This is a genomic window from Pseudomonas sp. AM14(2022) (genome assembly GCF_036346455.1).
Taxonomy (GTDB): domain Bacteria; phylum Pseudomonadota; class Gammaproteobacteria; order Pseudomonadales; family Pseudomonadaceae; genus Aquipseudomonas; species Aquipseudomonas putida_A.
Genome location: NZ_JAOTNY010000002.1, coordinates 172,442 through 633,814 on the forward strand (window position 1 = coordinate 172,442; position 461,373 = coordinate 633,814).

General features: G+C 60.2%; 403 protein-coding genes, 3 tRNA genes, 5 pseudogenes and 2 riboswitches (2 of these 413 only partly in view). Of the genes and pseudogenes, 214 read left to right on the forward strand and 197 right to left on the reverse strand.

The genetic code is table 11. The features are described from left to right. The 8 genes from V3W27_RS04400 to V3W27_RS04435 all read left to right on the forward strand — a co-directional run. On the forward strand, window positions 1-349 hold the final stretch of the coding sequence (locus V3W27_RS04400; protein WP_330206016.1) for an ABC transporter substrate-binding protein. 962 nt of this gene lie to the left of the window's left edge; the window shows 349 of its 1,311 coding nt (coding positions 963-1,311); its start codon lies beyond the left edge, outside the window; its stop codon occupies window positions 347-349. A gap of 153 nt (window positions 350-502) precedes the next feature. After that, window positions 503-1,429, forward strand: coding sequence for a carbohydrate ABC transporter permease (locus V3W27_RS04405; RefSeq protein ID WP_330206017.1), 927 nt, complete (start codon window positions 503-505; stop codon window positions 1,427-1,429). 8 nt (window positions 1,430-1,437) lie between these two features. Continuing rightward, window positions 1,438-2,268, forward strand: coding sequence for a carbohydrate ABC transporter permease (locus V3W27_RS04410; RefSeq protein WP_003225143.1), 831 nt, complete (start codon window positions 1,438-1,440; stop codon window positions 2,266-2,268). A 164-nt stretch (window positions 2,269-2,432) separates the two neighbouring features. Further along, window positions 2,433-3,536 (forward strand): ABC transporter ATP-binding protein, encoded by a 1,104-nt coding sequence (locus V3W27_RS04415; protein WP_330206018.1) that lies wholly within the window; start codon window positions 2,433-2,435, stop codon window positions 3,534-3,536. Window positions 3,537-3,553: 17 nt separating this feature from the next. Further along, entirely contained in the window at window positions 3,554-5,029 is a 1,476-nt protein-coding gene (locus V3W27_RS04420; RefSeq protein WP_330206019.1) for a mannitol dehydrogenase family protein, read from the forward strand. A 131-nt stretch (window positions 5,030-5,160) separates the two neighbouring features. Beyond that, window positions 5,161-6,657, forward strand: coding sequence for a xylulokinase (xylB, locus tag V3W27_RS04425; RefSeq protein ID WP_330206020.1), 1,497 nt, complete (start codon window positions 5,161-5,163; stop codon window positions 6,655-6,657). Between the two features lie 13 nt (window positions 6,658-6,670). Next, window positions 6,671-7,609, forward strand: coding sequence for a carbohydrate kinase family protein (locus V3W27_RS04430; RefSeq protein ID WP_115989713.1), 939 nt, complete (start codon window positions 6,671-6,673; stop codon window positions 7,607-7,609). Between the two features lie 46 nt (window positions 7,610-7,655). Then, window positions 7,656-8,273: a transglycosylase SLT domain-containing protein gene (locus tag V3W27_RS04435; protein WP_442962642.1), complete on the forward strand. Its 618-nt coding sequence runs from the start codon at window positions 7,656-7,658 to the stop codon at window positions 8,271-8,273. Between the two features lie 142 nt (window positions 8,274-8,415). Here the strand turns inward: V3W27_RS04435 and V3W27_RS04440 are convergent, their stop codons facing one another. Continuing rightward, on the reverse strand, window positions 8,416-9,717 hold the full coding sequence (locus V3W27_RS04440; RefSeq protein ID WP_247267408.1) for an OprD family porin: 1,302 nt from the start codon (window positions 9,715-9,717) through the stop codon (window positions 8,416-8,418). A 374-nt stretch (window positions 9,718-10,091) separates the two neighbouring features. Between V3W27_RS04440 and V3W27_RS04445 the strand changes: the two genes are divergently transcribed. From V3W27_RS04445 to V3W27_RS04480, 8 genes are all read left to right on the forward strand, one after another. After that, window positions 10,092-12,146: a type VI secretion system Vgr family protein gene (locus V3W27_RS04445; protein ID WP_150368362.1), complete on the forward strand. Its 2,055-nt coding sequence runs from the start codon at window positions 10,092-10,094 to the stop codon at window positions 12,144-12,146. Next, window positions 12,137-13,000, forward strand: a complete 864-nt coding sequence (locus V3W27_RS04450; protein WP_183779988.1) for a DUF4123 domain-containing protein — start codon at window positions 12,137-12,139, stop codon at window positions 12,998-13,000. The genes V3W27_RS04445 and V3W27_RS04450 overlap by 10 nt, the downstream gene beginning before the upstream one ends. A gap of 33 nt (window positions 13,001-13,033) precedes the next feature. Further along, entirely contained in the window at window positions 13,034-16,330 is a 3,297-nt protein-coding gene (locus V3W27_RS04455; protein WP_247267405.1) for a hypothetical protein, read from the forward strand. 14 nt (window positions 16,331-16,344) lie between these two features. Then, window positions 16,345-17,319 (forward strand): tetratricopeptide repeat protein, encoded by a 975-nt coding sequence (locus tag V3W27_RS04460; protein WP_183779994.1) that lies wholly within the window; start codon window positions 16,345-16,347, stop codon window positions 17,317-17,319. A 116-nt stretch (window positions 17,320-17,435) separates the two neighbouring features. Continuing rightward, entirely contained in the window at window positions 17,436-18,422 is a 987-nt protein-coding gene (locus V3W27_RS04465) for a tetratricopeptide repeat protein (protein WP_330206022.1), read from the forward strand. A 5-nt stretch (window positions 18,423-18,427) separates the two neighbouring features. Then, window positions 18,428-19,396, forward strand: coding sequence for a tetratricopeptide repeat protein (locus tag V3W27_RS04470; protein WP_330206023.1), 969 nt, complete (start codon window positions 18,428-18,430; stop codon window positions 19,394-19,396). Further along, entirely contained in the window at window positions 19,342-20,370 is a 1,029-nt protein-coding gene (locus V3W27_RS04475; protein WP_330206024.1) for a tetratricopeptide repeat protein, read from the forward strand. Before V3W27_RS04470 ends, V3W27_RS04475 begins: the two co-directional genes overlap by 55 nt. Before the next feature lie 157 nt (window positions 20,371-20,527). Next, entirely contained in the window at window positions 20,528-21,502 is a 975-nt protein-coding gene (locus V3W27_RS04480; protein ID WP_330206025.1) for a tetratricopeptide repeat protein, read from the forward strand. Between the two features lie 103 nt (window positions 21,503-21,605). Here the strand turns inward: V3W27_RS04480 and V3W27_RS04485 are convergent, their stop codons facing one another. Continuing rightward, a complete protein-coding gene (locus V3W27_RS04485; protein WP_047597132.1) occupies window positions 21,606-21,902 on the reverse strand; it encodes a hypothetical protein in 297 nt (98 codons plus the stop codon). A 484-nt stretch (window positions 21,903-22,386) separates the two neighbouring features. Here V3W27_RS04485 and V3W27_RS04490 point away from each other — a divergent pair, with 484 nt between their 5' ends. Further along, on the forward strand, window positions 22,387-22,656 hold the full coding sequence (locus V3W27_RS04490) for a DUF2790 domain-containing protein (protein ID WP_027612725.1): 270 nt from the start codon (window positions 22,387-22,389) through the stop codon (window positions 22,654-22,656). A gap of 90 nt (window positions 22,657-22,746) precedes the next feature. Next, a complete protein-coding gene (locus V3W27_RS04495; RefSeq protein ID WP_330206026.1) occupies window positions 22,747-23,145 on the forward strand; it encodes a hypothetical protein in 399 nt (132 codons plus the stop codon). Here V3W27_RS04495 and V3W27_RS04500 read toward each other — a convergent pair. Beyond that, complete coding sequence (locus V3W27_RS04500) at window positions 23,142-23,411, reverse strand: DUF1652 domain-containing protein (RefSeq protein ID WP_007964586.1); 270 nt, start codon at window positions 23,409-23,411, stop codon at window positions 23,142-23,144. The two genes, V3W27_RS04495 and V3W27_RS04500, sit on opposite strands and share 4 nt — an antisense overlap. A 370-nt stretch (window positions 23,412-23,781) precedes the next feature. Here V3W27_RS04500 and eco point away from each other — a divergent pair, with 370 nt between their 5' ends. Next, window positions 23,782-24,267 carry a serine protease inhibitor ecotin gene (gene eco, locus V3W27_RS04505; protein WP_330206027.1) on the forward strand — a complete coding sequence of 162 codons (486 nt, stop codon included), beginning with the start codon at window positions 23,782-23,784 and terminating at the stop codon, window positions 24,265-24,267. Window positions 24,268-24,289: 22 nt separating this feature from the next. Further along, window positions 24,290-24,595 (forward strand): NIPSNAP family protein, encoded by a 306-nt coding sequence (locus V3W27_RS04510; RefSeq protein ID WP_003225174.1) that lies wholly within the window; start codon window positions 24,290-24,292, stop codon window positions 24,593-24,595. Window positions 24,596-24,601: 6 nt separating this feature from the next. Here the strand turns inward: V3W27_RS04510 and ilvA are convergent, their stop codons facing one another. Further along, complete coding sequence (gene ilvA, locus V3W27_RS04515; protein WP_442962643.1) at window positions 24,602-25,618, reverse strand: threonine ammonia-lyase, biosynthetic; 1,017 nt, start codon at window positions 25,616-25,618, stop codon at window positions 24,602-24,604. 251 nt (window positions 25,619-25,869) lie between these two features. Between ilvA and V3W27_RS04520 the strand changes: the two genes are divergently transcribed. After that, window positions 25,870-26,205 (forward strand): DUF2834 domain-containing protein, encoded by a 336-nt coding sequence (locus V3W27_RS04520; RefSeq protein ID WP_330206028.1) that lies wholly within the window; start codon window positions 25,870-25,872, stop codon window positions 26,203-26,205. Window positions 26,206-26,317: 112 nt separating this feature from the next. Here the strand turns inward: V3W27_RS04520 and V3W27_RS04525 are convergent, their stop codons facing one another. Together V3W27_RS04525 and V3W27_RS04530 are read right to left on the reverse strand one after the other, a co-directional pair. After that, window positions 26,318-27,241, reverse strand: a complete 924-nt coding sequence (locus V3W27_RS04525; protein WP_103367005.1) for a magnesium transporter CorA family protein — start codon at window positions 27,239-27,241, stop codon at window positions 26,318-26,320. 7 nt (window positions 27,242-27,248) lie between these two features. After that, window positions 27,249-28,823 (reverse strand): RimK family protein, encoded by a 1,575-nt coding sequence (locus tag V3W27_RS04530; RefSeq protein WP_096796561.1) that lies wholly within the window; start codon window positions 28,821-28,823, stop codon window positions 27,249-27,251. A gap of 92 nt (window positions 28,824-28,915) precedes the next feature. Here V3W27_RS04530 and rimI point away from each other — a divergent pair, with 92 nt between their 5' ends. Then, a complete protein-coding gene (rimI, locus tag V3W27_RS04535) occupies window positions 28,916-30,034 on the forward strand; it encodes a ribosomal protein S18-alanine N-acetyltransferase (RefSeq protein WP_330206029.1) in 1,119 nt (372 codons plus the stop codon). A gap of 130 nt (window positions 30,035-30,164) precedes the next feature. On the opposite strand, the gene V3W27_RS04540 is transcribed toward rimI, so the two are convergent. Together V3W27_RS04540 and V3W27_RS04545 are read right to left on the reverse strand one after the other, a co-directional pair. Then, entirely contained in the window at window positions 30,165-31,310 is a 1,146-nt protein-coding gene (locus V3W27_RS04540) for a PQQ-dependent sugar dehydrogenase (protein WP_330206030.1), read from the reverse strand. Window positions 31,311-31,362: 52 nt separating this feature from the next. After that, on the reverse strand, window positions 31,363-31,704 hold the full coding sequence (locus V3W27_RS04545; protein WP_247267397.1) for a hypothetical protein: 342 nt from the start codon (window positions 31,702-31,704) through the stop codon (window positions 31,363-31,365). 189 nt (window positions 31,705-31,893) lie between these two features. Between V3W27_RS04545 and ku the strand changes: the two genes are divergently transcribed. After that, a complete protein-coding gene (gene ku / locus V3W27_RS04550) occupies window positions 31,894-32,766 on the forward strand; it encodes a non-homologous end joining protein Ku (protein ID WP_134786487.1) in 873 nt (290 codons plus the stop codon). Window positions 32,767-32,901: 135 nt separating this feature from the next. On the opposite strand, the gene lpxO is transcribed toward ku, so the two are convergent. Further along, window positions 32,902-33,801, reverse strand: coding sequence for a lipid A hydroxylase LpxO (lpxO, locus tag V3W27_RS04555; RefSeq protein ID WP_027612715.1), 900 nt, complete (start codon window positions 33,799-33,801; stop codon window positions 32,902-32,904). Window positions 33,802-34,248: 447 nt separating this feature from the next. Continuing rightward, window positions 34,249-34,716 (reverse strand): anti-virulence regulator CigR family protein, encoded by a 468-nt coding sequence (locus V3W27_RS04560; protein ID WP_027612714.1) that lies wholly within the window; start codon window positions 34,714-34,716, stop codon window positions 34,249-34,251. Window positions 34,717-35,109: 393 nt separating this feature from the next. On the opposite strand from V3W27_RS04560, the gene V3W27_RS04565 reads away from it, so the two are divergent. Together V3W27_RS04565 and V3W27_RS04570 are read left to right on the forward strand one after the other, a co-directional pair. Next, window positions 35,110-36,696 carry an ABC-F family ATPase gene (locus tag V3W27_RS04565; RefSeq protein ID WP_183780025.1) on the forward strand — a complete coding sequence of 529 codons (1,587 nt, stop codon included), beginning with the start codon at window positions 35,110-35,112 and terminating at the stop codon, window positions 36,694-36,696. Between the two features lie 264 nt (window positions 36,697-36,960). Then, a complete protein-coding gene (locus V3W27_RS04570) occupies window positions 36,961-38,148 on the forward strand; it encodes an MFS transporter (protein ID WP_330206031.1) in 1,188 nt (395 codons plus the stop codon). 122 nt (window positions 38,149-38,270) lie between these two features. Here the strand turns inward: V3W27_RS04570 and V3W27_RS04575 are convergent, their stop codons facing one another. Together V3W27_RS04575 and V3W27_RS04580 are read right to left on the reverse strand one after the other, a co-directional pair. Then, entirely contained in the window at window positions 38,271-39,308 is a 1,038-nt protein-coding gene (locus tag V3W27_RS04575) for an alpha/beta hydrolase family protein (protein ID WP_027612711.1), read from the reverse strand. Between the two features lie 238 nt (window positions 39,309-39,546). Continuing rightward, window positions 39,547-40,158, reverse strand: a complete 612-nt coding sequence (locus V3W27_RS04580; RefSeq protein WP_027612710.1) for an FMN-dependent NADH-azoreductase — start codon at window positions 40,156-40,158, stop codon at window positions 39,547-39,549. Between the two features lie 125 nt (window positions 40,159-40,283). On the opposite strand from V3W27_RS04580, the gene V3W27_RS04585 reads away from it, so the two are divergent. Both V3W27_RS04585 and V3W27_RS04590 read left to right on the forward strand, forming a co-directional pair. Beyond that, on the forward strand, window positions 40,284-41,192 hold the full coding sequence (locus tag V3W27_RS04585; RefSeq protein WP_007964611.1) for a LysR substrate-binding domain-containing protein: 909 nt from the start codon (window positions 40,284-40,286) through the stop codon (window positions 41,190-41,192). Further along, window positions 41,189-41,548, forward strand: coding sequence for an MmcQ/YjbR family DNA-binding protein (locus V3W27_RS04590; RefSeq protein WP_139053898.1), 360 nt, complete (start codon window positions 41,189-41,191; stop codon window positions 41,546-41,548). Before V3W27_RS04585 ends, V3W27_RS04590 begins: the two co-directional genes overlap by 4 nt. A 131-nt stretch (window positions 41,549-41,679) precedes the next feature. On the opposite strand, the gene V3W27_RS04595 is transcribed toward V3W27_RS04590, so the two are convergent. Beyond that, window positions 41,680-42,108 (reverse strand): DUF1294 domain-containing protein, encoded by a 429-nt coding sequence (locus tag V3W27_RS04595; protein ID WP_027612708.1) that lies wholly within the window; start codon window positions 42,106-42,108, stop codon window positions 41,680-41,682. Further along, window positions 42,105-42,935, reverse strand: coding sequence for an undecaprenyl-diphosphate phosphatase (locus V3W27_RS04600; RefSeq protein ID WP_027612707.1), 831 nt, complete (start codon window positions 42,933-42,935; stop codon window positions 42,105-42,107). The genes V3W27_RS04595 and V3W27_RS04600 overlap by 4 nt, the downstream gene beginning before the upstream one ends. 394 nt (window positions 42,936-43,329) lie before the next feature. Here V3W27_RS04600 and V3W27_RS28110 point away from each other — a divergent pair. The 10 genes and pseudogenes from V3W27_RS28110 to V3W27_RS04645 form a co-directional block, all read left to right on the forward strand. Continuing rightward, a pseudogene (locus tag V3W27_RS28110) lies at window positions 43,330-44,016 on the forward strand (cache domain-containing protein); the annotation flags it as partial. A 123-nt stretch (window positions 44,017-44,139) separates the two neighbouring features. Next, entirely contained in the window at window positions 44,140-44,874 is a 735-nt protein-coding gene (locus V3W27_RS28115) for a methyl-accepting chemotaxis protein (RefSeq protein ID WP_442962644.1), read from the forward strand. Between the two features lie 168 nt (window positions 44,875-45,042). After that, the gene (gene pnuC / locus V3W27_RS04610; protein WP_027612705.1) at window positions 45,043-45,606 is read left to right on the forward strand and encodes a nicotinamide riboside transporter PnuC; all 564 of its coding nucleotides are present in this window, start codon (window positions 45,043-45,045) and stop codon (window positions 45,604-45,606) included. Continuing rightward, complete coding sequence (locus tag V3W27_RS04615; protein ID WP_098964141.1) at window positions 45,603-46,127, forward strand: AAA family ATPase; 525 nt, start codon at window positions 45,603-45,605, stop codon at window positions 46,125-46,127. The genes pnuC and V3W27_RS04615 overlap by 4 nt, the downstream gene beginning before the upstream one ends. 335 nt (window positions 46,128-46,462) lie before the next feature. After that, the gene (locus V3W27_RS04620) at window positions 46,463-46,912 is read left to right on the forward strand and encodes a hypothetical protein (protein ID WP_027612703.1); all 450 of its coding nucleotides are present in this window, start codon (window positions 46,463-46,465) and stop codon (window positions 46,910-46,912) included. A 1-nt stretch (window position 46,913) separates the two neighbouring features. Continuing rightward, window positions 46,914-47,486: a hypothetical protein gene (locus V3W27_RS04625; protein WP_027612702.1), complete on the forward strand. Its 573-nt coding sequence runs from the start codon at window positions 46,914-46,916 to the stop codon at window positions 47,484-47,486. Window positions 47,487-47,559: 73 nt separating this feature from the next. After that, window positions 47,560-48,561 (forward strand): hypothetical protein, encoded by a 1,002-nt coding sequence (locus V3W27_RS04630; protein ID WP_007964628.1) that lies wholly within the window; start codon window positions 47,560-47,562, stop codon window positions 48,559-48,561. A gap of 63 nt (window positions 48,562-48,624) precedes the next feature. Further along, window positions 48,625-49,305 (forward strand): C39 family peptidase, encoded by a 681-nt coding sequence (locus tag V3W27_RS04635; RefSeq protein WP_007964629.1) that lies wholly within the window; start codon window positions 48,625-48,627, stop codon window positions 49,303-49,305. 44 nt (window positions 49,306-49,349) lie between these two features. Beyond that, entirely contained in the window at window positions 49,350-50,096 is a 747-nt protein-coding gene (locus V3W27_RS04640) for a hypothetical protein (protein ID WP_330206033.1), read from the forward strand. 45 nt (window positions 50,097-50,141) lie between these two features. Beyond that, the gene (locus tag V3W27_RS04645) at window positions 50,142-51,464 is read left to right on the forward strand and encodes a transporter (RefSeq protein WP_096796550.1); all 1,323 of its coding nucleotides are present in this window, start codon (window positions 50,142-50,144) and stop codon (window positions 51,462-51,464) included. 86 nt (window positions 51,465-51,550) lie between these two features. On the opposite strand, the gene V3W27_RS04650 is transcribed toward V3W27_RS04645, so the two are convergent. After that, a complete protein-coding gene (locus V3W27_RS04650) occupies window positions 51,551-52,876 on the reverse strand; it encodes a sigma-54 dependent transcriptional regulator (protein WP_097087351.1) in 1,326 nt (441 codons plus the stop codon). 346 nt (window positions 52,877-53,222) lie between these two features. Between V3W27_RS04650 and V3W27_RS04655 the strand changes: the two genes are divergently transcribed. The 3 genes from V3W27_RS04655 (at window position 53,223) to nhaB (ending at window position 56,627) form a co-directional block, all read left to right on the forward strand. After that, window positions 53,223-53,489, forward strand: a complete 267-nt coding sequence (locus tag V3W27_RS04655) for a hypothetical protein (RefSeq protein WP_003225374.1) — start codon at window positions 53,223-53,225, stop codon at window positions 53,487-53,489. Between the two features lie 278 nt (window positions 53,490-53,767). Beyond that, entirely contained in the window at window positions 53,768-55,057 is a 1,290-nt protein-coding gene (locus V3W27_RS04660; protein ID WP_330206034.1) for a hypothetical protein, read from the forward strand. A gap of 67 nt (window positions 55,058-55,124) precedes the next feature. After that, window positions 55,125-56,627, forward strand: coding sequence for a sodium/proton antiporter NhaB (gene nhaB, locus V3W27_RS04665; RefSeq protein ID WP_096796548.1), 1,503 nt, complete (start codon window positions 55,125-55,127; stop codon window positions 56,625-56,627). Between the two features lie 122 nt (window positions 56,628-56,749). Here the strand turns inward: nhaB and V3W27_RS04670 are convergent, their stop codons facing one another. Genes V3W27_RS04670 through gnd form a run of 3 tightly spaced genes read right to left on the reverse strand, consistent with a single transcriptional unit; the run spans window position 56,750 to window position 60,056 of the window. Then, window positions 56,750-57,559 carry an HAD family hydrolase gene (locus V3W27_RS04670; protein WP_096796547.1) on the reverse strand — a complete coding sequence of 270 codons (810 nt, stop codon included), beginning with the start codon at window positions 57,557-57,559 and terminating at the stop codon, window positions 56,750-56,752. Beyond that, the gene (zwf, locus tag V3W27_RS04675) at window positions 57,556-59,079 is read right to left on the reverse strand and encodes a glucose-6-phosphate dehydrogenase (protein ID WP_330206035.1); all 1,524 of its coding nucleotides are present in this window, start codon (window positions 59,077-59,079) and stop codon (window positions 57,556-57,558) included. The genes V3W27_RS04670 and zwf overlap by 4 nt, the downstream gene beginning before the upstream one ends. Next, window positions 59,076-60,056 carry a phosphogluconate dehydrogenase (NAD(+)-dependent, decarboxylating) gene (gene gnd / locus V3W27_RS04680; RefSeq protein ID WP_247267392.1) on the reverse strand — a complete coding sequence of 327 codons (981 nt, stop codon included), beginning with the start codon at window positions 60,054-60,056 and terminating at the stop codon, window positions 59,076-59,078. Before gnd ends, zwf begins: the two co-directional genes overlap by 4 nt. Window positions 60,057-60,330: 274 nt before the next feature. Between gnd and V3W27_RS04685 the strand changes: the two genes are divergently transcribed. Together V3W27_RS04685 and V3W27_RS04690 are read left to right on the forward strand one after the other, a co-directional pair. Continuing rightward, a complete protein-coding gene (locus V3W27_RS04685; protein ID WP_007964649.1) occupies window positions 60,331-60,513 on the forward strand; it encodes a DUF6026 family protein in 183 nt (60 codons plus the stop codon). Between the two features lie 199 nt (window positions 60,514-60,712). Then, the gene (locus V3W27_RS04690; RefSeq protein ID WP_330206036.1) at window positions 60,713-62,461 is read left to right on the forward strand and encodes a phosphoethanolamine transferase CptA; all 1,749 of its coding nucleotides are present in this window, start codon (window positions 60,713-60,715) and stop codon (window positions 62,459-62,461) included. A 330-nt stretch (window positions 62,462-62,791) separates the two neighbouring features. Here V3W27_RS04690 and galU read toward each other — a convergent pair whose 3' ends face one another. Beyond that, window positions 62,792-63,631 (reverse strand): UTP--glucose-1-phosphate uridylyltransferase GalU, encoded by an 840-nt coding sequence (galU, locus tag V3W27_RS04695; RefSeq protein WP_007912230.1) that lies wholly within the window; start codon window positions 63,629-63,631, stop codon window positions 62,792-62,794. Window positions 63,632-63,889: 258 nt separating this feature from the next. On the opposite strand from galU, the gene V3W27_RS04700 reads away from it, so the two are divergent. Together V3W27_RS04700 and V3W27_RS04705 are read left to right on the forward strand one after the other, a co-directional pair. After that, on the forward strand, window positions 63,890-64,075 hold the full coding sequence (locus V3W27_RS04700; RefSeq protein ID WP_007964653.1) for a hypothetical protein: 186 nt from the start codon (window positions 63,890-63,892) through the stop codon (window positions 64,073-64,075). 151 nt (window positions 64,076-64,226) lie between these two features. Continuing rightward, on the forward strand, window positions 64,227-64,514 hold the full coding sequence (locus V3W27_RS04705) for a hypothetical protein (RefSeq protein ID WP_007964655.1): 288 nt from the start codon (window positions 64,227-64,229) through the stop codon (window positions 64,512-64,514). Between the two features lie 3 nt (window positions 64,515-64,517). Here the strand turns inward: V3W27_RS04705 and V3W27_RS04710 are convergent, their stop codons facing one another. Both V3W27_RS04710 and V3W27_RS04715 read right to left on the reverse strand, forming a co-directional pair. Further along, a complete protein-coding gene (locus V3W27_RS04710) occupies window positions 64,518-64,748 on the reverse strand; it encodes a hypothetical protein (protein WP_027612691.1) in 231 nt (76 codons plus the stop codon). Window positions 64,749-64,820: 72 nt separating this feature from the next. Further along, window positions 64,821-65,177 carry a hypothetical protein gene (locus tag V3W27_RS04715; protein WP_027612690.1) on the reverse strand — a complete coding sequence of 119 codons (357 nt, stop codon included), beginning with the start codon at window positions 65,175-65,177 and terminating at the stop codon, window positions 64,821-64,823. Window positions 65,178-65,389: 212 nt separating this feature from the next. Between V3W27_RS04715 and V3W27_RS04720 the strand changes: the two genes are divergently transcribed. The 5 genes from V3W27_RS04720 to ada all read left to right on the forward strand — a co-directional run bounded on the left by V3W27_RS04720 (window position 65,390) and on the right by ada (window position 68,523). Beyond that, window positions 65,390-65,692: a DUF1883 domain-containing protein gene (locus V3W27_RS04720; protein WP_024164475.1), complete on the forward strand. Its 303-nt coding sequence runs from the start codon at window positions 65,390-65,392 to the stop codon at window positions 65,690-65,692. Between the two features lie 30 nt (window positions 65,693-65,722). Further along, window positions 65,723-65,893, forward strand: coding sequence for a hypothetical protein (locus V3W27_RS04725; RefSeq protein WP_096796544.1), 171 nt, complete (start codon window positions 65,723-65,725; stop codon window positions 65,891-65,893). Window positions 65,894-65,987: 94 nt separating this feature from the next. After that, window positions 65,988-66,698: a 2OG-Fe(II) oxygenase gene (locus V3W27_RS04730; RefSeq protein WP_330206037.1), complete on the forward strand. Its 711-nt coding sequence runs from the start codon at window positions 65,988-65,990 to the stop codon at window positions 66,696-66,698. A 5-nt stretch (window positions 66,699-66,703) separates the two neighbouring features. After that, entirely contained in the window at window positions 66,704-67,369 is a 666-nt protein-coding gene (gene alkB, locus V3W27_RS04735; protein ID WP_330206259.1) for a DNA oxidative demethylase AlkB, read from the forward strand. A gap of 86 nt (window positions 67,370-67,455) precedes the next feature. Further along, complete coding sequence (ada, locus tag V3W27_RS04740; protein WP_330206038.1) at window positions 67,456-68,523, forward strand: bifunctional DNA-binding transcriptional regulator/O6-methylguanine-DNA methyltransferase Ada; 1,068 nt, start codon at window positions 67,456-67,458, stop codon at window positions 68,521-68,523. Here the strand turns inward: ada and V3W27_RS04745 are convergent. Both V3W27_RS04745 and acuI read right to left on the reverse strand, forming a co-directional pair. Beyond that, window positions 68,520-68,978, reverse strand: coding sequence for a GyrI-like domain-containing protein (locus tag V3W27_RS04745; protein WP_330206039.1), 459 nt, complete (start codon window positions 68,976-68,978; stop codon window positions 68,520-68,522). The genes ada and V3W27_RS04745 overlap by 4 nt on opposite strands. Before the next feature lie 61 nt (window positions 68,979-69,039). Further along, entirely contained in the window at window positions 69,040-70,023 is a 984-nt protein-coding gene (acuI, locus tag V3W27_RS04750; protein ID WP_330206040.1) for an acrylyl-CoA reductase (NADPH), read from the reverse strand. A gap of 188 nt (window positions 70,024-70,211) precedes the next feature. Between acuI and V3W27_RS04755 the strand changes: the two genes are divergently transcribed. From V3W27_RS04755 to V3W27_RS04810, 12 genes are all read left to right on the forward strand, one after another. Next, window positions 70,212-72,674 carry an autotransporter gene (locus V3W27_RS04755; RefSeq protein WP_330206041.1) on the forward strand — a complete coding sequence of 821 codons (2,463 nt, stop codon included), beginning with the start codon at window positions 70,212-70,214 and terminating at the stop codon, window positions 72,672-72,674. Between the two features lie 101 nt (window positions 72,675-72,775). Further along, window positions 72,776-73,840 (forward strand): NAD(P)H-dependent flavin oxidoreductase, encoded by a 1,065-nt coding sequence (locus V3W27_RS04760; protein ID WP_330206042.1) that lies wholly within the window; start codon window positions 72,776-72,778, stop codon window positions 73,838-73,840. Between the two features lie 168 nt (window positions 73,841-74,008). Beyond that, window positions 74,009-74,776 (forward strand): molybdate ABC transporter substrate-binding protein, encoded by a 768-nt coding sequence (gene modA, locus V3W27_RS04765; RefSeq protein WP_330206043.1) that lies wholly within the window; start codon window positions 74,009-74,011, stop codon window positions 74,774-74,776. Further along, entirely contained in the window at window positions 74,777-75,457 is a 681-nt protein-coding gene (gene modB / locus V3W27_RS04770) for a molybdate ABC transporter permease subunit (RefSeq protein ID WP_330206044.1), read from the forward strand. It begins immediately after the preceding gene. 3 nt (window positions 75,458-75,460) lie between these two features. After that, a complete protein-coding gene (gene modC, locus V3W27_RS04775; protein ID WP_330206045.1) occupies window positions 75,461-76,540 on the forward strand; it encodes a molybdenum ABC transporter ATP-binding protein in 1,080 nt (359 codons plus the stop codon). A gap of 69 nt (window positions 76,541-76,609) precedes the next feature. Then, window positions 76,610-77,638 (forward strand): DNA topoisomerase IB, encoded by a 1,029-nt coding sequence (locus V3W27_RS04780; RefSeq protein ID WP_330206046.1) that lies wholly within the window; start codon window positions 76,610-76,612, stop codon window positions 77,636-77,638. A gap of 145 nt (window positions 77,639-77,783) precedes the next feature. Beyond that, window positions 77,784-79,406: an ABC-F family ATP-binding cassette domain-containing protein gene (locus V3W27_RS04785; protein WP_330206047.1), complete on the forward strand. Its 1,623-nt coding sequence runs from the start codon at window positions 77,784-77,786 to the stop codon at window positions 79,404-79,406. A gap of 70 nt (window positions 79,407-79,476) precedes the next feature. Next, a complete protein-coding gene (locus V3W27_RS04790) occupies window positions 79,477-79,707 on the forward strand; it encodes a hypothetical protein (protein WP_007964938.1) in 231 nt (76 codons plus the stop codon). Window positions 79,708-79,829: 122 nt separating this feature from the next. Next, window positions 79,830-80,060: a hypothetical protein gene (locus V3W27_RS04795; RefSeq protein ID WP_007964939.1), complete on the forward strand. Its 231-nt coding sequence runs from the start codon at window positions 79,830-79,832 to the stop codon at window positions 80,058-80,060. A 107-nt stretch (window positions 80,061-80,167) separates the two neighbouring features. After that, entirely contained in the window at window positions 80,168-80,452 is a 285-nt protein-coding gene (locus V3W27_RS04800; RefSeq protein WP_027612677.1) for a hypothetical protein, read from the forward strand. A gap of 207 nt (window positions 80,453-80,659) precedes the next feature. Continuing rightward, entirely contained in the window at window positions 80,660-81,166 is a 507-nt protein-coding gene (msrA, locus tag V3W27_RS04805; RefSeq protein WP_139053880.1) for a peptide-methionine (S)-S-oxide reductase MsrA, read from the forward strand. 201 nt (window positions 81,167-81,367) lie between these two features. Then, window positions 81,368-81,529, forward strand: a complete 162-nt coding sequence (locus V3W27_RS04810) for a hypothetical protein (protein ID WP_178085212.1) — start codon at window positions 81,368-81,370, stop codon at window positions 81,527-81,529. Window positions 81,530-81,682: 153 nt separating this feature from the next. Here V3W27_RS04810 and V3W27_RS04815 read toward each other — a convergent pair whose 3' ends face one another. The 9 genes and pseudogenes from V3W27_RS04815 to V3W27_RS04855 all read right to left on the reverse strand — a co-directional run bounded on the left by V3W27_RS04815 (window position 81,683) and on the right by V3W27_RS04855 (window position 87,380). Continuing rightward, the gene (locus V3W27_RS04815; protein WP_183780075.1) at window positions 81,683-82,123 is read right to left on the reverse strand and encodes a hypothetical protein; all 441 of its coding nucleotides are present in this window, start codon (window positions 82,121-82,123) and stop codon (window positions 81,683-81,685) included. Between the two features lie 331 nt (window positions 82,124-82,454). Next, window positions 82,455-82,541, reverse strand: a tRNA-Leu gene (locus tag V3W27_RS04820). Window positions 82,542-82,735: 194 nt separating this feature from the next. Then, window positions 82,736-82,809: transfer RNA gene (locus V3W27_RS04825), tRNA-Cys, on the reverse strand. A 46-nt stretch (window positions 82,810-82,855) separates the two neighbouring features. Beyond that, window positions 82,856-82,931: transfer RNA gene (locus V3W27_RS04830), tRNA-Gly, on the reverse strand. 60 nt (window positions 82,932-82,991) lie between these two features. Then, entirely contained in the window at window positions 82,992-83,552 is a 561-nt protein-coding gene (gene pgsA, locus V3W27_RS04835; RefSeq protein ID WP_003225417.1) for a CDP-diacylglycerol--glycerol-3-phosphate 3-phosphatidyltransferase, read from the reverse strand. Between the two features lie 32 nt (window positions 83,553-83,584). Continuing rightward, window positions 83,585-85,408 carry an excinuclease ABC subunit UvrC gene (uvrC, locus tag V3W27_RS04840; protein ID WP_027612674.1) on the reverse strand — a complete coding sequence of 608 codons (1,824 nt, stop codon included), beginning with the start codon at window positions 85,406-85,408 and terminating at the stop codon, window positions 83,585-83,587. 2 nt (window positions 85,409-85,410) lie between these two features. Further along, window positions 85,411-86,051 (reverse strand): annotated as a pseudogene (gene gacA / locus V3W27_RS04845) (response regulator transcription factor GacA). A gap of 127 nt (window positions 86,052-86,178) precedes the next feature. Continuing rightward, complete coding sequence (locus V3W27_RS04850; protein ID WP_330206048.1) at window positions 86,179-86,622, reverse strand: GNAT family N-acetyltransferase; 444 nt, start codon at window positions 86,620-86,622, stop codon at window positions 86,179-86,181. After that, entirely contained in the window at window positions 86,619-87,380 is a 762-nt protein-coding gene (locus tag V3W27_RS04855) for a carbon-nitrogen hydrolase family protein (protein WP_330206049.1), read from the reverse strand. Before V3W27_RS04855 ends, V3W27_RS04850 begins: the two co-directional genes overlap by 4 nt. A 615-nt stretch (window positions 87,381-87,995) precedes the next feature. On the opposite strand from V3W27_RS04855, the gene V3W27_RS04860 reads away from it, so the two are divergent. After that, window positions 87,996-89,060: a 3-deoxy-7-phosphoheptulonate synthase gene (locus V3W27_RS04860; protein WP_150368390.1), complete on the forward strand. Its 1,065-nt coding sequence runs from the start codon at window positions 87,996-87,998 to the stop codon at window positions 89,058-89,060. 73 nt (window positions 89,061-89,133) lie between these two features. On the opposite strand, the gene V3W27_RS04865 is transcribed toward V3W27_RS04860, so the two are convergent. Next, window positions 89,134-90,312, reverse strand: coding sequence for a hypothetical protein (locus V3W27_RS04865; protein ID WP_330206050.1), 1,179 nt, complete (start codon window positions 90,310-90,312; stop codon window positions 89,134-89,136). Between the two features lie 337 nt (window positions 90,313-90,649). Here V3W27_RS04865 and V3W27_RS04870 point away from each other — a divergent pair, with 337 nt between their 5' ends. The 10 genes and pseudogenes from V3W27_RS04870 (at window position 90,650) to V3W27_RS04915 (ending at window position 103,649) form a co-directional block, all read left to right on the forward strand. After that, window positions 90,650-91,519: an esterase/lipase family protein gene (locus tag V3W27_RS04870; RefSeq protein WP_027612669.1), complete on the forward strand. Its 870-nt coding sequence runs from the start codon at window positions 90,650-90,652 to the stop codon at window positions 91,517-91,519. Between the two features lie 96 nt (window positions 91,520-91,615). Beyond that, window positions 91,616-91,897: a peptidylprolyl isomerase gene (locus V3W27_RS04875; RefSeq protein WP_007912303.1), complete on the forward strand. Its 282-nt coding sequence runs from the start codon at window positions 91,616-91,618 to the stop codon at window positions 91,895-91,897. Between the two features lie 135 nt (window positions 91,898-92,032). Continuing rightward, complete coding sequence (locus V3W27_RS04880) at window positions 92,033-93,901, forward strand: extracellular solute-binding protein (protein WP_330206051.1); 1,869 nt, start codon at window positions 92,033-92,035, stop codon at window positions 93,899-93,901. Then, window positions 93,901-94,962, forward strand: coding sequence for a microcin C ABC transporter permease YejB (locus V3W27_RS04885; protein ID WP_027612667.1), 1,062 nt, complete (start codon window positions 93,901-93,903; stop codon window positions 94,960-94,962). The genes V3W27_RS04880 and V3W27_RS04885 overlap by 1 nt, the downstream gene beginning before the upstream one ends. Next, window positions 94,962-95,984, forward strand: coding sequence for an ABC transporter permease (locus tag V3W27_RS04890; RefSeq protein WP_098964175.1), 1,023 nt, complete (start codon window positions 94,962-94,964; stop codon window positions 95,982-95,984). Before V3W27_RS04885 ends, V3W27_RS04890 begins: the two co-directional genes overlap by 1 nt. A 9-nt stretch (window positions 95,985-95,993) precedes the next feature. Then, window positions 95,994-97,568 (forward strand): ABC transporter ATP-binding protein, encoded by a 1,575-nt coding sequence (locus V3W27_RS04895; protein ID WP_135295905.1) that lies wholly within the window; start codon window positions 95,994-95,996, stop codon window positions 97,566-97,568. Between the two features lie 140 nt (window positions 97,569-97,708). Beyond that, window positions 97,709-99,124: a sigma-54 interaction domain-containing protein gene (locus tag V3W27_RS04900; RefSeq protein ID WP_330206052.1), complete on the forward strand. Its 1,416-nt coding sequence runs from the start codon at window positions 97,709-97,711 to the stop codon at window positions 99,122-99,124. A 277-nt stretch (window positions 99,125-99,401) separates the two neighbouring features. Further along, window positions 99,402-100,773 (forward strand): annotated as a pseudogene (locus tag V3W27_RS04905) (GntP family permease). A 7-nt stretch (window positions 100,774-100,780) separates the two neighbouring features. Continuing rightward, entirely contained in the window at window positions 100,781-101,554 is a 774-nt protein-coding gene (hbdH, locus tag V3W27_RS04910; protein ID WP_047294787.1) for a 3-hydroxybutyrate dehydrogenase, read from the forward strand. A 139-nt stretch (window positions 101,555-101,693) separates the two neighbouring features. After that, window positions 101,694-103,649 carry an acetoacetate--CoA ligase gene (locus V3W27_RS04915; RefSeq protein ID WP_330206053.1) on the forward strand — a complete coding sequence of 652 codons (1,956 nt, stop codon included), beginning with the start codon at window positions 101,694-101,696 and terminating at the stop codon, window positions 103,647-103,649. A 493-nt stretch (window positions 103,650-104,142) separates the two neighbouring features. Here V3W27_RS04915 and V3W27_RS04920 read toward each other — a convergent pair whose 3' ends face one another. Next, entirely contained in the window at window positions 104,143-105,255 is a 1,113-nt protein-coding gene (locus V3W27_RS04920) for a PilT/PilU family type 4a pilus ATPase (RefSeq protein ID WP_330206054.1), read from the reverse strand. 133 nt (window positions 105,256-105,388) lie between these two features. On the opposite strand from V3W27_RS04920, the gene V3W27_RS04925 reads away from it, so the two are divergent. Both V3W27_RS04925 and V3W27_RS04930 read left to right on the forward strand, forming a co-directional pair. Further along, window positions 105,389-107,938 carry a PAS domain-containing hybrid sensor histidine kinase/response regulator gene (locus V3W27_RS04925; protein WP_330206055.1) on the forward strand — a complete coding sequence of 850 codons (2,550 nt, stop codon included), beginning with the start codon at window positions 105,389-105,391 and terminating at the stop codon, window positions 107,936-107,938. A 39-nt stretch (window positions 107,939-107,977) separates the two neighbouring features. Continuing rightward, a complete protein-coding gene (locus tag V3W27_RS04930) occupies window positions 107,978-108,253 on the forward strand; it encodes a peptidylprolyl isomerase (protein WP_003225447.1) in 276 nt (91 codons plus the stop codon). A gap of 123 nt (window positions 108,254-108,376) precedes the next feature. Here the strand turns inward: V3W27_RS04930 and V3W27_RS04935 are convergent, their stop codons facing one another. From V3W27_RS04935 to V3W27_RS04980, 10 genes are all read right to left on the reverse strand, one after another. After that, window positions 108,377-109,312 carry a sugar kinase gene (locus V3W27_RS04935; protein WP_330206056.1) on the reverse strand — a complete coding sequence of 312 codons (936 nt, stop codon included), beginning with the start codon at window positions 109,310-109,312 and terminating at the stop codon, window positions 108,377-108,379. A gap of 130 nt (window positions 109,313-109,442) precedes the next feature. Next, complete coding sequence (locus tag V3W27_RS04940; protein ID WP_330206057.1) at window positions 109,443-110,657, reverse strand: amino acid deaminase; 1,215 nt, start codon at window positions 110,655-110,657, stop codon at window positions 109,443-109,445. 39 nt (window positions 110,658-110,696) lie between these two features. Next, window positions 110,697-111,461: an IclR family transcriptional regulator gene (locus V3W27_RS04945; RefSeq protein ID WP_027612656.1), complete on the reverse strand. Its 765-nt coding sequence runs from the start codon at window positions 111,459-111,461 to the stop codon at window positions 110,697-110,699. 144 nt (window positions 111,462-111,605) lie between these two features. Next, on the reverse strand, window positions 111,606-111,995 hold the full coding sequence (locus V3W27_RS04950; RefSeq protein ID WP_003225452.1) for a RidA family protein: 390 nt from the start codon (window positions 111,993-111,995) through the stop codon (window positions 111,606-111,608). Window positions 111,996-112,024: 29 nt separating this feature from the next. Further along, entirely contained in the window at window positions 112,025-112,834 is an 810-nt protein-coding gene (locus tag V3W27_RS04955; RefSeq protein WP_330206058.1) for an amino acid ABC transporter ATP-binding protein, read from the reverse strand. Further along, the gene (locus V3W27_RS04960) at window positions 112,831-113,493 is read right to left on the reverse strand and encodes an amino acid ABC transporter permease (RefSeq protein ID WP_247269190.1); all 663 of its coding nucleotides are present in this window, start codon (window positions 113,491-113,493) and stop codon (window positions 112,831-112,833) included. Before V3W27_RS04960 ends, V3W27_RS04955 begins: the two co-directional genes overlap by 4 nt. Window positions 113,494-113,502: 9 nt before the next feature. Beyond that, window positions 113,503-114,165 (reverse strand): amino acid ABC transporter permease, encoded by a 663-nt coding sequence (locus V3W27_RS04965; RefSeq protein WP_003225455.1) that lies wholly within the window; start codon window positions 114,163-114,165, stop codon window positions 113,503-113,505. A 51-nt stretch (window positions 114,166-114,216) separates the two neighbouring features. Continuing rightward, complete coding sequence (locus V3W27_RS04970; RefSeq protein WP_047294802.1) at window positions 114,217-115,065, reverse strand: transporter substrate-binding domain-containing protein; 849 nt, start codon at window positions 115,063-115,065, stop codon at window positions 114,217-114,219. A gap of 286 nt (window positions 115,066-115,351) precedes the next feature. Further along, window positions 115,352-115,633, reverse strand: a complete 282-nt coding sequence (locus V3W27_RS04975; RefSeq protein ID WP_285374355.1) for a type II toxin-antitoxin system RelE family toxin — start codon at window positions 115,631-115,633, stop codon at window positions 115,352-115,354. Next, window positions 115,623-115,871, reverse strand: coding sequence for a type II toxin-antitoxin system Phd/YefM family antitoxin (locus tag V3W27_RS04980; RefSeq protein ID WP_330206059.1), 249 nt, complete (start codon window positions 115,869-115,871; stop codon window positions 115,623-115,625). The genes V3W27_RS04975 and V3W27_RS04980 overlap by 11 nt, the downstream gene beginning before the upstream one ends. 277 nt (window positions 115,872-116,148) lie before the next feature. Here V3W27_RS04980 and V3W27_RS04985 point away from each other — a divergent pair, with 277 nt between their 5' ends. Beyond that, window positions 116,149-116,577 carry a thioredoxin family protein gene (locus V3W27_RS04985; RefSeq protein ID WP_330206060.1) on the forward strand — a complete coding sequence of 143 codons (429 nt, stop codon included), beginning with the start codon at window positions 116,149-116,151 and terminating at the stop codon, window positions 116,575-116,577. A 166-nt stretch (window positions 116,578-116,743) separates the two neighbouring features. On the opposite strand, the gene V3W27_RS04990 is transcribed toward V3W27_RS04985, so the two are convergent. From V3W27_RS04990 to cobW, 6 genes are all read right to left on the reverse strand, one after another. After that, window positions 116,744-118,303, reverse strand: coding sequence for a TerC family protein (locus tag V3W27_RS04990; RefSeq protein ID WP_103366945.1), 1,560 nt, complete (start codon window positions 118,301-118,303; stop codon window positions 116,744-116,746). A 415-nt stretch (window positions 118,304-118,718) separates the two neighbouring features. After that, entirely contained in the window at window positions 118,719-120,365 is a 1,647-nt protein-coding gene (locus V3W27_RS04995; RefSeq protein ID WP_330206061.1) for a phospholipase D-like domain-containing protein, read from the reverse strand. Window positions 120,366-120,556: 191 nt separating this feature from the next. Further along, window positions 120,557-121,231 (reverse strand): vWA domain-containing protein, encoded by a 675-nt coding sequence (locus V3W27_RS05000; protein WP_442962645.1) that lies wholly within the window; start codon window positions 121,229-121,231, stop codon window positions 120,557-120,559. Next, on the reverse strand, window positions 121,216-122,214 hold the full coding sequence (locus V3W27_RS05005) for an ATP-binding protein (protein WP_330206063.1): 999 nt from the start codon (window positions 122,212-122,214) through the stop codon (window positions 121,216-121,218). Before V3W27_RS05005 ends, V3W27_RS05000 begins: the two co-directional genes overlap by 16 nt. Before the next feature lie 143 nt (window positions 122,215-122,357). Next, window positions 122,358-126,206, reverse strand: a complete 3,849-nt coding sequence (cobN, locus tag V3W27_RS05010; RefSeq protein ID WP_330206064.1) for a cobaltochelatase subunit CobN — start codon at window positions 126,204-126,206, stop codon at window positions 122,358-122,360. A 3-nt stretch (window positions 126,207-126,209) separates the two neighbouring features. Continuing rightward, entirely contained in the window at window positions 126,210-127,280 is a 1,071-nt protein-coding gene (gene cobW, locus V3W27_RS05015; RefSeq protein ID WP_103485159.1) for a cobalamin biosynthesis protein CobW, read from the reverse strand. Between the two features lie 98 nt (window positions 127,281-127,378). After that, window positions 127,379-127,591: riboswitch (cobalamin riboswitch) on the reverse strand. Window positions 127,592-128,591: 1,000 nt separating this feature from the next. Continuing rightward, a riboswitch (cobalamin riboswitch) is annotated at window positions 128,592-128,812 on the forward strand. A 123-nt stretch (window positions 128,813-128,935) separates the two neighbouring features. Between cobW and V3W27_RS05020 the strand changes: the two genes are divergently transcribed. From V3W27_RS05020 to cobM, 4 genes are all read left to right on the forward strand, one after another. Continuing rightward, a complete protein-coding gene (locus tag V3W27_RS05020; protein WP_003225486.1) occupies window positions 128,936-129,133 on the forward strand; it encodes a CbtB domain-containing protein in 198 nt (65 codons plus the stop codon). 11 nt (window positions 129,134-129,144) lie between these two features. Beyond that, window positions 129,145-129,843, forward strand: coding sequence for a CbtA family protein (locus tag V3W27_RS05025; RefSeq protein ID WP_330206065.1), 699 nt, complete (start codon window positions 129,145-129,147; stop codon window positions 129,841-129,843). Next, window positions 129,840-130,253, forward strand: coding sequence for a cobalamin biosynthesis protein (locus V3W27_RS05030; RefSeq protein WP_098964192.1), 414 nt, complete (start codon window positions 129,840-129,842; stop codon window positions 130,251-130,253). Before V3W27_RS05025 ends, V3W27_RS05030 begins: the two co-directional genes overlap by 4 nt. Before the next feature lie 81 nt (window positions 130,254-130,334). After that, window positions 130,335-131,081 (forward strand): precorrin-4 C(11)-methyltransferase, encoded by a 747-nt coding sequence (gene cobM / locus V3W27_RS05035; protein ID WP_330206066.1) that lies wholly within the window; start codon window positions 130,335-130,337, stop codon window positions 131,079-131,081. A 146-nt stretch (window positions 131,082-131,227) separates the two neighbouring features. Here cobM and nfuA read toward each other — a convergent pair whose 3' ends face one another. The 3 genes from nfuA to V3W27_RS05050 all read right to left on the reverse strand — a co-directional run bounded on the left by nfuA (window position 131,228) and on the right by V3W27_RS05050 (window position 135,374). Then, window positions 131,228-131,812, reverse strand: a complete 585-nt coding sequence (gene nfuA / locus V3W27_RS05040; protein ID WP_003225494.1) for a Fe-S biogenesis protein NfuA — start codon at window positions 131,810-131,812, stop codon at window positions 131,228-131,230. A 57-nt stretch (window positions 131,813-131,869) separates the two neighbouring features. After that, on the reverse strand, window positions 131,870-132,895 hold the full coding sequence (locus tag V3W27_RS05045; protein WP_247269183.1) for an acyltransferase family protein: 1,026 nt from the start codon (window positions 132,893-132,895) through the stop codon (window positions 131,870-131,872). 184 nt (window positions 132,896-133,079) lie between these two features. Beyond that, a complete protein-coding gene (locus V3W27_RS05050; RefSeq protein ID WP_330206067.1) occupies window positions 133,080-135,374 on the reverse strand; it encodes a fatty acid cis/trans isomerase in 2,295 nt (764 codons plus the stop codon). Between V3W27_RS05050 and V3W27_RS05055 the strand changes: the two genes are divergently transcribed. Both V3W27_RS05055 and metH read left to right on the forward strand, forming a co-directional pair. Further along, window positions 135,274-135,525: a hypothetical protein gene (locus V3W27_RS05055; RefSeq protein WP_177325655.1), complete on the forward strand. Its 252-nt coding sequence runs from the start codon at window positions 135,274-135,276 to the stop codon at window positions 135,523-135,525. The two genes, V3W27_RS05050 and V3W27_RS05055, sit on opposite strands and share 101 nt — an antisense overlap. A 5-nt stretch (window positions 135,526-135,530) precedes the next feature. Then, window positions 135,531-139,241 (forward strand): methionine synthase, encoded by a 3,711-nt coding sequence (gene metH, locus V3W27_RS05060; protein WP_330206068.1) that lies wholly within the window; start codon window positions 135,531-135,533, stop codon window positions 139,239-139,241. Window positions 139,242-139,291: 50 nt separating this feature from the next. Here metH and V3W27_RS05065 read toward each other — a convergent pair whose 3' ends face one another. Further along, on the reverse strand, window positions 139,292-146,308 hold the full coding sequence (locus V3W27_RS05065; RefSeq protein WP_330206069.1) for an NEL-type E3 ubiquitin ligase domain-containing protein: 7,017 nt from the start codon (window positions 146,306-146,308) through the stop codon (window positions 139,292-139,294). Window positions 146,309-146,485: 177 nt separating this feature from the next. Between V3W27_RS05065 and V3W27_RS05070 the strand changes: the two genes are divergently transcribed. After that, a complete protein-coding gene (locus V3W27_RS05070) occupies window positions 146,486-146,704 on the forward strand; it encodes a DUF2970 domain-containing protein (RefSeq protein ID WP_007967863.1) in 219 nt (72 codons plus the stop codon). Window positions 146,705-146,710: 6 nt separating this feature from the next. On the opposite strand, the gene V3W27_RS05075 is transcribed toward V3W27_RS05070, so the two are convergent. Beyond that, window positions 146,711-147,784 (reverse strand): ABC transporter substrate-binding protein, encoded by a 1,074-nt coding sequence (locus V3W27_RS05075; RefSeq protein ID WP_330206070.1) that lies wholly within the window; start codon window positions 147,782-147,784, stop codon window positions 146,711-146,713. Between the two features lie 524 nt (window positions 147,785-148,308). Here V3W27_RS05075 and V3W27_RS05080 point away from each other — a divergent pair. Together V3W27_RS05080 and V3W27_RS05085 are read left to right on the forward strand one after the other, a co-directional pair. After that, the gene (locus tag V3W27_RS05080) at window positions 148,309-149,967 is read left to right on the forward strand and encodes a nitrite/sulfite reductase (protein ID WP_041072694.1); all 1,659 of its coding nucleotides are present in this window, start codon (window positions 148,309-148,311) and stop codon (window positions 149,965-149,967) included. After that, window positions 149,951-150,445, forward strand: a complete 495-nt coding sequence (locus tag V3W27_RS05085; protein WP_027613705.1) for a DUF934 domain-containing protein — start codon at window positions 149,951-149,953, stop codon at window positions 150,443-150,445. The genes V3W27_RS05080 and V3W27_RS05085 overlap by 17 nt, the downstream gene beginning before the upstream one ends. Before the next feature lie 24 nt (window positions 150,446-150,469). Here V3W27_RS05085 and V3W27_RS05090 read toward each other — a convergent pair whose 3' ends face one another. Both V3W27_RS05090 and sohB read right to left on the reverse strand, forming a co-directional pair. Beyond that, the gene (locus V3W27_RS05090; protein ID WP_330206071.1) at window positions 150,470-155,200 is read right to left on the reverse strand and encodes a dermonecrotic toxin domain-containing protein; all 4,731 of its coding nucleotides are present in this window, start codon (window positions 155,198-155,200) and stop codon (window positions 150,470-150,472) included. Between the two features lie 187 nt (window positions 155,201-155,387). Next, complete coding sequence (sohB, locus tag V3W27_RS05095; RefSeq protein WP_027613703.1) at window positions 155,388-156,419, reverse strand: protease SohB; 1,032 nt, start codon at window positions 156,417-156,419, stop codon at window positions 155,388-155,390. A gap of 204 nt (window positions 156,420-156,623) precedes the next feature. Between sohB and V3W27_RS05100 the strand changes: the two genes are divergently transcribed. Together V3W27_RS05100 and V3W27_RS05105 are read left to right on the forward strand one after the other, a co-directional pair. Next, entirely contained in the window at window positions 156,624-157,334 is a 711-nt protein-coding gene (locus V3W27_RS05100; RefSeq protein ID WP_027613702.1) for a histidine phosphatase family protein, read from the forward strand. Between the two features lie 64 nt (window positions 157,335-157,398). Then, window positions 157,399-157,716, forward strand: a complete 318-nt coding sequence (locus tag V3W27_RS05105) for an SCP2 sterol-binding domain-containing protein (RefSeq protein WP_027613701.1) — start codon at window positions 157,399-157,401, stop codon at window positions 157,714-157,716. Window positions 157,717-157,949: 233 nt separating this feature from the next. Here V3W27_RS05105 and V3W27_RS05110 read toward each other — a convergent pair whose 3' ends face one another. From V3W27_RS05110 to V3W27_RS05155, 10 genes are all read right to left on the reverse strand, one after another. Beyond that, complete coding sequence (locus V3W27_RS05110; protein ID WP_330206072.1) at window positions 157,950-159,524, reverse strand: ABC transporter ATP-binding protein; 1,575 nt, start codon at window positions 159,522-159,524, stop codon at window positions 157,950-157,952. Window position 159,525: 1 nt separating this feature from the next. Then, window positions 159,526-160,548 carry an ABC transporter permease gene (locus V3W27_RS05115; RefSeq protein WP_330206073.1) on the reverse strand — a complete coding sequence of 341 codons (1,023 nt, stop codon included), beginning with the start codon at window positions 160,546-160,548 and terminating at the stop codon, window positions 159,526-159,528. After that, the gene (locus V3W27_RS05120) at window positions 160,548-161,612 is read right to left on the reverse strand and encodes a microcin C ABC transporter permease YejB (protein WP_247269173.1); all 1,065 of its coding nucleotides are present in this window, start codon (window positions 161,610-161,612) and stop codon (window positions 160,548-160,550) included. Before V3W27_RS05120 ends, V3W27_RS05115 begins: the two co-directional genes overlap by 1 nt. Next, complete coding sequence (locus V3W27_RS05125; RefSeq protein WP_330206074.1) at window positions 161,599-163,449, reverse strand: extracellular solute-binding protein; 1,851 nt, start codon at window positions 163,447-163,449, stop codon at window positions 161,599-161,601. Before V3W27_RS05125 ends, V3W27_RS05120 begins: the two co-directional genes overlap by 14 nt. A 226-nt stretch (window positions 163,450-163,675) precedes the next feature. Next, on the reverse strand, window positions 163,676-166,318 hold the full coding sequence (locus V3W27_RS05130) for a TonB-dependent receptor (protein ID WP_330206075.1): 2,643 nt from the start codon (window positions 166,316-166,318) through the stop codon (window positions 163,676-163,678). A gap of 116 nt (window positions 166,319-166,434) precedes the next feature. Next, on the reverse strand, window positions 166,435-166,938 hold the full coding sequence (locus V3W27_RS05135; RefSeq protein ID WP_027613695.1) for an RES family NAD+ phosphorylase: 504 nt from the start codon (window positions 166,936-166,938) through the stop codon (window positions 166,435-166,437). Continuing rightward, window positions 166,935-167,411: an MbcA/ParS/Xre antitoxin family protein gene (locus V3W27_RS05140; protein ID WP_330206076.1), complete on the reverse strand. Its 477-nt coding sequence runs from the start codon at window positions 167,409-167,411 to the stop codon at window positions 166,935-166,937. The genes V3W27_RS05135 and V3W27_RS05140 overlap by 4 nt, the downstream gene beginning before the upstream one ends. A 269-nt stretch (window positions 167,412-167,680) precedes the next feature. Continuing rightward, window positions 167,681-170,602: a TonB-dependent receptor gene (locus V3W27_RS05145; RefSeq protein WP_330206077.1), complete on the reverse strand. Its 2,922-nt coding sequence runs from the start codon at window positions 170,600-170,602 to the stop codon at window positions 167,681-167,683. A 90-nt stretch (window positions 170,603-170,692) separates the two neighbouring features. Then, the gene (locus tag V3W27_RS05150; protein ID WP_247269167.1) at window positions 170,693-171,640 is read right to left on the reverse strand and encodes a FecR domain-containing protein; all 948 of its coding nucleotides are present in this window, start codon (window positions 171,638-171,640) and stop codon (window positions 170,693-170,695) included. Continuing rightward, window positions 171,637-172,146 carry a sigma-70 family RNA polymerase sigma factor gene (locus tag V3W27_RS05155; protein WP_103366928.1) on the reverse strand — a complete coding sequence of 170 codons (510 nt, stop codon included), beginning with the start codon at window positions 172,144-172,146 and terminating at the stop codon, window positions 171,637-171,639. The genes V3W27_RS05150 and V3W27_RS05155 overlap by 4 nt, the downstream gene beginning before the upstream one ends. 295 nt (window positions 172,147-172,441) lie before the next feature. Between V3W27_RS05155 and V3W27_RS05160 the strand changes: the two genes are divergently transcribed. The 4 genes from V3W27_RS05160 (at window position 172,442) to V3W27_RS05175 (ending at window position 177,657) form a co-directional block, all read left to right on the forward strand. After that, entirely contained in the window at window positions 172,442-174,160 is a 1,719-nt protein-coding gene (locus V3W27_RS05160) for a hydrogenase maturation protein (RefSeq protein ID WP_330206078.1), read from the forward strand. A 308-nt stretch (window positions 174,161-174,468) separates the two neighbouring features. Further along, entirely contained in the window at window positions 174,469-175,332 is an 864-nt protein-coding gene (locus tag V3W27_RS05165) for a LysR family transcriptional regulator (protein WP_027613689.1), read from the forward strand. A gap of 112 nt (window positions 175,333-175,444) precedes the next feature. Further along, complete coding sequence (locus V3W27_RS05170; RefSeq protein ID WP_330206079.1) at window positions 175,445-176,590, forward strand: sterol desaturase/SRPBCC family protein; 1,146 nt, start codon at window positions 175,445-175,447, stop codon at window positions 176,588-176,590. Next, the gene (locus tag V3W27_RS05175) at window positions 176,587-177,657 is read left to right on the forward strand and encodes an SMP-30/gluconolactonase/LRE family protein (protein WP_330206080.1); all 1,071 of its coding nucleotides are present in this window, start codon (window positions 176,587-176,589) and stop codon (window positions 177,655-177,657) included. The genes V3W27_RS05170 and V3W27_RS05175 overlap by 4 nt, the downstream gene beginning before the upstream one ends. A gap of 197 nt (window positions 177,658-177,854) precedes the next feature. Here V3W27_RS05175 and V3W27_RS05180 read toward each other — a convergent pair whose 3' ends face one another. Further along, window positions 177,855-178,019: a hypothetical protein gene (locus V3W27_RS05180; protein WP_167734148.1), complete on the reverse strand. Its 165-nt coding sequence runs from the start codon at window positions 178,017-178,019 to the stop codon at window positions 177,855-177,857. A gap of 108 nt (window positions 178,020-178,127) precedes the next feature. Further along, entirely contained in the window at window positions 178,128-178,370 is a 243-nt protein-coding gene (locus V3W27_RS05185) for a DUF465 domain-containing protein (RefSeq protein ID WP_027613686.1), read from the reverse strand. A 204-nt stretch (window positions 178,371-178,574) separates the two neighbouring features. Between V3W27_RS05185 and V3W27_RS05190 the strand changes: the two genes are divergently transcribed. Further along, window positions 178,575-179,096, forward strand: coding sequence for a DUF4142 domain-containing protein (locus V3W27_RS05190; protein WP_096796831.1), 522 nt, complete (start codon window positions 178,575-178,577; stop codon window positions 179,094-179,096). 62 nt (window positions 179,097-179,158) lie between these two features. Here V3W27_RS05190 and V3W27_RS05195 read toward each other — a convergent pair whose 3' ends face one another. Further along, window positions 179,159-179,428, reverse strand: a complete 270-nt coding sequence (locus V3W27_RS05195) for a hypothetical protein (protein ID WP_247269164.1) — start codon at window positions 179,426-179,428, stop codon at window positions 179,159-179,161. Window positions 179,429-179,678: 250 nt separating this feature from the next. Here V3W27_RS05195 and V3W27_RS05200 point away from each other — a divergent pair, with 250 nt between their 5' ends. The 6 genes from V3W27_RS05200 to V3W27_RS05225 are packed head-to-tail and all read left to right on the forward strand — an operon-like array spanning window position 179,679 to window position 185,106. Then, window positions 179,679-180,530, forward strand: coding sequence for an STAS domain-containing protein (locus V3W27_RS05200; RefSeq protein WP_096796830.1), 852 nt, complete (start codon window positions 179,679-179,681; stop codon window positions 180,528-180,530). Between the two features lie 4 nt (window positions 180,531-180,534). Next, the gene (locus V3W27_RS05205) at window positions 180,535-180,897 is read left to right on the forward strand and encodes an STAS domain-containing protein (RefSeq protein WP_095136273.1); all 363 of its coding nucleotides are present in this window, start codon (window positions 180,535-180,537) and stop codon (window positions 180,895-180,897) included. Beyond that, on the forward strand, window positions 180,894-181,298 hold the full coding sequence (locus V3W27_RS05210) for an anti-sigma regulatory factor (RefSeq protein ID WP_027613681.1): 405 nt from the start codon (window positions 180,894-180,896) through the stop codon (window positions 181,296-181,298). Before V3W27_RS05205 ends, V3W27_RS05210 begins: the two co-directional genes overlap by 4 nt. Further along, the gene (locus V3W27_RS05215) at window positions 181,295-182,305 is read left to right on the forward strand and encodes an ATP-binding protein (RefSeq protein ID WP_330206260.1); all 1,011 of its coding nucleotides are present in this window, start codon (window positions 181,295-181,297) and stop codon (window positions 182,303-182,305) included. The genes V3W27_RS05210 and V3W27_RS05215 overlap by 4 nt, the downstream gene beginning before the upstream one ends. Continuing rightward, window positions 182,298-183,173, forward strand: a complete 876-nt coding sequence (locus V3W27_RS05220) for a sensor histidine kinase (RefSeq protein ID WP_103367863.1) — start codon at window positions 182,298-182,300, stop codon at window positions 183,171-183,173. Before V3W27_RS05215 ends, V3W27_RS05220 begins: the two co-directional genes overlap by 8 nt. Beyond that, the gene (locus tag V3W27_RS05225) at window positions 183,163-185,106 is read left to right on the forward strand and encodes a response regulator (RefSeq protein WP_183780216.1); all 1,944 of its coding nucleotides are present in this window, start codon (window positions 183,163-183,165) and stop codon (window positions 185,104-185,106) included. The genes V3W27_RS05220 and V3W27_RS05225 overlap by 11 nt, the downstream gene beginning before the upstream one ends. A gap of 195 nt (window positions 185,107-185,301) precedes the next feature. Here V3W27_RS05225 and V3W27_RS05230 read toward each other — a convergent pair whose 3' ends face one another. The 11 genes from V3W27_RS05230 to V3W27_RS05280 form a co-directional block, all read right to left on the reverse strand. Continuing rightward, window positions 185,302-187,935, reverse strand: a complete 2,634-nt coding sequence (locus tag V3W27_RS05230) for an excinuclease ABC subunit UvrA (RefSeq protein ID WP_330206081.1) — start codon at window positions 187,933-187,935, stop codon at window positions 185,302-185,304. 179 nt (window positions 187,936-188,114) lie between these two features. Further along, the gene (locus V3W27_RS05235) at window positions 188,115-190,226 is read right to left on the reverse strand and encodes an ATP-binding protein (protein ID WP_330206082.1); all 2,112 of its coding nucleotides are present in this window, start codon (window positions 190,224-190,226) and stop codon (window positions 188,115-188,117) included. A gap of 133 nt (window positions 190,227-190,359) precedes the next feature. Further along, window positions 190,360-191,049, reverse strand: coding sequence for a GntR family transcriptional regulator (locus tag V3W27_RS05240; RefSeq protein WP_027613675.1), 690 nt, complete (start codon window positions 191,047-191,049; stop codon window positions 190,360-190,362). 293 nt (window positions 191,050-191,342) lie between these two features. Continuing rightward, a complete protein-coding gene (locus tag V3W27_RS05245; protein ID WP_330206083.1) occupies window positions 191,343-192,002 on the reverse strand; it encodes a DUF799 domain-containing protein in 660 nt (219 codons plus the stop codon). After that, the gene (locus V3W27_RS05250) at window positions 191,999-192,367 is read right to left on the reverse strand and encodes a DUF4810 domain-containing protein (RefSeq protein ID WP_003225593.1); all 369 of its coding nucleotides are present in this window, start codon (window positions 192,365-192,367) and stop codon (window positions 191,999-192,001) included. Before V3W27_RS05250 ends, V3W27_RS05245 begins: the two co-directional genes overlap by 4 nt. 28 nt (window positions 192,368-192,395) lie before the next feature. Further along, complete coding sequence (locus V3W27_RS05255) at window positions 192,396-193,082, reverse strand: CsgG/HfaB family protein (protein WP_177439976.1); 687 nt, start codon at window positions 193,080-193,082, stop codon at window positions 192,396-192,398. A gap of 287 nt (window positions 193,083-193,369) precedes the next feature. Further along, on the reverse strand, window positions 193,370-196,468 hold the full coding sequence (locus tag V3W27_RS05260) for an error-prone DNA polymerase (RefSeq protein ID WP_330206084.1): 3,099 nt from the start codon (window positions 196,466-196,468) through the stop codon (window positions 193,370-193,372). Next, window positions 196,444-197,859, reverse strand: coding sequence for a Y-family DNA polymerase (locus tag V3W27_RS05265; RefSeq protein WP_330206085.1), 1,416 nt, complete (start codon window positions 197,857-197,859; stop codon window positions 196,444-196,446). The genes V3W27_RS05260 and V3W27_RS05265 overlap by 25 nt, the downstream gene beginning before the upstream one ends. Before the next feature lie 7 nt (window positions 197,860-197,866). Next, on the reverse strand, window positions 197,867-198,484 hold the full coding sequence (gene imuA, locus V3W27_RS05270; protein ID WP_204896457.1) for a translesion DNA synthesis-associated protein ImuA: 618 nt from the start codon (window positions 198,482-198,484) through the stop codon (window positions 197,867-197,869). Next, complete coding sequence (lexA, locus tag V3W27_RS05275; RefSeq protein ID WP_095136295.1) at window positions 198,484-199,101, reverse strand: transcriptional repressor LexA; 618 nt, start codon at window positions 199,099-199,101, stop codon at window positions 198,484-198,486. Before lexA ends, imuA begins: the two co-directional genes overlap by 1 nt. A 110-nt stretch (window positions 199,102-199,211) precedes the next feature. Then, window positions 199,212-200,129 (reverse strand): LysR family transcriptional regulator, encoded by a 918-nt coding sequence (locus V3W27_RS05280; RefSeq protein WP_330206086.1) that lies wholly within the window; start codon window positions 200,127-200,129, stop codon window positions 199,212-199,214. 103 nt (window positions 200,130-200,232) lie between these two features. On the opposite strand from V3W27_RS05280, the gene V3W27_RS05285 reads away from it, so the two are divergent. From V3W27_RS05285 to V3W27_RS05295, 3 genes are all read left to right on the forward strand, one after another. After that, entirely contained in the window at window positions 200,233-201,975 is a 1,743-nt protein-coding gene (locus V3W27_RS05285) for an amidohydrolase (protein ID WP_330206087.1), read from the forward strand. A gap of 247 nt (window positions 201,976-202,222) precedes the next feature. Then, window positions 202,223-202,897, forward strand: coding sequence for a TorF family putative porin (locus V3W27_RS05290; RefSeq protein WP_330206261.1), 675 nt, complete (start codon window positions 202,223-202,225; stop codon window positions 202,895-202,897). A gap of 223 nt (window positions 202,898-203,120) precedes the next feature. Beyond that, window positions 203,121-204,779, forward strand: coding sequence for a phosphoethanolamine transferase (locus tag V3W27_RS05295; protein ID WP_330206088.1), 1,659 nt, complete (start codon window positions 203,121-203,123; stop codon window positions 204,777-204,779). Between the two features lie 127 nt (window positions 204,780-204,906). On the opposite strand, the gene V3W27_RS05300 is transcribed toward V3W27_RS05295, so the two are convergent. The 11 genes from V3W27_RS05300 to V3W27_RS05350 form a co-directional block, all read right to left on the reverse strand. Then, a complete protein-coding gene (locus V3W27_RS05300) occupies window positions 204,907-205,185 on the reverse strand; it encodes a DUF971 domain-containing protein (RefSeq protein ID WP_330206089.1) in 279 nt (92 codons plus the stop codon). Further along, entirely contained in the window at window positions 205,182-206,144 is a 963-nt protein-coding gene (locus tag V3W27_RS05305) for a HEAT repeat domain-containing protein (RefSeq protein WP_330206090.1), read from the reverse strand. The genes V3W27_RS05300 and V3W27_RS05305 overlap by 4 nt, the downstream gene beginning before the upstream one ends. Further along, a complete protein-coding gene (locus tag V3W27_RS05310) occupies window positions 206,141-206,989 on the reverse strand; it encodes an ABC transporter ATP-binding protein (protein WP_330206091.1) in 849 nt (282 codons plus the stop codon). Before V3W27_RS05310 ends, V3W27_RS05305 begins: the two co-directional genes overlap by 4 nt. Beyond that, the gene (locus V3W27_RS05315) at window positions 206,989-207,771 is read right to left on the reverse strand and encodes an ABC transporter permease (RefSeq protein WP_330206092.1); all 783 of its coding nucleotides are present in this window, start codon (window positions 207,769-207,771) and stop codon (window positions 206,989-206,991) included. The genes V3W27_RS05310 and V3W27_RS05315 overlap by 1 nt, the downstream gene beginning before the upstream one ends. A gap of 137 nt (window positions 207,772-207,908) precedes the next feature. Further along, window positions 207,909-209,312 carry an ABC transporter substrate-binding protein gene (locus V3W27_RS05320; RefSeq protein WP_330206093.1) on the reverse strand — a complete coding sequence of 468 codons (1,404 nt, stop codon included), beginning with the start codon at window positions 209,310-209,312 and terminating at the stop codon, window positions 207,909-207,911. A gap of 251 nt (window positions 209,313-209,563) precedes the next feature. Continuing rightward, window positions 209,564-209,809, reverse strand: coding sequence for a 4Fe-4S dicluster domain-containing protein (locus V3W27_RS05325; RefSeq protein ID WP_007959413.1), 246 nt, complete (start codon window positions 209,807-209,809; stop codon window positions 209,564-209,566). A gap of 26 nt (window positions 209,810-209,835) precedes the next feature. Continuing rightward, on the reverse strand, window positions 209,836-211,566 hold the full coding sequence (locus V3W27_RS05330; RefSeq protein ID WP_330206094.1) for a fumarate reductase/succinate dehydrogenase flavoprotein subunit: 1,731 nt from the start codon (window positions 211,564-211,566) through the stop codon (window positions 209,836-209,838). Window position 211,567: 1 nt separating this feature from the next. Continuing rightward, entirely contained in the window at window positions 211,568-212,314 is a 747-nt protein-coding gene (locus V3W27_RS05335; RefSeq protein ID WP_330206095.1) for a GntR family transcriptional regulator, read from the reverse strand. Between the two features lie 223 nt (window positions 212,315-212,537). After that, on the reverse strand, window positions 212,538-213,506 hold the full coding sequence (locus V3W27_RS05340) for a Gfo/Idh/MocA family protein (RefSeq protein WP_330206096.1): 969 nt from the start codon (window positions 213,504-213,506) through the stop codon (window positions 212,538-212,540). A 25-nt stretch (window positions 213,507-213,531) separates the two neighbouring features. Further along, a complete protein-coding gene (locus V3W27_RS05345; RefSeq protein ID WP_027613656.1) occupies window positions 213,532-214,419 on the reverse strand; it encodes a Dyp-type peroxidase in 888 nt (295 codons plus the stop codon). A gap of 232 nt (window positions 214,420-214,651) precedes the next feature. Next, window positions 214,652-215,689: an AraC family transcriptional regulator gene (locus V3W27_RS05350; protein WP_330206097.1), complete on the reverse strand. Its 1,038-nt coding sequence runs from the start codon at window positions 215,687-215,689 to the stop codon at window positions 214,652-214,654. 210 nt (window positions 215,690-215,899) lie between these two features. Here V3W27_RS05350 and V3W27_RS05355 point away from each other — a divergent pair, with 210 nt between their 5' ends. From V3W27_RS05355 to V3W27_RS05365, 3 genes are all read left to right on the forward strand, one after another. Then, window positions 215,900-216,847 carry a SphA family protein gene (locus V3W27_RS05355; protein ID WP_330206098.1) on the forward strand — a complete coding sequence of 316 codons (948 nt, stop codon included), beginning with the start codon at window positions 215,900-215,902 and terminating at the stop codon, window positions 216,845-216,847. Between the two features lie 253 nt (window positions 216,848-217,100). Continuing rightward, window positions 217,101-217,295: a type II toxin-antitoxin system RelB family antitoxin gene (gene relB / locus V3W27_RS05360; protein ID WP_095136765.1), complete on the forward strand. Its 195-nt coding sequence runs from the start codon at window positions 217,101-217,103 to the stop codon at window positions 217,293-217,295. Continuing rightward, entirely contained in the window at window positions 217,228-217,569 is a 342-nt protein-coding gene (locus V3W27_RS05365) for a type II toxin-antitoxin system RelE/ParE family toxin (protein ID WP_222019420.1), read from the forward strand. Before relB ends, V3W27_RS05365 begins: the two co-directional genes overlap by 68 nt. Window positions 217,570-217,618: 49 nt before the next feature. Here the strand turns inward: V3W27_RS05365 and V3W27_RS05370 are convergent, their stop codons facing one another. From V3W27_RS05370 to gspG, 10 genes are all read right to left on the reverse strand, one after another. Then, the gene (locus V3W27_RS05370; protein WP_330206099.1) at window positions 217,619-230,116 is read right to left on the reverse strand and encodes a filamentous haemagglutinin family protein; all 12,498 of its coding nucleotides are present in this window, start codon (window positions 230,114-230,116) and stop codon (window positions 217,619-217,621) included. 219 nt (window positions 230,117-230,335) lie between these two features. Next, on the reverse strand, window positions 230,336-231,451 hold the full coding sequence (locus V3W27_RS05375; protein WP_330206100.1) for a substrate-binding domain-containing protein: 1,116 nt from the start codon (window positions 231,449-231,451) through the stop codon (window positions 230,336-230,338). Window positions 231,452-231,545: 94 nt separating this feature from the next. Beyond that, window positions 231,546-232,658 carry a substrate-binding domain-containing protein gene (locus tag V3W27_RS05380; RefSeq protein ID WP_330206101.1) on the reverse strand — a complete coding sequence of 371 codons (1,113 nt, stop codon included), beginning with the start codon at window positions 232,656-232,658 and terminating at the stop codon, window positions 231,546-231,548. Window positions 232,659-233,147: 489 nt separating this feature from the next. Further along, entirely contained in the window at window positions 233,148-234,359 is a 1,212-nt protein-coding gene (gene gspF / locus V3W27_RS05385) for a type II secretion system inner membrane protein GspF (RefSeq protein ID WP_330206102.1), read from the reverse strand. Next, the gene (gene gspE, locus V3W27_RS05390) at window positions 234,359-235,765 is read right to left on the reverse strand and encodes a type II secretion system ATPase GspE (RefSeq protein WP_150368437.1); all 1,407 of its coding nucleotides are present in this window, start codon (window positions 235,763-235,765) and stop codon (window positions 234,359-234,361) included. The genes gspF and gspE overlap by 1 nt, the downstream gene beginning before the upstream one ends. 184 nt (window positions 235,766-235,949) lie before the next feature. Beyond that, entirely contained in the window at window positions 235,950-238,331 is a 2,382-nt protein-coding gene (gspD, locus tag V3W27_RS05395) for a type II secretion system secretin GspD (protein ID WP_330206103.1), read from the reverse strand. After that, window positions 238,328-238,876: a type II secretion system protein GspM gene (gene gspM, locus V3W27_RS05400; RefSeq protein ID WP_027613120.1), complete on the reverse strand. Its 549-nt coding sequence runs from the start codon at window positions 238,874-238,876 to the stop codon at window positions 238,328-238,330. Before gspM ends, gspD begins: the two co-directional genes overlap by 4 nt. Continuing rightward, the gene (gspL, locus tag V3W27_RS05405) at window positions 238,869-240,053 is read right to left on the reverse strand and encodes a type II secretion system protein GspL (protein WP_330206104.1); all 1,185 of its coding nucleotides are present in this window, start codon (window positions 240,051-240,053) and stop codon (window positions 238,869-238,871) included. The genes gspM and gspL overlap by 8 nt, the downstream gene beginning before the upstream one ends. Continuing rightward, the gene (gspK, locus tag V3W27_RS05410) at window positions 240,050-241,003 is read right to left on the reverse strand and encodes a type II secretion system minor pseudopilin GspK (RefSeq protein ID WP_330206105.1); all 954 of its coding nucleotides are present in this window, start codon (window positions 241,001-241,003) and stop codon (window positions 240,050-240,052) included. The genes gspL and gspK overlap by 4 nt, the downstream gene beginning before the upstream one ends. 8 nt (window positions 241,004-241,011) lie before the next feature. After that, window positions 241,012-241,470, reverse strand: a complete 459-nt coding sequence (gene gspG, locus V3W27_RS05415) for a type II secretion system major pseudopilin GspG (RefSeq protein WP_041062388.1) — start codon at window positions 241,468-241,470, stop codon at window positions 241,012-241,014. A 148-nt stretch (window positions 241,471-241,618) separates the two neighbouring features. Between gspG and gspI the strand changes: the two genes are divergently transcribed. Next, window positions 241,619-241,993, forward strand: a complete 375-nt coding sequence (gene gspI, locus V3W27_RS05420; protein WP_330206106.1) for a type II secretion system minor pseudopilin GspI — start codon at window positions 241,619-241,621, stop codon at window positions 241,991-241,993. Window positions 241,994-242,205: 212 nt separating this feature from the next. Here the strand turns inward: gspI and V3W27_RS05425 are convergent, their stop codons facing one another. From V3W27_RS05425 to V3W27_RS05435, 3 genes are all read right to left on the reverse strand, one after another. Continuing rightward, window positions 242,206-242,565 (reverse strand): DUF6124 family protein, encoded by a 360-nt coding sequence (locus tag V3W27_RS05425; protein WP_330206107.1) that lies wholly within the window; start codon window positions 242,563-242,565, stop codon window positions 242,206-242,208. 499 nt (window positions 242,566-243,064) lie between these two features. Continuing rightward, window positions 243,065-243,481 carry a hypothetical protein gene (locus tag V3W27_RS05430; protein WP_103486696.1) on the reverse strand — a complete coding sequence of 139 codons (417 nt, stop codon included), beginning with the start codon at window positions 243,479-243,481 and terminating at the stop codon, window positions 243,065-243,067. Then, window positions 243,481-246,135, reverse strand: coding sequence for a hypothetical protein (locus tag V3W27_RS05435; RefSeq protein ID WP_330206108.1), 2,655 nt, complete (start codon window positions 246,133-246,135; stop codon window positions 243,481-243,483). Before V3W27_RS05435 ends, V3W27_RS05430 begins: the two co-directional genes overlap by 1 nt. 280 nt (window positions 246,136-246,415) lie before the next feature. Between V3W27_RS05435 and V3W27_RS05440 the strand changes: the two genes are divergently transcribed. Further along, window positions 246,416-246,805, forward strand: coding sequence for a hypothetical protein (locus tag V3W27_RS05440; protein WP_330206109.1), 390 nt, complete (start codon window positions 246,416-246,418; stop codon window positions 246,803-246,805). A 157-nt stretch (window positions 246,806-246,962) separates the two neighbouring features. Here the strand turns inward: V3W27_RS05440 and V3W27_RS05445 are convergent, their stop codons facing one another. From V3W27_RS05445 to V3W27_RS05480, 8 genes are all read right to left on the reverse strand, one after another. Then, on the reverse strand, window positions 246,963-247,322 hold the full coding sequence (locus V3W27_RS05445) for a DUF6124 family protein (protein WP_330206110.1): 360 nt from the start codon (window positions 247,320-247,322) through the stop codon (window positions 246,963-246,965). Between the two features lie 432 nt (window positions 247,323-247,754). Further along, window positions 247,755-247,985 (reverse strand): DUF7706 family protein, encoded by a 231-nt coding sequence (locus V3W27_RS05450; protein ID WP_330206111.1) that lies wholly within the window; start codon window positions 247,983-247,985, stop codon window positions 247,755-247,757. A gap of 78 nt (window positions 247,986-248,063) precedes the next feature. Then, window positions 248,064-248,309 (reverse strand): hypothetical protein, encoded by a 246-nt coding sequence (locus V3W27_RS05455; RefSeq protein WP_330206112.1) that lies wholly within the window; start codon window positions 248,307-248,309, stop codon window positions 248,064-248,066. Between the two features lie 93 nt (window positions 248,310-248,402). Next, window positions 248,403-248,672 (reverse strand): hypothetical protein, encoded by a 270-nt coding sequence (locus tag V3W27_RS05460; RefSeq protein ID WP_330206113.1) that lies wholly within the window; start codon window positions 248,670-248,672, stop codon window positions 248,403-248,405. A 51-nt stretch (window positions 248,673-248,723) separates the two neighbouring features. After that, the gene (locus V3W27_RS05465) at window positions 248,724-248,957 is read right to left on the reverse strand and encodes a hypothetical protein (protein WP_330206114.1); all 234 of its coding nucleotides are present in this window, start codon (window positions 248,955-248,957) and stop codon (window positions 248,724-248,726) included. Window positions 248,958-249,097: 140 nt separating this feature from the next. Then, on the reverse strand, window positions 249,098-249,283 hold the full coding sequence (locus V3W27_RS05470; protein WP_330206115.1) for a hypothetical protein: 186 nt from the start codon (window positions 249,281-249,283) through the stop codon (window positions 249,098-249,100). Between the two features lie 120 nt (window positions 249,284-249,403). Continuing rightward, complete coding sequence (locus V3W27_RS05475; RefSeq protein ID WP_330206116.1) at window positions 249,404-252,016, reverse strand: AAA family ATPase; 2,613 nt, start codon at window positions 252,014-252,016, stop codon at window positions 249,404-249,406. Between the two features lie 274 nt (window positions 252,017-252,290). After that, the gene (locus V3W27_RS05480) at window positions 252,291-252,722 is read right to left on the reverse strand and encodes a type II secretion system protein N (RefSeq protein ID WP_330206117.1); all 432 of its coding nucleotides are present in this window, start codon (window positions 252,720-252,722) and stop codon (window positions 252,291-252,293) included. A 133-nt stretch (window positions 252,723-252,855) separates the two neighbouring features. On the opposite strand from V3W27_RS05480, the gene V3W27_RS05485 reads away from it, so the two are divergent. Both V3W27_RS05485 and V3W27_RS05490 read left to right on the forward strand, forming a co-directional pair. After that, window positions 252,856-253,308: a GspH/FimT family pseudopilin gene (locus V3W27_RS05485; protein ID WP_330206118.1), complete on the forward strand. Its 453-nt coding sequence runs from the start codon at window positions 252,856-252,858 to the stop codon at window positions 253,306-253,308. Beyond that, the gene (locus V3W27_RS05490) at window positions 253,305-253,913 is read left to right on the forward strand and encodes a prepilin-type N-terminal cleavage/methylation domain-containing protein (RefSeq protein ID WP_330206119.1); all 609 of its coding nucleotides are present in this window, start codon (window positions 253,305-253,307) and stop codon (window positions 253,911-253,913) included. The genes V3W27_RS05485 and V3W27_RS05490 overlap by 4 nt, the downstream gene beginning before the upstream one ends. Before the next feature lie 141 nt (window positions 253,914-254,054). Here the strand turns inward: V3W27_RS05490 and V3W27_RS05495 are convergent, their stop codons facing one another. Genes V3W27_RS05495 through V3W27_RS05505 form a run of 3 tightly spaced genes read right to left on the reverse strand, consistent with a single transcriptional unit; the run spans window position 254,055 to window position 256,238 of the window. Further along, window positions 254,055-254,993, reverse strand: a complete 939-nt coding sequence (locus tag V3W27_RS05495; protein WP_330206120.1) for a FecR family protein — start codon at window positions 254,991-254,993, stop codon at window positions 254,055-254,057. 31 nt (window positions 254,994-255,024) lie between these two features. Then, the gene (locus tag V3W27_RS05500) at window positions 255,025-255,576 is read right to left on the reverse strand and encodes an RNA polymerase sigma factor (RefSeq protein ID WP_027613107.1); all 552 of its coding nucleotides are present in this window, start codon (window positions 255,574-255,576) and stop codon (window positions 255,025-255,027) included. Beyond that, a complete protein-coding gene (locus V3W27_RS05505) occupies window positions 255,573-256,238 on the reverse strand; it encodes an STN domain-containing protein (protein ID WP_330206121.1) in 666 nt (221 codons plus the stop codon). The genes V3W27_RS05500 and V3W27_RS05505 overlap by 4 nt, the downstream gene beginning before the upstream one ends. 207 nt (window positions 256,239-256,445) lie before the next feature. On the opposite strand from V3W27_RS05505, the gene V3W27_RS05510 reads away from it, so the two are divergent. Then, window positions 256,446-256,760 (forward strand): hypothetical protein, encoded by a 315-nt coding sequence (locus tag V3W27_RS05510; RefSeq protein WP_247269023.1) that lies wholly within the window; start codon window positions 256,446-256,448, stop codon window positions 256,758-256,760. A gap of 158 nt (window positions 256,761-256,918) precedes the next feature. Here the strand turns inward: V3W27_RS05510 and V3W27_RS05515 are convergent, their stop codons facing one another. Further along, window positions 256,919-257,359 carry a carboxymuconolactone decarboxylase family protein gene (locus V3W27_RS05515; protein ID WP_330206122.1) on the reverse strand — a complete coding sequence of 147 codons (441 nt, stop codon included), beginning with the start codon at window positions 257,357-257,359 and terminating at the stop codon, window positions 256,919-256,921. Between the two features lie 316 nt (window positions 257,360-257,675). Here V3W27_RS05515 and pdxR point away from each other — a divergent pair, with 316 nt between their 5' ends. The 4 genes from pdxR to V3W27_RS05535 all read left to right on the forward strand — a co-directional run bounded on the left by pdxR (window position 257,676) and on the right by V3W27_RS05535 (window position 261,079). Beyond that, the gene (pdxR, locus tag V3W27_RS05520) at window positions 257,676-259,109 is read left to right on the forward strand and encodes a MocR-like pyridoxine biosynthesis transcription factor PdxR (RefSeq protein WP_330206123.1); all 1,434 of its coding nucleotides are present in this window, start codon (window positions 257,676-257,678) and stop codon (window positions 259,107-259,109) included. 123 nt (window positions 259,110-259,232) lie between these two features. Then, window positions 259,233-259,526 carry a putative quinol monooxygenase gene (locus V3W27_RS05525; RefSeq protein WP_003225668.1) on the forward strand — a complete coding sequence of 98 codons (294 nt, stop codon included), beginning with the start codon at window positions 259,233-259,235 and terminating at the stop codon, window positions 259,524-259,526. Window positions 259,527-259,722: 196 nt separating this feature from the next. Further along, a complete protein-coding gene (locus tag V3W27_RS05530) occupies window positions 259,723-260,124 on the forward strand; it encodes a cupin domain-containing protein (RefSeq protein WP_115989607.1) in 402 nt (133 codons plus the stop codon). A 241-nt stretch (window positions 260,125-260,365) separates the two neighbouring features. Further along, window positions 260,366-261,079, forward strand: coding sequence for an ATPase (locus V3W27_RS05535; protein ID WP_330206124.1), 714 nt, complete (start codon window positions 260,366-260,368; stop codon window positions 261,077-261,079). Between the two features lie 165 nt (window positions 261,080-261,244). Here V3W27_RS05535 and V3W27_RS05540 read toward each other — a convergent pair whose 3' ends face one another. Continuing rightward, window positions 261,245-266,140 carry an NAD-glutamate dehydrogenase gene (locus V3W27_RS05540; RefSeq protein ID WP_330206125.1) on the reverse strand — a complete coding sequence of 1,632 codons (4,896 nt, stop codon included), beginning with the start codon at window positions 266,138-266,140 and terminating at the stop codon, window positions 261,245-261,247. 685 nt (window positions 266,141-266,825) lie between these two features. Between V3W27_RS05540 and V3W27_RS05545 the strand changes: the two genes are divergently transcribed. Next, window positions 266,826-268,004, forward strand: a complete 1,179-nt coding sequence (locus V3W27_RS05545) for a colicin-like pore-forming protein (RefSeq protein ID WP_330206126.1) — start codon at window positions 266,826-266,828, stop codon at window positions 268,002-268,004. Between the two features lie 720 nt (window positions 268,005-268,724). On the opposite strand, the gene V3W27_RS05550 is transcribed toward V3W27_RS05545, so the two are convergent. Further along, window positions 268,725-270,119, reverse strand: coding sequence for a hypothetical protein (locus V3W27_RS05550; protein ID WP_330206127.1), 1,395 nt, complete (start codon window positions 270,117-270,119; stop codon window positions 268,725-268,727). Window positions 270,120-270,180: 61 nt separating this feature from the next. Between V3W27_RS05550 and V3W27_RS05555 the strand changes: the two genes are divergently transcribed. The 8 genes from V3W27_RS05555 to V3W27_RS05590 all read left to right on the forward strand — a co-directional run bounded on the left by V3W27_RS05555 (window position 270,181) and on the right by V3W27_RS05590 (window position 277,921). Further along, a complete protein-coding gene (locus tag V3W27_RS05555) occupies window positions 270,181-270,465 on the forward strand; it encodes a hypothetical protein (RefSeq protein WP_247269014.1) in 285 nt (94 codons plus the stop codon). After that, the gene (locus tag V3W27_RS05560; protein WP_247269013.1) at window positions 270,456-270,809 is read left to right on the forward strand and encodes a hypothetical protein; all 354 of its coding nucleotides are present in this window, start codon (window positions 270,456-270,458) and stop codon (window positions 270,807-270,809) included. The genes V3W27_RS05555 and V3W27_RS05560 overlap by 10 nt, the downstream gene beginning before the upstream one ends. 269 nt (window positions 270,810-271,078) lie before the next feature. Beyond that, the gene (locus V3W27_RS05565; RefSeq protein ID WP_003218556.1) at window positions 271,079-272,038 is read left to right on the forward strand and encodes an AAA family ATPase; all 960 of its coding nucleotides are present in this window, start codon (window positions 271,079-271,081) and stop codon (window positions 272,036-272,038) included. Between the two features lie 5 nt (window positions 272,039-272,043). Then, entirely contained in the window at window positions 272,044-272,988 is a 945-nt protein-coding gene (locus V3W27_RS05570; RefSeq protein WP_027613096.1) for a DUF58 domain-containing protein, read from the forward strand. Next, window positions 272,985-273,482, forward strand: coding sequence for a DUF4381 domain-containing protein (locus tag V3W27_RS05575; protein WP_247269012.1), 498 nt, complete (start codon window positions 272,985-272,987; stop codon window positions 273,480-273,482). Before V3W27_RS05570 ends, V3W27_RS05575 begins: the two co-directional genes overlap by 4 nt. After that, window positions 273,475-274,554: a vWA domain-containing protein gene (locus V3W27_RS05580; RefSeq protein WP_330206128.1), complete on the forward strand. Its 1,080-nt coding sequence runs from the start codon at window positions 273,475-273,477 to the stop codon at window positions 274,552-274,554. The genes V3W27_RS05575 and V3W27_RS05580 overlap by 8 nt, the downstream gene beginning before the upstream one ends. Then, on the forward strand, window positions 274,551-276,287 hold the full coding sequence (locus V3W27_RS05585; RefSeq protein ID WP_330206129.1) for a tetratricopeptide repeat protein: 1,737 nt from the start codon (window positions 274,551-274,553) through the stop codon (window positions 276,285-276,287). Before V3W27_RS05580 ends, V3W27_RS05585 begins: the two co-directional genes overlap by 4 nt. Then, window positions 276,284-277,921 (forward strand): BatD family protein, encoded by a 1,638-nt coding sequence (locus V3W27_RS05590; RefSeq protein WP_330206130.1) that lies wholly within the window; start codon window positions 276,284-276,286, stop codon window positions 277,919-277,921. The genes V3W27_RS05585 and V3W27_RS05590 overlap by 4 nt, the downstream gene beginning before the upstream one ends. An 88-nt stretch (window positions 277,922-278,009) precedes the next feature. On the opposite strand, the gene V3W27_RS05595 is transcribed toward V3W27_RS05590, so the two are convergent. Next, window positions 278,010-281,633, reverse strand: coding sequence for an RCC1 domain-containing protein (locus V3W27_RS05595; RefSeq protein WP_330206131.1), 3,624 nt, complete (start codon window positions 281,631-281,633; stop codon window positions 278,010-278,012). 243 nt (window positions 281,634-281,876) lie between these two features. Between V3W27_RS05595 and V3W27_RS05600 the strand changes: the two genes are divergently transcribed. The 3 genes from V3W27_RS05600 to V3W27_RS05610 are packed head-to-tail and all read left to right on the forward strand — an operon-like array spanning window position 281,877 to window position 287,340. After that, complete coding sequence (locus V3W27_RS05600; protein ID WP_330206132.1) at window positions 281,877-283,121, forward strand: exonuclease SbcCD subunit D C-terminal domain-containing protein; 1,245 nt, start codon at window positions 281,877-281,879, stop codon at window positions 283,119-283,121. Continuing rightward, window positions 283,118-286,759, forward strand: a complete 3,642-nt coding sequence (locus V3W27_RS05605) for an AAA family ATPase (RefSeq protein WP_330206133.1) — start codon at window positions 283,118-283,120, stop codon at window positions 286,757-286,759. Before V3W27_RS05600 ends, V3W27_RS05605 begins: the two co-directional genes overlap by 4 nt. Beyond that, a complete protein-coding gene (locus tag V3W27_RS05610) occupies window positions 286,756-287,340 on the forward strand; it encodes a glutathione S-transferase (protein ID WP_330206134.1) in 585 nt (194 codons plus the stop codon). Before V3W27_RS05605 ends, V3W27_RS05610 begins: the two co-directional genes overlap by 4 nt. Window positions 287,341-287,512: 172 nt before the next feature. Here V3W27_RS05610 and V3W27_RS05615 read toward each other — a convergent pair whose 3' ends face one another. From V3W27_RS05615 to V3W27_RS05650, 8 genes are all read right to left on the reverse strand, one after another. Beyond that, complete coding sequence (locus V3W27_RS05615; protein WP_330206135.1) at window positions 287,513-287,770, reverse strand: hypothetical protein; 258 nt, start codon at window positions 287,768-287,770, stop codon at window positions 287,513-287,515. Beyond that, window positions 287,767-287,976 (reverse strand): hypothetical protein, encoded by a 210-nt coding sequence (locus V3W27_RS05620; RefSeq protein ID WP_027613086.1) that lies wholly within the window; start codon window positions 287,974-287,976, stop codon window positions 287,767-287,769. The genes V3W27_RS05615 and V3W27_RS05620 overlap by 4 nt, the downstream gene beginning before the upstream one ends. A gap of 270 nt (window positions 287,977-288,246) precedes the next feature. Next, complete coding sequence (locus V3W27_RS05625; RefSeq protein ID WP_085703571.1) at window positions 288,247-288,426, reverse strand: hypothetical protein; 180 nt, start codon at window positions 288,424-288,426, stop codon at window positions 288,247-288,249. Between the two features lie 157 nt (window positions 288,427-288,583). Beyond that, window positions 288,584-289,759: a lactonase family protein gene (locus V3W27_RS05630; RefSeq protein ID WP_247269003.1), complete on the reverse strand. Its 1,176-nt coding sequence runs from the start codon at window positions 289,757-289,759 to the stop codon at window positions 288,584-288,586. Further along, on the reverse strand, window positions 289,756-290,058 hold the full coding sequence (locus tag V3W27_RS05635; RefSeq protein ID WP_330206136.1) for a DUF5629 family protein: 303 nt from the start codon (window positions 290,056-290,058) through the stop codon (window positions 289,756-289,758). The genes V3W27_RS05630 and V3W27_RS05635 overlap by 4 nt, the downstream gene beginning before the upstream one ends. 169 nt (window positions 290,059-290,227) lie before the next feature. Continuing rightward, window positions 290,228-291,808, reverse strand: a complete 1,581-nt coding sequence (locus V3W27_RS05640) for an aldehyde dehydrogenase (NADP(+)) (protein WP_330206137.1) — start codon at window positions 291,806-291,808, stop codon at window positions 290,228-290,230. A 9-nt stretch (window positions 291,809-291,817) separates the two neighbouring features. Beyond that, a complete protein-coding gene (araD1, locus tag V3W27_RS05645) occupies window positions 291,818-292,810 on the reverse strand; it encodes an AraD1 family protein (RefSeq protein ID WP_330206138.1) in 993 nt (330 codons plus the stop codon). A gap of 146 nt (window positions 292,811-292,956) precedes the next feature. Then, window positions 292,957-294,279, reverse strand: coding sequence for an MFS transporter (locus V3W27_RS05650; protein WP_330206139.1), 1,323 nt, complete (start codon window positions 294,277-294,279; stop codon window positions 292,957-292,959). A gap of 194 nt (window positions 294,280-294,473) precedes the next feature. Here V3W27_RS05650 and V3W27_RS05655 point away from each other — a divergent pair, with 194 nt between their 5' ends. Together V3W27_RS05655 and V3W27_RS05660 are read left to right on the forward strand one after the other, a co-directional pair. Beyond that, window positions 294,474-296,210 (forward strand): IlvD/Edd family dehydratase, encoded by a 1,737-nt coding sequence (locus V3W27_RS05655; protein ID WP_330206140.1) that lies wholly within the window; start codon window positions 294,474-294,476, stop codon window positions 296,208-296,210. 223 nt (window positions 296,211-296,433) lie between these two features. Next, window positions 296,434-297,153 (forward strand): FadR/GntR family transcriptional regulator, encoded by a 720-nt coding sequence (locus V3W27_RS05660; RefSeq protein WP_007917986.1) that lies wholly within the window; start codon window positions 296,434-296,436, stop codon window positions 297,151-297,153. Between the two features lie 181 nt (window positions 297,154-297,334). On the opposite strand, the gene V3W27_RS05665 is transcribed toward V3W27_RS05660, so the two are convergent. Continuing rightward, a complete protein-coding gene (locus V3W27_RS05665; protein WP_330206141.1) occupies window positions 297,335-299,719 on the reverse strand; it encodes an efflux RND transporter permease subunit in 2,385 nt (794 codons plus the stop codon). Then, the gene (locus V3W27_RS05670) at window positions 299,716-300,759 is read right to left on the reverse strand and encodes a WD40/YVTN/BNR-like repeat-containing protein (RefSeq protein WP_027613078.1); all 1,044 of its coding nucleotides are present in this window, start codon (window positions 300,757-300,759) and stop codon (window positions 299,716-299,718) included. Before V3W27_RS05670 ends, V3W27_RS05665 begins: the two co-directional genes overlap by 4 nt. Window positions 300,760-301,219: 460 nt before the next feature. Between V3W27_RS05670 and V3W27_RS05675 the strand changes: the two genes are divergently transcribed. The 7 genes from V3W27_RS05675 (at window position 301,220) to V3W27_RS05710 (ending at window position 306,553) form a co-directional block, all read left to right on the forward strand. Next, window positions 301,220-301,810: an amino acid synthesis family protein gene (locus V3W27_RS05675; protein ID WP_007968626.1), complete on the forward strand. Its 591-nt coding sequence runs from the start codon at window positions 301,220-301,222 to the stop codon at window positions 301,808-301,810. Window positions 301,811-301,841: 31 nt separating this feature from the next. Then, complete coding sequence (locus V3W27_RS05680; RefSeq protein ID WP_330206142.1) at window positions 301,842-302,675, forward strand: alpha/beta fold hydrolase; 834 nt, start codon at window positions 301,842-301,844, stop codon at window positions 302,673-302,675. Beyond that, on the forward strand, window positions 302,672-304,153 hold the full coding sequence (locus tag V3W27_RS05685) for an aldehyde dehydrogenase (RefSeq protein WP_330206143.1): 1,482 nt from the start codon (window positions 302,672-302,674) through the stop codon (window positions 304,151-304,153). Before V3W27_RS05680 ends, V3W27_RS05685 begins: the two co-directional genes overlap by 4 nt. 12 nt (window positions 304,154-304,165) lie before the next feature. Continuing rightward, complete coding sequence (locus V3W27_RS05690) at window positions 304,166-304,651, forward strand: flavin reductase family protein (RefSeq protein WP_115989588.1); 486 nt, start codon at window positions 304,166-304,168, stop codon at window positions 304,649-304,651. 136 nt (window positions 304,652-304,787) lie between these two features. Further along, window positions 304,788-305,177 (forward strand): carboxymuconolactone decarboxylase family protein, encoded by a 390-nt coding sequence (locus V3W27_RS05700; RefSeq protein ID WP_330206144.1) that lies wholly within the window; start codon window positions 304,788-304,790, stop codon window positions 305,175-305,177. Between the two features lie 58 nt (window positions 305,178-305,235). Beyond that, a complete protein-coding gene (locus V3W27_RS05705) occupies window positions 305,236-305,988 on the forward strand; it encodes a GntR family transcriptional regulator (protein WP_330206145.1) in 753 nt (250 codons plus the stop codon). Between the two features lies 1 nt (window position 305,989). Next, complete coding sequence (locus V3W27_RS05710; protein ID WP_098964282.1) at window positions 305,990-306,553, forward strand: NUDIX hydrolase; 564 nt, start codon at window positions 305,990-305,992, stop codon at window positions 306,551-306,553. 124 nt (window positions 306,554-306,677) lie between these two features. On the opposite strand, the gene V3W27_RS05715 is transcribed toward V3W27_RS05710, so the two are convergent. After that, complete coding sequence (locus V3W27_RS05715; RefSeq protein WP_096797223.1) at window positions 306,678-306,974, reverse strand: DUF1330 domain-containing protein; 297 nt, start codon at window positions 306,972-306,974, stop codon at window positions 306,678-306,680. Between the two features lie 69 nt (window positions 306,975-307,043). Between V3W27_RS05715 and ribBA the strand changes: the two genes are divergently transcribed. The 5 genes from ribBA (at window position 307,044) to V3W27_RS05740 (ending at window position 312,398) form a co-directional block, all read left to right on the forward strand. Further along, entirely contained in the window at window positions 307,044-308,153 is a 1,110-nt protein-coding gene (ribBA, locus tag V3W27_RS05720; protein WP_086790931.1) for a bifunctional 3,4-dihydroxy-2-butanone-4-phosphate synthase/GTP cyclohydrolase II, read from the forward strand. A gap of 320 nt (window positions 308,154-308,473) precedes the next feature. Beyond that, window positions 308,474-309,499 carry an ABC transporter substrate-binding protein gene (locus V3W27_RS05725; RefSeq protein WP_330206146.1) on the forward strand — a complete coding sequence of 342 codons (1,026 nt, stop codon included), beginning with the start codon at window positions 308,474-308,476 and terminating at the stop codon, window positions 309,497-309,499. Next, window positions 309,496-310,410 (forward strand): ABC transporter permease, encoded by a 915-nt coding sequence (locus V3W27_RS05730; RefSeq protein WP_330206262.1) that lies wholly within the window; start codon window positions 309,496-309,498, stop codon window positions 310,408-310,410. The genes V3W27_RS05725 and V3W27_RS05730 overlap by 4 nt, the downstream gene beginning before the upstream one ends. A gap of 6 nt (window positions 310,411-310,416) precedes the next feature. Next, on the forward strand, window positions 310,417-311,226 hold the full coding sequence (locus V3W27_RS05735) for an ABC transporter permease (protein WP_330206147.1): 810 nt from the start codon (window positions 310,417-310,419) through the stop codon (window positions 311,224-311,226). A 17-nt stretch (window positions 311,227-311,243) separates the two neighbouring features. Then, entirely contained in the window at window positions 311,244-312,398 is a 1,155-nt protein-coding gene (locus V3W27_RS05740; RefSeq protein WP_330206148.1) for an ABC transporter ATP-binding protein, read from the forward strand. Between the two features lie 133 nt (window positions 312,399-312,531). Here the strand turns inward: V3W27_RS05740 and map are convergent, their stop codons facing one another. Together map and V3W27_RS05750 are read right to left on the reverse strand one after the other, a co-directional pair. Next, window positions 312,532-313,323: a type I methionyl aminopeptidase gene (map, locus tag V3W27_RS05745; RefSeq protein ID WP_330206149.1), complete on the reverse strand. Its 792-nt coding sequence runs from the start codon at window positions 313,321-313,323 to the stop codon at window positions 312,532-312,534. Continuing rightward, window positions 313,320-313,547 (reverse strand): ParD-like family protein, encoded by a 228-nt coding sequence (locus V3W27_RS05750; protein ID WP_025111624.1) that lies wholly within the window; start codon window positions 313,545-313,547, stop codon window positions 313,320-313,322. The genes map and V3W27_RS05750 overlap by 4 nt, the downstream gene beginning before the upstream one ends. 297 nt (window positions 313,548-313,844) lie before the next feature. On the opposite strand from V3W27_RS05750, the gene V3W27_RS05755 reads away from it, so the two are divergent. After that, window positions 313,845-314,780 carry a Ppx/GppA family phosphatase gene (locus V3W27_RS05755; RefSeq protein WP_247841926.1) on the forward strand — a complete coding sequence of 312 codons (936 nt, stop codon included), beginning with the start codon at window positions 313,845-313,847 and terminating at the stop codon, window positions 314,778-314,780. A 330-nt stretch (window positions 314,781-315,110) separates the two neighbouring features. Here V3W27_RS05755 and metE read toward each other — a convergent pair whose 3' ends face one another. Then, window positions 315,111-317,399, reverse strand: coding sequence for a 5-methyltetrahydropteroyltriglutamate--homocysteine S-methyltransferase (gene metE / locus V3W27_RS05760; RefSeq protein WP_330206263.1), 2,289 nt, complete (start codon window positions 317,397-317,399; stop codon window positions 315,111-315,113). A 392-nt stretch (window positions 317,400-317,791) separates the two neighbouring features. Between metE and V3W27_RS05765 the strand changes: the two genes are divergently transcribed. The 5 genes from V3W27_RS05765 to yecR all read left to right on the forward strand — a co-directional run bounded on the left by V3W27_RS05765 (window position 317,792) and on the right by yecR (window position 322,397). Continuing rightward, window positions 317,792-319,168: a pyridoxal-phosphate dependent enzyme gene (locus V3W27_RS05765; protein ID WP_330206150.1), complete on the forward strand. Its 1,377-nt coding sequence runs from the start codon at window positions 317,792-317,794 to the stop codon at window positions 319,166-319,168. Beyond that, window positions 319,165-320,337 (forward strand): cystathionine gamma-synthase, encoded by a 1,173-nt coding sequence (locus V3W27_RS05770; protein WP_041062583.1) that lies wholly within the window; start codon window positions 319,165-319,167, stop codon window positions 320,335-320,337. Before V3W27_RS05765 ends, V3W27_RS05770 begins: the two co-directional genes overlap by 4 nt. Before the next feature lie 532 nt (window positions 320,338-320,869). Beyond that, entirely contained in the window at window positions 320,870-321,556 is a 687-nt protein-coding gene (locus tag V3W27_RS05775; protein WP_330206151.1) for a phage infection protein, read from the forward strand. 184 nt (window positions 321,557-321,740) lie between these two features. Next, window positions 321,741-322,055: a hypothetical protein gene (locus V3W27_RS05780; RefSeq protein WP_183780400.1), complete on the forward strand. Its 315-nt coding sequence runs from the start codon at window positions 321,741-321,743 to the stop codon at window positions 322,053-322,055. A gap of 33 nt (window positions 322,056-322,088) precedes the next feature. After that, window positions 322,089-322,397 (forward strand): YecR family lipoprotein, encoded by a 309-nt coding sequence (gene yecR / locus V3W27_RS05785; protein WP_330206152.1) that lies wholly within the window; start codon window positions 322,089-322,091, stop codon window positions 322,395-322,397. 1 nt (window position 322,398) lies between these two features. Here yecR and V3W27_RS05790 read toward each other — a convergent pair whose 3' ends face one another. Beyond that, complete coding sequence (locus V3W27_RS05790) at window positions 322,399-324,024, reverse strand: ATP-binding response regulator (RefSeq protein WP_183780404.1); 1,626 nt, start codon at window positions 324,022-324,024, stop codon at window positions 322,399-322,401. Window positions 324,025-324,137: 113 nt separating this feature from the next. Here V3W27_RS05790 and V3W27_RS05795 point away from each other — a divergent pair, with 113 nt between their 5' ends. Both V3W27_RS05795 and V3W27_RS05800 read left to right on the forward strand, forming a co-directional pair. Beyond that, window positions 324,138-324,752 carry a response regulator transcription factor gene (locus V3W27_RS05795; RefSeq protein ID WP_330206153.1) on the forward strand — a complete coding sequence of 205 codons (615 nt, stop codon included), beginning with the start codon at window positions 324,138-324,140 and terminating at the stop codon, window positions 324,750-324,752. 54 nt (window positions 324,753-324,806) lie between these two features. Then, complete coding sequence (locus tag V3W27_RS05800) at window positions 324,807-325,001, forward strand: PLD nuclease N-terminal domain-containing protein (protein WP_027613057.1); 195 nt, start codon at window positions 324,807-324,809, stop codon at window positions 324,999-325,001. An 83-nt stretch (window positions 325,002-325,084) separates the two neighbouring features. Here V3W27_RS05800 and V3W27_RS05805 read toward each other — a convergent pair whose 3' ends face one another. Next, on the reverse strand, window positions 325,085-326,083 hold the full coding sequence (locus tag V3W27_RS05805) for a bile acid:sodium symporter family protein (RefSeq protein WP_247268989.1): 999 nt from the start codon (window positions 326,081-326,083) through the stop codon (window positions 325,085-325,087). 85 nt (window positions 326,084-326,168) lie between these two features. On the opposite strand from V3W27_RS05805, the gene V3W27_RS05810 reads away from it, so the two are divergent. The 3 genes from V3W27_RS05810 to V3W27_RS05820 all read left to right on the forward strand — a co-directional run bounded on the left by V3W27_RS05810 (window position 326,169) and on the right by V3W27_RS05820 (window position 329,972). Then, window positions 326,169-326,957, forward strand: a complete 789-nt coding sequence (locus V3W27_RS05810; RefSeq protein WP_285373838.1) for an AraC family transcriptional regulator — start codon at window positions 326,169-326,171, stop codon at window positions 326,955-326,957. A gap of 138 nt (window positions 326,958-327,095) precedes the next feature. After that, window positions 327,096-328,808, forward strand: coding sequence for an amidase (locus V3W27_RS05815; protein WP_330206154.1), 1,713 nt, complete (start codon window positions 327,096-327,098; stop codon window positions 328,806-328,808). A 186-nt stretch (window positions 328,809-328,994) separates the two neighbouring features. Beyond that, entirely contained in the window at window positions 328,995-329,972 is a 978-nt protein-coding gene (locus V3W27_RS05820; protein WP_247268987.1) for a TerC family protein, read from the forward strand. Window positions 329,973-330,218: 246 nt separating this feature from the next. Here V3W27_RS05820 and V3W27_RS05825 read toward each other — a convergent pair whose 3' ends face one another. Then, window positions 330,219-331,319 (reverse strand): polyamine ABC transporter substrate-binding protein, encoded by a 1,101-nt coding sequence (locus V3W27_RS05825; RefSeq protein WP_047598364.1) that lies wholly within the window; start codon window positions 331,317-331,319, stop codon window positions 330,219-330,221. 345 nt (window positions 331,320-331,664) lie between these two features. After that, window positions 331,665-333,071: a purine-cytosine permease family protein gene (locus V3W27_RS05830; RefSeq protein ID WP_330206155.1), complete on the reverse strand. Its 1,407-nt coding sequence runs from the start codon at window positions 333,069-333,071 to the stop codon at window positions 331,665-331,667. Between the two features lie 323 nt (window positions 333,072-333,394). Between V3W27_RS05830 and V3W27_RS05835 the strand changes: the two genes are divergently transcribed. After that, entirely contained in the window at window positions 333,395-333,880 is a 486-nt protein-coding gene (locus tag V3W27_RS05835) for a flavin reductase family protein (RefSeq protein WP_086790921.1), read from the forward strand. Window positions 333,881-334,038: 158 nt separating this feature from the next. Further along, on the forward strand, window positions 334,039-335,082 hold the full coding sequence (locus V3W27_RS05840; protein WP_330206156.1) for an LLM class flavin-dependent oxidoreductase: 1,044 nt from the start codon (window positions 334,039-334,041) through the stop codon (window positions 335,080-335,082). 194 nt (window positions 335,083-335,276) lie between these two features. Here V3W27_RS05840 and V3W27_RS05845 read toward each other — a convergent pair whose 3' ends face one another. The 5 genes from V3W27_RS05845 to V3W27_RS05865 all read right to left on the reverse strand — a co-directional run bounded on the left by V3W27_RS05845 (window position 335,277) and on the right by V3W27_RS05865 (window position 350,237). Continuing rightward, entirely contained in the window at window positions 335,277-335,642 is a 366-nt protein-coding gene (locus V3W27_RS05845) for a hypothetical protein (RefSeq protein WP_247268984.1), read from the reverse strand. A 237-nt stretch (window positions 335,643-335,879) separates the two neighbouring features. Continuing rightward, on the reverse strand, window positions 335,880-336,164 hold the full coding sequence (locus tag V3W27_RS05850) for a hypothetical protein (RefSeq protein WP_115984953.1): 285 nt from the start codon (window positions 336,162-336,164) through the stop codon (window positions 335,880-335,882). Continuing rightward, window positions 336,164-347,902, reverse strand: coding sequence for a two-partner secretion domain-containing protein (locus V3W27_RS05855; RefSeq protein ID WP_330206157.1), 11,739 nt, complete (start codon window positions 347,900-347,902; stop codon window positions 336,164-336,166). The genes V3W27_RS05850 and V3W27_RS05855 overlap by 1 nt, the downstream gene beginning before the upstream one ends. A 24-nt stretch (window positions 347,903-347,926) precedes the next feature. Further along, entirely contained in the window at window positions 347,927-349,633 is a 1,707-nt protein-coding gene (locus tag V3W27_RS05860; RefSeq protein ID WP_330206158.1) for a ShlB/FhaC/HecB family hemolysin secretion/activation protein, read from the reverse strand. Window positions 349,634-349,787: 154 nt separating this feature from the next. After that, entirely contained in the window at window positions 349,788-350,237 is a 450-nt protein-coding gene (locus tag V3W27_RS05865) for a winged helix-turn-helix transcriptional regulator (RefSeq protein ID WP_027613044.1), read from the reverse strand. A gap of 188 nt (window positions 350,238-350,425) precedes the next feature. Between V3W27_RS05865 and V3W27_RS05870 the strand changes: the two genes are divergently transcribed. Then, on the forward strand, window positions 350,426-351,244 hold the full coding sequence (locus tag V3W27_RS05870; protein ID WP_096797195.1) for an alpha/beta fold hydrolase: 819 nt from the start codon (window positions 350,426-350,428) through the stop codon (window positions 351,242-351,244). Window positions 351,245-351,289: 45 nt separating this feature from the next. On the opposite strand, the gene V3W27_RS05875 is transcribed toward V3W27_RS05870, so the two are convergent. The 3 genes from V3W27_RS05875 to V3W27_RS05885 all read right to left on the reverse strand — a co-directional run bounded on the left by V3W27_RS05875 (window position 351,290) and on the right by V3W27_RS05885 (window position 354,599). Next, window positions 351,290-352,000 (reverse strand): DUF72 domain-containing protein, encoded by a 711-nt coding sequence (locus V3W27_RS05875; RefSeq protein WP_081730251.1) that lies wholly within the window; start codon window positions 351,998-352,000, stop codon window positions 351,290-351,292. Between the two features lie 336 nt (window positions 352,001-352,336). Then, window positions 352,337-354,124, reverse strand: coding sequence for a thiamine pyrophosphate-requiring protein (locus tag V3W27_RS05880; RefSeq protein WP_330206159.1), 1,788 nt, complete (start codon window positions 354,122-354,124; stop codon window positions 352,337-352,339). 199 nt (window positions 354,125-354,323) lie between these two features. Continuing rightward, window positions 354,324-354,599, reverse strand: a complete 276-nt coding sequence (locus V3W27_RS05885; RefSeq protein ID WP_247268978.1) for a DUF2798 domain-containing protein — start codon at window positions 354,597-354,599, stop codon at window positions 354,324-354,326. 126 nt (window positions 354,600-354,725) lie between these two features. Here V3W27_RS05885 and V3W27_RS05890 point away from each other — a divergent pair, with 126 nt between their 5' ends. Next, window positions 354,726-355,655, forward strand: a complete 930-nt coding sequence (locus V3W27_RS05890; RefSeq protein WP_330206160.1) for a LysR family transcriptional regulator — start codon at window positions 354,726-354,728, stop codon at window positions 355,653-355,655. A 21-nt stretch (window positions 355,656-355,676) separates the two neighbouring features. Here V3W27_RS05890 and V3W27_RS05895 read toward each other — a convergent pair whose 3' ends face one another. Next, window positions 355,677-356,570, reverse strand: a complete 894-nt coding sequence (locus tag V3W27_RS05895; RefSeq protein WP_330206161.1) for a LysR substrate-binding domain-containing protein — start codon at window positions 356,568-356,570, stop codon at window positions 355,677-355,679. A gap of 176 nt (window positions 356,571-356,746) precedes the next feature. Here V3W27_RS05895 and V3W27_RS05900 point away from each other — a divergent pair, with 176 nt between their 5' ends. The 3 genes from V3W27_RS05900 to V3W27_RS05910 all read left to right on the forward strand — a co-directional run bounded on the left by V3W27_RS05900 (window position 356,747) and on the right by V3W27_RS05910 (window position 358,867). Further along, window positions 356,747-357,367: a LysE family translocator gene (locus V3W27_RS05900; protein WP_330206162.1), complete on the forward strand. Its 621-nt coding sequence runs from the start codon at window positions 356,747-356,749 to the stop codon at window positions 357,365-357,367. Between the two features lie 73 nt (window positions 357,368-357,440). Beyond that, on the forward strand, window positions 357,441-358,280 hold the full coding sequence (gene yghU / locus V3W27_RS05905) for a glutathione-dependent disulfide-bond oxidoreductase (protein WP_330206163.1): 840 nt from the start codon (window positions 357,441-357,443) through the stop codon (window positions 358,278-358,280). Window positions 358,281-358,510: 230 nt separating this feature from the next. Next, window positions 358,511-358,867, forward strand: a complete 357-nt coding sequence (locus V3W27_RS05910) for a hypothetical protein (protein ID WP_330206164.1) — start codon at window positions 358,511-358,513, stop codon at window positions 358,865-358,867. Window positions 358,868-358,968: 101 nt separating this feature from the next. Here V3W27_RS05910 and V3W27_RS05915 read toward each other — a convergent pair whose 3' ends face one another. Then, window positions 358,969-359,595: a TetR/AcrR family transcriptional regulator gene (locus tag V3W27_RS05915; RefSeq protein WP_097090353.1), complete on the reverse strand. Its 627-nt coding sequence runs from the start codon at window positions 359,593-359,595 to the stop codon at window positions 358,969-358,971. Between the two features lie 105 nt (window positions 359,596-359,700). Here V3W27_RS05915 and V3W27_RS05920 point away from each other — a divergent pair, with 105 nt between their 5' ends. The 4 genes from V3W27_RS05920 to V3W27_RS05935 all read left to right on the forward strand — a co-directional run bounded on the left by V3W27_RS05920 (window position 359,701) and on the right by V3W27_RS05935 (window position 363,647). Next, window positions 359,701-360,801: an alkene reductase gene (locus tag V3W27_RS05920; RefSeq protein WP_330206165.1), complete on the forward strand. Its 1,101-nt coding sequence runs from the start codon at window positions 359,701-359,703 to the stop codon at window positions 360,799-360,801. 39 nt (window positions 360,802-360,840) lie between these two features. Next, window positions 360,841-361,629, forward strand: coding sequence for an SDR family NAD(P)-dependent oxidoreductase (locus V3W27_RS05925; RefSeq protein ID WP_330206166.1), 789 nt, complete (start codon window positions 360,841-360,843; stop codon window positions 361,627-361,629). Window positions 361,630-361,711: 82 nt separating this feature from the next. After that, entirely contained in the window at window positions 361,712-362,581 is an 870-nt protein-coding gene (locus tag V3W27_RS05930; protein WP_330206167.1) for an alpha/beta fold hydrolase, read from the forward strand. A gap of 67 nt (window positions 362,582-362,648) precedes the next feature. Next, complete coding sequence (locus V3W27_RS05935; RefSeq protein ID WP_330206168.1) at window positions 362,649-363,647, forward strand: NADP-dependent oxidoreductase; 999 nt, start codon at window positions 362,649-362,651, stop codon at window positions 363,645-363,647. A 14-nt stretch (window positions 363,648-363,661) separates the two neighbouring features. On the opposite strand, the gene V3W27_RS05940 is transcribed toward V3W27_RS05935, so the two are convergent. Continuing rightward, window positions 363,662-364,858 (reverse strand): MFS transporter, encoded by a 1,197-nt coding sequence (locus V3W27_RS05940; protein ID WP_330206169.1) that lies wholly within the window; start codon window positions 364,856-364,858, stop codon window positions 363,662-363,664. Between the two features lie 243 nt (window positions 364,859-365,101). Here V3W27_RS05940 and V3W27_RS05945 point away from each other — a divergent pair, with 243 nt between their 5' ends. From V3W27_RS05945 to V3W27_RS05965, 5 genes are all read left to right on the forward strand, one after another. Then, window positions 365,102-366,034 (forward strand): AraC family transcriptional regulator, encoded by a 933-nt coding sequence (locus V3W27_RS05945; protein WP_330206170.1) that lies wholly within the window; start codon window positions 365,102-365,104, stop codon window positions 366,032-366,034. 88 nt (window positions 366,035-366,122) lie between these two features. Then, window positions 366,123-366,578, forward strand: a complete 456-nt coding sequence (locus V3W27_RS05950) for a (2Fe-2S)-binding protein (RefSeq protein WP_027613020.1) — start codon at window positions 366,123-366,125, stop codon at window positions 366,576-366,578. Next, on the forward strand, window positions 366,578-368,830 hold the full coding sequence (locus tag V3W27_RS05955; protein WP_330206171.1) for a xanthine dehydrogenase family protein molybdopterin-binding subunit: 2,253 nt from the start codon (window positions 366,578-366,580) through the stop codon (window positions 368,828-368,830). Before V3W27_RS05950 ends, V3W27_RS05955 begins: the two co-directional genes overlap by 1 nt. Before the next feature lie 17 nt (window positions 368,831-368,847). Next, a complete protein-coding gene (locus tag V3W27_RS05960) occupies window positions 368,848-370,200 on the forward strand; it encodes a c-type cytochrome (protein WP_330206172.1) in 1,353 nt (450 codons plus the stop codon). 11 nt (window positions 370,201-370,211) lie between these two features. Then, window positions 370,212-371,231, forward strand: coding sequence for an XdhC family protein (locus tag V3W27_RS05965; protein WP_330206173.1), 1,020 nt, complete (start codon window positions 370,212-370,214; stop codon window positions 371,229-371,231). A 27-nt stretch (window positions 371,232-371,258) separates the two neighbouring features. Here the strand turns inward: V3W27_RS05965 and V3W27_RS05970 are convergent, their stop codons facing one another. Next, window positions 371,259-372,269 (reverse strand): zinc-dependent alcohol dehydrogenase family protein, encoded by a 1,011-nt coding sequence (locus V3W27_RS05970; protein WP_097090345.1) that lies wholly within the window; start codon window positions 372,267-372,269, stop codon window positions 371,259-371,261. A gap of 168 nt (window positions 372,270-372,437) precedes the next feature. On the opposite strand from V3W27_RS05970, the gene V3W27_RS05975 reads away from it, so the two are divergent. Then, window positions 372,438-373,334, forward strand: coding sequence for a LysR family transcriptional regulator (locus tag V3W27_RS05975; RefSeq protein WP_177408971.1), 897 nt, complete (start codon window positions 372,438-372,440; stop codon window positions 373,332-373,334). Window positions 373,335-373,386: 52 nt separating this feature from the next. Continuing rightward, on the forward strand, window positions 373,387-373,866 hold the full coding sequence (locus V3W27_RS05980) for a GNAT family N-acetyltransferase (protein WP_330206174.1): 480 nt from the start codon (window positions 373,387-373,389) through the stop codon (window positions 373,864-373,866). A gap of 26 nt (window positions 373,867-373,892) precedes the next feature. On the opposite strand, the gene V3W27_RS05985 is transcribed toward V3W27_RS05980, so the two are convergent. Further along, window positions 373,893-374,549, reverse strand: a complete 657-nt coding sequence (locus V3W27_RS05985; protein WP_330206175.1) for an O-methyltransferase — start codon at window positions 374,547-374,549, stop codon at window positions 373,893-373,895. Between the two features lie 111 nt (window positions 374,550-374,660). On the opposite strand from V3W27_RS05985, the gene V3W27_RS05990 reads away from it, so the two are divergent. Beyond that, a complete protein-coding gene (locus V3W27_RS05990) occupies window positions 374,661-375,299 on the forward strand; it encodes a TetR family transcriptional regulator (protein ID WP_330206176.1) in 639 nt (212 codons plus the stop codon). Here the strand turns inward: V3W27_RS05990 and V3W27_RS05995 are convergent. The 3 genes from V3W27_RS05995 to V3W27_RS06005 form a co-directional block, all read right to left on the reverse strand. Beyond that, a complete protein-coding gene (locus tag V3W27_RS05995) occupies window positions 375,291-376,244 on the reverse strand; it encodes a bifunctional helix-turn-helix transcriptional regulator/GNAT family N-acetyltransferase (protein WP_330206177.1) in 954 nt (317 codons plus the stop codon). The genes V3W27_RS05990 and V3W27_RS05995 overlap by 9 nt on opposite strands. A 216-nt stretch (window positions 376,245-376,460) precedes the next feature. Continuing rightward, entirely contained in the window at window positions 376,461-376,802 is a 342-nt protein-coding gene (locus tag V3W27_RS06000; protein WP_095136448.1) for a hypothetical protein, read from the reverse strand. A gap of 86 nt (window positions 376,803-376,888) precedes the next feature. Then, window positions 376,889-377,533, reverse strand: coding sequence for an ATPase (locus V3W27_RS06005; RefSeq protein ID WP_202368508.1), 645 nt, complete (start codon window positions 377,531-377,533; stop codon window positions 376,889-376,891). A gap of 170 nt (window positions 377,534-377,703) precedes the next feature. Between V3W27_RS06005 and V3W27_RS06010 the strand changes: the two genes are divergently transcribed. The 5 genes from V3W27_RS06010 to V3W27_RS06030 all read left to right on the forward strand — a co-directional run bounded on the left by V3W27_RS06010 (window position 377,704) and on the right by V3W27_RS06030 (window position 383,820). Continuing rightward, a complete protein-coding gene (locus V3W27_RS06010; RefSeq protein WP_247268964.1) occupies window positions 377,704-377,952 on the forward strand; it encodes a hypothetical protein in 249 nt (82 codons plus the stop codon). Between the two features lie 103 nt (window positions 377,953-378,055). Then, on the forward strand, window positions 378,056-379,213 hold the full coding sequence (locus V3W27_RS06015; protein WP_330206178.1) for a GGDEF domain-containing protein: 1,158 nt from the start codon (window positions 378,056-378,058) through the stop codon (window positions 379,211-379,213). 8 nt (window positions 379,214-379,221) lie between these two features. Further along, on the forward strand, window positions 379,222-379,716 hold the full coding sequence (locus V3W27_RS06020; protein ID WP_330206179.1) for a PaaI family thioesterase: 495 nt from the start codon (window positions 379,222-379,224) through the stop codon (window positions 379,714-379,716). 226 nt (window positions 379,717-379,942) lie between these two features. Further along, complete coding sequence (locus V3W27_RS06025) at window positions 379,943-381,487, forward strand: class I SAM-dependent methyltransferase (protein ID WP_330206180.1); 1,545 nt, start codon at window positions 379,943-379,945, stop codon at window positions 381,485-381,487. A 203-nt stretch (window positions 381,488-381,690) separates the two neighbouring features. Then, window positions 381,691-383,820 (forward strand): TonB-dependent receptor family protein, encoded by a 2,130-nt coding sequence (locus V3W27_RS06030; RefSeq protein WP_330206181.1) that lies wholly within the window; start codon window positions 381,691-381,693, stop codon window positions 383,818-383,820. Window positions 383,821-383,851: 31 nt separating this feature from the next. Here the strand turns inward: V3W27_RS06030 and V3W27_RS06035 are convergent, their stop codons facing one another. Next, entirely contained in the window at window positions 383,852-384,220 is a 369-nt protein-coding gene (locus V3W27_RS06035) for a lysozyme inhibitor LprI family protein (RefSeq protein ID WP_330206182.1), read from the reverse strand. 41 nt (window positions 384,221-384,261) lie between these two features. On the opposite strand from V3W27_RS06035, the gene V3W27_RS06040 reads away from it, so the two are divergent. The 5 genes from V3W27_RS06040 to argE all read left to right on the forward strand — a co-directional run bounded on the left by V3W27_RS06040 (window position 384,262) and on the right by argE (window position 388,479). Further along, complete coding sequence (locus V3W27_RS06040; RefSeq protein ID WP_027613005.1) at window positions 384,262-384,492, forward strand: hypothetical protein; 231 nt, start codon at window positions 384,262-384,264, stop codon at window positions 384,490-384,492. Between the two features lie 251 nt (window positions 384,493-384,743). After that, window positions 384,744-386,063 carry a flavin-containing monooxygenase gene (locus V3W27_RS06045; RefSeq protein ID WP_330206183.1) on the forward strand — a complete coding sequence of 440 codons (1,320 nt, stop codon included), beginning with the start codon at window positions 384,744-384,746 and terminating at the stop codon, window positions 386,061-386,063. A 58-nt stretch (window positions 386,064-386,121) separates the two neighbouring features. Continuing rightward, window positions 386,122-386,538, forward strand: coding sequence for a RidA family protein (locus V3W27_RS06050; RefSeq protein ID WP_003225869.1), 417 nt, complete (start codon window positions 386,122-386,124; stop codon window positions 386,536-386,538). 118 nt (window positions 386,539-386,656) lie between these two features. Continuing rightward, complete coding sequence (locus V3W27_RS06055; RefSeq protein ID WP_330206184.1) at window positions 386,657-387,334, forward strand: DUF1028 domain-containing protein; 678 nt, start codon at window positions 386,657-386,659, stop codon at window positions 387,332-387,334. Then, window positions 387,331-388,479, forward strand: a complete 1,149-nt coding sequence (gene argE, locus V3W27_RS06060; protein WP_330206185.1) for an acetylornithine deacetylase — start codon at window positions 387,331-387,333, stop codon at window positions 388,477-388,479. Before V3W27_RS06055 ends, argE begins: the two co-directional genes overlap by 4 nt. A 24-nt stretch (window positions 388,480-388,503) precedes the next feature. Here the strand turns inward: argE and V3W27_RS06065 are convergent, their stop codons facing one another. Then, on the reverse strand, window positions 388,504-389,415 hold the full coding sequence (locus V3W27_RS06065) for a LysR family transcriptional regulator (RefSeq protein WP_095136462.1): 912 nt from the start codon (window positions 389,413-389,415) through the stop codon (window positions 388,504-388,506). Window positions 389,416-389,776: 361 nt separating this feature from the next. Between V3W27_RS06065 and V3W27_RS06070 the strand changes: the two genes are divergently transcribed. Together V3W27_RS06070 and V3W27_RS06075 are read left to right on the forward strand one after the other, a co-directional pair. After that, on the forward strand, window positions 389,777-391,192 hold the full coding sequence (locus V3W27_RS06070) for a purine-cytosine permease family protein (RefSeq protein ID WP_330206186.1): 1,416 nt from the start codon (window positions 389,777-389,779) through the stop codon (window positions 391,190-391,192). Between the two features lie 104 nt (window positions 391,193-391,296). Then, window positions 391,297-391,920, forward strand: a complete 624-nt coding sequence (locus tag V3W27_RS06075; protein ID WP_097090328.1) for a glutathione S-transferase family protein — start codon at window positions 391,297-391,299, stop codon at window positions 391,918-391,920. Between the two features lie 3 nt (window positions 391,921-391,923). Here V3W27_RS06075 and V3W27_RS06080 read toward each other — a convergent pair whose 3' ends face one another. After that, window positions 391,924-392,586, reverse strand: a complete 663-nt coding sequence (locus V3W27_RS06080; RefSeq protein WP_285373803.1) for a M24 family metallopeptidase — start codon at window positions 392,584-392,586, stop codon at window positions 391,924-391,926. A gap of 83 nt (window positions 392,587-392,669) precedes the next feature. Further along, window positions 392,670-393,548, reverse strand: coding sequence for a putrescine utilization regulator PtrR (gene ptrR, locus V3W27_RS06085; protein WP_097090372.1), 879 nt, complete (start codon window positions 393,546-393,548; stop codon window positions 392,670-392,672). Between the two features lie 103 nt (window positions 393,549-393,651). Between ptrR and V3W27_RS06090 the strand changes: the two genes are divergently transcribed. After that, window positions 393,652-395,043, forward strand: a complete 1,392-nt coding sequence (locus tag V3W27_RS06090) for an aldehyde dehydrogenase family protein (protein ID WP_330206187.1) — start codon at window positions 393,652-393,654, stop codon at window positions 395,041-395,043. 132 nt (window positions 395,044-395,175) lie between these two features. Here V3W27_RS06090 and V3W27_RS06095 read toward each other — a convergent pair whose 3' ends face one another. Beyond that, on the reverse strand, window positions 395,176-396,720 hold the full coding sequence (locus V3W27_RS06095) for an MFS transporter (protein WP_330206188.1): 1,545 nt from the start codon (window positions 396,718-396,720) through the stop codon (window positions 395,176-395,178). A 102-nt stretch (window positions 396,721-396,822) separates the two neighbouring features. Between V3W27_RS06095 and V3W27_RS06100 the strand changes: the two genes are divergently transcribed. After that, window positions 396,823-397,719 carry a LysR family transcriptional regulator gene (locus tag V3W27_RS06100; protein ID WP_330206189.1) on the forward strand — a complete coding sequence of 299 codons (897 nt, stop codon included), beginning with the start codon at window positions 396,823-396,825 and terminating at the stop codon, window positions 397,717-397,719. A 3-nt stretch (window positions 397,720-397,722) separates the two neighbouring features. Here the strand turns inward: V3W27_RS06100 and V3W27_RS06105 are convergent, their stop codons facing one another. Further along, the gene (locus V3W27_RS06105) at window positions 397,723-398,892 is read right to left on the reverse strand and encodes a DUF1624 domain-containing protein (RefSeq protein WP_330206190.1); all 1,170 of its coding nucleotides are present in this window, start codon (window positions 398,890-398,892) and stop codon (window positions 397,723-397,725) included. Between the two features lie 179 nt (window positions 398,893-399,071). On the opposite strand from V3W27_RS06105, the gene V3W27_RS06110 reads away from it, so the two are divergent. After that, complete coding sequence (locus V3W27_RS06110) at window positions 399,072-399,668, forward strand: paraquat-inducible protein A (protein ID WP_003225887.1); 597 nt, start codon at window positions 399,072-399,074, stop codon at window positions 399,666-399,668. After that, entirely contained in the window at window positions 399,665-400,354 is a 690-nt protein-coding gene (locus tag V3W27_RS06115) for a paraquat-inducible protein A (RefSeq protein WP_103368616.1), read from the forward strand. Before V3W27_RS06110 ends, V3W27_RS06115 begins: the two co-directional genes overlap by 4 nt. On the opposite strand, the gene ydiJ is transcribed toward V3W27_RS06115, so the two are convergent. Then, window positions 400,287-403,313 carry a D-2-hydroxyglutarate dehydrogenase YdiJ gene (gene ydiJ, locus V3W27_RS06120; RefSeq protein WP_330206264.1) on the reverse strand — a complete coding sequence of 1,009 codons (3,027 nt, stop codon included), beginning with the start codon at window positions 403,311-403,313 and terminating at the stop codon, window positions 400,287-400,289. The two genes, V3W27_RS06115 and ydiJ, sit on opposite strands and share 68 nt — an antisense overlap. Before the next feature lie 159 nt (window positions 403,314-403,472). Here ydiJ and V3W27_RS06125 point away from each other — a divergent pair, with 159 nt between their 5' ends. After that, window positions 403,473-404,357, forward strand: a complete 885-nt coding sequence (locus tag V3W27_RS06125) for a LysR substrate-binding domain-containing protein (protein ID WP_247268949.1) — start codon at window positions 403,473-403,475, stop codon at window positions 404,355-404,357. Window positions 404,358-404,548: 191 nt separating this feature from the next. Here V3W27_RS06125 and V3W27_RS06130 read toward each other — a convergent pair whose 3' ends face one another. Then, the gene (locus V3W27_RS06130; RefSeq protein WP_097090321.1) at window positions 404,549-405,154 is read right to left on the reverse strand and encodes a DUF6338 family protein; all 606 of its coding nucleotides are present in this window, start codon (window positions 405,152-405,154) and stop codon (window positions 404,549-404,551) included. 184 nt (window positions 405,155-405,338) lie between these two features. Further along, on the reverse strand, window positions 405,339-405,674 hold the full coding sequence (locus V3W27_RS06135) for a hypothetical protein (RefSeq protein ID WP_003225912.1): 336 nt from the start codon (window positions 405,672-405,674) through the stop codon (window positions 405,339-405,341). 185 nt (window positions 405,675-405,859) lie between these two features. On the opposite strand from V3W27_RS06135, the gene V3W27_RS06140 reads away from it, so the two are divergent. Further along, window positions 405,860-406,099 carry a hypothetical protein gene (locus tag V3W27_RS06140; RefSeq protein WP_027612987.1) on the forward strand — a complete coding sequence of 80 codons (240 nt, stop codon included), beginning with the start codon at window positions 405,860-405,862 and terminating at the stop codon, window positions 406,097-406,099. A 62-nt stretch (window positions 406,100-406,161) separates the two neighbouring features. On the opposite strand, the gene V3W27_RS06145 is transcribed toward V3W27_RS06140, so the two are convergent. Further along, entirely contained in the window at window positions 406,162-406,359 is a 198-nt protein-coding gene (locus V3W27_RS06145) for a DUF2188 domain-containing protein (protein WP_330206191.1), read from the reverse strand. Window positions 406,360-406,581: 222 nt separating this feature from the next. Between V3W27_RS06145 and V3W27_RS06150 the strand changes: the two genes are divergently transcribed. Next, entirely contained in the window at window positions 406,582-406,944 is a 363-nt protein-coding gene (locus V3W27_RS06150; protein WP_096796396.1) for an NUDIX hydrolase, read from the forward strand. Window positions 406,945-406,948: 4 nt separating this feature from the next. Here V3W27_RS06150 and V3W27_RS06155 read toward each other — a convergent pair whose 3' ends face one another. From V3W27_RS06155 to V3W27_RS06165, 3 genes are all read right to left on the reverse strand, one after another. Continuing rightward, on the reverse strand, window positions 406,949-407,191 hold the full coding sequence (locus tag V3W27_RS06155; RefSeq protein WP_097090319.1) for a DUF1652 domain-containing protein: 243 nt from the start codon (window positions 407,189-407,191) through the stop codon (window positions 406,949-406,951). Between the two features lie 109 nt (window positions 407,192-407,300). Then, window positions 407,301-408,200, reverse strand: coding sequence for a polysaccharide deacetylase family protein (locus V3W27_RS06160; protein WP_330206192.1), 900 nt, complete (start codon window positions 408,198-408,200; stop codon window positions 407,301-407,303). Between the two features lie 131 nt (window positions 408,201-408,331). Further along, window positions 408,332-409,279, reverse strand: coding sequence for an ABC transporter substrate-binding protein (locus V3W27_RS06165; RefSeq protein ID WP_330206193.1), 948 nt, complete (start codon window positions 409,277-409,279; stop codon window positions 408,332-408,334). A 292-nt stretch (window positions 409,280-409,571) separates the two neighbouring features. On the opposite strand from V3W27_RS06165, the gene V3W27_RS06170 reads away from it, so the two are divergent. The 4 genes from V3W27_RS06170 (at window position 409,572) to V3W27_RS06185 (ending at window position 412,744) form a co-directional block, all read left to right on the forward strand. Further along, window positions 409,572-410,558, forward strand: a complete 987-nt coding sequence (locus V3W27_RS06170) for an aliphatic sulfonate ABC transporter substrate-binding protein (protein WP_330206194.1) — start codon at window positions 409,572-409,574, stop codon at window positions 410,556-410,558. Window positions 410,559-410,618: 60 nt separating this feature from the next. Beyond that, on the forward strand, window positions 410,619-411,464 hold the full coding sequence (locus V3W27_RS06175; RefSeq protein WP_330206195.1) for an ABC transporter permease: 846 nt from the start codon (window positions 410,619-410,621) through the stop codon (window positions 411,462-411,464). 48 nt (window positions 411,465-411,512) lie between these two features. Next, complete coding sequence (locus V3W27_RS06180) at window positions 411,513-412,193, forward strand: SOS response-associated peptidase (protein ID WP_330206196.1); 681 nt, start codon at window positions 411,513-411,515, stop codon at window positions 412,191-412,193. Window positions 412,194-412,471: 278 nt separating this feature from the next. Next, on the forward strand, window positions 412,472-412,744 hold the full coding sequence (locus V3W27_RS06185; RefSeq protein WP_047294946.1) for a hypothetical protein: 273 nt from the start codon (window positions 412,472-412,474) through the stop codon (window positions 412,742-412,744). Window positions 412,745-412,784: 40 nt separating this feature from the next. Here V3W27_RS06185 and V3W27_RS06190 read toward each other — a convergent pair whose 3' ends face one another. The 3 genes from V3W27_RS06190 to V3W27_RS06200 form a co-directional block, all read right to left on the reverse strand. Continuing rightward, the gene (locus tag V3W27_RS06190; protein WP_178085259.1) at window positions 412,785-412,928 is read right to left on the reverse strand and encodes a hypothetical protein; all 144 of its coding nucleotides are present in this window, start codon (window positions 412,926-412,928) and stop codon (window positions 412,785-412,787) included. Window positions 412,929-412,990: 62 nt separating this feature from the next. Beyond that, window positions 412,991-413,302 carry an AzlD domain-containing protein gene (locus V3W27_RS06195; RefSeq protein WP_166497451.1) on the reverse strand — a complete coding sequence of 104 codons (312 nt, stop codon included), beginning with the start codon at window positions 413,300-413,302 and terminating at the stop codon, window positions 412,991-412,993. After that, window positions 413,302-414,000, reverse strand: coding sequence for an AzlC family ABC transporter permease (locus tag V3W27_RS06200; protein WP_330206197.1), 699 nt, complete (start codon window positions 413,998-414,000; stop codon window positions 413,302-413,304). Before V3W27_RS06200 ends, V3W27_RS06195 begins: the two co-directional genes overlap by 1 nt. A gap of 152 nt (window positions 414,001-414,152) precedes the next feature. Between V3W27_RS06200 and V3W27_RS06205 the strand changes: the two genes are divergently transcribed. Further along, on the forward strand, window positions 414,153-414,539 hold the full coding sequence (locus V3W27_RS06205) for a DUF2784 domain-containing protein (RefSeq protein WP_330206198.1): 387 nt from the start codon (window positions 414,153-414,155) through the stop codon (window positions 414,537-414,539). Here V3W27_RS06205 and V3W27_RS06210 read toward each other — a convergent pair. After that, entirely contained in the window at window positions 414,536-415,063 is a 528-nt protein-coding gene (locus tag V3W27_RS06210; protein ID WP_225135406.1) for a DUF3087 domain-containing protein, read from the reverse strand. The two genes, V3W27_RS06205 and V3W27_RS06210, sit on opposite strands and share 4 nt — an antisense overlap. A 223-nt stretch (window positions 415,064-415,286) precedes the next feature. On the opposite strand from V3W27_RS06210, the gene ppnN reads away from it, so the two are divergent. Then, window positions 415,287-416,660: a nucleotide 5'-monophosphate nucleosidase PpnN gene (ppnN, locus tag V3W27_RS06215; RefSeq protein WP_027612974.1), complete on the forward strand. Its 1,374-nt coding sequence runs from the start codon at window positions 415,287-415,289 to the stop codon at window positions 416,658-416,660. Window positions 416,661-416,850: 190 nt separating this feature from the next. Here the strand turns inward: ppnN and V3W27_RS06225 are convergent, their stop codons facing one another. After that, window positions 416,851-418,245, reverse strand: a complete 1,395-nt coding sequence (locus V3W27_RS06225) for an FAD/NAD(P)-binding protein (protein ID WP_330206199.1) — start codon at window positions 418,243-418,245, stop codon at window positions 416,851-416,853. After that, on the reverse strand, window positions 418,246-418,809 hold the full coding sequence (locus V3W27_RS06230; RefSeq protein ID WP_330206200.1) for a helix-turn-helix domain-containing protein: 564 nt from the start codon (window positions 418,807-418,809) through the stop codon (window positions 418,246-418,248). A gap of 85 nt (window positions 418,810-418,894) precedes the next feature. On the opposite strand from V3W27_RS06230, the gene V3W27_RS06235 reads away from it, so the two are divergent. The 7 genes from V3W27_RS06235 to V3W27_RS06265 all read left to right on the forward strand — a co-directional run bounded on the left by V3W27_RS06235 (window position 418,895) and on the right by V3W27_RS06265 (window position 426,135). Beyond that, window positions 418,895-419,830 (forward strand): DMT family transporter, encoded by a 936-nt coding sequence (locus V3W27_RS06235; protein ID WP_330206201.1) that lies wholly within the window; start codon window positions 418,895-418,897, stop codon window positions 419,828-419,830. Between the two features lie 247 nt (window positions 419,831-420,077). Continuing rightward, window positions 420,078-422,996 carry a monovalent cation/H+ antiporter subunit A gene (locus V3W27_RS06240; RefSeq protein ID WP_115985005.1) on the forward strand — a complete coding sequence of 973 codons (2,919 nt, stop codon included), beginning with the start codon at window positions 420,078-420,080 and terminating at the stop codon, window positions 422,994-422,996. Continuing rightward, window positions 422,996-423,340, forward strand: coding sequence for a Na+/H+ antiporter subunit C (locus tag V3W27_RS06245; RefSeq protein WP_003225953.1), 345 nt, complete (start codon window positions 422,996-422,998; stop codon window positions 423,338-423,340). Before V3W27_RS06240 ends, V3W27_RS06245 begins: the two co-directional genes overlap by 1 nt. Then, window positions 423,337-425,016, forward strand: a complete 1,680-nt coding sequence (locus V3W27_RS06250) for a monovalent cation/H+ antiporter subunit D (RefSeq protein ID WP_202368540.1) — start codon at window positions 423,337-423,339, stop codon at window positions 425,014-425,016. The genes V3W27_RS06245 and V3W27_RS06250 overlap by 4 nt, the downstream gene beginning before the upstream one ends. Continuing rightward, window positions 425,013-425,501 (forward strand): Na+/H+ antiporter subunit E, encoded by a 489-nt coding sequence (locus tag V3W27_RS06255; protein WP_047294965.1) that lies wholly within the window; start codon window positions 425,013-425,015, stop codon window positions 425,499-425,501. Before V3W27_RS06250 ends, V3W27_RS06255 begins: the two co-directional genes overlap by 4 nt. Beyond that, on the forward strand, window positions 425,498-425,776 hold the full coding sequence (locus V3W27_RS06260) for a K+/H+ antiporter subunit F (protein ID WP_330206202.1): 279 nt from the start codon (window positions 425,498-425,500) through the stop codon (window positions 425,774-425,776). The genes V3W27_RS06255 and V3W27_RS06260 overlap by 4 nt, the downstream gene beginning before the upstream one ends. Next, window positions 425,773-426,135 carry a Na+/H+ antiporter subunit G gene (locus V3W27_RS06265; protein WP_096796380.1) on the forward strand — a complete coding sequence of 121 codons (363 nt, stop codon included), beginning with the start codon at window positions 425,773-425,775 and terminating at the stop codon, window positions 426,133-426,135. Before V3W27_RS06260 ends, V3W27_RS06265 begins: the two co-directional genes overlap by 4 nt. 116 nt (window positions 426,136-426,251) lie before the next feature. Here V3W27_RS06265 and V3W27_RS06270 read toward each other — a convergent pair whose 3' ends face one another. Further along, window positions 426,252-426,692, reverse strand: coding sequence for a DUF3995 domain-containing protein (locus tag V3W27_RS06270; RefSeq protein WP_098964385.1), 441 nt, complete (start codon window positions 426,690-426,692; stop codon window positions 426,252-426,254). 94 nt (window positions 426,693-426,786) lie between these two features. On the opposite strand from V3W27_RS06270, the gene V3W27_RS06275 reads away from it, so the two are divergent. After that, the gene (locus tag V3W27_RS06275) at window positions 426,787-427,176 is read left to right on the forward strand and encodes a DUF2946 domain-containing protein (RefSeq protein ID WP_047598254.1); all 390 of its coding nucleotides are present in this window, start codon (window positions 426,787-426,789) and stop codon (window positions 427,174-427,176) included. 92 nt (window positions 427,177-427,268) lie between these two features. After that, a complete protein-coding gene (locus tag V3W27_RS06280; RefSeq protein ID WP_330206203.1) occupies window positions 427,269-429,401 on the forward strand; it encodes a TonB-dependent receptor in 2,133 nt (710 codons plus the stop codon). Window positions 429,402-429,532: 131 nt separating this feature from the next. Here V3W27_RS06280 and V3W27_RS06285 read toward each other — a convergent pair whose 3' ends face one another. The 3 genes from V3W27_RS06285 to V3W27_RS06295 form a co-directional block, all read right to left on the reverse strand. Beyond that, on the reverse strand, window positions 429,533-430,549 hold the full coding sequence (locus V3W27_RS06285; RefSeq protein WP_330206204.1) for an ABC transporter substrate-binding protein: 1,017 nt from the start codon (window positions 430,547-430,549) through the stop codon (window positions 429,533-429,535). A gap of 127 nt (window positions 430,550-430,676) precedes the next feature. After that, window positions 430,677-430,874, reverse strand: a complete 198-nt coding sequence (locus V3W27_RS06290) for a hypothetical protein (protein WP_330206205.1) — start codon at window positions 430,872-430,874, stop codon at window positions 430,677-430,679. An 8-nt stretch (window positions 430,875-430,882) separates the two neighbouring features. Next, window positions 430,883-431,353 carry a hypothetical protein gene (locus V3W27_RS06295; RefSeq protein ID WP_007966910.1) on the reverse strand — a complete coding sequence of 157 codons (471 nt, stop codon included), beginning with the start codon at window positions 431,351-431,353 and terminating at the stop codon, window positions 430,883-430,885. 402 nt (window positions 431,354-431,755) lie between these two features. On the opposite strand from V3W27_RS06295, the gene V3W27_RS06300 reads away from it, so the two are divergent. Both V3W27_RS06300 and V3W27_RS06305 read left to right on the forward strand, forming a co-directional pair. Further along, entirely contained in the window at window positions 431,756-432,031 is a 276-nt protein-coding gene (locus V3W27_RS06300) for a hypothetical protein (protein ID WP_027612961.1), read from the forward strand. Between the two features lie 46 nt (window positions 432,032-432,077). Continuing rightward, window positions 432,078-432,314 carry a DUF2789 family protein gene (locus V3W27_RS06305; RefSeq protein ID WP_095136495.1) on the forward strand — a complete coding sequence of 79 codons (237 nt, stop codon included), beginning with the start codon at window positions 432,078-432,080 and terminating at the stop codon, window positions 432,312-432,314. Window positions 432,315-432,320: 6 nt separating this feature from the next. Here the strand turns inward: V3W27_RS06305 and V3W27_RS06310 are convergent, their stop codons facing one another. From V3W27_RS06310 to V3W27_RS06320, 3 genes are all read right to left on the reverse strand, one after another. After that, window positions 432,321-432,521, reverse strand: a complete 201-nt coding sequence (locus V3W27_RS06310) for a hypothetical protein (RefSeq protein ID WP_007966907.1) — start codon at window positions 432,519-432,521, stop codon at window positions 432,321-432,323. Between the two features lie 112 nt (window positions 432,522-432,633). After that, window positions 432,634-434,238 carry a methyl-accepting chemotaxis protein gene (locus V3W27_RS06315; protein ID WP_330206206.1) on the reverse strand — a complete coding sequence of 535 codons (1,605 nt, stop codon included), beginning with the start codon at window positions 434,236-434,238 and terminating at the stop codon, window positions 432,634-432,636. 225 nt (window positions 434,239-434,463) lie between these two features. Next, window positions 434,464-434,868 carry a TraR/DksA family transcriptional regulator gene (locus V3W27_RS06320; RefSeq protein ID WP_003225981.1) on the reverse strand — a complete coding sequence of 135 codons (405 nt, stop codon included), beginning with the start codon at window positions 434,866-434,868 and terminating at the stop codon, window positions 434,464-434,466. A 538-nt stretch (window positions 434,869-435,406) separates the two neighbouring features. On the opposite strand from V3W27_RS06320, the gene V3W27_RS06325 reads away from it, so the two are divergent. The 6 genes from V3W27_RS06325 (at window position 435,407) to V3W27_RS06350 (ending at window position 442,014) form a co-directional block, all read left to right on the forward strand. Beyond that, on the forward strand, window positions 435,407-436,315 hold the full coding sequence (locus V3W27_RS06325) for a MurR/RpiR family transcriptional regulator (RefSeq protein ID WP_007966905.1): 909 nt from the start codon (window positions 435,407-435,409) through the stop codon (window positions 436,313-436,315). A gap of 61 nt (window positions 436,316-436,376) precedes the next feature. Next, on the forward strand, window positions 436,377-436,982 hold the full coding sequence (locus V3W27_RS06330) for a glutathione S-transferase (RefSeq protein ID WP_330206207.1): 606 nt from the start codon (window positions 436,377-436,379) through the stop codon (window positions 436,980-436,982). Window positions 436,983-436,984: 2 nt separating this feature from the next. Then, entirely contained in the window at window positions 436,985-438,091 is a 1,107-nt protein-coding gene (locus V3W27_RS06335; RefSeq protein WP_330206208.1) for a DNA alkylation repair protein, read from the forward strand. Between the two features lie 225 nt (window positions 438,092-438,316). Then, complete coding sequence (locus V3W27_RS06340) at window positions 438,317-439,183, forward strand: nucleotide-binding protein (protein WP_330206209.1); 867 nt, start codon at window positions 438,317-438,319, stop codon at window positions 439,181-439,183. Window positions 439,184-439,244: 61 nt separating this feature from the next. Beyond that, window positions 439,245-440,075: a nucleotide-binding protein gene (locus V3W27_RS06345; RefSeq protein ID WP_330206210.1), complete on the forward strand. Its 831-nt coding sequence runs from the start codon at window positions 439,245-439,247 to the stop codon at window positions 440,073-440,075. Window positions 440,076-440,367: 292 nt separating this feature from the next. Further along, the gene (locus V3W27_RS06350) at window positions 440,368-442,014 is read left to right on the forward strand and encodes a hypothetical protein (protein WP_330206211.1); all 1,647 of its coding nucleotides are present in this window, start codon (window positions 440,368-440,370) and stop codon (window positions 442,012-442,014) included. A 183-nt stretch (window positions 442,015-442,197) separates the two neighbouring features. Here the strand turns inward: V3W27_RS06350 and V3W27_RS06355 are convergent, their stop codons facing one another. From V3W27_RS06355 to V3W27_RS06370, 4 genes are all read right to left on the reverse strand, one after another. Further along, entirely contained in the window at window positions 442,198-442,854 is a 657-nt protein-coding gene (locus V3W27_RS06355) for a DUF2931 family protein (protein WP_330206212.1), read from the reverse strand. Between the two features lie 11 nt (window positions 442,855-442,865). Next, a complete protein-coding gene (locus V3W27_RS06360) occupies window positions 442,866-443,522 on the reverse strand; it encodes a DUF2931 family protein (protein ID WP_247268774.1) in 657 nt (218 codons plus the stop codon). Further along, window positions 443,522-445,063, reverse strand: a complete 1,542-nt coding sequence (locus V3W27_RS06365) for a phospholipase effector Tle1 domain-containing protein (protein WP_247268775.1) — start codon at window positions 445,061-445,063, stop codon at window positions 443,522-443,524. Before V3W27_RS06365 ends, V3W27_RS06360 begins: the two co-directional genes overlap by 1 nt. A 139-nt stretch (window positions 445,064-445,202) precedes the next feature. Next, window positions 445,203-445,565, reverse strand: a complete 363-nt coding sequence (locus V3W27_RS06370; RefSeq protein ID WP_003226001.1) for a DUF6124 family protein — start codon at window positions 445,563-445,565, stop codon at window positions 445,203-445,205. A gap of 507 nt (window positions 445,566-446,072) precedes the next feature. Here V3W27_RS06370 and V3W27_RS06375 point away from each other — a divergent pair. Further along, on the forward strand, window positions 446,073-446,612 hold the full coding sequence (locus V3W27_RS06375; protein ID WP_330206265.1) for a thioesterase family protein: 540 nt from the start codon (window positions 446,073-446,075) through the stop codon (window positions 446,610-446,612). A 201-nt stretch (window positions 446,613-446,813) separates the two neighbouring features. On the opposite strand, the gene V3W27_RS06380 is transcribed toward V3W27_RS06375, so the two are convergent. From V3W27_RS06380 to V3W27_RS06435, 11 genes and pseudogenes are all read right to left on the reverse strand, one after another. Next, window positions 446,814-447,293, reverse strand: a complete 480-nt coding sequence (locus tag V3W27_RS06380) for a GNAT family N-acetyltransferase (RefSeq protein ID WP_253150204.1) — start codon at window positions 447,291-447,293, stop codon at window positions 446,814-446,816. Window positions 447,294-447,306: 13 nt separating this feature from the next. Then, the gene (locus V3W27_RS06385; RefSeq protein ID WP_330206213.1) at window positions 447,307-447,519 is read right to left on the reverse strand and encodes a DUF4287 domain-containing protein; all 213 of its coding nucleotides are present in this window, start codon (window positions 447,517-447,519) and stop codon (window positions 447,307-447,309) included. Window positions 447,520-447,644: 125 nt separating this feature from the next. Next, entirely contained in the window at window positions 447,645-448,538 is an 894-nt protein-coding gene (locus tag V3W27_RS06390) for a tetratricopeptide repeat protein (RefSeq protein WP_330206214.1), read from the reverse strand. Between the two features lie 204 nt (window positions 448,539-448,742). Then, a pseudogene (locus V3W27_RS06395) lies at window positions 448,743-449,287 on the reverse strand (cytochrome b). A 173-nt stretch (window positions 449,288-449,460) separates the two neighbouring features. After that, a complete protein-coding gene (locus V3W27_RS06400) occupies window positions 449,461-450,039 on the reverse strand; it encodes a LysE family translocator (RefSeq protein ID WP_330206215.1) in 579 nt (192 codons plus the stop codon). A gap of 68 nt (window positions 450,040-450,107) precedes the next feature. Continuing rightward, window positions 450,108-450,947, reverse strand: coding sequence for a helix-turn-helix domain-containing protein (locus V3W27_RS06405; protein ID WP_095136521.1), 840 nt, complete (start codon window positions 450,945-450,947; stop codon window positions 450,108-450,110). Between the two features lie 72 nt (window positions 450,948-451,019). Then, the gene (arsH, locus tag V3W27_RS06410; RefSeq protein ID WP_007966871.1) at window positions 451,020-451,718 is read right to left on the reverse strand and encodes an arsenical resistance protein ArsH; all 699 of its coding nucleotides are present in this window, start codon (window positions 451,716-451,718) and stop codon (window positions 451,020-451,022) included. 12 nt (window positions 451,719-451,730) lie between these two features. Beyond that, complete coding sequence (locus V3W27_RS06415) at window positions 451,731-452,201, reverse strand: arsenate reductase ArsC (protein ID WP_166497437.1); 471 nt, start codon at window positions 452,199-452,201, stop codon at window positions 451,731-451,733. A 25-nt stretch (window positions 452,202-452,226) separates the two neighbouring features. Further along, entirely contained in the window at window positions 452,227-452,574 is a 348-nt protein-coding gene (locus V3W27_RS06420) for a metalloregulator ArsR/SmtB family transcription factor (protein ID WP_095136524.1), read from the reverse strand. A gap of 423 nt (window positions 452,575-452,997) precedes the next feature. Next, window positions 452,998-453,135 (reverse strand): annotated as a pseudogene (locus V3W27_RS06430) (LysR family transcriptional regulator); the annotation flags it as partial. 123 nt (window positions 453,136-453,258) lie between these two features. Then, window positions 453,259-454,143 carry a LysR family transcriptional regulator gene (locus V3W27_RS06435; protein WP_045122518.1) on the reverse strand — a complete coding sequence of 295 codons (885 nt, stop codon included), beginning with the start codon at window positions 454,141-454,143 and terminating at the stop codon, window positions 453,259-453,261. Window positions 454,144-454,276: 133 nt separating this feature from the next. On the opposite strand from V3W27_RS06435, the gene V3W27_RS06440 reads away from it, so the two are divergent. Continuing rightward, window positions 454,277-455,944: a GMC family oxidoreductase gene (locus V3W27_RS06440; RefSeq protein ID WP_330206216.1), complete on the forward strand. Its 1,668-nt coding sequence runs from the start codon at window positions 454,277-454,279 to the stop codon at window positions 455,942-455,944. A gap of 124 nt (window positions 455,945-456,068) precedes the next feature. Continuing rightward, window positions 456,069-457,691 (forward strand): MFS transporter, encoded by a 1,623-nt coding sequence (locus tag V3W27_RS06445; RefSeq protein ID WP_330206217.1) that lies wholly within the window; start codon window positions 456,069-456,071, stop codon window positions 457,689-457,691. Window positions 457,692-457,875: 184 nt separating this feature from the next. On the opposite strand, the gene V3W27_RS06450 is transcribed toward V3W27_RS06445, so the two are convergent. Next, on the reverse strand, window positions 457,876-458,244 hold the full coding sequence (locus V3W27_RS06450; RefSeq protein WP_330206218.1) for a DUF427 domain-containing protein: 369 nt from the start codon (window positions 458,242-458,244) through the stop codon (window positions 457,876-457,878). A gap of 186 nt (window positions 458,245-458,430) precedes the next feature. Next, the gene (locus tag V3W27_RS06455) at window positions 458,431-459,837 is read right to left on the reverse strand and encodes a serralysin family metalloprotease (protein ID WP_330206219.1); all 1,407 of its coding nucleotides are present in this window, start codon (window positions 459,835-459,837) and stop codon (window positions 458,431-458,433) included. Window positions 459,838-460,115: 278 nt separating this feature from the next. Between V3W27_RS06455 and V3W27_RS06460 the strand changes: the two genes are divergently transcribed. Beyond that, window positions 460,116-461,373, forward strand: partial view of a DNA topoisomerase III gene (locus V3W27_RS06460; protein ID WP_330206220.1) — the 5' portion only. 674 nt of this gene lie beyond the right edge of the window; the window shows 1,258 of its 1,932 coding nt (coding positions 1-1,258); its start codon is at window positions 460,116-460,118; the stop codon falls past the right edge of the window.

A 461,373-nucleotide genomic window follows, 5' to 3' on the forward strand; every position in this document is an offset into this window, starting at 1 on the left:
GGCCACCTCCAAGGAATACGGCGAGCTGGTGGCCAAGACCGACGGCATCGCCAACGTACCACCGGGCACCCGCGCCTCGACCTACAGCGATGCTTACATGAGCGCCGCGCCGTTCGCCAAGGTCACGCTGGAATCGTTGAAAGCGGCGGATCCGAGCAAACCGACGTTGAAACCGGTGCCGTACATCGGTATTCAGCTGGTGACCATTCCTGAGTTCCAGGGCGTGGGCACCCAGGTCGGCAAGTTGTTCTCGGCGGCGCTGATCGGCCAGACCACGGTGGATCAGGCCCTGACCGCCGCGCAGCAGACCACCGAACGCGAGATGAAGCGCGCCGGTTATCCCAAGTAACCACACTGCTCGCTCCTGCCTTTTGTAGGAGTGAGCCTGCTCGCGATGGCGGTTTTCCATCAAACACCATTGGTGGCTGACCCACCGCTATCGCGAGCAGGCTCACTCCTACATTAGATCTCCATAGGTCTGTATGACTCGGTTGTGATCACCATGAATACTTCAACTGCCAAAGCCCACCTCGACTTGTCGCAACCCCAGCGCAAAGTCCGCGTACGCAATCCCGGCTGGTTTCTGGTCAGCCCTTCGGTGGCCCTGTTGCTGCTGTGGATGATCGTGCCGTTGGGCATGACCATTTACTTCTCGATGATTCGCTACAACCTGCTCGATCCGGGCGTCAACGAATTCGTCGGGCTGGAGAACTTCACTTACTTTCTGACCGACTCCGGGTTCCTGCCCGGTGCCACCAACACCCTGTTGCTGGTGGGCAGCGTGCTGTTGATCAGCGTGGTGTTCGGGGTGTTGATCAGCGCGTTGCTTGAGGCCAGCGAATTTCTCGGACGCGGCATCGTGCGGGTGATGCTGATCTCGCCGTTCTTCATCATGCCCACCGTCGGTGCGCTGATCTGGAAGAACCTGATTTTCCATCAGGTGTCGGGGATTCTCGCCTACGTCTGGCGGCTGTTCGGCGCCGAGCCGGTGGACTGGCTGGCGCATTACCCGCTGCTGTCGATCATCATCATTGTTTCGTGGCAATGGCTACCCTTCGCGATCCTGATCCTGATGACCGCCATGCAGTCCCTCGACCAGGAACAGAAGGAAGCCGCGCGTCTCGATGGTGCCGGCCCCGTCGCGATCTTCTGGCACCTGACCCTGCCGCACCTGGCGCGGCCGATTGCCGTGGTGGTGATGATCGAAACGATCTTCCTGCTGTCGGTGTTCGCCGAGATTTTCACCACCACCAACGGCGGCCCCGGCTACGCCTCGACCAACCTAGCCTACCTGATCTACAACCAGGCGCTGGTGCAGTTCGACGTCGGCATGGCCTCGGCGGGCGGCTTGATTGCCGTGGTCATCGCCAACATCGCCGCGATCATTCTGGTGCGGATGATCGGCAAAAACCTGACTGACAAAGCCTGAGGCCTGCCATGACTCTTCAACAATCCCGCCGGCTGCAAAGCCTGCTGCTCGGCACCCTGGCCTGGGCCATCGCGATCGTGATTTTCTTCCCGATCTTCTGGATGGTGATGACCAGTTTCAAGACCGAAATCGACGCCTTTGCCACGCCGCCGCAGTTCATCTTCACGCCGACGCTGGAGAACTACCTGCACATCAACGAACGCAGCGACTACTTCAGTTTTGCCTGGAACTCGGTGGTGATTTCCTTCAGTGCCACGGCGCTGTGCCTGCTGATCGCGGTGCCTGCCGCTTACTCGATGGCGTTCTACGAAACCCAGCGCACCAAGGGCACGCTGCTGTGGATGCTCTCGACCAAGATGCTGCCGCCGGTGGGCGTACTGATGCCGATCTACCTGCTGGCCAAGAGTTTCGGCCTGCTCGACACGCGCATCGCGTTGATCGTGATCTACACCCTGATCAACCTGCCGATCGTGGTCTGGATGATTTACACCTACTTCAAGGACATCCCCAAAGACATCCTCGAAGCCGCCCGCCTCGACGGCGCCACCCTGTGGCAGGAGATGGTCCGCGTGCTGCTACCGATTGCCAAGGGTGGCCTCGCCTCAACCGTGTTGCTGTCGCTGATTCTGTGCTGGAACGAGGCGTTCTGGTCGCTGAACCTGACCTCGTCGAAAGCCGCGCCGCTGACCGCGCTGATCGCCTCCTACTCGAGTCCCGAAGGCTTGTTCTGGGCCAAGTTGTCGGCGGTCTCGACCCTGGCCTGCGCGCCGATCCTGATCTTCGGCTGGATCAGCCAGAAACAACTGGTGCGCGGCCTGTCGTTCGGTGCCGTGAAATGAATATTCCTGAACCAACACCTTCCCCTGTGGGAGCGGGCTTGCTCGCGAAAGCGGTGGGTCATCCAACAATGATGGTGACTGACACGGCCCCTTCGCGAGCAAGCCCGCTCCCACCAAAAGCATGCCCTGCGCCATTGAATTAACTTAAGCGGAGGCCCATCACCATGGCCAACCTGAAAATCAAGAATCTGCAAAAAGGCTTCGAAGGTTTCTCCATCATCAAGGGCATCGACCTTGAGGTGAATGACAAGGAGTTCGTGGTCTTCGTCGGCCCGTCCGGCTGCGGCAAATCCACCTTGCTACGACTGATCGCCGGGCTGGAAGAAGTCAGCGGCGGCACCATCGAACTTGATGGCCGCGACATCACCGAAGTCAGCCCGGCCAAGCGCGATCTGGCGATGGTGTTCCAGACCTACGCGCTGTACCCGCACATGACCGTGAAGAAAAACATGTCGTTCGCCCTCGATCTGGCCGGTGTACCGAAAGCCGAAGTCGAGAAAAAGGTCGGCGAAGCGGCGCGCATTCTCGAACTCGGGCCGATGCTCGAGCGCAAGCCCAAACAGCTGTCCGGCGGCCAACGGCAACGGGTCGCCATCGGCCGGGCGATCGTGCGCAATCCGAAGATCTTCCTGTTCGACGAACCGCTGTCCAACCTCGACGCCGCGCTGCGGGTGCAGATGCGTCTGGAGCTGCTACGTCTGCACAAGGACCTGCAAGCCACGATGATCTACGTGACCCACGATCAGGTCGAAGCCATGACCATGGCCGACAAAGTCGTGGTGCTCAACGGCGGCAAAATCGAGCAGGTCGGCTCGCCGCTGGACCTCTATCACAACCCGGCCAACCTGTTCGTCGCCGGGTTCCTCGGCACGCCGAAAATGGGCTTCCTCAAAGGCAAGATCGCCCGCATCGACGGCCAGACCTGCGAAGTCTCGCTGGACGCCGGTACGCGCATCACATTGCCGTTCAACGCCGCCAACCTGAGCGTCGGCAGCGCGGTGACCCTGGGCATTCGCCCGGAACATCTGGAGCTGGCACAAGCGGGCGACTGCACCCTGCAAGTCACCGCCGACGTCAGCGAACGCCTGGGCAGCGACACCTTCTGCCACGTCACCACCAACGCCGGCGAAGCCCTGACCATGCGCGTGCGCGGTGACCTGGCGAGCCGCTACGGCGAGCAACTGAACCTGCACCTGGACGCCAGCCATTGCCACCTGTTCGACGCCGATGGCGTGGCGCTGACCCGCCCGCTTCGCGCCGCGGCCTGAATTTCGAGACCTGCCCGATGAAACTGAATGAACAAAACCTGCATCGCCTCGCCCCCGAGGTGCAACTGCCGGCCTACAACCTCAGCGACACCCGTCAGGGCATCGCGCACATTGGCGTCGGCGGCTTCCACCGCGCGCATCAGGCGTATTACACCGATGCGCTGATGAACACCGGCCAGGCGCTGGACTGGGCGATCTGTGGGGTCGGCTTGCGCGCGGAAGACCGCCGCGCCCGTGACGACCTCAAGGAGCAGGATTACCTGTTTACCCTGTTCGAACTCGGCGATAACGACGACACCGAAGTGCGGGTGATCGGTGCGATCCGCGACATGCTCCTGGCCGAGGATGGCGCGCAGGCGCTGATCGACAAACTTGCCGATCCGCAGATCCGCATTGTCTCGCTGACCATCACCGAAGGCGGCTACTGCATCGACGACAGCAACGGCGAATTCATGGCGCACCTGCCGCAGATTCAACACGATCTGGCACATCCGCAAACGCCGAAAACCGTGTTCGGTTTCCTCTGCGCGGCGCTGGAAAAACGCCGTGGCGCGGGCATACCGGCGTTCACGATCATGTCCTGCGATAACCTGCCGCATAACGGCGCGGTGACCCGCAAGGCGCTGCTGGCCTTCGCCACCTTGCGCGACCCGGGACTGCGCGACTGGATCGAACAGAACGTCAGTTTCCCAAATGCCATGGTCGACCGCATCACACCGATGACCAGCACCGCCCACCGCCTGCAACTGGCCGACAAACACGCGGTCGACGATGCCTGGCCAGTGGTCTGCGAGCCGTTTGTGCAATGGGTGCTGGAAGACAAGTTCGTCAATGGGCGCCCGGCCTGGGAACAGGTTGGCGTGCAGTTCACCGATGACGTTTCGCCCTACGAAGAAATGAAGATCAAACTGCTCAACGGCAGCCATCTGGCGCTGACGTATCTGGGCTTTTTGAAGGGCTATCGCTTCGTTCACGAAACCATGAACGACCCGCTGTTCGTGCGCTACATGCGCGCCTACATGGACCTCGACGTCACCCCGCAACTGGCGCCGGTGCCGGGCATCGACCTGACCGACTACAAGAACACGCTGGTGGCGCGTTTTTCCAATCAGGCGATTGCCGACCAGCTGGAACGGGTGTGCTCGGATGGCTCGTCGAAGTTTCCCAAGTTCACCATTCCGACGATCAATCGCTTGATTGCCGATGGTAAGGAAACCAAGCGTGCCGCGTTGGTGGTGGCGGCCTGGGCGTTGTATTTGAAGGGCGTGGATGAGAATGGCGATACCTATGCGATTCCTGATCCACGGGCGGAATTCTGTCAGGGGCTGGTGGCGGACGATGCGTTGATCACCCAGCGGTTGTTGGCGGTTGAGGAGATCTTCGGCACGGCGATTCCGCGTTCGGCGGCGTTTGTGGCGGCGTTCGAGTGGTGCTGCAACAGCTTGCGTGAGGTGGGTGTGACGCGCACTTTGGAGCGGGTGCTGGCTGAGTGATGCGGTGACTCTACTGACGCCTTCGCGAGCAAGCCCGCTCCCACATTTTGAAACGCGTTCCCCTGTGGGAGCGGGCTTGCTCGCGAATGGCAGCCTCACCCTGGCAAACCTGACACCCTGAGGACCTCACTGTGACCACCCGACAACTCTTCCTCGGCATCGACTGCGGCACCCAGGGCACCAAGGCGATCATCCTCGATGCCAGCAGCGGTCAGGTGCTCGGCGAAGGCGCGGCCACGCACACGATGATCAGCGGCGCCAATGGCCGGCGCGAGCAGGACACCCAACAGTGGCTGGACGCCTTCGCCCTCGCCACCCGCCGCGCCTTGCTCGCAGCCAATGTTGACGGTCAGGCGATCCTCGGCATCGGCGTTTCCGGCCAGCAACACGGTCTGGTGCTGCTCGACGATCAGGGCCAGGTGTTGCGCCCGGCCAAGCTGTGGTGCGACACCGAAACCACTGACGAAAACGACCGTCTGCTCAAACACCTCGGCGGCGAAAAAGGCTCTCTGGAGCGCCTCGGCGTGGTCATCGCGCCGGGCTACACCGTGTCGAAACTGCTGTGGACCAAGGAACAACACCCGGAGGTGTTCTCGCGCATCGCACGCATCCTGCTGCCCCACGACTACCTGAATTTCTGGCTCACCGGCCGCGCCTGCAGCGAGTATGGCGACGCTTCCGGCACCGGTTATTTCAACGTGCGCAGCCGCCAGTGGGACTTGCAACTGCTGCGTGACATCGACGCCACGGGTCGCCTGCAAGCGGCATTACCGGAGCTGATCGACGCGCATCAAGCGGTCGGCACCCTGCTGCCGACGATTGCCGAACAACTCGGCCTCAACCCGAATGCGCTGGTTTGCAGCGGTGGTGGCGACAACATGATGGGCGCCATCGGCACCGGCAACATTCAGCCGGGAGCGATCACCATGAGCCTCGGCTCCTCCGGCACGGTGTACGCCTACGCCGAGGCGCCAAAAGTCAGCGCGGACGCTTCGGTCGCGACCTTCTGCTCGTCCAGCGGCGGCTGGCTGCCGCTGATCTGCACCATGAACCTGACCAACGCCACCGGCGCGATCCGCGAACTGTTCGACCTTGATCTCGAACAATTCAACGACCTCGTGGCCAAGGCGCCGATCGGCGCCGAAGGCGTGAGCATGTTGCCGTTCCTCAACGGTGAACGCGTCCCCGCCCTGCCCCATGCCACCGGCAGCCTGCACGGCCTGACCCTGAGCAACCTGACTCAGGCCAACCTGTGTCGCGCCGTGGTCGAAGGCACCACCTTCGGTTTGCGTTATGGACTGGATCTGTTGCGCCACAATGGTTTACAAAGCCGCAGCATTTGCCTGATCGGCGGCGGTTCGAAAAGCGCGGTGTGGCGGCAGATCGTCGCCGACATCATGAACACCCCGGTGATCTGCACCGAACACAGCGAAGCCGCAGCCCTTGGCGCGGCGATTCAGGCGGCGTGGTGCAAGTCATGGTCGAACGGCCACGAAGACACTTTGGCCGACCTGTGCCAGCGCTGCGTGAAGCTCGATCTGCACAGTGAAACCCTGCCGGTCGCCGCCCATGTCGCGGCGTTCCAGCAGGCCTATGAACGCTATCAACAGCATGTCGCAACCCTATAAAGAGCAAACAATTATGTATTTGGTGTGTGGCGAAGCCCTGTTCGATTTCTTCAGCGAAGATGATGCCAGCGGTCTGGCTTCGAAGATCAATTTCAAAGCGATTGCCGGCGGCTCGCCGTTCAACGTCGCGGTCGGCTTGCGCCGTTTGGGTGTGGATTCGGCGCTGTTTGCCGGGTTGTCCACCGACTATCTGGGCCGTCGTCTGCAGCAGGTGCTGCAGGATGAAGGTGTGCGTGCGGACTACCTGATCGACTTCGCCGCGCCAACCACGCTGGCGATGGTCGCGGTCGGCGCCAATGGCTCGCCGCATTACAGTTTTCGCGGTGAAGGTTGCGCTGATCGCCAATTAAGCCTCGCCCATCTGCCGCAGCTCGGCCCTGAAGTGCGTGGTCTGCACATCGGCTCGTTCTCGCTGGTGGTGCAACCGATCGCCGACACCCTGCTGACTCTGGTGCAACGCGAAAGCGGCAAGCGCCTGATCACCCTCGACCCCAACGTGCGCCTCAACCCGGAACCGAACATCGACCTGTGGCGCGAGCGCGTGGCGACCCTGGTGCAACTGGCCGACATGATCAAGGTCAGCGACGAAGACCTGAGCCTGTTGTATCCCGAACAAGATCCACAACGCGTGATCGAAGGCTGGCTGCAGCAACGCTGCCAGTTGGTGTTTCTGACCCGTGGCGGCGAAGGCGCAACGGTGTTCAGCCGCGCTCATGGTTCGTGGTCAGTACCGGCGTGCTCGGTGAAGATCGCCGATACCGTCGGCGCCGGCGATACCTTTCAAGCGGCGCTGATTACCTGGTTGACCGAGCAAGCACTGGATTCGGTCGAAGGGGTTCAACAACTCAGCCGCGAGCAGATCGACGCGATGCTCAGGTTTGCCGTACAGGCGGCCGCCCTTACGTGCAGCAAGACCGGTCCGGATTTGCCCTATCGTCACCAGTTGAGCTGAGCGCGTAGACTGTCGGCCTTTTTGCGCGCATGGGGATGACGGTTTGATGTCGGGGCGGACGGCGGGACTTTTGATACTGGCGGGATTAGTCAGCGGCTGCGGCACCTCGCCGCCGCGTTCGCCGGAAGACATCTGCGCGATCTTCCGCGAGAAAAGCGACTGGTACGATGCGGCGCAAGTCACGCAGAAACGCTGGGGCGTACCGATCCAGGTGCCCTTCGCGATCATGTATCAGGAGTCCGGCTACCGCTACGACGCCAAGACGCCGCGTAAATACCTGTTGTGGGTGATTCCGTGGGGCCGGGTGTCGACGGCCTCCGGCTATGCCCAGGCCAAGGATGAAGTCTGGGCCGATTACCAGAAAAGTACCGGGCGACACGGCGCCGACCGCGAAGACTTCGATGACGCCATCGACTTCGTCGGCTGGTACATGGACAAGACCACCTCGATCAACGGCGTGTACAAATACGACGCCTATAACCAGTACCTGAACTACCACGAAGGCTGGGGCGGTTTCCGCAACAAGACCTACGCCAGCAAGGCCTGGCTGATGCCGACTGCGCGCAAGGTGCAGGCGCGCTCCGACGTGTATGCGCGGCAGTATGCCGGGTGCAAGGAAGATCTGAATCGCGGCTTCTGGAGCCGGTTCTGGCATTGGTTGTAGGGATGACTATCAGGCCCAATCGCGAGCAGGCTCACTCCTACAAGGGATCGATGGCGAACACGCTATCCCCGTCTACCAAAATCCCTTTGTAGGAGTGAGCCTGCTCGCGATAGCGGTCATCCAGGCGCCATAGTTCTCAGGGTTACAACACCGAAAAGTTGTAACTCACAATCAACCGGGTCTCATCCACATCCCGGGCAAACTTTTCATAGTTGGTGCGGTAAGTCGCATTGCGCAGGCGCAGGCTGACATCCTTGAACGTGCCTGTCTGGATCACGTACTTCAACTCGCTGTCGCGTTCCCACTCTTTGCCTTCCTGATCGCTGCCCGGGACCTTGATGTGATCACCGTTGACATAGCGGGTCAGGAAGCTCAAACCGTTGATGCCGATGGCCTTGAAGTCATAGTCGTAACGCAACTGCCAGGAACGCTCCTGCGCCGCGGCGAAGTCGTTGACCTGCACGTAGTTGACCAGATACGGATTGCTGCCATCGAGGTACGGCATCGAGTTGTCGCCGTTCATGCGCTGCCAGCCGGCACTGAAGGTGTGGCCGCTGATGCCGTACGAGAGCATGCCGCTCAAGGCGCGGTTGTCGATGGAGCCGGCTTTGGCATCACCGCTGTCGGCACTTTTCAGCAAACGCAGATCGGCCTTCAGCACACCGTCACCCAGCGGTTGGTTGCCGAGCAAGCCAATGAAGTGCTGGCGGTAGATGTCTTCCAGCTCGGCGTAGTAATACTGCGCGGTCAGGCGATCGTTGATCTTGTAATCGATGCCGTACATGTCGAAATGATCGGCGGTGGTGTTGCAGGCGTAGCGCTTGTTCTTACAGTGCACGCGGATGTCTTGCGAATCGGTGGAATCACGCGCGGTGTACTTGTCCAGACGCGCGGCCATGAAGGTCAGATCCTTCACTTCTTTGGAGGTCAGCATCGCACCGTTGAACATGGTCGGCAGCAAGCGGCCGTCGTTGTACTTGAGCAGTGGCAGATCCGGCAGCAGTGCGCCGTACTTCAACACCGTGTCCGAGACCTTGACCTTGGCGGTCAGGCCCATTTTTGCGTACTGACCCTTCGAGCCGCGCGGGTTCTCGCCACTGGACGGCAGCAAGCCGCTGTTGCTGCGATCGGGGCTGGAGTCGAGCTGAAACCCGAGCATGCCCAGCGCATCGATACCGAAGCCGACCGTGCCCTCGGTGTAACCCGATTGCAGATTGAGAATAAAACCTTGCGCCGACTCTTCACGCTTGGAAGCGCCCTGATCGCTGGAGGTATGCCCATCACGGAAGTCGCGGTTGAAGTACACCGTGCGCGATTCGATTTTCGCCGTGGTGTCTTCGAGAAAACCGCTGGCCTGAACCTGCGCGACAAAACCGGCGCACAGCACAACGGCTCCGAAGCCAAACGACTGGCGCGGGGTGATGAGAGGGAATGGGGGACGCATGAAAAACTCCAACAGTACAGCGTTTGCGCCGGGGCGCAGTCAGCCAGAAAAATAGCTCCCGTCCCGGGTCAAAAACAGCCGGGAAGAAGTGGACACGCAGGGGTGAGTTGCAATGATGGCAGATGGCTTTTACGGGTTGAAGGCGACTTTAGTCTGAAACTGACTGGCGATTCTTCGGCCTGCGATTGGCTCAAATCATGCGCTGACCAAGGGCTCACGACTGCGAAGCCCCCGGTTTCATTGGGTTTAAACGCCGTCATAGGGGTTTTCCCTATACCCCGCGGGACCCCTCTCTACGGCATTTGCGCCTTGAACGAGGCGGTTTAATCCTCCATCATCCGTCACCTGCTTATTCAATGGACGGAATTCAAGGCATGCTGGACGCCAACGCTACCCACATTACCCTTACCCTCGAAGGCGCCTCCGCCGACCTGCAAGTGCTCAGCTTCACCGGTCGCGAAGCCCTCAACGAGCCTTTCCGTTTCGACCTCGAACTGGTCAGCGCCCGCCCCGACCTCAAACTCGAAGAGCTGCTGCACAAGCCCGGCGTCCTGACCTTCGGCGCCACCGGCGAAGGCAAGATTCATGGCCTGGTGTATCGCATCGAACAAGGCGATTCCGGCAAGACCCTGACCCGTTACAGCATCAGCCTGGTGCCGCAGCTGGCCTATCTACGGCACAACCATGACCAGCAGATTTTCCAGAACCTCACGGTGCCGAAGATCATCGCCCAGGTGCTGGAAGATCGCGGCATTCTGGCCGACGCCTACAGCTTCCAGCTCAACGCCGAGTATCCGCAGCGCGATTACTGCGTGCAGTACGACGAGTCCGACCTGCATTTCATCCAGCGCCTGTGCGAAGAGGAAGGCATTCACTTCCACTTCCAGCACAGCAGCAGCGGGCACAAACTGGTGTTCGGCGACGATCAGACGGTGTTCCGCAAACTCAAGGCCGTGAGCTACCAGCAAGACTCCGGCATGAGCGCCGATAAACCGGTGATCAAGCGCTTCAACCTGCGCCTGGAAACCCGCACCACGCGCGTCAGCCGCCGCGATTACGACTTCGAAAAACCGAAGATCCTGCCCGAAGGCGCGGTAAAATCCGAGTTCGCCCCGGATCTTGAGGACTACGATTACCCCGGTCGTTTCACCACCCGCGAGCGCGGCAAATTCCTCTCGACCCGCGCCCTCGAACGCCATCGCAGCGACTACAAACTCGCCGAAGGCAAAGGTGACGAACCGACCCTGACCAGCGGCCACTTCCTGACCTTGGCCGAACACCCGCGCGCTGAATGGAACGACCTGTGGCTGCTGCTGGAAGTCTTCCACGAAGGCAAACAACCGCAAGTGCTCGGTGAAAACGTCACCAGCGACGTCACCGACAACAAAAGCGATTTCCACCAGGGCTACCGCAACAGCTTCCTCGCCACCCCGTGGGACGCGCACTACCGCCCTGCCCTCGAACACCCGAAACCCAAAGTCCTCGGCAGCCAGACCGCGGTCGTCACCGGCCCGGCCGGCGAAGAGATCCACTGCGACCAGTACGGCCGCATCAAAGTCCAGTTCCACTGGGACCGCGACGGCCAGTCCGACGACAAAACCACCTGCTGGCTGCGCGTCGCCAGCGGCTGGGCCGGCGCCGCCTACGGCGGCATTGCCATCCCGCGCATCGGCATGGAAGTCCTCGTCACCTTCCTCGAAGGCGACCCCGACCAGCCACTCGTCACCGGCTGCCTGTACCACAAGGAAAACGTCGTCCCCTACGACCTGCCCGCAAACAAAACCCGCAGCACCTTCAAAACCCTCAGTTCCCCGGGCGGAAAGGGCTACAACGAGTTTCGGATTGAAGACAAAAAGGGTGTGGAGCAGATCTACATCCATGCCCAACGCGATTGGGACGAGAACATCGAGCACGACCAGAAGATCCGCGTGGGCAATGAGCGGCATGACACGGTTGAGGCCAACACCTACAGCGAATTCAAAGTCGAAGAGCACCGCATCACCCATTTGAATCGCGTCAGTGAAATGCGCGCAGATGATCACCTGACCGTCGCAGTCACCCAGCACCTCAAAGTAGGCACAGCGCAATTCGTCGAAGCCGGCAGCGAAATCCATTACTACGCCGGCCAGAAAGTCGTCGTCGAAGGCGCCATGGAACTGACCGCCAAAGCCGGCGGCAGCTTCGTCAAGGTCGACGCCGGTGGCGTGACCATCAGCGGCGCCGAGGTGAAGGTCAATACCGGCGGTGCGCCGGGCGTAGGTACGCCGGCCGCCCCGTTGCTGCCAGGGCCGATGAAAGTGGCGGATGTGGATAAGGCGGGCAAAGTGCTCATCCCGCTGCCCAAACGCCTCAACGAGTCCGGTATCACGCCGTTGTGCGGCAAACAAAGCAACGGCGCTTGCAGCCGTAAGGATTGCACATGCATGTAAAAGCACTGAGCGCCCTCCTCGAAGCGCCGCGCTACGCCTTCGAGGGTTTGCCGAAAGAAAGCTCCGACCTGAGCCTGTGTTTCATCATTGATCGCGTCCGTCAGCCAGAAGCCATGAGCCGCCTCTACCGTGTCGGCGAACCCGTCGACACCCAAGGCCTGTTCCTCAACACCGACTTCGCCGAAATCGCCGCTGACGGCCCTCTCTGGCTGGTCGCCCCGTGGGGCAGTCGCCTCGCTGCAGAAGCGGCAGGTCTCTGCGAAGAGAACTTTGCCGGCATCGCCCTCACCACAGCAGATCCAGTCAAAGCACTTGCACACGCCCGCTGGCTCCTGCGTGCCAACGATGGCTCCGGCGGTCAAAGCCTGTTGAGTTATCACAAGCCAAGCCTGTGGGCCGCACTGGCCTACACCACCGCTGAACATTCACATCAGCTCTTCGGCCCTTGGCAACACGTATACAGCCCCGCACCGCTCCACTTCGGGCGCAATCGCGGTCGCTGGCTCAGTTGGCGTGCCCTTTCGGAACTTGAATGGCTGGGCGACGTTTCAGCGTTCAACCTGCCACCCTCAGCGCCAAAGGTTCAGGAGCATTTGGGATGGGTTTATTGGGCAGACGAGCAATACGCTGCCTACGGTGAACCTACCGACGAACAACTGCCCAACCTCGTGGAAAACCTCAGCGTGCTGGTTGCCCACAACATTTACGAAGGTCGTCATTTACTGAAACTGGGCCACGTCACTAACGGCCCGCTGCTCGAAACGCAGCCACAGGCAATGGCCATCCTGCAATCCAAGGAAGAGTCGTTCATCAAAGTGCAGCAGTTGCAGCAACTCACTAACAGCGTTGCTTGATGACCCCGTCCGTAAAGAATGAATGGAAGCGAAATGGAAACTGAAATTTCAGAAGCACCCGAGGTAGATCTCAACGGACCACGTGCGAACGCGTCGACTTCAGCGGTACCGGTCGAAAGCAAGCCTGCTTTGGAACTTGATCCCCAGCCTGAGGCGCCTGACAGTTGCTCTAACGCGTTCGACGAAGTGAAGGCGGCCTGCTCGACGGAATATGGCGAAGTGATTTACGCCACCAAGGAAAAAATGTTCTACCTGTTGCCTAAGCGAGCGGCCAGCTCGATCAAAGAGGCGATGAATGAACTCGAGCAACACATCAGCGCCAGCAAGTCTCCGGAAGAACGACTCAAGGGAATGAACACCGCAGGGCTTCTAGAGTACTTTCTGGAGCCCAAACTGAGTAATTTCCTGCAAGGCGAGCAAAAAAGCCGAATGCTCGAAATCGAGGCTCAGGAACCCGATATCGCGCAGCCCACCATGGCTATGCGATTGAAGGCTGTCAGCCGAGAGGCCCGGAACTCCGCTGCTTTGGACAAACTGCCAGACCAAAGCGAATACGCTCGCAATCGGGAGCTTGCCAATCAACAGCAAGCGAGCCTGCTTGAAGCCAACTCTGACGGCCAGAAACTGCAGCGCCTCTACAACGAATGGAAGAAGCTGAAAGCGATTGCAGTTGCACAGGCAAAAATTGCTGGCTACACCTACGAGAGCGGCAACCTGTTTTCCCCGGGGGCGATCGAAGCAAGAAATCGCGTGCAGACTTACTTGAAAGCCCGCGCTGCGCTCACGAAGAGTGGCAAGTTGACGACTCTGAAGGAGGCAGACTTTCAGAAAGACAAAAAGGCTTATCTGGACGCCACAAACTGCGTAATCGATGGCAAAGCCCGGATGTGTGGTTATTTAAAGGAAGTCGCTAACGAGCGCAAAAAAGTCGAAAAAGACTTCTCTGCTTATATCGATGCGATTTTGAAAGTTGCCGACTACGGATTGGCCCTACCGGAGTTTGCGCTCATTCCTGAGACGGGTGACATCAGCGCAGGTGTCGAGAAGTTCAAAGCATATCTCGAGATGGAGCAGCAACAGATCAAGCTCACCGAGCAGATCCGCACGAAATATAAAGCCTGGATTGACGCCAGCGGCCAAAACGTCGCGCCCCCCACAGGAATCGTGGAAGCGGAGCAAGCAGAGTGGCAGCGCATCCAACAAGATCGCCTTAAACTCCGCGAAGACGCTGAAGCGGCGGTTGCTGCAGCCCTGCCATTACGACATCTCCTGTGGGAACCAGAGCAGTTTCAACCAAAACCGGAAGAGCGCTTGGTCAAAGCAGAATTTCCTTTGCGCGAAGTTGCACTTTTCAATAGTCCCAACAGTCCCGTTAAACACCTGAGTCTGCTCAATCTGGAGGGCATCACAAAGGTACTGAAAAAGGACGCGAGTGAAATCGGCGCCAAAGCAAGCAAGGACTTGAAGAAACTTCCGGGAAACAGCAACGGAAAAGCAACATCGGACACTGACGACAATCCTTTCCATGAGTGGCTGCGAGCGGAAGGTGCACTAGCCATCAAAGATCAGCAGAGTGACTGGTTTGATGAGAAAGGCTGGTTTGATGTAGAGCTGTTCCATTCTTACCTGAAGTCGAAAAACTACAAGGTCGAAACCTTTGAGGATGCAGGAGCCCGCAAGGACTGGGGACTTCGTCTTCGTCAGTTGCTCTTCAAAGAAGAAGTCAGAAGCTCGTTGCGCCTGTTCGACAATAGCCCCCAAGCGCAACTCGTGCGTTGCCTCACACCGCCGCAGTCATCAATCCACACTGGCGCTAAAATAAACGGCCCGACATTCAGTGTCGCGGATAACTTCAAAGCTTCCGCCAAGGCTGAAGCAAGCCTGGCCATTGACCTCGCACGTGGCGAAGTCGAACTGATGAAAATGGATCTTCCGGGCAGAGATCAGGCCAAAGACATCCTGATTCCTTACCTCGACTACGACAAAAATCGCAAAAACCTGAATCTCGGTCGGTTCTCCATCCACTTGGGCGCCAGAGCGTGGGGATACACGGGTGCCACTCTCCTTCTTTCCTCCAGCGTTCAGTTGGGACGTGCAAACGTACAAGGCGGCCTTAACCTTCCGGAAATCACCGACGCAGAACGTCCAGAAGCGACAAATTCAACCGCTGGAACTGCGAGAAGCGAACCGGTGCTGGAAGGCAATGCCGCCAAAATTCGAGTAGAGGACGGCGCCAAAGCTAAATTTAACCTCTTCGCGGGAGTGCAAGCAGGGATCCTGCTGACCGGCGCTTTGAACTGGGCACCACCGAAAGACATAGCAGCCCTGCGCACCGCGCCAACACCCGGAATGGGTAACAGTGTCAACAGCACAAAGGCCAGCCAATGGTCCAGTCTTGCCAAACTTACTGCTGGTTTTACCGCCGCATACGGGCTAGGCACGAATGCAGACATCGGCATTTCTTTGCACGAAGGCCGCTTCATTATGCGGTTCAAGGCATCACTAATTGTCGGTGCGGGAGCGGGAGGCGAATTCCAGTTCGAAGTCGGTTATGACGGGGTTACTGACCTGATTAATCTCGTGCGTCGAGAAATCCACAAAAACCAGGATAAAACGCTAATTTTTGTAACCGATGATGCAGCTGATTACATAGACAAGCTTAACTTCCTTGGCGCTGCAGGCATGGAAGTTGCGATGTTTTATATGCAAGGCGTGGACATGGTGATGTCCTTATACGAGGCGTTAACTGGCGGTGGCAGAGGGGCGACGATTGCACATACGATCATGAACTATCGCAATCAAACTGAGCTTGAACAATGGATATTAGCAGCAACCCCTGGTGCGCTTGGCCCAATGCTCATGACACTAACCTCTGAGGCCAGCTCATTTAAGATTAGAGAGTATGGGATGCAGGAGACTGATATTAAACCTGCGGAAAAGGAATACTCAAAAGCCCAATGCCACTTAATCCAACAGCAAGCTATTGAGCGCATACTTGGACTGATTGTTCGCCAAGCTGAAACACAGGGAACAATCCCCCTTGCACAAGCACAATTTGAAGAGGCGTGCATGAGCATGAATCGCTTTGGGACAAAAGACGCCAGCGACCCTGAGCAAACTTATTGTGAAAATAGACTAGGAATTGATAACTTCATGTCTGAAGCCGTCCTAAGACTAGTTAGCGTAGATAATGACAGAATGCGCAGTCGATACAAAAAGCACGTTGAGGTGCTTGGCGCACGCCTGGATGGATATTGCAAGCGAATAAAATATTATGGCAATACATTCCTGCCGAGCGGTCAAGCTACTTATGTTGGCCCAAAGAATTAAAGAGAAGATTACTTATGTCAATCAAATCCATATTGTGCGCAGGATTATTTACCCTGACATTATGCAGCCAAGTGCATGCCGATCTTTCTTCATCACAAAAAGAGGCAAAAGAGAGAGGATTGGTACTTTATAACCAATACAAACCCGCAGCCGCAGAATTAAAAATTGCTGCAGAAGCAGGAGACGCCGAGGCGCAATATTATTTAGCGGAAGAACTTCGACAGCAAAAACAATACATTACTTCCGAGGCTCAAAAATGGTATGAATCTGCTGCTTTGCAAGGCGATTTGTACGCAATGTTAAGACTTGCGACATCAAACAATGACTTATGCGAGGTCATGAATAATTGTCCTCAAGGCTCGAAAAAACGCGCCGACTGGTTAGAATTATTAAATAAAGAGACCGTACGAAAGTCAGACGATGGTGACGGTGAGGCGATGTATATTAAATATCTGTCTTCTGGGAAATTAGAGTGGCTGGAAAAATCCGCAACAGCTAACTTCGCCAGAGGGCAGTGGCTTTTGGCAAATCGCTACAAAGAAGGTGAAAAATTTTTTCTGCCTTGGAAACGAACGGAAGAAGTCGGACGTTGGTTAAAAGCATCAGCTGAAAATGGTTTTCCCGCAGGAATGCTTGAATACTCCGCATTTCTTTATGAAAACGGCGGCGATATCGGGGTAGCCCGACATTGGATAGAAGAGGCGGCAAAAACGGGGTATGAGTCTGGCGTTAGTAGCTACGGAGCTTATCTTGCTCATGCCCCTTCTTTATATGACTTCCCGCTTGACCTAGTAAAAGGCTACGCACTGACATCGTTACTGAAGGAACTCGATGGCGGTGGAAACATACAGCCTTACGTAGATGAAGTTCTGCCGGAAATTGCTGAAAAAATGAGTGCTGAGCAGCTAATAGAAGCCAAGGTATTCGCTCAGCAGTGGAAAAGCACACATCCACCTCTATCCTTTTATCCCGGAAAATATGGATTTTGACAAAAAAGTCTTTATTGCGCCAAAGGAACGCATTTTAGAAAAATACTGTGTAAGCACGAAAACAGCTACATACCAAAATCGTCAGCAAGATACTCAGCTCCAGCGAGCAAACCAAATTGAAATTTATAAAATTATTCAACACCTCTCTTTGTATTTTCTTCATATTGCTCTGCAACACTGCGAATGCCGCTCTCACCCAGCAGCAAGAAGAAGCCAAAAAAAAAGGTATTGAACTTTACAATCAATACAAGGCTATTTCTGCAATCGAACCACTCAAAATAGCGGCCGAAGGCGGTGATGATGAAGCACTTTATTATCTGGGTGAGGCATTAAGAAAAAACAACCGCTTCATGACTCCGGAAGCTAAAAAAGCATATGAAAGTTCCGCAAGAAAGGGGAATATCTACTCTATGATTCGCCTCGGGAGAATTGGAGACGACTTGTGTTCAACCATGAAAAACTGTCCACCGGGTGAAGAATCTCCTAGCAGTTGGGTAATCAAAGCTAAAAGCCTTGCAACTCAACGATCAACGCAGGGAGATAGCGAATCAATGTACCTGTTATATGAAATGACAGGGAACGATGACTGGTTGGAGAAATCAGCAGAGAACGGATTCGCATTTGCACAGTTCCGTCTGGCGACTAAATACCAGGAAGGAAGTGGTTCATTTTTACTACCCTCTAGGCGCAACCAAGCTATCGAACGATGGATGAAGGCCTCTGCGGAAAATGGTTACCCACCTGCGATGATGGGGTTAGCCGCGATCATGATCGAAAAAAAAGATTTAGCCTCGTTCAGAAGCTGGAACGAAAAAGCAGCTGAGTCGAGCTTCGTAGAAGGTGTATTTGGATATGCATCCTACATAGGCGAAGAGAACTCAAAATACGGCTTCGTATTCGACCCGATAAAATCACATGCTTTACTGTCAAACCTGCTGGAACTTAATGGCGGAGGCAATGTAATACGAGACGTCAATGACACCTTCCCCGATATAGAAAAAAACATGTCAAAAGCACAAATAGAAATAACGAAAGACCTCGCAAAAACGTGGAAGGCCAACCACCCGCCTCTCTCGTTCTACCCTGACAAGCTAGGATATTAATTTTAGTGAGCGTATATTTTCGGATCTTAGCGATAGTTATTTCTGCGCTCACCGAAACGTGCGCAGTCGCAGCACAAGAAAACGGATTTAGCAAGGGAATAACTTTATACAACCAGCTAAAAATAGACTCTGCTATAGCTGAACTAAAAAAAGAAGCACAGTCGGGAATCTCGGAATCACAATACTATTTAGGAGAGGCTCTTCGAAAGCGCAATCGCTACATGACTTCAGAAGCTAAAGAATGGTATGAGGCCGCTGCTGCGCAAGAAAATTTATATGCCATGATTCAGTTGGGGCGGAGTGGCAACGATCTTTGCAAAGTAATGAGTAATTGCCCTGATTCCGGTAAACCTCCTGTCGACTGGCTGAAAAATGCTCGTGCGCTTGCGGAACCTTTGGCAGAAAAAGGTGACGCGGAGGCCATGTACGTAATGTATGAAATTACATTGAATCGTGATTGGTTAGAAAAGTCTGCAAATGCCGGCAATCCAGATGCACAATTCTGGATGGCAATTGGTGACAAGCAAGGTGAGGGCTTCTTACTTCCCTGGAAACGTAAGGAGGCAGTGGGAAGTTGGTTTAAAGCATCCGCAGAAGGAGGAAATCCTCGAGCCATGATGGAGTATGCCGCTTACCTTTATGAGAATGAAGGTGATCTTAAAGTTGCTCGGCATTGGATAAAAGTAGCGGCTGAGAAAGGATACAAAAGCGGCGTGAGCAGTTACGGTGCTTATTTAGCGCATGCTCCCGAACGATTTGGCTTCGAACTAGACTTGGTTAAAGGTTACGCTATCACTTCGCTTTTAAAAGATCTTGATGGCGGGGGCAACGTGCAGGTCTACGTCGAGGAAGTTCTTCCGGAAATCGCAGAAAAAATGACCTCTCAGCAAATAAAAGAAGCGGAAAACTTTGCCATTCAATGGAAGAAATCTCATCCGCCACTTTCGTTTTTTCCAGACAAACTAAGTCGCTGATTTTGATGAAAGCGTTAACATTTCTATTAGCTGCTTCACTTTTTACCATCTGTAAAGCCACCCCATTAAAACAGCAAGAACAAGTAGTCTCGCCGGGCGTAGTCCTATATAACCAACTAAAAATCGACGCAGCTTTTCCCGCATTAGAAAAAGAAGCAAAATCTGGAAATACAACCTCGCAATATTACTTGGGTGAGGCTATTCGAAAACGTAATGGCTACATGACTCCAGAGGCACTTCACTGGTATGAGTCCGCAGCAGAAAATAACAATGTATATGCAATAATCCAACTGGGACGATTCAAAAGTGAACCCTGCCAAGAAATACGCGACTGCTCACCATCAAAAAAAACACAAGCAGAATGGTTTGAACTAGCTAATGAGCTAGTTTTGCCAAAAGCACAAAAAGGTGATCCTGAATCCCTGTATCTGATGTATGAGATCACTCTTAATCGTGAGTGGCTAGAAAAATCCGCAAATGCGGGATATCCGACTGCACAATATTGGATGGCTGTAAGCGAACGCCAAGGTGAAGGTTTTTTCTTGATTCCTGGAAAACGCGAGGCCTCTATCAAAAAATGGCTACTACTTTCTTCTGAGGGCGGACACCCAAAAGCAATGATGGATTATCTACAAATTTTATTTGAAGAAGGAGATGTCGTAGGCATGCGCCACTGGCTTGAAACTGCAGCAGCGACTGGCGATCAAGCCGCCATAAGCAATTACGGCGCCTACATAGCGCATACACCAGACAAAATAGGCTACCCACTAGACTTGGTCAAAGGTTATGCGCTATTCACGCTTCTTAAGGAGCTTGAGGACAGTGGCGGAATCGGGAGATATGTTGAGAGAAAAAGTGAGGAAATACGCGAAAAAATGACATCAGAACAAACTGAAAAGTCACTAGAAGTGGCAAAAGACTGGAAAGCCACTCATCCACCACTTTCTTTTTTTCCAGACAAGCTTGGCAATTAATTCAGATTATTTATAGACTTCTCGAAATATTTATGGATTGTAGGCCGCCTGCATTTCCTGCCAACTTACAATCATTTTTATTACCTCCTTTTAGCAACCCATACAGTTCCGACCCGGGAATCTGAAGGAGCAAAATAAAATATCACGCAGAATACTCATGACAACCAGAATAATTTTCACTTTATTATTACTGCTGCCACTTGGCTGTCACGCAAACACCCAGATAACGCCGAACCAAATCTCCGCAAAACAACAAGGCATAAATCTATACAATCAATACAAAGCCACCTCAGCAATCCCGTTCTTAACAACCGCTGCAGAAGCGGGCGACCACGAAGCTCAATATTATTTAGGTGAGGCTCTTCGTCAGAAAAATCATTACATGAATAAGGAAGCAAAGAAATGGTATGAAGCGTCAGCAGGTCAGAACGATCTTTATGCCATGATCCAATTGGGCCGTATTGAGCATGACATGTGCGAAATCTCTAACGACTGCTCTCCTTCGCAGAAGCCGGTAATAGAGTGGTTAAACCAAGCAAAACAATTAGCCCAACAAAAAGCAAATGCTGGCGACGCAGAAGCGATGTACATAATGTATGAAATCACTCTAGATGATACTTGGCTAGAACGATCTGCAACTTCAGGAAATGCTCTTGCACAATACTGGCTTGCCACTTCACTTAAGCAAGGTGAGGGATTTTTGCTACCATGGAAGCGAAGTGAGGCAGTTGAAAAATGGTACAAACTTTCAGCTGAAGGCGGCAACCCTAGATCAATGATGGAGTTGGCTGCTCTTCTTTTTGAGAAAGGAGATATTGAAGGCTTCCGACATTGGAATGAGCAAGCCGCAGTATCAGGCTACGTAGAGTCCGTATATGGATACGGTTCATACTTGGCTCACGAGCCCGACACCTATGGCTTTCCGTATGATCCTGTAAAGGGATACTCGCTTATTTTTTCTCTAAGTAGCTTGGATGGCGGGGGCGGAATGCAGGAAAATGTTAAATACAAGCTTCCCCTCATTGCTTCCAAGTTGACCCCTTCGCAAATATTAGAAGCTAAAGAGCAATCAAAAAAATGGATATCCATCCACCCTCCCCTGTCCTTCTTCCCTGACAAGCTAAGCCGTTAGCTTGTTTTATACGAATACAAGGGCACGAGAATCATACAAACGGGAGGAGTAGATAGCGTGAGATTCGTCCAACGCGATCCTACTCCCGTTCTCATTCAAGGCATCAAACCGGCGCCTTCCAATCCAGCATCTGCTGCTGTGCCACCTGCAGCAAATCATTGCCGTCCTGCGCCAGCAGGTACAGCGCATGGGTAATGTGTGGAATGTCCTGAACATCGCCATGGCGGAAGCACATGCAGTGCAGGGTTTCGAGCAGGTCGCTGCAGGCGCGGATGCGCTGGACGGCGGACTCGAGGATGTCTTGGGGGTTGGCCTGGGTGTCGATGACCATTGGCGCGCTGTCGGTGACGCCGCTGTTTAGAGGGTGATAACGATTGGGTAACGGATTTAATATCGGCATCAGAGTTATCTCTTGCTGGGTAAGGTAACCCGCCGACACCGTGACCAAACGATGGGAGGCGGACTGTATGCAAGTTTGGTCAACTGAATACCCAATCAGCTCGCCCGAAGGCGTCCTGCACACAGCCGCCACAGCAATGCACTACGAAGACATAGATGTCCGCGGTGCGAATGATGGCACACATGTGTGAGTATTTTCAGGTGACCAAACCCGAGCCGCTGATTTTGCAGCGACGCCAAACCATAACCGCCCCGCTCCAAGCGCCGAAAGCAGACAAGGCATCACCCCTTGTAGGAATCGGCACCGCATTCCCGAGAAATCATCCCTCTGCCAGACAGCCGGCGTTCAGCCAGGTTAACCATCACTTAACGCCGCAGTCCAAGACTGTACTGAACCGCACACCTCAGCCCCTGGCTGGCGCCGAGTGCGGCAGGTTCGGCTGTATGGCGCCGAACGCTTATTCCGTCGCACGGGAGTCCGATTCATGAACATTCGCACGCTATTGCTCACCTCCGCCCTCGCCTGCAGCGCATTCGCCGGGCTGGCTCAGGCCAATGACACCAACGCTGCTACCCAGCCCGTTCCTTACCAGTACGGCATGCCGTTGCATGTGAACAAAGTGATCTCGCTGACCGAGCCACAGACTCAGCAGTGCAAGGTCATCACCGCTGACATGAAGTACATCGACAATGCAGGCAAGCCGGCGGAAATCACCTACCGGAAAATGTCTGACGCCTGCAGCTTCCAGAACTGACAGAAGGCTCTGATTTGCGGCTTTGCGGTAGGCGGTGAAGGGCTCGAGGGTTATGCTCGGGATCACTTCTCACTGCCGCAAGGACTCGCCATGCAGTTGTCGTTTCGCACGTTGTCGATCATCACATCTTTGTTGTGTTTCGTGCTGGCGCTGGCTTGGGGCTTTTTCCCGCAGGTGTTGCTGGCGATCTGGAGCATTGAGTATTCGTTCGCTGCCGGTTTTGTTGCACGGCGCAGTGCGGTGCTGTTTGCGGCGTTGGGGGTGATGTTTTATCTGGTGCGCAGCGCGCCGCCGTCGCTGGGTCGCAATGCCCTGAGCAACGGGTTTATCGTCGGTTGTTTTGGTCTGGCGGTACTGGGTTTTGGCGAATGGCTGAACGGCCACACCGGCCCCGGGATTCTGCTCGCAGTGCTGGTCGAGTTCGCGCTGGGCCTTGGCTTTGTGCAGGCCCGGCGCGTGACGGTCGAACTGGGTGAAACGGTGAGTTAAAGCGCTCTGGAGCGAGGACTGTAATGCTGTGGTGTGGTTTGTTGCGCCAGATCCGAACGAAGGCCGGCAATCAGTTCATTGATCTCGCGACAGCCATTGAGATGGCTGGCGTCGATACCACTGACGTGCAGATCAACCTGGTCAGTCTGGTGGTCACCGAAAACCTTGACGGTCATCGACAGGTCTGGCGACAGCGTGCACTGGCAGCGTTTAGGCAAAAAACTGCTTTCAATGATATTGCGTAGTTCCAAGGCAGACAGAAACATGGTGAACCTCTCCTTATTGATGAAACTGCCAATCAACTCTTCACGTTGACCACTTTTGCTGCCCCTGCACGGGTGTGTCCCCGCTGATTCCCTGGTGCGGCAAACGGTTGTACTGCGAAATGCCCATTGGAGTGTAGGCGCCCGAAGCCGGTGCGCTGCACCAAAGCGACGCATAAAACGTGCCTTTCATCGGGTCATTTCGACCCTCATGAAATCAAGCACTTGGCGCGGTGGCCAGCAGTTGGCCAGTTGCAAAATGCAAGATCGACCCTCCTGAGCACTGCAATTTGCAAGTCGACACCGGTTTGCATTCATGGCTGATGACAGTGAGAATGCCCGACATCCACCCTACACCCGCCAGGAGGCTTTCATGGGTTCTTTACGCGCTCGCGCGACAATCGGTCTGCTCGTTGCCGGCCTGTCCACCCTCGCCCACGCGGCCAAACTCGAAGACGTTGCGCCGTATCCCAAGGCGGAAAACGGCTTCACCCGCCAAGTCATCTATCTGCCCAAACAGGATCAGGAAGAGAACTTTCAGGTTGAAGTGCTCGCCGGCAAAACCCTGGAAGTCGACTGCAATCGCCAGCGCCTGGGCGGCGCTCTGGACGAGAAAAACCTCGAAGGCTGGGGCTATCCGTTCTACCGCCTGGAAAAAGTCATTGGCCCGATGAGCACGCTGATGGCCTGCCCACCCGGCACCGCGAAGAAACGCGCCTTTGTCCCGGTTGTCGGTGACGGCTTCATGCTGCGCTACAACAGCAAGCTGCCACTGGTGATCTACGCCCCGAAAGATGTCGAGGTGCGCTATCGCATCTGGTCGGCTTCGGACAAGGTCGGCACCGCCATCGTGGAATGATCTGAAACAGGGAGCACCAACCGTGATTACCTGCCATGTGCGATACGTGATCGATCCGTACCAACTGACCGAATTCGAGGCCTACGCCAAGGCCTGGCTGGGCATCGTCGAGCGCTTGGGCGGCACGCATCACGGCTATTTCCTGCCCTCCGAGGGCGCGAGCAACATCGCTTATTGCCTGTTCAGCTTTCCCTCGCTGGCCGATTACGAAAGCTACCGGCACATCGCGCTGACCGACCCGGAAAGCACGGCGCTGGTGGAATCACTGGTGCAGAAGAAATTCATCGTCAGCTACGAGCGCAGTTTCCTGCGCCCTCTGCTGCCCTGAGCGTTATCACGCCGGGACGCCGCCGCACACCGCGGCGCGCTCGGCGACATGGCGCAAGCTGTCGAAGTTGATGTTGGCGCCGGAGTCGATCGCGACGAAGGTCTGCCCGCGAACACCGCTGCGCGCCACGTATTGCTTGATGCCGGCCACCGCCAATGCCCCGGAAGGCTCGGTGATCGAGCGGGTATCGTCGTAGATATTCTTGATCGCCGCGCACAACTCGTCATTGCTGACGGTGACCACCTCGTCCACGCAGAACCGGCACACCTCAAAACCATAAGCGCCGATCTGCGCCACCGCCACGCCATCGGCGAACGTTCCGACACTGGGCAACACAACGCGCGCATCCGCCTGCAGCGCCGCCTTCAGGCAGGCCGAATGCTCCGATTCGACACCGATGATCCGTACCTCCGGTCGCAGGTATTTGACGTACGCCGCGATGCCGGCGATCAGCCCGCCCCCACCGACCGGAACGAAGATCGCATCCAGCGGCCCCTGATGCTGACGGAGGATTTCCATGGCCACCGTGCCTTGGCCGGCGATCACGTCCGGGTCGTCGAATGGAGAGACAAAGGTGCGCCCGGTCTGCTCGGCCAGTTGCAGCGCATGAGCCAGGGCAAACGGAAAACTCTCGCCGTGCAGCAGCGCCTCGGCGCCCCGACTTCGCACCCCAAGCACCTTGAGTTCGGGGGTGGTCGAGGGCATGACGATGGTCGCCGCGATCCCCAGCTCCCGCGCCGCCAGCGCTACGCCCTGCGCATGATTGCCCGCCGAAGCGGTGATCACCCCGCGTGCTTTCTGCGCATCGCTCAATTGCACCAGCTTGTTGTAGGCGCCACGGATCTTGAAGGAGAACGTCGGTTGCAGGTCTTCGCGCTTGAGCAGGATCCGGTTGCCCAGCGCCTCGGACAGCGCCGGCGCCGCTTGCAACGGCGTGCGCACAGCAATGTCGTAGACCGGCGCGGCAAGGATCTTTTTCACGTACTGCTCAAGCAGGACTTGTTGGACGGGGCTGTACGACATGGTCGTCTCCTGACGTTTTGATCAGAACCCCGGAGACAGAAAATGAAAACCCGCCTCTAGGGCGGGTTGGGTGCTGCAGTCGTGAGCTAGCCCGCCAAATGAGGAATGGCGGTAATAATGCTTGGCTGGCAGCGCAATACGGTGGAAGTCATGGGCCTGAAATTAGCCCGGCGGCGGCCAGCGAGTCAATGGCTTATTTGCGGATGCGAAGGTAGGCTGGCGATTCTGCTCATCACCCAAGGAAGGAATGCATGATGTCTGTCGCCCTGCCCCTCACTGTTTTGATTGCGTTTACTGGCTACACCGTGTCGGTGATGCTCCAGGCCGAACAGTCGTTGATCGACTTCGGTATCAGCCTGATGTCGCGTCCGGACACGGCGCAGGTGGTGATTGATCTGTATCTGCTGGCGACGCTGGCCGGGGTGTGGATGGTCAAGGATGCCCGCTCGCGAGGGATGTCGGTCTGGTCGGTGGTGCCGTATCTGTTGCTGACGGCGGTATTTGTGTCGATTGGGCCGTTGTTGTATCTGGTGGTGCGTGGGGTTCGGGAGCGCCGGAAGGTCGCGGCGGCGGACCCGGTGAGCTGATCCGGGTTTTCCGTTGTTGCTGAATACGCCATCGCGAGCAGGCTCACTCCTACAGAGAATCAAATTGTAGGAGTGAGCCTGCTCGCGATGGCGTCGGCAAAGTCACCATTGATTATTTGGCCAGCCGCCGCAACCCAAACAACATCCCCCCCGCCCCCAACAACATCACCAGCAGAAACAGCGGGTATGAAATCCACCACGGCGTGCCCGCCGTCATCATGCTGAATTCCGACATCCCGCCAATGCTCGCAATCAGGTTCAACGGCAGAAACACCACGTTGATCAACGTCAACTTACGCAGCAGGTTGTTCATGCTGTTGTTCATCAAGTTGCCGCGCGCATCGATCAGCCCCGAGAACACCGTGGAGTAGATCTCCGCCTGCTTGTAGCACTGGTTGTTTTCGATGATCAAGTCGTCGATCAGCCCGATCGCCTCACTGCCGAAATGCTGCTTTTCCGCGTGATTGCGCAGCCGCGTCAGCACCGCGCCGTTGCTGTGCAGGGCATTGATGTAATAGATCAGGCTTTCGCTGAGATTAAACATCTGCACTAGATGCTGGTTCTGCATTGAGGCGTTGAACTTCTGTTGCAGCTCGCGCGCAACCAGTTTGATCACCTTGAGGTGGCCAAGGTAATGGTGGATGTTGTTGAACAGCAGATCGAGCAACACATCCAGCGGTGCATTGAGCGGTTGGCGTGTGCCGATGCCGTGCAGCGGCGTGTCGTCGGTGGCGATCACCAACAATTGGCCGGGCGCAAACAGCAGGCCACAGGACGACACTTCAAACGCCAGGCTGCCACCGCCGGAATAGTTTTCCGGGCGTTTCCAGATCAGGAACAAATGATCAGGGTGAAACTCGATTCGCGAGACTTCGTCCGGGTCCAGCGCCGAGGCCAGCGCGTGTTCGTCGACCTTGTAGTGGCTGTGCAGCAAATCGCGCTCGGCAGCATCGGGATTGCTGAACAGCATCACCTCGGCGTCCAGCCGCTCGACCCGCTGAAGCGCGCCATGACTCAATGCGAAACTGCTGATCATCGGCGCGTCACCAGGCCTGGCCGCGACGTTTGAGCTCCAGCCGTCGCACGAACTCTTCCAGCACCAGTGAATACAGATCGTCCTGCAAGTAGGCGTCTTCGATACCGGCATCGAGGTTGGGGTTGTCGTTGACCTCGATTACTACCACTTTGTCGCCGGCCTGTTTCAGGTCCACGCCGTAGAGGCCATCGCCGATCAGGTTGGCGGTCTTGACCGCCAGTTCTACCACCGCTCGCGGCGCCTCGTGCACGGCCAGGGTGCGACACTCGCCGTTGATGTCCTGTCCCTTGGCTTTGTGGTTGTAGATTTGCCAATGGCCCTTGGACATGAAGTATTGGCAGGCGAAGATCGGTTTACGGTTGAGCACGCCGATGCGCCAGTCGTACTCGGTATAGAAAAACTCCTGAGCCAGCAGCAACACCGAGTGCTCGAACAGTTCGGCGGTGGCTTCGAGCAATGCCTGCTGGCTTTCGACCTTGATCACTCCGCGAGAAAAACAGCCATCGGGGATCTTCAGCACCAGCGGAAAACCGAGGCGTTCGCCGACCCGCTCGAAGTCTTCCGGTCGTTCCTTGTAGAGAATTTCCGTGGCGGGCATGCCCAGTTGATGGCTGTTGAGCAGGTCGGTCAGGTAGACCTTGTTGGTGCAGCGCAGGATCGACGTCGGATCATCCATGACCACCAGCCCTTCGCTTTCGGCTTTTTTTGCAAAGCGATAGGTGTGGTTGTCGACGCTGGTGGTCTCGCGGATCAGCAAGCCGTCGTACTCGGCGATCCGCGCATAATCCCTGCGCTCGATCAGTTCGACGTCGATGCCCATGCGTTTGCCGACCCGCACGAAGTTTTCCAGCGCCTTGGCGTTGGATGGCGGCAAGGCTTCCTGCGGATCGTGCAGGATCGCCAGGTCGTAACGCGCCACTTGTGGCGAGCGTGGCGCCCGCCAGACTTTACGGCTGAAGCCGTCCAGCGCATTGGCGAACTGATCTTCCTGGTCATCACGCAACTTGTGCAGAGCGCCGGACTTTATGCCTTCGATGTGCCAACCGTTAGTTCGACGAAACTCAACTAACAGGATCGGACACGGGAACACTTCAAACAACTGTCGAGCCAGATCCTGCAGCGGCTCGATATGCGTCTTGCCGAAGTAAAGTGTCAGAGTAAAACCTTCGGTATCGCTGTAGAGATGATGACTGAGGGCCTTTTCCAGGGTTTTATCGAGATCGTCCAGTGCCAGACCGTAAAGTGATTTCTTCGTCAGCTCGCTGATGGTGCGCACCGATGGAATCACCTTGTGGCCACGGGCTTCAGCCAACAGCGAGCAGTAGTAACCGTGCCCGAGGTACTTGTAGCTGCGGCACAGATTGATCACCTGCACCCGCTTGCCCGGCTCGCTGTCACGGGTTTGCTCAAGGTATTCCTGAGCCGTGACGATGTCCTCGCTGGGAAAGTACGAGGCCCAGTCTTCCTTGCGTTCGACGATAATCAACACTTGACTGGAAGTTCTGATGGCTGGATTTAAAAAAGTTGCCGCCGGCAAACTTTGCTCGGATACTTCGCGCCAATGACCCTGTACCGCTGACATAGAGATTGATCCGTTGGAGAACAAGACCATTTCTATTAAGCACGAAGTTTTTCGAAAGTCCCGTTTCGTTACGCAACTTTTACGGTGGTCATATGAATGCTGTTTTTCGTTTGGCGGTAGTTGAAGATCTGCCGGCGCTGCTGGCCCTGGAAATGCAATGTTTCACCACCGACCGGCTCACCAGCCGCAGCTTTCAATGGATGATCACCCGCGCCCATGCGCAGTTAATGGTCGCCGAGATCGACGGTCGATTGCTCGGCTACGCACTGGTGCTGTTTCATCGCGGCACCTCGCTGGCGCGCCTGTACTCGATCGCCATTGCTGGCGAGGCTCGCGGCAGCGGTTTGGGCAAACAGTTGCTGCAACGTATCGAGGCCTGCGCCGTCGAGCATGACTGCGCATACCTGCGCCTAGAAGTGCGTATCGACAACTCCACCGCCATCGCGCTTTACGAGCGCAACGGCTACCGACGCTTTGCGTTGATTCACGATTACTACGAGGACCACGCCGATGCGCTGCGCCTGGAAAAGCGCATTGTTCAGCATCGTGATTCGCGCAACATCAAGGTGCCCTATTACCCGCAAACCACTGATTTTACCTGTGGCCCGGCTTGCCTGCTGATGGCCATGGGCGCGCTGCAACCTGAGCGCTTGCTGGAGCGGCGTGAGGAATTGCAGATCTGGCGTGAAGCGACCACGGTGTTCATGACCTCCGGCCATGGTGGTTGCAGCCCCCAGGGCTTGGCACTGGCGGCCTGGCGACGGGGGTTTCGGGTGCGTCTACAACTGAGTATGGCCGGACCGTTGTTTCTCGATGGCGTGCGCGATGAGCATAAAAAAGACGTCATGCGCCTGGTGCACGATGAGTTCACTGCGCAAATGCACGAAACCGACATCGATCGGCAGATTGGCACCCACCTGGATTTGCCGAAGTTGTTACAGGCTGGCGGACAGCCTCTGGTGCTGATCAGCAGCTATCGCCTGACCCGTTCCAAGTCACCGCACTGGGTCATGGTGACCGACTGCGATGAAGACTTTGTGTACCTGCATGATCCGGATGTCGACCATAGCCAGCATCGTCAGCCGATGGACTGCCAGCATGTGCCGGTCAGCCATGGCGAGTTTGAAAAGATGAGCCGGTTTGGGCGTGGCAAATTGCGGGCGGCGGTGGTTTTGTATGCTCGCGCTACGCCAACTATCGTTACGCTCTAGAGACTTTTTTGTGGCGAGGGAGCTTGCTTCCGCATGAGTGCGTAGCGCTCACAAGATTTTGGGGCTGCTGCGCAACCCAACGGGAGCAAGTTCCCTCGCCACAGGACATCTGTGAAAATTTGAAGTGAGGTTACTTCAGGCCGACCTTGTATAACGAACCCTCTTCATCATCCGTCAGTACATACAGATACCCATCCGGCCCCTGCCGCACATCACGAATCCGCTGTTTCAGCTCACCCAGCAGCCGCTCCTCGTGCACCACTTTGTCCCCGTCAAACTGCAAACGAATCAGCTCCTGACTGACCAGCGCGCCGATAAACAGGTTCTGCTGCCAAGGCTTGAAGCGGTCAGCGTCATAGAACGCCATCCCGCTGACACCGGGGGACTTCTCCCAGACATGGTGCGGATCAACCGCACCCTCGACACTCTTGCCCTTGGCTTCCGGGATCGGTTGCAGCGAATAGTTGATGCCGTGGGTCGCCAGCGGCCAACCGTAGTTCTTGCCGCGCTCAATGATGTTCACCTCATCGCCGCCACGGGGGCCGTGTTCGTTTTCCCAGATAGTGCCATTCCACGGATTGAGCGCCGCGCCCTGCGGGTTGCGCTGGCCGTAGGACCAGATTTCCGGACGCACGCCGGACTGGCCCACGAACGGGTTGTCATCCGGCACCTTGCCGTCGGGGAAGATCCGCACGACCTTGCCCTGCAGCTTGTCGAGATCCTGCGCGGTCGGTCGGTCGTTGTTTTCGCCCAGGGTGATGAACAGATAACCGTCGCGGTCGAACACCAGTCGTGAGCCGAAGTGGTTGCCGGTCGAGAGTTTCGGCTCCTGACGGAAGATCACCTTGAAATCGCTGATCGTCATCAGGTCATCCGACAGCCGCCCACGCCCCACCGCCGTACCGGCCTTGTCCCCGGCACCACCGCCCTCGGCGTAGGACAGGTACACCAGTCGATCCTGTTTGAAGTCCGGCGACAGCACCACGTCGAGCAAACCGCCCTGGCCCTTGGCCCAGACCTTCGGCACGCCACTGATGGGCTCGGAACGCTTGCCGTCGGCTGTAATCACCCGCAGGTTGCCCGGACGCTCGGTCACCAGCATTCCCTGACGATCCGGCAGAAACGCCAGCGCCCAAGGGTGCTGGAGGCCTTGGGTGACCGTGGTGACTTCAAGGGTGCCCTGCTCGCTTTGCAACTCTTGTGGAGCAGCGGCGAAAGCTGGAGCGCTGATCAGCGCGCTGGCGCACAGCGTGGCTAGAAGGGTTTTACGCAACATGCACGATTCCTTTTGTTCATTTCAAAGGCTGACAGGGACGCAGTCCCGCCGTTCAACGGTTGCTGTCTCCATCGCGTGGCGGTGGGTTGGGGATGAATTTGGGCGGCGTACTCGGCACCGAGCGTTGCTGCTGACCATTGCCAATCCCGCCGTTACCAACGGTGGGCGTACTGGGCGCCGGCACGGTATTCGGCCCGCGAATCGCCGGCGCGCTGGGCTGCGTGCCCTGCATGCTGTTGGGATTGGCCCGGCGGATCGGGCTGTTGTAGGGATTGTTGTTGGTGCCGGTGGGACTTTGCGCCAGCACCAGCGGCGCGGACGGTGCCGCGACGTCGGCATGCGCCAGACCTGCCCCAAGGAGCAGAACGATAATGCCTGGCAGTATTCGGTTCATGGGGTGGCCTCGCGGTGCACAGGTGATAGAGCCTTCGAGTCCACGCTACGCCCCGGGTTCGGATTTGTTAACCCGTAGCCCTTAAACAAGATGTAACACGGCTTGACCGGCAACGCCGCGCGCCACGCAAATGCCGGAAACTTTCGCACTGCGCCACAGGTCACCTGATCATCACTTGGAGAACTCACCATGGCTCGGGCAATCTGGAAAGGCGCGATCAGTTTCGGACTGGTACACATCCCTGTCGCGCTGGTGTCGGCAACCTCTTCGCACGGCGTGGACTTTGACTGGCTCGACAGCCGCAGCATGGATCCGGTGGGCTACAAACGGGTGAACAAGGTCACCGGCAAGGAAGTCACCAAGGAGCACATCGTCAAAGGTGTGGCCTATGAAAAAGGTCGCTACGTGGTGCTCAGCGAGGAAGAGATCCGCTCGGCGCACCCGGTGTCGACGCAGACCATCGACATTTTCTCCTTCGTCGATGCCGAGCAGATCCCGCTGCAGAACATCGACACACCCTACTATCTCGCACCTGACAAGCGCGGCGGCAAGGTCTACGCCCTGCTGCGCGAAACATTGAGCAAAACCAACAAGGTCGCCCTCGCCCGCGTCGTCCTGCACACTCGGCAATATCTGGCGGCACTGATGCCACTGGAATCGGCATTGGTGCTGGTCAAACTGCGCTGGCCGCAGGAAGTCCGCGGCCTTGATGAGCTGGAGCTGGGCAGCGAAGTGACCAAACCGCAACTGGCCAAGGGCGAGTTGGACATGGCTAAACGTCTGGTGCAGGACATGAGCGGCGACTGGAGCCCGGAGGACTACAAGGACGAGTTTGAAGACAAGATCATGGCCCTGGTCGAGAAAAAGGCCCACGAAGGCAAGATCGAGGATGTCGAGACCGTGGGTGGCGAGGAGGAGCGCAAGTCTGCGGATGTTATCGACTTGACCGAGTTGCTTAAACGCAGCCTGGGCGGTAAAGCGCCGGCCAAAGCGAAGGCAAAAGAAAAGCCTGCCAGTAAGGCAGCCCCGGCGAGAAAGACTAAAAAGGCTTCGGGGGCGTAGTCAGATGCGGTTCCTGTCAGGAAGCTGACAGGTTGGTTTTGAGAGACTCATCGCCAGCAGGTAGCTCCACACAGTTAGAATTCCACTGTAGGAGTCAGCCTGCTGGCGATGACATAAACAGGCGCGGTACAGCAGTCAGATCAAAATGAAGATCGCCAGCAAACCGCCAAAGATCGCCCACTTTTCCATGTAATAGCGCGCGCGATTACGTTTTTTCAGCTCTTTACCACGCAGGCGAACCTTGTAGATTTTGGTAAACAGGCGATTGATCCCACCGGTGCGGTCACCGGCGTCATTCGGCGCACCGGCCGCGGACATCACGGTACGGCTGAACCAGCTGTTGAACGCTGCCGCCCAGCGATATTTCATCGGGCGCTCGATGTCGCAGAACAGGATGATGCGGTTTTTGTCGGTGGTGTTTTCGGCGTAGTGGATGTAAGTCTCATCAAACATCACCGCTTCACCGTCGCGCCAGTGGTAGCTCTCGCCGTCGACATTGATGTAGCAACCGGCATCATTCGGCGTATCGAGACCCAGGTGGTAGCGGTACGAACCGGCATACGGGTCACGGTGGCGAACCAGTTTCGAACCCGGTGGCAGCTCGGCGAACATCGCCGCCTTGATCGAGCCGATGCTCTGCACCAGCTCAGTGGTGCGTGGGCACAGCTTCATCGCCGACGGATGGCTCTCGCCGTACCATTTCAAGTAGAAACGCTTCCATCCACTTTTGAAGAACGAATTGAAACCGACGTCATCGTACTGATTCGAGCGCTTGATCTCACCGGCGCGCAGCAAATCCTGCCCTTCCTGGCGAATTTCTTCCCAATGCGCCTGCAACGGGCTCAGGTCCGGAAACTCGGACGGATCGAGATACGGTTTGTTCGGCTTCTTCGAAAACAGGTAAAGGAAGCAGTTGATCGGGGCCAGAAACGTCGAGTGATCGCTCAGTTGACGGCCCAGTTTGTGACGCACACGGCCACGAAGGTGAACGTATGCAATCGAAATGACATAAATAGCGGCAATGATGAGTTTCACGGAAATCGTCACACGTCAAAAGTGAACAAACTGCGCGCCTGCCGGCCGGAGGCCCAGGGTCTATGCAGTGGCATGAATACAGATACTATCCCGGTGGCACTTCCTTGAGCCCATGCCGTTAGCGGCTATTGGGTAATCGGATGGCATTTTAGCCATACTTTGTAACCAATGGTGAACCTGATCTGTTAAAAACTGTCCGCAGAATCTGCCAAACGGCAGGCGCGACAATACGCTCGTGCAGGTGCAGGAGTGCTGACGCAGAACAAAAACAAAGGTTGGAATACGCTTCGACCGAGGTCGCTATGCCGTGCCCACGGACGATATTGTGGTCGAGTCCGATAGGTTGACCATGGACGCCATGCTGCCTAAGGGCCCCGCCGTCATGATCCGTTACCTGACCTTCGGCGCGGACTTTGCTGGAGATGCTGCCTTAGAACCGGCAACCGATTAATCGAAAGCGCCATTCAGCACTTCGTAAATAAGCCCGCTCGCAATCGCCACCAAGATCAAATCGGTGCCCGCCTGCTGCCACTCATATCCGTCGTAATGAGGCAGGCGCCCCGCCAGTCGCCCATCCAGTTTTTTGGCGATACCCGGCGGCAACGGCTTGCCGCGCGCCAGATTTTTCTGAATGCCGGGAGGCAACGCCGGACCGGGGCTCCAGTAGTCTCTGTAGCCGTGGAGCACACCCAGCACACCGTTTCGATCGATCACCGGTGCATAATCCCGGTTGCCCGAGTTGGATCCTTTGTTTTTGCCACCCTGATTGCCGTGACCCTGACTGTTCTGGGAGCCGCCCTTGCCGTTCCCTTTGCCATTACCATTACCATTTCCCGGATCGGCCAGTGCCGTTACAGAACTCACCGCCAAGGCCAGACAAGTAACAGACGCAACAAGTAATCGTGTTTTAAACATGACCGTCCTCTCATGAGAAATTCCTGTTTGAAATGTAGACGATGTTGCTGGTTTTGGTTGCTCCCTGGATTGCTCCAAGCGCGGGACAAGCCAGCAGTCCGGGCCGACCTCAGCCTTGCGCGGCAAGGAACACCGTTACGCAACAGCCTTCAGGTTCATTAGCGTCTGCCATACAACTGCCGCATGACTTATGCGACAATGCGCGCAATGTCTGGCATGAATCCCGCCTTTATTGCCCAACAGCCTGGACACCGCGTCCAGATGCTGCTCTCGCCCCACGCCTGCCGGCTTACCGCCAGCACTGATCGGGTCGGGAAGAAAAAGCTCCAAAATGCCCCAGAAATGGCCCATGCGCCAAATGTGCGGCTCGCAACCCATTGATAGGTAAAGCAATTGATCTCCACAGCTAACATCACGATGCAGTTCGGCGCCAAGCCGCTCTTCGAAAACGTTTCGGTCAAATTCGGCGCGGGTAACCGCTACGGCCTGATCGGCGCCAACGGTTGCGGCAAGTCGACCTTCATGAAAATCCTCGGCGGCGACCTCGATCCGTCCGGCGGTCAGGTCATGCTCGAGCCGAACGTGCGTCTGGGTAAATTGCGCCAGGACCAGTTCGCCTACGAAGAATTCACCGTGATCGATACTGTGATCATGGGTCACGAAGAGCTGTGGAAGGTCAAGGCCGAGCGCGATCGCATCTACTCGCTGGCGGAAATGAGCGAAGAAGACGGCATGGCCGTGGCCGAGCTGGAAACCGAGTTCGCCGAGATGGACGGCTACACCGCCGAATCCCGCGCCGGTGAACTGCTGCTGGGTCTGGGTATTCCGCTGGAACAGCATTTCGGCCCGATGAGCGAAGTCTCGCCAGGCTGGAAACTGCGCGTATTGCTGGCGCAGGCGCTGTTCTCCGATCCGGAAGTGCTGTTGCTCGACGAACCGACCAACCACCTGGACATCAACACCATTCGCTGGCTGGAAAACGTTCTGACCCAGCGTAACAGCCTGATGATCATCATCTCTCACGACCGTCACTTTCTGAACAGCGTGTGCACGCACATGGCTGACCTGGATTACGGCGAGCTGCGCCTGTTCCCGGGCAACTACGACGAGTACATGACCGTGGCGACCCAGTCCCGCGAGCAACTGCTGTCGGAAAACGCCAAGAAGAAAGCGCAGATTTCCGAGCTGCAATCGTTCGTCAGCCGCTTCTCGGCCAACGCCTCGAAAGCCAAACAGGCCACTTCCCGCGCCAAGGCGATCGACAAGATCCAGCTGGCCGAGGTCAAGCCGTCCAGCCGCGTCAGCCCGTTCATCCGCTTCGAGCAGAACAAAAAGCTGCACCGTCAGGCGGTCATGGTCGAAAAAATGGCCAAAGGCTTCGACGGCAAGCCACTGTTCAAAGACTTCAGCTTCCAGGTTGAAGCCGGCGAGCGCGTAGCGATCATCGGCCCGAACGGTATCGGCAAAACCACCCTGCTGCGTACCCTGGTCAACGAACTGACCCCGGATGCCGGTAGCGTCAAGTGGACCGACGCCGCGGAACTGGGCTACTACGCTCAGGACCATGCGCACGACTTCGAAGACGACGTGACGCTGTTCGACTGGATGGGTCAGTGGACTCAGGGCGAGCAGATGATTCGCGGCACTCTGGGCCGCATGCTGTTCTCCAACGACGAGATCCTCAAGTCGGTCAAAGTGATTTCCGGTGGTGAGCAAGGTCGCATGCTGTTCGGCAAGCTGATCCTGCAAAAGCCGAACGTGCTGATCATGGACGAACCGACCAACCACTTGGACATGGAATCGATCGAGGCGCTGAACCTGGCGCTGGAAAACTACCCGGGCACGCTGATCTTTGTCAGCCACGACCGTGAGTTCGTATCGTCCCTGGCGACACGCATCATCGAGCTGAGCGCCAACGGCGTGACTGACTTCAGCGGCACTTACGATGACTACCTGCGTAGTCAGGGTGTGGTGTTCTAAATCGCTGCAGGTTTGAAGAATTAGCCCTGTCCTTGTGACAGGGCTTTTTGCATTTCAGGGGCGAAACTATGTTGGTGCGGCTGCCTTCGCGAGCAAGCCCGCTCCCACATTTTGGAATACAGCCCCCTGTGGGAGTGAGCCTGCTCGCGATGAGGCCATCGGCAACAATCGGAATAGCCAGGAAAAATAGTTAGCCTGCTTCCTTTTATTTCAACGCCAAGCCATGATGCCGACTCTCCCACCGCCGCCCGCGAACGAGTCCACATGTCTGCGCAGCAACCGCCTCCGCAAAGCTCCCTGGCGATCACCCTGCAGATCGTCTCCATCGTGTTCTACACCTTTGTCGCCTTCCTGTGCATCGGCCTGCCGATCGCGGTGCTGCCCGGTTATGTGCATGAGCAGCTGGGTTTCAGCGCCATTATTGCCGGGCTGGTCATCGGCTCGCAGTATCTGGCCACCCTGCTCAGTCGGCCGATGGCCGGACGCATGTCGGATACGCTGGGCACCAAACGGGCGATTGTTTTTGGCTTGTCGGGGATTGTGCTCAGCGGGCTGCTGACGCTGATCTCAACGCTGTTGCAGGACTTCCCGATGCCGAGCCTGATCATTCTGATCATCGGTCGGCTGCTGCTCGGCGTCGCACAAGGCTTGATCGGCGTCGGTACCATCAGTTGGTGCATGGGCCAGGTCGGTGTCGAACACACGGCGAGGTCGATCGGCTGGAACGGCATTGCCTCCTATGGCGCAATAGCGATTGGCGCGCCACTGGGCGTGGTGATGGTCGCCGACTACGGCTTTGCCAGCCTGGGCATCGCTCTGTCGATATTGGCCGCGGGCGCCCTGGTGTTGATCCGCAATAAGCCTTCGGTGCCGGTGGTACGCGGCGAACGGCTGCCTTTTTGGGCGGTGTTCGGGCGGATTGCACCGTATGGGGCCAGTTTGAGTCTAGCGTCGATCGGTTACGGCACGCTGACCACCTTCATCACCCTTTATTACCTCAACCGAGGCTGGAGCGGCGCGGCGTATTGCCTGACGGTGTTCGGCGTGTGTTTCATCGTGTCGCGGCTGCTGTTCATTTCGGCGATCAGCCGTTTTGGCGGTTTCAATTCGGCGATCGCCTGCATGAGCATCGAGACCGTCGGCCTGGTGTTGTTGTGGCTGGCGCCCTCTATCGCGTTCGCTTCGATCGGCGCGGGACTGGCGGGATTTGGCTTGTCGCTGGTGTATCCGGCGCTGGGGGTCGAGGCGATCAAGCAGGTGCCCAGTTCCAGCCGTGGCTCGGGGTTGGGGGCTTACGCGGTGTTCTTTGATCTGGCGCTGGCGATTGCCGGGCCATTGATGGGCGCGGTGGCGTTGAATCTGGGGTATGCGTGGATTTTCTTCAGTGCGGCGCTGTTGTCAGTGATCGGGCTGGGGTTGACCTTGGTACTCAAGCGCCACTCGACATCCTGAAATTTCGTACCAATCACTGTGGGAGCGGGCTTGCTCGCGAAGGCGGTGGGTCAGTCAAAATATAGAGTGACTGATCTATCGCATTCGCGAGCAAGCCCGCTCCCACAGGGGGATTGAGTCGTTTATTGATCCGCGGTCTGCATCCCCGCCCGGCTCGGCTTGCCCAGCGTGCGCGAGAAGAACTGCCCGGCCTCGGAAATCAGGTTGCGGTGAATATCTTCGCGATCCACGCCATCAGCGTCGGTGCACAGCGCCGGCATGGCGCGGATCTGCTCTTCGTTGCACGGCGCCATGAATACGAAGTGCCCTGCCCCGGCCAATAACTTGAAGTCCGGCGCGGTCGGCAGTTTGCGCGCCAGAGCCGCGGCGTTTTTGTCGAAGGCCACCAGTTTGTCGCCATCGCCGCTGTACAGCAGCACCGGCACATGCACGTCCGCCAGGGTGCTACGGCCGAATTTCAGGCTCAGCGGCGCCATCAGCAGCAAGGCATGCACGCGCGAATCGGCCACTGGCTGCAAGTCATCGCGATCGACGATCAGCTCACCTTGGGTGTTGCAGGCATCATGGTCGTCCGGGCGTTCCTGGCAGTAGCGGCGCAGACGATCCAGATCCGGCTGCGCGCCGGAGAGAATCAACGCGGTTTCGCCACCGGCCGAATAACCAATCACCCCGACCTGATCGGCGTTGACGAACGGCGAGAGCATCGGGTCGCCGAGGGTCGCGGTGATCGCTTCGGAAATCTGGATCGGCCGCCCATACAGATTGCTCAGGGTGCCGAGGCGGCTGTGGTCTTTGGAGTTGTCGCCGGGATGAATCACCGCGACCACCACAAAGCCCTTGCGTGCCAGCGAGGTGGCGAGGTCATGCAGTGCCAGCGGCGTGCCGGTGTTGCCGTGAGACAGCATCAGCATCGGAAAACGACCGATGGCCACCTTGGTGTCAGCGCCAGCCTCGACGGTGTAACCCTCAAGCAGGCTGCTATGTTCGCGGTCGCTGGAGGGATAGAAGGCGATGGCGCGCATCGGTTGCAGATCCAGCGGATCGAGGAAGGTCATTTCGTGGTAACCGACACTCCAGACAGGGTGTCGCCCGGGCGCGGCATGCACTGAACCGAGGCTGCCGAGCAGGCAAATCAGTAACGTTGCACAAAGACGCATCATGGGATGGCCCACCCTGTGTTACTCAATCGAAAGATCCTTTGTGTTCCGACACGCCCCAAACCCCGAGGTTCGGAGATCCGGCGCAGCGGTGCACTCAGACGTTGATCGTTTGACTGCATAACCCGGGCCAGATTATGCAACAGTCAGAAACAAAAAACTCCGCATCTGGCCCTTGCAGAACCAGAATACAGAGTTTTTTGAGGCGCTACCTGAACGGCAGCTGGTCTTTACGCAATGCTTACGCGGCGGCAAACAACTGCTCGCTGATCTTCGCCTGAGCAGCGCTCATCGCGTTGTTGCGCACTTCATCACCGTAGGCCAGACCTTCGGCACGGACGATTTCGATGTCGGTGATGCCGAGGAAGCCCAGTACCAGCTTCAGATATTCCTCGTGAGCGATGCCGCTCGCCTGACCGGCATGGATGCCGCCGGAGGTAGAGACGATAACCACTTTCTTGCCACCGCACAGGCCTTCAGGGCCGGCTTCGGTGTAACGGAAAGTCTGGCCGGCAACGGCGACGCGGTCGATCCAGGCCTTGAGCTGGGTCGGCACGGTGAAGTTGTACATCGGCGCGGCAATGACGATGGCGTCGGCAGCGATGAATTCGGCCAGGGTCGAAGCGCTCAGTTCGGCTTCGTGCTGTTGTGCGGCGTCGCGCAGTTCAGCGGTGGTACCGGCAGCCACCAGGGTGGTCGACGAGAAGTGACTGATGGCGTCGGCGGCCAGGTCACGGTAGGTGACCACGGCGGTTGGCTCGGCGGCTTGCCAGGCTTTGACGACTTGGCTGCTCAACTGACGGGAAGCGGAGTTGTCGCCCAGAATGCTCGAATCGATGTGCAGCAGTTTCATGTGGAATCTCCTGTAAAGAATCGCCGGCGGCGACGGAATGGAGACAATCCTACGGAAGAAACCAATAGCTGATTAGCCGCCGACAATGCGATAGTTCGTCCCACTGATAGAACGGTGGACTTTTCATGCAGGATCTCAATGATCTCTACTATTTCGCCAAGGTGGTCGAGGCCGGTGGCTTCGCCGCAGCCGGGCGTTTGCTAGGCATTCCCAAGTCCCGCCTGTCACGACGCATCGCCGAACTCGAAGAGCGCCTCGGCGCCCGTCTGCTGCAACGCACCACGCGCCAGTTGAACCTGACCGCGGTTGGCGAGCGCTACTTGCGTCACTGTCAGGCGATGTTGCTGGAAGCGGAGATGGCCGACGAAGCGGTCGCCAGCATGTCCAGCGAGCCACGTGGCCGCCTGCGCGTATCCTGTCCTACCGGTCTGGCGCGAGAAATGTTGCCGTGGGTGATCAGCGAATTCCTCGGCAAATTCCCTCAGGTGCAACTGGAGGTGGTGTTGCTCAATCGCCGGGTGGATCTGGTGGCCGAAGGTTTCGACGTTGCGTTGCGTGTGCGCGAGTTGGGCGATGAAGATCCGTTGCTGGTCACCCGGCGTCTGCGCCAGGCACAAATGGTCGTGGTGGCCAGCCCGGCTTTTGTCGAGGGCAAAACCATCACTCATCCGCAGGACTTGAAGAACCTGCCGGTGCTCGGCGCGCTGGAGGCCGATCGCATGGTGCATGTGCGCTTGCTGGATGAGCAAGGCAACAGCGTCGAACTGAACATGGAGGCGCGGCTGGGCATCGATGACTTCATCGTGCGCAAGGCCTGTGTGCTCGCCGGCCAGGGTTTTACCCTGCTGCCGATGATGTATTGCGAAGCCGACCTTGAGAGCGGCGCGCTGGTGCAATTGCTGCCCGAGTGGTCGTTGCCCGGCGGCTGGTTGCAGGCGGTGTATCCGCATCGACGCGGGGTGATGCCGGCGGTGCGGGCATGGATCGATCATCTGGTCGAATCGTTCAATGCGTGCGGGGAGCGGTTGTTATGAAACAGGGAAAGATGAACGAAGCGGATGTCGCCGCCTTCTGCCTGGCCTTGCCGGGTGCGCGGGAGGATTACAAATGGGGCGGCGTGCGGGTGTTCTCGATTGCCGGCAACAAGATGTTTGCCCTGCAAGGGCTGCGCGGGGATTCATTGGCGTTCAAGGTCGACAAGGACCTGTTTCTCGGCCATTGCGACCGCCCGGGTATTCACCCTGCGCCTTATCTGGCGCGGGCGCAGTGGATCATCATGCACCCGCCCTACCCGCTGGGTGCCGAGGAACTGCAGGGATTACTGACGCGTTCGCATCAATTGGTGGTAGGCAAATTGCCCAAAAAAACCCAAATCGGATTGTTGCTCTAGCTTTTTGATTTTGATTTTGATTTTGGTGGGAGCGGGCTTGCTCGCGAAAGCGGTGTGTCAGACAACATATTCGTCCATTGGCACACCGCTTTCGCGAGCAAGCCCGCTCCCACATGGGTCATGTGTGAAGCTTAAATATGTGAAAGCAGGTTCGAACCGAGAAACAACTGATCGATCCAGAACACCTGATGCAGCGCCACAATCACCCAGAACAGAATCTGAAACGACACCTTGCGCGTCTTGTGCCGGAATACCTGTTGGGCGATCAGCGCGCCGGGCCAGCCGCCAGCCAGTTCCAGCGCGTGCAGGATGTTCTCCGGTGTGCGCCACGCATCGGCGCGGGCCTTGCGCTTGTCTGCCCAGTACATGAAAAACGCCAGCACGCTGACCACGCCATAAGCGGTCAACGGCACCAGCGAGATGCCGCGCAGCCACATCGACAGCGAGCCGAACAGCGGCAGCGCGCAGACGATCAGCAGCACCGCCAGTTTCAATTTCAGATGCTGAATGCCGCCACCGGACGGGCGTCCGTCCGGGCGGCGCGCGCGGGAATCACTCATGGCTTGGCCGCCGACCAGTCGACCCAGCCGAACTGCCAGGTCGCCAGAATCACCAGACCGAAAACAATCCGGTACCAGGCGAATGCCGCGTAACTGTGGCTGGCGATGAACTTGAGCAGACCGCGCACGGCGATCATGGCGAAGATGAACGCGGTGATGAAGCCGATGGCGAACACCGGAAAGTCTGCCGGCACGAACAGATGGCGATACTTGTAACCGGAGTACACCGCCGCACCGACCATGGTTGGCATCGCCAGGAAGAACGAGAACTCGGTCGCAGTCTTGCGCGACAGGCCAAACAGCAGGCCGCCGATGATCGTCGAGCCCGAACGCGAGGTACCGGGGATCATCGCCAGACACTGCGCGAAACCGACTTTCAGCGCGTCCTTCCAGGTGATCTCGTCCACGGTTTCGGCGTGCACTTCATGTTGCCGACGCTCGGCCCACAGCATGATCACACCGCCCACCACCAGCGCGGTCGCGACGGTGATCGGATTGAACAGGTATTGGTGAATCAGGTCGGCAAAAATCACCCCCAGCACCACCGCCGGCAGAAACGCGATCAGCAGGTTGGCGGTAAAACGCCGCGCACTCGGCTGGGTCGGCAAGCCGATCACCACGTCGAGAATCTTGCGACGAAACTCCCAGACCACCGCGAGGATCGCGCCGAGCTGAATAATGATGTTGAACGCCATGGCCCGTTCGCCGCCGAAGTCGAGCAAGTCGGCAACAATGATCTGGTGTCCGGTACTGGAAATGGGCAAAAACTCCGTCAGCCCCTCTACAACTCCAAGAATCAGTGCCTGCAAGGCGGTCCAAAGATCCATCAGTCCCCCAAAGAGCGATGCACAAAGGCATGCCCCGATAGTATTTTTTTACGTTCACTGCGATCAGCGTAGCTGTTTGTAGCTGTACCGATTCCGCGCACACAGCATCCACACGAAACGGTCAAAATTCCGTGAAATATCAATTTGGATTCAGGTTTTCACGCGCGGGGCCGAAATCCTAACAGACAAGCCTTAATAGTGCTGCGGCGTTATTCGACTTGGGTCGCGTATGCCTGACCACCCAAACGTGGTTGGATGCTGGCGTTGATTTATTACAAGAAAAAGAAATCGGAGTGACAGCGTTATGAACAGCTTGCGCAGTGTGTCGATCAGCCGACGCTTGTGGCTCATTTTGATTGTGGCGGTGGTCATGTTGTTGACCTTGGGCGTGTTGATGCTCAAGCAGATCCACGATGACCTGTACCACGCCAAGGCGCAGAAAACCCAGCATGTGGTGCAGACCGCCAGTGGCCTGCTGAGTTACTACCACGACCTGGAAACCGCCGGCACCCTGACCCGCGACGCCGCGCAGAAACAGGCGTTGACCGCCATTCGTGGCCTACGCTACGACCAGAGCGATTACTTCTGGATCAACGACCTCACCCCGGTGATGGTCATGCACCCGACCAACCCCAAACTCGAAGGCCAGAACCTCTCGGCGATCCGCGACCCAGACGGTTTCGCGGTGTTCAACGAGATGGTCGCGATCGCCAAAAGCAAAGGCGCGGGCATGGTCGATTACCGCTGGCCCAAGCCCGGTGCCAGCGAACCGGTGGCGAAAACCTCCTATGTAAAATTGTTCGAGCCGTGGGGCTGGGTGCTCGGTTCGGGCGTTTACGTCGATGATGTGCAGAGCGAGTTCCGGGGGCAGTTAATCAAGGCTTCGGTGATTGGTTTGGTGATCGCCGTGATCATGGCCCTGCTGGTGATTTTGATTGCCCGCAGCATCGTCCGTCCGTTACAGGAAACCGTGAACGCCATGGCCAACATCGCCAGCGGCGAGAGCGACCTGACCCGTAGCCTCGACACCCACGGTCAGGACGAAGTCACGCAACTGGCGCATCACTTCAACGCCTTCACCGCCAAGTTGCGCCGAGTCATCGGTGACCTGCAGGTTTCGGCCAGTGCGCTGGGTCAGTCGTCCAGTGAACTGGGCAACGATGCGACTCAGGCCCAGCAGCGCAGCCAACAGCAATCGCAGCAGATGGAACTGGTCGCAACCGCAATCAACGAAGTGACCTACGGCGTGCAGGATGTGGCGAAGAACGCCGAACATGCTGCCGCTGAAATGCGCGATGCCGAAGCTCAGGCACAGCAGGGCCAGATCAACATCGACGGCAGTCTGCAACAGATCGACAAGTTGTCCGGAACCATTGACCAAGCGGTCGAAGTGATTCGCACCCTGGCGGACGAAAGTACGCAGATCGGCAGTGTGCTGGAGGTGATCCGCTCGATTGCCGAGCAAACCAACCTGCTGGCGCTCAACGCGGCCATCGAAGCGGCCCGCGCCGGGGAACAGGGCCGGGGCTTTGCGGTGGTGGCTGATGAAGTACGGTTGCTGGCGCAGCGCACGCAAAAGTCGACGGCGGAAATCCAGAGCATGATCGAACGCCTGCAGAATCATTCCGAAGCGGCCGTAAAGGTCATCGGTGACAGCAGTAAAGCCTCGCAGCTGACCATCGAACAGGCTGGCCTTGCCGGCGCCAGTCTCAACGCCATCGGCCAGGCACTGCGCAACCTCAACGGCCTGAACGCGTCGATTGCCAGCGCCACGTTGCAACAGGCGCATGTGGTCGAGGACATCAACCAGAACGTCACACAGGCCGCCGGCCTGTCTCACAGCACAGCGCTGGCGGCGGAGCAGTCAAGTGCGGCGAGCGTGAAGTTGGGGCAATTGAGTGAACAGCTGAACCAGCTTCTGCGCCAGTTCCGCGTCTGACCCCTCACCCTTGTGGGAGCGAGCCTGCTCGCGAAGGCTTAATGTCAGTCAACATCTGCGTTGCTGACATGCCGCTTTCGCGAGCAGGCTCGCTCCCACAGGGTTATTCGTCATTCAAGGTTTTTGGGTACAATTGCGCCCCTTCCTGCACTCCCCCAAGGAACCCCCATGTCCGGGCTTGAACTGTTTGCCGCCGCCCTCGGTGTGATCGCCGTCTGGCTGACGGTCAAACAGAATCCGTGGTGCTGGCCGATCGGCCTGGTCATGGTGTTGCTGTACAGCTGGATTTTCTATGACGTGAAGCTGTACTCGGACATGTTGCTGCAAGTGATTTACGCCGCGCTGCAAGTCTACGGCTGGTGGCAATGGACCCGCGCCGGGACGATGCAAGACGGCCGTGAAGTCACGCGTCTGGATCGGCGCTCGATCCTGCTCGGTCTGAGTATCGGGGCACTGGGCAGCCTGCTGCTCGGCGCGGCCATGGCGCACTGGACCGACGCGGCGCAGCCGTGGCTCGATGCCGCGCTGACGGCGTTCAGTCTGGTTGCGCAATTGTGGATGGCGCAGAAACGTCTGCAATGCTGGGCGCTGTGGTTCGTGCTGGATGTGATTTTCGTCGGCCTGTTTCTTTATAAGGGCTTGTACCTTACTGCCGCGCTGTATGCACTGTTCACCCTGATTGCTGTGCAAGGCTGGCGCGAATGGCGTGCCGATCCGGCGCTGCAGCGATGAAGGTGGTTGTCCTCACCGGCCCGGAATCCACCGGCAAGAGCTGGCTGGCCGCCGGCCTTCAGGCGCGCTTCGGCGGCCTGCGGGTGGACGAATACGTGCGCTGGTTCATCGAGCAGAATCCACGCGATACCTGCCTCAACGACATCCCCAACATCGCCCGTGGGCAGCTGCAATGGGAAGATCAGGCGCGGGCGCAGCAACCGCAATTGCTGATTCTCGATACCCATTTGCTGAGCAACATCCTCTGGAGCCAGACCCTGTTTGGCGACTGCCCGGCGTGGCTGGAACCCGAGCTGCTGGCCCGGCATTACGACCTGCATCTGCTGTTGTCGCCGGAGCAGATCGACTGGACCGACGACGGCCAACGCTGCCAGCCGCAACTCAGCGAACGCATGGCGTTCTTTCAGGCCACCCGCGACTGGCTGGAACAACAACGGCAACCGCTGCAGATCATTCAGGGCGATTGGGATGAGCGGCGGTCTCAGGCTTTCGAAGCAGTGGCGCGTTTAATGGCTGATTGACTTGGCAAACAGCTCCTTTCGGAGCCCAAGTGTCCATTCCTGAAACACCCGACTCCGCGCAAAGCAGCCGTTTAAATGGCCTTCATCATTCTGAAAGGGCAACTGTTACGCCAGTGAAACAGTCCCGGGCAAACCCTTGTTCCAGAGCTTTGCACCGCCCCTGCCCCCGCCGCTGTCGACATGACTGTTTCAGCGCTGAAACAGGTTATGTATCACCGTTGCGTGCCTCAGCGCCAACCCGTTGAAAACAATAGACAACTCAAAAGCGGCACAGCTTTCGCTCTCTCCTTCCCAACGCTGACAAGAGCCAGCCCACTGAAGAAGGAATTGCCGCCGTGGGGAATATCAATAAAGGCCTGACCTGCCTTCTGCTGATTGGATCAGCCGCCAGCACATTCATCAGTTTCAACGTTCAGGCCGAAGGCAATGGCGTGATCGTTCTCAACCGCGACGTCCAGCCCATTCCTATCGGGCGCAGCGGTGGCAAAGACCCCTACCCAACCACGGTCAATGCCAACCCTTCGGCTCGCATCAATCAGGCGATGACCAGCACCGAGCTCAATGACGGTGAATTTGCCAGTGTAGCCAGTGGCGCTTCGATTCGCGGCAATATCACCACGCCCACCGCCAACATGCCTGGCATGAACACCCTGACCAATCCCAACGGCCTGCCCGGCATGGGCGGCGGTCACGGCGGTGGCGCGGGCGGCTCGATTTCCAACACCGTCAACCGTGCGATGAGTTCCGGTCTTGCTCCGCTGACCCGCATGGCCGGAGGTCAATGAGATGAATCGCTCCCTTCTTTTACTTGCCCTTTTCGGCTGCGTCCAGGCGCTGGCCGCCCCCGACTCGGTCAATAACGCGAACATTCAGGACACCGGCGTCCAGTACCGCGGCAACTACAACGTCAACCAGGCTGCTGGCGACCAGATGCAACAAACCAATACCAAAGCCATCGCCATTGGTACCTCGGCCAGTGCTACCACCAACGTCCGGCAGCACATCGATACACCGGCCAACCCTTCAACGAACGCCAGCGCCACCATTGGCGGCAACTCTTTCAGTAATGGCAACGGAATCCTGGGCGTGAACCAGGGCGCCGGGGCCAACAACCAGATGGCCAACGTGACGCGCGTCAGCATCAGTGCTGCCCCGCAAAGCGTTGACGACAGCGCCCTGTCGCAACAGAACGTGGCGCTTTTACCGAGCTCAGGAGCAACTGGCACCTCACCCGGCAGTCGCCAGGTCACGACAAGTGATCAGGCCTTCACCGGCAGCCGAGGGGTGATTCAGGTGAACCAGAGTGCCGGGGTGGGGAACCGTATGGCTAACACCCTGAGCATCCGGGTCGCTGACTGACCCAAACAACAAAAGCAGTGCAATTAGAAAGTACCAACACTTAACCAACTAATAAGCACGATGGAGAAACACCATGAAACCTACAATGGCTCTCAAACCACTGGTTTTCGCACTTGCAGCAGTAATGGCAATGGCGGCTCAGGCAGGCGGCAATGATCATGGTAACGGGCACGGCAATGGCCATGGCAACCATGAACCCAAAGGCCCTACCCTGGAACAACTTCTGCAAATCGGAGCCGGCGCCGGGGCTGCCGTACTCGACACGCAGAACAGCGATGGCAACCTGGTGGGCAACCAAGGCACCAAAAACGATGCCAACGTCAATAACTCGGCCAATGGCACCAACGGCAACGTCGGCATGAACAACACCGCCGGCGATGGCAACCAGCAAGACAACGCTGCTGCACTGGCGACTGCCGACGAAAGCTTTATCTTCGGCAGCGCGGTATCTGTCTCCAGCGCCACTCAGGTCAACAACAACAACGCGGTTGCCAACTACTCGACAACCAACAACGCCAACCTCAACAACGTGGGTAACGGCGGCTCCGGCAACATTGGCGTGAACAACAGTGCCGGCAACTTCAACCAACAGAAAAACAACCTGGCTATTGCTGTATCGGGTGGTCGTGTAGCTAACGCTGCTGCTGCTGCGAACCAAAGCTCCACTGGCCTGACTGTGTCCAATAACGGCACTCAAACCTACAAAAAAGATACCCTCACCGGCACCGTGGCCGCCGTCGGCGCGTTCGCTGCCGTTGGCAAGGCTACCATCGAAGGTGATAAAGGCCACGGCGGTGGCGGCTATGGCGACAACGATCGCGGCCATGGCGGTAACGGCGGCAGCAAAGATCAGAAAGCCACCTTCGAAGCTGTCGGTGTCTTCGGCCTGGCTGGCGTCACCACTCAACAAGTGCTGACCCCTGATGGCTGGAAAAACCCTGTGACCAACAACGCGAACATCTCGAACGTTGGTAACAACTTCTCCGGTAACGCTGGTTACAACAACGCCGCCGGTGTTGGCAACCAACAAAGCAACTCGCTGTCCATCGCTGCAGGTTGCAAAGCCTGCATGTAATCGCGATCGAAACGAAAGCCCCGGAAACGGGGCTTTTCCTCAGTCCGCAAAGGCGTATCGATCATGCGTAAGACTGCCTTTATCGCCCTGCTTTGCCTGTCCGGCCTGACCCAGGCTGCCCAGATGCCCGTCGCTGCCCTGCCCGGCGGCGTACTCGTCTACAAGAACGTGCAAAGCATTCGTGAACGCAAGTTTGCCGACATCGTCGAACAAAAAACCGATTTCAGCTGCGGCGCCGCCGCGCTGGCCACGGTACTGCGCCAGGCTTATTGGCTCGACGTCGATGAAGAGCACATCATCAAAGGCATGCTGGTCAACGCTGACCAGGACCTTGTGCGTACTCAAGGTTTCTCCATGCTGGACATGAAACGCTACATAGAAAGCATCGGCATGCGCGCCAGGGGCTACAAGATTCCACCGGAAAAACTCGACGACGTAACAATCCCGGTGGTGGTACTGATGGAAATTCGCGGCTACAAGCATTTCGTGGTGCTGCAGCGTTCGGACAAGGATTGGGTTTATATCGGAGATCCCGTCTTAGGCCATAAACGCTACGCCCATGATGACTTTGTCAAAGGTTGGAACGGCATCGTCTTCGCCATCGTCGGCCCCGGTTATGACAAAACCAATGCATTGCGCATGCCGCCGACCCCGCTGACCGCGAAGAACAAGCTGGATAACTTCAACCCTGTCAGAGATGCCGAATTGATGGACTTCGGGTTCATACAGAGCGACTTCTTTTAATCGCCGATTATAAAGAATGGGGCTGGATGTCCCGGGAGCAGCAGATGAAAACCTCATACTGGCTGGCCGCCGCCTGCCTGGCAGCGAGCGCGTCAGGCTATGCCAATGCAGGATTCAAACCCATCGAAGTTCAGGATCAGGAGCTGTCCCAGCTTCGTGGTCGTTACGTCATGCCGGGGCGGATCATCAGCTTCGGCATTGTCATGAGCAGTACCTGGCGCAACGCCAGCGGTGATCTGATCGGCGCTGCGACGTCGATGCAAATCCAGACCGCCACGATCAAACCGGAATTCTATGTCTCGACCATCAAGGAACAGGGCAACGGCAGCACCCCGACTCCGGGCACTGGCAATGTCATTGGTGGCGCGGTACTCAACAGCAGCCAGGGCGTGACCCAAAGCGTACGCGCCGCCGGCGACGGCAACACCGCCAGCAACAACGTGGCCATCAATGTAAAAGAAGCCAATACCCCTCCTCCGCTGGCACCCGCACAAGGCCAGGCGCTGATGGCCGGGCAGACCATCGGGGCCAGCAATGCCGCCGGCAGTGTCGCCGTTTCGGCCACCAACAGTGGTGTGCAAATGGCCATTCAGGCCTCGGGCAATCAAGGCACCGCCCTGCAACAAGTGGCCCAGGGTGGCCTGCTGCAGAACACCCGCCTGCTCGGCAGCGCCAACGTGGTCAACAACATGACCCAACTCAATGTTGTGCTTAACAATAACGGCATCAGCCCCGGCGCACTGGACTGCAACCTGACTCAACTCAGGGCACTACGCAATATCGGATATTGAACTACGCTGAGTCTCGATCATTGGGCTTAAAGGGACGGCTTATTCATGTATCGATCAGTATCACTGCGTGCCGCTGTATGTCTGAGTACTCTTCTACCCGCGGCGATGCTGCAAGCAGCACCCGACGCAGATGTGGAGACCCTGAAACAGGAACTTCTGGAGCTGAAGCAACGATACGAAGTACAACAAAAGGCCCTGGCGGTGCTCGAACAACGGGTCCGTCAGGTCGAGGACCAACCTGCAGCCCCGCAACCCAAACGCCTGGCCAAGTCGCCGTCTGACATGAAAGGCAATCCAAAAGTCGCTACCAGTACCGGAGCGCCTGGTACCGGTGCCGCAGCAGCGTCGGGGGGCGCGGCCGGGGGGAGTGGCGCTTCTTACGGCCAGTCGCTGGCCGACGATTCGCAACCGGCCCAGAGTGTGTCCAACCTCTACGACGAGGCCAGCGGCTTCTTCGGCGGCGGCAAATTCAGCTTTGAAACAGGTGTGACTTACTCGCGTTACGACACCCGGCAACTGATCCTCAACGGCTTCCTCGCGCTGGACTCGATCTTTCTGGGCAACATCAACCTCGACCGGATCAAGGCCGACACCTGGACGCTGGACCTGACCGGGCGCTACAACTTTGACAATCGTTGGCAGTTCGACGTGAACGTGCCGGTGGTTTACCGCGAATCGACCTACCAGTCCGGTGGCGGCAACGGTGGTGCGTCCAACGTCACGACGGAACAGGATGTTTCGCGTGATCCAACCCTCGGCGACGTCAACTTCGGTATTGCCTACAAGTTCCTCGACGAGTCGGTCAACACCCCGGACGCCGTGGTCACCCTGCGGGTCAAGGCGCCAACCGGCAAGGATCCGTTCGGCATCAAACTGCGCCAGACCGACGCCAACTCCAACCTGTTCGTGCCTGACACGCTGCCAACCGGTAACGGTGTCTGGTCGATCACACCCGGGGTTTCGCTGGTCAAGACGTTCGACCCGGCAGTGCTGTTCGGCAGCTTGTCCTACACCCACAACCTGGAGGAGTCGTTCGACGACATCAGTTCGACCGTCAACCAGAAAAACCCGGGCAAGGTAAAGATTGGCGACAGCTTCCAGATCGGCGCCGGTATTGCGTTCGCTCTGAACGAAAAGATGAGTATGTCGTTCTCGGTGTCTGACCTGGTACAACGCAAGAGCAAGCTGAAACAGGATGGCGGTGATTGGCAATCGGTGGTGTCCAGTGACGCCAACGCCGGTTATTTCAACGTCGGCATGACCATTGCCGCCACGGATAACCTGACCATCGTGCCCAACCTGTCGATCGGCATGACCGACGATGCCCCGGACTTCTCCTTCAGCCTGAAATTCCCGTACTACTTCTAAAGCACAAGATCGCAGCCTGCGGCAGTTCCTACAGAGGTAATCCCTGTAGGAGCTGCCGCAGGCTGCGATCTTTTCAGCTTTGGTCTCTAGCGAATCTGATGCTTATGCAGCAGGCGATAAAACGTCGGACGCGACACGCCCAGCACTTTCGCCGCCACACTCAGGTTGTCGCTGTGACGGTTCAATACATCGCACAGCGCCTGGCGTTCAGCGCGCGTCTTGTAGTCTTCCAGCGTACCCATCGGCGTCGAAATCGTGTGCTGGCTGAGCAATCCCAGATCCCGGGCTTCGATCTGTCGGCCTTCTGCCAACACCAGACCCCGTCGCACGCGGTTGGCCAGTTCCCGCACATTGCCCGGCCAGTCGTGCTTGCCCATGGCGATCAACGCATCCTCACTGAAGCTGCGCGGGCGGCGGCCGGTTTCGTGGCTATAGAAGTGCGAGAAATGGTTGGCCAGCATCGACAGATCACCGTGGCGCTCGCGCAATGGCGCAGTTATCACTTGCAGCACATTGAGGCGGTAATACAGGTCTTCGCGAAAACGCTTTTTCTCGATCGCCGCCTCGAGGTCGACGTGGGTGGCCGCCAGCACGCGAACATCCACCGGGATCGGCTGGCTGCCACCCACGCGCTCGATGTGTTTCTCCTGCAGAAAACGCAGCAGATTGGCCTGCAATTCCAGCGGCAGATCGCCGATTTCATCGAGAAACAGCGTGCCACCGTTAGCGGCCTCGATGCGCCCGACCTTGCGCTGATGGGCACCGGTGAACGCACCTTTCTCGTGGCCAAACAGTTCGGACTGAATCAAATGTTCGGGAATCGCCCCGCAATTGATCGCCACGAATGGCTTGCTGTGGCGTTGGGACTGGCGGTGCAGCGTGCGTGCCACCAGTTCTTTACCGGTGCCGCTTTCACCGCGGATCAGCACCGGGGATTCGGTCGGCGCCAGTTTGCTCAATAACTTGCGCAGCTCACGGATCGGCTTGCTGTCGCCGAGTAACTCGTGTTCAGGCTGGTCGACGTGAATCGTGCCTTGCCCGCGCAAACGCGCCATGCCGAATGCTCGCCCTAAGGTCACCTGGACCCGTGAGACATCGAACGGCAAGGTGTGGAAATCAAAAAACCATTCGCAGACGAAGTCACCGACGTTCTGTAATCGCAGGACTTCCTGATTCAACACCGCGATCCACTCGGTGCCGCTGCGGCTGATCAGTTCCTTGACCGCTTCGGGACGTTCAAGGTGAAAAGGTTGCAGTCGCAGCAGCCCGACATCGCATGTCCGATCGGCGGCATTTTCCAGGCTACAACTGTCGACATCCCAACCCACCGAGCGCAAACCAGGTAATAACCGGTGACAGTCGTCGCACGGGTCGACCACCAATAAACGTCGTAACGCAGGCGCTTCGATCATGACTGTTCCTTGGCGCCAAATTTAAGGAAATTATTGTAAAAACAGTCATTTGGCAGACCCGACTGTAACATTAGCAAGAAATTGACAGGGCCTTGTATCGATTGCTTATAGATGTACAAGCTAACGAGTTATAAGAAGCAAGTTTATTAGTCAGCTATCGAGTTGCTATCTTTCACCAGGCTTTCAAAAACGTTCGGAATGTTGAGCCTGAGCAATTAAGTTGAAATTTCTCTGTTTCGTGTGTGACCTGCCACGGGGTTGCGTGCATCAGTACAAGTAACCAGCCGAACGGTAAGCCCAACCGACGGCACATCACTTGATTGGGCACGACAGAGAGAAGACCCCAATGACCGCCCCGCTCCGTATCAACGAAGCTCTTTTGATTGCCAACCACGCGTTCAAACCCTTTCAGTGTGTGGCCTGGGCCCCACAAGACGGCAATGGCGAACTGAACCTGACCGTCATTGATCGTACCAACTCGCACATCGGTCGCCAGCAGATTCCAAGTAGCGCCTACTCCGATCCGGCGCAACTGGAACTGCTGTTGCAGCAGGCCCGCGCCGAATTGAGCAAAGAAGGTTACCTGCTGCAATCGTGGTCGATGCCACATTGATCGGAGGCTGATGCGGATGACTTTCACGTCATCCGCTCTGTTCTTTGTCAGTTATCCGCTGCTGTTTATCTTCAATACTTCTGTACAACTTTCTTCAACCTGCCAGGCGCCACTGCTTGGCAGGCTTTCGTTTGGTTCAAAAAGACACTGTTATGGCACAGTGCGACCCTCCACCTGTTAGTTCTGTCAGTTGAACTTGCGTGTATTCAGGGATTGAATGTTCCGCTCATGCAGTTACCGCCCATTCGGGCCTGGTCAACTTGCAAGGAGAGGCATGCATGTCACCCGAGAACGCCTTTGCGCGCCCGGCACTACTCAACAGTTCCGGGCAACTCGACAAACAATTTGCCAACACTGGCGTTGCCCAAGTGTATTTCGCCGGCAGTGTTTCCAGCATGACTCAGGGTGTCGCACTGGATCGACAGGGGCGCGTGCTGGTCGCCGCCAAGGTCGGCACTGCTCAAGGCAGTCGTTTCGGTCTGGCACGCCTACTCGCGGACGGTTCGGCCGACCTCGCTTTCGGCCAGCATGGCAGCGTGATTGGCGAGTTCGAACGCGGTTTTGAGGCCACCGGGGGCAAGGTCCAGGTATTGCCCGACGGACGAATCCTGCTGGCCGGGCTGCATTATCAAAACGCCCATCGCACCCTGCCCGCCCTTGCCCTGTTCAGTACCGAGGGCATCCCCGACCCGAGCTTTGGTGAAAAGGGATGCAAAGTAGTGCGCCTGCCCGGCGACCTGTCCATCGGTTCCCGCGATTGCTGGCTGCCTCCCGGCGTACCGGGTGCTGAAGCCTGTGACATCGCCGTGCAGGACGACGGGCATATTCTGCTGATCGCCAATCATCACTTCGAACTCGCCGACCATGCCGGAATGCTGATCCGCCTGACGCCAGACGGGACGCTCGATGCAAACTTCAATGGGCGCGGTTTCGTGATGATTCGACATTTGCTGCTCAACACGTGGCTCAGCAGCCTCGTATTGCAGAAGGACGGGCGGATCCTTGTCGCCGGCTCAATTGATTTTCCCCAGGAGGGGCTGGTGGCGCGCTACCTGCCTGACGGGCGTCTTGATGAGCGCTTCGCGGTGGATGGCTTCCTGGCTTTCAAAGCCAACGGCAAAAGCGCGATGGTCTGTCAGGTCATCGAGTCAAAGGAACATCTGCACTGTTTTGGCAGCAGTCGCGATCCGATCCGCTGCCTGGCGCTGAGCCTGCACCCTAACGGCCGCCCGGACTGGCGCAACGACACTGGTCACCCGCATCTGCTGGAAATCGGCCCCAGTGGTTGCCAGTGGAGCGCCGCGCAACGCATGGCGGATGGTCGGATCATGGCGGTGGGTGCAACGATCGGCGGCGTCGAGGCCGACTTCATCGTTGCTCGCTATAAAGCTGATGGCCATCTCGACCGGAGCTTCGGCAACGGCCACGGCTGGTTGCGCACGCGCCTGGGCCGCAGCCTGGATACCGCCAATTCTCTCGCGATCCAGCCAGACCGGAAAATTCTTGTCGGCGGCTACTCGCTCGACGGCAACTACCGCGCCATGGTCGCGCGTTATCTGAATCAATAACTTTGAGGACTTGAACTTGCCAGACACATGCGGCAACTTGCGCGCTTCTTAATACAAGGAGCAACCGATGTCCGGTTCACTGGCCCAGGCGTTCGCGCATAATTTCCTCGGGCATTCGCCCCGCTGGTACAAGGCGTGCATCGTCGGGTTCCTGATCCTTAACGCCGTGGTGCTGTTCACTGTCGGCCCGGTCGCCGCCGGCTGGTTGTTGGTGATCGAGTTCATTTTCACTCTGGCCATGGCGCTCAAGTGCTATCCGCTGATGCCCGGCGGCTTGTTGCTGATCGAAGCCCTGCTGCTGAAGATGACCTCACCACAGGCCCTGTACGATGAACTGGTGCACAACTTCCCGGTGATCCTGCTGCTGATGTTCATGGTCGCGGGCATCTACTTCATGAAGGATCTGCTGCTGTTTCTGTTCTCACGGTTGCTGCTGGGCGTGCGCTCCAAGGCGCTGCTGGCGCTGATGTTCTGCTTTCTCTCAGCTTTTTTGTCGGCGTTTCTCGATGCCTTGACCGTAACCGCGGTGATCATCAGCGCGGCGGTCGGCTTCTATTCGGTCTACCACCGCGTGGCCTCGGGCAATGATCCGCGTCAGGACAGCGAATTCAGCGACGACCGCCATCTGCCGGCCCTGCACCATGAAGACCTGGAGCAATTTCGCGCATTCCTGCGCAGCTTGCTGATGCACGGCGCGGTCGGCACCGCACTCGGCGGGGTCTGCACCCTGGTGGGTGAGCCGCAGAATCTGCTGATCGGTCATGAAATGGGCTGGCACTTCGCAGAGTTCTTCCAGAAAGTCGCGCCGGTTTCGTTGCCGGTGCTGGCGGCGGGTCTGGTGACCTGCGTGCTGCTGGAAAAACTGCGCTGGTTTGGCTACGGCACCCTGCTGCCGGACAACGTCCGCGCCGTGCTGGCCAATTACGCCGCCGAAGACAACGCCGAACGCACCCCGCGTCAGCGTGCCGCCCTGCTGGTGCAAGGCGCTGCCGCATTGATCCTGATTGGCTGCCTGGCGTTTCACGTCGCGGAGGTCGGGCTGATCGGCCTGATGGTGATCGTGCTGATCACCGCGTTCACCGGCATCACCGACGAGCATCGTCTGGGTAGCGCGTTCAAGGACGCCATGCCGTTCACCGCACTGCTGGTGGTGTTCTTTGCCGTGGTCGCGGTGATTCACGATCAGCAACTGTTCGCCCCGTTGATCCAGTGGGTGCTGGCGCTGCCGGCGGAACAACAGCCGGGCATGCTGTTCATCGCCAATGGCCTGCTCTCGGCGATCAGCGATAACGTATTCGTCGCCACGATCTACATCACCGAAGTGAAACAGGCTTTCCTGTCCGGGCACATGAGCCGCGAGCATTTCGAGACCCTGGCGATCGCGATCAACACTGGCACCAACCTGCCAAGCGTGGCGACGCCGAACGGTCAGGCGGCATTCCTGTTCCTGCTGACCTCGGCGATTGCACCGCTGGTGCGCCTGTCGTACGGGCGGATGGTGTGGATGGCGCTGCCGTACACCGTAGTGATGGGCCTGCTGGGCTGGTACGCCGTCAGCTACTGGCTGTAATTACGCCGAATAAACTGTAGGAGTGAGCCTGCTCGCGATAGCGGTGTGTCAGCCCAAGAAATGGTGACTGATACATTGCAATCGCGAACAGGCTCACTCCTACATTTGTTTTTGGGGTGAGTTCAGCGACCGAGGATGTACTTCTCGATCGCCTGCGCCACGCCGTCGTCGGTGTTTGGCGCGGTGACCACGTCAGCCTGGCGCTTCACCGCCTCTTCCGCCTGCCCCATGGCAATCGACAATCCCGCGCAATGGAACATCGCCGGGTCGTTGCCGCCATCGCCAATCGCGGCGGTCTGCGCCAGCGGGATATCGAGGTGCGCGGCAATGGTTGCCAGTGCGGTGCCCTTGTTGGCCTCCAGCGCCGTCACGTCCAGGTACACCGGTTGCGAACGCGAAACCTGAGCCATGCCGCTGACCTTGGCTAACAGGCGCGCCTCAAGCTCGATCAGCAGATCGGTGTTGTTACTGGTGGCGACGATCTTGTCGATGCGCTCCAGGTACGGCTCGAAACTCTCGACCACCACCGGCGGATAACCGAGGCCGTGCTGCTCGCGCGGCACCATCGGCCCGTGCGGATCCTTGAGCAACCAGTCGCCACCGCTGAACACCCAGATCTCCACATCCGGCTGGTCAGCGAACAACGCCAGAGCAATCAGCGCGGTCGGCACCGGCAGGTAATGCGCCACCAACAGACTGCCATCCGGATTGACGATGGTGCCGCCATTGAAGGCGGCGGTCGGCAGATCGACACCCAAGGCTTCGATCTGCTGCAGCATGGCTTTGGGTGGGCGCCCGGTGGCCAGGCTGAACAACACGCCGGCCTCACGCAGCGAACGAACGGCATCAATGGTGCGCTGGCTCAGGCTGTGGTCGGGCAGCAGCAGCGTGCCGTCCATGTCACTCAATAAAAAGCGGATCGACTCACTCATCCCAGACCATGCCAGACGCGACCGTCGCGAGTCAGCAGATCATTGGCGGCTTGCGGGCCGTCTTCCCCGGCAGCGTAAGTCTGCACACTCGCATCCTGTTGCCAGGCATCGAGGAAGGGCTGCACCGCGCGCCAGCCGTTCTCAATGTTGTCGGCGCGCTGGAACAGCGTCTGGTCGCCGGTCAGGCAGTCGTAGATCAGCGTTTCGTAGCCGGTGGACGGCTGCATCTCGAAGAAATCCTTGTAGGCAAAACCCAGCTCGATGTTGGCCATGTTCAACGCCGGCCCCGGCCGTTTGGCCAGCAGGTCGAACCACATGCCTTCGTTAGGCTGGATCTGAATACGCAGATAGGTCGGCTGCAACTCGTCGACCTCGGTATCCCGGAACTGCGCGTACGGCGCCGGTTTGAAGCAGATGACGATCTCGGTGTCGCGCACGCTCATGCGCTTGCCGGTACGCAGGTAGAACGGCACGCCGACCCAGCGCCAGTTGTCGATCATGACTTTCAGCGCGACGTAGGTTTCGGTGTTGCTGTCAGGCGCCACGTTGGCTTCCTGGCGATAGCCATTCAACGCTTTGCCATCGACCTCGCCGGCGCGGTACTGACCGCGTACCGAGTTGGCTCGCGCCTCCTCAACGCTCCATGGACGGATCGCGCCGACCACTTTGGCCTTCTCGCCGCGCACGGCGTCAGCGCCGAACGCGGCCGGTGGTTCCATGGCGACCATTGCCAGCAGCTGGAACAGGTGATTGGGCACCATGTCACGCAGCGCACCGGTGTGCTCGTAAAAACTGCCACGGGTTTCGACGCCGACGGTTTCTGCCGCGGTGATTTGCACGTGGTCGATGTAATGGTTGTTCCAGAAGGCCTCGAACAGGCTGTTGGAGAACCGGCTGACCAGAATGTTCTGCACGGTTTCCTTGCCCAGGTAATGGTCGATCCGATAGATCTGTTTTTCGGACATGACCTTGAGCAGACAGGCGTTCAACGCTTCGGCAGTTTGCAGATCGGAGCCGAACGGCTTCTCGATCACCACCCTTCTGAATGCTTCCAGGGTTTCCTCCAACAACTTGGCGTCGCCGAGACGGCGTACCACTTCACTGAAGAAACGTGGCGCTGTGGCCAGGTAGAACACCGCATTGCCAGTGCCGCTGTCGGCAATTTTTGCCGCCAGCGCGGAATAAGTGCTGTCGTCCAGGAAGTCGCCCTGGACGTAGCTGATGCCTTTGGCGAGCTTGGCCCACAAGGCCGGATCAAGCATCTGATCGCCCTTGCCGACTTTCGCCGCCACTTCGGTACGGATGAAGTCTTCGAGTTTTTGCGCGAAGGCTTCATCGGTAATGGCGTTGTGATCAACGCCGACGATCCGCAGATTTTCGTCCAGCAAGCCGTCGCGACTGAGGTTGTACAGCGCCGGCATCAGCAAGCGCTTGACCAGGTCGCCGTGGGCACCGAACAAAAACAGCGTGGTCGGTGGTGCGGGTTCTGCCTTGGATTTTCTGCGGATCGTATGGGTCATTTCTTCGGTGTCTCCACGTGGCCGCCGAAGCCGAAGCGCTGGGCCGAGAGAATCTTGTCGCCAAAAGTGCCCTGACCGCGCGAGCGGTAGCGCGAGAACAGCGAGTTGGACAGCACCGGAACCGGCACCGCCTGCTCCATGGCCGCTTCGATGGTCCATTGACCTTCGCCGCTGTCAGCCACCGAACCGGAGAACCCGTCGAGTTTCGGGTCGCTGGCCAGTGCGTCGGCGGTCAGGTCGAGCAGCCAGGACGAGACCACGCTGCCACGGCGCCAGACTTCGGCGATGTCGGCCACGTTCAGGTCGAAACGCTGATCTTCCGGCAGACGCTCGCTGGACTTGGTCTTGAGGATGTCGAAGCCTTCGGCGAACGCGGCCATCATGCCGTACTCGATGCCGTTGTGAATCATCTTCACGAAGTGCCCGGCACCGGCAGGACCGGCGTGAATGTAGCCGTGCTCGGCGCGGTGATCCTCGGACTTGCGATCCTTGGTGCGCGGAATGTTGCCCATGCCCGGCGCCAGCGCAGCGAACAGCGGGTCAAGGCGCTGCACGGTCTCGGCGTCGCCGCCGATCATCATGCAGTAACCGCGCTCCAGGCCCCAGACGCCGCCGGAGGTACCGACGTCGATGTAGTGCAGGCCCTTCTCGGCCAGGGTTTTCGCCCGGCGAATGTCATCCTTATAGTTGGTGTTGCCGCCGTCGATGATGGTGTCACCGGCTTCCAGCAAGTCGCTCAGAGTGTTGATGGTGTCTTCGGTCGGCGCGCCGGCCGGCAGCATGACCCATACGGCACGTGGCTTGGCCAGGCCTGCCACCAGAGCGGGCAGGTCGGCAACGCCGGTGGAGCCCTCGGCGACCAGGTTATCGATGAAAGCGGTATTGCGGTCGTAAACAACGGTGGTGTGACCGTTGAGCATCAGACGTCGCGCAATATTGCCGCCCATGCGGCCCAGTCCAATAATCCCGAGTTGCATGTGCTGATGCTCCTTACTACAAATAAATGTGTGTCATTGGTTATAGCCCAACGCGACTGATGGAGGTTAGTCCAGAGCGTTGCGATGAAGTTTCCGGGCATTGTGCCCGATCCAGACTGATAACGCCCCGAATCCTGCCGAAGACACACCGACCATGAAAAATAAAAAAGTTCCATTCACGGGCAAAAGAAATCAAAATTGGCGCCGATAGCAAGTCAGTAGCCCCGACGCGGGGACGATTTGCAGTTGAGACACGCCATTTGCGAGGTGAGCAATGGGCACAGTACACACAGCAATGCCGCCACAAACCCTGTACGTCACGATCCGTCGCGATGAATTGCGCCAGTTGAAAGACGAGCGCGACCAGTTGAAGCAGGAGCTGGCGCAGCTGCGCTCGCTGACCCAGGGCGCTCAGCCCAAACCTCTGCCGGTGGTCCAGCGCCATCCGCACGCCTGACCTGCCCCGCCGGCTTCGGGAACGGCGCCTGTCGTTCCCGACATGATGCTCCCCTGCCCCTGATCAGCAACTAACGAAGTTTTCACACTGCCTTGGTGATACTCCGGCCCATTCTGGCCGTGCGTTTGCGCGCGGCTTCCGTTCGTCGGTTTGATGTAGCGCTCCGACGGTGGTTAGTGACGATGAGCTGGAGTGCTGAATGGCATTGTTCAAACGCAGCAAAACGACTGCGACAGGTTTCGACTGGGCCGGGGTTCTCTGGCTGTTCGCTTTCTTCTGGTATTTCTCGGGCATCACCCAACTGTTGATTCAACTGACCGGCACCTCCGGTTTCAGCGGTTTCCGTCAGGCCTTCGTGATGAGCGCGCTGTGGCTCGCCCCGATGCTGGCGTTTCCCAAACGCACCAAACTGCTGGCCGCGCTGATCGGTATCGTCCTGTGGGCCTGCTCAATGGCCAGCCTGGGTTATTTCTTCATCTATCAGCAGGAGTTCTCGCAAAGCGTCATCTTCATCATGTTCGAGTCGAACATCTCTGAAGCCGGCGAATACATGACCCAGTACTTCGCCTGGTGGATGATCCCGGCATTCCTCGCCCATACCGCTTTCGCCTACTTCCTGTGGACCCGCCTGCGCCCGGTGTACATGCCCCGAGGCCGCGCGTTCGTGGCCGCGATCGTGATCGTCTTCGCCGTAGTCGGCTACCCGCTGATCAAACAGACCCAACGTACCGGCAGTTTCGCCGGCGGTTTCGAGAAGTTCGAAGACCGTATCGAGCCAGCCGTGCCTTGGCAGATGGCGGTGGCTTACCACCGTTACCTCGACACCCTGGCCGGCATGCAAGACATGCTGCACAGCGCGAGCAAGGTGCCGCCGCTGCATAACCTCAAGGTGACCGATGCCGATAAACCGTCGACCCTGGTGCTGGTGATCGGCGAGTCGACCAACCGTCAGCGCATGAGCCTGTACGGTTATGGACGCAAGACCACCCCGGAACTGGACAAGCTCAAGGATCAGCTCGCGGTATTCGACAACGTCATCACCCCGCGCCCTTACACCATTGAAGCGCTGCAGCAGGTGCTGACCTTCGCCGACGAAGAGAACCCTGATCTGTACCTGTCCACGCCGTCGCTGGTCAGCATGATGAAACAGGCCGGTTACAAGACCTTCTGGATCACCAACCAGCAGACCATGACCAAGCGCAACACTATGCTCACGACCTTCTCCGAGCAGGCCGACGAGCAGGTGTACCTGAACAACAACCGCAACCAGAACGCCGCGCAGTACGACGGTGACGTGATCGAGCCGTTCAACAAAGCGCTGACCGACCCGGCGCAGCGTAAGCTGATCGTCGTGCACTTGCTCGGCACTCACATGAGCTACCAGTACCGTTATCCGCCGACCTTCGACAAGTTCCAGGACCGTACCGGCGTGCCGGCCGGTGTGCGCGACGATCAGGTGCCGACCTACAACAGCTACGACAACGCTGTGCTGTACAACGATTTCGTGGTGTCGAGCCTGATCAAGGACTACGCCAAGTCAGATCCGAACGGCTTCCTGCTGTACCTCTCCGACCACGGTGAAGACGTGTTCGACTCCTCCGGCCACAACACCCTCGGCCGTAACGAGAACAAACCGACCGCGCCGATGTACACCATTCCATTCATGGCCTGGGCGTCGCCGAAATGGCGCGAGAACCACGACTGGAACTTCGCCGCCGACCTCGGCCGGCCGTACAGCAGCTCGCATCTGATCCACACCTGGGCGGACATGGCCGGTTTGAGTTTCGATGAACTGGACCGCAGCAAGAGTCTGGTCAGCGACAGCTTCAAGCCGCGTCCGCTGATGATCGGCAACCCGTACGAACGCGAGCAGCGCGCCTTGATCGACTTCAGCCTGATGAAGCCGAAAAAGGTCGACCCTGCCGCAGCGAATGTCGTGCAGCAGTAACCGCTCGGAAGGCATCGGTTTCGAGAGATCGCAACCGGTGTAACGCATAAAGAAAAAGCTCCGTATCGCAAGATACGGAGCTTTTTTCGTTTTGGGCGGTCAGGAAGCCCGCTTTATGGGGCTCTACTGTACCGCCTGAGGGAAATCGGAGCAGCCAGCATGCTCGGCCCTGAAAGAGCAGCCAGCGCGCTCAGAGGGCGCCAGTAAATTGCACCACCAGGATCAAGGATTGTTCCAGCACAAAAACAAACGCCCCGAACAAGTCGGGGCGTTTGTGGGGGCATTCGCTTCGGGTGCTTTCACACCCTTCGCGATGCAGGTCCGGCGCTATCAGTAAGCCTTGCCGGTCTTGTAGAAGTTCTCGAAGCAGAAGTTGGTCGCTTCGATGTAGCCTTCAGCGCCACCGCAGTCAAAACGCTTGCCCTTGAACTTGTAGGCCATGACGCAGCCGTTCTGGGCCTGCTTCATCAGGGCGTCGGTGATCTGGATTTCACCGCCCTTGCCTGGCTCGGTCTGTTCGATCAGGTCGAAGATGTCCGGGGTCAGGATGTAACGACCAATGATCGCCAGGTTCGACGGCGCGTCTTCCGGCTTTGGCTTCTCGACCATGCTGTGTACGCGGTAGATGTCGTCGCGGATCATCTCGCCGGCGATCACGCCGTACTTGCTGGTTTCCTGCGGATCGACTTCCTGAATGGCGATGATCGAGCAGCGGAACTGCTTGTACAGCTTGACCATCTGGGTCAGTACGCCGTCGCCTTCGAGGTTGACGCACAAGTCGTCCGCCAACACCACGGCGAACGGCTCGTCACCGATCAGCGGGCGACCGGTGAGGATCGCGTGACCCAGACCTTTCATTTCGGTCTGACGGGTGTAGGAGAACGAGCACTCGTCCAGCAGCTTGCGGATGCCGACCAGGTATTTCTCCTTGTCGGTGCCTTTGATCTGGTTTTCCAGCTCATAGCTGATGTCGAAGTGGTCTTCCAGAGCGCGCTTGCCACGACCGGTCACGATCGAGATTTCAGTCAGGCCAGCGTCCAGAGCTTCTTCAACGCCGTACTGGATCAGTGGCTTGTTTACCACCGGCAGCATTTCTTTGGGCATGGCTTTAGTCGCTGGCAGGAAGCGAGTACCGTAACCGGCTGCTGGGAACAAGCATTTCTTGATCATATAAGTCCTTGAAAGGGCTGTGTGTACGAGTTTCGGCGCAGTCTAATCAGGCGGCGTGCACCTTACAATGCCCCGCACTGGCTAACCGATGCCAACATAGAGAAATATTCTCGCCGATAGTTCCGTTGGCGACTTCGACCCGCGAAAACAGAGTAGCTCAAACACGCAAATGCGCTGCATCACCATACGCTCATCATCCCCCAATGTGAGGATTTGTCGGTATCATGGCGCCTTTGAACCAGCGAACGAGACAGATAGATGGCCGCGGTAAAAATCATCAACGGGTATGTGATCGACAAGAAAGACGGCAAGTGGAACCTGACCACGACCAATGGCGAACACATCGCCGGTCCTTTCGACAGCGAGCAGCTGGCGACTGATGTAGCGTCGGTATTCACCGACACCCCTGCGTCGTCCAAACGCCGTGGCAAAGATCAGGACTGATCGGTTGCGACACGCGCCGAGCCCTGCCCTTGTGCAGGGCTTTTTTGTGGCCGCTCACAGCATGATGAAAACAAGTGGCCAATCGCTATAACCTTTTCATGCTGGCGCTGTCAGAGCGTTTAGCCCCTCCCTCGCTGAAGACGACACACTTATGAACATGAACAGAATGCTGCCGCTGATCGCGGTATTGGCCCTCGGTGGCTGTGCCACCTCGGAAACCACCTACCTGAACAACGGCGAACAGGGTTTGAGCATCGACTGCTCCGGGGAAGCCAACTCCTGGGCCACCTGCTACGAGAAGGCTGACGCCTCCTGCGCGGGCACCGGCTATCGCATCGTCGGTACCGACGGCACGCCGGCGCCCAAGGAAAGCGACAAGACCCTGGGGGTCGACGTCGGCAACTACAAGAACCGCAGTGTGGTGGTGGTCTGCAAATAGACCCTACATGTGGATCTCGGCGAACTTGATCCCGAGCCCGCGCACGATCTCGATCAGGTCGTCGAGCCGGGCGAAGGATTCGACCTCGTCGTTATCGTCCACCAGAAAATAGCTGCGACCGGCGCTCTTCTTGAAAAACACGATCCACTCGCCCGAGTTCGCCGGATTTTGAATAACATGCGTGGCAGAGATAAGGCCCTCTGCATGCCGTTCCCGTACTTGCTCTCGCTTCATGCGCGACTCCAGAAATGAAAATGCCGTCACAGCAGGACTGTGACGGCATCGGTGCTGATGGACGCTATTCTATCAGCCGGAAATACAGGCATTGGCGGCGTTTTGCACGTCACGGGGACGAACCGGCACATTGGACATCCGCTCATGCAGCTTGATGCTGCTGCCGCCGGAACGGTCTTCGATATCAAACACCGCAGCCGCGCCGGTGGAAAATTTCCCGGGAACAATCACTCGCACGCCATCCTTGTGCGGCTGCATCTGCAGCGCGCCTCGGCTGTTGGCAAGCTTGTCGGCCAGGCACTGAGCATACTCATGGGGTTTCTTGCCGGAAATCACGCTCATGGTGGGCAAGGTTTCGTTGATTTCGGAAACACTCGCGCAACCACCCACGACCAACATCAACGGCAGACACACCACACCCCACTTCATACAAATACCTCCCATAAAGACCCTCGGACAGCAGTAATGCCATTTTTCTCCGAGGCTTACTCCATTAAACCCGCATGGAATCGCGAATAACTGTTTTTAATTGTCAAAGCAGCGCTCGACGGCGGGATAATAACCCGTTCGGGCTGATAAACTGCGCCAATCGCACATGCTATCGTTTTGATTTAGTAGAAAAAGCCCTTCTGGAGGCGCCCATGAAATTCATTCACCAGCGCGAGCACCTCAACGAAGACGACATCGTCGTCATCCAATGCTCGCAAACCTGCAACATCCGCTTGATGAACGACGCCAACTTCCGCGCGTTCAAGAACGGCGGCCGCCACACCTACCACGGCGGCGCTTTCGACACGTTTCCTGCACGCATCACCGCGCCGAGCACCGGTTTCTGGAACATCACCATCGACACCGTCAACCGTCGCGCCATCAGCGTCACGCGCAAGCCGACCCTGACCCACTCGATCAAGATCATCCGCCGCTCCAGCTCCAAACTGAGCTGAGTCGCCCCTGACACAAAGGTAAGCACGACCGTGGCCCAAACGACCAAATACGTCATCAAATACAAGCTCAACGGTGAACGCCGTTTCGAGTTCGCGCAACTGGAAAACGGCACCGTCGAAGAGGCCAAGGCCGCACTGGACGCCATCCATGGCACCACCGAAGACGTGATCAGCGACATCGCCGTGAGCAAAGCCCTGTAACGCAACACTCGGGATTCGACCGCAAGCGGCGGAGTGTTCTGCCGCCGGGATTTGCCCAGACTGACAGCCTCGACCAAAGGGTTCAGGAGTCAGCATGTCAATGTCCCCGTCTCGGCTGGATGCGCTCGATTGGGCAAGCCTCGAACAGCATCTGGATCAATATGGCTATGCCATCGTCCGCTCGTTGCTGTCGGCGCAAACCTGTGAACGCTTGAGCGCCCTGTATTCGCAGACCGAACCGTTTCGTTCGCAGGTCATCATGGCCCGCCACGGTTTCGGTCGCGGGGAATACAAGTACTTCAGCTATCCCCTGCCGACAGCCATCGAACGTCTGCGCACTGCGTTTTACCCGCGCCTGGTGCCACTGGCCAACCGCTGGTACGAACGCATGAATGTGCCTGTACGCTTTCCCGCAACCCATTCCGAGTTTGTGCAGCGCTGTCAGGCTGCCGGCCAACTGCGGCCGACACCCTTGCTGTTGCAATACGGCCCGCAGGACTACAACTGCCTGCATCAGGATCTGTACGGAGAACTGGTTTTCCCACTGCAAGTGGCGATTCTTCTGTCGCAGCCCGGAGAGGATTTTACCGGTGGTGAGTTCGTTCTGACCGAGCAGCGTCCACGCATGCAGTCGCGCCCGCACGTTGTGGCTCTGCACAAGGGTGACGCGGCTATATTCGCGGTCAACCAGCGCCCGGTCAGCGGCACACGCGGCGATTATCGAGTGACCATGCGTCACGGCGTCAGTCGCCTGCACAGCGGAAATCGGCATACTCTGGGCATCATCTTCCACGACGCATCATGAACGCCATGCACCCGACCACCTTCGACCTGTTCGCCGACCACGAACCCGAGCAACAACCCCGCGCCGAGCAGATCGGCGAACAATCGTGGGTGTTGCGCGGCTTCGCCCTGCCGGTGATCGATCAACTGTTGCCAGCGCTGGAAGCCATTCTCGCCGTAGCACCGTTGCGCCACATGATGACCCCGGGCGGTTTCAGCATGTCGGTGGGCACCAGCAGTTGCGGAACCCTGGGCTGGATCACCGACCGTAGCGGTTATCGCTACAGCACCGTCGACCCGCTGAGTGGCCAGCCTTGGCCGGCGATGCCAGAAGTGTTGTCAGAACTGGCGCGCAAAGCAGCACAGCGCGCTGGATTTGCCGACTTTCATCCAGACTCCTGCCTGATCAACCAATATGTCCCCGGCGCGAAAATGTCTTTGCATCAGGACAAAGACGAAAATGCCTACGCGGCGCCGATCGTTTCGCTGTCATTGGGGTTGCCGGCGATGTTCCTGTTCGGTGGTTTTGCCCGTAGCGACAAAAGCCAGCGCATTCCTCTGCTGCATGGCGATATGGTGGTCTGGGGCGGGGTTGATCGCTTGCGCTTTCACGGCGTGCTGCCGATCAAACCCGGGCGGCATCCGCAGTTGGGCGAACGCCGGATCAACCTGACCTTGCGTGTCGCCGGGTGAACTGAAAAGTTTGACCGCAAGGCCCGGAGTGTTACCAACATCGCCGCTGGTTAACCTGAGTCAAACAGGTCAACGGACTACTCGCCATGAAAAAGCTTTCGCCCCTCATCAACGTTGAAACCGATCCACGCTGGGCCGCCGTCGTTGCACGGGACCCGCGGGCCGACGGGCAGTTTGTCTATGCGGTGAAAACTACCGGCATCTATTGCCGCCCCAGCAGCCTTTCACGTTTGCCCAAGCCGCAGAACGTCGAGTTCTTCGAAAGTGCTCAAGCTGCCGAGGCGGCGGGTTACCGCCCAAGCAAGCGCACCAGCAAGGATCAGACTGAAGTCGCCAGCCAGCACGCCGCGACCGTGGCGATGGCCTGTCGGCAGATCGAGTCGAGTGAAACAGTGCCCGCACTCAATGAACTCGCCGAAACCGCCGGCCTCAGCCCTTTCCATTTTCATCGGGTGTTCAAGGCCGCAACCGGCCTGACACCAAAGGGTTACGCGGCGGCGCATCGTTCGCGCCGGGTGCGTGAACGGCTCGCGGATGGCGGCACGGTGACCGATGCGCTGTACGACGCGGGTTTCAATTCCAACAGCCGCTTTTATGAGTCAGCCGACAAGGTACTGGGCATGAAGCCCGGCGACTACCGCGCGGCTGGACGCAACAACGACATTCATTTTGCCGTTGGCCAATGTTCGCTCGGGGCGATTCTGGTGGCGCAGAGTGAGCGCGGCGTGTGCGCGATTCTGTTGGGCGACGATCCGCATCAACTGGTGTGCGATCTGCAGGATCAGTTCCGCAACGCAAACCTGATTGGCGCCGATGCCAGCTTCGAGCAGTTGATTGCCAAGGTGGTGGGTTTCATCGAAGCGCCAGCGCTAGGCCTCGACTTGCCACTGGATGTGCGTGGCACAGCGTTTCAGGAACGGGTGTGGCAGGCGTTGCGGGAGATTCCAGTGGGTTGCACCGCCAGTTACGCGGAGATCGCTCAGCGAATTGGCGCGCCGACCTCCATGCGCGCCGTGGCGCAAGCCTGCGGCGCCAACCGTCTGGCCGTGGCAATCCCCTGCCATCGCGTGGTGCGCAGCGATGGCAATCTGTCGGGGTATCGCTGGGGCGTAGAGCGTAAGCGCCAGTTGCTGGAACGCGAAACCCAGTCTTAGCGCACGCCGATGTAGACCGACACGGACTCGGGGCCGGTGTAGGCCTCGAAGTCGGTAGCGTAACGGCGCTGAATCTGCGGATTGGCTGCAAAGAAGTCCCAGATCTTTCCCCAAATCGAGATGACCGCATCAGGCAACGGCCCCTGCGCTTCGAACACCAGATACTCGCCCGCTTCGATCCGCACGGACTCAAAGTCTTTGACTGAAGCATTCACGGCAACGCCAGCGGTAACGTCAAACGCACCCGAAGCATCCGACTCGTAAGCCGAATACACGCCATAAATCGGCGAATGGGCTGACTTGCCGGGAATGGATTCGGCCAACTCCTCGCCGAAAAACCGGCCCCACATCGGGCCGATTTTCGCGGTTTCGGGTTGGTGCTCTGCGGCGTTGGTGGTGCGAACCTGCAGGCCAGCAACGGTGAAGGCGTCGATTTGCTGTCGTTTCAAATCCATCGAAAGTGCGGCTCCCTGTATAGAAGTGCGGCCACACAGGGCCGCAATGACGCCTACTCTGTCAGCGATTGACGTCGACCACAACCCTGCCGCGAAGCTGTCCGGCGAGCAGTTTTGGCGCCGCGTCGATGGCTTCGCTGAGGGCGATTTCATGACTGATCAATGGCAACAGGGCGAAGTCCAGATCCTTGGCCAGACGCGCCCAGGCCTCGATCCGCCGCGCTTTGGGCTGAGTTACGCTGTTGATCCCCGCCAGCGTCACGCCGCGCAAAATGAACGGCGCCACCGACGCCGGAAAATCCATGCCCTGGGCCAGACCGCAGGCCGCCACCGTGCCTTCGGCGCGGGTGCTGGCACAGGCGTTGGCCAAGGTGTGACTGCCGACCGAATCGATCACTGCGGCCCAGCGTTCCTTAGCCAAGGGCTTGCCCGGCTCAGACAAAGTTGCGCGATCGATGATCTCGCTGGCACCCAGTTGCTTCAGGTACTCATGCTCGGACACCCGGCCGGTGGACGCCACCACGCGATAACCGAGTTTGCTGAGCAAGGCGATGGCGAAACTGCCCACCCCGCCATTGGCGCCAGTCACCAGCACTTCGCCCTGATCCGGGAACACGCCGTTACGCTCCAGCGCCAGAATGCACAGCATCGCCGTGTAGCCGGCGGTGCCGATGGCCATGGCTTGCGCCGCGGTAAAGGCTTTGGGCAACGGAATCAGCCAGTCGCCATTGAGCCGCGCCTTCTGCGCCAGCCCGCCCCAGTGACTCTCGCCCACGCCCCAGCCGTTGAGCAGCACCTGATCACCGACCTGGTAATCGGGATGCGAACTGACCTCGACCGTGCCCGCCAAGTCGATCCCCGGCACCATCGGAAACTTGCGCACCACAGGGCTGCTGCCAGTAATCGCCAGACCGTCCTTGAAGTTCAGCGTGCTGTACGCGACCTTCACCGTCACGTCGCCTTCAGGCAACTGCGCTTCGCTGATCTGCTGCAGGCTGGCGCGATATCCGCTGTCGTCTTTGTCGATCAAAATGCCGTTGAACATGGCTGCCTCTCAATCAATGGATTCAAATACTCGTGCCCTGAAATAACACAAAGCAACACATTGCCCCACCCGACTTTGCGCCAATTCGCAAATCCGCCCAGTAATTCCAGAGCGGGCGACTATGCTTTTTCGACGGCCGTGCTTTCGCTGCCATCCTGCTGAAAGCGGCCCTGTCGATGGAGCTGACAATGTCTTACCCGCGCTCGTTGCTTGCGATACTGATGCTGTGCCTGCTGACCGTTGGCGACACTTGGGCGGCCCCGGCTACCGCCAGCAAACCTGCTGCTGCCGACGCTGCCGCCAGCGCTCCGACGTGGCCGCAAGTGATCACCAGCGGCAAGGCCAAACTGACCGTGTACCAGCCGCAACTCGACAGCTGGGATGGCTACACCCTCAATGCCCGGGCTGCCGTCGAAGCCACCGGCGCCGACGGCAAACCCACCTTCGGCATCGTCCAGTTCAGCGCGCACACGCTGGTCGACAAGGCCACGCGCTGGGTCGCACTGGATCAGTACAAGATCATCAAGGCCGACTTCCCTGCCGACGCCAGTCAGGCCGACGTCTGGCTCGGCGCGCTGCAGAAAGATGCCGAAAGTCGCAAGAAAACCATCTCCCTCGATCAACTTGAAGCCGCCGTCGGCGTGCTGTCGGCCGAGCAGAAAGCCGACAGCGCGCCGCTGGAAAACACCCCGCCGACGATCATCAGTTCCGACGTTCCCGCACTGCTCGTCTACATCGATGGCGACGCCGTGTACCGGGCGGTCGATGGCACTGCGCTGCAACGGGTGATCAACACCCGCCCGCTATTGCTCAAGGACGCCGAGGGCAAGCACTACCTGCACGTGTTCGATGGCTGGATGGTCGCTGACAGCCTCAGCGGCGAATACACCCGTCTGACCTCGCCGCCAGCCGATCTGGAGAAGGCCAAACAGGCGGCGATCCAGAGCCGTCAGGTCGATCTGCTGACCGGGCAGAGTGATCCGAAAGACAAGGTGCCAAATCTGGCCAGACCGCCGCAGCCGAAAATCTTCATCGCCACCACGCCCACCGAACTGATCGTCACCGACGGCGCGCCGCAGTGGCTACCGATTCAGGGCACCAGTCTGCTCTACGTGAGCAACACCACCGGGCACATCTTCAAGGAAATCGGTGACCAGAACAGTTACGTGCTGATCTCCGGGCGCTGGTTTCGCGCTGCCGACATGCGCGGCCCATGGACGTTTACCCCAGCGGACAAACTACCGGCAGATTTCGCCAACATCCCGGACGACAGCCCGAAAGAGAACGTCAAGGCCTCGGTCGCCGGCACGCCACAGGCCAAGGAAGCCGCGATCGCGGCGACCATCCCGCAAACCTCGGCGATCAAGAAAAGCGCAGTGAAAATGACCGCACCTCAGTTCGATGGCGAACCGCAACTCAAGGCGATCAACCCCACATCACTGCAATACGTGGTCAACAGCGCGACGCCGATTATTCGTGTCGACAACGACAACTGGTATGCGGTGGAAAACGGTATCTGGTTCAGCGCCACCTCGGTGAACGGACCATGGAGCGTCGCCAGTTCGGTGCCGGCGGTGATCTATTCGATCCCGCCGAGTTCGCCGATGCATTACCTCACCTACGTCAAAGTCTATGAGTCCAGCGGCGACACCGTGGTGGTCGGCTATACCTCGGGTTATCAAGGGTCGAATCTGGATCCGGCCACCGGCGTGGTGGTCTACGGCACCGGTTATCCTTACACGCCGTGGGTCGGCAGCGTCTGGTACGGGCCACCGGTGACCTACGGTTTCGGCGTCGCCATGCGCTATACGCCGTGGACAGGCTGGACCTTCGGTTTCGGCTTCGGCTGGAGCTGGGGCGGCAACACCGTGGCGATGGGTTGGGGCTGGGGCGCTTATCCATGGTGGGGCAATTACGGCTGGGGTTACGCCTGGGGCCCGCGCCTGTACCCCGCGCCACTGGCCTGGGGCGGCGCCGCTTATGGCTATCGTGGCGGTGCTGTGGCCTGGGGGCCCGGTGGCTGGGCAGGCACCACCGGCAACATTTATCGTCAGTGGGGGGATCGCGCGACGGTGAGTCGCTATGGCGCCGGATACAACGCCTGGACCGGCAATCGCTGGGCCGGTCAGGTTGGCTCGTCCTATAACTCGCGCACCGGTATTGCGGCGGCAGGCCAACGCGGCGCGGTGCACAACGCCTACACCGGCAACTACGCGGCTGGACGTAGCGGTGAAGTGGTCGGGCCGAATGGTGGCGCCATCGCCGGTGGCCGGGTCACCGCAGGTAATGCTCGCACCGGCACCCAGGTCACCGCCAATCGTGGCGCGGTGTACAACCCCAACACCGACAAGACCACGCAGTATGCCGGCGTGAAAGGCCGCAACGGCGGCGCCGCACGGGTTGGCGACAACGTCTATGCCGGGCGCGACGGCAACGTCTACAAGAAAACCGACAACGGCTGGCAATCGATGGTCAAGGGCAGCCCGGCCCGCACGGCGCCGGTCAACAACAATGCGCAACTGCAGAACCTCAATCGCGAGTCTGCTGCGCGAAACTTCGGCAACCAGCGCACCAACAACTTTCACAACTCCTCGCAAGTCATGAACCGCTCATTTGGGGGCGGCGGGGGCGGCGGTTTTCATCGCCGCTGATGGCTGCATTGAAAATTCAGACTGGCCCCGAGTCCGGTTTTGCTGTTAAAAAACCGGCTCTGCCGTCCCTGCCCCGTTTCATCGTTCGGAGAACCGCTTTCATGAGCCAATGGCCTGACACTCGCATTCTTGACCTGCTCGGCATCGAGCTGCCGATCATTCAGGCCCCGATGGCCGGCGCCACGACTTCGGCAATGGTGATCGCCGTGTGCAACGCCGGCGGCTTGGGTTCGATGCCTGCCGCAATGCTGAGCATCGAGCAGTTGCGCGAAGAGCTGAAGACCATTCGCGAGCACACCCGCAAACCGTTCAACGTCAATTTCTTCTGCCACCAGCCACCGGCCGCCGATGAACAGCGCGCGCAAGACTGGAAAAACCTGCTGGAGCCTTACTACCGCGAATTGGGCGTCGATTTCGACGCACCGACACCGGTTTCCAACCGCGCGCCATTCGATGCGGCAGCGTGCGCCGTGCTCGAAGAGTTTCGTCCTGAGGTGGTGAGCTTTCACTTTGGTCTGCCGGAAAAATCCCTGCTGGATCGGGTCAAGGCCACGGGTGCGAAAATCCTCTCGTCCGCCACCACTGTCGATGAAGCGATGTGGCTTGAGCAAAACGGTTGCGACGCGATCATCGCCATGGGTTACGAGGCTGGCGGGCATCGCGGGATGTTTCTCAGCGATGATTTGAGCAGTCAGGTCGGCACCTTTGCGCTGGTGCCGCAGATCGTCGATGCGGTCAAGGTGCCGGTGATCGCTGCCGGCGCCATTGCCGATGCACGCGGTGTCGCCGCAGCATTGGTACTCGGTGCGTCAGCGGTGCAGGTCGGCACCGCGTATCTGTTTACGCCGGAAGCGAAAGTCAGCGCCTCGCATCACCAGGCGCTGCGCAGCGCCAAGGAAAGTGAAACCGCGATTACCAACCTGTTCACCGGCCGCCCGGCTCGCGGCATTCTCAATCGGGTGATGCGCGAAATCGGCCCGATGTCACCGAAAGCCCCGGCCTTCCCGCTGGCCGGCGGGGCGCTGATGCCGTTGCGTGCCAAAAGTGAAGCGCAGTTCAGCAACCTCTGGGCCGGTCAGGCGTTCCCATTGGGCGAAGAGCTGAACAGCGCTGATCTGACCCGGCAACTGGCGGATGGCGCTCTGGCAAAACTGCTCCGCCGCTGATCCGGCGCAGGGTGAGACATGGCACCACCTCACCCTGTGTTCACCAGCACTTCCTGTTTAGCGGCATTTCGCTATATATTTCGCTATATAGCGTTCCACCCTTCGCATCGGTGCAGTCCACCTCCAACAATAACTGCCCTCTGCACTCGCCCATAACGGAGCTGTTACATGACCATTCGTGCCCCACGTTTTGCCCCAGCCTGCCTGGCCACCCTGCTTTCGGTATTCGCCTTCGGTGTCGCTCAGGCTGATGAAGTGCAAGTGGCGGTTGCCGCCAACTTCACCGCGCCGATCCAGGCAATTGCTGCCGATTTCGAAAAAGACACCGGGCACAAACTGGTCGCCGCCTACGGTGCCACCGGTCAGTTCTATACCCAGATCAAAAACGGCGCGCCGTTCGAAGTGTTCCTCTCGGCGGACGACACCACGCCGGAAAAACTGGAAAAAGAAGGCGACACCGTCAAGGGTTCGCGCTTCACCTACGCCATCGGCACCCTGGCGCTGTGGTCGGCGAAAGATGGTTATGTCGACGCCAAAGGTGAAGTCCTGAAGAAGAATGAATACCAGCACCTGTCCATCGCCAATCCGAAAGCCGCGCCATACGGTCTGGCCGCTACTCAAGTGCTGGAAAAACTCAATCTGACTGAGGCGACCAAGGCGAAGATCGTCGAAGGCCAGAACATCACCCAGGCCTACCAGTTCGTGTCCACCGGCAACGCCGAACTGGGTTTTGTCGCACTGTCGCAGATCTACAAGGACGGCAGGGTCACCAGCGGTTCGGCGTGGATCGTTCCAGCGAGCATGCACGACCCGATCAAACAGGACGCGGTGATTCTCAACAAAGGCAAGGACAGCGCCGCCGCCAAAGCGCTGGTTGAATACCTCAAGGGTCCGAAAGCCGCTGCGGTGATCAAGTCCTACGGTTACCAGCTCTAAATGTCGCTGACGAGTGCCGACTTCGCGGCGATCTGGCTGACCCTGAAACTGGCGTCCCTGACCACCGCTATCCTGCTGGTCGTCGGCACGCCGATTGCCCTGTGGTTGTCGCGCAGCCGTTCCTGGCTGCGTGGCCCCATCGGCGCAATCGTCGCCCTGCCCCTCGTACTGCCGCCGACCGTGATCGGCTTTTATCTGCTGCTGGCGATGGGGCCTAATGGCTTTCTCGGCCACTTCACGCAATGGCTGGGTCTGGGCACTCTGACCTTCAGTTTTACCGGGCTGGTGATCGGTTCGGTGATCTATTCCATGCCGTTTGTGGTGCAACCGTTGCAGAACGCGTTTTCCGCCATTGGCACCCGCCCACTGGAGGTGGCCGCGACCTTGCGCGCCAATCCCTGGGACACTTTTTTCAGCGTGATCCTGCCGTTGGCCCGCCCCGGTTTTGTGACGGCGGCGATCCTCGGTTTCGCGCATACCGTTGGTGAATTCGGCGTGGTGCTGATGATCGGCGGCAACATTCCCGACAAGACCCGCGTGGTCTCGGTGCAGATCTACGACCATGTCGAGGCGATGGAATATGTTCAGGCCCATTGGCTGGCCGGGGCGATGCTGGTGTTTTCGTTTCTGGTGTTGCTGGCGCTCTACTCCAGCCGCAAGACCCGCGCGGGCTGGAGCTGATCGATGATTGATGCACGTCTGAAAATCACTTATCCGGGTTTCAGTCTGGATGTCGATCTGCATTTGCCGGGGCGTGGCGTGACTGCGCTGTATGGCCATTCCGGATCGGGCAAAACCACTTGCCTGCGCTGTATCGCCGGGCTTGAGCGAGCCGAGCAGGGTTTCATCCAGATCAACGACGAAGTCTGGCAGGACAGCGAACGGCGGATTTTTGTCCCGCCGCACAAACGTGCGCTGGGTTACGTGTTCCAGGAAGCCAGCCTGTTCCCGCATCTGTCGGTGCTGGCCAACCTGCAGTTCGGTCTCAAGCGCATTGCCAAGGCCCAGCGCCGGGTCGACATGGCGCAAGCCACCGAGCTGCTAGGCATCGGTCATTTGCTGGAGCGTCATCCGCAGCATCTGTCCGGCGGCGAACGCCAACGTGTCGGCATCGCCCGCGCGCTGTTGACCAGCCCGAAACTATTGCTGATGGATGAGCCATTGGCCGCCCTCGACAGTCAGCGTAAAAACGAAATCCTGCCGTACCTGCAACGTCTGCACGACGAGCTGGACATCCCGGTGCTTTACGTCAGCCACGCGCAGGACGAGGTGGCCCGCCTGGCCGATCATCTGGTGCTGCTCAGCGACGGCAAGGCCCTGGCCAGCGGCCCGATTGGCGAGACCCTCGCGCGCCTTGACCTGCCAATGGCGTTGGGCGATGACGCTGGTGTAATCATCGAAGGCCAGGTCAGCGCCTACGATGCCGAGTACCAGTTGCTGAGTCTGCAATTGCCGGCGACTGCCATGAACATCCGGGTGACTCACGCGCCGATGGCGGTCGGTCAGGCTCTGCGCTGCAAGGTGCACGCCCGCGACATCAGTCTGGCCCTGCACAACAGCGAGGCCAGCAGCATCCTCAATCGCTTGCCGGTGACCGTGGTCAGCGAGCTGGCGGCGGACAATGCCGCGCATGTGCTGATTCGTCTGGATGCCGGCGGCACACCGCTGTTGGCGCGGATCACGCGATTTTCCCGGGATCAGCTCGGCATCCACCCGGGCCAGCATTTATGGGCGCAGATCAAGGCCGTCGCCGTGCTGGCCTGAATTGGTTGGCACGACGGCCACGGCGCGCGGTCAATCGCTGTAACAGAGCGATTCGCCAAGGACACCGCCATGCCCGACACCGCACTAGCCGACGTCTTACCGCCCGACCTGCATTACGTCGACGATACTCAACCCGGCCTCACCCGTAAAAAGCTGCGCGGCAAGTTCGCCTATTTCGATCCGGCCGGGCAGCGCATCACCGACCCTGATGAGATCAAACGGATCAATTCGCTGGCAGTGCCGCCGGCCTACACCGACGTGTGGATCTGCGCCGATCCGCGTGGCCATTTGCAGGCCACCGGACGCGATGCCCGGGGCCGCAAGCAGTATCGCTATCACCCACGCTGGCGCGAGGTGCGTGATGCCGACAAGTACTCGCGCTTGCGTGAGTTCGGCCTGGCGCTGCCGAAGTTACGCAAACAGCTCGAAAGCTTGCTGGACGCCCCCGGCTTCAGCCGCGACAAAGTCATGGCCACGGTCATCACGCTGCTCGACGCCACATTGATTCGTGTCGGCAATACCCAATACGCGCGGGACAACCGCTCCTATGGCCTGACCACCCTGCGCAGCCGACATGTCGAGGTCAACGGCAGCGCGATTCTGTTCCAGTTTCGCGGCAAAAGTGGCATCGAACACCAGATCACCGTCAAGGATCGTCGCTTGGCGCGCATCATCAAGCGCTGCCTGGAAATCCCCGGACAGAATCTGTTTCAGTATCTGGACGAAAACGGCGAGCGGCACACCGTCAGCTCCCACGACGTCAACAGCTACCTGCAGACCCTCACCGGCGCTGACTTCACCGCCAAGGATTACCGCACCTGGGCCGGCAGCGCACTGGCTTTGGCGGTATTACGCGAACTGCAATGGGAGTCGGAAGCCGAGGCGAAACGGCACGTAGTGGAGATGGTCAAGAACGTGTCCAAACAGCTGGGCAACACCCCGGCGGTGTGCCGCAAGTGCTACATCCATCCGGCGGTGGTCGAGCGTTTCCTGCTCGGTGCGCTGGCCGAACTGCCACGCCCGAGGGTGCGCAAGGGCTTGCGCTCCGAGGAAGTGGCGCTGGCGATGTTTCTCGAGCAAATGATGGACGCGTCTTGATCGCGGCGGATGGGTGATCTAGGCTAGCCACCTTTCCCCCTTCAGGACGACCGCAGACAGTGAACAATCAAGCCTTCTGAAAATGTAATCGCGATAAGCGCTGAATAGCGCCTGTCAGTGTTCACGACATTTTTCGGAGGTGCCGATGACTCACGTCTCGCGTACGCCTGCCCTCGTCTCCCTGAATCAAACCAGTTTTCAGTTCGCTAATGGCGAGACGATTTTCAACGACCTGAATCTGCAATTCGATCACACCCACACCGCCATCGTCGGGCGCAACGGCGTCGGTAAAAGTGTGCTGGCCAAGCTGATCGCCGGGCACTTGCAACCAACTGCCGGCAGCGTCACCTGCTCGATTCCATTGGCTTATGTGGCGCAAACATTCACCGCCGATGCGGCGCAGACCGTGGCCGACGCCACCGGCACCGCCGCCGCCCTTCGCGCATTGCAACGGCTGCAGTGTGGCGAGGCGGCGGCGGAAGATTTCGATATCGTCAGCGAGCGCTGGGATCTGCCCGAACGTCTGCGCCAATCGCTGGATAACGCCGGTCTGCCGGACATTGCTCCCACGGATCTGACCCAACCGCTGAGCGGCGGCCAGCAAGCGCGGCTGGCGTTGATCAGGGCGCTTCTGAATCCGGCGCATCTGTTGGTGCTGGATGAACCGACCAACCATCTCGACGGCCCCGGCCGCGACTGGTTGATGAGCGAACTGGAACGCTGGCGCGGCGGATTGATCGTCATCAGCCACGACCGGCAATTGCTTGAACGCATGCAGCGTATCGTCGAGCTGACGCCGCTGGGTGTCACGGTGTACGGCGGCAATTTTTCCGCTTACCAGCAGCAACGACAGGTCCATCAGGCGGCGCAAGTCACGCTGGATCAAAGCCGAACCGAGCGCCGGCGCGAGCAGCAGCGCTTGCAAAACGAGCACGACACCATCCAGCGGCATGCCGCCCGCTCACTGCGCAATGCCAAAACCGCCAACGTCGCGGGCTTCGAACGCGCCGGCCTCAAAGGTGCGGCGAGGCAGGTCATGGGCCAGGTGCGTCATGGTCATCAGCAGCGCAAATCGGAGCTTGATGCACGGGTGCGCGATGCCTATGCCAAAGTGCTCGCGGATGATGCGGTGCTGATGAACCTGCCCGGCAGCGCAGTGCCTGCTGCGCGCAGAGTCTGCTCGTTGATTGATACGTGCCTGCCATGGCTGCCGACGCAACCGTTCAATCTCACGCTGAGCGGTCCTGTGCGCGTCGCCGTCAATGGTCCGAATGGCTGCGGCAAATCGACGTTGCTCAGAGTGCTCGCAGGTCAACTGCATCCCGCCAGCGGCGAATGCATCACCCATGTTCCTGCGGCTTATCTGGACCAGCATCTGAAGCTGCTGGATGACCGTCTCAGCGTCATCGAGCAACTGCTCGCGCTGCAGAGTCCGTTGAGTGAGAGCGAATTGCGCAGCCATCTGGCGCATCTGCAACTGGACGCGCAGCGGGTCACTCGAGCGAGCGCTTCACTGAGCGGTGGAGAACGTTTGAAAGCCGCGCTGGCGGTGGCCTTGTGGGGCAAGACACCTGCGCAATTGTTGCTGCTCGATGAGCCGAGCAATCATCTGGATCTGGCATCGGTTCAGGCTTTCGAGCACGCATTGCAGACGTTTCCCGGCGCAATTGTTGCGGTTTCCCACGACACTGAGTTTCTACAGGCGTTGAAACCGACGCACCACCTGGATTGGCATGCCACAGAGTGGCGGCTGCAACCGACGAACTGACTGGCTATTTTTTGCACGATTGGCCAAGGCTTCTATAGTTGATCTGACACCTATTTGCTGTGGTGACGCCATGGAAGACATATTTGTCGTGAAGCGCTGCAACAAGATCATCATTCACGGCCGCCGCGCCGGGGAAAGCCAACATGAACCCGCTGAGGCCAGCAGTTGGTTTCGGATCAACGACACCCGCACCGGCGGCTTCATCGGCGACGGCTACGATCTTGAGGAAGATGCCCGACGCGAATGCCGACGGCTCAATGCGGCCAGCTCGCCGCTGCCGGCGCGACAATCGGCCGGCTGATGCAATTGACAGGCGGGGTCTATACTCAAAGCAGCTGACGGACCAGCGCCCCAACGGCAGAGAGCTCGCAGCCCGCGGGCTTTTTGCTGCCTCTCAACGGTTTGTCTGAACGGAGGTGTTCCATGTCCGAAAAAGAGTCCATCACCACCCTCCTCACCTTGCTCGACTCTCGTCAGGCGCGACTTGCCGCGGCCTGCAAGGAAATCGCCGACTGGGTCGATCATCAAGGCGGCCATCCGACTGCCCTGCGCATCCGCGATCGACTGAACGACATCGAAAAAGACACACCGCTGATCCGCAGCACCCTGTCGTCGCTACAACCGGTCGAACGGCCACTGCCACGTTTCAGATGACTGCACCGCGATAAACGACAGCTAACCGGCGTACCGTCTGGCCGATGTACCGAACGCCCCGAGGTGTGGGCGGTCAAAACCTGTACACGTCACCCAGGAGACGGTTCATGGTTATCCATTTCAAAACAGACGGACATCTGGCTTGTGGTCACAAGGGTGACAACCTTGCCTCAAGCCTGGAACTCAATCGCGTCAAATGCCGCAGCTGCCGCAATACCGACGCCTACAAAGAAGCACGCAAGACCCAGCGCAATGCCGCACGCCGCGCAGCGCGCCACACCAAAGCTGATCATGGTGCGTCGAACTGGCGTTCGGAGTGGATCGAACGCCTGACCGCGCTGGCTGGGCCGCAGCGCCTGCCAAGGGGCTTTTTCGGGCAAGCGTTCGTATAACCGATTGATGTCGTGTTTTTAGTCCATCACTCGACGTGAATTGCCACGAATTCACCGCTCGAACCCATCAATGCCCTGGCCTTATCGTCAGGGCTTTTTGTTGAAAACTCCGGTTCGAGCAGCCCGTAGCCCTGAATCAGGCTTGCAAATAGCCAACGCGCCCTCATAACCAGAACCATATCCACCGTCACCTAGAGGCAAAAAATCATGACCGGACAAACCGAAACCGCGATTCTCGCCGGGGGCTGCTTCTGGGGCATGCAGGACCTGCTGCGGCGTTATCCCGGCGTGTTGCAGACGCGAGTCGGCTACAGCGGCGGCGATGTACCGAACGCCACCTACCGCAACCACGGCAACCACGCTGAAGCCATCGAAATCATCTTCGACCCGGCGGTGATCAGCTACCGGCAGATCCTCGAGTTCTTCTTCCAGATCCACGATCCGAGTACACCCAACCGTCAAGGCAACGATCTCGGCCCCAGCTATCGTTCGGCGATTTATTATCTCAGCGAAGAGCAACGCGACATCGCCGAGGATACCGCCGCCGACGTTGACGCTTCCGGTCTCTGGCCGGGCCGAGTAGTCACCGAAATCGAACCGGCGGGGCCGTTCTGGGAAGCGGAACCTGAGCACCAGGACTACCTGGAGCGGATACCGAATGGCTACACCTGCCACTTCATCCGTCCGAACTGGAAGTTGCCCAAGCGCAGCTAATAACACACCTGCGTAATCACTCCACGCACAGCGCTGGCCTTTACTGAAGGCCGGCGCTCGCGCACCTCTGGAATTGATCATTTTGGTGAGCCCTCCGTAGCACAGTTCAAGCGCCCGAGGATGAACATACGTTCATCGCAAGCATGGCTCAATGCGTCTAGCCTGCAGGTTCCAACATAGTGCCTACAGGAGTACCCCACCATGTTCTCGCACGAAAGCCTCCCGCTGATTGCCATTTTCACCATCATGCTACTGTGCGTACTGGCTGCGTTTTTACACCCGGTACATGCATTCTTCAGCTGGCTGCGCAGGCGCAAGGAACGATCAAACGCCCAGGCTGCAAAAGAGGCTGATTCGCGCTGAATGTGTTCCCTCGACTGGCCCGGGGTATGCCTGGGCTTTTTGTTTTCTGGCCGAACAGCAGGTACAAAAAGCCCAGCGCGGGGCTGGGCCTGATTTTTCGTCAAGGTTAAAAACATCCGGGCTTTTTAGCCGCGAGAGTGGAGCTCAAGTGACTTACGCCAGGCTCCTCTCGTGCTCGCTTTCATGGACATAAACCCATGAAATTCCGGATGGCGAGGCCTGGTCGACGCGCATCAGCGCCGAATCGACTTTCTTCTTGGTAATGCCGTCTTTGACAAGGTCGAAGACGGCCAGGAAACAGTCCCCGGGAAGCGCTGTGATCGAGAGGTTGGTGATGTGTGATTCAGGGCTTCCAGCACGCTTGCCATACAAGCCCCAAAGTCGCTCCCAATAGTCCGCCCGACACATGATCTCTCCATCGGTGAGTACCACACGGAAGTCATTCGCCAACGCATCGTACAGAGGCTTGATGGCGCCCTCCGACCGGGAAGACATACCGCGCGACCACGGAAAGAAGAGATTGTACCAACGGTACACCTCGGCTTCGACGAGAGCGGTTTTATCGGTTGCTGCGTGCACTTGATTGATTGCCATCGGTGTTCTCCTTAACACGTCAAAAATGGCGGGTCTGGCGTAACAGACAGGCCGTCTGAATGCCCATCGCCTGAGCGATGTACCGCGCCTTGATCAAGATCCATCCTGATATCAACGCCACCGGGTCAAGCTAAAATGTTCACTCAATGACTTTTGATATCTTCGACCAAGCCACAAACGTAGACGCTTGCAGGATTGGTTGCATCGAGAAGTGACCAACGGTCTCTGCGCGCAGAAACGCAAGGAATTGATGAGGAGCCAGTTAAAAATGGCAATCCGGAAACAAACAAGGGTTCGCCTCAGCTTTCGCCCGCAAACCCTTGATTTAAGATGGTGCCCGAAGCCGGAATCGAACCGGCACGCCCTTACGAGCGGGGGATTTTAAGTCCCATGCGTCTACCAGTTTCGCCATTCGGGCGGTAGCGCTGTTGTAGTGCTCAAATCAGTCGACCAGAGAATCTGTCTTTGTTGAGCCTTTGAAGCAGAGCGGGAAATATATACATCACGTCCCGGTGAAGCAAGTTCACAGTAGCTGATTTCAAGACTAAATCTTGCAGCGCACTGAAAATAAAAAAGCTCCGTAAATCATGGATCTACGGAGCTTGTTTATAGTGGAGGCCGAGGTCGGAATCGAACCGGCGTAGGCGGATTTGCAATCCGCTGCATAACCATTTTGCTACTCGGCCTCAAACGATCGCTGTTTAGTAGCACAACAACAACCGCGTACAAACTTGGAGCGGGAAACGAGACTCGAACTCGCGACCCCGACCTTGGCAAGGTCGTGCTCTACCAACTGAGCTATTCCCGCTTGGTGTGGCGCATTCTATAGATTTCAGATGCCCCGTCAACCCTTTGATTCAAAAAAGTTTTATTTCTTTTCAACGTCGGTTTTCAGATGCGGCCAGGCGGCCCGCAGGTATTGAACCATCGACCACAACGTCAGGCCCGCCGAGATCATCAGCAAGGCGTAACCCAGCAGCACCCAGAAGCTGAAATCGCGGGGATTGGCCAGCAGGATCACCAGCGCCAGCATCTGCGCCGCGGTTTTCCACTTGCCGAGATTGGACACTGCTACATGAGCGCGGGCACCGAGTTCGGCCATCCATTCACGCAAGGCCGATACGACAATCTCGCGGCCGATGATGACGGCTGCGGGAAGTGTCAGCCACAAATTGCCGTGTTCCTGAACCAGCAGTACCAAAGCGACTGCCACCATCAGCTTGTCGGCAACCGGATCGAGAAACGCGCCGAACGGCGTGCTTTGTTCAAGGCGGCGGGCCAGATAGCCATCCAGCCAATCAGTTGCCGCCGCAAAGGCGAATACCGAAGCGGAGGCCATATAGCTCCACTGGTAAGGCAGGTAAAACAGCAAAATGAAGATCGGGATGAGCAGGACGCGGAGAACGGTAATCAGATTAGGGATATTCATCGGCACAACTGGCTACGAGGTGAGTTGGCATTCTACTCGCTATGCAGGTTTGCATAAATCGACTCTGCGAGCTTTTTACTGATCCCCGGTGCTTTGGCGATCTCTTCGATGCTTGCACGAGACAGCTCCTGCAATCCACCAAAATGTTTCAACAAGTCCCGACGTCGGGTCGGTCCGACACCTGCAACGCCTTCCAGCGTCGAGGTGCGGCGGGTCTTGCCGCGCCGCGCACGGTGGCCGGTGATTGCGAAGCGATGCGCCTCGTCACGAATCTGCTGGATCAGGTGCAACGCCGGGGAATCGCCACGCAGCGTGAACTCATGCGCGGCATCATTGAGATACAAAGTTTCGAAGCCTGCCTTGCGTGTTGCACCCTTGGCCACACCCAGAAGAATGAGATCCGGCACCGCCAGCTCGTTGAGTACGTCGCGGGCCATCGACAACTGACCTTTGCCGCCGTCCACCAACAGAATGTCCGGCAGCTTGCCCTCCCCGTCCTTCAGTTTGCTGAAGCGCCGGGTCAACGCCTGGTGCATGGCTGCATAGTCATCACCCGCCGTGACGCCTTCAATGTTGTAACGACGATAGTCGGATTTAATCGCGCCTTCCGGGCCGAACACGACACAGGAAGCGACGGTGGCCTCACCGCTGGAGTGACTGATGTCATAGCACTCAAGACGCTGCGGCGGCTCATCCAGGTTCAGCACTTCAGCCAGCGCATCGAAACGCGCAGCCGTGTGTTGACGATTGGCCAGGCGTGCGCCCAGCGCTTGCTCGGCATTGGTGACCGCCAACTGCTGCCATCGAGCCCGCGTGCCGCGTACCCGGTGGCTGATGCTCAGCTCCCGACCGCGCAGCTCGTGGATGGCGTCGATCAGAGCCGTGGCGTCTTCGGGAACCACGTTGACGATCAGTTCGCCTGGCAGGTCGCGCTCCGGACTGCTGATGTAGTACTGACCGAGGAACGCCGCCATGACTTCAGCGACCTCCTCCTCGATACCCACCTGCGGAAAGAAGTTCTTGCTGCCCAACACCCGACCGCCGCGCACACTGATCAAGTGAACGCAAGCGCCGCCTGGATTGACGAAAGCGGCGATGACATCGATATCGCCCGTGCCGCCTTCCATGCTCTGCTGATCCTGAACCCGGCGCAGCAAGGCAATCTGGTCACGCAACTCGGCGGCGCGCTCGAATTCGAGATTGATTGCCGCCTCTTCCATTGCCGTGGACAGCTCATTGGTCAGGGCATGACTGCGCCCCTCGAGAAACATCACCGAATGGCGTACATCCTCGGCGTAGACCTCAGGTTCGACCAGACCGACACAAGGCGCCTTGCAACGCTTGATCTGATATTGAAGACACGGGCGCGTGCGATTTTTGTAATAGCTGTCTTCGCACTGACGGACGAAAAAGGTCTTTTGCAAGAGGCTGAGGCTTTCGCGAATTGCCCCGGCGCTCGGGTACGGGCCGAAATACTTGCCCTTGGCCTTCTTCGCGCCACGGTGGATGCTCAGACGTGGGAATTGGCCGTCAGACAGAAAGACATAGGGATAGGACTTATCGTCGCGCAGCAGAATGTTGTACGGCGGCCGCCACTCTTTGATCAGCGTCTGCTCAAGCAGCAACGCCTCGGTTTCGTTGGCGGTAATGGTCGTTTCGACCTGCGCGATACGCCCGACCAGCGCAGCGGTTTTTGGCGCCAGCCCGGTCTTGCGAAAATAGCTGGCAAGGCGCTTCTTGAGGTTCTTGGCCTTGCCGACATACAGCAGGCGCGCATCGCTGTCGAACATGCGATAGACGCCGGGGCGCCCACTGACAGTCGCCAGGAAGGCGCCGGAATCGAATACTTCAGTCATGATCAGGCGCTGGCATCCACCATGCCGTGGCGCACAGCCAGCAACGTCAGCTCGACGTCACTGCTGATCGACAGCTTTTCGAAAATCCGGTAGCGATATGTGTTCACCGTTTTCGGCGACAAGCAGAGTTTGTGGAAATGATCTGCACCTTCTGGCAGCCGACAATCATCAACGCGATCTGGATTTCCCGCTCGGACAAGGCATCGAAGGGTGAATCGTTGGTTGGCTGGAACGATTTGATCGCCAGTTGCTGGGCAATCTGCGGGCTGATGTATCGCTGCCCGGCAAACACCAGACGGATCGCCTGAACCATTTCCGGCAAACCAGCGCCCTTGGTCAGGTAGCCGGCGGCACCAGCCTGTAACAGGCGCGTAGGAAATGGATCTTCCTCGCACACGGTCACCGCGACGACCTTGATGTCCGGGTGGCTGCGCAACAGCTTGCGCGTGGCCTCGAGGCCACCAATACCGGGCATCTTTACGTCCATCAGGACCACATCGGGTTTCAACTCACGGGCCTTGATCAGGGATTCTTCCCCGGACTCGGCCTGTCCAACCACCTGCAAGCCATCGATATCGGCCAGCATACGTGTAATGCCTGTACGAACGAGATCATGGTCGTCGACCACTAGCACCCTAATCAAGCAGACACCTCGCGATATGGTCTTATTGGGATGCCGGACACCTTAGCAAAAAGTGCCAGACAGACCTAGCGGCAAGCATCATTTAAAAAGTTTCAATTCATCATCGAAGGCTTGCCGGCCGTGGGTTTCAGAGCACAAGTGTACCGAAATCGAGCTCCATCCTCAGGAAACACTCGTCCTCACCGCACACCTTGAAGCCTTTTCTCTTATACAGACTTTGCGCCGGATTATTTTTGAATACTGTCAAACGCAGTGCTGGCAGTTTTTCGCCGCGAGCCAAAGCGACAACCTGATCAATCGCCCAGGATCCTGCACCTTGCCTGCGAGAGACCTCGGCTATTTGCAGCTCGCGGATGTACAAGGCCCGGCGATCATGACTGAGACTGAAAAATCCCAAAGGAACTTCACCAAGAAGGACCAGCCAGTTGTCCCGCCCATCCCAGGCAACGTCGAACGCTTCGTCCTGCCACAGCAGATCGTGGTCAATGTAATAGCGCAGCATATTCTGGCACGTCAGCTCTCGGGCAAACGCCCGATCTGCCGATTCGGCACGACGCAATGCCCAGGTCACAGGTCTACTGCCACGGGTACTACCCGCCCCTGCCATGCGCCGGCATCACGCCGGGCAATTACCAACACTTCACCCGGCCCTCGCGCCGCGACCACCAGCGCCCCGCTTTCAGACCAGAACGCGCTGCGACCCGCCGATTGCCATCCACCCGTGAGCCCGGCGTGATTGGCCATCAGCACCGCCATTGAGTGGTTTTGGGCATAGCCCTGCAGCAGCGCGCTATCCACGCCGTAGCCTTTTTCCCCGATCAGCACGCCTGCTGCGTACAGGTCGGCACCAAGATCGGCGGCCGCTGCCGCGTGACTGGCATGGGAAAAATCAGCGCAGACCGCCAGCGCTATGGTATCGCCGCCTATGCTCAAGGACGAACCACCAACACCTGGGGCATAGAAAAGCTCTTCGCCACTGTGCAGATGTTGTTTACTGTAAACCTCAAGAGAACCATCCCCTCCTAATGTCAGCGCGCCGATCAATATCTTCGAACTGTCCCTATCGCGAGTCGGCATACCGACGACAGCGGTGAGGCCCAGCTCGCGAGCGCAATCGCGCAAGGGTTGCAGCACAGCATCCTGCGGATCGATTGCCAGGTCTGCGGCCATCTGGCCTTCGTAGCCTGTCAGCGACAGCTCCGGGAACACCAGCAGCTCGACGCCCTGCTCCGCCGCCACGGCCATGAAGCGCAAATGACGGGCGAGGTTCGCCGCCAGATCACCGGCAATGGAGAGCGACTGGGCTGCAGCGACCGTGAACATCGACATGAATCATCCTTGGTGTTTGTGCAAAGCAACCAGTGTGTCACAACGCCTGCAGCACTCAAGCGATAGGTAATCTCCGCAATGGCGATAGCAATTTCTGATTGCTCAGCCGTACGGGCCTCTAGTAAGCTCGGCGCATTCATCGGAGACAAACCATGTTCAACGCCCTCTCACAGCTTCGTTCCGCCAGCGCCCTGCGCTCGGTTGCGGCTGCCCGGGCGAATGACGTTTGCGCTCCTGTCAGCTTTTATTTTGGGTATTGGTTTAGCCACTGGCGCGCCTGATACCCACCGGCGCCCATAAAAACGGGTCGCCTACCAGAGAATTCTCAACCCCCGGTCGGCCTCCCGACCGGGGGTTTTGTTTTTTCAGGCCCCAAATTTTTCAGCAACACACCAGAACTTTGAGGAATCACGACATGAACTACGCCACTTATTACCGTTACGACACTTTTACCGCCTGGCGATTTAGCAACCTCCGCTCGGGACAGCCTGCCGCCTCCGATCGGTCACCCACAGGTGGCAAGCACACACACGCAGCCAATCCGGCCAATTGTCGAACACCCCAGTAGGGCCGAGTGAGCGGGAAACACCCGCCGCCAGCCCAGGAATCCCGAATATGAACTCGTCTGTTTCTGCTCTGCCACTGACCACCCTTGATTCTGCCAACGAAGCACTGACCCTGCGTCTGCCCAGCGCGTTGCAGCTCAAACAGCAATTGCCCCTGAGCAATGCCCTCGCCCAGCAAGTCGCAGCCCACCGCCAGGCGGTCCGCGCGATCCTCAATGGCGAAGACCATCGCCTGCTGGTCGTCGTCGGCCCTTGCTCGATTCATGACCCGCGATCCGCACTCGAATACGCCGAAAAACTTTCCCGCCTGGCCCATGAAGTCAGCGACGAGATGCTGCTGGTGATGCGCGCCTACATCGAAAAACCCCGCACCACCGTCGGCTGGAAAGGTCTGGCTTACGACCCGCACCTGGATGGCAGCGACGACATGGCTGGCGGCCTGACCCTTTCTCGTGAATTGATGCTTGAGATGATCCGCCTGGGCCTGCCCATCGCTACCGAGTTGCTGCAACCAATGGCGGCCGGCTACTTCGACGACCTGCTCAGTTGGGTTGCTATCGGTGCACGCACCACCGAATCGCAGATTCACCGGGAAATGGCCAGCGGCCTGAACATGCCCGTTGGTTTCAAGAACGGCACCGACGGTGGCGTAGGTGTAGCCGTCGACGCCATGCGCTCAGCAGCACATCCGCACCGACACTTCGGCGTCGACAGCCAAGGACACCCGGCGATCATCCAGACCCCGGGCAACCCCGACACTCATATAGTGCTGCGCGGCGGTCATCACGGTCCTAACTACGATCGCGAAAGCGTCGCCCGGGTACATGCCGACCTGAGCCGACTGAAAATTCCGAGCCGGATCATGGTCGACTGTAGCCACGCCAACAGCGGCAAGGACCCATTGCGCCAGCCCGACGTGTTCAACGCGGTTCTCGAACAACGCCTGCTGGGCGATCGTTCCTTGATCGGCATGATGATTGAATCCCACCTGTTCGAAGGCTGCCAGCCCTTAAGCCCCACACTGCGTTATGGCGTGTCGGTTACCGATGGTTGCCTTGGGTTCAGTGCGACGGAACAGTTGCTGTCGAGCGCTGCCGAACGTCTTCGAGACTGATGATCCGAGCAGCCTTTGCGGGCTTATCAAAATCCCGCAAAGGCTGAATCATCGCTCAGACTTCACCACCGGGTTATGCCCGCACCCGGATGCGTGTTATCTCGGAAGCCTGGCTGACATCATCCAGCCGCTCCACTGAATACGACACCTGCACCACAGTTTCCCGATGCTCTCGCCAGAAACGATAAGGCACGATGAATACCAAGGGCTCGCCTGCAGTTTCCCGGGTGATGTCCCGATCATCGCGGTGACTGAAATACTCACCATCGCATTTCAAGTAAACCAGCTCCCCCTCCTCGGCCTGGGCATTGCCGATCACCACGGTAATGCCATCCTCGGCATCTACTGCCTCCAGTTCGCCATCTTGCGCTTCCAGTACCTGCGGAGCTGCGAGCTCGCCTCGCATCAATGGCGCGATCAGAATTCGCGAGGTTGCAGAGTTCCTCACCTGCGCCGACCCTGACTCCACCCGGTAGCTGACGCTCACCTCCTGCATACGATGAGGGGCGATGCGATCTGCGGGTATCCAGAAAGACAGCGCTTCGCCGACAGCAAACGGCTCCACGAGCAACACATCACTGATCACCGGCAGTCCTTCGACACCTTGCCACGACAGGATGACCCGGTCCCCGACAGCCATGCGGGCGTAAGGTCGCACGATAACGCTAGTGCCCTGCGGAACACGGGCCGGATCGAGCGTCCCGCCCACCGTTTCTTCAAGGATCGGAGCCAGCAGATCGGGTTCCGGATCACCCACATTCAGCTGCAAACGCCTGGATGACACGGGCTTCTGCAGCGCAACGCTGTACAGCGTCCAGTAAACCTCCAGCGAGCCGCGCTCCAGCGCTGCGATGTGCAAACCCTTTATGACAAAGACGAGTTCCTGACCCACCTGACTTTCACTGACCGCACGAGTGGTTTCGTGAATATAGGGCAATCCTTCGTCATCCAGTCCTTGCCAGCTCAGCACAAGTTTGTCGCCGCACAACATGTTCGGGTAAGGCGCCACCCTGACGAATGCATGGTCCAGTGAAGGATCAAGCATTCCACCCTCCATAACCTCAAGCATCGGTGCAGGCAACCACGAGTCTGGAGAGTCTGCCGCCGCAGACGCGTGCCGATAGCAGAATTCGAAGTGGTCGCCGTCCACCTTCAAACTCAGAAGACGGTGTTCACCGGATTCATCCGGTACAGGGGACATATTTGACGCTGGTACCACAGAAGAATCGCCGGTGGCTTCGTATATAGACATTCGTAGCTCCATTCCTTGGATAAAACGCCGCCGTGAAGGCCGCGTCGAACGAAATCCATTGAACACCATCCAGCGACCGGCGGAAGTCAGCACAACGCCTTCCGTCGGCAGGGTAAATACACCGCATGACGTAGGCTTACGAAGCAGAATCCAGCGATACCGGGCAAAAGATTGCCAAATGTTCCGACTACCCTCTCAAGCAGAAGCGAAAATTCGTACCGCTTTTAGTCCAATTTCCTTTCAGTACAGAGGATTTTTCAGACATCGCCGACCCGCAGGCCTGTTTTACAGTGGCACGCACCAACCACTGACAAGCATCTGCAAAAGAGGCAGGAACATGCAACGGAATGCGACAACCCGCTACCCCATCCTTTTGGTCCATGGCCTGTTCGGGTTTGACCGTATCGGCCATTTCGAGCTTTTTCATGATGTCAAGCAAGCGCTGAGGGAGGCAGGCGGGCAAGTGTTTGTGCCGCAGCTGTCCGCAACCCATGACAACGAAGTTCGCGGCCAGCAATTGATGTTCCAGATCGAGCGCGTTCTGCGAGGCACCGGCGCCGGTAAAGTCAACCTGATCGGACATAGCCAGGGCGCGCTGGCATGCCGTTATGCCGCTGCGCTCGCGCCGGAGAAAGTCGCCTCGGTGACATCGGTCAGCGGCCCCAATCACGGCTCGGAACTGGCTGACGCCTTACGCCTGGCGCTGGTTCCGGGAGGCCTGCCGGAGCAGGTGGCGGAGCACGCTGCGACACAGTTTGCGCGATTCCTCTCGCTGCTCAGCGGTCAACCGGGTCTGCCGCAGGCCGCCGTAGCCGCACTCAATGCCCTGACGACTGCGGACGTCGGGCAATTCAACAAAAAATACCCTCAAGGCCTGCCTTCGACGTGGGGCGGCCAGGGGGCGGAACGGGTCAATGACGTCCACTACTACTCCTGGAGCGGCACGCTGCAGGACAATTTGTTGCAGGCTCTGGATCCAGTGCATTCCGTCTGCCACGCATTATCCAGCCATTTCGTCACGGAGGCCGGACAGAACGATGGTTTCGTGGGCCGTTACAGTTCTCACCTGGGCCGGGTCATCCGCTCCGACTATCCCCTCAATCACCTTGGCAGCTTGCGCCATCCGGGCGGGTTGCGAATACCCGGCGCGGATCCCGTCGACCTTTATGTCGAACACGCGATGCGCCTGAAAGCCGCGCAACTGTAGATGTGCGTCAATGTACCGAGTGGAACTTTGCCGAGAAATCGCTTACTGAATCCGGTAGGCTCCACACTTTACTGAAATAGATCGGAGAATTTCCCCATGGCTAAAGCCACTGCCCGCCACATCCTGGTTTCCAGCGAAGACAAGTGCAACGAACTCAAGGCCCAGATCGAAGGCGGTGCTGACTTCGCCGAAGTCGCCAAGGCCAACTCCACCTGCCCGTCCAGCCGTCAGGGCGGCGATCTGGGTTCGTTCGGTCCTGGCCAGATGGTCAAGGAGTTCGACACCGTAGTCTTCAGCGCGCCAATCAACGTCGTGCAAGGCCCGGTGAAGACCCAGTTCGGTTATCACCTGCTCGAAGTCACCAGCCGCCAGGACTGATCCGTCGCCTGACTGCTGTTCCAACGGCCCGCCTTTTGGTGGGCCGTTGTGTTTTGGTTACAGGATACGGCTGGCGACTGACGCGCCGCTCGCGTACAAATTGCGCTTATCGATCACCCGGCTTTAAGGCTGACAATGCGACTGGCTTTCCCGACTTTACTGTTCACTGCCGTGGCCCTGCTATTGGGCGCCGCCGGTGTGAACGCCACCCCGCAACATGCGTTGACCGTCTATGGCGAACCTGCCAAATACCCGGCCGGTTTCAGCCATTTCGACTACACCAATCCGCGGGCGCCCAAGGGCGGCAACATGCGCCGCTCGGCGATAGAGATCGGGCATTTCGATCACATCCTGCCTTATATAGATAAAGGCATCGGCGTCACCCAGATCGACGGCATGCTCTATTCGCCGCTGGCCCAGCGCTCGATGGACGAGCCCTACACGGTCTATGGCCTGGTGGCGCAAAAGATGGAGCGCTCGGAGGATGGTCTGTCGCTGCGCTTCTTCATCGATCCCAAGGCGCGTTTTGCCGACGGCAAGCCGATCACTGCCGAAGACGTGCGCTACACCTATGACCTGTTGATGACCCAGGGCAGCCTGCGCTATCGCACGCAGTTCGCCGACGTCAAAGGCGTGGAAGTGGAAGCGCCGCTGACCGTGCGCTTCGATTTCAAGAGCAACGAGAACCGCACCCTGCCGCTGGACATTGCCACCCTGCCGGTATTCCCCGAGCACTGGTGGAAAACCCGCGACTTCGCTGGCGGTGGCGGTTATGAACCACCACTGGGCAGCGGCCCGTATCGGGTCGGCAAGGTCGACTCCGGGCGCAGCCTCACCTTTGAACGCAACCCCGACTGGTGGGGCAAGGACCTGCCTGTCAGTCGCGGCCTGTATAACTTCGATCACTTCAGCATCGAATATTTCGGCGACACCGATGTCGCCCGCCAGGTATTGCGCGGCGGTGCCTATGACTACAATCGCGAGTTTTCCGCCACCGGCTACTCGATCGGTTACGACAGCCCTGCGCTGAGTGACGGCCGCTTGCAGAAAGCCCACCTGGCCACCGAGGCCCCGCAATCGGCGCAGGGCTTCGTGTTCAACCTGCAGAAACCGATGTTCCAGGATCGTCGGGTGCGCCAGGCGCTGGCGATGCTCTGGGATTTCGAGTGGAGCAACCGGCAGATGATGCGCAACATGTACATCCGCCAGCAGAGCTATTTCTCCAATACCGCACTGGCAGCCCGCGAGTTGCCGGATGCCGCCGAGCTGAAAATCCTCGAGCCGTTGCGCGGGCAGGTTCCCGACGAAGTGTTCACCCAGGTCTTCGAGGCGCCGAAAACCGATGGCAGCGGGCTGATCCGCGACAAGCAACTGCAAGCCCTGGAACTGCTCGAACAGGCTGGCTGGAAACCCGAGGGCGACCAACTGGTCAACGCCGAAGGCGAACCTTTGAGTTTCACCTTTCTGGTCAGCCAGAACGGTATGGATCGCCTGCTTCTGCCTTACAAGCGCACGCTGAAGCAGATCGGCATTGAGCTGAATATCCGTCGCATCGACTCCTCGCAATACGTCAATCGCCTGATGAGCCGCGACTACGACATGATCGTCACCGGCTACCCGGTCAGCACGTCTCCGGGGGGCGAGCTGCTCAACTACTTCGGTTCGATATCGGCCAACGACCCCGGCGCCAACAACTACATGGTGCTGAAGAATCCGGCGGTCGACACCCTGATCAACGGCCTGATCCGCGCCTCGACCCAAAGCGACATGTTGCACTACGCCCACGCGCTGGATCGGGTGCTGCAGTGGAACTACTACTGGATTCCCAACTATTACCCGCCGGGCACCTCCACCGTCTGGTGGAACCGCTTCGGCATGCCGGCGATCCAGGCCAGCAATGACGAAGCCATCGAGAGCTGGTGGGAAATCAGCAGCACGCCGTTGACCAACCAACAGATGACCGCCGAAAAAATCGGGCGTGGCAGACCCGGAGGACCGCACTGATGTGGGCATACATTCTGCGGCGCCTGCTGCTGATCATTCCGACGCTGGTGATCATCCTGCTGGTCAATTTCGTGATCATTCAGGCCGCACCCGGCGGCCCGGTCGAACAGGCCATCGCCCATCTGCAAGGGATCGGCGGTGCGAGTGTCGGCGGCAGTTCCAGCGAAACCATGAGCAACACTTCGCGTGCCAGCCGTGGCCTCGATCCGCAACTGATCAAGGACATCGAAAAACAGTACGGTTTCGACAAACCGGCGCATGAGCGGCTGTGGCTGATGCTCAAGAACTACGCGCAGCTGGACTTCGGCAAAAGCTTTTTCCGCGGTGCGACGGTCACCGATCTGATTCTGGAAAAAATGCCGGTGACCATTTCTCTCGGCTTGTGGGCGACGCTGATCACCTATCTGGTGTCGATCCCGCTGGGCATCCGCAAAGCGGTGCATCACGGCAGCCATTTCGACATCTGGAGCAGTACCGCGATCATCATCGGCTACGCGATGCCGGCGTTTCTGTTCGCAATGTTTCTGATCGTGGTGTTTGCCGGTGGCACGTCATTGAACTGGTTTCCAGTGCGTGGTCTGGTCTCGGACAACTTCGAATCGCTGTCGACCCTGGGCAAGATTGCCGATTACTTCTGGCACCTGGTGTTGCCGGTGACGGCGCTGGTGATTGGCGGCTTCGCCACGCTGACGATTCTCACCAAGAACTCGTTCCTCAATGAAATCACCCGCCAGTACGTAGTCACCGCCCGCGCCAAAGGCTTGAGCGAGCGCCGCGTGCTTTACGGCCATGTGTTCCGCAATGCGATGCTGCTGGTGGTCTCGGGGATTCCGCAGGCGTTCATCAGTGTGTTCTTTGCCGGTTCGCTGTTGATCGAAGTGATCTTCTCTCTCGACGGCCTCGGCCGCATGAGTTACGAAGCGGCGGTTTCTCGCGATTATCCGGTGGTGTTCGGCTCGCTGTTCATCTTCACCCTGTTCGGCCTCCTGATAAAACTGATCGGCGACTTGTGCTACACCCTGGTCGACCCACGTATCGACTTCGCCGCGAGGAACGCCTGATGTTCAAGCTCTCGCCCCTGGGCCGTCGCCGTTTTGCGCGATTCAAGAAAAACCGCCGTGGCTGGTGGTCGTTGTGGCTGTTTATCGGACTGTTCGTGGTGACGCTGGGCGGTGAACTGATCGCCAATGACAAACCACTGGTGGTGAGCTACCAGAACCAGCTCTACTTCCCGGTCTTCAAGCGCTACACCGAACAGGAGTTTGGCGGGCAATTGCCGTTCCAGGCCGATTATCGCAGTGACTATGTGCAGAACCTGATCCGCAAGGACGGTGGCTGGCTGCTGTTCCCGCCGATCCCGTTCAGCGACGACACGCCCAACTACGACCTCAATCAGCCAGCACCGAGCCCGCCCTCGAAGGTCAACTGGCTCGGCACCGACGATCAGGCGCGTGATGTGTTGGCGCGGGTGATTTTCGGTGCCCGGGTATCGATCCTGTTTGCCCTGATGCTGACCGCCGTCAGCGCGCTGATCGGCATTGCCGCCGGCGCCCTGCAAGGCTATTACGGCGGTTGGGTCGATCTGCTCGGGCAGCGTTTGCTGGAGGTCTGGAGCGGATTGCCGGTGCTGTACCTGCTGATCATTTTGTCCGGCTTTGTCGAGCCGAATTTCTGGTGGCTGCTGGGAATCATGGCGCTGTTTTCATGGCTGGCACTGGTGGATGTGGTGCGCGCCGAGTTCCTGCGCGGGCGTAATCTGGAATACGTCAAAGCGGCGCGCGCGTTGGGCCTGAGCGACCGCAAGGTGATTTTCCGGCACATCCTGCCCAATGCGATGAACGCGACGCTGAGTTACTTGCCGTTCATTCTGACCGGCGCAATTTCCACCCTTACCGCCCTCGACTTCCTCGGTTTCGGCATGCCCGCCGGCAGCGCTTCGCTGGGCGAACTGATTGGTCAGGGCAAGCAGAACCTGCAAGCGCCGTGGCTCGGGCTGACGGCATTCTTCACCTTGGCGCTGATTCTTTCTTTACTGGTGTTCATCGGCGAAGCGTTACGTGACGCGTTCGACCCTCGATCCTGAAGTGTGACCATGACTGATAACCTGATCGAAATCCGTGACCTGAACGTCGCCTTCCATGGCCAGCCGGCGGTGCGCGACCTGTGCCTGGACATCCGGCCCGGCGAGTGCCTGGCGCTGGTCGGCGAGTCAGGCTCGGGCAAATCGGTGACTGCGCATTCGATTCTGCAGTTGCTCCCCGAAGGCGATGCGCAAACCAGCGGCAGCATTCGCTATCGCGGTCAGGAACTGCTCGGTGCCGATCCAAAGGTCTTGCGTGAGCTACGCGGCAACCGGATCGCAATGATCTTCCAGGAGCCGATGACCTCGCTCAATCCGCTGCACACCATCGAAAAGCAGATCGGCGAAACGCTGCTGGTGCATCGCGGTCTGGGCGGTAAAGCGGCGCAGCAGCGCATCCTTGAACTGCTGGAACTGGTGGGCATTCAAAAGCCCAAAGAGCGCCTCAAGGCCTATCCGCATCAACTGTCCGGCGGCCAGCGGCAACGAGTAATGATCGCCATGGCGCTGGCTTGCGAGCCGGAACTGCTGATCGCTGACGAGCCGACCACCGCGCTGGATGTGACAGTGCAACGCAAGATCCTGCTGCTACTCAAATCCCTGCAACAACGCCTGGGCATGTCGCTGCTGCTGATCAGTCACGACCTCAATCTGGTGCGCAGCATTGCGCAACGGGTGTGTGTGATGAAGGCTGGCGAAATCGTCGAGCAAGCCCCGTGCGAAACCCTGTTTACCGAACCGAAACACCCTTACAGCTGCGTGCTGCTCAACGCCGAGCCGGAAGGCGAAGCCCTGCCCCGCGATGAACGCGAGAACGTGCTGGAGGTGGATGATCTGCGGGTCGAGTTCGTCGTCGGTGGCGGGCTGTTCCAACGCAAACAATATTTGCGGGCGGTGGACGGCATCAGCCTGAATATCCAGCGCGGCAAAACCCTGGGCATTGTTGGTGAGTCCGGTTCGGGCAAGTCGACCCTGGGCCAGGCGATTCTGCGGTTGCTCGATTCCGAGGGCAGTATCCGTTTTCAGGGCACCGCCCTCGACGGCCTCGATCAGAAGCAATTGCGACCATGGCGTCGGCAGATGCAGGTGGTGTTTCAGGATCCGTTCGGCAGCCTCAGTCCACGGATGTCGGTGGCGCAGATCATCAGTGAAGGGCTGGAGGTGCATTGTCAGTCCAGCGCCGATGAGTGCGATGCACAGGTGATCCGCGTGCTCAAGGAGGTCGGCCTGGATCCGGAAAGCCGTCATCGCTACCCGCACGAGTTTTCCGGCGGTCAGCGCCAGCGCATCGCCATCGCCCGGGCACTGGTGCTGAAACCGGCGCTGATCCTGCTCGACGAGCCAACTTCGGCCCTTGATCGTACCGTGCAGAAACAAGTCGTCGCCCTGCTCCGCGACCTTCAGGAAAAACACGGTTTGACCTACCTGTTCATCAGCCACGACCTGGCGGTGGTGCGGGCGCTGGCGCATGACATGATCGTGATCAAGGACGGCAAGGTGGTTGAGCGCGGTGCCAGCCATGATGTATTCGACTCACCGCAGCATCCTTACACCAAAGAGCTGTTGGCGGCGGCGCATCCGGGGTAGGCATAATCGGCGCTTGCCTTGATACCGAGTCGCATCTATCGCGAGCAGGCTCACTCCTACAGTGGAACGCCTTTCAAATGTAGGAGTGAGCCTGCTCGCGATGGCGTCGCCACAGCCGAAACACATCCAGGATCTGCCAGATGAACACCACCGAAAGCCTCAAGGACTACCAACGCGTGCGCACGCTGGCGATCCGCTCGCTGTTCGAGATCATCGAGCAGTCCAGCGAAGGCACGGTGATTGTCGATCGTGACGCGAACATCGTCTGGATGAACGAACGCTATGCCCGGCGTTTCGGTCTTGAGTCAGCGAAAAAAGCCATCGGCCAACCCTGCGAAAGCGTGATTCCCGGCAGCCTGCTGCGTGAAGTGGTGCGCACCGGCCGGCCGATCCTGCTGGACATGCAGGACACACCGAAAGAGCCGCTGGTGGTGATGCGTCTGCCGATCCACGACGATGCCGGGGCGGTGATCGGCGCCATCGGTTTTGCCCTGTTCGATGAATTACGCAGCCTGTCGCCGATGCTCAAGCGCTACCTGAGCATGCAGGAAGAACTCGCCTCGACCCGCTCGCTGCTGCGGGCCCGGCAGACCAAATACAACTTTGCCCATTTCATCGGTACCAGCAACGCCAGCCTCGAGGTCAAACGCCGCGCCCGCCGCAGTGCGAGCACCGATTCACCCGTGTTGCTGCTCGGCGAAACCGGCACCGGCAAGGAGTTGCTGGCTCAGGCGATTCACAGCGCTTCGCCCCGGGCGCACAAAGCCTTCGTCAGCATCAACAGTGCGGCGATTCCCGAAGCGCTGCTGGAAGCCGAGTTTTTCGGCACCGCGCCTGGCGCGTTTACCGGCGCTGACCGCAAGGGTCGTACCGGCAAATTGCAGATCGCTCAGGGCGGTACGCTGTTTCTCGATGAGATCGGCGACATGCCGTTGCCGCTGCAAAGCAAACTGCTGAGGGTGCTGCAGGAAAAGGAGTTCGAGCCGGTTGGCTCCAACGACGTGATCCAGAGCGATGTGCGAGTGATCGCGGCGACTTCGACCGATCTGCAAGCCGCGATCAAGCGCGGTGAGTTCCGCGCCGACCTGTATTACCGGCTCAACGTGCTGCCGATCCAGGTTCCGCCGCTGCGCGAACGTCTCGACGATCTGCCGGCGCTCAGCGAGGCGATTCTTGAAGAACTGCGCAGCCAGCATGAACTGAGTCGCGCAGCGCTGAACCTGCTCGGACAACATGCGTGGCCGGGCAACATCCGCGAATTGCGCAACGTGCTGGAGCGCGCAGCGCTGCTCAGCGACGACCTGATCCTCACCGAAGAGGATATTCGCGCTGCAATCGGCACCTTCACACCGGTTGAACGCCCGTCTGCAACCACGCTGGACCCGTCGGCGGAAGAAACCTTTGCCGAGGCACGGCAGCGGTTTGACCGGCAGCTGATCCAGTCTGCCCTCGCGCAATGTGCGGGCAAAGTGCCGGAGGCAGCGGCTCGGCTGGGGTTGGGGCGCTCGACGTTGTACAAGAAGATGCTGGCCTTGGGTATCGCCGAGTCTCAATAAAGAGACCCAAGTCTCCAATAAAAGACAGCAGCAAAAGCTTCGCGAGCAAGCCCGCTCCCACAGGGGATATGCATTCCAACTGTGGGAGCGGGCTTGCTCGCGAAGGCGTCCGCCCTCTCTACAAAAATCTCAAAAGAGAGACAGCTCTTCAACTCTCAACACGCTTCAACCCATAAAACCCTTATATTTCAATGACTTGAGAATCTGGCACAGATCTCGCTAACACCTCTACTGCATCCGCTTCACCCACAAAAATAACAATCCCTGGAGACACTCCATGAGTGTGATCATTGCCTTGGCAGCCCTCGCGCTGCTGATGCTCGCCGCCTACCGTGGCTACAGCGTCATCCTCTTCGCCCCGATTGCAGCCCTCGGCGCTGTCCTGCTCACTGACCCTTCCGCCGTCGCGCCTGCCTTCACCGGGGTGTTCATGGAGAAAATGGTCGGTTTCATCAAACTGTATTTCCCGGTGTTCCTGCTCGGTGCCGTGTTCGGCAAGTTGATCGAATTGTCGGGGTTCTCCCGTTCGATCGTGGCCGCAGCGATTCGCTTGCTCGGCACGCGTCAGGCGATGCTGGTGATCGTGCTGGTTTGCGCCTTGCTCACTTACGGCGGCGTGTCGTTGTTCGTGGTGGTGTTTGCGGTGTATCCATTTGCCGCGGAAATGTTCCGCCAGAGCAACATTCCCAAGCGCCTGATCCCGGCAACCATTGCCCTCGGCGCATTCTCGTTCACCATGGACGCCCTGCCCGGCACGCCGCAGATTCAGAACATCATTCCCAGCACCTTCTTCAATACCACCGCGTGGGCCGCGCCGTGGCTGGGGGTGATCGGCACAATCTTCGTGTTCTGCGCCGGCATGCTGTTCCTGCAGCGCCAACGCAACAAGGCCCAGCGCGCCGGCGAAGGTTATGGCACCGAGCTGCGTAACGAGCCGGAAACCGCCGAAGACCTGAAGCTGCCAAACCCATGGATCGCCCTGTCGCCGCTGCTGGCGGTGGGCATCATGAACCTGCTGTTCACCCAGTGGATTCCGCAGTGGTACGGCAAGACCCACAGCCTCGCGTTGCCGGGGATGGCCACGCCGGTGACCACGGAAATCGCCAAGCTCACCGCAATCTGGGCGGTGCAGGCGGCATTGCTGATCGGCATCCTGATGGTGTTGGTGTTCGGCTTCAAGGCGATCCGCAGCAAACTCGCCGAAGGCAGCAAAAGCGCGGTCAGCGGTGCATTGCTGGCGGCGATGAACACCGCCTCGGAATACGGCTTCGGCGCGGTAATCGCTTCGTTGCCGGGTTTTCTGGTACTGGCCGACTGGCTCAAGCAAATCCCCAATCCGCTGGTCAACGAAGCGATCACCGTGACCCTGCTGGCGGGTATCACCGGTTCGGCATCGGGCGGCGATGTCCGAGCAGTTCATCGCGGCGGCGCACGCGGCGAACATTCCGCTGGAAGTGCTGCACCGCGTGGCCGCGATGGCCAGCGGCGGCATGGACACCCTGCCGCACAACGGTGCGGTGATTACCCTGCTGGCGGTCACTGGCCTGACCCACCGCGAAGCCTATAAAGACATTTTCTGTATTACGCTGATCAAGACCCTCGCGGTCTTCGTAGTGATCGGCACTTTCTACGCCACTGGCATTGTGTGAGGTATTCATGACGACTCTTTCGGGCAAGACCGCACTGGTTACCGGTTCCACCAGCGGCATCGGCCTGGGCATCGCCCTGAGCCTGGCCAAGGCCGGCGCCAACCTGATTCTCAACGGTTTCGGTGATGCCTCGAGCGTGATCGCCGAAGTCGGCCAGTTCGGCGGCAAGGTCGGTCATCATCCGGCGGACGTCAGCGACCCGGCGCAGATTGCCGACATGATTGCTTACGCCGAACGCGAATTCGGCGGCGTCGACATTCTGGTCAACAACGCCGGGATCCAGCACGTGGCGGCCGTGGAGGAGTTTCCGGTGGAGCGCTGGGACTCGATCATCGCGATCAACCTTTCATCGGTGTTCCACAGCACCCGCCTGAGCCTGCCGGGCATGCGCGCCAAGGGTTGGGGGCGAATCGTCAACATTGCCTCGGTGCATGGTCAGGTGGGATCGACCGGTAAAGCCGCGTATGTCGCGGCCAAGCATGGGGTGATCGGTTTGACCAAAGTGGTCGGGCTCGAAACGGCTACCAGTAATGTGACCTGCAACGCGATCTGCCCGGGCTGGGTGCTGACGCCGCTGGTGCAGAAACAGATCGATGATCGCGCCGCCAAAGGCGTTGATCCGCAGCAGGCGCAGCATGATTTACTGGCGGAGAAGCAGCCGTCGCTGGAGTTCGTCACACCGCAGCATCTTGGGGAATTGGTGTTGTTTCTGTGCAGCGAGGCTGGCAGCCAGGTGCGGGGAGCTGCGTGGAATATTGATGGAGGCTGGTTGGCGCAGTAATGCTGCGCCCCTGTAGGAGCGAGCCTGCTCGCGAAAGCGGTGTATCAGCCAACATCAATGTTGAATGTAATTCCGCTATCGCGAGCAGGCTCACTCCTACAAGTGATGTGTCATGAACAACAAAACAAGAGGCAAACCAATGTCCGACCTCCTCTGGCAACCCGACGCCGAGCGTATCGCCCAATCGTGCATGGATCAGTTCCGCCGCGACATCAATCAGCGCCATGGCCTGGCGCTGAGCAGCTACACCGACCTGCACCGCTGGAGCGTGGAACAGCGCGAAGCGTTCTGGCAGGCGATCGTCGATTTCTTCGACATCCGCTTTCACACCCAGCCCGACGCCGTCCTGCGTGAAGGCGCGCAGATGCCCAGTGCCGAATGGTTTCCCGGCGCGACCCTGAACTTTGCAGAACACCTGCTGCGCCGTCGTGACGATGCCGTTGCAGTGATCGCCGTGGCGGAAAACGGTCAGCGCGAACAGCTGACCTGGGCCGAACTGGCCGAGCACGTCGCCGGTTTTCAGGCCAGCCTGCAAGCCGCCGGTGTCGGCCTCGGCGACCGCGTGGCCGCGTGCATGCCCAACACCTGGCAGACTCTGGTGGCGATGCTCGCGACCACCAGCCTCGGGGCGATCTGGTCGTGCTCGTCGCCGGACTTCGGCACCCACGGCGTGATCGACCGTTTCGGCCAGATCGAACCCAACGTGCTGATCACCTGCGCCGGCTACCGTTATGCCGGTAAAGACATCGATCAGACCACCAAGGTCAACGAAATCCTCGCGCAACTGCCATCGCTGCAGCAGTTGATCATTGTGCCCTACGCTCGCGCGCAGGCCCTTACCGAGGATTACCAAACCCACGCCAACGTGACGTTGTGGGACGAGTTCTACCAACCCGGCGGCGAACTGCGGTTTGTCCCGGTGCCGTTCAATCACCCGTTGTACGTGCTGTATTCCAGTGGCACCACCGGCGTGCCGAAATGCATCGTGCACAGCACCGGCGGCGTGCTGCTGCAGCATGCCAAGGAGCATGGGCTGCACGTCGATCTCAGCCCCGGTGACCGGTTGTTCTACTACACCACTTGCGGCTGGATGATGTGGAACTGGCTGGTCTCGGCCCTCGCGGTCGGCAGCGCGGTGGTGTTGTATGACGGCTCGCCGTTTCACCCCGGCCATGAGCGACTGCTGGATCTGATCGACGACGAGCGCATCAGTGTGTTCGGCACCAGCCCCAAGTTTCTCGCGACCCTGGAAAGCAGCGGTTTGAAGCCTGCGCGCAGCCATGATCTGAGTAGTCTGAAGACACTGCTCTGCACCGGCTCCGCGCTGTCGCCGCAGAGTTATGACTTCGTCTACCGCGACTTTAAGCGCGATGTGTGCCTGGCGTCGATGTCCGGCGGCACCGATGTGGTGTCGTGCTTCGTCAACGGTAATCCGCTGTCGGCGGTGCGCCGCGGCGAAATCATGGGCAAGAGCCTGGGCATGGCGGTTGAAGTGTGGAACGACGCCGGCGTTGCCGTGATCGGCGAAAAAGGCGAGCTGGTCTGCACCCGGCACTTCCCGGCGATGCCCGTCGGGCTGTGGCATGACCCTGACGGCGCAACACTGCGCAAATCCTATTTCAGCCTGTTCCCCGGTGTCTGGGCCCAGGGCGACTACGCCGAGCAATTGCCCCACGGCGGGATGCTGATCCACGGCCGCTCCGACGCCGTGCTCAACCCCGGCGGCGTGCGCATCGGCACGGCGGAAATCTATCGTCAGGTCGAGAAAGTCCCGCAGGTGCTGGACAGCGTGGCGATCGGGCAGCAATGGCAGGACGATGTGCGCGTAGTGCTGTTTGTCCGTCTGCAGGATGGCGTGACGCTGGATGACCACCTGCAACAACAGATCCGCCAGGTGATCCGCGCCAACACCACGCCGCGCCATGTGCCGGCGAAGATCGTCGCGGTGACCGATATTCCGCGCACCATCAGCGGCAAGGTGGTGGAACTCGCGGTGCGCAATGTGGTGCATGGCGAAGTGGTAAAAAATACCGATGCGTTGGCTAATCCTGAAGCGCTGGAACAGTTTCGCAATCGCCCGGAATTGTCGGACTGATCCCAATCCCTTGTGGGAGCGGGCTTGCTCGCGAATGCAATCTGTCAGTCGATAACAATGTGACTGATACACCGCTTTCGCGAGCAAGCCCGCTCCCACAGGGGTCAGGTGTTAATCCATCAGGCCCCAATCGCCTGATATTGGGGGCGCCGGCAGCAGCCCCGCAATCGCCCGGAGCTGTCGGATTAGCACGCCATACCCTTGTGGGAGCGGGCTTGCTCGCGAAAGCGGTGTGTCAGTCCCGCTGATATCGACTGATGGATCGCATTCGCGAGCAAGCCCGCTCCCACAGGGGTGGGGTGTTAATCCATCAAGCCCCAATCGCCTGATATTGGGGGCGCCGGCAGCGACCCCGCAATCGTCCAGAGCTTTCGGATTAGCACGCCATCCCCTTGTGGGAGCGGGCTTGCTCGCGAAAGCGGTGTGTCAGTCCCGCTGATATCGACTGATGGATTGCATTCACGAGCAAGCCCGCTCCCACAGGGGTGAGGTGTTAATCCATCAGGCCCCAGTCGCCTGATGATGAGGGCGCGGGCGCTGGCCCCGCCTCGGCATGCAGCTTCAAACGCAGCCGCAGATTGTTCTGCGAATCGGCATGTTTGAACGCTTCGTCCTCACTGATCACGCCCTCCACCACCAGCCCGTACAGCGCCGCGTCGAAGGTCTGCATGCCGACCTCGCCAGACTTCTCCATGATGCCCTTGAGTTCACCCAACTCGTTGCGCCGGATCAGGTCGGCGATGGTCGGGGTGCCGAGCATCACTTCGACCGCCGCCCGGCGCTGACCGTCCAAAGTGCGCACCAGCCGTTGCGAGACGAACGCTTTGAGATTGTTGCCCAGCGCGTGCAGCAACTGCGGGCGGCGCTCTTCGGGGAACAGATTGACGATACGGTCCAGCGCCTGATTGGCGTTGTGCGCATGCAGCGTCGACAGCACGAGGTGCCCGGTATCGGCAAATGTCAGCGCATGCTCCATGGTTTCGCGGTCGCGGATCTCGCCGATCAGCACCACATCCGGGGCCTGACGCAGGGTGTTTTTCAGCGCCGCATGGAAACTGCGGGTATCGACGCCGACTTCGCGTTGATTGATGATCGAGCGCTGGTGTCGATGGATATACTCCACCGGGTCTTCGATGGTGATGATGTGCCCGCTGCTGTGGCGGTTGCGGTGATCGATCAATGCGGCCAGCGAGGTGGATTTGCCGGAGTCGGTGGCACCAACGAACAGGATCAGCCCCTGTTTGAGCATCACCGTTTCCTGTATCACCGGCGGCAGCTTAAGGTCTTCGAAGCGCGGGATATCGAGTTTGACGTTGCGGATCACGATTGACACATCATTGCGTTGCTTGAAGATGTTCACCCGAAACCGTCCGATGCCCGTACGGGAAATTGCCAGGTTCATTTCCAGATCCCGATCGAACTCGCGCCGTTGCTCGGCGTCCATCAGGGAGTTGGCGATGGCCTCGACCTCGCCGGGCTTGAACGGCCGCTCGCCGAACGGCGTCAGCACGCCATCGATGCGCGCACTGGGTGGCGCTCCCGTGGACAGGAACAGGTCAGAGCCGTGCTGGCTCGACAGACGGAGCAACAGTGCATCGATTTCCATGGCAATAAGCACCCGCGAAGCATTCAATGAACAGAAATGACCCGCTGTCGTGACGTCACGGGTCATACAGCGTCTACCGCAAGTGCAAGAATAGTAGATGCCAACGCACTGACCGACGCTCAGGATACATGTGATGAACGCAGCACCCTCCCCCGATGACGCCCAAGCCCTGATCGCCCGTACCGACTGGAGCCGCACGCCGTTGGGCGCTTCTGGCACCTGGCCGCAAAGCCTGCGCACAGCTGTGGACATCGTGATTCACTCGCCGATGCCGATGCTGCTGTTGTGGGGGCCGCAGCTCACGCAGATCTACAACAATGGCTTTGCGATGCTCGCCGGCAGCAAGCATCCACACGCTTTCGGACAGCCGGCGCACCTTATATGGCCAGAACTTCAAGACTTTACCGACCCGATTTATCGAGCCGTCCTACAAGGCCAGGTGCGCACCTACAGCGAGCGGCGATTTACCCTGCAACGCGGAGGCATAGAGTCCGACTTCTGGCTGGACCTGACCTACAGCCCCATCCGTGATGAAAACACGCAAGTGGCCGGGATCCTGGTGACCGCCATCGAAACCAACGAACGCCGGCGCATCGCCCTCGAACTGCAACGCCGTTCCGAAGAAAGCCTCAAGGCCCAGCGCGACACTGAAGAACGCCTGCAACTGGCGCTGGCCGCCACCGATGCGGTCGGTACCTGGGACTGGGACATCGGCGAAGACCGTTTCATTGCCGACGCCCATTTCGCCCAGTTGCACGGCATTGATCCGGCCCACGCGAGCCAGCTACCGATCAGCGACTACCTGCAAGGCGTGCACCCCGAAGACCGCGCCCTGATCGCCCGCAGTATCAAGCATTGCATCACCCACGGCACCGAGTACGCCGAGGAATACCGCCTGTTGAAAGCCGACGGCGAACTGCGCTGGGTGTTTGCCCGGGGCCGCTGTTACAAGGATCACCACGGGCGACCGGTGCGTTTCCTCGGCGCCGCGCTGGACCTGACCGAACGCAAGCACACCGAGCAGGCGCTGCGCCAGAGCCAGACGGAATTGCAGCTGATCATCAATGCAATGCCGATCCTCATCAGTTACGTCGACCACGAAGAGCGCTTCCGCCTGAACAATGCGGCGTATCTGGACTGGTACGGCCTCACGCCGCAGGAACTGTATGGCCGTACCATTCGCGAAGTGATCGGCGAAGAAGCCTACTTCCTGCGCGCGCCCTATATTGCCGAAGCCCTGGCCGGGCGACCCTGCTCGTTCAGCCTGTACACCCCGCATCGCGACGGCAGCAACCGCCATGCGCTGATGAATTACCTCCCGCGCCACGGCGCCGACGGCTCAGTCAACGGTTTTTATATTTTCGTGATCGACGAATCCGAACGGAAGAAGACCGAAGAAGCCCTGCGCAATCTCAATGAAACCCTCGAAGAACGGGTCAGCGCCCGCACCGAACAACTGGCTCAGGCCAATCAGCGTCTGCAGAACGAGATGTTCGAACGCGAGCGCGCCGAAGATGCGTTGCGCCATGCGCAGAAGATGGAAGCGGTCGGCCAGCTCACCGGCGGTATCGCCCACGACTTCAACAACATGCTCACCGGAATCATCGGCAGCCTCGACCTGATGCAGCGCTACATCGCCGACGGCCGCGCCGATGAAATCGGCCGTTTCACCGAAGCGGCGGTGTCGTCGGCAAACCGAGCGGCGGCGCTGACCCATCGGCTGCTGGCGTTCTCGCGCCGGCAGTCGCTGGACCGCAAGACCCTCAACGTCAATGAACTGATTCATTCGCTGGAAGATTTGATCCGCCGCACCAAGGGCGACCCGATCGAACTCACGCTGCGCCTGGCCGACGATGTCTGGCCGATCAGCACCGACGTCAGCCAACTGGAAAATGCTTTGCTCAACCTGGTGATCAACGCCCGCGACGCCATGCCCGATGGCGGCGAGTTGCTGATCGAAACTGCCAACGTCTACCTCGACGGCAACGACATCACCACCCTCGAACCGGTCAAGGCCGGCGACTACCTGATGCTGGCGGTCAGCGACAATGGCACCGGCATGACGCCGTCGGTACGGGCCAAGGCGTTCGATCCGTTCTTCACCACCAAACCGATCGGCCAGGGCACCGGGCTCGGACTGTCGATGATTTATGGCTTCGCCCAGCAGTCGGGCGGCCATGTCAGCCTCGACAGCCTGCCGAATCAGGGCACTTGTGTGCGCTTGTACTTGCCGCGCCTGAACCTGCTGGAGCCGGAACGGCCAGTTGTGGAAACCCTCAGTGCGGCGCCGACGGCCACCTGTGGCGAAACCGTGGTGGTGGTTGAAGATGACCCGGCAGTGCGCATGCTGGTGCTCGATCTGCTCAAGGAGCTGGGTTACCTCGCCCACGAAGCCGCCGACGCCAGCGCCGCCCTGCCGCTGCTGGAATCGGAGCTGCGCGTGGATCTGCTGGTGACCGACGTCGGCCTGCCGGGGATGAATGGCCGGCAACTGGCGGAAATCGCCCGCCAGCATCGTCCGGGCCTGAAAGTGCTGTTCATGACCGGTTACGCGCAGAAAGCCGCCGAGCGTCAGGGCTTTCTGGAGGATGGTATGGACATGGTGGCCAAGCCGTTTTCGATTGAAGTGCTGGCCAACAAGATCCGCGAGATGATCAACCAAACGCCGTCACTTGAGGCATAATCCCGCGCCCCGCTGTCACCCCGTTACAGGTATCGCACGATGAAAGCCCAAGCCCGCCACATTCTGGTGAAAACCGCCGAAGAGGCCGAACAACTCAAGCAACGCATTGCCAAGGGCGAAGCGTTCGATGTGCTGGCGAAGAAATACTCGACCTGCCCGTCCGGCAAACGCGGCGGTGATCTGGGTGAAGTGCGGCCGGGACAGATGGTCGGCGCGATCGATGCGGTGATCTTCAAGAAGCCGCTGCGCACGGTGCATGGGCCGATCAAGAGCAAGTTCGGCTATCACCTGGTGCAGGTGTTTTTCCGCGACTGAAGGCTTTGCTTTCGGGCGTTTGTGGCGAGGGAGCTTGCTCCCGCTGGGTGGCGGAGCCGCCCCAATAAGGCTTGCGCCTGCTGCGCAGTCGAGCGGGAGCAAGCTCCCTCGCCACAAGAACACTCATTCTTTAGGGATCAACGCCCCCGGCACCTGAATCACCCGACTTGCCAGCCAATGCCCCGCCTGCGCCGCCTCGACCGGACTGCCACCCAGCAACCGGCTAGCCAGATACGCCGCGCTGAACGAATCCCCCGCCGCCGTCGTATCCACCACCTTCTCGACCTGCTGCGCCGGCACTTCCAACGCCTCATCATCGCAGCGAATCAGACACGCCTCGGCGCCACGCTTGAGCACCACTTCCGGCGTGCCGATCTGCGCGTACGCCTCGAACACTGCGTCGCAATCGGCAAAATGGAACAGCGCCTGTTCGTCATCCACGGTCAGCAACGCCAGATCGACATGCGGCAACACGCTGCGATAGGCCGCCCGCGCCTCTTCCTGTGAGGACCACAAGCGTGGCCGATAATTGTTGTCGAAGACGATCCGCGCATCGCGCTGGCGGGCTTCGATCAGGGTCTGGATCAAGCGTTCGCGGCCCTTCGCACCTAACACTGCGAGGGTGATGCCGCTGAAATACAGCACATCGTAGTCCGGCAGCGCTGCCAGAATCGGCTCCGCCGCTGGGGTGGTGAAGCAATCGCGCACCGCCGCTTCATTGCGCCAGTAGAGGAAACGCCGCTCACCGTTGGCGTCGGTCTGAATGCAGTACAGACCCGGCAAACGACCGGGCAGACGCTGCACGAGATCCAGGCCAATGCCTTCGTCAGCCCAGCTCTGGCACATGGCGTCGCTGAAGCTGTCGTCGCCGAGCGCGGTGACGTAATCGACCTGGGCTTTGTCGCCGAGAGCGCGGGACAGGTACACCGCGGTGTTCAAGGTATCGCCACCGAAGCTTTGCTGCAGGCTGCCATCGGCGCGGTGCTGGAGTTCGATCATGCACTCGCCGATCAGGGCGATGCGCGGGGTGTTCGGGCCCAGGGGGCTGAGGCTGGTCATTGGGAGGTGTCTCTGGATAATCATCGGTGTTTGGGCGGCCCTCATCGCGAGCAGGCTCACTCCTACAATTGGAATGCGTTCCCCTGTAGGAGTGAGCCTGCTCGCGATGGGCGCGACTCGGTCTGAAACCTTAGAAGCAGGTCTCCATGCTCTCGACCACCGCCAACTGCTCATCCACCAGCAACCCCACCCGCCACTTGTCGAACGTCAGGCACGGGTGCGAGGTGCCGAAGGAAATGATATCGCCCACCCGCAATTCAACCCCCGGCGCCACGCTCATGAACGCATGCTGGTCCATCACCGCCGTCACTTTGCACGCACTAACGTCATCGCCGACCGCCGGCACCACACCGGCCTTGTACCGCAGCAACGGCACCGGCAGGCCGGCATCGAATGCCACATCGCGTTTGCCGAGGGCGATCACCGCAAAACCCGGCTCCGGCAGCGACTGCACGTGTGCCCAGACTTCCAGCGCTGGACGCAATCCTTCGTGCAGATCGCTACGACGATCCAGCACGCAGCACTGCGCTTCCTTGTAGATGCCATGATCGTGGGCGACATAACTGCCCGGGCGCAGCACGCTGAGGAAGCGTCCGCTCGCATTCTGTGCCTCGAACGACTCGGCGATCAGGTCGTACCACGCCGAACCCGAGGCGGTGATGATCGGCTTGGCAATGGCAAACGCGCCACTGTCCTGCAGTTGTACCGCCAGTCGCACCAGTGAGGCGGCGAATTCGCGAATACCGCTGACCGCGTGATCGCCATGGATCACCCCTTCGTAACCTTCGATGCCGGTCAGGGCCAGCGCCGGTTGCGCATTGATTGCCTGGGCCAGCGCGATGACTTCCTGCTCGCTGCGGCAACCGCAGCGGCCACCGACCACGCCGTATTCGATCATCACGTTCAACTTGACCCCGCGCGAGGCGAAGTAGGCGCCGAGATCGGCGACGTTGTCCGGGTGATCGACCATGCAATAGAAATCGAAATCGGCATCGGCCAGCAGATCGGCAATCAGTGCCATGTTCGGCGTGCCGACCAGTTGGTTGGCCATCAACACCCGGCGCACGCCGTGGGCATACGCGGCGCGGGTCTGGGTGGCGCTGGCAAGGGTGATGCCCCACGCTCCGGCATCGAGCTGACGCTGGAACAGCGCCGGGGTCATGCTGGTCTTGCCGTGGGGCGCGAGCTCGGCGCCGCTGTCGCTGACGAACTTCTGCATCCAGCGAATGTTGTGCTCCAGCGCCTCGCGGTGCAGCACCAGCGCCGGCAGGCTGACGTCACGCACAAGGTGCGCGCCGATGGCAGCGTCGCCCTTTTCCACAGCGGTATTGATGGCAGTCGTCATGCTTGAACTCCTCACTGTCGCGGCCGCAGGCAGCCGCGGTTATTCGTTGATGCGCCGGGCGAGGCTGTTGGCGCTCTCGATCAGCACCCGGCGATAGTCGTCGTAATTGTTTTTCGCATCGGCCCGTGGGGCGACGATGCACAGGGTGCAGATGGCCACGCCACTGGGGTCTTTGACCGGCGCGGCGAAGCAATGGGTGAAGGTGTCGGCCACGCTGTCGAAGGAGAAGAAACCGTCGATGCCAGCCTGGCGGATCTCCGCCAGAAAGCGTTCCAGCGGCAGGCGCTCGCCATCGGGCAGGATGTAGTCGTCCTCGTCGATCAGGTCGATGATCTGCTGGTCGCTCAAATGCGCCAGCAGCAAGCGCCCGGACGCAGTCCACGGGATCGGCGCGTTTTCGCCGATGTCGGACGAAATGCGGAAATGCCGCTCGCCCTCCTTCATCAGTGCCACCGTGTATTTGCGCCCGTTGAGCAGGCACATCTGCGCGGTTTCCCGGGTCTGGCTGACGATCTCCTGCAAGGCGTGATCGGCCTCGCGGCTGAGGTCGAAATGGCGCAGATGCGCCTGCCCGAGGAAGTACAACTGGCGCCCCAGATAGACGTGACCGTCCTTGCCCACCGGCTCCAGAATCCGTCGTTCCAGCAGCGACGCCACCAGTTCGTAGACCGTGGATTTCGGGCTGCCGATGCCATTGGCGATGTCGTTCGGACGCAGCGGCTGGCCGATCTCCTTGAGGAAGTCGAGGATATCGAACGCCCGATCCAGACCACGGGCCCGGCGTTTGATGGTGTCTTCGGTCATGTTTTCAGTTCCCAATGAAAGTGCCGGGAGTGTACCGAGAGTGCAGCGTCGACGGTTAGATCGCCATCGCGAGCAGGCTCACTCCTACAGTTGAAGCGCGTCCTTCTGTAGGAGTGAGCCTGCTCGCGATAGGGGCACCTCGGTTCAGGGTTTCTTCTTGTACGCGATGCAATCGATCTCGACCTTGCAATCAACCATCATGCTCGCCTGCACACAGGCCCGTGCCGGGGCGTGTTCAGGTTTGAAGTACTCGCCGAAAACCTTGTTGAAACTGCTGAAATCCCGCGGATCGTCCAGCCATACGCCAGCCCGCACCACGTCCTCCAGGCCATAACCGGCCTCTTCGAGAATCGCGATCAGGTTTTTCATGGTCTGGTGGGTCTGCTCGACGATACCACCAACGATGATCTCGCCATCCACCGCCGGCACCTGGCCGGACACGTGCAGCCAGCCATCCGCTTCAACCGCGCGCGCGAAGGGGCGTGGCTGACCGCCAGCGGCGGTGCTGCCGGTGCCGTATCGAGTAATGCTCATGGGTACTTCTCCTGATTACAAAGCAAAAATTAGAACCGCGTGCTCTTGAGAAACTCAGCCAGACGCGGCGATTGCGGGCGTTCGAACAGTTCCTTGGGCGGCCCCTGCTCTTCGATTCGCCCCTGATTCATGAACACGATCTTGTCCGAGACCTCGAAGGCGAAACGCATTTCGTGGGTCACCAGCAACATGGTCATGCCGTCTTCGGCCAGGCCCTTGATCACGTTCAACACTTCACCGACCAGCTCCGGATCGAGGGCTGAGGTGACTTCGTCAAACAGCATCAGGCTGGGGTTCATCGCAATCGCCCGGGCAATCGCCACACGCTGTTGCTGACCGCCGGAAAGCTGTCCGGGAAAGTGATTGCGCCGCTCCAGCAGGCCGACCCGCTCCAGCCATTTTTCGGCCAGCACCACGGCTTGGTCCTTGTGCATTTTCTTAACCTTGAGCAGACCGAGGGTGACGTTCTGCAAGGCGGTCAGATGCGGGAACAGGTTGAATTGCTGGAACGCCATGCCGGTCATGGCGCGATGGCGGGCGATGACTTTTTCCGCATGACGCACACGTTTACCGCCAACCTCGTCATAGCCGATGGACTCGCCGTCGAGCAGGATCTGCCCGCCCTGGAACTCTTCGAGCATGTTCACGCAGCGCAGCAAGGTGGTCTTGCCCGAACCGCTGGAGCCGATCAGCGTCACGACGTTGCCGCGCTGCATGCTCAGATCGACACCCTTGAGCACTTCGACCGCACCGTACTGCTTGTGCAGGCCACGGATGTCCAGCAGCGGCTGACCGTTCTGAACGTTGGAAACTTGAGCTTGAGCTTGAGCTTGAGTCATGGCAGGGCCACCCGCTTTTCAATATGCCGGCCGAGTAATTCGATGCCGTAGTTGATGACGAAGAACAGAAAACCGGCGAACAGGTAGAACTCCAGAGTCATGAAAGTCCGGGCGATGATCTGTTGGGTGCTGAGCAGCAATTCAGCGACACCGATCACCGAGAGCAAGGTCGAGGCCTTGACGATTTCGGTGGATGAGTTGACCCAGGTCGGCAGGATCTGCCGCAACGCCTGGGGCAACAGCACGTAACCGAGGGATTGATAAAACGTCAGGCCGATCGCCTTGCTCGCTTCCATCTGCCCGCGTGGCAATGCCTGCAAGGCACCGCGCACGATCTCGGCGACGTGCGAGCCGCAGAACAGCGTCAGGCCCAGCGCACCGGCCTGAAACGCGCTGATCTGCCAGCCCAGCGCCGGCGCCATATAGAAGCAGGCCAGCACCAGTACAAACACCGGCGTGCCGCGAATAATGTCGACATAAAAGCGGAACGGCGCGCGCATCCAGAACTTGCCGTAAGTCAGCACCAGACCGGCGACAACCCCGAGCAGCGTGCCGAACAGAATCGCCAATGCCGACACTTGCACACTGGTCAGGAAGCCTTGCAGCAACGTCTCGCGTGCCACCCACAATTCACGCAACCAACTGGGAGATTCGTACATCGCAGCCTCCTATCGGCGGATCGCCAGACGCTGCTCGAGGTAACGCAGCAGCATGGCAATGAGGTAACAGGCCGCGACATACAACGCCGTGGTCACCAGCCAGGTTTCGATCACCCGGTAGCTCTCGACGTTGATCTTGCGCGCGTAATAGGTCAGCTCCGGCACCGCAATCGCGGCGGCCAGCGAGGTGTCCTTGAACAGCGAGATGAAGTTGTTCGACAGCGCCGGCAGCACGTTGCGCAGCATCACCGGCACGGTGACGTAGGCCTTGACCTGCCACTCACCGAGTCCGATCGCCAGCCCCGCTTCGCGCTGGCCTTTGGGGATGCTCAGCAAGCCGCCACGGAACACTTCGGTCAGATAGGCACCGGCATACAGCGACAGCGTGATGATGAACGAGGGAATCTTGTCCAGACGGATCCCCAGGCTCGGCAAGGCAAAGTAGATCAACAGAATCAACACCAGAATCGGCGTATTACGCACCACCGTGACGTACACCGAGGCCAGCACCCGCAAGGCGCGATGCTTCGAGAGCAAGGCAAACGCCATCAGCAGGCCGATCACGCAGCCGATGGCGATCGACACCAGCGCCAGTTCAAGGCCCAGACCGAGCCCCGCCAGCAAGGTGTCGAAATCGCGCCACACGGCGGCAAAGTTCAACTGATAGTTCATGGTCAGCAGTACCTTGAGCGGGGCGCGTGCAGGCGCCCCACTCTCACGGGATCATTTGAATTCGACAGGGAAACCGATCGCCGGCGACGGCAGGTCGACACCGAACCATTGCTTGAAGGATGCCGCGTAAGTCGGGAACTCAACGCCGGTCATGGCTTCATGCAGAGTGGTGTTGACGAAGTTCAGCCAGTCCTGATCGCCGCGTTTGACTGCGCAGGCGTAGGTCTGTGGGCTCCACGCGTAGGTCGGGCTGCGGTAGCGGCCGGGGTTCTGCACCATCAGGTATTTGACCGACGACTGATCGGTAGCCGCGGCATCGGCACGGCCGGAGTTCACCGCCTGATACATCAGATCGACACTGTCGTACTGATCGACCTTGGCCTTGGGCAGCGCCTGATGCACCAATTCTTCGGCATAGACGTTTTGCAGCACGGCCACCGTAACGCTGTCACCGGCCGCCTGCAGGTCTTCGATTTCCTTGTACTTGCTGTTGGCCGGCAGCAGCAGACCGACACCTTCGCGGTAGTACGGCAGGGTGAATGCCACTTGCTGCGCGCGGCTGGCGGTAACGGTGATGAACTGGCAGCTCATGTCGACCTTGTCGGTCAGCAGATTGGGAATTCGCGCGTCGGACGACTGCACGACGAACTCGACCTTGTTCGGGTCATTGAACAAACCCTTGGCCACCATCCTGGCGATGTCGATATCAAAGCCCTGCAACTTGCCGTCCGCACCCTGAAAGTGCCACGGCGCATTGGTGCTGCCGGTGCCGACAATCAGCTTGCCCCGGGCCAGAACACTGTCGAGCTTGCTATCGGCTGCCTGGGCCATGCCCATCACAGCGGACGAAGCCGCAAGAACGAAAACACACGCTTTGAACAACGAAGGACGGCGATGCATGGCAAGCACTCCAGGATGATGTTTATTCCGCTATACCGGAACACGGTTTGTTACTGCGGAATAGACAGCAGAAAGTGTGCCACAGGAATCACAGGGAAACTGTAGAGGGGTTAAATGTTTTTGGAATCAACGGGATGCAGGAAATGCGAAAAATGGAGTCAGGTGCGGGTACTGATGGGCTGCGCTACCTTAGGCTACAAATAACGAGTAGCAGGTTCCCAGATGGAGCACGAAGGGCTACTTCGGTGCAATGTGGTTAGCGATTGAAGGGGCCAGCTCTCCATATCTATCGGCAAGCGGCTTTGTCGTAGACCTCTCCCCGCTCTCTTCTCCCTACCGCAATCACGGTAACAACCAAAACCTCGTTCTTTACGCGATAGACCAGCCTGTATCCAGCACTGCGAAGCTTGATTTTGTAGGCGTTTCCCAACCCTCGGAGTCGATCGGCAGGAACGTGAGGATTGACCAGCCGTGTAGAGAGCTTTTTCTTGAACTGATCTTGAAGTGCTGAATCAAGCTTTTTCCATTCCCTCCAGGCTTTTTCGGAAAACTCCAGCTCATAGGTCATCTATAGAGACCTTGATGGTGGGATCGTTTTCTCGCTCCTTGCACAGTGCGATCAGTTCCAGGTCCTCAAGACGATTCATCATCGCCTCATACTCTTTTGCGGGCACACAATAAAACGCCGGCTCATTTCGATTCAGGATCGCTACAGACTGGCCGCCACCAGCGGCCACAGTACGCATGGGATTTCTTTTCAATTCAGAAATACTCGCAACGATATTAGAAAGGACTACGTGAGTCATGATGGTGCTCCCTGGAGTGCTGTTAATGGTGCCTAAAATAGCACTCCAGGACGTCTTTAACGTCTATCGTTTGTTCCCATCCACTCTGTTATTGACTGGAAAAAAGGTATCACGTCCCCACATTCCACATTTCCGGGTTTCGTGTCGGGCCGGTCCTTCATAAAAGTGGGAAAAATCTCGCGAATCCACAGGCCACCTGTAATTTCTGACAGTAGACCTGTTCTTCACCCTTCTTTAACGTCATCGAACCTTCGAGGTCGTTGAAAAGGAGTTCTCAATGAGCGCTGCCAATACCATTTCCAATCTGGCCCCGGTTTACCGCAAAGCCCTGAAAACCTGGCGCCCGGTGATCCTGTACTTCGCCAACGAACACTGCCCCGCCTGCGAGTTTGCCGGGCCGATTTTTCGTCAGATTGCCGAGCCGTACCGGCATCGCGCCAATATCTACATGCTTAGCACCCGTGAGTCGCCGCGCCATCCGTTGGTCACCGGCACGCCGACGGTGCTGTTCTACAAAAACGGCAAGTTGCTGAAGAAGCTCAAGGGCATCGGCACAGAGGAAACACTGGCGGCGGACTTTGCCCGGCATATTGGCAGGACCAGGGCACCGGTGGTGCAGCAGAAACCACGACATGACCTGCCGTGGTTGCGCCGCACATTGAGCAGGCTCTGCACAATCACGCGTGCGCATCGGCGGGTGATTTGAGGCAGTGCATTTCCCGTAATCGTTACGGCGTCTGACACATCGCTTTCGCGGGCAAGCCCGCTCCCACAGGGGTCAACGTTGTTCACACATTTCGTGTACGACGCGTGCACTGTGGGAGCGGGCTTGCCCGCGAAGGGGCCGGCACCGTCAGCGCAAGGCTGCTGCCTTACGCAGAATCGCGCACCAGCAACACCTGCGTCACCCGTCGTTCCTCAACGGCTTTGACGGTCATTTGCCAGCCTGCGTACTGCAGCCGATCGCCGATCATCGGCAAGCGATCCAGCAGGCTCATCACCAGTCCGGCCAGGGTCTGATAGTCCTCGGTCGGTTCGGCGCCGAACCCGGTGCGCTGGCGAACACGGGTCAGGTTCAACGCGCCGTTGACGACAAAACCGCCCTGCTCCTCGATCACGTCCGGGCCTTCGATCTCGCTGGCATCGGGCAGTTCGCCGGCAATCGATTCGAGGATGTCGGTCATGGTCAACACACCGACGAAGTCACCGAATTCGTTGACCACGAAGGCGATGTGAGTCGACGCCGCGCGCATTTGCTCCAGCGCATTGAGGATCGAATAGCTGTCGAGCAGGTTGATGGTCTTGCGCGCCAGGTGCTCCAGATTCGGCTCGGTACCGGACAGGTATTCCTTGAGCAATTCCTTTTTGTGCACGAAGCCCAACGGTTCATCCACCGCGCCGTGGCGAATCAGCGGCAGACGTGAATACGAAGAGTGCATCAATTTTGTGCGAATCGTTTCGGCGTCGTCGGCCAGATCGATGGTGTCGACGTCCGCGCGTACGGTCATCAGATTACGAATCGGCCGCTCGGCCAGTTGCAGCACGCCACTGATCATCACTCGCTCGCGGCGGTCGAACAGCTCCGCACTCGGGGCTTCGCCGTCATCCAGCAGATCGGAAATTTCCTCGCCGACCTCCTCCGCCTCCAGCTTGCGCCCGCCCAGCAGACGCATTACCGCGTGGGCCGTGCGCTCACGTATGGGGCGCAAGCCTTGCATCGAACGCTTGCGTCGGGCCCGAGCGATCTGGTTGAACACCTCGATCAGGATCGAGAAACCAATCGCCGCGTACAAATAGCCTTTCGGGATGTGGAAACCCAGGCCTTCGGCCGTCAGGGCGAAACCAATCATCATCAGGAAGCCCAGACACAGCATGATCACCGTCGGGTGCGCATTGACGAAGCGGGTCAGCGGCTTGCTGGCGACGATCATCAGGCCGATGGAAATGATCACCGCGATCATCATCACCGCCAGTTCATCGACCATGCCGACTGCAGTGATTACCGCATCCAGCGAGAACACCGCATCGAGCACCACGATCTGCGCGACGATTGGCCAGAACAGCGCGTAAGCGGCATTGGTCGAGCGCTGGCCGACGTGGCCTTCGAGTCGTTCGTGCAGCTCCATCGTCGCCTTGAACAGCAGGAATACACCACCGAACAGCATGATCAGGTCACGGCCGGAGAAGCTCTTGTCGAACACCTCGAACAACGGCTGCGTGAGGGTCACCAGCCAGGAAATACTCGCCAACAGGCCCAGGCGCATGATCAGCGCCAACGACAGGCCGATGATCCGCGCACGATCGCGCTGATGCGGTGGCAGTTTGTCCGCCAGGATCGCGATGAACACCAGGTTGTCGATACCCAGCACCAGCTCCAGCACGATCAAAGTCAACAAGCCTAACCAGGCCGTGGGATCCGCTAACCATTCCATAAAATGTCTCGATCTCTCTTCAGTGAATTCAGGCTGCCGGACACGGCAAAGTGCAACGCGAAGGCTCTGAAGCCGCGTTGTCAACGATAGACGGGAGTCGGAAAACCGGATGCTGCGAGTACGTCAAGACCGCGCCATGGCGCGTGGAGAAGGTACGACTGGGAGGCTCCAAGAGGGTGTTCATGCAAATCCTGAATGAAAAATGGCCTTGGAGCGTACAGGCTCAAGGCACATTTTCTACAGCGGCAAATCATTTCAAAATCTGTAAGAGCACAGGAAATTTGATTTTCCTGCAGGCCCTTTCGCGAGCAAGCCCGCTCCCACAGGGGTTATTCGTCGGACGCAGGTTCTGAGTTCAAAGAAGGTCCAACGTGGGAGCGGGCTTGCTCGCGAAGGGGTCATCAAACACACCACATCATCGCCCGGCAAAACGCAACCGCGACAACTGGCGCAAATCCCCTTCCACGTAATAATCGTTGGTCCAGCTGTCATCCACCGCCAATGGACTCACCTGCTTCAGTTCCAGCTTTTTCGCGAAATAGCGAAAGCGGTAATGCTCATAAAACCGCAGCAACTCCAGGCCATAGCGATCAGCCAGATCGGTGTCGCCACGAATGATCAGGAAGTTCTCGTCATTGCCGTTACTGGCTGACGTACTGAGGTTGTGACTGCCGCTGATGATGGTCGGCGCATCGGTGGTGAAGTCGGTGATCACGGCTTTGGTGTGCACCAGCAGGTTGCCCTTCTGGCCTTTCATGTTTTCTTTCAGCCAGCCTTCCAGCCCGGTGTTGAGCAAAGCTGTGGCAGCGAATTCGGCGGTGCGGTCGGCATGAAATCCGGTGATGCTGCTCGCGGTATTTTGCAGGCCGTAACGCAGGATGTCGTCATGCGGTTTGCCGAGCAGCGCGTTGAGAATCGCGTCCGGCAGGCTGAAAGCGGTGACGAACAAAACGTCCTTTTTCGTCGTCTCGATGATCTCGACAAACTCACGCAAATCGCCACCACCGCTGCGTGGCGAGAACCCGGCGAACAGCGCCTGTGTTGGGTCCATCGGGTTGTGCTCGGTGATCCAGCTGCGCGTCGCAGCGACATCGGCGGGGTTGGCCCAAACCTCTTCAAACACTTGCAAATAACGCGTGGCAATCATCACGTCGTCGAGCGTATGCACCACGTTGGCCTGGCGATAAACACCGTTGGCGGTGAAATTGGTGCTGCCGCACAGCACGGCTTGCGGTTGCCGCTGACCCGCGCCATCGACGCGGCTGAGAACAATGAATTTGTCGTGAAAGATGTTGTGGGTGACCCGGCCGCGCTTGTTCGCCATCGGCAATTTGGCAAGGTTCGTTTCGTTCAGGGTCGTATCGGGATCATCAGGTTTCGCGTGATACAGCACGCGCACCTGAACCCCTCGGGCAAATGCCGCATTCACTGCGTCGACGATCGCCTGCAACTGATACTCGTAGATCGCGATGTCCAACGCCCACTGCGCGTCCACCGCCCGATCGATATATCCGAGCAACCGCTCCAGCAGCCCGTTCTCCAGCCACAGGCGCGCCGCGTCGGGCCAGGCTTCGATGGGCAGGTTCTTGTTGGTGCTGATCTGCGCGTCGAGGTCGGGAAATTTGCGCTGGAAGGCCTGACTGGCGGCCACAGCACGGTTGAATATCACGCTCTGGTTGGCCGGATGACCGTCGTCACTGGTGATGCTCAGCTCCAGTGATTCGCCAAGTTGTGGCGCGTCCGCCGTGCCATAGGCCAGATGCACGCGATAGTGCATCGTCGTGCCCGGGTTGACCGCGTAATCGGCCCAGCGGAATTTCTGTAGCGGCGCTTTATCGCTGGGCGTGGCGTGATACTGCGGGAACGTGTGTGCCTTGCCGGGAAATGTCAGGCTGTTGAACAGGAACAACCACGGTTTGTCGCCCTGCTGCTTTTCGATGGCAAACCCGAGCAGGCCTTTGCGTCGGGGCTCGGCGAGGTCCATGGCGAGTAATACGCCGTTGGTGCCGGCGTAGGCTTTGACGCGAAAATCGTCCTGAGGATTGGCGACCATTACCCGCATGATTCACTCCTTGTGATTGGGCTGGGGTGGAGCATAGAGCGTCGGAGCCTGATTGCCATGTTCACCTGAAACCGAGTCGGAGCCATCGCCAGCAGGCTGGCTCCCACAGGGTTTTGTGTCGCACACAATATTCGCGAACACCGCTCAAACTGTGGGAGCCAGTCTGCTGGCGATGAGGCCCGCACAGGGCATCACACATCATCAATATGCCGATAATCCGCATTCAACGCCTTCGCTAATTCTCGCGCCCGTGCCAGGCGGATCGGCCCACGCTCAATGTCGATCAACAATCCCGGACACTCCAGCGGCAACATCGGCGGCAAGGTTTTCAAGCGGCCATCCGTCACCACCAGCAAGCGCTGCTGCTCGGCCGGGAAGCGCTTTTGTCGCTGCACCAGCCATTGCTGTGCCTGCGTCAATGCCGCCACCAACGGCGTGCCGCCGCCCGCCCCCAACGCCTCCAGCCAGGTGCGCAAACCACTCGATGCCTTCAGACCTTGCACCTGCCATTTCGGCGCGCTGCCGCTGGCGGTCAGCAAGGCCAGTCGCGCGCGCTGCCGATAAGCATCATCGAACAATTGCGCGAGCAGGCCCTTGGCATCGCTCAGCGCCTGATGCCTACGGGTCGAAGCCGAGGCATCGACGATCACCAGCCACAATTCATGGGGAGTACGAGTGCGCAACTGGAACTGCAGATCTTCTCGAGTCTGCGGCCGACCGTTGAGCAGCGTGCCCGGCCAGTTCACCCGGCCGCTGCGCGCGGCGTGGCGCTGGCCCTGGCGTCCGTGATCGAGGCGACCGGCGCGGGGTCTGGCATTCGCCCCCGCGTCGGATCGGGGACGAATGCCGGTTACTTTTTTGGCCAGCTCGGCACTTCGCGACGGACACCGGTGGTCACTGCCGGGGCGGGCATATCACCCCACTGGCCCTGCCCTTCGCTCGGTTCGGCCTGGCTACTGGCCGGGTTCTGCGCGGGCGGTTGCGGACTCGACGAAGAAGGTTCGCGACGCCGATGCCGCAGGGCAAATTCCGCCACGGCGTCGATGTCCTGCTCGGCAATCGCTTCGGCGCCGCGCCATGCCGCATGCGCACGGGCCGCACGCAGCCAGACCAGATCAGCACGCAAGCCATCGACGCCAGCAGCGAAGCAACGCTGGGTGATGCTCGCCAACGCGTCGTCATCCAGCGGGATGTTCGCCAAGGCGATGCGCGCCTGTTCGCAGCGCTCACGCAGCGCTTGCTGCTGGGCTTCCCACTGCACGCAGAACGCCTGTGGATCGCTGTCGAAATCCAGGCGGCGGCGGATGATCTGCCCGCGTTCGGTCGGCGCGGTGTGGCCGCTGAGGGCGACGTTCAGGCCGAAACGGTCAAGCAGCTGTGGCCGTAATTCACCCTCTTCCGGGTTCATCGTGCCGATCAATACAAATCGCGCCGAATGCCGATGGGAGATGCCGTCGCGCTCGATCAGGTTGGTACCACTGGCAGCCACATCGAGCAGCAGGTCGACCAGATGATCGGGCAGCAGGTTCACCTCATCGACGTACAGCACACCGCCGTCAGCCTTGGCCAAAACCCCGGGAGAAAACTGCGCCCGCCCTTCACTCAGCGCGGCGTCGAGATCAAGAGTGCCGACCAGACGCTCTTCGGTGGCGCCCAATGGCAGCGTGACGAACTGTCCGCTCGCCAGCAGATCAGCCAAGCCACGGGCCAGGGTGGATTTGGCCATGCCACGCGGGCCTTCGATCAGCACGCCACCGATTTTCGGGTCGATGGCGGTGAGGCACAGCGCGAGTTTCAGGTCATCGGCGCCGACCACGGCAGAGAGCGGGAAATGCGGGGTGTCGGTCATCTTCAATACTCGGTCATGGTCGGTGTGAATTCATTTCAATGTAGGAGTGAGCCTGCTCGCGATAGCGGTGGTTCAGCGACAAATAGGTTGGCTGATACACCGCTATCGCGAGCAGGCTCACTCCTACAAAATGTTGTGGTGTGTCAGGTGTCTTCTTCTATATCCAGCAGCAGGTTTTCCAGTGCTTCTTTATACACGCCGGGCTCCTGCCACATCCCGCGCTGCTGCGCTTCCAGCATGCGCTCGGTCATGTCGCGCAGCGCATGCGGATTGTGTTCACGAACAAAATCGCGGGTCGCCGGGTCGAGCAAGTAGGCGTCCGCCAGCAACGCGTACTGATGATCATCGATCAGTTGCGTGGTGGCGTCGAAAGCGAACAGGTTATCGACTGTCGCCGCCAGTTCGAAGGCGCCTTTATAGCCATGACGCTTGACCCCTTCGATCCATTTCGGATTGGCCGCCCGCGAGCGTATCACCCGGTTCAGTTCTTCTTTCAGGGTACGGATTCTCGGCAGATCCGGCTGGCTGTGATCGCCGTGATAACTCGCCGCCGCTTCGCCGCGCAGGGTTTCCACCGCCGCGAGCATGCCGCCCTGAAACTGGTAATAGTCGTTGGAATCGAGCAAGTCGTGCTCGCGATTGTCCTGGTTCTGTAGCACCGCTTGCACCTGACTCAGACGCTGGACGAACTGTTCACGAGCGGCGGTGCCCTCGTCCGCCCCGCCGTAAGCGTAAGCGCCCCAATTCAGATAGACCTCGGCCAGATCTTCGCGGCTCTGCCACAGGCGACCGTCGATGGCGCCCTGTACGCCCGCGCCATAGGCTCCGGGTTTGGCGCCGAAAATCCGCCAGCCGGCCTGGCGCCGCGCCGCGTCGGCATCCAGCCCCGATTGCAACAGCGCCTCGCGCTCGGCACGCACCTTCGCCGCCAGCGGGTTGAGGTCATCCGGTTCGTCCAGCGCCGCCACCGCTTGCACGGCGGCGTCGAACAGACGAATCAGGTTGGCAAAAGCATCGCGGAAAAAACCCGAGACCCGCAGCGTGACGTCGACCCGTGGCCGGTCGAGCAGGCTCAGCGGCAGAATCTCGAAATCATCGACGCGCTGACTGCCGGTGGCCCACACCGGGCGCACGCCCATTAGCGCCATGGCCTGAGCGATGTCGTCGCCGCCAGTGCGCATGGTCGCGGTGCCCCACACCGACAGGCCGAGCTGACGCAGGTGGTCGCCGTGATCCTGCAAATGCCGCTCGAGAATCAACGTGGCGGACTGGAAACCAATGCGCCACGCGGTAGTGGTCGGCAGGTTGCGCACATCCACCGAGTAGAAGTTGCGCCCGGTGGGCAACACGTCGAGACGGCCACGGCTGGGTGCGCCGCTTGGGCCGGCGGGGACGAAGCGACCGTTGAGGGCGTCAAGCAGACCGCGCATTTCGGCGGGGCCGCAGGCGTCGAGGCGTGGGGCGACGACTTCGCGCAGATTTTCAATGATTGCACTGACTTCAGCCCCCCTCGGTTCCTGTAGGAGTGAGCCTGCTCGCGATGGCGTCAGGTCAGGCAATTCAGTGTTGAATGACATACCGCTATCGCGAGCAGGCTCACTCCTACAAGGGGCGTGCAATGTTTCGGAGATCAGTTGGGTGGCGAATAGCTCAAGGCGTTCGCGGGTATCGCCGGCAGTGCGCCAGATTTCTTCGCTGAGGCTTTGCAGCTCTGGCGGACGCGGGCCGTTCCATGGATCGGCAAGCACACAATCCAGCGGATCAAAGCCCAACTCGAAGGCCTTGGCCAACGCCCGCAGCAGACTCGACTGCGCGCCCTTGCCGTCGCCACGCGGAATGCGCAGCAAGGCCAGCAACGTATCGATGCGCAAACGTCCGGTCGGCGACTCGCCAAAGATGTGCAGGCCATCGCGGATCTGCGATTCCTTCAGGTCACACAGATAGGTGTCCAGACGCGGCAGCCAGATCGCTGCGTCGGCGTCGCTGTCCAGACCGGCGTCGAGTTGCAGTTCGCGGTCAATCTGCGTCTCGCGCACCAGTTGCAGAATGTCGCGCTGCAGCTCGCGGGCGCGACGCGGATCGAGCAGTTGCGCTTCGTAATATTCGTCGGCCAGCAGTTCCAGATTGCGCAGCGGGCCGTAGGTTTCGGCACGGGTCAGCGGCGGCATCAGGTGGTCGATGATCACCGCTTGCGTGCGCCGTTTGGCCTGGGCGCCCTCGCCCGGGTCGTTGACGATAAACGGATAAATGTTCGGCAGCGGGCCGAGCAATGCGTCCGGCCAGCAATTTTCCGAAAGGCCGACGCCCTTGCCCGGCAACCATTCGAGGTTGCCGTGCTTGCCGACATGAATCACTGCGTGCGCGCCGTAGGTGTTGCGCAGCCAGAAATAGAACGCCAGATAGCCGTGCGGCGGCACCAGATCCGGGTCGTGGTACACCGCGCTCGGATCGACCTGATAACCGCGCGCCGGTTGAATGCCGACGAAGGTCAGGCCAAAACGCAGCCCGGCGATCATCATCCGCCCGTCGCGGCACATCGGATCGTTTTGCGGCGCGCCCCAGCGTTCCAGCACTGCCGCGCGATTGGCTTGCGGCAGCGCGTTGAACATCGCCAGATAGGCATCCATCGCCAGACTTTGCTGGCACGGCCGCAGGTCGATGCTGTCGAGGTCGTTGCTCACGCCGCCGAGCAATTGCTGGATCAGTTCGGTGCCGCTGTCCGGCAACTCCGCCGTCAGCGGGAAGCCTTCCGCCTGCAACGCGCGCAGGATATTCAATGCCGCCGCCGGCGTGTCCAGACCGACGCCATTGCCGATTCGACCATCGCGGGTCGGGTAGTTGGCGAGGATCAGCGCAATGCGTTTTTCCGTGTTCGGCAGCCGCGCCAGATCGCTCCAGCGCCGCGCCAGTTCAGCGACGAAATCCATGCGTTCGGGTTGCGCCCGGTAGCAGACCACGTCGGACTGGCTGCGCTCGCTGCGCCAGGCCAGATCCTTGAAGCTGATCGGCCGGCTGATGATGCGCCCGTCGAGTTCCGGCAAGGCAATGTGCATCGCCAGATCCCGTGGCCCCAGGCCCTGCTCGCTGTCGCGCCAGCCCGGCTCGTTGTCCTGAGCGCAGATCGCCTGAATCACCGGAATATTGCGCCGGAACGGGCGCAGGTGCGGCGCTTCCGGGCTGGATTGCGCGAAACCGGTGGTGTTGAGAATCACCGCCGCCTCAACCTCATCCAGCCAGTCCTCGACCACGCTCAGACAGCCGGGTTCTTTCAGGCTGGCGACGGCGATCGGCAACGGATTGAGCCCCGCCGCCTGCAAGCGCTGGCAGAACACATCGATGAACGCGGTGTTCGCCGCTTGCAAATGCGAGCGATAAAACAACACCGCCGCGACCGGTTGACCGGGCAGCCATTCGGCTTGCCAGTCGCTCAGTGCGGCGGTGTTTTTCTGTGGGTGGTAAATCGCTGTACGCGGCAACGCCTGCGGCTCGCCCCAGGCGTAGTCACGCGCCAGCCAGCGGTTGGCCAGGCAATGGAAGAAGTCCAGCGCATTGCCCATGCCACCCTGACGCAAGAACTGCCAGAGGCGGTCGCGATCTTCGGCGGGCACCGTGCTCAGGTCGCTGAGTTCCGGGTCGGGACGATCATCGCCCGGCACCAGAATCACCTGCACCCCGCGCTCGGACAATTCCACCAGACGCTCGACGCCGTAACGCCAATAGGCGATGCCGCCGTGCAGCGAAATCAGAATGACCTTCGCGTGACGCAACACCTCATCGACATACAGGTCGACCGAGGCGTGATTCTGCACCTGCATCGGATTGGCCAGGCGCAGGCTCGGGTAATCCTCGGGCAATTGCTGCGCGGCTTCGGCGAGCAGCGCCAGGCTGGAATCGCCGCTGCACAGGATCACCAGCTCGGCGGGGGTTTGTCCAAGGTCGGCAATGTTGTCATCCGACACGAAACCGCCGGGCTGGGTCCTGAGCAGGTGCATCGCTTAAACGCTGAGCGCGGCGCGCAGTTGCGCTTCGAGTTGCGCGGCGTCGAGTTCCTGACCGATCAGCACCAGACGGGTGACGCGCGCTTCATCAGCGCCCCACTGGCGGTCGAAGTGCTTGTCGAAACGCGTGCCCACGCCTTGAATCAACAGGCGCATCGGCTTGTTCGGAATCGCCGCGAAGCCCTTCACACGCAGGATGCCATGCTTGACCACCAACTGCGTCAGCGCGTCGAGCAGCAGGCTTTCGTCGGCTTGCGGCAGTTCGATGGAGATCGAATCGAAGGCGTCGTGATCGTGGTCATCGTGGTCGTCATCACCGTCGTGATGGTGATCGTGATGGCTGTGGCGGCTGTCGATATGTTCTTCGGATCCGGCACCGAGACCGATCAGCACGTCCAGTGGCAGGCGACCGTTGCTGGCTTCGATGATTTTCACCGCTGGCGGCAGTTCTTCGGCGACTTCGGCGCGAACGCGAGCCAGATCTTCGGCGCTGGTCTGGTCGGCCTTGTTGAGGATCACCAGATCGGCGCTGGCCAGTTGGTCGGCGAACAGCTCGTGCAGCGGCGATTCGTGATCGAGGTTCGGGTCGAGTTTGCGCTGGGCATCGACCTGATCCGGGAACGCGGCAAACGTGCCGGCGGCCACGGCCGGGCTGTCGACCACGGTGATCACCGCATCCACGGTGCAGGCGCTGCGGATTTCCGGCCACTGGAAGGCTTGTACCAGCGGTTTTGGCAGGGCCAGACCGGACGTCTCGATCAGGATGTGATCGAGGTCACCGCGCCGGGCGACCAGTTCACGCATCACCGGGAAGAACTCTTCCTGCACCGTGCAGCACAGGCAACCGTTGGCCAGTTCGTAGACGCGGCCAGTGGCTTCTTCTTCGGTGCAGCCGATGGTGCATTGCTTGAGGATCTCACCGTCGATGCCCAGTTCGCCGAATTCGTTAACGATCACGGCGATGCGACGGCCCTGAGCGTTGTCGAGCATGTGTCGCAGCAAGGTGGTTTTGCCCGAGCCGAGGAAACCGGTGACGATGGTGACGGGGAGTTTGGCCAGTGTTTTCATCGGATGCCCTTTGGCAAGGTGGCGGGCATACGGGACGAGATCCGCTGCGAGCGTGCGCGCGGAAGAATTCGCCACCGGATCACCCCGCCCGGTTGTAGTGAGAAATCTGTGACGAGGCAGGTCTCCTGGCTGACGGTGTTCGGGCCTTGGACCCGGCGTTCGCTGCGCCTTCCCGCGGGCTCAGTGGATTGAGCTGGCAGTGGCGTGGCAACGAACTTCACCGTTCACAGTTGCGGGGGCAGCCGCGGCTTTGACCGCGTTCCCTTCTTAGCTTCGGCGTGGGCCGAAGAACCTCGAAAGCGCAAGGCTACGCATGGCTTGAGGATGGGTCAATGCTTTGGTTTTTTTTGGATTGGGGGCATATCCGTTGCTGCGGGGGTTGCCGCTGGCGGTTTCGCTCTTACAGCGAGTCACTTTTTCCAAACGCTGGGTTTGAGGTTTGGGATTTGGGGTTTGGGGGGCATATCCGTTTCTTCGGGTGTTGCCTCTGGCGGTTTCGCTCTTACAGCGAGTCACCTTTTCCAAACGCCGAAAAGGTAACCCAAAAGGCTTTGCCCCGGCGTACGGCACTTCGCTTAGGCTCAGTGTTCCCTCGCTACGGTGTCCATCCGGGGGCATCGCCTACGGTTTGCTTCGCTGCACCTCCTCTCGATGTATGCGGCTTCGCCGCATGGCGCTGCGCGCCTTCCCCCTGATGGACACCTACGCTCGGCCTGCCGAAGGGGCAGAAGATCAAAAGCCACATCAAAAGCCAGAGCCAAAGCCAAAGCCAAAGCCAAAGCCAAAGCCAAAGCCAAAGCAGATCAAAAGATCGCAGCCTTCGGCAGCTCCTACACGGGAGTGGGTGTATTCAGTTAGAGATTGGTCGGCTGTCAGGCCGCCTTCGCGAGCAAGCCCGCTCCCACAGTTTAGATTGTGTACAGCCCCATGCGGCGCAGCCGCCCCACTCAACACAATGAGCGTTAGCTCGAGTACCGCTTTTGATCTGAGGGCCCGTCGGCAGGCTGAGTGGAGGGGTTTATCCGGGGGTGGGAGCGTAGCGACCGTTTGGCGCAGCCAAACACAGCGAGAGGAGGTGCAGCGAAGCAAACCGTAGGCGCTGCCCCCCGGATGAATCCCGGAGCGAAGGAACCCGAGCCTAAGCGAGGGCCGAACGTCAGGGCATAGACCTTTTGGTTACTTTTGGCTGGGCCGGCATTCCGGGCGTTTGCCAAAAGTGACCCGCCGTAAGGGCGGAACCCTAAGTGGCCGTTACCGCAGCAACGGATATGCCCCCAATCCCAATTGACTCAAATCCTCCCCTCATGGTCTCCTACACAACTTGTTACGGGTGCCCTTCACAGGGTGAAACGGGAAACCGGTGAATCATGTGCTTTACTCAAAGCCATGTCAGTCCGGTGCTGCCCCCGCAACGGTAAGCGAGCGAAGCGTCAAATCCACTGTGCCATACGGCATGGGAAGGTGACGCTTGCAGGTCGGCCAGACGCCAACCCCTCGTGAGCCCGGAGACCGGCCCGCAACACACAGTGCGCATTGTGCGTCGCTGAACATAACAAACCCGCGGTGGGCGGGCGCTGTTCGAACCTTTGCGTGCCCGACTCGCAGGGGTTTTCATGCGCTCTATATCACCCGCTGACACTCCAGAGGGAAGCGCCATGTCGATCATCAGCAGCACCGGCAGCAACACCGACAAAATCTCCAGCACCGCCACCTTGAGCCAACGCCTGACCGCCGCAATCTTCGCGTCGATTCTGGGGGCCAGCCTTGTGTACTTCGCCGGTTTCTCGCACATCGAAGCGGTGCATAACGCCGCCCACGATACCCGCCACAGCGCCGCGTTCCCGTGCCACTGAGACCTGCCGACATGATCAAGCGTATCGCGCAAACCGCAGGTTTCACCGGCCTGCTGGCCGCCCTGCTGCTGACGTTGCTGCAAAGTTTCTGGGTCTCGCCGCTGATTCTACAAGCCGAAACCTTCGAGAAGTCCGAACCGGTGGCCGTTCACGAACACGCCGCCGGTACGGCTGCTCACAACCATGACGCCGAAGCCTGGGAGCCGGAGGACGGCTGGCAACGCGTGGTCTCGACCACCGGCGGCAATCTGGTGGTGGCAGTCGGTTTCGCCCTGATGCTCGCCGGCCTGTACACCTTGCGTGCACCGACCAAAACCTCGCAAGGCCTGCTCTGGGGCCTGGCCGGCTACGCGACCTTCGTCCTTGCGCCGACCCTGGGCCTGCCGCCTGAACTGCCGGGCACCGCCGCAGCCGATCTGGCTTCGCGGCAAACCTGGTGGATCGGCACCGCTGCCTCCACCGCTGTTGGCCTGGCGTTGGTTGTGTTCAGCCGCCACTGGTTGATGAAGTTGCTGGGCGTGGCGATCCTGGCCGTGCCGCACGTGATCGGCGCTCCGCAACCGGAAGTGCATTCGATGCTCGCCCCGGAAGCGCTGGAAACCCAGTTCAAAATCGCTTCGCAGTTGACCAACGTGGCGTTCTGGCTGGCCCTGGGCCTGATCAGCGCCTGGTTGTTCCGCCGCAAAAGCGATGGTCAATACCACGCATGACCGATGACCGCGCAGCGCCGACCTTTGTGGTCGGCCTGGGCTGCCAGCGCGGCTGCCCGGTCAGCACGCTGCGCGCGTTACTCGATCAGGCGTTGCAGGCGCATCGCATCGAGCTGGAAGCGGTCAAGGCCTTGGCCAGTATCGATCTTAAACGCGATGAACCCGGCCTGCAGGAACTGGCCAGTCAACTGGCGCTGCCGCTGTTGTATTTCAGCAGCGACGAACTGGCCAATTATCAGCAACGCCTGAGCCACCATTCGCAGATCGCCTATGAGCGCACCGGTTGCTACGGCGTGGCGGAAAGTGCCGCTCTGGCCCTTGCCGAGCAGTTGATTCAGGCACCGGCAAAACTGCTGATTTCCCGGCAAAAATACGCTCAGGCAACCTTGGCATTGGCCGGCGCTGCGTAAATTCCCGATAATCCCCCCGTTTGATCATGAGCAATCTTCATCTGAAGCGTTGCCCTGCCCCGTTTTTCACAGGATTTCTTCATGACCGTCTACTTCATCGGCGCCGGCCCCGGCGACCCGGAATTGATCACCGTCAAAGGCCAGCGGCTGATCCGCAGTTGCCCGGTGATCATCTACGCAGGCTCGCTGGTACCGGCTGCTGTGCTGGAGGGGCATCAGGCTGAAACCGTGGTCAACAGCGCCGAATTGCATCTGGAGCAGATCATTGAATTGATCACAACCGCTCATGCCAAGGGCCAGAACGTAGCGCGGGTGCATTCGGGTGATCCGAGCCTGTATGGCGCGATTGGCGAGCAGATTCGTTATCTGCGCGAGCTGCAGATTCCGTTCGAGATCATTCCCGGCGTCACCGCAACCGCAGCGTGTGCAGCCTTGCTAGGCGCGGAACTGACACTGCCGGACGTGTCGCAGAGTGTGATTCTGACCCGCTACGCGGACAAGACCGCAATGCCGGCAGGTGAGGAGCTGAGCAGTCTGGCACAGCATGGCGCGACCATGGCGATTCATCTGGGGGTCAATCATCTGCAGAAGATCATCGCTGAACTGCTGCCGCATTACGGCGCGGATTGCCCGATTGCGGTGATTCACCGGGCGACATGGCCGGATCAGGATTGGGTGGTGGGGACGCTGGAAAATATTGCCGAGAAGGTTGCGGCCAAGGGGTTTCGGCGTACAGCGTTGATTCTGGTGGGACGGGTGTTGGGGAGTGAGATTTTCAGCGAATCGTCGCTGTATCGCGCGGGGCATGCACATCTCTATCGCCCATGAAGGCCCTTTCGCGAGCAAGCCCGCTCCCACATTTGGAATGCGCCCAAATGTGGGAGCGGGCTTGCTCGCGAAGGCATCATTGAATTTCACGCAAAAAAACGGCGCTCACGGGGCGCCGTTTTTCGTGTTCGCAGTGAACACCTTACTCAGTAGTAGGCGTTTTCTTTCTGCGTGTGGTCGGTCACGTCGCGCACACCTTTGAGCTCTGGAATTCGCTCGAGCAAGGTGCGCTCGATGCCTTCCTTCAGGGTCACGTCGGCCTGGCCGCAGCCCTGGCAGCCGCCGCCGAACTGCAGCACGGCAATGCCGTCCTCGACCACATCGATCAGGCTGACCTGACCGCCGTGGCTGGCCAGCCCCGGGTTGATTTCGGTTTGCAGGTAGTAGTTGATGCGCTCGTTGACCGGGCTGTCGGCGTTGACCATCGGCACTTTGGCGTTTGGCGCCTTGATGGTCAGCTGGCCGCCCATGCGGTCGGTGGCGTAATCGACGACGGCGTCGTCAAGGAACGCTTCGCTGAACGAATCGATATAGGCGGTGAAGCTTTTCAGCCCCAGCGCGGTATCTTCAGGTTTTTCTTCGCCCGGCTTGCAATAGGCAATGCAGGTTTCGGCGTACTGGGTGCCAGGCTGGGTGATGAAGACGCGGATGCCGATGCCCGGGGTGTTCTGCTTGGAGAGCAGATCGGCCAGGTAATCGTGGGCGGCGTCGGTAATGGTAATAGCGGTCATGGAAACTCCTCGCAGGCTTGGGCGCAGTTTACGCCAATCATTGCGCCGGACAAAGTCCTAGTATTTTTGTCGGGAAAGATTCTCGACAGGTGCGCGCATCGGTTCGCCCTCGATCCGCGCTTTAAGCCACTGATAGCTGCGTTTTTCCACCCATTCGTAGCTCAACCATGACCCCCCACCAATCGCCAGAGCGCAGACGATGAACATCAGATACGGGTTGATTCCGTAGCGTCGCGCGATAAAACCACCAACCGACAACACCAACACGTGCATCAGATACACCGAATAGGAACAGTCACCGAGCCATTTCATCACCCGATTGCGCTCGACGTAGCGCTCCAGCGCCATGCAAGCCATCACCAGCACCGCGCTCGGCACGCCCCAGTTCAATAACCTTGGCGCCGGTGCCAGGTGATAGATCGCCATCATCGCAGCGCCCATCGCCAACAGCGGCAGCCACAGGCCGGCGCCAATCCAGCCCCGGCGATAGAGCACGCCAATGCCGATCCCCAGCAGAAACTCGTAGACGATGTCGGAACGGTAAAACTCGTTGAGCCAGCCGAACGCCTGACACACCGAAAACAGCAACGCGGCGACCACCAGCAAGCGCACCTGCCAGCGGAACACCAGCGCGCATGCAAACAACACATAGAAGAGCATTTCGTAGTTGAGTGTCCAGCCGACATTCAGCGTCGGATAAATCCCGTAGCCGCCGGGGTTTTGCGCAGGAATGAATAACAGCGACGCGAGGAAATGCGCCCAGTCCACCGTCTGATCCGGCAACATTGGCCGGGCGAACAGCACCAGCAACGCCATCAACAGCGTGTACAGCCAGTACGCCGGGACGATGCGAAAAAGTCGGTACAGCAGGAAGCGCGCGGGCGGCAGTGCTTTGCTTTCGGTGGAGAGGAAAATCACCAGACCACTGATGACGAAGAAAACATCGACGCCGACTGCGCCTTTGTCGATGAAGAACTGCCCGACCGGGCCGCGCGCCTTGAAGTCGAAGAAAATCTGCATGAAGTGGTGACAGACCACCGTCCACGCGGCAAGCGCTCGCAGGGCCTGCACTGAAATCAACATGATCGGCTCCTGTCCACAACTCTCAAAACCACCACCGACCCCTTGTAGGAGTGAGCCTGCTCGCGATGACGGCATGTCAGGCGACAACCATTCTGAATGGACTGACGCCATCGCGAGCAGGCTCACTCCTACAGGGAATGTGCGGTGTTGCCAAGAATTAGGACAGTCGACCTGTATTAAACGATCAAAGATTCTCGTAGCGGTTCATGTCCAGCACGCCCTCTTCCACCGGGTCAGTTTCGTGGAGGTATTGGCTCAGGTCGTGGAAATAGAACCAGAATTGCGGATGACTGCGACGGATCCCCCAGCGTTCGACGATTTTCTCGAAACGATCGGCATCCTTGGCATTCTCCATGGCATCGACAAATTCCGATACTTGCTCGGCCGGAATGTTGAAGATGAAGTTCGGATAGCTGCTGAGCACGCCCGGGTAAATGGTCAAGGTGTCCAGCCCTGGCTGATAGCGCAGCGACTCGCCCAACAGGAACGCCACGTTGCTGTGCGCGCGATTGCGCAGCAGGCTGTACACCTCGCGTTTGCCGCTGCGAGATTCGATGCGCAGCATGGTTGCTTCCGGCAATTGGTCGATCACCTTCAAACCGCCGGCCGGACGCGAGGTCAGGCGACTCAGCGCCTGCTCGGCGTTCTGTAGCGCCGGGTCGATATTCGGTCGCGAGCAATAGGCGCCGTCACAGCGATTGATCGGATCCGGCCGCGCATTCAGGTCGCCGTAACGCGCCAGCAACTGCATGGCGAAGTCGTATTTCGGGTCCTTCGGATCGAGTTTCAGCGCGGTCGGTTTGTCGTCGTCGATCGCCTCATAGTCGAGCCACATCTTGAACTGGCCGCTGCTTTGGTACCAATCGTCGAGGTAGTCCTCGCGGGAATCGGCCGGCATCAGGCGCAGGAAGTTCTGCTCGGCGCCGTTGCGGATCAGGTCGAAATACAGGCGGGTTTGCGCCTGATGGGAGACGTTGCCGAACACATCGAAATTGACCGCCAACTGATAATAGGTGCGCTCCAGCAGTGGATAGTCGAACAGCCACATGGTCTGTGGCACTTCGCCGATCAGGCCTTTGGTCACCGACGCACTGTCGAAGTGGCGGAAAATGCTCAGCAGCGCGTTGTCGTTGCCGGCCCACAGGGTTGACCAGCTCGGAGCCGGCAGTTCGGCGTAACTGTCGCGGCGCAGGGCTTCGTATTCGTTGCGCTTGTTGCGGTAGTTGTGCCACAGGCTCAGCACACTTCCGACGTCGTCGTTCTGCCCGGGCATTGCCAACAACGGCGTGGCCTGGCCGCGATAGTTGGGGTCGGTGATGTAAAGATCATGTTCCGGGGCCTGGAACAGCGCCCAGAAGTTATCGCGGATCACATCCGTCGCAATCTGCCCACGGCACACCGGCCCGCGAATGAAGGTGCGGACGAAGTATTCAGCGTTATCGAGCATGAACTGGTAACGCGCCTGTGCCGGAATCGCCTCGAAAGTGGCGAACGGGTTGGCCCGGCTCTGCGGGCCGTAACCCGGCAGCGCATTGACCTGCCAGTTGCCGCTGTAGAACAGACTCTTGACCCGCGCCATCTTCGCCGCACTCAGCGGATAGGTGATGTGGGTCTTGTGCACGATCACCCCTTGCACCGGCCACAACCGGTAATACACCTGAGTGCCCGGATCGTCATTCGGGCGGCGGGTGGCGATCAGGTCGATCGGCTGCCCTGTCGGCGTGCGCGAACGCACCCACTGGAAGTAGTGCCCCGGCTCGCCGTCCTTGAAATAGATATGCGCGAGGAACCAGTGTTCGAACAGCCAGCGCCCGACCAGACTCTGCCGCGCCCCCGGCGCATTGAGCAGGTTTTCCCACTGGACGATTTGCAGCGCTTCCCTGGCGCTCGGCGCCAGCCCCTGCTCGTCGATCGGCGCACCGGACGCCAGCCAGCGTTGCAGGGTCTGGTATTGCTGATCGGTCAGCCCGGTCACCGCCAGCGGCATGCCTTCTTTCGGGTGGGCGCCGGCATAGCCGTCAAACTCGGCGGGCATCGCGCACATGTTTTCCCGTTGCAGGCCGAGCACGATGTCTTCCGGCAGCTTGGCATTCGGGGTCAGCGGGGTTTTGTGGCCCAGTTCCAGCATCCGCGCCATCAGCGCCGCTTGGCTACCCTGGGCATCGAGTACCGAATAAAAGCCCTTCTGCTGCCAGGCACGTTTGCCGAAGGCGTCGTAGAACAGCCGCGTGGTCGGCGCCGCCTGAGTGCGTTCGCCGTCGTAGACCGGCATCTTGCTTGCGCCCCGCCCTGCGCCTTCGCCGCTGCCCAGATTGAGCTGGCACGCCGAGTCGTAGCAGGCATGGCAGGCCACACACTTCTCGGTGAAGATTGGCTGGATGTCACGCGTATATGAAATAGAAGGTGAGATCGCGGGTTCCTGCGCAATGGCGCCCCAGCTTAAGAACAGCAAGAAAATGCTGATGACGCGGTACGACATGCCCATGATCCCGATCGTGAAAAAAACGCCCGCGATTCTACAGTATGACGCTCGTACCAACATGAACGATATTCATGCAAAAGCAGCACGTGCTCCAAAAGCGCACAGGTTTGTTATGATCCCGGCCCTTCGTCATGGTCTTTTCGAGTAGTCCCAATGTCCGATCGCAGCGTCCGCCTTCAAGCTCTCAAGCAAGCCCTCAAAGAGCGCATCCTGATTCTCGACGGCGGCATGGGCACGATGATCCAGAGCTACAAGCTCGAAGAACAGGATTATCGCGGCAAACGCTTCGCTGACTGGCCGAGTGACGTCAAGGGCAACAACGACCTGCTGGTGATTACCCGTCCGGACGTGATCGGCGGCATCGAAAAGGCCTATCTGGATGCCGGCGCCGACATTCTGGAAACCAACACCTTCAACGCCACGCGCATTTCCATGGCCGACTACGGCATGGAAGAGCTGGCGTACGAATTAAACGTAGAAGGCGCGCGACTGGCGCGCAAGGTGGCCGACGCCAAGACCGCCGAGAACCCGGACAAGCCGCGTTTCGTCGCCGGCGTGCTCGGCCCGACCAGCCGCACCTGCTCGCTGTCGCCGGACGTCAACAACCCCGGCTACCGCAACGTCACCTTCGATGAACTGGTGGAGAACTACACCGAAGCCACCAAAGGCCTGATCGAGGGCGGCGTCGATCTGATCCTGATCGAAACCATTTTCGACACGCTCAACGCCAAAGCCGCGATCTTCGCCGTGCAAGGGGTGTTCGAAGAGCTGCACATCGAACTGCCGATCATGATTTCCGGGACCATCACCGATGCGTCCGGCCGTACCCTGTCGGGCCAGACCACCGAAGCGTTCTGGAACTCGGTGGCCCACGCCAAACCAATCTCGGTCGGCCTCAACTGCGCGCTCGGCGCCAGTGAACTGCGCCCATACCTGGAAGAGCTGTCGAACAAGGCCAGCACCCACGTTTCCGCGCACCCGAACGCCGGTCTGCCGAACGAGTTCGGCGAGTACGACGAATTGCCGGTGGACACCGCCAAAGTCATCGAAGAATTTGCCCAGAGCGGCTTCCTCAATATCGTCGGCGGTTGCTGCGGCACCACCCCGGGCCATATCGAAGCCATCGCCAAAGCCGTGGCCGGTTACGCGCCGCGACAGATTCCGGACATTCCCAAGGCTTGCCGCCTGTCCGGTCTGGAACCGTTCACCATCGATCGCAGCTCGCTGTTCGTCAACGTCGGCGAGCGCACCAACATCACCGGTTCCGCCAAGTTCGCCCGTCTGATCCGTGAAGACAATTACACCGAAGCCCTGGAAGTCGCCCTGCAGCAGGTCGAGGCCGGCGCGCAGGTGATCGACATCAACATGGACGAAGGCATGCTCGATTCGAAGAAGGCCATGGTGACCTTCCTCAATCTGATCGCCGGTGAACCGGACATCTCGCGCGTGCCGATCATGATCGACTCGTCGAAATGGGAAGTGATCGAAGCCGGCCTGAAGTGCATTCAGGGCAAGGGCATCGTCAACTCAATCAGCATGAAAGAAGGCGTCGAGCAGTTCATCCATCACGCCAAGCTGTGCAAACGCTACGGCGCTGCGGTGGTGGTGATGGCGTTCGACGAAGCCGGCCAGGCCGACACCGAAGCGCGCAAGAAAGAAATCTGCAAACGCTCCTACGACATTCTGGTCAACGAAGTCGGCTTCCCGCCGGAAGACATCATCTTCGATCCGAACATCTTCGCCGTGGCCACCGGCATCGAAGAACACAACAACTACGCTGTGGACTTCATCAACGCCTGTGCCTATATCCGCGACGAGCTGCCGTATGCGCTGAGTTCCGGCGGCGTGTCCAACGTGTCGTTCTCGTTCCGTGGCAACAACCCGGTGCGTGAAGCGATTCACTCGGTGTTCCTGCTGTACGCGATCCGCGCCGGCCTGACCATGGGTATCGTCAACGCCGGTCAGCTGGAAATCTACGACCAGATCCCGCAGGAGCTGCGCGACGCCGTCGAAGACGTGATCCTCAACCGCACACCGGAAGGCACCGACGCCCTCCTCGCCATCGCCGACAAGTACAAGGGCGACGGCAGCGTCAAGGAAGCCGAGACCGAAGAGTGGCGCAGCTGGGACGTCAACAAGCGTCTGGAGCATGCGCTGGTCAAAGGCATCACCACCCACATCGTTGAAGACACCGAAGAGTCGCGCCAGTCGTTCGCCCGTCCGATCGAGGTCATCGAAGGCCCGCTGATGTCCGGCATGAACATCGTCGGCGACCTGTTCGGCGCCGGCAAAATGTTCCTGCCGCAGGTGGTGAAATCCGCCCGCGTGATGAAGCAAGCCGTGGCGCATCTGATCCCGTTCATCGAACTGGAAAAAGGCGACAAGCCGGAAGCCAAAGGCAAGATCCTGATGGCCACAGTAAAAGGCGACGTACACGACATCGGCAAGAACATCGTCGGCGTGGTGCTGGGTTGCAACGGCTACGACATCGTCGACCTCGGCGTGATGGTCCCGGCGGAGAAAATCCTCCAGGTCGCCAAGGAAGAAAAGTGCGACATCATCGGCCTGTCAGGGCTGATCACTCCGTCGCTGGACGAGATGGTCCACGTTGCCCGCGAAATGCAGCGTCAGGATTTCCATCTGCCACTGATGATCGGTGGCGCGACCACGTCCAAGGCGCACACCGCCGTGAAGATCGAGCCGAAGTACAGCAACGATGCGGTGGTCTACGTCACCGACGCCTCGCGTGCGGTCGGTGTCGCGACGCAGTTGCTGTCCAAGGAACTCAAGGCCGGTTTCGTCGAGAAGACCCGTCTGGAATACGTCGATGTGCGTGAGCGCACCGCCAACCGCAGCGCCCGTACCGAGCGCCTGAGCTACGCGGCGGCGATCGCCAAGAAGCCGCAGTTCGACTGGGCGAACTACACGCCGGTCAAGCCGACCTTCACCGGCACTCGCGTGCTGGACAACATCGACCTCAACGTTCTGGCCGAGTACATCGACTGGACGCCGTTCTTCATCTCCTGGGATCTGGCCGGCAAATTCCCGCGCATCCTCGAAGACGAAGTGGTCGGTGAAGCCGCCACCGCGCTGTACAAGGACGCGCGCGAGATGCTCACCAAGCTGATCGACGAGAAGCTGATCAGCGCCCGTGCGGTGTTCGGTTTCTGGCCGGCCAATCAGGTGCATGACGACGACATCGAACTGTACGGCGATGACGGCAAGCCGATGGCGCGCCTGCATCACCTGCGTCAGCAGATCATCAAGACCGACGGCAAGCCGAATTTCTCGCTGGCCGACTTCGTTGCGCCGAAAGACAGCGAAGTGACCGACTACGTCGGTGGTTTCATCACCACCGCCGGCATCGGCGCCGAAGAAGTCGCCAAGGCCTATCAGGACGCTGGCGACGACTACAACTCGATCATGGTCAAGGCACTGGCCGACCGTCTGGCCGAGGCCTGCGCCGAATGGCTGCACCAGCAAGTGCGCAAAGAGCACTGGGGTTACGCCAAGGATGAGGCGCTGGACAACGACGCGCTGATCAAAGAGCAGTATTCCGGTATCCGTCCGGCACCGGGCTATCCGGCCTGCCCGGATCACACCGAGAAAGCCACGCTGTTCACCCTGCTCGATCCTGAAGCCAGCGAAATGCGCGCGGGCCGCAGCGGCGTGTTCCTCACCGAGCATTACGCGATGTTCCCGGCGGCAGCGGTCAGCGGCTGGTACTTCGCCCATCCGCAGGCGCAATACTTCGCCGTCGGCAAGGTCGACAAGGATCAGGTGCAGAGCTACACCTCGCGCAAAGGTCAGGAACTGAGCGTGACCGAGCGCTGGCTGGCGCCGAACCTCGGTTACGACGAATAAGCGCAACGCTCAGTCCCCGGACCTGCCGGGGACTGACCGTTCAGCGGGTTTTACTCGCCTGACATTTGCCCGGACGTACCGGGCATTTGTGCGTTGCCGGCAGACAAACCGATCCGTTCGATCTCATCTCGCGACAATTCGATGAGCCTGGCATTTCGCGCGGCTGCCTGGTCGAACAACCTGCTCAGATACAGCGGATCGTCAGCACTCAGACCTTCGTCCTCGCCCTCCTCCATCAACTGCAGTTCATCCATTTGTCTGAACGCTTCGGGCTGCTGCTCCTTGAGATAGTCCAGCCAGTAATCGCGCTGGATCAGGTCCTCCAGAAATCTCTCGGAGCGTTCCGCGCTGACCACTTCGGCCCGCGCATTGACCAACTGCTGCGGGGTGACACCGGAGGCAAATTTCATGTTTTTCGGCTGCCCGGGCAATTCCAGTCCATCGTCCCAGCCCCCGGTCAGACCGATCCGATAACCGAGGCGGACTTCGGCTTCGTCGAAACCACTGCGCGCCGCCGCCGCTTTTGCCAGTTCATCGACCTTGTCCAGCCGAAACAGCTGCCGCGACAGCGACAACAAGGCCTCGCCACGGATGCCCGGGCGGCCGGCCGGTAAATCGAGCAAGGCGTTGTAAGTGAAGACCTTGCCCTCCAGACCACTGAACGTAAGGATGCGCCCGTCCACGCAAGTCCCGTGTGTGGCCGAACCGGCGAAAATCACCTCGCGCAGCTCACTGTTGGCCGCCGCCGCTTCCATGACCATCCACACCCGTCGGGTCAGATCGGCGTTGGCCACGCGAAACTCCTGGGTGTCCTGCAATCGATCAAGCAAATGGAAGAATGCCGCGCTATCCGGTTCGGCAGCGAGTTGATCCCAGAGCCTGTCGCGTGCCAACGCCTGCTCCGCCGGCAGATTCGCCAGCCACGGCGCTTTCTGTTGCGCATGGGCCTGTTCGCCCGGAAGGGTTTCGTCGGACTCGATGCTGTCGGTGGTTTCACTCAGCCCGCCGGCAACGTCGTCAGCCATTTCCTCCAGATCGGAACTGGAAAAACCGAGCACTCGCGGGCGGTTACCCGCAGCCTGATAGGTTCTGAGCCTTTCGAGGGATTCCTCCGAGAGGTTGTAGTTGTCAGTCAGGTCGGTGCCGTCCATCAGCTCATCGTGCTCACCGTCCAGCGCCTGTTCGGGAATGGCGGTGATGTCGTTGCGACTGAGGTTGAGTGTCCGCAGGTGCTGGGCATCCAGCGTCCCGGCCGGCCATTCGGCCAGGTTGTTGTTGCGCAGATCCAGACTTTGCAAATGCTCGAAATAGCTGACGTCGAACGCATCGAGAGGGTTGTAGCCCAGGTCCAGTGCCTGCAGATGCTGCAGACCGGACAGCGCGGCATACAGATGCTCGGTGTCACTGAAGTTGTTGCTGGCAAGCTCGAGTCGCTCAAGCTCCGGCATTTGCCGGACGGCATCAGGCAGCGCGGTGAGCTCATTGCCATTGAGGGTCAGACTGCGCAGGTGGGTGAAAGCCTTGAGAAAGCCGTTGCTGCCCTCGGCCGTCACTCGTGTGCCTGTCAGGTTCAAACTGCCGACATGCCCAAAGTCCTCAGGCAGCGGCGGCAGATCGCCCAATTGCAGGCCGTTGAGATCCAGAACCGCATCGACCCCGGCAACCGATAACCGTGCGCGCCAGCAGGTGAGGATGCGCCACGCCGCCAGGCTGCGTGATTGCGAGGAGATAACCCAATCGACGCCACGGGTTTCCCGGGTATACAGCCAGCCATTGAGTTGGCGAACGAGGGTTTCAAAGGTCTGACTCCAGCCGGTGATCCGCTCGCTGATCTGCACTTCGGTCGCACCCTCATTGCGCAGCGCCTCGATCAATTGCGTGGCTTGTTCATCGGTAAGGGCCGGCTGCACTCGCTGCAGGTTCTGGCGCATCCGTGTCAGCCCGGTACTGACAGGTGCCTGCGTCAGCGGCAGCAACTGGCGGGCCACTGACAAACCGTTCTCCGCCGGCGGAAAAGTCGCCGGCACCGGCTGCCGGGCAAACGCATCCAGCGCGCCGGCAGGCAGGCCGAGGGTGTGCTCGAGCCGCAGTTGCCCCAGACGCAATTCAGCCGACGCCGCTGCGGTCAGCGGCGCACCGGTCAGGTTGATATTGAGCAGTGCGGTGCTCTCGAGTACGGCAGGCGGCAACGTGCTGATACGGGTATCGCGCAGATCCAGCCACGCCAGTTGCGGCAGACCTTCGGCCCCTGTCGGCCACTGTTGCAGGTGCGTTGCCTGCAGGTCGAGGGCCTTCAAGCGCTGCAGGCTGCCAACGTTCAGTTCGCTCAGCGGATTATTCCGCAGATTCAACTGTTCGAGCGCAGGCAATTCACTCAATCCGCGCTCCAGGCCTGAAGCGACGGTCAACTGGTTGTCGGCCAGATCCAGGTGCACCAGGCGCGAAAGGCTCTGCGACTCGATCGGCCATTCGTGCAAGGCATTGTCACTCAGATCAAGGGTTCGCACTTCGCTGAACGCACTGAGGAAACCGCGCATCTGCGCGGCCGCAACGCGCTGGCCGTTGAGCAGCAGCGTGCGTACATGCGCAAATGCGTCAGCGGGTAACGCCGGCAGTTCGCTGAGCATCAGCCCCGACAAGTCCAGGGTCGAAGCACTGATGGTCGCGCCGTAGCGTTTGAACATGCCCTTGCGCCAACTGGTTTTCAGGACATGCGCCAGGTTTGATCGCGCGACGAGTTCGCGCAGCGACTCTTCCGACACCACCACGCGCTGCTGCCACTGATTGAGCTGGCTATCCAGCGCAGCATATTGATCGCTCAAGGCATTGATCGCGGTGAAACGCTGCTGCTCGTCCGGCCATTGCTCGAAGAAACGATTGAACACCCCCTCGGGTGATTGATTCACGCCCTCGCCCAGGCGCCGCAACTCGCCGCGGCAATAATCCCTGACCATCGTCTCACGGTCGATCAGGTGTTCTGGATGGGTCTTGACGTATTCGTACACGCCTGTGAAGTTTTCCCGGGAGAATTTTGACCAGTCCAGCGACAGCCCCGACCAGAGTTTTCCATGCCCCTGCAACAGTGTTGCCGGCACGGTGCTGATTCCGGTGTCCCTGAGGTTCAGACGCTCCAGGGCCGGCAACTCCAGCGCACCCGCAGGCCAGTCGAACAATGAATAGGCGACGATTTCCAGTGTGCGCAGATTACGCATGCCGCTGACGTCGAAAGCCAGCGGCTGATAGCTCGCGGTGCTGACACTCAAAGCTTCCAGCCGGGTCAATTGAGCCAGGCGTGCCGGCATATCGGCGGCATAGGGCATTGCGCTGTAAAGCGTCAGGTCAGTGAATTCCGGCAGGTTCTGCAACACCACCGGCACGTTAGTGAACGCTTCTGCGGTGGCGTTGATGCGCAGCGACTTGAGCCTGGGGAAACTGCCCAACAGTTCATCGACGTTGGCATCGGTGATGCAGCGCCCCCTGACTCGCAGATCGCGCACATGCGAGAAGTCCGCCGTCAGCACCGGCAACGGGTCATCGCAGGTCAAATCGAGGCGTGCGGCACTCGCGCGGCTATCGGCCAGCGGCGAATTGCGCCAGCTCTGCTTGAGGCTGCGCACCACGCTCGATCGGCCGCCGATCATCGACTCCAGCGTCGGCTCCGGGGCCGGCACACCTTCCCATTGCGCCAGCGTCGATTCGAGCTCCTGCCATTCACGCAGGCGCCTTTGCAACAGTTCGTAGATCTGTGCGTCAGTCCGCCCAGCGGCCAATTGTTTGAGGATGAACCCGCCCGCCTGCTGATCCGTTAGCGCCGGATACACATCCTGCACACGCGTCACCAGCAACGGATTGACGCCTTCGCCACGACCGCTGGCGTAATAACCCAGCCCGTGCTGGCGTACCCGCACCGGCGCCTTGAAGCGCTTCTTGTGGCCATGGCGTCTGCTCGCCAGTCGAGCCAGTTCGGCACGGTGTCGGGCCACATACCGGATCAGTGCCCGACGCAGTCCGGCGCTACGCGCAACCTGGGTAAAACCCAGGGCCTGTCGCGACTGGTCGGGCAAGGCATGGAGGATTGAGGCAAAAAAGTTGTCGCCGTGACGCGGAATGCTGTTCAGCTCTTCGCCGCGCTCGTTGTACGCCTGATAGACCGGCCCGCGCTTGACCAGATACTTGGTTTGGCCGGCACTTTCGCTGCCAATACTGTCAATCAACGGCCCGTCGAGGCTGCCTTCGCGCACCTCGAGACGCACCTCGTCCGACCAGCCCGGCAGTCGTTCCAGGGCGCGCAAGGCCAGCCATTGGCTTTCGCTGCCGCCGGAATTCTCCATGTGCAGGCCGGCGACCGCGTGGTTGAAGCGGCGCTGCCGGGCATACTCACGGGAGACCTCCAAAAGGCGCAACGGCACCCGCTTGCCGCTTTGCAGGCGCGCCAGCTCCTCGGCGTTCGCCTCCAGCAGAACGCGGATTGCCGCCGAACTGCCCAACCCCGGTGTCGCGGCTTGCAGCCTGGCGATTCGCCGGTCGTTCAACGCGGGCTCGTCATAGAGCCTGTCGAACATCGCCGGTTGCCGGGTGCGCAGGTAATCGGCGATCTGTTTGCGCAGTTCCAGCGGCCGGGATGCGACCACACGCGCCGGCTCGGCGCCCAGCAGCCAACGTGTTTGCGGCTCATCCAGCGCGGCCAGAATACGCTCAGGCAATTGGCCGTCGAGCACTTCGGCGCGGGTCACCTGGATCGGTGTATGCGTCTGGCCCTCGATCAAGCCTGATTCTGCGCCGAACAGCCGGCTGGGGCCGGACAGCTGCGCTCCGTCGAAGACTTGCAGAATCAACCCGCTCGGCCAGCGCGGCATTTGCGTGAGCATTGGCAGCGTCAACAGATACGAATCATCCAGGGCGGCCCCTCGTTCGACCTGATCGATCAGCCGCCCAACCTGCTGATCCGCCTCGTACAGGCGCAGCGTATCGGCCAGGGCCAGTGGCGCTGGCTGATGATCGAGGTGCATCTGACGCAGGGCCTCATCACTGACACCACTGACATCGGCGATTTCGAGCAGTTGCGCATCCGAAAACGCCTCAGTCGAGTGACCGATGCGCCGCAGCAGAGTCAGCCGATCCCAGCTCAGCGGTCGCTCGAGATTGTGGCGCCAGGCCCCCAGTCGATTGTGCTCCAGGATCGGTTGATACGCTGCAGGATCACGCGGGTGGCGGATGCGCCAGCTATTCAAGGCCTCGTCGTAGTGCGTCTGGTAGACCTTGCCTTGCTGGCGAATGAAGGTCTTGCCATCGAATCGATACACGCCCTGCGCATCGGGTACGACAGTCGCTGGCAGGACACTATCGCTGACGTAGGCATCAAGGTCAGGCTTCCACAAGCGGACCGAACCGTCAGGCCGTTCGACCGGCTGCAGGTGCTCGATCACGGGCTCGGCGGAGGCCGCCTGGAGTCGGCCTGCGCCCTTGCCGACCGCGCCCATCACGCCAATCAGCGCCAGGTTCTGCGCGACATCGACCAGATGCGCCTTGGCAGCCTGGCGATCACCTTCCGACCATTCGATAGCGCCTTCGAATGATTCATAGAGCAGTTGCCCGGCCATCACGGTCATCATGATTTCGCCCAGTACCGGGACGAACATCGACACCATGTTCAACGCCATCATGCCGAGTTCGAGCAGATGACTGAGCTTTTCAGCCCGCACCCGGGCGTCGACGTCCGCTGTGGGCACGGCATGCGCACGCGCGTCGGCGATAAATTTGGCCTGGTGCTGCTCATAGAGGTACTGCCACAGATCGGTGTTGTCGGCCCAGATCCCGGCCACGCCTTTGCGCGTGGTTGGCAACGGGTCGAGATACGGGTCAGGCTGCGGCTCGCGCTTGCCGGGGGCTTCGGGTGGCAGCTCCTTGATTCGCGCGATGGTCGACAGTGGCGGTATCAGCTGTGCGACCTTGACCCAGATCGAATGCAACGGGTCACTCGGCGAGTCCGCAGCCTTTTGGGTGAACTGACTGAAATAGTAAGGACGGTCGGCATAAGCCACGAACTGACTGAAAAACTGCTGGTAAGCGGTCGCGCCTGGCGCGGAAGCCGTAGGGTCAGTCGCGGTGAACTTGCCTTTGAACACCTCCCGCATCTGCGCCATGGTGTAACGCTTGAGTGGGTGTTGCGGGTCATGGGGAATGTAGACAATGAACTCGTTGGTGTAGCGGTAGCGCTCGCTGATGCTGAACACCACGCAACCGGTCATCCGCCGCTTCATCAGGCTCAGATCACGAAACCACACGGCCTTGCCGCCGAGCTGCGGATGGATCTGGCCGTCCACCACCGACAGAATCATCCGGTAGTCGGCGGGCTCGATGTCCTGTTTCAGCAGCGCCCATTCAGCGGCGGCATGCAACGCGGTTTTCTGGCTGGCAATGAAGTGCCGGCGCAAGGTGTCGGTTTTCTCGAAAAACGCTTTGATCCTTGCCTGATAACGGGCACCGACGTCCAGCGAACGACACAGCGTCAGAAACTGCCCGACCGTTATGCCGATGTCTACTGCCTGAAATTCGCCCGGAGTCGCCGTCTCGACCACGAAACCGGATCTGGCGTGATAGGCACCCGCTTCACATTCCTGAGCCTCGAAGTTGTGCAATGCCGCTTGCAGCAAGGGCAGCTTCAACACTTCGAACGTGGAAACTTCAACTTCCAGCACCCCGAGTTCGAGGGGCCGTCTGAGACACAGCAAGGTCTTGCCGAGATCGACCGTGACGTTGAACTGATCCTTGAGTGCCTTGCCAAGCAGCGCCTGGGCAAATGCATCGATGCTTTCAAGGCCGGCCATGGTCTTGTCGAGCCGGGTCTGGGCGACAAAGGCCGCCGTGACACGGTCTTTCAAGGCTTGTTGCTGATCATTCGAGAAATGGTGATAGCCGTGCGCTGGACGGGTACTGGCTGCTTTCATCGCGGCTCGCCGTGCGGGCGAAGCGGCAATCAGCCAATCGGGGATCAGCTGCTCCAGCAGCTTGCCGTGAAGGCTGGCGCTGACCGGCGCGCGGGGCAATGTCGGGGGATGAGTGGACATCCTGTCTCTCCTGAAAAATGGGAGGACAGGACACCATGTCCGCCGCGGTGATCTGCGGTACATAGTTATCGTATCGGCATGGACGTGTTACCGGACAAGTCTGGAACCCGCGTGCGACCACGGCACAACCCGCTGGATTGACTATGCTGTCGGGACAGCCTTTCGGACGGGGGATTTATGGACGATCCAGTCGACAACAAGCCACCGAGCTTCTGGCAGATGCTGCACAGCGTGATGGCTGCGGCATTCGGCGTGCAAAGCGGGAAGAACCGGGCAAGGGACTTCACCCATGGCAAGCCCAGCCATTTTGTGATCCTGGGGATCGGCTTCACCGCCGTGTTCGCCTTGACGCTGTTTGTCATCGTCAAGCTGGTACTGCATTTCGCCGGGGTCTGACAGGGTTCAGTGCATCAGGATCTGCAGGCTGAACGGGTAGCGATACGACGTGGGGTGGCCCTTGGCCGACAACTTGCGAAAACTCACGCCGTAATCCGGCGACGCGCCCATGGCCAGCATTTGCTGTGCCTGATGCTTGTCGATCAGTTGCAGCAGCGACAATTGCCGGTCACGTCCGCCATACCGGTCCAGATCGACGCCCTGATCGTAATCATGCAACTCCACCAGCGCCCAGCCACCCAGCGTGAAGTGTCCGCCCACCAGCGCGCTCAAGCGTCCATCGACCACCGCCTGCAACGCCTCGGGCGAGGTGTTGACCGCACTGAACAGCACGTCCTTGCCGGGGACTTTGCCGGCTTCGGCAAACGCATGCATGGCGCCGAAGGCCATTTCATCATTGGCTGCCCACACCAGCGACACCTTCGGATAACGGCTGACCAGTTGCCGCGCCTGTTCGTAGGCACGTTGCCGGGTCCAGCCGCCGTACACCAGTTGCCGCAGTCGAACCTGCGGATGCTCGGCCAGAGCGCGTTGCATGCCCTGCTCGCGCAATTGCGCTGACGGGGTGATCTTCAGGCCGGAAAACGCCAGGACTTCGATCTGTTCGCCCCGCGCCACCGGCGGATGCAGGCGAATCAGCTCCTTCATCATCAGGTAGCCGCCCTCCTCGTCATTCGGCACCAGGCTGCCGATGCGATCGGCACGCTCGCCGATCAGCGCCTGCTGATCTGGGGTGAGCACCGCGTTGACCATGAACAGCTTGACCCCGCTGCCCTCCGCCATACGCAGGATCTGCGGCGCCACGTACTGCTCGTTGACGAATACCAGATAGTCGGGACGATTCGGTCCCTGCAGGGCAACTCTGGCCTGAGCCAGGGTGAATTCGGGCTGGCGCTGGGAATAGAGAATCTGCAAATCGACGCCCAGGTCGCGGGCGGCCGCCTGCATGAATTGCGAATAGCTGACCCAGAAGGCTTCCTGAGTTGACCCAGGATTGAGGAACAGCACCGACTCGGCCCGGGCCGAAGAGCCGAAAACCGCACCGAACAGCAGCAGGCTGAGGTGGAAAAACTTCAACATGAATGATCCGGGCCCAAGGAAAAATGGCCGCGCATTATAGCCCTCGAACCAGCGACTATTGACGCCTGATCCCGTTTTTTGTCCGACAATCGTCGGAAGCGGGCCCGAATCGGTCGTTTACTGATGACTGACCCAGAATACCGCCGTCCCTACTACCAGAATAATCAGGAACAGAATGGCCCATGCATCGACACTGCTATCGCTTTTTCTTGCCTTGGTCGGATTGCTCATTGCATCGCCTCTTGTCGGTTTTATCGGTGATTGCAGAAAGACTCGATCACAGTTAAGACGATGATTGTCCCCGCGACAAATGTGGGTTAATCAACAACTATTCTCGTTAGGCGATTTGGTTCTTTACATATACTCAAACATCACTTTTGCGCATAACTGCAAACGGGTATATTGCCCCGGCTCCGTTAGGGAGTGCGCGGCCGTGCGCGCGTAATTGCCGAGGCACCATCGGACTCCAGCAAGCGAAAACGCAGCGTTTTCCGAGTAGCCCAAAGCCTGAGAACAGGACTTATATGTACGTATACGACGAGTACGATCAGCGGATCATCGAGGACCGCGTCAAGCAGTTCCGTGATCAGACCCGACGCTATCTGGCAGGCGAGCTGAGCGAAGAAGAATTCCGCCCCCTGCGCCTGCAAAATGGCCTCTACATCCAGCGTTTCGCGCCGATGTTGCGCGTGGCGGTGCCTTACGGCCAACTGACTTCCCGTCAGGTGCGCATGATGGCCAAGATTGCCCGTGACTACGACAAGGGCTACGCCCACATCAGTACCCGGCAGAACGTGCAGTTCAACTGGCCGGCGGTGGAAGACATCCCGGACATCCTCGCGGAACTGGCCACCGTGCAGATGCACGCGATCCAGACCAGCGGCAACTGCCTGCGCAACGTCACCACCGACCAGTTCGCCGGTGTCGCTGCCGATGAAGTGATCGACCCACGCCCATGGTGCGAAATCGTCCGTCAGTGGACTACATTCCACCCGGAATTCGCCTACCTGCCGCGCAAGTTCAAGATTGCCGTCAACGGTTCGACCGCTGACCGTGCGGCCATCGAAGTCCACGACATCGGCCTGGAGCCGGTCCACAACGCCGCCGGCGAGCTGGGCTTCCGTGTGCTGGTCGGCGGTGGCCTGGGCCGTACCCCGGTGGTCGGCGCCTTCATCAACGAATTCCTGCCATGGCAGGACCTGTTGAGCTACCTCGACGCCATCCTGCGGGTGTACAACCGTTATGGCCGTCGCGACAACAAATACAAGGCGCGGATCAAGATCCTCGTCAAGGCGCTGACCCCTGAAGTGTTCGCGCAGAAAGTCGATGCCGAGATGGAGCACCTGCGCGGCGGCCAGACCACACTGACCGAAGCCGAACTGCATCGCGTCGCCAAGCACTTCGTCGATCCGGACTACAAGGCGCTGGAGAACCAGACTGCCGCCCTGGCCGAACTCGACAAAGAGCATCCGGGTTTCGCCCGCTGGCGTTCGCGCAACACCCTGGCGCACAAAAAGCCGGGCTATGTGGCCGTGACCCTGTCGCTGAAGCCGACCGGCGTTGCGCCGGGCGACATCACCGACAAGCAGCTGGACGCCGTCGCCGACCTGGCCGAGCGCTACAGCTTCGGTCAACTGCGCACGTCCCACGAGCAGAACATCATTCTCGCCGACGTCGAGCAGAGCCAGTTGTTCACCCTCTGGGGCGAGCTGCGTGAAAGCGGTTTCGCCACGCCAAACATTGGCCTGCTGACCGACATCATCTGCTGCCCGGGTGGTGATTTCTGCTCGCTGGCCAACGCCAAGTCGATCCCGATCGCCGAATCGATCCAGCGCCGTTTCGACGACCTGGACTACCTGTTCGACATCGGTGAGCTGGACCTGAACATCTCCGGTTGCATGAACGCCTGTGGTCACCACCACGTCGGCCACATCGGCATCCTTGGGGTGGACAAGAAAGGTGAAGAGTTCTACCAGGTGTCCCTCGGTGGCAGCGCCAGCCGTGACGCCAGCCTGGGCAAGATCCTCGGCCCGTCCTTCGCCCAGGACGACATGCCGGACGTGATCTCGAAGCTGATCGACGTGTACGTTGAACAACGTACCGAAGACGAGCGCTTCATCGACACCTACCAGCGTATTGGCATCGACCTCTTCAAGGAACGCGTCTATGCAGCGAATCATTAAGAACAACGAGGTGGTCGACGAAACCTGGCACTTGCTGCCCAAGGACGCGACCCTCGACGGCATCTCCAACTGCGACGACCTGATCGTGCCGCTGGCCCTGTGGCGCGATCATGCTCACGCGCTCAAGGCCCGCGACGGCGGGCTGGGTGTGTGGCTGGACGCCGACGAAGAAGCCGAGGAAATCGGTGACGACGTGGATCAGTTTCAGGTGATTGCCCTGAACTTCCCGGCCTTCACCGATGGCCGCAACTACTCCAACGCCCGCCTGCTGCGCGACCGGTACGGTTTCAAAGGTGAACTGCGGGCGATTGGCGATGTGCTGCGCGACCAGCTGTTCTACATGCACCGTTGCGGTTTCGATGCGTTCGCCCTGCGCGCCGACAAGGACCCGTACGAGGCACTGGAAAGCCTGAAAGACTTCTCGGTGACCTACCAGGCCGCCACTGACGAACCGCTGCCGCTGTTCCGTCGCCGCTGACTCGAATACGCCTTGAGCACCTGCTCAAGGCGTACTCCCCTCCTCTTCTGTATCCGAACTGGCCAGCTCATTAGCCGGATGGCGCACGAGTGCCTGATCGGTGAGCTGGCGAATCAGCGCCTGACGCTCATTTCTGAAATTGTCGTGAATCGCGTTCATCTGCACCGCTGCCTGGTCGCGCGCGAGTTCGGTCTGCCCGTCAAGACGCGCCAGTGCCCGTGCGGTCCGATCATTGATGACGGCGAAAGCATCAGGGTGGACTGATTCGAGAAATTCGACCCAGAATCGCTGACTGGCGCACCAGTCAGGAAACGCTGAAGAGCTTTCTATACGCATGACGGCCTGATAGGCCTGATCCAGGTTTTCCTGCGATACCTCGACGTTCAAAGGGCTGCTTATCGCCCTTGGCTGTCCCGGCAGATCGAGCCGTCCAGCCAGTCCCACCCGATAGGCCAGACTGAATTCGAGTGCGTGCTCGTAGACCCTCGGTTGGGCGCTGGCATTGATATCCGCCACGACCTGCTGCTCCAAAGCCTGCAAGCGGAACAGGCCTCTGAGCAACCCGGTCAATTGCCGTTCGAGCGATGCGCCGCCGACTCCGGACGCGACCATGGCCCGATAGCACAACACCTGAACTTCCATTTCGCTGAACACCGCCGAGTAGCCATCGACGCTGGTGGTGCCGACACGGGCCGTGCTGAACAACCGGCCGCGCAGCCCTGTATCTTCAGCCGCTGCCTCGATGACATTCCACACGCGCTCACTGAAATACGGGTACAACCTGGTGTAATCAGCCGTATGGATCAATTGCGAAAGTACGACAAAGAAATCCCGCGAGCCAGGCGCGGCCCTCACGGCCTCCCACATCACGCTGCGCGGCGTCGCTACGGCGGCAGGCTGGTCGGTCAACCAGCGGGCACTCTGGCCCTCAGGCTGCACACCAGGTCTTGGCTGATGACGATAGGCCCGGCCGATCACTCCGAAACTGGCACCGTTGGCCTGCTGGTACGCAACGATCTTCAGCAAGGCGTCAGGCGCCAAGGGATTGCCAATCAGCCGAATGGCGCGGTTCAACGCCGGCGGCCCCATGAGCACCGCCTGCGGTATGGTGGTTATCTGGTTATCGCGCAAATCGAGCAATTGCGGTCGGTTCAAACCGACAATCCCTTCAGGCCAGCGATCAAGGGCGCAACCACGCAAGCGCAGGATTTCCAGGTTCGGCAGCAGACTGACATCCGGGGCATGTACAAGATCCGGATTGAAATCCAGATCCAGTACCCGCAGGTGGGTCAACTGCACCAACAATGGCGCCGATGCAGACGGCAGCCGAATCCGATTGTCACTCAGATCCAGATGCGTCAACCAGGGCAAACGCTCCAGCGCCAACGGTAGCCGGGTCAGTTGATTTCCCCTCAGGGAAAGACTTCGCAGGTTGCTGAAATTATGCAGAAACGCCGTCAGCCCCAGTGTCGGATTAATGCCGTCCATCACCAGATGCGTGACATGGCGGAAGTCGCCGACCAACAATGGCAACTCGCCCAAAGGCTCCGGGGGCAAGCTCAAGGTATCGGGCAAGGCATCGTCAAAGGATCCTGGCTCTCTGCGCCAACAACGGATGATCGCGCGCATCGCACGAACCTTCGCCGCCCGTGGAACTTCACGCCATGAACCATCAACGCCATTGCACCAGGTGTCCCGTGTCACCCAACGGTTCAAGGCTTCGCGGATACCGAGAAATTCCCGTCGCAGCATCTCCAGCTTCATCAACACCGATATCTCATTTCTGCCCAAGGCGTTCAGTAGCGCATGGATCTGCGCAGGGGAATGTGCCGGATAGAGTTCCTGGGCACGGCGTATCATCACCGAAATATCGGTACCGGAATGTGTCCCTGCCCCTGCCTGTGGACGGTGTGCCCGCCTCAGGGGCGAAACAGCGCCGGGGCGCTCGCCAATCGTCCTGGCGAACGTCGCTCGACGTTCGTAGGCAAGCTGAGTGATTTTCTCCCGCAGTGCTTGCGAAGTTGTTTCGCCCGAGAGGCCCAGCGCGGATCGGTGATGCGTCGACATCCCCTGCCATAGCACCTGAAAATAAGGCTTGCCTGATCCCGTCGCCGCACGCTCGTCGTGACTGACCGCTGCGTCCTGTATCTGCGACGATGACGTTCCCGACCCACCCGGCAAGTGCTCAAGGGCATCGAGCACCACGCGGTGGGTGTCTTGACCACCGCCGCTATCCAGGTGCAACCCTTCATAGGCCCGACAGACAGCGATCGCCCGCTGATATCGACGGACTTCTTGCGCCAGTCGCAACGGTACGCGACCCGCATCCAGCTCTTGCGCCTCGCCACTCAACGCACCCTCCACCAATTCTTCGGCAACACTGGCGGGCAGATCGGCGAAGGAGTGCTGAAGGAACGACACCCTGCCATTACCCGCCACTTCGGTGCGCCTGTAGATTCGCTGGAACAGCTGCACCCGATGACCTTGCGCCTGTGCATCGACGATTTGCTGTAGCCTGCGGGCCTGAACGGCCGGGTCCAGGGAGGTCAGCCCGAGCAGGCTCTCGCGCTGCCGGTTACCGAGGGCCGCCAGCAGAGACCGGTAGAGTTTCCCTCCGCTCAAGTCCTGCTGGCTGATGGTCAGGGTCGTGGTCGCGGTTGGCGCGCCATAACGGCTCAGTTGCGCGCCCGCAGCATCGAGGACACTGACCACAGTGTCGGCCGGCCAGGCAGTCGATGTGGTCAACAAGTGCAATTGCAGGTCAGGGTCTGCCAAGGGCGCCGACAGCGGAATCTGCAGTTGATCGATGAAATCCGTCACCGCTGCATCGGCGCGAAACCGCCGGAGCGTGTCGACCAACAACGCCGGCGGATGGCCACGATCCACATGAACCTGGCGCATCACGCTGTCCTCGATGCCACTGACGTCCAGGATCTGCAGCGCGACGGCATCCGACACGTCCTCGCGCGCGTACCCGAAGCGGCGAAACAGTCTTAATCGATCCCAGTCCTGAACCCGTTCTGAATCATGCCGCCAGGCCCCCCGGTCGTTGGTTTCGAGAAGCGGCGAATAGCGTATCGTAGACGCCGGTGGCGCCATCACCTCCCACAATCCGGTCTGCGGTTCGGGCCGCACCGCATAATGGTGTGTATCGAGCGTCAGAAACGCCTGGCCATCGACCCAGCGCAAGCCTCGCTCATCGGGTCGCACCCCGGCAGGCGGTGCTCGACGCAGCCGATAGGGGCGCAGGTCGGGCTTCCAGAGGCGAGGCTGCCCTGAAGCCAGGTTGACGAGGCGCAAGCGCTCAATGAACGCCGATGACCGGACGACTTTGAACGCGCTGCTCACCGCTCGCGTACCGGCGGCGAAAGCCGCCATCAGAATCAGGTTTTCGACGACATCGAAAAAGTAATCCGTTGCCTGTTCCTGCTCGCCTCTGGACCAGCTGGCGATCCCTTCGTAAACCTGCGAGAGCAATTGCACCGCCGCGACCGCCAGCAATAACTCACCGGCAACGGGGATGAACGATGCGGCCACCAGTAAAAGATCCAGGCCGATCGCCTTGTAGGTGTCCAGTCGGGCAAGTCGGCTTTTTTCGTCCTCATCGTCCGTGGGAACCACAATGAGCCGCGCGTCCGCCATGGTTTGTTCGGCGTGTTGGCGATACATCAGATTGAACGGATCACCCGCGAAATCGACACCGGACAATGTCACATACAAAACCGTAGGAGGCAGCATCGAGTGACTGCGTGGATACAGGCGCTGTTCGAGGTCCGTCACCCACGCGGCGCGTTCGCCGATCTTGATATAGCGCATGAAGAACTGGCGAAATCCCCTGTCTTTCAATCGCTCGCTCAGCTCTTTCTCGAAATCGCTGAAGGATGAATACTCCTTGAGCGGGTGCAACGGATCACCTGGCAGGTAAACAACGCAACGGTAGTCGTTGTCGGCGTGCTCACTCACCGGGCCGATAAACAGCACACCGTTAAGTGTGACACCAAGCATCCGCAAGGCCTGATAACCCAAGGTGTTGTTGCCCAGTTTGATCGTGTCCCAGTTATCCTTGACTGCCTGCAACATCTCATGCACTTCGACACTGATGTGTTTCTTCAGCAATGCGACGTGCCGATCCACCTCGAAGCGACACCGCAAGTTCGCAGTAAACTTGCTGCGCAACGGATTGGCCTCGGCATCCACATTGAAGACCGCACGAAGATGAGTCTGATATTGCTGGCCCAAGTCCAGGGTTCGACACAACAGCGCAAATTCATGGGGCTGGATCGATAATATATGCGCTTCTCGACCGGTTACTTTCTCGGGAATATAGATCAAGGAGGTATCGTTATAATTTGTGGCCTGAGTCTCGCTGAGTTCGAAGTTTTCGCAGGCGGCCGTGAGCAGATCCCGATCGACTGGCAACACCAGTTTCCTGCGCAAGCCCAAAAGACTGGAGGTGGAGCGCACGTGCTGAAAAATCACCCCGACGATATCCAGCGAGTGGCCGAGCTTTTGCGACATGGCGCTGGCCAGTAACGGTGCGCAAAATTCTTCTGGAGACTTGAGGTCCTTCAGAAACGGGGCCATTTCACTCTGGGCGCGATGGCTGGCCATCATGCTTTGATAAAGTTTCTGACGCAGTTCATCCGATGCCGACAGCAGCCAGCCGGGAGCATTGTTCTTGATTAACTCAAAGAACATGCCTTTTTGTTCGGGTGTTAATACAGGCGCGACAGCCTGTACAGGTAAGGAAGACATACTGAATATCTCGAAAACTGAAAGTAGCAACAGCTTATCGAGCAGGCTTTTTTATAAAAGCGCGAATTGCCGATGAAAAACTTCAAGTTCGAATCAACTATTCAAACTCAAACTATACATATATACCGCCACCATAAAAAAACCCCTTCCGCCGTTACGGTGAAAGGGGTTTTTCTTTGGCCTTTTCTTACCAGAAGCGTTGCTGGGTCAAGCGGCTCCACCAGCTCAGCAGCACGCGATCCACTGAACCGCTGGCAGCCATGCCGATGCGCTCCTGCAGGCTTTTGCGCTCGGCGTAATGCAGGTGATAAACCTCGGCTTTCTTCGCCCGGTCTGCCAGGTATTCATCGCTGGTCTTGAGTTCGTCGACCAGTTGTTTGTCCAGCGCTGCAACACCAAGCCAGACCTCACCGGTGGCCACTTCGTCGATGGCCAGTTGCGGGCGATAACGGGAAACGAAGTTCTTGAACAGCTGATGGGTGATGTCCAGGTCTTCCTGGAACTTCTCCCGGCCCTTTTCGGTGTTTTCGCCGAACACGGTCAGGGTGCGCTTGTACTCACCGGCGGTCAGCACTTCAAAATCGATGTCGTGCTTTTTCAGCAGACGGTTGACGTTGGGCAACTGCGCCACCACACCAATCGAGCCGAGAATCGCGAACGGCGCGCTGATGATCTTCTCGCCAATGCACGCCATCATGTAACCGCCGCTGGCCGCGACCTTGTCGATACACACGGTCAACGGCACGCCGGCTTCGCGAATACGTGCCAGTTGCGAAGACGCCAGGCCGTAGCTGTGCACCATGCCGCCGCCGCTTTCCAGACGCAGTACCACTTCGTCCTTTGGCGTGGCGAGGGTCAGCAGTGCGGTGATTTCGTGACGCAGGCTCTCGGTGGCCGAGGCCTTGATGTCACCGTCGAAATCGAGCACGAACACCCGGGATTTGCTCTCGGGTTTGTTCTTCTGCTTCTTCTCGGATTTTTCCGATTTGGCCTGGCCCTTGCGCAGGGCCTTGAGCTGATCCTTGTCGAGCAGGGTCTGCTCCAGACGTTCACGCAAGCCTTTATAGAAATCGTTGAGCTTGCTGACCTGCAGTTGCCCCGCCGACTTGCGCCGGCCCTTGCTGCGCAATGCAGCAAAACTGGCGAGCACCACCAGGATGGCGACCACCAGCGTTACGGTCTTGGCCAGGAAGCTGGCGTATTCGGTGAAAAACTCCACAGAGACTCCTTAAAACAATGCGCGGATGCAAAACACGCGCGGGATGGTTCCAGCATACCCATGCGCCGCCTCGTCGGCCAGCCGTGAAACCTCTGGCAACAGGCCTGTAACGAGCATTTCAAACAAGCGTATGTTTTTTCATTGACAGCACTCTTTCATCCTCATAACCTCGCCAAACCTTCAACGTACCGGGATGACGCGGACGTGGGCAGCATCTATCTGATTCGACATGGCCAGGCCTCCTTTGGTGCAGACGACTATGACGTCCTGTCGCCCATCGGTGTGCGCCAGGCAGAAGTCCTCGGACAGCACCTCGCCGAGCTGGGAATCCGCTTTGATCGCTGCCTGGCCGGCGACCTGCGTCGTCAGCAACACACGGCCAGCAGTGCGCTGGAGCAATTTAGCGCCAAGGGCCTGTCGGTACCGACGCTGGAGACCGACTCTGCGTTCAACGAGTTCGATGCCGACGCGATCATCCGCGCCCTGATCCCGGCCATGCTCGAGGACGAGCCGGAAGCCATCGACATCCTGCGTAACGCTGCGCAGAACCGCGCCGAATTCCAGCGTATCTTCGCCCTGGTCATCGAGCGCTGGCTGGCAGGCACCTACGACACCCCCGGGCTGGAAAGCTGGCTGGGTTTCGTCGAGCGGGTACAGGCCGGACTGCACCGGATCCTCGAACAGGCCGACGGCAACCAGAAAATCGCCGTGTTCACCTCCGGCGGCACCATCACCGCCCTGCTCCACCTGATTACCCAGATGCCTGCCCGGCAGGCCTTTGAACTGAATTGGCAAATCGTCAACACCTCGCTCAACCAGCTGAAGTTCCGCGGTCGCGAGGTGGCTTTGGCCTCCTTCAACAGTCACGCACACCTGCAACTGCTGAAGGCTCCGGAACTCATCACTTTCCGCTGAGTCCGGATAATTGTGACCCTTGCTGTAATCAACCAGCGCCTATTACCCAAGAAAGGATCGAACCATGACCTCCGTAGCTGATGCCGTAAAAGCGATGCAAGCCAAGTTCAACCCAGCCGCTGCTGCCGGTCTGGATCTGGTTTTCGGTTTCAACATCACCGACGAAGACAAGCACTACGCGCTGATCGTCAAAGACGGTACTTGCGACATCCAGGAAGGTGAAAACCCGGACGCCAACTGCACCCTGGTACTGGACAGCGCAACTCTGAAAGACATCGTCAGCGGTGAAACCGACGGCATGCAAGCGTTCATGGGCGGCAAGCTGCGCGTTGAAGGCGACATGATGCTGTCGATGAAACTGTCCGAACTGTTCCCGTCGTAAGACGTCGTTCGGTTTGAAGAAAATCCCGCCCCTGTGGCGGGATTTTTGCGTCTGGCTCCCGGGTTTCGTCATAAACAGGTCATAGGTGGGAGGGGGCTTGCTCCCGAAGACGTCGGATCAGCCACAAGTTTTGCCGCCTGTCACACCGCTTTCGGGAGCAAGCCCCCTCCCACATGGGTCACGTGGTGCTCCATAAACGGCGGCATGCACCTTCTACTACGTTGGAGCTGTCATCAACCAGCAAATGATGCCGCCAACAGCTCCTGCGTATACGGATGCTGCGCATCGCTGAATAGCGCACTGGTCTCGCCACGCTCCAACACTTCGCCATCCTTCATCACAATCAGGTCATGAGCCAACGCCCGCACCACCGCCAGGTCATGGCTGATGAACAGATAAGTCAGCCCATGCTCCTCCTGCAGCCGCCGCAATAAAGCAACGATCTGCTTCTGCACCGTGCGATCCAGTGCCGAGGTCGGCTCATCGAGTAGAATCAGGTCCGGCTTGAGCACCAGCGCCCGAGCGATGGCAATCCGTTGTCGCTGGCCACCGGAGAACTCGTGCGGATAGCGATGTCGGGTCGCCGGATCGAGACCGACTTCGCGCAGCACATCAATCACCGCCTGCTCACGCTCGGCAGCATTCAAGTCGCTGTGTACCTGCAAGCCCTCGGCAATGATCTGCGCCACACACAGGCGCGGGCTGAGGCTGCCGAACGGGTCCTGAAACACCACTTGCAGGCGTTTGCGCAACGGCCGCAGTTGCTTGCCGCTCAACTGCTCCAGCGCCTCACCGGCAAAGCGAATGCTGCCCTCGGCGTCGATCAGGCGCAAAATCGCCAGACCCAAGGTCGACTTGCCCGAGCCCGACTCGCCGACAATCCCCAGCGTCTTGCCGCGCTGCAGGTTCAGATCAATGCCCTTGACCGCCTGCAGCCAAGTCTTCGGCCGCAGCCAACCGCCGCCCAGGCGAAAGCGCACATGCAGATCGCGCACCTGCAACAAGTCCTGCGCGACATCCCGGCACAGCGCTTCGCCCCCCGGCTCGGCGTTGAGCAATTCGATACTGTAGGGATGCTGCGGCGCACGGAACAGCTGCTCGCACGACGCCTGCTCGACGATCCGCCCACTGCGCATCACCGCCACCCGCTGCGCAATGGTGCGCACCAGATTCAGGTCATGGCTGATGATCAGCAGCGCCATGCCCAGGCGCTGCTGCAAGTCTTTGAGCAGCAACAGAATCCTGCGCTGCACCGTCACATCCAGCGCCGTGGTCGGCTCGTCGGCGATCAGCAGTTGCGGCTCGCAGGCCAGCGCCATGGCGATCATCACCCGTTGGCGTTGACCTCCGGAGAGTTGATGCGGATAGGCCTTGAGCCGTTCGCGCGGTTTCTGAATCCCCACCAGTTCGAGCAGTTCAAGCATCCGTTCACGGGCTTGCGCGCCGGCCAGGCCTTTGTGCAGCGCCAGGCTCTCACCGAGTTGCCGCTCGATCGTGTGCAGCGGATTCAGCGAGCTCATCGGCTCCTGAAAAATCATCGCGATGCGGTTGCCCCGTAACTGGCGCAGATAGCGCTCATGCACACCGAGCAGCTCTTCACCGGCATAACGAATGCTGCCGTCGATCCGCGTGATGTTCGGGTCAAGCAATTGCAGAATGCTGTGGGCGGTCACCGATTTGCCGGAGCCAGACTCCCCGACCAGCGCCAGGCATTCGCCCGGACGAATATCGAGGTCGATGCCATGCACCACTGGCTGACCGTTAAATGCCACACGCAGGTCGCGGATTTCAATCAGGTTATCGTTCATCTCAAGTCCTCGGATCGTAAGCATCTCGGCAGGCCTCACCGATGAACACCAACAGAGAAAGAATCAGCGCCAAGACAAAAAACGCCGTCAGCCCCAACCACGGCGCTTGCAGATTGCTCTTGCCCTGACCGATCAATTCGCCCAATGAAGCGCTGCCGGCGGGCATGCCGAAACCGAGAAAATCCAGCGCCGACAAGGTCGCGATCGCCCCGGTGAGAATGAACGGCAGATAGGTCAGGGTCGCGCTCATGGCGTTGGGGAGGATGTGCCGACTGATCACCTGCACATCGCCAACCCCCAGCGCCCGCGCGGCTTTCACGTATTCCAGACCGCGGCTGCGCAGGAATTCGGCGCGCACCACATCGACCAGACTCAGCCAGGAAAACAGCGCCATGATCCCCAGCAACCACCAGAAATTCGGCTCGACGAACCCGGACAGGATGATCAGCAGATACAACACTGGCAGCCCCGACCACACTTCCAGCAACCGCTGCCCGAGCAGATCGACCCAGCCACCGTAATAGCCTTGCAAGGCACCGGCCGCAATGCCGATCAGCGCACTGGCGGCGGTCAGTGCCAAGGCAAACAGCAGCGACACCCGCGTACCGAAGATCACCCGCGCCAGCACATCCCGCGCCTGATCGTCGGTGCCCAGCCAGTTCTCGCCGCTCGGTGGACTCGGTGCCGGTTCAGTCAGGTCGTAATTCACCGTATCGAAACCGAACGGGATCGGCGCAAACCACATCCGCCCGCCCTGCCCCTCGATCAGTTGCCGCACCTGCGCGCTGCGATAGTCCGGCTGGAACGGCAGTTCGCCGGCGAAATCCTGTTCGGTGTAGCGCTTGAACGCCGGGAAATACCACTGGCCCTGATACTCGACCAGCAGCGGCTTGTCATTGGCGATCAATTCGCCGCCCAGGCTCAGGCCGAACACCAGTAAAAACAGCCACAATGACCACCAGCCACGTCGATGGGCCTTGAACCGCGCCCAACGGCGCTGTCCTATGGGAGATAGAGTCAACATCAGGCAGTCCTCGCGGTGAAGTCGATGCGCGGGTCGACCAGCGTGTAGCACAGGTCGCCGAGGAGTTTTATCAGCAGGCCGAACAGGGTGAAGATGAACAGCGAACCGAACACCACCGGATAGTCGCGCGACACCGCCGCCTCGTAACTGAGACGGCCGAGGCCATCGAGGGAGAAGATCACTTCGATCAGCAACGAACCGCCGAAAAACACCGTCACCAGCGCCTGCGGTAATCCGGCGACCACCAGCAACATCGCGTTGCGGAACACGTGGCCGTATAGCACCTGACGCTGGCTGAGGCCCTTGGCCCGTGCCGTCACCACATACAGGCGCGAGATCTCGTTGAGAAAGCTGTTTTTGGTGAGGATGGTCAGCGTGGCGAATCCACCGATGACCAGCGCGGTGACCGGCAACACCAGATGCCAGAAGTAGTCCGCGACCTTGGCCCACGGCGACAGCTCGGCGAAGTTGTCGGAGACCAGTCCGCGTACCGGAAACCAGTCCAGCGCGCTGCCGCCGGCAAACACGATGATCAGCAGCAGAGCAAACAGAAACCCCGGCATCGCGTAGCCGACGATGATCGCCACGCTGCTCCAGACATCGAACGCCGAACCGTTGTGCACGGCCTTGCGGATGCCCAGCGGAATCGACACCAGGTAAGTGATCAACGTGGCCCACAAGCCCAGTGACAAGGTCACTGGCAGCTTCTGCCAGATCAGTTCGGTGACGCTGGCACCGCGGAAAAAGCTCTGGCCGAAATCCAGTTGCGCGTAGCTTTTGAGCATCAGCCACAGGCGCTCACCGGCCGGTTTATCGAAGCCGTACTGACGCTCGATATCGGCCACCAGTTTCGGGTCGAGACCCCGGGTGGCGCGGGATTCGCCACCGATGGTTTCAACATGACCACCGCCCACCGCCGCACCGACACCAATGCCCTGCAACCGGGCAATCGCCTGTTCCACCGGGCCACCCGGCGCGGCCTGCACGATGACGAAGTTGACCAGCAGAATGGCGAGCAACGTCGGCACGATCAGCAGCAGACGCCGCAGGCTATAACCCAACATGGGCGTACTCCTTTTGCTGTTGCTGCATCTGCGTGGCGGTCAGCGCGGTCGGGCTGATTTCCCACCAGGTATCGAGTCCGGCGTCATACAACGGCGCAGTCGCCGGACGACCAAAACGGTTCCACCACACCGTGGAAATTCCCGGTGGGTAGTAATTGGGAATCCAGTAATAACCCCACTGCAACACCCGATCCAGGGCATGGGCATGGCGCAGCAGGCTTTCGCGGTTGTCGGCCTGCACCAGCCCTTCGAGCAAGGCATCGACCGCAGGATCACGCAGCACCATGTAGTTGTTCGAGCCGGGATCGTCGGCGCCGTCGGAGCCGAAGTAATTGAACATCTCGCGCCCCGGCGCCTGGCTCACCGGGTAGCCGACGACGATCATGTCGTAGTCGCGATTGCGCACGCGGTTGGTGTACTGCGCGGTGTCGACCTGGCGGATATCGAAGCCGATGCCGATCTGCGCCAGGTTGCGCTTGAACGGCAGCAGCAGCCGTTCAAAGCCCTTCTGACCGTTGAGAAAAGTGAACTGCAGCGGCTCGCCATTGGCATTCACCAACTGATCACCACGGGGTTTCCAGCCGGCGGCTTCCAGCAGCTTCAAGGCCTGCAACTGCTCGGCGCGGATGTTGCCGCTGCCGTCGGTTTTCGGCGCTTCGAAGACTTGGGTAAACACCTCATCGGGGATTTTGCCGCGCCACGGTTCGAGGATTTTCAGTTCCTCGGCGTCCGGCAACTCGGTGGCCGCCAATGCGCTGTGCGAGAAGTAACTGCGCTGTCGCAGGTACATGCTGCGCATCATTTGCCGATTGCTCCATTCGAAATCCCAGAGCATGGCGATCGCCTGCCGCACCCGACGATCCTGAAACATCGGTTTTTGCAGGTTGAACACGAAACCCTGCGAACCTTGCGCAGCACCCGGCGCCAGATGTTCGCGAAGCAATTTGCCCTGCTCCAGCGCCGCCCCGGCATAGCCGATGGTGTAACTGGTCGCGGAAAACTCGCGGTTGTAATCGAAGCCACCGGCCTTGAGCACTTGCCGGGAAACATCGGTGTCGGCGAAGAACTCCACGCTCAAGTGATCGAAGTTATAGAGGCCGCGAGTGATCGGCAGGTCCTTGGCCCACCAGTCGGCAACGCGCTGAAATTTCACGCTGCGCCCGGCATCCACCGCGCTGATCCGGTACGGGCCGCTGCCCGGCGGGATCTCGAAACCGGCGCCCTCGGCGAAGTTGCGCGTACGCCACCAATGTTCGGGCAGCACCGGCAGCGTCGCCAAATCCAGTGGCAAGGTGCGGCTGTCATTGTTCTTGAAGTTGAAGCGCACTTGCGTCGGTGACTCCACCAGCACTTCGGCGACGTCACGAAACTGCTGGCGATATTTGAGGCTGCCCTGCGTGGTGAACAGTTCGAAGGTATAACGCACGTCTTCGGCAGTGATTGGCGTGCCGTCATCGAACCGGGCCTTGGGATTGAGGTAGAAGCGCAGCCAGCGACGATCCGCATCCAGTTCCATCTGCTTCGCCACCAGACCGTAGACGCTATAGGGTTCGTCCTTGCTGCGATAGGCCAGCGGCGCGTAGAGCCAGCCGTCGATGTCGGCGACGCCGGTGCCTTTGTCGATGTACGGAATCAGGTGATCGAACGGGCCGCTTTCCAGTGAGGAGCGGCGCAGCGTCCCGCCCTTGGGGGCGTTGGGGTTGGCGTAGGCCAGGTGTTGAAAGTCCGGGGCATATTTGGGGGCTTCGCCGTAGACCGTTAACGCGGGTTGCGGGGCGGCCGAACTGAATGGGCTTGAGAGCGCAAAAGCGCTGAGCAGAATGAGCCTGGATAGCATTGGCAGATCCTTTCACAAGGTGTTGCTACTGGCCTCTTCGCGAGCAAGCCCGCTCCCACAAGGAAGTTGTGCTCACCGCAGATTCCCTGTGGGAGCGGGCTTGCTCGCGAAGAGGCCAGTACAGTCACCAAACCTTCTGCCTACCTGTGATGTGCAACAGGCCGGCGATTTTTATAGGGCAGGCTTAGATCAATAAGTGACTAAAACCCGCCGCGTCTGGGCATTCTCAGAACTTGTAATTGACCCGCGTGTACAGCGTCCGCCCGAACGGGTCGCCGTATTTCGGGTCGTAGCCGCTCTGGAAGGTGTAGGTCTGGTTGCTGAACGGTGGCTCGCGGTCGAACAGGTTCTTCGCGCCGAGGGTCACGCTCAGGGTTTTGCGCCAGGTGTAGGTGCCGGCCAGATCCCAGACGTTGTACGAGCCAACGTAATCGTGGGTCTCGCGGTCGGAGTCGTGGTAACCGCTGGTGTAGCGGTTGGTCAGGGCGATACCGTAGGGGCCGTAATTCCAGCTGCCGGCCAGGCTGTGGCGCCAGCGGGCCACGGCACCGGCCGAGGAAAAGTCGCCCCCACGGAAATCGCCGAGCTTGTCGATGTAGTCGCCCTTGAGTTGCTGCTGGTACTCGTAGCGGCTGACATAGGTGCCTTGCAGGCCGATGCCGAAGTTGCCGTACGGGGTGCTCGGCAAGCGGTAGTCGAAGCTGACGTCGACGCCATTGGTCTTGATTTTGCCGAGGTTGGCCAGCCCGGTGACGATGTGATCAATGGAGCCGTCCGGCTTGCGCACCAGGCGCTCGGGGTACAGCTCCGGGTTTTCGAACACCGCCGATTCCGGGAATTCGGCGATCTGGTTGGCGATGTTGATCCACCAGAAATCCAGCCCGGTGCTCAGGCGCTCGAATGGTTGATAGACGAAACCGAGGGTGACGTTGCGCGCGGTTTCCGGGCTCAGGTCAGTGTTGCCTCCGGTGCGGCTGTAAAACTGCTGGGCGCAGTCGCGGTTGGCGATGCCGCCGTTGCTCGGGTTGCCACCGGCACACAGTCGCGGGTCGTTGTAGTTGGCGACGGTGAACGTGGTGAAGTTCGGGTTGTACAGCTCATACAACGACGGCGCGCGAAAACCTTCACTGTAGGCGCCGCGCACCACCAGTTCCTTGAACGGTTGGAAGCGGAACGAGTACTTCGGGTTGGTGGTGCTGCCGAAGTCGCTGTACTTGTCGTGGCGCACGGCGGCGGACAATTCCAGGCTGTCGAGCACTGGCACGTTGACCTCGGCGTACTGCGCCGAGACGCTGCGATCCCCGGCGACGCTGGCATTGGGGTCGACACCCAGGCTCTGCACATCGGCGGCGAACTGGGCAAAATCCTGATGAAAATCTTCCTTGCGGTATTCGCCACCCAGCGCCAGTGCCGAAGGGCCGGCGCCGAACCAGTCACCGATCTCACGACTGACACGCCCGTCAATCGCCTTCACCCGCCCTACCGCCGTCGAGTAATCGCCGTCCACCGCATTGGCTGCCAGCAACGCCTGACCGGCAGCGGTCTGCGCGCCAAACGGGTTGATGATGCCGTTGGCAATACCGGCGCTGACGGCGCGGTCGTTGACGTAGCCGGCCTCGATGGCATTGACCACTTTGTTCTGGTTGTACGACGCGCCGACGTTGTAGTCCCAACCAACCACGCTGCCGTCGAAGCTCAACAGCAAACGCTGGCCGGTGTTGTCGTCTTCGTGCTGGCGCGCGCCTACGGCGGTTTCGCGCCAGTTCACATCCACCGGTTGCGTCGGGTCGAGGGCGAAACCGTTGGGGCCGGGAGTAATGCCGTTACCGGGATAGAACGTCGTGCCGGGATTGACCTGATTGCCCATCAGCGTACCGGGGCCGATCTGCGTGCGGTTTTCATTGCGAGCCCAGAAGTATTCGAGGCTGACGTTGTGATCATCCGCGAGCTTGCCGGTGGCTTTGGCGAAAGCCGAGGTCTTCTCGGTTTCCGGCACCAGATCGAGGTAGTTCCACAGGCTCTGGCGGCAGATGCCATTGCGCGCCAGCAACCCCGGTGCATTGCAAGCGGAACTGGCCAGTGGATTGGTGGCGTTGCTGCCCTGACTCCAGTTGGCCGGCGATGCGGTGCCGGAGGTGTAATCGAGGCCGCGTCCCGGCTGATAGTTGTAGGTGTAACCACGGTCTTCGGCAGCCAGTCGTTGCTGCTTGTCATGACTGACCACGCCGAATACGTTGAAACGGTCATCCTGCAAATCGCCAAAACCCCAGCTGCCGCTGAAGTTACGACTTTCCCCACCGCCGGCATGGGTCGGCGTGTCGTAGTTGGTGCTCAGTTGGCCTTCGGTGAGGCTGGTCTTGGTGATGAAGTTGATCACCCCGCCGATCGCATCGGTGCCGTACAACGCCGAAGCGCCGTCACGCAGGACTTCGACGCGATCAATGGCGGCGAACGGAATGGTGTTCAGGTCAACCCCGGAGCCATTGATCGCATTGGTCGCGTTGTTACTCAGCCGCCGGCCATTGAGCAGTACCAGCGTCTTGTTCGGGCCGATGCCGCGCAAATCGGCATACGACGCCCCGCCGCTGCTCGAACCCACCGAACGACCGGAGCCGACCGAGGACTGGTTGGCGGAAATCCGGCTGACCAGTTCTTCGGTGGTGCTCACCCCCTGCTCGCGCAGTTCTTCAACTCGCAGAATGGTGACCGGCACCGCGGTTTCCGCATCGACCCGGCGAATCGCCGTGCCGGTGACTTCCACCCGTTGCAACTGGGTCGTGGGTTCGTCGCTAGCGACTGCCGGCAAGGTATTGATCGCCAGCAGCAAGGCCAGGCTCAAACGGGATCTAACGGGTGAAAAATGGATCATGAACAGCCATCCCTGCGTTTTGGTTTATGCAGGGATGTGCAATGGACAGCAGGGTTTTATAGAGCTCGATTTAGACCGTTGGGTGATGAGGTTATGCAAAAAATGGCACGTGTGGATCAAGCCAGCTCCATCTCCCTCAGCAACCGTGTATCCAGCCCGAATCGCTCCTGGGAAACCATCCTGAACTGCCCTTCCGCCAATTCGCAGCTCACCAGCAGATTCCACGAGTGCCGGGTTGCCGCCGAAGGGATCAGTACAAACGGATGCTCTGCCAACAACGCATCGGCGAACAATTGTTGATTGGGGGAAGGCTTGGCGGGGCTCAACCAATAAGGATTCGGCACATCCTCCGGCTGGACGATTTTCACTTTTGCTTCGCTGACGACCTCAAAACACGTGAGCACATAAGGTTCACTGTCCAGCGCATCAAAGCTGTGATTGGCTGCCACCTCCAGAATGGCCGACGACGGATCGACTGATGCATAAACGACTCGCCGCCCGGGTATGTTCCATCGGCCACCATTGAGATTCGAACCCATCCCGCTGTCCCACGTCCCGCCATAAACCTCGGGGTCCAGCCGCCAGGCATACCAGTGCTCGTCCCAGGGCAAAGGATTCATGTGTAAACCCCGTATATCAGTTGCCCCAGATACTGCTCCACCATCTGAAACCCCAGTGAATGCCGAATAAACTCCACCGGTACGCGACCGTTCAGGTAGGTGCTGGGCTTGCGCAGCCACTCCTCGGCCCGTGACTGCCTCCCGAAGGCGCGAGTGGCCTTTTCCAGCACCAAGGCATATTGGTAGGCGACGACGCTCTGCTGCGGGTCAAGCCGTACCTTTTTACCTTCCTTCAGTAACCGGCGTACGGTGCTGACCGACTTGCCGGTGATGCGTTTGACCATGTCGCCTTGCAGATAAAGCTCAGAGGTTGAAAGCATGTTGACGACATCGTTCAGCTCAAAACCTTCGTCGGTCAGGTCAACGATCAGAAAGGCATCGTCACCTATGTTCCGGCCATTCACGAGCAAGTCGACAGGTCTGCCCTCGGCCCTCTTCACCCCCGTCAGCCGGGGTACCTTGACGCTGGGCATCGTGACCTCCTCCATGGGGCATCTGGCACGATCGGTGCGCCAGTGAAGGCGATGGGAATAAGCAGGCGTTTCGTATTCGAGGTGGGGAGTTCGCATAATCCATCCGTTATCAGAGGCCTGAGCGTCCAAGCCGTTTACGACTTCAATGTCATGTCCGATGCTATAGATCGCGCTTCCGACGACCAACCTGAGAATGTCGTCGGAAATATCCCCGTTTCTGCGAAATCCAGACCTGTTTCCGTAGGACATTACCCACGAATACCGCGCGCTCAACTGCCGAAGTGATAACTCACATCCAGCCACCACTGCCGCCCGTACGGGTCATAGTTACCGGTCGGGTAATACGGCCAGCCAGCCGAGTCATCGTGTTTGATCTGGTTGAGCACGTTGTTCACGGTCAGCCCGACGCTGGCGCGGTCATTGAGTTTGTATCGCGCACTGGCGTTGAACACCGTCCACGGCGACAGGCGCCCGTCACCCGCGCCGTTGGTCACGGAGCCGTAACGAATGCCCATCAGCGTCGCCGTGGCCTTCTGGTAATCCCAGGTCAGGCTGGCGTTGACCTTGCTGCGCCAGTCGTAGTTGGTGCGCGAGGTGCGCCAGTCCTGGGTCGGCGCCTCGTCGGACTCCTTGTAGAAATGCGATAGCACCAGGGTGTAGCCCAGCGCCGAACTGAACGCGCCGTACTGGCCGGCGCCCCAGCGGATGTTGCTCTTGAAGTCCAGACCGCTGACCCGCTCGCTGGCGGCGTTGATCGCATTGACCCGTACCCGTTGCAACTGATTCGGATCGATGGCGGCATTGCCCGGGTTGCGGTCGATGCGTGCCAGGGTCGATTGGCAGTTGGCCGAATTGATGTCCTGGGTGCCGTTGCGGCATTCGTTCTCTTGCTGCAACAGGCGGTTTTCGTCGACGGTGGTCAGCAGGTCGTCGATCTCGACCCGCCAGAAATCGGTGGAGAAATCGAAATTGCGCGACGGCGACCAGACAAACCCATAGGTCCAGGACTTGCCGCGTTCGGACTCAAGCTCCGGGGTACCGCTCTGGGTGTAGTCGACCCGCCCGCGATCACACGCACCCTGCACGCCCTGGCTGCAACCGTAGTAGTCGATCTGCGCCGGGTAGTAACCGTTGCTGTCGGACTGGTAGATGTAGTTCAGGTCCGGCGCGCGGAAACTGGTGCCGTAACTGCCGCGCAGCAAAAGACTGGTGATCGGGCGCCATTCGAGGCCGAGGTTATAGGTTTTCTGCTGCTCGCTGCGGCCGCTGAATTTGTATTGGTCCCAACGCCCGGCGGCGGTGGCCAGCACGGTGTCGGTCACCGGAATGCTGAACTCGCCACCGGCGGCGTAGCGCTTGCGCGAACCGCCGGAGCTTTGCGCCGGGCTCACGCCATAAAAAGTGCCGTTATTCAGCCCGTCGTCCGGGTCGACGCGATATTCCTGCTTGCCCGCTTCCAGCACGCCGGCAAATCCCACCGGGCCGGCCGGCAGGTCAAACAAGTCGCCATTGATCGAGGCGTTGTAGCTGGTGGAAACCGACTTGCTGCGCTGGGTCAGGTTGCTGCGAAACTGCTCCCACTCTTGTGGCGTCAGCGGGCGATCGAGGCGCGAGGCGTCCGGGGCGAACACCGGATAACCGCCACTCACGCCCAATTGCGGGCCGAGGTAGAAATCCTGAATCGATGACAGCGGCGTGTAGCGCGTGGTTCGGACGCTGCGGTACTCCGAGCGGTTGGCCGCCAGATCATAGCTCCAGCCGGTGTCGGCGATCTTGTCCGAGAGGCCGAGGGTGCCGGTCCATGAAGTGTCGGTCCACTTGCTGTTGTTGCTGGTGCGACCACCGATTTCCTCTTCACCGTAACGGCGATACCAGCGCTCGAGATTGCCGCTGTTCTGGTTGATGAAGTCCGGCGAAGTAAAAGTCGGGCCACGGGTGTTGTTCTGGATGTGATCGAGGCCATACATCAAGTCGGCAAACACCTGACCGCTGTCGCTGAAGTGCCAGGTGCCGCGGGTGTAGCCGTCGTAGTTTTCCTTTTGCGTCTGGATCGTCCAGTAATCGTTGTACATCTGATCGGTGCGGCAACGACCCGCGTTGCTCAGCAGCTTGTTATCGAAAGTGCCTTGATAGGCGCCGCAACCGGGGCCGAGGTAGCGGTTGTTGCTCAGGTCGCGACGGTAACCGACATCCGCCAGCGGGCCGCTCTGCATGAAGCCGCGATCGTCGGCCCAGATCGGATCGCGGTTGGTCAGCTCCAGGCCGAACAAGCCGTCGAAGTCACCCCAACTGCCACCGCCGCTGATTTGCAGGCGCTGATTGTCGCCACCGCCGCGCTCGCTGGTGCCGCCCTTGAGATTGACGTCGACGCCATTGATCTGCTTCTTGAGGATGATGTTGACCACCCCGGCAATCGCGTCCGAACCGTAGATCGCCGAGGCGCCGCTGCTGAGAATTTCGATACGTTCGATGACTGCCGAGGGAATGTTCGCCAGGTTGGTGAAGTTGACCTTGCCATCGTATGGCGTCGGGTAATCGGCGACGCGCCGGCCGTTGATCAGCACCAGCGTGTGATTGGGGCCGAGGCCACGCAGGTTGATTGCGCTGGCTGCTGGCTGCCAGGTGTTGCCGTAGTCCTCGCCCTGGGTCATGCCGGTGTTTTGCGTCTGCGTTGCCAAGGCATCGTAGACGTTCTTGTAGCCGCGCGCTTCCATTTCTTCATGGGTGATGACGTTGACCGGGGTCGCGCCATCACTCTGCGCACGGGCGATTCGCGAGCCGGTGACGGTGACTTTTTCCATGCGGTAATCGGCGCTGGTCGCCGGGGCCACGGCACTGACTTTGGCCGCCACCGGTGTGCTCGCCGCGCCTTCACGCACGCTCAGGCCCTGGGCACTTTGCTCGACTTGCAGGCCGCTGCCGAGCAAGGCCTTCTCGACGGCCTGACGCCCGCCCAACGCTCCGCGCACGGCACTGCTGCGTTTGCCTTGCACCAGATTCTGGCTGAAGGAAATCGGTACGCCGGTCTGGCGTGAAATGTCGAGCAAGACCTCGTCGAGCGGGCCGCTGGCGATGTCGAAGGTGTAGACCTGAGCGGCAGAATCCTGCGCATACACCGCGATCGGCCCCAGCCCCATCGCCAATGCGGCGGCGAGGGTCAGGCGCGGTAATTGTTGTTTGAATGAAATCATCAAGGGCTTCCCTGTTGAAGGCGTCTGCAGGGAATGAGCAGCGGGCCGGCGCTTTTTATAGGGCGGCGATTAGGCCAAGAAGTTATGACGCTATAACCGCGCGCCGATGCTGACCCAATAGGGGTTGTGCCAGGTGACGCGGATCGGCAGCGAGCGCTCCAGCAGTTGCAGGGTGCGGTCGCTATCGTCCAGCGGATAGAGGCCGCTCAGGCGCAGATCGGCCACCTCGGGACTCAGGTGCAGAATGCCCCGGCGATAGCGGCGCAGGCTGTCGATCACTTCACTCAGCGGCCGGTCGCGCACTTCCAGACGACCTTGCACCCAGGCACTTTCCTGGCCGGTGCTGCGCTCCAGAGCCAGAATGTCCTGAGCGTTGAACAGCAGGCTCTCCCCCGCCTCCACCACTTGCCGCGCACCACCAGCGGTGACCACTTCGACCTGCGAATGCAGCATCACCAGCCGCGTAGAATCGTCGCCCTGTTGCACCAGAAATTTCGTCCCTAGCGCCCGCATCCGCCCATGTTCGGTCTCGACCACGAACGGCCGAGCGGGATCCTTGGCGACGTCCACCAGCAACTCACCCGAGCGCAACGCCAGCAAGCGTTGAGTCGCATCGAATCGCGCCACCACCCGCGTCCGCGCATTCAGGCTCAGCGCACTGCCATCCTCCAGGGTGAAATCGCGTCGCTCGCCGGTGCCGGTCGCTAACTCCCCCGCTTCCGGCAGCCAGCCATAGCGGCGCCCGAGCAACCCGGCCAGCACCGCGATGCCGAGTACACTCAAGCTGCCACTGACAAAGCGCCGCCGGCTCGACGGCGCATTCAGGCTGTGCAGCAGACTGTTGCGTGGCAACCCGCGCAAGTTCGGGTTGCGCAGCAGGTTAAGGCCGCCGCCCATTTGTTCGATGATCCGCTGATGGCGCGGATCAGCCGCGCGCCACGCTTCGAACGCCGCACGCTCGCCAGCGCTGGCCTCGCCGGACTGCAACAGCGCCATCCACTGCGCCGCCTCATCGATCACCGCCTCGTCCGGCCTCATGCCTGCATCGCCTGATAGCAGCGTTTGAAGGCTTCGACCATGTACTGCTGCACACGGCTAGTGGAAACCCCGAGCCGTTTGCCGATTTCGCTGTAGGTCAAACCGTCGAGCTGATGGTAGAGAAACGCGGCTTTGGCCTTGGCCGACAAGCCATTGAGCAAGCGATCGACCGCCAGTAACGCCTCGATCACCAGCGCGCGTTCTTCCGGCGATGGATGCACCGGTTCCGGCGCCAGCGCCAGGCTTTCCAGATAGGCGCGTTCCAGATCCTGGCGGCGCCAGCCTTCATAGACCAGCCGCCGGGCGATGGTGGTCAGCAGCGCCCGCGGCTCGCGAATGGCGCTCGGGTCCGGCAGGGCCAGCACCCGTAAAAAAGTTTCCGAGGCGATGTCCTGCGCGCTGTGCGGGCAACCCAGCGTGCGGCCAACGGCAGCGCACAGCCAGCGATAGTCCTTTTGGAACATGTGCCCAATCATCCGGTAATGCGGGTTTTGAACATCACCCATGCCTTGCTCCCTGAAACGGGTCCCACCCGCTGCGAAAAACCATCGTTCTGCCGGGATCGTCCGGCTCTTGATCAGGCGCGACTGTGCAATAGCGTTGCGGACATTTGAAGTAATTAAAAATCAGGATAAGCAAACCATTGAGAATAAGGCGCTCCGTCGCCGCAGAAATATTGACTGACACAACGTTGACCCTGATCAGTTGCCAGCGCGCAGCCACTCTCTAATCTGCGCGCTTCATCGAACGCCAAGGACGGCTCACCGGGAGCCCGCGGCTATCCCTTCAAGGAAGAAAACCATGCGATCACTGAAGATTATTCTGCTGTCATCGGCCTTCAACGGCCTCACTCAACGCGCCTGGCTGGAACTGCGTCAGGCCGGGCACTCGCCCAGCGTCGTGGTGTTCACCGACGAGGCGTCGGTGTGCGAACAGATCGAACACAGCGGCGCCGATCTGGTGATCTGCCCGTTCCTCAAGGATCGCGTGCCGCACGCACTGTGGAGTAATGCGCAGCGCCCGGTGGTGATCATCCACCCGGGCATCGTCGGCGATCGTGGCGCCAGCGCGCTGGACTGGGCGATCACCAACGAACTCACACGCTGGGGCGTGACCGCGCTGCAAGCGGTGGAAGAAATGGACGCCGGCCCGGTCTGGGCCACCTGCGAATTCAATCTGCCGTCGGGCTTGCGCAAGTCCGAGCTGTACAACGGGCGGGTCAGCGATGCGGCGATTCGCTGCATTCGCGAAGTGGTCGAGAAATTCATCGACGGCTTCGTTCCGGTCGCACTGGATTACACCGACCCAAAAGTCCGGGGGCGCTTGCAGCCAAACATGAAGCAGGACGACCGCACCTTCAGCTGGCACGACTGCTCGCGGTTCATCAAACGCTGCATTGACGCCGCTGACGGCCAGCCCGGGGTCTTGGCAAGCCTGGCCGGCGGGCAGTATTACGTGTACGACGCGCACCTCGATCAGCGCACTGGCATTCCCGGCAAAATCCTCGCGGTGCATGACGACGCGGTGCTGGTGGCGACCGGCGATCACAGCCTGTGGATCGGCTCGCTGCGGCGCAAACCACTGCCCGGCGAAGAGACCTTCAAGCAACCGGCGCGGCATGTGCTGGCCGGGCAACTGGACGGCGTGCCGACCCTCGACTGGTCGATCGCCAGCGAGCCGTTCAACGACGAGGCGTATCAGCCGATCCGCTACCGCGAATCCGGGCATGTCGGCGAGCTGACTTTCGAGTTCTACAACGGTGCGATGAGCACCGAACAGTGCCAGCGCATGGTTGAAGCGCTGCGCTGGGCCAAGTCTCGGGACACTCGCGTGCTGTTGATCAAGGGCGGGCGCGGCAGCTTCTCCAACGGCGTGCACCTGAACGTGATCCAGGCGGCGCAGGACCCGGGCGCTGAAGCCTGGGCGAATATTCAGGCAATCGACGATGTCTGCGCCGAACTGCTCAGCGCGCGGCAACTGGTGGTCAGCGGCGTGACCGGCAATGCCGGGGCTGGCGGCGTGATGCTCGCACTGGCTGCTGACATCGTGTTTGCCCGCGCGGACATCGTGCTCAATCCGCATTACAAGAGCATGGGCCTGTATGGCTCGGAATACTGGACCTACAGCCTGCCGCGCGCCGTCGGCCCGGCGATGGCCGAGCAACTGACCCAGGCCTGCCTGCCGGTCAGTGCCACGCAGGCGCTGCAGCTGGGCATGGTCCAGGAAATCGGCCCGCGCTGCCCGGATGAGTTTTCCTTGTGGTTGCTGCAACGGGCCAACGCGGCACTGACCGACCCGACCTACGCTGCCGTGCGCGAGCGCAAGTTGCGGGTTGATCAGGTGCTGATCCAGCAATGTCGGGAAAGCGAACTGCAAGAGATGCAGGAAGACATGCTCTACAACCGCAACCAGTTTGCCGAGAAGTGCAGCCACTTCGTCTACAAGCGCAAAGCCTGCGGCACACCGGCGCGATTGGTGGAAGACTGGGCGCGGGTGCGCAAGGTTGAGTTGGCGGGTTGAGCTTCACCGCCACTACGGCCTCATCGCTGGCAAGCCAGACTCCCACAGGTTACTGCGGCGCTCACAGAACTTGTGAGCGACATAAAACCTGTGGGAGCTGGCTTGCCAGCGATGGCGGTGGGTCAGGCAATGCTGGTTTGGCAGCCAGACACCATTCGCGAGCAGGCTCGCTCCCACAGGATTTCGGGTCGTTCGCGAAATCGATGGGCCAGCGCAGGACCCTGTGGGAGTGAGCCCGCTCGCGATGAACGATGACGCGGTGGCGAGCCGGCACTTACAATGCCCGCACCTCAGACACCGGCCCGCCCATGGACATCGACCTCGCCCGCACCTTTCTGGAAATCGTCCGTCACGGCAGCCTCGCGGCGGCGGCGCAGAAGTTGTTCGTCACGCAGACGGCGATCACCGCCCGGGTGCAGAAACTCGAAAGTCAGCTGGGCAGTACGCTGTTCGTGCGCAACCGCGCCGGGGCGAAACTGACTGCCAACGGCGAGGCCTTCGTGGTCTACGCCAATCAACTGGTGCAGACCTGGGAAGCCGCACGGCGCGACCTGCCGCTGCTGGACGGCTATCACAACGTGCTGCACATCGGCGGCGAAGTCAGCCTGTGCAACCCGTTGATGCTCAGTTGGGCCGCCGAACTGCGCGATAAGATCCCCGGCCACGCCCTGCGCATGGAAATCCGCGACGGCGAAAACCTGCTGCGCCAACTCGAACTCGGCGTGCTCGATGCCGCGCTGGTCTATCAGCCGGAATACTGGCCCGGCCTGCAGGTCGAGCAGGTGCTGGAAGAGAAACTGATTCTGGTGCGTGCGCCGAACCGCCCGGATCCCTATGTCTACATCGACTGGGGGCCGGATTTTCGTCGCCAGCACGACGCCGCACTGCCGGACAAGGCCAAAGCCGCGCTGAGTTTCAACCTCGGCCCGTTGGCCCTGCAATACATCCTCGAACATGGCGGCAGTGGCTACTTCCGTACCCGTGTGGTGCGCAGCTATCTGGAAACCGGCGCACTGGAAGCGGTCACCAAAGCCCCGGAATTCGGCTATCCAACCTATCTGGTGTATGCCCGCGAGCGCGACTCGGCGACGCTGCAACAGGCGTTCGATCTGCTGCGCCAGGTGATCGCCACCGATGACGACTGGTCGCAACGCTGGAACCCGCTGAGCTGAGTCGGCCGCTTTACACCGGAGCATGGCGCAAGTGCCGCCAAGGTGCGGCCTGCACAAACGGCCGGATCGGCTAATCTGCCGGGTATAACAACAATACCCACAGGTGAACGCAGTGAGGCAGACCACCGAGGCATTCCGCAGCCGCTATCGCGCGGCCATTCATCCGTTGTACAACCCGTGGCTGCACGGCGCCTTCGTGCTGCTGTTCGGCGTGCTGGCGATCGGCGCCTTCTGGAGCAGCGCGCATCAGGTGCAGCCGCTGGAATGGCTGAGCGTGCCGCTGACCCTGCTGCTGTTCAACTTTGGCGTGTACATGGTTCATCGCCATCTCGGTCACCACAAAAAGACTTTCGCCAAGCTGTTCTATGCCCGGCATGCGGGCGACCATCACAGCTTTTTCACCCCCGGCCACATGACGTATGACGGTGCCCGCGACTGGCGGGTAATTCTGTTTCCGGCCTGGTTGATCGTCGTGCATACACTGGTTTTCACCCTGCCGCTGTGGTGGCTGCTCGCGCAGTTCAACACCAATGTCGCCGGGCTGTTCGGCGGCTGCATGGTCTTGGGTTATCTGACCTACGAGGTGTTTCACGCCTGCGAGCATTTGCCACCGCACAACCTGCTGACCCGCCTGCCATGGATCCGCCAGATGCGGCATCTGCACGAGCTGCATCACCGCCGTGAGTGCATGCAGGAGCGTAATTTCAATATCGTTTTCCCGCTGATGGATTACCTGTTCGGCACCCTGTACTGGGAACCGCCACCCGCCCCGTTGCGCTATTCGAGATCGCCCATGACCCGCATGCAGCACCAGATCGATATCGCCGGCGAACCGATCGCCGTGCTCCGCTACGCCGCCAGCGTCAACCACTGGCCCGAGTGGCACCCGTCCTCGCTGAAAATCGACGGCCCGCAAGGCCCGCTGCATGCTGGCGCGCGTTTCGAAGAAGACATTCATGCCGGCGGGCGCGCCGGCCATTTGCGCTGGGAGGTCACCGAGTATCTGCCCGGTCGCCGCTGGTGCGCCAAGGCGCGGGGCGATCATGGCTTGTCGCTGTTGCTGACCTACGAGTGCGCGGCGCAAGGCGACGGCACGCGGTTCCTGCGCACTCTGGATTACCGGTTCGATGGCCTTGGCATGCGCCTGGCCAATCTGCTGCTGCTCAAGCGGCGCATCGAACGTGAATCGGCGACCTCGATGCAGGCCCTGCGCGACATGGCGCTCAGGCACCTGACGCTGACGGGGCACCTTTCATGAAGCGTCTGCTGTTATTGCTGGTGATCCTCGTCATCGCGTTTCTGCTGCTGATGCCGACCAAGGTGCAGCCGGTGGCGTGGAAACCGCCAGCGGCGCCGTCACTGAACGAAGGGGTCTACGCGGAAAACCAGCGGCTCAAGGCCGTCGAACAGGTTGGCCCGAGCGACATCGACGGCCCCGAAGCACTGCTGCTGGAGGGCGGTTACCTGATCACTGGCCTGCATGACGGGCGACTGATCCGCACGAGCCTCGATGGCAAGGAGCGCAAGGTGCTGAGCGACACTGGCGGCCGGCCGCTGGGCCTGGCGCGGCATCCCAATGGTTTGCTGGTGATTGCCGACGGGGTCAAGGGTCTGCTGTCGCTCGACGCCCAGGGTCAGTTGATTCCTCTGACCACCGAGGCCAATGGCCTGCCTTTCGGTTTCACTGACGACGTGGCGATCGACAAGTCCGGGCACTACGCCTATTTCAGCGATGCCAGCAGCCGCTGGGGTTACGGGCATGACGGTGAGGCGATCATTGAACATGGCGGTGACGGGCGCCTGCTGCGCTATGACTTTCAGACCGGCAAGACCAGCGTGCTGCTGGACAAACTGCAGTTCGCCAACGGCGTGACCCTCGGCCCGGATGACGCTTATGTGCTGGTCAACGAAACCGGCGCCTACCGCATCAGTCGTTACTGGCTGACGGGACCCAAGGCCGGCACCCATGACCTGTTCATCGACAACCTGCCCGGCCTGCCGGACAACCTCGCGTTCAATGGCAGCAACCGCTTCTGGGTCGCGCTGTACGCACCGCGCAGTGCCTTGCTCGACGGCACCGCTGGGCATCCGCGGGTGCGCAAAATGATCGTGCGCGCGCTGACGGTGCTGCCAAAACCGGTGGAGAAACGCGGGTTCGTCCTGGGGCTGGATCTTGAGGGCAAGGTGATCGCCAATCTGCAGGACGCCAGCAGCGGCAATTACTCGCCGATCACCACAGCGCGCGAGTATGGGGACTGGTTGTATCTGGGGTCGCTGAAGGCTACGCACATGGCGCGGCTGCCGTTGGCGGATGCATTGAAATGATGCATGGCAAATGTGGGGGCTGTAATTCCAATGTGGGAGCGAGGTTGCTCGCGAAAGTGGTGTGTCAGGCAACGATAATGTTGAATGGGCTGGCCTCTTCGCGAGCAAGCCCGCTCCCACAGGTTCAAGCGGCTGGCACAACCTTTGTGGACACCTGAAAATCCTGTGGGAGCGGGCTTGCTCGCGAAGTCGGACTATCAGTTGCCCGATCTGTCGAACTTGTCCGGATCTTCGTCTTCAGGAAGATCTTCGTCCGGCTCTTCGGGAAAAGTGGTGGTGTGTGCCGGGCTGTTGGGCTCAGGGTGAGTGGGAACCGGGTCGAAACCGCCCTGCTCTTCACTGGGGAATCTGGGTTTGTTCATGGGGCACCTCGCAAAGAGTCGCTGAGTGAAGACTCTGTACATTCGAGGTGCCGGTCAGGGGCTGCGTTCAGTCATTTCACCATTTTGAAGCGGTGAAGCGACTGACGGTCAGGATCGAGCCTGCAACTGCGCGACGATCTTGTCTTTGACCTGCAAGCGTTTCTCTTTGAGTTTCTTCAGGGTGTCATCGCTGGGTGCATCCGAGGTCGCCGTCTCGGCCTTGACTACTTCGGCGTCCGCCTGGGAATACTTGTTGATCAGTGCATCCAGAAATGGATCCTCGGTGCGTTTTTGCTGGACCTCTTCCTTCGTTAGCTTCAAGTCCTGATACAGGTCATGAGTCACCGGCATGGAACACCTCCGTCAGTTGATCGGCAACCAACGCGACCGATTGCGCTGGCAGTTATCAGAATGGCCTTGGTCGGGCCGTTCTGTCGACCACCTGTCAGACCAGCGGTTGCCGTTCGTCGCCCTGTCGGAAACGCGATCAAACCTTTTTCCGCTGCGCTCCCTCCATTGCATAACGTCAACAAAAACCTGTGTGGAGATACATCAATGGACGGATTCAACCTGCGTCATCTCGTTCTGGCTGTCGCGCTGAGCAGCGGCATGGGCAGTGCCTTCGCCGCCACTTCCAACGACTTCGTCGACAACGCCGCTGCCGGTGGCATCGCGGAGATCGAGACCAGTCGCCTCGCCCTGGAAAAAAGTCAGTCGGCCGACATCAAGGCGTTCGCCAACATGATGATCACCGACCACAGCAAGGCCAACGACGAACTGGCGAGCATTGCCAAGGCCAATGACATCGATGTCCCGGACACCACGACTCTGGTCAAGCAGGCCAAGGAAAAGATCCTCGACATGCGCGATGAATCCTTCGACGCGGCCTACGCCAACAACCAGGTCAAGGCCCACGAAGAAACCATCGAGCTATTCAAGAAAGAAGCCAACACCGTGACCGACGACAAAGTCAAAGGCGCCCCCGAACTGAAAGCCTTTGCGCAGAAAATGCTCCCAGCATTGGAAAAACACCTGACCGCGGCCAAAGAGCTGCAAGCCAAGCACCCGAGCAAGTAACCCGGGCGCTGTACAGCAAAAGGCCGCATTGATTAATGCGGCCTTTTTTTGTTTCAGCGCGATCAGCCGCCGTCAGTATCGATGTCGGCATCGGTTTCTTCACCGGGCTTCGGACGATCGGGCTCAGGTTCGAAACCGGGGCTGAACTCGTTGTTGTTGTCGGTGTGTTTGTTCTTTTGATCCACCGCCGGATCGGCGCTCTGCGCCTGCTCGGTGCCACCCGTGGGTTGCGTTGGCGGACTCTGTCCCGGCACTTGCGGGTCGATGGCCGGGTCGTTGCGATTGATCGGCTCTGTACCCTGGTTCTGTTGTTGCCTGGTTTGCTCGTTCATGGCTACCTCGTTTTTCACTACCGGCGCGACTCAAACCCGCCGGCCTTGTATGTTCGAAGCCGCTACGGTGCCAACGTTCAAAACATCGCTGGTTTCAGGGGCGCCGACTAGAGTTACCGGGGCATTGCTTGCGCCGGATCAAAAATATCCCTGAGCAACCGAACAACTATTTTGAACGGCAAAGGTCACTGACTTCGCACCGGTCACTTTTTACAGAACCGGCCCCAATACGCTACGGAGCAACAGGCACATGGCAGCACTGCAGAACAGCACATTCGATGCGATGAAAAACAAACAACCCCAACTGCTGAGCGAATGGATCAACGGCCTGGAAGCCAGCGGCGCCACCCGCAATCTCAAAGACCATGACCTGCAACAGCAGACCAGCGAATTCCTGCAACTGGTGATCAATGGCCTGCAGGATGACAACGGCACCAACATCAATGCGCCGGGTTGGGAAGCCACCCGCCAGTTCCTCGAAAAACTCTCCCACAGCCGTGCCCAGCTCGGTCAGGATTCGCAACAGACTGCCAGTTTCATCTTCGCCCTGAAGGGCCCGCTGTTTGCCCTGCTGCAAGCGCACTATAAAGAACAGCCAGCGCTGCTCGCCGAACAACTCTGGGAAATCTCCGAACTGTTCGACGCCTTCGGCATGCACACCATCCGCACCTTCCAGAAGTCCCGCGAAGCAGTGATCAAGCGCCAACAGGAAGAACTGCTGGAGCTCTCCACGCCGGTGGTCAAACTGTGGGACGGCGTCCTGGCGCTGCCGATGATCGGCACCCTCGATTCGCAACGCACCCAAGTGGTGATGGAGTCCTTGCTGCAACGCATCGTCGACACCGGTTCTGAAATCGCCATCATCGACATCACCGGCGTCCCGACCGTCGACACCCTGGTCGCGCAGCACCTGCTGAAAACCGTGACCGCGATTCGTCTGATGGGTGCCGATTGCATCATCAGCGGCGTGCGTCCGCAAATCGCCCAGACCATCGTCCATCTGGGCCTCGACCTGCAAGGCGTGGTGACCAAGGCCAATCTGGCCGACGCACTGAAGCTCGCCCTCTCCCGCCTGGGTATCAGCCTCGGCAAAGCGGTCTGAGCCGATGGAACGTATCCCGATTCTCCAAATGGGCAAGTTCCTGCTGGTGACCATTCAGGTCGACATGCATGACCAGCTTGCCCTCACGTTGCAGGACGACTTGTCCGAGCGCATAAGCAACACTTCGGCTCGCGGTGTGCTGATCGATATCTCGGCGCTGGACATGGTCGACTCGTTCATTGGCCGGATGATCAGCACCATCTCCGGGCTGTCGAAAATCATGGACGCTGAAACCATGCTGGTCGGCATGCAACCCGCCGTGGCGATCACCCTGGTCGAACTCGGTTTGACCCTGCCGGGTGTCAGCACCGCACTGAACGTCGAGCGCGGGATGAAACTGCTGCAGGAACGAGTAGACCGGCAATGACCGTACGCAGCAGCGGTACTCAACCCATCCATATCGAGCAGGATGTCGTGCTCGCACGCCAGACCGCCCGCAAACTCGCCACCGAATGCGGGATGCGCCTGATCGACCTGACCAAAATGGTCACGGCGGTCAGCGAACTGGCCCGCAACACCATGGTGTACGGTGGCGGCGGCGACATGGACTGGCAGATTCTCGATGAAGATCACAAGGTCGGTCTGCGCTTGACGTTCCGTGACGAAGGCCCCGGTATTGCCGATATCAAACTGGCGATGACCGACGGCTGGACCTCCGGCAGCGGTATGGGCCTGGGCCTGACCGGGGCAAAACGCCTGGTCGAGGAGTTCGAACTGGACACCGCGCCGGGCAAGGGCACGCGAATAACGATCACCCGATGGACATGAATATCGCAGGGTCACTGACCCAGGTGCTGCTGATCGAAGACAGCAGCCAGATCGGCCATGCCCGGCGCACCGCGCAACGGCTCGCCGAGCAACACGGTTTTGATGCAACCGATGCCGGGCGGGTGGCGCTGGTCGCCACCGAACTGGCCAGTAACGTGCTCAAACATGCCAGCCGTGGCGAACTTCATCTGCGGCTGTTGCCGCGCCCCGGCGGATTCGGCATCGAGATGCTCGCGGTCGATCGCGCACAGGGCTTTGACCTCGACGCGTGCCTGACCGATGGTTTTTCCACCGGTGGCACCCAGGGTATCGGTCTGGGTGCCGTGGCGCGGCAGACCGAGGTCTTCGATGTGCACGCCGACGCCCGTGGCGCGGTGCTGCTGGCGCGTCTTTATCCGCGCAACGACCGCCAACCGGACTTGCGCTACGGCGTAAGCCAGCACTCGTTGCACAACGACCCGGCGTGCGGCGATACCTGGCACCTGGCGTACAACGGCGCGAATGTCAGTGCGCTGATCATCGACGGCCTCGGCCACGGTGAGGATGCCGAACGCGCGGCCAAGGCCGGCGAACGGGTGTTCGCCGGGACCCCGTTCGCCAGTCCGGTGCTGCTGATGGAGGATATGCACCGCGACATGATCGGCAGCCGTGGCGGCGCAGCCGCGTTCGCCCAGTACAATGCCGCCCGCGACGGCCTGACCTTTACTGGCGTGGGCAACATCGGCGCCAGCCTGCTCACCGCCGACAAGTCGCGCGGGCTGGCCTCGCACCCGGGCATCGTCGGCGGCCAATACCGGAAAGCCCAGCCTTTTGACTATGCTCACGTGAACGGACATCTATTGATCATGTACAGCGACGGCTTGCAGTCCCGTTGGAATCTTCAAGACTACCCCGGTCTGGTGCACCGCCATCCTGCCGTGATAGCCAGCGTCCTGCACCGTGACTTCTGTCGCGGGCGCGACGACGTCACGGTACTGGTCGTTGCCCTGGAGACCGCCCATGGCTGAGTCGCCAATCCTGAATGCCGCCGAACAGGCTGCGCTGATCGCCCGATTGCAGAGCGAGACCGCCGCCCTGCGCGCAGAACTCGACGAGACCAACCAGGGCGTGCTGGCGCTCTATGCCGAACTCGACACCCAGGCAGAGGAGCTGCGGCAGGCCTCGGACCTGAAAAGCCGCTTTTTGTCGTACATGAGCCATGAGTTCCGCACCCCGCTCGGCTCGATCCTCAGCATCAACAGCCTGCTGGCTGACGAACTCGACGGCCCGCTCAGCCCCGAGCAGCACAAGCAGGTGGCGTTCGTCAGCAGCGCCGCGCGTGAACTCAGCGACATGGTCGATGACTTGCTCGATCTGGCGAAGATCGAAGCCGGGCGGATCACTATTTCCCCGGCATGGTTCGACATGTTCGACCTGTTCTCCGCCCTGCGCGGGATGTTCCGGCCGATCGTCGATGCGTCGGCGGTGGACCTGATTTTCGAAGAGCCGGTCGGCCTGCCACGCCTGTACACCGACGACAAAAAACTCGGGCAGATTCTGCGCAACTTCATTTCCAACTCGCTGAAATTCACCACCCGCGGTGAAGTGCGGGTTTCGGCGCGCCTGGAAGGCTCGGACAAAGTACGTTTTGCCGTCAGCGACACCGGGATCGGTATCGCGCCGGAGCTGCACGGTGCATTGTTCGAGGACTTCTCGCAGGTCGACTCGCCGCTGCAGAAACGCCTGCGCGGCACCGGCCTCGGCTTGTCCTTGTGCAAGCGCTTCGCTGCCCTGCTCGGCGGCGAGGTCGGGATGGACAGCACACCGGGGGTCGGCTCGACCTTTTTCGTGATCATTCCGCTGGCGCTCGCTTTGGAGAACGTCGATGAAACGTGACATCCGTCTATTGATCGTCGACGACAACGCCGCCACCCGCTACGCCTTGCGTCGGCGCCTGGAGCGCCATGACTACGAGGTGCTGGAGGCCGGCACTGGCAGCGAAGGCCTGGCGCTGATCGCGAGCGAGCCACTCGATGCGCTGATCCTCGACGTCAACCTGCCGGACATGAGCGGCTTCGACATCGTGCGCATCTTGCGTGCTGATGCACGCACCGCGTTGCTGCCAGTGATCCACGTGTCTGCGGCGTCGATCCAGACCGGCGACATCATCACCGGTCTCGATGCCGGGGCGGATGCCTACCTGATTCACCCGGTAGACCCGGACGTGCTATTGGCGACCCTGCGCACTCTGCTGCGGGTACGCGATACCGAAAACGCGCTGCGCGAGAGTGAGGCCCGCTTCCGCGAGATTTTCGTCAACGTCTCGGCGCCGATTGCCGTGCTCGATGCCAACCTAAAAGTGCATGAATGCAACCACGCCTTCACGCAGATGATTCAAGACAACCGCAACCCGGAAACGCTCAGCGAGTGCTTTGACCAAGACCAGGGCGCGATCCTCAACGAGTTGCGCCTGCGGCTGGTCGATGGCGAGCGCTGGAAAGGCACGTTGAACATGCGCGTACAGGGCGAGGTTCGCGAAACCGAGTGGCAGATTTCGCCGTACCGCACGCCGCAACTGAGCCTGGTATTCGTCGAAGATGTCACCGAGCATCGCCACCGCGAGCGCTCGCACTTGGCACAGCTGGACGACACCACCACACAACTGGCCAAGGAAGTTGCCGAGCGGGTGCGCGCCGAATCGCAGTTGCTGCAAGTGCAGAAAATGGACGCACTGGGCAAGCTCACCGGAGGCATCGCCCACGACTTCAACAATCTGCTGACCGGGATCATCACCAGCCTCGAACTGATCCAGAAACGCATGGCCGATGCGCGTCCGGACAAGGTGCAGTTCTACGCCGAAGCCGCACTGAATTCGGCGATGAGTGCGGCGTCCCTCACTCATCGTCTGCTGGCCTTCGCCCGCCAACAGCCACTGGATACCCGGCCGGTGGACATCAATGAGCAGGTGCGCTCGCTGGAAGAACTGCTGATGCGCACCATCGGCGAACGCATCACTCTCAAGCTTGAACTGACCAACAAACCGGCGATTGCCCTGGTCGACCCGGTGCAGCTGGAAAGCGCGGTGCTGAATCTGGTCATCAACGCCCGGGATGCGCTGCCCCGAGGCGGCAATATCTGGGTCAACACCTATGCCGCGTATTCCCACGGCGACCCGAACATGGCCGATGGTGCGTATGTCGCGCTGTCGGTGCGCGATGACGGCACCGGTATCGAGCACAGTGTGATCGACAAGGTGTTCGACCCGTTCTTCACCACCAAACCGCTGGGCCAGGGCACTGGTCTGGGGTTGTCGACCATCTACGGTTTCGCCCGCCAGTCCGGTGGCGATGCGCACATCCGCAGCGTGGCACGGCGTGGCACCGAAGTGACCATCATGCTGCCGGCGACGAACGACCCGACCGGCGCCGACATCCCGGCGCCGAAGGTGGATCCGCAGGGTGCCGGCGAGCATGTCCTGATTGTCGAAGACATGCCGGCAGTGCGTATGTTCGTCACCGAAGTGCTGGAAGACGCAGGTTATCGCTGCACGCAGGCGGCGGATATCGAAACCGCGCTGGAGCGTTTGCAGAATGATCCGACGATCGACCTGCTGCTGAGCGACGTCGGCCTGCCGCGCATGAGCGGCCGGGAACTGGCGGACGTGGCGCGGGGCTGGCGTGAAAGCCTGCCGATCCTGTTCATGACCGGTTATGCCGAGACCGCGATCAATCGCCAGGTGTTCCTGGGCAGCGGCATGGAAATGCTGGTCAAGCCGTTCCAGATCAGCGAACTGCTGGACAAGGTCCGCCGCACGCTTGATGGTGCCTGATACACCGCCATCAGGTTGCTCGGTTGAGAACACAGACCCTGTAGGAGTGAGCCTGCTCGCGATGGCGTCAGGTCAGTCAATTCATTTCTGGCTGACACTCCGCTATCGCGAGCAGGCTCACTCCTACAAGGGATTGCGGTGTGACATCTTCCGAGTACACCGCAGCCCCCTGTGGGGCCAGTAGGAACGGCGTCGCTATCGGCTCAAGGCCCGGGCCAGAAATGGCGCGGTGCGGCTCTTTTTGCTCGCTGCGACTTTCTGCGGGGTGCCGGCCGCGACGATTTTGCCGCCCTGATCCCCGGCCCCCGGGCCGATGTCGATCACCCAGTCACTCTGCGCCACCACGCGCATTTCATGTTCGACCACGATCACCGTGTGCCCGGCCGTGACCAGCGTATCCAGTTGTTCCAGCAGCCGATCAACGTCTCGCGGATGCAGTCCGGTGGTCGGTTCATCCAGCACATACAGGGTCGCGCCGCGCTGATTGCGCTGCAATTCTGTCGCCAGTTTGATCCGTTGTGCTTCACCACCGGACAACTCCGTGGCCGGTTGCCCAAGCCGCAGATAACCGAGGCCGATGTCACGCAGTACCTCCAGCGAACGACGAATCCCCGGCTGCCCGCTGAATACCTCTACCGCCTCTTCCACGGTCAGTTGCAGCACCTGCGCAATGCTCAAGCCTTGCCACTGAATCGCCAGAGTCTGCGGGTTGTAGCGCGCGCCATGACAGGTCGGGCACGGCGCATACACGCTCGGCATGAACAGCAACTCGACGCTGACAAAACCTTCACCCTCGCAGGTCGGGCAACGACCCTTGGCGACGTTGAAGGAAAACTGCCCGGCGTCATACCCCGCCGCCCGTGCCTCGGGCGTGGCGGCGAACAGTTTGCGCACGTTGTCAAACAGCCCGGTGTAGGTCGCCAGATTCGAACGTGGCGTGCGGCCGATGGGCTTTTGATCGACCTGCACCAGGCGCTTGATCGACTCCAACCCCGCCGTCACCTGACCAGTGCTGGCCTGCGGCGCATCGTCTTCGAGGCTGAGCTCTTCCGGCTCGTCCTCAACCAGCGGCCGCCCGAGTTGCGCGCCGACCAGTTCGAGCAACGCCTGACTGACCAGACTCGACTTGCCCGAACCGGACACCCCGGTGACCGAGGTGAAGCAGCCCAAGGGAAATTCAGCGCTGAGGTTGTGCAGGTTATTGCGGCTGATGCCATCGAGTTTCAGCCAACCGCTCGGCTTGCGCGCGGTGCGGGTCTGCCGCTGGCTCTCGGCAAACAGGTAGGCGCGGGTCTGCGATTCGTCGATCTCGGCCAGCCCGGCCGGAGGGCCGCTGTACAACACCCGCCCACCCTTCTCTCCCGCCGCCGGGCCGACATCGATCAGCCAGTCGGCGCGGCGCATGGTTTCCAGATCGTGCTCGACCACAAACAGCGTATTGCCATCGGTCTTCAAGCGCTGCAAGGCTTCGAACAGCGCCTCGCCATCGGCCGGATGCAGACCGGCGGACGGCTCGTCGAGCACATAGATCACGCCGAACAGTTGCGAACCCAATTGCGTCGCCAGGCGCAGGCGTTGCAGCTCGCCGGACGACAACGTCGGCGTGCTGCGCTCCAGCGCCAGATAACCGAGGCCCAGATCGGTCAGGGTGCTGACCCGCTCCAGCAAGTCCTCAGCGATCCGCTGCGCTGCCAGGCGTTTTTCCAGCGACAGGTTTGGCGTGTGGCGTACGTCCGGCGCACTGGCGTGGCCGCTGGCACCGTGGGCTACGCGCTGCTGGCGCGCCTCGCGGGTTTGCGCATGGCTGAGGGTTTCGCCGCTTTCTTCGGCCTGCTGCAGATAGGTCGCCGCAGCCACGGGTTTCAATACTTCGGCCACTTGCAGCAGTGGCATCTGCGACAGCTCACCGATGTCGTAACCGGCAAAGGTCACCGACAACGCTTCACGCTTGAGGCGCTTGCCGTCGCATAACGGACACGGGCTGCCAAGCATGAACTGCGAAACGCGCTTCTTCATCAGCGCACTTTGCGAGTGGGTAAAGGTGTGCAGGATGTAACGGCGGGCGCCGGTGAAGGTGCCCTGATAACTCGGTTCCATCTTGCGCTTGAGGGCGACCCGGGTTTCCTCCGGGGTCAGCCCGGCGTAGACCGGCACGGTCGGGGTTTCTTCGGTGAACAGAATCCAGTCACGCTGCTTTTTCGGCAGTTTCTTCCAGGGGATGTCGACGTCGATGCCCATGGTCACGAGGATGTCGCGCAGGTTCTGCCCCTGCCACGCCAGCGGCCAGGACGCCACGGCGCGTTGGCGGATGGTCAGGCTCGGATCAGGCACCATCAGCGCCTCCGTCACCTCATAGACCCGGCCCAGACCGTGGCACTCCGGGCACGCGCCTTGCGGGGTGTTCGGCGAGAAGTCCTCGGCGTACAGCATCGGTTGCCCCGGCGGATAACTGCCGGCGCGGGAATAAAGCATGCGGATCAGGCTCGACAAGGTGGTCACGCTGCCCACCGACGACCGTGTGCTCGGCGTTCCGCGCTGTTGTTGCAGGGCCACGGCGGGCGGCAGACCTTCGATGGAATCGACGTCCGGCACCCCGACCTGATCGATCAGTCGCCGCGCATACGGCGCCACCGACTCGAAATAACGCCGCTGGGCTTCGGCGTACAAGGTCGAAAAGGCCAACGACGACTTGCCCGAACCGGATACACCGGTGAACACCACCAGCGCATCGCGGGGGATATCGACGTCGACGTTCTTCAGATTGTGTTCGCGAGCGCCACGCACCCGAACCATGCCGACGGGTGCTTTGGAGGTACGTTTGGAAGTCATGGGCGGGCCTTGATCGGAAAATGTGAGTCGAACACAAAACATGTGGCGAGGGAGCTTGCTCCCGCTGGGCTGCGAAGCGGCCCCAAATCCAGACGAATCAACCCGGCAGGTAAACCGCGGTTCCCGGGTTTACGACTGCTGCGCAGCCGAGCGGGAGCAAGCTCCCTGGCCACAGGGAATCAGGCACTCAGCACCGAGCGAATCATCTGCAACAACGCCTCCGGGCCATACGGTTTGCCCAGCAAATGCGTGTCCGGGCTCAACTGGTGGTTGCGTGAAATGATGTCGCGGGTGTGGCCGGAGGTGAACAGCACCGCCACCGGTGGCGTCTGCACCTTGGCCCAGGCTGCCAGATCGGAACTCTTGATCAGCCCCGGCATCACCACGTCGGTGAAAATAAGATCCACGTCGATCCCTTCCAGCAACATCTGCATCGCCACGTCGCCATTGCCGGCGGTCAGCACGCGGTAGCCTTCCTCGCGCAGCAACTCCACCGCCGAAGCACGCACTGCGTCGTTATCCTCGACCACCAGAATGGTCTCGTGGCCGCCGCTCTGCTGCAGGTCGACGCTCGGCGTCTCATCGAGAACCGGACGCAGGCTGCGCGGAAAGTACAGTTGCACCCGCGTGCCTTCGCCCACGGTGCTGTCGATCTCGACGTGGCCACCACTCTGTTTGACGAAGCCGAACACCATACTCAGACCAAGCCCGGTGCCCTGGCCATCGGCCTTGGTGGTGAAGAATGGCTCGAACACCTGCTCGAGCATTTGCGGCGCAATGCCGACGCCGGTATCGCTGACCACCACCCGCACGAAATCGCCGGCGACGATGCCTTTGCCCACGCAAAAAGTGCTGTCCAGCCGAGTATTAATGGCACTGAGAACAATCGTGCCCTCGCCTTTCATCGCGTCCCGGGCGTTGATCGCCAGATTGAGAATGGCGTTTTCCAGTTGATTGCGGTCGACGTTGATATGCCACGGCTCTTGCGGCAATTGCACGTCGATCTGAATGGTTTCGCCCAATGCGCGCTGCAGCAATTCACCGACGCCGTCGAAGATCTGCCGCGGATCGCACACCGCCGGTGACAACGGCTGGCGCCGGGCAAAGGCGAGCAGTTGCGACGACAGCTTGGCGCCGCGCTCGACCGCCGCCAGCGACGCGCTGACCCGCCGTTGCACGTTGGCATTGTCCGGCTCATGCCGCGCCAGCAAATGCAGGTTGCCGGCAATTACCTGCAGCAGGTTGTTGAAGTCGTGGGCCACGCCGCCGGTCAGTCCGCCGATGGCTTCAAGCTTCTGCGACTGGCGCAATTGCTCTTCCGCCGCCAGCCGGGCATCCACTTCGTTGGCCACCCGCTGCTCCAGGTTGCGCGTGAATTTGAGCAGGGATTCTTCGGCAATCTTGCGTTCATGGATGTCGATCAACACCCCGGGGAAACGAAACGGCGCGCCGTGTTCGTCGAACTCGCAGGCGCCACTGGCGAGCACCCACAGGTAGCTGCCGTCCGCGCGCCGCACGCGGTATTCGGCGTTGTACGGCTCGCCGGTCTGCAGCGAATGACTGACCCGATCATGCACCCACGCCAGGTCGTCCGGATGGATCCGCGACTCATTGACGGATTGCGGCAGGTTGCTCAGGTCCTGATCCGGCGGATAGCAAAAGGTTCGGGCGAAACGCTCATCGGCTGACAGCACATTGTTCTTCACGTCCCAGACGAACGAGCCGAGCAAGGCCCCCGCATTCAGCGCCAGACGCACCCGTTCGTTGTCGGCCCGATAGGCGTCTTCTGCCGCCTGACGCAGGCGCTCGGAGCGCACCAACTCGGTGGTCTCAACCACCATCGCCATCACTCCGGAAGGCACCCCATCATCGTTGGCCACCGGGCTGTAATACAGATCCATCCAGACATCTTCGGGCACGCCATCGCGCAGCAGCACCAGTTCCTTGTTGCGGTAGGACAAGGTGCCGCCCGCCAGACAGGTGTCGACCACATGCCGGTTGAACTCGGCAACTTCCGGCCAACCCAGTTCCACCGGTGCGCCCAGCAGATACGGGTGGCGGCCACCGGCAAACTGCGAGTAAGCGTCGTTGTAGATCATGTAGCCGGCGTGGCCCCAGAGCATGACCATCGGCAAGGGCGAGGCCAGCATCAATTGCACGGTGCTGCACAAGCTGGCAGGCCAGGTGTCGAGCGGGCCGAGTTCGGTGAGGCGCCAGTCGAACGCGCAAATGCGTTCGGCCATCTCGCCTTTCCAGCCGTCACAACCGTGGCTATCGGATAAAAACTGCATCGATTGACTCGGTGTCCTGTGGTGTTTGCCCGATACATCGCGACGGCAGAACGCCGCGACGCCCGTCTGTTTCGAGCCTCATCGGCCGTAATGGTTTCATTAGAGGTATAGCCGATTTCAGACCAGGCCCGGATCAGACCCCGATCAGGTGCTTGAGGGGATGGTAGCCAGTTTTCATCTTCGCCGCGACGTCGAGAATCGCCTTCTCGATGCCGTTCAAATGCGTGCAGGTCAGTTCGATGGCGGCGCTCTGGTCGCCCGCCTCGATGTATTCGATCAGGCGCAGATGTTCGTTGTCACGGCAGGCTTCATGGCTGTCGTCATCCAGTGCAGCGACATACAGCGAGGCGCGGGAAATCAGCTTCTGGAACCAGTCGAGCAGCACCGGGTTGTTGAGGCTGCGCGCCAGTTTGAGGTGGAACTCGCCGAGCAGGTAAATCAGTTGCTCGTGATCGCCTGCCGCGTGGGCTGCGTCCTCCAGTAGCAGGTGCTCGCGCAAGACCTGCATGGCGGCGGTGTCCTTGCGCCGACAGAGTTCGGTGACCATGCCGATTTCGATCAGACGCCGGGTTTCGAACAGCGAGCGGATCTCTTCGTTGCTGGGCAGCGACACCGATGCACCTTTATTCGGCTCGGTGGTGACCAGCCCCTCGGCTTCCAGTTGCTTGAGCGCGGCGCGTACCGACGTGCGGCTGACATTGAACAGTTCGGCCAGGGACGCTTCGCCCAGCTTCATCCCCGGACGCAGCGAACGCTTGCTGATCGCCTGGTAAACCCCTTGGTAGACGCGGTCGACCGTGGTTTCCAGTTTCTTCTCGGTCATTCGAACACTCCTTTAGCCTCGGGCAAACGCGGTGTTGCAGCGTTATTCGCCGTTTGCGCAGATAAGTGTGGCGCAGGATATCGCCTTCGGCGTCGAGATGCAGGGGATACGGGGATTTTTTCGAGGGTGGGGAGGAGCGGTTTTGGCCGCTGCCAAATAACACTGATTAACACATTTCCCTGGTAGGAGTGAGCCTGCTCGCGATAGCGGTGTGTCAGTCACGTTGATGTTGTCTGACAAACCGCTATCGCGAGCAGGCTCACTCCTACAAAGGTTTTTGTGTCGTACCTAAATCAGTCCGTACCGTATTTCGGCGAACGCGGGCCGTACAACAGACCGGCGTGCTGACCGGCCGACAACAGGCGATTGCTCGCCACGCCGGCAATCGGATACCCGGCATCGGTCGAACTGTTGATCACCTGCTTCACCGCGGCAGTGATCAGCATGCCGACCAGGCCGCCACCGCTGTTGTTGCCGCCCTCTTCGCTCGACGCCCGTGCCGAACCGGTCCACAGCGTGGTGCCGGATTTCAGGTCGACCAGCTTGGCGGTGGCGGTTACCGCGGTTTCGCTGCTGATCACCATGTAGCGCGTACCGTACTCGGTCACAGTGATGTACAGCACAGCGTCGGCGCCGAAGATTTCCTTGAGCTTGTTGGCCGGTGCCTGATGAATGTCATCCGGGGTGGTCAGGCCGTTCTGGCGGAAGGTTTCATCCACCAGAGTGATCGGCAGCACGTAGTAACCGGCCTCGGCCAATGGGAACGTCACCTGCGACAGCAAACTGTAGGAAGCCTTGACGTCCGGCGAGGTGTTCAGCGGCGGCAGCACCAGAATGGTCTTCGGCCGTGCCTGCTTGTACGCCGAGTAATCCACGGTTTTCGGCGCGACGCAGCCACCGAGCACGGTCAGGGCCAAACCGGCGGCCAGCAGTTTCAGGGTGCGCGAGATCATTTGGCGTCTCCGGTCTTGGCGTTTTTAAGCAGAAAATCCATGTATGGGCCGGACTCGGGGAACAGCGCTTTCTCGGTGCGGAACTGCTGCACCATCTGATCGTCCTTGCCCATGCTCAGGTACAGCAGGCCCAGGTGCGCGTGGTAGCCCGGCGGCACCGCCTTGCCGGTGGAGCGGATCTTCTGCAGGTCGCGCTCCAGCACTTCGGCCTGGGCTTCTTTCGGCTCTTCGCCTTTGAAGTATTCGTAGACCTGCGGTTGGTAGTCTTCCCACTGGTACAGGGTTTTCGGGCTGCTGCAACCGGCCAGCAAAGCGCTCGCGGCCAGCGTCAGGGCCAGCAGCGACCGCGACAAAGTCAGATTCATGGGTGTTGCTCCTTGCAATGAATAACGATCAGTTGCCCGGTTTCCAGGCACCGGCGTTCATGCCATCGACCAGACGATTGATCGCCTCGCGCATGGCCAGATCGAGGACTTTGCCGTTGAGGGTGGAGTCGTACGCAGCGGTGCCGCCGAAGCCGATGATTTCGCGGTTGGACAAGGCGTATTCGCCGGCGCCCTGGGTCGAATACACCACTTCGGAGGTGCTGATATTGACGATGTTCAGGTTGACCTTGGCGTAGGCGACCTGGGTCTTGCCACGGCCGAGAATGCCGAACAACTGGTGGTCGCCGGTTTCCTTGCGGCCGAACTCGGTGACGTCACCGGTGACCACGTAGTCGGCGCCCTTGAGGCGCTGGGCCTGGCCCTTGATCGCCGCTTCCTGCTGGATCTCGCCCATGTTGTCGCGATCCAGTACCGAGAAACGGTTGGTCTGCTGCAAGTGAGTGATCAGGATGGTCTTGGCCTGGCCGCCGAGACGATCAACGCCATCGGAGAAGATCCCGCGCATGTAGCTGGAGCGGTTATCGAACTTGCCCACCGCCATCGGCACGCGAGCACCGGTCCATACTTGCGTGGCGCTCTCGACCTTGGCCACCGGCAGTGCGCGGGAGCTTTCGGTGGCGCACCCGGCAAGGGAGCTGGCGAGGGTGCCGAGCACGGCAATCGCAACGCCTGAGACCAACATCCGGGAGATCATTCTCACTGTGCATTCCTTCTGAAAAAAACGGTGTGTCCCGGCACGGCAAGGCGGTGGGGAGCGGAAAAGGGGCGGCATTATGACAAAGTGCCACCATTGGTGACAGAGATTTTTGACGTCAATCAATTGGCTTGTTTGGACGCACACAAATCCCCCTGTGGGAGCGGGCTTGCTCCGGGCGGCGTTCCGACGAAAGCGGTGTGTCAGCCACTTATTTGCCAACTGACACACCGTCTTCGCGAGCAAGCCCGCTCCCACAGGGGGGGGGATATGTGGTGTTCTGGGGTTTAGTGAAAGTCGCGGCTCTGCACGCGGATGCCATCGAGCAACGGAGTCAGATCGCTCAATCGCCCGGCGATCAAATGCCGCACTTCGCCCTCCCGCTCCCAGCGGCCATCGACCTTGAGCAATTGCGAGCCGACCAGCACCTGACGCTGGCGCTCGGCCAGATCGCGCCAGACCACCACGTTGACGTTGCCGAACTCGTCTTCGAGGGTGACGAAGGTCACGCCGCTGGCAGTGCCCGGTCGCTGCCGCCCGGTGACCAGCCCGGCGATGCTCACCGGCCGACCATGCTCGACGTCCAGCAACTCCTGAGAGCTGCGGCAACGCCGCGCCTTCAGTTCGCCACGCAGCAGCGCCAGCGGATGCGGCCCCAGCGTGGTGCCGATTGTCGCGTAATCGGCCTGCAGGTCCTCGCCGACACTCGGTTTGGGTAGCAGCACATCGGGTTCTTCCTGACTTGGCAAACCGGCAAACAGGCCCAGCTGTTTCTGCACCCCGGCCACTTCCCAGCGCGCGCGGTGCCGATGCCCGGCCATGCCACGCAACGCGCCGGAGTCTGCCAATAATGCCTGGGCGCGACTGTCGAGCGCGGCCCGCTCGCCCAGATCGGCGACATCGGCAAACGCCCCCCGCGCCCGCGCCGCTTCGATGCGCCGGGCGTCGTCCTCGCGAAAGCCCTTGATCATCCGCAGGCCCATGCGAATCGCCGGTTGCGCGCCGCTGATCGGCTCCAGACTGCAATCCCAGTCGCTGGCACGCACGTCCACCGGACGGATCTGCAACTGATGCCGACGGGCGTCCTGAAGGATCTGATCCGGGCTGTAGAAACCCATCGGCCAGCTGTTGATCAACGCGCAGGCGAACGCCGCCGGTTCGTGGCACTTGAGCCAGCAACTGGCGTAGGTCAGCAAGGCAAAACTGGCAGCGTGGGATTCGGGAAAGCCGTAACTGCCGAAGCCCTTGATCTGCTCGAAGATCTGCGCGGCGAATTCCTCGGTGTAGCCGTTTTTCTTCATACCGGCGGCCAGCCGTGCCTTGTGCGGTTCCAGCCCGCCGTGGCGTTTCCACGCGGCCATCGAGCGGCGCAACTGATCGGCCTCGCCGGGGCTGTAGTCGGCGGCGACGATGGCGATCTGCATCACCTGTTCCTGAAACAGCGGCACACCGAGGGTGCGTTTGAGCACCACTTCAAGATCCGGCGAGGGATAGGTTTCCGGTTCTTCCTTGTTACGCCGGCGCAGGTACGGATGGACCATCCCGCCCTGAATCGGCCCCGGGCGGACGATCGCCACCTCGATCACCAGATCGTAGAACTTCGCCGGTTTCAGGCGCGGCAACATCGACATCTGCGCCCGCGATTCGATCTGAAATACACCGATGGTGTCGGCGCGGCTGATCATCTCGTAGGTCGGTTTGTCTTCAGCAGGAATCGTCGCCAGGCTCAGATCCAGATGCCGATGACGACGCAGCAAGTCGAAGCAGCGACGGATCGCACTGAGCATGCCGAGGGCGAGGATATCGACCTTGAGCAGCCCGACCGCATCGAGGTCGTCCTTGTCCCATTGAATGATCGTGCGCTCGGCCATGGCGGCGTTTTCCACCGGCACCAGCGTATCCAGCGGCTGCTCGGAAATCACGAAGCCGCCCGGGTGTTGCGACAGGTGTCGGGGGAAGCCGATCAGTTGCCCGGTCAGGCTCAGCACCCGACGCAGCACCGGGCTGTCGGGGTCGAAGCCGCCTTCGAGCAAGCGTGCCAGCGGCGGTGTTTCGTCGCTCCAGTGGCCGCAGCAATCGGCCAGTGCATTGATCTGATCCGGTGGCAGCCCAAGCGCCTTGGCCACGTCACGCACCGCCCCGGCAGCGTGGTAGGTGCTGACCACTGCCGTCAACGCCGCCCGCCGCCGGCCATAACGGCGAAACACGTATTGCAGGACTTCTTCGCGACGCTCGTGTTCGAAATCGACGTCGATGTCCGGCGGCTCGTTGCGCTCTTTCGACATGAAACGCTCGAACAGCAGCGTGGTGCGATCCGGATCGATCTCGGTGATGCCCAAGGCAAAACACACCGCCGAGTTGGCCGCCGAACCACGGCCTTGACAGAGGATCTGCTGATCGCGGGCGAAACGTACAACGTCGTGCACGGTGAGGAAGTAGCTTTCGTAGCCGAGCTCGGCGATCAGTTTCAGCTCATCGTCGATTTGCTTGAGCACTTTGGCCTGCGGCCCTTTTGGCCAGCGCCAGGCAATGCCTTCTTCGGTCAGTTGGCGCAACCAGGAACTGCCGGTGTGCCCCTGCGGCACCAGCTCCTTCGGATACTGATAGCGCAACTCGCTCAGCTCGAAAGTGCAGCGCCGCGCCAGTTGCACCGAGGCGTCGAGCAACGCCGGCGGATAAAGCTCACGCAACACCTCGAGGCTGCGTAGATGCCGCTCGCCGTTGGGGTGCAGGCGCAATCCGGCCTCGGCCACCGGGACGTGATGGCGGATCGCGGTCATGGTGTCCTGCAAGGCGCGCCGCCCACGGGCGTGCATGTGCACGTCGCCGCTGGCCACGGCGGCGATCTGCAGTTGCTCGGCCAGACTCAGCAGTGCCGCCAGCCGCCGCTGATCGTCCTGCCCGCGATGTAGCTGCACCGCCAGATACAGACGCTCGCCGAAGGTCTGTTTCAGCCAACGGCCCTCCTCCACGTCATCGATGCTGTCCGGCACCCACACGGTGAACAACCCCGGCAGCGGCTCGCTGAAATCCTCGCGCAGCACCTGGTACTGGCCCTTCTGCGTACGCCGCCGGGCCTGAGTGATCAAGCCGCACAAGGCCTGATAGCCCGCAAGATTCTCCACCAGCAGCAGCAGTTTCGGGCCGTTGTCGATGCGTATTTCGCTGCCGATGATCAGCGGCAGCTCTACCGATTTCGCCGCTTGCCAGGCCCGGACGATCCCAGCCAGGGTGCACTCGTCGGTGATCGCCAGCGCCTGATAACCGTGTTTTTTCGCCCGCTGAAACAGCTCAAGGGCACTGGAGGCACCGCGCTGGAAACTGAAGTTCGACAGGCAGTGCAGCTCGGCATAGCCGTGGTTCATGCAAACCAGCCTTGCAGCCACAACGGCCCGCCCTCGCCCACGGCTCGATAGGCCCAGCCCTGCTGACCGGCGCGGTTCTGGATCAGGTAGTAATCGCGGCGCACATCGTCTCCGTCCCACCAGCCGGATTCGATGCGCTCCGGGCCCATGAGAATCCGCGCCGAACCTTCGGCCACGCTCTGCGGTTCGCCGAGCAGCCAACCCGGACGCTGCACGCTCGGCAAACCGCTGCAACGCTGCTTGTCGACGCCGTTCTGCCACGCACATTCGGGGCGGTGGTCGGCCTGAAAGCGCAGGCCCTGCACCGCGTCATCGCCGAGCCGTGCACGCAGACGTTCGCGCAATTGCTCCCAAGGCAAGGTCTGTTGCGGACGGTCATCGAACAGTTCCTGAAACTGCGGCACGAAACTCGGCAGGTCTTCGGCACGCAGGCGAAAGCCGCGCACCGGGGCCTCGACCTGGACTTGCTCCAGTCGCCCGCGGGCCAGTTCGAAGAGCATCGCCGGATCGCGCTCGGCGCTGAGCAGGCCGACCTTGATCAGCGTGTCCGGCAGCCCGGCGTGCTCCAGATGCAGGTCGAAACGCTGCACGCCGCTGTCACGTCCGCAGAGGAACGCCGACAGGTCAGCGGTCAAGCGGCGTAACGGGAACAACAGCGCCTGATGGGATTGCACGTCGAAATTCAGTTCGATGCGCACATCGAAACGATCCGGCGGCAGATAGAACGCCAAGGCCAGCGGCCGTGCGCCGAACAACGTGTCGAGATGCTTGAGCATCGACGCCTCGAAGCGCCGGGCCAGGGCCTGACGCGGCAGGCTCTGCAGCTGGTTCAGGTTGCGCAGACCCATGCGCGTCAGCGCGGTGGCGACCTGCGGCTCCAGCCCGACACGGTCGACGGGCAACTTTCCGAGGTGATGCTGCAGGGCCTCACCGTCAGGTACCACCAGACCGTCGTAGGCGTTGGCCAGCACCCGCGCCGCCACCGGATTCGGTGCGGCGACGATGCGATGGCGAAAGCCCAGCTCGGTCAGTTCCTTGCGCAGCCGCGCTTCGAACTGCGCCCAGGAGCCGAACAGGCCCAGGCTCGACTCGATCTCGAACACCACGGTACGCGGATAATGCACGCTGACCTGCGCGCTGAAACGATAGGCCCACGCGGCGAGAAACTGCTGCCAGTGCTCGACCTCGGCGAGGTCGTAATCGGCGGTGGCAAAACCTTTGCTCAACGCTTGTGCGGCGGTCATCGACTGGCCGGCGCGCAAGCCTAGTTGACGCGCAGCCGGATTAACTGCTTGCAAGACTCGGCGCTGGGCCGGGCCACTGAGCAGCACCAACGGCTCAGCAGGATCGGCACGCTGACGCAGCACCGCGTCGAGGGCCAATTGCGGGAACAGAATACACACCCAGCGCATGACGACCTCAGTGCCCCACGGTAAACGCAATCGGCGCGGTGCGCGCCAGCCCGCCACGGCACTTGAGCACGCGCAACTGCGCCGGTCTGGCGTCGATGGCAATGCGCAACGCGGCCGGCGACGGGTTGATCGCCTCGCTCAACGGGCGCCAGGCAAACGCCAGGGTCTGGCCGGTTTCCGCCGCCACCTGCAAACGCCGCAACGCTCGGTCATCGGCCTTGTGCGGCCAGCACAGCACCGCGCCGCAACTGCCGGAACGCAGGCATTGTTCCGCCGCCCACAAGGCATCGCGTTCGCTGGCCTGGATTACCGACAATTGACGCAGATCGACCCCGGCGTTCGCCCACGCCTGCGGGTACGGTACGAACGGTGGCGCTACCAGCACGATGCGCTCGCCCGCCGCCGACAGCCGCGCCAGCGTCGGCCACACCAGTTGCAACTCGCCAACCCCGGGCCCGGCCAGGAGGATTTCGCTCAGCGCCGCTTCCGGCCAGCCACCGCTGGGCAGTGCCGCATCCAGCGCGGCATGCCCGGTGGGTTGCGGGCTGGCAGCCGGCGGCGCAGGCCGGCCCTTCCAGACCTGGCCGCCATTGAACAGCGTATCGAGTGCAACGACGGCGCCCATCAGCCTTGCCTCACCAGACCGCAGAACACCCCTTCGATGGCCAGGTCCTGATCATCGCGCACGACAATCGGCTGGTACGCCGGGTTGCGCGGCAGCAGGCGCACTGTAGTGCCGACACGTTCGAAGCGTTTGATCGTGACTTCACCGTCGAGGCGCGCCACCACGATCTGCCCGTTGAGCGCTTCGGGATTGCGCTTCACTCCCACCAGATCACCGTCGAGAATGCCGTCCTCGATCATCGAGTCGCCCTGCACCCGCAACATGTAGTCGGGCGCACGGGAGAACAGCGCGGGATCAAGCATCAAGCGGTTATGGATGTCGGCATCGGCACCGATCGGAGCGCCGGCAGCGACCCGGCCGAGCACCGGAATGTCCAGCAGCTCCGGCCGCGCGGGTTGCCCGAGCAGGCGAATGCCCCGGGCCTGATGCGGGTTGACCTCGATAAACCCGGCTTCGGTGAGCGCCAGCACGTGCTTGCGCGCCACGCTGCGCGAGGCAAAACCAAAAGCCTCGCTGATTTCAGCGAGGCTTGGGGGCTGACCGTGTTCGGCGATGCGTTCGCGGATAAAGGTCAGGATGGCGGTACGGCGGGGAGTCAGGTTTGTCATGGAGTACATTTGTACTCCTGTGGGATTTTACTGACAAGCACCGCCAGTCGGCCTGGGCCGGCGATCCACAAAAATCAAAAGATCGCAGCCTGCGGCAGCTCCTACAGGGGAACGGGGCGTCAGTTGAGGCCGCGTTCGGCGAGGAAGGCGGCGATGTAATCGATGAACGCCACCACTTTAGCCGTGGCCCGTCGATGGCTGGGGTACACCGCGAGAATGTGCGGGCCGAAGGTGTCGGGGTCGATTTCATAGTCAGCCATGACTCGCACCAGACGCCCGTCGGCAATGTACGGCGCGGCGCTCCACAGCGGCGTGTGCAGCAAACCGCGTCCGGCCAACGCGCTGGCCAGCAGCAGGTCGTAATTGTCGCTGCGCAAGCACGGCGCCGATGGCTGCGCCAGGCTCAGGCGCTGGCCGTCGCGCTCGGCCCACCAGAACTCGCGACTGAGCAACGGGTGCTGATACAGCAGCCATTCATGCTGTTCGAGGGTTTGTGGGGTGACCGGCAAACCCTTGCGCGCCAGATAGTCCGGGCTGCCGCACAACGCCAGCCGATTGCTGCCGACCACCCGGGCGATCAGCCCCGGCAGGTCGTCATGGCCCTCGCGCAAGGCCAGGTCGTAGCCGCTTTCCAGCAGATTGACGAACGCGTCGCACAGGTCCACTTGCAGGCTGATCTGCGGGTATTGCTGCAAAAAGCCGTCGCACACCTGATCGAGAAACGCCCGCCCGTACGCCAGCGGTGCGGTGATTTTCAGGCTGCCGCGCAGACCGTGCTGCAACTGCTCGATTTCCTCGCTGGCCTCCTCCAGTCGCTGCAACACCAGCCGCGCGGTTTCCAGATAGACCTGGCCGATTTCGGTCAGCAGAATCCGCCGCGTACTGCGTTCGAACAGCCGCGCGCCAAGTTCCGACTCCAGATGATTGACCGCTTTGGTCAGGGCCGAAGGTGTCTTGCCCAGTTGCTCGGCCGCGCGGCTGAAACTGCCAAGTTGCGCGGTAACCACGAACATTTTCAGTGCACCCAACTTGTCCATGCTTTTTCCATTCAGGCAAAAACGTTTTTCGTGAGGGAGGCGTTCTGTCGGCCAGTGTCAGCCACTAATCTGGCCATCAGACGCAATAACAAGGAAATCTTCAATGAAAAGATTCATCCCGAGTCTGTTGGTGAGCGCGATAAGTTTTGCCTCGATGGAAGCCATGGCCGCCACCGATCTGGTGCTGGTCAACGGCAAGATTTTCACCGCCGACCGCTCGCAACCAAAGGTGCAGGCGCTGGCCGTGGAAAACGGCAAGGTGCTGAAAGTCGGCAGCGATGCGCAGATCAAGGCGCTGATCGAACCCGGCACGCAGGTGATCGACCTCGGCGGCAAGACGCTGATGCCAGGCTTGATCGACAGCCATTCCCATGCGATTTTCGGTGGCTTGGAAATGGTCTCGGCCAACATGGAAGACGAAGTCGTCGCCCTCGACGAACTGGAAAAACGCCTGCGCGGCTGGCGTGACGACGGCAAGGCCAGACATGGCGATGTGCTGAGCATTGCCGGCATGAGCTCAGCGTACTGGGCGCAGGCCGAAGCGCTGGGCAAGACCTTCAACCACGGCGAGTGGGCTGACGTGCCGGTGGTGTTCACCGGCAGCGATCACCACACCGCGTGGGCCAACAACGTGATGCTCAAGCGCGCCGGCATCGACGCGGCGTTGCTCAAGACCCTGCCCGCTGCTGAACAAGACACCATCGGCAAACTGGCCAGCGGCGAGCCCAATGGTTTTCTGGTCGATGCCGGCTGGGACCGGGTCGCCGCGAAAATGCCGGTGCCGAGCCCGGCCGATATGCTCACCGCAGCCAAATCCGCGGTGCGCTTCAACAACAGCCTCGGCATCACCGCGTGGATGGACCCGGCCGCCAACGCCGCACCGGGCGAGGCCGTGTTCGCGCTCAAACCCACCGAGAAAACCGTCGGCGTGCTGCCGGCTTACAAAGCGCTGTCGGAAAGCGGCGACATGAGCGTGCACGTCGCAGCGTTGCTGGTCGCCAACCCGAAAAGCCTGCCGGCCGATCTCGATACGCTGGATAAGGTGCGCCAGCAATTTCAGGGCATCCCCAACCTCACCCTGCCCGGAGTCAAGATCTTCGCCGACGGCGTGATCGAGTACCCGGCGCAGAGCGCGGCGATGATCGACCCGTACCGCAACTCGCACAAACAGGGCGAACTGCTGATCGATCCAGAGCATTTCGGCGAACTGGTCAGCGCCATCGACCAGCGCGGCTGGCTGGTGCACATCCACGCCATCGGCGACCGTGCGGTGCGTGAATCACTCAATGGCATCGAACGTGCGCGCAAGGATCGGCAGAGCGGCATCACTCACTCGATCACGCACCTGCAGATGGTCAACCCGAAAGAGTTCGCCCGCTTCAAGCCGCTGAACGTGATCGCTTCGATGCAACTGCTGTGGGCCAGCGCCGACGACTACACCACCGACATGATCAAGCCCTACGTCAGCGCCCTCGCCTTCCGTTATCAATACCCGGCGCACTCGCTGCTGAAACAGGGCGCGACGATTGCCGGTGCCAGCGACTGGCCGGTGTCGTCGCCCAACCCGTTCAACGCCATGGCCCAGGCCATCACCCGCGTCGGGCCGCTGGGCGTGCTGAATGCCGACGAGCGTCTGGATCGCGAAAGCATGTTTTACGCCTATACCCTCAACGCGGCGCGCACGATTGGCCTGGAGAAGCAGATTGGCTCGCTGACGCCGGGCAAGCAGGCGGACTTCATCGTGGTCGATCGCGACGTGTTCAGCGTCGACGAAAAAGCCCTGCATGACACCCAGGTTCTGCAAACCTGGTTTGGTGGGCGTCAGGTCTACACCGCCACCCCATAACAACAGGCCCCCCCTCGCTTTTGTGGGAGGGGGCTTGCTCCCGAAGGCGTCCGGTCAGCAAACATTTCGATACCTGACCCACCGTCTTCGCGAGCAAGCCCGCTCCCACAGGGACTTTCACCCTACCCAAGCATTTCCACTGCATTTTCCAGCCCCCATAACAATCACAACACCGGGACTTCACATGAAAGCCTTGCCCCTGTTCGCCCTCGGTTTTTCCAGTTTGCTGCCCTTGAGCAGCTAAGCGATCCCCCTGAACGACGATTTCGCCGTGCTGGTCGACCTGACCCTGGCCAGCGACTACCGCACCCGCGGCATCTCGCAAACCCAAAATGACCCGGCCGTGCAGGCCGGTCTGACCTTGGCCCATAGCAGCGGCCTGTACGCGGGTGCCTGGAGCTCCAACGTCGATTTCGGCGGTGGCCTGAAAACCCGGCAGGAAGTCGATTACTACGCCGGCTGGCTGTGGCAGGCCACCGAGGATGTCAGCCTCGATCTGGGTTACCTCAAGTACGCCTATCCCAAGGAAAGCCAGTTCAACCAGAGCGAGGTCTACGGAATTCTCGGCGTCTACGGGGTGAAGCTGGCGGCGTATTACTCCAGCGATGCGCCGGGGATCGACAGCAAGCAGAGCTCGCTCTACACCTATGTCGGTTATGAAACCGAGTTGCCGTTCGATTCGGGGCTGAAGCTGCGTTACGGCAACATGGATTTCAAGGACCCGCACCTGTACTCGGCGTCCGGGCATGGCGAGGACAGTTATCGGGAGTGGGAGGTCAAGCTGACGCACAACCTGGCCGGAGTGGTGTTGGGCCTGAGCTATATCGATACCGATCTGTCGCAGAGCCAGTGCCTGAGTAACTGGGGGTTCAAGGATGTGTGCACCGCAATGGTGGTCGCCAGCCTGAGCAAATCCTTCTGACCCACCAAAATACCCACTGTAGGAGTGAGCCTGCTCGCGATGGCGGCGTGGCATTCAACAACGATGTCGGCCGACCCACCGCTATCGCGAGCAGGCTCACTCCTACAGGGTTTTGCGTTGACCTGAGTGTTTGTTACAGGATGTTTACGAAATTTTTACTATTGTTCTTCTACAGTTACGCGCGTTTCCGCGCGTGATCTATTCGAGTAGAGGAATGTCTGTAATGGCTTTGGGCAAAGGACTGCGTTTACCGTCCATCACTTCAACCCGTCTGGTGCTGCTGTTTTCCCTGGCACTGGTGGCGCTGTACAACCTGGCGACCTGGAAGGCGCTGGGTACGCTGATCACCCTGCAAGGTGCACACAAACTGGCGTTTTTCGCTTCGTTCGGCCTGTTCCTGTGGGCGGCGATCACCCTGCTGCTGACCCTGGTGTCATTTCGCTGGACGCTGAAACCGGCGCTGACTGTGGTGGCCCTGCTCTCGGCCTGCGCTGCGTATTTCATGAACGAATACGGGATCACCATCGACACGGTGATGATCCAGAACGTGTTCGAAACCAATCCCGGCGAAGCCGCTGCGCTGTTCAACGGCAAACTGCTGGCTTACGTGTTGCTGCTCGGCGTGCTGCCGGCGGCGTTGATCTGGCGCTGGCCGGTGCGTTATCGGCCGTTCTTTCGCGGCCTGCTCAACAAGCTGCTGGTGATTGCCGCGTGCGTGCTGGTGATCGGCGCCTCGGTGGGCGCGTTCTATTCGACCTATGCGCCGATCTTCCGCGAAGAAGACAAGCTCACCCACTTCATCAACCCGACCAACTACATTTACGCCATCAGCAAATACACCAAGCAGCGCCTGGGCATCAAAAAGCACTTTGTGGTGCAGGCTATCGGTGAAGACGCGGTGATGAGCGCCAAAGCCGCCAGCCGCGAGAAGAAGTCGCTGATGGTGTTTGTGGTCGGCGAAACCGCCCGCGCCGATCATTTCTCGCTGAACGGCTATGCGCGCGAGACCAATCCCGAGCTGAGCAAACTGGACATCCTCAACTTCACCCAGGTGCACTCCTGCGGCACGTCCACGGCAGTGTCGGTGCCGTGCATGTTCTCGATGTTCCCGCGTGAGGACTACAGCGACAAGAAAGGCAAAACCTACGAAGGCCTGCTGGATATCCTGCAACGCGCCGGCGTGCAAGTGCTGTGGCTGGACAACAACAGCGACTGCAAAGGCACCTGCCTGCGCGTGCCGCACCGCGACATCGCGAAGAACCAGCCGGGGCCGTTCTGCGACGGCAACAACTGCCTCGATGAGGCGCTGCTGGCCGACCTGCAAAGCTACATCGACAGCCTCAAGGGCCACGCGATCATCGTGTTGCACGCCGACGGCAGCCACGGCCCGGAATACTACGAGCGCTATCCAAAGGAAATGGAACGCTTCAAGCCGATCTGCCACACCAACCAGTTGGGCAGTTGCAGCCGCGATGAACTGGTCAACGTGTACGACAACACGATCCTCTACACCGACCACTTCCTAGCCAAGGTCATCGAGTTGCTCAAGCGCAATCAGGACTCACTGGACACCTCGATGCTGTACGTCTCCGACCACGGCGAATCGCTGGGTGAAAACGGCCTGTACCTGCACGCCGCGCCCTATGCGTTGGCGCCGGAAGCGCAGACGCATGTGCCGATGGTGATGTGGTTTGGCAACAACACGCTGGCGCAACTGGGCATTGATCGCGATTGCCTGCAAGGCAAGACCGGGCAGCCGGATCTGAGCCATGACAACCTGTTTCATTCGGTGCTGGGGTTGTTCGAGGTGAAGACCGCGCTGTATCAGCCGGGGCTGGATGTGTTTCGCGGGTGCCGGCCAGCCATGACGGCCGGGCAGTAACCCGGAGTTGCACCTATACCCTTGTAGGAGTGAGCCTGCTCGCGATAGCGGTGTGTCATTCAACAATGATGTCGGCTGATACACCGCTATCGCGAGCAGGCTCACTCCTACAAGGGGCTGTGGCACATCAAGAATCGAGTTGTGCCAGATAGTCCCACGGGTAGATCCCGCGTTGATGGCCGTCGCTGAACACCAGTTGCACGCCGTAGCCCTGCGGGTTGATCTCAATCAGGCGAACACGCTCATCCACCAGCGGCGTCAGACCTTTCAGGCGAAACGCGCGGCACTGCGAGCACGGGCACTGGCGGCGCAGTTCGGCGTGATTGAACAACGATTCACGGCCGTCCGGCCAGCTCAGGCGCAACGTCTGCCGGCTCTGCGAATTACCTACCGTCAGCGGGTTCATTGCAACTGACTCAAGGCAATCCGCACCGCTTTGCGCACTTCCGGATCACCGTCATCCTGCGCCGCCTGCAACGCCGCCACCGCGCCGCGATCATGCAACTCACCGAGGGCCAGCGCAGCTTCCTTGCGCAGGTTGCTGATGCGATGGCCGAGGGTTTCGATCAAGGCATCCAGCGCCGGTGCAAAACGCAGGCGACCGAGGCTTCGGGTGGCGCGCAGGCGCACTTGCCAATAGTCATCGCCGAGGGCTGCGATCAACGCCGGCCCGGCGTCGCTGTGGCCGACCTTGCCCAGCGTCGTGGCCGCCTCTTCACGCACTTGCCAGGCATCGTCCTGCAGCGCTTGACGCAGGGCTGGCAGCACCTCGGCGCCGGATGCCAGACCGAGGGCACCGGTGGCGGCGCGGCGCACTTCGGTGTCCGGGTCGGCGCTGGCCAGACGCGCCAGAGCCGGCAGTGCGTCGAGCTGCTTGAGCCAGCCGAGCACGCCCACGGCTTCGCGGCGCACGTTGGCGTCGGCATCGCTCAACGCAGTGATAGCAGCCGGTGCGGCCTCGGCGAAACGCAATTCGCGCAAGGCACGGAACGCGGCGATTCGCACACTGACCTCAGCATGATCGGTCCACGGCAGAATCACCCGGCCTGCCGCTTCACTCTTGAGCAGGCTCAGGCTTTGCGCGGCGGCGGCCTGCACTGCCGCAGATGGATCGGTCAGCGCCTGACACAGCGCAGCCACCACCGGTTCGTCTTCCCACGCTTCCAGCAGCCGCGCAGCTTCGGCGCGGACTTCTTCGGCCGGATCTTCGCTCAGTCTTTCGACCAGCCACAGCAATCCGTCTGGCTCCTCCAGATCCGCCAGTTCGATCAGGGCAATACGTCGCACACCGGCATCGTCTGCGGTCAGACGCGGTTGCAGGGCGAGGATGTCGTCGTTATCGGTCACAGCAAAAAATGAGGTCATAGGGCAAATCGCGGCAAAGGGTTTTCGGGAGGCAGACCGAGCGGATTGAGGCGCGGCAGCGGTCGGGGGTTGTCGTGGCGCAGCAGGTCGAGGCAATGGCGCTTGAGGCGGGAGAATTCGGCACTGGTTACCAGCTCAGTGGTGCGCGGACGCGGAAAGCCCAGGCGCAGGTCTTCGATGATTCGCCCCGGACGTGCGCTCATCACCAGCAAGCGGTCGGCGAGAAACAGCGCCTCGTCGATATCGTGAGTAACGAACACCACGGTGGTGCGAATCCGCGTCCAGATGTCCAGCAGCAGCTCCTGCATGTTCAGGCGGGTCAAGGCATCCAGCGCGCCGAACGGCTCGTCCATCAGCAGCAGCCGTGGACGGTTGACCAGCACCCGGGCGATTTCCACCCGTTGCTGCATGCCGCCGGATAGCTGATCGGGCCAGCGCTCGGCGAAGCCGTCGAGGCCCACCAGTTTGAGCATTTCATCGGCCTCACGCTGGCGCTCGGCTTTGCCGATGCCGCGCATCTTCAGGCCGAAAGCCACGTTATCGCGCACCGTGCGCCACGGAAACAGCGTGTGATGCTGGAACACCATGCCGCGTTGTGGCGACGGCCCGGACACCTCGCCGCCATCGACTTTGAGGCTGCCGGTATGGGCGCTCAAGTGTCCGGCGAGTGCGCCGAGCAAGGTCGACTTGCCGCAACCGGACGGGCCGAGAATGCACACGAACTGGCCCGGTTCGATCTGGCAATCCAGCCCTTGCACGGCTTCGAAGGCTTGCTGCCCCTCACCGAGAACGATCGACAATTGGCGAATATCGATCCGCCCTTCCGGGGTTTGCATTGCGCTCATCAGGCTTTTCCTCGTGGTCGATGCCAGGGCGTGAACAGCCCGCCCAGGCGCTTGATCAGCAGACTGCTGCCCATGCCCAGCACACCGATCAGCAGCATGCCAACGACAATGTCGGCGTAGTTCTGGATGGTGTAGGACTCCCAGGTGTAGTAACCGATGCCGAACTGGCCGGAGATCATTTCCGCCGTGACCAGACAGAACCACGAGGTGCCCATGCCGATGGCGAGGCCGGTGATGATGCTCGGTGCGGCGCCGGGCAAAATCACTTCAAGCAAAATCGCCCGGCGCCCTGCCCCGAGGCTTTTTGCCGAGGCGATCAGGCGCGGGTCGACGCCTTCGACGCCGTGCACAGTGTTGAGCAGGATCGGGAACAACGCACCGGTAAAAGTGATGAAGACCATCGACAGCTCCGACGACGGAAACATCAGGATCGCCAGCGGAATCCACGCCACCGCCGGAATCGGCCGCAGCACTTCCAGCGGTGGCAGCAGCAAGTCTTCGGCCCATTTCGAGCGGCCGATGGCCAGGCCCAAGGCAATCCCGATGATCAACGCCGCGAGGTAGCCAGCGAACACGCGGCCGAGGCTCGCGCTCAGGTGCTGCAGCAGCTTGCCGGAGTCGCCCAGGCCCAACGCCGCTTCGATCACCGCCAACGGGGTTGGCACGTTGGCGAAAGTGACCAGACCGAGATTCCAGTGGTGGCTGGCGGCTAGTTGCCAGAAGAGCAGGCAGAGCAGCAAAGAAGCAGCCCTTGGAACCCAGCGCTTAACAGAACTGAACATAAATATTCCTTTCAACCGAGATCCCCTGTAGGAGTGAGCCTGCTCGCGAATGCGGTGTGTCAGTTGTTGATGTGTTGTCTGACACAACGCTATCGCGAGCAGGCTCACTCCTACAGTTGACCGAGTTGTTCTGCGGGTTAGCGGGCAGCCACGGCCTGGGTCGTGGCGTCGGTAAAGTCGAAGACCTTGCCACCCTGCGCCGCCGCATATTGCTGGGCCTGGCCCTTGAGCAGAAACGCGCTCAAGCGGCCCTTGGCATCGCTGGCGAACCACGCCTGATCGGCGAGCAATTTGATCCCGCTGTCACTGGCCTGGGCATACACCGCGCGGATGTTTTTGCCGTCCTGTTTCAGAGCGGCCAACGCGGTGAAGGCCGATTCCACCGAGGCGTACTGGCGTACTTTGTCTTCGCCGCGCACCCAGATTTCGGCGACGTGGCTGAAGTCGGTGATGGCTTTGCCGGTCACCGCATCCAGCGCTTTCAACGGCGTTTGCGCGTAATTGGCGAGTTGCGCGGTGTAGTCCAGATTCGCGGCCTTGAACGCGGCGCGGATGTACTGATCGTCGATGAAGGTGTTGAGGTCGAGGCCGCGATCAGCCTTTTTCAACAGCTTCAGGGTGTCGATCGCGGTGCCCACCGCCTGACGGTATTCCGGCTTCCAGCTCAGGTCGCGGGTCTGCACGCCAAGCGGGCCGTGGAACAGGTAGTTGACCTCGGCATCGACACCGGTGACTTTGGCGATCAGCTCGCTGTACTTCTCAGGCTCAGCAGCCAGCAACTGATTGGCCTCGATGCTCGCCCGCAGATAGGCGACGACGATTTCCGGGTATTTTTTCGCGTAGGCCTGATCCACCAGCGCACCATGGAAAGTCGGTGCATTGGCCTGGGCGCCGTCGTAAATCTTGCGGGCGAAACCACGGCTCGGGAACAGTTCGGCGAACGGCACGAAATCGGCGTGGGCGTCGATCTTGCCGGCCTGCAATGCAGAGCCTGCGACTTCCGGCGGCTGAGCGATGATGTTCACGTCTTTGAGCGGGTCCCAGCCCTGCTCCGCCACCGCGCGCAGCAACATGCCGTGGGCGGTCGAAGCGAATGGCACCGAGATGGTCTTGCCCTTGAGTTCACTCAACGACTGCACTCCGGACGCGCTCGGCACCACGATGCCGTTGCCACTGCCCTTGATGCTGCCCGACAACACACTGATGAACAGGCTGTGCTTGCCGGCGGTTTCGAACGCCACCCCGTTGAACGCGCCGGGGAAATCGGCCATGGCGCCGAAGTCGAGTTTGCCGGCGACCATCTCGTTGGTCAGCGGCGCACCGCTGGTGAAGTTTTTCCACTGCACGTCGTATTTCGCGTCTTTGTAGGCGCCGTCGTGCGGCAGGTATTTGTCGAGCAGACCGAGCTCGCGAATCAACAGCCCGCCGGCGGCGCAGTTGATGGTGGTGTCCTGGGTGCCGATGGCAATGCGGATGGTTTCGGCCGATGCCGACAGGGTGAATGAAGCCAGTACCAGACCGGCGATTGCTGCACGCAACATGGTGTGTTTCCCCTCGAATCATTTATTGGATGTTCGTCTCCGCCGCGATCAGGGCGCGGTGGGAAACGAGGGGTTTCGGTTATTCCAGCGTCCGGGGTATGCCGGATGGCTTTTTGAGTTACCAACATTCCAGTGTGGGAGGGGGCTTGCTCCCGAATGCGGTGTTTCAGTCAATAAGGATGCCAGCCATGCCGGCCTCTTCGGGAGCAAGCCCCCTCCCACAGGGGATCTCCTGTCTGCTGGTATTTGTATCAGCGCAGGAGATAGGGGATTTCGACTTTCACCGCACCAGTCGGGCAATCCTTCTCACACGGCATGCAGTACCAGCATTCATCGAACGCCATGTAGGCCTTCTGCGTGGCCGGGTTGATCGCCAGCAGGTCCATCGGGCAGACGTCGACGCACACGGTGCAGCCCTTTTCGGCGATGCATTTGTCCTCGTCCACAGTGACCGGGGCATTGGAGCGGAAGAAGATTTCCTGGGCTTGATAGGCCATGGTTCGGACTCTCTTTTTGTGGTGTATCAAGCGGCAAATGCGCCGACCCGCAAGCGGTCATAAGCCTGCATTTCTTCGGCATCGAGCGGGATGATGTAAGGCTCGACGGGTTTCTTGAAACTGGTCATGCGGCCGTCTTCACCCTTCTTCAGATGGCAATGGCAGAACCACTCACTGTCGTTGCGCTGCGGGTGATCGATGCGGTAGTGGTACAGGCCCCAACGGCTCTCGGCGCGGAACAGCGAGGCGCGCGCGGCCATTTCGGCGCAGTCGCGGATCACGCTGGTTTCCATCGCGCGCATCAGTTCGTGGGCATTGTTGGCCTTCATCTGATCGAGGTCGCGCTCGATGTCGCTGAAACGCTGCAAGCCGATCTGCATTTTTTTGGTCACTTTCGGCGGTTGCAGGTAGTCGTTGACGAAGCGCCGCAGCTTGTACTCGACTTGTGCCGGCGGCAGACCCTGTTCGCGATCCAGCGGCGCATAGACCCGCGCTTGTTCTTTCTCGATCTGCGCGGCATCCAGCGTCGAGAACTCGCGCCCGGCGACGAAGTCCGCCGCGTTGTGCCCGGCAAACCAGCCGTAGGTGAACGCGCCGAGCATGTAGTTGTGCGGCACGGCGGCCATGTCACCCGCCGAGTACAAGCCTTTCACCGAGGTCTCGGCCCGCTCGTTGACCCACACCCCGGACGCCGAATGGCCGCTGCAAAAACCGATCTCCGAGATGTGCATCTCGACCATCTGCGTGCGGTAATCGGTGCCGCGATTGGCGTGGAACTGACCACGACTCGGGCGCTCGTTACTGTGCAAGATCTCTTCGATGTTCTGGATGGTTTCCTCGGCCAGGTGATCGAGTTTGAGGAACACCGGGCCGTTGCCGCTTTCCAGTTCCTGGTGAAACTCCCACATCATCTGCCCGCTCCAGTAGTCGCACTCGATGAAGCGTTCGCCCTTGTTGTTGGCGGTGTAGCCGCCGAGCGGGCCGGTCACATAGGCGCACGCCGGGCCGTTGTAGTCCTTGATCAACGGGTTGATCTGGAAGCATTCGAGGTTCGCCAGCTCGGCCCCGGCGTGATAGGCCATGGCGTAGCCGTCGCCGGCATTGGTCGGGTTTTCATAGGTGCCCATCAGGTAGCCCGAGGACGGCAGACCGAGGCGACCGGCCGCGCCGCACGCAAGAATCACCGCTTTGGCCTTGATCACATGGAAATCGGCGGTACGGCAATCGAAGCCCATCACCCCGTTGACCGCGCCCTCCGCGTCGGTGAGCAAACGGGTGCAAACCAGACGATTGGTGATACTCACCCGCGCGCGTTTCAACTGGCGGTAAAGGACTTTTTTGATGTCGTGCCCTTCCGGCATCGGCAGCACGTAGGCGCCCATGTGGTGGACTTTTTTCACCGCGTAATCGCCGGTCTCGTCCTTCTCGAACTTCACGCCCCAGCGATCCAGTTGCTCGATGGTTTCGAAGCTGTGAGTGGCGTAGGCGTACACCGCCGCTTGGTTGACGATGCCGTCATTGGCAATGGTAATTTCCTTGGTGTACTGCTCCGGCGTCGAGTGGCCGGGGATGATCGCGTTGTTCAGGCCGTCCATGCCCATGCTGATCGCGCCGCTGCGTTTGACGTTGGCCTTGTCCACCAGCAGCACGCGCAAGTCGCGGTTCTTCTCTTTAGCCTTGATCGCCGCCATCGGGCCGGCAGTGCCGCCGCCGATCACGACGATGTCGTATTCCTGTTCCAAGGTCTTGCGGGTCATGTCACGCCCCTTTTTGCCGGTCGATCCGCAGGCGGTACTGGAACGCATCGCCACGGTAGTAAAGGTGTTCGAAGTCCAGCGGCTGGCCGTTGGCATCGTGGGTCAGACGCTCGATGCGCATGATCGGCGAGCCGGCCTCGACGTTCAGTGCCTGGGTCAAATCGCTATCGGCCAGCACCGCGTCGATCGCCAGATCGGCGTGGCCGAGGGCGATGCCGCAGTCGTTTTCCAGAATCAGGAAGATGTCGCGAGTCACCAGATCGGCCTTCTCCAGCCGTTCGCCGACGGCTTTGGGCAGGTAGGTGATTTCCAGCGAGATCGGTTCGCGGTTGATCAGCCGAACGCGTTTGATCTGCGCCACGGTCTCGCCTTCGGCGACTTGCAGGCGCTCGGCGACACGTTTGTCGGCGGGGATGAATTTGAAACTGCGCAGGCGGTTGATCACCTCGTAGCCGCGCCCGGTCATGGACTCGGCGAGGCCTTGCAGGCTGCTGACGTTTTGAAAGGTCTTCGGCTTGGCGACGAAGGTGCCCTTGCCGTGGATCTTGAAGATCAGCCCTTCTTTCTGCAGATCGCCCAGCGCCTGGCGCACGGTGATGCGGCTGACTTTGAACAGCGTGCCGAGCTCACTTTCGGACGGCATCTGGCTGTCTTGCGGGTATTCGCCATCAAGAATGCGTGAGCGCAGGACGTCGCGCAGTTGGGTGTGCAGCGGGACACTGGGTAAGGAGAGAACGTTATCGGTCATCAGGGATCACTTGTTATAACGAGTTATGACGTGATCTTAGAGACGTTATGACAAGCTTGAGAAATATTGTTTGGGCATAACCTTAGACACGACGACACACAGACTCTTGTGGGAGGGGGCTTGCTCCCGAAGGCGGTGTGTCAGGCGATGTAAATACCAGCAATGCCGGCCTCTTCGGGAGCGAGCCCCCTCCCACAAGGAAATGGTGTTGTGGTCTGGAGCATCAGTGCCGTTTGAGGATCTGGTCCATCACCCAATCGGTTTTGAGGGCTTGTTCGGCGACGGCCGGATGCTGCGAATCGCCACGAATATGCGCATTCATGCCCAGCACGTGATGCCACTGAATGTGCTCGTGATGGGGGATTTCCAGGCTGATCTGCTCATCGGCGAACAGCTGCACCGGATGCTCGTCAAACACGGAGAACGCGATCCGACCCTGACTGCCGATAATCTCTACCCGATCCTCGCGCCGATCCGCCACAAAGCTCCAGCAACCCATGCCCAGCGCGCCCGAGGCAAACCGCCAACTGGCGCTGACCGCATCTTCCGCCGCATACAACCCGGCTTGCCGGGCGGTGAAACCGGCGACTTCAGCGATGTCGCCGAGCAGGTACTGGAACAGGTCAAAACCATGGCTGGCCAGATCGGCAAAATAGCCGCCGCCGGCCACGCTCGGGTCGGTTCGCCAGTTGGCGCTGCCGTGCAGATCCGCCGCCGATGGGGCCTTGGTCAGCGTCCAGCTCAGGTGCCGCACCTCGCCGATGCGGCCCTGCGCCAGCCATTGCCGAACCTGGGCAAAGCGCGGCAACGAACGGCGGTAGTACGACACGAACAAGTGCAGACCGGCGTCGGCAAACGCCTGCTGCATTTCGAGGCTTTGCCCGGCGTTGAGCGCCATCGGTTTCTCGACACAACAATGCTTGCCGGCTGCAGCGACTTTCAGGCTGTAGGCGTGGTGGCTGTCGGGTGGCGTGGCGATGTACACCGCGTCCACCTCGGGATCGTTGATCAGCGCATCGACATCGGTGTAGGCCCGGGCGATACCGTGGCGCGCGGCGTAATCGTTCACCGCTTCAAGGCGCCGGCCCATCACCGCCACCAACGCCGAACCGGGCGCCTTGTAAAAGGCCGGCCCGCTCTTGCGTTCAGTGACGCTGCCGCAACCGATCATGCCCCAACGCACCACGTCCATGCTCAACTCCCTTTGTTTGAAACACTCAGCCGATGCGCAACGCGCGCAGATCGAGGTGGCCGTCCTTCAGCGGCGGGCACCAGTAGTAGCCGCCGGTGATCGGTCGGCTGATGCGATACAGACCGTCAGTGATGCCGTCTTCCAGACCGCTCATACGCCGCAGTTGGGCCTCGAAGGCGTCCAGCGAAAAACCGAAGGCGAGGAACATCAGGCCGGCGCGATCACCATCGATCCACGGCATCGAACGGCGTACGACGAAGGCTTCGGGGGCGAAGCTTTCCTGGGCGGTACGTTTGACGTGGGCGGAGACTGGCGCGTCGTCGATCTCTTCGTTGTCGCTCAAGCGACGGCCCATGATGTTGTCCTTGTCTTCGGCGGACAGCTTATGGAAACCCTTGAGGTCGTGCTGCCACTGCTGGATCGCGGCAAAGCTGCCACCGACCAGACCATCAGCGCCCTCACCCAGCAACGCGGCGGCAATTGCGGCGTCATCGTGCGGGTTTTCGGTGCCGTCTTCGTAGCCGGTCAAGTCGTGGCCGTCCTTGTGGCGGAAGGCCTCCTGCATGTCTACCAGGCGCAGCGCCGGGGCCAGCGCGGCTTCGAAGGCGTGGCAGCGATTGAGCAATTCGCCACGATCGACACCGTGCAGCCAGACCCACAGTGCGTGCTGGGTCGACGGGTTTTCCACGCCGACGCCGCTCATGGCCGGAAAGCTGCGCAGACCGTCGATTTGCACGTTCAGGGCTTTGGTCAGGGATTCACCGAAACCGATCACCGCCGACTTGCCGTCCACCAGATTCATCAGGTTGTCGATCGCCTGCGGCAGTGCTTCAACAGACGCAAGGGCAAAAAACAGGTGACGTGCTTGCGCAGGAACAGGGGTGGCGAGAATGCCCGGCTGGTAGTAACTCATGTGAACTCCTTGGGAAAGTGCGCGGGAGTTTACCTGTGGCCGGAGGGTTTGTGGGGCTGAAATACTGATGAGTGGCGCACGGAAGCCTGTGGCGAGGGAGCTTGCTCCCGCTCGGGGGCGAAGCACCCGCAAACCCCGCCGGCATGGTGTGTCTGGAGAAATGGCGTGGCAGGTTTTGGGTCTGCTGCGCAGCCCAGCGGGAGCAAGCTCCCTCGCCACAGGGGACCGATGTCTAAGCGCTGCTTGCATCCTGTCGCCACGCACTCGGGCTCATCCCCGTCCAGCGCTTGAATGCCCGGCGAAAACTGCGCACATCGCTGTAGCCGACTTCTTCGGTAATCCGCTCGATGGGCATGTCCGGATTGGCCAGCAGACTCATGGTCCGCGCCTGACGCACCTGTTCCAGCAGCGCTTCGAAGGTCAGCGCATGCTCGGTCAAACGGCGGCGCAAGGTGCGGCTGCTCATGTTCAGGTCGCCGGCGATTTTTTCGATATGGCTGCCTCTGCTCAAGTCCCGGGCAATCGCCCGCTCTACGGCCTGAATCAGATCGAGTTTCTGGTGCACCTGCGCCGCTTCCAACTCCAGCAACGCAACCGCCTGACGCAACGCCAGCGAATGATGATTGGGCAGGTTGACGTCCAGCCACCGGGCATCGATCAGCATGCGATTGTGCAGGCAGCCGAAGCGCACATCGGGCCCGAGCAAGCGGTGGTATTCGCTCAGATAATCCGGTGCAGCGTGCACAAACTCCACGGCGATCGGCTTGAAATCAACTCCGGCCAAGGCCCGGCCATATACCAGCAGGCTGGCGAAAAACTCTTCGACGGCGAACACCTGCACATCGGCAAACGGCAAGCGACATTCGGCATCGAGATGTACCTGATCGCCAATCACATCGACGCTGGACACCACGATTCCGCCGGAGGTGTGCTGATGGCGAATGCCGAGGGCAAAGGCATCGCGCAAGGTCTTGCACAGCGAAAGCACATGCCCGAGCAGCCCCAGCGTACCCAACACATTCTGCGCGCCGACCCACAGCCCCAGGCCCTGATTGGGCAGCACTTTGAGCGCCCGTTGAATCATCGCCACGGCCTGGCGGTAGGAAATCCGCTGCGCCGGATCCTGCAGATCTTCGAGGGTGAAACCCAGGCCACGGCACAGGCTTTCGGGGTCGATGCCTTTGTTGTGCACGACTTCGGCGAGGGTTTGCAGAAGGAACGGCGAGACCAGCGCCAATTCGAAAGTGGGGTCTTGGACTTTTACGTTCATGGGGGCTGACATTCCGGATCACGCTTGATTGTTATTTTTGTAACCGGTTATGTCGAAGGAAGTTAGCACAGGGTTGGCCGACTGTCCGCAGAAGTCCCCCTAACTGTCCGCCAATACCCTGCCCCGTCGGGCGCCAAGCGCTTATTTCTATGGTGCCGGACGTTCTGCGTACCGGCGCCACGTCCCACCACAATAATAATGAGGACAGCCATGAGCCCGAACCGCGCCACTTTCCCCTTGCGTCTGGCACTGACCTTGCTCGGTTGCACCGCGTCCCTGCCGGCCCTGGCCACCGAAGCCGGCGTCGACAACATCGGCCCCGGCACCGACGGATTCTTCATGCTGCCGCTGGAAGTCGACAGCCTTCCGCAGAACATGGTCGCGTTCAACCTCTACTACAACCATTACAAGTCGACCAAGCTCAACATCAGCTCGTTGGGCGGCAAGGTGCCGAATGTCGACATCGAATCCACGGCGGTGATCCCGCGCATTGATTACCTGAGCCCGGTGCGCGTGTTCGGCGGGCGTCTGGCCGGCTACATCGCCCAGCCGTGGCTGAAGCAGGAAGTCTCGGTATACGGCCTCAGCGATACCCGCGAAGGCATGGGCGACACCACGATTGCGCCGATCATCCTGTGGGACATGGGCAAGAACCTGACCCTCGGCGCCGCCCTGGAAATCACCGTGCCCACCGGCGAATACAGCGTCGATCGGCTGGCCAACACCAGCAACAATTTCTACACCTACAAGCCGCTGTTTTCCTTCACCTGGCTGCCGACCGACAAGACCGAAGTGTCGATGAAGACCACTTACAGCTTCAACGAGAAGAACAAGGACACCGACTACAAGTCCGGGCAGATCTTCCACTTCGATTACTCGGCCAGCTACAAGATCACCGACGATGTGATGCTCGGCCTTAACGGCTATTACCTCAAGCAGACCACCGACGACAAACAGTACGGCCACACCGTGCAATTCGCCGGGCAGGATGTGGACGACGGCGTGCGCGGCCAGGTATTCGCGATCGGCCCGGCGTTGCATTTCACCTTTCTCAAATACGCCAGCGCGGAGATTCGCTGGGCCAAGGAGTTTGACGTGGAGAACCGGCCAGAGGGGGAAATGTTGTGGGCGAAGGTGAGTATTCCGTATGCGTTCTGAGTGCATTTGTAGGAAGGTGCGCGCGGATTTGTAGGCTGGCAACCTGAAAAACAGAGTGGAGGAATAGGCCTACAACGGCGGTCGAGATTGCCGGACAACGGAGGGAACCGTCCGGCAGATTCCAAAGGGGCGCTTGCAGATACTGGGCTTCGTTATCCCATGGTTCTTCGAGAGCTCATGGGGTACATCGTCTGCCAGTGACGACAATGGGCCATTCCCCCTTAAACTGCTGAGATTGATCACGGAGATCACTATGAGCTTATTACTTTCCCCGTTTTACTCTGACTTCGAATCCGAAGAAGAGGCAGAGAGCTACGATCGCTGGTTTCGTGCCAAGGTACAGGAGGCACTCGATGACCCCAGCCCTGGCATTCCCCATGATGAAGCTATGGCAATGCTTGACCAGATGCTGGAAGAGATGCGCAGGAAGCGCCGCGCTGCTGCTTGAATGGAGCGATCAAGCTCTGAACGATCTGGCTGACATTATCGATTACGTTGAACAATACAACTCCAACGCTTCCGTGGCTCTACAGCACAAGGTTGGTGCAGCAACGCAAAGGCTTTCATCAATCCCCTATGGTTACCGGGCCGGTCGAGTGCCAGGCACTCGGGAAATGGTGGTCAATCCGAACTATCTGCTGGTCTATCGAGTGAACGGGCGCATCAAAATACTGACGTTAGTCCACACCCGACGACAATACCCACGAACCTCATCAACATAAAAAAAAGGGCGGCCAAAAGGCCGCCCGAAGCGTACTACACGAGAGTCTTTCACAACGTCAGTTGCCCACGCTCCTCTTCGGTCAGCTGCTGTTTCGCCTGTTCATCCAGCACCCCGGCGCCCAGCACCTGCACCGGGCTGTTCGGGTTGTATCCGGTCGCCGGCGCACGACTGGCACCATCACGGCTCGGCGCCAGTTGTTCGTTGCCGAAGCTCAGCACCTGCACGGTGAACACCGACGCCTGGTTCTGCCGCGCTGCTGCTTGCTGCTGACGCGCCACGTCCTCAGCGGCCTGGGTTGCCGAAGATGCCGCCGAACTGGCCGAGGTGATCGCCCCGGTGTTCACCGCAGCCACCACCGGTACGCCACTGGTCTTGCCTTGCACGGCGATGTTGGCGGCGTTGACCACGGTCAGCGCGGCGATGTTGACGTTGCCCGAGACACGAATCCCCGCCTCGCCCGCATCGATGGTGCCCAGCGGCGCGATCAGGTCGATGTCGCCGGGTGCGACTTCGGCAATCGGGTTAAGGGTGGCGATACCCGCACCGGTGCTCGGCACCGATGGCGACAGGGTCACGTTGCCCCAAGTGTCATAGACACGTTTCGGCGGGGTGTAGACCACGGTGGTTTTCGAGCCTCGACCGGCGTTGATGTCGCCCTCGGCCGACCAGCCGAGGATCGAGCCGCCGAAGGTGGTCATGATCCGGCTCTGCCCCAGCAGAATGCTGCCCTGCGAGTAGAGCTGAATGTTGCCCGCCCCCTGCGTAATGATCCCTGCCGTGGACGGTGGCGCCGCGCCTTCGATGCCGAACACCTGACCACCACCCGGTGTGAGCATCTGGATATCGCCGCCGAACAGCGTCTTGACCCCTGCTCCGCCATACAGCGTGATGTCGCCGTCGTAACGCAGCGGATTGCCCGCCACATCGGTGCTCGGGAACAGTGCGGCAATGGCGTTGCGACCGCGCAGATAACTGCCTTTGCGCGGACCGTCAGCGTCGTTGTATTCCAGGCCGCCGGCGCGCAGTTCGGCGAAGTACACCTGGCGCGCAAAGATCGCCTGCTCGGCACTTGGCAGCGCGGTATAGAACGCCTGTGCCTGCTCTGCGTTGCCGCTGAAGCCGTAGCCGAGCGTCAGCCAGCTCTGCAACTCGTCGAGGTAGGTCTTGACCACTTTGCCCGGCTGGCCGTTGAGAGAGGCATTCGGGTCAGCAAGGTTCTGCGGATTCAGGTAACGGGCGATGAACTTTGTGTAATCCGGCCCCTGCGCGCCTGCGCCCGCCTGCAATACCACGCTGGCACCAGGCCGCAGATCCCCGGCCACTATCGAGCCGAGACTGGTGATGCTGGCGCGGTTTTCCATCAGGATGTTGCGCCCGGCATTGATATCCAGCGTTCCAGGTCCGGCGATATCGATGCTGCTGTAGAGAATGTCGCGGCCCGCCGACACCCGGGATATACTTCGCGGGTCGTTATGAACGAACAGGTTGCCGGTCGAGGTGATGCCTTCCCGACCCACGCCCATCTCATCGGGCTGCACGGCTGTCGGTCGACCCAGGTTGGTCCCGGATGCCACGATGTCGCGGCCGGCAATCATCCAGACAGGGCCTGCTGCTTCGTACCAAGTGCGTTTCGAGGTATCGAAACTCAACGTCTCACCACTGCGTATCCCCACCAGATCGCCGGTCAGGGCATAGAACCGTGCCGGCCCTTGCACATCATTCAAACCGGAATAGCTGTCGGGCCCAAAAGCGAACAATGGATAACGCGAATTACCATCCGGTTTAACACCGTCACTGCCGTAGTTGCTCTTGAGTGGCGTGTTGGAGTTATTGCTGGCAAAGGCCAGGAATGACGGCCTGAACGGGGTGGCGATGGCCAGCGGGCTGGCACCGGACTGATTGATCGCATAGCCGCCGGCGTAGATCGACTCACCGGCCAACAGTTCGAGCTGTCCGGATGTCGAAGGGGCCAGCAACAGTGAATAAGCGATTGTCCGTGACAAGTCGCGCTCGCTGTAAGCCGCCGAGGGCCCGGCATAAATCGACCCCTGCGCCGCCACCGCCCGAAGAATCGACGGGTACACAAAACGTCCATCGGTGGACGACGAATTGGCACCGCTCACAGGGGTGAGATTGGCGTTTGCCTCGGCCAATTGAGTACTGGGCGTGAGATTGCCCCCAGCGGAAAACAGATCGATGGCCGTGTGGTCGGTCCACAGCGAAAAGCCGCTCAGGATGCCGCCAGTGCGGATATTGCCGTTGTCATCAAGCAGTGGCGTGGCATTGAGCAGGCGCACACGTCCGGGGTCTGCCGCACCGCCCAACACCAGGTCTCCACGGGTACTGAGGCTCATGCCCGAATCGCCGGGAATCAGCACCAGGCCACCGGAGGCATTGCTGGTCGTCGAGGTGAACGGATCCAGCGGTCGGGTTTCACGGACATCATGCAACTGCGAGTTGGCACCGTATTGCAGATTGATGCCGCCCAGTGCCCCTCCGGTCAATTGCGCTGCACCGCGCAAGTTGATCAGTGCGCCTTGCAGGTCGTGCCTCGGCGGCTGAGTCCCGTTATCCCCGGCCCGCGCTTGCAGCGATGGATTGAGTGCGCCGCCGAGGTGAATGTCCATGTCGCCACCGCCGGTCATCTGCACGCTGCCATCGCCGGCGACACGCCCGGTGCTGCCGACGGCAACGATCAGCCCTTGGCTGCGCGGATAATTGACCGCATCGCCCAACGGTCTGAGCATCCCGGCGTCGCCACCGGCACGCAGGCTGATGTTGCCGCCGCCCAGGGTGCCGAATCCGGTGAAGCCGACCAGGTAAGGTTCGGTATTACTGTCAGGCGTCATCAACCGAGTAGCGTAACTGCCAAAGTTGATCCACCACGCTGTGGGCACATCCGGGTTGCCCGTGCCTTGGCGCCACAACCAGTTGCCCACTGACGCACTGGCGATCTGTTCGCGGAAACCGCCATTCACCGATTGTGCTTTCGTGCCGACGGAATCGCCGGAAACCGAGCCACCGGCATTGATTGTCAGGTTGCCGCCCATCTGCGGATACCAGGCCTGATAGAGGCTGTCGCTGCCACCGTCGACCCATTTTTCATAAGCGGCACCGGAGCTGCCCAACACCGAATTGCTGTCCGACAGATGCCCACGTTTCTGGTTGTACAACGGATCGACGTTCGCTGATTGAGTGCCGGCGGTATAAACACCGAACGGTGAATCCATGCTGAGGTCGCCGGCAGCCATCAGATCGAGATCGCCTGTACCGGTGCGCAGCACACTGAACATCTGACTGTGGGCCTTGGCGGTTGTACCGGGATTATTGCCGATGCAGAACTCCGGATAGATTTCACAAAGGATCTGATACTCCTCGGGAACGGGTTCGTAGTCAGGTCCCTGACCATTGCCCGGCGCCCAGACCCAACGTGCCATCGGCACACAGAGCCCTTCCACCTGCGCACAGATCTCCAATTGGTCATCGGGCACAGGGTAATATCCCGGAAGGTCATACGGATTGTCGGGTGCCCACACGAGTATCCCCGTTGCCTGGGTAAGCGTGACACCGTAATGAGTGTCCGCCAGCCGCAGATTGCCATCGGTGGTCACAGGCTTCACGGCACGGCTGTCGGCCGCAGCAAGATCTGCACCCGCCACCACGCGCATCGACCACGACGCACTGCCCGACGGCAGCATGCTGGCCACCGCCCAGTTCTTGCCCTGTTGTGTGCCGTTGAACGGCCGCAACTCGATCAGCGAAGTGCCTTCGGCGAGCTTCACATCGGTCATCGACGGAATCAGCGAACCGCGCAGCAAGGCCAGTTCGCCCTTTAATTTCACCCCGGCGAACGTAGTCAGGTCTGCATCGTAAACGCTGGGCAACGGCACACCCTTGGGCCAGTTCATCGCTTGCAGGGCGGTGGCCTTGTTCAAACGGATCCCGGCACCCAGGCGAGTGTCAGCGGGCAACGTCACGCTGTCGCTGAGCAGCGTACCAGCGGCGTACAGCAGATGACCGTTGCTGTCGTGAATCGCCCCCGCCAGCACGGTGCCGGCGCTGAAGGTATACGCCTCAGCCAACACTGCCTGAGTCGGCAGCAACGTGCCACTGGCCAACACTGCGCCCTGGAGGGTCACGTCGTAATTGAGCGTGGCGCCTATCGGGAACTGTGTTCCTTCGGCCAGCGAAACACCGCTGCCCGGCACAATCAGGTCGCCACCGAATGGCTGCACACCTGCAATCAGTTTCCAGCCGGCATCGTCCTGGGTTTCCGGCGGCGGCGCGAAGCCGTCATTGATGCTGCCGTAAATATCGAGGTTGCCACCGGCGCGAATCACCAGGCTGCCCGCCTCCCCGGAACCATATACAGAAGGGTTCGGCTGCGTGTGCGGATTGAGGCTGGCGTAACGGTAACCGGACAAGTCCAGATCGCCCTCCACCACCAGATCACCGTCAGCCGTCTTGCTGGCGATCTCCACACCGGGCCGCAAATGGAATGCATCGGCATACGTGGCGTTATTCAACCCGGCGAGTTTGCGTTGCAGCAGATCGTTATTGCCTAGTGCGGCGTTGATAAAGTCATTGCTGTCGCCGTGAATGCGTTCGAGCATGGCCTGATCGATGACTTGATACGCTCGGCCACTGACCGCCGGATCGACACCATCGCGGGCATCGGTGTAGCGGCGCATACCGTTGAGGCCGATGGAGCGAGCGCCCTGAATGGTCAACACACCACTGGCGTCGATGGCGATGTCATTGCTGCCCAGACGCGGCGCGTTCAGCTCCAGCGTACCGCGCAGCATTCCATCGTGTTGCCCGGCAAGGAAACCGGGCACGGCATCAGTGCCGTGGCGCAAATCGATCCGCGCGCCGTTGCCCAGCGTGAGCAAACCATCGCCGGAACTCAGTTCAACCGTGGCACGGTTCGGCGCATCGATGATCTCGCCGTAGCTGTCGACCCGCAGCACGCGACCATGGGCATCGAGCACGCTGCTGCCAGTCAGCGTCAGGCCATTTTTCGCCGACAGACGAATGCTGCCGACTCGTTCGCCGCTGGCATCGATCAGACCGGTCGCCGTCAGGCTGCCATTGTCCACCGACACATTGATCTCACCAGCCTTGAGACCGTCGCCGATCACCAGATTGCCTTGCTTGAGTTGCAGGCTGCGGCTGCCGTACACCTGCCCGGCGTTCAGACGCTGATTGAGCGCGGCGAATTGCTCGGTGGCGTCACCTCCCAGGCGCTGCGCGCGAATGTCCACGCCACCGGCTTTGTACGGCACCAACGTGCCCCCGGCGTCGTAGTAACCGCTGCTGCCGCCGACAATCTCGCCTTGCAGATCGACCATCCCGGCCGCATCGGCCAGAGCGACGACGCTGAGGTTACCGGCCTGATTGTTCTTCGCCGACAGGTCGATCCGCGAGCCCGCAGCCTGACGGATATTGCCGTTGGCGCTGTACAGCGAGACATCGCCGCCCCAGCTGTATTTGCTGACATCGTTGAACGGCAAGGTACGTCCGGCCAAGTCCAGCACCGCACCATTGCCCAGCGTCAAATCGCCCTCGGACTTGACGGTCAGCTTGCCGCTGGCCAAGGCGATACGGCTGTCGAGCACGACATCGCGGGCTTCAAGGTTCAACTCCGCCCCCAAGGCATTGGCCACCCCGGCAGCCCCGGCGCCGCTGAGCGTCAGGCTGTTGCCGGCCTTGAGCAGGCTGACCGATGCCGCGTCACCGGTGAGCAACGGCGTACGCAGGTTCAGATTGCCGCCGCTGTAGCGGTAACCCGTGAGCGGATCGTAGGCGCCCTGCTCCTGATACACCGCCAGGCTGCCCTTGTGATTGGCGGTGATGCGCTCGCTGGCGCTCAGGTTGACGTTGGCAAAACCCAGCGCCAGACGATTGTTCTGATCCAGTCCGCTGGCCTGAGGCATCGGGCCGTAACCCAGTTCGATCCGCTGGGCCTGAATGTCCAGCGTACCGCTGCCGGTGCCCGCACCACCCGTGATGACAGCGCCAGGGCTCTGGGTAGCGCCGTTCCAGATCAGGTTGGCCGTGCGAATACTCGCCACATCGTTGGCATCGCCCAGACCATAGATCGCCGGGGTGACCAGCACCAGATTCTGCAGTTTGCTCTGACCGGTCTGTGGATCGATCGTGTCGAGGCTCACGCTGCCGTAGAAATTGAAGGCATCGCGAGTGGTCAGGCTCAGGGTTTCCAGGGCCGGCGCGGCAAACTGCGTATCACCGCGCAGCAAGCGGTCGAGTACGTTCTGGTTCAACGTGAGACCAGCGGGCACGCGGCTGCCTGCCGCCGCCAATGCCTCGGCGCTGCCGGCATTGACCGAGCCGACCGACAGTGCGAGATGACGGGTGCCGAAACGCACCGCTTCACCGAGTTCGAACTGGTTATCCGTGGCGGCAGTGATGCTGCCGTTCGAATACAGCAGGGCCGGATTGTTGCACGCACTCGCTGCGCAAGTGCCGATCCGGATGCTGCCCGCGCCGCTGATGCCGCTGGCCGCTTCCGGCGCCAGCACATTGGTCCAGCCGTTGGAAACGACCAACAGGCTGGAACCTTTCGGCTCATAAACGTAACCGGCCAGCGAGTCGTAGGCCACGTTGCCACGCCCCAGCGTATTGATCCCGCCTCCCGCCTCGACCGTGATGCCGCCAAGCGTTGACGTGGTACGCAGCAAAACCTGCGGCGCAGACAGAATCGCCCCTTCACGCAAGACAATACTTTCACTCGCGCCCAGGAAGCCGATGATGTTAGCGGTCGTGTTGTACAAGACATTCGGCATCGCACCGATGGTCAGCCGCCCCGCGTTGAGGCTGTTGAGCGTGTCGGCGTACAGCGACACGCCGTTGAAACCCGGTGTCGATGCACGGCCCGCACCCAGTATCTCGAAGCTGCTCCCGGCGTTGCCGCCACGTACCACCGCCGTGCCGGCCATGCCGCCCTCGGCAGCCTCGAACAGCGTGCGCCCGTTGAACTGCAAAGCGATGTCTTGCTTGCCGCCGGAGGCCAGGCGCAGATCCAGTGTCTTGCCGTCCATCGGTGCCAGCGCACGCGGCACACCGCGCCGGGCGGCGTCGCTCTGGATGAATTGAGAGAAACCGGTTTCGTTGTACTGCGAGTAACGACGCAACACATCGGCTGACGTGAGAATCAACTGACTGGCCAGGCTGTCACGCAGGCCGGTATTGGCAATCGACATCTGCCCGCTGCTGGTCCATGAACCATTGCGCAGTGGCAACGCCCCCGTTGTCACGCCGGGTGCTGCCTGACCGTTTACCTCAACCCGGAACGCACCAGGCATCAGGGCAAACGTTGACGGCAACAGTGTGTAAGTACCCGCCGCCAACCCCGGCACACCGGCGCCAATAGTGATCTGCTGGCCAATGCGCGGATCGCCCGCACCCGCTTCGGCCAGCATCGGCGCGTAGCTGCTCTGGTTGCCGGGCACGATGGCATACACCGGGTTGCTCGCCAGCCCCGGCAGGCTGAAGGTGCCGTCAGTCGCAGTGCGCACCAGCGGGTTGAAACGTGCATCGGTGGAACCCCCGCGACCGGACACGAAACCGGCGCCACGCAGATCGCCACCGCCGGACAGGTCGATGACCGCACCGCTTTGCACATCGGCGAACTGCGTGCCGATCGACACGCCTGATGTTTCGCCGGAGATGCCGTTGAGCACCACGGATTTGCCGTTATAGCGATAGTCGATACCGTCCGTGGTGCCACCGTACGGCATGACCAGACCGGCACCGCTGACCGAAGTCAGACTGCCCGGCAGAAGACGAACCTCGTGAGTGGTGCTGAGCAAATCGTCACCAAATACGATCTTGCCCAGCGGTGCACGCAAGACACCGCCCTGTTCGATGTCGGCAGCAGAAAGAATCAGCGTTCCGAATGCCGAGTACGGCACCGCAGTCGGTGCCGCGCCGTGGCCGCTGATCCGCAAGGTGTGTTCGGAAACCGGGACCGCGCCCTGATAACCGGCACGCACCTCAGCCTGAATGCCGGTGGCGGGATAGATCTGCGCCGCACCGAGGTTCAAGTCGCCCGGCGTCCACAGCCTGGTTTTCTCCGCACCATCATTCGGCGCGAGGAAGCGCAGGTCGCCGCTGCTGTCGAGGCTCACCAGACCGAAAGCCCGACGGCTGTATTCAACGGCCGGCGCCTGCCGTTGCAGGATCGAACCCTGAGTCCCGAAGGACAGGCCATTGCCCACGTCCAACAAATTCGCGGAGGCATTGAACGTCGCGTCGGACAACCGGGTCGTCGGGCCAGGGAGCAGTCGTGGGCGCATCATGCTGAAGCCGGCAAAGTAGGTGCCCACACCCGACAGGCGCAGGTACGGAGCACTCAAGTCGATCCGTGCCGTGCCTTTGGAATTCTCGGCGAGAGACAGCGCTGCGGCGAACAGACTGAGGCTCTGATTCATGCGCAGATTGACGTCACCGTCAAACGACAACAGGCCGTTGCTCAGCAGGCTGAGATTGTCGAAACCGCCCGTCATCAAGCCATCGGCACTCAAGCGGGCCTGACCGTAACGCAAGCCATCGGCGCCTTCGCCGGGTTGCAGGTTCGCGGGCAGCAGCCCGTTCCCTGCCGCCTGACCAATGATCATTTCCCTCGGTGCCCGCACCGCGTTGCTCGCCGAATCGGAATACAACGGCGTCTCCAGCGCCAGTTCCAGACGACCACCGGCCGCCCCGACGCCACCCGCCGCCGCACGCAAGTTGCCTTCAACGAAAAGACCGTTATAAGAACTCAAACTGATGCGCCCGCCGTCCGTTGCGATACGCGTCGGGCCTTGACCGGCGATATCCAGAACGGCCTCGGTGCCCGAGGCATCCAGCCGCGCGCCCGGACGTACAATCACGTAGGCATCGGCAGCCGTGGCGGTTGCCAGTTTCGAATCGATCTCGCCGCCGATGATGAGGCTGCCGCCCTTGCCGACCTGCCCGTAAGTGCGGCCCAGGGTGTCGGTCGCCGTATTGGCACGCCCGGCGACATCCAGCACGGCCTGCTCGCCGATCCAGATCGAGCGGTCATGTGCGTTCGGATCCGCCGCTTGAATCGAGGTGGCCGGCTGGATCGAGCCGAATTGTTGCTGACGAATATCGATCGTGCCGCCCCACGCATTCAGTTCACCATCGACGGTGATCTGCCCGGCACCGCGCAGCTTGATACTCTGCCCCAGGTCGACGCTGATGCGCGAGCCACGGCCCAGGGTCAGGGGGCTGTTGGCCGCGTCTATCAGACCGACCAGCGTCGCGCCACCTTGCAGTGTCAGGCTGGCGCCGGCGCGTTGGGTTAGCACGCCCTTGGTCGGGTTTTCCTGGAACAGCGTCGGTGTCCACAGTTCCAGCGCCGTTCGCGGATCGGCGCCACTGACCTGGTTGGGTGCCGCATCACCGAAACGGTACACCGGCAGGGTCACATCAATCGCGGCGCCTTCGGCAACGTCGAGCCCGTTGAGACCGATCAGGTTGTAGGCGGAGAACCCCTTGCCGAACAGGTCAGTGGACAGTTGCAGGGTATTGTCTGCCAGGGCTTTATCCGTCTGGCCGACGAGAATCCTGTTGGCCTGCACCGTCAAGGTGCCGCCGCCCGTGACGCCGTAACCGCGCAGTTCGCCATTGAGGTTCAGATGCGATGTGCCCGGCGCGGAAATGGCACTGGACTCCAGCGTCAGATCACCGCCCTTGCCACCCCGGGTCTTACCGTTAGCGAGCACAGCGCCGCCGGAGGACACATCGAGCAGACTGCCTGCGCCCATATCGATATCGCCACTGCTGCGGATCGACAGCAAACCGCCATTGAGGTACGCCAGACTCGCACCATCATCCGGGTTGGTGCGCAGGTTGCTCCACACGCCACGGGTATCGAGTTGCACACCGTCGGCCACAGTGACTTGCGTCGCCTTGCCGACCTTCGCCGTGAGCCGAGTGTCAGCGGTGTCGCTACTGAGAAACTGATTGAGCACGTTGCCCAGACGCAGGCTACCGCCACGCGCGCTCAGGTCGGCGCCGATCTGCACATCCGGGGAATACAGGGTGATGTCGCCACCGTTATCGACCGTCAGCGCGCCGTCAACAACCACCTGATCCCTGGCTGCAACCTTGAGGGCACCCAGACGGACGCCGTTGAGTTGATCGTTATCGAGATACAACTTGCCCTTGCGCGACTCGGACACTGCGGCGCTCAGGTTCAGATCACTGCCGGCGAGCGGACGCTCGCCACCAATCTGCACCTGATCCAGCGTCGGATTGAGGGTGTAGAGCAGGCCATTCGACGCCGCGACGAAGGTCGGGTCGTAACTGCCGACGATCAACTGGGCACGCCGGGCCAGCGCGGTCTGGCTCTGCTGATAGCCGTCGAGCAGCGGTTTCGGCGCCTGATTCTGCCGTTCGCCCTGATACACCTCGCCGATCATTTGCCCGTCGAGTACGGCGTTGGCGGTGGAAATCACCAGTTGCCCGGCATCGCGACCCACGGTGTAACCCGACTCGAAACGCGAGCGCGGGGCAATCAGCGGGCTGTAGTAATAACGGGTCTGGCCCCAGCGTTGGCTGCTGTCTTCATAGCCTTTGTAGAGGCCGGTGTAGAGCAGGTCCCCCGGCGCGCGCGACACTTCATACAACTTGCCGTCGGCGCCACGCAGCCAGCTCTGGCGGATCTCGCCGCTCTGCACATCCAGGGTGCCGCCGGACAGGTTGATCAGCGAACCTTTTTCCGTGACCACGTCATTGCCGGCAAAACTCACCGTGCCGCCCTGGGCCATCCATTCGCCGACACTGTGGCCCTGAGTGCCGAGATAACCGCCGACTTCCAACAGGCCACCGGCGGTGTACCAGCGATCCGTGGCGTAGCCGTTGGTGCCGGCCGGTACATACACCAGATCGCGAACATCGACCCAGATGTCATTGCTGTTGAGCGCGCCTTTCTCGCGGTTAACCGAGGCATCGCGCTGCTCGTTGCCTTGCACGTTGATCTTGATGCTGTTGTTTTCCATTGCCACTTTGACGCCGAGGGCACCGGACACATCGATCATCGCGCCGTCGCGCACCAGGCTGCGGCGTTGTGCATTGACCGCAACCTGACCGCCGGTGGCCAGGGTGATCGAGCCATTCTGGAACTCGACACTGCCGCCGCTCTGAATCTCGATACGCGACTGGTCGCCACGGATCCGGTTATTCGCCGTGACGCCCGTCAGCGCGGCCTGATGCTGGCTGTCGAGGGCGGTCAGGTCACTGCTGTCGAGCATGATGGCCGTGGCGCTGCCCTGCCCCAGCGTCACGCTGCCGTTAGCATCGGTGCTCGGGTTGGAGAGGTGAATCGTGCCCCGCGTCGCCACTGACGTGCTGGCGAGCAACACACCGTTCTGCACGACCTCGTGCCCAGCCATTGTGATGTCACCGGTAGACGACTGGATCAGTCCGTTGTTAGTGACTTTGCCCGTAAGGGCACCGGCCTTGAAACCCGGTATGACTTCGTTGCCGAAGGTGGTGGACAGCGCATTGCCTTCGGTGCCCGAGCCTTTGCGGATGTAGAAACGGTCGCCGGCCGCCAGCACGGTCTGGCCCTTGATGGTGTTGATGTTGCCGTCGTTCTGTACGTCGCTGCCGAGCAGCAAGGCATAACCACCGGCAGCGGTGGACGATGCCGGCTTGTGGGTGTCGATGGAGGCACCGCGTTCCACCAGCACCTTGCCGGCGGCATCGGTGAAGGTCGGCTGGGTGCCGGTGCTGTCGAAATACAGCCCACGATCACGGAACTGGATATCGGTGATGCTGGCGGCAGCGGCCACCAGGTTGCGCACGTTGACCTGACTGCTGCCGCTGAACACGATGCCGTTGCGGTTGATCAGCATCACCGTGCCGTCGCCCTTGATCTGGCCCTGGATCTGGCTGGCCCGGGCATTCGGATCGTTGACGCGGTTGAGCACCGCCCAGTTCGACTGCTGGGCGAAATCGACCGTGGTATTGCGACCGACGTTGAAGGTTTCCCAGTTGAGAATGGCCTTGTCGGCGGTCTGCTCGATTGTCACTGTGGTTTTGCCATCGACCTGGGTCTGCTGCGGGCCCTTCGCGTTCTGCCAGCCTTGAGTCAGGCTGTTGTCGACCTTCAAGCCACCCTCGCCCAGGCCGTCCGGCACGAACTGCACCGTGCCCAATGCGGCGGCTCGCCCGGCCGCCTGCGCCGCCTGTTGTGCGGCAATCGCGGCAACCGTGTTGTTCAGCGTCTGAATCGAGCGCTGCAACTGCGCTTTGGCCTTCTGCTGCTGGGCCAGCGGCGGTGTCATGCCCGGCAAGCCACCCACGCTCGGACGTGCCGCCGCAGCCTGTTGCGCTGCGCCCTTTGCCGCAAACCAGCCCGAACTGAACGCCGTCTGCGCCTGCGCACTGCCCGCCACCAGACACAACGCCACCGCGTGTGCCAACGGCTTGAGCAGCCAAAGCGACGGCTCGACGGTTTCACGCTTGGAGGACAGAACGTGGGTACGACGACGGGATGGGCGAGCGAGCATCACTACGAGATCCTTTTTGATTGCCACACTTTGGTTGCCAAAGATGCCGCAGGCCTGCAAAAACCTGCTGTTACGTCATAGGCAGTTGGCGGAGGGCGCGACCGAACGGATGTCACACAAACTTCATGTCGGGGGAGTATTCGCGCAATCTGCGGGACGGAATGCCGGGCGAATAAAATGGCGGTCCCATAAAGAGCCCGCCATTGAGTTTCAAGATTTTTAGTTCAGAGGACGGCCAATGCCGTTGCAAACGCTGGGGTTGTTGATATCGAGGTTATTGCCGGTCGTGTTAGTGACGAAGTTGGCGATGACCGCGTTCTTCCAGGCATAAGACATGGCAATGAATTTATGGGCCTGAGTCGCGACGTTGTTGCCGGGAATACTGTAGTGAGCTGCCAGAAAGGCCTTAACTTCCGCTGCAACTGCAGCATCTTTATAGCATTGGCCGAAGATGAAATTGGTGTACCCCGCCAGTTTGTAACCTTGCGTCGGATTGGCTACCACAGGCGACCACCTGGCCGGATTACCCGCATCAGAGAATGTGACCGGTGGACTTAAATATGCCAACGCCGCCAGGACATACGGATTCGTCGGCTGGATGCCATTGATGCGAGCAACAACCGCGTTGCTGGTTGCATCAACGTGGTCCGGGCCGGCATAACCGATGGAACCATCGACAGCGTTTACGGCCTGCACAACATCCTGGTCATATTCCACCGCAACCCAATTTACGGGTATTGAGGAATAGGGTATGCGTGCGACAGTGAATCGCGCATCGATCGCGAACTGCGTTGGGCAGATCGAGTTCAAATGGCGGGTTAGTATCTCCGTATCGCCACTCGCCTCCTTCTGGAAGACAATGCGAATAGCAGTGGTGTCCGAGGTGCCCAGTAGAGAACCCCACGTGGTTTTACTACCCGAAAACACCTCGCACAGCTGATTATCAGACAGGTTCAGCGCAGTCTGGCCAGACTTTCTGTAAGGGATAGCCACCGACGTGATAACCGACGGCAGCTGGATCAATGGACCGTATGAAGCACCATATTGCCTGGAATAGGTCAAAAGTTCCGAGGCAGTCAGAGTGGAGTCACTGGCCGCAAAATGCACCGTCCCGGTTTGACCCAACCGCATGGGATCGTTAGTCAGAAAGGCCTGTTTTCCGTAGCCGCTTCCTGCTGCGGCGTATTTGAAGGTGGCCGGCAATATGCTGTCCCCCGAGCCCGTGTAGAGTTTCGCCGGGATGGTTGCTCCCCCTCCGATCACCGTCACCGCCATCACCTGCCCCGAAACCAGCGCCGCCGACACCAGTGCGGCCACTCCAATACGTTTGAACATGTTCAATCTCCTTATCGAATGCCCCCCAACGGGAGCCAAAAAAAATGACAGCCCCGAAGGGCTGCCACCGTTACAGCTGACTAAACCAACCTGCTTACAAAGGACGACCGATAGCGTTGCAGACGCTGGCGTTGTTGATGTCCAGGTTGTTGCCCGAAGTGTTGGTGATGAAGTTGGCGGTTACAGCGGTTTTCCAGGCGTTAGGCACGGCGACGAACTTGTGGGCCTGGGTCGCAGTGTTGTTGCCCGGGTTGCTGTAGTGCTGGGTCAGGAAGGCTTTGACGTCCGCGGCCACGGCTGCATCCTTGTAGCACTGACCGAAGATGAAGTTGGTGTAGGCAGCCAGTTTGTAACCCGAAGCCGGGTTAGCAACCACTGGCGACCAGTTGGCAGGGTTTGCAGCCTGGGCCGGGGTCGAAGGAGCGGACACCGACGACAGTGCGAGGGTGACGTTGAGCGAAGTTGGCTGAACGCCGTTAACGCGAGCAACAACAGCGTTGCTGGTGGCGTCGACACCGTCCGGACCGACATAACCGATCGAGCCGTCAACCGCGTTCACGGTAGTGGCGACATCAGAAGTGTTGGCAACGCCGACCCAGTTCGAAGGCAGTGCCGAACCGGCTGGCAGACGAGCGTTGGTGAAGGTCGAGTTGGTGGCGAACTGAGTCGGGCAGACCGAGTTCAAGTGACGGCTGAGGATTTCCGAAGTGCCGCTGGAAACGTTGCGGTAGACAACGCGAATCGGCGTGGTGTCGGTGGTGCCGAGCAGTTGGCCCCAAGTGGTCTTGGCACCGGAGAACGCATCGCACAACTGAGCGCTGGTCAGGTTCAGCGCGGTCTGGCCGGCTTTTTTGTACGGGATGGCAACCGAAGTGGCCACCGACGGCAGTTGAATCAGCGGGCCGTACGAAGCGCCGTAGGTGGTGTTGTAGGTGCTGATTTCCGCAGCGCTGAGGATCGAATCGCTACCGGCAAAATGCACGGTGCCGGTGGTGCTGAAGCCGGCCGGGTTGTTGGTCAGGAAAGCGGTCTTGCCGGCACCGCTGCCCACGGCAGCGTAACTGAAGTTGGCTGGCAGGATGCTGTCGACCGAACCTTTGTACAGAGCGGCTGGCAGAGTGGCGCCACCACCGGTAACGGCCATGGCTTGAGTGGAAGCCAGGGCGGCGACGGTCAGGGAAGCGGCGATCAGAGTGCGCTTGAACATGAAGAATCTCCTTTTCAACGATGGTTGTGAACACAGGTTTTCAGGGGTCTTGCATGACGCTGAAAGACTCACCGCTGACCTTCGCAAGCGGGGTCCGTGGTTAAGTCGCACTGAGAAATTCGCATCTTGCGGTGACAGATAAAGGAAAAAACCTCGGGAGCTGCGCGGGGTTTTTCAGGGAGTTTTCTCGGGTGTTTGCGGGGGATTGAGAGGGGTCTGGATCAGCGGTTTGGCGCAATCAGGCTACAGCCGTTGAAGGCTGGTTGCAGATGACAGAAAGGAGAACCCGAGGATGGTGCTTTTGAGGGTCGGGTGATGCTGAAGTCCTGGTAAAAAAGTCTGAATTATTTGTTGTTCTGACGGGCGCCTTCGCGAGCAAGCCCGCTCCCACAGGTTCTTGTGTTGTGACACATATTGCATTAACAACTCTGTCCCCTGTGGGAGCGGGCTTGCTCGCGAAGAGGCCAGACCAGGCGACCTCGGAATCAGCTACTGCACCAACTGGTTGATCTCAATGATCGGCAACAACACCGCCATCACAATCACCAGCACCACCCCGCCCATCACCACGATCATCAGCGGTTCGAGCAACGCGGTCATGCCCATCGCCCGCCGTTCGATATCGCGGGACAGCGTTTGCGCCGCACGTTCGAGCATCGGCGGCAGTGCGCCGGTTTTCTCGCCGCTGGCGATCAGGTGAATCAGCACCGGCGGAAACACGTTTTCCACCCGCAACGCCGCCGCGAGGTTCACCCCTTCGCGAACCTTGGCCGTAGCGTCGCTGACGCTAAGGCTGAGTCGATCATTGGATAACGTCTGCCGCGCCGCCTCCAACGCGCGCAACAGCGGCACCCCGGCACCGCCGAGAATCGCCAGGGTCGAGGCGAAACGTGCGGTGTTCAGGCCCAAGACGAAACGCCCGATCAGCGGCAACTTCAGCACCCGATGATGCCAACTCAAACGCGCCGCCGGATTGCGCAGATACAGGCGCCAGCTCCAGAAAACACCGGCGATCAGCGCCGCACACAACCAGCCCCACGCCCGAATGAAATCACTGGCGGTGAGCATCGCCAACGTCAGCCCCGGCAAGTCCTGCCGCGCTTGGGAAAACGCACTGACCACCTGCGGCACCACGTAACTGAGCAGGAAAATCACAATGCCGATCGACACCAGCCCGACCACACCCGGATAGATAAACGCGGTGAGGATCTTGCCGCGCAGGTTGTTGCGTTCCTCGATGTAATCCGCCAGCCGCTCCATCACCTGCGCCAGATCGCCGGACTCCTCTCCCGCAGCGATCAACGCGCGGTAGACCTCCGGAAAATCCCGTGGCCGCGCGGCCAGCGACTCGGCCAGACGCATGCCGCTGCGCACATCGGCGCGCACTGCGCTGAGGGTATGGGCGATGTGTTTTTTTTCGGCCTGCTCCACCGTCGCACTGAGCGCAGCCTCCAGCGGCAGGCTGGCGCCGAGCAGACTCGCCAGCTGTCGGGTGGCCCAGGCCAGGTCGTTGTCCGACATCCGCGCACTGAACAAGCCACCGCCGCCATGCTGGGCGACGTTGCTTTCCTTGTGCACCGACAACGCGGTCAAACCACGGCTGCGCAACACGCCAAACGCGGCGCCCTGACTGTCGGCTTCCAGATACCCGGACTCGATCTTGCCGGTAGCGTCGGCGGCTTCAAAACGATAGCGATTCATCAGGCGTCCCGGGTCACACGGAGGATTTCTTCAGGGGCGGTGGCGCCGCTGCGAATCCAGCGCTCACCGTCCTCGCGCAGGCTGAACATCCCGGCCTTCGCCGCTGCCGCACGCAAAGCCTGCTCCCCTGCCCCCTGGTGAATCAGGGTGCGGATGTCGTCGTCGATGCAGAACAATTCGTGAATGCCGGTGCGACCGCTGTAGCCGGTATGATTGCAGGCGGCGCAGCCCACCGGGCGCCAGGTGCCCGGCGCTGCTGAATCTTCCTGTTTGCACTCTTTGCAAAGGCGCCGCACCAGCCGCTGGGCCAGAACGCCGAGCATCGACGAAGCGAGTAGAAACGGCTCGACACCCATGTCGATCAAGCGGTTGACCGCCGACACCGCGTCGTTGGTGTGCAGCGTCGCCAGCACCAGGTGCCCGGTGAGCGACGCCTGCACTGCGATTTGAGCGGTTTCCAGATCGCGGATTTCGCCGATCATGATGATGTCCGGGTCTTGCCGCAGAATCGCTCGCAATGCCAAGGCAAAGGTCATGTCGATCTTGGCGTTGACCTGAATCTGACTGATCCCCGGCAGGTCGTATTCCACCGGGTCTTCGACGGTGAGGATGTTGCTGGTGCTGGCATCCAATCGCGCCAGCGCGGCATAGAGGCTGGTGGTCTTGCCGCTGCCGGTGGGGCCGGTGACCAGCACGATGCCGTGGGGCTGGCGGATCAGGTGATCGAGTCTGGCCAGCACCTGCGCGTCCATGCCGAGGGTTTCCAGGTGCAGACGCCCGGCCTGTTTGTCGAGCAAACGCATCACCACGCGTTCGCCATGCCCGGTGGGCACGGTCGACACGCGAATATCGATCGGCCGCCCGGCTACGCGCAAGGCGATGCGGCCGTCCTGCGGCAGGCGTTTTTCGGCGATGTCGAGCTGGGCCATGATCTTGATCCGCGACACCAGCGCACCGTGCAGCGCCTTGCGCGGCGAAACCACGTCGCGCAGGGTGCCGTCGACCCGGTAGCGCACCACCGAATGGGTTTCGAACGGTTCGATATGGATGTCGCTGGCCTCATCGCGTGCGGCCTGGGTGAGCAAGGCGTTGATCATGCGGATCACCGGCGCGCCGTCCTGGGTGTCGAGCAGGTCGGTGATTTCCGGCATGTCCTGCATCAGCCGATCGAGGTCGACTTCGTTTTCTGCTGCGCCAACCACAGCGGCGGCGCTGCCGGTGTCGGCGTAGGCCGTGGCGAGCAGGCCATCGAGTTCGTCGTCGCGCACGCGTTTGAGCGACGTTTCACCGAACTGCCGCCGCACCTCGCTGATCGACCAGCCGGGGGTCGATGGGCACACGGTCAGCACGCCGTCGCACAACAGAATGCGCTGGGCCTTGGCCCAGGCGTAGGGAAGTGAACTCATCTCTTGAGGCCCCCCAATTCCCCTGTGGCGAGGGAGCTTGCTCCCGCTCGGGGGCGAAGCCCCCGTAAATCCGGGATGCAGGGTGTATCTGGAAGAATGGGGTTGCAGGTTTTGGGTCTGCTGCGCAGCCCAGCGGGAGCAAGCTCCCTCGCCACAGGAATATCAACCAGATTCAGAGTGTGTCTCATAACGATGGCCCCGACTGAATCGGCACCGCTTTGATGGTCGCGCGGGGGCCCGAAGCCGGAACTGGGCTCGGCACCCCCTGCGCCGCCGTCGGCAACTGCGGCGCCTGCATGTCCGGCATCGCCCAGCTGCGTTCCGGTTGCAGGCCGCCCTGGGCGCGGCGCATGAAGTCGTAGCGGTTGAGGGTGATGCTGCGCCCCGCTTCGCTGTCACGGATGATGTACGGGCGCAGGAACACCATCAGATTGGTCTTGGTGATCGCCCGGCGTTCATTGCGAAACAGTGCTCCGATCCCCGGCAACGTCCCCAGCCATGGCACCGCTTCGTTGCTCTGGCTGTAGCCGTCCTGCAGCAAGCCGCCGAGGACCATGATCTGCCCGTCGTCGAGCAGGATGCTGGTGTCGATCGCGCGCTTGTTGGTGACGATTCCTGCCGACGTCGCGCTGGCCGACGCGCGTTCGTCGATGCTGCTGACCTCCTGATAGATATCGAGCTTGACCGTGCCACCCTCGGAAATCTGCGGCCGCACATTCAGCTTCAAGCCCACCTCTTCACGGGTCACGGTCTGGAACGGGTTGTTGCTGGTGCCACCGCCACCAGTGACGTAGCTGCCGCTGACAAACGGGATGGTCTGGCCGACAAAAATACTCGCCGCCTCGTTATCGAGGGTCAGCAGGTTCGGCGTCGACAACACGTTGGTGCCGCCCTTGCTCTTCAGCGCCCGAGCCAAGACCTTCAGGTCGAGAATCTTGCCGATGCCGGGGATATCGACCGTGCCGTTGACGTAACCGAGGTTCAAGCCCTGGGGCAGCACATCGAGACTGGTCTTGCCGTTGAGGTTGATCCCCGATCCGCCAAGGTTGGCCCCGCCGATCACACCTTTACCGCCGAGATTGCCGGTCTGCCATTGCACGCCGAATTCGCTGGCATCGTCCTCGCCGACCTCGACGATCAGGCTCTCGATCACCACTTGCGCACGGCGCTGGTCGAGCAAATCGATGACCTCGCGCAGGTTGCGATACAACGGCTCCGGTGCGGAAATCAGCAAAGTGTTGGTGGTCGCGTCAGCCTGAATCGTCACCCCGCCGGCACTGAACGCGACGTTCTGCTCGCTGGCCTGATTGCCGCCGCTGCTGGTCGAACTGCTGCCCTGCGCGTAACTGCCGCCGGTGCTGCCAGTGCTCGACGTGGTCGAGGTGTTACCGCTGGTTTGCGTGCCACTCTGCGCACTCGAACCGCCATTGTTGTTGCCGTTGCTGCCCATGGCACTGAGCACCGAGCGCGCACTGTCGCTGGTGCCGCTGTCGCTCTCGCCAGTCAGCAAACCGCGCAACGCTTGTGCCAGTTTCGCCGCTTGCGCGTTACGCAAATAAACCACGTGCAGGTTGCTCGGATTGCTCTGCGCGTTGTCGAGTTTGTAGATCAGGTTGCGCGCCAGCTCGGTGCGCTCGGGGCTGCCGGCGCGGATGATGATGGTGTTGGAACGCGGGTCGCCGATCACCGCGATTTTCTGCGTTGGATCGTTGCCCGGCGCGTCGAGCAGATCCGCGACCATCGGCGCGATGTCGGCGGCGATACCGTTCTGGATCTGCACCACATCGGTGTCAATCGCGCTCGGGGTGTCGATGGTCTGAATCAACTGAGCGACGCGCGTGAGGTTCTCGGCGTAATCGGTAACCACGATGGTGTTGTTGCCGGGGTAGGCATTGATCGGGTTGTTCGGCGACACGATCGGGCGCAACACCGGAATCAAATTCACCGCGTTCTCGTATTGCAGGCGGAAGGTGCGGGTGAGCATGCCGTTGCCGGCGGGTTTGTCCGGGCTGTAGATCGGCCCGCCGAGCAGTTTCGCGTCAGCCTCCGGCACCACCTGCGCGACACCGCCGACATCGACCACGCTGAAACCCTGCATGCGCAACGCCGCGAGCAGCATGTCGTAGGCCTGGCGTGCCGGCACCTGACCTTCCGAGACCAGCGTCAGGCTGCCCTTGACCCGAGGGTCGACCAGAAACTGCTGGCCGGTGGAACGCGACAACGCGCGCACCACCGCTTGAATATCGGCATCGACAAAATTCAGCGTCACCGGTTGATCGCCCAGCGGATTGCTCGGCAGTGTGCTGCCGCGTGGGGCGCTGCCACTGCGTGCACGTTCGGTGATGTTGTGCATCTGCCGTGGTTGCGGCGCCGCTTGTACCTGGGCGCGCTGACGATCGAGCAGCGCATCGCCGCTGCGTTGGGTGTTGGCCAATGGACGGCCGAGTTCGCTGTCCACCAGCAACGGCGGCTGGTTCGGCGGCGTGGTGGTGTTGCTGCACGCGCTCAATGCCATCAGCAGCATCGGCAACGCCATGCGCGCCGGTTTGGATCCTGACCCCTTCATGAAGCTTCCTTAGCGCCCAGCGCCTGATCCATGCGAACGGTGCCTGACAATGTGCCGGCAGTGACTTCGGTCGAAGCGTTGTCGGCGCGTTGCAGACGGGCCTCGACCACTTGCAGAGAAAGTTGTGCCGGGTTGCTCAACAGCCAGTCGAGCACTGCATCGGCCGGCGCCGCGTCGAACGTCAGCTGCCAGGCGCCAGTCTCCCCGGCCTGCAACTGGTAGTGCCCGGCCAGGCCGCTGGCCTGCAGCGTCTGTTCAAGAGACTGCGCCAGGCTCTGCCCGTCCGGGCGCACGCTGACCTCGCGCAACAGCACTTCCAGCGCTTCAGTCTGCGCGCGCAACTTCGGCGTTTCGCTTTGCCAGTAAGTGATTTTTTTCAGCGGCGGCTGGATCAGCGCGACCCACACCAACAGCGACAGCAGCACCACCGCCATGCCGCCGACCATGCGTTTTTCGCGCAGGGCAAGCGCTTGCCAACGCGCCTGAAGCTGCGCGCTGAAACCCTGCCAGCGGGCGCGGTACAACGCGAGCGATGCCTTATTCATCTTCTGCTCCGCTGTCGTCGGTGCTTTCATCGGGAGTGGTGACTTCGTCGCTCGGGCGCAGCAGCCAGCCCTCATCATCGGCCGTCGCACTGATCCCGACCTGGGCCAATGCGGCTTGCCAGTCCTTGTCCTTGTCATTGGCGCTGCGCCGGGCATCCGCCAGCAGACTCAACTGCAAGGTGCCATCGACAAACGTCAGGCGCTCGACCGTGCCGGCCATGAACGGCATGCCACTGCCGGCCTGCAACACCAGCCGATTAAACGGCTGCGCCGGATCCTCCGCCGCGCCCTTCTGCCGCGCCGCCAGTTGCTGACGCGCCTGCTGCAGCGGATTGAGGATCACCGGCAACTCGGGAAAGGCCTGCTTCACCCGCTGCGCCATCTGCATCTTGAGCTGCTGGCCCTGACTGGCTTCGCGGGCGGCATACAGGTTCAAGCCGATGACCCACACCGCCACCGCCAATCCGCACAGCCCCAGCGCCCGGCCCCAACCGCGATGCTCGCTGCGCTGCTGTTGCACCGCACCCTGCAGGCCCCAACCCGGCAACGGCCCGGTCCAGCGTTGCGCCTCGGCCATCGGCAATTGCGCATCCGGCGGCGGCGTCGAACCGATCCAGTGCAGCGGCGTGCCGCAACTCAGCAGCCAATCACCAATCTCCTCGTCGAACAGCGGCTGCACCCGGGCCACCTGCACGCTTTCACGCAACAACAAATGGCCGTCCTGCCGACAGGCCACCGTGCCCGGCAACACCGGCAAGCGGTACGCCGCCGGGTACAAACCGCGCAGATTCAGCCCGGCCTGCTTCAGCAATTGCCCTAGATGCTGCAAGCGTTGACGCGGCGCCCAGGCGATCTGCACCTGCCCCGCTTCATCCCGCGAACTGTGAGCGATGTGCATGTCATTGCAGTCGCCGAGCATCAAGGCCTGCGCCGCGCATTGCACCGCCGCTGCGGTCTTGTTCGCTGGCAACGGCGGCAGGTCGATGCTCGCCAGCAGGCTGTCCGCCGGGTGCAGAAAAACGCTGAGCGGTGGCTGCTTCGGTAGCTGCCCCAGTTGGCTAAAGGTCTGGCGCTGCTCACGAATGACCTGCCCCTGCCGATCCAGCCACGCGCAGTCCAGCTCACTGTCGAGACTCAACTGCGCCAGTGGCGGCAGTCCCACGCGCAACTGACTCATACGCCCACCCGCGACCAGATCACTTGCGGCAGACGATCCTCGCTGCGATGCAGCAGCGCATCGAGACTGACCCGCCGCTGATCACGCCGCGCCTCGCCGCGCAGGCGAAACCAGTCACTGGTGATGCCGACCTTGACGCTGGTCAGCTCCAGGTTTGGCATGCGCAAGCGGTTGACGAAATCGCCACGGTTGATGAACCAGCGCCCGGCATCGCGCTCATTGATCAGCACCTGCGCCCGCTCCAGCGACAACCCCGGCACATACGCGGCCAGCACCGGCGCGGTGGCGGTATTGCCATTGAGCCAGGTGGTCGCGGGGATCACCGTCAGGTACGGCGCCAGTTTGCCGATGACCACATCATTCACGCCCTCGACGCTGCGCAGATCCTCGACACTCCGCAGCATCGGCAACTTCGGATTCTGTGGTTTACGCGACGCATTCGGCGAAGTGCCGCGGCCACTGTCAAAGGCGTTTTTGCTCGCGGTGTTTTCGGCAATCTGCGGGTTCAACAGATACGGATAAGAGCCGATCACCCGCTGACTGATGCGCTGACTCAACCCGGCGCTGATGCCGATCAACGCGCAAAGCCGCTGAAACGCCTGCACCTGCGCCTCATCGATACGCTCATTAGCCACCAGATTGCGCAGGTTGAACTTGCCCTGCTCATCCTCCAGCCGCCCCTCGAAACCCTGCGCATTCAAGCGCTGCGCCCACGGTTGATCGAGCCGGGTCAACGGATCACGCTGCCGCGCATCCCAGAGTAATTGCCGGCTGATCTCCAGCCCGCCGTGCAACACCCAGCGCCCCTGCACCCGCTGCTGATCCGCCTCCAGCGCGCGGGTCGAAACGCTCTGCCGGGTCAACATCCCCGCCGCAATCACCGCGACCACCGCCGCGATCAACAGCGCGCTGATGATCGCCATCCCCTGCTGGTTCGATTGGCTATTCATCACCGGCCTTACAGCTGCCAGGAACCGATATCGGCATTCACACCGTCGCCGTCAGGCTGACCGTCGGCACCGAGGGAAAAGATATCGATCTCGCCATTCGCGCCGGGATTGAGGTATTGATAAGGACGACCCCACGGGTCATTCGGCAGGCGCTCCAGGTACGAACGCCAGTTGCTGTTCTTCGCATCCGCCGGCCGCTCCACCAGCACTTTCAGACCCTGAGTCATGCTCGGATACGTGCCGTGATCGAGGCGATACAACTTCAGCGCCTGCATCAAACCGCCGATGTCCTGCTTCGCCGCCGTGGCCCGCGCCTGATCCGGCCGATCCAGCACCTTGGGCACCACCATCGCCGCCAGAATCCCGAGAATCACCACCACCACCATGATCTCGATCAGGGTAAAACCCTGCTGCCCGCGGGGCATTCGGCTCGGTCGTCCGGGCTGTTTGAACTGCGCGATATCCATCTCGACATTCCCTTGGCTTGATTCGATTCGACGCGCAGTGTTGCAAGAAGATATGTCAGGGATGTTGAAAATCCTCGGGAGTTTTCGTCGTCAAGCCGTCAAGGACGCGGGTTAGGGTCGAGGGCTGTGTTTTGGCTCTGAGCCTTATATGCCTACGCGCTCCCGAGAAAACGGATTCACCCTGATTGAAGTGCTGGTGGCGCTGGCGATCATTGCCGTGGCGATGTCGGCGGCTGTGCGCGTGGCGGGGTTGATGACGCAGAGCAGCGGGATTTTGCGGGATCGTTCGGTGGCGATGATTGCGGCGCAAACCCGCATGGCAGAGCTGCAACTGGAAGGCCGATTGCCGACTGGCGTGAAAGCTGTTGATTGTGATCAGGGACGCCTGCTATTGCGCTGCGAACAAGCCATCGCCACAGCCGAAAACGGCCGATTGCTCAAGGTCGGCATCCAGGTCTTCAACCGCAACCAGGACACCCCGCCCCTAGCCCGCCTGGAAACCCTACTAAATCGCCCCCTGTAGGAGCTGCCGAAGGCTGCGATCTTTTGATCTTGTTTTTTAAACTCAAAAAGATCGCAGCCTCCGGCAACCCTACACAAACATCTCAGGCAACAAAAACAACGCATGCCCCACACGATATCCGCAATCAGCCTGAAACCCTGTGGGAGCGAGCTTGCTCGCGAAAGCGCCAGAATGAACACCCGATCAATCACCAAGTGTCCCCGACACCTACATCACCCCGGCAACTGCAAATTATCCAAAGCCCGATTCACCGCCAACTCCCCCAGCATGATCAACTGCGCAATCCCCGCCAGCGCGTGCCGCTGCGACACCGGCACCAGACTGGCAACGTTCTGCGCAATGGTTTTGGCCGACGCGAGCGTCTCACTGGCATCGACCAGCAATTCTTCGGTTTTGTTGTCCGCCGTCACGGCATACATCCCACGGTGTTTACGTGGCGGCGGCGTGGAACCGGGCGGACAGAGGTAATGGTCGAGCGCGCGGTCGGCAGCTTCGTGGAGTTTTTTGGAATCGATGGATTCGTAGGGGGAAACCGAGGCGGTTTCGGGTGGGTTGGGTGTTGGTTTGATCATGAGTGAATCTCCAAATCATAGAAAAAGAGCCATCATCTTTCGCTACCAAACGAAGGGGTGGTGGCCATACGAAGGTTGGTAGACCGGTGACTTGGAAAACCGGCGCGCCCGAAGACGCCCTGCGCATGGCCACCATAAAAACACAGCCCCAGAAGGGCCTGTGTCGGGTGACGCTATGCGCCAAGTCTAAGCCGGGCTACCAAACCCGATCGCTGATTCGTCAGCGACCGAACCACAATAGAACCCGCCCCCGAGGCGCACAAGCCGGCGGATTCTGGCGTAGCTGTAGGCAATGGCGCAAGGATATGTAGCCTGAGAGAGTGTCTGGAGATGTTTTTTTAAACGGTGGTGTTTATCGAAATCCCACCGCGTCACCTCCCCCCTTAAATAGATACGTCCCTATGCTCGCTTACCTGGGTCTCACGATAGGCCTGAACGTGGTCAGGTTCGACACATGTTCATCCGTACCCATGTTTTGCTCGCCTACAGAGCTTCCAACTCACGGCGTTATCGTTTCACAAACAAGATCCTGAGGCGCACCATCCTTAAATGGAACAGTACATTTTTTTAGAAACTCGGGTGCCGGCTCAAGTGGCATTATCTCAAACAAGAAAGTCAGCTTATCTTCTTGAAACTCCCCCTTTTTCAATTCAACTTGAGTGTATCCGTCGAGAAAACTTTTGCCGTCAATGGAGCACAGCTCTTTTTCTTTAACTATTTTCCCGTTACCCCCTGGCACAAGCGATTGCACCCGTATGCACGGAGAATCGAATGTCCTCAAATATCTCACGATATATTTGCCTACTTTCCCTGCATCTGCCTGGTAGACCCGCTTGTAGTCAAACTCAGCCGCCGTCGCGGATGAAAAGCAAGCCAAACCAAAAAGCGTGTAGGCTGCGAGACGTAAAGTACGCATTAATTACTCTCCAAGTAACGATTTCTTTCGGCGAACCTGTTTGGGGGCACGCCTACCCAATTGCTATGCTTCGACATTTCTAGTTTTACTTTGGTCAAATCATTATCAGTAAACGGCCTTTGAATGAACTTCCTGGATTCCACGTGATAGTCTCCGCGGTATCGGAGATCTACAATGACGTCCTGAATTTTTTTATTAACGGCATCCCATTGCAAGACACCATATTTCTCTACGTTGCTGATTACACCTGAAATCCTGAAAATGTCTTTTTTCATGAATTCGTAGACAGATATGAATAACAAATATTGTTGCTTTCGCGTTATCACATGCTTTCTGATTTCTTGGCTTGCATTATCTAAATATGTTTTTGCAGCTTGACCATGCAAGCCTTTCGCCCCAACCAACCAAGATAAGAGAGGCTCTTTAACTCCGGCATTAACTAAGTCCGCCCTTGGATCAGCCTGTTGACCTAGGTCGTATCCTCGACCTATCGTCACCCCTGACACACCTTCTGGCCAGTGCACGACTCGGCTGAAATAGCGATGAGCAGGATGACCAGCATCTTCAAAGTCGTTCCCCTCGACATTGAACGTTAGTTGTCCGTAAGGCACCTTCAGCCATTTCAAATCATTATCATCGGCCGGACAGGTGAAGTTCCCAAGCAATCCCATTAAATGAAAGTGCCATGCTTTCCCATCAGGCGATAAACCAGCGTCTTTCCACCACGATAGTTTTTCGATTCTTTTTTTCTCATTCGCCCAGTTTTGATTCGGCTGTGATGGAGAATGGTTGAGCAGAGGATCGAGCTCGTCCCACTTTTCAGCGTTCCAAAACCACTCACTTTCATAACGTGTCATGAGTTGCGATATTGATTGAGCATGCCAGAGCTTAGCCAATGCAGAGTGAATCTCTTCGACACTAAATTTATTGTCCTTATTAGTATCTACGATATCGTAGAGCCTTCGCTTTACGGGGCCGCTATCTGCCTGGCTAATTTTGGCACGATAGTTTTCTCGCTCTTCGTTACTGAGTAAACCTCGCGTATCCAGAAGATGGGCAAGATGCTCAACCGGCTTCCCGCTCTCCTCGATAAAATCAAAACCCTTCCACTCCCAAGGACTATGACGAGTAGTAATCAAGTCCTGCTCACCAAGCCAGCCATTGATCGGATGACCTTCCGCGTCTTCGAGTAAGTTGTCCAGACGCCACCAGCGAATAGCCTGGGCCGGCGTGCTAACGGGAATAGATTTATTGTCTGACAATTGATAGGTTGCGGGTAGATCTTCAAGAACCCGCTGAGGAATTATAAGATCGACTCCAATAACTGACCCTTCCTGACATATATCAGGTGGATTGTTGGCGTTAATACCGTCCTTATGCTTAATCAGCCGACTCGCACCCTTATGGATTTTTAGTAGTGTTTTTTGTTTATCAGCCAGAGTTTTTGCATGATTTCGACTTTTAGCGATAAATGCTGGTACGTCGTCACAGCTAAAAACCTCTAAATGCAGGAGCGACTTTGATTCACTGTCACTGACGTTTTGATAAGGTCCTAAATGTCCGACTACTTCGCCCGCCTTGATTTCGTATGGTTCTGGCAATAGATGAAAAGAATCAGTAATCGGCTTGCTTGGTTGCGCTTGCAAGGCACTAATAGCTACGTAGCCATGAATATTTTTAGCACTGTCAGCTGCAAGCGGTAAGGTATCTACGCCCTCGGTGAGACTGCTGATTTTCCGAAACTCTCCACTGCCGTCTTCCAGAGTGAGCTTCACTCCTAATGGCAAGACGCCTGTTATCGAGTTTTTTTGTTTCCCCTTTGACGTTTTATAGACATTCAACCCTTTCCCAGGAAGCAACGCCGAATTCGAGTCATTGGACCGTACAGACACTAAATAAGTATCGGGACCAGCAGCCTCCAGCTCCCCGGTGTAAACCCATGCCTCACTAACAGTTTCAGGAATGGAATTCCCCTCGATTACCGCGCTCAGCTTTTTCCACTTTTCGTTTGGGGCGGCCGCTGACTCCGCAGTCCTGATTTTTACACCTTTGGGCAACATAGCATTTTTGATGCTATGGGCGGCCGTACCGGGGGCTCCAGCCCGAGTGTTCAACCCGAGGAAATTATCGACAGACTTTTCTGCTTTTGGGCTGTAGGTCAACGGCCCAAAGAGCGCTGGAGGCAGAGGTGCATCCTGTTTCTGGTAGCCAGCCCAATCAAGCAGGTGCATGTAGAGGCTGTAAAAAATCAGCTCCCCAACGGGTGGCGCGTCCTCATCTTGATCACTCTCTTGGTTCGGTATCTCGAGTCGGTGCCGGACAAGTACAAGTCCTGTGGAGTACGGAGCTTGTACAACACGCATATGGTCATCGAAATACTCTGTGACGGGGGCAGTCTCGTCGACTCGATATGCGATTACCTCTCCGTCTGCGATGCAACGTACTGAGGATTGATCGAGGACATCTCCCGTTCCTCCATCAAAATGAATTCCGCCATGCCAGGAACCATTAGTACCCATCGGATAGAACCCGCCGTGGGCCTTAGCCAATGCTTCATAGTATTGCTTGGGATCCTGTGCCTCGGCGTGCTGATTACCTGCTCGCTTTAGCTTGAACGGATATGCCCAGTGTTCGACCTTGCTTTGCTTTTCCATAATTTAATCTTGCTTTCCATTTCCTTTGGCCCGCTCGGTTTTTGTATCAAGCTGTTTTGACCGTGACATTCGTGAGGGGCGCCGATATTAAAGGCATTGGGACCCCCTGAATACCCCTTGTGAAACCATGCTGAGCCGACTTAATCGTATAGGATTCTCCTTCGCTGGCGGAGCCGGTGGGTCACGAGAAATCTGGCAGAAGAATTACCATCTCCCCCATGACCTCACACCGAGTGTCCGGGCTTTTGTCGAGCTACAAATCGGCTAAAGGAAAAATCAAATGAAGGCTTCGACCCTCATATTTTTCGCTCTTTATTGCATCGGTATCAGCACAGCGATTGCCGATGTCTCACAGACGTCTAACGACAAGCACGGGCCAGCAGACATCGTCGTCGGTGAACGTTTAGTGGCGGCCAGGGCCAAGCTAATCAAACAAGACTGGAAGCCGACGCGGATGCATACCACCGATGGCTATGAATACAGTGGCGTGGAGAAAGAACTGGCTGCACGCAAGTTCTTCGAACTGGCCACCTGCTCCTTTGATAGCTCGCGTTGCATCTTGTACTACTCGAAGAAAGCAGCTTGCTTGCGCGTCGATACCATTGGCGAGCAGTTCAATGACATGACGGTGACGCGATGGACCCGTGAATGTCCTGAAGCGACTCAATAACCACACGAAGACGGCACGGTAATAATCAACTGCTCCCACAGGTTTCAGCGTTGTACACAACATCTGCAATCAGCATAAAACCCAGTGGGAGCGAGCCTGCTCGCGAAGGCGCCAGAATGAACACCCGATCAATCACCAGGTGATCCCGACACCCGCATCAACCCGGCAACTGCAAATTATCCAACGCCCGATTCAACGCCAACTCCCCGAGCATGATCAACTGCGCAATCCCCGCCAGCGCTTGGCGCTGCGACACCGGTAACAGGCTGGCGACGTTCTGCGCGAGGGTTTTGGCCGAAGCGAGTGTTTCACTGGCATCGACCAGCAGCTCTTCGGTTTTATTGTCCGCCGTCACGGCATACATCCCACGGGTTTTACGTGGGGGCGGCGTGGAACCGGGCGGACAGAGGTAATGGTCGAGCGCGCGGTCGGCGGCTTCGTGGAGTTTTTTGGAATCGATGGATTCGTATGGGGAAACCGAGGCGGTTTCGGGTGGGTTGGGTGTTGGTTTGATCATGGTGAAGCTCCTTGATGACTGGAGCCGCCACCGTTCGCGGTCAAACAAACAGGGTGGCAGCTGTACGCGGGTTGACCGACCGGACATCAAGGAATCCGGCACACCCGAAGGTGTCCCACGCACAGCCACCGCGACATGATTACAGACAATGCCTGAATACGTGCAGAACGCTGGCGCGCCTTGATATTGGGCGGACGGTCAAATCCGATCGCTGATTCGTCAGCGACCGAACCACAATAGAACCCACCCCCAAGGCGCACAAGCCGGCGGATTCTGGCGTAGCTGTAGGCAAAAGCGCAAGGATGTGTAGCCTGGGAGAGCGTCTGGAGATGTTTTTTTAAACACCAGCGTTTATCGAGACCTTACTGCGGCACCTCCCAATTACACTCCGTCCCCCTTTTTTCTATTGATCAACCCCACTCAGTCGATTGCTCACCACTGCGCTACACCAGCAGTAACGAAGAAGCTTCGCAGCTTTGCCAGTCCTTCCGTCATCAGGTGCGCATCATCGTCGCTCACGGCTTTGGAACGACAATCTTCCAAGTTCAAATTCCTGACTAATCGGGCCAAAGCGTAGGCTTCGGCTTGCTCAAATTCGGCATATACCGTCTGCCCGGTTCGTGGATTGTCAGCAGTTATAATCAGATCAGGGCTATCGCTCATACGGCTTCCTCTGTGCTGTCCTAGAGACCGGGAATTTCTTTGAAGGCCCGGCGAACCGGGCCGAATGGGCAGAACCCTTTACGATTTGGCCCACGCCAATACCGACTCTTCATATACCAACAAGTGCCCGCGCTCGGCGATTAGCTCTTCCGCAGCCACGCGGCACTGAGCTTTCAGCTCATCCAAAGTAATGCCATGCATCTCAGCAACACCGGGAGCGACCTTGTCAGCACCGCCACCGTCTCGTAGCTTGAGAAACAGCAAGTGATGCAGGGGAAGATCTTCAAATGGTTTTTTTGGTGCGTTCGTTTCGTTATCAGTCATATCAAGTAGCTCCTAGCTCGGGCGCTGAATAGTGCCCCTCTCTACTAACCTTGCGCCGGTTTTAGGCCAGGGCTTGGCATGCTTCCACGTTAATTAAATTTCGTCTTCAATCAGGGTGAAATTACCGCCCAGGATGGGACTGCGCTCTGCGGCGCCGTCGAGCCGACGACCATCAGGCAGGCTCACGACGGCGCGGATCAGACCGTCGAGTGGCGCTCGATCCGTCGGGTCGTCGAATATCACCGTCCACTGACGGTGCTGCATCTTGAATAAGGTCACAATAATGCCACTGCACGAAGCGGACTTTTCGCCACCGTGGGAGTTGTAGATGAATGTCAGATCGGCGAGACCGAAGTAATCCATGGTGCGTATCCTTTTTTTGTAGCGGGTATTGCTCAGCGAGAGGGATCTTTCCTACTGTTGGGCGTTGCGTACCTGACGACTTGCCTTTTCGTTTGCTTCGCCGATTTCATTGCCTATCGTCTGAAGCTCATCTGTAGTGATCAGCCCTCCGGCACGAATGGCAAACAAAGCTGCGTTTGCACGATGGTGATAGGCACGACGTTCTTCATCATCCGTTTGCTCGGAAAGGATGGCGATTTCAGATCGCACATATGCGATTGCGCTTTGCTTGTTTTCTACATTCATTCAATGGCCCTCAATTAATTGTGAAAATCGCGCCGCTTCTATGTCATCGGCCGGCCATCACAATGGCCTTGGCCAACCCTAGAAACAGTCCCAGCTTTGTAGGACTGGGCTTGTTGGATTGCTGGGCGGCAGAGTCGCGCCTATTCCAGAAACTCGTCATCATCCAATGAATGATCTTCTCCGTGGGAAGGGTTTTCACAGATGTTGCCGTCGCTTTGGCCGGTGATCAAAAAACTTCCGTCACGCTCCCCAGCTTTGGCGCATGCATCACACCAAGTCTCTGGATCACTGCTACCTTGCCCACGCCCCGGTAAACCTTGTTTCATCGTTTAACTCCAGCATTTAAGGTACGTTAGTTGCGCTTTGGTACTGACAAAGCCCGCAACTGGGCGGGCCTGAACGAACAAAGGGGACTGATTTATTTTTTTGGAAAATCAGTCTCCTTTTTAACCCCTCATTTTCGCTATTTCTCTCGACCGCTTATCTAGAGTACTCCTCCATGCTGCTAGCCTCTCAATATCCGCATCCAATTCGTCAGGATCTGGTATTGGAAGCCTTCCCACGGGAGTTGCCGCGTCGTGTTCGAACTTGGAGCTTTTGGACATGCCGCCTTCTACCTCCCGATAATCATCGTCGGTGACGACAACCGATTTCAGGCGCTGTGTCGATACTCCCTCGCCGAATCTTTGGACTGCCCCGTTCAGAAGCACCTCTTCAACACATCTTTCCCAAGCTAAGCGCAAACGACCGTAGCAAGCAGAAGTCAAGCGACGAAGTTCATCTTCGTCTCCGCTCTTCTGCGCGTTGCGAATCTCCACCAACTCCTGTCGAAGCCTTGCAAGCCGATCTTTGGTACCAATGACGTCAAATGGCAGATCATGCGAGTGCACGCCATATCCTTCCGCTGTGCGACGAATATAGTTCTTGGTCAATTGGGCCCCTAGCTCCTCAACTTTTTGCTCCAAAATACAAAGAAAGTAGATGTCGTGAGTGAAGATAATCACCTGTCGGTTTAGCGCTTCTAAAGCTAAGCGCTCTGCGACTTCCCAGCGACGTCGGTGATCTAGCGATGACACTGGATCATCCAAGACTATTCCACCACGCCCTTTGCCAAGTTTGATCTCCGCAAGGAAGGATGCAATTGCAATAGCTCGCTGCTCCCCTTCACTGAGAATGGCCGCAGGCGTACCTCCGCCGGGCAATTGCAAAACAAGCTTGAATTGAGTCCTGCCCCCAGGAGACTCTGGCTTCATCACAATCTGAAGCTGATGCACTTTAAGGCGTTTGAGTTCGTCGTTGAGAGCGTCTGCCAATTCCTGGCTGGCGGTCGTCCGCGAAAGTTCGGTGGATTTTCTGGAAATGGCCCGAGTATCAAAACCATCAATGCACAATTGAAGCTTACGACCTGCCTCATGCTTGGCAATCGCTTCCAAAACAGCGTTCTTGATCTCCCCCAGACGTATCCGTGCATCAAGCTCTCGCTTCTCCGCCGTCATCTGAGCCCGAATCTTTTCGTCAGCCGTTGCGTCCAGCGCTTTAGACTGATTCAGTAAGCCTTCAATTACAGCGGCTAAACCGGGGCATGGGTCATTCGATAGTGCCAATACCTCTTCCCACTTAAGCTCACCCGCAGCGGCTTGAAGAATCGAAGCCCGCCGGGTGTTGAGGCATGTTTGCATCGACGAACAGACAGCAGCGAGCTCGGGATCAAGCTCGGTTAACTCTTCCACAAGTCCATCACGAAACATAACGTCTAGTGCCGCCTTTTGGACTGCCCTGTAGGCCGTGGCTGCGGTATCGCGAGCCTCCTTCGCGTCCTTTTCGGCAGCTTGTTTAATGAACGTATCAAAACGAATTAGGTTCGCAACACCTTCTTTACCAAGCTGGTTTTGGCAGAGAGGACATGCAGAATCTTGAGGTATCTCTGGAAACTCATGGCTTGGATAACTCACTTGTGCGAAAACTCTGGCAGCGTCAAACAGCGCCTTCCATTCTTCACCTCCAGTGCCAGTAAGTTGACCTGGGGTTTGTTTGAACTCTTGCGCTGCCAGCTCTGCCGCAGCTTTTGCAGTTTTCGAGATTTCAATAAGCTCTCTAAGCTGGCCTACCGTTCTTTCGTCAACCAATGCAATCGCTGCCACCAAGCGATCATTTAAGCCGGAGAAACGCGTTACCTTTTGGCGCAACGCTTGTGCTTTTTGCTTCGGATCTGCTTCGGCGAGGGTTTGAGTCAAAAGCGACAATTGATCCAGCTCAACTTGAGTAAGCGCGGCAAGAGTCTCTATTTGCTCAGGGAGCGTAGTACTCGGGATACCGAGTAATGCGGCAGCGACCTGAGTTTGATCTTTCGTAAGGGCGACATACGATGCATCAGTCGGAGCATTCGCTGCCTTCTCCTGAGTGGCACGCGCCTTAAGCTTATTACATACGCCGGCCATCCCCTCCAAGATATCCAGACCGTATGGCGCATAAGCAAAGTCACCATGGTTATCAATGTAAGCACGAGCGCAATGAGTATCAAAGATGGCAATGTCCGAAAGCGGCTCGGGAGCGACGGCTCCGTATTGCCAGAAAAGATCGGTTGTCACACCGTCGATTACGGTTTCAAAGATTGCCTGGGCGACACCAGCAGTCTTTGGGTCTAGGTTGGCGTTTGGGAGAATTGGCTCGCGCCGGTCCCTGGCACGGCATGCATGTTTGAACACCCTCGAGTAACCCGATTTTCCCGCGCCGTTCTCGCCGTAAATTACGGTCAAACCAGTCAAGGAAATGGGAACATTTCCCCCGTTGGCTAAAGCATTTACGTTAACAAGTTGCTTGATCGCAGCAACTTGCACTGACCGTGCTGGATCGTTTGGCTGGGCTATCAATGCGTCTTCAAGCTTCTTGGGTTTTCGCCCCTCAGTATCCGGGATTCCAGATTCGGCCTTGGCCAACGCATAAAGGTCGTCAAGATCGGCAGCATTGAGAATGCGATCCTGGTAGAGGCGAGCAATCGCATCTTGCTGCCACGCAGGCAGTCCATTAGACCACGCATGGATTTCCTGAATGATCGTCACCCACCTACTCCTTGGCACCACACCGATGAATAAAAAGCAGACATTTGCCTTCAGTATGTCTAGCAGACAAAAGTAAATCAGGAAGTAGTCAGCAAAATAAATTTAGAATTCCCCCCGCATTTGTGGAAATAGAAACGAAGCGGCCGCTTTGGTCTACCCCCACACAAACATTCTTTACTCAGCCATTCTCTTCATGTGCCGTGTCGTTTGTACCGACAACACAGAAGGTATTTTCCGACTGAAACATCGCAATCGCTTCCTTAGAACTCACCAATCACGGCCTCACCAACCTCGGCATATCCACCCCCTCCCCCAACCTCTCCACCCCCAACCGCACCCTCTCCCCCCCCTGCTCAATCACCACCCCATCCCCCTCCACCGCCACCAACTTCACCCCAGGCCCCACCCTCTCCCCCTGCAAAAAACTCCTCGGCGGTCCATCGTTCAAACTCAAAATCGCCACCGCCCCGCGACTCCCCGCCATCACCCCGCTCACTTTGATGTCCACCGGCGCCGTCTGGTTGGAAAACCACTGCAACGCCGGGCTGTCACTGCGTGCCGCGAGCATTTGTGGGGGTGCTGGTGGGGTGTGGGATTCGGCGCTGGTCAGGAGCAGCGACGACCAGGTCGCGACGCCGACCAGGGCGGCGAGCAGTGCGAGGGCCTGGACGGTTTGCGGGGGGGATATGCGGGTGGTGAGCATCATGGGCTGAATCTCCTTTTTGTCCCTGCTGACAGGCTACGCGGCAATTCTCACGGTTTTATTTCACACGTCTTACATGTTGGCCGTGCAGGATGTTTTTTTGGGACGGGGCTGGACGCAAAGGAGCGCGCAACCGATGAAGGTGGGCAAGCAACAGGGCTTTACGCTGATCGAGTTGATGGTGGTGCTGGTGATCATCGGGATCGCCAGTGCGGCGATCAGTCTGAGTATCAAGCCGGATCCGCTGCAGTTGCTGCGCAAGGATGCCGAGCGGGTGGCGCAGTTGCTGCAGGTGGCGCAGGCGGAGGCGCGGGCGGATGGTCGGCCGATTGTTTGGGTGAGTGATGGCAAGGGCTTTCGGTTCAGTCGGAGCAGTGACAGTGGTCGTGGTTTTGAGCATTTCAAGGATGATCCGCAGTTGCGGCCGCGCACCTGGCAGAGTCCGAAGCTGGAGGTACGGGTAGAGCCGAAGCAGAAGGTTGTACTTAACGCCGAGTGGATCAATCCGCCGCTGCAATTGACCCTGTCTGATGGGCTCAATCGGCTGAGTGTGCTGCGCGATGCCAGTGGAAGGATCAGTGTGCAATGAACGCTCAACGGGGCTTTACCCTGATCGAGGTGATGGTCGCGATTCTGCTGATGGCGGTGGTCAGTTTGATTGCGTGGCGCGGGCTGGACAGTGTGACGCGGGCGGACAGTCATTTGCAGGCGAGCAGTGAGCAGAGCGACAGTTTGTTGCGGGCGTTGAATCAGTTGCAGCGTGATGTGGAGATGCGTGCGGGGATTGAATTGACTGAGCCGAAGAAGGTTGGCGTGGATGATGAGCCGCCGAGTGCACCGCCTGCGCTGACGGTGCGGAGCAGTGATAGCAAGGGGTTTCGGCTGGATGTCATTCGCCGTGCGGCGGATCAGCCTGGGGCTTTGCAGCGGGTGCGTTGGTGGGTCAAGGGGGATACGTTGTATCGGGCGGTGGCTGAGGCGCGGGGTCGGTATCCGTTGCCGGCGCCGACTGGCGGGGTGGCGGTGTTGCAGGGGGTGAGTGATGTGCAGGTGCGGGTTTGGGAGGTGGATAAGGGTTGGCGGCAGTTGAGTGGGAATCGGCGGGAGGATCCGTTGGGGTTGGAGGTTCGGTTGACGCGGGAGACGGCGCAGGGGGTGGAGCGGTATCGGCAGGTGATGGGGCCGCTGCAATAATTTGGATTACTGAGGTCCCTGTGGGAGCTGGCTTGCCAGCGATGGGGTATTCACATCCAACATCTCATTGCCTGACATGCCGCTATCGCTGGCAAGCCAGCTCCCACAGGGTTTTATAGTGTTTGTGAGTGTTGGGTTGGATTAGCTGAGGACGACGACGCCGCCGGGTAGTTCGGTGCATTTGACGCCGTAGGCGTCGCGGATCAGCAGGGCGACGCCGGCGAGTTGGTCGAGGCTGAAGCGGGCCTGGACGCGGCGTTGGCCGAGTTCGCGGTTGAGCAGCAGCAACATGCCAGGGCGGTAGCGGTTGATCTCGTCGATCATCTGGCTGAGGGTTGCGCCGTTGAATACCAGTACCTGTTGGCGCCAGTTCATTACTGCGGCGGTGTCGACGCTTTGTACTGCGCCCACTTGCTGCGCGTCGTAGGTCAGTTGTTCACCGGGCTGCAGACGCAGGCTGCGGCCATCGACATTAACGTCCACCGAACCATCGAGGCACGTCACGCACACTTGCTGATCGGTGTTACGCAAATTGAACCGCGCCTGACTGGCCCGCAACCACCCTCCCCCGGCCTGCATCGTCAATGGTAGCCGTGCGGTCTGCACTTCGACTTCACCACTGACCAGTTCGAATCCCTGCACGCCATCGTCGCCAGCGCGCTGGTTGATGCGGGTCTGGGTGTTGAGTTCCAGGCGCACGCCGTCGGCTGGTTCGAGGCGCTTCTGCTGGCCGACTTCGGTGATGTAATCGGCGCCGAGCCCTTCAAAGCCACCCGGAATCGTCCCGCGCACCAGCAAAAACGCCGCCGATGCCGCGATGGCACCACCGAGAAACGCGCGCCGTCCAAAACGCCGAGGCGATTGCAGCATTTCAGCGGCAGGCTGCAGGTTATGCCATAACACCTTGGCCTCTTCGAAAGCGCGGGCATGTTCGGCGCTTTGCGCGCACCAGTCGCGCAAGGCGCGGGCGTCGGCCACGGTGGCGCGGCCGGAGGTCAGCAGGACCAACCAGTCGTGGGCTTCACTGTGCAGATTGTCGGCCGCCGATGGCTTGGCAGGTGTCAGTCGAAAGATGTTCAAACGCGCAGATTCTCAACGAATTGATCGGGCACTATTCAGAAGACGGTTTTCCGGCCCCGCGACCGAACCGCTGAAACACTTTTCTTTCCAGTTTCGCCGCGCAGAAGCCCAATGCAGCTTTGATTTCCTTCTCGACCATGCGTGTGGAGATGCCGAAGCGCTGGGAAATTTCCAGGTGCGGCGCCTCTTCCAGACGCGCCGCGATGAAGATTCTGCGACGCCGCGCGGGCAGCTCATAGAGGGCGCTGAGCAGCGACTGGATTTCCTTTTGCCCACCGACCACCCGCGCCGGGTCCAGCGCCTCGTCGCCGATTTGCAGCAGCTCTTCGACTTCCTCGCCGGTGAGCAGGCGCGCATCGGCCTGACGGCGGTCGGCGGCAATGTTCAGGGCCATGCGATAGAGGTAGGCGTTGGGCCGCAGCAGGTTCGGCGGCGTCTCCATGCGGTCGACCCGCAGGTAGGTTTCGTGCAGCACGTCGTTGGCCAGGTCTTCCGAGCCGAGACGGCGTCGCAAGCGCACCCGAAAGTCCTCGTAGGACGTCAGGAACAGCTGGACCATCGAACCTTGTCCGGTGTCTTTCATCCCCCGGAAACTCCTTCCCATTTGGTGCATTCCATGCGTTTCCCTGACGACTCCGGTAACAACAGCAACGTGACCGGCTGACGCAACGCGCTGGGCGTCGGCCGGTCGATCCTGAGATTGCGAAAGCTCTCTACCAGCGCGGTATCGCGCCGTACATCTCCGGTGGTGGTGACCAACCAGTTGTGCTGCACCACGCCGTCGCGCCCGACCCAGACCTGCAACACCGCGCGATAGCTGCCTGGACGGGTCAGCGGCGAACCGCACAGGTTGCGCTCGATCGCCGCTTGCACCGCGGTGGCGTAGCTGCGACTGACGGCGGCGCTGGCTGGGGTGGTTTTGTCCGGGGCCGACGGCACGTCCTCGACCTGCGCCACTTGTAGAGTGAACGCGTCATCGCGGGCATAACGCGCCATCAGCCCGCTGCCGCCGAGCAAACGGCGCAGCGCATCGGCAGCGGTGTATTCGCCATCGACCGCCAACGAGCGCCGGCCACGACTCAACTGGCTGTCGACCAGCACCGCAACGCCCGTGGCGTGGCTGTACTGATCCAGCGCCCGGGCCAGGTCTTGCGCCGGGATGTGCAGCGTCATGCGCATATCGGCCGGCACCGGTTCGGCTGTCGCCGCACCGCTGAACCAGCCAAGCAGCAGCCCCAGACTCACCCGGCGCACGAGAGTCGCTGAACGCTGAAGACCGTCCCTGGAACTGCCTCGCTGCACGGCTGACGTACCCCTGAAAACCGTCATCCTGATGGCTGTTTATGAATCTGGTGTGACGGGCGGTGCAAAAAAACCATCACGGGATTCGCCCAAGGCTTGCACTAGACTGCAATCAGAGAACGGCCGCTTCGGGCCGGCCAGGAGGCTTGCATGAAATCACTGTGGAAATTCGCCCTCGGCGGGCTGCTGCTGAGCGCCTTCGCCAGTGCCCACGCCGAGCAGCCGCTGGGCTGTGTGGAGGTGACGGTGGGTGGCTACAAGGCGCCGAATTACGATTGTTTGAGTCAGCAGATGGGTAACAACCCCGAGGGTGCTGCGGCTGCGCAGAAGAATCAGGAGGCGCTGAATGTGCCGGTGAACAAACGGCCACCGAATCAGGTTGGCCTCGCAACCCCGGCCGCAACTGGAACACGCATGGGCAACACCTTCGGCACCTCAGTCAAACCACAACGCCCACCAAACTGAAGACCAAACTTTGTGGCGAGGGAGCTTGCTCCCGCTGGGGTGCGCAGCGCCCCCAAACCTGCCGAACCGGTTTTGACTGACAGACCGCATGCAAAGGTTTTGCGACTGCTGCGCAGCCGAGCGGGAGCAAGCTCCCTCGCCACAGGGTTATGTGCACGTCAGTCGCTGGGGGTCTGGCGGAAGCTTACTGCAAGGCGATTCCAGCTGTTGATGGTGGTGACGGCCATGGTCAAATCCACCAGCTCCGCCTCACTGAATTGCGCTTTGGCCATCTGGTAAACATCATCCGGCACATGACTCTCGGCCAACAGCGTCACCGCCTCGGCCCAGCCCAGTGCGGCGCGTTCACGGGAGTTAAAGAAGCCGCTGTCGCGCCACACCGCGATCGCATACAAGCGCCGATCACTCTCCCCGGCCCGCCGCGCGTCCACCGAATGCATGTCGGTGCAGAACGCGCAGCCGTTGAGCTGCGAGGCGCGAATCCTGATCAGTTGCAACAGCGGCGCCTCGATGCTCAGGTCGCTGGTCAGCGCCTCCATGGCGATCATCGCTTTCATCGCCTTGGGCGATGCGTTGTAGTAGTCCAGACGCGGGGACATGGGCAGGTCTCGGGAAGCGGAATGATGAGTTCACGGTAAGCGCAGAGCTGCCGGCGTTACAGCCCCAATTCCACGGAAAACCGCTACACCACTGCCCCCCGGCCAAACACACAACCTTGTAGGAGTGAGCCTGCTCGCGATAGCGGTCATTCAGTCACCGCCATGTTGGATGTGCCGACCTCATCGCGAGCAGGCTCACTCCTACAAGGGGGGATGGTGACCAATTTCGGGTTTTTGTGCTGCGCAACTTCTGCCAATCACCCAACAGCGTTAATCTGGCCGACACTTCAATTCGCCCCCCCGGAGCCGCGTCGGTATGGAACTTCACGTCGTGATCAATGGCCGCAAGGACCTCGCCGGCCAGCTATACAACCAGCTGCGCGGCGCCATCGAGTCCGGGCGTCTGGCCGCCGGCACGCAGTTGCCGCCCAGCCGTCTGCTGGCCGAGCAACTGGGGATCTCGCGCAAGACCATTTCCGACACCTACGCGCAACTGACTTACGAAAGTTTCCTCACCGGGGTGATCGGCAAAGGCACGTACGTCAACGCCCGCCCGGCGCAGATCCAGCGCAAGCAAAGCCACACCGAACTGGCCAGCGCCGAGGTGATCGAGCGTTGGCGCAACCTGCCGGTGTTCTTGCGCCACCCGTCGCTGGAAGGTTCGCTGCGCTATGACTTCATCGGCGGCGCCACCAGCAAGGGCCAGTTCCCGCATGACGACTGGCGCCGCTGCGTGTCGCACGCGATGCGCCAGATGGCCGGCTCCAAAGGTTTCTACAGCGTGCCCGAAGGTCTGCCGGCGCTACGCAATGCGATTGCCCGGCACATCGCGTTTTCGCGCGGGATCAACTGTCAGGACGAGGACATCGTGGTGTGCAACGGCGCGCAACAGGCGCTGGACCTGATCACCCGCGTGCTGATCAGCCCTGGCAGTCGGGTGGCGATGGAAGACCCGGGTTATCCGCCAGCGCGCCTGCTGTTCGGCACCCACGGCGCCGAGGTGGTCGGAATCCCGGTGGATGCCGAGGGAATCGTGGTCGAGCAGATTCCCGAGGGCACGCGGATGATTTACGTCACCCCGTCGCACCAGTTCCCGCTGGGCATGCCGATGAGCCAGGCGCGCCGCGAGGCCTTGCTCGCCCGCGCTTATGAGCTGGGGGCGATCATCATCGAGGACGATTATGACAGCGAATTCCGCTACGAAGGGCGGCCTACGGACTCTCTGTTCAGCCTTGATCAGCGCGGCATCGTGGCCTACGTCGGCACCTTCTCCAAGACCTTGCTGCCGGAGCTGCGTCTGGGTTACGCGATCCTGCCGCCGGCGATTCTCGAAGCGGTGATCCGCGCCAAACAACTCACCGATCTGCACGCCTCGACCCTGCCGCAATGGGCGCTGGCCAAGTTTATCGCCGAAGGTTGCCTGCTCAAGCACATCCGCCGTTGCCATACGATTTACGCCCAGCGCCGTGAACGGATTCTGGCACGCATGGCCGGTGATCTTTCGCCGTGGCTGGAGGCGATTCCGCCCAGTGCCGGGTTCCACATGGCGGTGCTGTGCAAGGTGCCGATCGACCTGCCGCTGGTGATCGAACTGGCGAAAAAAGTCGAGGTCGGGCTGTATTCCATCGACATTTTCCATTATCAACTGCCGGTGAAGAGCGGCCTGTACTTCGGCTTCGGCGCCATTGAAACCCTCGACATCGACACCGCTCTGGATCGCCTGCGCGACATTCTGCAACAAGTGGCGTGAATGATTGGTCTGGGCGATTAACCGCCGATTGGTTATTGGTGATCAGCAGGTGCAGGCCTATTCTGCATTGGCGTTATCCCTCAATGAGCAGGATTCGTCCGGCCTGATTCAGGAGTGTGAGCAATGTCCAACGAAGTGATCAACACCGTCCAGGTGCGCGCCGCCGCCGGGCGTTCGGAAGAACTCGGTCGGCAGTTGCAGAAGATCGTCGACACCTTGCGCCAGACACCGGGTTGCGACGCCTACATGGTCGACCGCTGCCCCGAGGACAGCCAGCGCTGGACGGTGAGTGCACGCTGGCAGTCGGAAGCGGCAATGCAGGCGCACTTCAACCGGCCCGAGGCGCAGGGGTTTATAGACCTGATTGATAGCCGCTTGGCCAATAGTGTGGATTTCAACAGCTTCCCCATCGTCTGACCGGACGCCTTCGCGAGCAAGCCCGCTCCCACATTGGAATGCGATCAACTGTGGGAGCGAGCTTGCTCGCGAAGGCGTATTCAGCCGCATCGACGAACGATCGATTGGTCACCCGATCTTCCCGAATATTGGCCGTTTGAATACCCCACCCCGCAGACTACTGTGGTCACCACCCCTCCCCAACTGGTGATCGAACATGAAAGCCCTGCACCTCTTCACCGCCGTTCTCGCCCTGTCCATGTCTGCCGCCGCCCTGGCTCACGACCCATCCGAGAAAGTCACCGTCCTGCAAGACCAGATGCTGAAGAACGCCCCCGGCAAGAAAGCCATGATGATCGAAGTCGACTACAAACCCGGCCAGTCCTCGATCGCCCACAAACACGACGGCACCGCCATGGCTTACGTGCTCGAAGGCGAAGTGATTTCCCAGGTCAAGGGCGAACAGCCGATCACCTACAAGAAAGGCCAGTTCTGGTACGAACCGGCCGGCTCCGAACACCTGGTGTCAAAAAACGCCAGCAACAGCAAACCGGCGAAGTTGCTGGTGTTCATGGTGTTGGCCCCGGACGAGCAAGTACTGATCCCCTTGAAAAACTGATGGTTGTTGGCACAGCCATAAATAAAAAGGCGCAAAACACTGTTTTGCGCCTTTTTATTTCCCGAGGCAATTAACCGATTCGCCTTAAAGCCAATAAAACTAATGCATCGCCACAACTCGAAAAATTGTCAGCTTATTTACAGGTTGGCGGGTTTAGTCTGAATCAACTGTCGTGCGCCCGTCACCCACAGCCGCGACAACGCTGACTTTCCGACTGAAGTTGCTTCACGGGAGACTCATCATGAAACTTGCTTTTGCCAGTACCTTGGCGATATCGGTTTTAGCCTTGTCCGCCTGTTCCGTACCCACCGCGCCGAAAGCGGTGTCGTCCCTCGATACCCTGTTCACCCAACCGGTCGGCCGCAGCAGCGCCGCCCAGGTGCAAAGCGGTCCCGGCGTGTCACTGGGCGTGGTCTACAGCCCGAGTACCCAGACCAACCGCGAATACCTGCGTGACTATCAGGCCAACGCCGGCACCGGTTTCGGCCAGAGCCTGCTGGTGCAGCCGATCCACGACGCCTACGTCAACACCTCGAAACCGGACATGGCCGTGGACTGGGTCAAGGCCTCGCTGCAACGGCAGTTCGGCTCGGTTACGGTGTACCCGGACATGCAGAGCCTGCGCGCGGCGCATCCCGATGTGGTGGCGATCGTCGACGCCCACAGCCAGTTGATTACCTCGCGCAGCTCCGACATTAAGGCCGATGTCAGCGCGGATTTTTATGATGCGAAGTTGAATTACATCGGCACGGCGAAAGGTTCGGAGGCCAAAGAACTGACACCGGTTTGGGCGGACTTCAAACGTTCGGAAGAGATCGTCGCTGATATTAATCAACAGCAGGATGTGCAAGTGCGGGCGCTGCAGAAGTTTGATCAGTCGCTGAGTAATTTATTGACCAGACCGACAGATAAAGTGTCGATGCTGGATAACAAACAAGCACATAAGTTGTATTGATAGTCAGGCCCTCATCGCGAGCAGGCTCACTCCTACAGGGGGAAAACGCATTCCAACTGTAGGAGTGAGCCTGCTCGCGATAAGGCCGGAACAAACACCACAAAATCCAGACATAAAAAAGCCCCGGCATCTCACGACACCGGGGCTTCTTCATTCAACCACTACTCAGGCCAGTTCAAGCTCGGCATTCGCAGCAGTCGCAGGCACCACCGCCTGACCGCTCAACGCGAGGTCAAGCAGCTCACGGTTGGCCACGGCGTACATGGCGTAGTCGGTGCCGCTCGCAGCACGGATTTCCACCAGCATGGCGCGCCAGCGCTCGATCATGCTTTCGTGCTGTGCCATCCACAGCGCCAGGCGTGCTTCCACGTCCTGAGTGCCGTCGCCCTGTTGCAGGACGGAGATGGTGATCGCACGTTGCTGCCAGTCCACATCGTCACGGAACGCTTCACGGGCCAGGGCCTGCCAGTTGTTTTCAACCGGCAGTGCGCTGATCTGTTGCAGGTACCAGGTGATGTCCAGCGCACTGCCCACGGCGAAGTAGGCCTTGGCCACTTCGGCCGGATCCTGGCCAGTGACGTCGGACGCTTCGATGATCGGCAGCAGGGTGTACAGGTGCGAGGTACCCGCCACCATACGCGCCAGCAACTCCGGCACACCGGCCGCGACGTAAGCCTGATAACGCGCCTGCCAGTTTTCACGGATTTCGCCGCTCAGCAGTTCGTCGAGCTTCAGACCCAGCTCCTTCAGGTGCGGACCGAAGTGCGCGACGTCACGGGCAGCGTTCTGCTCGTTGCGACGGGCACGCAGGAACCAGCGAGTAGCACGGCGGCCCAGACGCATCAGCTCGTCCATCAGCTCCAGTTGCACGTCAGCGGAGACCTGATAGTCCAGCGCTTCGATCTGACGGAACCAGTGCGGGAGGTGGAAGATGTCACGCACGATCACGTAGGCGCCGGCCACGTTCGCCGGGCTCATGCCGGTCGACTCTTTGAGTCGCTGAACGAAGGTGATGCCCATGTGGTTGACCAGATCGTTGGCGATCTGGGTGCTGACGATCTCGCGCTTCAGACGGTGACGACGCATGGCTTCGGAGAACTTGCTGACCAGGGTCGGCGGGAACGCCGTTTCCATGTCGCGGGTCAGGTAGTCGTCGTCCGGCACCAGCGAGTTCAGCAGCTGTTCCTTGAGGTCGATCTTGCTGTACGAGATCAGCACCGACAGCTCGGGACGGGTCAGGCCATGGCCTGCCGCAACGCGCTCGTTGATCTGCTCTTCGGTCGGCAGGAACTCGATGGCACGGTCCAGCTTGCCACGGCCTTCCAGATCGCTCATCAGACGCTTGTACTCGGCAATGCGCTCGTAGGCACGACGCGCCGCCAGGGACAGAGCCTGAGTCTGCTTGTAGTTGTTGCCCAGCACCAGACCACCGACTTCGTCGGTCATGCTCGCCAGCAACTGGTTGCGTTGCTTGTCGGTCATGTCGCCGGCCTGAACCACTTCGTTCAGCAGGATCTTGATGTTCACTTCGTGGTCGGAGCAGTCCACGCCACCGGCATTGTCGATGAAGTCGGTGTTGGAGCCGCCGCCATTGAGACCGAATTCCACGCGACCCAGTTGGGTCATGCCGAGGTTACCGCCCTCGCCCACGACTTTGCAGCGCAGCTCGTTGCCGTTCACGCGCAGTGCGTCATTGGCCTTGTCGCCCACGTCGGCATGGCTTTCGGTGCTGGCCTTGACGTAAGTGCCGATACCGCCGTTCCACAGCAGATCCACCGGCGCCTTGAGCAAGGCGTTCAGCAGTTCGGTCGGGGTCAGCTTGTCGGCCTTGATGTCGAAGCGTTCTTTCATCTGCGGCGAGATGGCGATGCTCTTCGCGCTGCGCGAGAAGATGCCGCCGCCTTCGGACATGATGCTGGTGTCGTAGTCGGTCCAGGCCGAACGCGGCAGGTCGAACATGCGCTGACGCTCGACGAAGCTGGTCGCCGGGTTCGGGTTCGGATCGATGAAGATGTGCATGTGGTTGAACGCGGCAACCAGTTGCAGCTTGTCCGACATCAACAGGCCGTTACCGAATACGTCACCGGCCATGTCACCGACGCCGACCACAGTGATGCTGTCTTCCTGAACATTGATGCCGCGCTCGCGGAAGTGGCGCTGTACGCCGACCCACGCGCCCTTGGCGGTGATGCCCATTTTCTTGTGGTCGTAACCGGCGGAACCACCGGAGGCGAACGCGTCCCCCAGCCAGAAGCCGTAGTCGATGGCGATGCCGTTGGCGATGTCGGAGAAGGTCGCAGTGCCCTTGTCCGCTGCCACCACCAGGTACGGGTCATCGTCGTCATGCCGCACGACGTTGGCCGGCGGTACCAGCGCGCCGTCTTTCAGGTTGTCGGTGATGTCCAGCAGACCCGAAATGAAGATGCGGTAGCAGGCGATGCCCTCGGCCGCGATCTCGTCACGGCTGCCGCCCAGTGGCAGACGACGCGGCAGGAAGCCGCCCTTCGCACCCACCGGCACGATGACCGAGTTCTTCACTTGCTGGGCTTTCACCAGACCGAGGACTTCGGTACGGAAGTCTTCTTCACGGTCGGACCAGCGCAGACCACCGCGCGCAACGTTGCCGAAGCGCAGGTGTACGCCTTCGACGCGTGGCGAGTAAACGAAGATTTCGAACTTCGGTACTGGCTTCGGCAGCTCTGGAATCGCGTGCGGGTTGAACTTGAAGCTGAAGTACGACTTGTTCTGGCCGTTGGCATCAGTCTGATAGAAGTTGGTGCGCAGGGTGGCTTTGATCAGATCCAGGTAACGACGCAGGATGCGGTCTTCGTTGAGCACCTGAACGTCGTCCAGTGCGGTCAGAATCGCCTGTTCCAGACGCTGTTGCTTGTCTTCCAGATCGTCGCTGCCCAGCTTGCGCGCCAGGTAGAAACGGGTCTTGAACAACCGGGTCAGCTCGCGAGCGATGTCGGTGTGGTTGTTCAGGGTGCTGGCGATGTAACCCAGGTCGAAGCCCAGACGGATCTGCTTCAGGTAACGGGCGTAGGCACGCAGCAGCGCCACGTCGCGCCATGGCAGACCGGCGGTCAGCACCAGACGGTTGAACGCATCGTTCTCGGCATCGCCACGGACGATGTGGACGAACGCGTCCTGCAGGGTATCGTTGAGTTGCTGGATGTCCAGCTCCAGGCCTTCAGCCGCGGTGAACGCGAAGTCATGAATCCAGAACTCGCGGCCATTGGTGTGGCGCAGACGGTACGGGAACTCACCCAGCACGCGCAGGCCGAGGTTTTCCAGAATCGGCAAGACGTCGGACAGGGCCAGCGGGGTGTCGGCGTGGTACAGCTTGCAATGCAGCTCGCGCTGACCGGACACCTGGCCCAGCGGCTGATAGAAGCTCATCACCAGTGGATTTTTTTCGTTCAGGCTCAGCAGGTGCTGCATGTCGACCACGGCCGAATGCGCCGCGAAACGCTCGCGGTAGCCGGCCGGGAAGCCTTTCGGGAAATCCGCCAGCACGTTGGTGCCGTGGGCTTCGCCGAAGCTTTCGACGGTCAGTGCGGCGTAGTCGTCCTGCCAGCTGCGGCAGGCCTGTACAACTTCTTTTTCCAGCAGCAGCGGATCGATGTCGATGCGGTTCTTCGGATCGACGCGCAGGATCAGTTGCACGCGAGCCAGCACGGACTCGGAGAAGAAGGTCCAGAACTCGCAGTCGGTGGCCTTCAGGCGCTCCATCAGCACCTGCTGGATCTTCTGGCGCACTTCGGTGGAATAGATGTCGCGCGGCACGTAGGCCAGGCAGTAGCAGAAGCGACCGTACGGGTCTTTGCGCAGGAACACGCGGATCTTGTTGCGTTCCTGGATCTGCACGATCGACATCACGGTGCTGAACAGTTCGTCGACCGGAGTCTGGAACAGGTCGTCACGCGGCAGCACTTCGAGCACCTGCGCCAGTTCCTTGCCCAGGTGAGCCTTGGACTGGAAGCCGGAACGGCGTTCGATTTCTTCGACCTTGCGACGGATGAACGGAATGACCCGCACGCTCTCGCCATACACCGAGGAGGTGTACAGGCCCATGAAGCGGTGTTCCTTGATGACTTTACCGTCGGCGTCGATTTCACGGATCGACACGTAATCCGGGTAGGCCGGACGGTGTACGCGGCTCGGGTGCGCAGCCTTGGCGAACGACAACAGGGTTGGTTCGCGCAGGTAGTTCACTGCGTAATCTTCGATGTGACGGTCTTCGTTGGTCAGACCGGTGCGCAGCAGTTTGGTCAGACCGAGGAAGGAATTCTGGTCGTATTCGATGTGGCCGCCATCGGCCTGATCGACAACGGTGAACTCTTCGTAGCCGAGGAAGGTGAAGTGGTTGCCCACCAGCCATTCCAGGAAGCTCTTGATTTCGGTCTTTTCGTCGGCATCGACGGCGAATGCGCTGTTATCGAGCTTGGTGAGGATCTCCTGCACCTTGGCCTTCATCGGCTCGAAATCAGCGACCGCGACGCGCACTTCACCGAGCACCTGCTCCAGCTCTTTGCTCAGCACATTCAGTTCGGCCGCGTTGGCGCAGCGGTCGATTTCCAGGTACATCAGCGACTCGTGCAGCACGCCTTCGCCGGTGCTGCCCTTCGGCAGGATTTCCAGCAGCTCACCCTTGCTGCCACGACGTACGCTGAGCACGGTGGTCTGCAGGGTGTGGATGCTGTAGCCGCGGCGGTTCAGCTCGGTGCGGACCGAGTCGACCAGAAACGGCAGGTCGTGGTGCAGCACTTCGACCGCGGTGTGGGTCGACTGCCAGCCGTGGCGTTCGTAATCAGGGTTGTAGACGCGCACTTGCGGTTGCGCGTGATCGAAGCGCTCAAGCAGGCGCCACGCGGAAAGAGTACAGCCAGCGAGGTCGGAGAGGCGACGTTGAGTCAGCTCGTCCAGGGAAATGATGCCGAAGAATTGTTCAGCGAACAGCGCCACTTGTGGCAGTGCCTGTTCACTGATGTGCTGCGCCAGTGCCGCTTGCAGTTGGTGCTGGAAGTCGGCTTTGCTGGCTGCGGTGAAGAACGCCATCTGTGGTACTCCGCTTAAGCTTGTTATTGATGGAAAGCGTCGCGTGCAACACCCCTTGCGGGGCTTGTGTCGCCCTGTTCCTGATTCTCGGGCAGAGGAAACAGGGGGACAGGTGGGTGAAGCTGGACGAGACACTCAGGTCACATTCACCTTCCATTGAATGGGCATCTGCAAAAACGACTGTCGAGGCTGCCGACAATGTCTTTACGGGTGCTCATCCGTTGCGCAGCTTAATGGGTGCGACAATGTGTCTGCTTGCGGTGCTGCGACATATTCGGTCATTGGCACGTAAACGCGGCCCCGCGCACCGGTAAACATTAGCAGCCAAAGTGAATTCTCGCGCTTCAGGTGGCCGCTCAACAGGCAAGCGCACCTGAAATGACCGATTACCTGAAATTCGTTCCTGCCACACCTTTCCTCCTTGGAAAATCACCCAGCCAAAGCTTACACAGCCTTCGATTGTTCGCACCTAAAAACCAATAAAAACAACAAGTAGAAACACACTAAAGAATCCTTACAAACTGACAAGAAATGTCTCACATAATTTGAAGACCGAATTCCTACAGCACGATTTGAACGCAAAAATCGGCAGTGCTATCTATATAAGCGCACCCCATAAAAAACCAGACGTCAGTTATCAGCCTGACCCACGGAACGGGTCTCTATCAAAGAAAGGAATCAACACATGCGACAACTTGAACTTCCGACAACAATAATCTACGGCGATGGCTCCTGGGAAATCATCAATTTTAACCCTGGCACCATTCGCGGAGATATTCTCAAGAATTATCCGCTGGGCAACCCGATGCATGGGCTCACACTGGCGATAGAAAGTGACTATCTGGAAAAAAAGCACAATTTAGAACAAGGCTTGCAAATAGAGTTAAACATTATAGACAGCAGGCACCCACCGCTGACCCACCCTACTCCCGATACATGGCTAAACAAAGCCACCAACATTGTCAATGAATTGCTTTTTCAAAAAAACACCGAGCTGCAGCAAAAATTAAGGGATATTAAAACGTCGCAACAATATGCAAAGTTACAAGCCACTTACGACGCCATGCTTCTGAACGAACAAATCGCAAATCTTCAAGACCGCCAGACCAGGCTGTATGCCGAAATAGCTCGGCGACAGGCCGAGGCACTCGCCCAACAGCAGGTTGCCGAAGCGGCGCGACAAGCTGAAGAGGCGCAAAGACAAGAGCAGGCCCGTCAGGCTGCTCTGCGACTGGAGGAAGAAAAACAACGGATCGCTGCCGAAGCGGAGGCCAAACGTATTGATGACTATAAACGCGCGGTGGCTTACGTCGCCGACGCGAACAAATTCATCCTCGAGAAATACGGCGCCAACCTGCATCAAGTGGTGATGGATCTTCAAAAGGATGTATCAGGGAAAAAGATCAGGAGCTACAACGAGGCGCTGCGAACGTTCGAGCAGGTGCGAACCAACCCGAATGCAAAGCTCAGCCCGCAGGATACCCGTGCGGTTGTCGACGCACTGAACGCGCTGGACAAGGCGTCCTACATGGACAGTGTCAATCGGCTCGCCAAAGGATTTGGCGTAACCGGAAAAATCGTGCAGGCGCATTCTGTTGTGGAAAAGGCAATCATCGGTTTTCAGGATGGAAACTGGAAACCCCTGTTACTCGAATTCGAAAGCATTGCCGCAGGAGCCGGAGCAGGGATGCTGGTCGCTCTCATAGCACCACCAGTGCTAGCTGCTTTTTCGTTTCCACCCGTAATTGCTGTAGTCGCTACCGGTCTCCTCGTGGCTGGCGTTGCCGCTTTACTCGATGCCAAAACCGTAGAAAAGATAAATGACACAGTATTCACGCTAGTTGAAACGACGCCAGCGCATTAATACTCTGCCTGCCGGTTCAATTAATTGAGCCGGCCACCAAACAAGGATTACACGGTGCAAAACACTCCTGAGCCATCCATATCAACCGCATGTTTTATATCCATGCTGGCGCCGATCCTCCTCATCAACCTGATAGTTCCAATCATTAACGAGCACCATCCTATGCTGCTCGATTCTGCTCTACAAAACTATCTGATCGAAAACATCGGCTTCTGGTCATCCAAACTCCCTCTAAGCTCCAGGATAACCACGAATTACATTGCGGTATTTGCGCCAATATTCAGCTTAATATTCCTGTACCGATGCTTTAAAATATCCGACCAGATATTTGAAAGAGCAAACAAACTTTCACTCATAAAATATTCCTTATCGCTCATTGCCCTGCTTTTATTTTGCTCTATCTTCACCTATGAAGCTTATTTAAACTCCACCGACCTCATGAGCCGCGACTCAAAACTGAGGATCATGGGTCAGAATTTTCTATTCTATTCAACGTACTCTTCAGGCGTTTTTCTTTTCGTATTCTTACTCCCCCCGATTCTCTTTCAGCTCCTGTTTTACGTTCCTTACCGCACAATCATGCACTTTAGAAAACAGCCCTCAGAACTCAAAAAAGATTCAAGGCAACATCCTCAGGAACCACCTCGAAGAAAAAAAGGAAAGCAGCCACATTGAGCTTATGCCTTCCCTTTTTCCTGGGCCGCTTAGCCCCCATAAACATCAGTCAGGCAGCTCCTCGAACGCCCTGAATTTGCTCACGGTGGCACAGTCGTAACACATGGTTTTCAGGATCAATTTATCCATGCTGGCGTCGATATTGCTGGAGTCACACTCTCGGCAAAACAGCCTCAAATGACCGAGCAGGTCGCTGTCAAAAGCTGCACGGGAGAAGAACTGCGGCACCAGTTCATCGCGCCAATACATTCCCGGCGACTTGGAAAACCCGGCACCGCTGTCCTTGAGCACTACGTCATACAACAACCGATGTAACGCCGATTGCGGTACCCGCGAATCACGGTGTGCGTTTTTGCGCCAGTTCCGAGTCAGGGCATCCTGAGCGGTCCCGAGCATGTTGCGCGGGATGGTGTTGGACGCGTGATTGCGGCCTTTGGAGTTGCCGGTGGCGTAGAAGTGCGCAGCGTTTTTTACTGCCAGGCGGGCGAAGTAGTAGAGCTGGCTTACGGAAAAATCCTGCAGGAGTTGCCCCACAACCGTTTCGGCACGCGCCTCGGCCGTGAACGAAAAACTGACTTCGTTGGCCAGCACACGGATGTATTGAAGCGATTCTTCTCGGGCCAGATCGAAAATCAGCCCGTAGAGTTCGCTCTTCCAGGCGACCTGAATCTCGCCGGACAACTCCTGATAAAGCGCCAGGTACAGACTTTCCCGATTACAGCGCGCAACTCCGCCGAGTGCCACATTAGGCTGCCAGCGCACTGCAGAATAGTCACTGATACTGCAACCCTCAGTGCGATCGAAGGCCCTGATATCAGAGCTCGTCGCGACCGTTAACACGCCAGCCTCGTGCAGACTCTTCAATCTTTCCTCGCTGGCCTCGACGCTCGGTGCCAGATGTTCGCTTCGGGATGTCGCGCTCAACGGCGCGATCCATTCGGGATGGCTGCCATTGCCATCGTCAAGCAAGGCCAGCAACGTCAGTTTCTGCACAAACCCAAGGGTCGAATACGGCACCGCGGGACTCGGTACACCGAAGCGCGATTCAAGTTCGCGTCGATCACGCTCGGCCTGCGCCGCCAATTGTTGCTGATGAACCTGGCAACACGCCTGGCAAGTACACGCCATGCGTCGGCCATGGCGGGCGGATGCTGAGTATCGATGCTCGCACCTTATGCACTTGTAAGGATGACGCTGCGAGACCGGAGTGCCCCGGGCGTGCCGACGTACCCACATCGGCACATCGCAATAGGGGCACTTCAGATCCTGACTGACAATCGGCGGCAAAACCTTGAGCAAGCTGCGGACAGTGGCAGGGATCTGATACTCGGCCAGAAGCGCAGCGCTTTTTTCCCCGTCCAGATATCGCTGATAAATCTGCTCGATCTGATCGTCGGACAGGTGTGCAATTTCCTCAGCGCGTTCGAAATACGGATGCATCTAAAGAGGTCCTTTTTTTAGTTTGTGTTGACGCACTCCTTTGCGTTCGAACCGCAAAATAATGACAATCGTGGCCATAAAACAAGCGAAAAAGCAGAAAATGGCTGCCAAGTTCAAACAAGTAATTTTTCCTGCAGCGTCCTCGGAAATTTCAACTCTCAACCCAGAATTCATCTGTCGGAATTTTCCTTGTTCATTGATTCCGCCAGGTTTCTCGCACCCTCTTGTTGCAGGCATCAATGAAGCGACCCACGCAAGAGAGCAGCGCGAATGCGCCAAGGCTGGCAAAATCGCGCTTTCGATTGCACTTAGCGCCCGTCGGCCAGGAATTCCCCCATGCAAATGACCACCGCCCTACTGATCGTCAACCCGTGCGACGACGAAGAAGACAACATGGCCATGCTCTGCTGCCACAGCGACAAGGGTGATATGTTTCTTATGAGCCGTTATCCGGACGAGGACGCGCTGGAGATCACCCTGGATGGCGAGCCTTCGACGCTGGATGGCGTGAAAGTCACCCTGAGCAAGACCCTGCTGAAGATCGAGATCGCGGCGGCGGATGCCGATGCGCTGAATGGCGATGATGTGCTGGAGATCACTTTCAATCCGGATATGGTGGATCTGCCTGAAGTTGAAGAAACCCTGAAGAATATTCTAGATGGCACCGGGACCTATATCAGCCAGATTTGATATCGGCTGGACTGGCCTCATCGCGAGCAGGCTCACTCCTACAGGTATGGTGTACGACGATCCATTGTAGGAGTGAGCCTGCTCGCGATAGGGCCGGTACCGGCAACCAATCACTCCCCTGCTACAAAATTCCAACAAATCCCCCAGTCATTTCCCGCACTTTGCGCAAAATGCCGTTAGTCGCCACCCCCCTCGATGGATTAAAGTAACGCCCCCAGCCCCGGCGTTATCCGAACGCCTGCGGCCACCCTTTCCAGGAACAGTCACCGATGGAACATCGTGAAGCGCTGCTGGCGCTGCGAACCTTTCTTTCAACGCAGATTCTCGGCCAGGAAAAACTCATCGAGCGTTTGCTCATCGCCCTGCTCGCCGACGGCCACATGCTGGTCGAGGGCGCTCCGGGTCTGGCCAAGACCAAAGCGATCAAAGAACTCGCCGAGGGCATCGAAGCCCAGTTCCATCGCATCCAGTTCACCCCCGACCTGCTGCCGGCCGACATCACCGGCACCGAGATCTATCGTCCGGAAACCGGCAGTTTCGTGTTCCAGCAGGGGCCGATCTTCCACAACCTGGTGCTGGCGGACGAAATCAACCGGGCGCCGGCCAAGGTGCAATCGGCGCTGCTCGAAGCCATGGCCGAGCGTCAGGTCAGCGTCGGGCGCAGCACGTATGAACTGTCGCCACTGTTCCTGGTGATGGCCACGCAGAACCCGATCGAGCAGGAAGGCACCTACCCGTTGCCCGAAGCGCAGCTCGACCGCTTCCTGATGCACGTGAAGATCGGTTTCCCGGATGCTGCCGTCGAACGCCGGATCCTGCAGCAGGCCCGTGGCGAAGCGCTGAATGGCGAAACCAAACCGGAACGCCGGGTCAGCCAGCAGGCGATTTTCGCCGCGCGCAAGGAAATACTCGGTCTGTACATGGCTGACGCCGTGGAGGAATACCTGGTGCAACTGGTCATGGCCACGCGCACGCCGGCCAAGTTCGACCCGGAAATGGCCGAGTGGATCGCCTATGGCGCCAGTCCACGTGGCTCGATCGCCCTCGACCGCTGCGCCCGGGCCCACGCCTGGCTGGCCGGTCGCGACTTCGTCAGCCCGGAAGACATTCAGGCGGTGCTGTTCGACGTGTTGCGTCACCGCATCATTCTGTCGTTTGAAGCCGAAGCCGCCGGCATCGATCAGGATCGGGTGGTGCAGCGGATTCTCGACGTCGTAGCCGTCGCTTGACCCCCATGAACGCCCCCCTGCCGTCCGAACCGGGCATCCGCATCAGCCTCACCGATCTGATCGAGATGCGCCACCGTGTGCGCGAAGTGCAGCTGTTTTCCACACCCAGTCAGCGCAGCCCGCTGATCGGCCTGCATCACTCGAAATTCCGTGGTCGCGGGGTCGACTTCGATCAGGTGCGGGTCTATCAGGCCGGCGACGACGTGCGCACCATCGACTGGCGCGTGACCGCGCGCACGCAGGAGCCGCACACCAAGCTGTTCCATGAAGAACGCGAGCGACCGATTTTTATCATGGTCGAGCAAAGCACGCGGCTGTTTTTCGGCTCCGGGCTGATGTTCAAGTCAGTGCTCGCAGCGCAAGCGGCGGCGTTGATCGGCTGGGCCGCGCTGGGGCACAACGACCGGGTCGGCGGACTGGTGTTCGGCGACAACGAGCATTACGAAATCAAACCGCGCCGCAGCAAGCAGAGCCTGCTGCAATTGCTCAACCGCCTGGTGAAAGTCAATCAGTCGCTGCACAGCGAACGCGAACCGGACCGCGACGCCCTCGGCGTGGCGCTGCGCCGGGCGCGTGAGGTGTTGCGCCCGGGCAGTCTGGTAATCGTGATCTGCGACGAGCGCGCGCTGTCCGACAGCGCCGAGCAGCAACTGAGTCTGCTATCGCGTCATTGCGATCTGTTGCTGCTGCCGCTGTCAGATCCACTGGATCACGCCCTGCCTGCCGCCGGGCTTTTGCGGTTCGCGGAAAGAGGCGCACAACTGGAACTCGACACGCTGAATTTCGAGCTGCGCCAGACCTATCGCGCTCAGGCCGAGGCACGCATCGCCCGTTGGGAATTGCTCGCGCAAAAACTGCGGGTGCTGTTGATGCCGCTGAGCACGCAAAGCGAAATGGTCGAGCAGATGCGCGAGTTCCTCAATCCGCAGCGCCCGGGGAGCAGTCGATGAACGGCCTCGAACAACTGCAACCGCTGATTTCGCCGCCGCCGATCGACTTCTGGCCGCCAGCGCCGGGCTGGTGGCTGCTGCTTTTATTGCTGCCGCTGCTGGGCTTCACCGTGTGGCGTTTGCGCCGGTTCATTCCGACCAGGAAACGCCCGATCGTGCGCGCCGAACAACCGCTCGACCCCGTACGCATCGCCGCACTGGCCGAACTGGCGCAGATGCCCAAACCCTACGACGGCGCACCGGCCGGGGCCTGGCTGCAGCAGCTCAACGGTCTGCTCAAACGCCTGTGCCGCAACCACTACCCCTACAGCCAGAGCCACACGCTCAATGGCCGCAAATGGCTGGCGTTTCTCGACAACCGCTGCCCGGCCGCCGGCCTGACGCGCTGGATGGTGCTGGTCGAAGGCGCCTACAAACCCGAATGCAAACTCGACGACAAAGCCATCGCCGGCCTGACCCAAGCCGTTGAAACCTGGATTCGCAAGCATGTTTGAATTCGCCTGGCCGTGGATCTTTGTGCTGTTGCCGCTGCCGTGGCTGATGCGCCTGGTGTTGCCGGTGGCCGACAGTGGCGAGCCGGCGTTGCGCGTGAGTTTTCTCTCCGACCTCGAAGGCCTCGCCCGTCGCCGGGCAAGGGCCAATCTGCCGGCATGGCGTCAGCAGGCGCCGTTCCTGCTGCTGTGGCTGTTGCTGCTGAGCGCCGCGGCGCGTCCGCAATGGCTCGGCGAACCGTTGCCGATTGCCGCCAGCGGCCGCGATCTGCTGGTGGCGGTGGACGTGTCCGGTTCGATGGACTTTCCCGACATGCAGTGGCAGGACGAAGACGTCAGTCGCTTGTCGCTGGTTCAGCATCTGCTCGGCGATTTCCTTGAAAGCCGTGATGGCGACCGCGTTGGTCTGATCCTGTTCGGCAGTCAGGCCTATCTGCAGGCACCACTGACGTTTGACCGCCATACCGTGCGCGTCTGGCTCGATGAAGCGCGCATCGGCATCGCCGGGAAGAACACCGCCATCGGCGATGCGATCGGTCTGGCGTTGAAGCGCCTGCGCATGCGTCCGGCACAAAGCCGGGTGTTGATTCTGGTCACCGACGGCGCCAACAACGGCGGCGAAATCGATCCGCTGACCGCAGCGAAACTGGCCGCCAGCGAAGGGGTAAAAATCTACCCGATCGGCATCGGCGCCGACCCCGAAGACAGTGGCAGCACCGGCCTGCTCGGGGTCAATCCGAGCCTGGACCTTGACGAACCGGCCCTCAAGGCCATCGCCAACGCCACCGGCGGCCAATACTTCCGCGCCCGCGACGGCAAAGAGCTGCAAGCGATCCGCGACACCCTCGATCAACTCGAACCGGTGACTCAGCAACCGACCCAGGCGCGCCCGGCGCAAGCCTTGTATCAGTGGCCGCTGGCCTTTGCCCTGCTGCTTAGCCTGTTGCTGGTCGCCCGCGAATTGTGGCCGGACAACCCGCTGCAACACCTGTTTACCAAGGAGCTGTATCTGCAAAGTCCGCTGCCTGACTGGCGTGAGCGTCTGAAACGCCTGCGTCTGCGGAGGCGCCGATGATCGCGCTCTGGCCGCACTGGTTCCGCCCTTGGTGGCTGCTGCTCCTGCCGCTGCTGGGCTGGCTGATCTGGCAACTCTGGCACCGGCAGAAACGCGCCGGACGCTGGCAAATGATTCTGCCGCCGGCGTTCCACGCGACGCTGCTCAGCGGTGGCAATGGCCGCGCCAGCAAGCTGCCGTGGGTTGCCCTTGGCGTGGCGTGGCTGCTGACCATCGTCGCCCTGCTCGGGCCCAGTTGGGAGCGCGTCGAACAGACCAGCCAGAAACCTGCCGACCCGCTGGTCGTCGTTCTGGAGCTGACCCCGGAAATGCTCGCCACCGACTCGCCGCCAACGCGACTGGAACAGGCCCGGCGCAAGCTGTTCGACCTGTTGCAGGCACGCAGCGATGCGCAGACCGCGATCGTCGTCTACGCCGGCAGCGCGCACACGCTGGTGCCGCTGTCGGATGACCTGGCGACCAGCCACAATCTGCTCGACGCCCTCAAGCCCTCGCTGATGCCGGAAAGCGGCCATCGCGCTGATCTCGGCGTGAGCAAAGCATTGGCCTTGCTCAAGCAAGGCGCGCTCGGTCAGGGACGGATTCTGCTGATCGGCTCCTCGCTGACCGAAGAAGAACGCCAAGGCATCCGCCGCGCCCTCGGCCAGCAATCGGCACAACTGCTGATGCTCGGCATCGGCACCGCTGAGGGCGCGCCAATCGCTCAGGAGGACGGCAGTTTCCTCAAGGACGAACAGGGCGCGATTCGCGTGCCGCAACTTGACAGCCCGGGCCTTGGCGCATTCCTCGCCAGCGTCGGTGGCGAATATCACAGCGCGCGTCTCGACGAATCCGATTTGCGCGCCCTCGGCCTGCTCGATGGCCCGCGCAGCCTGCGCGACGATGGCCAGACCGTGCGCCTCGACACCTGGGCCGATCAGGGTTACTGGCTGTTGTTGCCGCTATTGCTGCTGGCCGCCTGCGCCGGACGGCGTGGCTGGTTGTTCTGCCTGCCATTGCTGCTGTGCCTGCCGCAGCCGAGCTACGCTTTCGACTTCGAAGACCTGTGGCTGCGCCCCGATCAACAGGGCCTGCACTTGCTCAAGCAGAAACGCCCGGCCGATGCTGCCGAACACTTCGAAGATCATCAGTGGCAAGGGGTAGCGTTGTACGAGGCCGGCGATTACAGTGGCGCCGCTCAGCGTTTCGCCGAAGGCAGCGATGCCCGCGCCCACTACAATCGCGGTAATGCGCTGGCGAAAAGTGGTGAGCTGGAAGCCGCCATCGATGCCTATGAGCAAGCACTGGAACTGCAACCGGACTTGCGCCCGGCGCTGACCAACAAGGCCCTGGTGGAAAATCTGCTCAAGCAGAAGAACACCCCGCCACCGGCCGAACCACAGCCACAACCGGCGCAGCCGAACGTGCCCGGCGATGAACCACCGCCAGCGACCGCGCCACCACCCGCGGTGAAAAGTGACACCCCGAGCGAGGCCCAGCCCGGCGAGTCGGCCAACGAACCGCCGCCGACCACCCCGCCGCAACCGGGACCCAATGAAGTGCCGGGCAGCGATGAAGCGGAGGAAACCGACACCGTGCCAACGCTGCGCCCGAGCGAGGACAACCTCGAAGGCGAGCAGCGTCAGGCACTGGAACAATGGCTGGGCAAGATCCCCGACGACCCGGGCGAATTGCTGCGACGCAAATTCTGGTACGAACAGCAACAACATCAGGATCAGGAAAAAACTCGATGACCCGTTTCACCGCTCTCTTGCTGCCCCTGCTGCTCTGCACGGCCACCGCTCAGGCGGCCGAGCTGACGGCCAGCGTGGATCGCAGTCGCCTGAACTCCGGCGAGACGGTCGAACTCACCCTCGAAACGGATGATGTCACGCAGTTCGGCAAACCCGACCTGACGCCGCTGGAACCGCTGTTCGAGGTGCGCGGCACGCGTCAGGTCAACCAGTTGAACACCCTCAATGGCGACAACCGCGCCACCACGCGCTGGATCATCACCCTGCTGCCGAAAGAGAACGGCAGCGTGGTCATTCCGCCGCTGCAACTGGGTGAGGTGCAGAGCCAGCCGATCACCGTGCAAGTGGTCGAAAGCGACATCCGCGAAGAGAAAAACAACCTGGACCCGGTGTTTATCGAGGCCAGTCTCGACCAGCCCAGCGTTTACGTGCAGGCCCAGGCGATCCTGACCCTGCGCATCTACCATTCGGTGTCGCTGTACGACGACAGCAGCCTGACCCCGCTGCAGATCGCCGACGCGCGTATCGAGCAACTGGGCGACACCCGCACTTACGAGAAAGACATCAACGGCGTGCGCCATGGCGTGATCGAGATGCGCTATGCGATCTACCCGCAGCACAGTGGCTTGCTGACCATCGCCCCTCAGACTTTCAGCGCCACACTGGTCGACACCCAACCCGCTCAGGACGCAACCGCGCAAGGCCCGAAACCGGGCAAGCTGCTGCACGTCAGCTCCTCGGAGATTCCGCTGACGGTCAAACCAAAACCGCTGACCTACCCGGCCGATGCGCCGTGGCTGCCCGCACGCAGCCTGAGCCTGAGCGAAAGCTGGAACCCGGAGCCGGATCACCTTCAGGTCGGCGACTCCCTGACCCGCAGCCTGACCCTGAAGGCCGAAGGCCTGGCCAGTTCGCAGCTCCCGGCCCTGCCCGCCACAGAGGCCAACGGCCTGCGCCGTTACCCGGATCAACCGGTGCTGAGCAACCAGAGCGGCGAGCGCGGCCTGATCGGCAGCCGTGAAGAACGCGAAGCGCTGGTGCCCAGCCGCAGCGGCGCGATCGAGTTGCCGACCGTCGACGTAATCTGGTGGAACACCTTCGAAGATCATCTGGAACACACCAGCCTGCCGGCGCGCACCCTGCAAGTGGCGACCAACCCGAGCCTGCAGGTCGACACCCCGGCCGGCACCTTGCAAATGAACGCCGTCGATAACGATGTGTTGTGGTGGTGGAAACTCAGCACCCTGATCCTCGCCTGCACCACCCTGCTCGGCTTCGGCCTGTGGTGGCGTGCAAGATGGCAACCGGCGGTGCATCGCGCCGCGCAAACCGGCCCAAGCCCGCGCACCTTGCTGGACGACATCAAACGGGCGTGCCAGGCGAATGATCCGCAAGCGACGCGCCAGGCGCTGGATGCATGGGCGCGGCAGCAGCCGGAGACACTGGCGGATATGGCGGCGCGGTTTGTGCCGTTGTCGGACGCGCTGGATGGGCTCAATGGCGCGCTGTACAGCGAGACGGGGCAGCATTGGCAGGGCGAGGATTTGTGGCGGGCGATCCGTACCATTCCGGCGGCCGAGCGGGTGCAGGATCCGGTAGGTGACAGCGGGTTGCCGCCGCTTTATCCGAAGTAAAAAGCAAAAGATCGCAGCCTGCGGCAGCTCCTACAGGGATCACGTGTAGGAGCTGCCGCAGGCTGCGATCTTTCAGGCGTTGGCGGTGTTATGAGGTTTGTTCACTTTCCGCCGCTTCAAGCAGTCGTGTCTCACGCATCCCCAAACCACGGGACAACGCTGTAGCTTCGTAGAAGATTTTGCCGTTGAGCTGATCGGCGACGGCATCGCTGTTACCGCCGGCCGGGCCACGGCCCCAGGTCACGACTTCGCCGCTGGAGGTCAGCGCGGCGAAGGCATGGGTGTTGCCATAAATGGCGCGGACGTTGACCAGTCGGGCCGCAATGGCCTCCGGGATTTCACCACCTCGATCAGAAGTCCCCCAGGCTTCAACGGTGCCGTTGGCCCGCAGCGCGGCGAAAGCAACTCCCCCGCATACCACCTGGACGATGTCAGTCAGAGCTGCAACCGGCGCCGGAATAGCCTGTAATCCCCACCCTACTACACGCCCGCTGCTCAGCAGTGCGACAAATGATGCAATGTTACCCGTCACCGTCCTGATATCCGTCAGTGCGGCGATCGGCGCCGGAACGTTTGCACCATGTCTGCCGTACCCCCAAGCAACAACGCTGCCATTCCTGCGTCGCGCGGCAAAGGCCACTTCGGTTCCGCTCAGCTCCACAATGTCTGTAAGCGCTCCAATCTGGCTAGGTATGGATCCCCCGTAACCCCAGTATCCCCATGCCACTACCGCACCATTGGCACGCAGGGCTGCATAGGCGTAGCTGGTAGCGACTACATCAACAACGTCAGTCAATGCTGCGATGATCGCAGGCACATTACCTCCATGGGTTTGGTGCCCCCAAGCCACTACCGAACCATTAGCCCGAAGCGCGACAAAGCTGTATAGGTTGCCAATCACTCTGACGACATCCCTCAGTGCAGCTACCGGCTCTGGAAGTGCTGCACCCCAAGTAGGGCTTCCCCACGCCACCAGACTCCCGTCGCGACGCAACGCAACAAACGCATAACCGTTGCCGCTTACCGCTACGATATCCCGCAAAGGACTGATGGGGTCCGACACCTCTCCTCCGTTTCCACTCAGCCCCCAAGCCACTACCGCACCCGAGGCCTGTCGTGCCGCAAAGGCGTAACCGCAAGCACTCAGCGATATGGCATCAGAAATGGCCGGTAGTGAATCTCCTAAACTTCCACCCCGGGCAGGCTTGCCCCATGCCACCAGGGCTCCACGCTCAGTCCGTGCCGCAAAGGCCGCGTTGTTTGCTTCATGGCCGGATATAAAATTACCGTTCCCGCACAGGTTCTGCGGATTGATCGTCACCTGATCATCGCTGATCCGCACATGCAGCAGCCGGTCCGGGCGGGTGTCGCGGAAAGTCGTGCCGCTGACCTCGCCCTCCTCGCCGTTATACCGCCACCAGGCCCTGATCGGCTGCCGGGTGGTTGCATCCAGCGCGGTCAACCACGCAGTCCCGCCGCCATAAATCTGGTAATTCCCCCGCGAGCGCGCGCCCATCACCAGCAACCGGCCTGTCCCCAGCGATGCACGCACGTCATAAACCGCCACCCGCGAATACTGGCGACCACCGGCCTGACGCACCACGGTGCAGTCCAGCGAGATCTCCCGCCCGACGTTGGCCAAAACCACCGACTGCGGCACGCTGATCAGTTTGTCGCGCCCCGCGTCTCCGCTCTCCACGCGAAACGGCACGATGGCGGTGCCGCCTCCGGCAACGCCGATCCAGCGGATCTCACCGCTGTCGCCCACCCTCAGGCCATACGCCGCAGCCAGACGCACGGTTGCACCTACCGCTGGCACCGCGCTCGCATCAATCTGGTCGCCGCGCGCGTCGTCAATTGAGGGCGGATCGAAATCCAGCAGGGCATTGCCGACCCGCAAGGTCAGTGGAAAGGAGTAACCCAGGGTCTTGCCGTCACGCACGATGAAATAGTCGATGACGATCCGGCGATTGAGGTTGTTGGTCACAAACTGTTTCGGCACCGTGAACGGCACTTCCTTACCCGCAGTTTGCGCTGTAAGACGCAGTGAACCACTGGTGCTGCCGTTACCGCCCGTGCCGCGCCAGCGATAATTCACCAGGTCTTCGGGCTGTGTCTGCAGATACGTCACAATCAATTTACAGCCCAGCGGCGGGACGGCTTCCGGATCGATCAACGACGTGCCAGGCACCGCCTCTTCCACGCGCGGCGTCACGAACAGCGGTTGCACTTCGCCCACCTGCATCTCGAACGGCAACGACTCGCGCACGTTGAGTGTCGCCTCATCATCATTGGCGACGGTATAGAACACCGAGACCTGCAAGCCGTCGAAACGCTGGATCTCCGCGTTCGAGACATTGCGCAACACCGGCTCGTCATCCGGCACATCGCCAACCGGGCGCGGGTCTTCGTAATAGACGATGCCGCCGCCGGGACGCGTGGCCTCCCAGATCAGCGTCAACAGGTCACTGGCGGCGCGTCCCGCAAACCATGGAATGCGCACGGTGGCCCAGCGTTCGTCCGGGTTCAGCGTACCGGTAGGGGCTTCGTCCACCGTAGGAGACGGCAGTCGGAAGGTCTCCCCCGTCACCGAGATACCGACGGTCTTGGACGGCCGATCGGCCACGCCCCTTCGCTTGAGTATGTAGGAGACACTGGCCCGGCCTTTGGCAATGGCTCGCACCTTGTCGTTCGGAACAGTGAACACCAGCGCAACACCGACCCGCGTCACCGGCAGCTCTACCGGGCCATGGTTGATCGGTACGCCCTCGGCGTTGATTCCTCGCCAGGTCAAGGCGACGACATCCTGCTCCTGGAAGTTGCCAGCGGGGGTATTGACCAGAACGTTCACGTCGTCATCGTTCAATTCGTCGAGGTCGATTTCGTAAGTCTGCGGATCGGCCTCCAGCACGATAGGCGCATCGAGACGATTTCCTTTCAGATCCACCACGACTCGGGTTTTCGCCGACCACAGGGAACGTGGATCGGGATAGTTGCCACACTCATCGATCACCTGGTACATCACCATCACCCCGGCGCTGTCGCCCGCCTCTACGATCAGTGCTTGATCGATGGTCACGATCAGCGGGTTGTCGTCAGGGTCGTCAATATGCTTTTGCTCGACATAGACCTCTTTCTCTACGCTGCCCCACGCCACTTTGACGCGGTCGTTGATGCGCATGAAGGGGTACGGCAGGATCGTGATCGGCACACCCGCCGCAGCCTCCTCGGGGCCGACGCCGTTATCGATGATGCTTTGAGGAATGTGGTAGCGCAGGTTCTGGTGGCCGGGCGTTGACTGGTCGTCATCGAAGCCGCCGGGGCGATCCAGTTTGACGAAGAACCTTTGCAGCGGTGTTGACTCAGGTTCCTGAAACGGCCGGGTCACTCGATAAAAAACCGGATAGGCGTCCCCCCTGCGGATATGCCCCTCATCGATGACCCCTTTGACGAGTTCGTTTTCATCTTCCGGCTCGATGACTGTGCTCCAGACCGACGCCAGCAGGTCGCCCCAAAACACCTCAAGCAGATCACCCTCCTTCATGACCAGCCAGGGAGGCACCAGAAACTCGACGCCTCCTTCCACGGCGGCCACCGGCAAACCACCGTCATAGCCCTGCACGGGAGTCTTGAGTTTGGTGATCCTTATGGGCTTGAGCGCGCTCACGCCTGGATCAGAAGACGTAGAGGCTGATGGTGATTGCGTTTTCATACAAGCAAATCCTCAAGTGACAGAAAGCCCCGGCCTGACGCCTTGGCGACTGCGGTATCCCATCACCCGAAGCTGCCGGCCAGCTACTGTCAGATCTGACAGTAGCGACAGACGGCATCCGCCACGACCTCCTGATCTCTCAAGCCTTTGGGCAAGTCCGCCCGTTTGCCAGTAAACTCCCCCCTCTTTAGCCGCCCATCATTTCCCCCGCGGCCATCACCTGTTTATGTAGCGGAGTCCACCTTGCGTCTGTTCCACACCTCCGACTGGCACCTTGGGCAAAACCTGCACGGCCAGGAGCGCGATTTCGAGCATGCGTGCTTTCTCGAATGGCTGCTGCGCCAACTGCAACTGGCGCAGCCGGATGTGCTGCTGATTGCCGGGGACATCTTTGACACGGTCAATCCGCCGGTCAAAGCCCAGGAGCGCCTCTACGACTTCATCGTCAGCGCTCACGAGCAACAGCCGTTGCTGACCATCGTGATGATTGCCGGCAACCACGATTCCGGCTCGCGCATCGAACTGCCGGCGCCGTTGATGCGCCGCTTGCGCACCCATGCACTGGGGCGGGTGTTGTGGCTGGATGACGGCCAGCTCGACGCCGAACGGCTGCTGCTGCCACTGCCGAATGCCCAAGGCGAAATCGCCGCTTGGTGCCTGGCGCTGCCATTCCTGCGTCCAGCCGAGGTGACCGGTGCGCATCTGGGCGACAACTATCTGCGCGGTATCGGTCAGGTGCATGAATGGCTGATCGAAGCGGCGAATGCCAAGCGCCAGCCGGGTCAGGCGCTGGTCGCCATCAGCCACGCGCACATGGCGGGCGGCTCGGTCTCGGAAGACTCCGAGCGCAGCCTGATCATCGGTAACGCCGAAGCGCTGCCCGCCAGCCTGTTCGGGCCGAGCATCAGCTACGTCGCCCTCGGCCATTTGCACAAGCCGCAGAAGGTCAACGGTGAAGAACGCATTCGCTACAGCGGCTCGCCGATTCCGCTGTCGTTTTCGGAGATCGGTTATCAGCACCAGATTCTCGACGTCACCCTCGATGGCGAAACCCTGGTCAGCGTCGAACCGAAACTTATCCCGCGCTCGGTCAACCTGCAACGCATCGGCCCGGCGCCGCTGGCGGAGATCCTGCTGCAACTGGCCGACCTGCCGAACATCGATCTGCTCGCCGAAACCCAGCGCCAGCCATGGCTGGAAGTGCGGGTGACCCTCGATGAGCCGCAGCCGGATCTGCGCCATCAGGTGGAAAACGCCCTGCAAGGCAAAGCCGTGCGACTGGTACGGATTGCCGCCGAGTACGCCGGCAACCGTGGCGCTGAGGGCAGCGATGAGGGCAGCGCGCTGGTCGAGCTGGATCAACTCACTCCGCAGGAGCTGTTCAGCCGCGCCTGGCTCGACAACTATGGCAACGAGGTCGATGAGCAGACCCTCAAGGACTTCGCCGAACTGCTGCAGGACGTACAGATGGAGGGCGAGCAGCCATGAAGATTCTCGCCATTCGCTTGAAGAACCTCGCTTCGCTGGCAGGCCCGTTCGAGATTGATTTCACCGCCGAACCGCTGGCCAGTGCCGGGCTGTTCGCGATCACCGGGCCGACCGGCGCCGGTAAAAGTACCCTGCTCGATGCGCTGTGCCTGGCGTTGTTCGGCGCCGTGCCGCGCCTGAACAACACCGGCCGCGACGCCAAGGTGCCGGACGCTGACGGTGAAATCGCCACCGGCGACCCGCGCACCTTGCTGCGGCGCGGCACCGGCGAAGGGTATGCCGAGGTGGATTTTGTTGGCGTCGATGGCCGCCGTTACCGTGCGCGCTGGGAAGCCAACCGTGCCCGCGAGAAGGCCGGCGGCAAGTTGCAGGCCAGCCGGCAGAGCCTGCGCGACATCGATCAGGATCAACTGCTCGCCAGCCAGAAAGGCGAATACAAGACCCAGCTCGAAGCCGCGCTGGGCCTGAACTTCGAACAGTTCACCCGTGCCGTGCTGCTGGCCCAGAGTGAGTTCAGCGCATTTCTCAAGGCCGACGACAACGACCGCAGCGAACTGCTGGAAAAACTCACCGACACCGCGCTCTACACTCGTCTTGGCCGCCGCGCCTTCGACAAGACCAAAGAGGCCCGCGAAGCGCACAAGCTGCTGCAGGATCAAGCCACGGGCGTCACCCCGCTGGCCCCCGAAGCCCGGGCCGAACTGGATGAGCGTTTCAACGCTGCCCAGCAACAGCTGAAGTTGCAGCAGGCGCAACTCAAGCAACTGGAACAACAGCACAGTTGGCTCAAGGATTTGCGCCAGTTGCAGGACGCGCAGCAAGCCGCCGCCGAGCAACTGCACAGTGCGCAGCAACAGTGGGAAGGTCTGGCGGGTGAACGCCTGAAACTGACGCGCCTGGAACAACTCGCCCCGCAACGTCACCAGTTCGCGCGCAAGACTGAACTCGATGTGCAGCTGACGCCGCTGGCCGCACAAATTGCCGCGCATACCCAGCAACACGGCGAGCTCAACGAGCGCCAGACGCAACTGGAACAGGCGCTGGATGCGGCGAAAATCGCCCTGAGCGAAGCGCAGCAGCGGCACAGCGAAAGTGCCCCGCTGCTGCGTCAGGCCTTCGACGAGCAAAGCTCCCTTGCCCGCCTCGCCAAGGACACCGCACTCAGCGCCGAGGCCCGGCAGTCCGCCGAGCAAGCCTGCACCGAAGGCCAGAGCGCGATTCAGGCCTTGCAGACGAAACAGGTCGAAGTCGCTGAGCGCTTGCAGAAAATCGCCGCCGAACTGGAACAAAGTGCCGATCTGGCACCGCTCAGCGATGCGTGGAATGCCTATCGCGATCGCCTGCAACAGCTGATGCTGATCGGCAATCGCCTGAACAAGGGCCAGGCCGAACTGGCGACCCTCGAACAGAACGCCGCGCACAGCGCCGACGCGTTGGCCACGCAGAAACAGCAACTGGAAGTGCTGTTCAAAGAGGCCGGCGCCGAGCCGGATGCCGTCGCCGAGCAGATCGGTATCCTCGGCAATCTGTTGCAGGACAACCGCAAACAACTGCGCGCCATCGAAGACCTCACGCGGCTCTGGGCCAGTCAGCAGGAACTGGAAAAACGCGGTGCCGAGCTGCAGCAGCGCTTGCTCGATGCGCAACAGGAACGTGAACGTCTGACCCAGGACGGGGTGAAAACCAAGGCCGAGCTGACCGTCGCCGAACAAACCCTCAACGTCACCCGTGAACTGCTCGAGCGCCAGCGTCTGGCCCGCAGCGCCAGTGTCGAAGAGTTGCGCGCGCAGTTGCAGGACGACCAGCCCTGCCCGGTCTGCGGCAGCAACGAGCATCCGTATCATCAGCCGGAAGCGCTGCTGCAAAGCCTCGGCCGTCATGATGAAAGCGAACAGGCCAACGCGCAGCAAGCGGTGGATCAGCTCAAGGAAAAACTCACCGAATTGCGCGCTGAAGTCGGTGGTGTGATCGCCCGGCAGAAAGAGCTGTTGCAACAGCAGGAGCAATTGAACGCCCAGTTGCTGGCACTGGCGCCGAGTCTGGAGGCCCATCCGCTGGCGCCTCAGTTGCTGAATCAGGACGCCGACAAACGTGACGCCTGGCTGACCCGGCAGAACGATCAACTGAACCAGAGCATCACTCAGGACGAACAACGCCAGAGCGCCCTGCTCACCCTGCAACAGGACGCGGCGCGTCTGACCCAGCAACTGCGCAATGCCGAAACCGCGCATCAGCAAGCGGCGCAGCACCTGAGCAACCAACAACGCGAACTGAGCAGCGACCGTCAGCGTCTCGACGAGGAACTGACCGCGTTCGCCAGTTTGCTGCCGGCCGACACCCTCGAAGCCTTACGTATCGAGCCGGCGGCAACCTTCATGCAACTGGATCGGCAGATTGCCGAGCGCCTGGCGCAGGTCGAGCAGCAAAAGGAAGAGTTGGCCGAGCAGCAGCAACGCCAGCAAACGCTGGAGAAGGAACAGGATCGCCAGCTCAGCCGCGTACAGCAATTGCAAAGCGCCGAGCAGCAATTCAGTGCACTGGCCGAGCAGCAACAAGCCAGTCAGGAAAAACTCGCGCAACTGCTGGGCGAACACAGCAGCGCCGAACACTGGCAGCAGCAACTGGAACAGGCTGTGGAACAGGCGCGCAATGCCGAAACCGGCACGGCTGCGGAACTGCAGAACGTGCGCACGCAACGGGTGCAGATTGGCGCCGAACTCAAGGCTCAGCAAGAACGCTTGCAGGCACTGCAAAGCGAAGACGACGAACTGACGCAGAAGATTGCCGACTGGCGCGCACGCCATCCTGAACTGGATGACGGCGGCCTCGAAGACCTCTTGCGCGTCGATGACACGCAGCTCAGCGAACTGCGCCAGCGCTCGCAGCACAACGAAAAAGCCATCGAACAGGCCAAGGTGCTGCTGCAGGAACGTGATCAACGCCTGGCCGATCATCAGGCGCAGCACAACGGCAATCTTGATGCCGAGCAACTCGCCAGCGCGCTCGCCGAGCTGCAGAACCAGTTCAACCTCAGCGAGCAACAGTGCGCCGAACTGCGCGCCGAACAGGCCGAAGATCAGCGCCGGAAAAACGCCAATCAGGCACTCGCGCAACAGATTGCCGACGCCTATGCCGAGTACCAGCGCTGGGCGCGTCTGAATGCGTTGATCGGCTCGGCCACCGGCGATACCTTCCGCAAGATCGCCCAGGCCTACAACCTCGACTTGCTGGTGCATCACGCCAACGTGCAGTTGCGCCAACTGGTCAAACGCTATCGCTTGAAACGCGGCGGCAGCATGCTCGGCCTGCTAGTGATGGATACCGAGATGGGCGACGAATTGCGCTCGGTGCATTCGCTCTCCGGTGGCGAGACTTTCCTGGTGTCGCTGGCCCTTGCACTGGGGCTGGCATCGATGGCCTCGAGCACGCTGAAAATCGAATCGCTGTTCATCGACGAAGGCTTCGGCAGCCTCGATCCGGAGTCGCTGCAACTGGCCATGGATGCACTCGACGGCTTGCAGGCGCAGGGGCGCAAGGTCGCGGTGATTTCCCATGTGCAGGAAATGCACGAACGGATTCCGGTGCAGATTCAGGTACAGCGCCAGGGCAACGGTTTGAGCACACTGGAGGTGAAATGAACACGCTGTATTCGTTCCGCCGCTGCCCTTACGCGATGCGCGCGCGAATGGCCCTGCGTTATTCGGGCGTACCGGTGGAGATCGTCGAAGTCAGCCTCAAGGCCAAGCCGGCCGCGATGCTGGCGATCTCGCCCAAGGGCACGGTGCCGGTGCTGGATGCCAATGGGCAGGTGATTGATGAAAGTCTGGAGATCATGCGCTGGGCGTTGGCGCAGCATGATCCGGATGACTGGCTGCTCGGCGGTGATTCACGGATTGCCGGGTTGATCGAAGCCAACGATCAGGCATTCAAGCTGCATCTGAACCGCTACAAGTACGCCGAACGCTATCCGGAGCAACCGATGGAGGTTTATCGGGCCGAGGGGGCGTTGTTTTTGCAACAGTTGGATAAGTTGCTGAGGGATCGCGATTACTTGCTGAGCGATCACTTGAGTCTGGCGGATGTGGCGTTGCTGCCGTTCGTTCGGCAATTTGCGCATGTTGATCGCGAGTGGTTTGCGCAGACGCCTTACGTTCGCTTGCAGGTCTGGTTGCAGCGTTTCCTCGACTCCGAGCTGTTCACCTCAATCATGAAGAAATAACTTTCTCTTCTTGCTTGCCGAACACCTGTGGCGAGGGAGCTTGCTCCCGCTCGGCTGCGCAGCAGTCGCAAATCCATTCAACACGGATCATCAGAAATAGGGGATCGCCGCATTTGGGGCTGCTTCGCAACCCAGCGGGAGCAAGCTCCCTCGCCACAGTGGTTCGTGTTGTCTAGGCGAGTGCGTTGCACATGCCGAGTGCTATGCAATCCACTTCAAACGGCCCGAGAAAATCGACCTCAGCCTTGATTGGCGGATTGCCGGCCAGCAACCCTTGGGAGTTGGCCCGTTCGATATTGTGCGCAATGCTGTGATTGACCTCTATGGCCCGCGCCAGCGCACCCACCGAGCCTTGGCCAAAGCCGAGCAACGCCGCACCATTGGTCATCAGTGCCAGGCTGGCGATGACCCAGAGTCTGTAGCCTTTCATGCGCCGCCCACTCCTGCGAGTTCAGCGCGATCAACCAGCACGTCTGCGCGGTGTTCGAACTGGATGCCGGGGTGTGCGACCTGGATCGGTGCGTCGAAGCTGTGTTGAGTTTGCGCGGCGATGCTGACAAACAGCACCAGGGCCAGGTAAAGACCGATGGCCAGGTAGGCGCCGCGCTTGGCTGAGGTAATGATTGAACTGGCCATGATGTGCTCCGTGGGCATGTTTCAGTGCCGTCAGGATCGATCAAAAAAGCCTCGGTAACCACTCAGGGTTTGCCATAGTAAACATCAGCTTGGTTGATTATTTGGCCGGTCTATTTGCGCGGTTCAAGAAACCTATCAGGCTGCGAAAAACACACGCACACGTGTAGGAGCTGCCGAAGGCTGCGATCTGTTGATTTTGCTTTTTAAAAACAAGATCAAAAGATCGCAGCCTTCGGCAGCTCCTACAGGGAGTTGTTCGAAGCGGGCATTTCAGTGTTGGGCTTTGTGATCCAGCGCGGCGTAGAAGTTGGCGCTCTGTTGCAGGTATTTCTGGGTGTAGCTCTGGGTGTGGGATTTTTTGCTGCTGATTTCAACGTTGGCACTGGCTGGCAATGCAACGGTGGCGGAGATGGCGGAAGCGGCGATGACAGAGAAGAGATTGAAATTCATGGCGGTAACCCTCGTGTTCGGTTGGCTTGCTTTGCCCGGTTGGGCCGTGAAGCAAACTTAACGCTCGAGGGTTGATCGCTTGAAATGCTTTGTAGCATTACCGGATATCAGCGCGATTAATACAACGAGACAGGCCCCGCAAACCGGGGCCTGTGGCTTATTGTCGCACTAGAAACTTCAGGTCGCTGGGGGCGTCCATCGGCAGTTTTTGCACGGTTTTGCCGAGCAGACCGGTCTTGGCATCGCGCTCGACGACGACAATTTCGTTGCTCTTCTGGTTGGCGATCAGCAGGAACTTGCCACTCGGATCGAGGCTGAACTCACGCGGGTGATCGCCTTCAACTGAGCGTTTTTGCAGCTCTTTGAGCTGTCCGTTCGCCGGATCGATGCTGAACACCAGCAGTTGATTGGCGGTGCCACGGTTGCTGACGTAGAGGAACTTGCCATCGGCCGAGGCATGCAGCGCGGCGGCGGCTTTGTCCGAGGTCGGCTGACCGGCGGCCAGATCGACCATTTGCGTCTGGGTCAGCACGCCGTCGTGGTAGTCGAACACCGCGACCTGCGCGCTCATTTCCATGGTCAGCCAGGCATGCTTGCCGTCGGCACTGAATAGCAGATGACGCGGGCCACTGCCGGCCGGCAGGCTCACCGAAGCGGTTTTCGCCGGGGTCAGCGGCAGGTCCGGGTTGGCCTTCGGGTCGAACTGGTAGATGAAGACCTTGTCCGCACCGAGGTCGTTGGAGAACACGTAGCGACCATCCGGCGAGGACACCGTCGAGTGCACGTGGTTCGAGGCCTGACGCTCGGGATTGACCCGGCTCGCCGGGTGCGCACTCATCTGCACCACCGGTTTGAGTTTGCCATCGGCGCCGACCGGCAACACCGCGAGGGTGCCACCCGGATCTTCGACCACCGAATAGTTGCTGACGAACAGATGGCTGGCATCGCCGCTGAGGCTCGAATGGGTCGGCTCGTTGCCCAGGCTCTGCACTTGATTGATCAGGGTCAGGGCGTGGGTCTTGGGATCGATCGAGTAGCTGCTGACACGGCCGACCGGGTCTTTCTGGCCGGGGCCGTTTTCATTGACCACGAACAGTTGCTTCTGGTCTTTGGACAGGGTCAGCCACGACGGGTTTTCGCTCTTCACCACTTGCAGCGGCTTGGCAGCGATCTGTCCGGTGGCGCTATCGAAATTCATTCGATAGATGCCTTGGCTGGTGCCTGCGGTGTAGGAGCCCACCAGCAATTGATAGGTCTCGGCGCTGGCACTGGAAAGGCCCATCGCACCGACACTGCCGGCCATCAGCAGTGGCCAGAATTTACGCATGTTCATTGATCATCTTCCTCGTCATCGCTGCTGCTGACTACATCACCGAGGCAGACCAGACGGTGCTCGCCGATGGTTTTGGTATCGCTGGCGTAGCCATTGATGAGCCAGCTCTGCAGGTCTTCATCAAACGTTGCTGCTTCAACCTGAGCCGGCGTGAATTCCCAATGCTTGGCCTCTCGGCCGTCGATGCATTCGATGTGCAGGTTGTCGTCTTCGTCGAGGGCGAATTCGAAGGCGTGCAGGCCGTCGATTTCGACCATGCCGCAGTGTTCGAGGGCGTTGAGAAGGGTTTGGGCAGTCATGGCAAACAGTCTTTCTTAGGGGGGAAAGGGCCAATGATAGCTCATTGTCGTGCCCGGCCCTTGTAGGAGTGAGCCTGCTCGCGATGGCGGTGTGTCATCCAACCAAGATGTCGAATGTGAAACCGCTATCGCGAGCAGGCTCACTCCTACAGGGGATTTGCGGTGTGGGTTAGAAGGCGTCGCGTGACGGCTTGCCATCCACCAGCCGCTGAATGCGCAACGGATTGCCATTCTTCAGCGGTTCCGGCAACAAGCTGTCGGGGTAGTTCTGGAAGCACACCGGGCGCAGGAAGCGATCAATCGCCAGCGTCCCCACCGACGTTCCGCGCGCATCCGATGTCGCCGGATACGGCCCGCCATGCACCATCGAATCACACACTTCCACACCCGTCGGATAGCCATTGAGCAGGATCCGTCCGACTTTCTGTTCGAGCAGCGGTGTCAGTTCCGGGAAGCGTTCGAAGTCGTCCAGTTCGCCGATCATCGTTGCCGTCAGCTGGCCGTGCAGCCCATGCAACGCCGCGCTCAGCTCGGCCTTGTCCGCCACTTCGACGATGACTGTGGTCGGGCCAAATACTTCTTCCTGCAGCACTTCATCGCCGTTGATCAACAGGCTGACGTCTGCCTTGAACAGTTGCGGCTGCGCCTGACTGCCCTGCTGCGGATTACCCGCCAGATGCTCGATGCCGGAATGCGCCAGCAACTTTTGCAGACCTTTGCCATAGCTGCCGAGGGTGCCGGCGTTGAGCATGGTCTGCGCCGGTTGGTCGCCAATCAGCCCGGCGACTTGCTGGACGAAGGCGCTGAACTGCGGCGAGCGAATACCAATGACCAAACCCGGATTGGTGCAGAACTGGCCGCAGCCCTGCACCACTGAAGCGGTCAGGTCGCGGGCAATGGTTTCCGAGCGCTCAGCCAAGGCTTGAGGCAGAACGATCACCGGGTTGATGCTCGACATCTCGGCGAACACCGGGATCGGTTGCGGCCGCGCCGCTGCCATGTCGTAGAGTGCCCGACCGCCCTTGAGCGAACCGGTGAAGCCGACGGCCTGAATCGCCGGATGTTTGACCAGCCATTCACCGACGCCACCGCCGTAGATCATGTTGAATACACCGGCCGGCATCGCCGTTTTTTCGGCGGCACGAATCAGTGCGTCGGCAACAAGTTCAGCGGTTGCCATGTGGCCGCTGTGGGCCTTGAACACCACCGGGCAGCCGGCGGCCAGCGCCGCAGCGGTGTCGCCACCGGCCGTCGAGAACGCCAGCGGGAAGTTGCTCGCACCGAACACTGCGACAGGGCCGAGGCCAATGCGGTATTGGCGCAGATCTGGACGCGGCAATGGCTGACGATCCGGCAATGGCAAATCGATTCGCGCGCCGTAGAAATCACCGCGCCGCAGGACTTTGGCGAACAGGCGCATCTGCCCGCTGGTACGCCCGCGCTCGCCCTGAATCCGCCCCGCCGGCAGCGCGGTTTCGCGGCAGACCAGCGCGACGAAATCATCACCCAAGGCATCCAGTTCATCGGCAATCGCGTCGAGAAATTGCGCGCGACGTTCGGCGCTGAGGCTGCGATAGGCCGGGTACGCTGCTGCGGCGGCTTTGGCGGCGGCATCGACTTCGGCTTCAGTCGCTTGAATGAAATCGTACGGCAGCTGTTCGCCGGCGGTCGCGTCGACGCTTTGCAGTTTCACATTGCCCGCTGCGCTGCGCTGTCCGCCAATGTAGTTGTGACCGAGAATCTGAGTCATGGGAGCTCCTTAAAGGGTGCCGATGCTGTCCGGTTGAAAAGCCGCTGCTGCCGGGGCGATACCGTTGACCAGCGGGGCGCCGAATTCGGCCTGGCTGATTTCAAACCGATCGCCCGGTTGGGTGCGGATGCCATCGGCGAACGACAGGGTCGCGGTGCCGAAAAAGTGGATGTGCACGTCGCCGGGACGCAGGAACTGGCGGTATTTGAAATGGTGGTATTCGAGGTTGGCGAGGCTGTGACACATGTTGGCTTCGCCGCTGAGGAATTCGTTCTGCCACAGCACTTCGCCGTTACGCAGGATGCGGCTGGTGCCAGCCAGATGCTGCGGCAATTCACCGGTGCGCAGTTCCGGGCCGTAGCTGCAACTGCGCAGTTTCGAGTGGGCCAGGTACAGGTAATTCTTGCGCTCCATGACGTGGTCGGAGAACTCGTTGCCCACCGCGAAACCGAGGCGATACGGTTTGCCGTCGTGGCCGATGACGTAGAGCCCGGCCATTTCCGGTTCCTCGCCGGCATCCTCGGCAAACGGTGGCAACGGGAACGCCTCGCCCGGACGCACGACGATGCTGCCGTCGCCCTTGTAGAACCATTCCGGCTGCACGCCCGCCTGCCCCGCCGCCGGTTTGCCGCCCTCCACGCCCCATTTGAAGATGCGCATGGTGTCGGTCATTTGCGCTTCGTCACCGGCCTGCTGATGCATCTTGTCCCGCGCCGAGGCGCTGCCCAGATGCGTCAGGCCGGTACCGCTGACCAGCAGGTGCGCCGGGTCCGGGTGATCCAGCGGTGGCAGGATGCGCCGGTCTTTGAGCAACTGCACATAGTCATGACTGATGCCCAGGCCGTGGGTTTGTACTTGCTGCTCCAGAGTGCCGCCGGCCTCAATCGCGGCCAGCGCGAGATCGCGAACGCTGCGGGCGTCCTGCACTTCGCGGATCAGCCCGTTGTCGACCACGCCGACGCGGCGCTCGCCGTTAATCAATTCGAATTGAACCAGATGCATATGTCCTCTCCTGTTTTAGTGGGAACACCGCAGCCCCCTGTAGGAGTGAGCCTGCTCGCGATTGCGGTGTGTCAATCACCATAAATATTGAATGTGCCGGCCTCATCGCGAGCAGGCTCACTCCTACAAGGGTCGGTACCAGCCAGTCAGGTACGGGTGGCACCGCGCGCACTGGCGGCGAACTGCTCGACCGGCAGCACGTGTTTGCGCTCAAGCACGCGGTAGACGATTCCGGTAAGAATCAAACCGAACACCATCACCCCGCTGAGGAAATACAGCCCCGAAGCCAGATTCCCGGTGTACTCCTTCAACGCCCCGATCACGAACGGCCCGATGTAGCCACCGAGGTTGCCCACCGAGTTGATCAGCGCGATCCCCGCCGCCGCACTCGCACCGGCAAAGAATCGTCCCGGCAAGGTCCAGAACACCGCGGTGCAGGAAAACAGCGCGAACGCCACCAGGCACAGCGCCGCCAGTTGCGCCACCGGCAGGGTCAGCCACGCGCTGAAGAACAGGCCCAGCGCACCCAGTACATAGAGCACCGCCAGATGGCCGTAGCGATCATTCATGCGGTCGGAGCTGCGCGGCACGATCAGCAGGCCGACGATGCCGAAGATGTACGGCACCGCCGAGACGAAACCGGTCACCAGATCGCTGCCGCCGAACTGTTTGATCAGCGTCGGCAGCCACAGGCCGAGGCCATAAATACTCAGGGTCACCGGCAGGTAAAACAGCGCCAGCAGCAGCACGCGTTTGTCCTTGAGTGCATGCAGCGGGTTGCCGTGACGGGTCTGGCCGTATTCCTGCAAATCCTTTTTCAGTTCGCCGGTCAGCCAGTCTTTCTCGGCCTGATCCATCCACTTCACGTTCTGCGGGCCATCGGGCAGCCAGCGCAATACCGGCCAGGTCAGGAGGATCGCCGGGGTGCCGATGACGATGAACAGCCACTGCCAGCCGTGCAGCCCGAGGATGCCGTCCATGCCCAGCAAGCCGCCGGACACCGGGCCGGTGATCATCATCGCGATCGGCTGGGAGAGGATGAACAGGCCGAGGATCTTGCCGCGATGGCGCACCGGGAACCATTGGGTGATGTAGTAGAGAACGCCGGGGAAGAACCCCGCCTCCGCCGCGCCGAGCAGAAAGCGTATCACGTAGAAACTGTGCGGCCCCTGGACGAACGCCATGCCGATGGTGATTGCGCCCCAGGTGATCATGATCCGCGCAAACCAGCGCCGCGCACCGAAGCGTTCGAGCATGAGGTTGCTGGGGATTTCGAGAAGAAAGTAACCGATGAAAAACAGCCCGGCACCGAGGCCATAGGCCGCGTCACCGATGCCGATGTCGGCGCCCATGTGCAGCTTGGCGAAGCCGACGGCGGAGCGATCCACATAGGCGATCAGGTACAGCAGGATCAGGAAGGGAATCAGTTTCAGCGTGATGCGCCGGACAAGCCGCAGTTCCTGGCTCATGGGATCGGTCTCCGATTGTTGTTTTTATAGAACCTCGGGGGACGCCTCTCGCGGAAAACCGCCAGGGCCAATCCCTCCGTCGAAAACGACTATATAGTAATACTAATTAGCCAACAACACTTCCAAAGCGGCGATTTTGCGCTTATGTTTAGCCGTGACTCGCAAACAATAGTCTTACAATAAGAGAACCGATCATGTCTGAGAAGAAACCCACCCTGCGCTCGGCCCAATGGTTTGGCACTGCCGACAAGAACGGCTTCATGTACCGCAGCTGGATGAAGAATCAGGGCATCGCCGACCACCAGTTTCACGGCAAGCCGATCATCGGCATCTGCAACACCTGGTCGGAACTGACCCCGTGCAACGCACATTTCCGCCAGATTGCGGAGCACGTCAAACGCGGGGTGATCGAGGCTGGCGGCTTTCCGGTGGAATTCCCGGTGTTCTCCAATGGCGAGTCAAACCTGCGCCCGACCGCCATGCTCACCCGCAACCTGGCGAGCATGGACGTTGAAGAGGCGATTCGCGGCAATCCGATTGACGGCGTGGTGCTGCTGACTGGCTGCGACAAGACCACCCCGGCGCTGCTGATGGGCGCGGCCAGTTGCGACGTGCCGGCGATCGTCGTCACCGGCGGGCCGATGCTCAACGGCAAGCACAAGGGCAAGGACATCGGCTCCGGCACGGTGGTCTGGCAGCTCAGCGAGCAGGTCAAGGCCGGCACTATCACCATTGACGACTTCCTCGCGGCCGAGGGCGGCATGTCACGCTCGGCGGGCACCTGCAACACCATGGGCACCGCGTCGACCATGGCCTGCATGGCCGAAGCACTGGGCACGTCCCTGCCGCACAACGCAGCGATTCCGGCGGTGGATGCGCGGCGTTATGTGCTGGCGCACATGTCCGGCATGCGCGCGGTGGAGATGGTGCGCGAAGACTTGCGCCTGTCGAAGATCCTGACCAAGGAAGCGTTTGAAAACGCCATTCGGGTCAACGCGGCTATTGGCGGTTCGACCAACGCGGTGATCCACTTGAAAGCCATCGCCGGTCGCATCGGTGTCGAGCTGGATCTGGACGACTGGACGCGTATCGGGCGCGGCATGCCGACCATTGTCGACCTGCAACCGTCCGGGCGTTTCCTGATGGAAGAGTTTTACTACGCCGGTGGCTTGCCGGCGGTGCTGCGGCGTCTCGGCGAAGCCAATCTGATCCCCAATCCCAATGCGCTGACCGTCAACGGTAAATCGCTGGGCGAGAACACCAAAGACGCGCCGATCTACGGCGAGGACGAAGTGATCCGCACCCTCGACAATCCAATCCGCGCTGACGGTGGCATCTGCGTGCTGCGCGGCAATTTGGCGCCGCTCGGTGCGGTGCTCAAGCCGTCCGCCGCCACACCTGAGCTGATGCAACATCGCGGTCGTGCGGTGGTGTTCGAGAACTTCGACATGTACAAGGCGCGGATCAATGATCCGGAACTGGATGTCGATAAAGATTCGATTTTGGTGATGAAAAACTGCGGGCCGAAGGGTTATCCGGGCATGGCCGAGGTCGGCAACATGGGCTTGCCGGCCAAGCTGCTGGCGCAGGGTGTGACCGATATGGTGCGCATTTCTGATGCGCGAATGAGCGGCACCGCGTACGGCACGGTGGTGTTGCACGTCGCCCCGGAAGCGGCAGCCGGCGGGCCGTTGGCGGTGGTGCAGGAAGGCGACTGGATCGAGCTGGATTGCGCCAGCGGGCGTTTGCATTTGGGCATTCCGGATGCCGAACTGGCAGCGCGCATGGCGGATCTGCAGCCGCCGCAGCAGTTGTTGGTGGGTGGCTATCGTCAGCTGTACATCGACCATGTGCTGCAGGCGGATCAGGGTTGTGATTTCGACTTCCTGGTGGGTTGCCGAGGGGCGGAAGTCCCGCGCCACTCCCATTAACAGCAAAAGATCGCAGCCTGCGGCAGCTCCTACCTTGGAATGCATTCCCACTGTGGGAGCGGGCTTGCTCGCGAAGAGGGAGTGTCAGTGCCATATTTTTGGCTGACACTCCGCTTTCGCGAGCAAGCCCGCTCCCACATTTGGCTACTGTGTCTGCCTCAATACAGTGCCGTGCCTGCTATGATGCGCGGCATCTCCATCGCTCAGGATCGCGCCGTTCCCCATGGATTACCGCAAACCTTCCGACCGTAAAAGCATGCACTCGCGCATTGTCCAGGAACTGGGCATGCAGATCGTCTCCGGACGTTTTTTGCCCGACGACAAACTGCCCGCCGAAGCGCTGTTGTGCGAGGAATACGCGGTCAGCCGTCCGGTGTTGCGCGAAGCCACGCGGGTGCTGGTGGCCAAGGGGCTGGTGTATTCAAAACCGCGGGTCGGCACGGTGGTCAAGGCCCGTCGCGAGTGGCACATGCTCGACCCGGACGTGCTGCACTGGCTGATGCAAAGCAGCCCGCAGAATGAATTCTTCAATGTGCTGACCAGTGTGCGCAGCATCATCGAACCGGCCGCTGCCGCCCTCGCCGCCCAGCACGCTACAGAGGCCGACATCGCCGCCATCGGCGAGGCCTATCAACGCATGGAAGCAGCGCCGACACCGGAAGCCTTGCTGCAACCGGACCTGGACTTCCACAGCCGCATCGCCGACGCGACCCATAACGATCTGCTGGCGAACCTGTGCAACATGCTTTCGGTGGCGATTGCCGAGGCGTTGAAGCATTCGAATCAACGGCCGAATCTGCATGAACTGGCGTTGCCGAGGCACAAAGCGATTCTAACGGCGATCGAGAACCGTGATGCGCTGGGTGCAAGGCATGCAACGCTGGTGCAGCTGGATGATGCGCGCAGTGCGCTTAGCGTCGTGCTAGGCACCGAGCTCTCCTGACACACCACAAATCCCCTGTGGGAGCGGGCTTGCTCGCGAATGCGGTGTGTCAGTCGGCACAAACTTATCTGACACACTGCATTCGCGAGCAAGCCCGCTCCCACAGGGGTTCAGCGTGAAGTTCAAGGCATGAAAAAGCCGCAACCCCAAGGTTGCGGCTTCGTCGTTTCAGGCATCCGGATCAGTGAGCAAACAGCGAATTGCCCTTCTGCCCCGCCAGCTTCTCCGGTTTGATCAGGAACTTCGCCAGCGCCGGCAGCAGCCACAGCGCACCGAACATGTTCCACAGCAACATGAAGGTCAGCATCAGGCCCATGTCGGCCTGGAACTTGATCGCCGAGAAGATCCAGGTGCACACCCCAATTGCAAGGCACAGACCGGTGAACAGCACCGCTTTACCGGTGGATTTCAGGGTCTGGTAATAGGCTTCCTGCAACGGCAGCCCGGCGCGCAGGAAACTTTCCAGTCGGCTGTAGATGTAGATGCCGTAGTCCACGCCGATCCCCACGCCCAGCGCCACCACCGGCAGGGTCGCAACCTTGACGCCGATGCCCATGAACGCCATCAGCGCGTTGCCCAGCACCGAGGTCAGCACCAGCGGCAGGACGATGCACAGCGTCGCCGCCCATGAACGGAAGGTGATCATGCACATCACCGCGACGCAGATGTACACCAGGATCAGGATGGTCAGCTCGGCCTGTTTGATCACTTCATTGGTGGCCGCTTCGATCCCGGCGTTACCGGCGGCGAGGATGAATTCAAGACCGTCCTTGTTGTTGGCCTTGGCGAATTCCTGCACCGCGTGTACCGCACGGTCGAGGGTTTCAGCCTTGTGGTCATTGAGGAAGATCAACACCGGCGCCAGCGAACAGCTGTTGTTGTACAGGCCGTCGGCGCGGGCGATCGAGTTGTTCAGCACGTCCGGGTTGCGCGACAGGGTTTCCCATTTCAGGTTGCCCTCGTTCATGCCCTTGATCATCTGCTTGGACACGGTCACCAGCGAGATCGCCGACTGCACGCCCTCGGTGTTCTGCATCTTCCACATCAGCTCGTCGATCGGTGCCATCGCTTCGTAGCGCGAGCAACCTTCGGTGGCGGTCTTGACCATCACCACCAGCACGTCGGAACTGGTGGAATAGTTGTTGATGATGAAGTTGTTGTCCTTGTTGTAGCGCGAGTCCGGACGCAGTTCCGGCGCGCCCTGGTCGAGGTCGCCGATTTTCAGGTTCTGGCTGTACCAGAGGCCGCCGCCGAAAGCGATCAGCGCCAGAGCGATGGAGATCGGTGCGACTTTCGGGCTGGCGAAGTTCGACAGGAAGCGCCAGAACGGATGTTCGCGATTCGCGTCCTTCTTGCTCTTGGCGATGGCGCGCTTGCTGATGCCGACATAGGAAATCGCTACCGGCAGCAGGATCAGGTTGGTGAACACGATCACCGCCACGCCGATGGAGGCGCCAATTGCGAGTTCGCGGATCACGCCGATGTCGATGATCAGCAGGGTGATGAAGCCCACGGCGTCGGCGAGAATCGCGATCATCCCCGGCAGGAACAGTTGCCGGAAGGTGCGCCGCGCCGCAGTCAGGGCGTTGTCCGCCTCACTCGATTGCAGGGCGATCCCGTTGATCTTCTGCACACCGTGGGAAATGCCGATGGCGAAGATCAGGAACGGCACCAGCATCGAGTACGGATCCAGCCCGAAACCGAAGAAGTGCATCAGCCCGAGCTGCCAGACCACCGCCACCAGTGTGGTGCTCAACACCGCCACGGTACTGCGCAGGCAGTTGGTGAACCACAGCAGCAGGATCAAGGTGATGACGAAAGCGATGCCGAAGAACATCACCACCATCACCAGCCCGTCGATCAGGTCACCGACCTTCTTGGCGAAGCCGACGATGTGGATCTTGACGTTGGGGTTCTGTGCTTCGAACTTGTTGCGGATCTTGTCTTCGAGTTCATGGGAGAACTGGCGGTAGTCCAGCGCCAGCAACTTGCCTTGGTCCTGCGGGTCCGGGTAGGACTCCAGCAGCGGGATGTCGACGATGCTCGACTTGAAGTCATTGGACACCAGCCGCCCAACCTGCCCGGATTTGAGGACGTTGTTGCGCAGCATGTCGAGGCTGTCCGGCGAGCCATCGTAGCTCTGCGGAATCACTTCACCGCCGGCGAAACCCTCTTCGGTCACTTCAGTCCAGCGTACGCTCGGGCTCCACAGCGACTTGAGACCGGAGCGGTCGACGCCGGAGATGTAGAACACCTCGTCGTTGATCTGCCGCAGGGTCTCCATGTACTCCCGGGAGAAGATGTCGCCGTCCTTGGCTTCCACCGAAATACGCACGGTGTTGCCCAGGTTCGCCAGGTCGTTGCGGTGCTCCATCATCTTCTCGATGAACGGATGCTTGAGCGGGATCATTTTTTCGAAACTGGTGGACGGCCGGATCAGCGTGGCCTGCCAGAACAGGAAGACGCTGACCACCAGACAGATCAGGATCACGGCCGGGCGGTTGTTGAAAATCAGACGCTCGAGGAGCGTCGCTTTGTCCTGCTGAGGAGTGATCAAGGAAGTCATAGCCCCGCCTTCTTATTATTGATTTCGGCGCCGTTTGGCTGCGTGGTGTGCACGCCGCCCTGCCCGGTCAGAATCAGATTGCCGTCGCCGGCCGCAGTGACCGAGGACAGCGAGATGCGGTCCGGGCGGTTGAACACGCTGAAGGTTTCGCCGTTGTCGCTGCTGCTGATCACCGAGCCGCCGTTGCCGACGATCACAATCGAGCCATCCGCGAGCAGGGTCGCGCCGGACAGACCGAACTCCAGCGCACCGCGCGCGGCCTTGAGTTCGACCTGCTGCCAGGTGCTGCCGAAATCGCTGGAGCGGTAGAGGTTGCCGCGCAGGCCGTAGGCCAACAGAGTCTGCGCCTGCGCGGTGCCGATCACGCCGAACAGCGAGCCTTGATACGGGCCCTGGATTTTCTCCCAGGTCTGGCCCCAGTCCGGGGAGCGGAACATGCTGCCCTGCTCGCCGACGATGAACAGCCCGGCGTCCTTGACGGCGGCGATGGCGTTGAGGTGGAACTGATCCTGATTGTCGAGGCGGTCGCTGACGTCTTGCCAGTTCTTGCCGCCGTCGGTGGTTTCCAGCAGCGCACCGTAAGCACCGACCGCAACACCGTGATTAACGTCCTGGAACCAGACGTCGAGCAGCGGTGCTTCGCGCTTGAGGTCTTCGAACTGTTTGCTCCAGGTCAGGCCGCCGTCTTCGCTGGCGAGAATCTGCGCGTCGTGACCGACCGCCCAGCCGTGCTTGTCGTCGACGAAATACACCGCCGTCAGCAGTTGCCGGGTCGGCACCTTGGCCTGGGTCCAGGTCTTGCCCTGGTCATCGGAATAGAGAATGTGCCCGCGATCACCCACCGCCACCAACCGGGTGCCGGCGTGGACTACATCGAGTATCAGGCTTTTGGCGGCTTTGGCCGATTCGGTGGAATACACCCCGTCGGCGGGCGCTTCGGCGGCCAGCACGGGTGCCGACAAGGCAGCACAGCCCAGCAGTGTGAGGGCTGTGGCCAGCAACGCGGTGTTGCGAAACGCCGGCGGGCGGCAACGACTCATAGACCTTCCCCTATTTATTATTGTTAGGCCATTGGGCCTTAGGGCGCCGCAAGGGTGCTCGTGGTGACTGACAGGTCACAAGCATAGCCGTGAAACCCGCAGTCCAGAGCGCCTTGGGAAGCTGGCTCATCCTATCGGGCTTTGGAAACGTCTGACAATCGGCGCCACGTTATCTTTTGTTAACCGGATGACCCTCCTGTCAGCGGTGATTTCCATCGTGGGAGGGGGCTTGCTCCCGAAGGCGCTGTGTCAGGCACCCGAGATGTCGACTGATCCACCGCTTTCGGGAGCAAGCCCCCTCCCACAGGGTGTAATGGTGTTTGTGAGATTGGGGCTGGCAGTGAATACACCGCCATTCGCCGGATGGATCCGGCAAATCTTGCGTGGGGGACTTGCACGATCGGTATTATGGTATACCATCAGACGCACAGACACTCTCAATCCCCCTACGGAGCAGCTCATGAGTTTCGAAATTCGCAAGATCGTCAGCTATGTCGAAGAAACCTTCATCGAAGGCGGCAAGGCCACCGACAAGCCGGTGACCATGGTCGGGCTGGCCGTGGTGATGAAGAACCCGTGGGTCGGCAACGGCTTCGTCGAGGATCTGAAACCGCAGATCCGCGCCAACTGCTCCGACCTCGGCGCCATGATGGTCGAGCGTCTGGTGGGCATCATCGGCGGCGCCGAGAAGATCGAGGCGTACGGCAAAGCGGCAGTGGTCGGCGCCGACGGCGAAATCGAGCACGCCTCGGCGGTGATCCACACCCTGCGCTTCGGCAACCACTACCGCGAGGCGGTCAAGGCCAAGAGCTACCTGAGCTTCACCAACAAGCGCGGTGGCCCGGGCACGTCGATCCAGATCCCGATGATGCACAAGGACGACGAAGGTCTGCGTTCGCACTACATCACCCTGGAAATGCAGATCGAAGACGCGCCGCGTGCCGACGAAATCGTCGTGGTGCTCGGGTGCGCCGACGGTGGCCGCCTGCACCCGCGCATCGGCAACCGCTACATCGATCTGGAAGAACTGGCCGCCGAAAAAGCCCAGTAATCACAATAAAAAGGCATTGCAGGAGCGCTCCATGATTCGGCTCACCGCTGAACTCACCCCGGCTGGCACCAGTTACCTGGCGACCGGCCAAGGCCAGCCCGTGGTCTTGATCCACGGCGTGGGCCTGAACAAAGAAATGTGGGGCGGCCAGATCGTTGGCCTGTCTGCCCAATACCAGGTGATCGCCTACGACATGCTCGGCCACGGCGCCAGCCCGCGCCCGGCCAGCGGCACCGGCCTGCTCGGTTATGCCGATCAGTTGCTGGAGCTGCTCGATCACCTGAATCTGCCTCAGGCTGCGGTGATCGGTTTCTCCATGGGCGGACTGGTGGCACGGGCGTTTGCCCTGCACTACCCGGAGCGCCTGCAAAGCCTGGTTGTGCTTAATAGCGTGTTCAACCGCAGTGAAGAACAGCGCGCCGGGGTCATCGCGCGCACTGCACAAGCTGCGGAACACGGGCCGGATGCCAATGCCGAAGCGGCGCTGTCGCGCTGGTTCAGCCGTGAATATCAGGCGGCCAACCCGGCGCAGATCGCAGCCATTCGTCAGACCCTGGCCGGCAACGACCCGCAGGGTTACCTGACCACCTACGAATTGTTCGCCACGCAGGACATGTACCGCGCCGACGACCTCGGCAGCATCCAGGCACCGACGCTGATCGCCACCGGCGAACTCGACCCCGGTTCCACCCCGGAAATGGCCGAGCAACTGGCCCGGCGCATCCCCGGCGCGAAGGTTGCGGTGCTGCCCGAGCAACGGCATATGATGCCGGTAGAGTCGCCGCGCCTGGTCAACCAGACGCTGCTGGAATTTCTCGACTACGCACACTCCCGACAAAACCCTATAAAGGGGATCGTTGCATGACACTCGCACGCTTCCAGATGTGCATCGGCGGAGAATGGGTCGACGCCCTCTCCGGCAAGACTTTCGAAAGCCTCAACCCGGCCAGCGCGCAAGCTTGGGCCGAACTGCCTGACGCCGGTGAAGCCGACGTCGAACGCGCCGTGCAAGCGGCGCAGACGGCTTTCGACAGCCCGGCCTGGCGCGGCCTCACCGCCACCGCACGCGGCAAACTGCTGCGCCGTCTCGGTGACCTGATCGCAGAAAACAAGGAACAACTGGCGCAGCTGGAAAGCCGCGACAACGGCAAGCTGATCCGCGAAACCCGGGGTCAGGTCGGCTATCTGCCGGAGTTCTTCCACTACACCGCAGGCCTGGCTGACAAGCTCGAAGGCGGTACGTTGCCGCTGGACAAGCCCGACCTGTTTGCCTACACCGTGCACGAAGCGATGGGTGTGGTTGCCGCGATCATTCCGTGGAACAGCCCGCTGTACCTGACCGCGATCAAACTGGCCCCGGCCCTCGCCGCCGGCAACACCATCGTGATCAAGCCTTCCGAACACGCCTCGGCGACCATCCTTGAGCTGGCACGTCTGGCCCTCGAAGCCGGGATTCCGCCGGGCGTGGTCAACGTTGTCACCGGTTACGGCCCGAGCACCGGCGCCGCCCTCACCCGCCATCCGCTGATCCGCAAGATCGCCTTCACCGGCGGCGCGGCCACGGCCCGGCATGTGGTGCGCAGCAGCGCCGAAAACTTCGCCAAACTGTCGCTGGAACTCGGCGGCAAATCGCCGAACATCATCTTCGCCGACGCCGATCTGGACAGCGCGATCAACGGCGCCATCGCCGGGATCTACGCCGCCTCGGGCCAGAGCTGCGTGTCCGGTTCGCGCCTGCTGGTGCAGGACGAAATCTACGACGAGTTCGTCAACCGCCTGGTCGAACGCGCCCAGCGCATCCGCATCGGCAATCCGCAGGAAGACCGCAGCGAAATGGGCCCGATGGCTACTGCGCAGCAATTGGCGGTGGTCGAAGGTCTGGTCGCCGATGCCATCGCTGAAGGCGCGCGGTTGCGCACCGGCGGCAAGCGTCCGGCTAATCTCGGTGACGGCTGGTTCTACGAGCCGACGCTGTTCGAGTGCGACCGCAACTCGATGAAGATCATGCAGGAAGAAGTTTTCGGCCCGGTGGCTTCGGTGATTCGCTTCAAAGACGAAGCCGAGGCGCTGGCAATCGCCAACGACTCGCAGTTTGGCCTCGCCGCCGGCATCTGGACCCGCGATCTCGGTCGCGCCCATCGTCTGGCGCGGGATGTGCGTTCGGGGATCATCTGGGTCAACACCTACCGCGCGGTTTCGGCCATGGCGCCGATCGGCGGTTTCAAGAACAGTGGCTATGGACGCGAAAGCGGCATCGATTCGGTGCTGGCCTACACCGAACTGAAAACGGTGTGGATCAATCTCTCTCAGGCTCCGATGCCTGATCCGTTTGTGATGCGCTAGGAGTCCTGCGACATGATCGAACCCGGCATTTACAAAGACGTCATGAGCTCGTTTCCGTCCGGAGTCACGGTGGTCACCACCCTCGACCCGGAGGGCGCCATCGTCGGCATCACCGCCAGCGCCTTCAGTGCGCTGTCGATTGATCCGGCGCTGGTGCTGTTCTGCCCCAACTACGCTTCCGACACCTACCCGGTGCTGCGCGACAGCAAGAAATTCGCGATCCATTTGCTGTCCGCCGACCAGACCGCTGAAGCCTATGCCTTTGCTGGTAAAGGCAAGGACAAGGCTAACGGCATCGAGTGGCATTTGAGCGAACTCGGTAACCCGATCCTCGCCAAGGCCACGGCGATCATTGAGTGCGAGTTGTGGCGTGAATACGACGGTGGTGATCACGCGATCATTGTCGGCGCGGTGAAGAACCTGATCCTGCCCGAGCAACCGGTGACGCCGATGATTTATCACAAGGGCAAGCTTGGGCCGTTGCCAACCCTGGCCTGATTAACACACCCAAATCCCAATGTGGGAGCGGGCTTGCTCGCGAATGCGGTGGATCATTCAACATTGATGTCGACTGACACGACGCATTCGCGAGCAAGCCCGCTCCCACAGGGGAAACAGGGTGACAGGAGGAATGATGAGCATCGAAAAGTACGAAAAAGGTCTGAAAATCCGCACCCAGGTGCTGGGCGAAGCCTACGTGCAGCGCTCCATCGACAACGCCGACGACTTCACCCGCCCGCTGCAGGAAATGGTCACCGAATACTGCTGGGGCCACGTCTGGGGCCGTGAGGGTTTGTCGCTCAAGGAGCGCAGCATGATCAACCTGGCGATGATCTCGGCGCTCAACCGCCCGCACGAACTCAAGCTGCATGTGCGCGGCGCCTTGCGTAACGGCCTGAGTCGTGAGCAAATACGCGAAATTCTGCTTCAGGTCGGTATTTATTGCGGCGTCCCGGCAGCCGTGGACAGTTTCCGGCTCGCCCGTGAAGCCTTCGCCGAAGCCGACGCCGAGGCCTCCAGTTAACCCCTCGGCTGTTTAGATGCCCGTCTGGCATGGACAGCCAACTTCAAGAGCGGACCCCATGAAACGCCAGCCACTCGACGACAGCTTCAAGGTCAATCGCAACCCCGTTACCCTGCGCGAAATCGTGCTGGATAAACTGCGTAGCGCGATCATGAATTTTCAGCTCATGCCCGGTGATCGTCTGGTCGAACGCGATCTGTGCGATCGCCTCGGTGTCAGCCGCACGTCGGTGCGCGAAGCCTTGCGTCACCTGGAGTCTGAAGGTCTGGTCGAGTTCGCCGATGCCAAAGGCCCACGGGTGGCGATCATCACCCTCGCCGATGCGGTCGACATCTACGAGCTGCGCTGCGTGCTCGAGGGTCTGATCGTCCAGCTGTTCACCCTGCGTGCCAAGGCCAAGGACATCAAGGCCCTGGAAAAAGCCCTCGACGAGAACCGCAAGGCGCTCAAGGACGGCGAGCTACAACAGGTGATCGACTCGGTACAGGGCTTCTACGACGTGCTGCTCGAAGGCTCGGGCAACCACGTTGCGGCCACTCAGTTGCGCCAGTTGCAGGCGCGCATCAGCTACCTGCGGGCGACCTCGGTGTCCCAGGAAAACCGGCGCGGCGCCAGTAACCACGAGATGGAAAAAATGGTCGAGGCGATCAAGAGCGGCGATCCGCTGGCGGCGCATCAGGCCTGTGTCGATCACGTACGCGCCGCTGCCGCCGTGGCCCTCGATTATCTCAAGCGCAAACAGGAAGAGATCGGCGCCACGCCGAACATCACCCTGCCCATCGCGCTGAAAGAACCGCGCATAGGTCACTGACATGTTCAGCCCGAGCTTTTGCCCGAAATGCGGTGGCCCTGACCTCGGTCAGCAGGTACCGCCGGGCGATACGCACGAGCGCCTGATGTGCCGCGGCTGCGGCTACATCCACTATGTGAACCCGAAAATCATCGCCGGCTGCATCATCGAGCAGGACGGCAAATATCTCTTGTGCCAACGGGCGATCCCCCCGCGCCCGGGCACCTGGACGCTGCCGGCCGGCTTCATGGAAAGCGGCGAGACCACCGAGCAGGCGGCGCTGCGCGAAGTCTGGGAAGAAAGCGGCGTGCGCGCGGAAATCGTCTCGCCATACTCGATTTTCAGCGTGCCGAAGATCAGCGAGGTGTACATCATCTTCCGCGCGATCGCGCTGGAGATCACCGGGCAGTTCGGCCCTGAGACCCTCGACTACAAGTTCTTTGCCCCTGAAGACATTCCGTGGGAGCAGATCTATTACCCGGCGATCCGGCAGATTCTCGAGCGTTACATCGAGGAGCGTCAGGCCGGGGTGTATGGGATCTACATGGGCAATGATGACAGCGGCAAGATCCACTTTATCCGCTGAGGATCACCTTCGCCCCTGTGGGAGCGGGCTTGCTCGCGAAGGCGGTGTGTCAGTCGATAGAAATGTTGAATGATTGACCGCCTTCGCGAGCAAGCCCGCTCCCACAGGGGATTTGTGGTGTTGCTTAAAGTGGGGCGATGCCTTCTACGATGACGATCTCCGCCCTCGCCCATTCCTCGCGATAACGTTTCGCCTCCTGATACGCCGCCGAGTGGTAGCACGCCAGCGCTTGCTCGTAGCTCTCGAATTCGATCACCACGCTACGCTGAGGAGTAGCTCTGCCCTCCAGCGCTTCGCTGCGTCCGCCCCGGGCCAGAAATTTCGCGCCGAACGCGGCGAAGGCTGCCGGTGCGCGCTGAGTGTATTGGCTGTAGTGCTCGGCATCGTCGACATCCACGTGGGCAATCCAGTACGCCTTCATAGTGACCTCTTTGTTGAATTTGTATTATGGTATACCAATATTATTTGCAACCAACCCTGAGAGTCCAGCATGGCCTTCAACAGCATCGAAGAAATCCTCGAAGATTATCGCCTCGGCAAAATGGTCCTGCTGGTCGATGACGAAGATCGGGAAAACGAAGGCGACCTGCTGCTGGCCGCCGACTGCTGCACACCCGAGGCGATCAGCTTCATGGCGCGTGAGGCGCGCGGGCTGATTTGCCTGACACTGACTGACGAGCACTGCCAGCGCCTGGGCCTTGAGCAAATGGTGCCGAGCAACGGCAGCGTGTTCAGTACCGCGTTTACCGTGTCGATTGAAGCGGCGGTCGGGGTCACCACTGGCATTTCTGCAGCTGACCGCGCACGCACGGTCGCGGCCGCTGTGGCCAAAGACGCCCGCGCCGAAGACTTGGTGCAGCCTGGGCACATCTTCCCGCTGCGCGCCAAGGAAGGCGGCGTGCTGACCCGCGCCGGCCACACCGAAGCCGGCTGCGACCTCGCCCGCCTCGCCGGTTTCACCCCAGCCTCGGTGATCGTCGAGGTGATGAACGATGACGGCACCATGGCCCGCCGCCCGGATCTGGAAGTGTTCGCGCGCAAGCACGGAATCAAGATCGGCACCATCGCTGACCTGATTCATTATCGCCTGAGCACCGAGCACACCATCGAACGCATCGGCGAACGTGAGCTGCCGACGGTGCATGGCACGTTCCGTCTGATCACTTTCGAAGACCGCATCGAGGGTGGCGTGCACATGGCGATGGTGATGGGCGATCTGCGCCGCGAAGAGCCGACGCTGGTGCGTGTGCATGTGATTGATCCGCTGCGTGATCTGGTCGGCGCCGAGTACAGCGGGCCAAGCAACTGGACGCTGTGGGCGGCGTTGCAACGGGTCGCGGCGGAAGGTCATGGCGTTGTGGTGGTGTTGGCCAATCATGAATCGTCCCAGGCATTGCTTGAGCGCGTACCGCAATTGACCCAGCCGCCGCGGCAGTTCAGCCGCTCGCAATCGCGGATTTATTCGGAGGTGGGTACCGGGGCGCAGATTCTGCAGAACCTGGGGGTGGGCAAGCTGCGCCACTTGGGTCCGCCGCTGAAGTATGCAGGGTTGACCGGGTATGACCTGGAAGTGGTCGAGAGCATCCCCTTCAGCGAATAACCCACGCCAACCACAATTCCAACTGTAGGAGTGAGCCTGCTCGCGATAGCGGTGGATCAGCCAACATCATCGCAGAACGTCACACCGCTTTCGCGAGCAGGCTCACTCCTACAGGGTTTTGCATTTCAATTTAATTCCCTCGAGCTCAAAAAAAGCCCATCCGCCAGATAACCGGTAAGGCAAAGTGCTTGCACAAAGTTTGGAATACCATAATATGATATTCCATAGACCGGACGACCTGAAAAACCGTCCGGCTACTGCTCCCGACAGGCGGGCAACAACGCAAGCCCGCTCAAAAACACAACAATGAGGGCGTAAAAATGGTGTTGAACAAAGCTGCAACCGCGATCTTTTTTGCGGGACTGCTGAGCGTGACCGGCCAGGCTGCAATGGCCGCCGAAAGCGTGAACTTCGTCAGCTGGGGCGGTAGCACCCAGGATGCGCAGAAACAGGCCTGGGCCGATCCGTTCAGCAAGGCCAGCGGCATCACCGTGGTGCAGGACGGCCCGACCGACTACGGCAAACTCAAGGCCATGGTCGAAAGCGGCAACGTGCAATGGGACGTGGTCGATGTCGAAGCCGACTTTGCCCTGCGTGCCGCTTCCGAGGGCCTGCTCGAACCCCTCGATTTCAAAGTCATCCAGCGCGACAAGATCGACCCGCGTTTCGTCAGCGATTACGGCGTCGGCTCGTTCTTCTTCTCCTTCGTCCTCGGCTACAACGAGGGCAAGCTCGGCGCCGCCAAGCCGCAAGACTGGACCGCGCTGTTCGACACCAAGACCTACCCCGGCAAACGCGCCCTGTACAAATGGCCAAGCCCCGGCGTGCTCGAACTGGCGCTGCTGGCCGACGGCGTAGCGGCCGACAAGCTCTACCCGCTGGACCTTGATCGCGCCTTCAAAAAACTCGACACCATCAAGAAAGACATCGTCTGGTGGGGCGGCGGCGCGCAGTCGCAGCAACTGCTGGCCTCCGGTGAAGCGAGCATGGGCCAGTTCTGGAACGGCCGGATTCACGCCCTGCAAGAAGACGGCGCGCCGGTGGGTGTGAGCTGGAAACAGAACCTGGTCATGGCCGACATTCTGGTGATTCCAAAAGGCTCGAAAAACAAGGACGCGGCGATGAAGTTTCTGGCCAACGCCAGCAGTGCCAAAGGCCAGGCCGACTTCTCCAACCTGACCGCCTACGCCCCGGTCAACGTCGACAGCGTGGCGCGCCTGGACTCGGTGCTGGCCCCGAACCTGCCGACGGCCTACGCCAAGGATCAGATCACTCTTGATTTCGCGTACTGGGCCAAGAACGGTCAAGCCATCGCGACACGGTGGAACGAATGGCTGGTCAAATGAAAATGGCGGCCACTGCGCCCCGTCCTGCAACGGTGGCCGGGAGCGCCAAGGGCGCTGCCGGCTCGACCCCCTCCCTCAGACAACGCTGGAAAGGTGCTGGCAATCTCGCCCCGGCACTATTGTTCCTCGGTTTATTCTTCCTCGCGCCGTTGATTGGCCTGCTGTTGCGCGGCGTGCTCGAGCCGACCCCGGGCCTTGGCAACTATGAACAACTGTTCGCCAACTCGGCGTATGCGCGGGTGCTGCTCAACACCTTTTCGGTGGCCGGGCTGGTGACGATTTTCAGCCTGTTGCTGGGCTTTCCACTGGCGTGGGCGATCACTCTGGTGCCGCGCGGCTGGGGCCGCTGGATTCTCAACATCGTGCTGCTGTCGATGTGGACCAGCCTGCTCGCCCGCACCTATTCGTGGCTGGTGCTGCTGCAAGCCTCGGGCGTGATCAACAAGGCGCTGATGGCGCTGGGGATCATCGATCAGCCGCTGGAAATGGTGCACAACCTCACCGGCGTGGTGATCGGCATGAGCTACATCATGATCCCGTTCATCGTCCTGCCATTGCAGGCGACCATGCAGGCCATCGACCCGATGATTCTGCAGGCCGGCTCGATCTGCGGCGCCAGCCCGTGGACCAACTTCTTCCGGGTGTTCCTGCCGCTATGCCGGCCGGGTCTGGCGTCCGGCGGGTTGATGGTGTTCGTGATGTCGCTCGGTTACTACGTCACCCCGGCGCTGCTCGGCGGGGCGCAGAACATGATGCTGCCGGAGTTCATCATTCAGCAGGTGCAATCGTTCCTCAATTGGGGCCTGGCCAGTGCCGGCGCTGCGTTGCTGATCGCGATCACGCTGGTGCTGTTCTACTTCTACCTGAAGCTTCAGCCGGAATCCCCGGTTGGCGCCAGCAACGCGAGGTAAACCGAGATGCTCCTGACTCCCAATGCCATGAGCCGGCGGATGCGTTTCGGCTTGTATGCAATCACCGGACTGATCGGTTTGTTCCTGCTGTTGCCGATCGTGTTCATCGTCCTGCTGTCGTTCGGTTCGTCGCAGTGGCTGGTGTTCCCACCGCCGGGCTGGACGCTGAAATGGTACGGCCAGTTCTTCTCCAACGCCGACTGGATGAACGCTGCGGCGGCCAGCCTCAAGGTTGCCGTGCTGACCACGATTTGCGCCGTGGCCCTTGGTTTGCCGACTGCCTTCGCTCTGGTGCGCGGGCGCTTCCCCGGTCGGGAAATGCTCTACGGCCTGTTCACCCTGCCGATGATTGTGCCGCTGGTGATCATCGCCGTGGCGGTGTACGCGCTGTTTCTCAAGCTCGGTTACACCGGGACTCTGTTCGCCTTTGTGGTCAGCCATGTGATCGTCGCGCTGCCGTTCACCATCATCTCGATCATCAACTCGCTGAAGCTGTTCGATCAGTCGATTGAAGACGCGGCGGTGATCTGCGGCGCCTCACGCCTGCAAGCGGTGTTCAAGGTGACGTTCCCGGCGATCCGTCCGGGCATGGTCGCCGGCGCCCTCTTCGCCTTTCTGGTTTCGTGGGACGAAGTGGTGCTCAGCGTGATGATGGCCAGCCCGACCCTGCAAACCCTTCCCGTGAAAATGTGGACCACTTTGCGCCAGGACCTGACCCCGGTGATCGCCGTCGCTTCGACGCTGCTGATCGGCCTGTCGGTATTGGTCATGGTGATCGCCGCCGCGCTGCGCCGGCGCAACGAAATCAGCGCCTGAGCGCCCAGGAGTACGACATGAGTGCCGTGATCAAAGACGCATCCCAGCAGAACGACAAACCCCTGGTCAGCCTGCGCAATCTGAACAAGCACTACGGCGACTTTGCCGCCGTCGACAACATCTCGCTGGACATCAAGGACGGCGAGTTCCTGACCTTCCTCGGCTCCAGCGGCTCGGGCAAAAGCACCACGCTGTCGATGCTCGCCGGGTTCGAAACCCCGAGCAGCGGCGAGATCCTGGTCAACGGTCAGTCGCTGGTCAACGTGCCGCCGCACAAGCGCGACATTGGCATGGTGTTCCAGCGTTATTCGCTGTTCCCGCATCTGTCGGTGCGCGACAACATCGCCTTCCCGCTGGCGATTCGCAAACTCGCCGCCGCCGAACGTGACAAGCGTGTCGATGCGATGTTGAAACTGGTGCAGCTCGAACAATTCGCCCATCGCCGCCCTTCGCAACTCTCTGGCGGCCAGCAGCAGCGGGTCGCCATCGCCCGGGCGCTGGTCTACGAGCCACGTATTCTGCTGATGGACGAACCGCTCGGCGCGCTGGATAAAAAACTGCGTGAAGACTTGCAGGATGAACTGCGCCAGCTGCATCGGCGCCTGGGCATCACCATCGTCTACGTGACCCACGATCAGGAAGAAGCCATGCGCCTGTCGCAGCGCATCGCGATTTTCAGTCACGGCAAGATTGTTGGTCTGGGCAGCGGTTATGACCTGTATCAGAATCCGCCGAATGCGTTTGTCGCGTCGTTCCTCGGCAACTCGAACTTCCTCAAGCTCAAGGCCCAGGGCAATGCGGCGGCTTCGTTTGAAGGACAGTCATTGTCGATTCGCCTGACCGCAGGCTTGCATACCGATCAGGATGTACTGCTGATGGTGCGTCCGGAAAAGGCGGTGGCGCTGAGCGTGCAACAGGCGAGCGAAGAGCCGTTGGCGGCGGGTTGGAATGAGGTGTCGGCGCAAGTGCTGGAAGTGTTGTTTCTTGGCGAAAGCCAGACGTGCAGCGTGGTGACGTCGGGCGGTACTTCGATGACGGTTAAAGCGCTGTCGGCGGCGGGCATGCCGCTCAAGGCTGGCGACCCGGTGCGAGTGCGCTGGGCGACGGCGGACGCCTGCGTCTACACCGAATGGACCGACAGCGACCTCAACAAAGCCGCCGGTTCTCACTGAGGATCTCGGCAGCACCGCAAATCCCCCCTGTGGGAGCGGGCTTGCTCGCGAAGGCGGTGTGTCAGTCACTGTTTATGTTGAATGACACAACGCATTCGCGAGCAAGCCTGCTCCCACAGGGGTCTGGTGGTGTTCAGGCGATCGGAGTGAAACCTTCAATTTCGTCCGGCCAGGCGGTGAGGATTTCGAAACCGGTTTCGGTCACCGCGACCATATGCTCCCACTGTGCCGACAGCGAGCCATCCTTGGTCAGCACCGTCCAGCCGTCCGGCATGTTCTTCACATGGCGCTTGCCGGCATTGAGCATCGGCTCGACGGTGAAGATCATCCCCGCCTTGAGCTTCATGCCCTGATTGGGAAAACCGTAATGCAGGATCTGCGGTTCATCGTGATACACCTTGCCAATGCCATGCCCGCAGTACTCGCGCACCACGCTGAAACCTTCGCTCTCCGCCAGGCTCTGGATCGCATGACCGATGTCGCCCAGTGTCGCGCCCGGACGCACCATGCGAATGCCCGCGCACATGGCGTCGTAGGTGGTTTTGATCAGGTGCTGCGCCTCAGGCGTCGCCTCGCCGACCACGTACATGCGGCTGGTGTCGCCGAACCAGCCATCCTTGATTACCGCGATGTCGAGGTTGACGATGTCGCCATCCTTCAGCGGCGTGCCCGACGGGATGCCGTGGCACACCACATCGTTGACCGAGGCGCAGACGGTTTTCGGGAAACCGTGATAACCGACGTTGGCCGGAATGGCTTTCTGCACGTTGACGATGTAATCGTTGCACAACCGATCCAGCTCATCGGTAGTCACCCCGGCTTTCACATGCGGTACCAGCATCGCCAGCACGTCGGCGGCGAGTTTGCCCGCCGCACGCGACTTCGCGATTTCCGCAGGGGTGTTGATCTTGATCTGATTTCTCATGCGCTGACGGCTTCCTGAGTCAGTTGATGCAGATCCAGCCCGCCGTTCTGTTCGGCGCGGATCAACAAGCGGCAAATGGCGCTGTGGTCGAGGTTGGGGTGCAGCTCGGCGAGCATGCCGATGCGCATCCAGTGCTCGGCCTGCGCGTTGATCGAGCGGCTGAGGGCGGTGCTGGAGATGCGCAGGTTCTCGTGCATGTCTTCTGAAATCTTTACAATGCCCATATCCGAATCCGATACGAAGTGTATATGGATCGTATATTAGCCAAGGGACGCCCACGATTGCAAACCTTGCGCACGGCTTGCCAAATCGCGGGCAAAAAAAAGCTGCCCAAAGAGGCAGCAAAAACTTTAAGAACACGCGATGTATTGGGGTCAGGATAGTCGCCGGATAATGACAGTGTCATGACAACCAACAATTCACTGAACCGCCCCTGCCCCGTCATCAGGATGTCATCAAGCGCACCGCAGAATCCTCGCAAACCGTCTTGAGCCTTCGACGGATGCTTTGCAGGGATTCCCATGAAAGAAGACGCCTCGCTGTTTGCCGCCATCGACCTGGGCTCGAATGCGTTTCGCCTGATGATCGGCCAGTCGGTTCGCAGTCGAAAAGGCTTCATGATTCAGGAAGTCAAAACCCTGCGTGAACCGGTGCGGCTGGCCGAAGGCTTCGACGGCGGTGCACTGGACGAAATGGCGCTGGATCGGGGCTGGCAGGCGCTGGCGCGGTTCGGCAAGAAACTGCGCGGCTTCGAGGCCGGCAAGGTGCGGGCCGTGGCGACCAGCGCAGTACGCGAGGCCGACAATGCGCAGTTGTTTCTGCACAGTGCCGAACGCCATCTGGGTTTTCGCATCGACGTCATTTCGGGCCATGAAGAGGCGCAACTGGTGTATGCCGGCGTCGCTCATTCCCTGCCGGGGGCGGAGGACATGCGGCTGGTGGTCGACATTGGCGGTGGTTCTACCGAGCTGATTCTCGGCCAGGGGTCGCAACCGCTGCTCACCGAAAGCATCGCCATTGGCAGCGGTAGCCTGGGCGCACGCTATTTCCCCGACGGGCGCATTGCTCCCGGCGCACTGCAAGAAGCCGAACGCGTGGCGATCCTGCAATTCGAAAAAGTCGCCCGCCGCTATCGCGCACAGGGCTGGCAGCAGACCATTGGCTCGTCGGGCACGGCGCGGATGCTGGCGAAGGTGCTCAAGGCTAATCGGCTCAATGACTTCGGCCAGGACGGGATTACCTATGGCGGACTGTTGCGCCTGTCGCTGTTGCTGCTGAAGGTGAAGAACGTTCAGCAATTGAAGCTGGCAGGTTTGCAGCCGCATCGCCAGAGCATTTTGCCCGGCGGATTGGTGCTGATGCTGGCGGCGTTCAAGGTGTTTGGCATTTCGCAGATGGTGCCGTCGGAACCGGGGCTGCGCCTCGGTGTGTTGCACGGTTTGATGAGCCGTCACTGACCGATCACTGAACCCATTGTGGGAGCGGGCTTGCTCGCGAAGGCGGAGTGTCAGTCGAAAATTATTTAACTGACACTCCGCTTTCGCGAGCAAGCCCGCTCCCACAAGGACGGCGTTCTTTGCGCAACTCGGGATTTCGCAGATGGCGCCGTCGGAACCGGGTTTGCGCCTCGGTGTGCTGCATGGTTTGATGAGCCGGCACTGACCGATCACTTAACCCATTGTGGGAGCGGGCTTGCTCGCGAAGGCGGAGTGTCAGTCGAAAATTATTTAGCTGACACTCCGCTTTCGCGAGCAAGCCCGCTCCCACAGGGTTTGGTGGTTGTCTCCTCAGGCCAGTTCTTTGCGCAACTGGCGGGCAGCGGTAACCATGTGCACCAACGCCGCTTCTGTCTCCGGCCAGCCACGGGTTTTCAGACCGCAATCCGGGTTGACCCACAACCGCTCGGCCGGAACTCGCTGAGCCGCCTTGCGCAGCAGGTTGGCCATCTCCGAAGCATCCGGCACCCGTGGCGAGTGGATGTCGTAGACGCCGGGGCCGATCTCGTTCGGGTAGTCGAAGGCTTCGAAAGCGTCGAGCAACTCCATGTCCGAACGCGAAGTTTCGATGGTGATCACGTCAGCATCCATGGCGGCGATGGACTCGATCACATCATTGAACTCGCTGTAGCACATGTGCGTATGGATCTGCGTTTCGTCGCGTACACCGGAGGCACACAGGCGGAACGCTTCGGTTGCCCAGTCCAGATAGTGCTGCCATTGCGCGCGGCGCAGCGGCAGACCTTCGCGGAATGCGGCTTCGTCGATCTGCACGATCTTGATCCCGGCGGCTTCCAGATCCACCACTTCGTCACGAATCGCCAGCGCCAGTTGCCGTGCCTGCACTTCACGGGACACGTCTTCGCGGGGGAACGACCACATCAGCATGGTCACAGGTCCCGTCAGCATGCCTTTCATGACCTTGTCGGTCAGGCCCTGAGCGTAGCGAATCCAGTCCACGGTCATGGCTTGCGGGCGGCTCAGATCACCGAAGATCACCGCCGGTTTCACGCAGCGCGAACCATAGCTCTGCACCCAGCCGAAACGGGTGAATACGTAGCCGTCGAGTTGCTCGGCGAAGTACTCGACCATGTCGTTGCGCTCGGCTTCTCCGTGCACCAGTACGTCGAGGCCCAACTGTTCCTGGATTTGCACGGCGTGGCGGATCTCGCTGTACATGGCTTCGGTGTATTCGGCTTCGCTTAGCTTGCCCTGCTTGAACGACTGCCGCGCCAGACGGATCGACGCGGTTTGCGGGAACGAACCGATAGTCGTGGTCGGAAACAGTGGCAGATCGAGGCCGGCGCGCTGCTTGGCGATGCGCTGGGTAAACGGCGATTGGCGCTGGCTGTCCTGCGCGGTAATGGCCGCCACACGGGCCTGCACTACCGGTTTGTGAATACGAGGCGAGGCGGCGCGGCTGGTCTGTACCGAGCGGCTTTGGGCCAAGGCGCGCAGCACTTTCGGCGCCTCCGGCTCGTTGACCGCCTGCGCCAGCACGGCGACTTCCTCGCACTTCTGCACGGCAAACGCCAGCCAACTTTTCAGCTCGGCATCGAGCTGGTCTTCGCGGCCCAAATCCACTGGGCTGTGCAGCAACGAGCACGATGGCGCGACCCACAGGCGATCACCCAGGCGCTCATGTGCATGCTGCAAAGTCGCCAGCGCATGTTCCAGATCGCAGCGCCAGACGTTGCGGCCGTTGACCACACCCAGCGACAGCACTTTGTAGGCCGGCAGGCGATCAAGGATGGTCGGGTACTGTTCCGCTGCGCGCACCAGATCGATGTGCAAACCGTCGACCGGCAGATTGGCGGCCAGACCGAGGTTCTCTTCCAGACCACCGAAGTAAGTGGCGAGCAGTTTCTTCAGCGGATCACGCTGGATCTGGTTGTACGCACGCTCGAAAGCGTTCTTCCATTCCTGCGGCAGGTCGAGCACCAGAATCGGCTCGTCGATCTGCACCCATTCCACACCAAGGGCGGCCAGCCGCGCGAAGATCTGCCCATACAGCGGCAGCAAACGATCAAGCAATTCCAGCTTGTCGAACTCGGCGCCTTTGGCCTTGCCCAGCCACAGATAAGTCAGTGGACCGATGATCACCGGTTTGACGTTATGACCGAGGGCACGGGCCTCTTCGACTTCTTCGAACAACTGTTCCCAACCGAGCTGGAACTGTTGATCAACGCTGAATTCCGGGACCAGATAGTGGTAGTTGGTGTCGAACCACTTGGTCATTTCCTGCGCATGGGCACCGCCGCAGCAACTGTCGCTGACGCCACGGGCCATGCCGAACAAGGTTTGCAGCGTGGCTTTGCCGTCGTGCGGTCGGAAGCGCTCGGGAATCACGCCGAACATCAGCGAGTGGGTCAGCACCTGGTCGTACCAGGCGAAATCGCCTACCGGCAGCAGCTCGATGCCGGCGTTTTTCTGCAGGTCCCAGTGGGCCTTGCGCAGTTCACGACCCACTTCACGCAGGCCGGCCTCGTTCAGTTCTCCTTTCCAGAACGCCTCTTGCGCTTTTTTCAGTTCGCGGTCGCGACCAATGCGCGGAAATCCGAGGGAATGGGCCAGTGCCATGACAAACAACTCCAATGTCTTGTTGATGGCGGCCATTGTCGAGATCAAGCGCTAGTGAGACAAACTCATTTTAATCTTGATGATCACAAGTTTCTCTCATGATCAGATGTGAGCTGTTTTTCCGCTGAAAACACGGTTTGCCCTGCAGGATATTCATCCGCAGATCAAGCCGCAGGCGAAGCTCACGACGCCCTTTCAATACTCGATGGCGCCTTGATGTAAACCCTCTGAAACCGGGCGCTTGCAGGCTGCGATTCTGTTCTATGGTTAGATCGAAATGGCTGGCGCAGCGGCTGACTAAAGGTTGCGACAGATCATGTCTGCGCCTATGTTGCACGCGAGCTTTTCCCCGCGAATGGAACGCGATCAACACCACTACAAGAGGTGAAGAAATGTCAAAGGATTCACGCCCTGCCGTACTTGGGCTGATCGGCAATACGCCGCTGGTACAGGTTACCCGCTTCGATACCGGCCTCTGCACACTGTTTCTCAAACTGGAATCACAAAACCCCGGCGGCTCGATCAAGGATCGCATCGGTCTGGCGATGATTGATGCCGCTGAACGCGACGGGCGCCTGCAACCGGGTGGCACCATCGTCGAGGCCACCGCCGGCAACACCGGTCTGGGTCTGGCGCTGGTTGGCCGGGCCAAAGGCTACCGCGTGGTGCTGGTAGTCCCGGACAAGATGTCCACCGAGAAAGTCCTGCACTTGAAAGCCATGGGCGCCGAAGTGCACATCACCCGCTCCGATGTCGGCAAGGGCCACCCCGAGTATTACCAGGACGTGGCCGCACGCCTGGCCAAAGACATTCCCGGCGCGTTTTTCGCCGACCAGTTCAACAACCCCGCCAACCCGCTGGCACACGAGTGCAGCACCGCGCCGGAGATCTGGGCGCAGACCGAGCATGATCTGGACGCGATCGTGGTCGGCGTCGGTTCCGCCGGCACCCTGACCGGGCTGAGCCGCTTCTTCAAACGGGTACAGCCGGATCTGCAAATGGTCCTCGCCGACCCGGTGGGTTCGGTGATGGCTCAGTACAGCCGCGACGGCACCATGCCGACGCCCGGTTCGTGGGCGGTGGAAGGCATCGGCGAAGACTTTATTCCGTCGATCACCGACCTCAGCAGCGTGCGCCACGCGTACTCGATCAGCGACGAAGAAAGCTTCGACCACGCCCGCCAGTTGCTGCGCGCCGAAGGCATTCTCGGTGGCTCGTCAACCGGCACCCTGCTCGCCGCCGCGCTGCGTTATTGCCGCGAACAGACCGAGCCGAAACGCGTGGTCAGCTTCGTCTGCGACACCGGCACACGCTATCTGTCGAAGGTCTACAACGACCAGTGGATGACCGATCAAGGCCTGTTGCAGCGCAAACGCTATGGCGACCTGCGCGATCTGATCGCCCGGCGCTTCGAAGACGGCCGCGTGATCAGCGTCGGTCCCGATGACACCCTGCTGACCGCGTTCCAGCGCATGCGTCTGGCGGATGTTTCGCAGCTGCCGGTGCTGGTGGAAGGCAAACAACTGGTCGGGGTGATCGACGAGTCGGACATCCTGCTGCCCGTGCACGAAGACGCTGCGCGCTTCAGTCAATCGGTGTCCAGCGTGATGACCGACAAACTGCAAACCCTCGCCCCCGGTGCCAACCTCGCCGAGCTGGAAGCGGTGCTCAGTCGCGGCCTCGTCGCGATCATCGCCGATGCTTCGGGCTTCCACGGCCTGATTACCCGCACCGACATGCTCAACCAATTACGGAGATCCCTCGCATGAGTCAGCACGACGATAAATCCCAAGGCTTCGCGACCCGGGTGATCCATGCCGGGCAGACGCCTGACCCGACCACCGGCGCGCTGATGCCGCCGATCTACGCCAACTCGACGTACCTGCAAGACAGCCCCGGCGTGCACAAGGGCTTCGACTACGGGCGCTCGCACAACCCGACGCGTTTTGCCCTGGAGCGTTGCGTGGCGGATCTGGAAGGTGGCACCCGCGCGTTCGCGTTCGCTTCCGGGCTGGCGACCATTTCCACCGTGCTCGAACTGATCGATGCCGGTTCGCACGTGATCTCCGGCAATGACCTGTACGGCGGCACATTCCGTCTGTTTGACAAGGTGCGCCAGCGCAGCGCCGGGCATCGCTTCAGCTACGTCGATCTGACTGACCTGGCGGCGTTCGAAGCGGCGCTGCAGGACGACACCCGTCTGGTGATTGTCGAGTCGCCGACCAACCCGCTGCTGAGCCTGTCGGATCTGGCCGCGATTGCGCGCATCTGCCGCGCACGCGGGATCATCAGCGTTGCCGACAACACCTTCGCCAGCCCGTACATTCAGCGCCCGCTGGAGCTGGGTTTCGACATCGTGCTGCACTCGACCACCAAGTACCTGAACGGTCACTCCGACGTGATCGGTGGTATCGCGGTGGTTGGGCAGAATGCCGAACTCGCGGACAAACTCGGCTTCCTGCAAAACGCCGTCGGCGCGATTTCCGGGCCGTTCGATGCGTTCCTGACCCTGCGCGGGGTGAAAACCCTGGCGCTGCGCATGGAACGTCACTGCAGCAACGCGCTGGAACTGGCCAAGTGGCTGGAGCAGCAACCGCAGGTCAAACGCGTCTACTACCCGGGCCTGCCGTCGCACCCGCAGCATGAGTTGGCCAAACGGCAGATGCATGGTTTTGGCGGGATGATCTCGGTGGATCTGAACAGTGATCTGGAGGGTGCACGGCGCTTTCTGGAAAACGTGAAGATCTTTGCCCTGGCCGAGAGCCTGGGCGGTGTTGAAAGCCTGATCGAGCATCCGGCGATCATGACCCACGCCACCATTCCAGCTGAAACCCGCGCCAAACTGGGCATCGGCGATGGTTTGGTGCGTCTGTCGGTGGGGGTCGAAGATCTCGAAGACCTGCGCGCCGATCTGGCGTACGCGCTGACCAAAATCTGACCCTGCAACAACGACAAAGCCCGCAGCAATGCGGGCTTTTGGTGTTCGAGTAGGCGGCCAGTGCTGGTCTCTGGCTTACAAGGTTTATCGGGCCTCTCACAGTACAAAAGCAACCATGGAAAAAGAGCGGTGCTTTGCTGCCTCACACGGCATAAGGGCTGGATCTCAGCGCGGAGATCTTTCTAACCGTGTACCCTTCGGAACGCGCCCCACGTCCCCTTGCTATCCGCTTGCGCATCAGTCTGCGTCTTCGCCTACACCTTTGAGGCTAGCAAAAGCCATCGCGTCCCGGGCAGTGTTTTTAGACTGATTTTCTTCTAGCGCCCCTGTGCAAGGAAGTTAACCGACTATCGCTTGCATGCCGTCGCACCTGCGCCTGCATTTTGCCGATCTATACTTTTCAGTTCGCTAACGCGGTTTCATGCAAAAACGTCGACACCCGTGCGCCCATCGAGCGCGCCCGTGCCAATTGCCAACCTGGTCAACCCCGGGCCAACGAATGCTGTGTGGCTGATGGGTCGTGGAGAAAATCATGAAACACACGCTTTTGTCAGGCGCCATTCTTGCGGTCGCGGCGACCGTGATGTTGCCAACGGTTTGGGCTGCGCAGCCGCAGGCGGTGGCCTCTGATGGTTCGGATCATGTCAGCGCTGGCGCAGTGGCGTCCGATGGTTCCGACCACGTCGGGGCTGGCGCAGTCGCCTCGGACGGTTCCGATCATGTCGGCGCTGGCGCAGTGGCTTCCGATGGTTCCGATCACGTCGGCGCTGGTGCTGTCGCCTCGGACGGTTCCGATCATGTCGGCGCTGGCGCAGTCGCCTCGGACGGTTCCGATCATGTCGGGGCTGGTGCAGTCGCCTCGGACGGTTCCGATCATGTCGGCGCTGGAGCAGTCGCCTCGGACGGTTCGGATCATGTCGGGGCTGGCGCAGTCGCCTCGGACGGTTCCGATCACGTCGGCGCTGGTGCAGTCGCCTCGGATGGTTCCGATCACGTCGGGGCTGGTGCAGTCGCCTCGGACGGTTCTGATCATGTCGGGGCTGGTGCAGTCGCCTCCGATGGCTCTGATCATGTCGGCGCAGGCGCACTGGCTTCCGACGGCACCGACAAGGTCGGCGCCAATCGCTATGCCTACTCACGCGTCGGCGTCGGTTCTGATCGCGTCGCTTCGGCGCTGATGACCGGCAGCTATTCCGACCAGTTCAACTCCCCTCAGTAATCGGCGCGAGGCGACCCATTGGGTCGCCTCTCCCTCCGCCGCACTAGCACATTTGTGCTAATCGACCGCCCCGCCACCCGGCGTTATATTCCCTCGCAACCCCCGATGCTCCCCAACATTGCCGCTGTGCAGTGCGCGGGATCGTCGTGCCTGGAAATCAGAACAACACCAAGGAAGAAACACCATGAAACTGCATTCCAATCTGTGCAAAGTGGCGATCGTCAGCGCTTTGTTGCTTGGCGCCAGCGGCTGCCAGACCGCCAAACCCACCGAAGCCAGCATGAAAGAGCGCGCCCAGACGGTCATCGGCAAGCCGGTGTCGAAAATCGACAACATCCGCAGCGACAGCACCCTCACCTACTACACCGCGTACACCTCCGCCGGCGAGTACAACTGCGAGTTGCCCAGCGGCGCGATTATCGCGGTGGCGAGCATGGGCATCATGACCCCGCCGCTGTCGTGCCTGCCCAAAGGCGCCTCGCCGATTCCGTTCCAGTAAACCTTCATCCCCGGTAAAGGACTACGTTCCATCATGAAAATCCTGATCGCAACTCTCACTCTCACCGCCTTCGCTCTGACAGGCTGCGCCACGCCCAAACAATGGGAAGCCACCGGTGGCAGCAAGAACGACGGCGTGGTCCAGGTCTCCTACGAATTGGGTCAGTTTGAAAGCGGCCAGACCAACGCCGCGCAAGGCCTGACTGTGGCGATGGAGCGCTGCAAGACCTGGGGCTACAAGAATGCCGAGGTGACAGGTTCCGAGAAGAACATCTGCCGCACCATGGGCCAGTTCAACTGCCTGCAAACCACCATCACTCAGGACTACCTCTGCAAGCGTTGAGTCAAACCTGCTCGGCCGGCTCGGTTTGCCGGTCGCGCAGGCTGCGCAAGGTCGCGCGTAGCTCGGCCGGGCGTACCGGTTTGGACAGGATGGCAATTTGGCGGTCGTGCAAGGCCGCCTGTATTTTCTCGATGTCATGCCCGGTGATGATCATCGCCGGCACCGCAAAACCACGCTGGCGCCGCACCTCGTCAATGCACTCGATGCCCGTGGAATGTGGACCCAGATCGTAATCGGCGACGATGATGTCGCAATCGGTGACCAGCCCCTGCCCGCTCAATTCGCCTTGCACCACGCAGCCCCAGCGCTCGAGCAGCGCCGAGGTCGCCAGCAAGACGTTGCGATCATCCTCCACCAGACACACCTTCAGCCCGGTCAACAGGCCGGCCTGCCGCACATCGTCACGCATGACCGGCAACTGCGGCGCCACGGCCACCGGCAAGCCATACAGGGAGACCGCTGTGCCGCGCCCAAGCTGCGAGCGCAAGGCCACATCGACGCCGATCAACTGCCCCAGACGCTTGACGATCGACAGCCCGAGGCCGACGCCTTCCACGTCCTTGTCACGCACCTGACGCACTCGATAAAACTCCTCGAAGACCTTCGGCAGATGCTCCTCGGCAATGCCGTTGCCACGGTCATAAATCACGATGGCCAGCCCGTTGCCACGCTTGCGCACGCCGATCAGTACCGGGCGTTGCGCGCCGTATTTGAAGCAATTGGAAAGCACGTTCTGCACCATGGTCGCGAGCAACGCCGGATCGCTCTGCACCCAGTGCTGGCACGGACGCAGGCGCAATTCCACACCGGCCCAGCGTGCCGCCTCGGCGTTCTGGCGGATCAGGTCGGCCAGCCACTCGCCGAGATTGAACACCTGCAGCCTCGGCAGAATGCGCCCGTTGTCGAGGGTGTAGAGGTCAAGAATCGAACGGAACAACTGCGAGACGTTGAGCAACGAACGGTCGATGTTGTCGACCAGTTGCCGCTCCTGCTCGCCCAGACGCGATTCACGCAGGCACGCCGTGAACAGACCGATGGAGTGAATCGGTTGGCGCAGATCATGGCTGGCCTGGGCGAGAAACCGCGACTTTTCCAGATTGGCCGCGACCGCCTCTTCGGAGGCCTTGCGCGTGCGCTCCAGCAGCAAGTGCGCGTAGAACGGAATCACGGTGCTGGTGAGCATCAACATCAGCACCATGTACGGCTGCGCCTGCCACACCGGCGTCAACCGATAGACCGCCAGCAACGCCAGCAGCGCCAACCCGGTGGCAATCGCCAGATAGCGCGAGCCGTAGCGCATGCCGTTGCCCAGGTTGACCCAGATGATCACCGCGTACAGCGGCAACGCCGCTTCACCGCCGAGCACCAGGCCGAAACAGGTGCCGGTGTAATCGTGGATCATCGCGAATATTCGTCGCGCCGGGTAATGCCCCGGCCAGCGCGCGATGGCCTGGCGCAGGACAATCGACGCCAGCAGAAACAGCGTGATGTAGACCACCACCGGCAGATAGACATCGAAGCGCTGACCCGGCAATACACCGAGCACGCAGATGTAAACCATGGCAATGCTGGCGATGATGATCCGCAGATTGGCCTGATCCAGCTCGGTGTTTTTCTCGAACTTCATGGGCAACGTCCTTGTGCGACAGTCGTCAGATTCAGCAGCGGCCGGCAGGCAATCTGCGTACGCGGTGCTAAGGTGCATGCCGTAAACCACGCTGATCCAGGGAGGGTCACGTCATGACATGCCGCATCATCATAGCCGACGATCACCCGTTGTTTCGCGAAGCCATGCGGCGCACCGTGCAGCGCCTGTTGCCCGAGGCGACTATCGAGGAGGCCGGCGACCTCGACGCCGTGCTGGCCTTGCTGCCCGACGGCAGCGAGCCGGACACACTGATTCTCGACCTGCGCTTCCCCGGCCTGACCTGCATCAGCCAACTCGCCGAACTGCGCCGAAAACTGCCGCGCACCACGCTGATCGTGGTGTCGATGGTCGACGACGAGGCATTGATCGGCGAAGTGATGGCGGCCGGCATCGACGGTTTCATCGGCAAGAACATTGTCCCGGATGAGATCGGCGAGGCGATTCTGGCGATCCGCGAAGGCGAAGTGCTGGTCAGGTTCGCGCCTTCCGGGCTGCTGCCGCTGGAGACCGGCACCGCCCTCACCCCGCGTCAGCAGGATGTGTTACGGCTGATCGCCCAAGGCAAGACCAACAAGGAAATCGCCCGGGAACTGGATATCTCGCCGTTCACCGTGCGCATCCATGTGTCGTCGTTGCTGCGCACGCTCAATGTGCCGTCGCGGGCAGCCGCTGCGGTGAAGTATTCGGGAGGCAGCGGCGCAATTTAAATGAACCCTGCGCGTTTGGACTCACCTAACTGAAAGACCATCAGGAGGTAGCCCATGCAAATTGAACCCGTCTGGATCGTACTCGCCGTCGTTCTTGTGATCGTTGAATTGTGGGCGATCAACCGCGTGCGCAAGAGCGCAGGCAAAGGCAGCAACAAAGGCGTGTGGATTATCGCCATCGTGTTCGTGCCGTTGTTTGGCCTGATTGCCTGGGCACTGGCCGGCCCGAAACACGTGACTCAGGACTGAAGGATTCTTGCGCTGTAATGCCCTGCGCGGTTAATTGTGGGAGCGAGCCTGCTCGCGATGGCTGACCGCCGGGCATCACTGCATTATGGATCAACCTGCGCCATCAGCTCCGGCACCGATTCCGGCCGCTTGGCATAACGCTGCGCCAGCACCGCACAGACCATCAGCTGAATCTGATGGAACAGCATCAGCGGCAGAATCAACACGCCGATGGTGCTGCCGGCAAACAACACCTGCGCCATCGGCACGCCGGTGGCCAGACTCTTCTTCGAACCGCAGAACAAAATGGTGATGCGGTCTTCCTGGCTGAAACCGAACGCCTTGCCCAGCAAGGTCGACGCCAACAGCACCAGCCCCAGCAGGATGCAGCAGACCACCACCAGCCCCAGCAGATCCACTACCGGAATCTGATGCCAGATACCTTCGTTGACCGCCTCGCTGAACGCGCCGTACACCACCAGCAGAATCGAGCCCTGATCGACAAACTTCAGCCAGTTCTTGTTGCGCCCGACCCACGCGCCGATCCAGCGCCGAGCGATCTGCCCGGCAATGAACGGCAGCAGCAGTTGTACGCTGATCTTCAGGATCGCATCCAGGGTCGAACCGCCGTCGCCGTGCACGTTCAGCAGCAGCGTCACCAGCAACGGCGTGAGGAAGATCCCGAACAGGCTCGACGCCGCTGCACTGCAGATCGCCGCCGGGATATTGCCTCGGGCCAGGGAGGTGAAGGCAATTGCCGACTGCACGGTGGCCGGCAACGCGCAGAGATACAGCATGCCCATGTACAGCTTGTCGCCAATCAGTGGTGACAGCAGCGGTTTCAGCGCCAGGCCGAGGATCGGGAACAGCACAAAGGTCAGGCCGAACACCAACAGGTGCAGGCGCCAGTGGCCGGCACCGGCGATGATCGATTCACGCGACAGTTTCGCGCCGTGGAGGAAAAACAGCAGCGCGATGGCGATATTGGTCAGCCAGCCGAACCCGACCGCGACCTGACCGCTGGCCGGCAGAAAACTGGCCAGTAGCACGACGCCGATCAGGGTCAGGGTGAAGTTGTCGGGCAGGAATTTTGGGCGAGTCATGGGCTTGTTCATCCGGGGGTTGCCAGTACGTGACTGCGACTCTAACGTGAGCAGAAATTACCGACTAACGCCGAAGAGCAAACAGATGCCGCCTAAAGGACATGAGAAAAGCTTCCGACGCAGCATTCCCGGGCTGCCCAGCCTGCCCCGTGCGCTGTATGGGCGCACCGAATCGCTGCCCAATCGCGCACTGACTCGGCGTCACAGCCACCCGTGGGTGCAATTGTCGTACGCGATTCAGGGCGTGCTCGAAGTGCAGACCAGCGCCGGGCGTTTCGTCGCGCCACCCGAGCGCGCGGTGTGGATTCCAGCGGGCGTCCCGCACCGAGTGTTCAGCTCGCCGCACACCGAAATGCGCAGCCTGTACATCGATTGCAGCGTGGCCGGCTGGGCGCTTGAACGTTGTCATGTGCTGGGCGTCAGCGACCTGCTGCGCGAACTGATCCGCGCGTTCAGTCTGGTCCCGGTGGAATACGACGAGAGCGGCGCGCATGGCCGCCTGGCCCAGGTGATCCTCGATCAACTGGCTGAGGCGCCGCAGATCGACCTGATGCTGCCACTGCCCCAGGACAGCCGTCTGCGACAGATCTATCAAAGTCTGGAGCAACATCCGGAACAGCAGACCACACTGCAGCACTGGAGCGAAAAATTCGGCGTCACCGAAAAAACCCTCAGCCGCCTGTTTTTACGCGACACCGGCCTGACCTTCCGCGCCTGGCGCCAGCGCTTGCGTCTGCTGGGCGCGCTGACCCCGCTGGAACGCGGCGAACGCGTCACCGACGTGGCTCTGGCCTGCGGTTATGACTCGACCTCGGCGTTCATCGCGGCCTTCCGGCAACAGTTTGGCGAGACACCGGGGGAATTTTTTCGTTGAGATTGTCGATATTTATCGAATTAGCACATGCCATTCGGCAAAGTTCAGGGTAGAGTTTCGTCTATACGCAATTATCTACACGTTTCGACCATAACCATAATGACCCACCCCTTTAGCGAACCTGTCGGCGGTAACAGCATGATCGAAGTCACTGAAGTCTCCATTGCTCAATTACGCGCGGCGCTCGACGCCGGCCAGACCACCGCGGTTGAACTGGTGCAGGCCTATCTGGCCCGGATCGACGCCTATGACGGCCCGAACACGACCACTGCACTGAACGCCGTGGTCGTACGCAATCCCGAAGCACTGGCAGAGGCCCAGGCGTCCGACGCGCGCCGGGCCAAGGGCGAAACCCTCGGCCCGCTCGACGGCATCCCTTACACCGCCAAGGACAGCTATCTGGTCAAGGGTCTGACCGCCGCCTCCGGCAGCCCGGCCTTCGCCGATCTGGTGGCGCATCGCGACGCCTTCACAATCGAACGCTTGCGCGGCGCCGGGGCGATCTGCCTGGGCAAGACCAATATGCCGCCGATGGCCAATGGCGGCATGCAGCGTGGCGTCTATGGCCGGGCCGAAAGTCCGTACAACGCGGCCTACCTGACCGCGCCGTTTGCCTCCGGCTCGTCCAACGGTGCCGGCACCGCCACTGCCGCGAGTTTTTCGGCGTTCGGCCTGGCGGAAGAAACCTGGTCGAGCGGTCGCGGCCCGGCGTCGAACAATGGTTTGTGCGCCTATACGCCGTCGCGCGGGGTGATTTCGGTGCGTGGCAACTGGCCGCTGACGCCGACCATGGACGTGGTCGTGCCATACGCCCGCACCATGGCCGATCTGCTTGAGGTGCTCGACGTGGTGGTTGCTGAAGACCCCGACACCCGTGGCGATCTGTGGCGCCTGCAGCCGTGGGTACCGATCCCGAGCGTCGATTCGGTGCGCCCGGCTTCCTACGCCGAGCTGGCGGTAAAGTCCGATGCACTGGCCGGTAAACGCCTCGGTGTACCGAAGATGTACATCAACGCCGACCCCGAAGCCGGCACCAGCGAAGCCCCAGGCATCGGCGGCCCGACCGGGCAGCGCATCAACACTCGTGCGTCAGTGATCGACCTGTGGAAACAGGCCCGCGCTGCTCTGGAAGCGGCCGGCGCCGAAGTCATCGAAGTGGATTTCCCGCTGGTTTCCAACTGCGAAGGCGACCGCCCCGGCGCGCCGACCGTGTTCAATCGCGGCATCGTTTCCAAGGAATTCCTCCACCACGAACTGTGGGATCTGTCGGCCTGGGCCTTCGACGATTTCCTGCGCGCCAACGGCGATCCGAAGCTCAATCGCCTGGCCGATGTCGACGGGCCGAAAATCTTCCCGCACGACCCGGGTACCCTGCCCAACCGTGAAGGCGATCTGGCCGCCGGCATGGACGAATACGTGCGCATGGCCGAGCGCGGGATCACTCCGTGGGACCAGATCCCGACGCTGCCCGATGGCCTGCGCGGTCTGGAAAAGACCCGCAAGCTCGACCTCGAAGACTGGATGGACACACTGAAACTCGACGCTGTGCTGTTCCCCACCAACGCCGACGTTGGCCCGGCAGATGCCGATATCAATCCGGAATCGGCAGACATCGCCTGGAGCAATGGCATCTGGGTCGCCAACGGCAATCTGGCGATCCGGCATCTCGGTGTGCCGACTGTCACTGTGCCGATGGGGATCATGGCCGACATCGGCATGCCGGTTGGTCTGACTTTCGCCGGTCGTGCTTACGATGACTCGAATCTGTTGCGTCTGGCCTCGGCGTTTGAGGCTACCGGATCGAAGCGTCAGGTGCCGCCGCGCACTCCGGCGCTGACTGCCGCCAAGTAAGCGAACACGGACGGGATTGAGGCCGCAAAAGGTCTCAATTCCCGTCGCCGCTATTCCCCCTCCCTGATCGCGACACTTCGCTTTTCCCGAACTGTTGCTCAGAAATAAGCGATTTTTCTTGCAACCAAAATCGCCGCTAGCATGGCCCTGCCTGACCCTAATTCAATAAAAGCCAGGGAGCCAGCCATGCCAACCACCAACATCAATATCGGCGAACCATGGATGTGGGGCGCGTTTATCGTCTTCGTCCTCGCCATGCTTGCACTGGACCTGTTCGTCTTCGGCGGACGCAAGGCACACCGCGTTTCAGTGCGGGAAGCGTCCTGTTGGGTGATCGCCTGGTGCGCACTGGCCTTGGCCTTCGCCGGGTTGCTCTGGTGGTACTTGAACGGCGAGTTCGGCGCCGAAATTGCCCAGCGCAAGACGCTGGAATTCCTCACCGGTTATTTGATCGAGCAGTCACTGTCGATCGACAACATGTTCGTCTTCGTGATGATCTTCAGCTACTTCGCCGTGCCACCGGAATTGCAGCGCCGGGTGCTGCTGTACGGCGTACTCGGGGCGATCGTGATGCGCGCGGCAATGATCTTCGCCGGTGTATGGCTGGTGTCGCAGTTCGAGTGGCTGCTGTATGCCTTCGGGGTGTTCCTGATCATCACCGGGATCAAGATGCTGATGTTCGCCGAGCAGCAACCGGACCTCGACAAAAACCCGCTGCTGCGCTGGGTGCGCGGGCACATGCGGATCACCCAGGGCTTTCACGGCGAGCGCTTTTTCGTGCTGCAGAACGGCGTGCGCTGGGCCACGCCGATGTTCCTCGTGCTGGTGCTGATCGAGGCCAGCGACCTGATGTTTGCAGTCGATAGCATCCCGGCGATCTTCGCGGTCACCACCGATCCGTTCATCGTGTTCACCTCGAACATCTTCGCGATCATGGGCCTGCGGGCGTTGTACTTCCTGCTGGCAGACATGGCAGACCGCTTTCATTTGCTCAAGTACGGACTGGCAGTTGTGCTGGTGTTCATCGGCGGCAAGATGACGCTGATGCCTTGGTTTCACATGCCGGTGGAATGGTCACTGGCGGTGGTCGGCGGGGTGATTCTGGGGTCGGTGGTGTTGAGTCTGATCGTCACTCGCAAGGAAAACCTCCAACGCACCGAATGACACAACATCTGCAGGAGTGAGCGTGCTCGCGATGGCGGCGTGAGATTCAATGGAAATGTCGGCTGAGCGGACGCCTTCGCGGACAAGCCCGCTCCCACAGTGGATTGGCAGTGAATGAAAGATCTGCGACTCGCCGAGATCCAGGGTGGGAGTGGGCTTGCTCACGAAGGGGCCGGTGCATCCAGCATCAATGTCGGCTGACACGACGCATCGCGAGCAGGCTCACTCCTACAGGTGACCGCGGCGTTACTTGTCGGACTTGATGCTGGTCCACACTCGCGTGCGTACGCGTTCGAGTTTTTGCGGCAGTGGCTGGACCACGTAGAGGGTTTTCAGGGCCTCAGGCGTTGGCGTCAGGTTCGGGTTGCCGGTGATGTCCTTGTTCACCAGCGGCATCGAATCCTTGTTCACGTTCGGGTAGCCGAGGAAATCACTGATCGGCGCAATGACTTTCGGATCGAGCAAGGTGTTGAGGAATTCATGCGCCTCTTCGACGTTCTTCGCGCTCTTCGGAATGGCGAAAGTATCAAACCAGATCGGCGCGCCCTCCTTCGGCAAACGCCAGTCAACCACCACACCGTTGCCCGCCTCTTTCGCGCGATTACCGAACTGGTAGAAGCTGCCGGAATAGCCGATGGCCACGCAGATGTCGCCATTGGCGATGTCGGTCATGTACTTGGCCGAGTTGAAGTAGGTCACGTACGGGCGAATCTTCAGCATCAGATCCTTGGCCTTTTCATAGTCGGCCGGGTTCTGGCTGTTCGGATCGAGACCGAGGTAATGCAGGGCCAGCGGCAGAATTTCCGACGGCGAATCGAGCATCGCCACGCCGCAGGATTTGAGCTTCTCCATGTTCTCCGGCTTGAACACCAGATCCCAGCTGTCGACCGGCGCGTTGTCGCCGAGGGCAGCCTTGACCTTGGCCGGGTTGAAACCGATCAGCACCGTGCCGTACATGTAGGGCACGCCGTACTGGTTACCGGGGTCGTTGGCGTCGAGCAACTTGAGCAGCGCCGGATCCTGATGACTCCAGTTCGGCAGTTTTGACTTGTCGAGTTTCTGGAACACCCCGGCCTTGATCTGAGTGTCGATGAACTGGTTCGACGGCACCACCAAGTCGTAGCCGGAGTTGCCGGTGAGCAACTTGGCCTCCAGCGATTCGTTGGTGTCGAAGGTGTCCCAGGTCACTTTGATGCCGGTCTTCGCGGCGAAATCCTTGGGCACCGACGGCAGAATGTAATCCGCCCAGTTGTACACCCGCAGTTCGCGCTGTTCGGCGTGCACCGCGCTGGCCAGCAGCGTCAGCCCACACACGGTGGCACCCAAAATGCGTTTCATCGTGACCATGGTTGTTTCCCCGGAATGCGACGTGAGATCGATGGTTTTTATGTTCTGTACACGGCAGCGGCTGTAAAGGTAGCCAAGGGCAAGGAAGGTTCAGCGTTTCGTTATGGCTTTGATTCTTGCCGACCGCGGGGCCGCGGCACAGTGGTTGACGGGCCAAAAGGGGATCGAAATGGCCAATTTGAATGTCCGCTGGAATGCACAAGGGCTAAGGAAACATCATTTGTGGCGAGGGAGCTTGCTCCCGCCGGGCCGCGCAGCGGACCTCGCTCTTCGATTTAGAAAAGCAGGGCCTGCTGCGCAGTCCAGCGGGAGCAAGCTCCCTCGCCACAGTTTATTGATGATTGGTCAGTCGGTATAACTCAACCGCGCCGCCCTGCTCTGCCGGGTCTGCCCACGTGTGGCGAGGCAGTAATACAACGGCACCGTCACCACTAGGCCGAACAGCCATGACAGATCGGCGCCGTCGACCAGATTGGCGTACGGCCCGACGTACAGCGACGTATTGGCGAACGGCAGTTGCACAATGATCCCGATGAAATAGGCAATGATCGCGTGCGGATTGAAGCGCCCGTAAATGCCGCCGTCCGCGCGAAAAATCGAGCCGATGTCATAGCTGCCACGCTTGATCAGGTAGAAGTCGATCAGGTTGATCGACGCCCACGGCACCAACACCAGCAGCAACGCCAGAATCAGCCCGATGAACTGCGAAATGAAATCCGCCGAGGCACCCAGCGCTACCACGCAGCAACCCGCCAGCACCACACTCGACAACAGCACACGCACCTTGATGCTCGGCGTCCACTGACTGGCAAACGTCTGGATCGAGGTGATGATCGACAGCACCGCGCCGTACAGATTCAGCGCGTTGTGGCTGATGATATTGAGCAGAAACAACACCATCAGAATCGGCCCCAGCCAGCCGGTGGACTGCTTGACCGCCGCCATCGCCTCGGTGCCTTCCGGGGTCGCCAGCACTGCCACGGCGCCAAAGCTGAACGACAGAATCGTCCCCAGCGTCGCCCCCAGATAAGTGGCCCAGAACGGTTTGGCGATGCCGATATCCGCCGGCAGGTAACGCGAATAATCGGACACGTACGGCGAGAAGCTGATCTGCCAGATGATCCCCAGCGACACCGTCGCCAGCCAGCCCGACAGGTTGAAGCTGCCGCGCGTCAGGAAGTCTGCCGGCAAGTCGTGGGCGAAGATGTAGATGAAACCGGCGAGCAGCGCGCTGCCCATCACCCAGGTGCCGATGCGGTTGAGCGTGTGGATGAAGTTGTAGCCGATCACGCCAATCGCCGTGGCCGCCAGTGCGCCGATCAGAATGCTCAGCGGCGCCGGTACCGACGGTGCGATGCCGACAATCGACTTACCGGCCAGCACGATGTTGGAAATGAAGAAACCGATGTAAATCAGCGCCGCAAAATACACGATCAGCAGTGCGCCGTAACGCCCGAACTGACCACGACTCTGAACCATTTGCGGAATGCCCATGCGCGGCCCCTGCGCCGAGGCCAGTGCGATCACCACGCCGCCGATCAGGTGCCCCAGCGCAATCGCCAGCAGCCCCCAAAGCAAGTCGAGATGGAACACCTGAACCACCATGGCGCCGGTGACGATGGGCAGTGGCGCGATGTTGGTGCTGAACCATAAGGTGAACAGGTCGCGGGCCTTCCCGTGGCGTTCCGCGAGTGGGACGTAGTCGACCGTGTGATTCTCGATCAACGGATCTTGCCGGGACATCTGGGACATATGCATGAACTCGAGTTTGTCTGTTCTTATCTTTGTATGAAGCCAAACCGGGGGAACTCTGGGTCGCCCCTCAGATGCAGACCATATTATGGTATTCCAAACATTTCACAAGACTGATACGTAGTTTGCGGCGCTATCTGATCCACCATCCTCACTGATACCGTGGCCTGCAGGCCAGCCGAAAGCCCAATAAACGCTGAGTTTCCGACGAAAGCACCACGTTTATCGGTTCAGCCTAAAAGCCCTTGCAAAGAAAAAATACTGGTATACCATCAGACCAACAAATACATAAAAATCGCGTCACAACACCCGAGGACCGTCCAATGATCGATGCTGCCATCTACAAACAAGTCATGGGCTCGTTTCCGTCCGGCGTCACTGTCATCACCACACTGGACGATGACGGCCAGATCGTCGGCCTCACCGCCAGCGCCTTCAGTTCACTGTCGATCGACCCGGCCCTGGTGCTGTTCTGCCCCAACTACAGCTCCGATTCTTATCCCGTGCTGATCAAGAACAAGCGATTCGCGATCCACGTCCTGTCCGGCGGCCAGCAAAGCGAAGCTTATGCCTTCGCCCGTAAAGGCAAGGACAAGGCGCAGGGCATCGAGTGGACGTTGAGCGAGCTGGGCAACCCGATCCTGGCCAACGCGACGGCTATCATCGAATGTGAGTTATGGCGCGAATACGAAGGTGGTGACCACGCGATCATGGTCGGCGCGGTGAAGAATCTGATCGTCCCGGAGCAGCACACCGGGCCGCTGGTGTATTGCCACGGCAAGATGGGCGCCCTGCCCGTTCTGGCCTGAGCAAAACTTCAACCCCACACAAATCCACTGTGGGAGGGGGCTTGCTCCCGAAGGCGATGTGTCAGCCACCAGAGATGTCGATTGACTCACCGCTTTCGGGAGCAAGCCCCTCCCACACAGTTTTGTAGCCTCAACAACAAAAGATCCGAGGAAGCGTCATGAAATTTTCCCTGTTCATCCACATGGAACGCTGGGACGAAAGCGTCAGCCACCGCCAACTGTTCGAAGACCTGACCGAACTGACCCTGATGGCCGAGGCCGGCGGTTTCAGCACCGTGTGGATCGGCGAACACCACGCGATGGAATACACCATCTCACCCAGCCCGATGCCGCTGCTGGCCTACCTCGCCGCCAAAACCACCACCATTCACCTCGGCGCCGGCACCATCATCGCGCCGTTCTGGCACCCACTGCGGGTGGCCGGTGAATGCGCATTGCTCGACGTGATCAGTAATGGACGCATGGAAGTCGGCCTGGCGCGTGGCGCCTATCAGGTCGAATTCGATCGCATGGCCGGCGGCATGCCCGCCTCCAGCGGCGGCCAGGCCCTGCGCGAGATGGTCCCGGTGGTCCGCGCCCTGTGGCAAGGCGACTACGCCCACGACGGCGACATCTGGAAATTCCCGACCTCGACCAGCGTGCCAAAACCGATTCAGAAACCGAACCCACCGATGTGGATCGCCGCCCGCGACCCGGATTCGCACAATTTCGCCGTGGCCAACGGTTGCAACGTGATGGTCACGCCGTTGATGAAAGGTGATGAAGAAGTTGTCGACCTGAAGAACAAGTTCCAGGCCGCCTTGGATAACAATCCAGATGTACCGCGTCCGCAATTGATGGTGCTGCGCCACACCCACGTGCATTCGGCTGACGACCCAGAAGGCTGGAAAGTCGGCGCTAAAGCGATCTCACGTTTTTACCGCACGTTTGATGCGTGGTTCGGCAACAAGGAGGTGCCAGTCAACGGCTTCCTCGCTCCGAGCCCGGAAGAGAAGTTCGCCGGGCGTCCGGAGTTTGAATTGGAGAGCCTGCACAAGACGGCGATGATTGGTACGCCGGAGGAAATTATTCCGCGGATCAAGTATTACCAGGAACTGGGGGTGGATGAGTTCAGTTTCTGGTGTGACAACAGTCTGCCGCATGAGGAGAAGAAGAAGTCGCTGGAGTTGTTTATCAGGGATGTGGTGCCGGCGTTTCGTTAAGTCATTGCTGACTGCCCGCCCCAAATAAAAAAAGCCCCGAGTAGTTCGGGGCTTTTCAGTTCAGCATGCAAATAATCTTCTGGGATATTCCACCGCCAAATTGAGTAGATTTGTGGGGATCCCTCAGGGTCTGTCCCCATTTATCACAGGTCCACCTTCATAGAAACAATTGAAACCCGGCCTAATAATTTCAATCACAAAAACACTTTCCTAACAGTGTCCATATCAGACTGGATGATCTCTAATTCTTTATCATCAACGCCGATCTCTATAAGACTCTCAACGCTGCACTTTTCGTACGTATCTGCCAAAACCTCCAACATATCAATCGCGTATTGACTTTCCCTTGACAGCCTTAGTCCACGACGAATGCCTTCCAAATAAATAGCAGTCTGAAGAACAGCGTTAGCGCCAGGAGCATCCTTTCGCATAAGACGCTCCAATTCATCTTGAGTATACGCAAACGCTTGTTCCGGACGAAAACCAAGCTCATCAATCGCGTAGCTGTAGTTCCCTGCAACCATAGCTCTAGCCTGACTAAACATACTATCGACTCGCATATTCAATTTTCCACTGTCAATACATTCAATTGAATTTTTGAGGGTTAACGGGGACAGACCACATTTTCGGAGTGCTTTCTAAACGTGGACTGTCCCCATTTACCTTTATTGCATTACCTATTGCCCTAAGTAGATAGAACAACACCGGCGCGAGGCCGGTGCAATTCAAATCACTTTTACAGCAAACATCAATATAGGTTATGCAATCGAGGCTAGGCAAAATGTCTAAACATCAAGTTATGGATATATGCCGAGCCGCTCAAGCTCAGAGAAAAAATACTCCATACCTTCCCGCACGCTATCTGTATCTTTCCTTATTACAACATTATTACTTGTCGACATATTTAAAACAAAAGTATAAACATTACTCTCTCTTTCACCATCCACCTTAAAGATGAAAAACCCCTTATTTTTCATCGCCACCAACTCTAGTATTTGAATAAACTCCTCTAGCCCGACGCTATTCATACTTGGCGAACCGAAACGGGCTGCATACTTTTCAGAAAGCTCATAGAAAGACATTAATCCAGCCCTCTTAATGCTTTTGAAATATCTTGGACATTAGTCAGTTCCCCTGTCGCAACTTTATCCACCACATTCCAAATAATTTGTTTTGGCGGGCCATCCACGCCGTTTCTTATAATCAACTGCTCAACCACCTCGACGGCAGTCCGCTTGTTCCCATTATCAAACAGATGCCCGCCAGCAATATCCCTGATCATTGAGCCAACCTTATTATAAAAACCATCATAATTGGCAGCATTTGCAATAGCCGTATCAACTTCTCTAAATGAAACCGAACCGCCAAACTGTGAATTTATAGCAGTGATGTCGTCTGCACTTAAGCCGACCTTGAAACCACCAAGGCCTGTTCCACTTGGAAGGTTTGACCCTGAACTTAAGCCACTGGTAGCTAGATCATCCACCTTTCCGACAGTGCCACCAGTTACTTTGACACCACCTGCGCCATCAATAATTGCTTCTGCACCCCCCACTGCTTTGGAGGCCGTAAGGACTGGGAGAATCGCACCCGCGATGGCACCACCATCTCCTAACGCATCAAGAAAAAGTTTACCCCATTGCCCTTGCAGCAGGTATTGCGACTTTTGAGTTTCTCCGGCTGTTTCTCGCAAACACGAGATAGTGCCACAGCTCAGGTTCGCCATTTTTACGCTGACTAAAGTGAAAGCCTTACAGAAATCCGACTGACAATTCAGCAGCAATTTCTCTCCCAGGGTCTTGCTGGCCTGGTCAAATTGAGCCTGCTCAGCCTCATTGAAACCATTCTGGCTATCGGCTATAGGCTTCCACTTGTTCAGCTCATTTTCCTGACATTGCACATCCTTCCCGCACGCCTCTACCAATTGCTTGGAAATGGCCTCTTTCTGCGCATGGGTCAAGTAGTTATTAGCTGTAGCCTGCTGTGCCACCCATCCTGCAACTTGTTGATCTTTATCGCTTCCTCCCGCTGCGGCAGCTACCGTCATGCCCAGCAGTTGAGAGGTCATGGCCAGTACTTGATCGTGCGCAGCACCCGGGAATATTTTCTCCCCGGCTAAGTCAATGAGTGCCTTGTTCGCGCCGGCAGCCAATGCGGAGGTTGCAAAGTCTCCACCGGCAGCTTCACCGATCAATCCACCGACAATCGCATGCACGGCGACTTTGGTTGGTAAACCACTGCCAAGAAGGCTATCACCGACTTTTTCGTAAATGGCACCGCTCAAGGCATCTGCCGCCAGGCCGATTACCGCCTGACTCAAGTTGTCTTTGAACTTCCCACCGTTGACAACAGTTTTCAGTGCCGAATTAACCGCCAATCGAACACCAATAGCCTGACCCGCAATGCCACCACTAACCCCAGCCGCTACATAATTTTTCAGACTGTCGGTTGAAGTGACATCCTTGATAACTGCTCCCAGATTCCCTCCATTATTGATCGTACTGATCACTGCGCCACTGGCAGCAGACGTCAACACAGCAGTTGCAGCAATATTCGCCCAACCGGCGGCAGTCGCAGTGCCTGCAAGCGAAGTTCCTGCAGCCGCCATGGCGGTTCCCGACCCTGCCGTCGCTCCAGCCGCCGTACCTACAGCGGCACTTGCTGCACCCGCAGTCAATGCGGTCACGATGATGATGATCGCCAACATCGCACCCTGACCAAGTCCAGAGTGGCTGTACTTGAAGCTCTCATGAGCCTCCTGCACCTTGCGCCAATCGACATCTCCGCGTTGCTCGGCGTCCTTCAACCAAGCTAACTGCGGATTAGCCTGCACCATTGTCTCAATGGTCTGGCTCACCGTTTTCTGGTCGATTTGCCTGATATCAATCTTCAGTCCATCGACCGCTCTGATCACCAGATTCCCTTCCGCGGTCAATTCACTTTGTCGCAAGGTTTCGTCGGTGTGCCCCTTACCCTTCATGGAGTTCCAGGACAGGCTGCTACTGCTTTTTTCGTGACTTTCCTGCTTGAGGTCCTTTACCCCTTCAAAGGTCACGGAACCACCGCTTTGCACCATCAGGTTGTTACCGCTATCAAGCTTCGCCACTTGATAGCGCTGATCACCACCACTGACCAAAATCAGGTCTCCACCTGTGGTGATTTCAGTGCCGACATGAGTGACGCTAGTGACTTCGTCGCGCTTGGTTTTTTTGCTGCCGAAGCTGCCCTTTTTCTTCATGTCATACAACGAGTAATCCGTGTCCTGCGCGGCAAGGATATCGATACGGTCCCCGGCCACCAGATAAGCCTCATCCCCTGAGGTGATGCGGCTGGAGATCACCGCAAGATTCTGGCCCGCAGCCAACGCCACATCACCGCCTGCGGTAATACCGGACATGACCTGGCTGACGTGATCTTCCTGACGGGTAACTTTCTTATTCTTGGATAAAGAATGTTCTTCATCAGCAGCCGAACTAACAGTCAGGTTTTCCGTGGCTGACATCGCAAGGTCACGCTTGGCGTCGATCTGACTGGCGATGACTGTGAGATCACGACTCGCATCAGCCTTGAAGTCACGCCCAGCATCAATGTCAGCGCCCAATTGGGTGATGTCGCTGCTGTTGTGCCGATCGTCATGGAACACGCTGTTGGTGACTTGCACCGAGGACACGTTAATGTCGCGCCCCGCATTCAGAACCATGTCCTGGCCGCTTTTCATCACGCCGCCGGTGATGTTGATGTCGTTGGCCGCTTTGACGGTCAGGTCATTGGCCGCTTCGATCCGTGCGGCGTTGTCGGCGTAGTCATGATGCTGGGTGCCGAATCGGGTGCTGTTGTCGGACGAGGTGATGGTCCGTTCGTTGATCACATCCCCGGTGCGAGTGGTCAGGTTCACATCGCGCCCGGTGATGATCCCGCCGGACTTGTTGACGATATTATTGGTCGCCAACAGATCAAGTCGATTGCCCGCCTCAATCACGCCACTGTTGACCAGATCCTTACCCGCCGTCGCCGACAGATTATTCGTCGCCTTCAACGTCCCGACGTTATCCAGGTTTGCACCGGTAATCAGCGTCACATCATTACCGGCAATCAGCGCCCCGGTAGGACCCAGACGACCATTGGCCTGCGCCAGATAAACCACCGGCACCAGCACTTTTTCGCCGTTCACTTCGTGCTCTTCGAGCCAGACGATGTCGTGCGTCAGCGCGGCAACTTGCTGCGAGGTGAGGCCGACGCCTACCGACAGATTGAGGGCGTCCTTGCTGGCGATGGCGTTGTTCATCAGGTACTTGAACATGCCCTCGTTGGAGGTCTGGCCATCAATGAATGCCTGGCCAGTGCGGGCGGTCACGGCTTGCTGGATCAGGCGTTGCTCGTAGAGGCCGTCGCCGAGACGCTTGGCGCTCTGGTCGGGGTCGTAGCCGAGTTTTTCCAGCAGGTAGTCGGAGCTCATGAACGACTTGAGGTCGGTCAGCACCGGGTTGGTTTCGATCAGGTATTTGTGCGCGCTGGACGGCGCCTTGGTGTCTGGCAGACCGGTGACACGGGTCACCGGACGGGTGTCGATCGACTCCTTGGCGTCGTTGCCGCGGTCTTTCATGCCCGGGCCGGCGGCGTTCACCGGCACGTTGACGTCGACCGTGCTGGCCACGGCCTGAACGACGCTCGGGGTGCGGTGGAACGTATCCACTGCGCGCGTGCTGTCGGAGACCGCAGGCGGCGCGTCAATGAAAAGGTTACGCGGGCCACCGCTGCTGCCAGCCACGACGTGAGCTTCCGTGGCGACGGTTTGCCCGCCCACGGTCCAGGTCGGCGCCGGGCCGGTCGCGGCGACTGGCGCGGTATCAGCGGCGCCCTGGCCGCTCAGGCGGAACAGACCGTTTTCCCCGGTTGGCAGGGAAAAGCCTGGCAGGGACAGCGGGTTGACCTGCTGCTGGGCGAGGTCCGGCGGCAGTTGGCTGTTGATCCGGATGACGGTGGTGCCGGTGTTGCCGACGTTGGTGTTACCAACTTTGTTGGTGCCTCCCGCCGAACCGTAGTCCTGGTGGATAACGCTGTTTTCCAGTTCCTTGGCAGCCGTGATCGAAACGTTACCACCCGCCTGGATGACTGCATTGCGGCCAGTGTTGGTGCTCGCGGCACCGGTGCTGTCCACAGCGACCTCATTGACAGACTCCGCTTTGTACTGGGTCAACTGGCCGGGCAGTTCAACCAGATTGTTCGGGTCATACAGGGAGGGAGTTGTGGTTTCAAAGCCGTAATTCAGGCCTGGTATCGCGTTGCCCCATCCACGCAGCTTACTGACGACCGCGCCGGTTTCGCTGTCCTTGAGTGTTACAACGTCAAACCACTCGCCGTCGCGCCCCCCTTCTCTGATACGCGTGGACTTGGGAACGGCCTTACGTATGCTGCCTCCCGCTCCGATGTAATAAACAAACGGAAAATCAGGGTTATTGCGCTGGTTGTAAGGCGTCACGACACTGTCAAAGAACCGCTTGGTACCACCGTCGGTCATGCTGAGTATGTAAGTACTTGTGCGTTCGATGGTGCCGCTTTTCGCCCCGATGTTTTTGAGACTGTCAGCGGTGATATTGATATTGCCGCCAGCAGCGACGGTGCTTTTGCTATTGAGAAACGTACCTCCCTGGAAAACAAAATCCTTACCGACATTGAGCACTGCCGAGGCGCTGCTATCAGTGTCCGTACTTTGATAAAACTCTTTGGCCATCAGCGTGAAGACATAATTGTCACCCTGGCAGTCATTGCAAATATTGGCGATATAACCCGAGATCAATTTGCGATCGCCGGACATTACCGCGCCTTCGGTACGGTTCTCGAAAACATCGGCGTTGATCTCGAACCCGCCACCGCTCTCCATCGAACCGGAGATGTTGTAGACCCCAGCAGCCCGCGCGGCGCCGCCGTAACCCTTGATGGTCACATTCCCCAACCCGTAGAAATCACCGTTCTGGTTGGTCAGATTACCCACACTGAGCGTCATGTCGTTGCCGCTGAAAATCAGCCCGCGATCATTGAGCAACGAAGGCGTGTTGATGTTCAGGTTCTGCGCCGCCCCGAGGGTGCCGTAGTTGGTCAAGCTACCGGCATTGACGGTCAGGTCTTCGCCGGAAGTGATGCGCCCGGCGTTGACGAGGGCCCCGCCCACACTGATGGTCGAGGTCGTACCCGCGGCGAAGCTGCCGTTCGCGCCGATGTTCATCTGTGCAGCAGAGAGGTAAGTCCCGCGCTGGCTCGACAGTCGGCCATTGCCGCTGTAGCCGCCGCTCAACTGCATATCGATAAGGCCATCACTGGCGATCAAGCCGTCGTTGGTCCAGTTGCCGCCCCGCAGCTGTAATACATCCGAGGCGAGCAACTTGCCGTTGGCACTCTGGCTGAATTGCCGGACATTGACGTTCAAGGTTCCGGCCTGAATCACGCTGGAGTTGTTCCAGGTATCAGCATTGAGTTCCAGCAACCCACCAGTGGTGATGCTGCCACCCGCACCGATCACATTGGCCGTGGAAATTTCGAACTTGCCGCGGCCGACGTGGTTGAGTTGCCCGCCGTCATTGAGGAAGCTGCCGACGTTGATGGTCATGTCGGTGTTGGCGGTTTCCAGTACACCGTTGCGGTTGTCGAGTTGGCCGCCGATCTGGAAGTCGGTCTTGCCCCAGTTGCCCAGCGAACGCAGACGACCATTCTGGTTGTTGACACTGGCCGCCCTGACGGCGAGTTGCGTGTTGCTTTCAATGACACCCGCAACGTTGCTCAGTGCGCCGCTGAGGCCGAAGTCGATACGCTCACCGGCAATCTGCCCGGCACCGTTGTCCAGATTGGTGCCGCTGACGCTCACCAGACCTTTGGCATAAAGCACACCGTTGCGGTTATCGAATCCGGCCGTGGTGATGTTCGCGTCTGTCGCTTGCGCGGAGATGCGTCCGCCGTTGTTGTCCAGCCCGGCCAGTGCCGACAGCTTCAGACCCTGTGCCTGAATGATGCCGCCCTGACGGTTGTTGTTGAGGTCGTAGCCATTGCGCAGCACACCTACCGTGCGCGCTTCGAGCGCGCCTTTGATGCTGGACAGAGTCCCGCCACGGTTATCGATATTGGCGGCGTTGATGCTCACATCACCGTTTTGTGCGATGACCTTGCCGCTCTGGTTGTCGAGGTCGCCGCTGACATCCAGGGTCAGGCCGTTTTCGCTTTGCAGCGCACCCTTGCCGTTGTTCAGGCTCGCCGCCTTCAGTTGCAGCGCGGAGTTCTGGCTGTAGATCAAACCATCAGCGTTGTTGCGCACTGCGCCGCTGGCGGTGATCTGTAGCAGATCATTGGCGGCGATGGTGCCCTTGTTGCTGTTGTCCAGCGTGCCGGTCGACAGGTTCAGATTCTTCTGGCTGGCGATCTGGCCGTTCTGGTTGCTCAGATCAGTCACGCCCTTGATCAGCACGGGGCCCGCGCCAGCCAGTCGGCCACCGTTGTTGTTGAGGTCGCCGCTGAGGTTGAGGGTGATCGCGTCGTTGCTGGCGATCTGGCCGACACTGTTGTCCAGTCGCGAAACCGTGGCGGTGATCGCTTGCTGCGCATTGATCGCGCCGCTGACGTTGGTCAGCGCCATGCTCAGCAGATCCAGCGCACCGTCGCTGGCGATCAAGCCGCCCTGACTGTTATTGAGCGCGCCGCTTAGCGTGAGCGTCTGCCCTGCTCCGCTGCTCAAAATACCTTTGTTGCTGTTATCGAGGCCGCCGGCCTTGACGGTCAGGCTGCCCTCGGCGACCAGCGCACCGGCACCGCTGTTGAGCAATGTGTCTTTGAGCTCGACCGCGACATCGCCGAGCTTGCTCGAGAGTGTGCCGCTGTCGCGGTTGTCGAGGCTGTCGCCGCTGACGCTCAACCCCTGCCAACCGGACAACAAGCCCTTCTGATTGGTCAGTGTGGTGCCACGCAGCAAGAGTTTTTCGCCGCTGATCAACTTGCCGGCGTTGTTATTCACGGCACGAGCGATGACGTCAAAACTCAGGTTGCTGGAGATCTCACCGCGCTGGTTGTTCAGGTCGCGCAGACGCTTGAGGGTCAGCGGGCCTTTGGCGGTGAGCAGGCCGCTCTGGTTGTCGAGGTCGCCATTGGCCAGGTCCAGCGTGATGGCTTGGTCGCCCAACAGGCGGCCGCCGTTCTGGGTCAACGAAGTCAGGGTCAGATCGATGTCACCCGCGGCGGAGACTTCACCGCCATTACTGGAGTCCAGACTGGTCGCGGTCAGCGTCAGATTGCCCTTGCTGTTGATCAAACCACTGTCACGGTTGTTCAGCGCCATCGCATTGAGCGTGACCGCGCTGACACCCAGTAGCATGCCGCTCTGGTTGTTCAGATCGGCACTGCCGATGTTCAGCGCCTGCGCAGCACTGATCAGGCCGCTGGCATCGTTGCGCAACAGGCCATCGACCGTAAGTTCAAGATCGCCACGGCTGACCAGGCTGCCACCGCTGTTGTTCAGGCTGCCCGCCCGCACATCGATCGACGCCGCGCCGATCAGGCCCTTGACGTTGTCCAGCGCATTGGCGATGCGCAGGGTCAGGCCCTGATTGCTCAGGAGTTTGCCGTTGCTGTTGTCCAGGCTTTGCGCGGTCAAGGTGAACGCTTCAGTGCTGGAGATCGTGCCGCCCTGGTTGTTGACGCCGTTGAGTTGCTTGAGCAGCAGAGTGCCGGGCGCGCTGATCACGCCGTTGATGTTGTTCAACTGGCCGTGGTTCAGGTCCAGGCTCAGGCGCGTGTTGCTGAGCAGCTTGCCGCCCTGTTGATCGAAGCCTGTCACCGATGCGGTCAGTGCGCCCTGGCTGCCGATGCTGCCGGCATCGCTGTTGGTGACCTGGCCGGCGACGAGGTCGAGCGTGTCGGCGCTGCTCAGCGAACCGCTGCTGTTATCGAAATCACCGGTCGTGACCGTGACCGCGCCTTTGCCGCTGAGGGTGCCCTTCTGCCGGTTATCCAGGCCGGTACTTTTGAGCACGAGGGCGCCATCGGTGACGATCCTGCCTGCCTGGTTATCGATGTTGCCGCTGCTGTCGAGGGTCAGATCCGCCGCGCTGGACAGGCTGCCACCGGTATTGCTCAGTTGCGCAGTATTGACGGTCAGCGCGCCTTCGCTGCTGACTTTGCCGAGTTGGTTGGTGAAGTCGCCGCTGAGGTTCAGCAGCATGTCCTGCTGGCTGAGCAATTCACCGCCGCTGTTGTCCAGCGTACGACCTTGCAGCTTCAGCAGCGTGCCCGTGTCGATCAGGCCCTTGTTGCGGTTGAGCAACTGATCGACGGTGAGCGTCAGTGCGTTGCTGGTGAAGACCTTGCCGCCATCGCTGTTATCGAGTTTTTTACCGGTCAGCAGCAGATCGCTGTTGGTGGTGATTTCGCCGCCACGGTTGTCCAGCGCATCGACCGTCAGGGTCATGGCTTTGGTCGAACCGAGCAAGCCACCCTGGCGGTTGTCGAGGGTCTCGGCGCTCAGTTTGAGCATACCGGTGGCGATCAGTTTACCGTTCTGGTTGTTCAGGTTTTTGACCTGAACACTGGCATCGGACTTGCCGGCAATACTGCCCTGCTGGTTGACCAGCGTATCGGCGGTCAGCGCCAGTTCACCGTCGGCGATGAGAGTGCCGGACTGGTTGTTCAAGGTCTTGTCGGTGGTCAGCACCAGGGGGCCACGACTGCTGATCAAGCCATCCTGGTTCTCGAGGCTGACAGAATGGCTGTCGAGTGCCGCCGCAGAAATAACACCTTTGAGGTTATTCAAGACTTGAGCAATGCGCAGCGTCAGCCCTTGCTGGCTGATCAACTTGCCGTTGCTGTTATCCAGGTCATTGGCGGCGAGGGTGAATGCTTGCTGGCTGGAGATCTCGCCACTGTGGTTGTTCACGCCATTGAGGTTTTTCAGCAGCAGCGTGCCGGGCGCGTTAATCAAACCGTTCTGGTTGTTCAACTGACCGTTGTTCAGATCAAGGGTCAGGTCTGCCTTGCTGAACAGCTCGCCACCCTGCTGATCCAGCCCGGTGACCGATACGTTCAACGCTTGCTGGCTGGCAATCCGGCCAGTGGCGTTGTTGACCTGAGCGGCCTTGAGCGTCAGAGACGCTTCACTGGTGAGTTTGCCGCCCAGGCTGTTGTCGAAGTCGCCGGTATCGACATGACTGGCGCCTTTGGCGCTGATCAAACCTTTCTGGCTGTTATCGAGGCTGGCGCTGGTCAGGGTCAACGTGTTGTCGGTGCCGATCGAACCCGCCCGATTGAGTACCAGGCCACGGCTGGTTACCGACAAGACGCCGGCTGTGCTCAGGCTACCGGCACTGTTGTCGAATCGGCCGAGATTGGCCGTCAGCGTGCCCTCGCTGCTGATAGTGCCCTGCGCGTTGATCAAGGCATCGTCGAGGGTAATCACCAGACCGTTGAGACTGTTGAAGCGGCCGCCGCTGTTATCCAGGCTGCTACCAGTCAGCGTGGTTGCGCCCTTGGCGCTGATCAGGCCTTTATTCAGGTTGATCAGCTTCGCCACGGCGAGGCCCAGATCGGTGCCGGCCAGCAGCTTGCCGCCGTCGCTGTTGTCCAGGCGCTGGCCCTTGATGTTGAGCAGCAGACTGCTGGAGATTTCGCCGTTGCGGTTGTCGATGTCGTCGACTGTCAGGGTCAGCGCTTTTGTGGTGCCGACCAGACCGCCATTGCGGTTGTCGAGCGTCTTGCCGGTCAGGCTCAGATTGCCCTGAGCGACCAGCGCACCACCCTGCTGTTGCAGCAACCCGATGGCCGCAGTCAGATCACCTTGGCTGGAGATCCGACCTGCGGCGTTTTGCACTTCGCCCGCGTTGAGGCTGACCGGACCGACCGCACTGATGAGTCCGCCGCTGTTGTCCAGACGTGTACCGGCGTAAGCGATACCGGACTTGCCGGTGATCTGGCCCTTGTCGCGGTTGTCCAGGCGATCAACGTTGAGCGTCAGTTGCTGATCAGCCTGGATCACGCCTGTGCGGTTGTCTGCCGCATCGCTGCGCAGTGCCAGTGTGGTTTTGCCGATGACTTTGCCGTCGCGGTTGTCGAGGCTGCCGGTTTGCGCATCGATGGCGCCCTTGGCGGTGATCTCGCCTTTGTTGCGGTTGTCGAGTGCGCCGCGCAGACGCACGGTCAGGCTGCCGTCGCTGACGAGCATACCGCCATCGCGGTTATCCAGGCTGGCCGCCTGCAGACTCACCCACTGGCCGGAGCCGAGCACGCCATCACGGTTGTCCAGCGCGCCGCTGAGGTCGATATTCAGCCCCAGATCGCCGAGGATCTGACCGCTGCGGTTGTTCACCGTTGCCGCGTTGAGCCGGGTGACGCCGTTGCTGGAAAACTCGCCGTTGCTGTTGTCCATCTGACCGAAACTACCGGTCAGATTGCCCGAGCTATGGATCACCCCTTGAGTGTTGAATAGCTGATTGGCGGTGACGTTCAGCGTCGCGTTGCCGAGCACGCGTCCCGCATTGCGGTTGTCCAGTGTGCCCGCCATGATCGCCGTGGTTTGTCCGCTGAGCGTACCGCCCTGGTTGCTCAGGGTTTGCGCAGTGCTGACTGTCAGATTGCGGCCGGCGATGAGGCTTTTGCCAGTGTTGTCGAGGTTTTGCGCACTCAGGCTCAGATCACCGTTGGCGTTGCGCCCGCCGTCGGCGTTGACCCCGGCCTCGATGACTCCGGCGTTGGTCAGCTGACCACCGGCACTGAGGTTGATACTGTCGCGGGCAGCCAGGGTCTGGCGGTTGGTCAGATTGCCTTGGGTCTGCACGTTCAATGCCGTGCCGGCATACACCTGCCCGCGCGCATCGAGACTGGCCGCCTTGACGTTGACCGCACCGGTCGCCGAGGTATCAACCAGGCTCAATTGACCATTGGCATCAAGCTGAATATCGCCACCGCTGGCGATCAGTTTACCGTCGAGCTTCACGCCGACCCCGGCCTCGGTGCCAACCAGTTTGATCGCCCCGGCATACATCCCGCCGAGTGCCGAGGAGTCAATCGCCAGTTGCGGTTTGGCGCTGCCATCATCGGCGCGGGCCGTGACGTTCAAGGTCTGCGCGTTGACGTCGTTGCGCCCGGCAACAATCGTCAGGTTCTGCGCCTGGAGCTCAGCGTTGATCTTCGCGCTGCGGGTGATGATTTCGAAACGGTCAACGTTGTTGGCGTTGAGGCCGGCGCCTTCGATGGCGACGCTGCCCTGATCAACTTGAAAACGATCCAGCCGCCCCGCGCCATCCAGCACCGGTCTGCCGGTGGTCAGCGTGACCCGTGGCGAGTTGATGAAGCCGCAGCCATTACAGGTGATGCCATACGGGTTGGCGACGATCACCCGCGCTGACTGCCCCGCCACCTCGGTGTAACCGCGCAACTGGCTCGGGTTGCCGCTGATGACTTCGTTGAGAATGGCTTGCGCCGAACCGCTGTTTTTCAGGTTCGGGTTGCCGATGATGTGCCCGGCCAACTGGGTGTTCGAGGTTTGCGCCGAGCCGTTGTTGAGGATGACGCCCTGCGCGCCGACGTTGTAATCGTGGAACTGGTTATGCGACAGGCCGCTGCCGTTGGGCGTGGCGATGTTGATGATCGGCACGCCATTGCCGGCCCGGTCCAGCGCGGTGTTCGGGTTGGCCACGACAATGCCGTCGGCCTGCGCCCACATCGGTTGCCAGAACATGACGTTCGCCAGCAGGAACGCCAGCCCGCGCTTGGGCATGCCCAGAAACGACTCACGGTTTTTTACGGCCGCAGAAGGCTGGCCTGCAAGGAAGGCGAACTGACGAACATCCATGTCGATGGTCTCGAAGAATTTGAATTAGATGAAAAAGTCGAGGCGGAAATAGATCGGCGCTTCGCGCTCGGTCAGCACGTCCGGGCGTTCGAGGGAATGCGCAAAAGTCACGCTCGCGGCCACATGCTCGCCACGGGCGAACAGTTCCAGCGAGTTGCTCGACATGCGTCCGTGCTGATCGCCGTTGTAACGATCGCCACGAATCACGCCCTGGTCGTAACCGAGGCTGGTGCCGTATTCAGCGAACACCGGGCGCAGCCATTCGGCTGTGACCGGTCGGCTCCAGCGCAGATCGTTGCGCCAGTAGCCGCCGCTGTCGCCGGACAACGACTGATCCTTGTAGCCACGGATCGACGACAGCCCGCCGAGGCTGGTGCGTTGTGAACTGAACAGCACGTCCTCGCTGCGCTGGCCGGTCATCAGGCTGCTGAAGCTGAAGGATTCGCCCCACACTTTGAACGGTTGCAGGTAGCTCAGGGTCGCGGTGTATTTACGGTAGCGTGCGTCCGGTTCGCCCGGGCCTGGATCGTGGCTGCCCTGCGCATCGAACGCGCCGATGCCTTCCTGCATGCCGGCGTCGAAGTTGACGAAGGCGCTGCCGATGCGGCGACCGTGGTTGAAACCGAACTGTGCTTCGCCGATGCGGTTGCTGCTCAGCTTGAGCTTGCTGTCTTCGATGTAGTTGTTGGTGCGCAGGTAGGACAGGCCGGCGCTGAGCGAGGTCTTGCTCACCGAGTCGCGATGGATCACCCGCTCGGCACGCAGCTGATGGTTTTCGCTGTCGCCGGTCTGCTTGAAGTTGTAGCCGTTGGCGGCGATCTGCGAGCGGTAGTCGCTCTGGCTGTAGGTGTAGCTGAAGTTCCACCAGCCCCACGGCAGGTTGTAATTGAGCATGGCGTTGCTGGAGGTGTGCTGGTGATCGGTCATTGCGTCGTGACCGCCGCGCAGGCTCAATTGATCGGCTAGGCCCAGCGGACTGTCCCAATCGAAGGTGGTGCCCCACTGCTGTTCGCCGGTGCTGCGCTGGCCGTCGTTGCTGCGCGACAGTCCGGCACGCCATGGCTTCTGCGGGTTATTGGTGACCAGCACCTCACTGCCGCCGACGTTCTTGCCCGGCGCCAGCTCCATCTTGGCCTGATTGGACGGCAGGCGATTGAGCTGATCGACCATTTGCTCGATCTCGCGCAGGTTGACCAGATCGCCGGACTTGCCGGGAAAGGCCATCGCCAGCTCACGCTCCGAAAGCTTGCTGTTCTCGGCGCCTTTCATGCCTTCGAGCTTGCCTTCGACCACCAGCACTTTCAGATGCCCGCCAGACAGATCCTGCTGCGGCAGGTAGGCGCGGCTGGTGACCAGGCCTTTCTCGATGTAATGGTCGGTGATGACTTTCAGCAGCTCGTTGAGTTGCGGTACACCGAGGCACTGGTCGATGTAGGGCTTGAGCAGGCGGGTTTTGTCGCTGTCGGACAGACTGTCGGCGCCCTTGAGTTCGATGTCCTTGATCGGGAAACAACGGGTGTCGGTGGGCGCCGCTGGTTGCGCCGGACCTGCCTCTTTGCCGGGCAGATTTTTCAGGTCTTCAAGACGCCGCTGCTGCTCTTCGAGCAAGCGATTCTGGCGATCGCGGATCAGGTCGGTTTCACCGGGAGTGGGTGCAGCGAAGGCAATCTGGAGTGGAGACAGGCACAGCAAAGCTGCGCACAACCTCGCCGCGAGGGCGGGTGGGTACATGTTCGATCCCTCGATACGGAATGACATCAAAATAGTGGCGCGATATTAGATGGCCATCATTTTGACGTCAAACAATCGTTTCATCCTTTTGTCGGGTTTGTAACAGGGATTGAACAATCGACGCGGCTGCGGTTTTCCGAGGGGAATCCTTGGTTCAGTGCGCAACGCCCAACTTCGTCGCCACGTCCTGAGGTGCCAGTAAGCGGCCATCCGCTGAACGCAATTCCAGTTTCCTGATCGGCTGCCGCTGCTGCGCATCAACCATCACCGAACCCGGCTCACCCGGCGCATACAGGTGCTCCCCGCCCCACTGCGAGAGCGCAACGATCACCGTCTGCAAGGCCTTGCCGCGTTCGGTCAGCACGTATTCCTTATAGGCACCGCCATCGGCGGCCGGCACCGTTTGCAAGATCCCCTGCTCGACCAAGGCCTTGAGCCGGGCGCTGAGCATGTTCTTGGCGATGTCCAGATTCTTCTGAAAATCGCTGAAGCGGCGGATGCCCTCCAGCGCATCGCGAATGATCAGCAGCGACCACCAGTCACCGATCAAATCCAGCGTACGGGCGACCGGGCAGGCGTTGCCGTGCAGGCTTTTGCGCTTCACAGGGTGTTTCTCCATCAAGACCGGGGCGTGGTTGCATCTTACAACTGTGACGCTGGAAAAGAACCACACCCCCGCCTTGGCAATTGAGCACTTGCGTACAAGTGACTTCAGCGGTTTGCGCCGATAGTGATGGGCGGCCATTGCGGCATCCGGCCTTCCTGAACGATCGCCCACAGCAAGGAGTTTCCATGAGCACATTCACTACCGATGACGGCACACAGATCTATTTCAAGGATTGGGGCAGCGGCAAACCTGTGCTGTTCAGCCATGGCTGGCCGCTGGATGCCGACATGTGGGAATACCAGATGGAATACCTGAGCAGTCGCGGCTATCGCACGATTGCCTTCGATCGCCGTGGTTTCGGGCGCTCCGATCAACCATGGACCGGCTACGACTACGACACCTTCGCCGATGACATCGCGCAACTGATCAACCACCTCGACCTGCGCGACGTCACGCTGGTCGGTTTCTCCATGGGTGGCGGCGACGTCAGTCGCTACATCGCCCGCCACGGCAGCGAGCGCGTTGCCGGGCTGGTACTGCTCGGCGCAGTGACGCCACTGTTCGGCAAGAAAGCCGACTACCCGCAGGGCGTCGACACCTCGGTGTTCGACGGGATCAAGGCCGGTCTGCTCAAGGATCGCGCGCAATTCATCGCTGATTTCGCCGCGCCGTTCTACGGCACCAATCAGGGCCAGAAAGTCTCCGACGGCGTGCTCACGCAAACCCTGAACGTCGCCCTGCTCGCCTCGCTGAAAGGCACCGTGGATTGCGTTACCGCGTTCTCCGAAACCGACTTCCGTCCGGACATGGCGAAGATCGACGTGCCGACCCTGGTGATCCACGGCGACGGCGATCAGATCGTGCCGTTCGAAACCACCGGCAAGCAAGCCGCCGCGCTGATCAAGGGCGCTGAGCTGAAAGTCTACGCCGGGGCACCCCACGGTTTTGCCGTGACACACGCCGAGGCGCTCAACGAAGACCTGCTGGGTTTCCTGAACCGCTGATGTTCGTCGGCGCGACAACCTTCTAAGAGTAGTTGTCCGCCTGCTTCAATCTGCCATCAACGCTGCCAGTGCCAACGCGTTACCCAGCGCGGCACCACTGGCAGTGTTGTCGAAGATGCACCAGGCCGCGGCACCCTCTGCTGCCGCGACTTTCATTTGCTCTGCCAGCGCTTGCAGATAGCGCTCATCGTAGGCGCTGTGGTAAATGCGTGGCGAACCGTGCAGCCGCCAATAACGCACATCCGCCCAGCCCTGCGCCGAACCATCGGTGCTGATCCGCGACGGATCGACCACGACCTGGGAAATCCGATACGCCTGCAGCATCGGCGCCGCCACCCACGACTCATGCCGTGGCTCAAGCACCACGGCACCGGCGAAGCGTTGGCGCAACGCCACGAAAAACGCCTCTGTGCGTGCCGGCTCAAAGGCCAGCGACGGCGGCAGTTGCACCAGCAAACACCCCAGCCGATCGGCCAGGCCTTCGCACTGCCCGAGAAACTCATCCAGCGCTTGCTCACAGTTTTGCAGACGCAACTCATGAGTAATCTGCTTCGGCACCTTCACTGAAAAGCGAAAGCCCGGCGGCACCGAATCCGCCCAGCGCGCATAAGTCTGACGCCGATGCGGGCGATAGAACGAGCTGTTGATTTCCACACAGTTGAACTGCGCGGCATAACGTTGAAGATGCGTGCCCTCGGCCGGAAACTGCGGCCAATACTCACGCCCCAGACTCCAGCCTGCGCAACCGATGAACATCAAAAAAGCACCCTCGCCGCTTCACGCATGAAAATCTCCACAGTCTTCGTTCACAGATTTCAGGGATGGCGAAATACCTGTGGGAGCTGGCTTGCCAGCGAAGGCGTCGTCACATCCACAATCCACTGCGCCTGACGCAGCGCTTTCGCGAGCAAGCCCGCTCCCACAGTTTCGGCGATGCCCACAGACCTGGAGCACGACAAAGGATCTGTGGGAGCTGGCCTGCCAGCGAAGGCGTCGACACATCCACAATCGCTGTGCCTGACACACCGCTTTCGCGAGCAAGCCCGCTCCCACAGATGTCGACGGCGCCCAACAGATATGAGCACATGGGGGTTACTTTTTGCCGGGCAGGACGCTGGCCAGCACCTGCTTGGCGGCTTGCACGATCACGCCCGCTTCGTCGGGGTCGCCCTTGAGCAAAGTGGTGGCAAATTTCTTCGCCTGTTCGAGCTTGATGTGCGGCGGCAATGGCGGCACGTTGGGGTCGGTCTTGAATTCGATCAGCACCGGTACGTCCGAGGCCAGTGCCTGCTCCCAGGCGGCGGCGACGTCTTCTTCGCGGTCGACGAAAATCCCTTTCAGGCCGATGGAAATGGCGAACAGGTGATACGGCACGTCGGGAATGCTTTGCGACACTTCAAACTTTGGATCGCCCTCCATCACCCGCTGCTCCCAGGTGACCTGATTCAGATCCTCGTTGTTGAACACCGCACAGATCCACCTCGGGCTGCTCCACTGGCGCCAGTATTTGGCGACGGTGATCAGCTCGGCCATGTTGTTCATCTGCATCGCGCCGTCACCCACCAACGCAATCACCGCGCGTTCGGGATGGGCGAACTTGGCGGCGATCGCGTACGGCACGGCAGCGCCCATCGAGGCCAGGCCACCGGACAACGAACATTGCATGCCGCGGCGAATTTTCAGGTCACGGGCGTACCAGTTGGCACAGGAACCCGAGTCGCTGGTGATGATCGCCTGATCCGGCAGGCGCGGTGACAGTTCATACACCACCCGCTGCGGATTGATCGGATCGGCTTTGGACATCGCGCGTTTTTCCAGGGTCTTTTCCCAGGTGCTGCGCCAGCCTTCAATTTTCTTGCGCCATTTGTGCGAAGTTTTCTGTTCGAGCAACGGCAGCAGTGCAGCAAGGGTTTCGGCGGAGTCGCCGACCAGATTGACATCCATCGGATAACGCAGGCTGAGCATGTCGGGTTGCAGATCGATCTGCACGCCACGCGCCTGACCTTCCTTGGGCAGGAACTCGGCATAGGGGAAACCCGAGCCGATCATCAGCAAGGTGTCGCACTCGTGCATCATCTTGTAGCTCGGTTCGGTGCCCAGCAGGCCGATGCTACCGGTGACCCACGGCAAATCGTCCGGCAGCGCAGCCTTGCCGAGTAACGCCTTGGCGACGCCAGCACCGAGTTTTTCCGCAATGGCGATCACTTCATCCGTTGCCTGCAGTGCGCCGGCGCCCACCAGAACCGCGACTTTTTCACCGCTGTTCAGCACATCAGCGGCGCGCTGCAGATCCGCCTCATAGGGTAGCACTTTCGGCTTGGTGTAACCGACGCCAGAGTGCGCGGTGCCATGTGCCCGCGCCGGTGGCTCGTACTCGAGATCCTGCAAATCATTGGGCAGGATGATCGCCGTCACCCGCCGCTCGCCAACCGCCGTGCGCACGGCGCGATCGAGCAGATGGCGCACTTGTGACGGCGCTGAGGCCTGCTGCACAAAAGCCCCGGCCACGTCCTTGAACATCGAGACCAGATCCAGCTCCTGCTGATAGTGACTGCCGAGCGCCGTCCGCGCCTGCTGGCCGACAATCGCCAGCACCGGTTGATGATCCATGCGTGCGTCGTATAACCCGGTGATCAGGTGCGAAGCACCCGGTCCCGAAGTGGCGATGCACACGCCCAACTCGCCCGTGAACTTGGCGTGGGCCGAGGCCATGAAAGCGGCCATTTCTTCGTGCCGGGCCTGAACGAATTCGATCTTGCCATTGGCTCGGGCGAGCGCGCCGAACACACCATTGATGCCGTCTCCCAGATAACCAAAAATCCGCGTGACGCCCCATTGGCTGAGCCGCTCAACCAGAAAATCTCCCACTGTCGTCGTCATCTCGTTCCTCGCCTGTCACCTGTGCATGAAGCCTGCCCGGCGAGATATCCGCCGGGCGGTACATGGGTCTGGACAGCTTGGGAGCGCGCGAAGTTTCGATTGTTTTTACCCGACGGCGTTGCCGAGCCGCTCCCTGTAGGAGCTGCCGAAGGCTGCGATCTTTTGCTGTTGTTTTTGAAGATCAAAAGATCGGGGCTCATCAACGATGCGGATGCACCGTCATCGCCACCAGTTTGATCACGATCGGCCGCACCACGAGGATGCAAAGGAAAGCCACCGGCATCGCCAGCTTGTAGGCGTGCAGCGCATTACTCAGGTAGTCGTTATCAATCCCGGAGTTGGCGGCGGTGATCACCAGCGACATCAGGAACGCCATGATCGTCGCCATGTACAACGCAAACACGTACGGCGTTGCACGCGGCGACAGCTTGCGCCGTGTAGGATACAAGGCATCGGTAGTGGTTCTTTGATTCATATGGCTTTTCCATCCATTGACAGGGAGCCGGCACCTTAGCAAAGCCCCCTGCCCTCAACTAGACGGCTTGCCACAGGTACTTTATAAAGCACAACTTACGAATCAAACCAACGCGGCGGGACACGGATGAATCTGTTGGCGGCGATTGCCAGTTTTATCAAAGTGGTCGAAGCCGGCTCCATCGTCGGCGCCGCCAAGACCCTGGGCGTCAGTGCGGCAGCGGTCAGCCAGACCCTCAGTCGCCTGGAAACGCATCTCGGCGTACGTCTGCTGCAGCGCACCACACGCAGCATGGCGCTGACTGAAAACGGCGCGCTGTATTACGAAAAGGTGCGGCGTATTGCGGCTGATCTGGAGTCGGCACAAAGCGCAATCATCAACGCTGAAAGCGAATTGCAGGGCCGCTTGAGCATCGCCTCCACCAGCGCATTCGGCCGCCACGTATTGGCGCCGTTACTCGCCAGTTTTGCCGCACTGCATCCGCGCCTGCTGGTCGAGCTGTCGACCACCAACGGCAAAATCAATCACATCCAGAACGGCATTGATCTGAGCCTGCGGATCAAACCACAACTGGAAGACGGTATCGTGGCGCGCCGGATCGTTTCCCTGCCCTTCATCTTCTGCGCCGCCCCCGCCTACCTTGCGCGCGCCGGCGTGCCGCAATCACCGCAAGAGCTGCAACACCACGCCTGCCTCGCGTTTCGCTATCCACTGGATGGACGCTTTCTGCGCTGGGGCCTCATCCGCGACGGCCAACGCTACGACGCCCCGATCAACGCCACCGCCATCAGCGACGACATCGATGCCCTGGCGCAAATGGCAGTCAACGGCGCAGGTGTCACGCGCCTGGCCGAATTCGTCGCTGCGCCCTATCTCGAGAGCGGTCAACTGGTGCAACTGTTCGAAGATCTTCCGGGTGAAACCCACGGGCATGTCGAACCGATGGACATCTATGCATGCGTGCAGGAACGTGCAGCGATGACGCCGAAGGTCAGAGCCTTCATGGATTATTTGACGGAGCACTTGAATAGGCGCTGGCCCGTGCAAGCTGGTTGATCCACAGCAGCTCTTGCACTTTCAAGGCTGCAGATCACCCCCGAGCCATTGGCTGCACGCACTCATCTGCTGGGTAATCCACTCGCGAAAAAGCATGGCATTGGCGCTCTGTTCGAAGGGTCGCGGTGACAGCAGGCAATAACTCGAACCGTCTCGCACAAAGCCGAACGGCGCGATCAACTGGCCGGATTTGAGTTCGTCCTGCACCATCAGAAACGACGCCATTCCGACGCCCAACCCGGCCAATGCGGCATGAATGCACAGGTAGAAATGCTCGTAATCGACCCGACTGCCCCCTGCCGCGCTGATCCGGGTCTGTCGCATCCAGTTGTCCCACGCCTGCGGGCGGGTCTTGCTGTGCAGCAGGCAGGCGCCGCGTAAGTGATCGCCGTCAGGACGACTGGACGGCACGCAGACCGGGCCGATCCACTCTTCGCAAATGGTCACGGCGTGCACGGTCTCGTACCAATGGAAATCATCGCGGCGGATCGCCAGATCCACGCCTGAACGAGCGAAGTCGATCGGCCCGCCGGCCGTCAGTAACTGCACCTGCAACTGCGGATGGGCGCTGTGGAAGTCGGGCAAACGCGGGATCAGCCACTTCATGGCGATGGTCGGCTCGCAGGACACCACCAGCACATCGTCGTGGACTTCACGCTGCAGGCGATAAACCGTGTTCTGCAATTGCTCGAACATCGGCGCGGTGACGTTGAACAGCAAGCGTCCCGCGTGATTGAGAAAAATCGCGCGGTTACGCCGCTCGAACAATTCGACCCCGATCGCCTCCTCCAGCAAGCGCACCTGACGGCTGACCGCGCCGTGGGTGACGTGCAGCAACTCAGCGGCCTTGACGAAACTCTGGGTCTGGGCGGCGGTGTTGAAGAAGCGAAAGGCAGCCAGCGGAGGCAGGTTCATATAGACGATGATTTCTCACAGATTTTCGCGACTATAAATCGTTTTTTTTGCCAAAGACACTTCTCCATCATTTCGCCACTCAGGGCCTGTTAATTCCATCCACGCTGTTGGCGGCGATGCTGCAGGCGCTGTATCTGTGAATTCAAGTAGCGCAAATAACGCGATGGAGCGTATGGATGAATGAATTGTTTCTGGTAATCGCCATCACTGTTCTGGCGGTGATCAGCCCCGGCCCGGACTTTGCCATGGTCACTCGCAACAGTTATGCCTACGGGCGGCGCAGTGGTTTGCTGGCTGCGCTGGGCATCGCCTGTGGCGTGCAGGTTCACGTGTTCTACACGGTGTTCGGGGTGGCGCTGATCATCACTCAGTCACCCATGTTGTTCTGGATGATGAAGCTGCTGGGTGCCGGGTATCTGGTCTACCTGGGCATCAAATCCTTTACCAATAAATCTGTACTGACATTTGCCGAGGCGAGCGCTTCGGCACCCCGTGCCTGGAAGGTGTTCTGCTCAGGTTTTCTGACCAATGCACTGAATCCGAAAACCATGTTGTTCGTGGTAGCGGCGTACAGTCAGGTGGTGGAGCCAGGCAGTTCGCTGACGTTGAACTTCGCCTATGGCCTGTTCATGTCGGTCATTCATTGGCTGTGGTTCAGCCTGGTCGCGCTGTTTTTCTCCACCGAACGGTTACGCTGGCGCCTGCTGGAAAAACAGCGGCTCCTCGACAAGGCCATCGGGATCGCGTTGATGGGGCTGGCGGCATGTTTGATCATTCCGGGGGTTGCGCAGTCTTGAGCTAGAGCGTTTATGCTGTCTGGTCTGATACCCGTCAGGTCATCCTCGGCAAGTTCACCATGAGGCCCATTTCATGAGTAAAGCGCCCTACGTACCGCCCAAAGTCTGGAAACACGAAGCCCCGTCCGGCGGCCAGTTCGCCAGCATCAACCGCCCGATTGCCGGGCCGACGCATGAAAAGACCCTGCCAGTGGGCAAACACCCGCTGCAGTTGTATTCACTGGCGACGCCCAACGGCGTCAAGGTGACTATCCTGCTGGAAGAATTGCTCGCACTGGGGCACACCGAGGCCGAGTACGACGCGTGGCTGATCCGCATCAACGAGGGCGATCAGTTCTCCAGCGGTTTTGTCGAGATCAATCCGAACTCGAAGATTCCGGCACTGCTCGACCGCAGCGCACAGCCGCCGATTCGGGTATTCGAATCCGGTTCGATCCTGCTGTATCTGGCAGAGAAATTCGGCGCCTTCCTGCCGAAAGATCCCGCCGGCCGCACGGAAACCCTGAACTGGCTGTTCTGGCAGATGGGCGCGGCACCTTATCTGGGTGGTGGCTTCGGGCACTTCTACGCGTATGCGCCGGAGAAGCTCGAATACCCGATCAACCGCTTCACCATGGAAGCCAAGCGTCAGCTCGATGTGCTCGACCGGCGCCTTGGCGAGAGCCGCTATCTGGCGGGCGACAGCTACACCATTGCGGACATCGCGGTCTGGCCGTGGTACGGGCAACTGGTGCGCAATAACGTGTATTCGGCGGCCGAATTTCTAGCGGCCCACGAATACACCCACGTGCAGCGCTGGGCAGAAGAAATCGCCGAGCGCCCGGCAGTCAAGCGTGGCCAGCGGGTCAATCGCACCTGGGGTGACGAGGCGAGCCAGGTTGCGGAGCGACATCAGGCCAGCGATCTGGACTGACGCCACATTCCCACAAAGATTTGTGCTGGACAGGGGCATCTCGGTTCACAGCAACCTTTGTGGGAGCGAGCTTGCTCGCGAAGGCGCCAGGTCAGTCAACACTGACATCACAGTCCTACCGCTTTCGCGAGCAAGCCCGCTCCCACAGGGAATTCGGGTTGGACATGAGAATTTGTGAACCTCAGCAATTACATTGAGACCACACCACCACTGTCGTCAAAGGATCTGCAATGCACCCTGGAAAACGTGAACTGGCACGGATCGAGCGGCGCTTGATTGCCACGCTCACCGACGCATGTGAAACCGCAAAAAGCGAAATCAAAGGCTTCACCTGGCTGACCCACACCGCTGACCTGAACGCGTTGGCGGCGACCCTGAATGTCATTTGGGTGTTCGACACCGAAGCCGACAAAAACCTCGCACTGACTGATGCCAGGGCACGCCTGCTTGAGCTGACGGCCATTGCGCTGAAGGAGGCCGATATCGACCTGCTCCCATCAGAGCGCAACGTGCATTTCGACTCCGAGGAGGAATGCCAACGCACGCACGGTGGCAACTGGCGTGAGCGTCTGAAACGGTACTCCTGACCTTTGCGTTGCCGCTGAGACTGCGCTTCAGGTCCATCTGCTCATAGGCGCTGGTACGAAGCGCAACCCGCTGTTGAGCGAGACGGCGATCCAGCGCCGCCTCAGACCACCTCTTCGTCAACCGGCAACGAAGCCAGCATCTCCGCGCGGCACACCTCAAGAATCTCGTCAGCCAGCGCGGAATCATCCGGACAGGCACGCGACAGCACAATCGCGCCGACAGCCCGCGACAACAGGTCGATCATTTTCTTTCTCCCCTCGCCCGCCACGGCATCCGGCCCGGTCGGATATTTGTCTCCGAGGGTCTGCAGGGTGCGCTCGATCCCTTCGGCAAACGTCGTTTTCACCTCATCCGATTGACGCGCCGCGTCGCCACACAGCGCGGCCATGGTGCAACCGCTGCCACGTCCGTCGCGATGTTCTCTCGTCACATAGACATCGATGAAGCCTGGCACGTCGAGTGCTTCGGCACCTGCCAGCGACTTGGCAAGACTGCAGGACGCGGCTTCAGCCATCAGGTCGGCCTTGGAGCCGAAATGCTTGTAAAAACCACCGTGGGTGAAACCGGCAGCCGCCATGAGATCCGCCACACCGACGCCGTCAAAGCCACGCTCACGGAACAGCTCGGAAGCGGTCTCGACGATGTGTTCTCGATTGGCCTGCGCCTGGGCCTTGGTCACTCGCACGTGCAGTACCTCGTGTTCATTGGGAATGCTTGCGCCAATCATACATAGATGCTGGTCATAATCAAAACCGTTGACAGTTTAGATTTCGATCATCATCCTAATTGCACGCACACCGATCTCCACCAACGGGCACGGAAGAAATACCAGATGAGTAACCTGACTCTGTTCACCCCTTACACACTTGGCGACCTGACGCTGTCAAACCGCGTGGTTCTCGCACCGCTGACTCGCAACCGTGCAGGCGCAGGCTTTGTACCCAGCGAGTTCGCGGCCACCTATTACAGCCAACGCGCCAGCGCAGGCTTGCTGATCAGTGAAGCCACGCAGATTTCCCGACAAGGTCAGGGCTATCAGGACACCCCGGGAATCTACACGCCGGCGCAGATTGACGGCTGGCGCCAGGTGACCGATGCAGTCCATGCCAAGGGCGGAAAAATTTTTCTGCAGCTGTGGCATGTCGGCCGCGTATCGCACGTTGATCTGCAGGAAAACGGCGCCGCCCCCGTGGCCCCTTCTGCGCTGCGCGCCGCCACCAAAGTCTTCGTCAACAATCGCTTTGAAGATGTCTCGGCGCCGCGCGCGCTGGAGACCATTGAACTGCCAGGGATCGTCTCGGATTTTCGCCAGGCTGCGGCAAACGCGATTGCCGCCGGGTTTGATGGTGTGGAAATTCACGGCGCGAACGGCTATTTGCTCGATCAATTCCTCAGGGACAGCGCCAATCTGCGAACCGATGCGTATGGCGGCTCGATTGAAAACCGGGCGCGTCTGTTGCTTGAAGTGACCGCGGCCGTCGTTGATGAAATCGGCGCCAATCGCACCGGTGTGCGCCTGTCTCCGGTGTCGCCGGCCAACGGCGTCTCCAGCAGCGATCCGCAGGCGCAATTCGATTACGTCGCCGAGCAACTCGATGCCCTCGGCGTGGTTTATCTGCACGTGGTCGAAGGCGCGACCGGTGGCCCGCGCGACGTGGCGCCCTTCGATTTCGGCGCGCTGCGCCAGCGTTTCAAAAACACCTACATCGCCAATAACGGCTATGACCTGGACCTGGCGACCTCGAAGCTCGCCGAAGACCAGGCCGACCTGATCGCCTTCGGTCGCCCGTTCATTGGCAATCCGGATCTGGTGGAGCGCCTCAAACAGGGCGCGGCGTTGTCCGCGTTCGATCCCGCCACCCTCTATGGCGGCGGTGCGGCAGGCTACATCGACTACCCGACGCTGGCTGAATCGAGCGTCAGCGCCAGCTGAGCGCGTTCCGTTTCTCACACCCTGAAAGAGAGATCCCCCATGAGCACCCGCCCTACTGTTCTGATCACTGGCGCCTCCACCGGCATTGGCGCGGTCTACGCCGAGCGCTTCGCGCAACGCGGCCATGATCTGGTTCTGGTTGCCCGCGACCAGGCACGCCTGGACACACTTGCAGCCCGCTTGCGCAGCGAACACGACGTCACCGTCGATGTGATCCCGGCGGACCTGACCCAACTCGCTGATCTGAGCACCGTTGAAAACCGCCTGCGCGACGACGCCCGTATCGGCATCCTCGTCAATAACGCCGGCGCCGCCCTCTCCGGTAACTTCATCGACCAAAGCACCGACAGCGTTGCGCAACTCGTTGCCCTCAACACTACCGCGCTGGTGCGCCTGGCCAGCGCCATCGCTCCACGTCTGGTCAAGACTGGTGACGGCGCGATCATCAACGTCGGTTCGGTGGTGGGCCTGGCGCCGGAGTTCGGCATGACCGTCTACGGTGCGACCAAGGCCTTCGTCCTGTTCCTGTCCCAGGGACTGAGCCTGGAACTGTCACCTCAGGGCGTCTACGTGCAAGCCGTACTCCCCGCCGCCACCCGTACGGAGATCTGGGATCGCTCCGGCATCGACATCAACACCTTGAGTGACATCATGGAAGTCGGCGATCTGGTGGATGCCGCTCTGGTCGGTTTCGATCGCCGCGAACCGGTGACCATCCCGCCGCTGCACGAAGCGCAACGCTGGGATGATCTGCAAGGCGCACGTCAGGGCCTGATCGGGCAAATCCGTCAGTCTGCGGTTGCCCAGCGCTACCTGGACCCACAGTGATTGTCTGGTAGCGAACACGCGCGGCGGATTCGATGCAGGCGCAAGTCACTGCATCGAATCCGGCCCGCGATCCGGAGCAGAAATGAATCAAACCCTGGCAAATAACCACACTGGCGCGTCGACGCCATTCAGCAACGCGGCGAACCAGTCGATCACGGTCAACGGCGTTCGCTTCGCTTACCGCGACATCGGCCCCGCGATCGGCGTGCCTCTGGTGCTGTTCAACCATTGGGGCGCCGTGCTGGACAACTTCGATCCCGCGATCATTGATGGCCTGGCACGAACCCGACGGGTCATTACCACTGACTATCGCGGTATTGGCGGCTCTGGTGGAACCGCGCTACTGACTGTCGGTGAAATGGCTGACGATGCCATTCAGTTGATCCGGGCGCTGGGCTTGGAAACCGTTGATGTACTGGGATTCTCGCTCGGCGGCTTCGTTGCTCAGGACATCGCCCTGAAGGCGCCTGATCGGGTGCGTCGCTTGATTCTGACCGGTACCGGTCCGGCCGGTGGCGACGGCATCGACAGAGTCGGTGCGGTCACCTGGCCATTGATCCTCAAAGGCTTGCTGACCTTGCGCGATCCCAAGGTCTACCTGTTCTTCACCTCGACAGCCAATGGCCGTCGATCTGCGTCGCAGTATCTGCAACGCCTGAAAGCACGCAAAAACAATCGCGACAAAGGCCCGACACCGAGCGCTTTTCTGCGCCAGTTGAAAGCGATCACCGCGTGGGGCCAACAGCCGCCGCAAGACCTCGGACGCTTGCGCATACCCACGCTTATCGTTAACGGCGACAGCGACATCATGGTGCCCAGCGTCAACTCGATGGCGCTGGCCAAGCGTATTCCCAACGCACAACTGGTGATTTATGAGGATGCCGGGCACGGCGGGATTTTCCAGCACTGCGTTGATTTTGTCGCCAAGGCGCAGGCATTCCTCGACGCCTGACGACACGGCGCAGCAACACCGCAACGCGCCAGCTACCCTCCTTACAACCGCCAAGAGCCGCACTACGATGAAAGCATTTCTGATTGATCGCTATGGAAAGAACACCGGGCGCATTGGCGAAGCGTCTGCCCCTGTGGTGGGTGCCCGTGATGTCTTGATCGAGGTACACGCCAGCAGCGTCAATGTGCTGGATTCGAAGATCAGCAGTGGCGAGTTCAAGCTGATTCTGCCCTATGCATTACCGCTGATACTGGGCAATGATCTGGCGGGTGTCGTGGTTGAGGTTGGCTCACAGGTGACGCGGTTCAAACCGGGAGACGAGGTTTACGCTCGCCCGCCGGAAACGCGGATCGGAACGTTCGCCGAATGGATCGCCGTGGACGAAAACGCGGTCGCACGAAAACCTGCCAATACCAGCATGGCACAAGCCGCGTCCCTGCCTTTGGTCGCGTTGACGGCGTGGCAAGTACTGATCGAAACCGCACAACTGAAAAAGGGTCAGAAAGTACTGATTCACGCGGGATCCGGTGGGGTTGGCAGCATTGCCATCCAGTTGGCCAGACACCTCGGCGCCTTCGTCGCCACGACCACCAGCACCGCGAACGTCGAATGGGTCAAAGCACTGGGGGCCGATCTGGTCATCGACTACAAACAGCAAGACTTCGAAAGCGTCCTGCACGACTACGACGTGGTGTTGAACAGCCTTGGCCCGGACGTTTTGCAAAAATCACTCAAGGTCCTGAAGCCCGGCGGCCAGCTCATTTCCATCTCGGGCCCGCCCACTGCACAGTTCGCCCAAGAACAAGGCTTGTCCTGGCCATTGCAACAGGTCATGCGCCTGTTGAGCTTCGGTATCCGGCGCAAGGCGCGCAAGCAGGCGGTCAACTACACGTTCGTCTTCATGCGGGCCAATGGTGCGCAACTGCAAAAAATTGCCACGCTGGTCGAGGAGGCAATCATCAGACCGGTGATTGACCGCTGCTTCTCGTTTGCCTCGACGGCAGAGGCGTTGAAGTACGTCGAGCAGGGGCGCGCCAAGGGCAAGGTCGTCGTTACGCTCAAATGACAACGTGTCCCTCGTCAGCCGGCCGCGTTCGACTCGACCAGATGAACTTCAGTCGCACTGCGACCGGCGCACCAAGCGAGCACCGACGCAATCACCAACACCGCCGCGCTCAGTTCGAAGGTGGCTTTATAACCGCTCAGATCAAACGCCAGTCCACCGACGATGGCCCCTCCGGCGATTGCCAGTTGCACGATGGCCACGAGCAGCCCGCCGCCGGCTTCGGCATCCTCCGGCAGCGTCTGCGCCAGCCAGGTCCACCAGCCAACGGGCGCCGCCGTGGCGACCAGTCCCCAGAGTCCGAGCAGCACCGCAGTCAGCAGCGGCGAAGCGCCGAAGTTGACCAGCGCCAGCGCAATGACCGCCATTATCAGCGGGATAACTGTCAGCGTGCGGTACAGGCCAGTACCGAGGAATCTTTCGATCACAAAGGTCCCGATGAAACCGGCAAGCCCCAGCCCCAGCAGCATCAACGACAGGGTTGCAACACTGACCCCGGTGACGACCTCCAGAAAGGGCCGCAGGTAGGTGAACAGCATGAATTGCCCCATGAAAAAGACGCTGACAGCGACCATCCCCAAGGCGACTGGCCATTGCTTCATCAGCCGCAGGGCGTTGCCGCTACCGGCCTGACGCTCAAGCTTGAAGGACGGCAGACTGATCAGCAGCCATATGGCGGCCAGCGCGGCGACCGGAACCACACAGAAGAACGCGCCGCGCCAGCCTATCAACGCGCCGAGGAAACTCCCCGCCGGAGCGGCGATTACCGTCGCCAGCGCGTTTCCGCCGTTGACGATCGCCAGCGCCCGGGACACTTGATGAGGCTGCACCAGACGCATCGCGGTTGCCGCCGACAACGACCAGAAACCGCCGATCGCGATGCCGATCAGGGCCCGCCCGAACATGAACGAAGGGTAGCCCGGCGCGAACGCGACCACCGTGCCCGAGACGATCATCAGCAACGTCAGCCCCAACAGCAACTTCTTGCGCTCGACACGAGCGGCGACCGCTGCAATCACCAGACTGGTCATCAGGGCGAATGCACCGGACACGGAAATCCCCTGCCCAGCCTGACCTTCGCTGATGTGCAGTTCGGCGGCAATCGGCGTCAGCAGACTGACCGGCATGAATTCTGAAGCGACCAGGGCGAAGGCGGCCAGCGACATGGCCAGCACGGCGCTCCAGCCGCGTTGTTCTGTAGAAAGGGAAGTCATGGGAACTACCTGTATTGCGAGAGGCGTCCGGGCGATTACCCGGACGCACTGTTTTTCACGGTGCGAGGATCGCGTTGTCGAATCGCGGCTCTCCTGTAATGGTTTGACACATTCTCCCGGTCGATTCACCTCTGCCCTAGTGCATTCCTCTTGAATGCTTGCCTGATCCTCTGAGGATGCAGGGTGGTGTATAGGAATCGCCTGTGCAGCGGATTAGAGTTCGTTCAACAGGAGTTGCCCGACATGATCCCTACCCCGCTGCGCCACCAATCACCTCTGGCGTTGAACATTGACTCGCGCGTGAGCGTAGCGGGTGACTTCGCCACGTCGATACCCGGCCTGTCGCTGTTTCGTCGTGATCAGCCGGCGCCACCGACCGTGTGCATGATCGAGCCGAGCCTGATTCTGGTGGGCCGTGGGGAAAAGCGCTTGTGGGTCGGCGGTGAGGGTTACCGCTACGACCCTTCGCGGTTTCTGGTCACCTCGCTGGATCTGCCCGCCAATTCCGAAGTGATGCTCGCCAGCCCCGAACAGCCCTGTGTCGGGCTGGTGCTGAGACTGGATGTCGGCATGCTCGCCGAGATCCTCAGCAAAGGTGGCTTGCCTGCGAAACGGCAGCCGTCGACGAACACCGGCGCTGGCATTGGCAACCTGTCGTGCGCGCTGGAAGGCGCGCTTGAGCGCCTGCTGGCATTGCTCGACGAGCCCGAGGCGATCCCGGTGTTGGCGCCGCTGGTGCTGCGGGAAATCCACTATCGGCTGCTCCATACCGATCAAGGCGCGCGGCTGCGGCAGATCACGGCCGTCGATGGCCAGGGTTATCGCATCGCCAAAGCCATCGACTGGCTCAAGGTCAACTACACCGCGGCGCTGCGCATCGATGAGCTGGCGGCGCGGGTGCAGATGAGCGCACCGACCTTTCACCATCACTTCCGCCAACTGACCGGCATGAGCCCGCTGCAGTACCAGAAATGGCTGCGATTGAACGAGGCGCGCCGGCTGATGTTGATGGAGCGCCTGGACGTTTCGCGAGCGGCGTTTGCGGTCGGTTATGAAAGTCCCTCGCAGTTCAGCCGTGAATACGCACGCCTGTACGGCACCGCACCCAGTCGTGACATCGCGCTACTGCGTGGCGAACCCTTCGCCGCAGAAGCACTGGGCAACGCGGCCAGTTGAGCAAAGAACACGCTTTACCGGTGAGGCGCCACGCAGCGTTTCACCGCTTATAAAAATGCACGTCAACCGATGATCGAGCGGGTGAACCATGGAACTACGAATCAACCAGAAAACCTATCAGGTCGATGCCGACGCCGATACGCCCCTGCTGTGGGTGATCCGCGATGATCTGGGCATGACCGGCACCAAGTACGGCTGTGGATTGGCGCAGTGCGGCGCCTGTTCCGTGCTGGTGGACGGCAACGTGGTGCGCTCATGCGTCACGCCGGTGGCCGGCGTGGTCGGCCGCGAGGTCACCACCATTGAGGCGATCGAGGCCGATGATGTCGGCAAACGCGTGGTCTCGACCTGGGTTGATCTGCAGGTCGCCCAGTGCGGCTACTGCCAGTCCGGGCAGGTGATGGCGGCCACGGCGCTGCTCAAGCAAAACCCCAAGCCGAGTGACGCGCAGATCGAGGCGGCGATGGTCAACCTGTGCCGCTGCGGCACGTACAACGCCATTCATGCAGCCGTGCATGAACTGGCCGGCAAGGGAGACGCCTGATGAACGTGCGTATCGATCCTGCTCAGGAAGCATCAGCACTGGCTCTGCACGAACCAATCAACGTGTCGCGCAGACGTTTCCTGGCCGGCACCGCTGTCGGCGCACTGGTGCTCGGTTTCGGCCTGCCGCTGGGCACGACTCGGGTGCAAGCGGCAGTGGCGGCCGCGACTGCCGAGCGCGGCACGCAGGTGCCGGCGTTTCTGGAAATTCGCCCGGACAACCGCGTGCGCCTGCTCTGCCCGTTCATGGAAGGCGGACAAGGTACGTTCACCGCGATGGCGCAGATCGTCGGTGAAGAACTGGATGCCGACCCGTCGACATTCCTGGTCGAAGCCGCGCCGCCCGGCGAAGCCTATGTGGTGATGGAGAACGGTATGCGCATCACCGGCGGCAGCATGTCGGTGCGCATGAGTTACCCGGTGATGCGCCGCCTCGGCGCCCTCGCCCGCGCCATGCTGCTGCAGGCCGGTGCGCAGAAACTTGGGGTGCCGGTCAGCGAACTGAGCACCGAACCCGGCAAAGTCGTGCACGCCAAGTCCGGGCGTTCGGTGGCCTACGGCGAACTGGCCGAGCACGCCATGGATCTGCCGGTGCCCGATCCGGCCTCGGTGCAGTTGCGTGATCCGAGCCAGTTCCGCTGGATCGGCAAACCGGTGAAGCGCGTCGATGCCTACGACAAGTCCACGGGCAAGGCGCTGTACAGCATCGATCTGAAGGTCGACGACATGCTCCACGCCGCCGTTCAACATGCCCCGCGTCTGGGGATGACCGTGGGCAACCTGCGCAACGAAGAGCAGGTCAAAGCGATGAAAGGCGTGCATTCCGTGCATCGTCTGCCGGGGGCCGTGGCGGTGGTCGCCGAGCGCTGGTGGCACGCCAAACGTGCAGTGGAAGCAATACAGGTCGACTGGCAGGAACCCACAGCCGACAGCCAGGTACGCTCGATGCCTGCGGACTTTTCCAGTGACGCCTGGCTCCAGCGCCTGGCTGACGACAAAGGCCCGGCCAGGGATGATGAAAATGAGGGCGACGTGGCTGCAGTTCTGGCAAGTGCCAAGACCCGGATCGACGCCACCTACCACAACCAGTACCTGAACCACGGTCAGTTGGAGCCGCCGTCGGCGCTGGCCCGCTTCAATCCCGACGGTTCGCTGGAAGTCTGGCTGCCGAATCAGGCGCCGGACATGTTTCGTGCCGACATCGCCAAACGCACCGGGCTGGATCCGTCGCGCATCACCTTGCATTCGCCATTGCTCGGGGGCTTCTTCGGTCGGCATTTCCTCTACGATGCCGCCAGTCCCTACCCGCAGGCGATCGAGTTATCGAAAGCGGTTGGTCGCCCGGTCAAACTGATCTGGAGCCGCGAAGAAGAGTTCCTGCGCGATGTGCTGCGTCCTGTAGCCGCCGTGAATTTCCGCGCCGCGCTGGACAACGACGGCTGGCCGCTGGCAATCGAAGCGATCAGCGCCACCGAAGGCCCGACCGAGGCGCTGGCCGGCAAACAGGGTGAAAAACTCGACCCGACGGCGCTTGAAGGCTTGTCGGGCAAGTCCTATGCGATCCCCAACAAGCGCATCGCGCAGATCTACGCCAAAGGCCCGGCGATGCTGGGTTACTGGCGTTCGGTGGGCAATTCGCTCAACGACTTCTTCTATGAGTCATTCCTTGACGAACTGGCTGACAAGGGCGGCAAGGACCCGTTCGAACTGCGCCTGCATCTGCTGCGCGACAACCCGCGACTGACCACGCTGCTGCAAGCCGTGGGCGAGCTGTCGGGTGGCTGGAAGCGTGGGCCGTTCACCGCGGCGGACGGCAGCAAACGTGCGCGAGGCGTGGCAATGGCTTCGCCGTTCGGTACCCAGACGGCGGTGATCGCCGAGGTCTCCATCGAGAACGGTCAGGTCAAGGTGCACGACATCTGGCAGGCGATCGACCCCGGCAGCATCGTCAATCCGGCGATTGTCGAAGCACAGGTCAATGGCGCGGTGGCGCTGGGCCTGTCGCAGACCCTGGTGGAGGAAGCCGTGTGGATTGATGGCAAACCGCGCGCGCGCAACTACGACCTGTATCCGATCCTGCCGCCTGCGCGGATGGCCCGGGTCCACGTGCGTGTTGTCGAGAGCGGGGAAAAAATGGGCGGCATCGGCGAACCACCGTTGCCCGCTGTCGCGCCCGCCGTCGCCAATGCGGTGGCAACGCTGACCGGCCAGCGGGTGCGCAGCCTGCCCATGAGCCGCCACACCTTCACTTGATCAGCGCCGGAGCGTCCATGAATAACAGCCGATTCGCAAGAACCGCAGGCTGGCTGGCAGTGCCGTGCCTGGTCGCGGCAGGCCTGCTGGCCTGGTATGTCACCCGCGAGCCTGTCTCGCGCCTTGAAAACAACCACACCGCCGTGGCCGATATCGACCCGGCGCTGGTCGCTCGTGGCGAATACGTCGCCCGACTCAGCGACTGCGTGGCATGCCACAGCGTGCCGGGCGGTGCGCCGTTCGCTGGCGGCCTGGAAATGGCTACACCACTGGGCGCGATCCACGCGACCAACATCACCCCGGAGCCGGAAACCGGCATCGGTCGCTACAGCCTGGCGGACTTCGACCGTGCGGTACGCCACGGCGTGGCACCCGACAGCCGTCGTCTGTACCCGGCGATGCCCTACCCGTCCTACGCCAAGCTCAGTGACGATGATGTGCGGGCGCTGTACGCGTTCTTCATGAAAGGCGTGGCACCGGTCAAGCAAGCGAATATCCCGAGTGCGATTCCTTTCCCATTGAACCTGCGCTGGCCGATTGCGTTGTGGAACGGTGTCTTCGTCGATACCGAGCCTTACGTGGCCAAACCGTCGCAGGATGCCGTGTGGAATCGCGGCGCTTATCTCGTGCAAGGCGCCGGGCACTGCGGCAGTTGCCATACGCCGCGCGGTCTGGCGTTCAACGAGAAGGCTCTGGATGAATCCGCCACGCCGTACCTCGCCGGCGCCTTGCTTGATGGCTGGTACGCGCCAAGTCTGCGTGACGACCACAACACCGGTCTGGGCCGCTGGAGCGAACCGGAGATCGTGCAGTTCCTCAAGACCGGGCGTAACAAACATGCAGTGGTTTATGGCTCAATGACCGAGGCGTTCAACAACTCGACGCAGTTCATGAGCGATGACGATCTGACCGCGATCGCCCGCTATCTCAAGTCATTGCCGGGGGACCGTCAGCGCGACGGCCAGCCATGGCAGTACCAAACGGTTTCGGCGACGGAACGTCTGGACGCGCCCGGTGCTCATACCTACGTCACGCGCTGTGCTTCGTGCCACGGTTTGGACGGCAAGGGCCAGTCGGAATGGATGCCGCCGCTGGCCGGCGCCACCTCGGCACTGGCCAAGGAAAGTGCCTCGGCGATCAACATCACCCTCAACGGTTCGCAGCGGGTGGTGGCCGCCGGAGTACCGGACGCCTATCGCATGCCGGCATTCCGTGAACAGTTATCGGATCAACAGATCGCCGAAGTGCTGAGCTTCATGCGCAGCACCTGGGGCAATCAGGGTGGTGCCGTTGAAGCGCAGGCGGTCAACAAACTGCGTGAACGCACGGATCCGGCCAGCAGCAGCCCGATCATCCTGCAAATGCGTTAGAGGAACGTTTGATGGAAAGCATCGACTTGCTGGTCCTGCGCACCGCGCGGGACTGGCTCGCCGCCGGCGAGCGAGTGTTGCTCGCCACGGTGGCGCGCACATGGGGCTCTTCGCCGCGCCCGACAGGGTCGATGATGGCCTTGCGTAACGACGGGCGCGTGGTCGGCAGCGTGTCCGGCGGCTGCATCGAGGACGACCTGATCCAGCGCTACACCACCGCGCATGGCGGCAGCGGCCTCAAGGACAGTGCGCCCGAGGTGGTGCGCTACGGCGTCAGTGCCGACGAAGCGCATCGTTTCGGTTTGCCCTGTGGCGGCACGCTTGAGCTGATTCTTGAGTTCAATCCCTCATGGCAGGTGCTGGACGAACTGCTGGTGCAACTGGATGCCGGGCAACTGGTGCGCCGCTGCCTGGCACTGGATAGCGGTCGCGTCATGCTGGAAACCACGGCCACCCCGGAGCAATTCAGTTTCGATGGCCAACGGATGCTCAATACCCTCGGGCCGGGGTATCGGCTGCTGATGATCGGTGCCGGCGCGCTGGCCGAGTATCTGGCGACCATGGCCCTGTTCAACGGCTTCAAGGTCGCGGTGTGCGACCCACGTGCCGAATACATCGACACCTGGGCGGTGAACGGTGTGGAGCGGATCATCGGCATGCCCGATGACGTGGTGCGCGACTTCGCGGTTGATCTGCGCACCTGCATCGTCGCCTTGAGCCATGATCCGCGACTCGACGATCTGGCGCTGCTCGAAGCCCTGCACAGCCCGGCGTTTTACATCGGCGCCATCGGCTCGCGGCGCAACAGTCAGCTGCGCCGCGAACGTCTGATCGAGCATTTTGGTGAGACCCAGGCATCACTCGAAAGGCTGCACGGGCCAATCGGCATCTACATTGGCAGCAAGACACCGGCGGAAATCGCTGTCAGCGTGATGGCCGAGATCCTGGCCGCGAAGAATGGCGCCAGCCTGCCGAAGGCGTTTTCGATTGCCAGAGCCAAGGCGCAACAGGGTCTGGCGCAATCGCATTGAGCCCCGTTGCTTGGCTCTGTGCCTATATCAGGCGACTTTGATCACCACTTTGCCAAACGCGCCCTTCGCCAGATGTTCGTACGCCTCGCGCGCTTTCTCGAACGGATACACCTGATCGATCACCGGGCGAATCTTGTGCTGGTTGAGGAAGACGTTCATCCGGTCGAAGGATGAGCGCGGTGCCACGGCGATACCGCGAATGGTGGTCTGGCGGAAAATCAGCGGCATCAGATTGAGTGCAACGGTCTGCCCGGTCAAGAAACCGATCTGTGCAATGCGCCCGGAAGCCTTGGTCGCTGCAACCGACTGATTGATGCCGTTGCCACCGGCCACGTCGAGCAGCAGATCCACGCCTTTGCCGTCAGTCAGCCGCAACACTTCATCGGCCCAGTTCGGTGTCGTTCTGTAGTTCACGCCCGCGACCGCTCCCAGTTCCTTCACGGCTTGCAGATTGTGCTCGCTACTCGATGTGGCGATCACTTTGGCGCCCAGCGCCGTGGCGATCTGCACGGCAAAAATCGACACCCCGCCCGTGCCTTGTACCAGCACGGTCTGACCGGGCTGGATCTGTCCAAAGTCGACCAGTGAGTACCACGCCGTGAGCGCAGCAATCGGCAACGTCGCCGCCTCTTCGTCGCTCATGTTGTCCGGCGCGGCAACGGCGCTGTCTTCGTGGATGATCATGTATTCGGCCAGTCCGCCGGGCAGCGGCGAACCAAAGCAGTAGTCCGGTTCATTCGGCCCCGGCTCGCCATCCAGCCAGCGGGAATACAGATGCGAGTTGACCCGATCGCCGACCTTGAAGCGGCTGACGCCGTCACCCACCGCGACCACGGTGCCCGCTGCGTCGCTCACCGGAATCAACGGTTTGGGCACCATGTGCGGCTCGTAGATGCCGTCAACAATCGCCTTGTCGCGAAAATTGAGGGACACGGCGCCGACCTTTACCAGCAATTCGCCGGACTGTGGCTGCGGGGTCGCTGTCTCTTCCAGGTGCAGATTGTCGAGGCCGAAATCTTTCAGTAACCAGGCTTTCATTGCGAATCTCCAAAAACGGATCAATGGCTGCAAACCACCAAGGATTTGCCTGGGCACATCTTTCGCTGTTGGGCTCGCGCAATAAATACGCAAAAAGGCACATGATTATTCTATCCTCAAGCAACAATTGAATTCCGTCAGGTCCCGATCATGGAATTGCTGCAATCGATGCGACTGTTCGCTCGGCTTGCCGAGCTCGGCAGCTTCACTAAAGCCGCCGAATCGCTGGACATCGGGCGCCCCCAGGTCACCCGTTACATCCAGGAGCTGGAAACATCCCTGGGTGTGCGTCTGTTTCAGCGCACCACCAGAAAAGTCGCGCTCACCACCGAAGGCCAACTGTTCTATGAGCGAGTGCAGGAAATTCTCGCGGATATCTCGGCCGCCACTTCGATGTTCGACCGCAGCGGAGCAACGCTCGAAGGCCGGCTTCGGGTCGATATCCCAACCGCGTTCGCGCAGCTGGACTTCATCAAAAACCTGAAAACCTTCACCAGCGCCTTCCCCGGGATCGACATGGTGCTGGGCGTGACTGATCGGGCGGTCGACCTGATCGGTGAAGGCATCGACTGCGCGTTACGAATTGGCGAGTTACCGGACTCGACCTTGATCGCTCGCCCGATCGCCATGGCAACCATGGTCACGTGCGCAGCCCCCGAGTATCTGCAGGAACACGGCGAACCGCGGACACTCGACGATCTGAATGCCCATCGCGGGGTGAATTTTCTTTCCGGCCAAAACAACAGGACATTACCCTGGCACTTCTCGGTCAAAGGCAAAGACCGCGCGTTCATCAGCAACGCCGGCATCACCGTCACCGAGTCGAATGCCTACGTGCAGTGCGGCGTAGCGGGCTTTGGAATCATTCAGGCGCCAGGCATCACCGTGGCCGAATATCTGGCCAGCGGCACCCTGGTGGAAATCCTCAGCGCCTATCGGCCCACCCCGCGCCCGGTATCACTGCTGTACCCCAGCCGCACGCACCTGGCTGCGCAAGTTCAGGTATTTGTCGAATGGCTGCAGCAGCACTTTGTGCAGATCTATCCTGACTGGCTGGAACAATAACGATCAACAGCGCCGTTCGCGGCTTGCGCGTAATCAAGGAGCACCGCACGACATGGAACAAATCACTTACCGCACCGCGACGAGCGCAGACGCGTTGAGCATGTGTGAGCTGGGGCAATTGCTTAACGACGTGCATCACACTGCCCGCCCCGACATCTATGCCCCTCCCACCGCGGACTTTTCCCGCGACCTGCCCCACTGGTCAGCGCTGTTCGAGAAACCCGGTCACGTTGTGTTCATCGCCCATGTCGACGATCAACCTGCGGCGTTTATCACGGCCAGCCTGTCGGCCAGTTCAGGGCCGTTGATGCAACCGCAGAATGTCGTTCGCATCTGCTCGGTGTGTGTCGCCAAACAGTTTTCGGGACAGGGCATCGGCCGTGGGCTGATGAATCTGGTGAAAAACTGGGCGATCGAACAGGATGCCCAGGATCTGCGTTTGAACGTCTGGCCGTTCAATAACCGTGCCGCGCGGATGTATGCGGAGTTCGGCTTTGAGACTCGAGCTGTCGAAATGGGCATGCGTTTGTAGTGGTTTGCCCTTGGGGTAAGCAGGACTCAGCCCAGTCGCATCGACAGCTCGATGTCATCAGCAAATGGCACCGACAGGTAACCGTTCTGTGGCGCACGCACGTGGGCCAGATATTCCGGGCAATAGTTGGTGTTATCCGCCACCACCAGTGCGCCAGGCTTCAGGTGTTTTTCCACCAGCCTCAACACGTCGCCGTACAACGCCTTGGCCCCATCGAGCAGGAGCAAGTCGACTGACGGCGGCAGGTCGCTGGCGAGTGTGACGAGCGCATCGCCTTCGCGGATTTCCACCAGATCGCTGACGCCGCCCTCGATGAAGTGATGGCAAGCCAGGGCGATTTTCGACGGTTCGAATTCGCTGCCGATCAGCACGCCGCCACCGTTGTCGCGCAGTGCCGCCGCCAAGTGCAGGGTGGACAGGCCGAACGAGGTGCCGAACTCGACAATCGCTTTGGCCTTGGTATTGCGCGCCAGCATGTACAGCAGTTTGCCGGTGTCGCGCGAGACCGGCAGCCACAGGTCCTTGAGCATGGCGTAGAGTTGCAGGTACTCGGTCTTGCTGTGCATCAGGCGCTCGCGCTCCTCGCCCGACACCGTTTCCAGCACCGGGCTGGTGGCGGCGCTGGCCTGGCTGTAGAGGCGTTCGATCAGGCTGGCCAATGGTTCAGAAGTCAGGGTGGTCATGATTGCTTTCCGTCAATGGGGGATTAAGATGCGAGTGATTCGTCGCATTTAAATGATGCGAGTGATTCACTCGATCCGCTATTCGCGTTTCCCCCGAGGCCCGAGCCGCCCATGAGCAATCGTCAGACCGCCCGTATTTCCTCGCGCAAACAGCCGCAGCAGGCACGCTCGACTGACTTGGTCGCGGCGATTCTGCAGGCGGCTATTCAGGTTTTGACCGAGCATGGCGCGCCCCGATTCACCACCGCACGGGTCGCGGAAAAGGCCGGCGTGAGCATCGGCTCGCTGTACCAGTACTTCCCCAACAAGGCGGCGATCCTGTTCCGATTACAAAGTGATGAGTGGCTGCACACCACGCAGATGCTGCAGCAGATTCTGGAAAACCATCAACAGCCGCCCCTGACGCGCCTGCGCACACTGGTGCAGGCTTTCATCCGTTCGGAGTGCGAGGAAGCGCAGATGCGCGGTGCGCTGAATGACGCGGCGCCGCTGTATCGCGATGCGCCCGAGGCCCACGAAGTGCGCACGGCCGGACGGCAGATCTTCGCCACGTTCATGCAGCATTTGCTGCCGGAATCCGATGAGCCAACCCGCATCGCGGCCTGCGATCTGATCCTGACCACGCTCAGTTCGGTGGGCAAAGACTTTTCCGGCACTGCGCGCAGCGATCTGGAAATCACGGCTTTCGCCGACCGGCTGGCGGACATGTTCAGCGCCTACGTGATGCCGCTGAATCAACCTTCAGCGTGAGACGGCTGTTCGGGTGAATTGCTGTTCCGTCACCACGCTGCCCCACTGACTGCCCTGCTCTTCCATGGTCAATTCGAACCCGGCCGCTTCGTACAGTCGGCGCGCGGCGTCTAGGCCCTTGAAGGTCCAGAGCTGGATCGCGTCAAAACCCTGCTGATCGCAAAACTCCACTGCCGCGCTCAGCAGTTGCCGGCCGACGCCACTGCCGCGGCAGCCGTCGTCGAGGATGAACCAGCGCAGATGCGCCTGATTGTTACCCAGATCCTGGCCGTCGATTGCGATTGAGCCGACGATGCGCTCATCAAGCGTGGCTACCCAGATCTGGTTGCAGGGTTGATCGAGACGCCCGACAAACTCCGCCGTTTCACGGGCGACGCGACTTTCAAAGATCGCGCCGAAACCGGAATGCCGCGAATAATAATCCGCATGCATTTGCGCCACGCGGCCGATCAGCCCGGGGCGATAGCCGGCGCTGATGTGCAGGTTCGGCGTGAGTGGCCGGTCGGCGCCCAGACGGATGGTCTTGAGCGCATGCGCGTAGGTTGACAGGCCCTGCGCCACGCTCTGTTGTTGCGACGGATTGAGCGTGTCCAATGCCTTGCTGACCTGGGCCTGGCCGTAGGCATGAATGTCGGCGACGGTCTGCCGGCCCTGCGCCGTCAGGTGCAGATGCTTGACCCGGGCGTCCTCGGCGGCACGCTCCTCGATCTCCCCGGCCTTGATCAGTTTGCCGACCATGCGGCTGACACTGGACTTTTCCAGACCAAGGCTTTGCGCCAGTTGTGCAGCGCTGACGCCGTCCCCGGCTTCGATTTCCAGCAAGGCGTGCACGCCGGAGGCGGAATAGTCGGTCGCCGCCAGGGTGGCGCGCAGGAAACCGAATTCACGCACCATCGTGCGCGACGCTGTACGGATTTCTTCGATCAAGGCTGAAGGGATACTCATGACACATCACCGCTGAAATTTAGTTGTACTATACAACCATATTCCCCTTCGCCGACGCAAGCAGCCGACCACGCCGGGCAAACGTCAGCGTGTCGACATCAACACCGCAGCAAACGTCAGACAAAAAAAGCCCCGCAACCGAATGAGGTGCGGGGCAAAGTATTGGCTGGTTGCGGCCAACCAAAGGAGCTCGGTTAAAACGGTTTGCGCAGCCGGTCAGATGCAGTCCTGGGCGGCGCGTTCAAAACTGGAAGGCAGGAAATTCGAGGCCAGCAAGTGGCGCTCGTAGATGAACACCTTGCCGCCGTTGCCGGCCTTGTAGGCTTCCAGCACGTTGTCTGCCGACACCTTGCTCGGCACCACGATCCGGTAGCTGCGCTGGGTCTGCGAAACGGTCGGGTTCAGCGCACTGCCCTGCAGCTTCGGCACCACGCAATCGGCGTATTGCGCCGGAGTCTTGTTGGTCTGCAAGGTCAGCGTCGGGTCGTTCGGTGCGGAGGCGCAACCGGCGAGCAGCAAGGAAGCAACGGCCAGGGTCGGGGCAAACAAAGCACGCATCGGGGTCATCCTGAAAATAAAGGTTCGGTTCATCTGGCAGCGATTCAGCGTCACGGCGCCGCCGCTGCCCTTTTGGTTTTGAGTGTTCAGCTGGAAGCCACCAGCGCCTTGAGCGAGGCATCGAACTGCTTCAAGGCATTGAGTTGCAGGTCACGTTGCTGCTCGATCTGCGCGGCAATCTCGTGCGCCGCTTTGTCGTGTACCCAGACCGACGAAATCTGTTTCTCCACCGAGCCCTCGGCTTTGCCGATGTACTGCAGGTCGGCATCGTAGAAACGCGCGATGAAATGCGCCTCGTACAGGCTGTTCTGCTGAGTCAGCAGGCGATTGAAGGTGTCGAGTTTCACCACAATGTCCGGATGCGCCAGAATCAGTGCATCGAGGTTGTCGTAAACAGTCACCGACATGAACTGGCGCTGCAACGAGCTGAGCAACCAGTCGATCGCCAGTTCCGGGTCGGAGCTGCTGACAAAGGCGGCGCGGATTCGCGAATCCAGTGCATCCTTGGCACCGTGCAGCGCCATGTCGTGGTAGCGCGTCAGGTATTGCAGGTTTTCCCGGGTGTTTTCGCTGTACAACACACCCACGGTCTGTGAATGCTGCAAAGTCGCGCTGCTGCCGGCGATTGGCTGAAGATGACACGCACAGGCGTCGTCGGCGTAAGACGGTGCCGTGGCTACCATGCCGCTCATCAGCAGAGCGGTCAGCGCCAGTCGGGTCAGTGTCTTCATCGCGCAATTTCCTTGAGCTGCGTTTTCAATGAAGGCAATTTTCCGCCTATTGCCAGCAAAGCTGAACTTGCGTTTCGTGATGGTCACTATTACTTCTAGCGATAGTTGCGCACGATAAAGACGGGTACACACTCATCCCCAATGACTAAAACAACAGTGAGGAAGCCGATTTGAGAACCTTTGACCTGATCCGCGACGCGGTTCTGCCCGACTTTCGCGAGCGGGTGGCGGAATACCTGGTGCAGTACGAAAGCGTGTTGCTTGACAAGGCCATCACCGATGCGCGTCTCAAGCGCGATACCGCCAATCAGTTGCGCGGCTATTTGCGCGGGTTGAACACCACGCGGGTGCTGGGCATGGCTTATTGGGAAGAACTGGACCGGCGGGTCGTCGACACCTGGCTCACGCCTCACGAATGAGCGTGGACGCCGGTCGGTGACGATCGTATGCGGCGCCTGCCAAAACGGCCCCGAACGCTTACAATCGGCGGCCTTACCGACCTTCTGACAGGCTCCCCCGGAAATGCCGCTCGACCCACCAACGATGCTGACCATCTCGATCGCTCTCGCAGCCGCCGCCGCGCTGTATCTGGCGGTCGAGTGGCGCAGTATTCGTGAGCCTTCGCTGCTGTTCTGGAGCGCCGGTTTCGCCACCATCACCATCGGTTCCACCCTGGCCCTGCTGCGCAGCAACGGCTTTTTGCTGATCGGCATCTGGTTCGCCAACGGCTTGCTGGTGACCGCGCACTTCCTGTTTCTGCTGGGGGTGGCGCGCTTTACGCAGATCCGCCTGTCACGCGCCTGGTACCTGATTTTCGTCACCTGGCTGGTTTTGCTGTTGCTGCCGGACGGGCCGTTGTGGTCGAAAGTCATGCTGGCCGCCAACTCGCTGCTGGTCGCTGCCTCGACGCTCAAGGCCAGCCTGCTGCTGCGCCCGCATGGCAAATCGCTGAGCGTCGGTGCGGTGCAATTGCGCTATGTGCTGCTCGGTCACGGCATCTTCTATGTGGCCAAGGCCCTGACCGTGGTGATCCCCGGCACGCTGATCGACCTGGCTGCATTCCGTGGCGTAATCATCCAGATCTCGCTGGTCGAGGGCGCGATGGCGATCATGCTGATCGCACTGTCGATGACCGGCACCGAACGCTACCGGCGCGAGGAGCAGATCGCCCGACTGGCCGCCCGCGATCCACTGACCGCGCTCTACAATCGCCGCGCCCTCGACATGCGCGCGCCGGGCCTGCTGCGGGGCGTGTCTGCGGCGCATCCCGGCGCCCTGCTATTGATCGATATCGACAACTTCAAATCGGTCAACGATCAGTACGGCCACAGCGCCGGCGACCGTTTGCTGGTGGCGTTGAGCGAAATGATCCGCGCCGAGACCACCGACGAGGCGCTGGCCGCCCGTTTGGGCGGCGACGAGTTCGTGATTTTGCTGAGCAACGCGCCGAGTGATCACATCGTCAGACTGGGCGACGCCCTGCGCGATCAATTTCAGCGCAGCGCCGCCCAGACCTTCCCCACCGCCGAACCGGTGACACTGAGCATCGGCGCCACCCTGTTCAACCAGCCTCCGGCCAGTCTTGCGGCATTGATCGAACAAGGCGACGCCGCGCTCTACGAATCCAAGCGCGGTGGGCGCAACCGCCTGCGCCTGACCGGACTCACCACTTCAGGATGATCAGACCCATGACCCGTTCCGAAACGCCTCTGCAAGACCTCGCCGCCCCCGAAGGCGTCTGCTACGGCTGCGGCGGCCGCAACCCCCATGGCTTGCACGTCAAAAGCTACTGGCACGAAGACGGCGTGCACGTCATGGCCGAACACCTGCCGGACGACAAATACTGTGGCTGGCCGGACCTGGTATATGGAGGCCTGCTGGCAATGCTGGTCGACTGCCACTCCAACTGGACCGCGATGGCTTACCACTACCGCGCCGAACAGCGTGCACCGGGCAGCCTGCCGCGCATCGACTGCGTCACCGGCAACCTCGGCATCAAGTTCATCAAACCCACACCGATGGGCGTCACCCTGACCTTGCGCGCCTGGGTCGAGGGCGACGTCGGGCGCAAAACTCGGGTGATCTGCGAGGTGTACGCCGGAGAAGTGCTGACGGCGGTGGGCGATTCGGTGTTCGTGCGGGTCGATACCGGGCAACTGGCGGACGCGGCGCACGGCCGCTGACTCCACACGCGCCCCTGCGGCAGCTCCTACAGGGCATGGTGCTCGAATTAACCCGGGCGCTGGCCCGAAAGACTGCAAGACCGATTTGCGGCCCACAGCAGCGATGGCAGACAGACGTCTAAACGCCTCGGCAATCGTAAGATTCACTTACATGTTTTTCCGCTTGTGGTGCACATTGCCAACCCTTATAAGAGCGGCTCTCACTCGCGAATTGAAGGATGCACCCATGAGCAATGCCTGGAACGAAGGGTATTTCACCGACGAGGGCTACACCTACTCGTACAGCCGGGAAATCAACCCGGTGTTCCAGCGTTTTTGTTTGTTGTTGCGCGGTTTTGCCACCCTGGAAGGCAGCGGCGGCTACCACTGCGAACTGGGCTTTGGCCAGGGTGTCTCGATCAACATCCACGCCGCCGCCAACCCGGGCAACTACGTCGGCACCGACTTCACGCCCTCTCAGGCCGCGCATGCCATCGCATTGGCGAACGACTGGAACAGCCAGGCCCGTCTGTATGACGACAGTTTCGAGCAACTGCTGGCCCGCGATGATCTGCCGGCGTTCGACAGCATCAGCCTGCATGGCATCTGGTCCTGGGTCAGCCGCGACAATCAGCAACTGATCGTCGAGTTCGCCCGTCGCCACCTCAAGCCCGGCGGAATGTTGTACGTCAGCTACAACTGCTTCCCGGGCTGGTCGCCTTCGGCGCCACTGCGCAATCTGTTCAGCCTGCACAATCGCTTTGCCAGCCAGGCCTCGACCAGCCCGGCCAAACGCATCGATGCCGCGATGGAGTTTTCCGAAACGCTGCTGGCGGCCAATCCGAAGTACGCCAGAGCGGCGCCGGCCCTGGGTGCCCAGTTGCAGAGCATCAAGGGCCAGAACCGTCAGTACGTGGCCCACGAGTATTTCAACCGCGACTGGGACTGCAAGTATTTCATCGACGTGGTCGATGCCATGACCGCAGCCAAACTCGACTACGCCACTACGGCCGTACCGCTGGACACCGTGGCTGCGCTGAATCTGAGTGCAGAGGGCATGGACTTTCTGGAAGGTATCGAGCACCCGATCATGCGCGAACAGGCGCGCGACTACTTCATCAATCAGAACTTTCGCCGGGATCTGTACGTACGCGGCGCCAATCGGCTGTCTGCCGCCGAGCAGCGCGATGGGCTGCTGAGAAGCCGTTTTGTCCTGCTGCAAGCGATTGAGAGCATTCCCGGCACGGTCTCAGGCCCTGCGGGCGAAGCGTCCTTACAGGCGGACATTTACCGCCCGGTGCTCGCCGCGCTCGCCGCCAATGCCTACGAAGCGAAAACCTTGCAGCAGTTGTCGATGGCCGTCGGCGCCGTGTCTTATGACGACCTGGTGCAGGCCGTCACCGTGCTGATCGGTATGGGTGTCGCCGCCCCGTGCCAGAGCGAAGCCGCCGAAAGGCAGGTGCAGGAACATTGCGACACTCTCAACCTGCAACTGTGCAAACGCGCGCTGTTCAACAACAACATTCAGGTGCTGGCCAGTCCGGTCACCGGCGGTGGCGTACCGATCAGCCGCGTGCAGCAGTTGTTCCTGATTTCGATCAAGCAAGGCATGACCGACCCGCAAGACTGGGCGCAGTTGGCGTGGGCCGTCATCGGTGATCAGGGCGAAGTGCTGCACAAGGGTGACCAGCCGCTGCTCACGGCCGAAGAAAACCTTGCCGAGATGACCGAACAGGCCCGGGCATTTGCCCAGACACCGCTGGACATTCTCATGGCGCTGAAGATTGCTTGATCCAGATATACGCCGGACGACTGGCCGCGATAGAGCCCGGCCAGTCGTCTGCGTGTATGCCCCTGACTGCCGCCTCCTGAGCAATCCTGCCCCCGCCTGCCACGCAGCACCCCGTTAAAAAAGCAAAATTGCCATGTGTTTCCGTCGTTCCTTCTTGCGTCGCACTGTTCATTGCCCGTTCCTGTCTGCCTGGAGTTTCTTCGATGCCGTCACCCAAATCCCTGCCCTCTGCCCTGCTGGGCCTGGCCCTCGCCTGCCCGGTCATGGCCGAGGAACCCAAAAGCATGGAGTTGGGACAGGTACTGATTTCGGCTGAAGAACAAAGCGGTGCAGATGCCTCCGTCGCTGAGGCCCAAGCGCGTCTGGCGCAAGTGCCCGGCGGCAGCAATGTGGTCGACATGCGTTCGCCGTTGCAGGGCCGGGTGGCGAGCAATCAGGATGTGCTGGCGTATCAGCCTGGGGTCTACGCGCAATCGGCGGGTAATGAAGGGGTGAAAATCTCGATCCGAGGTTCGGGGATCAACCGCGCACCGGGCGCGCACGCTTCGGGGTTGTACACGATGCTCGACGGCCTGCCGCTGACCGGCCCCGGCGGCACGCCTTACGAATTGCTCGAACCGCTGTGGCTCGACCATGTGGAGGTGCTGCGCGGCGCCAACGGCTTTGATCGCGGTGCACTGGCACTGGGTGGCGCCATCGATTACGTCAGCCACACCGGCTACGACGCGCCGAAATTGCAGGTGCGCTATGCCACCGGCAGCCACGGTTATCAGCAGCGTCAGGTGAGTTCCGGGCAGGTGCTGGGCGACTTCGATTACTACGTGTCGCTGACCGACTCGAACGCCGACGGCTATCAGGATCACACTGCCAGCGAGAGCAAAGGCGTGATCGCCAACTTCGGTTATCGCTTCAATCCGAACCTGGAAACCCGCTTCTACTTCCGCTATCGCGAGACCGACAACGACCTCGCCGGCCGCGTGACCAAACACTCGATCGAGCACACTCCACGGGCGGCCAACCCGGCCTACGTGACGCGCGATGACAGCCGTAAACAACCGGGCAGCACCTTCATCGGCAACAAGACCACCTACTACATCGACGACGATTCGAGCATCAAGACCGGGCTGGTCTATCACGACTACCCGATGGACCTGCGCGAAGGCCCGAACCGTCTGAAAGTGGCCTACACCGACGTCAGCGGCACGTTCGATTACAAGCGCCGCGACACCCTGTTTGGCATGGAAAGCCGCAGCACTGTGGGCCTGCGCACCACCAAACACCTGCCCAACGACGGCGCCAGTGAGTTCGTGCGCATCCCGTCCGGCAACACCGCCGCGTATGCCCCGGGCACCCGCATGCGCAACTTCACCTATCAGGGTTCGGACACCGTTCTGCACGTGGGCAACGACCTGGAAATCGCCGACGACCTGTGGCTGACCACCGGTCTCGCCGCCATCTACACCCGCCGCGAAAGCGCCGTCACCTACCCGCAAAGCGGCGGCAAGACCAGCCTGAACGACTGGGATTACGCGCCACGACTGGGTCTGCGCTATCAGGTCACGCCGGACCTGCAACTGTTCGGCAACCTCAGCCGTTCGGTCGAAGCACCGCACCCGTGGTCGCTGATCTACAGCTCGAACATCCGCTTCCCGGCCGGCAACGGTGCGGCGACCGGCACCCAGAGCGACCCGATCAAACTGCAGAACCAGACCGCAACCACCCTCGAACTCGGCGGTCGCGGCGACAGCACCCTCGGCCAGTGGAGCCTGGCGTGGTACTACGCGCAGGTGCGCCACGAATTGCTGTCGGTACTGCCGGATGCCAACGCCGTCACCCCGTACGAACTCAACGCCAGCCCCACCGTGCACCAAGGCGTGGAAGCCAGCCTGCAGAGCACGCTGTGGTCAGCCGCCGACGGACGTAAATTGAGCCTGCGCCAGGCCTACACCTTCAGCGATTTCCACTACCGCGACGACCAGCGTTTCGGCGACAACCGCCTGCCCGGCCTGCCAATGCACTACTACCAGGGCGAACTGCGCCACGACTGGCCACAAGGTTTCTTCGCAGCGGTCAACACACAACTGGTGTCCAAGGTCGCAGTGGATTACGCCAACAGCTACTACGCCGATCCCTACGCATTGTTCGGCGCCACCGTCGGCTACAACGCGCCGAAAAACGACTGGCAGACCTGGCTCGACCTGCGCAACCTGACCAACAAACACTACGCCGCCACCGTCACGCCGGGGTATGACGACAAGGGCCTGGATGCGGCGCGGTCTACGCCGGGTGAAGGGTTGGGGGTCTATGTCGGGGTGTCGTGGAGTTTGCTTTGACGGCATGACCTGACCAGACAAACGCAGCGGGTCAAAACGGCCCCTGCGTCATCACCCGCGTCTCGATGATGCTGCGCAGGGCAACGACGCGCTTCTGATACAGGTCAGTCAAACAATCGACCTTCGCACCACAGGCCTTGCGGCTTTTGAGGAAGGCCTGCTGCTCACCGATCAGAGCATCGCGCCCGCCCATCGGCAGCAGGCGTTTATCGAGGCTGAACAGCTCGCCCATGGTCACGTCCAGATCGTTCAGCGTGCGGCTGGCGCAGACGGCTTTTTCGTCCGCCGCCCGGGCCTTGGCGCAGTCGAAACTGGCGGCGTGTGCCGAATTGGCAGCGATCAGCAGCGCACAGCCGAGGGCGGCAGCGGTCACCCGTGAAATTTCTCGAACTCGCGTCATGTCGTCGTATCCAACGTTGTAAGCCAATGGAGGTATGAAAAATGAAAAACACCGATGACCGCAAGCCTGCAACCCCTCATAACGCACCACCGCTCGATGCGGCGGGTAAACCGGTGGATGTGGTTCGCCGGGATCTGCAGGACAGTGACGACGACACCAAAGCAGTAGACGAGGTGCTGACGCCAACTTCGATCCGCACCAAGGAACAGGAGGCCGAGGAACTCAAGCGCAAGACCGATGCGATCGAACGCAAGGTTGCCGACGGCAACTGACGCGACACTCCCCCCTCCTTAAAGGAGAAATTTTCCTTGTCTGTCCCGGGTTTTCCCGCCCGGGACAACCCGCCCCTGCCCTGCAAGCCGCGTTTTTACTGGCTTCACCCCTTCTGCTTCAGCAATTTGTATTCACATCCCAGCTTAATAATATTTTACCGATACCCCCCTCCTGCCTAGTCTGACCGCAAGCAAAACGGACAAGCCTGAAGCGATCCGAATCCACTTGCCTTGCCAGGAAGGATGTAGAAATGACCACTGAAATAATAAAAACAGACACGCTTGTCGTGGGGGCCGGACAGGCCGGTGTGGCGATGAGCGAGCACCTGAGCAAACTCGGTGTGCCGCATCTGGTGCTGGAACGCAGCCGCATTGCCGAACGCTGGCGCAGCGGGCGCTGGGACTCGTTGGTGGCCAACGGTCCGGCGTGGCACGACCGCTTTCCGGGGCTGGAATTCGATGATGTCGACCCCGATGGTTTCGCCCCCAAGGAGCGCGTCGCGGACTATTTCGAAGCCTATGCGAAGAAATTCAACGCGCCGATCCGCACCGGCGTCGAGGTCAAAAGCGTGGTACGCAATGCAGGGCGTCCGGGCTTCACCGTCGAGACCTCCGAAGGGGTGATCGAAGCCAGCCGCGTGGTTGCAGCGACCGGGCCGTTCCAGCGCCCGGTGATCCCGCCGATCGCCCCGCAAGACCCGCGTCTGTTGCAGATCCACTCCGCTGATTATCGTAATCCGCAGCAACTGCCCGCCGGCGCGGTGCTGGTGGTGGGTGCCGGATCGTCCGGCGTGCAGATTGCCGATGAATTGCAGCGTTCCGGCAAGCAGGTCTATCTGTCGGTAGGTGCGCATGACCGTCCGCCGCGTGCCTATCGCAACCGTGATTTCTGCTGGTGGCTGGGTGTGCTCGGCGAGTGGGATCAGGCAGCAATGAAACCCGGCCGTGAGCACGTGACCATCGCGGTCAGCGGCGCGCATGGCGGGCGCACCATCGATTTTCGTGGTCTGGCCCATCGCGGCATGACCCTGGTAGGCGTGACCGAGTCGTTCAGGAACGGCGTGGTGACCTTCAAGCAGGATCTGCGCGACAACCTCAAGCGTGGCGACGAAAACTATCTGGCGCTGCTGGATGCCGCGGATGCCTACATCGAGCGCAACGGTCTCGACCTGCCGGAAGAACCTGAAGCACGCGAAACCTATGCGGATCCCGAGTGCGTGAAAAATCCGCTGCTCGATCTGGATCTGGCCAAGGCCGGGATCACTTCGATCATCTGGGCCACCGGGTTCGCCGTGGACTATTCCTGGCTGCAGGTCGCCGCGTTTGACGACAAGGGCAAACCGCAGCATCAGCGTGGCGTGTCCAGCGAGCCGGGGGTGTATTTCCTTGGGCTGCCATGGCAGTCGCGGCGCGGTTCGTCGTTCATCTGGGGCGTGTGGCATGACGCCAAACACGTGGCCGACCACATCGCCACCCAGCGTAAATACCTCGATTACAAGGATGCCGAGCAGCGTGAAGCCGCCCTGCATTCGAGCGCCAACACCAAAGCCGCCGACACCGTCGACGCCTGATTTCCCTCTTTCGCGGCGGTGCCCGGTGCGCCGCTGAACACTCAGTCTGGAGCTGTACATGAGCAAGCCAACCCACACCCGCATCCGTATGTTCAACACCAAGGACACCTACCCTAACCAGACCCTGGACAACGATCTGTGCCAGGCCGTGCGCGCCGGCAATACCGTGTATGTCCGGGGTCAGGTCGGCACTGATTTCGACGGCAATCTGGTGGGCCTCGGTGATCCGCGTGCGCAGGCCGAACAGGCGATGCGCAACGTCAAGCAACTGCTGGAAGAAGCCGGCAGCGACATGAGCCATATCGTCAAGACCACCACCTACCTGATCGACCCGCGCTACCGCGAGCCGGTTTATCAGGAAGTCGGCAAGTGGCTCAAAGGCGTGTTCCCGATCTCCACCGGGCTGGTGGTGTCGGCACTGGGGCAGCCGCAGTGGCTGATGGAGATTGATGTGGTGGCGGTGATTCCCGAGTAAGTCGGAAGACCGAGTCGCGGCCATCGCGAGCAGGCTCACTCCTACAAGGGCACGCATTTCAAGGTAGGAGTGAGCCTGCTCGCGATGAGGCCAGTCAAGACACACAAGGAGTAAACAGATGACCTTTTCAATCGCAGCCCGTTGCCCCGAAACCGGCCAGTTCGGTGTCGCCATCAGTTCCTCCAGCATCGCCGTCGGCGCGCGTTGCCCGTGGCTGTTGCCGGGTGTCGGCGCGGTGTCGAGCCAGAATATCACCCTGCCATCCCTCGGCCCGGAAGTCCTTGCATTGATGGAGCAAGGCCACGCGCCCGACGCTGCGCTGGACCAGGTGCTGACTCGCAACGGCTACAGCCAATACCGGCAGATCACCGCGATCAACCACCTCGGCCAGACCGCGCATTTCAGCGGTGCCCAAACCCTTGGCGTGCACAACGCAGTCTGCGGCGAACAATGCGTGGCCGCCGGCAACATGCTCGCCGGGCGCTCGGTAATCGAAGCGATGGTGAGTGCCTTTGAGGACGGCGAAGGCCAGTTGGCCGACCGCTTGCTCAAGGCCTTGCACGCCGCACAAGCCCTCGGTGGCGAAGCCGGGCCGGTGCATTCGGCGGCCGTGGTGGTGGTCGGCGAACAGACCTGGCCGATCGTCAATTTGCGCGTTGATTGGGCCGACGAAGACCCGATCGGCCAGTTGCAAAAACTCTGGGACGCCTATCAGCCGCAGTTGCAGGACTACATCGACCGCGCACTCGACCCGGCCAAGGCGCCGGGTTATGGCGTTGCCGGTGATGATCGATGAACAGCGTCGGGTTGCTCAGGACGCTGGTGGGCTTCGACACCACCAGCCGCGAATCCAACCTGCAACTGATCGAGTTCGTGCGTGATTACCTCGCAGGCTTCAATGTGCCGTGCGAGCTGATCTACAACGCCGAGCGCAGCAAGGCCAATCTGTTCGCCACCATTGGCCCGGCCGGGCAATCGGGCATTGTGCTCTCGGGTCACACCGATGTGGTGCCGGTCGACGGTCAGCCGTGGACTGTTGCGCCGTTCGAACTCAGCGAGCACGACGGCAAGCTGTTCGGGCGCGGCACCGCCGACATGAAGGGCTACATCGCTTGCGTGCTGGGGTTGGTGCCGGCGCTGGTCGCTGCAGAGCTGCGCATGCCGGTGCACATCGCCCTGTCTTATGACGAAGAAGTCGGTTGCCTCGGCGTGCGCTCGTTGCTCGCCGAGCTGCAGCAGCGCCCAGTCAAACCGCTGCTGTGCATCATCGGTGAACCGACCGAGTTGAAACCGGTGCTCGGCCATAAAGGCAAACTGGCGATGCGCTGCGATGTGCACGGTCATCCGTGTCATTCGGCCTACGCACCGCTGGGGGTCAACGCCATCGAGTACGCCGCCGAGCTGATCGGTGAGCTTGGGCGCATCGGCCAGCAACTGAAAGCACCCGAGCATCACGACGCACGTTTCGATCCGCCCTACAGCACGGTGCAGACCGGAGTGATCAGCGGCGGTAAAGCGCTGAACATCGTCCCTGCCGACTGTCGCTTCGACTTCGAAATCCGCGCCCTGCCCTCGCAGGATCCAACCCAGGTCGCACAACAGTTGCAGGCTTACGCCGAGCACCAGGTGCTACCGCGAATGCGGGCAGTGAGCGAGCACAGTGCGATTCGTTTCAGTGAGCTGTCGGCTTATCCCGGCCTGGCTACCGATGCGCAGAGTCAGGCGGCGGAGCTGATTGCGGCGTTTTGCGGTTCACGGGAATACGGCACCGTAGCGTTCGGCACCGAGGGCGGGCTGTTCGATGCTGCGGGTATTCCCACCGTGGTCTGTGGCCCCGGCAGCATGGATCAGGGGCACAAACCGGACGAGTTTGTCAGTCGTGCGCAACTCGATGCCTGCGATGCGATGCTGCAACGGATGCTGGCCTCGATTCGCGCCTGATCCTTTCGGCCTGACTGCCTGCCTTCAGGCGTGCAGTCGGGCCAACTCCTCCCGGCAATGATCAACGAACAACTGCACCGGTTTGGTCAGTTGCACCCGACGCAGCCAGGCTGCCGACAAGCCCGAGCCGGTCACGGTTTCCGCCAGCGGCACGCACACCACTTTCTGCCCGTCGTAGGTGTATTCGCCGAACGGTCGGGTCACCAGAATCGAAAAGCCGAACCCACGCCCGACCATGCCGCGCACCATCTCGATCGACGGCGAGCTGAAGACGATGTGCGGGGTCAGTCCGCGCTCCTCGAAAATGCTCACGAAGTAGGTGCGGCTGGGCACCACGTCGAGCAGGATCATCGGCTCCAGCACCAGATCGTGCAGCGAGACTTTAGCCTGTTGCGCAAAGCGGTGGTCGGCCGGCAGCAAGGCGTAAGGCTGCTGCGGCGGCATCAGCGGCGTGGTGTCGATGGTGGTGTCGAGGTCATGTTCAAACAGCATCGCCACGTCGATGCTGCCGGCGGTCAGCGCCTGCACCAGTTCCTGTTGCTCGCCATCGCGAATGCGGATTTCCACGCCCGGCCAGCGCTGCTTGAACCCGGCGATCAGGCGCGGCAGGTACAGCGGCGCGACGGTTTCGAAACAGCCGATATCGATCTGCCCGGAGACCACATCGTTATCCGCCAGCGCGTTCTGCTCGAACTCATGCGCCACTCGCAGCAATTCCAGCGCCTTGCGATAGAAACGCGAACCACTGGGCGTCAGCGACACGCCTTGGGCGTGATGGCGGATGAACAGCTGCACGCCGAAGCTTTCTTCCAGATGTTTGATCGCGGTGGAGACCGACGGTTGCGCGATGTAGAGCTTGCGCGAGGCTTCGGCGACGCTGCCGCAATCGGCGGTGGTGACGAAGTATTTGAGCTGGCGCAGGTTGTAGGCGGCCATATAAAAACCTCTGCAAGTGAGACAACGCTTTTGTGGTGAGGGAGCTTGCTCCCGCTTGAGTGCGCAGCACTCACAATATCGGGGGAATGGTGCCGTTTGGGGCCGCTTCGCTGCCCAGCGGGAGCAAGCTCCCTCGCCACAGGAAAGGGTTCGCCTCTGAAAGTTTTTGTTATTGATCACTGTTGAACATACCGGACAGCCCCCAGACCCGGGGCATATATTTTTTAAGGTCTGAAGCAACAAACTTACTAATTTATCTATCCCGGGCCTTTGCACATGATCGCTTCAACAAGAAATGCGCCGTCCGTGTCGGCGCTTACCGAAGTACGTCCACGTACTCATCCTTGCCTTGGAGTTCGTCATGTCCACCTCTGCAACAACATCCGCGCCGCTCATTGAAAAACACACGATAGGATACGTGCCCCCCGAAGATCGCCACGGAAAGGTCAGGGATCTGTTCACGCTGTGGTTCGGCGGCAACATCGCGCCGTTGCCCATCGTCACCGGCGCGCTGGGCGTGCAGTTGTTCCACTTGAATCTGGTCTGGGGCATCGTCGCGATTCTGGTCGGTCATCTGGTCGGCGGCGTGCTGATGGCGCTGCACTCGGCGCAAGGCCCGCAGATGGGCATTCCACAGATGATCCAGAGCCGCGCACAGTTCGGCTCGCTCGGCGCGCTGCTGGTGGTGCTGATTGCCGGGGTCATGTACATCGGCTTTTTCGCCTCCAACATCGTGCTGGCCGGCAAGTCGCTGCACGGCGTGGTCGACAGCGTGCCGGTCCCGGTCGGCATCGTCATCGGCGCTCTCGGGTCGGGGATCATCGGCATCATCGGCTACCGATTCATCCACGTGCTCAACCGCATCGGCACCTGGGTGCTGGGGATCGGCATCGTCGTCGGTTTCGGCTACATCTTCACCCACATTCAAACCAACGACTTCCTCACCCGCGGCAGCTTCAACCTCTCCGGCTGGCTCGCCACCGTGTCGCTCGCCGCGCTGTGGCAGATCGCGTTTGCGCCGTACGTGTCCGATTATTCGCGTTATTTGCCGGCGGACGTCAAAGTCTCGTCGACATTCTGGACCACGTATCTGGGTTCGGCGCTGGGCTCAAGTCTGGCGTTCATCTTCGGTGCCGTCGCCGTGCTCGCGACACCCGTGGGCATGGACACCATGGATGCGGTCAAGCTCGCCACTGGCTCGATCGGCCCGCTGATGCTGGTGCTGTTCCTGCTCAGCGTGATCAGCCACAACGCCCTCAACCTGTACGGCGCGGTGCTGTCGCTGATCACTCTGGTGCAGACCTTTGCCTATCGCTGGATTCCGACCGCCAAGAGCCGTGCGGTGATCTCGATCATCGTGCTGCTGGCCTGCTGCTTCGCCGCCGTCGGCGCGTCGAAGGACTTCATCGGCCACTTCGTCGACATGGTGCTGGTGCTGCTGGTGGTGCTGGTGCCGTGGACCGCGATCAACCTGATCGACTTCTACGCCATTCACAAGGGCCAGTACGACATCCAGTCGATCTTCCAGGTCGACGGTGGCATCTACGGACGTTACAACCCGCAGGCGTTGCTGGCCTATGCGATCGGCATTGCGGTGCAGATCCCGTTCATGAACACCCCGCTGTACGTCGGCCCGGTGTCGGCGCACATCAACGGCGCCGACCTGTCGTGGCTGGTGGGGCTGCTGGTGACCTCGCCGCTGTACTTCTGGCTGGCCAGTCGTGACAGCGCCTATCGGCGGCGGATGATGGGCGGAAAACTGGTGGGCAGTCACTGAGATTGATTCGATGTAAAAAGAAGGCCCGCCATGCGCGGGCCTTCTGCGTTGTGGTGTGGTATTTCTTGATGCCCCGACAGGCACCCACGAGACAGGGAAAACTCATGCTGCGAATTCTGGGCAAGGCGTCATCGATCAACGTGCGCAAAGTGCTGTGGACCTGCGCTGAACTGCAGATCCCGTTCGAGCGTGAGGATTGGGGCTCGGGCTTCAAACCCACCGACACCCCGGAGTTTCTCGCCCTCAACCCCTGCGCCATGGTGCCGGTGATTCAGGACGGCGATTTCACCCTGTGGGAATCGAACACCATCATTCGTTATCTGGCGGGCAACTATGGCGGCGCTGACCTCTACCCCGCCGAGCCGCGAGTTCGTGCGCGGGTCGATCAGTGGATCGACTGGCAGGCCTCGGAGTTGAACCGGTCGTGGTCGTATGCGTTCATGTCGCTGGTGCGCCAGTCAGCGAATTATCAGGACAGCGCCGCTCTGGCCAAGGGCATCGAGCAGTGGTCGCAGACCATGGGCATCCTCGATCAACAGTTGCAGAAGACTGGCGCGTACGTCAGTGGCGAGCAGTTTTCCCTCGCCGATATCCCCATCGGGCTGTCAGTCAACCGCTGGTTCGAAACGCCGCTCGCGCATCCGGACTATCCCGCCGTCAGCGCGTATTACCAGCGTCTGAGCCAACGCGAAGGCTTTCGCCTGTACGGCAGAAACGGTACGCCGTGACAATCAGATCAACAGATCTTCATAAAACGCGCCGAACGGTCGCTGCGGGTGGGCGATCTGGATTTCCAGAATCCACACCCCGGCATTTGGCGTCTGGTCGAAATCGCCGAGATTGCCGCCGCGATGGATCGCGTGAGGGAAATCGCTGACGCGGTGGCCCTTGATGTCGAGATTGAGTTTCCAGCCCATGGCTTCAGCCTGATCGCTGGCATAGCGATAAAGTTCGACACCGCTCACGCCTTGGCGCCACAGTGCCTCGACACGCTTGAACAGCTCCTTGGACGCCGCCGCGCAGGCGATCATTTCCGGATCGGAGCCGGTGGTGAAGGTTGCGCCGGCATCGCCTTCGTGCCCCTGCCAGACCACGCCCATGTCAATGAAGAAAATATCGTTGTCACCGAGCACCGGATCGCCTTCGGAACGCTCCTTGAACGCCTTCAGCGTATTGGCGCCGAAGCGAATCAGCAGCGGATGCCAGATGCGGTCCATGCCCAGTTCGGCGAGGATCTGCTTGCCCCGCTCCTGGGCTTCGGACTCGCGCATGCCGGGCTTGATCACCCTGGCGATGGCATCAACGGCGTTCCAGGTCAGGCCCTGCGCATGACGCATCGTTTCCAGCACAAACCGCTCACCGACTGCTTCTTTTCCGCTCAGGGCTGCACTCATTTGCTTGTTCCTCATGGCTACGCTGTATAGTTTTTTATATTGCGAAACGCCGATCAAGATACAGTCATGACACAACGTGTCAATTACTCTTCCGCACGCACCACCCCGCGCTCCTCCAGCAAACGCACGAACATGCTCAAGCTGCGCGACACCGTGCCCCGGCGCCACACCAGCCAAGTGGTCAGATAGCGAAAATCCGCCGCCAGCGGCCACACGCTCACGGTTGCGCTGCCAGGCATGCTCTGCAGCATCTTGCGCGGCATCAGCGCCAGCCCGGCCCCGGCGCTGACGCAGGCGAGCATGCCGTGGTAGGACTCCATCTCGAAAATCTTGCCCGGTACGGCAGCGTCGGTGCTGAACCATTTTTCGAAGTGATGCCGGTAGGAGCAGTTGGAGCGGAACGCGTAGATGTTCTCGCCGTTCACATCCGCCGCGCGCCGCACCGGGGGGTGATTGAGCGGCGCGATGATGACCATCTCTTCCTCGAACGCCGGCACACCTTCCAGCGCCGGGTGCAGCACCGGGCCATCGACGAAGGCCGCCGCCAATCGTCCGGAGAGTACGCCGTCGATCATTGTCCCGGACGGGCCGGTCGACAGATCCAGATCGACCTTGGGATGCAACTGGTTGTACGCCGCGAGCAGTTCGGGGATGCGCACTGCGGCGGTACTTTCCAGCGAACCGAGAGGAAACGCGCCCTGCGGCTCTTCACCAGCGACCGTGGCCCGCGCTTCCTGCACCAGATCGAGAATGCGCCGCGCGTATTCGAGAAAACTCCAGCCAGCCGGTGACAGACGCAAACGACTTTTCTCGCGAATGAACAGATCGACGCCCAGATCCTGCTCCAGCTGTTTGATCCGCGTGGTCAGGTTCGATGGCACGCGATGAATCTGCGCCGCAGCAGCGCTGATGCTGCCGTGCTCGGCAACGGCCTTGAAGATTTCCAGCTGCACCAGATCCACAGTCATTCTCCAATCGTGAAAGAAACGATCTTTATTATTCAGTTTCCAGAAAACAAACGCCACCCTACTCTAGGCCCATCCACTGAACTCGCAGGAGCCAGCCATGAGCCAGATTTCCAGCCAGACCCACGCCATCTCGATCAACCCCGCCACCGGCGAGCAGATCGGTCACTACGCCTTTGAATCCGCCGAAGCCCTCGACGCTGCGCTGACCCGCGCCGCGTTCGGTTTCTCGAAATGGAAACGCAAGCCGCTGCAGGATCGCTCCCGCGCCCTGACCGCCCTCGCCAGCGCCCTGCGTGACAGCGCCGAAGCCATGGCGACCATGATCACCCTGGAAATGGGCAAGCCCATCGCCCAGGCCCGTGGCGAAATCGAGAAATGCGCCAAGCTTTGTGAGTGGTACGCGGAAAACGGCCCGGCCATGCTCGACGCCGAACCGACTCAGGTTGAAGGCGGCAAGGCGCGCATCGAGTACCGACCACTCGGCCCGATCCTCGCGGTGATGCCGTGGAACTTCCCGATCTGGCAAGTGCTGCGCGGTGCCGTTCCGGCGCTGATCGCCGGCAACACCTACGTGCTCAAGCACGCGCCAAACGTGATGGGCAGCGCCTACCTGCTGCGCGACGCGTTCAAGAACGCCGGTTTCGCCGACGGCGTGTTTGAAGTGATCAACGTCACCCCCGAAGGTGTTTCCACCGCCATCGCCGACTCGCGCATCGCCGCTGTCACCCTGACCGGCAGCGTCCGTGCCGGTATGGCCATCGGTGCCCAGGCCGGTGCCGCGCTGAAGAAGTGCGTGCTGGAACTGGGCGGTTCCGATCCGTTCATCGTGCTCAATGATGCGGATCTGGATGAGGCCGTGCAGGCTGCCGTCATCGGTCGCTACCAGAACTCCGGCCAGGTCTGCGCCGCGGCCAAGCGCCTGATCATCGAAGAAGGCGTGGTCGAAGAGTTCACCCGCAAATTCGTCGAGGCCACGCGTCAATTGAAAGTCGGCGATCCGCTGTCCGCCGACACCTACATCGGGCCGATGGCGCGTTTCGATCTGCGTGACGAACTCGACCAGCAAGTGCGCGACACCCTCGAAGAAGGCGCCACCCTGTTGCTCGGCGGCGGTAAGACGCAAGGCCCGGGCAACTACTACGAGCCAACCGTGCTGGCCGATGTCACCGACCGCATGACCTCGTTCAAACAGGAACTGTTCGGCCCGGTGGCATCGATCATCACTGCCCGCGATTGCGCCCACGCCGTGGCCCTGGCCAACGACAGCGACTTCGGCCTGACCGCGACGATCTACACCGCCAACGTCGCGCTGGCCCAGCAACTGACCAGCGAACTGGACACCGGAGGCGTGTTCATCAACGGCTACTCCGCCAGCGACCCGCGCGTGACCTTCGGTGGCGTGAAGAAAAGCGGTTTCGGTCGCGAGCTCTCGCACTTCGGCGTGCGCGAGTTCTGCAACGCGCAGACGGTGTGGCTGGATCGTAAATAATCAGGACTCCAACACGCACTGGTGGGAGTGGGCTTGCTCACGAAGGGGCCGGCATGTTCAGCATTGATAGTGACTGACCTGACGCCTTCGCGAGCAAGCCCGCTCCCACACTCGAAAATTCCGCACACACCGCTATAGCAAGTCGGGCGCTGTTTTTTGCGGCTGCGTAACCGCCCGATCCTTGCTCAACAGCCCAAGCACCACTGCCGCCGAAGCTAGAGTGATCCCGGTCAGGACGTGCAGCAGGTACTGAAACGCCGTGGCATAACCCTGCACCAGACGCTCTTTGGTCAACCCAGGAAGCGTGTTGAGCGCATGCGCCATGTCCCCCGTGGTGACCCAGTGCGCGGTCTCGGCAATCAACGCCGCATCGACACTGCCTGCCACTGCCCCCGTCAGATCGGTATGCAGCAGCGAAGTCAGCACTGCGCCCACCACCGCCAGCGCAATACCCTCACCCGCCACGCGCACGGTATTGAAGATCCCCGCCGCCATCCCCGCGCGCTCTTTCGGTACGACGCTGACCGACAGACCATCCATCAAGCCCCACGGCAAACCGGTGCCAATCCCGATCAACAACGTCGCAATGACCAAGGCGGATTTTGGCTCGCCGACGTTGTACAGGCTCAACCCGTGCAAGCCCACCGCAGCGATCAGAAAACCGATCCCCGACAGGATTCCCGCCGAGACAAACCGGGTCAGCGACGCCGCCAGCATCGGTACCACCAGCATGGGCGCCGACAGCGCCAGCAACAGCAGGCCGGCATCGATTTCGCTCAAGCCTTCCACGCCGATAAAGCGCAATGGCAACATCACCACCAGCACGATGTAGCAAAAACAGGTGCCGATCGGCAGCATCTGCACGCCGATGAAGCGCGGAAAACGCAACAGGGTCAGATCGAGCATCGGATGTTTGACGCGCCTTTCGATCATCACGAACAACCCCAGCAACAATGCCGAAGCGCCCAGCAGACCGCCCACCAGCGGGCTGCCCCAACCGCTTTCCGGCGCCTGAATCACGCCGAAGGTGAACAGCGCCAGCATCGTGCTGAAGGTGATCGTACCCGGCCAATCCAGTCCCGTGGCATCCGGGTTGCGGCTTTCGCGCATGCGGGGCAGGCCGAAGACCATGGCGATCACGCCGATCAGCGCGGTGATAACAAAAATCGCCCGCCAGTTGAACGCCTCGATCAACGCGCCGGCCAGCAGCGGTCCGAAAGCCAGACCGATGCCGAATGTGGTGCCGAGTACGCTGTACGCGCGGGTCCGCGCATGGCCTTCGAATTCCTGCGCCAGCGACGCTGAACCGCTGGCCAACGCCGCAGCACCGGCCACGCCCTGCACCGCACGCAGCCCATCCAGCCAGTACACCGACGGTGCCAGGCTCTGCGCAATCGATGCTGCGGTGAACAGCAACATGCCGAAGCTGAACAGGCGTTTACGCCCATAGACGTCGGCCAACGCTCCCGCCGCCATCAGCAAACTGCCGAATGACAACATGAACGCATTGGTGATCCAGGTCAGGGCCACGGGGCTGCCGCCCAGATCACGGCCAATGGCGGGCGTCGCCACCGCGCCACCGGTAAAACTCAAGGGCAGTACCAATGCCGACAGGCACACGGCCGCGAGGATCAGCAGCTTGTTACGCGCGCCTGGTTGATGAGAGACCGTTGTCATGCATTCATCCTTTAAAGAAATGGCCAGGCTGCGACTTTAAGGCCGTTAGATTGATGCGATAATCCCAGCAATTTTGCATGACTTTGTGAAAGGCATTCACAGATGAAATCACCCTCAGCGGCAGACCTTTGCGTATTTCTCTGTACGGCGCAGCACTTGAATTTCAGCAAGGCCGCCGTCGAACTCGGGCTCACCCCGTCAGCCCTGAGCCATTCGGTAAAGGCTCTGGAGAATCGCCTCGGTGTGCGTCTGTTCAATCGCACCACCCGCAGCGTGGCGTTGACCGAGGCCGGTGAGCGCTTTTACGCGCGCCTGAAACCGGCGTTCCGCGACATTGACGATGCACTGGAAGACCTCAACCATTTTCGCGACAAACCCACCGGCAACCTGCGCATCACTTGCGGACGCCAGGCGTGCGAGCTGGTATTGCTGCCGATTGCCAGCGAGTTTCTGCAGACGTATCCGGACATTCGCATGGAGGTGGTCGAAAGCGAAGCGTTGCTGGATATCGTCGCCGGCGGATTTGATGCAGGCGTGCGCTTTGGCGATCGACTGGAGGCCGACATGGTCTCGCTGCCGATTGGCCCGGCGATGCGTTCGGTGGTGGTGGCTTCGCCGGCATTCCTTGAACGCCATCCTGCGCCGCAAAAACCCGAAGATCTGCACGACTTGCCGTGCCTGCGCCACCGCTACCCCAGTGGCGCCCTGTATCGCTGGGAATTCGAACGCGATGGCATTGCCCAGGAAATCGAGGTCAACGGCCCGCTGACCCTGGGCGACGTCAGCTTGATGGTCGGCCCTGCACTGCAAGGCCTGGGATTGGCGTATGTGTTCGATGACATGGTCAGCGAACACTTGGCATCGGGGCGTCTGATTCAGCTGTTGGCCGACTGGTGCCCCTACTATCCGGGCCTGCATCTGTACTACCCGAGCCGGCGCCACGTACCGGCGCCGCTCAAGGCTTTTATCGACTTCGCGCGCGAGCGCAGTGGTCACTAGGGCTTACAGATATTTCAGCCAGGCAATATCGCGGCGCCGCGATTTCAGCGCGGAAAACCAGCGCACCGCCGGGTACAGCGCAACCGCCAGCAGCACCGACACCAGCCAGATCGCCGCGACTGAATCGAAGCCGAAATAGCTACCGTGGTTAAGGCCGAACAGCGCCACGGCAATCAGATACAGCACCTTCAGCACGTACAGGTGCAACAGATAAAAGAACATCGGTGCCGAACCGAAGACCGTCAGCCAGCGAATCCAGCGGCGCGTCTGCAGCCGTTCGAACAGCAGCAACAACAGCAATCCGACGCTCACCGTCAGGCTGATGAACAGCAGCGATGGCGGGTACTTGGTGATGTTGAAAAACGCCATCAACGTTTGCACGGTCGTGTCTTCGACCGCCCAAGGCTTTTCGCCGTATCCGTTGAGCAACCGCAGCCCGACGAAACCCAGCAGTCCGGCGATACCAGCCAGCAACAGGCACTGCTGACGAACTCCGGCGTCGGCCGCACGGGCAAACCACGGGCCCAGCGCATAACCCAGACCGATCACGCCGATCCACGGCAACAGCGGATACGAAGTGCGCAAGCGCAGACTGTCACCGACCTCGATCCAGCCCCGATCATGCAGGATCGCCCATGGCACATGCAGTGCTGACTCCGGCGCGAAATGCAGCCCGTCCAGCAGGTTATGCCCGGCAATGATCGCCAGACTCAACGTCAGCAACAGCCAGCGCGGCAACCAGACCAGCAGCGACAACGCGATCATGCTCAAGCCAATCGCCCAGATCACCTGCAGATAGATCACGCTCGGCGGCAACTGAAACGTCCATGCAAAATTCACCAAGGTGAATTCCAGCACCACCAGAAACAGCCCACGCTTGAACAGGAAGGCACTGACATCGGCCTTGCCCGCGTACTTCTCGCCGAACAGCCACGCAGACAATCCGGTCAGCAACACGAACACCGGTGCGCACAGATGCGCCAACGTGCGACTGAAAAACAACGCCGGCTCGGTGTTGGCGATGTCCATCGGGTCGGACACCTGACGGTGCAGCAGAAACGTCTCGCGTACGTGATCCAGCAGCATGAACAGGATCACCAGACCTCGTAACGCATCAATGGACAGCAAACGGCCGGTCGGGGGCGGGTTGGAACGGGCACACGTAATCGTCATGGACATTTCGCCATCGAGTCAATGAATCGGGGTCGCAACTGCACGTCCCGCCAAAAAATGGCGTTACTCTATAACATAAAAAGTCGATTCCCAAGCCAAACGACATTTGCCCAATCACGTCAGGCTTCTATAGTGATCAGGCGCCCCCTGCCCTTTGCGCCAGCTGTCGAGCGTTGCCCATGACCTCAACCGAACACTTGATCATCTGCGAGCATTGCGACTGCGTGTACGAAAAGGTCGTGCTCGGCAAACACCAGAAAACCCTCTGCGTGCGGTGCGGCGGCGTGCTGCAGCGCTACAACGGCTTGACCGTCGAGCAGCGGCTGGCCCTGAGTTTCACTGCGGCGATGCTGTGGCTGTTCGCCAATTTCTATCCGGTGATGAGCATCAGCATGAAGGGCCTGAAGAACAGCGCGACGCTGTGGGATTCGGTACTGGCGCTGAGTCAGGGGCCGATCACCTTCATGGCGATGGTCGCGGCGATTTCGATCATCATCGCCCCGGCGTTTCAACTGGTGCTGTTGATCTGGGTGCTGAGTTTCGCCTTGTCATCGCGCCGGGCGCCGGGCTTCAAGCTGTGCATGCGCTGGCTGGAAACCCTGCGCCCTTGGAGCATGCTCGAAGTGTGTCTGCTGGGGGCGATGGTGGCGGTGTTCAAACTGGCCGGGCTGCTCGATGTGCTACCGGGCATCGGCCTGTTTGCCCTGGCGGTGCTGAGCCTGATGATGATCCGCATTGCCGGCCGTGACATTCGTGATCTGTGGGACATTCTATGAAGCGACCCGCGACCGCCAGCGAACTGAATCTGTGCCTGTGCCACAGCTGTGGGCTGGCCTGTGACATGACCGACGAGCCGCACGAGTGCCCGCGCTGCGATGCGCCGCTGCATCGGCGCAAGACCAACTCCCTGACGCGCACCTGGGCCTATCTGTTCGCCGCGTTGGCGTTTTACGTGCCGGCCAATCTACTGCCGGTGATGAACACGGTGATGCTCGGCAACGGCGCCGACAGCACGATCATGAGCGGCGTGCTGGAGTTCTGGGAGGGCGGCGCGTGGGACATCGCGCTGATCATTTTCATCGCCAGCATCGCGGTGCCGGGGATCAAATTCGTCGCCCTGTCGCTGCTGCTGATCACCGTGCAGCGGGGCAGCGACTGGGCGCGCCGTGAGCGTTCGAAGCTGTACCGTTTCGTCGAGCTGATCGGCTACTGGTCGATGCTCGACGTGCTGGTGGTCGCCCTGGTCGCGGCGCTGGTGAAGTTCCAGGCGCTGGGCGATATCGAGCCACGCCCGGGCATCCTGTTTTTCGGCATGGTGGTGGTGTTCACCATGCTCTCGGCGATGAGTTTCGACCCACGGCTGATCTGGGACAACGCCCCGGACGACGAACCGCTCAGCGACGCACCACCTCAAGCAGCACCTGCAACGGATGGCGCAGTGCCCGATCCGACTGGCGCTTGACCTGACTGCGGCACGAATACCCGGTGGCCAGTGCTTCGCCCTGCTCCGCCGGGGCCTCGACCTGCCGCGCCCACGATTGCGCGTAGATCACCGCCGAAGTTTCGCGGTTGCGCGCTTCATGGCCGTAGGTGCCGGACATGCCGCAGCAACCGGTGGCCTGCGTCGCCAGTTTCAACCCGACTCGCTCGAACACTTGCTCCCACTGGCGGGTGGCGGCCGGCGCGTTGGTTTTCTCGGTGCAGTGCGCCAGCAGACGGAATGACCGGGCCGCGTCGGCAGCGGCCTGCTCCGGCATCACCTTGAGCAACCATTCCTGCACCAGCGCGACTTCCGGGCATTGGTCCATGCCGGGCACTTTCAGGTATTCCTGGCGATAGACCAGCGTCATCGCCGGATCCAGCCCCAGCAGCGGTACGCCAACGTCCGCCAGCTCGCGCAGTTGCCAGGCATTGCGCAACGCCGCGCGGTTGAACGCCGAGAGGAAGCCCTGCACATGCAGCGGCTTGCCGTTGGCACTGAACGGTGCCAGATACACCTGATAGCCAAGTCGTGAAATCAACTCCAGCAGATCCGCCAGCAGCGGCGCCTCGAAGTAACGAGTGAAGGCGTCCTGCACCAACACCACACTGCGTTCGCGCTGGGCCGGGGTCAGCGCCGACAGCGTGGAAACCGTCGCCGGCTGCACCTTCCAACGGCGCAGCGCAGCGTGGAAATCAAAGCGACTGAGCAACGGCACATCGACCATGCCGCCAAGACGCTCCAACTGTTTGCGCACAAAGGTTGCGCCCATCAAACCGTTGTACAGCGCCGGAATCCGCGCCATGTACGGAATGCTGTACTCCAGCGAGGCAATCAGATAATCCCGCGCCGGGCGCAGATAACGGCTGTGATACAGCTCAAGGAAACGCGAACGGAATTCCGGCACGTTGACCTTGACCGGGCACTGTCCCGCGCAGGATTTGCACGCCAGGCAACCGGCCATGGCGTCATACACCTCATGGGAAAAGTCTGCATCCTGCGCGCGGCTGTTGCGCCAGCGTGTCCACAGGTTGCGGAAAAATGCCGGACGACGGATCGCCTCCGACAGCACATCCACCCCTGCCTCGCCCTGCAAACGCAGCCATTCGCGGATCAGCGATGCGCGACCCTTGGGCGATTGCGCACGCTCGCGGGTGGCTTTCCACGATGGGCACATGGCGTCGTCGGGATCGAAGTTGTAGCAGGCGCCGTTGCCGTTGCAATGCATGGCTGCGCCGTAGCTCTGCCAGACCTTTTCGTCGATTTGCCGGTCGAGTTCGCCGCGCAGGGTCACTTCGTCGATTTTCAGCAACGCCGCACCGGTATTGGCCGGGGTGGCGATCTTGCCCGGGTTGAACTGGTTGAACGGGTCGAACGCGGCTTTCAACGCTTGCAACGCCGGGTAGAGTTCACCGAAAAATGCCGGCGCGTATTCCGAGCGCAGGCCTTTGCCGTGCTCGCCCCACAACAGGCCGCCGTAACGCTGGGTCAGCGCCGCAACGCCGTCGGACACCGGACGCACCAGCGCCGCTTGCTGCGGATCCTTCATGTCGAGAATCGGCCGTACGTGCAACACACCGGCATCGACGTGGCCGAACATGCCGTACTGCAAACCGTGGCTGTCGAGCAGTTCGCGCAGTTCGGCGATGTACTCGGCCAGGTGCTGCGGCGGCACTGCGGTGTCTTCGACAAACGGCTGCGGCCGCGCTTCGCCGGCAACGTTACCGAGAAGGCCGACTGCGCGTTTGCGCATGCCATAAACCTTGTTCACTGCCGCCTGGCCGACCGCCAGGGTATGGCCGAGGCGTTCGACGGTGGTGTCGCTGCTCAAGTGTTCGAGGAAGGCTTCGACCCGGCGCTGCAGATCCTCGGGATCGTCACCGCAGAACTCCACCAGGTTGATCCCCAGTGTCGGGCGCTCGGCGCTTTCCGGGAAGTATTCGGCGACGCCGTGCCAGACGATGTCCTGCATCGCCAGCAGCAACACCTTGGAATCCACGGTTTCAATCGACAGCGGCTTGAGCGCCATCAGCGCCCGGGCATCGCGCAACGCATCCATGAACCCGGCGTAGCGAATGTTCACCAGCATCGTGTGTTTGGGGATCGGCAGTACGTTGAGCTTCGCCTCAACCACAAACCCCAGCGAGCCTTCGGCGCCGCACAGCACGCTGTTGAGGTTGAAGCGGTTGTCGGCCTCGCGCAGGTGCGCCAGGTCGTAGCCGGTCAGGCAGCGGTTGAGATCGGGGAAACGCTGTTTGATCAGCTCGCCCTGCTCGTCAATGATCTGCCGTGCACAGCGGTAGACTTCACCGACGCGATCTTCACGGGCGCACAGCGCTGTCAGTTCGTCTTCCGCCAGCGCTGCGCCGTGCAGGCGTTCGCCGCCGCGCAGGACCATGTCGAGTTCCAGCACATGGTCGCGGGTCTTGCCGTAGGTGCAACTGCCCTGGCCGCTGGCGTCGGTGTTGATCATGCCGCCGACGGTGGCGCGGTTGGAGGTCGACAGCTCCGGGGCGAAAAACAGCCCGGCGGATTTCAGTGCGGCGTTGAGCTGATCCTTGACCACCCCGGCCTGCACCCGCACCCAGCGCTGCTCGACGTTGATTTGCAGAATACGGTTCATGTGCCGCGACAGATCGACGACGATGCCATCGGTCAGCGACTGGCCATTGGTGCCGGTGCCACCGCCACGCGGAGTGATCACCACTTGCTGATAAGCCGGCTCGGCGATCAGCCGAGCGACCCGCGCCACATCCTCCGCATCCATCGGAAACACCGCCGCTTGCGGCAGACGCTGGTAGATCGAGTTATCGGTGGCCAGCACTACGCGGCTGGCGTAATCGGCACTGATCTCGCCACGAAAACCGCTGGCCTTCAAGGCTTTGAGGAATTGCTGGTAATCGGCGGTCAATGCAGTGGCGGGCGACAGCTGGGCAATCATCGGTCGGGAAATCTCGGTCAAAATCGGGCCGTGTGGCGGTGAACAGTTGTGCGCAAGGAATGATTGCGTCACGCTCCCGCCATCTCATGGTGTTTATGTTCATTGCTTGGCGCTATCGGGACAAACGTAAAATCGACCCGTAATCCATGACTAAAACGAATGAATCCGCGAACCCTCACCCCTTCCATGTCGTTGTTGCTGGCCTTTGAGGCTGCCGCACGCCATGAAAGCTACACCCGCGCTGCCCACGAACTGTCGCTGACGCAAAGCGCGGTCAGCCGTCAGGTGCAGATTCTGGAAAAGATGCTCGGCATGCGCCTGTTCAGTCGCGAGGGCCGGCAAGTGGTGCTGACCGATGTCGGGCGCATGTATCAGCGCGAACTGGCCGAAGCCCTCGGGCAGATCCGCAGCGCGACGTTGCAGGCCATGGCGTTCGGTTCCGGCATTCATAGTTTGCGTCTGGCGACGCTGCCGACCTTCGGCTCGAAATGGCTGCTGCCGCGACTCAAGGACTTCTACACCGCACATCCCGGCATGACCGTGCACTTGCATTCGCGCATCGAAGCGATCGACTTCGACACCAGCGAGATCGATGCGGCGATCTGCGTCGGTGCGGGGGATTGGCCGGGGCTGAGCGCCCTGCCCCTGCACACTGAAGAGCTGGTGGTGATTGCCAGTGCGCAGTTGTCATTGGCCGAACGCGACGAAGCCGAACAGCACATCGCCGGGCAGTTACTGCTCAATGTCAGCAGCAATGCCCAGGCCTGGGCGGAATGGTTCACGCATCATGGTTTGCCCCACCGCAGCATGCGCATCGGGCCGAGCTTTGAAATGACCTCGCACCTGATTCAGGCGGTGCGGACGAATATTGGCGTGGGGCTGGTGCCACGGATTCTGGTGGAGGATGAATTGCTTAACGGCGAGCTGCTGCAACTGGGGGAGCCGATCACCAGCCGCCGCAGCTACTACCTGGTGTATCCGCCGCGTAATGAGGCGTTGCCGTCACTGAAAGCGTTCAGGGACTGGTTGGTGGATACGCTCTGACCGCAGCCCCCACAAATGCAAAACATAACGAAACGCCGTTCGATGAGCGGCGTTCAGTCAATCCCGGTACTGGCGCTTTAGCGGTGGCGGCGCACTCGGCCCCTTGACGAGGGGCTTGGCCAGCAGCTTGCCATCCGGGCCATAAAACAGGCGCCTGACGCTGGGCGGCATGGGAGTAGGCTCTTTTGCGCTCATGATGAAACCTCTTCGACAGAACTGAATTCGACCCACTGGACTTTCGAGGAATCTATCACCAATAGTTCGGCGCCAAAAGGCAACGCCACGCCATCCTCCCCCAGCCAGCCTGGATTCAGCATGATGAACTGCCCCTCCAGCGGGCCGGAAGGCCACTCGACGGGCCAGCCGAACAATCGCCTTTCATCCGTCAAATGCAGCGTTACCAGGCGATTGTGGCGGGCAAAGGTGCTGTACCACTCGCTGGGATATGAGTTTTTATTCGTTACATTTTTACTTCGTAACCATTTGTGCAATTTGTCATTCGACGCCAGAGCACACGACAACAAGCCGAGCGCCATTGAGACCATGAACGCCCACACGGCCTGGGATTTGCCATCCCACTTTCCTACAGAAAAGCCTTTCGAGCCTACCCATAGACCAATAGCGCCGATCCCCAACACCACCCCATGAATCACAAACGTAAAGATCAACGCCTGCACAATCTGCCCAAACGTATCAGGCCGTTTGAATGAAGTGAGCGTGTAGAAAATCCAGGTAGAAACAAATCCGGGAATCAGATACTGCAACAACGGAATAACTTCTTTGACCAGATCATCCATGATCCGTGGCTCCTTGAAAGGCATGCCCCTCCGGTTACCGGGCGGCACTCAAAAGCCTAGCGCACACTGGGGATACGCCTCGTGCCGATCTGTCACAGCGCATTTCGCAAAGCAAAAAAAAGCAGAAACCATTGATCCGGTTTCTGCTTTTTGTGGGGCTGGCTTTTGCAGCGGAGGCTGGGCTTTACAGGCAGTCACGCACCGATTTGCGCAACGACCCGGACTTGGCCCATGGCGGTCCCTGATACAGGGAAACGCGGCTGCCGTCCTTGTATTTGATGATGTCGAGAATCTCGTCGGCGGTGACGAGGCTCGGCGCCTTGATCCGGTAGCCGTTGGAAATGGACGTCTGCGTGGTCTTCGGAATGTCCTGCTGCCACAACGGCAACAAGCACGCGGCATAGTCTTTAGGCGCTTTGGTGGTGGTTTTGCTGAGATTTGGCTCGCCCGGAACCAGCGATGCTGGCAATGAGCAACCCGCCAGCAATGCCAACGCCAAACTCCCGATCCATATCCGCATGGTGTTTCCCTGATCTGAAAAAAAGCGAATGTAACGTGTAACCGGTTGTACATCCATCCCGACGCCGCGCTACAAGGGCATTTGGACAAATATTTACATGCATGCAGCCCGGTGGCAGACGAGCTGCGCATCATCGAAGAAAAATGCGACTACTCTGTTCTACCGAGAATGTTCCGGAGGTGATCATGCGGCTCAATGAATACGAACACGAACTTCAGCGCGACCTGCAAGCCGTTGCATCGGATCTGAGATGGTCGGCGGTCGACCTCAAACGCATCGCCGAACAGCTGCGCAAGAGCGGCAATGAAGCGGATGCCCAGGCGGTACTCAGGTCCTGCGAGGTGCTGCAAAGTGATGAGGAACGCCTGCAGCTGTATGCCAGGGAAGTGAAGACGCGCTCCATCAGCCGGACCAAAGTCCACTGATACCACCCCCTGCCCCCAACAAAAGCCCCGGCAATCACCGGGGCTCTTTCGTTACATTTGCTTCAATTTGCAGTGTGACTTCGCGCTCGCACCGAGCGTTTTCTGTAACCCGGCAACGCAGCGGCATAGGCCAGCGCTTCCTCTCTGCTACCGAACGACGCAAGCCGATCGCCTTGAGTACAAACCCGCCACGGGCCGTTGTTCACGCTGAGTACGTCGTAGCCGTTCATGTGCATTTTGTTCAAGACCGGAATGCTCATGGGTACCTCCTTTTTGCCGACGGTGGAGTCAGCTCTGCCTTTTTAACTTACACCCGGATGCCGCAGTTGTGCCGACCGGGTGTCGCCATCGCGATGCGCCAAGGCTCTGGCACTTTCAGCCAGGCCAAACACTCAAAACCCCAAGGGAACCTTTGAATCCGGGCCCGGCTCGAATATTGCAGTTTTATTTCATTTATGTGACACGCAGTAAACAGGTAACAGATGAAAGTACGCGCCACCGTTATTTGCGAGCAGGATCGACACGTTCTCCTGGTGCGCAAACCCCGCTGCCGTTGGACATTGCCCGGCGGCAAGGTCGAGCCTGGGGAAACCAAAGCCGGGGCGGCGACGCGCGAGCTGCAGGAAGAAACGGCACTGGATGCCGAGCAGATGTTGTATCTGATGGAACTGCACAGCGGCAGCACCCAGCATCATGTCTACGAGGCGTCGGTGCTCGATCTTGAGCAGTTGCGCCCGCAAAACGAGATCACCGAATGTATCTGGCATCCGCTGGACGCGGTGCAGAATCTACCCACCAGCGAGGCGACGTTACGTATCGTGCAGGCGTTTCAACGGCGCTTGTAAGGTATCACCCGGCGAATGCCCGGCGCCCGGCGCTCATTTCCGTGCGCAACTCACCAATGAAGTTGGACAGATCGCGGATCGTCACCAGATGTTCCGGCGACACACCATTGAGCAACAACTCGACTCGCCCGGACTCAGGCTCATACACCTTGATCCGCAGCAGCCCCTGCTCCACTTGTGTGCATTCGCATTCAAGCGACGGAAAGCCGGATTCGACAATCCGGCAGATGTCGGCAATGGCTAACATGGGCGCACGCCTCGCAGGCGATGAGTCGGTCGACCGATTCAGCATAGATGAGCGATCAATAATCTGCCGCCCAAGCAAGTGCCAACCCGATCACATTTCCATCGCGGCCTCAGTGCGCGTCATGATCCCAGATCCAGTTCCACATTCCCGGCAACTGCACCGGCTGCGAACTCTGCTGAACCGTGCGCGCCAGCGCCGCTTTCTGCAGCGCCGCGTGATCATCGTAGAACGGTTTGTCCGCCAGTCTCACGCCCGTGGCGGCGGCGCTGTCGAGCAGGATCTGCAGGTACTCGCGGGTATGCCGCGCGGTGTAGCGGTTGAGGTCATGAAAGGTCACCACTACCGGAATCACCCCGTCTACGGTCGGAAATTCGCCGAGGGCAATGCGCTCGCGGACTTCCGATAGCTGGCGCAGCATATTCGCCCGACGTCGGGGACTGGCGTTGAAGCCCCAGATCTTGCCGTCATTGGCGCTCAAATCGGTCAACAACACGTGCAAGCCATGCTGCTGATACGCGGCGAAGGTGCGCTTGTCGTAATTCCAGAATGGCGGGCGCAGCAGGATCGGTGCTGCTCCGGTGATCGCGGCGATATCCGCCGTGCCGTTGCGCAACGACTGTTCCAGTTCTTGCGGATCGAGCGAGCGATGATTGGTGTGCCAATGGGTGGCGGTGTGGAATCCGAGGATGTGCCCTTCGGCGTGCTCGCGCCGCATGATGCCGCGACCAATGTCACTGTTACCGGCGCGAGGCGCGCGGGTCTGGACGAAGAACACCGCTTTGATGTCCGGTTGCACCGGGTTGACCTTGAGGCTATCGAGCACGGTCGCCGAAGGGTTCCAGAAACTCGAGGCGCTGGGGCCATCATCGAAGGTCAGCAGAAAACGCACCGGGGCCTGGGCCTTGAGCCGGGTTTCGGTTTGCGCGGTCATCTCGATCGGCGCGGCAATGCAGCCGGCCAGCCCAAGCGCGATGGCCGCTGCACAGAGAAGATTGAACGCGTATTTCATGTTTTGCCTTGCGCCTGACCGTTGCGGCCCTGTTGTCGACTGGCAAAACTCCCTCGCCCTGATCCATCCCTGCGCCCGGCTTCGCGAGCCAGGTCTGGATAGGGTACACAGGCTTTGGATCCGGCGCTCGCTCAGTCAGCCAGAGCCTGTTGAAACGAGGTATCGATAACCCCGGCGGTGGCCAGCGGCGCCGGCAGTGCCTTGACCTTGAACAGGAAGTCCGCGGTGCCTTGCAGGTCGACCGCCGCCTGCTGATCCACCGGCCCGACAGTCATGTGCGCCTGACGCAACCAGTGCCGTGAAACCTGCTGATCGAGATTGGCTTTCTTCGCCCACAGGTCCGCGTATTCGTCGGTGTGGCTGTCGACCCAGGCCCGCGCCTGTTTCAAACGCCCGAGAAAATCGGCGATCGCTGCGCGTTTGCTGTCGATCGAAGGCGCCGACGCGGCAATCGCGCTGAGGCCCGGCATCAGGTTTCTCGCGGTGAGAATCGGCCGCGCATCGGAGAACACAATTTGCTGGGAGATGTATGGTTCCCACACCGGGAAGGCGTCGATGCTGCCCTGTGGCAATGCCGCCGCCGCATCAATCGGCATCAATTTGACGAAGTCGACGTAATTTTCCGGCAGACCGCCCTGCTCCAGGGCGCGCAAGGTCAGCTGCTGGCTCCAGGCGCCGGGCCAGTAGGCGACTTTTTTGCCCTTCAGATCAGCGATGGTTTTCACCGGCGAATCTTTCGGCACCAGCAAGGCGATAGTGTCCGGGTTCTGCCGCGACACACCGATCAGTTTCACCGGCGCCTGTTTGGCGGCGAGAAACAGAAAACCCGAATCGCCAAGAAAGCCCAGATCCAGCGAGCCGGTCTGCAACGCCTCGGCCAGTGGCGCGGCGGCCTGGAAGTGCTTCCAGTCGACGCTGTAAGGCGCGTCTTTCAACACGCCGGAGGCTTCGACCGAAGCGCGGATGTTGTAGTAGTTCTGGTCACCAACATGCAGGACCAACGGCTCGGCGGCGTGGGCAAGCGGTGCGGTGAATAATGCGGTCATCAGTGTGCTGCGGAGCAAACGAGAGAGCTTCATGGGAGGTCCTGCGACGGGATTTTGCATAGACCATAACGCTGTTGATAAACCGATTTTAAATTCGATTAAGGCATAAGCTCAGCGCCCGGAATGCTCACTGTCCGCTGCGCAACAGTGCCTTGCCACAATGTTTCCCAAGCAACAGTTGAAAGGCGCTAAAACCGGGGAAAACCCAGTAAACATGGGTCGAAACGCACATGGCACAGAGCCTGCAATATTCCATTCATGCAGGACGCAGCCGATAAAAATATATTTTTGGACATAACAACCAGTGCCTTTGCCGGAGCGCCCCATGACATCGTTCTTACCGTTTACCCGCCTCAAAACGCTGCTGGTCGCCAGCGCCATGGCATTGAGCCTGCAACCGCTAGCCGAAGCCGCCGAAGCGCCGCCCGCGGAAGTCCATCTGGATTACGCCTACTACTCACCCGTGAGTCTGGTGCTCAAACATTTCGGTTTTCTTGAAAAGGCCCTGCCACAGACCAAAGTCAGTTGGGTGCTGAGCCAGGGCAGTAACCGTTCGCTGGAATATCTGAACAGCGGCGGCGTCGATTTCGCCTCCAGCGCCAGCCTCGCTGCGGTGCTGAGCCGGGCCAACGGCAGCCCGATCAAATCGGTGTACGTTTACAGCCGCGCCGAATGGACCGCGCTGGTGGTGCGCAAGGATTCGCCGTACCAGAGCGTCGCCGACCTCAAGGGCAAGAAAATCGCCGCCACCAAAGGCACCGATCCGTATCTGTTCACCCTGCGCAGCCTGCAACAGGCCGGGCTGAAGAAAGACGACGTGGAACTGGTGCACCTGCAACATCCGGACGGGCGCACCGCGCTGGAAAAAGGCGATGTCGACGCCTGGGCCGGACTCGATCCGCACATGGCCGCCAGTCAGGTGCAAGCCGGTTCGCGTCTGCTGTATCGCAACCCGGCGTTCAACAGCTACGGCGTGGTCAGCGTCACCGAGCAGTACGCCAAGGAGCATCCGCAAACCATCGATACCGTGATCAAAGCCTACGAGCAGGCGCGCGAATGGGCGCTGAAAAATCCCGACGAGTTCGCTGCCCTGCTTGCCAAGGAATCCGGTCTGCCGCTGGACGTGGCCAAACTGCAGTTGTCGCGCACCGACCTGAGCAGTCCGCAACTGACCGCCAACGACGTGCAAGCGTCGAAAGCCGCAGCACCGATTCTGGTCTCCGAGGAACTGGTGCGGCGTGGAGTGAATGTTGATCAAGTCATCGATCAGTTGCTCGACAGCGGCGTGCAGCAAGCTGTCGCCCGCCAGTAACCGACCAGACTCACAGCCCATCCGCGCCCGACGCGGATTCGCTGTGAGCGGAGCCCACGTATGAGCACTCGCAGTAACGAACTGCCCGCGCCGCCTCGCAGCTTGTCGAAGCCGCGTCCTTCATCTCTCAACCCGACATGGCGCCGGCGCCTGAAAGGTCTGGCCCTGCCGCTGCTGATCGTGGTCGCCCTGGAGTTCATCGTGCGTCTCGGCTGGCTGCCGTCCTATCAAATGCCTGCTCCGAGCGAGATCGCCCTGACCCTCACCGACCTCGCCGAAGGCGCCCTGTGGAAACACATCAGCGCCAGCCTGTTGCGGGTGTTGCTCGGTTTTGCAATTGGCGCCAGCCTGGCGCTGGTGTTCGCCGCGTGGGTCGGGCTCAGTCGTGATGCCGAAGCGTATCTGGAACCGACATTCGCCGCGCTGCGTTCGATTCCGAGTCTGGCCTGGGTGCCGCTGTTGCTGCTGTGGCTCGGCATCGATGAAACCTCGAAGATCGTGCTGATCGCCATCGGCGCGTTTTTTCCGGTGTACGTCAACGTGGTCGCGGCGATTCGCAACATCGATCGCAAACTGGTCGAGGTCGGGCGCATCTATGGCTTCAGCCGCTGGCAACTGGTGCGGCGGATTCTGCTGCCCGCCGCTCTGCCCGGCCTGTTCACCGGACTGCGCAGCGGCATGAGTCTGGCGTGGATGTTTCTGGTGGCCGCCGAGCTGATCGCCGCGACCAAGGGCCTCGGTTATCTGCTCAGCGACGGCCGCGAAACCTCGCGACCGGACATCGTGCTGGCGGCGATCATCGTGCTCGCCTTGCTCGGCAAACTCAGCGACGGTTTGCTCGCAGTGCTGGAACGCCGCTGGCTGGTCTGGCGCGACACGTTCACCGGTCAGGAGGCGCAGGATTGATTGGCCAGAGCCAACTATGCTGAAAGCGTCCAACCGGAGATTCGGCGCATGTGCGGAAGACTCTCGCAGTACCGCGGCATTCACGACTTTGTCGCGGTGCTGAGCATTCCCGATGCGCTGATCAATCACGTCGGCGACGCTGCGCTGGAGCGATACAACGCGGCGCCGACCACGTCACTCGCGGTGCTCCATCAACATGATCAACGCCTGTATGCCGACAACCTGCGCTGGGGCTGGCGCCCGCACTGGGCCAAAGACCGCGCGGCGCCGATCAACGCGCGCGTGGAGAAAGTCGCCCATGGGCCGTTCTTCCGGGCGATCTGGCGTCATCGGTTGATCGTGCCGGTCGACAACTGGTTCGAATGGGTCGACGGCCCGGATAAAACCCGACAACCGTGGCTGATCCGTCGTGCCGATCACGGGCCGCTTTTCTGTGCCGCCATCGGACAATTTCCGACACCCGGCAGCGATGGCCGGGAAGACGATGGATTCGTGATCATCACCGCCGACAGCGTCGGCGGCCTGCTCGATATCCATGATCGAAGACCCGTGATATTTCGCGCTGACATGGCTGCCGAGTGGCTCGACAGCGCCACGCCTGTTGAACGCGCCGAACAGATGCTGCTGTTTGAAGGCGAACCCAGTGATGCCTTCGCCTGGCACAAGGTTGGCAAAGCCGTCGGCAATTCACGCAATCAGGGTGCCGGACTGATTGACGAAGTGGCTTAAAGATCCGTGATCTCACGCGTTTACCCTGTAGGAGCTGCCGCAGGTGATAACAGGTGACACTCGATCTTTACAGTGAGTGTTTCATCGCTGAGACAGCCCGGAAAAAACAGTCGTTTGAGCGAACCAACCGCCTGTCTGACATTTCAACCGTCATACATACATTTACATGCACTACGGATAGCATGCGCGCCGCATTTCCATTTGGCATACCAGTTGACCAAAGAGTCATCAAAACCAGGAATCCCCTACAACTTTAACAAGCCTTGCAGAGAACTAAGTTGCGCGACGATTTTGCAATCAAACAGGCCAACGGCCTGGAGTGTATTTATCTGTCCATGACAGAACGCTTTCAACTCGACTGTTTTATCGGCCACTACATCAAGACCCGAAACCTGCGTTCAGTGCCGGACATCGAACGCATCCTGCGCACGACTCTCGAAGGCTATCCCGGGCACCCACCGGTGATGGTCAACGAACTCAATGCGTGGATCGACAAGACCCTGGGCTATCGGGCGTCACATCCGGACTTCCCGCACCTGGAAGACCTCTGAAAAAAAGAAGCCCCGCTGCTGCGGGGCTTCTTGCATGTTGTCAGAGTTTCACGTCAGGCCCGGTGAGTTCCTTGCCATCGTCGTGCTTCCACGTCTGTTCCTTGCGTTTCTCGCGCTCGATTTCTTCTTCGCTGGGCTCGTCTACTTCTTCGTCTTCATCGGGACGCTTTTGCTCGGTCGTCATGTGCACCTCGCCTTGTCGAAAATAGTCATCCAACAAGCGTAGAACAGTTTTTTCCTGGCAACTTACAACCACCAGCGCAGCAAAAAGAAAAACGCCATGCTCAAAAGCATGCTGAGCAAGGTATTGCGGGTGTACAGCACCAGCCCGATCGCTACGAGCGAACTCAGCAAATACGGATTATCCCACTGTAAATTCAACTGTTTGTCCGGCATGAACACGATCGGCCCGCAAATCGCCGTGAGCATGCCCGGTACGGCAAACCCGAGAAACTGCCGAGCATTACTGCTCAAACGCAGCGGCAGGCGCGGTTCAAGAAACACGTAACGGTTGAGGAACACCAGAATCCCCATGCCGAAAATCACTGCCCAGACCATCATGCGCGCCCCCGATACAACTTGTTGCAGACAAATCCTGCGGTCATCCCGGCCAGCCCCGACAACACCAGTGCCGAGCCCCACTGCCAATAACTGAACAGCACCGAGCAGAACAGCGACACCCCCACGCACACCACGGTCGGCACGTTACGCACCACCGGGGTGATCAATGCAATGAAAGTGGCGGCAATCGAGAAGTCCAGCCCCAGGTGCTCAAGCCCCGGAATGCTGCTGCCCAAGACGATGCCGGCCAGGGTGAACAGGTTCCAGGCGATATAGAACGTCAGGCCGACGCCCAAGGCGAACCAGCGGTTGAACTGCTGACGGTCATGCTGACTGGTCAGGGCGAACAGTTCATCGGTGAGCAAAAAGCCCAGGCCGATGCGCCAGCGCCCGGGCAGCGGCGAGATTACAGAGCGCATGCTCATCCCATATAACAGGTGCTGCGAGGTCAGCAGCAGCGTGGTCAACAGGATCGAGAAAATCCCGGCACCGCCCTTGAGCATGCCGATCGCCACCAGTTGCGCTGCTCCTGCAAACACGATGGTGGACAGGCCCTGCCCCTGTAACGGCGTGAGGTTGGCTTCGATCGCCATGGAGCCGGCCAGCAGCCCCCACGGCGCCGTCGCCAGTGATAACGGCATGATCGCCGCAGCGCCGCGAAGAAACGCACGGCGCGGCATAAGTGAGTCAGACATAACGCTCTTCAACCGAGGAAACGGTCGCAGACTCTGCCAGCAATTGGCCTTTCATGGCTTGAACAATCTTGCGCACTTGCGCTAAATCGCAGCGCCCCGGCGTCGCTGTCGGCGTACCATGGAGGCCTTCACAACCACGTCAGGGAGACGACATGCTGTACCGAATCGCAGCCGACGGGCTGGTGCTGTTCCATCTGTCATTCATTCTGTTTGTGCTGTTCGGCGGGCTGCTGGTGCTCAAGTGGCCACGCCTGATGTGGCTGCATCTGCCGGCGGCTGCATGGGGCGTGGCGGTCGAGGTGTTGCACCTGACTTGTCCGTTGACCTACTGGGAAAACCTGATGCGCCACGCCGCCGGGCAGACCGAATACGCCGGCGGCTTCATCGAGCACTACATCTGGCCGATCATCTACCCCGCAGGTCTGACGCCGCAGATCCAGTTGGCGCTGGGCAGCGTGGTGCTGGTGATCAACCTGCTGGTCTATGCACGCCTGATCCGTGCGTGGAAACTGCGCCGCGCCATCCGTATTCCGTTTTAACGCGCGGCGGGTTTCAAGGCTTGCAGCCAGGCCGGATCCAGGCGCTTCTGGTCGATCTCCAGACCCAGCGCCTGCATCCGCTCTTTGTGCGCTTCGACTTCCCGGTGCAACTGCGCATGATCGCTGGAGTTACCGTCCAGTTCGTGCATCTGGGTCAGCCCCAGATGATAGAAGCGCAAGACTTTCATCGCGGTCGGATCGTTCTGTTCCACCGCAGCGGTCACCTGATGCATCACGTTGGTGACGCTCATCAGGCTGCGCTTGAGCCGCCAGCTATAAACCGCCGGGGCCATCCACGCCTGCTGCCAGAACTGCCCGCGCATCAGCGCCGCTGTCAGCAGGAAAGCCACGAACACCCCTCCGACATTGAACCGCAGGTTATCGCCGCCGGGCTCGCCGAACAGCGCCACTGCCGCCGTCGAAAGCACCATCGCCAGCACCAGGAACAGCACGGCAATGATCAACGTGCTGCGGCGCGTCTGCTGGCGAAACGTTGCTGGGTCCATCGGCTGGATCTCGAACATCAGGCATGACTTCCTTGAGCGATAAAAAGGGCAACGGAAAAAACTCGCTGCGCATTATCGCCTCTCTCGGGGATTTAGCTATGCTGGGGGCCCTTTTCAACTTTTCAGCGTCCAACGGGGACATGGCGGTACAGCGCAGATCGTGCCATCTTCATTCATGGATACACACTATTCGGATGCCATTTGCCTGCCATTGGAATGACATCGTTTTAAGGATCATTGCATGACCCAACGACACGTAATCAACGCCTCGGTCAGCCCGAAAGGCAGCCTGGAAACCCTTTCTCAACGTGAAGTTCAGCAACTGAGCGAAGCCGGCTCCGGCAGCACCTACACCCTCTTCCGCCAGTGCGCCCTGGCCATCCTCAATACCGGCGCGCATGTCGACAACGCCAAGACCATCCTCGAAGCCTACAAGGACTTCGAAATCCGCATTCACCAGCAGGATCGCGGCGTGCGCCTCGAACTGCTGAACGCCCCGGCCGACGCGTTCGTCGACGGCGAAATGATCGCCAGCACCCGGGAAATGCTGTTCAGCGCCCTGCGTGACATCGTCTACACCGAAAACGAACTCGACAGCCAACGCATCGACCTCAGTACCTCGCAAGGCATCAGCGACTACGTGTTCCACCTGCTGCGCAACGCGCGCACCTTGCGTCCGGGTGTGGAACCGAAAATCGTCGTGTGCTGGGGCGGTCACTCGATCAACACCGAAGAATACAAATACACCAAGAAAGTCGGCCACGAACTGGGCCTGCGCAGCCTCGACATCTGCACCGGTTGCGGCCCCGGTGTGATGAAAGGCCCGATGAAGGGCGCGACCATCGCCCACGCCAAGCAGCGCATCCATGGCGGGCGCTACCTCGGCCTGACCGAGCCGGGGATCATCGCCGCCGAGGCGCCGAACCCGATCGTCAATGAGCTGGTGATCCTGCCGGACATCGAAAAACGTCTGGAAGCGTTCGTGCGTGTTGGCCACGGCATCATCATCTTCCCGGGCGGCGCCGGCACCGCCGAAGAGTTCCTGTACCTGCTGGGCATCCTGATGCACCCGGACAACGCCGGCCTGCCGTTCCCGGTGATCCTGACCGGGCCGAAACATGCCGCGCCGTATCTGGAGCAACTCGACGCGTTCGTCACCGCCACCCTCGGCGATGCGGCGAAGCAGCACTACGAGATCATCATCGACGACCCGGCCGAAGTCGCGCGGCAGATGACCGCCGGCCTCAAAGCGGTGAAGCAGTTCCGCCGCGAGCGCAACGACGCGTTCCACTTCAACTGGCTGCTGAAGATCGACGAAAGCTTCCAGCGCCCGTTCGATCCGACCCACGAGAACATGGCCAACCTCAAGCTGCACCGCGACCAGCCGCCCCACGAACTGGCGGCCAACCTGCGCCGCGCGTTCTCCGGGATCGTCGCCGGCAACGTCAAGGACAAGGGCATCCGCTTGATCGAAGAGCACGGGCCGTACCAGATCCGTGGTGACGCGGCGATCATGCAACCGCTCGATGCGCTGCTCAAAGCCTTCGTCGCCCAGCACCGGATGAAACTGCCGGGCGGCGCGGCGTATGTGCCGTGCTATCGCGTGGTGGCGTAACTCTCCCGGCCCCCCAATGTGGGAGCGGGCTTGCTCGCGAAAGCGGTGTGTCAGGCAACATTGATGTTGACTGAAACGACCTCTTCGCGAGCAAGCCCGCTCCCACAGGTTCTGGTGTGTGGCGCAGAGGGTATTGCCAAGCGGAGTCCCCTTTGGGAGCGAGCCTGATCGCGAAAGACCACCCTCAACCTTATCCCGCCAATCGCGCCGCCAATGCTTTGGCCTGCAACGCCACATCCGTCACCGCCGTGCTCTCCCACCACATCCCGCGCAGCGGTGGCCCCATCGCGAACAATCGGCTGCCGGCCCGCCCTTCAGCGTCCAGCACCGCACCGTCCACCGCCGCCGCAATCCCCAACGCCAACGGCCCCGGACGCACCAGCCCACGCGCCAGCAACTGCTGCGGCAGCGGGCGCGCGACGCGGCGCCAGTCGTACTCGATGCCACTGGAATTGATCAGCGCTGCACCTTGCACCACACAGGTTTGCGCCTCGCCGCGACGCCGAATTCGAATGCTCACACCCTCGCCCGTCATCGGCTCAAGCCCTTTGAACGACGCCGCCTGAATCCGCAACCGTCCTTCGTTGTGCAAGCGCTCAACCAATGCTGCACTCAGCGGCGGCGACCGGTGATGATGACTCTCCCACCACGGCCGCACATGGCGTACGAATTGTCGACGCTGCACGTCAGTCGCCTGACTCCACAGCCGTCCGATATGGGCCCGCACCGTGTCCAGCGGCGCCTGCCAATCGATGCCCTGAGCGATCGCCTCGCGGCAATGCCGGCGCAGCTCGCGCAACAACTGTCGAGGTGTGCGAATGCTCTGATCTTCGGCAAGAAAATCCACCCACGCCGGCGGTTGCCGACGCACATGGGGCAACAGTCCGTGACGGGAAAACACTTCGATCGGCCCGCGATGCCCGGCTTGTTCCAGCGAAACCACCGCATCGACCATGGTCAGGCCGGAGCCGATGATCAGCACAGTCGACTGCGGATCGAGCTGACGCATGGCGGCGACATCCCACGGATCAAGCGCTGCGGCGTTCAGGCCGCTGGACTCCTTCTGCGGCGTGCGCGCGGCGGGGAACATGCCCGTGGCGAGCACGGCGTAGGCACCGCGCAGAGTCTGCCCATTGCTCAAACTCAGTTGCACCGAATCGGCCTCGCTTTGCAGATCGACGACTTCGGCGCAGATGTGCTCGACCGTCGAACCGTGCTGCGCACCAACGACCCGCGCTTCGGCCAGACGCTGCTGTACATACACGCCAAACAATCCGCGTGGCGGGAACAGCTCACTGATCGGCACATTCTGCTCGGCAGATTCCGGCCAGCCACCGGCAGCGATGTGCGCGGTCAGCCATTGAGTCAGGTCATCGGGGTTATCGGGGTCGACACTCATTCGCGCCGCATTGCCGTTGAGCGTGTGGCCCAGTTCGACGGCGCTGTAAGCTTCACCGCGACCGAGTTCGGCGCGCGGTTCGATGATCAGGATCCGACGCTGGCCGGGCAGTCGCAGCAATTGCACGGCCAGCATCGTGCCGCTGAGGCCACCGCCGATGATCAGGATGTCTGCGTTCTGGCTCATTCAAATCACCACATTGCGCACAAAGCGCACCGCCACCGGCCCGTCATTGCGATAGCCGTGGGGCTGGTTGCTGGCAAACATGAAAAACTCGCCGGTCGCAATGGTATTGGTCACATCCCCCACCGTTAACGTCAGGCTACCTTCGAACACATAAATCTGCTCGCTCCAGCCATCGGCATCCGGTTGTGAGGGATAGACCTCGCCCGGCTGCAGGCACCATTCCCACTGTTCGACTTCACGGGTGGCGGAGGCCTTGGAAAGCAGCACCGCTTTGCTTCCGGGAATGGAGCCTGCCCATGCTACTTCGTTGATGCGGCTCGGGTCGCGCGCGTCGGGGGCCTGGATCAGGTCGCTGAAGGCCACGTCGAGCGCGTCGGCAACGCGATCGAGGGTGGTCAGGCTGACATTCTTTTCCCCGGCCTCGATCGCCACCAGCATGCGCCGACTGACGCCGGACTTTTCCGCCAGCGCGGTCTGGCTCATGTCGGCAGCGTGGCGCAGGCGCCGGACGTTGTGACTGACGTGTTGCAGGACGGACGCCCGTTGGCTGGAATCTTTGTGCACTATATTGCTCACTCGGTGGGGTTGGGCAGTATACTGCGCAACGTTGGGCGCATTGTGCGTCCTGCCTTTTATAGTGCGCAAGGACATGACGTCAGTGAACAGCTCCCCCACGCCTCTTCGCTTCTCCCGTTTCAGCAAGGCCGAGTGCGTGCTGGTGCTGATCACCATGGTCTGGGGCGGTACGTTTCTGCTGGTGCAACACGCCATGACCGTCAGTGGGCCGATGTTCTTTGTCGGCCTGCGCTTTGCCGCTGCGGCCGCCATTGTCGCGCTGTTCTCCTGGCGCCACTTGCGTGAACTGACCCTGTTCGAGATCAAGGCCGGATCGTTCATCGGCGTGGCGATCATGCTCGGTTATGGCTTGCAGACGGTTGGTCTGCAAACGATCCCGAGCAGTCAGTCGGCATTCATCACCGCACTGTACGTGCCCTTCGTGCCGTTGCTGCAATGGCTGGTGCTGGGCCGTCGCCCAGGGCTGATGCCGAGCATTGGCATCATGCTGGCGTTTACCGGTCTGATGCTGTTGTCCGGGCCGTCCGGCGCTTCGCTGAATTTTAGCCCAGGGGAGATTGCCACCCTGATCAGTGCCATCGCGATCGCCGCCGAGATCATTCTGATCAGCACCTATGCCGGTCAGGTCGATGTGCGCCGGGTGACCGTGGTGCAATTGGCGATGACGTCGGTGCTGTCGTTCCTGCTGGTGGTGCCAACCGGTGAAGCGCTTCCGGATTTTTCCTGGACGCTGCTGGTGACCGCACTGGGACTCGGCGCGGCGAGTGCGGCGATTCAGGTGGCGATGAACTGGGCGCAGAAAAGCGTTTCGCCGACCCGGGCAACCTTGATCTATGCCGGTGAGCCGGTGTGGGCCGGTATCGTCGGGCGGATTGCCGGGGAGCGCTTGCCGGCGATTGCCTTGGTGGGCGCAGGGTTGATCGTGGCGGCGGTGATTGTCAGCGAGCTGAAGACCAAGGGTAAGGTTGTCGAAGACGACGCTGAGCTGGAGCGGGAGCCCCAAGGTTAATCCGCAATATCTTTAGTGCCTGAACCGTAGCTATCGCGAGCAGGCTCACTCCTACAATTGAAATGCGTTTCCCCTGTAGGAGTGAGCCTGCTCGCGATGAGGCCATTCCAAGCAATATCCATCTACCTGAAACAATGCCAAACAGAAAATTCCAGACTACTTTGTAGGATTCTGAGACATCCTCGGGTTTGGTAATCAGGGAGCTGGCACGTATGATGCTTCACAAACTTCCGCAGATTAGAAGCCTATGTCCCTGATAGTTCTACTGCTTCTGCCATTCATTGGCAGCTGTCTGGCAGCGGTGCTGCCACACAACGCGCGCAATACCGAATCCCTGTTGGCAGGTCTGGTCGCTCTGATTGGCACCGTGCAGGTCGCGCTGTTGTACCCGCAAATCGCCCACGGCGGGGTGATCCGCGAAGAATTCATGTGGCTGCCCAGCCTCGGTTTGAATTTCGTCCTGCGCATGGACGGCTTCGCCTGGTTGTTCTCGTTGCTGGTGCTGGGCATCGGCGCTCTGGTCTCTTTATATGCGCGTTATTACATGTCGCCGGACGACCCGGTGCCGCGCTTCTTCGCCTTTTTCCTGGCGTTCATGGGCGCCATGCTCGGGCTGGTGATCTCCGGCAACCTGATCCAGATCGTGTTCTTCTGGGAGCTGACCAGCCTCTTCTCGTTCCTGTTGATCGGCTACTGGCACCACCGCTCGGATGCCCGGCGTGGCGCTTATATGGCGCTGATGGTCACCGGTGCCGGGGGACTATGCCTGCTGGCGGGGGTCATGATCCTCGGCCATGTCGTCGGCAGCTATGACCTGGACAAGGTCCTGGCCGCCGGCGATCAGATTCGCGCACATGCTCTCTACCCTGTTCTGCTTCCTCTCATCCTCATTGGCGCGCTCAGTAAAAGCGCCCAGTTCCCCTTCCATTTCTGGCTACCGCACGCGATGGCGGCGCCCACTCCGGTTTCGGCCTATCTGCACTCGGCGACCATGGTCAAGGCCGGGGTGTTCCTGCTTGCGCGCCTGTGGCCGTCGCTGTCCGGCAGTGAAGAATGGTTCTACATCGTCAGCGGCGCCGGTGCGTGTACGTTGTTGCTCGGCGCCTACTGCGCGATGTTCCAGAACGACCTCAAGGGCCTGCTGGCCTACTCGACCATCAGCCATCTGGGCCTGATCACCCTGCTGCTCGGCCTGAACAGCCCGCTGGCAGCGGTCGCTGCGGTGTTCCACATTCTAAACCACGCGACCTTCAAGGCGTCGCTGTTCATGGCAGCCGGGATCATCGACCACGAAAGCGGCACCCGTGACATCCGCAAACTCAGCGGCCTGATCAAACTGATTCCGTTCACCGCGACGTTGGCGATGGTTGCCAGCGCGTCGATGGCCGGCGTACCGCTGCTCAACGGCTTCCTGTCGAAAGAAATGTTCTTCGCCGAAACCGTGTTCATCAACGCCACCGCGTGGGTCGAAGCAGCGTTGCCGATTGTCGCGACCATCGCCGGTACATTCAGCGTCGCCTACTCGCTGCGCTTTACCGTCGACGTGTTCTTCGGCCCGACCGCTACCGATCTGCCACACACCCCGCACGAACCGCCGCGCTGGATGCGTGCGCCGGTCGAGCTGCTGGTGTTCACCTGTCTGGTCGTCGGGATCTTCCCGGCGCAAGTGGTCGGCCCGCTGCTCGCAGCCGCCGCGCTGCCGGTGGTGGGCGGGACGCTGCCGGAATACAGCCTGGCGATCTGGCACGGTCTGAACGCGCCGATGATCATGAGCCTGATCGCCATGTCCGGCGGCATCGTGGTCTATCTGCTGCTGCGCAACCAGCTCAAGCGGGGCCGCTTCAAATACCCGCCGCTGGTGGGTCGCTTCAACGGCAAGCGCCTGTTCGAGCGCAGTCTGGTGCTGATGATGCGCATGGCCCGTCGGGTAGAACGCCGACTCGGCACCCGCCGCCTGCAAATGCAACTGTTCCTGATGGTCCTGGCGGCAGTGCTCGCCGGCCTGATCCCGATGTTGCACAGCAGCCTGAGCTGGGGCGACCGGCCGAAGATTCCGGGTTCGATCGTGTTCGTCACCCTGTGGCTGCTGGCGATTGCCTGTGCCCTCGGCGCCGCATGGCAGGCCAAGTATCACCGTCTCGCCGCACTGACCATGGTCAGCGTCTGCGGACTGATGACCTGCGTGACCTTCGTCTGGTTCTCGGCGCCGGATCTGGCCCTGACGCAACTGGCGGTGGAAGTGGTGACCACGGTGCTGATCCTGCTCGGCCTGCGCTGGCTGCCCCGGCGGATTGAAGAAGTCTCGCCACTGCCGTCGAGCCTGCGCAAGGCCCGCGTGCGGCGCTTGCGCGACTTGCTGCTGTCGATTGCCGTCGGCGCCGGCATGGCGCTGTTGTCCTACGCAATGCTGACGCGGCAGACGCCCAACGACATTTCCTCGTTCTACCTCAGCCGGGCCATGCCCGAGGGCGGTGGCAGCAACGTGGTCAACGTGATGCTGGTGGACTTCCGCGGCTTCGATACCCTCGGTGAAATCACCGTACTGGTGGCCGTGGCACTGACCGTGTTCGCCCTGCTGCGACGCTTCCGCCCGCCGAAAGAAAGCCTGCAACTGCCGGCCCAGCAACGCCTGCTCGCGCCGGACGTGGTCACCGATCTGGTCAACCCGCGCAGCGCCAGCGACACCGCGCTCGGTTTCATGATGGTGCCGGCGGTGCTGGTGCGCCTGTTGCTGCCGATTGCGCTGGTGGTGTCGTGCTACCTGTTCATGCGCGGCCACAACCAGCCGGGAGGTGGTTTTGTCGCCGGACTGGTGATGTCGGTGGCGTTCATCCTGCAATACATGGTCGCCGGGACGCAGTGGGTCGAGGCGCAAATGAGCCTGCGACCGCTGCGCTGGATGGGCACCGGGCTGCTGTTCGCCACCGCCACCGGCCTCGGCGCGATGGCGGTCGGTTATCCGTTCCTGACCACCCACACCTGGCATTTCGCCTTGCCGCTGCTGGGCGAGATCCATATCGCCAGCGCGCTGTTCTTCGATATCGGCGTGTACGCCGTGGTCGTGGGCTCGACGCTGCTGATCCTCACCGCCCTCGCCCACCAATCGGTGCGGGGTCACAAGACCGCGTCGCTGCCCAAGTCCGTCGCCAGCAAAGGAGCCGTCTGATGGAAGAAGTCATCGCAATCGCCATCGGCGTGCTCGCCGCGTCCGGCGTGTGGCTGGTATTGCGGCCGCGGACATTTCAGGTGGTCATGGGCCTGTGCCTGCTGTCCTACGCGGTCAACCTGTTCATCTTCAGCATGGGCAGCCTGTTCATCGGTAAAGAACCGGTGATCAAGGACGGCGTGACCCAGGACCTGCTGCACTACACCGATCCGCTGCCGCAGGCCCTGGTGCTGACCGCCATCGTCATCAGCTTCGCCATGACCGCGCTGTTCCTGGTGGTGCTGCTGGCGTCGCGGGGCCTGACCGGAACCGACCACGTCGACGGCCGGGAGCCCAAGGAATGATGGCGATGACTCACCTGATCGCGGCACCGATCCTGCTGCCGCTGCTGACCGCCGCCATCATGTTGATGCTCGGCGAAAAGCACCGACCGCTGAAGGCGAAAATCAATCTGTTCTCCAGCCTCGTCGGCCTGTTCATTTCGGTGATGCTGCTGCAGTGGACGCAAACCACCGGCGTGCCCGGTTCCATCGGCGTGTACCTGCCGGGCAACTGGCAGGCGCCGTTCGGCATCGTGCTGGTGGTTGATCGCCTGTCGGCCTTGATGCTGGTGCTGACCGGGATCATCGGCGTCAGCGCCCTGCTGTTCGCCATGGCGCGCTGGGACGGCGCGGGATCGAGCTTCCACGCGTTGTTCCAGATTCAGTTGATGGGCCTGTACGGCGCCTTCCTTACCGCCGACCTGTTCAACCTGTTCGTGTTCTTCGAAGTGCTGCTCGCGGCCTCTTATGGTCTGTTGCTGCACGGTTCGGGTCGGGCGCGAGTGTCGTCGGGCCTGCATTACATCTCGATCAACCTGCTGGCCTCGTCGCTGTTTCTGATTGGCGCGGCGCTGATCTATGGCGTCACCGGCACGCTGAACATGGCCGATCTGGCGCTGAAGATTCCGCTGGTGCCGGAAGCCGACCGCGGCTTGCTGCACGCCGGCGCGGGGATTCTTGCGGTGGCATTCCTGGCCAAGGCCGGCATGTGGCCGCTGAACTTCTGGCTGGTGCCGGCCTACTCCTCGGCCAGTGCGCCGGTGGCGGCGATGTTCGCGATCATGACCAAGGTCGGCGTCTACACCCTGCTGCGCCTGTGGACGCTGCTGTTCTCTGGGCAGGCCGGGGCTTCGGCGTTCTTCGGTGGCGACTGGCTGATCTACGGCGGCATGGCGACCATCGCCTGCGCGGCGCTGGCGATTCTCGCCGCGCAACGCCTGGAGCGCATGGCCAGCCTGAGCATTCTGGTGTCGGCGGGGATTCTGCTGTCGGCGGTGGGTTTCGCCCAGCCAAACCTGATCGGCGCAGCGCTGTTCTATCTGGTCAGCTCGACCCTGGCACTGAGTGCGCTGTTCCTGCTGGCGGAGTTGATCGAGCGTTCGCGTTCGGCCAACGAAATCCCGCTGGAGGACGAAAGCGAGTTGCTGCCGCGTCCGCAGGAATCGCTGCAACCGCCCAAGGGCATCAACCTCGACGACGAGCAGAAAGCCGTGGTCGGTCAGGTCATTCCGTGGACCATGGCGTTTCTCGGCTTGAGTTTCATTGCCTGTGCGCTGCTGATCATCGGCATGCCGCCGCTGTCCGGGTTCATCGGCAAGCTCAACCTGATCGGTGCGCTGCTCAATCCGCTGGGGCTGGGCGGCGAGGCGCCGATCTCGAACGCTGCATGGGCGTTGCTGGCGCTGCTGATCCTCTCCGGACTGGCCTCGTTGATGGCATTCGCGCGCATGGGCATCCAGCGTTTCTGGACGCCCGAGGAGCGCCCTTCGCCGCTGCTGCGCAAGCTTGAATGCGCACCGATCTTCCTGTTGCTGGGGCTGAGCATCGCGCTGACCTTCAAGGCCGAACCGCTGCTGCGTTACACCGAGGCCACCGCCGACGCGCTGAACAACCCGCAGCAATACGTGATGGCGGTGCTCGGCACCCGCGCCGTGCCCAGCCCTGAAGCCAAAGCGGCGATGCTGGAGGTGCAGCCATGAAGCGCGTATTTCCGGCACCATTGCTGTCCCTGGCGTTGTGGGTTTTGTGGCTGACGCTGAACCTGTCTGTCAGCCCGGGCAACCTGCTGCTCGGCGCGATACTCGGGTTCGCCGCACCATTGATGATGCGCAAGCTGCGCCCGAAACAGGTGCGCATCCGCCGTCCGCTGACGATTTTGCGCCTGTTCGTGATGGTCGGTCGTGACGTGATCCTCTCCAATCTGATCGTCGCCTGGGGCGTGCTCAACGCCGGTCGCCGCCCGCCGCGCTCGCGCTTCGTCAAAGTGCCGCTGGACCTGCGCGACGCCAACGGTCTGGCGGCGCTGGCGATGATCTGCACCGTGGTGCCGGGCACCGTATGGTCGGAGCTGGCGCTGGATCGCAGCATTCTGCTGCTGCATGTTTGGGATCTGGATGACGAGGCGCACTTCATCCACCACTTCAAGACTGCCTACGAGCAGCCGTTGATGGAGATTTTCGAATGAGCTCGCTGCTGTCGAATGCGATTCTGCTGACGCTGTTCCTGTTCTCGCTGGCAATGGTTCTGACCTTGATTCGTCTGTTCAAGGGGCCGTCGGCACAGGATCGGGTACTCGCGCTGGATTACCTGTACATCGTCGCCATGCTGATGATGCTGACGCTGGGCATTCGTTATTCCAGTGACACTTATTTCGAGGCGGCGCTGCTGATCGCGCTGTTCGGCTTCGTCGGCTCGTTTGCCCTGGCGAAATTCCTGCTGCGTGGCGAGGTGATCGAATGAATGCTGAATTATCGCTGTGGGTGGAGATTCCGGTGGCGATCCTGCTGGTGCTCAGCGGGGTGTTTGCACTGATTGGCGCGACCGGATTGCTGCGCATGAAGGATTACTTCCAGCGCATGCATCCGCCGGCGCTGGCCTCGACAATCGGCGCGTGGTGTGTGGCGCTGGCGTCGATCATCTGCTTTTCGGCACTCAAGTCCGGGCCGGTGATGCATGCCTGGCTGATTCCGATTCTGCTGGCGATCACCGTGCCGGTGACCACGTTGCTGCTCGCGCGGGCGGCGTTGTTCCGCAAGCGCATGGCCGGGGATGATGTGCCGGCTGAGGTGAGTAGTCGCAGGACCGAGAGTGGTAGTTGAAGTTTTATATAGTCTGCAATGACGCCATCGCGAGCAGGCTCACTCCTACAGGGGAACGCATTCCAAATGTAGGAGTGAGCCTGCTCGCGATAGCAATCTCCAGATCACCTCAAACCTCAGACCCAAGCTACCGCCAACAACCCGGCCCCCAACACCAGACACAGCGGCGAATACACCCAGGTGTCCAGCCGCGCAAAGCGCGACCCCTTCACTTCCTTGAAAAACCCCACCAGATTCGAATCGCCGATCGCCCGGGCAAACATCAACAACGCAATCGCACTGATCACCCATTGCAACGCTTTGTGATGCACCGCCGGCATGCCCCAGCCGACGCGCATGCACACCAGCGCGGCGATCACCAATAAAGCTGCCGCTACCAGCAAGGTAATCCAGCCTGACGGTTTGAACGCCGGTCGCACCGTCGCCACCAGTCCTCGCACCGGCACTTGCGGTACCGCCGCCACCGCCGCCCATTGCCCACCCAGCGCCCAATACACGTGTACCAGAGCGATTGCCGCAAATATCGTCACCAGCCATTGAGCCAACACAAAGGTCATGGTCGAGAATCCTTTCAAGGGATTTGAACAAAACATCCTAGTTGGCATTTTTTGAAGTGCACGACCGATCAGCGGTACGGTAAAGTGCCGCCCCATGAAATTCACCCGTTCCGATCGCTCACTGCTGGCCTGGATGCTTTATTGCTGCGTCCTGTTCAACGTTTTCGCCTGCAGCATCGGTCACGGGCAAATGGTCGGGATGCAGCTCAACGGCATCGGCGGGCAGTTCTGTACGGTCGACCCGGCCACCCAAGCGCCACTGACCAGCAATCCCAGCGAAGAACAATTGCCGACCCTGTCCAAGGCGTTCGGCTGCCCGCTGTGCTCGGTCGGCGGCGGCATGGGCCCGGCGTTCAACTCCAGCCTGACCCTCGCGGTTCTGCCCGAACAGCACAGCCCGCCACTGGCGCCCATCGTCAGTGCCGACCTCCCTGCCCGCTTCACCTGGCCCTCGGCCAACCCTCGCGCCCCACCGCTCGCCTGAGTGTCTTTGCCTTTTTGATTTTTCAGCCCACTGCGCCAACGCGCGGCGTTCGCCTGTGCGCTGATTCCCAGACAAGCATTCAGGATTCAACGATGAAACATATTCCTCTGCTGGCGAGCCTGTGCGGCTGCCTGTCCCTTAACGCCTGGGCGCAATCCACCGTGGATTTGGCGCCGATCACCATCGACGGCGAATCCACCAGCGAACCGGGCCTGAGCCTCGATCAATCCAGCGGCATGGCTTCGCGTCTCGGCTTGAGCGTGCGCGACACCCCGGCCTCGGTGGCCGTCGCCAACCGCAACGACATCGAACGCCACGGCGCACAAAACTTTCAGGACGCCGCCAACACCCTGCCTGGGGTCAATGCCAGCGCGCCGCCAGGCTTTGGCGGCTTCGTCTCCTATCGCGGTTTCACCAGCAGCCAGATCACCCAGATGTTCAATGGCATCAACGTCTCCGGGGGCCTCGCCCGACCAGTGGATTCGTGGATCTATGATCGAGTCGAACTGGTGGGCGGCCCGTCGTCGCTGATCAACGGCGCAGGCTCGGTGGGAGGTTCGCTGAACTACGTGACCAAACTGGCAACTCGCGACGAACAAGCCGCTGAAGGTCGCGTCAGCTACGGCAGTTACGACACCACGGAAACCGCGTTCGGCCTCAACCACGCGCTGACCGACCCGGGCGCCGACGTGCAGCACTACGCGCGACTCGATGTCAGCCACAACACCAGCAACGGCTACATCGACCGCCAGGAACGCGATGCCTGGAGCGTGGCGTTTTCCTTGCTCAGCGACCTCACGCCGGATCTGTCGCACACCCTGGCCCTGGAATATCAGGACGAACACGAAGACAGCCCGTACTGGGGCACGCCGGTACTCAACCCCAAAGCCGGCGAGTTGAAAATCGACAAACACAACCGCTTCAACAACTACAACGTCGAGGACGGGCGCTACGAACAGCGCACGATCTGGGTGCGCTCGATCATCGATTACCGGATCAACGACAGCACCACCCTGCGCAACACGCTGTATCACCTCGACAGCCAACGCGATTACCGCAACCTCGAGACCTATCAGTACAACGCTGATAACACCGCGGTTAACCGCTCCACCGCGTATCAGGTACGGCATCAGGGCGAGCAGAACGGCAACCAGTTCGAACTGCGCCACGACAACACCCTGTTCGGCCTCGACACCACCTGGTCCGGCGGTTTCGAGTACAAGGTCAACCAGACCACCAACTCGCCGCTGAACATCAAAGGCGCAAGCACGGTCGACCCGAACAACTACCGGCCGGGGCATTTCTACGATATTCCCGGCACCAACCCGACACTGATCAGCGACAAGACCAACGAGGTCACCACCAAGGCGCTGTTCGTGGAAAACCGCCTGGCACTGACCGACAAACTGGCGTTGCTCACCGGCCTGCGTTACGACGACATCGACCTCGACGTGACCAACCATCGCACCGTGACGGCCGCCAATCCCAAGCACCTCAAACGCAGTTGGGAGCCGGTCACCGGGCGCGTCGGCCTGACCTACCAGTTCATTCCATCCGCCAGCGTCTACGTGCAATACAGCACTGCCGCCGAGCAACCGAATGGCACGCAGGACTTCGATGTTTCCACCGGCAAGCAATGGGAAATCGGCAGCAAGTTCGACTACCTGGATGGCCGTGGCTCGGCGACAGTTGCCGCCTACACCATCGAGCGCAAGGACTTCGCTGTGACTGATCCGCTGGACCCGACCAGCAGCATCCCGGTAGGGCAGCAAACCTCGAAGGGCATCGAGATCGCCAGCTCCCTGCGGATTACCGACAAACTGTTGGCCGAAGGCAACTTCGCCTGGGTCGATGCGCAATACGACGACTTCACCGAAAAGAACGCCGCCGGCGTGGTGGTTTCACGCAAGGGCAACACGCCGACCAATGTCCCGGACCGGGTCGGCAATCTATGGCTGACTTACGATTTTTCGCCGCAATGGCAAGCTGGGGTCGATGCGCGGTATGTGGCGTCGGTGTATGCGGACACGGCGAACACCATGACCGTGCCGTCGTACACGCTGTTCGGCAGCTTCCTCAGCTACAAGGTCGACTCGCACACCACCGTCACCGGCCGGGTGCGCAACCTGACCAACGAGGTGTATGCCGAGTTTGCGCATGTATCGCCGGCTTACTATCTGGGTACGCCGCGCACCTTTGAATTGGCGGTGCAGACGAAGTTCTGAGTCGACACTTATCCTGTGGCGAGGGAGCTTGTCGAATCGTCGCACCGTCCCGCTCGGCTGCGAAGCAGTCGCCGATTTGGGGCTGCTTCGCAACCCAGCGGGAGCAAGCTCCCTCGCCACAGAAGCCCATCTCATTTCAGATCAGCCGCCACCTTATCCGCCACCTCCTTCGGCACCCACGCCTGCCACACTTCCGGATGCGCCTTCATGAAGGCCTCAGCCGCCTGCCGTGGTGCGGTGTGTTTCTCGCTCATCTCGGCCAACGCCTTGTTCAGCGGCTCGATCGGGAAATCCACCTTGCTGAAGAAATCCGCGATCTGCGGATACTGCTTCTGGAACGGCGTAGACACGCCAATCGACAGCTTCGATGCCAGCGAACGGGTCGGTTTCGGATTGGGGTTATCGGCATCGGTCAGGGTCTTCCACGCCTCGGCATCGAACGGTGGCTCTTCCAACTGAACCAGTTTGAATTTGCCCAGCAACGGCGTCGGCGACCAGTAATAGAACAGCACCGGTTTGCCCCGACGGATCGAAGAGCTGATCTCGGCATCCAGCGCCGCGCCCGATCCACTGCGGAAATTGGTGTAATCGTCCTGCAGGCCGTAAGCGGTCAGCTTCTGTTTGTTCACCACTTCCGAGGTCCAGCCGATCGGGCTGTTGAGGAACCGACCCTTGCTCGGATTTTCCGGGTCCTTGAACACGTCCTTGTATTTCTTCAGATCACTGACACTGCGCAGGTCCGGCGCCAGCGGCTTGATGCCCTTGGCCGGGTCACCCTTGATCACGTATTCCGGCACCCACCAGCCTTCAGTCGCACCCTTGACCGTATCGCCGAGACTGACGACCTTGCCCTCCGCTTCAGCCTTGACCCACACCGGGCTGCGCCCTGCCCACTCTTCGCCAATGACCTGAATGTCATTGTTGGCCAGCGCGGTTTCCAGGGTGATGGTGGTGCCGGGCAACGTATCGGTCGGCAGGCCATAGCCCTTCTCGACGATGATCCGCAGGACATCGGTGATCAGGCTGCCGCTTTCCCAGTTCAGGTCGGCAAAATGAATCGGTGACTGTGCCGCCGCTGCCGGCTGCGCGGCCGTCAGTACACCGAACGAAACCACGCTGGCGGCCAATAGCCGTCGAATTCCTTTCATGCTTTGCACCTCGTGCTGTTCACAGCAATAGCAGGATGGCCTGGCAGAAGACCGCAAGCCTCTGAATACTCAGTCAACTGACTGTAGCCGAGGTTCCTGCTTTTTCCGGGGGCCAACCCCGGCGAGGTTATGTTTCAGACTTTTCCTGCAAGCTTTGCAGCTCGCGTCTGACCATGCTGGCGTATTCCGCAGGCCGCAAGGTGTAGAGCTGCGCTGCCACCCAGCTCAGCCACGCGCCCTGCAATTCGGCTTTGGCGTTGAACAGGCGCAATGCCTCCTCACGCGCACGGTCGAGGTTCTGCGAATGGAAGTCGGCGCGACTCACACCACCAATCACTCGCTGGCCTTGAACGTGATCAGTTCGCCCTTGCGCCACTTCGCCGCTTTACCGGTAACGGCTTTCAGGGTCTTGGTCAGGCCTTCCTGCAGTTGCTGGTGTGCGGCAAACACCGTCACCACGCTGTGGCCTTCCTTGAACAGGATCGCGTGGCCGTCCGCTGTATCGACAAAGGCGTAATCGCCCAGGCCGTACACCGTGAGTTTGATTTCGCGAAAGCGGATGTCCATCTTGCCGCCTTCACGGCTGGGCAGCACGGCCGCGCTGAAATGATCGCCGACCTTGAGCTTGAGCCCCGGTTTGTCATCGACTACCAACGCACTTTCGGTGTCGATCTCGGCCACGTAAATGCCTTCGGCGTTCTGTTCGGTGATGTAAACAAAACGCGACTGGAACAGCTTGACCAGCTTTGCACGCAAATCACCCAACACGAACAAAGCATGCATATCGAGGTTACTGACTGCCAAAGAAACATCCCCACATCTGAAAAAGTACCCGGCGCCAAAACGCGCACGGCAAAAAAACGGCCAGGCTGATGCTGTTACCGAATGACTTCAGTACACCTGAAACAAGCGGAGCGCCCATACATCACAAGTTCGCAAGACTACTGGAAAGTCAGGCGAGAAACTTGCCTCGATGTTCGCCAGGCCTTGAAGGAAAAATCTTCATTGAAGCGCAACGAAGACGGACTACAAACTTTAGGGAAAAAACTGACGAAAAAAAGCCCTTTTCCGACATATCGCCGGTAAAAAATTGCTTTAGATAGGCACCTGTCGCCAACAGACACTGGCGATTCTAGAGCAGCGATGCTGCTTCCGACTACCCGAACCGACCTGTAACCGTCGGCTATCTCATGAAAAGGACTTCATATGTGCACTCTGACTCACTTTGCCCAGCCCTCCAAACCAGTCATGGATACGCCTTTCGTGCTGCACGGCACTGATTTGCCGGAACTTGCGCAATACGCACAAAGCGTTCAGACCCCACGATTTCAGGTGGTCCCGGCAGGTAACGCGTTCTTTCATATCAAGGAATCTTCCACCGGTCGTGTAAGAGGTTTCCGCGAAGACCATAACGAGGCGTGCGCCCTCGCCCGCTTGCTTGAATCACGGATCGAACTCTTGTCCAACGGCTGCCTCAGATAAAGAGCGAGCGACAGCGCCATTCCGGCACACGCAAAAGGAGTACACGATGGAACTGCCTGCATATGATCTGAAAACCCTGTTCGACCAACTGGGCCTGCCGTCGGAAAACGGGGCAATCGACGATTTCATCGAAGCGCATCCGCTGGACGCCAAAACCAAGTTGATCGATGCCGACTTCTGGACACCGCAACAGGCGCAACTTCTGAAGGAGTGGCTGCGCGCCGACGGCGAAGAAGCGGTGATGGTCGATGAATTGAACGTACGCCTGCACGACGGACGTTAATAAATGTCAGTGCAGGCTGTCGCCAGGCTCGGCCATCAGTTGCGCGAGCCAGGCAGCCTTGCACTCCTCCGCCTCGTCGCGACTGGCGAACGCGGTGCCACGCCGCTCACCATTGAGCAACACCACCCAGCAGACGCTCTGGCCCATCGCGCGCAATCCGGCGGGCACACCACTGCCAATCATCACCGCGACATCGACTCTGCACATACTGACCTCTCGATTTCATTAGCTACCTAACTAACGGCCATGTTAATGACTTCATCGCAGAGGAAACAGCAACGCCCGTGCACAGATTCATTGCGCGAGCGGTAACAATCGATCAGCGCGGATTCTCCGGTTTATAACCCAGGCGCAGTCCGCCCCAATGCCGGCCCTTGACCATGATCGGCACCGACAAGTCGTGCATCAGCTCCCCGGTGTCACGGGTGTAGGTCTGCAGCAACACCGCCTGTTGATGGCTGCCGCAGCGGATCCCGGTGCGGTCGGCGAACTTGCGTTTGGTACGATTACCCACCGCGTCGATCTGCTGGTCACCAGTCAACGGCTGACTGAACGCCAGGTTGTGCGTCGGCACATAACCCTGCTGCGTGCAGGCAATCGCGAACACCAACCCCTCATGACGCGGCAGCAACGGCTCCTGGATCGCCGGCAGCACCTGATCGGTGTAGCGGTCGAAACGGGTCTGAAACTTCGCCGGCTGCGTCCCGGGAATCGGTTGATATTGACGGTCGAACAAATCCTCAAGACTGATCCGCCCCTGCTCGACATCCGCCTCGAACCGCGCCGCAATCTGACTCGCGCCCTCACGCGCCAGGTCATAGACGCGCTGGTGATAGTCATCCAGACCGACTTCGGCCAGACGCTCGCTGATGGTTTCCGCCTGCCCTTCCATCTGCACAGCGGCCTCGGCCAGACGCCGGGTTTGTTGATCGCTGATCGCCAGATCACTGCGCATCTGCTCGATGGCCTTGAACAGACTGTCGAGCTGCTCGCGATTGGTTTCCGCGCCACGGGCGATTTCACCGACCTGGGTTTCCACCCCAGCCGCCAGCCGTGCGATGTTTTCCAGATGCTGACCGGTATTCTCGACCTGCTCGACACCGATCTGCAGATCGCTGGACAGCTCGCGGATCTGCTCCACCACTTGCGCCGTGCGCTGCTGAATGTCGGCAACCATCTCCCCGACCTCGCCGGTCGCCGAGGCAGTCCGCGCTGCCAGACCGCGCACCTCATCCGCCACCACCGCAAAACCACGGCCATGCTCGCCAGCCCGCGCCGCTTCAATCGCCGCGTTCAGGGCGAGCAGATTGGTCTGGCTAGCGATGGACTGAATCACCAAGGTCACCCGTTGAATATCATCGCTGCGCAGACTCAGGGCTTCGATCAGCTCACGGCTGGCGTTGGCGCGTTGACTGAGTTGGTGCATGCGCGCAATCGAATCCACCAGTTCGGTGCGCCCCGTCGCGCTGCTGTGATGCGCCTCGCTGGCGGCGTCCAGCGCTTCACGACTGAGCTGCGAAGTGGCGTGTTCGGTGGCGATCATCACTTCGGCGTTGCTGACAATCTGCGCCGCCGCGTCGAGTTGCGATTCGAGTTTGCTCGCCAGTTGCTTGACGGAAAACGCCACACCGGCGGCTGACAGCGCGTTATGACTGGTGGTGTAGGAAAGATCGCGGGTGAGTTCGGAAATCGCGCTGCCGGCATCGACAGGCGCAGCATCAGGGGTGGCCCGCGAACGCAGGCGCGGCAGCCAGACAATCAGCACCGCCAGCGGCAGGCCGATGTACAGCGACCCTCCACCCAGCGTCATGCCGGCGAGCAACAGCATCAGGGCGATGCTTTGCAGGGTCGGAGCGATCCAGCGGTTTTTCGGCAACAGCACTGGTGCGGGCAAAGCCCCAACCAGAGATCCATCTCTCGTCATATCAACACCCCACGCTTGTTCTCATTGTTGTGACTGCATTAAACGCCACTAGAACGCCATTATCCATGGTCCGTTAGTCGTGGAGTCTGCAGCAAGTCAATGGAACGACGCGCAAAATATCGCAGACGAGCAAAAGCAAAGATCGCAGCCCCGTCAGCTCGTGGAGGAGCTGCCGAAGGCTGCGATCTTTTGCAGGCGCCCCCGATTCAGGGGGCAGCCATGGAATCAGGCCTGACGCTGGTGCTTGTCGATCTGCTCGTGACGCTCTTGAGCTTCGATGCAGTACTTGGTGGTCGGGCTGATCAGCAGGCGTTTCAGGCCGATGGCCTCGCCGCTGTCGTCGCACCAGCCAAAACTGTCTTCCTTGATGCGCTCAAGGGCTTGTTCCAGTTGCGGCAGCATGCGCTGGTCGCGATCGATCGCGTTCACCAGCCAGGTGCGCTCTTCTTCAACCGAAGCCGCGTCCGCCGGGTCGGCCGGAGTGTCCAGGCTTTCGATGGCGATACGGTTTTGCTCAATGCGCTCGTGGGTTTCGACTTTCATGTTCTGCAACAGCTCGGTGAAGAAAGCGTGTTGCTCGGCATTCATGTAGTCATCTGCCGGCATGGCCAGCAACTTGTCCTTTGTCATTGATATCTCTATAAAAAAACGTGCATTAAGGCGAAATAGGGAGCGTTCCGGCGAACCGTGTCCGGTCGACGAAAAGGCATCGTTTATTGCAAACGCCACCCGGCACTCAATTTACGAAGGGGCGGCAGTCTAAGGCTCGTTTGAGGCCTCAGCAACTGTAAATACCGGTAATTTGTCCGACAACAGCCGTAAACGGGTCTGACACAGGCTTCATGGCGGTCATCGGAGTGCGTTTATAGCAAGAAATTCAGTCCAACGGCTGTATATAGAAGACAAACGGCTAACCGAGCGGCAGTTGGTCGCATTTTTTCAGCCATGCCGCCCGCGCAGTGCATCGTTTCAGCTGCGCAGGCGCCGAAAATCTCCCCTGCCAACTGCCCGCACCCCGCCTATCATCAGGCACACCGCAAATAACTGTGGCGAGGGAGCTTGCTCCCGCTGGGTCGCGAAGCGGCCCCCAATTATTGGGCCTGCTGCGCAGTCCAGCGGGAGCAAGCTCCCTCGCCACAGGTTGAACGATCAGCCCGAAGGATAACTTATGCCCCGCCCCGATCTGCCGGCCAACGACGAGCGCCCCCTCGCCAGCCCCCCGATCAATGCCGAGCGTCTGCTGCAACTGATCACCGACGAATACGACACCCTGCCGCGCCAACTCAAGCGCATCGCCAGCTACATGAGCCAGCAAAGCGACCGGATCATGGTCGATCGCATCAGCGACATCGCCCGGGAATGCGAGGTGCATCCGTCCGCCATCGTGCGCTTCTCACAGCGCTTCGGTTTCAGCGGCTTCAGCGAAATGCAGGCGCTGTTCCGCGCCGCCTACACCCACAAAGCCTCGCCGGTGCACAACTACCAGCAACGCATCCGCAGCATGATCGCCAACCAGTCGCAGCAGGCCAGCGACGGCGACCTCGCCCGCGAATGCATCGACGCCACCCGCTCCGGCATCGAACGCCTGGGCCGCGAACTCGACGACGTCGCGTTCGAAAAAGCCGTCGACCTGATCGTCAACGCCGACAACATCTATGTCGTCGGCGTACGTCGCTCCTTCGCCGTCGCCGACTACCTGGTTTACAACTTGCAACACACTCACAAACGGATTCACCTGGTTTCCGGTCTGGGCGGCAGTTATCGCGAACAGATGCGCAGCGTGCGTAGCGGTGATTTGGTGATCGCCATCAGCTTCACCCCCTACGCCAAGGAAACCCAACACTGCCTGCGTTACGCCCGCCAGCAACAGGCCAACACCCTGATCCTCACCGACAGCCACCTCTCGCCTTTGGCCAAAAACGCCAACAGCCTGCTGCTGGTGAATGAGGGCAGCGCATTGGCCTTTCGTTCGCTGAGTGCGACCTTGTGTTTGTGTCAGGCGTTATTTGTGGCGGTGGCGTATCGGCTGGAATTGAATGTGGATGAGATTCACGAACAAGCCGGTTTTGACGACTGACATTTGCTTCAGGCTCGGCTAGGTTATGCCTTCCCACCGGTTCGACTTGAAGGAACGCGTCATGAAACTGATCGGCATGCTGGACTCCCCTTACGTGCGCCGCGTGGCGATCTCCGCCAAACGCCTCGGCATCGACCTCGAACATCAATCGGTCTCGGTGTTCCGCCACTTCGAGCAATTCCAGCAGATCAACCCGGTGGTCAAGGCGCCCACGCTGATCCTCGACGACGGCGTGGTCCTGATGGACTCCACCCTCATCCTCGACTACCTCGAAGCCGTCAGCGGCAAAAGCCTGTTGCCGACCGACCTCAAACAACGCGCCCACGCCCTGCGCCTGATCGGCCTCAGCCTCGCCGCCTGCGAAAAAGCCGTGCAACTCTATTACGAACGCAACCTGCGCCCGGCCGACATTCAATACCAACCGTGGGTCGAGCGCGTCGAAGGCCAACTCGCCGCTGCCTTCACCGCCCTCGAACAGGAACTGGAAAAAACCGGCCTGCCCACCGACGGCACCCTCACTCAGGCCGGCATCAGCCTCGCCGTCGCCTGGAGCTTCACCGACCTCGTCGTCCCCGACCAGATCGACACCCGCCGCTACCCGCACATCGCCCAATACACCGCGTACGCCGAAACCCTCGAAGCGTTCGTCAGCACCCCGATGACCTGACCATGAGCACCACCGACACCGCCGCCCCAGCGTTAAAGGAAATCTTCAACGCCGAGCGCCTGCAACACATCGCCAGCGAAATGAGCGCCGTGTACCCGGCATTCAAGGCCAAGGCGTTTCTCAAGCACGCCAACCAAGGGCTGGCCGAACTGTCGGTGATGCAACGCATGGCCCGCGTCAGCGAAAGCCTGCACGCCGTGCTGCCGCTGGACTACGAAGATTCCCTCGAAGTCCTACGCGAACTCGCCCCCCGCCTCAACAGCGGATTCGTCAGCATGTGCCTGCCGCACTACGTCGCCAGCTACGGCGGCCACGCCTTCGATACCTCCATGCAAGCGCTGAAATACTTCACCACCTTCGGCTCCTCCGAATTCGCCATCCGCCACTTCCTGCGCAGCGACCTCGAACGCTCGCTGGAACTCATGCACGACTGGACCCAAGACCATAACCACCACGTCCGCCGCCTCGCCAGCGAAGGCACCCGCCCTCGCCTGCCCTGGTCATTCCGCCTGGAAGCCGTGCAAGCCAACCCGCAACTGGCCGCCGGCATCCTCGACCGGTTGAAAGCCGACGAGAGTTTGTACGTACGCAAGTCCGTGGCGAACCATCTGAATGACGTGACCAAGGAACATCCGGAGTGGGTGCTGGACACGATTGAAGGCTGGCCACTGGAGAACAAGCACACGGCGTGGATTGCCAAGCATGCGCTGCGCAGCTTGATCAAACAGGGCGATCTGCGTGCGCTGACGGTGATTGGTGCGGGGGCCAAGGCTGAGGTTGAGTTGCTGGATGTGCGGGTTGAGCCGGCGGTGGTGAGGTTGGGTGAGGCGATTACGTTGTCGTTTACGGTGAAGTCGACGGTGGCGCATGCACAGCGGTTGGTGATTGATTATGCGATTGACTATGTGAAGGCGAACGGCGGGGTTTCGGGGAAGGTTTTCAAGTTGAAGACGGTGGTGTTAGCGGGGTTTGGGGAGGTGGTTGTGGGGAGGCGGCAGGTGATTCGGGATTTTACGACGCGGAGGCATTTTTTGGGGCGGCATGGGGTGAGGGTTTTGGTTAATGGGAAGGTTTTGGGGAGTGTTGCGTTCGACATCGTTGCTGATTGATACCGCTAATGGGATCGACAGCACTCGGCAAGAAGCCGACACGCGCTATTTCCTTATTGATACAGAGCCTGGCACTGAATGCGGACTACGACTTCAAGATGCCGGCGCCGAAGACGCTTGAATCATGCTGACGAACAACGGCATAGTGGCAATTGAGCATTTTGCCGTTTTGCTACACCCCGCGAAATGGCATGATGAAACATAGCCACATACTAAGGAGTAGCTATGGCTCGGAAGTCACCACAACCCCTGATTGTTCAACCAAAGGTTAACTTGACGGCAGATCAGCTGCAGAAAGGAATTGACCGGCTTGAGCAAAGAATTGCGGATCTTGATGCGTTTGATCTCAACACATTGGAGAGCGGGACATCTCCCGAGCTCCAAGCTCTAGAGCGCAGTATTGAAGATACTTTGGAGCGCTATTTCGGAGTAAACACTACCGCAGCCAATCGCTATAAACCGGCGCAGGAGCTGCATTACCATCAGATGGTTTGGGTATCTGGAATGCCTGAGCCCAACTACATAGCACACACGAAAACAAATATAGAAGCGGCGAAAGCGCTGTTAGGCCAAGCTATAAATGCCTTAAAAGCGGACCTCGAAGACCTTGGACCTAGCCTTCTTGCGCCAGCAATGAAAGCTAGTTCATCAGCGGGCTCCTCCCGAGTTTTTCTCGTTCATGGGCACGATGAAGCTGTCCGTGAAACCGTTGCACGCTTCCTAGAGAAGCTCGGCCTTCAGGTGATCATCCTCCACGAGCAGGCCAATAGTGGGCGCACGATCATTGAAAAAATCGAGCGCAATTCTGATGTGGGAATGGCCGTGGTGCTGCTAACGCCCGACGATGTTGGCTGCAAAGCGGGCGGCCAAGTGGAACCTCGCGTGAGGCAAAATGTTCTACTGGAGCTTGGTTACTTTATTGGTGCGCTGGGCCGTGACAAAGTCTGCGCGCTGAGATCTGGAAAAGTGGAAATACCTACTGACTTTGCCGGGGTAGTTTGGACAGAGATGTCCGGCGAGTGGAAAACCGCACTGGCACGCGAGTTGAAACAGGCGGGCTATGCAATCGACTGGAACAAGGTTATGAGCTGAACAATCTCAGCCTAAATCCGTGTTTCCTCATGACACTCTGTAAGATAAAGGGACTTTCTTCGTGTCCATAGAATTCCTGGATAACACATTCGACAAGGTAAGCTACCTACAAAACCTCTTGGTAGCCCGAGCTACGGGCAATGCTGCGGATCCGAATGAGTATTTCCATCTTCGACGTGAACTGCTGAGTGATCCTGCAATGAGCGCTGCACTCCCAGCATTCGTGAGACAACATGGTTCCCTTGATACTTTTTGGACTTGGATAAAGGGGAAACACCAAACGTATGCCGAGCGGAGAACATTCCTTTCAGAGCAGTTCACCCCGCTCTTAGACTCGCTGGATTTCCCTCCGCCCTCGCGTCCGACTTCCCCTCCTCAGTTCATACAGCCGAACGGTATTGGCCCCTCAACTACAGCTCCATTTGTTACTCCGGCGCCAGTTGTTGCCAGGAACAAGCGGAAAGTATTCATCGTTCACGGAAGAGATGATCTCGCGAGAGTTGAGGTCAGTCGGTTTATCGAAAGCCTCGGTCTTGAAGCGATCATACTGCACGAGCAAGCCAACGCAGGCATGACGATCATCGAAAAAATAGAGCGATATACCAACGATGCCGATTTTGCACTTGTCCTCTATACGCCATGCGATCAAGGCCGTGGATACCATGAAAGAAACGCTCTTCCAAAGGACCGCGCTCGACAGAACGTTGTCTTTGAGCATGGCTACCTCATGGCGAAGCTTGGTAGAGAAAATGTCTGCGCTCTGGTGAAAGGCGATATCGAGACGCCAAATGACATTAGTGGAGTGGCCTACGTCCTTCATGACCAACATGGCGCATGGAAGCTTAAAGTAGTTACGGAGCTTAGGGCCTGCGGCTATTCAATCATCATGTGATGATTCAGCAACGGTGGACTAGGCAGCTTCCCGCAGTATTCGAGATCGCGGCTCAGCGCCCCCATCCCATCTGTTCCCCCTACTCGGAAGGGGCCGTTAAGCCGTCATATGGGTTTAACATGCCATGCGGACACATTCCGCTTCTCCGTAGTGGCAGCAATCGGCAAGGAGCAGCTGCTCAAGATGAACAATAAACTTACCAACTTTTTGCAACCACTATATTAATCCAGAAAAATAATTCACATATACATCTACATGCCAGTGAAGCTGACACGCTCTATAGGAGAGACAAGTGCAGGAAAGTACAACCGACGACGAGATTCTTAACGCAGAGAAAGAGATCGATGCTGAGTTCCAGCATTCCCCACTCATGGAGATTGGTTACGACCAAGCCATCTGGACTTTGCTTTCAACATTGGAAGATCTTTATCTAAAAAACAGCGTTATACACCCTTTAAAGCCTGAACTTTTCCACGCATATGTCGACACCGTAATTAATGCAACTGCACACACCGTCCGAAGTCTTTTTTCACAGAAAAAATCCTCTGATAAAAAACTTATAAAATCAATGTTTGACGAGCACTATGCATGGGCGCACCAGTGGATTGACGAGTCACTCGACTACAACTCATTCAATCTGATATTTCCACTTTGGCACAAAGAAAAAATAAATCTATCCATAAGGGGAAAATATATTGACCCGGGCGACCTAGAGATAACTAGCAACAAATATGACTATGAAGCTTACAATCGAATTGTACGAAAAGACGGAGCACTGGAAGATACCCACTTTGATGTGGAGTCCGTATTTGATGAAGTGGCAAAAAATACAACTATATCCGGCGACAAATTTAGCCTAAATTTTAATCCAAGGCTAGTTGAGACACTTCAGAAAGCTCATAACAATAGCTTGAGCGGGAGACATGTCCTACCATCAGACTGGAGGATTGGCGATATTACCTTCAATGATTTCAAAAAAATACTCACCACAATACAAGCAATGATGCACGGCTTGTTTATAGCGAGAGTGCATGCTATAAACAAGAAAATACCAAACTACGGTTACTCCTCTTCCATTTTGGTAATCACGCGCCAAGAACTAGTTAAAAGACTAGCTAGATACACATCTCTTCAAGAACTTACAGTTAGCACAGTGCTGGAGTATCTATCATTTTCGAGTCATGACATTCGATATCCCGATATTGCGATTCAACCACTAATTGAGCTTAGTGACAAAAAGCTACTATTATCACCTTTCATATTGATTAATATTAATGCCGAAAGAAATTTCTGCACGCTACTAAACAAGATTCCCTTAGCTCGCGAAGCATATCTTAGTCTCACTTTGAAAAAGGAAAGAATACTTTTTGAAGAGTTGAGATCTGTGTTAGAGCGATTAGGTTACGAAGTTACTCATGGCAGCCTATCCACCACCGACCTTGACATTGCCATTATAGATAGAGCAAACAAAGTCTGCGCCTGCATCGAACTTAAGTGGTTCATTGAACCAGCCGAAATAAGGGAGGTCATTGAGCGTTCAATTGAATTGGCAAAAGGAGTAAAGCAGTGCAAGGCAATAAATTCATTATTCAGCAAGCGCGACAAACGACTTACTCGAGACATATTGAACATTGACGAAAGCTATAGAACATCAACTTTTGTCGGATCTAGGAACTGGATTGGTCACAGTGACATATGGAGTCTTGACATACCAGTCGTTAAAGTCTGGCATTTCGTGAAGGAGCTTATCAATCAGGGTAGCTTAGCTAGTACGCTGGACTGGGTCGAATCAAGAAATTATTTGCCCGTTAATGGAAGGGACTATTGGATTGTGCCCGTCGATATTAAAACTGGGTCGTGGAAAAGCCAATGGTATGGCGTTGCAACCTGGCCTCCAACTCACCAAGCTACGACAGCAGAGGTCTCTGAAAAATTATAACCCTCACTTGCCTGGCTTGTGAGCTTGAATGCGAGCCAAAAGAGAAAGGGAACCAGAAAAAGCAGAGAAAGGGGACGAATTCATTTTTAGGGCTGACCGTCAGCTTCTGGCCGAAAGCGGTCCTTTGTTGGCCGCATTGACTCGACAAAAGGACAGGCAGGAGAAGTGTCTTCTTGCTGCCTCCTACCAACTTCCGTACGGAATGCCGTACTTGTCGATGTAGCGCTTGGCCTTCTCACTCACCGGATAGGCATAGCGCCCGCTGTGCTTCCCCTGCTCCGGGCCTAACGGTTCAAGTTCGCCTTGGGCATGAGCGACTTGGACCGGACGATGGCATGAGTCTCTGACCCAAGCTCGTAGTGCCCCCCCTGGGGCCAGGCCCACATACAGCGAGGCCATGTATCGAGCAGTCTTTTCTGGAGTTTCCGGGCAACGCTGGTGCGTTGATTCCACCATCAATTGCCTCGCCGATTCTGGAATCTCAATGAAACCCTTGTAGGTCTTCTGCTCTGATATGGACTGCCAACGAACGAAGATGAGTTTGGGAAGATCGGCACCGGTTACCGGAATACCGGAACCACTGACCGTGCCCCAACCACGGGCTGACTCTGTGCCATCTTCTGGTTCGCCTCCGGCGGCGGTGCTTCCGCCCGCCTTGAAAAAAGTCCTGTTTTTGATGTCCAGGACTGAGCTGTCTTCTACCCAAACCTTCATGTAGTCCGGTTCTGTGAAAGCCAGCCCCCACCAATCCGATCTCGGATCGTTCTCGGCTGAAAGTGGGTCAGTAGTCTGGCATCCAGCTACCAGTAAAACGCTCAAGATTAATATGACTTGCTTCATTGGCGGATGGGTTACCAACTCCCGTACGGTATGCCGAATTTATCGATATACCGCTTGGCCTTTTCGCTGACAGGGTATGCATAACGCCCTTCGTTCTTACCCTGACTCGGCCCTAATGGCTCGATCTCGGCTTGCGCCCGAGCGACCTTGACCGCGTGATGGCATGAGTCTTTAACCCAAGCCTGCACAACTCCACCGGGAGCGAGTCCCAAATAGACCGATGCCATAAACCGGGCTTCTCGGTCAGGCGTTTCCGGGCATCGTTTGTTGGTGGATGACACCATCAATTGCCTTGCTTGCTCTGGGATATCTACCCAGGCTTGCCAGGTTTTCTTTTCGACGATCGATTGCCATCGAACGTATATGCGGACGGGAAGACCGGCCCCGACCACTCGCTTTCCGCTGCCATCAACGATGGACCATCCGCGGGCTGACTCGGTGCCATCTTCAGGCTCCCCCCCCGCCGCAGAGCCTCCATTTGCTTTGAAGAAAACTTTGCCGGTGACGTCCTGGACAGAACTGTCTTCCACCCAAACCTGCATATAGTCAGGCTCAATGAAGGCAAGTTCCCACCATTCGGACTTGGGATCGTTTTTGCCGGATAGCGGGTCAGCAGACTGGCAGCCAGTCATGAACAACACGCAAATCAGGGTGACAAGTAATTTCATTACCAGAGCGTCCAGTCAGGTACGTGGGGGTGTTGCACACGAATCGAGTCGGTCGTAGGTGCATTGATATAGACGGCTCTTACACCGCTCCCATCTCTGCGACCCAAGGGATGGTTCCAATTTGCCGAGGTGTGAATGTACTTCAGCTTCAGCATCTCATCTTCTTGGGCAGTGACACTGTAATCACCTGCCAAAAAACGATCACATAATGCTTGAAGCTCTGAGGGAACGGCCAGTTCAGGTGTCTCTGGGATGTCCTTAAAGCGGACGCCCTTCTCTTTCGCCAACTTGTGCATCACTCGCAAGTAGACCCTGGACAATAGGCCGCTCACGGGGCGTTTAAGTTGCAGAGCGGCATAAATGCGTTTCATGCGTGGGCCGAAATCGTTTTTCGCTGAACCGGTCAAAAGAAGAGGATCAGGGGTGACGACCTCCAGCATTTCCGCAGGCCACCCGTTTGCAAGCCATTGTTCTCTGATTGTCACCGCGTCACGGTAGATCGAAGTAGAAGCCACCTCTGTGTATTGGGGTACCTCGAGGGTTTGCATTGGGCTGACTAGAACATTCTCTAGGGCATCTTCAAGGTAACCGCCGCCAATGTCGGAGTGGACACCCGGCAGAGTAATCTCAAGATGATCAGGTTTTACGCGACTCAAAGCGAAGTTGGCTCGACATTCGTCACGGGCCGTTAGCTGAACAACATCAGTGAAAAAACGCCGGTCCAGATACAACTTTATTCCCGTCGCCACTGGGCTTTGGATGTTGCCCAGATTGGACCAGCCAGCAACTGAAGGCACGGTGTCGAATAGACCAATAAAGCCCATGTTGATGCTGCTTTTGTATTGGTCATTGAAGGTTGAGCTGAAATCTCTGGCGTTGCTACGCAACACCTCCCCGAGAGGGCCTTGCTTACCGCGTGCAATTTCGTTGGCAAAGTGTCGCGCGGCGGCAGCCCCCCGACTGAACCCGAACGTGTCGAACGTCAATGAGGTAATTTCACTGTTGGGGTGGCTAGCCAACAGCCCCTCAATACGCAGCTTGATTTCTGAAAAAGAGAATTGCACACGACCGGCCACACCTGTTTCGCCTCGGCCAGTGCCAGCACCGAACTTGCTGTCTTCTTCACCCGAACGGGTACCGATGCCTTCGATATACACCACGCGGAATGCTTGCTTTTGCGCGCCATCACCTTCGGCACCTTGAGGGGCGTAGTACAAGTCACTCAGTTTTTGCACATTGCTGGTGTCATTGCCGTAGCTGCTGTCCGGGTCTTTCATGAACGGCTTGCAACTGGCGTCAATATCTTTGGCAGCAATGGGATGATGTGCACCGCAGAGCAACCCGGCGGCAGCGTTGTTGGCGTTATTGCCTGTGCCGTCGAAGAAAACTCCAATACGCAGTGCAATGCCAATTTTTTCACGCGCCGATGAAGGCTCTTTCCCATGCTTCTCATACTCAGCCCAACGCTGGGCATGAATGTCGACGGGTTTGGCTTCTTCGTAGCGGTAGTTTTTCGGGGGGTTGGGAACGTAGCCACTCAATCCTTGATTCCTTGTTCTGATCCTTGAAGAACGGGCCGAAGGGTGACAGCCGGGGCCTGGAGGCGCAAGGCGTGGCTCTGTGCCAGCTCGGTTGAAATTGCTGGGTGCGGCGAGGGTTTGAGCTCGTCGCACCGGGTGGTTAATGGGCGATTTCGACGTTGTCGAGGGCCTGGTTTACGGCGAGTTCGCCGAGCATGACGACCTGGGCGATGCCCAGTGCGGTTTTGCGGTGGGAGGTGTCGAGCGTGGCGGCGAAGTTGTTGAGCATTTCGCTGGCGGAGCCGAGGGTCTCGCTGGCGTTGGCGAGCAGGGATTCGGTGTCGCACTTCGGGTTAGCGAGGTACATGGGTTCGGGTTTGTGCGGGCTGGCCATGATTTGGGTGGCCGGGGACAGGTAATGGTCGAGGGCGCGTTCGGCGGCTTCGTGGAGCTTTTTGGAATCGAGGGATTCGTAGGGCGATGCGAGGTCGGTTTCTGGCGGGTTGGGTGTTGGTTTGATCATGGTGAAGCTCCTACGTCAAAAAAGGGAGCCATCACTCTCGCTACCAAACGAGGGTGGCGGCCATGCGCAGGTTGGTAGACCGGGACGTAGAAAACCGGCGCGCCCGAAGACGCCCTGTGCATGACCACCATGAAGCCGTGTCGAACAGACACTGCGGAACATGATGCTTATGCAATCTACGAGAACTCAGGGCTACCAAACCCGATCACTGTTTTTCAGCGACCGACAGACGATAGAACCCGCGCCCTAGACGCACAAGCCGGCGGATTCTGGCGTACTCGTAGGCGATGGCGCAAGGCGTTGTAGGGCTTCGGTGGTAACGGCAGGCTTCATATAAACATCCCGATTATTTCCTGTTTATCCGCCGGTTGAACGGGCTACCGATCCAGCACCCAACCCGCAATGATCGGAATGCACTGTTCCGTTCAAAAAAGTCATTTACGCACCTACCTCGCCGTCGCCCGGCTCGCTAGAGTGCAGCGCTCTTTTCAACTGGCTGAGGTACTGATGAATCTGTGGTTTCGACTGCTCTGCATGCTTTTTCGCCGACCGTGGCGCAAGCCGGTCAATGCGCTGGAATCCACCGTGATCCGCATGCGCGCGTGGCCGCTGGATCTCGATTTGAATCGGCACGTCACCAATGGTCGCTACTTCACCATGGCGGACGTCGGGCGCATGGATTTTGTGTTGCGCAGTGGCGCGTTTCGGGTGGCGCTGCGCGCTAAAGCGCTGCCGATCGTTGGCGATACCTGGGGCAAATTTCGGCGTGAGCTGAAGCTGTTTGAAGCGTTTGAAATTCACAGCCGGATGCTTGGCTGGGACGACAAATGGAGCTTCATGGAGCATCGCTTCGTGAGCAAGGGACGGGTGATCGGCGTGGTGGTCATGCGTGGGCTGTTTCGTTCGGCGAAAGGCACGATTGCGCCGGGTGAGTTTGTCAGGGAGTTGGGATTGCCTGAGCAGTCGCCCGAGATGCCGGAGTGGTTGACGTCGTGGTCGACGAGTTGTGATCTGATGAGTCGTCAGCTCAGGGGTGAGGAGGTTTGAGTGATTGGGTGGCTGGGCGGGCGCCATCGCCAGCAGGCTAGCTCCCACAGGGAACTTGGCTGGCTTGGGAGTGGGGTTGGCTGGGCTGGCGTCTTCGCGAGCAAGCTCGCTCCCACAGGTTTTGGATCAGACTTGGGAAGGCGTTTGGCCGGGCTGGCGTCATCGCGGGCAAGCCCGGCTCCCACAGGGATTGGGGGATGGCTATTGTCGGTGGCGGGTCATGTTGATCAGGGCTGCGCGTCTGCCGCCCGGGGCCGGGCGTTCTTCGATGGAGAACGGCACGAAGCCGAGTTTCGGGTAAAGCAACAACCCCGCCGTGTTTTCGTTGAAGCAGGACAGCTGCACTTCCCTGGCCTGATACTTTTCGAAGCCGACGGCGGTCATGGTTTCGACAATGTAGCGAGCGACACCCTGGCCCCGGGCATATGGCGCGACGATGACGTTGCCGATACAGCAGACGCCGTCGTGCTCGGCACGGTAGAAGTTTGCGAAGCCGACGAACTCGCCGTTGGCCAGAAATGCCGTGGAGTCGAAGCGTTGGCTGATCGCGGTGTGCATTTGTTCTTCCGTCAGCGGGTACTGCGCTTTCGGGAACATGAAGTACAACTCTTGAACGCCCTGCGGAAAGCCGCACAGGGTTTTGACGTCGTCGGCCGTCACTGGCCGGTGGGAGAAATTCATCGCTGCCCTGCCCTCACTTTTTAACCGTCAGATGATGCGCAACCAACGCGTTGGCATGGCCGTGGCCCATGCCGTGTTCCTTCTTGAGCCACGCCACCAGTTCCATGTGTTTCTTGTCGGGGATGCCGGCGAGCAGGTTCAGCCAGTGCTCGATGGGCTGGCCGTATTTCTTTTCGATGGAGGGGAAGTACGACGCCGGGCCTTTTACCTTGTTGTCTTCGCTCATGCTCAAGCTCCCTTGGGTCACGACGGAGGGTCGGCGGACGCTCCTTGTCGGCAGGTCATAGAGTGGACGCGGGACGCTGTTCCGGCAAGTGGCCCATATAGGCAGTTCGGGATACGCCGCAGGACTTATTTTCTTGATAGCGCCCTGAGTCGTTCCCTTTCGGTCAGCCCGTCTGTCCTGACGCTGGCGATGGTCGCGTGATTCTTCTGCTCTGGCGGCAAAATCGGATCACCAGGAAATCGGTAATCGCTAAAGCCTTGCAAGACCCTTTGGTCGATCACGCTGCTGCCACAGCTTTGCTGCAGCGAGATCACTGGCACTAACGAGCCGGGGGCGTAAATCAGCTCGAGGAGCACTGGTTTGCGCTCGGGGGTCGCCAGTTTTTCTTGCGCCAGACGTTCCTCGACCTCTCGCATCTTCTCTCTGACGCCGGACTGCACCTGACGGACGTAAATCTTGTTGTACTGCTGTTGTTGCTCGGTCGTCATTACCACGCCTTTGGCGCGCAGGCGTTGGAGGTTGTCCCAGGCGCTGGCTTTGAAGTAGAGCTTTAGCGCACCTTGAAGATCCTGCGGGCCACCTCTGCCGTTTTCCAGGAAATCGGCCACTTTGAGTTCCATTTCGGTATTGCCGGGTTCAGCGATGGAACGCTGATAAAAATCCCGTGCCGCCACCAGATCCACCGGCCCGCCGACACCCGCTGCAGCCATGTCGCCAAGTCGGCTATAGACATTCGGCGCTCTTCGGGCCACCGACTCATAGATATCCTTGGCCTTGCCGACGTCCTGCGGCACACCTCGGCCCTGTTCGTACATCTGGCCGAGAATCACTTTGCAATTGGCGTTCTGGGTACTGAGATAGCGAATTTCAGCGACTTGCTGCTCGCTCATCGCCGCTTGTTTGAAGTAGTTGGCGCAGCGGAAAGAGGGAAATTCCTGATCCGCAACCTGAAGATGGTTAAGGGATTTACAACCTACGATGAGGGCGCTGAGCGCCAGTAGAGCAACAACCTTGTTCATGAACGGCATCCGTTGAAATCGTGCAGATTTCATCGGCAGGCAGATGCAAAACCTAAAGCCCGAGCACTCAAACACACAACAAAAACCTGTGGGAGCGAGCCTGCTCGCGAAGGCGTCGTGTCAGCCGGCATCATCGCTGACTGACACACCGCCTTCGCGAGCAGGCTCGCTCCCACAGGGATTGGGGGTTGAAGGAGGTCAGGGTTATTCGGTGCGGCCCGGCAACATCCGCACCAGCGTGTTATCCCGCCCCCAGTAGTGGTGAAACAGCCCCGCCGCCGCGTGCAAGCCGATCAGCCAGTAGCCGGTGCTGCCCAGTGTTTCATGCCAGTACTTGAGCTGTTTGGCGAAGTCCGGGTCGATCGCCACCGGTGCCGGGACGTGGAAGCCGAAGTATGGGAACGGTTTGTCGGCGGCAGCGAGCATCAGCCAGGCGAGGATCGGCGTGGCGATCATCAGCACGTACAGCGCCAGGTGCATCAGGTGCGAGATGCCGGTCTGCCAGGCTGGCGGCTTCGGAGTGATCGGCGGGCGTGGGCTCAAGCGGCCGAGGAGACGCACCCACACCAGCACGAAAATGCTCGCGCCGAACAGGCCGTGGAAGCCCATCAGCAGGCCGCGTGCTTCGCCGCCCTTGGGCATGTAGCCCTTGATTTCGACACATAGACGCCGACGAACAGCGCCAGCATCAGCCAGTGCAGGGTGATTGAGAGTTTTCCATAACGGGTGACGGCGGTGTCGCGAGTCATAACGTGCCTCGTGATTGTCGTGAGCGACGGTCTCGTCGCAATGGCAGGGCGAACCGATTGCACCACCCTGCCCTTGCAGCCTCAAGACCCCTTGCAGATTGCCCGCTCATTATCCTCACTTCACCTGCAAATTTTGTGAACAAAACCTCTGTTATCTCACTCAACGCCTCGCCTCAGTTGTGCAGCAACGCAGCAGCGGATGACACCACCAGCAACACCGCCAGAATCCGGTTCAGCCACTGCAACTGCGCCGGATTGCTCAACCAGCGCGCAGCACCGCGACCGAGCAACGCCCACAGCGCCAGACACGGCAACGACACCAGAAAGAACGCCAGGCACAACGCGTTCAAGCCCTGCCCTTGCGCGGTAAACACGCTGATCACGGCAATCGCCATCATCCACGACTTGGGGTTGACCCATTGCAACAGCGCGGCACCGAGCAGGCCCAGTTCGGGTTTTTCCTCGCCGCAAGCGGGATCGATGGCAGTGGCCGGCGCGGTGAAAATCTGCCACGCCAGCCACAGCATCCAGCCCATCCCCAGCGCACTGATCACCGGGCGCACACCGGGCAGCATCAGCGTACTGGCGCCCGCACCGGCGACCCACACCAACGACGCAGCGCCCGCCCCCGCGCCGAGAATGATCGGCAGGCACGGTCGCCAGCCGCGTCGGGCGCTGGTGCTGAGGACAATGAGATTGGTCGGCCCCGGGGTGATCGAGGCAACGAAGGCAAAGAGGATGAACGCAAGCATGGCACGGCCCTGTAGAAAGTCAGGGCCTACTGTGATGGCTGAGCAGCGTGGTGGTCTTGAACGTTTGTTCAGCGTCGAAACGTGCCAATGGCGCGTTGCTGATAGGCGCCCGGCGTGATGCCGTAGGCGCGCACGAACCAGCGGCCCAGATGGCTCTGGTCGGCGAAGCCGAGGCGGCTGGCGACTTCCACTGGCTGCATACCGGCGGCGAGCATCTGCCGGCCACGGCTCAGGCGCAGCTGAATCAGCCACGCGTGCGGCGCCAGACCGTAGGCCGCCTTGAACGCGCGGGTCAGGCGAAAGCGGTCGGTGCCGCAGACGTCGGCCAGGGTTTGCAGGCTGATGTCTTGCTCGTGGTAGGCCACCAGGTAATCGCGTGCCTGCCGGGCGATCAATGGCGCGCGGTTGGCAGCGGTCGGTTGCGGTCGCCGGTACAGGTGAATCGCCAGTCGCTCCAGCAACGCATCCAGCGCCACATCGCGCACCATGCGCACGTCCTGCTTATGCAGCGCATTGAAGGCAAACAAGGTGGCGCGAGCCAGTTCGGGATCATCGTTGAGCACACTGCCGATTCCCGGCAAGCCGCTGCCGTAACTGCCCAGATGCAAACCGTCCAGCGCCTGCTCCAGCCATGCCGGTTGCAGATACAGCATGCGATAGGTAAAGCCGTCCGGGCTCGGCGCATCGCCGTCATGGATGTCGCCGGGTTCCAGCATGAACACCTTGCCCGGCGTGCTGTCATGCCGCGCCCGACGGCTGTTGAAGCGCTGCACGCCTTGCTCGGTGAAGCCGATCAGGTAGGTTTCGTGCCAGTGCGGGTCGTAGGCATGCGCGTGCCCGGCGAAATGCGCGTGCAGGGTTTCGATGCCGGTTTCCCGGTCGCGGGCAAGGTCGATCCAGTTGCTCATGGCGTGCGTACAGTGGTGGGCTGGGGCCAGTAATCCACAATTGGCGGGTTGAGGCTAGAAGGTTTGTGCATTTCAGATCGAGCGTTGATTGACCCGCGCCATCAGTTGCTCGGCACTTTCCTTGCGCTCGGAATAGCGATCCACCAGAAAATCCTGGCGCTCGCGCAGCAGCACGGTGAACTTCACCAGCTCTTCCATCACATCAACCACGCGGTCATAAAACGCTGACGGTTTCATCCGCCCCGCCTCGTCGAATTCCGTGAACGCCTTGGGCACCGAAGACTGATTGGGGATGGTGAACATGCGCATCCAGCGCCCCAGTACGCGCAGTTGATTGACCACGTTGAACGACTGCGAACCGCCGCAGACCTGCATCACCGCGAGAGTTTTGCCCTGGGTCGGACGCACCGCACCGAGCTCAAGGGGAATCCAGTCGATCTGTGCCTTGAACACCGCCGACATCGCGCCGTGGCGTTCCGGCGAACACCAGACCTGACCTTCCGACCACAGCACCAGCTCGCGCAGTTCCTGGACTTTGGGATGGTCGACCGGGGCGTCGTCCGGCAACGGCAGACCGGACGGATTGAAGATGCGCGTCTCGGCACCGAAGTGCTCCAGCAAGCGTGCGGCCTCCTCCACCAGCAGACGGCTGAAGGAGCGTTCGCGGGTCGAGCCGTAGAGCAGCAGGATGCGTGGTTTGTGTTCGTGCGAAGGTGATGTGATCCGGCCTTCGAACAGCGTGTGATCAAGATTGGGCAGATGCTCTGACATACGTCCTCCGGCTCAGAGGGAGCCGATGCGATCCAGTTCGCGCTGAAGCTCAACGCGGCTGAGTGATTTGAAAGGAAGACCGAGGAAGGTTGCGCAGCGGCGCTCGATGATCGCCAGCGTGGCACGGAACGCGGCATCCACTGCGGCCTCGTCCCCCGTCACATCGGAGGGATCTTCCAGCCCCCAATGGCATTTGATCGCCGGGCCGAAGTACACCGGGCAGGTTTCGCCGGCTGCCTTGTCGCAGACAGTGATGACGATGTCCGGCGGGTTGCTTTCGAAAGCGTCGTTGCCCTTGCTGTACAAACCGTCGATGGAGATACCGGCCTGTTGCAGCGTCGTCAGGCTGCGTGGCAACACCTGGCCCTTGGGGAAACTGCCGGCGCTCACCGCCTCGAAGCCCTCGCGCGCCAGATGATTGAACATGGCTTCGGAAAGGATGCTGCGGCAACTGTTGGCCGTGCACATGAACAGGACACGCATGGATAGCTCCGGGGATAGTTGAATTTCAGCAGCACGCGGTTTCGCGGGCAGGACGGCCGTCCATGTTGTGCAGGCGACAGGCATTGTCCTTGAGCCAATCGGCATTGGCCGTCGCGGTGACCTTGAGGATCTGGTGAACCCAATCCGGCAGATCCGGGTTGAGCCGGTAATAGACCCACTGACCCTGACGGCGATCGAGCAACAACCCATTGCTGCGCAGTTGCGCGAGGTGGCGGCTGATTTTCGGCTGGCTGTCGTCGAGTGCACACATCAGCTCGCAGACACACAGCTCACCCTGCTCGGCAATCAGCAAGGTGGCGCGGACACGCGTTTCATCGGCCAGGCTTTTGAACAGTTCGGTGGGGGTGAGCATGGAGGGGCGGGCTCGAACATATGGAAAACCGAATATACGGATATCCATATATTATTCAACCCCAGATGCGATCCCTTGTAGGAGTGAGCCTGCTCGCGATAGCGGTATGTCTGTGAAGCAGAAGTCGCCTGATACACCGCTATCGCGAGCAGGCTCACTCCTACAAGGGAATTGTGTGGGCAGGATCAGCCGCGTAACAGGCCTTGCTCCACCTCGCAAAGGCCGACGACATAATCCCAGACCACCCGCAACCTTACTGACTTGTGCAACTCGCGCCGGGTACTGATCCAGTAAGGCAACAACCGCATAACCCTGTGGGAGCGGGCTTGCTCGCGAAGGCGTAGTGTCAGTCGATATTTACGTCACAGACATACCGCCTTCGCGAGCAAGCCCGCTCCCACAAGGGGATTTGTGTGGGCTGGACTATCCGCGTAACAGGCCTTGCTCCGCTTCGCACAACCCCACCACATAATCCCAGACCACCCGCAGCCGTACCGACTTGTGCAACGCGCGCCGGGTGCTGATCCAGTAACTGCGCTCGATGCTGTCATCCGGCAGCAACCGCAGAACCCTGTGGGAGCGGGCTTGCTCGCGAAGGCGTAGTGTCAGTCGATATCTACGTCACAGACATACCGCCTTCGCGAGCAAGCCCGCTCCCACAGGGGGGGATTTGTGTGGGCGGGACTAGCCGCGCAACAGGCCCTGCTCCGCCTCGCAAAGGCCGACGACATAATCCCAGACCACCCGCAACCTTACTGACTTGTGCAACTCGCGCCGGGTGCTGATCCAGTAACTGCGCTCGATGCTGTCATCCGGCAACAACGCCACCAGATCCGGATCCGACGCGGCCATGTAGCAAGGCAACACCGCAATGCCCAATCCCGAGCGCGCCGCTTCCTGCTGGGCGATGACGCTGGTGCTATGGAACACCACGCGCGGACTGCGGCAGAAGCTGTTGAGGAACATCAGTTCCTGACTGAACAGCAAATCATCGACATAACCGATCCACGCATGCCGCGCGAGGTCTTCGCGGCTGCGCAACGGCGGTGCGTTGTCGAGGTAGCGTTGGCTGGCGTAGAGCGCCAATCGATAGTCGGTGAGCTTGCGCGTGACCAGCATGTCGGCCGCCGGGCGCTCCAGATGAATGCTGATTTCCGCCTCGCGGTTGAGGATGCTGACGAAGCGCGGCACGGCGACCAGTTCCACTTCCAGCCCCGGATAACGTTCGAACAGGCCGATCATCCGGCTGGCGAGAAACTTGATGCCCAGCCCTTCGGTGACGCCGACACGGATCTTGCCCAGCGGTGCGGTGGACTGGGTGATTTCTTCCTGGGCCAGCAGCGCGACGTTCTCCATGGCTTCGGCGTGCTTGAGCAGCGCCTCGCCTGCCGGGGTCATTTCATAGCCCTGGGCGTGCTGGACGAACAGCGCGGTGCCGAGGCTTTTTTCGATGGCCTCGATGTGTCGGGCCACGGTGGCGTGAGTAGTGTTCAAGCGCCGGGCAGCGGTGAGCAGGCGGCCGCTGCGTTGCAACTCCAGAAAGAACCGCAGGTCATTCCAGTCGAACATGGGGTGTCCTTGTCAGCTATCGTCAATCCAGGCTGTTTGAAAACGCACAGCGGCTGCGCAAAAACTAACATTCTTTTAACGAAAGCTAACAACTAGAGTGTCCGACAATAAAAACAAAAAGCGAGGTCAGGGAATGCAGACTTCCCTTGAAGAATTCGACTACATCGTGGTCGGCGCCGGCCCTGCCGGGTGCCTGCTGGCCAATCGACTGTCGGCAGACAAACAGCAGCGGGTGTTGCTGCTCGAAGCCGGCGGACGCGACAACTACGCATGGATTCACATCCCCGTGGGTTACCTGTTCTGCATCGGCAACCCGCGCACCGACTGGTGCTACAAGACCGAAGCGCAACCCGGCCTGCAAGGTCGCAGCCTGAGCTATCCACGCGGCAAAGTGCTCGGTGGCTGCTCCTCGATCAACGGCATGATCTACATGCGCGGTCAGGCCGGCGACTATGACGGCTGGGCGGCCGAAGGCAATTCGGGCTGGGCCTGGAACGACGTGCTGCCGCTGTTCAAACAGAGCGAAAACCATTTTTCCGGCGCCGCTGAATTTCACGGTGCACAGGGTGAATGGCGGGTCGAGCAACAGCGGCTGTCATGGCCGATTCTCGACGCGTTTCGCAGCGCCGCCGAACAGAGCGGCATCGCCAGCATCGACGACTTCAATCAGGGCGACAACGAGGGTTGCGGCTACTTTCAGGTCAACCAGAAGGCCGGGGTGCGCTGGAACGCGGCCAAGGCCTTTCTCAAACCGATTCGCGAGCGGGTCAATCTGACGGTGCTGACCGGGGTTGAAGTGGATCGGGTGCTGCTGGAAAACGGTCGCGCATCGAAGGTCAGCGCCCGTCACGAAGGTCAGGTGAAAAGCTTCAAGGCGCGCAAGGAAATCATCCTCTGCGCCGGCGCCGTCGGTTCGCCGAGCATTCTGCAACGCTCCGGGATCGGCCCGAGTCCTTTGCTGGAGCGTCTGGGCATCGGGGTGATTCATGAGTTGCCGGGGGTCGGCGGCAATCTGCAGGATCACCTGCAACTGCGCCTGGTCTACAAACTGCAGAACGCCCGCACCCTGAATCAGATCGCCGGCAGCGTCTGGGGCAAGATGGGCATGGGCCTGCGTTATCTGTATGACCGCAGCGGGCCGCTGTCGATGGCGCCGAGTCAGCTCGGAGCGTTTGCCCGATCCGGGCCGGAGCAGACTTCCGCCAACCTTGAGTATCACGTGCAGCCGCTGTCGCTGGAGCGTTTTGGCGAGCCGCTGCACAGCTTTCCGGCGTTCACCGCGTCGGTGTGTGATCTGCGTCCGCAGAGCCGTGGCCGCATCGAAATCCGTTCGGCAGACCCGCAGGAAGCACCGCTGATTCAACCCAATTACCTCAGCCATCCTGAAGACCTGCGCGTGGCCGCCGACGCGATCCGCCTGACCCGCCGTATCGTCAGCGCCCCGGCCCTGCAAGCGTTCAAACCGGTGGAGTATCTGCCCGGCGACAGCCTGCAAAGCGAAGAACAACTGCACGAAGCGGCGGCGCGCATCGGCACGACGATTTTCCATCCGGTCGGTACCTGCCGCATGGGCAATGACGCTGAAGCGGTGGTCGATGCGCAATTGCGCGTGCATGGCGTGCCCGGCCTGCGCATCGCCGACGCCTCAATCATGCCGCGCATCACCTCGGGCAACACCTGTTCGTCTACGCTGATGATTGCCGAGAAGGCGGCGCAGCTGATCCTTTCAGGACCTGTTCACAGCCCCAATGTGGGAGCGGGCTTGCTCGCGAAAGCGGAGTGTCATTCACCCATGATTTGACTGACACGGCCCCTTCGGGAGCAAGCCCCCTCCCACAGGAATCAGCAGATTCAAGGCATCACGCAGTACCCGGACACGCAACACCAGTGGAACAACAAAAACAATCACTGTGAGGGATACCGACATGTCAGAACACGCTCAGCCGCTGGACGCCGCGAGCGGCGCCAGCACCAGCAATGCTACGCAGAAAGTCATCTTCGCCTCGTCCCTGGGGACGGTGTTCGAGTGGTATGACTTCTTCCTCTACGGCGCCCTCGCGGCAGTGATCAGCAAGCAGTTTTTCGCCGGGGTCAACGACACCACGGCGTTCATCTTCGCGCTGATGGCCTTTGCCGCCGGGTTTATCGTGCGGCCGTTCGGGGCGCTGGTGTTCGGTCGGTTGGGGGACATGATCGGGCGCAAATACACCTTCCTAGCGACCATCATCCTGATGGGGATCGCCACGTTCTGCGTCGGCCTGCTGCCGACCTACGCCAGCATCGGCATTGCCGCGCCGATCATTCTGGTGGTGCTGCGCATGCTTCAGGGTCTGGCCCTGGGCGGTGAATACGGCGGTGCTGCGACCTATGTGGCGGAACACGCGCCCATCGGCAAACGCGGCTTCCACACCAGCTGGATTCAATCCACTGCAACCCTCGGCCTGCTGCTGTCGCTGCTGGTGGTGCTCGGTTGCCGCTACTTCACTGGCGATCAGTTTGAAGTCTGGGGTTGGCGTATTCCGTTCCTGCTGTCGATCGTGCTGCTGGGCATTTCCACCTGGATCCGCCTGAGCCTGCACGAGTCGCCGGCGTACCTGAAAATGAAAGAGGAAGGCAAAGCCTCGAAAGCGCCGATCCGCGAATCCTTCGGCAAATGGGAGAACCTCAAGGTCGTGCTGATCGCGCTGTTCAGCATCAACGCCGGGCAAGCGGTGACCTTCTACGCCGCGCAATTTTACGTGCTGTTCTTCCTCACCCAGTTCCTGAAAATGGACCCGGCGGTGGCCAACAGCCTGCTGATCATCAGCGTGGTGATCGGCGCGCCGTTCTTCATCATTTTCGGCTGGCTGTCGGACAAGGTCGGGCGCAAACCGGTGCTGATGGTCGGCCTGCTGCTGGCGACGGCGCTGTACTTCCCGATTTTCAAATCCCTGGCGCATTACGCCAACCCGGCAATCGATCAGGCCAGCCGTCAGGCGCCGATCACCGTGCTGGCCGATCCGGCGACCTGCACCTTCCAGTTCGACCCGGTGGGCAAGGCCAAATTCGACAGCCCGTGCGACAAGGTCAAGACCTTCCTGGTCAAGCAGGGCCTGCCCTACTCCAGTGTCGCCGCTCCGGCCGGCAGTGGCGTGCAGGTGAGCATCGGCGACGTGAAGATCGACGGCTACGACGAATCCGCCCTGCGCGGCGCGGTGACCCTCGCCGGCTACCCGCAACAGGCCGACCTGCAACAGATCAACAAACCGATGATCGTGGCGCTGATCGTCGCGCTGATCATCATCTCGGCCATGTGCTACGGCCCGCTGGCGGCGCTGATGGTCGAGCTGTTCCCGACGCGCATCCGCTACACCTCGATGTCCCTGCCGTATCACATCGGCAACGGCTGGTTTGGTGGATTCCTGCCAACGGTGTCGTTCGCGCTGGTGGTGTACACCGGGGATATTTTCTATGGGCTGTGGTACCCGGTGCTGATTACCGGGGTCAGCCTGGTGGTGGGGATGATCTGTCTGCGAGAGACGAAGAATATCGATCTGGACAAAAACTGATTCCAGATCAACTCAGCTTACCTGTGGCGAGGGAGCTTGCTCCCGCTCGACTGCGAAGCAGTCGCAAAACCTGTAACCGTGGTGTATCTGATGCACTGTAATTGCAGGGTTTAGGGTCGCTTCGCAACCCAGCGGGAGCAAGCTCCCTCGCCACAGGTGATTTACTCGGTCACAGACTTACGTGTCAGACGTCAGCCTTGATCACCTCAAACTTCACCTGGTCCGGATAAAACGCCACGTAGTCCTTGATCGCATCGACCGAGACTTTCGGATTTTCGTAAGTCCACACCGCATTCGCCCCCTCATGCCCCGGCACTTGCAGGCTGAAGTAATTGGCATCGCCCTTGTACGGGCAGTAACTGGTGTGGTCGGTGCGGGCGAAGTATTTCTCGTCGATGTCTTCGCGGCGCACGTAGTACACCGGCGGGTAGTTGGCCTCATGGAGCACCAGCACATGCGAGGACGCCGCGACCTGGATGCCGTGGAATTTCACCAGCAGGCAACCGGGGAGTTCTTCGAGGGTGATGACGGGATTGAGGCCGGTGGTGCTCATGGGGGTTCTCCAGGGACAAATGAACAGTGGCGAGGGAGCTTGCTCCCGCTGGGCTGCATAGCAGACCCAAATCCGGAAATCGCGCTGCATCAGGTATAACGCGATTTCAGGTTTTGCGACGGCTTCGCCGCCGAGCGGGAGCAAGCTCCCTCGCCACAAGCGTCAGGTTGGCCCTGTCATTTCACATCAAACCACGATATCAGTCGCCACCGCCTGCCCCACCACACCCACGGCAAAGTCAACCTGCCCCTGCCCGGTCAGATCGACCAGCAGCCCGGTCTGACCGTTCTGCGCGTAGTAAGTCAGGATCGCATCGCCCGCGTGGCCGGTGAAACTGCTGACAAAGTTCAGTGACGCCGCCCCCGTGGCAAACGCGGCGATGCCCGAGAGGTCGATCTTGTCCACGCCGCTCTTGAAATCCATGATCCAGTCCGGCTGGTTGTTGGTCGAGTCGCTGGCCGCACCGAACACGAAGGTGTCTGCGCCCTCGCCGCCCCACAGCACATCCGCGCCGCCACCGCCGTAGAGGATGTCGTTGCCGGCACCGCCGAACAGATGGTTAACCGCCGAGTTGCCGATCAGCAGGTCATTGCCCGAACCGCCAACCGCGTTTTCCACGGTCACGCCATAGGCAATCGACACGTTACCGACCAGACCGCCGACATCAGAGAACGAACCTTCGTTGAGGTTGATCTTCTGGTTCTGGGTGAAGCCGGAGAAGTTCAGGGTGTCATTGCCGCCACCGTCCCATACCGAGAACACCACTTTCGACGCCGCCGACGTGGCGCTGTAGAAATCGCGGCCGGCGTTGGAGCCGAAACCGTAGGTGGTGTCATCGGCGCGGGTTGCATAGTTGGCGCCGTAGAGTTTCTGCACCGCCACGATATCGTCGAGCAACGGCGCCGAGGCGTAGGCGCCGCTGCCGTCCTTGCTGAAGTTCTGGTCGGTGTTGGCTTCGCTCCAGTAGCTCATCAGGCTGTAGCCACGGGTGTCTTCGGCGTACTTGGCGTCGTTGTAGGTCGGGCTGCCGTTGCCGGCGTTGTAGGCGCCCGGGTGCGACAGGCCAAGGGTGTGGCCGATTTCGTGGGTCAGGGTCTGACGCCCGTAGTTGTTGGTGTCCGGGGTCTTGTTGACCTGATATTGATTGTTGATCAGGTACCACGACTGACCGTCATAGCTGCCGCCGCTCGGCAGGTAGGCGAACGCCGCGCCGCCGGTGCTGACGTCGTAGTTGCCGAAGGTCATGTGGCCGTCGCCGCCCTTGCCTTCAGTGAACGTGACCTTGGCCACGTCGGCCCAGGATTGCATGGCCAGCACGGCTTGAGCTTTCTGCTGCGCGCTGAACTGGCTGAAGTTGCCGAGGTTCGGGTTGTAGTTTGCCGGTTTCTCGGTGAGGAAGGTGTAGGTCAGGGAGATTTTGCCGTCGCCGTTCTTGTCGTGCCACGACAGGTTTTTGCGCAGGATTTCGTCGGTTGCCTGATCGGCGGTGAACGACGGTTTGCCGTTCACCAGGCCGACGCCACGGTCGTACAAGTGGCTGAAGGCGTTCACTTCGTCATAGGCGCTGCTGGATTTTGCTTTGGCTTGAGCCATGGTGGGACTTCCTTGTTTCAGAGTTGGCAGTACGCGTCGAGCACGGCAATCCACGGCGAGATTGTCCGGTCACTCGCGTTTCTGAGAAGCCCGGTGAACCTGACACGGGCGTCAATCGCCCTGCCAATCGATTTCTCGATAGCCGCTCGCGACGTCCCGGTAATACCGGTCATTCCCGGCAATGTTTTGATCTGTATATCCATACAGATAAAAGTTGCCCCGAGCGCCAACTGCAGCCATCCTGTGCACCTCCAGTGAACTGATCGACGACGGTGGTTATGCGGCTGTACCTCTGTGAAAAACCTTCCCAGGCCAAAGACATCGCGGCCGTGCTGGGCGCCAGGCGTCGGGGCGACGGCTGCTGGCTGGGAACGGACGTCACGGTGACCTGGTGCATCGGCCATCTGCTGGAAACCGCGCCGCCGGATGCCTACGACGCGCGCTACAAGCGCTGGGTGCTGGCGGATCTGCCGATCATTCCCGACAAGTGGAAAATGACCGTCAAGCCGCGCACCGCCAGCCAGTACAAGGCGGTCAAGCGCCTGCTTGGCGAGGCCAGCGAACTGATCATCGCCACCGACGCCGACCGTGAGGGCGAGATGATTGCCCGGGAACTGGTCGAGCACTGCCGCTATCGCGGGCCGATCCGCCGCTTGTGGCTGTCGGCGCTGGATGAAGCATCGATCCGCAAGGCTCTGGCCGCGCTGAAGCCAGGGGCGGAAACCTTCAGCCTGTATCACTCGGCGCTGGGGCGCTCGCGGGCCGACTGGCTGATCGGCATGAACATGAGTCGCCTGTTCACACTATTGGGCCGGCAGTCCGGCTATCAGGGTGTGCTACCGGTCGGTCGGGTGCAGACGCCGACACTGCGGCTGGTGGTGGATCGCGACCGCAGCATCGCCGACTTCGTGCCGGTGCCGTATTGGGCGATCGATGTGCAACTGCTGCACGATGGCACGCCGTTCACCGCACAATGGCGTGCGCCCTCGGACGTTTGCGACGAGCAGGATCGCTGTCTGAATCAGGCGCTGGCCCAGCAGGCAGCCGCCGCTCTGAACAGCGCCGCCAGTGCGCGGGTGGTCAAACTGCGCACTGAACGCATGCGTGAAGTGGCACCGCTGCCATTCGATCTGGGCACCCTGCAGGAGGTCTGCTCGAAGAAACTCGGTCTCGGCGCCCAGGAAACTCTCGACATCGCCCAGGCCCTTTACGAAACCTACAAGGTCATCACCTACCCGCGCAGCGATTGCGGCTTTCTGCCGCTGAGCCAGCACAGCGAGGCGCCGGGGATACTGGCGGCACTGCGTCAGGCCGACCCGAGCCTTGACGTGTTGAACGGTCACCTCGACCCGCAGCGCCGCTCGCGGGCGTGGAACGACGCCAAGGTCAGCGCCCACCACGGCATCATCCCCACAGCGGCAGCCAAGAATCTCGAGCGTCTGAGCGGTAAACACCGGGCGGTCTACACGCTGATTCGTGCGCGTTATCTGGCGCAATTTCTGCCCAACCATGAATACGATCGCACCCAGGCCGACT

What these genes read in the sequence shown, in the direction of transcription:
- V3W27_RS06445 (WP_330206217.1), top strand. Translation starts at nt 456,069, where the DNA reads ATGTCAGAACACGCTCAGCCGCTGGACGCCGCGAGCGGCGCCAGCACC.
- V3W27_RS06400 (WP_330206215.1), bottom strand. Translation starts at nt 450,039, where the DNA reads ATGCTTGCGTTCATCCTCTTTGCCTTCGTTGCCTCGATCACCCCGGGG.
- V3W27_RS04865 (WP_330206050.1), bottom strand. Translation starts at nt 90,312, where the DNA reads ATGTCTATATACGAAGCCACCGGCGATTCTTCTGTGGTACCAGCGTCA.
- V3W27_RS06235 (WP_330206201.1), top strand. Translation starts at nt 418,895, where the DNA reads ATGACGTCAGTGAACAGCTCCCCCACGCCTCTTCGCTTCTCCCGTTTC.
- V3W27_RS04580 (WP_027612710.1), bottom strand. Translation starts at nt 40,158, where the DNA reads ATGAAACTGCTGCACATCGATTCGAGCATTCTGGGCGACAACTCCGCT.
- V3W27_RS06025 (WP_330206180.1), top strand. Translation starts at nt 379,943, where the DNA reads ATGAGCAATGCCTGGAACGAAGGGTATTTCACCGACGAGGGCTACACC.
- V3W27_RS04690 (WP_330206036.1), top strand. Translation starts at nt 60,713, where the DNA reads ATGGCATTGTTCAAACGCAGCAAAACGACTGCGACAGGTTTCGACTGG.
- V3W27_RS05930 (WP_330206167.1), top strand. Translation starts at nt 361,712, where the DNA reads ATGAATCAAACCCTGGCAAATAACCACACTGGCGCGTCGACGCCATTC.
- V3W27_RS05650 (WP_330206139.1), bottom strand. Translation starts at nt 294,279, where the DNA reads ATGAGCCAGGAACTGCGGCTTGTCCGGCGCATCACGCTGAAACTGATT.
- V3W27_RS06195 (WP_166497451.1), bottom strand. Translation starts at nt 413,302, where the DNA reads ATGGTCTGGGCAGTGATTTTCGGCATGGGGATTCTGGTGTTCCTCAAC.
- V3W27_RS05765 (WP_330206150.1), top strand. Translation starts at nt 317,792, where the DNA reads ATGTCAAAGGATTCACGCCCTGCCGTACTTGGGCTGATCGGCAATACG.
- V3W27_RS04460 (WP_183779994.1), top strand. Translation starts at nt 16,345, where the DNA reads ATGTCAATCAAATCCATATTGTGCGCAGGATTATTTACCCTGACATTA.
- V3W27_RS05485 (WP_330206118.1), top strand. Translation starts at nt 252,856, where the DNA reads ATGAAGGTGGGCAAGCAACAGGGCTTTACGCTGATCGAGTTGATGGTG.
- V3W27_RS06115 (WP_103368616.1), top strand. Translation starts at nt 399,665, where the DNA reads ATGAAGCGACCCGCGACCGCCAGCGAACTGAATCTGTGCCTGTGCCAC.
- V3W27_RS05805 (WP_247268989.1), bottom strand. Translation starts at nt 326,083, where the DNA reads ATGACTCGCCCAAAATTCCTGCCCGACAACTTCACCCTGACCCTGATC.
- V3W27_RS06005 (WP_202368508.1), bottom strand. Translation starts at nt 377,533, where the DNA reads ATGAAGACACTGACCCGACTGGCGCTGACCGCTCTGCTGATGAGCGGC.
- V3W27_RS05925 (WP_330206166.1), top strand. Translation starts at nt 360,841, where the DNA reads ATGAGCACCCGCCCTACTGTTCTGATCACTGGCGCCTCCACCGGCATT.
- V3W27_RS05355 (WP_330206098.1), top strand. Translation starts at nt 215,900, where the DNA reads ATGAGCCCGAACCGCGCCACTTTCCCCTTGCGTCTGGCACTGACCTTG.
- V3W27_RS06035 (WP_330206182.1), bottom strand. Translation starts at nt 384,220, where the DNA reads ATGACGCGAGTTCGAGAAATTTCACGGGTGACCGCTGCCGCCCTCGGC.
- V3W27_RS04715 (WP_027612690.1), bottom strand. Translation starts at nt 65,177, where the DNA reads ATGAAGTGGGGTGTGGTGTGTCTGCCGTTGATGTTGGTCGTGGGTGGT.
- V3W27_RS05510 (WP_247269023.1), top strand. Translation starts at nt 256,446, where the DNA reads ATGAAATCACTGTGGAAATTCGCCCTCGGCGGGCTGCTGCTGAGCGCC.
- V3W27_RS05130 (WP_330206075.1), bottom strand. Translation starts at nt 166,318, where the DNA reads ATGATCCATTTTTCACCCGTTAGATCCCGTTTGAGCCTGGCCTTGCTG.
- V3W27_RS06165 (WP_330206193.1), bottom strand. Translation starts at nt 409,279, where the DNA reads ATGAAGCTCTCTCGTTTGCTCCGCAGCACACTGATGACCGCATTATTC.
- metH (WP_330206068.1), top strand. Translation starts at nt 135,531, where the DNA reads ATGTCCGATCGCAGCGTCCGCCTTCAAGCTCTCAAGCAAGCCCTCAAA.
- V3W27_RS05085 (WP_027613705.1), top strand. Translation starts at nt 149,951, where the DNA reads ATGCAGCGAATCATTAAGAACAACGAGGTGGTCGACGAAACCTGGCAC.
- V3W27_RS05125 (WP_330206074.1), bottom strand. Translation starts at nt 163,449, where the DNA reads ATGCTATCCAGGCTCATTCTGCTCAGCGCTTTTGCGCTCTCAAGCCCA.
- V3W27_RS06205 (WP_330206198.1), top strand. Translation starts at nt 414,153, where the DNA reads ATGCTGTACCGAATCGCAGCCGACGGGCTGGTGCTGTTCCATCTGTCA.
- cobN (WP_330206064.1), bottom strand. Translation starts at nt 126,206, where the DNA reads ATGCACCTGCTCAGGACCCAGCCCGGCGGTTTCGTGTCGGATGACAAC.
- V3W27_RS04915 (WP_330206053.1), top strand. Translation starts at nt 101,694, where the DNA reads ATGTCCGACCTCCTCTGGCAACCCGACGCCGAGCGTATCGCCCAATCG.
- eco (WP_330206027.1), top strand. Translation starts at nt 23,782, where the DNA reads ATGGGTTCTTTACGCGCTCGCGCGACAATCGGTCTGCTCGTTGCCGGC.
- V3W27_RS05070 (WP_007967863.1), top strand. Translation starts at nt 146,486, where the DNA reads ATGGACGATCCAGTCGACAACAAGCCACCGAGCTTCTGGCAGATGCTG.
- V3W27_RS05945 (WP_330206170.1), top strand. Translation starts at nt 365,102, where the DNA reads ATGATCCCTACCCCGCTGCGCCACCAATCACCTCTGGCGTTGAACATT.
- V3W27_RS05220 (WP_103367863.1), top strand. Translation starts at nt 182,298, where the DNA reads ATGGCTGAGTCGCCAATCCTGAATGCCGCCGAACAGGCTGCGCTGATC.
- V3W27_RS04625 (WP_027612702.1), top strand. Translation starts at nt 46,914, where the DNA reads ATGAATCGCTCCCTTCTTTTACTTGCCCTTTTCGGCTGCGTCCAGGCG.
- V3W27_RS05610 (WP_330206134.1), top strand. Translation starts at nt 286,756, where the DNA reads ATGAACACGCTGTATTCGTTCCGCCGCTGCCCTTACGCGATGCGCGCG.
- V3W27_RS06450 (WP_330206218.1), bottom strand. Translation starts at nt 458,244, where the DNA reads ATGAGCACCACCGGCCTCAATCCCGTCATCACCCTCGAAGAACTCCCC.
- V3W27_RS05575 (WP_247269012.1), top strand. Translation starts at nt 272,985, where the DNA reads ATGAACGGCCTCGAACAACTGCAACCGCTGATTTCGCCGCCGCCGATC.
- V3W27_RS05120 (WP_247269173.1), bottom strand. Translation starts at nt 161,612, where the DNA reads ATGTTGGGTTATAGCCTGCGGCGTCTGCTGCTGATCGTGCCGACGTTG.
- V3W27_RS05830 (WP_330206155.1), bottom strand. Translation starts at nt 333,071, where the DNA reads ATGTCCCAGATGTCCCGGCAAGATCCGTTGATCGAGAATCACACGGTC.
- V3W27_RS05005 (WP_330206063.1), bottom strand. Translation starts at nt 122,214, where the DNA reads ATGACCGACACCCCGCATTTCCCGCTCTCTGCCGTGGTCGGCGCCGAT.
- V3W27_RS04995 (WP_330206061.1), bottom strand. Translation starts at nt 120,365, where the DNA reads ATGCGGGTAATGGTCGCCAATCCTCAGGACGATTTTCGCGTCAAAGCC.
- V3W27_RS06130 (WP_097090321.1), bottom strand. Translation starts at nt 405,154, where the DNA reads ATGGATGATCTGGTCAAAGAAGTTATTCCGTTGTTGCAGTATCTGATT.
- V3W27_RS04855 (WP_330206049.1), bottom strand. Translation starts at nt 87,380, where the DNA reads ATGTCGATGTTCACGGTCGCTGCAGCCCAGTCGCTCTCCATTGCCGGT.
- V3W27_RS06055 (WP_330206184.1), top strand. Translation starts at nt 386,657, where the DNA reads ATGACCTTTTCAATCGCAGCCCGTTGCCCCGAAACCGGCCAGTTCGGT.
- V3W27_RS04705 (WP_007964655.1), top strand. Translation starts at nt 64,227, where the DNA reads ATGAACATGAACAGAATGCTGCCGCTGATCGCGGTATTGGCCCTCGGT.
- V3W27_RS05195 (WP_247269164.1), bottom strand. Translation starts at nt 179,428, where the DNA reads ATGAACGAGCAAACCAGGCAACAACAGAACCAGGGTACAGAGCCGATC.
- V3W27_RS05190 (WP_096796831.1), top strand. Translation starts at nt 178,575, where the DNA reads ATGGACGGATTCAACCTGCGTCATCTCGTTCTGGCTGTCGCGCTGAGC.
- V3W27_RS05555 (WP_247269014.1), top strand. Translation starts at nt 270,181, where the DNA reads ATGACAATCGTGGCCATAAAACAAGCGAAAAAGCAGAAAATGGCTGCC.
- V3W27_RS06070 (WP_330206186.1), top strand. Translation starts at nt 389,777, where the DNA reads ATGTCCACCTCTGCAACAACATCCGCGCCGCTCATTGAAAAACACACG.
- V3W27_RS05375 (WP_330206100.1), bottom strand. Translation starts at nt 231,451, where the DNA reads ATGTTCAAACGTATTGGAGTGGCCGCACTGGTGTCGGCGGCGCTGGTT.
- V3W27_RS04780 (WP_330206046.1), top strand. Translation starts at nt 76,610, where the DNA reads ATGCCCGACACCGCACTAGCCGACGTCTTACCGCCCGACCTGCATTAC.
- V3W27_RS06385 (WP_330206213.1), bottom strand. Translation starts at nt 447,519, where the DNA reads ATGAGCGAAGACAACAAGGTAAAAGGCCCGGCGTCGTACTTCCCCTCC.
- cobM (WP_330206066.1), top strand. Translation starts at nt 130,335, where the DNA reads ATGACCGTCTACTTCATCGGCGCCGGCCCCGGCGACCCGGAATTGATC.
- V3W27_RS06420 (WP_095136524.1), bottom strand. Translation starts at nt 452,574, where the DNA reads ATGCTCACCCCCACCGAACTGTTCAAAAGCCTGGCCGATGAAACGCGT.
- V3W27_RS05585 (WP_330206129.1), top strand. Translation starts at nt 274,551, where the DNA reads ATGATCGCGCTCTGGCCGCACTGGTTCCGCCCTTGGTGGCTGCTGCTC.
- V3W27_RS06180 (WP_330206196.1), top strand. Translation starts at nt 411,513, where the DNA reads ATGTGCGGAAGACTCTCGCAGTACCGCGGCATTCACGACTTTGTCGCG.
- V3W27_RS05545 (WP_330206126.1), top strand. Translation starts at nt 266,826, where the DNA reads ATGCGACAACTTGAACTTCCGACAACAATAATCTACGGCGATGGCTCC.
- V3W27_RS05380 (WP_330206101.1), bottom strand. Translation starts at nt 232,658, where the DNA reads ATGTTCAAGCGCACTCTGATCGCCGCTTCCCTGACCGTCGCCGCCCTG.
- V3W27_RS04480 (WP_330206025.1), top strand. Translation starts at nt 20,528, where the DNA reads ATGACAACCAGAATAATTTTCACTTTATTATTACTGCTGCCACTTGGC.
- V3W27_RS05910 (WP_330206164.1), top strand. Translation starts at nt 358,511, where the DNA reads ATGCACCCTGGAAAACGTGAACTGGCACGGATCGAGCGGCGCTTGATT.
- V3W27_RS05135 (WP_027613695.1), bottom strand. Translation starts at nt 166,938, where the DNA reads ATGAATCCTTTGCCCTGGGACGAGCACTGGTATGCCTGGCGGCTGGAC.
- V3W27_RS05215 (WP_330206260.1), top strand. Translation starts at nt 181,295, where the DNA reads ATGAATATCGCAGGGTCACTGACCCAGGTGCTGCTGATCGAAGACAGC.
- V3W27_RS05710 (WP_098964282.1), top strand. Translation starts at nt 305,990, where the DNA reads ATGTTCAGCCCGAGCTTTTGCCCGAAATGCGGTGGCCCTGACCTCGGT.
- relB (WP_095136765.1), top strand. Translation starts at nt 217,101, where the DNA reads ATGAGCTTATTACTTTCCCCGTTTTACTCTGACTTCGAATCCGAAGAA.
- ribBA (WP_086790931.1), top strand. Translation starts at nt 307,044, where the DNA reads ATGGCCTTCAACAGCATCGAAGAAATCCTCGAAGATTATCGCCTCGGC.
- V3W27_RS05025 (WP_330206065.1), top strand. Translation starts at nt 129,145, where the DNA reads ATGATCAAGCGTATCGCGCAAACCGCAGGTTTCACCGGCCTGCTGGCC.
- V3W27_RS04710 (WP_027612691.1), bottom strand. Translation starts at nt 64,748, where the DNA reads ATGAAGCGAGAGCAAGTACGGGAACGGCATGCAGAGGGCCTTATCTCT.
- V3W27_RS04925 (WP_330206055.1), top strand. Translation starts at nt 105,389, where the DNA reads ATGAACGCAGCACCCTCCCCCGATGACGCCCAAGCCCTGATCGCCCGT.
- gspI (WP_330206106.1), top strand. Translation starts at nt 241,619, where the DNA reads ATGCCTACGCGCTCCCGAGAAAACGGATTCACCCTGATTGAAGTGCTG.
- V3W27_RS05750 (WP_025111624.1), bottom strand. Translation starts at nt 313,547, where the DNA reads ATGGGCATTGTAAAGATTTCAGAAGACATGCACGAGAACCTGCGCATC.
- V3W27_RS05450 (WP_330206111.1), bottom strand. Translation starts at nt 247,985, where the DNA reads ATGAGCGATAGCCCTGATCTGATTATAACTGCTGACAATCCACGAACC.
- V3W27_RS05240 (WP_027613675.1), bottom strand. Translation starts at nt 191,049, where the DNA reads ATGACCGAGAAGAAACTGGAAACCACGGTCGACCGCGTCTACCAAGGG.
- V3W27_RS06045 (WP_330206183.1), top strand. Translation starts at nt 384,744, where the DNA reads ATGACCACTGAAATAATAAAAACAGACACGCTTGTCGTGGGGGCCGGA.
- V3W27_RS06065 (WP_095136462.1), bottom strand. Translation starts at nt 389,415, where the DNA reads ATGGCCGCCTACAACCTGCGCCAGCTCAAATACTTCGTCACCACCGCC.
- V3W27_RS05900 (WP_330206162.1), top strand. Translation starts at nt 356,747, where the DNA reads ATGAATGAATTGTTTCTGGTAATCGCCATCACTGTTCTGGCGGTGATC.
- nhaB (WP_096796548.1), top strand. Translation starts at nt 55,125, where the DNA reads ATGTCCGGTTCACTGGCCCAGGCGTTCGCGCATAATTTCCTCGGGCAT.
- V3W27_RS04630 (WP_007964628.1), top strand. Translation starts at nt 47,560, where the DNA reads ATGAAACCTACAATGGCTCTCAAACCACTGGTTTTCGCACTTGCAGCA.
- V3W27_RS06390 (WP_330206214.1), bottom strand. Translation starts at nt 448,538, where the DNA reads ATGAACAAGGTTGTTGCTCTACTGGCGCTCAGCGCCCTCATCGTAGGT.
- V3W27_RS06275 (WP_047598254.1), top strand. Translation starts at nt 426,787, where the DNA reads ATGAAATTCACCCGTTCCGATCGCTCACTGCTGGCCTGGATGCTTTAT.
- V3W27_RS04795 (WP_007964939.1), top strand. Translation starts at nt 79,830, where the DNA reads ATGTCCGAAAAAGAGTCCATCACCACCCTCCTCACCTTGCTCGACTCT.
- V3W27_RS05960 (WP_330206172.1), top strand. Translation starts at nt 368,848, where the DNA reads ATGAATAACAGCCGATTCGCAAGAACCGCAGGCTGGCTGGCAGTGCCG.
- V3W27_RS05570 (WP_027613096.1), top strand. Translation starts at nt 272,044, where the DNA reads ATGAACGCCCCCCTGCCGTCCGAACCGGGCATCCGCATCAGCCTCACC.
- V3W27_RS05050 (WP_330206067.1), bottom strand. Translation starts at nt 135,374, where the DNA reads ATGTCGTACCGCGTCATCAGCATTTTCTTGCTGTTCTTAAGCTGGGGC.
- V3W27_RS06330 (WP_330206207.1), top strand. Translation starts at nt 436,377, where the DNA reads ATGAAACTGATCGGCATGCTGGACTCCCCTTACGTGCGCCGCGTGGCG.
- V3W27_RS05020 (WP_003225486.1), top strand. Translation starts at nt 128,936, where the DNA reads ATGTCGATCATCAGCAGCACCGGCAGCAACACCGACAAAATCTCCAGC.
- V3W27_RS05730 (WP_330206262.1), top strand. Translation starts at nt 309,496, where the DNA reads ATGAAAATGGCGGCCACTGCGCCCCGTCCTGCAACGGTGGCCGGGAGC.
- V3W27_RS04945 (WP_027612656.1), bottom strand. Translation starts at nt 111,461, where the DNA reads ATGACCGAAGACACCATCAAACGCCGGGCCCGTGGTCTGGATCGGGCG.
- V3W27_RS05660 (WP_007917986.1), top strand. Translation starts at nt 296,434, where the DNA reads ATGGATTACCGCAAACCTTCCGACCGTAAAAGCATGCACTCGCGCATT.
- rimI (WP_330206029.1), top strand. Translation starts at nt 28,916, where the DNA reads ATGAATGCTGTTTTTCGTTTGGCGGTAGTTGAAGATCTGCCGGCGCTG.
- V3W27_RS05715 (WP_096797223.1), bottom strand. Translation starts at nt 306,974, where the DNA reads ATGAAGGCGTACTGGATTGCCCACGTGGATGTCGACGATGCCGAGCAC.
- modC (WP_330206045.1), top strand. Translation starts at nt 75,461, where the DNA reads ATGATTGATGCACGTCTGAAAATCACTTATCCGGGTTTCAGTCTGGAT.
- V3W27_RS05820 (WP_247268987.1), top strand. Translation starts at nt 328,995, where the DNA reads ATGCCAACCACCAACATCAATATCGGCGAACCATGGATGTGGGGCGCG.
- V3W27_RS05770 (WP_041062583.1), top strand. Translation starts at nt 319,165, where the DNA reads ATGAGTCAGCACGACGATAAATCCCAAGGCTTCGCGACCCGGGTGATC.
- V3W27_RS05210 (WP_027613681.1), top strand. Translation starts at nt 180,894, where the DNA reads ATGACCGTACGCAGCAGCGGTACTCAACCCATCCATATCGAGCAGGAT.
- gspM (WP_027613120.1), bottom strand. Translation starts at nt 238,876, where the DNA reads ATGAATAAGGCATCGCTCGCGTTGTACCGCGCCCGCTGGCAGGGTTTC.
- V3W27_RS04940 (WP_330206057.1), bottom strand. Translation starts at nt 110,657, where the DNA reads ATGACGACTGCCATCAATACCGCTGTGGAAAAGGGCGACGCTGCCATC.
- V3W27_RS05315 (WP_330206092.1), bottom strand. Translation starts at nt 207,771, where the DNA reads ATGTTCAGTTCTGTTAAGCGCTGGGTTCCAAGGGCTGCTTCTTTGCTG.
- V3W27_RS05895 (WP_330206161.1), bottom strand. Translation starts at nt 356,570, where the DNA reads ATGAACCTGCCTCCGCTGGCTGCCTTTCGCTTCTTCAACACCGCCGCC.
- V3W27_RS05455 (WP_330206112.1), bottom strand. Translation starts at nt 248,309, where the DNA reads ATGACTGATAACGAAACGAACGCACCAAAAAAACCATTTGAAGATCTT.
- pgsA (WP_003225417.1), bottom strand. Translation starts at nt 83,552, where the DNA reads ATGAATATCCCTAATCTGATTACCGTTCTCCGCGTCCTGCTCATCCCG.
- V3W27_RS06310 (WP_007966907.1), bottom strand. Translation starts at nt 432,521, where the DNA reads ATGTGCAGAGTCGATGTCGCGGTGATGATTGGCAGTGGTGTGCCCGCC.
- V3W27_RS05245 (WP_330206083.1), bottom strand. Translation starts at nt 192,002, where the DNA reads ATGATCTCGCGCACCCTGAAACTGCTGGCCGCCGGTTTGGCCCTGACC.
- V3W27_RS06405 (WP_095136521.1), bottom strand. Translation starts at nt 450,947, where the DNA reads ATGAGCAACTGGATCGACCTTGCCCGCGACCGGGAAACCGGCATCGAA.
- V3W27_RS06140 (WP_027612987.1), top strand. Translation starts at nt 405,860, where the DNA reads ATGCGGCTCAATGAATACGAACACGAACTTCAGCGCGACCTGCAAGCC.
- V3W27_RS05335 (WP_330206095.1), bottom strand. Translation starts at nt 212,314, where the DNA reads ATGACCGATAACGTTCTCTCCTTACCCAGTGTCCCGCTGCACACCCAA.
- V3W27_RS28115 (WP_442962644.1), top strand. Translation starts at nt 44,140, where the DNA reads ATGGAACTGGTCGCAACCGCAATCAACGAAGTGACCTACGGCGTGCAG.
- V3W27_RS05235 (WP_330206082.1), bottom strand. Translation starts at nt 190,226, where the DNA reads ATGCAGTTTTTATCCGATAGCCACGGTTGTGACGGCTGGAAAGGCGAG.
- V3W27_RS04655 (WP_003225374.1), top strand. Translation starts at nt 53,223, where the DNA reads ATGACCGCCCCGCTCCGTATCAACGAAGCTCTTTTGATTGCCAACCAC.
- V3W27_RS05230 (WP_330206081.1), bottom strand. Translation starts at nt 187,935, where the DNA reads ATGACTTCCAAACGTACCTCCAAAGCACCCGTCGGCATGGTTCGGGTG.
- V3W27_RS05630 (WP_247269003.1), bottom strand. Translation starts at nt 289,759, where the DNA reads ATGAACATGCGTAAATTCTGGCCACTGCTGATGGCCGGCAGTGTCGGT.
- V3W27_RS06075 (WP_097090328.1), top strand. Translation starts at nt 391,297, where the DNA reads ATGCTGCGAATTCTGGGCAAGGCGTCATCGATCAACGTGCGCAAAGTG.
- V3W27_RS04635 (WP_007964629.1), top strand. Translation starts at nt 48,625, where the DNA reads ATGCGTAAGACTGCCTTTATCGCCCTGCTTTGCCTGTCCGGCCTGACC.
- V3W27_RS06210 (WP_225135406.1), bottom strand. Translation starts at nt 415,063, where the DNA reads ATGTTCGAGATCCAGCCGATGGACCCAGCAACGTTTCGCCAGCAGACG.
- V3W27_RS05625 (WP_085703571.1), bottom strand. Translation starts at nt 288,426, where the DNA reads ATGAATTTCAATCTCTTCTCTGTCATCGCCGCTTCCGCCATCTCCGCC.
- V3W27_RS05185 (WP_027613686.1), bottom strand. Translation starts at nt 178,370, where the DNA reads ATGCCGGTGACTCATGACCTGTATCAGGACTTGAAGCTAACGAAGGAA.
- V3W27_RS06095 (WP_330206188.1), bottom strand. Translation starts at nt 396,720, where the DNA reads ATGACAACGGTCTCTCATCAACCAGGCGCGCGTAACAAGCTGCTGATC.
- V3W27_RS04900 (WP_330206052.1), top strand. Translation starts at nt 97,709, where the DNA reads ATGAACACCACCGAAAGCCTCAAGGACTACCAACGCGTGCGCACGCTG.
- V3W27_RS04860 (WP_150368390.1), top strand. Translation starts at nt 87,996, where the DNA reads ATGAACTCGTCTGTTTCTGCTCTGCCACTGACCACCCTTGATTCTGCC.
- argE (WP_330206185.1), top strand. Translation starts at nt 387,331, where the DNA reads ATGAACAGCGTCGGGTTGCTCAGGACGCTGGTGGGCTTCGACACCACC.
- V3W27_RS06380 (WP_253150204.1), bottom strand. Translation starts at nt 447,293, where the DNA reads ATGAATTTCTCCCACCGGCCAGTGACGGCCGACGACGTCAAAACCCTG.
- modB (WP_330206044.1), top strand. Translation starts at nt 74,777, where the DNA reads ATGTCGCTGACGAGTGCCGACTTCGCGGCGATCTGGCTGACCCTGAAA.
- V3W27_RS05225 (WP_183780216.1), top strand. Translation starts at nt 183,163, where the DNA reads ATGAAACGTGACATCCGTCTATTGATCGTCGACGACAACGCCGCCACC.
- V3W27_RS04450 (WP_183779988.1), top strand. Translation starts at nt 12,137, where the DNA reads ATGCATGTAAAAGCACTGAGCGCCCTCCTCGAAGCGCCGCGCTACGCC.
- V3W27_RS04815 (WP_183780075.1), bottom strand. Translation starts at nt 82,123, where the DNA reads ATGGCAATCAATCAAGTGCACGCAGCAACCGATAAAACCGCTCTCGTC.
- V3W27_RS04660 (WP_330206034.1), top strand. Translation starts at nt 53,768, where the DNA reads ATGTCACCCGAGAACGCCTTTGCGCGCCCGGCACTACTCAACAGTTCC.
- V3W27_RS05860 (WP_330206158.1), bottom strand. Translation starts at nt 349,633, where the DNA reads ATGTACCCACCCGCCCTCGCGGCGAGGTTGTGCGCAGCTTTGCTGTGC.
- ku (WP_134786487.1), top strand. Translation starts at nt 31,894, where the DNA reads ATGGCTCGGGCAATCTGGAAAGGCGCGATCAGTTTCGGACTGGTACAC.
- V3W27_RS05995 (WP_330206177.1), bottom strand. Translation starts at nt 376,244, where the DNA reads ATGAGTATCCCTTCAGCCTTGATCGAAGAAATCCGTACAGCGTCGCGC.
- V3W27_RS05870 (WP_096797195.1), top strand. Translation starts at nt 350,426, where the DNA reads ATGAGCACATTCACTACCGATGACGGCACACAGATCTATTTCAAGGAT.
- nfuA (WP_003225494.1), bottom strand. Translation starts at nt 131,812, where the DNA reads ATGACCGCTATTACCATTACCGACGCCGCCCACGATTACCTGGCCGAT.
- V3W27_RS06335 (WP_330206208.1), top strand. Translation starts at nt 436,985, where the DNA reads ATGAGCACCACCGACACCGCCGCCCCAGCGTTAAAGGAAATCTTCAAC.
- V3W27_RS05935 (WP_330206168.1), top strand. Translation starts at nt 362,649, where the DNA reads ATGAAAGCATTTCTGATTGATCGCTATGGAAAGAACACCGGGCGCATT.
- V3W27_RS05470 (WP_330206115.1), bottom strand. Translation starts at nt 249,283, where the DNA reads ATGAAACAAGGTTTACCGGGGCGTGGGCAAGGTAGCAGTGATCCAGAG.
- V3W27_RS05490 (WP_330206119.1), top strand. Translation starts at nt 253,305, where the DNA reads ATGAACGCTCAACGGGGCTTTACCCTGATCGAGGTGATGGTCGCGATT.
- V3W27_RS06285 (WP_330206204.1), bottom strand. Translation starts at nt 430,549, where the DNA reads ATGAAAGGAATTCGACGGCTATTGGCCGCCAGCGTGGTTTCGTTCGGT.
- V3W27_RS05105 (WP_027613701.1), top strand. Translation starts at nt 157,399, where the DNA reads ATGACCTCCGTAGCTGATGCCGTAAAAGCGATGCAAGCCAAGTTCAAC.
- V3W27_RS06080 (WP_285373803.1), bottom strand. Translation starts at nt 392,586, where the DNA reads ATGAGTGCAGCCCTGAGCGGAAAAGAAGCAGTCGGTGAGCGGTTTGTG.
- V3W27_RS04870 (WP_027612669.1), top strand. Translation starts at nt 90,650, where the DNA reads ATGCAACGGAATGCGACAACCCGCTACCCCATCCTTTTGGTCCATGGC.
- ada (WP_330206038.1), top strand. Translation starts at nt 67,456, where the DNA reads ATGAAAAAGCTTTCGCCCCTCATCAACGTTGAAACCGATCCACGCTGG.
- V3W27_RS05685 (WP_330206143.1), top strand. Translation starts at nt 302,672, where the DNA reads ATGACACTCGCACGCTTCCAGATGTGCATCGGCGGAGAATGGGTCGAC.
- V3W27_RS04575 (WP_027612711.1), bottom strand. Translation starts at nt 39,308, where the DNA reads ATGATGCGTCTTTGTGCAACGTTACTGATTTGCCTGCTCGGCAGCCTC.
- V3W27_RS04600 (WP_027612707.1), bottom strand. Translation starts at nt 42,935, where the DNA reads ATGGATCTTTGGACCGCCTTGCAGGCACTGATTCTTGGAGTTGTAGAG.
- V3W27_RS04950 (WP_003225452.1), bottom strand. Translation starts at nt 111,995, where the DNA reads ATGAGCATTACTCGATACGGCACCGGCAGCACCGCCGCTGGCGGTCAG.
- V3W27_RS05180 (WP_167734148.1), bottom strand. Translation starts at nt 178,019, where the DNA reads ATGAACAAACCCAGATTCCCCAGTGAAGAGCAGGGCGGTTTCGACCCG.
- V3W27_RS05045 (WP_247269183.1), bottom strand. Translation starts at nt 132,895, where the DNA reads ATGTTGATTTCAGTGCAGGCCCTGCGAGCGCTTGCCGCGTGGACGGTG.
- V3W27_RS05540 (WP_330206125.1), bottom strand. Translation starts at nt 266,140, where the DNA reads ATGGCGTTCTTCACCGCAGCCAGCAAAGCCGACTTCCAGCACCAACTG.
- V3W27_RS04485 (WP_047597132.1), bottom strand. Translation starts at nt 21,902, where the DNA reads ATGCCGATATTAAATCCGTTACCCAATCGTTATCACCCTCTAAACAGC.
- yecR (WP_330206152.1), top strand. Translation starts at nt 322,089, where the DNA reads ATGAAAATCCTGATCGCAACTCTCACTCTCACCGCCTTCGCTCTGACA.
- V3W27_RS05160 (WP_330206078.1), top strand. Translation starts at nt 172,442, where the DNA reads ATGCGATCACTGAAGATTATTCTGCTGTCATCGGCCTTCAACGGCCTC.
- pdxR (WP_330206123.1), top strand. Translation starts at nt 257,676, where the DNA reads ATGGAACTTCACGTCGTGATCAATGGCCGCAAGGACCTCGCCGGCCAG.
- V3W27_RS05300 (WP_330206089.1), bottom strand. Translation starts at nt 205,185, where the DNA reads ATGAACCCGCTGACGGTAGGTAATTCGCAGAGCCGGCAGACGTTGCGC.
- gspG (WP_041062388.1), bottom strand. Translation starts at nt 241,470, where the DNA reads ATGGATATCGCGCAGTTCAAACAGCCCGGACGACCGAGCCGAATGCCC.
- V3W27_RS04990 (WP_103366945.1), bottom strand. Translation starts at nt 118,303, where the DNA reads ATGGAATGGTTAGCGGATCCCACGGCCTGGTTAGGCTTGTTGACTTTG.
- ydiJ (WP_330206264.1), bottom strand. Translation starts at nt 403,313, where the DNA reads ATGATTGCCCAGCTGTCGCCCGCCACTGCATTGACCGCCGATTACCAG.
- V3W27_RS04985 (WP_330206060.1), top strand. Translation starts at nt 116,149, where the DNA reads ATGAGCGCTGCCAATACCATTTCCAATCTGGCCCCGGTTTACCGCAAA.
- V3W27_RS04890 (WP_098964175.1), top strand. Translation starts at nt 94,962, where the DNA reads ATGTTCAAGCTCTCGCCCCTGGGCCGTCGCCGTTTTGCGCGATTCAAG.
- V3W27_RS04885 (WP_027612667.1), top strand. Translation starts at nt 93,901, where the DNA reads ATGTGGGCATACATTCTGCGGCGCCTGCTGCTGATCATTCCGACGCTG.
- V3W27_RS05605 (WP_330206133.1), top strand. Translation starts at nt 283,118, where the DNA reads ATGAAGATTCTCGCCATTCGCTTGAAGAACCTCGCTTCGCTGGCAGGC.
- V3W27_RS06250 (WP_202368540.1), top strand. Translation starts at nt 423,337, where the DNA reads ATGATGGCGATGACTCACCTGATCGCGGCACCGATCCTGCTGCCGCTG.
- V3W27_RS05705 (WP_330206145.1), top strand. Translation starts at nt 305,236, where the DNA reads ATGAAACGCCAGCCACTCGACGACAGCTTCAAGGTCAATCGCAACCCC.
- V3W27_RS06455 (WP_330206219.1), bottom strand. Translation starts at nt 459,837, where the DNA reads ATGGCTCAAGCCAAAGCAAAATCCAGCAGCGCCTATGACGAAGTGAAC.
- V3W27_RS05110 (WP_330206072.1), bottom strand. Translation starts at nt 159,524, where the DNA reads ATGAACGATAACCTGATTGAAATCCGCGACCTGCGTGTGGCATTTAAC.
- map (WP_330206149.1), bottom strand. Translation starts at nt 313,323, where the DNA reads ATGAGAAATCAGATCAAGATCAACACCCCTGCGGAAATCGCGAAGTCG.
- V3W27_RS04955 (WP_330206058.1), bottom strand. Translation starts at nt 112,834, where the DNA reads ATGACTCAAGCTCAAGCTCAAGCTCAAGTTTCCAACGTTCAGAACGGT.
- V3W27_RS04415 (WP_330206018.1), top strand. Translation starts at nt 2,433, where the DNA reads ATGGCCAACCTGAAAATCAAGAATCTGCAAAAAGGCTTCGAAGGTTTC.
- V3W27_RS05675 (WP_007968626.1), top strand. Translation starts at nt 301,220, where the DNA reads ATGAGTTTCGAAATTCGCAAGATCGTCAGCTATGTCGAAGAAACCTTC.
- V3W27_RS05465 (WP_330206114.1), bottom strand. Translation starts at nt 248,957, where the DNA reads ATGAATGTAGAAAACAAGCAAAGCGCAATCGCATATGTGCGATCTGAA.
- V3W27_RS04495 (WP_330206026.1), top strand. Translation starts at nt 22,747, where the DNA reads ATGCAGTTGTCGTTTCGCACGTTGTCGATCATCACATCTTTGTTGTGT.
- V3W27_RS05590 (WP_330206130.1), top strand. Translation starts at nt 276,284, where the DNA reads ATGACCCGTTTCACCGCTCTCTTGCTGCCCCTGCTGCTCTGCACGGCC.
- gnd (WP_247267392.1), bottom strand. Translation starts at nt 60,056, where the DNA reads ATGCAACTCGGGATTATTGGACTGGGCCGCATGGGCGGCAATATTGCG.
- V3W27_RS06225 (WP_330206199.1), bottom strand. Translation starts at nt 418,245, where the DNA reads ATGAGCCAGAACGCAGACATCCTGATCATCGGCGGTGGCCTCAGCGGC.
- arsH (WP_007966871.1), bottom strand. Translation starts at nt 451,718, where the DNA reads ATGTCAGAGCATCTGCCCAATCTTGATCACACGCTGTTCGAAGGCCGG.
- V3W27_RS05330 (WP_330206094.1), bottom strand. Translation starts at nt 211,566, where the DNA reads ATGACCCGCAAGACCTTGGAACAGGAATACGACATCGTCGTGATCGGC.
- V3W27_RS05655 (WP_330206140.1), top strand. Translation starts at nt 294,474, where the DNA reads ATGTCTGAGAAGAAACCCACCCTGCGCTCGGCCCAATGGTTTGGCACT.
- V3W27_RS04570 (WP_330206031.1), top strand. Translation starts at nt 36,961, where the DNA reads ATGTCTGCGCAGCAACCGCCTCCGCAAAGCTCCCTGGCGATCACCCTG.
- V3W27_RS05680 (WP_330206142.1), top strand. Translation starts at nt 301,842, where the DNA reads ATGATTCGGCTCACCGCTGAACTCACCCCGGCTGGCACCAGTTACCTG.
- V3W27_RS04595 (WP_027612708.1), bottom strand. Translation starts at nt 42,108, where the DNA reads ATGAGTGATTCCCGCGCGCGCCGCCCGGACGGACGCCCGTCCGGTGGC.
- V3W27_RS06020 (WP_330206179.1), top strand. Translation starts at nt 379,222, where the DNA reads ATGACCCGTTCCGAAACGCCTCTGCAAGACCTCGCCGCCCCCGAAGGC.
- V3W27_RS06050 (WP_003225869.1), top strand. Translation starts at nt 386,122, where the DNA reads ATGAGCAAGCCAACCCACACCCGCATCCGTATGTTCAACACCAAGGAC.
- V3W27_RS06190 (WP_178085259.1), bottom strand. Translation starts at nt 412,928, where the DNA reads ATGACGACCGAGCAAAAGCGTCCCGATGAAGACGAAGAAGTAGACGAG.
- V3W27_RS05310 (WP_330206091.1), bottom strand. Translation starts at nt 206,989, where the DNA reads ATGAGCGCAATGCAAACCCCGGAAGGGCGGATCGATATTCGCCAATTG.
- uvrC (WP_027612674.1), bottom strand. Translation starts at nt 85,408, where the DNA reads ATGACTGAAGTATTCGATTCCGGCGCCTTCCTGGCGACTGTCAGTGGG.
- V3W27_RS04785 (WP_330206047.1), top strand. Translation starts at nt 77,784, where the DNA reads ATGACTCACGTCTCGCGTACGCCTGCCCTCGTCTCCCTGAATCAAACC.
- V3W27_RS06125 (WP_247268949.1), top strand. Translation starts at nt 403,473, where the DNA reads ATGAATCCGCGAACCCTCACCCCTTCCATGTCGTTGTTGCTGGCCTTT.
- V3W27_RS05725 (WP_330206146.1), top strand. Translation starts at nt 308,474, where the DNA reads ATGGTGTTGAACAAAGCTGCAACCGCGATCTTTTTTGCGGGACTGCTG.
- V3W27_RS06315 (WP_330206206.1), bottom strand. Translation starts at nt 434,238, where the DNA reads ATGACGAGAGATGGATCTCTGGTTGGGGCTTTGCCCGCACCAGTGCTG.
- gspL (WP_330206104.1), bottom strand. Translation starts at nt 240,053, where the DNA reads ATGAGTCAGTTGCGCGTGGGACTGCCGCCACTGGCGCAGTTGAGTCTC.
- V3W27_RS04410 (WP_003225143.1), top strand. Translation starts at nt 1,438, where the DNA reads ATGACTCTTCAACAATCCCGCCGGCTGCAAAGCCTGCTGCTCGGCACC.
- V3W27_RS04760 (WP_330206042.1), top strand. Translation starts at nt 72,776, where the DNA reads ATGAGCCAATGGCCTGACACTCGCATTCTTGACCTGCTCGGCATCGAG.
- yghU (WP_330206163.1), top strand. Translation starts at nt 357,441, where the DNA reads ATGAGTAAAGCGCCCTACGTACCGCCCAAAGTCTGGAAACACGAAGCC.
- V3W27_RS05640 (WP_330206137.1), bottom strand. Translation starts at nt 291,808, where the DNA reads ATGACTCAGATTCTCGGTCACAACTACATTGGCGGACAGCGCAGCGCA.
- V3W27_RS05580 (WP_330206128.1), top strand. Translation starts at nt 273,475, where the DNA reads ATGTTTGAATTCGCCTGGCCGTGGATCTTTGTGCTGTTGCCGCTGCCG.
- V3W27_RS04720 (WP_024164475.1), top strand. Translation starts at nt 65,390, where the DNA reads ATGAAATTCATTCACCAGCGCGAGCACCTCAACGAAGACGACATCGTC.
- V3W27_RS05550 (WP_330206127.1), bottom strand. Translation starts at nt 270,119, where the DNA reads ATGCATCCGTATTTCGAACGCGCTGAGGAAATTGCACACCTGTCCGAC.
- V3W27_RS04970 (WP_047294802.1), bottom strand. Translation starts at nt 115,065, where the DNA reads ATGCATCGCCGTCCTTCGTTGTTCAAAGCGTGTGTTTTCGTTCTTGCG.
- cobW (WP_103485159.1), bottom strand. Translation starts at nt 127,280, where the DNA reads ATGAAAACACTGGCCAAACTCCCCGTCACCATCGTCACCGGTTTCCTC.
- V3W27_RS05815 (WP_330206154.1), top strand. Translation starts at nt 327,096, where the DNA reads ATGATCGAAGTCACTGAAGTCTCCATTGCTCAATTACGCGCGGCGCTC.
- V3W27_RS05370 (WP_330206099.1), bottom strand. Translation starts at nt 230,116, where the DNA reads ATGCTCGCTCGCCCATCCCGTCGTCGTACCCACGTTCTGTCCTCCAAG.
- V3W27_RS04520 (WP_330206028.1), top strand. Translation starts at nt 25,870, where the DNA reads ATGATGTCTGTCGCCCTGCCCCTCACTGTTTTGATTGCGTTTACTGGC.
- V3W27_RS05920 (WP_330206165.1), top strand. Translation starts at nt 359,701, where the DNA reads ATGAGTAACCTGACTCTGTTCACCCCTTACACACTTGGCGACCTGACG.
- V3W27_RS04960 (WP_247269190.1), bottom strand. Translation starts at nt 113,493, where the DNA reads ATGTACGAATCTCCCAGTTGGTTGCGTGAATTGTGGGTGGCACGCGAG.
- V3W27_RS05885 (WP_247268978.1), bottom strand. Translation starts at nt 354,599, where the DNA reads ATGAATCAAAGAACCACTACCGATGCCTTGTATCCTACACGGCGCAAG.
- V3W27_RS06305 (WP_095136495.1), top strand. Translation starts at nt 432,078, where the DNA reads ATGGAACTGCCTGCATATGATCTGAAAACCCTGTTCGACCAACTGGGC.
- V3W27_RS05735 (WP_330206147.1), top strand. Translation starts at nt 310,417, where the DNA reads ATGCTCCTGACTCCCAATGCCATGAGCCGGCGGATGCGTTTCGGCTTG.
- V3W27_RS06015 (WP_330206178.1), top strand. Translation starts at nt 378,056, where the DNA reads ATGCCGCTCGACCCACCAACGATGCTGACCATCTCGATCGCTCTCGCA.
- V3W27_RS04930 (WP_003225447.1), top strand. Translation starts at nt 107,978, where the DNA reads ATGAAAGCCCAAGCCCGCCACATTCTGGTGAAAACCGCCGAAGAGGCC.
- V3W27_RS04685 (WP_007964649.1), top strand. Translation starts at nt 60,331, where the DNA reads ATGGGCACAGTACACACAGCAATGCCGCCACAAACCCTGTACGTCACG.
- V3W27_RS05250 (WP_003225593.1), bottom strand. Translation starts at nt 192,367, where the DNA reads ATGAATCTGACTTTGTCGCGGTCGCTGCTGGCCCTGACGCTGGCCGCG.
- lexA (WP_095136295.1), bottom strand. Translation starts at nt 199,101, where the DNA reads ATGTACTCCATGACAAACCTGACTCCCCGCCGTACCGCCATCCTGACC.
- V3W27_RS05515 (WP_330206122.1), bottom strand. Translation starts at nt 257,359, where the DNA reads ATGTCCCCGCGTCTGGACTACTACAACGCATCGCCCAAGGCGATGAAA.
- V3W27_RS04700 (WP_007964653.1), top strand. Translation starts at nt 63,890, where the DNA reads ATGGCCGCGGTAAAAATCATCAACGGGTATGTGATCGACAAGAAAGAC.
- V3W27_RS04525 (WP_103367005.1), bottom strand. Translation starts at nt 27,241, where the DNA reads ATGATCAGCAGTTTCGCATTGAGTCATGGCGCGCTTCAGCGGGTCGAG.
- V3W27_RS06160 (WP_330206192.1), bottom strand. Translation starts at nt 408,200, where the DNA reads ATGAAATACGCGTTCAATCTTCTCTGTGCAGCGGCCATCGCGCTTGGG.
- V3W27_RS04880 (WP_330206051.1), top strand. Translation starts at nt 92,033, where the DNA reads ATGCGACTGGCTTTCCCGACTTTACTGTTCACTGCCGTGGCCCTGCTA.
- V3W27_RS05915 (WP_097090353.1), bottom strand. Translation starts at nt 359,595, where the DNA reads ATGATTGGCGCAAGCATTCCCAATGAACACGAGGTACTGCACGTGCGA.
- V3W27_RS06155 (WP_097090319.1), bottom strand. Translation starts at nt 407,191, where the DNA reads ATGTTAGCCATTGCCGACATCTGCCGGATTGTCGAATCCGGCTTTCCG.
- V3W27_RS05560 (WP_247269013.1), top strand. Translation starts at nt 270,456, where the DNA reads ATGCAAATGACCACCGCCCTACTGATCGTCAACCCGTGCGACGACGAA.
- V3W27_RS05140 (WP_330206076.1), bottom strand. Translation starts at nt 167,411, where the DNA reads ATGCCCAGCGTCAAGGTACCCCGGCTGACGGGGGTGAAGAGGGCCGAG.
- V3W27_RS04430 (WP_115989713.1), top strand. Translation starts at nt 6,671, where the DNA reads ATGTATTTGGTGTGTGGCGAAGCCCTGTTCGATTTCTTCAGCGAAGAT.
- V3W27_RS05875 (WP_081730251.1), bottom strand. Translation starts at nt 352,000, where the DNA reads ATGTTCATCGGTTGCGCAGGCTGGAGTCTGGGGCGTGAGTATTGGCCG.
- V3W27_RS05055 (WP_177325655.1), top strand. Translation starts at nt 135,274, where the DNA reads ATGTCACGCGTATATGAAATAGAAGGTGAGATCGCGGGTTCCTGCGCA.
- V3W27_RS06370 (WP_003226001.1), bottom strand. Translation starts at nt 445,565, where the DNA reads ATGATCAAACCAACACCCAACCCGCCAGAAACCGACCTCGCATCGCCC.
- gspF (WP_330206102.1), bottom strand. Translation starts at nt 234,359, where the DNA reads ATGAATCGCTATCGTTTTGAAGCCGCCGACGCTACCGGCAAGATCGAG.
- V3W27_RS05970 (WP_097090345.1), bottom strand. Translation starts at nt 372,269, where the DNA reads ATGAAAGCCTGGTTACTGAAAGATTTCGGCCTCGACAATCTGCACCTG.
- V3W27_RS06110 (WP_003225887.1), top strand. Translation starts at nt 399,072, where the DNA reads ATGACCTCAACCGAACACTTGATCATCTGCGAGCATTGCGACTGCGTG.
- V3W27_RS05835 (WP_086790921.1), top strand. Translation starts at nt 333,395, where the DNA reads ATGATCGATGCTGCCATCTACAAACAAGTCATGGGCTCGTTTCCGTCC.
- V3W27_RS06100 (WP_330206189.1), top strand. Translation starts at nt 396,823, where the DNA reads ATGAAATCACCCTCAGCGGCAGACCTTTGCGTATTTCTCTGTACGGCG.
- gspK (WP_330206105.1), bottom strand. Translation starts at nt 241,003, where the DNA reads ATGAATAGCCAATCGAACCAGCAGGGGATGGCGATCATCAGCGCGCTG.
- V3W27_RS06135 (WP_003225912.1), bottom strand. Translation starts at nt 405,674, where the DNA reads ATGCGGATATGGATCGGGAGTTTGGCGTTGGCATTGCTGGCGGGTTGC.
- V3W27_RS06170 (WP_330206194.1), top strand. Translation starts at nt 409,572, where the DNA reads ATGACATCGTTCTTACCGTTTACCCGCCTCAAAACGCTGCTGGTCGCC.
- V3W27_RS04975 (WP_285374355.1), bottom strand. Translation starts at nt 115,633, where the DNA reads ATGACCTATGAGCTGGAGTTTTCCGAAAAAGCCTGGAGGGAATGGAAA.
- pnuC (WP_027612705.1), top strand. Translation starts at nt 45,043, where the DNA reads ATGTCCGGGCTTGAACTGTTTGCCGCCGCCCTCGGTGTGATCGCCGTC.
- V3W27_RS05145 (WP_330206077.1), bottom strand. Translation starts at nt 170,602, where the DNA reads ATGATTTCATTCAAACAACAATTACCGCGCCTGACCCTCGCCGCCGCA.
- V3W27_RS04965 (WP_003225455.1), bottom strand. Translation starts at nt 114,165, where the DNA reads ATGAACTATCAGTTGAACTTTGCCGCCGTGTGGCGCGATTTCGACACC.
- V3W27_RS05850 (WP_115984953.1), bottom strand. Translation starts at nt 336,164, where the DNA reads ATGTCTTTCTATGAGCTTTCTGAAAAGTATGCAGCCCGTTTCGGTTCG.
- V3W27_RS06280 (WP_330206203.1), top strand. Translation starts at nt 427,269, where the DNA reads ATGAAACATATTCCTCTGCTGGCGAGCCTGTGCGGCTGCCTGTCCCTT.
- V3W27_RS06360 (WP_247268774.1), bottom strand. Translation starts at nt 443,522, where the DNA reads ATGAAATTACTTGTCACCCTGATTTGCGTGTTGTTCATGACTGGCTGC.
- V3W27_RS05975 (WP_177408971.1), top strand. Translation starts at nt 372,438, where the DNA reads ATGCGACTGTTCGCTCGGCTTGCCGAGCTCGGCAGCTTCACTAAAGCC.
- V3W27_RS04755 (WP_330206041.1), top strand. Translation starts at nt 70,212, where the DNA reads ATGTCTTACCCGCGCTCGTTGCTTGCGATACTGATGCTGTGCCTGCTG.
- V3W27_RS04670 (WP_096796547.1), bottom strand. Translation starts at nt 57,559, where the DNA reads ATGAGTGAGTCGATCCGCTTTTTATTGAGTGACATGGACGGCACGCTG.
- V3W27_RS05790 (WP_183780404.1), bottom strand. Translation starts at nt 324,024, where the DNA reads ATGAAGTTCGAGAAAAACACCGAGCTGGATCAGGCCAATCTGCGGATC.
- V3W27_RS05775 (WP_330206151.1), top strand. Translation starts at nt 320,870, where the DNA reads ATGAAACACACGCTTTTGTCAGGCGCCATTCTTGCGGTCGCGGCGACC.
- V3W27_RS06340 (WP_330206209.1), top strand. Translation starts at nt 438,317, where the DNA reads ATGGCTCGGAAGTCACCACAACCCCTGATTGTTCAACCAAAGGTTAAC.
- V3W27_RS06200 (WP_330206197.1), bottom strand. Translation starts at nt 414,000, where the DNA reads ATGTCTGACTCACTTATGCCGCGCCGTGCGTTTCTTCGCGGCGCTGCG.
- V3W27_RS06320 (WP_003225981.1), bottom strand. Translation starts at nt 434,868, where the DNA reads ATGACAAAGGACAAGTTGCTGGCCATGCCGGCAGATGACTACATGAAT.
- V3W27_RS05075 (WP_330206070.1), bottom strand. Translation starts at nt 147,784, where the DNA reads ATGTTGAAGTTTTTCCACCTCAGCCTGCTGCTGTTCGGTGCGGTTTTC.
- V3W27_RS04615 (WP_098964141.1), top strand. Translation starts at nt 45,603, where the DNA reads ATGAAGGTGGTTGTCCTCACCGGCCCGGAATCCACCGGCAAGAGCTGG.
- V3W27_RS06265 (WP_096796380.1), top strand. Translation starts at nt 425,773, where the DNA reads ATGAATGCTGAATTATCGCTGTGGGTGGAGATTCCGGTGGCGATCCTG.
- V3W27_RS05620 (WP_027613086.1), bottom strand. Translation starts at nt 287,976, where the DNA reads ATGGCCAGTTCAATCATTACCTCAGCCAAGCGCGGCGCCTACCTGGCC.
- V3W27_RS05855 (WP_330206157.1), bottom strand. Translation starts at nt 347,902, where the DNA reads ATGGATGTTCGTCAGTTCGCCTTCCTTGCAGGCCAGCCTTCTGCGGCC.
- V3W27_RS04440 (WP_247267408.1), bottom strand. Translation starts at nt 9,717, where the DNA reads ATGCGTCCCCCATTCCCTCTCATCACCCCGCGCCAGTCGTTTGGCTTC.
- V3W27_RS05205 (WP_095136273.1), top strand. Translation starts at nt 180,535, where the DNA reads ATGGAACGTATCCCGATTCTCCAAATGGGCAAGTTCCTGCTGGTGACC.
- V3W27_RS05880 (WP_330206159.1), bottom strand. Translation starts at nt 354,124, where the DNA reads ATGACGACGACAGTGGGAGATTTTCTGGTTGAGCGGCTCAGCCAATGG.
- V3W27_RS05980 (WP_330206174.1), top strand. Translation starts at nt 373,387, where the DNA reads ATGGAACAAATCACTTACCGCACCGCGACGAGCGCAGACGCGTTGAGC.
- V3W27_RS05890 (WP_330206160.1), top strand. Translation starts at nt 354,726, where the DNA reads ATGAATCTGTTGGCGGCGATTGCCAGTTTTATCAAAGTGGTCGAAGCC.
- gspD (WP_330206103.1), bottom strand. Translation starts at nt 238,331, where the DNA reads ATGAAGGGGTCAGGATCCAAACCGGCGCGCATGGCGTTGCCGATGCTG.
- V3W27_RS06270 (WP_098964385.1), bottom strand. Translation starts at nt 426,692, where the DNA reads ATGACCTTTGTGTTGGCTCAATGGCTGGTGACGATATTTGCGGCAATC.
- V3W27_RS05150 (WP_247269167.1), bottom strand. Translation starts at nt 171,640, where the DNA reads ATGAGGCCGGACGAGGCGGTGATCGATGAGGCGGCGCAGTGGATGGCG.
- V3W27_RS05155 (WP_103366928.1), bottom strand. Translation starts at nt 172,146, where the DNA reads ATGGGTGATGTTCAAAACCCGCATTACCGGATGATTGGGCACATGTTC.
- V3W27_RS04560 (WP_027612714.1), bottom strand. Translation starts at nt 34,716, where the DNA reads ATGTTTAAAACACGATTACTTGTTGCGTCTGTTACTTGTCTGGCCTTG.
- zwf (WP_330206035.1), bottom strand. Translation starts at nt 59,079, where the DNA reads ATGACCCATACGATCCGCAGAAAATCCAAGGCAGAACCCGCACCACCG.
- V3W27_RS06105 (WP_330206190.1), bottom strand. Translation starts at nt 398,892, where the DNA reads ATGACGATTACGTGTGCCCGTTCCAACCCGCCCCCGACCGGCCGTTTG.
- V3W27_RS06325 (WP_007966905.1), top strand. Translation starts at nt 435,407, where the DNA reads ATGCCCCGCCCCGATCTGCCGGCCAACGACGAGCGCCCCCTCGCCAGC.
- msrA (WP_139053880.1), top strand. Translation starts at nt 80,660, where the DNA reads ATGACCGGACAAACCGAAACCGCGATTCTCGCCGGGGGCTGCTTCTGG.
- V3W27_RS04445 (WP_150368362.1), top strand. Translation starts at nt 10,092, where the DNA reads ATGCTGGACGCCAACGCTACCCACATTACCCTTACCCTCGAAGGCGCC.
- V3W27_RS05425 (WP_330206107.1), bottom strand. Translation starts at nt 242,565, where the DNA reads ATGATCAAACCAACACCCAACCCACCCGAAACCGCCTCGGTTTCCCCC.
- V3W27_RS05985 (WP_330206175.1), bottom strand. Translation starts at nt 374,549, where the DNA reads ATGACCACCCTGACTTCTGAACCATTGGCCAGCCTGATCGAACGCCTC.
- V3W27_RS05795 (WP_330206153.1), top strand. Translation starts at nt 324,138, where the DNA reads ATGACATGCCGCATCATCATAGCCGACGATCACCCGTTGTTTCGCGAA.
- V3W27_RS06150 (WP_096796396.1), top strand. Translation starts at nt 406,582, where the DNA reads ATGAAAGTACGCGCCACCGTTATTTGCGAGCAGGATCGACACGTTCTC.
- V3W27_RS06255 (WP_047294965.1), top strand. Translation starts at nt 425,013, where the DNA reads ATGAAGCGCGTATTTCCGGCACCATTGCTGTCCCTGGCGTTGTGGGTT.
- V3W27_RS05530 (WP_115989607.1), top strand. Translation starts at nt 259,723, where the DNA reads ATGAAAGCCCTGCACCTCTTCACCGCCGTTCTCGCCCTGTCCATGTCT.
- V3W27_RS04650 (WP_097087351.1), bottom strand. Translation starts at nt 52,876, where the DNA reads ATGATCGAAGCGCCTGCGTTACGACGTTTATTGGTGGTCGACCCGTGC.
- alkB (WP_330206259.1), top strand. Translation starts at nt 66,704, where the DNA reads ATGCACCCGACCACCTTCGACCTGTTCGCCGACCACGAACCCGAGCAA.
- V3W27_RS04455 (WP_247267405.1), top strand. Translation starts at nt 13,034, where the DNA reads ATGGAAACTGAAATTTCAGAAGCACCCGAGGTAGATCTCAACGGACCA.
- hbdH (WP_047294787.1), top strand. Translation starts at nt 100,781, where the DNA reads ATGACGACTCTTTCGGGCAAGACCGCACTGGTTACCGGTTCCACCAGC.
- V3W27_RS05030 (WP_098964192.1), top strand. Translation starts at nt 129,840, where the DNA reads ATGACCGATGACCGCGCAGCGCCGACCTTTGTGGTCGGCCTGGGCTGC.
- V3W27_RS06000 (WP_095136448.1), bottom strand. Translation starts at nt 376,802, where the DNA reads ATGCGTGCTTTGTTTGCCCCGACCCTGGCCGTTGCTTCCTTGCTGCTC.
- V3W27_RS04435 (WP_442962642.1), top strand. Translation starts at nt 7,656, where the DNA reads ATGTCGGGGCGGACGGCGGGACTTTTGATACTGGCGGGATTAGTCAGC.
- V3W27_RS05115 (WP_330206073.1), bottom strand. Translation starts at nt 160,548, where the DNA reads ATGTTGACTCTATCTCCCATAGGACAGCGCCGTTGGGCGCGGTTCAAG.
- V3W27_RS04545 (WP_247267397.1), bottom strand. Translation starts at nt 31,704, where the DNA reads ATGAACCGAATACTGCCAGGCATTATCGTTCTGCTCCTTGGGGCAGGT.
- V3W27_RS04490 (WP_027612725.1), top strand. Translation starts at nt 22,387, where the DNA reads ATGAACATTCGCACGCTATTGCTCACCTCCGCCCTCGCCTGCAGCGCA.
- ppnN (WP_027612974.1), top strand. Translation starts at nt 415,287, where the DNA reads ATGACCCAACGACACGTAATCAACGCCTCGGTCAGCCCGAAAGGCAGC.
- V3W27_RS05700 (WP_330206144.1), top strand. Translation starts at nt 304,788, where the DNA reads ATGAGCATCGAAAAGTACGAAAAAGGTCTGAAAATCCGCACCCAGGTG.
- galU (WP_007912230.1), bottom strand. Translation starts at nt 63,631, where the DNA reads ATGATCAAGAAATGCTTGTTCCCAGCAGCCGGTTACGGTACTCGCTTC.
- V3W27_RS05445 (WP_330206110.1), bottom strand. Translation starts at nt 247,322, where the DNA reads ATGATCAAACCAACACCCAACCCACCCGAAACCGCCTCGGTTTCCCCA.
- V3W27_RS04420 (WP_330206019.1), top strand. Translation starts at nt 3,554, where the DNA reads ATGAAACTGAATGAACAAAACCTGCATCGCCTCGCCCCCGAGGTGCAA.
- V3W27_RS05305 (WP_330206090.1), bottom strand. Translation starts at nt 206,144, where the DNA reads ATGACCTCATTTTTTGCTGTGACCGATAACGACGACATCCTCGCCCTG.
- V3W27_RS05535 (WP_330206124.1), top strand. Translation starts at nt 260,366, where the DNA reads ATGAAACTTGCTTTTGCCAGTACCTTGGCGATATCGGTTTTAGCCTTG.
- V3W27_RS05840 (WP_330206156.1), top strand. Translation starts at nt 334,039, where the DNA reads ATGAAATTTTCCCTGTTCATCCACATGGAACGCTGGGACGAAAGCGTC.
- V3W27_RS06090 (WP_330206187.1), top strand. Translation starts at nt 393,652, where the DNA reads ATGAGCCAGATTTCCAGCCAGACCCACGCCATCTCGATCAACCCCGCC.
- V3W27_RS05430 (WP_103486696.1), bottom strand. Translation starts at nt 243,481, where the DNA reads ATGCGTACTTTACGTCTCGCAGCCTACACGCTTTTTGGTTTGGCTTGC.
- V3W27_RS06040 (WP_027613005.1), top strand. Translation starts at nt 384,262, where the DNA reads ATGAAAAACACCGATGACCGCAAGCCTGCAACCCCTCATAACGCACCA.
- V3W27_RS06240 (WP_115985005.1), top strand. Translation starts at nt 420,078, where the DNA reads ATGTCCCTGATAGTTCTACTGCTTCTGCCATTCATTGGCAGCTGTCTG.
- V3W27_RS05345 (WP_027613656.1), bottom strand. Translation starts at nt 214,419, where the DNA reads ATGAGTTACTACCAGCCGGGCATTCTCGCCACCCCTGTTCCTGCGCAA.
- V3W27_RS05280 (WP_330206086.1), bottom strand. Translation starts at nt 200,129, where the DNA reads ATGGACAAGTTGGGTGCACTGAAAATGTTCGTGGTTACCGCGCAACTT.
- V3W27_RS05295 (WP_330206088.1), top strand. Translation starts at nt 203,121, where the DNA reads ATGGCTTTGGGCAAAGGACTGCGTTTACCGTCCATCACTTCAACCCGT.
- V3W27_RS04730 (WP_330206037.1), top strand. Translation starts at nt 65,988, where the DNA reads ATGTCAATGTCCCCGTCTCGGCTGGATGCGCTCGATTGGGCAAGCCTC.
- V3W27_RS05065 (WP_330206069.1), bottom strand. Translation starts at nt 146,308, where the DNA reads ATGTCCACTCATCCCCCGACATTGCCCCGCGCGCCGGTCAGCGCCAGC.
- V3W27_RS06435 (WP_045122518.1), bottom strand. Translation starts at nt 454,143, where the DNA reads ATGTTCGACTGGAATGACCTGCGGTTCTTTCTGGAGTTGCAACGCAGC.
- V3W27_RS04800 (WP_027612677.1), top strand. Translation starts at nt 80,168, where the DNA reads ATGGTTATCCATTTCAAAACAGACGGACATCTGGCTTGTGGTCACAAG.
- V3W27_RS05320 (WP_330206093.1), bottom strand. Translation starts at nt 209,312, where the DNA reads ATGTTGCGTGCAGCAATCGCCGGTCTGGTACTGGCTTCATTCACCCTG.
- V3W27_RS05990 (WP_330206176.1), top strand. Translation starts at nt 374,661, where the DNA reads ATGAGCAATCGTCAGACCGCCCGTATTTCCTCGCGCAAACAGCCGCAG.
- V3W27_RS05460 (WP_330206113.1), bottom strand. Translation starts at nt 248,672, where the DNA reads ATGGATTACTTCGGTCTCGCCGATCTGACATTCATCTACAACTCCCAC.
- acuI (WP_330206040.1), bottom strand. Translation starts at nt 70,023, where the DNA reads ATGTTCAACGGCATTTTGATCGACAAAGACGACAGCGGATATCGCGCC.
- V3W27_RS06145 (WP_330206191.1), bottom strand. Translation starts at nt 406,359, where the DNA reads ATGAGCATTCCGGTCTTGAACAAAATGCACATGAACGGCTACGACGTA.
- V3W27_RS04875 (WP_007912303.1), top strand. Translation starts at nt 91,616, where the DNA reads ATGGCTAAAGCCACTGCCCGCCACATCCTGGTTTCCAGCGAAGACAAG.
- metE (WP_330206263.1), bottom strand. Translation starts at nt 317,399, where the DNA reads ATGGCACTGGCCCATTCCCTCGGATTTCCGCGCATTGGTCGCGACCGC.
- V3W27_RS05175 (WP_330206080.1), top strand. Translation starts at nt 176,587, where the DNA reads ATGAAGCGTCTGCTGTTATTGCTGGTGATCCTCGTCATCGCGTTTCTG.
- V3W27_RS06175 (WP_330206195.1), top strand. Translation starts at nt 410,619, where the DNA reads ATGAGCACTCGCAGTAACGAACTGCCCGCGCCGCCTCGCAGCTTGTCG.
- V3W27_RS04980 (WP_330206059.1), bottom strand. Translation starts at nt 115,871, where the DNA reads ATGACTCACGTAGTCCTTTCTAATATCGTTGCGAGTATTTCTGAATTG.
- V3W27_RS05325 (WP_007959413.1), bottom strand. Translation starts at nt 209,809, where the DNA reads ATGGCCTATCAAGCCCAGGAAATCTTCTTCCGCTCCAATGCCCCGGTC.
- V3W27_RS05165 (WP_027613689.1), top strand. Translation starts at nt 174,469, where the DNA reads ATGGACATCGACCTCGCCCGCACCTTTCTGGAAATCGTCCGTCACGGC.
- V3W27_RS05965 (WP_330206173.1), top strand. Translation starts at nt 370,212, where the DNA reads ATGGAAAGCATCGACTTGCTGGTCCTGCGCACCGCGCGGGACTGGCTC.
- V3W27_RS06300 (WP_027612961.1), top strand. Translation starts at nt 431,756, where the DNA reads ATGTGCACTCTGACTCACTTTGCCCAGCCCTCCAAACCAGTCATGGAT.
- V3W27_RS06030 (WP_330206181.1), top strand. Translation starts at nt 381,691, where the DNA reads ATGCCGTCACCCAAATCCCTGCCCTCTGCCCTGCTGGGCCTGGCCCTC.
- V3W27_RS06355 (WP_330206212.1), bottom strand. Translation starts at nt 442,854, where the DNA reads ATGAAGCAAGTCATATTAATCTTGAGCGTTTTACTGGTAGCTGGATGC.
- V3W27_RS05810 (WP_285373838.1), top strand. Translation starts at nt 326,169, where the DNA reads ATGCCGCCTAAAGGACATGAGAAAAGCTTCCGACGCAGCATTCCCGGG.
- V3W27_RS04540 (WP_330206030.1), bottom strand. Translation starts at nt 31,310, where the DNA reads ATGTTGCGTAAAACCCTTCTAGCCACGCTGTGCGCCAGCGCGCTGATC.
- V3W27_RS05635 (WP_330206136.1), bottom strand. Translation starts at nt 290,058, where the DNA reads ATGACTGCCCAAACCCTTCTCAACGCCCTCGAACACTGCGGCATGGTC.
- V3W27_RS05440 (WP_330206109.1), top strand. Translation starts at nt 246,416, where the DNA reads ATGAAGGCTTCGACCCTCATATTTTTCGCTCTTTATTGCATCGGTATC.
- V3W27_RS04405 (WP_330206017.1), top strand. Translation starts at nt 503, where the DNA reads ATGAATACTTCAACTGCCAAAGCCCACCTCGACTTGTCGCAACCCCAG.
- V3W27_RS05090 (WP_330206071.1), bottom strand. Translation starts at nt 155,200, where the DNA reads ATGTCTTCCTTACCTGTACAGGCTGTCGCGCCTGTATTAACACCCGAA.
- V3W27_RS06375 (WP_330206265.1), top strand. Translation starts at nt 446,073, where the DNA reads ATGAATCTGTGGTTTCGACTGCTCTGCATGCTTTTTCGCCGACCGTGG.
- V3W27_RS04790 (WP_007964938.1), top strand. Translation starts at nt 79,477, where the DNA reads ATGGAAGACATATTTGTCGTGAAGCGCTGCAACAAGATCATCATTCAC.
- V3W27_RS05200 (WP_096796830.1), top strand. Translation starts at nt 179,679, where the DNA reads ATGGCAGCACTGCAGAACAGCACATTCGATGCGATGAAAAACAAACAA.
- V3W27_RS05825 (WP_047598364.1), bottom strand. Translation starts at nt 331,319, where the DNA reads ATGGTCACGATGAAACGCATTTTGGGTGCCACCGTGTGTGGGCTGACG.
- V3W27_RS05365 (WP_222019420.1), top strand. Translation starts at nt 217,228, where the DNA reads ATGAAGCTATGGCAATGCTTGACCAGATGCTGGAAGAGATGCGCAGGA.
- V3W27_RS05595 (WP_330206131.1), bottom strand. Translation starts at nt 281,633, where the DNA reads ATGAAAACGCAATCACCATCAGCCTCTACGTCTTCTGATCCAGGCGTG.
- V3W27_RS05800 (WP_027613057.1), top strand. Translation starts at nt 324,807, where the DNA reads ATGCAAATTGAACCCGTCTGGATCGTACTCGCCGTCGTTCTTGTGATC.
- V3W27_RS05755 (WP_247841926.1), top strand. Translation starts at nt 313,845, where the DNA reads ATGAAAGAAGACGCCTCGCTGTTTGCCGCCATCGACCTGGGCTCGAAT.
- V3W27_RS05265 (WP_330206085.1), bottom strand. Translation starts at nt 197,859, where the DNA reads ATGCGCTGGGTGTGTATTCTGTTCCCGCAATTGGCCCTCGACGCGGTG.
- V3W27_RS05080 (WP_041072694.1), top strand. Translation starts at nt 148,309, where the DNA reads ATGTACGTATACGACGAGTACGATCAGCGGATCATCGAGGACCGCGTC.
- V3W27_RS05950 (WP_027613020.1), top strand. Translation starts at nt 366,123, where the DNA reads ATGGAACTACGAATCAACCAGAAAACCTATCAGGTCGATGCCGACGCC.
- V3W27_RS05480 (WP_330206117.1), bottom strand. Translation starts at nt 252,722, where the DNA reads ATGATGCTCACCACCCGCATATCCCCCCCGCAAACCGTCCAGGCCCTC.
- V3W27_RS06440 (WP_330206216.1), top strand. Translation starts at nt 454,277, where the DNA reads ATGCAGACTTCCCTTGAAGAATTCGACTACATCGTGGTCGGCGCCGGC.
- modA (WP_330206043.1), top strand. Translation starts at nt 74,009, where the DNA reads ATGACCATTCGTGCCCCACGTTTTGCCCCAGCCTGCCTGGCCACCCTG.
- V3W27_RS05255 (WP_177439976.1), bottom strand. Translation starts at nt 193,082, where the DNA reads ATGATCTCCCGGATGTTGGTCTCAGGCGTTGCGATTGCCGTGCTCGGC.
- imuA (WP_204896457.1), bottom strand. Translation starts at nt 198,484, where the DNA reads ATGGGCGCCGTCGTTGCACTCGATACGCTGTTCAATGGCGGCCAGGTC.
- V3W27_RS05665 (WP_330206141.1), bottom strand. Translation starts at nt 299,719, where the DNA reads ATGACTTCCTTGATCACTCCTCAGCAGGACAAAGCGACGCTCCTCGAG.
- V3W27_RS05940 (WP_330206169.1), bottom strand. Translation starts at nt 364,858, where the DNA reads ATGACTTCCCTTTCTACAGAACAACGCGGCTGGAGCGCCGTGCTGGCC.
- V3W27_RS04745 (WP_330206039.1), bottom strand. Translation starts at nt 68,978, where the DNA reads ATGGATTTGAAACGACAGCAAATCGACGCCTTCACCGTTGCTGGCCTG.
- V3W27_RS05340 (WP_330206096.1), bottom strand. Translation starts at nt 213,506, where the DNA reads ATGGACGTGGTGCGTTGGGGCATGATCGGTTGCGGCAGCGTCACTGAA.
- V3W27_RS04895 (WP_135295905.1), top strand. Translation starts at nt 95,994, where the DNA reads ATGACTGATAACCTGATCGAAATCCGTGACCTGAACGTCGCCTTCCAT.
- V3W27_RS05740 (WP_330206148.1), top strand. Translation starts at nt 311,244, where the DNA reads ATGAGTGCCGTGATCAAAGACGCATCCCAGCAGAACGACAAACCCCTG.
- V3W27_RS04500 (WP_007964586.1), bottom strand. Translation starts at nt 23,411, where the DNA reads ATGTTTCTGTCTGCCTTGGAACTACGCAATATCATTGAAAGCAGTTTT.
- V3W27_RS04585 (WP_007964611.1), top strand. Translation starts at nt 40,284, where the DNA reads ATGCAGGATCTCAATGATCTCTACTATTTCGCCAAGGTGGTCGAGGCC.
- V3W27_RS04935 (WP_330206056.1), bottom strand. Translation starts at nt 109,312, where the DNA reads ATGACCAGCCTCAGCCCCCTGGGCCCGAACACCCCGCGCATCGCCCTG.
- V3W27_RS04590 (WP_139053898.1), top strand. Translation starts at nt 41,189, where the DNA reads ATGAAACAGGGAAAGATGAACGAAGCGGATGTCGCCGCCTTCTGCCTG.
- V3W27_RS04475 (WP_330206024.1), top strand. Translation starts at nt 19,342, where the DNA reads ATGGAAGAAATCTCATCCGCCACTTTCGTTTTTTCCAGACAAACTAAG.
- V3W27_RS05845 (WP_247268984.1), bottom strand. Translation starts at nt 335,642, where the DNA reads ATGCGAGTCGATAGTATGTTTAGTCAGGCTAGAGCTATGGTTGCAGGG.
- V3W27_RS06245 (WP_003225953.1), top strand. Translation starts at nt 422,996, where the DNA reads ATGGAAGAAGTCATCGCAATCGCCATCGGCGTGCTCGCCGCGTCCGGC.
- V3W27_RS04920 (WP_330206054.1), bottom strand. Translation starts at nt 105,255, where the DNA reads ATGGAAATCGATGCACTGTTGCTCCGTCTGTCGAGCCAGCACGGCTCT.
- V3W27_RS05525 (WP_003225668.1), top strand. Translation starts at nt 259,233, where the DNA reads ATGTCCAACGAAGTGATCAACACCGTCCAGGTGCGCGCCGCCGCCGGG.
- V3W27_RS06415 (WP_166497437.1), bottom strand. Translation starts at nt 452,201, where the DNA reads ATGCGTGTCCTGTTCATGTGCACGGCCAACAGTTGCCGCAGCATCCTT.
- V3W27_RS05350 (WP_330206097.1), bottom strand. Translation starts at nt 215,689, where the DNA reads ATGAACGTAAAAGTCCAAGACCCCACTTTCGAATTGGCGCTGGTCTCG.
- V3W27_RS05285 (WP_330206087.1), top strand. Translation starts at nt 200,233, where the DNA reads ATGAAAAGATTCATCCCGAGTCTGTTGGTGAGCGCGATAAGTTTTGCC.
- araD1 (WP_330206138.1), bottom strand. Translation starts at nt 292,810, where the DNA reads ATGCATCTGGTTCAATTCGAATTGATTAACGGCGAGCGCCGCGTCGGC.
- V3W27_RS04645 (WP_096796550.1), top strand. Translation starts at nt 50,142, where the DNA reads ATGTATCGATCAGTATCACTGCGTGCCGCTGTATGTCTGAGTACTCTT.
- V3W27_RS05670 (WP_027613078.1), bottom strand. Translation starts at nt 300,759, where the DNA reads ATGAGTCGTTGCCGCCCGCCGGCGTTTCGCAACACCGCGTTGCTGGCC.
- V3W27_RS05565 (WP_003218556.1), top strand. Translation starts at nt 271,079, where the DNA reads ATGGAACATCGTGAAGCGCTGCTGGCGCTGCGAACCTTTCTTTCAACG.
- V3W27_RS06260 (WP_330206202.1), top strand. Translation starts at nt 425,498, where the DNA reads ATGAGCTCGCTGCTGTCGAATGCGATTCTGCTGACGCTGTTCCTGTTC.
- V3W27_RS05780 (WP_183780400.1), top strand. Translation starts at nt 321,741, where the DNA reads ATGAAACTGCATTCCAATCTGTGCAAAGTGGCGATCGTCAGCGCTTTG.
- V3W27_RS04810 (WP_178085212.1), top strand. Translation starts at nt 81,368, where the DNA reads ATGTTCTCGCACGAAAGCCTCCCGCTGATTGCCATTTTCACCATCATG.
- V3W27_RS04640 (WP_330206033.1), top strand. Translation starts at nt 49,350, where the DNA reads ATGAAAACCTCATACTGGCTGGCCGCCGCCTGCCTGGCAGCGAGCGCG.
- V3W27_RS04530 (WP_096796561.1), bottom strand. Translation starts at nt 28,823, where the DNA reads ATGTCAGCGGTACAGGGTCATTGGCGCGAAGTATCCGAGCAAAGTTTG.
- V3W27_RS05615 (WP_330206135.1), bottom strand. Translation starts at nt 287,770, where the DNA reads ATGAAAGGCTACAGACTCTGGGTCATCGCCAGCCTGGCACTGATGACC.
- V3W27_RS05955 (WP_330206171.1), top strand. Translation starts at nt 366,578, where the DNA reads ATGAACGTGCGTATCGATCCTGCTCAGGAAGCATCAGCACTGGCTCTG.
- ilvA (WP_442962643.1), bottom strand. Translation starts at nt 25,618, where the DNA reads ATGTCGTACAGCCCCGTCCAACAAGTCCTGCTTGAGCAGTACGTGAAA.
- gspE (WP_150368437.1), bottom strand. Translation starts at nt 235,765, where the DNA reads ATGAGTTCACTTCCCTACGCCTGGGCCAAGGCCCAGCGCATTCTGTTG.
- V3W27_RS05690 (WP_115989588.1), top strand. Translation starts at nt 304,166, where the DNA reads ATGATCGAACCCGGCATTTACAAAGACGTCATGAGCTCGTTTCCGTCC.
- V3W27_RS05500 (WP_027613107.1), bottom strand. Translation starts at nt 255,576, where the DNA reads ATGAAAGACACCGGACAAGGTTCGATGGTCCAGCTGTTCCTGACGTCC.
- V3W27_RS05435 (WP_330206108.1), bottom strand. Translation starts at nt 246,135, where the DNA reads ATGGAAAAGCAAAGCAAGGTCGAACACTGGGCATATCCGTTCAAGCTA.